411 protein-coding genes, 3 tRNA genes, 1 other RNA gene and 1 pseudogene (2 of these 416 only partly in view) are annotated in these 456,514 nt (G+C 65.6%); 202 read left to right on the forward strand and 214 right to left on the reverse strand.

Features of this window, described 5'->3' with window-relative positions:
* Positions 1-34 carry the 5' portion of a glycoside hydrolase family 13 protein gene (locus LQ564_RS03640; RefSeq protein ID WP_231056711.1) on the reverse strand. The gene continues 1,820 nt to the left of window position 1, outside the view, so only the first 34 of its 1,854 coding nucleotides appear in the window; its start codon is at positions 32-34; its stop codon lies off the left edge, out of view.
* 530 nt (positions 35-564) lie between these two features.
* On the opposite strand from LQ564_RS03640, the gene LQ564_RS03645 reads away from it, so the two are divergent.
* From LQ564_RS03645 to LQ564_RS03655, 3 genes are all read left to right on the forward strand, one after another.
* Positions 565-3,474 carry a TonB-dependent receptor gene (locus LQ564_RS03645; RefSeq protein WP_231056712.1) on the forward strand — a complete coding sequence of 970 codons (2,910 nt, stop codon included), beginning with the start codon at positions 565-567 and terminating at the stop codon, positions 3,472-3,474.
* A gap of 88 nt (positions 3,475-3,562) precedes the next feature.
* Entirely contained in the window at positions 3,563-5,074 is a 1,512-nt protein-coding gene (locus LQ564_RS03650) for a tryptophan halogenase family protein (RefSeq protein ID WP_231056713.1), read from the forward strand.
* A 142-nt stretch (positions 5,075-5,216) separates the two neighbouring features.
* The gene (locus LQ564_RS03655; protein WP_231056714.1) at positions 5,217-6,998 is read left to right on the forward strand and encodes a DEAD/DEAH box helicase; all 1,782 of its coding nucleotides are present in this window, start codon (positions 5,217-5,219) and stop codon (positions 6,996-6,998) included.
* 137 nt (positions 6,999-7,135) lie between these two features.
* Here LQ564_RS03655 and LQ564_RS03660 read toward each other — a convergent pair whose 3' ends face one another.
* A complete protein-coding gene (locus LQ564_RS03660; protein WP_231056715.1) occupies positions 7,136-7,981 on the reverse strand; it encodes an alpha/beta hydrolase in 846 nt (281 codons plus the stop codon).
* Between the two features lie 218 nt (positions 7,982-8,199).
* On the opposite strand from LQ564_RS03660, the gene LQ564_RS03665 reads away from it, so the two are divergent.
* The 12 genes from LQ564_RS03665 to LQ564_RS03720 all read left to right on the forward strand — a co-directional run bounded on the left by LQ564_RS03665 (position 8,200) and on the right by LQ564_RS03720 (position 20,434).
* On the forward strand, positions 8,200-9,537 hold the full coding sequence (locus tag LQ564_RS03665; RefSeq protein ID WP_231056716.1) for an MFS transporter: 1,338 nt from the start codon (positions 8,200-8,202) through the stop codon (positions 9,535-9,537).
* A gap of 83 nt (positions 9,538-9,620) precedes the next feature.
* The gene (locus tag LQ564_RS03670) at positions 9,621-11,252 is read left to right on the forward strand and encodes an alpha-D-glucose phosphate-specific phosphoglucomutase (protein WP_231056717.1); all 1,632 of its coding nucleotides are present in this window, start codon (positions 9,621-9,623) and stop codon (positions 11,250-11,252) included.
* A gap of 27 nt (positions 11,253-11,279) precedes the next feature.
* On the forward strand, positions 11,280-12,941 hold the full coding sequence (locus tag LQ564_RS03675; protein WP_231056718.1) for an alpha-amylase family glycosyl hydrolase: 1,662 nt from the start codon (positions 11,280-11,282) through the stop codon (positions 12,939-12,941).
* Between the two features lie 80 nt (positions 12,942-13,021).
* A complete protein-coding gene (locus tag LQ564_RS03680) occupies positions 13,022-14,038 on the forward strand; it encodes an alpha/beta fold hydrolase (protein ID WP_231056719.1) in 1,017 nt (338 codons plus the stop codon).
* A 95-nt stretch (positions 14,039-14,133) separates the two neighbouring features.
* Positions 14,134-15,990, forward strand: coding sequence for a glucokinase (locus LQ564_RS03685; RefSeq protein ID WP_231056720.1), 1,857 nt, complete (start codon positions 14,134-14,136; stop codon positions 15,988-15,990).
* Between the two features lie 11 nt (positions 15,991-16,001).
* Positions 16,002-17,024, forward strand: coding sequence for an ABC transporter substrate-binding protein (locus LQ564_RS03690; RefSeq protein ID WP_231056721.1), 1,023 nt, complete (start codon positions 16,002-16,004; stop codon positions 17,022-17,024).
* Positions 17,021-17,590, forward strand: coding sequence for an SCO family protein (locus LQ564_RS03695; protein WP_231056722.1), 570 nt, complete (start codon positions 17,021-17,023; stop codon positions 17,588-17,590). Before LQ564_RS03690 ends, LQ564_RS03695 begins: the two co-directional genes overlap by 4 nt.
* Positions 17,587-17,997: a cupredoxin domain-containing protein gene (locus tag LQ564_RS03700; RefSeq protein WP_231056723.1), complete on the forward strand. Its 411-nt coding sequence runs from the start codon at positions 17,587-17,589 to the stop codon at positions 17,995-17,997. The genes LQ564_RS03695 and LQ564_RS03700 overlap by 4 nt, the downstream gene beginning before the upstream one ends.
* A 35-nt stretch (positions 17,998-18,032) precedes the next feature.
* Complete coding sequence (locus LQ564_RS03705; RefSeq protein WP_231057365.1) at positions 18,033-18,755, forward strand: ABC transporter permease; 723 nt, start codon at positions 18,033-18,035, stop codon at positions 18,753-18,755.
* Entirely contained in the window at positions 18,745-19,482 is a 738-nt protein-coding gene (locus LQ564_RS03710; protein ID WP_231056724.1) for an ABC transporter ATP-binding protein, read from the forward strand. The genes LQ564_RS03705 and LQ564_RS03710 overlap by 11 nt, the downstream gene beginning before the upstream one ends.
* A gap of 167 nt (positions 19,483-19,649) precedes the next feature.
* A complete protein-coding gene (locus LQ564_RS03715; protein WP_231057366.1) occupies positions 19,650-20,051 on the forward strand; it encodes a DUF4019 domain-containing protein in 402 nt (133 codons plus the stop codon).
* Positions 20,052-20,113: 62 nt separating this feature from the next.
* A complete protein-coding gene (locus tag LQ564_RS03720) occupies positions 20,114-20,434 on the forward strand; it encodes a YciI family protein (protein WP_231056725.1) in 321 nt (106 codons plus the stop codon).
* 9 nt (positions 20,435-20,443) lie between these two features.
* Here the strand turns inward: LQ564_RS03720 and LQ564_RS03725 are convergent, their stop codons facing one another.
* Positions 20,444-23,155, reverse strand: a complete 2,712-nt coding sequence (locus LQ564_RS03725; RefSeq protein ID WP_231056726.1) for an alpha-1,6-glucosidase domain-containing protein — start codon at positions 23,153-23,155, stop codon at positions 20,444-20,446.
* 93 nt (positions 23,156-23,248) lie between these two features.
* Positions 23,249-24,790: a POT-type proton-dependent oligopeptide transporter gene (locus tag LQ564_RS03730; RefSeq protein ID WP_371873433.1), complete on the reverse strand. Its 1,542-nt coding sequence runs from the start codon at positions 24,788-24,790 to the stop codon at positions 23,249-23,251.
* A gap of 301 nt (positions 24,791-25,091) precedes the next feature.
* Between LQ564_RS03730 and LQ564_RS03735 the strand changes: the two genes are divergently transcribed.
* Both LQ564_RS03735 and LQ564_RS03740 read left to right on the forward strand, forming a co-directional pair.
* On the forward strand, positions 25,092-26,729 hold the full coding sequence (locus tag LQ564_RS03735; RefSeq protein ID WP_231056728.1) for an alpha-glucosidase: 1,638 nt from the start codon (positions 25,092-25,094) through the stop codon (positions 26,727-26,729).
* Positions 26,729-28,579 carry a glucokinase gene (locus LQ564_RS03740; protein WP_231056729.1) on the forward strand — a complete coding sequence of 617 codons (1,851 nt, stop codon included), beginning with the start codon at positions 26,729-26,731 and terminating at the stop codon, positions 28,577-28,579. Before LQ564_RS03735 ends, LQ564_RS03740 begins: the two co-directional genes overlap by 1 nt.
* A gap of 74 nt (positions 28,580-28,653) precedes the next feature.
* On the opposite strand, the gene LQ564_RS03745 is transcribed toward LQ564_RS03740, so the two are convergent.
* Complete coding sequence (locus LQ564_RS03745; protein WP_307729915.1) at positions 28,654-29,241, reverse strand: cation efflux transmembrane domain-containing protein; 588 nt, start codon at positions 29,239-29,241, stop codon at positions 28,654-28,656.
* 314 nt (positions 29,242-29,555) lie between these two features.
* Between LQ564_RS03745 and LQ564_RS03750 the strand changes: the two genes are divergently transcribed.
* The gene (locus tag LQ564_RS03750) at positions 29,556-30,143 is read left to right on the forward strand and encodes a discoidin domain-containing protein (RefSeq protein ID WP_231056731.1); all 588 of its coding nucleotides are present in this window, start codon (positions 29,556-29,558) and stop codon (positions 30,141-30,143) included.
* Positions 30,144-30,233: 90 nt separating this feature from the next.
* Positions 30,234-30,591, forward strand: a pseudogene (locus tag LQ564_RS03755) (glycoside hydrolase domain-containing protein).
* A 24-nt stretch (positions 30,592-30,615) separates the two neighbouring features.
* Here the strand turns inward: LQ564_RS03755 and LQ564_RS03760 are convergent.
* From LQ564_RS03760 to LQ564_RS03770, 4 genes are all read right to left on the reverse strand, one after another.
* Positions 30,616-31,029, reverse strand: a complete 414-nt coding sequence (locus LQ564_RS03760) for a response regulator (protein ID WP_231056732.1) — start codon at positions 31,027-31,029, stop codon at positions 30,616-30,618.
* A gap of 198 nt (positions 31,030-31,227) precedes the next feature.
* Positions 31,228-31,641 carry a response regulator gene (locus tag LQ564_RS03765; protein ID WP_231056733.1) on the reverse strand — a complete coding sequence of 138 codons (414 nt, stop codon included), beginning with the start codon at positions 31,639-31,641 and terminating at the stop codon, positions 31,228-31,230.
* A 25-nt stretch (positions 31,642-31,666) separates the two neighbouring features.
* Complete coding sequence (locus tag LQ564_RS25995; protein ID WP_371873415.1) at positions 31,667-31,987, reverse strand: cytochrome b/b6 domain-containing protein; 321 nt, start codon at positions 31,985-31,987, stop codon at positions 31,667-31,669.
* A 100-nt stretch (positions 31,988-32,087) separates the two neighbouring features.
* Positions 32,088-32,540 (reverse strand): alpha/beta fold hydrolase, encoded by a 453-nt coding sequence (locus LQ564_RS03770; protein ID WP_231056734.1) that lies wholly within the window; start codon positions 32,538-32,540, stop codon positions 32,088-32,090.
* Positions 32,541-32,718: 178 nt separating this feature from the next.
* Here LQ564_RS03770 and LQ564_RS03775 point away from each other — a divergent pair, with 178 nt between their 5' ends.
* The gene (locus LQ564_RS03775; protein ID WP_231056735.1) at positions 32,719-35,196 is read left to right on the forward strand and encodes a PAS domain-containing hybrid sensor histidine kinase/response regulator family protein; all 2,478 of its coding nucleotides are present in this window, start codon (positions 32,719-32,721) and stop codon (positions 35,194-35,196) included.
* Between the two features lie 23 nt (positions 35,197-35,219).
* On the opposite strand, the gene LQ564_RS03780 is transcribed toward LQ564_RS03775, so the two are convergent.
* The 6 genes from LQ564_RS03780 to LQ564_RS03805 all read right to left on the reverse strand — a co-directional run bounded on the left by LQ564_RS03780 (position 35,220) and on the right by LQ564_RS03805 (position 41,025).
* Positions 35,220-36,113 carry a LysR family transcriptional regulator gene (locus LQ564_RS03780; protein WP_231056736.1) on the reverse strand — a complete coding sequence of 298 codons (894 nt, stop codon included), beginning with the start codon at positions 36,111-36,113 and terminating at the stop codon, positions 35,220-35,222.
* Between the two features lie 21 nt (positions 36,114-36,134).
* A complete protein-coding gene (locus tag LQ564_RS03785; protein ID WP_231056737.1) occupies positions 36,135-36,590 on the reverse strand; it encodes a hypothetical protein in 456 nt (151 codons plus the stop codon).
* 39 nt (positions 36,591-36,629) lie between these two features.
* Positions 36,630-37,868, reverse strand: coding sequence for an MFS transporter (locus LQ564_RS03790; RefSeq protein ID WP_231056738.1), 1,239 nt, complete (start codon positions 37,866-37,868; stop codon positions 36,630-36,632).
* A gap of 243 nt (positions 37,869-38,111) precedes the next feature.
* Positions 38,112-38,831: an IclR family transcriptional regulator gene (locus tag LQ564_RS03795; RefSeq protein ID WP_231056739.1), complete on the reverse strand. Its 720-nt coding sequence runs from the start codon at positions 38,829-38,831 to the stop codon at positions 38,112-38,114.
* A gap of 71 nt (positions 38,832-38,902) precedes the next feature.
* Positions 38,903-40,093 carry a mandelate racemase/muconate lactonizing enzyme family protein gene (locus tag LQ564_RS03800; protein ID WP_231056740.1) on the reverse strand — a complete coding sequence of 397 codons (1,191 nt, stop codon included), beginning with the start codon at positions 40,091-40,093 and terminating at the stop codon, positions 38,903-38,905.
* Positions 40,090-41,025 carry a dihydrodipicolinate synthase family protein gene (locus LQ564_RS03805; protein ID WP_231056741.1) on the reverse strand — a complete coding sequence of 312 codons (936 nt, stop codon included), beginning with the start codon at positions 41,023-41,025 and terminating at the stop codon, positions 40,090-40,092. The genes LQ564_RS03800 and LQ564_RS03805 overlap by 4 nt, the downstream gene beginning before the upstream one ends.
* Positions 41,026-41,513: 488 nt before the next feature.
* On the opposite strand from LQ564_RS03805, the gene LQ564_RS03810 reads away from it, so the two are divergent.
* From LQ564_RS03810 to LQ564_RS03830, 5 genes are read left to right on the forward strand one after another with little or no spacing between them, the layout of a single operon-like run.
* Positions 41,514-44,249 (forward strand): TonB-dependent receptor, encoded by a 2,736-nt coding sequence (locus LQ564_RS03810; protein ID WP_231056742.1) that lies wholly within the window; start codon positions 41,514-41,516, stop codon positions 44,247-44,249.
* 10 nt (positions 44,250-44,259) lie between these two features.
* A complete protein-coding gene (locus LQ564_RS03815) occupies positions 44,260-44,991 on the forward strand; it encodes an SDR family NAD(P)-dependent oxidoreductase (protein WP_231056743.1) in 732 nt (243 codons plus the stop codon).
* Positions 44,975-45,931 carry a 2-dehydro-3-deoxygalactonokinase gene (locus LQ564_RS03820; protein ID WP_231056744.1) on the forward strand — a complete coding sequence of 319 codons (957 nt, stop codon included), beginning with the start codon at positions 44,975-44,977 and terminating at the stop codon, positions 45,929-45,931. Before LQ564_RS03815 ends, LQ564_RS03820 begins: the two co-directional genes overlap by 17 nt.
* Complete coding sequence (locus LQ564_RS03825; RefSeq protein ID WP_231056745.1) at positions 45,928-47,397, forward strand: 2-dehydro-3-deoxy-6-phosphogalactonate aldolase; 1,470 nt, start codon at positions 45,928-45,930, stop codon at positions 47,395-47,397. The genes LQ564_RS03820 and LQ564_RS03825 overlap by 4 nt, the downstream gene beginning before the upstream one ends.
* Before the next feature lie 51 nt (positions 47,398-47,448).
* Positions 47,449-50,214, forward strand: coding sequence for a golvesin C-terminal-like domain-containing protein (locus tag LQ564_RS03830; RefSeq protein ID WP_231056746.1), 2,766 nt, complete (start codon positions 47,449-47,451; stop codon positions 50,212-50,214).
* Here the strand turns inward: LQ564_RS03830 and LQ564_RS03835 are convergent.
* Genes LQ564_RS03835 through LQ564_RS03850 form a run of 4 tightly spaced genes read right to left on the reverse strand, consistent with a single transcriptional unit; the run spans position 50,201 to position 55,437 of the window.
* Positions 50,201-52,234: a S9 family peptidase gene (locus tag LQ564_RS03835; RefSeq protein ID WP_231056747.1), complete on the reverse strand. Its 2,034-nt coding sequence runs from the start codon at positions 52,232-52,234 to the stop codon at positions 50,201-50,203. The two genes, LQ564_RS03830 and LQ564_RS03835, sit on opposite strands and share 14 nt — an antisense overlap.
* Before the next feature lie 10 nt (positions 52,235-52,244).
* Positions 52,245-54,086, reverse strand: coding sequence for a hypothetical protein (locus LQ564_RS03840; protein ID WP_231056748.1), 1,842 nt, complete (start codon positions 54,084-54,086; stop codon positions 52,245-52,247).
* A gap of 11 nt (positions 54,087-54,097) precedes the next feature.
* Positions 54,098-55,015: an ABC transporter ATP-binding protein gene (locus tag LQ564_RS03845; protein WP_231056749.1), complete on the reverse strand. Its 918-nt coding sequence runs from the start codon at positions 55,013-55,015 to the stop codon at positions 54,098-54,100.
* A gap of 11 nt (positions 55,016-55,026) precedes the next feature.
* Positions 55,027-55,437 (reverse strand): GntR family transcriptional regulator, encoded by a 411-nt coding sequence (locus LQ564_RS03850; protein ID WP_231056750.1) that lies wholly within the window; start codon positions 55,435-55,437, stop codon positions 55,027-55,029.
* A 179-nt stretch (positions 55,438-55,616) separates the two neighbouring features.
* On the opposite strand from LQ564_RS03850, the gene LQ564_RS03855 reads away from it, so the two are divergent.
* Positions 55,617-55,937 carry a DUF1330 domain-containing protein gene (locus LQ564_RS03855; protein ID WP_231056751.1) on the forward strand — a complete coding sequence of 107 codons (321 nt, stop codon included), beginning with the start codon at positions 55,617-55,619 and terminating at the stop codon, positions 55,935-55,937.
* A 129-nt stretch (positions 55,938-56,066) separates the two neighbouring features.
* Positions 56,067-56,546 carry a hypothetical protein gene (locus LQ564_RS03860; RefSeq protein ID WP_231056752.1) on the forward strand — a complete coding sequence of 160 codons (480 nt, stop codon included), beginning with the start codon at positions 56,067-56,069 and terminating at the stop codon, positions 56,544-56,546.
* On the opposite strand, the gene LQ564_RS03865 is transcribed toward LQ564_RS03860, so the two are convergent.
* The 3 genes from LQ564_RS03865 to LQ564_RS03875 are packed head-to-tail and all read right to left on the reverse strand — an operon-like array spanning position 56,525 to position 59,003.
* Positions 56,525-57,526: a hypothetical protein gene (locus LQ564_RS03865; RefSeq protein ID WP_231056753.1), complete on the reverse strand. Its 1,002-nt coding sequence runs from the start codon at positions 57,524-57,526 to the stop codon at positions 56,525-56,527. The two genes, LQ564_RS03860 and LQ564_RS03865, sit on opposite strands and share 22 nt — an antisense overlap.
* Before the next feature lie 11 nt (positions 57,527-57,537).
* The gene (locus LQ564_RS03870; RefSeq protein ID WP_231056754.1) at positions 57,538-58,107 is read right to left on the reverse strand and encodes a YdeI/OmpD-associated family protein; all 570 of its coding nucleotides are present in this window, start codon (positions 58,105-58,107) and stop codon (positions 57,538-57,540) included.
* The gene (locus tag LQ564_RS03875) at positions 58,095-59,003 is read right to left on the reverse strand and encodes a LysR family transcriptional regulator (RefSeq protein WP_231056755.1); all 909 of its coding nucleotides are present in this window, start codon (positions 59,001-59,003) and stop codon (positions 58,095-58,097) included. Before LQ564_RS03875 ends, LQ564_RS03870 begins: the two co-directional genes overlap by 13 nt.
* Positions 59,004-59,074: 71 nt before the next feature.
* Between LQ564_RS03875 and LQ564_RS03880 the strand changes: the two genes are divergently transcribed.
* Entirely contained in the window at positions 59,075-59,344 is a 270-nt protein-coding gene (locus LQ564_RS03880; RefSeq protein WP_231056756.1) for a hypothetical protein, read from the forward strand.
* A 96-nt stretch (positions 59,345-59,440) separates the two neighbouring features.
* Here LQ564_RS03880 and groL read toward each other — a convergent pair whose 3' ends face one another.
* On the reverse strand, positions 59,441-61,087 hold the full coding sequence (groL, locus tag LQ564_RS03885) for a chaperonin GroEL (RefSeq protein ID WP_231056757.1): 1,647 nt from the start codon (positions 61,085-61,087) through the stop codon (positions 59,441-59,443).
* 56 nt (positions 61,088-61,143) lie between these two features.
* Positions 61,144-61,434 (reverse strand): co-chaperone GroES, encoded by a 291-nt coding sequence (gene groES, locus LQ564_RS03890; RefSeq protein WP_231056758.1) that lies wholly within the window; start codon positions 61,432-61,434, stop codon positions 61,144-61,146.
* Between the two features lie 319 nt (positions 61,435-61,753).
* On the opposite strand from groES, the gene LQ564_RS03895 reads away from it, so the two are divergent.
* The 5 genes from LQ564_RS03895 to LQ564_RS03915 all read left to right on the forward strand — a co-directional run bounded on the left by LQ564_RS03895 (position 61,754) and on the right by LQ564_RS03915 (position 63,910).
* Positions 61,754-62,032 carry a hypothetical protein gene (locus LQ564_RS03895; RefSeq protein WP_231056759.1) on the forward strand — a complete coding sequence of 93 codons (279 nt, stop codon included), beginning with the start codon at positions 61,754-61,756 and terminating at the stop codon, positions 62,030-62,032.
* Entirely contained in the window at positions 62,029-62,340 is a 312-nt protein-coding gene (locus LQ564_RS03900; RefSeq protein WP_231056760.1) for a cell division protein ZapA, read from the forward strand. Before LQ564_RS03895 ends, LQ564_RS03900 begins: the two co-directional genes overlap by 4 nt.
* 55 nt (positions 62,341-62,395) lie before the next feature.
* A non-coding RNA gene (gene ssrS, locus LQ564_RS03905) (6S RNA) lies at positions 62,396-62,576 on the forward strand.
* A gap of 60 nt (positions 62,577-62,636) precedes the next feature.
* Positions 62,637-63,107: an EVE domain-containing protein gene (locus LQ564_RS03910; RefSeq protein WP_231056761.1), complete on the forward strand. Its 471-nt coding sequence runs from the start codon at positions 62,637-62,639 to the stop codon at positions 63,105-63,107.
* Entirely contained in the window at positions 63,107-63,910 is an 804-nt protein-coding gene (locus tag LQ564_RS03915) for a sulfite exporter TauE/SafE family protein (protein ID WP_231056762.1), read from the forward strand. The genes LQ564_RS03910 and LQ564_RS03915 overlap by 1 nt, the downstream gene beginning before the upstream one ends.
* Positions 63,911-64,037: 127 nt before the next feature.
* On the opposite strand, the gene LQ564_RS03920 is transcribed toward LQ564_RS03915, so the two are convergent.
* The 4 genes from LQ564_RS03920 to LQ564_RS03935 all read right to left on the reverse strand — a co-directional run bounded on the left by LQ564_RS03920 (position 64,038) and on the right by LQ564_RS03935 (position 69,076).
* Positions 64,038-66,251, reverse strand: coding sequence for a molybdopterin cofactor-binding domain-containing protein (locus LQ564_RS03920; protein ID WP_231056763.1), 2,214 nt, complete (start codon positions 66,249-66,251; stop codon positions 64,038-64,040).
* The gene (locus LQ564_RS03925) at positions 66,248-66,739 is read right to left on the reverse strand and encodes a (2Fe-2S)-binding protein (RefSeq protein ID WP_231056764.1); all 492 of its coding nucleotides are present in this window, start codon (positions 66,737-66,739) and stop codon (positions 66,248-66,250) included. Before LQ564_RS03925 ends, LQ564_RS03920 begins: the two co-directional genes overlap by 4 nt.
* Complete coding sequence (locus tag LQ564_RS03930; RefSeq protein ID WP_231056765.1) at positions 66,736-68,022, reverse strand: cytochrome c; 1,287 nt, start codon at positions 68,020-68,022, stop codon at positions 66,736-66,738. Before LQ564_RS03930 ends, LQ564_RS03925 begins: the two co-directional genes overlap by 4 nt.
* 124 nt (positions 68,023-68,146) lie before the next feature.
* A complete protein-coding gene (locus LQ564_RS03935; protein ID WP_231056766.1) occupies positions 68,147-69,076 on the reverse strand; it encodes a DUF2167 domain-containing protein in 930 nt (309 codons plus the stop codon).
* Between the two features lie 139 nt (positions 69,077-69,215).
* Here LQ564_RS03935 and LQ564_RS03940 point away from each other — a divergent pair, with 139 nt between their 5' ends.
* The 3 genes from LQ564_RS03940 (at position 69,216) to LQ564_RS03950 (ending at position 72,028) form a co-directional block, all read left to right on the forward strand.
* Positions 69,216-69,425, forward strand: a complete 210-nt coding sequence (locus LQ564_RS03940; protein ID WP_231056767.1) for a DUF4287 domain-containing protein — start codon at positions 69,216-69,218, stop codon at positions 69,423-69,425.
* A 24-nt stretch (positions 69,426-69,449) separates the two neighbouring features.
* Complete coding sequence (locus LQ564_RS03945) at positions 69,450-69,794, forward strand: hypothetical protein (RefSeq protein WP_231056768.1); 345 nt, start codon at positions 69,450-69,452, stop codon at positions 69,792-69,794.
* Positions 69,795-69,862: 68 nt separating this feature from the next.
* Positions 69,863-72,028 (forward strand): hybrid sensor histidine kinase/response regulator, encoded by a 2,166-nt coding sequence (locus LQ564_RS03950; RefSeq protein ID WP_231056769.1) that lies wholly within the window; start codon positions 69,863-69,865, stop codon positions 72,026-72,028.
* A 67-nt stretch (positions 72,029-72,095) separates the two neighbouring features.
* Here the strand turns inward: LQ564_RS03950 and lgt are convergent, their stop codons facing one another.
* The 3 genes from lgt to LQ564_RS03965 form a co-directional block, all read right to left on the reverse strand.
* Positions 72,096-72,905 (reverse strand): prolipoprotein diacylglyceryl transferase, encoded by an 810-nt coding sequence (gene lgt / locus LQ564_RS03955; protein ID WP_231056770.1) that lies wholly within the window; start codon positions 72,903-72,905, stop codon positions 72,096-72,098.
* A 3-nt stretch (positions 72,906-72,908) separates the two neighbouring features.
* Positions 72,909-73,802, reverse strand: coding sequence for a LysR family transcriptional regulator (locus LQ564_RS03960; RefSeq protein WP_231056771.1), 894 nt, complete (start codon positions 73,800-73,802; stop codon positions 72,909-72,911).
* Positions 73,803-73,871: 69 nt separating this feature from the next.
* Complete coding sequence (locus LQ564_RS03965; protein ID WP_231056772.1) at positions 73,872-74,105, reverse strand: TIGR04438 family Trp-rich protein; 234 nt, start codon at positions 74,103-74,105, stop codon at positions 73,872-73,874.
* Between the two features lie 182 nt (positions 74,106-74,287).
* Here LQ564_RS03965 and LQ564_RS03970 point away from each other — a divergent pair, with 182 nt between their 5' ends.
* Positions 74,288-74,596, forward strand: coding sequence for a c-type cytochrome (locus tag LQ564_RS03970; RefSeq protein WP_231056773.1), 309 nt, complete (start codon positions 74,288-74,290; stop codon positions 74,594-74,596).
* Between the two features lie 69 nt (positions 74,597-74,665).
* On the opposite strand, the gene LQ564_RS03975 is transcribed toward LQ564_RS03970, so the two are convergent.
* The 7 genes from LQ564_RS03975 to folD form a co-directional block, all read right to left on the reverse strand.
* Complete coding sequence (locus LQ564_RS03975) at positions 74,666-75,406, reverse strand: SIMPL domain-containing protein (RefSeq protein WP_231056774.1); 741 nt, start codon at positions 75,404-75,406, stop codon at positions 74,666-74,668.
* A 98-nt stretch (positions 75,407-75,504) separates the two neighbouring features.
* A complete protein-coding gene (locus tag LQ564_RS03980) occupies positions 75,505-77,055 on the reverse strand; it encodes an FAD-dependent oxidoreductase (RefSeq protein WP_231056775.1) in 1,551 nt (516 codons plus the stop codon).
* Between the two features lie 66 nt (positions 77,056-77,121).
* On the reverse strand, positions 77,122-79,296 hold the full coding sequence (locus tag LQ564_RS03985; RefSeq protein WP_231056776.1) for an NHL repeat-containing protein: 2,175 nt from the start codon (positions 79,294-79,296) through the stop codon (positions 77,122-77,124).
* An 83-nt stretch (positions 79,297-79,379) separates the two neighbouring features.
* Positions 79,380-79,757 (reverse strand): DUF2486 family protein, encoded by a 378-nt coding sequence (locus tag LQ564_RS03990; RefSeq protein ID WP_231056777.1) that lies wholly within the window; start codon positions 79,755-79,757, stop codon positions 79,380-79,382.
* Positions 79,754-80,182 carry a DNA polymerase III subunit chi gene (locus tag LQ564_RS03995; protein WP_231056778.1) on the reverse strand — a complete coding sequence of 143 codons (429 nt, stop codon included), beginning with the start codon at positions 80,180-80,182 and terminating at the stop codon, positions 79,754-79,756. Before LQ564_RS03995 ends, LQ564_RS03990 begins: the two co-directional genes overlap by 4 nt.
* A 10-nt stretch (positions 80,183-80,192) precedes the next feature.
* A complete protein-coding gene (locus LQ564_RS04000; protein WP_231056779.1) occupies positions 80,193-82,268 on the reverse strand; it encodes a M3 family metallopeptidase in 2,076 nt (691 codons plus the stop codon).
* A gap of 24 nt (positions 82,269-82,292) precedes the next feature.
* Positions 82,293-83,201, reverse strand: a complete 909-nt coding sequence (folD, locus tag LQ564_RS04005) for a bifunctional methylenetetrahydrofolate dehydrogenase/methenyltetrahydrofolate cyclohydrolase FolD (RefSeq protein ID WP_231056780.1) — start codon at positions 83,199-83,201, stop codon at positions 82,293-82,295.
* Positions 83,202-83,537: 336 nt separating this feature from the next.
* On the opposite strand from folD, the gene aceE reads away from it, so the two are divergent.
* From aceE to LQ564_RS04030, 5 genes are all read left to right on the forward strand, one after another.
* Positions 83,538-86,249 carry a pyruvate dehydrogenase (acetyl-transferring), homodimeric type gene (gene aceE / locus LQ564_RS04010; protein WP_231056781.1) on the forward strand — a complete coding sequence of 904 codons (2,712 nt, stop codon included), beginning with the start codon at positions 83,538-83,540 and terminating at the stop codon, positions 86,247-86,249.
* A 146-nt stretch (positions 86,250-86,395) separates the two neighbouring features.
* A complete protein-coding gene (aceF, locus tag LQ564_RS04015; RefSeq protein ID WP_231056782.1) occupies positions 86,396-88,057 on the forward strand; it encodes a dihydrolipoyllysine-residue acetyltransferase in 1,662 nt (553 codons plus the stop codon).
* An 11-nt stretch (positions 88,058-88,068) separates the two neighbouring features.
* Positions 88,069-89,940 (forward strand): dihydrolipoyl dehydrogenase, encoded by a 1,872-nt coding sequence (lpdA, locus tag LQ564_RS04020; RefSeq protein WP_231056783.1) that lies wholly within the window; start codon positions 88,069-88,071, stop codon positions 89,938-89,940.
* Positions 89,941-90,006: 66 nt separating this feature from the next.
* Positions 90,007-90,570, forward strand: coding sequence for a hypothetical protein (locus tag LQ564_RS04025; protein WP_231056784.1), 564 nt, complete (start codon positions 90,007-90,009; stop codon positions 90,568-90,570).
* A 7-nt stretch (positions 90,571-90,577) separates the two neighbouring features.
* Entirely contained in the window at positions 90,578-91,078 is a 501-nt protein-coding gene (locus LQ564_RS04030; protein WP_231056785.1) for a hypothetical protein, read from the forward strand.
* Between the two features lie 3 nt (positions 91,079-91,081).
* On the opposite strand, the gene LQ564_RS04035 is transcribed toward LQ564_RS04030, so the two are convergent.
* The 5 genes from LQ564_RS04035 to LQ564_RS25890 form a co-directional block, all read right to left on the reverse strand.
* Complete coding sequence (locus tag LQ564_RS04035; protein WP_231056786.1) at positions 91,082-91,855, reverse strand: LytR/AlgR family response regulator transcription factor; 774 nt, start codon at positions 91,853-91,855, stop codon at positions 91,082-91,084.
* The gene (locus LQ564_RS04040; protein ID WP_231056787.1) at positions 91,852-92,991 is read right to left on the reverse strand and encodes a sensor histidine kinase; all 1,140 of its coding nucleotides are present in this window, start codon (positions 92,989-92,991) and stop codon (positions 91,852-91,854) included. Before LQ564_RS04040 ends, LQ564_RS04035 begins: the two co-directional genes overlap by 4 nt.
* The gene (locus LQ564_RS04045) at positions 92,988-94,469 is read right to left on the reverse strand and encodes a carotenoid oxygenase family protein (RefSeq protein WP_231056788.1); all 1,482 of its coding nucleotides are present in this window, start codon (positions 94,467-94,469) and stop codon (positions 92,988-92,990) included. Before LQ564_RS04045 ends, LQ564_RS04040 begins: the two co-directional genes overlap by 4 nt.
* An 8-nt stretch (positions 94,470-94,477) precedes the next feature.
* The gene (locus LQ564_RS04050; RefSeq protein WP_269143399.1) at positions 94,478-94,897 is read right to left on the reverse strand and encodes a DUF2141 domain-containing protein; all 420 of its coding nucleotides are present in this window, start codon (positions 94,895-94,897) and stop codon (positions 94,478-94,480) included.
* 139 nt (positions 94,898-95,036) lie between these two features.
* A complete protein-coding gene (locus tag LQ564_RS25890) occupies positions 95,037-96,671 on the reverse strand; it encodes a methyl-accepting chemotaxis protein (RefSeq protein ID WP_272492077.1) in 1,635 nt (544 codons plus the stop codon).
* 137 nt (positions 96,672-96,808) lie between these two features.
* On the opposite strand from LQ564_RS25890, the gene LQ564_RS04065 reads away from it, so the two are divergent.
* Both LQ564_RS04065 and LQ564_RS04070 read left to right on the forward strand, forming a co-directional pair.
* Positions 96,809-97,639 (forward strand): AraC family transcriptional regulator, encoded by an 831-nt coding sequence (locus LQ564_RS04065; protein ID WP_231056789.1) that lies wholly within the window; start codon positions 96,809-96,811, stop codon positions 97,637-97,639.
* A 172-nt stretch (positions 97,640-97,811) separates the two neighbouring features.
* Entirely contained in the window at positions 97,812-98,018 is a 207-nt protein-coding gene (locus LQ564_RS04070; RefSeq protein ID WP_231056790.1) for a hypothetical protein, read from the forward strand.
* A 178-nt stretch (positions 98,019-98,196) separates the two neighbouring features.
* On the opposite strand, the gene LQ564_RS04075 is transcribed toward LQ564_RS04070, so the two are convergent.
* Positions 98,197-98,382 carry a hypothetical protein gene (locus LQ564_RS04075; protein WP_231056791.1) on the reverse strand — a complete coding sequence of 62 codons (186 nt, stop codon included), beginning with the start codon at positions 98,380-98,382 and terminating at the stop codon, positions 98,197-98,199.
* Positions 98,383-98,516: 134 nt separating this feature from the next.
* Entirely contained in the window at positions 98,517-99,167 is a 651-nt protein-coding gene (locus LQ564_RS04080) for a TetR/AcrR family transcriptional regulator (RefSeq protein ID WP_231056792.1), read from the reverse strand.
* Positions 99,168-99,284: 117 nt separating this feature from the next.
* Between LQ564_RS04080 and LQ564_RS04085 the strand changes: the two genes are divergently transcribed.
* The 11 genes from LQ564_RS04085 (at position 99,285) to LQ564_RS04135 (ending at position 112,687) form a co-directional block, all read left to right on the forward strand.
* Positions 99,285-100,439 carry an HlyD family secretion protein gene (locus LQ564_RS04085; RefSeq protein WP_231056793.1) on the forward strand — a complete coding sequence of 385 codons (1,155 nt, stop codon included), beginning with the start codon at positions 99,285-99,287 and terminating at the stop codon, positions 100,437-100,439.
* Positions 100,440-100,448: 9 nt separating this feature from the next.
* A complete protein-coding gene (locus LQ564_RS04090) occupies positions 100,449-102,053 on the forward strand; it encodes a DHA2 family efflux MFS transporter permease subunit (RefSeq protein WP_231056794.1) in 1,605 nt (534 codons plus the stop codon).
* A gap of 19 nt (positions 102,054-102,072) precedes the next feature.
* On the forward strand, positions 102,073-103,518 hold the full coding sequence (locus tag LQ564_RS04095) for an efflux transporter outer membrane subunit (protein ID WP_231056795.1): 1,446 nt from the start codon (positions 102,073-102,075) through the stop codon (positions 103,516-103,518).
* Between the two features lie 100 nt (positions 103,519-103,618).
* A complete protein-coding gene (locus LQ564_RS04100) occupies positions 103,619-104,659 on the forward strand; it encodes a WD40/YVTN/BNR-like repeat-containing protein (RefSeq protein ID WP_231056796.1) in 1,041 nt (346 codons plus the stop codon).
* 13 nt (positions 104,660-104,672) lie between these two features.
* Positions 104,673-106,373, forward strand: a complete 1,701-nt coding sequence (locus LQ564_RS04105; protein ID WP_231056797.1) for a DUF8614 domain-containing protein — start codon at positions 104,673-104,675, stop codon at positions 106,371-106,373.
* 203 nt (positions 106,374-106,576) lie between these two features.
* Complete coding sequence (locus tag LQ564_RS04110) at positions 106,577-107,707, forward strand: methyl-accepting chemotaxis protein (RefSeq protein WP_231056798.1); 1,131 nt, start codon at positions 106,577-106,579, stop codon at positions 107,705-107,707.
* A gap of 108 nt (positions 107,708-107,815) precedes the next feature.
* Complete coding sequence (locus LQ564_RS04115) at positions 107,816-108,502, forward strand: hypothetical protein (RefSeq protein WP_231056799.1); 687 nt, start codon at positions 107,816-107,818, stop codon at positions 108,500-108,502.
* A gap of 83 nt (positions 108,503-108,585) precedes the next feature.
* Complete coding sequence (locus LQ564_RS04120; RefSeq protein WP_231056800.1) at positions 108,586-109,533, forward strand: IS1595 family transposase; 948 nt, start codon at positions 108,586-108,588, stop codon at positions 109,531-109,533.
* A gap of 173 nt (positions 109,534-109,706) precedes the next feature.
* The gene (locus LQ564_RS04125) at positions 109,707-110,675 is read left to right on the forward strand and encodes a BON domain-containing protein (protein WP_231056801.1); all 969 of its coding nucleotides are present in this window, start codon (positions 109,707-109,709) and stop codon (positions 110,673-110,675) included.
* A gap of 101 nt (positions 110,676-110,776) precedes the next feature.
* On the forward strand, positions 110,777-111,592 hold the full coding sequence (locus tag LQ564_RS04130; RefSeq protein WP_231056802.1) for an HDOD domain-containing protein: 816 nt from the start codon (positions 110,777-110,779) through the stop codon (positions 111,590-111,592).
* Positions 111,593-111,694: 102 nt separating this feature from the next.
* On the forward strand, positions 111,695-112,687 hold the full coding sequence (locus LQ564_RS04135) for a choice-of-anchor A family protein (protein ID WP_231056803.1): 993 nt from the start codon (positions 111,695-111,697) through the stop codon (positions 112,685-112,687).
* Positions 112,688-112,697: 10 nt separating this feature from the next.
* On the opposite strand, the gene LQ564_RS04140 is transcribed toward LQ564_RS04135, so the two are convergent.
* The 9 genes from LQ564_RS04140 to LQ564_RS04180 all read right to left on the reverse strand — a co-directional run bounded on the left by LQ564_RS04140 (position 112,698) and on the right by LQ564_RS04180 (position 126,035).
* The gene (locus LQ564_RS04140; RefSeq protein ID WP_231056804.1) at positions 112,698-113,864 is read right to left on the reverse strand and encodes an MFS transporter; all 1,167 of its coding nucleotides are present in this window, start codon (positions 113,862-113,864) and stop codon (positions 112,698-112,700) included.
* 108 nt (positions 113,865-113,972) lie between these two features.
* Positions 113,973-114,575: an IMPACT family protein gene (locus LQ564_RS04145; protein ID WP_231056805.1), complete on the reverse strand. Its 603-nt coding sequence runs from the start codon at positions 114,573-114,575 to the stop codon at positions 113,973-113,975.
* A gap of 46 nt (positions 114,576-114,621) precedes the next feature.
* The gene (locus LQ564_RS04150) at positions 114,622-116,271 is read right to left on the reverse strand and encodes a choice-of-anchor I family protein (protein WP_231056806.1); all 1,650 of its coding nucleotides are present in this window, start codon (positions 116,269-116,271) and stop codon (positions 114,622-114,624) included.
* 117 nt (positions 116,272-116,388) lie between these two features.
* Positions 116,389-116,464 (reverse strand) — tRNA-Lys (locus LQ564_RS04155).
* A gap of 78 nt (positions 116,465-116,542) precedes the next feature.
* Complete coding sequence (locus tag LQ564_RS04160; protein WP_231056807.1) at positions 116,543-117,058, reverse strand: hypothetical protein; 516 nt, start codon at positions 117,056-117,058, stop codon at positions 116,543-116,545.
* Between the two features lie 523 nt (positions 117,059-117,581).
* Complete coding sequence (locus tag LQ564_RS04165; protein ID WP_231056808.1) at positions 117,582-118,016, reverse strand: hypothetical protein; 435 nt, start codon at positions 118,014-118,016, stop codon at positions 117,582-117,584.
* A complete protein-coding gene (locus LQ564_RS04170) occupies positions 118,013-121,432 on the reverse strand; it encodes an RHS repeat-associated core domain-containing protein (RefSeq protein ID WP_231056809.1) in 3,420 nt (1,139 codons plus the stop codon). The genes LQ564_RS04165 and LQ564_RS04170 overlap by 4 nt, the downstream gene beginning before the upstream one ends.
* A gap of 203 nt (positions 121,433-121,635) precedes the next feature.
* Positions 121,636-123,000: a DUF6531 domain-containing protein gene (locus tag LQ564_RS04175; RefSeq protein ID WP_231056810.1), complete on the reverse strand. Its 1,365-nt coding sequence runs from the start codon at positions 122,998-123,000 to the stop codon at positions 121,636-121,638.
* 8 nt (positions 123,001-123,008) lie between these two features.
* Entirely contained in the window at positions 123,009-126,035 is a 3,027-nt protein-coding gene (locus LQ564_RS04180) for a type VI secretion system Vgr family protein (RefSeq protein ID WP_231056811.1), read from the reverse strand.
* Positions 126,036-127,149: 1,114 nt separating this feature from the next.
* Here LQ564_RS04180 and LQ564_RS04185 point away from each other — a divergent pair.
* Complete coding sequence (locus tag LQ564_RS04185; protein WP_231056812.1) at positions 127,150-127,392, forward strand: hypothetical protein; 243 nt, start codon at positions 127,150-127,152, stop codon at positions 127,390-127,392.
* 98 nt (positions 127,393-127,490) lie between these two features.
* Here the strand turns inward: LQ564_RS04185 and LQ564_RS04190 are convergent, their stop codons facing one another.
* From LQ564_RS04190 to LQ564_RS04205, 4 genes are all read right to left on the reverse strand, one after another.
* The gene (locus tag LQ564_RS04190; protein ID WP_231056813.1) at positions 127,491-128,228 is read right to left on the reverse strand and encodes a hypothetical protein; all 738 of its coding nucleotides are present in this window, start codon (positions 128,226-128,228) and stop codon (positions 127,491-127,493) included.
* The gene (locus LQ564_RS04195; RefSeq protein ID WP_231056814.1) at positions 128,225-128,803 is read right to left on the reverse strand and encodes a hypothetical protein; all 579 of its coding nucleotides are present in this window, start codon (positions 128,801-128,803) and stop codon (positions 128,225-128,227) included. Before LQ564_RS04195 ends, LQ564_RS04190 begins: the two co-directional genes overlap by 4 nt.
* A 28-nt stretch (positions 128,804-128,831) precedes the next feature.
* On the reverse strand, positions 128,832-129,392 hold the full coding sequence (locus tag LQ564_RS04200; RefSeq protein WP_231056815.1) for a hypothetical protein: 561 nt from the start codon (positions 129,390-129,392) through the stop codon (positions 128,832-128,834).
* Between the two features lie 127 nt (positions 129,393-129,519).
* Entirely contained in the window at positions 129,520-129,687 is a 168-nt protein-coding gene (locus tag LQ564_RS04205; RefSeq protein WP_231056816.1) for a hypothetical protein, read from the reverse strand.
* Positions 129,688-130,742: 1,055 nt separating this feature from the next.
* On the opposite strand from LQ564_RS04205, the gene LQ564_RS04210 reads away from it, so the two are divergent.
* The 6 genes from LQ564_RS04210 (at position 130,743) to LQ564_RS04235 (ending at position 135,961) form a co-directional block, all read left to right on the forward strand.
* Entirely contained in the window at positions 130,743-130,973 is a 231-nt protein-coding gene (locus tag LQ564_RS04210; protein WP_231056817.1) for a hypothetical protein, read from the forward strand.
* A 53-nt stretch (positions 130,974-131,026) separates the two neighbouring features.
* Positions 131,027-131,320 (forward strand): helix-turn-helix domain-containing protein, encoded by a 294-nt coding sequence (locus tag LQ564_RS04215; RefSeq protein WP_231056818.1) that lies wholly within the window; start codon positions 131,027-131,029, stop codon positions 131,318-131,320.
* Entirely contained in the window at positions 131,298-132,347 is a 1,050-nt protein-coding gene (locus LQ564_RS04220; protein ID WP_231056819.1) for a reverse transcriptase family protein, read from the forward strand. The genes LQ564_RS04215 and LQ564_RS04220 overlap by 23 nt, the downstream gene beginning before the upstream one ends.
* Positions 132,348-132,552: 205 nt before the next feature.
* Entirely contained in the window at positions 132,553-133,737 is a 1,185-nt protein-coding gene (locus LQ564_RS04225; RefSeq protein ID WP_231056820.1) for a site-specific integrase, read from the forward strand.
* 334 nt (positions 133,738-134,071) lie between these two features.
* Entirely contained in the window at positions 134,072-134,260 is a 189-nt protein-coding gene (locus LQ564_RS04230; RefSeq protein ID WP_231056821.1) for a helix-turn-helix domain-containing protein, read from the forward strand.
* A gap of 9 nt (positions 134,261-134,269) precedes the next feature.
* Positions 134,270-135,961, forward strand: coding sequence for a DUF927 domain-containing protein (locus LQ564_RS04235; RefSeq protein ID WP_231056822.1), 1,692 nt, complete (start codon positions 134,270-134,272; stop codon positions 135,959-135,961).
* Positions 135,962-136,019: 58 nt separating this feature from the next.
* Here the strand turns inward: LQ564_RS04235 and LQ564_RS04240 are convergent, their stop codons facing one another.
* Positions 136,020-137,204 carry a site-specific integrase gene (locus LQ564_RS04240; protein ID WP_231056823.1) on the reverse strand — a complete coding sequence of 395 codons (1,185 nt, stop codon included), beginning with the start codon at positions 137,202-137,204 and terminating at the stop codon, positions 136,020-136,022.
* A 233-nt stretch (positions 137,205-137,437) separates the two neighbouring features.
* A complete protein-coding gene (locus tag LQ564_RS04245) occupies positions 137,438-137,731 on the reverse strand; it encodes a hypothetical protein (RefSeq protein WP_231056824.1) in 294 nt (97 codons plus the stop codon).
* Positions 137,732-138,336: 605 nt separating this feature from the next.
* On the opposite strand from LQ564_RS04245, the gene LQ564_RS04250 reads away from it, so the two are divergent.
* The gene (locus tag LQ564_RS04250) at positions 138,337-139,263 is read left to right on the forward strand and encodes a competence protein CoiA family protein (RefSeq protein ID WP_443094011.1); all 927 of its coding nucleotides are present in this window, start codon (positions 138,337-138,339) and stop codon (positions 139,261-139,263) included.
* Positions 139,264-139,564: 301 nt separating this feature from the next.
* Here LQ564_RS04250 and LQ564_RS04255 read toward each other — a convergent pair whose 3' ends face one another.
* The 7 genes from LQ564_RS04255 to LQ564_RS04285 all read right to left on the reverse strand — a co-directional run bounded on the left by LQ564_RS04255 (position 139,565) and on the right by LQ564_RS04285 (position 147,214).
* Entirely contained in the window at positions 139,565-140,068 is a 504-nt protein-coding gene (locus LQ564_RS04255) for a DUF6998 domain-containing protein (protein ID WP_231056826.1), read from the reverse strand.
* A gap of 34 nt (positions 140,069-140,102) precedes the next feature.
* The gene (locus LQ564_RS04260; RefSeq protein WP_231056827.1) at positions 140,103-142,007 is read right to left on the reverse strand and encodes an ATP-binding protein; all 1,905 of its coding nucleotides are present in this window, start codon (positions 142,005-142,007) and stop codon (positions 140,103-140,105) included.
* Positions 142,008-142,095: 88 nt separating this feature from the next.
* Positions 142,096-143,511: a hypothetical protein gene (locus LQ564_RS04265; RefSeq protein WP_231056828.1), complete on the reverse strand. Its 1,416-nt coding sequence runs from the start codon at positions 143,509-143,511 to the stop codon at positions 142,096-142,098.
* Positions 143,512-143,813: 302 nt separating this feature from the next.
* Positions 143,814-143,889, reverse strand: a tRNA-Lys gene (locus LQ564_RS04270).
* Positions 143,890-143,952: 63 nt separating this feature from the next.
* On the reverse strand, positions 143,953-145,767 hold the full coding sequence (gene tfpB, locus LQ564_RS04275) for a type IV pilus assembly ATPase TfpB (RefSeq protein ID WP_503827145.1): 1,815 nt from the start codon (positions 145,765-145,767) through the stop codon (positions 143,953-143,955).
* A gap of 25 nt (positions 145,768-145,792) precedes the next feature.
* Positions 145,793-146,575 carry a spermine/spermidine synthase domain-containing protein gene (locus LQ564_RS04280; protein ID WP_231056829.1) on the reverse strand — a complete coding sequence of 261 codons (783 nt, stop codon included), beginning with the start codon at positions 146,573-146,575 and terminating at the stop codon, positions 145,793-145,795.
* A 126-nt stretch (positions 146,576-146,701) separates the two neighbouring features.
* Positions 146,702-147,214, reverse strand: a complete 513-nt coding sequence (locus LQ564_RS04285) for a glycine zipper 2TM domain-containing protein (protein ID WP_231056830.1) — start codon at positions 147,212-147,214, stop codon at positions 146,702-146,704.
* Between the two features lie 422 nt (positions 147,215-147,636).
* Between LQ564_RS04285 and LQ564_RS04290 the strand changes: the two genes are divergently transcribed.
* The 5 genes from LQ564_RS04290 to LQ564_RS04310 all read left to right on the forward strand — a co-directional run bounded on the left by LQ564_RS04290 (position 147,637) and on the right by LQ564_RS04310 (position 152,735).
* Positions 147,637-148,056, forward strand: coding sequence for a barstar family protein (locus tag LQ564_RS04290; protein WP_231056831.1), 420 nt, complete (start codon positions 147,637-147,639; stop codon positions 148,054-148,056).
* 60 nt (positions 148,057-148,116) lie between these two features.
* On the forward strand, positions 148,117-148,749 hold the full coding sequence (purN, locus tag LQ564_RS04295; protein WP_231056832.1) for a phosphoribosylglycinamide formyltransferase: 633 nt from the start codon (positions 148,117-148,119) through the stop codon (positions 148,747-148,749).
* A gap of 14 nt (positions 148,750-148,763) precedes the next feature.
* A complete protein-coding gene (locus LQ564_RS04300) occupies positions 148,764-150,083 on the forward strand; it encodes an RsmB/NOP family class I SAM-dependent RNA methyltransferase (protein WP_231056833.1) in 1,320 nt (439 codons plus the stop codon).
* A 9-nt stretch (positions 150,084-150,092) separates the two neighbouring features.
* The gene (locus LQ564_RS04305) at positions 150,093-151,415 is read left to right on the forward strand and encodes a mechanosensitive ion channel family protein (protein ID WP_231056834.1); all 1,323 of its coding nucleotides are present in this window, start codon (positions 150,093-150,095) and stop codon (positions 151,413-151,415) included.
* A gap of 105 nt (positions 151,416-151,520) precedes the next feature.
* Positions 151,521-152,735 (forward strand): DesA family fatty acid desaturase, encoded by a 1,215-nt coding sequence (locus tag LQ564_RS04310; protein ID WP_231056835.1) that lies wholly within the window; start codon positions 151,521-151,523, stop codon positions 152,733-152,735.
* 54 nt (positions 152,736-152,789) lie between these two features.
* Here the strand turns inward: LQ564_RS04310 and LQ564_RS04315 are convergent, their stop codons facing one another.
* From LQ564_RS04315 to rpmB, 3 genes are all read right to left on the reverse strand, one after another.
* Positions 152,790-153,530, reverse strand: coding sequence for a hypothetical protein (locus LQ564_RS04315; protein WP_231056836.1), 741 nt, complete (start codon positions 153,528-153,530; stop codon positions 152,790-152,792).
* A 171-nt stretch (positions 153,531-153,701) separates the two neighbouring features.
* Complete coding sequence (gene rpmG / locus LQ564_RS04320) at positions 153,702-153,869, reverse strand: 50S ribosomal protein L33 (RefSeq protein ID WP_005665735.1); 168 nt, start codon at positions 153,867-153,869, stop codon at positions 153,702-153,704.
* 13 nt (positions 153,870-153,882) lie between these two features.
* Positions 153,883-154,119, reverse strand: coding sequence for a 50S ribosomal protein L28 (rpmB, locus tag LQ564_RS04325; RefSeq protein ID WP_026354825.1), 237 nt, complete (start codon positions 154,117-154,119; stop codon positions 153,883-153,885).
* A gap of 124 nt (positions 154,120-154,243) precedes the next feature.
* Between rpmB and LQ564_RS04330 the strand changes: the two genes are divergently transcribed.
* Entirely contained in the window at positions 154,244-154,816 is a 573-nt protein-coding gene (locus LQ564_RS04330) for a hypothetical protein (protein ID WP_231056837.1), read from the forward strand.
* Between the two features lie 6 nt (positions 154,817-154,822).
* On the opposite strand, the gene radC is transcribed toward LQ564_RS04330, so the two are convergent.
* Positions 154,823-155,494 (reverse strand): RadC family protein, encoded by a 672-nt coding sequence (radC, locus tag LQ564_RS04335; RefSeq protein ID WP_231056838.1) that lies wholly within the window; start codon positions 155,492-155,494, stop codon positions 154,823-154,825.
* Between the two features lie 112 nt (positions 155,495-155,606).
* Between radC and LQ564_RS04340 the strand changes: the two genes are divergently transcribed.
* The 6 genes from LQ564_RS04340 to LQ564_RS04365 all read left to right on the forward strand — a co-directional run bounded on the left by LQ564_RS04340 (position 155,607) and on the right by LQ564_RS04365 (position 160,829).
* Positions 155,607-156,056 carry an FKBP-type peptidyl-prolyl cis-trans isomerase gene (locus LQ564_RS04340; protein WP_231056839.1) on the forward strand — a complete coding sequence of 150 codons (450 nt, stop codon included), beginning with the start codon at positions 155,607-155,609 and terminating at the stop codon, positions 156,054-156,056.
* Positions 156,057-156,072: 16 nt separating this feature from the next.
* Positions 156,073-157,014, forward strand: a complete 942-nt coding sequence (ispH, locus tag LQ564_RS04345; RefSeq protein ID WP_231056840.1) for a 4-hydroxy-3-methylbut-2-enyl diphosphate reductase — start codon at positions 156,073-156,075, stop codon at positions 157,012-157,014.
* Between the two features lie 166 nt (positions 157,015-157,180).
* Positions 157,181-158,110, forward strand: a complete 930-nt coding sequence (locus tag LQ564_RS04350; protein ID WP_231056841.1) for a branched-chain amino acid ABC transporter permease — start codon at positions 157,181-157,183, stop codon at positions 158,108-158,110.
* A 19-nt stretch (positions 158,111-158,129) separates the two neighbouring features.
* A complete protein-coding gene (locus tag LQ564_RS04355; protein WP_231056842.1) occupies positions 158,130-159,341 on the forward strand; it encodes an ABC transporter permease subunit in 1,212 nt (403 codons plus the stop codon).
* The gene (locus tag LQ564_RS04360; protein WP_231056843.1) at positions 159,338-160,105 is read left to right on the forward strand and encodes an ABC transporter ATP-binding protein; all 768 of its coding nucleotides are present in this window, start codon (positions 159,338-159,340) and stop codon (positions 160,103-160,105) included. Before LQ564_RS04355 ends, LQ564_RS04360 begins: the two co-directional genes overlap by 4 nt.
* A 1-nt stretch (position 160,106) precedes the next feature.
* The gene (locus LQ564_RS04365) at positions 160,107-160,829 is read left to right on the forward strand and encodes an ABC transporter ATP-binding protein (RefSeq protein ID WP_231056844.1); all 723 of its coding nucleotides are present in this window, start codon (positions 160,107-160,109) and stop codon (positions 160,827-160,829) included.
* Positions 160,830-161,052: 223 nt separating this feature from the next.
* On the opposite strand, the gene LQ564_RS04370 is transcribed toward LQ564_RS04365, so the two are convergent.
* Positions 161,053-161,637 (reverse strand): phasin family protein, encoded by a 585-nt coding sequence (locus tag LQ564_RS04370; RefSeq protein ID WP_231056845.1) that lies wholly within the window; start codon positions 161,635-161,637, stop codon positions 161,053-161,055.
* A 333-nt stretch (positions 161,638-161,970) separates the two neighbouring features.
* Between LQ564_RS04370 and LQ564_RS04375 the strand changes: the two genes are divergently transcribed.
* The 3 genes from LQ564_RS04375 (at position 161,971) to LQ564_RS04385 (ending at position 164,910) form a co-directional block, all read left to right on the forward strand.
* Entirely contained in the window at positions 161,971-162,891 is a 921-nt protein-coding gene (locus LQ564_RS04375; protein WP_231056846.1) for a DMT family transporter, read from the forward strand.
* Positions 162,888-163,583, forward strand: a complete 696-nt coding sequence (locus tag LQ564_RS04380) for a nitroreductase (RefSeq protein ID WP_231056847.1) — start codon at positions 162,888-162,890, stop codon at positions 163,581-163,583. The genes LQ564_RS04375 and LQ564_RS04380 overlap by 4 nt, the downstream gene beginning before the upstream one ends.
* 127 nt (positions 163,584-163,710) lie before the next feature.
* Complete coding sequence (locus LQ564_RS04385) at positions 163,711-164,910, forward strand: serine hydrolase (RefSeq protein ID WP_231056848.1); 1,200 nt, start codon at positions 163,711-163,713, stop codon at positions 164,908-164,910.
* 165 nt (positions 164,911-165,075) lie between these two features.
* On the opposite strand, the gene LQ564_RS04390 is transcribed toward LQ564_RS04385, so the two are convergent.
* Positions 165,076-165,879, reverse strand: coding sequence for an IclR family transcriptional regulator (locus tag LQ564_RS04390; protein WP_231056849.1), 804 nt, complete (start codon positions 165,877-165,879; stop codon positions 165,076-165,078).
* 117 nt (positions 165,880-165,996) lie between these two features.
* Here LQ564_RS04390 and LQ564_RS04395 point away from each other — a divergent pair, with 117 nt between their 5' ends.
* The 7 genes from LQ564_RS04395 to LQ564_RS04425 all read left to right on the forward strand — a co-directional run bounded on the left by LQ564_RS04395 (position 165,997) and on the right by LQ564_RS04425 (position 172,011).
* A complete protein-coding gene (locus LQ564_RS04395) occupies positions 165,997-166,401 on the forward strand; it encodes a diacylglycerol kinase (RefSeq protein WP_231056850.1) in 405 nt (134 codons plus the stop codon).
* 118 nt (positions 166,402-166,519) lie between these two features.
* Entirely contained in the window at positions 166,520-167,158 is a 639-nt protein-coding gene (locus LQ564_RS04400; RefSeq protein WP_231056851.1) for a peroxiredoxin, read from the forward strand.
* Positions 167,159-167,380: 222 nt separating this feature from the next.
* Positions 167,381-168,154 carry a sulfite exporter TauE/SafE family protein gene (locus tag LQ564_RS04405; RefSeq protein ID WP_231056852.1) on the forward strand — a complete coding sequence of 258 codons (774 nt, stop codon included), beginning with the start codon at positions 167,381-167,383 and terminating at the stop codon, positions 168,152-168,154.
* 107 nt (positions 168,155-168,261) lie between these two features.
* Positions 168,262-169,113, forward strand: coding sequence for a sulfate ABC transporter permease subunit CysT (gene cysT / locus LQ564_RS04410; protein WP_231056853.1), 852 nt, complete (start codon positions 168,262-168,264; stop codon positions 169,111-169,113).
* Positions 169,110-170,024 (forward strand): sulfate ABC transporter permease subunit CysW, encoded by a 915-nt coding sequence (cysW, locus tag LQ564_RS04415; protein ID WP_231056854.1) that lies wholly within the window; start codon positions 169,110-169,112, stop codon positions 170,022-170,024. The genes cysT and cysW overlap by 4 nt, the downstream gene beginning before the upstream one ends.
* A complete protein-coding gene (locus LQ564_RS04420) occupies positions 170,021-171,085 on the forward strand; it encodes a sulfate/molybdate ABC transporter ATP-binding protein (RefSeq protein WP_231056855.1) in 1,065 nt (354 codons plus the stop codon). Before cysW ends, LQ564_RS04420 begins: the two co-directional genes overlap by 4 nt.
* The gene (locus tag LQ564_RS04425) at positions 171,082-172,011 is read left to right on the forward strand and encodes a CysB family HTH-type transcriptional regulator (protein ID WP_231056856.1); all 930 of its coding nucleotides are present in this window, start codon (positions 171,082-171,084) and stop codon (positions 172,009-172,011) included. The genes LQ564_RS04420 and LQ564_RS04425 overlap by 4 nt, the downstream gene beginning before the upstream one ends.
* A gap of 195 nt (positions 172,012-172,206) precedes the next feature.
* Here the strand turns inward: LQ564_RS04425 and LQ564_RS04430 are convergent, their stop codons facing one another.
* Genes LQ564_RS04430 through LQ564_RS04450 form a run of 5 tightly spaced genes read right to left on the reverse strand, consistent with a single transcriptional unit; the run spans position 172,207 to position 176,470 of the window.
* Positions 172,207-173,253 carry an aldo/keto reductase gene (locus tag LQ564_RS04430; RefSeq protein WP_231056857.1) on the reverse strand — a complete coding sequence of 349 codons (1,047 nt, stop codon included), beginning with the start codon at positions 173,251-173,253 and terminating at the stop codon, positions 172,207-172,209.
* A gap of 25 nt (positions 173,254-173,278) precedes the next feature.
* Positions 173,279-174,316, reverse strand: a complete 1,038-nt coding sequence (locus tag LQ564_RS04435; protein ID WP_231056858.1) for a quinone-dependent dihydroorotate dehydrogenase — start codon at positions 174,314-174,316, stop codon at positions 173,279-173,281.
* Positions 174,317-174,362: 46 nt separating this feature from the next.
* Positions 174,363-175,091 (reverse strand): arginyltransferase, encoded by a 729-nt coding sequence (locus tag LQ564_RS04440; protein WP_231056859.1) that lies wholly within the window; start codon positions 175,089-175,091, stop codon positions 174,363-174,365.
* Positions 175,092-175,151: 60 nt separating this feature from the next.
* Complete coding sequence (gene aat, locus LQ564_RS04445; protein WP_231056860.1) at positions 175,152-175,874, reverse strand: leucyl/phenylalanyl-tRNA--protein transferase; 723 nt, start codon at positions 175,872-175,874, stop codon at positions 175,152-175,154.
* A gap of 14 nt (positions 175,875-175,888) precedes the next feature.
* Positions 175,889-176,470, reverse strand: coding sequence for an NUDIX hydrolase (locus tag LQ564_RS04450; RefSeq protein ID WP_231056861.1), 582 nt, complete (start codon positions 176,468-176,470; stop codon positions 175,889-175,891).
* Between the two features lie 173 nt (positions 176,471-176,643).
* Here LQ564_RS04450 and LQ564_RS04455 point away from each other — a divergent pair.
* The 3 genes from LQ564_RS04455 to LQ564_RS04465 all read left to right on the forward strand — a co-directional run bounded on the left by LQ564_RS04455 (position 176,644) and on the right by LQ564_RS04465 (position 177,639).
* Positions 176,644-176,720, forward strand: a tRNA-Met gene (locus LQ564_RS04455).
* Positions 176,721-176,883: 163 nt separating this feature from the next.
* Complete coding sequence (locus LQ564_RS04460; RefSeq protein WP_231056862.1) at positions 176,884-177,297, forward strand: T6SS immunity protein Tdi1 domain-containing protein; 414 nt, start codon at positions 176,884-176,886, stop codon at positions 177,295-177,297.
* A 75-nt stretch (positions 177,298-177,372) separates the two neighbouring features.
* Positions 177,373-177,639: a hypothetical protein gene (locus LQ564_RS04465; RefSeq protein ID WP_231056863.1), complete on the forward strand. Its 267-nt coding sequence runs from the start codon at positions 177,373-177,375 to the stop codon at positions 177,637-177,639.
* Between the two features lie 13 nt (positions 177,640-177,652).
* Here the strand turns inward: LQ564_RS04465 and LQ564_RS04470 are convergent, their stop codons facing one another.
* From LQ564_RS04470 to LQ564_RS04550, 17 genes are all read right to left on the reverse strand, one after another.
* Entirely contained in the window at positions 177,653-178,540 is an 888-nt protein-coding gene (locus LQ564_RS04470; protein ID WP_231056864.1) for a DNA-3-methyladenine glycosylase family protein, read from the reverse strand.
* Positions 178,540-179,448, reverse strand: a complete 909-nt coding sequence (locus LQ564_RS04475; protein ID WP_231056865.1) for a DMT family transporter — start codon at positions 179,446-179,448, stop codon at positions 178,540-178,542. The genes LQ564_RS04470 and LQ564_RS04475 overlap by 1 nt, the downstream gene beginning before the upstream one ends.
* A gap of 88 nt (positions 179,449-179,536) precedes the next feature.
* Entirely contained in the window at positions 179,537-180,553 is a 1,017-nt protein-coding gene (locus tag LQ564_RS04480; protein WP_231056866.1) for an XdhC family protein, read from the reverse strand.
* A 100-nt stretch (positions 180,554-180,653) separates the two neighbouring features.
* Complete coding sequence (locus tag LQ564_RS04485) at positions 180,654-181,733, reverse strand: M48 family metallopeptidase (protein WP_231056867.1); 1,080 nt, start codon at positions 181,731-181,733, stop codon at positions 180,654-180,656.
* Between the two features lie 20 nt (positions 181,734-181,753).
* Positions 181,754-182,203 (reverse strand): dUTP diphosphatase, encoded by a 450-nt coding sequence (gene dut / locus LQ564_RS04490; protein WP_231056868.1) that lies wholly within the window; start codon positions 182,201-182,203, stop codon positions 181,754-181,756.
* A gap of 7 nt (positions 182,204-182,210) precedes the next feature.
* Positions 182,211-183,431, reverse strand: a complete 1,221-nt coding sequence (coaBC, locus tag LQ564_RS04495; RefSeq protein ID WP_231056869.1) for a bifunctional phosphopantothenoylcysteine decarboxylase/phosphopantothenate--cysteine ligase CoaBC — start codon at positions 183,429-183,431, stop codon at positions 182,211-182,213.
* A gap of 17 nt (positions 183,432-183,448) precedes the next feature.
* On the reverse strand, positions 183,449-183,976 hold the full coding sequence (gene lspA, locus LQ564_RS04500; RefSeq protein WP_231056870.1) for a signal peptidase II: 528 nt from the start codon (positions 183,974-183,976) through the stop codon (positions 183,449-183,451).
* 59 nt (positions 183,977-184,035) lie between these two features.
* Positions 184,036-186,936, reverse strand: a complete 2,901-nt coding sequence (ileS, locus tag LQ564_RS04505) for an isoleucine--tRNA ligase (protein ID WP_231056871.1) — start codon at positions 186,934-186,936, stop codon at positions 184,036-184,038.
* Positions 186,937-187,045: 109 nt separating this feature from the next.
* On the reverse strand, positions 187,046-188,017 hold the full coding sequence (locus tag LQ564_RS04510) for a bifunctional riboflavin kinase/FAD synthetase (RefSeq protein WP_231056872.1): 972 nt from the start codon (positions 188,015-188,017) through the stop codon (positions 187,046-187,048).
* Positions 188,018-188,213: 196 nt separating this feature from the next.
* The gene (locus tag LQ564_RS04515; RefSeq protein ID WP_231056873.1) at positions 188,214-189,440 is read right to left on the reverse strand and encodes a tetratricopeptide repeat protein; all 1,227 of its coding nucleotides are present in this window, start codon (positions 189,438-189,440) and stop codon (positions 188,214-188,216) included.
* A gap of 68 nt (positions 189,441-189,508) precedes the next feature.
* Positions 189,509-189,943, reverse strand: coding sequence for an ExbD/TolR family protein (locus tag LQ564_RS04520; protein ID WP_231056874.1), 435 nt, complete (start codon positions 189,941-189,943; stop codon positions 189,509-189,511).
* A gap of 81 nt (positions 189,944-190,024) precedes the next feature.
* Positions 190,025-190,453 (reverse strand): ExbD/TolR family protein, encoded by a 429-nt coding sequence (locus LQ564_RS04525; RefSeq protein WP_231056875.1) that lies wholly within the window; start codon positions 190,451-190,453, stop codon positions 190,025-190,027.
* A 2-nt stretch (positions 190,454-190,455) separates the two neighbouring features.
* Positions 190,456-191,394 (reverse strand): MotA/TolQ/ExbB proton channel family protein, encoded by a 939-nt coding sequence (locus LQ564_RS04530; protein WP_231056876.1) that lies wholly within the window; start codon positions 191,392-191,394, stop codon positions 190,456-190,458.
* 85 nt (positions 191,395-191,479) lie between these two features.
* Entirely contained in the window at positions 191,480-192,145 is a 666-nt protein-coding gene (locus tag LQ564_RS04535; protein WP_231056877.1) for an energy transducer TonB, read from the reverse strand.
* A gap of 846 nt (positions 192,146-192,991) precedes the next feature.
* Positions 192,992-194,515, reverse strand: a complete 1,524-nt coding sequence (locus tag LQ564_RS04540) for a SpoVR family protein (protein ID WP_231056878.1) — start codon at positions 194,513-194,515, stop codon at positions 192,992-192,994.
* A 24-nt stretch (positions 194,516-194,539) separates the two neighbouring features.
* Positions 194,540-195,811, reverse strand: a complete 1,272-nt coding sequence (locus LQ564_RS04545) for a YeaH/YhbH family protein (protein ID WP_231056879.1) — start codon at positions 195,809-195,811, stop codon at positions 194,540-194,542.
* A gap of 158 nt (positions 195,812-195,969) precedes the next feature.
* Complete coding sequence (locus LQ564_RS04550) at positions 195,970-197,892, reverse strand: PrkA family serine protein kinase (RefSeq protein WP_231056880.1); 1,923 nt, start codon at positions 197,890-197,892, stop codon at positions 195,970-195,972.
* Between the two features lie 641 nt (positions 197,893-198,533).
* On the opposite strand from LQ564_RS04550, the gene LQ564_RS04555 reads away from it, so the two are divergent.
* The 4 genes from LQ564_RS04555 (at position 198,534) to LQ564_RS04570 (ending at position 203,898) form a co-directional block, all read left to right on the forward strand.
* On the forward strand, positions 198,534-199,547 hold the full coding sequence (locus LQ564_RS04555; protein WP_231056881.1) for an adenosine deaminase: 1,014 nt from the start codon (positions 198,534-198,536) through the stop codon (positions 199,545-199,547).
* 15 nt (positions 199,548-199,562) lie between these two features.
* Positions 199,563-202,106, forward strand: coding sequence for an ABC transporter permease (locus LQ564_RS04560; RefSeq protein WP_231056882.1), 2,544 nt, complete (start codon positions 199,563-199,565; stop codon positions 202,104-202,106).
* A 64-nt stretch (positions 202,107-202,170) separates the two neighbouring features.
* Positions 202,171-202,581 (forward strand): group II truncated hemoglobin, encoded by a 411-nt coding sequence (locus tag LQ564_RS04565; RefSeq protein ID WP_231056883.1) that lies wholly within the window; start codon positions 202,171-202,173, stop codon positions 202,579-202,581.
* 3 nt (positions 202,582-202,584) lie between these two features.
* Positions 202,585-203,898, forward strand: a complete 1,314-nt coding sequence (locus tag LQ564_RS04570; protein ID WP_231056884.1) for a DNA recombination protein RmuC — start codon at positions 202,585-202,587, stop codon at positions 203,896-203,898.
* A 215-nt stretch (positions 203,899-204,113) separates the two neighbouring features.
* Here the strand turns inward: LQ564_RS04570 and moeA are convergent, their stop codons facing one another.
* The 4 genes from moeA to LQ564_RS04590 form a co-directional block, all read right to left on the reverse strand.
* Entirely contained in the window at positions 204,114-205,985 is a 1,872-nt protein-coding gene (gene moeA / locus LQ564_RS04575) for a molybdopterin molybdotransferase MoeA (RefSeq protein ID WP_231056885.1), read from the reverse strand.
* A 6-nt stretch (positions 205,986-205,991) separates the two neighbouring features.
* Positions 205,992-207,101 (reverse strand): GTP 3',8-cyclase MoaA, encoded by a 1,110-nt coding sequence (gene moaA / locus LQ564_RS04580; protein ID WP_272492078.1) that lies wholly within the window; start codon positions 207,099-207,101, stop codon positions 205,992-205,994.
* Entirely contained in the window at positions 207,094-208,404 is a 1,311-nt protein-coding gene (chrA, locus tag LQ564_RS04585) for a chromate efflux transporter (RefSeq protein WP_231056886.1), read from the reverse strand. Before chrA ends, moaA begins: the two co-directional genes overlap by 8 nt.
* Before the next feature lie 259 nt (positions 208,405-208,663).
* Positions 208,664-211,708: an Rne/Rng family ribonuclease gene (locus LQ564_RS04590; protein WP_231056887.1), complete on the reverse strand. Its 3,045-nt coding sequence runs from the start codon at positions 211,706-211,708 to the stop codon at positions 208,664-208,666.
* A gap of 347 nt (positions 211,709-212,055) precedes the next feature.
* Between LQ564_RS04590 and LQ564_RS04595 the strand changes: the two genes are divergently transcribed.
* The 5 genes from LQ564_RS04595 (at position 212,056) to LQ564_RS04615 (ending at position 215,672) form a co-directional block, all read left to right on the forward strand.
* Positions 212,056-212,229: a hypothetical protein gene (locus tag LQ564_RS04595; protein WP_231056888.1), complete on the forward strand. Its 174-nt coding sequence runs from the start codon at positions 212,056-212,058 to the stop codon at positions 212,227-212,229.
* A gap of 208 nt (positions 212,230-212,437) precedes the next feature.
* Positions 212,438-213,415: an RluA family pseudouridine synthase gene (locus LQ564_RS04600; RefSeq protein WP_231056889.1), complete on the forward strand. Its 978-nt coding sequence runs from the start codon at positions 212,438-212,440 to the stop codon at positions 213,413-213,415.
* A gap of 146 nt (positions 213,416-213,561) precedes the next feature.
* On the forward strand, positions 213,562-214,221 hold the full coding sequence (locus LQ564_RS04605) for an HAD-IIIA family hydrolase (RefSeq protein ID WP_231056890.1): 660 nt from the start codon (positions 213,562-213,564) through the stop codon (positions 214,219-214,221).
* A 2-nt stretch (positions 214,222-214,223) separates the two neighbouring features.
* Positions 214,224-214,610, forward strand: coding sequence for a Rieske (2Fe-2S) protein (locus tag LQ564_RS04610; RefSeq protein WP_231056891.1), 387 nt, complete (start codon positions 214,224-214,226; stop codon positions 214,608-214,610).
* Positions 214,611-214,634: 24 nt separating this feature from the next.
* A complete protein-coding gene (locus tag LQ564_RS04615) occupies positions 214,635-215,672 on the forward strand; it encodes a S49 family peptidase (RefSeq protein WP_231056892.1) in 1,038 nt (345 codons plus the stop codon).
* A 217-nt stretch (positions 215,673-215,889) separates the two neighbouring features.
* Here the strand turns inward: LQ564_RS04615 and LQ564_RS04620 are convergent, their stop codons facing one another.
* Positions 215,890-216,204, reverse strand: a complete 315-nt coding sequence (locus LQ564_RS04620) for a hypothetical protein (RefSeq protein ID WP_231056893.1) — start codon at positions 216,202-216,204, stop codon at positions 215,890-215,892.
* 238 nt (positions 216,205-216,442) lie between these two features.
* Between LQ564_RS04620 and LQ564_RS04625 the strand changes: the two genes are divergently transcribed.
* From LQ564_RS04625 to LQ564_RS04635, 3 genes are all read left to right on the forward strand, one after another.
* Positions 216,443-217,156 carry a pseudouridine synthase gene (locus LQ564_RS04625; protein ID WP_231056894.1) on the forward strand — a complete coding sequence of 238 codons (714 nt, stop codon included), beginning with the start codon at positions 216,443-216,445 and terminating at the stop codon, positions 217,154-217,156.
* Positions 217,157-217,292: 136 nt separating this feature from the next.
* Positions 217,293-218,390, forward strand: a complete 1,098-nt coding sequence (locus LQ564_RS04630; RefSeq protein WP_231056895.1) for a phospholipase A — start codon at positions 217,293-217,295, stop codon at positions 218,388-218,390.
* Positions 218,391-218,431: 41 nt separating this feature from the next.
* Complete coding sequence (locus LQ564_RS04635; protein ID WP_231056896.1) at positions 218,432-219,418, forward strand: fumarylacetoacetate hydrolase family protein; 987 nt, start codon at positions 218,432-218,434, stop codon at positions 219,416-219,418.
* A gap of 4 nt (positions 219,419-219,422) precedes the next feature.
* Here the strand turns inward: LQ564_RS04635 and LQ564_RS04640 are convergent, their stop codons facing one another.
* Positions 219,423-220,586 carry a hypothetical protein gene (locus tag LQ564_RS04640; RefSeq protein ID WP_231056897.1) on the reverse strand — a complete coding sequence of 388 codons (1,164 nt, stop codon included), beginning with the start codon at positions 220,584-220,586 and terminating at the stop codon, positions 219,423-219,425.
* Positions 220,587-220,828: 242 nt separating this feature from the next.
* On the opposite strand from LQ564_RS04640, the gene LQ564_RS04645 reads away from it, so the two are divergent.
* The 9 genes from LQ564_RS04645 (at position 220,829) to LQ564_RS04685 (ending at position 229,513) form a co-directional block, all read left to right on the forward strand.
* Positions 220,829-221,980, forward strand: a complete 1,152-nt coding sequence (locus LQ564_RS04645) for an MraY family glycosyltransferase (RefSeq protein WP_231056898.1) — start codon at positions 220,829-220,831, stop codon at positions 221,978-221,980.
* Positions 221,981-222,032: 52 nt separating this feature from the next.
* A complete protein-coding gene (rfbB, locus tag LQ564_RS04650) occupies positions 222,033-223,094 on the forward strand; it encodes a dTDP-glucose 4,6-dehydratase (RefSeq protein WP_231056899.1) in 1,062 nt (353 codons plus the stop codon).
* Positions 223,091-224,002 (forward strand): dTDP-4-dehydrorhamnose reductase, encoded by a 912-nt coding sequence (gene rfbD / locus LQ564_RS04655; protein ID WP_231056900.1) that lies wholly within the window; start codon positions 223,091-223,093, stop codon positions 224,000-224,002. Before rfbB ends, rfbD begins: the two co-directional genes overlap by 4 nt.
* Positions 223,999-224,883, forward strand: a complete 885-nt coding sequence (gene rfbA / locus LQ564_RS04660) for a glucose-1-phosphate thymidylyltransferase RfbA (RefSeq protein ID WP_231056901.1) — start codon at positions 223,999-224,001, stop codon at positions 224,881-224,883. Before rfbD ends, rfbA begins: the two co-directional genes overlap by 4 nt.
* On the forward strand, positions 224,880-225,425 hold the full coding sequence (gene rfbC, locus LQ564_RS04665; RefSeq protein ID WP_231056902.1) for a dTDP-4-dehydrorhamnose 3,5-epimerase: 546 nt from the start codon (positions 224,880-224,882) through the stop codon (positions 225,423-225,425). The genes rfbA and rfbC overlap by 4 nt, the downstream gene beginning before the upstream one ends.
* Positions 225,426-225,532: 107 nt before the next feature.
* A complete protein-coding gene (locus tag LQ564_RS04670) occupies positions 225,533-226,117 on the forward strand; it encodes a hypothetical protein (RefSeq protein ID WP_231056903.1) in 585 nt (194 codons plus the stop codon).
* A 101-nt stretch (positions 226,118-226,218) separates the two neighbouring features.
* Positions 226,219-226,554, forward strand: coding sequence for a hypothetical protein (locus LQ564_RS04675; protein ID WP_231056904.1), 336 nt, complete (start codon positions 226,219-226,221; stop codon positions 226,552-226,554).
* Between the two features lie 147 nt (positions 226,555-226,701).
* A complete protein-coding gene (locus LQ564_RS04680) occupies positions 226,702-227,571 on the forward strand; it encodes an endonuclease/exonuclease/phosphatase family protein (RefSeq protein WP_231056905.1) in 870 nt (289 codons plus the stop codon).
* A gap of 106 nt (positions 227,572-227,677) precedes the next feature.
* Positions 227,678-229,513, forward strand: coding sequence for an ABC transporter ATP-binding protein/permease (locus tag LQ564_RS04685; RefSeq protein ID WP_231056906.1), 1,836 nt, complete (start codon positions 227,678-227,680; stop codon positions 229,511-229,513).
* Positions 229,514-229,516: 3 nt separating this feature from the next.
* Here the strand turns inward: LQ564_RS04685 and LQ564_RS04690 are convergent, their stop codons facing one another.
* A complete protein-coding gene (locus tag LQ564_RS04690; RefSeq protein ID WP_231056907.1) occupies positions 229,517-230,566 on the reverse strand; it encodes a glycoside hydrolase family 43 protein in 1,050 nt (349 codons plus the stop codon).
* 148 nt (positions 230,567-230,714) lie between these two features.
* On the opposite strand from LQ564_RS04690, the gene LQ564_RS04695 reads away from it, so the two are divergent.
* Both LQ564_RS04695 and LQ564_RS04700 read left to right on the forward strand, forming a co-directional pair.
* Positions 230,715-231,104, forward strand: a complete 390-nt coding sequence (locus tag LQ564_RS04695) for a hypothetical protein (RefSeq protein ID WP_231056908.1) — start codon at positions 230,715-230,717, stop codon at positions 231,102-231,104.
* Entirely contained in the window at positions 231,094-231,564 is a 471-nt protein-coding gene (locus tag LQ564_RS04700) for a DUF4265 domain-containing protein (protein ID WP_231056909.1), read from the forward strand. Before LQ564_RS04695 ends, LQ564_RS04700 begins: the two co-directional genes overlap by 11 nt.
* On the opposite strand, the gene LQ564_RS04705 is transcribed toward LQ564_RS04700, so the two are convergent.
* Positions 231,548-232,360, reverse strand: a complete 813-nt coding sequence (locus tag LQ564_RS04705; RefSeq protein ID WP_231056910.1) for a hypothetical protein — start codon at positions 232,358-232,360, stop codon at positions 231,548-231,550. The genes LQ564_RS04700 and LQ564_RS04705 overlap by 17 nt on opposite strands.
* Before the next feature lie 306 nt (positions 232,361-232,666).
* Between LQ564_RS04705 and flhB the strand changes: the two genes are divergently transcribed.
* Entirely contained in the window at positions 232,667-233,860 is a 1,194-nt protein-coding gene (gene flhB, locus LQ564_RS04710; RefSeq protein ID WP_231056911.1) for a flagellar biosynthesis protein FlhB, read from the forward strand.
* On the forward strand, positions 233,860-235,989 hold the full coding sequence (gene flhA, locus LQ564_RS04715) for a flagellar biosynthesis protein FlhA (protein ID WP_231056912.1): 2,130 nt from the start codon (positions 233,860-233,862) through the stop codon (positions 235,987-235,989). The genes flhB and flhA overlap by 1 nt, the downstream gene beginning before the upstream one ends.
* A 53-nt stretch (positions 235,990-236,042) precedes the next feature.
* Here the strand turns inward: flhA and LQ564_RS04720 are convergent, their stop codons facing one another.
* Positions 236,043-236,348, reverse strand: coding sequence for a hypothetical protein (locus LQ564_RS04720; protein WP_231056913.1), 306 nt, complete (start codon positions 236,346-236,348; stop codon positions 236,043-236,045).
* 51 nt (positions 236,349-236,399) lie between these two features.
* Between LQ564_RS04720 and flhF the strand changes: the two genes are divergently transcribed.
* From flhF to motD, 5 genes are read left to right on the forward strand one after another with little or no spacing between them, the layout of a single operon-like run.
* Complete coding sequence (flhF, locus tag LQ564_RS04725) at positions 236,400-237,878, forward strand: flagellar biosynthesis GTPase FlhF (protein WP_231056914.1); 1,479 nt, start codon at positions 236,400-236,402, stop codon at positions 237,876-237,878.
* Positions 237,871-238,656 carry a MinD/ParA family ATP-binding protein gene (locus LQ564_RS04730; protein WP_231056915.1) on the forward strand — a complete coding sequence of 262 codons (786 nt, stop codon included), beginning with the start codon at positions 237,871-237,873 and terminating at the stop codon, positions 238,654-238,656. The genes flhF and LQ564_RS04730 overlap by 8 nt, the downstream gene beginning before the upstream one ends.
* Positions 238,657-238,698: 42 nt before the next feature.
* Entirely contained in the window at positions 238,699-239,430 is a 732-nt protein-coding gene (locus tag LQ564_RS04735; protein WP_231056916.1) for an RNA polymerase sigma factor FliA, read from the forward strand.
* Positions 239,412-240,155 (forward strand): flagellar motor protein, encoded by a 744-nt coding sequence (locus LQ564_RS04740; protein WP_231056917.1) that lies wholly within the window; start codon positions 239,412-239,414, stop codon positions 240,153-240,155. Before LQ564_RS04735 ends, LQ564_RS04740 begins: the two co-directional genes overlap by 19 nt.
* 10 nt (positions 240,156-240,165) lie before the next feature.
* Positions 240,166-240,918, forward strand: coding sequence for a flagellar motor protein MotD (gene motD, locus LQ564_RS04745; RefSeq protein WP_231056918.1), 753 nt, complete (start codon positions 240,166-240,168; stop codon positions 240,916-240,918).
* Between the two features lie 34 nt (positions 240,919-240,952).
* Here the strand turns inward: motD and LQ564_RS04750 are convergent, their stop codons facing one another.
* Positions 240,953-241,996 carry a M35 family metalloendopeptidase gene (locus LQ564_RS04750; RefSeq protein WP_231056919.1) on the reverse strand — a complete coding sequence of 348 codons (1,044 nt, stop codon included), beginning with the start codon at positions 241,994-241,996 and terminating at the stop codon, positions 240,953-240,955.
* Positions 241,997-242,223: 227 nt separating this feature from the next.
* On the opposite strand from LQ564_RS04750, the gene LQ564_RS04755 reads away from it, so the two are divergent.
* Positions 242,224-244,818: an EAL domain-containing protein gene (locus LQ564_RS04755; protein WP_231056920.1), complete on the forward strand. Its 2,595-nt coding sequence runs from the start codon at positions 242,224-242,226 to the stop codon at positions 244,816-244,818.
* A gap of 49 nt (positions 244,819-244,867) precedes the next feature.
* Here LQ564_RS04755 and LQ564_RS04760 read toward each other — a convergent pair whose 3' ends face one another.
* Together LQ564_RS04760 and LQ564_RS04765 are read right to left on the reverse strand one after the other, a co-directional pair.
* Positions 244,868-245,245, reverse strand: a complete 378-nt coding sequence (locus LQ564_RS04760; protein WP_231056921.1) for a cupin domain-containing protein — start codon at positions 245,243-245,245, stop codon at positions 244,868-244,870.
* Positions 245,246-245,304: 59 nt separating this feature from the next.
* A complete protein-coding gene (locus LQ564_RS04765) occupies positions 245,305-246,276 on the reverse strand; it encodes a cation diffusion facilitator family transporter (RefSeq protein WP_231056922.1) in 972 nt (323 codons plus the stop codon).
* 214 nt (positions 246,277-246,490) lie between these two features.
* Between LQ564_RS04765 and LQ564_RS04770 the strand changes: the two genes are divergently transcribed.
* The gene (locus LQ564_RS04770; RefSeq protein WP_231056923.1) at positions 246,491-246,736 is read left to right on the forward strand and encodes a hypothetical protein; all 246 of its coding nucleotides are present in this window, start codon (positions 246,491-246,493) and stop codon (positions 246,734-246,736) included.
* A 67-nt stretch (positions 246,737-246,803) separates the two neighbouring features.
* The gene (locus tag LQ564_RS04775) at positions 246,804-247,013 is read left to right on the forward strand and encodes a hypothetical protein (RefSeq protein WP_231056924.1); all 210 of its coding nucleotides are present in this window, start codon (positions 246,804-246,806) and stop codon (positions 247,011-247,013) included.
* A gap of 4 nt (positions 247,014-247,017) precedes the next feature.
* On the opposite strand, the gene LQ564_RS04780 is transcribed toward LQ564_RS04775, so the two are convergent.
* Positions 247,018-247,902: a phosphate/phosphite/phosphonate ABC transporter substrate-binding protein gene (locus LQ564_RS04780; RefSeq protein ID WP_231056925.1), complete on the reverse strand. Its 885-nt coding sequence runs from the start codon at positions 247,900-247,902 to the stop codon at positions 247,018-247,020.
* Positions 247,903-247,907: 5 nt separating this feature from the next.
* The gene (locus tag LQ564_RS04785; protein WP_231056926.1) at positions 247,908-250,226 is read right to left on the reverse strand and encodes a putative bifunctional diguanylate cyclase/phosphodiesterase; all 2,319 of its coding nucleotides are present in this window, start codon (positions 250,224-250,226) and stop codon (positions 247,908-247,910) included.
* Between the two features lie 170 nt (positions 250,227-250,396).
* On the opposite strand from LQ564_RS04785, the gene LQ564_RS04790 reads away from it, so the two are divergent.
* A complete protein-coding gene (locus LQ564_RS04790; RefSeq protein WP_231056927.1) occupies positions 250,397-250,828 on the forward strand; it encodes a DUF2231 domain-containing protein in 432 nt (143 codons plus the stop codon).
* Positions 250,825-252,117 (forward strand): PQQ-dependent sugar dehydrogenase, encoded by a 1,293-nt coding sequence (locus LQ564_RS04795; protein WP_231056928.1) that lies wholly within the window; start codon positions 250,825-250,827, stop codon positions 252,115-252,117. Before LQ564_RS04790 ends, LQ564_RS04795 begins: the two co-directional genes overlap by 4 nt.
* 10 nt (positions 252,118-252,127) lie before the next feature.
* Here LQ564_RS04795 and LQ564_RS04800 read toward each other — a convergent pair whose 3' ends face one another.
* From LQ564_RS04800 to LQ564_RS04810, 3 genes are all read right to left on the reverse strand, one after another.
* On the reverse strand, positions 252,128-253,084 hold the full coding sequence (locus LQ564_RS04800; protein WP_231056929.1) for a sensor domain-containing diguanylate cyclase: 957 nt from the start codon (positions 253,082-253,084) through the stop codon (positions 252,128-252,130).
* Between the two features lie 145 nt (positions 253,085-253,229).
* Positions 253,230-256,787 carry a pectinesterase family protein gene (locus LQ564_RS04805; protein ID WP_231056930.1) on the reverse strand — a complete coding sequence of 1,186 codons (3,558 nt, stop codon included), beginning with the start codon at positions 256,785-256,787 and terminating at the stop codon, positions 253,230-253,232.
* Positions 256,788-256,813: 26 nt separating this feature from the next.
* Positions 256,814-257,398 (reverse strand): PEP-CTERM sorting domain-containing protein, encoded by a 585-nt coding sequence (locus tag LQ564_RS04810; RefSeq protein WP_231056931.1) that lies wholly within the window; start codon positions 257,396-257,398, stop codon positions 256,814-256,816.
* A 320-nt stretch (positions 257,399-257,718) separates the two neighbouring features.
* On the opposite strand from LQ564_RS04810, the gene LQ564_RS04815 reads away from it, so the two are divergent.
* From LQ564_RS04815 to LQ564_RS04840, 6 genes are read left to right on the forward strand one after another with little or no spacing between them, the layout of a single operon-like run.
* On the forward strand, positions 257,719-257,856 hold the full coding sequence (locus LQ564_RS04815) for a hypothetical protein (protein WP_231056932.1): 138 nt from the start codon (positions 257,719-257,721) through the stop codon (positions 257,854-257,856).
* 42 nt (positions 257,857-257,898) lie between these two features.
* A complete protein-coding gene (locus tag LQ564_RS04820; protein WP_231056933.1) occupies positions 257,899-258,480 on the forward strand; it encodes a helix-turn-helix domain-containing protein in 582 nt (193 codons plus the stop codon).
* A complete protein-coding gene (locus tag LQ564_RS04825; protein WP_231056934.1) occupies positions 258,477-259,010 on the forward strand; it encodes a GNAT family N-acetyltransferase in 534 nt (177 codons plus the stop codon). Before LQ564_RS04820 ends, LQ564_RS04825 begins: the two co-directional genes overlap by 4 nt.
* The gene (locus LQ564_RS04830; RefSeq protein ID WP_231056935.1) at positions 259,007-259,462 is read left to right on the forward strand and encodes a GNAT family N-acetyltransferase; all 456 of its coding nucleotides are present in this window, start codon (positions 259,007-259,009) and stop codon (positions 259,460-259,462) included. Before LQ564_RS04825 ends, LQ564_RS04830 begins: the two co-directional genes overlap by 4 nt.
* Positions 259,459-260,028 carry a GNAT family N-acetyltransferase gene (locus LQ564_RS04835; RefSeq protein ID WP_231056936.1) on the forward strand — a complete coding sequence of 190 codons (570 nt, stop codon included), beginning with the start codon at positions 259,459-259,461 and terminating at the stop codon, positions 260,026-260,028. Before LQ564_RS04830 ends, LQ564_RS04835 begins: the two co-directional genes overlap by 4 nt.
* Entirely contained in the window at positions 260,028-260,363 is a 336-nt protein-coding gene (locus LQ564_RS04840) for a DUF2004 domain-containing protein (RefSeq protein ID WP_231056937.1), read from the forward strand. Before LQ564_RS04835 ends, LQ564_RS04840 begins: the two co-directional genes overlap by 1 nt.
* A 511-nt stretch (positions 260,364-260,874) precedes the next feature.
* Here the strand turns inward: LQ564_RS04840 and LQ564_RS04845 are convergent.
* From LQ564_RS04845 to LQ564_RS04860, 4 genes are all read right to left on the reverse strand, one after another.
* Positions 260,875-261,426 (reverse strand): GNAT family N-acetyltransferase, encoded by a 552-nt coding sequence (locus LQ564_RS04845; RefSeq protein ID WP_231056938.1) that lies wholly within the window; start codon positions 261,424-261,426, stop codon positions 260,875-260,877.
* A 137-nt stretch (positions 261,427-261,563) separates the two neighbouring features.
* Entirely contained in the window at positions 261,564-262,961 is a 1,398-nt protein-coding gene (locus tag LQ564_RS04850) for an efflux transporter outer membrane subunit (protein ID WP_231056939.1), read from the reverse strand.
* A 1-nt stretch (position 262,962) separates the two neighbouring features.
* Positions 262,963-266,073: a multidrug efflux RND transporter permease subunit gene (locus LQ564_RS04855; protein WP_231056940.1), complete on the reverse strand. Its 3,111-nt coding sequence runs from the start codon at positions 266,071-266,073 to the stop codon at positions 262,963-262,965.
* Between the two features lie 12 nt (positions 266,074-266,085).
* Positions 266,086-267,246 carry an efflux RND transporter periplasmic adaptor subunit gene (locus tag LQ564_RS04860; protein WP_371873421.1) on the reverse strand — a complete coding sequence of 387 codons (1,161 nt, stop codon included), beginning with the start codon at positions 267,244-267,246 and terminating at the stop codon, positions 266,086-266,088.
* A 130-nt stretch (positions 267,247-267,376) separates the two neighbouring features.
* On the opposite strand from LQ564_RS04860, the gene LQ564_RS04865 reads away from it, so the two are divergent.
* The 3 genes from LQ564_RS04865 (at position 267,377) to LQ564_RS04875 (ending at position 270,015) form a co-directional block, all read left to right on the forward strand.
* Positions 267,377-268,108: a response regulator gene (locus tag LQ564_RS04865; protein WP_231056941.1), complete on the forward strand. Its 732-nt coding sequence runs from the start codon at positions 267,377-267,379 to the stop codon at positions 268,106-268,108.
* Entirely contained in the window at positions 268,105-269,160 is a 1,056-nt protein-coding gene (locus LQ564_RS04870) for an ATP-binding protein (protein ID WP_231056942.1), read from the forward strand. The genes LQ564_RS04865 and LQ564_RS04870 overlap by 4 nt, the downstream gene beginning before the upstream one ends.
* Positions 269,161-269,493: 333 nt before the next feature.
* On the forward strand, positions 269,494-270,015 hold the full coding sequence (locus LQ564_RS04875; RefSeq protein WP_231056943.1) for a tetratricopeptide repeat protein: 522 nt from the start codon (positions 269,494-269,496) through the stop codon (positions 270,013-270,015).
* Between the two features lie 16 nt (positions 270,016-270,031).
* Here the strand turns inward: LQ564_RS04875 and LQ564_RS04880 are convergent, their stop codons facing one another.
* From LQ564_RS04880 to flgA, 3 genes are all read right to left on the reverse strand, one after another.
* On the reverse strand, positions 270,032-270,508 hold the full coding sequence (locus LQ564_RS04880) for a flagella synthesis protein FlgN (protein WP_231056944.1): 477 nt from the start codon (positions 270,506-270,508) through the stop codon (positions 270,032-270,034).
* Between the two features lie 6 nt (positions 270,509-270,514).
* Complete coding sequence (gene flgM, locus LQ564_RS04885) at positions 270,515-270,826, reverse strand: flagellar biosynthesis anti-sigma factor FlgM (protein WP_231056945.1); 312 nt, start codon at positions 270,824-270,826, stop codon at positions 270,515-270,517.
* 104 nt (positions 270,827-270,930) lie between these two features.
* A complete protein-coding gene (flgA, locus tag LQ564_RS04890) occupies positions 270,931-271,629 on the reverse strand; it encodes a flagellar basal body P-ring formation chaperone FlgA (protein WP_231056946.1) in 699 nt (232 codons plus the stop codon).
* 161 nt (positions 271,630-271,790) lie between these two features.
* Between flgA and flgB the strand changes: the two genes are divergently transcribed.
* From flgB to LQ564_RS04950, 12 genes are all read left to right on the forward strand, one after another.
* Positions 271,791-272,210 (forward strand): flagellar basal body rod protein FlgB, encoded by a 420-nt coding sequence (gene flgB / locus LQ564_RS04895; protein ID WP_231056947.1) that lies wholly within the window; start codon positions 271,791-271,793, stop codon positions 272,208-272,210.
* A 13-nt stretch (positions 272,211-272,223) separates the two neighbouring features.
* The gene (gene flgC / locus LQ564_RS04900; RefSeq protein WP_231056948.1) at positions 272,224-272,625 is read left to right on the forward strand and encodes a flagellar basal body rod protein FlgC; all 402 of its coding nucleotides are present in this window, start codon (positions 272,224-272,226) and stop codon (positions 272,623-272,625) included.
* A 19-nt stretch (positions 272,626-272,644) separates the two neighbouring features.
* Positions 272,645-273,355 carry a flagellar hook assembly protein FlgD gene (locus tag LQ564_RS04905; RefSeq protein ID WP_231056949.1) on the forward strand — a complete coding sequence of 237 codons (711 nt, stop codon included), beginning with the start codon at positions 272,645-272,647 and terminating at the stop codon, positions 273,353-273,355.
* 41 nt (positions 273,356-273,396) lie between these two features.
* Positions 273,397-274,920 (forward strand): flagellar hook protein FlgE, encoded by a 1,524-nt coding sequence (locus tag LQ564_RS04910; protein WP_231056950.1) that lies wholly within the window; start codon positions 273,397-273,399, stop codon positions 274,918-274,920.
* 41 nt (positions 274,921-274,961) lie between these two features.
* The gene (gene flgF, locus LQ564_RS04915) at positions 274,962-275,702 is read left to right on the forward strand and encodes a flagellar basal-body rod protein FlgF (protein ID WP_231056951.1); all 741 of its coding nucleotides are present in this window, start codon (positions 274,962-274,964) and stop codon (positions 275,700-275,702) included.
* A 63-nt stretch (positions 275,703-275,765) separates the two neighbouring features.
* Positions 275,766-276,548: a flagellar basal-body rod protein FlgG gene (flgG, locus tag LQ564_RS04920; RefSeq protein ID WP_231056952.1), complete on the forward strand. Its 783-nt coding sequence runs from the start codon at positions 275,766-275,768 to the stop codon at positions 276,546-276,548.
* A gap of 12 nt (positions 276,549-276,560) precedes the next feature.
* On the forward strand, positions 276,561-277,211 hold the full coding sequence (locus LQ564_RS04925; protein WP_231056953.1) for a flagellar basal body L-ring protein FlgH: 651 nt from the start codon (positions 276,561-276,563) through the stop codon (positions 277,209-277,211).
* 13 nt (positions 277,212-277,224) lie between these two features.
* Positions 277,225-278,328 carry a flagellar basal body P-ring protein FlgI gene (locus tag LQ564_RS04930; protein ID WP_231056954.1) on the forward strand — a complete coding sequence of 368 codons (1,104 nt, stop codon included), beginning with the start codon at positions 277,225-277,227 and terminating at the stop codon, positions 278,326-278,328.
* A 28-nt stretch (positions 278,329-278,356) separates the two neighbouring features.
* The gene (gene flgJ, locus LQ564_RS04935; RefSeq protein ID WP_231056955.1) at positions 278,357-279,316 is read left to right on the forward strand and encodes a flagellar assembly peptidoglycan hydrolase FlgJ; all 960 of its coding nucleotides are present in this window, start codon (positions 278,357-278,359) and stop codon (positions 279,314-279,316) included.
* A gap of 79 nt (positions 279,317-279,395) precedes the next feature.
* Positions 279,396-281,357: a flagellar hook-associated protein FlgK gene (gene flgK / locus LQ564_RS04940; RefSeq protein WP_231056956.1), complete on the forward strand. Its 1,962-nt coding sequence runs from the start codon at positions 279,396-279,398 to the stop codon at positions 281,355-281,357.
* A 33-nt stretch (positions 281,358-281,390) separates the two neighbouring features.
* On the forward strand, positions 281,391-282,623 hold the full coding sequence (gene flgL, locus LQ564_RS04945) for a flagellar hook-associated protein FlgL (protein WP_231056957.1): 1,233 nt from the start codon (positions 281,391-281,393) through the stop codon (positions 282,621-282,623).
* A gap of 387 nt (positions 282,624-283,010) precedes the next feature.
* Complete coding sequence (locus LQ564_RS04950) at positions 283,011-285,812, forward strand: TonB-dependent receptor plug domain-containing protein (protein WP_231056958.1); 2,802 nt, start codon at positions 283,011-283,013, stop codon at positions 285,810-285,812.
* A gap of 57 nt (positions 285,813-285,869) precedes the next feature.
* On the opposite strand, the gene LQ564_RS04955 is transcribed toward LQ564_RS04950, so the two are convergent.
* The 12 genes from LQ564_RS04955 to fliI form a co-directional block, all read right to left on the reverse strand.
* Positions 285,870-286,247, reverse strand: coding sequence for a DUF5329 family protein (locus LQ564_RS04955; protein ID WP_231056959.1), 378 nt, complete (start codon positions 286,245-286,247; stop codon positions 285,870-285,872).
* A gap of 69 nt (positions 286,248-286,316) precedes the next feature.
* Entirely contained in the window at positions 286,317-287,597 is a 1,281-nt protein-coding gene (locus tag LQ564_RS04960) for an HD-GYP domain-containing protein (RefSeq protein WP_231056960.1), read from the reverse strand.
* Positions 287,598-287,706: 109 nt separating this feature from the next.
* Positions 287,707-288,534, reverse strand: a complete 828-nt coding sequence (gene fliR, locus LQ564_RS04965; RefSeq protein WP_231056961.1) for a flagellar biosynthetic protein FliR — start codon at positions 288,532-288,534, stop codon at positions 287,707-287,709.
* A gap of 7 nt (positions 288,535-288,541) precedes the next feature.
* Positions 288,542-288,811, reverse strand: a complete 270-nt coding sequence (gene fliQ, locus LQ564_RS04970; RefSeq protein ID WP_231056962.1) for a flagellar biosynthesis protein FliQ — start codon at positions 288,809-288,811, stop codon at positions 288,542-288,544.
* Positions 288,812-288,821: 10 nt separating this feature from the next.
* Positions 288,822-289,571, reverse strand: a complete 750-nt coding sequence (gene fliP, locus LQ564_RS04975; protein WP_231056963.1) for a flagellar type III secretion system pore protein FliP — start codon at positions 289,569-289,571, stop codon at positions 288,822-288,824.
* Entirely contained in the window at positions 289,561-290,070 is a 510-nt protein-coding gene (gene fliO / locus LQ564_RS04980; RefSeq protein WP_231056964.1) for a flagellar biosynthetic protein FliO, read from the reverse strand. The genes fliP and fliO overlap by 11 nt, the downstream gene beginning before the upstream one ends.
* A 209-nt stretch (positions 290,071-290,279) precedes the next feature.
* Entirely contained in the window at positions 290,280-290,717 is a 438-nt protein-coding gene (gene fliN, locus LQ564_RS04985) for a flagellar motor switch protein FliN (protein WP_231056965.1), read from the reverse strand.
* Between the two features lie 36 nt (positions 290,718-290,753).
* The gene (gene fliM, locus LQ564_RS04990; RefSeq protein WP_231056966.1) at positions 290,754-291,737 is read right to left on the reverse strand and encodes a flagellar motor switch protein FliM; all 984 of its coding nucleotides are present in this window, start codon (positions 291,735-291,737) and stop codon (positions 290,754-290,756) included.
* Between the two features lie 15 nt (positions 291,738-291,752).
* On the reverse strand, positions 291,753-292,295 hold the full coding sequence (fliL, locus tag LQ564_RS04995) for a flagellar basal body-associated protein FliL (RefSeq protein ID WP_231056967.1): 543 nt from the start codon (positions 292,293-292,295) through the stop codon (positions 291,753-291,755).
* A gap of 127 nt (positions 292,296-292,422) precedes the next feature.
* Positions 292,423-293,757, reverse strand: a complete 1,335-nt coding sequence (locus tag LQ564_RS05000; RefSeq protein ID WP_231056968.1) for a flagellar hook-length control protein FliK — start codon at positions 293,755-293,757, stop codon at positions 292,423-292,425.
* A gap of 22 nt (positions 293,758-293,779) precedes the next feature.
* Positions 293,780-294,223 carry a flagellar export protein FliJ gene (fliJ, locus tag LQ564_RS05005; protein ID WP_231056969.1) on the reverse strand — a complete coding sequence of 148 codons (444 nt, stop codon included), beginning with the start codon at positions 294,221-294,223 and terminating at the stop codon, positions 293,780-293,782.
* A 46-nt stretch (positions 294,224-294,269) separates the two neighbouring features.
* Positions 294,270-295,682, reverse strand: coding sequence for a flagellar protein export ATPase FliI (gene fliI / locus LQ564_RS05010; RefSeq protein WP_272492079.1), 1,413 nt, complete (start codon positions 295,680-295,682; stop codon positions 294,270-294,272).
* Positions 295,683-295,874: 192 nt separating this feature from the next.
* On the opposite strand from fliI, the gene LQ564_RS05015 reads away from it, so the two are divergent.
* Positions 295,875-300,260, forward strand: coding sequence for a methyltransferase domain-containing protein (locus LQ564_RS05015; RefSeq protein ID WP_231056970.1), 4,386 nt, complete (start codon positions 295,875-295,877; stop codon positions 300,258-300,260).
* Between the two features lie 90 nt (positions 300,261-300,350).
* Here LQ564_RS05015 and LQ564_RS05020 read toward each other — a convergent pair whose 3' ends face one another.
* Genes LQ564_RS05020 through fliF form a run of 3 tightly spaced genes read right to left on the reverse strand, consistent with a single transcriptional unit; the run spans position 300,351 to position 303,755 of the window.
* Complete coding sequence (locus LQ564_RS05020) at positions 300,351-301,070, reverse strand: flagellar assembly protein FliH (RefSeq protein WP_231056971.1); 720 nt, start codon at positions 301,068-301,070, stop codon at positions 300,351-300,353.
* The gene (gene fliG / locus LQ564_RS05025) at positions 301,070-302,074 is read right to left on the reverse strand and encodes a flagellar motor switch protein FliG (protein WP_231056972.1); all 1,005 of its coding nucleotides are present in this window, start codon (positions 302,072-302,074) and stop codon (positions 301,070-301,072) included. The genes LQ564_RS05020 and fliG overlap by 1 nt, the downstream gene beginning before the upstream one ends.
* Positions 302,067-303,755: a flagellar basal-body MS-ring/collar protein FliF gene (gene fliF, locus LQ564_RS05030; RefSeq protein ID WP_231056973.1), complete on the reverse strand. Its 1,689-nt coding sequence runs from the start codon at positions 303,753-303,755 to the stop codon at positions 302,067-302,069. The genes fliG and fliF overlap by 8 nt, the downstream gene beginning before the upstream one ends.
* 185 nt (positions 303,756-303,940) lie before the next feature.
* Here fliF and fliE point away from each other — a divergent pair, with 185 nt between their 5' ends.
* The 5 genes from fliE to LQ564_RS05055 all read left to right on the forward strand — a co-directional run bounded on the left by fliE (position 303,941) and on the right by LQ564_RS05055 (position 307,786).
* Positions 303,941-304,309 (forward strand): flagellar hook-basal body complex protein FliE, encoded by a 369-nt coding sequence (gene fliE / locus LQ564_RS05035; protein ID WP_231056974.1) that lies wholly within the window; start codon positions 303,941-303,943, stop codon positions 304,307-304,309.
* A 64-nt stretch (positions 304,310-304,373) separates the two neighbouring features.
* Positions 304,374-304,823 (forward strand): MarR family winged helix-turn-helix transcriptional regulator, encoded by a 450-nt coding sequence (locus LQ564_RS05040; RefSeq protein WP_231056975.1) that lies wholly within the window; start codon positions 304,374-304,376, stop codon positions 304,821-304,823.
* A 39-nt stretch (positions 304,824-304,862) separates the two neighbouring features.
* Positions 304,863-306,047 (forward strand): FAD-dependent monooxygenase, encoded by a 1,185-nt coding sequence (locus LQ564_RS05045; RefSeq protein ID WP_231056976.1) that lies wholly within the window; start codon positions 304,863-304,865, stop codon positions 306,045-306,047.
* 184 nt (positions 306,048-306,231) lie between these two features.
* The gene (locus LQ564_RS05050; RefSeq protein WP_231056977.1) at positions 306,232-306,960 is read left to right on the forward strand and encodes a PEP-CTERM sorting domain-containing protein; all 729 of its coding nucleotides are present in this window, start codon (positions 306,232-306,234) and stop codon (positions 306,958-306,960) included.
* Between the two features lie 13 nt (positions 306,961-306,973).
* The gene (locus LQ564_RS05055) at positions 306,974-307,786 is read left to right on the forward strand and encodes a sterol desaturase family protein (protein ID WP_231056978.1); all 813 of its coding nucleotides are present in this window, start codon (positions 306,974-306,976) and stop codon (positions 307,784-307,786) included.
* A gap of 13 nt (positions 307,787-307,799) precedes the next feature.
* Here LQ564_RS05055 and LQ564_RS05060 read toward each other — a convergent pair whose 3' ends face one another.
* Positions 307,800-308,408, reverse strand: coding sequence for a PH domain-containing protein (locus LQ564_RS05060; RefSeq protein WP_231056979.1), 609 nt, complete (start codon positions 308,406-308,408; stop codon positions 307,800-307,802).
* 90 nt (positions 308,409-308,498) lie between these two features.
* The gene (locus LQ564_RS05065; RefSeq protein ID WP_231056980.1) at positions 308,499-309,233 is read right to left on the reverse strand and encodes a helix-turn-helix transcriptional regulator; all 735 of its coding nucleotides are present in this window, start codon (positions 309,231-309,233) and stop codon (positions 308,499-308,501) included.
* Positions 309,234-309,329: 96 nt separating this feature from the next.
* On the opposite strand from LQ564_RS05065, the gene LQ564_RS05070 reads away from it, so the two are divergent.
* The gene (locus LQ564_RS05070) at positions 309,330-309,755 is read left to right on the forward strand and encodes a VOC family protein (protein ID WP_231056981.1); all 426 of its coding nucleotides are present in this window, start codon (positions 309,330-309,332) and stop codon (positions 309,753-309,755) included.
* 6 nt (positions 309,756-309,761) lie between these two features.
* Here the strand turns inward: LQ564_RS05070 and LQ564_RS05075 are convergent, their stop codons facing one another.
* Together LQ564_RS05075 and LQ564_RS05080 are read right to left on the reverse strand one after the other, a co-directional pair.
* A complete protein-coding gene (locus LQ564_RS05075) occupies positions 309,762-312,605 on the reverse strand; it encodes a bifunctional diguanylate cyclase/phosphodiesterase (protein WP_231056982.1) in 2,844 nt (947 codons plus the stop codon).
* Positions 312,606-312,824: 219 nt separating this feature from the next.
* The gene (locus LQ564_RS05080) at positions 312,825-313,286 is read right to left on the reverse strand and encodes an RrF2 family transcriptional regulator (RefSeq protein ID WP_231056983.1); all 462 of its coding nucleotides are present in this window, start codon (positions 313,284-313,286) and stop codon (positions 312,825-312,827) included.
* Between the two features lie 160 nt (positions 313,287-313,446).
* Between LQ564_RS05080 and LQ564_RS05085 the strand changes: the two genes are divergently transcribed.
* Positions 313,447-314,061 (forward strand): response regulator transcription factor, encoded by a 615-nt coding sequence (locus tag LQ564_RS05085; protein WP_231056984.1) that lies wholly within the window; start codon positions 313,447-313,449, stop codon positions 314,059-314,061.
* A 10-nt stretch (positions 314,062-314,071) separates the two neighbouring features.
* Here LQ564_RS05085 and LQ564_RS05090 read toward each other — a convergent pair whose 3' ends face one another.
* From LQ564_RS05090 to LQ564_RS05155, 14 genes are all read right to left on the reverse strand, one after another.
* Positions 314,072-315,712, reverse strand: coding sequence for a PAS domain S-box protein (locus LQ564_RS05090; RefSeq protein ID WP_231056985.1), 1,641 nt, complete (start codon positions 315,710-315,712; stop codon positions 314,072-314,074).
* An 82-nt stretch (positions 315,713-315,794) separates the two neighbouring features.
* Positions 315,795-316,544, reverse strand: a complete 750-nt coding sequence (locus tag LQ564_RS05095) for a flagellar brake protein (RefSeq protein WP_231056986.1) — start codon at positions 316,542-316,544, stop codon at positions 315,795-315,797.
* Entirely contained in the window at positions 316,537-316,896 is a 360-nt protein-coding gene (locus LQ564_RS05100; RefSeq protein WP_231056987.1) for an EscU/YscU/HrcU family type III secretion system export apparatus switch protein, read from the reverse strand. Before LQ564_RS05100 ends, LQ564_RS05095 begins: the two co-directional genes overlap by 8 nt.
* The gene (gene fliK / locus LQ564_RS05105) at positions 316,893-318,020 is read right to left on the reverse strand and encodes a flagellar hook-length control protein FliK (protein ID WP_231056988.1); all 1,128 of its coding nucleotides are present in this window, start codon (positions 318,018-318,020) and stop codon (positions 316,893-316,895) included. Before fliK ends, LQ564_RS05100 begins: the two co-directional genes overlap by 4 nt.
* A gap of 26 nt (positions 318,021-318,046) precedes the next feature.
* The gene (locus LQ564_RS05110) at positions 318,047-318,367 is read right to left on the reverse strand and encodes a flagellar protein FliT (protein ID WP_307729920.1); all 321 of its coding nucleotides are present in this window, start codon (positions 318,365-318,367) and stop codon (positions 318,047-318,049) included.
* 18 nt (positions 318,368-318,385) lie between these two features.
* Positions 318,386-318,850: a flagellar export chaperone FliS gene (gene fliS, locus LQ564_RS05115; RefSeq protein ID WP_231056989.1), complete on the reverse strand. Its 465-nt coding sequence runs from the start codon at positions 318,848-318,850 to the stop codon at positions 318,386-318,388.
* A 24-nt stretch (positions 318,851-318,874) separates the two neighbouring features.
* Positions 318,875-321,550, reverse strand: coding sequence for a flagellar filament capping protein FliD (fliD, locus tag LQ564_RS05120; RefSeq protein WP_371873424.1), 2,676 nt, complete (start codon positions 321,548-321,550; stop codon positions 318,875-318,877).
* A 159-nt stretch (positions 321,551-321,709) separates the two neighbouring features.
* Positions 321,710-322,069: a flagellar protein FlaG gene (locus LQ564_RS05125; RefSeq protein ID WP_231056991.1), complete on the reverse strand. Its 360-nt coding sequence runs from the start codon at positions 322,067-322,069 to the stop codon at positions 321,710-321,712.
* A gap of 79 nt (positions 322,070-322,148) precedes the next feature.
* Positions 322,149-323,609: a flagellin N-terminal helical domain-containing protein gene (locus LQ564_RS05130; RefSeq protein ID WP_231056992.1), complete on the reverse strand. Its 1,461-nt coding sequence runs from the start codon at positions 323,607-323,609 to the stop codon at positions 322,149-322,151.
* Positions 323,610-323,929: 320 nt separating this feature from the next.
* On the reverse strand, positions 323,930-325,168 hold the full coding sequence (gene fliB / locus LQ564_RS05135; RefSeq protein WP_231056993.1) for a flagellin lysine-N-methylase: 1,239 nt from the start codon (positions 325,166-325,168) through the stop codon (positions 323,930-323,932).
* A gap of 52 nt (positions 325,169-325,220) precedes the next feature.
* Positions 325,221-326,801 (reverse strand): GGDEF domain-containing protein, encoded by a 1,581-nt coding sequence (locus tag LQ564_RS05140; RefSeq protein WP_231056994.1) that lies wholly within the window; start codon positions 326,799-326,801, stop codon positions 325,221-325,223.
* A gap of 132 nt (positions 326,802-326,933) precedes the next feature.
* On the reverse strand, positions 326,934-327,587 hold the full coding sequence (locus LQ564_RS05145; RefSeq protein ID WP_231056995.1) for a response regulator: 654 nt from the start codon (positions 327,585-327,587) through the stop codon (positions 326,934-326,936).
* Positions 327,584-329,035, reverse strand: a complete 1,452-nt coding sequence (locus LQ564_RS05150) for a sensor histidine kinase (protein ID WP_231056996.1) — start codon at positions 329,033-329,035, stop codon at positions 327,584-327,586. Before LQ564_RS05150 ends, LQ564_RS05145 begins: the two co-directional genes overlap by 4 nt.
* Complete coding sequence (locus tag LQ564_RS05155; RefSeq protein ID WP_231056997.1) at positions 329,032-329,640, reverse strand: hypothetical protein; 609 nt, start codon at positions 329,638-329,640, stop codon at positions 329,032-329,034. Before LQ564_RS05155 ends, LQ564_RS05150 begins: the two co-directional genes overlap by 4 nt.
* A 59-nt stretch (positions 329,641-329,699) precedes the next feature.
* Between LQ564_RS05155 and greB the strand changes: the two genes are divergently transcribed.
* From greB to LQ564_RS05175, 4 genes are all read left to right on the forward strand, one after another.
* Positions 329,700-330,269, forward strand: a complete 570-nt coding sequence (greB, locus tag LQ564_RS05160; RefSeq protein ID WP_231056998.1) for a transcription elongation factor GreB — start codon at positions 329,700-329,702, stop codon at positions 330,267-330,269.
* Positions 330,270-330,349: 80 nt separating this feature from the next.
* The gene (locus LQ564_RS05165; protein WP_231056999.1) at positions 330,350-330,943 is read left to right on the forward strand and encodes a biliverdin-producing heme oxygenase; all 594 of its coding nucleotides are present in this window, start codon (positions 330,350-330,352) and stop codon (positions 330,941-330,943) included.
* A 94-nt stretch (positions 330,944-331,037) separates the two neighbouring features.
* Positions 331,038-331,460, forward strand: a complete 423-nt coding sequence (locus tag LQ564_RS05170) for a YciI family protein (RefSeq protein ID WP_231057000.1) — start codon at positions 331,038-331,040, stop codon at positions 331,458-331,460.
* A 245-nt stretch (positions 331,461-331,705) separates the two neighbouring features.
* Positions 331,706-333,295, forward strand: coding sequence for a methyl-accepting chemotaxis protein (locus tag LQ564_RS05175; RefSeq protein ID WP_231057001.1), 1,590 nt, complete (start codon positions 331,706-331,708; stop codon positions 333,293-333,295).
* Positions 333,296-333,612: 317 nt separating this feature from the next.
* On the opposite strand, the gene LQ564_RS05180 is transcribed toward LQ564_RS05175, so the two are convergent.
* The 3 genes from LQ564_RS05180 to LQ564_RS05190 form a co-directional block, all read right to left on the reverse strand.
* Positions 333,613-335,094, reverse strand: a complete 1,482-nt coding sequence (locus LQ564_RS05180) for a SulP family inorganic anion transporter (RefSeq protein ID WP_231057002.1) — start codon at positions 335,092-335,094, stop codon at positions 333,613-333,615.
* A gap of 430 nt (positions 335,095-335,524) precedes the next feature.
* Positions 335,525-335,875, reverse strand: a complete 351-nt coding sequence (locus LQ564_RS05185; protein WP_231057003.1) for an ArsR/SmtB family transcription factor — start codon at positions 335,873-335,875, stop codon at positions 335,525-335,527.
* Entirely contained in the window at positions 335,872-336,354 is a 483-nt protein-coding gene (locus tag LQ564_RS05190) for an SRPBCC family protein (RefSeq protein WP_231057004.1), read from the reverse strand. Before LQ564_RS05190 ends, LQ564_RS05185 begins: the two co-directional genes overlap by 4 nt.
* Positions 336,355-336,510: 156 nt before the next feature.
* Here LQ564_RS05190 and LQ564_RS05195 point away from each other — a divergent pair, with 156 nt between their 5' ends.
* Positions 336,511-337,071, forward strand: coding sequence for a hypothetical protein (locus LQ564_RS05195; protein WP_231057005.1), 561 nt, complete (start codon positions 336,511-336,513; stop codon positions 337,069-337,071).
* Positions 337,072-337,074: 3 nt separating this feature from the next.
* On the opposite strand, the gene LQ564_RS05200 is transcribed toward LQ564_RS05195, so the two are convergent.
* From LQ564_RS05200 to LQ564_RS05220, 5 genes are all read right to left on the reverse strand, one after another.
* Positions 337,075-337,680: a class I SAM-dependent DNA methyltransferase gene (locus LQ564_RS05200; protein ID WP_231057006.1), complete on the reverse strand. Its 606-nt coding sequence runs from the start codon at positions 337,678-337,680 to the stop codon at positions 337,075-337,077.
* Positions 337,681-337,685: 5 nt separating this feature from the next.
* Complete coding sequence (locus tag LQ564_RS05205) at positions 337,686-339,923, reverse strand: RelA/SpoT family protein (protein ID WP_231057007.1); 2,238 nt, start codon at positions 339,921-339,923, stop codon at positions 337,686-337,688.
* 77 nt (positions 339,924-340,000) lie between these two features.
* On the reverse strand, positions 340,001-340,204 hold the full coding sequence (gene rpoZ, locus LQ564_RS05210; RefSeq protein ID WP_005665923.1) for a DNA-directed RNA polymerase subunit omega: 204 nt from the start codon (positions 340,202-340,204) through the stop codon (positions 340,001-340,003).
* A gap of 58 nt (positions 340,205-340,262) precedes the next feature.
* Positions 340,263-340,910, reverse strand: a complete 648-nt coding sequence (gene gmk / locus LQ564_RS05215; protein WP_231057008.1) for a guanylate kinase — start codon at positions 340,908-340,910, stop codon at positions 340,263-340,265.
* Between the two features lie 164 nt (positions 340,911-341,074).
* Positions 341,075-341,962, reverse strand: coding sequence for a YicC/YloC family endoribonuclease (locus LQ564_RS05220; RefSeq protein ID WP_231057009.1), 888 nt, complete (start codon positions 341,960-341,962; stop codon positions 341,075-341,077).
* Between the two features lie 94 nt (positions 341,963-342,056).
* Between LQ564_RS05220 and LQ564_RS05225 the strand changes: the two genes are divergently transcribed.
* The 5 genes from LQ564_RS05225 to hemW all read left to right on the forward strand — a co-directional run bounded on the left by LQ564_RS05225 (position 342,057) and on the right by hemW (position 346,708).
* Entirely contained in the window at positions 342,057-343,025 is a 969-nt protein-coding gene (locus tag LQ564_RS05225) for a serine/threonine protein kinase (RefSeq protein ID WP_231057010.1), read from the forward strand.
* 9 nt (positions 343,026-343,034) lie between these two features.
* Positions 343,035-343,955 (forward strand): PP2C family protein-serine/threonine phosphatase, encoded by a 921-nt coding sequence (locus tag LQ564_RS05230; protein WP_231057011.1) that lies wholly within the window; start codon positions 343,035-343,037, stop codon positions 343,953-343,955.
* A gap of 13 nt (positions 343,956-343,968) precedes the next feature.
* Entirely contained in the window at positions 343,969-344,703 is a 735-nt protein-coding gene (gene rph, locus LQ564_RS05235; protein ID WP_231057012.1) for a ribonuclease PH, read from the forward strand.
* 194 nt (positions 344,704-344,897) lie between these two features.
* Entirely contained in the window at positions 344,898-345,482 is a 585-nt protein-coding gene (gene rdgB, locus LQ564_RS05240; RefSeq protein WP_231057013.1) for an RdgB/HAM1 family non-canonical purine NTP pyrophosphatase, read from the forward strand.
* Positions 345,479-346,708 carry a radical SAM family heme chaperone HemW gene (gene hemW / locus LQ564_RS05245; RefSeq protein WP_231057014.1) on the forward strand — a complete coding sequence of 410 codons (1,230 nt, stop codon included), beginning with the start codon at positions 345,479-345,481 and terminating at the stop codon, positions 346,706-346,708. Before rdgB ends, hemW begins: the two co-directional genes overlap by 4 nt.
* Positions 346,709-346,721: 13 nt before the next feature.
* On the opposite strand, the gene LQ564_RS05250 is transcribed toward hemW, so the two are convergent.
* The 5 genes from LQ564_RS05250 to LQ564_RS05270 form a co-directional block, all read right to left on the reverse strand.
* Positions 346,722-347,444, reverse strand: coding sequence for a zinc-binding metallopeptidase family protein (locus tag LQ564_RS05250; RefSeq protein ID WP_231057015.1), 723 nt, complete (start codon positions 347,442-347,444; stop codon positions 346,722-346,724).
* A 139-nt stretch (positions 347,445-347,583) separates the two neighbouring features.
* The gene (locus tag LQ564_RS05255) at positions 347,584-348,540 is read right to left on the reverse strand and encodes an IS1595 family transposase (protein ID WP_231057016.1); all 957 of its coding nucleotides are present in this window, start codon (positions 348,538-348,540) and stop codon (positions 347,584-347,586) included.
* A 131-nt stretch (positions 348,541-348,671) separates the two neighbouring features.
* Complete coding sequence (locus LQ564_RS05260; RefSeq protein WP_272492080.1) at positions 348,672-350,099, reverse strand: efflux transporter outer membrane subunit; 1,428 nt, start codon at positions 350,097-350,099, stop codon at positions 348,672-348,674.
* On the reverse strand, positions 350,096-353,254 hold the full coding sequence (locus LQ564_RS05265; protein WP_231057017.1) for an efflux RND transporter permease subunit: 3,159 nt from the start codon (positions 353,252-353,254) through the stop codon (positions 350,096-350,098). The genes LQ564_RS05260 and LQ564_RS05265 overlap by 4 nt, the downstream gene beginning before the upstream one ends.
* A gap of 31 nt (positions 353,255-353,285) precedes the next feature.
* A complete protein-coding gene (locus LQ564_RS05270; RefSeq protein WP_231057018.1) occupies positions 353,286-354,602 on the reverse strand; it encodes an efflux RND transporter periplasmic adaptor subunit in 1,317 nt (438 codons plus the stop codon).
* 116 nt (positions 354,603-354,718) lie between these two features.
* On the opposite strand from LQ564_RS05270, the gene LQ564_RS05275 reads away from it, so the two are divergent.
* Positions 354,719-355,375, forward strand: coding sequence for a TetR family transcriptional regulator (locus tag LQ564_RS05275; RefSeq protein WP_231057019.1), 657 nt, complete (start codon positions 354,719-354,721; stop codon positions 355,373-355,375).
* 81 nt (positions 355,376-355,456) lie between these two features.
* On the opposite strand, the gene tal is transcribed toward LQ564_RS05275, so the two are convergent.
* From tal to pgi, 6 genes are all read right to left on the reverse strand, one after another.
* A complete protein-coding gene (gene tal, locus LQ564_RS05280) occupies positions 355,457-356,389 on the reverse strand; it encodes a transaldolase (RefSeq protein WP_231057020.1) in 933 nt (310 codons plus the stop codon).
* A 99-nt stretch (positions 356,390-356,488) separates the two neighbouring features.
* Positions 356,489-356,989: a free L-methionine (R)-S-oxide reductase MsrC gene (msrC, locus tag LQ564_RS05285; RefSeq protein WP_231057021.1), complete on the reverse strand. Its 501-nt coding sequence runs from the start codon at positions 356,987-356,989 to the stop codon at positions 356,489-356,491.
* A gap of 57 nt (positions 356,990-357,046) precedes the next feature.
* Positions 357,047-357,901 (reverse strand): SIS domain-containing protein, encoded by an 855-nt coding sequence (locus LQ564_RS05290; RefSeq protein WP_231057022.1) that lies wholly within the window; start codon positions 357,899-357,901, stop codon positions 357,047-357,049.
* 6 nt (positions 357,902-357,907) lie between these two features.
* On the reverse strand, positions 357,908-359,377 hold the full coding sequence (zwf, locus tag LQ564_RS05295; RefSeq protein WP_231057023.1) for a glucose-6-phosphate dehydrogenase: 1,470 nt from the start codon (positions 359,375-359,377) through the stop codon (positions 357,908-357,910).
* Positions 359,378-359,572: 195 nt separating this feature from the next.
* Positions 359,573-360,472: an SMP-30/gluconolactonase/LRE family protein gene (locus LQ564_RS05300; RefSeq protein ID WP_231057024.1), complete on the reverse strand. Its 900-nt coding sequence runs from the start codon at positions 360,470-360,472 to the stop codon at positions 359,573-359,575.
* An 18-nt stretch (positions 360,473-360,490) separates the two neighbouring features.
* Positions 360,491-362,158, reverse strand: a complete 1,668-nt coding sequence (gene pgi / locus LQ564_RS05305) for a glucose-6-phosphate isomerase (RefSeq protein ID WP_231057025.1) — start codon at positions 362,156-362,158, stop codon at positions 360,491-360,493.
* A 215-nt stretch (positions 362,159-362,373) separates the two neighbouring features.
* On the opposite strand from pgi, the gene edd reads away from it, so the two are divergent.
* From edd to LQ564_RS05340, 7 genes are all read left to right on the forward strand, one after another.
* A complete protein-coding gene (edd, locus tag LQ564_RS05310; protein WP_231057026.1) occupies positions 362,374-364,293 on the forward strand; it encodes a phosphogluconate dehydratase in 1,920 nt (639 codons plus the stop codon).
* Entirely contained in the window at positions 364,290-364,916 is a 627-nt protein-coding gene (gene eda, locus LQ564_RS05315) for a bifunctional 4-hydroxy-2-oxoglutarate aldolase/2-dehydro-3-deoxy-phosphogluconate aldolase (protein WP_231057027.1), read from the forward strand. Before edd ends, eda begins: the two co-directional genes overlap by 4 nt.
* Before the next feature lie 52 nt (positions 364,917-364,968).
* The gene (locus tag LQ564_RS05320) at positions 364,969-365,484 is read left to right on the forward strand and encodes a Rhs element Vgr protein (protein ID WP_231057028.1); all 516 of its coding nucleotides are present in this window, start codon (positions 364,969-364,971) and stop codon (positions 365,482-365,484) included.
* 11 nt (positions 365,485-365,495) lie between these two features.
* Complete coding sequence (locus LQ564_RS05325; protein ID WP_231057029.1) at positions 365,496-367,217, forward strand: hypothetical protein; 1,722 nt, start codon at positions 365,496-365,498, stop codon at positions 367,215-367,217.
* Positions 367,218-367,346: 129 nt separating this feature from the next.
* Positions 367,347-367,922, forward strand: a complete 576-nt coding sequence (locus LQ564_RS05330) for a DUF1579 domain-containing protein (protein WP_231057030.1) — start codon at positions 367,347-367,349, stop codon at positions 367,920-367,922.
* A 26-nt stretch (positions 367,923-367,948) separates the two neighbouring features.
* Positions 367,949-368,452 carry a CcdC protein domain-containing protein gene (locus LQ564_RS05335; protein WP_231057031.1) on the forward strand — a complete coding sequence of 168 codons (504 nt, stop codon included), beginning with the start codon at positions 367,949-367,951 and terminating at the stop codon, positions 368,450-368,452.
* Positions 368,449-368,997, forward strand: coding sequence for a hypothetical protein (locus tag LQ564_RS05340; protein ID WP_231057032.1), 549 nt, complete (start codon positions 368,449-368,451; stop codon positions 368,995-368,997). Before LQ564_RS05335 ends, LQ564_RS05340 begins: the two co-directional genes overlap by 4 nt.
* 26 nt (positions 368,998-369,023) lie before the next feature.
* On the opposite strand, the gene LQ564_RS05345 is transcribed toward LQ564_RS05340, so the two are convergent.
* The 6 genes from LQ564_RS05345 to LQ564_RS05370 all read right to left on the reverse strand — a co-directional run bounded on the left by LQ564_RS05345 (position 369,024) and on the right by LQ564_RS05370 (position 374,841).
* The gene (locus tag LQ564_RS05345) at positions 369,024-370,058 is read right to left on the reverse strand and encodes a DUF4034 domain-containing protein (protein ID WP_231057033.1); all 1,035 of its coding nucleotides are present in this window, start codon (positions 370,056-370,058) and stop codon (positions 369,024-369,026) included.
* Positions 370,055-371,260 (reverse strand): hypothetical protein, encoded by a 1,206-nt coding sequence (locus LQ564_RS05350; protein WP_231057034.1) that lies wholly within the window; start codon positions 371,258-371,260, stop codon positions 370,055-370,057. The genes LQ564_RS05345 and LQ564_RS05350 overlap by 4 nt, the downstream gene beginning before the upstream one ends.
* Positions 371,261-371,347: 87 nt before the next feature.
* Complete coding sequence (locus tag LQ564_RS05355) at positions 371,348-371,671, reverse strand: GNAT family N-acetyltransferase (protein ID WP_231057035.1); 324 nt, start codon at positions 371,669-371,671, stop codon at positions 371,348-371,350.
* The gene (locus tag LQ564_RS05360) at positions 371,664-372,887 is read right to left on the reverse strand and encodes an ABC transporter permease (protein ID WP_231057036.1); all 1,224 of its coding nucleotides are present in this window, start codon (positions 372,885-372,887) and stop codon (positions 371,664-371,666) included. Before LQ564_RS05360 ends, LQ564_RS05355 begins: the two co-directional genes overlap by 8 nt.
* Positions 372,884-373,633 carry an ABC transporter ATP-binding protein gene (locus tag LQ564_RS05365; RefSeq protein WP_231057037.1) on the reverse strand — a complete coding sequence of 250 codons (750 nt, stop codon included), beginning with the start codon at positions 373,631-373,633 and terminating at the stop codon, positions 372,884-372,886. The genes LQ564_RS05360 and LQ564_RS05365 overlap by 4 nt, the downstream gene beginning before the upstream one ends.
* Positions 373,633-374,841 carry an efflux RND transporter periplasmic adaptor subunit gene (locus tag LQ564_RS05370; protein ID WP_231057038.1) on the reverse strand — a complete coding sequence of 403 codons (1,209 nt, stop codon included), beginning with the start codon at positions 374,839-374,841 and terminating at the stop codon, positions 373,633-373,635. The genes LQ564_RS05365 and LQ564_RS05370 overlap by 1 nt, the downstream gene beginning before the upstream one ends.
* Positions 374,842-375,012: 171 nt before the next feature.
* Between LQ564_RS05370 and rpiA the strand changes: the two genes are divergently transcribed.
* A complete protein-coding gene (rpiA, locus tag LQ564_RS05375; RefSeq protein WP_231057039.1) occupies positions 375,013-375,690 on the forward strand; it encodes a ribose-5-phosphate isomerase RpiA in 678 nt (225 codons plus the stop codon).
* Between the two features lie 14 nt (positions 375,691-375,704).
* Positions 375,705-376,058: a hypothetical protein gene (locus tag LQ564_RS05380; protein WP_231057040.1), complete on the forward strand. Its 354-nt coding sequence runs from the start codon at positions 375,705-375,707 to the stop codon at positions 376,056-376,058.
* 100 nt (positions 376,059-376,158) lie between these two features.
* Here LQ564_RS05380 and LQ564_RS05385 read toward each other — a convergent pair whose 3' ends face one another.
* Both LQ564_RS05385 and LQ564_RS05390 read right to left on the reverse strand, forming a co-directional pair.
* Entirely contained in the window at positions 376,159-377,925 is a 1,767-nt protein-coding gene (locus LQ564_RS05385; protein WP_231057041.1) for a phytase, read from the reverse strand.
* Positions 377,925-380,414: a TonB-dependent receptor gene (locus tag LQ564_RS05390; RefSeq protein WP_231057042.1), complete on the reverse strand. Its 2,490-nt coding sequence runs from the start codon at positions 380,412-380,414 to the stop codon at positions 377,925-377,927. The genes LQ564_RS05385 and LQ564_RS05390 overlap by 1 nt, the downstream gene beginning before the upstream one ends.
* Before the next feature lie 280 nt (positions 380,415-380,694).
* On the opposite strand from LQ564_RS05390, the gene LQ564_RS05395 reads away from it, so the two are divergent.
* Positions 380,695-381,555: a GGDEF domain-containing protein gene (locus LQ564_RS05395; protein WP_231057043.1), complete on the forward strand. Its 861-nt coding sequence runs from the start codon at positions 380,695-380,697 to the stop codon at positions 381,553-381,555.
* Positions 381,552-382,568: an AraC family transcriptional regulator gene (locus tag LQ564_RS05400; RefSeq protein ID WP_231057044.1), complete on the forward strand. Its 1,017-nt coding sequence runs from the start codon at positions 381,552-381,554 to the stop codon at positions 382,566-382,568. Before LQ564_RS05395 ends, LQ564_RS05400 begins: the two co-directional genes overlap by 4 nt.
* 140 nt (positions 382,569-382,708) lie before the next feature.
* Here the strand turns inward: LQ564_RS05400 and LQ564_RS05405 are convergent, their stop codons facing one another.
* Positions 382,709-382,984, reverse strand: coding sequence for an oxidative damage protection protein (locus LQ564_RS05405; RefSeq protein WP_231057045.1), 276 nt, complete (start codon positions 382,982-382,984; stop codon positions 382,709-382,711).
* A gap of 36 nt (positions 382,985-383,020) precedes the next feature.
* A complete protein-coding gene (gene argA, locus LQ564_RS05410; RefSeq protein ID WP_231057046.1) occupies positions 383,021-384,334 on the reverse strand; it encodes an amino-acid N-acetyltransferase in 1,314 nt (437 codons plus the stop codon).
* A 55-nt stretch (positions 384,335-384,389) separates the two neighbouring features.
* On the opposite strand from argA, the gene hrpA reads away from it, so the two are divergent.
* The gene (gene hrpA, locus LQ564_RS05415; protein ID WP_231057047.1) at positions 384,390-388,430 is read left to right on the forward strand and encodes an ATP-dependent RNA helicase HrpA; all 4,041 of its coding nucleotides are present in this window, start codon (positions 384,390-384,392) and stop codon (positions 388,428-388,430) included.
* A gap of 265 nt (positions 388,431-388,695) precedes the next feature.
* Here the strand turns inward: hrpA and LQ564_RS05420 are convergent, their stop codons facing one another.
* The 8 genes from LQ564_RS05420 to LQ564_RS05455 all read right to left on the reverse strand — a co-directional run bounded on the left by LQ564_RS05420 (position 388,696) and on the right by LQ564_RS05455 (position 397,902).
* Positions 388,696-389,355 carry a PRC-barrel domain-containing protein gene (locus LQ564_RS05420; RefSeq protein ID WP_231057048.1) on the reverse strand — a complete coding sequence of 220 codons (660 nt, stop codon included), beginning with the start codon at positions 389,353-389,355 and terminating at the stop codon, positions 388,696-388,698.
* Positions 389,356-389,727: 372 nt separating this feature from the next.
* Positions 389,728-390,756 carry an SDR family oxidoreductase gene (locus tag LQ564_RS05425; protein ID WP_231057049.1) on the reverse strand — a complete coding sequence of 343 codons (1,029 nt, stop codon included), beginning with the start codon at positions 390,754-390,756 and terminating at the stop codon, positions 389,728-389,730.
* 110 nt (positions 390,757-390,866) lie between these two features.
* Positions 390,867-392,582: an MFS transporter gene (locus tag LQ564_RS05430; RefSeq protein ID WP_231057050.1), complete on the reverse strand. Its 1,716-nt coding sequence runs from the start codon at positions 392,580-392,582 to the stop codon at positions 390,867-390,869.
* 28 nt (positions 392,583-392,610) lie between these two features.
* Positions 392,611-393,699, reverse strand: coding sequence for an N-acetylglucosamine-6-phosphate deacetylase (locus LQ564_RS05435; protein ID WP_231057051.1), 1,089 nt, complete (start codon positions 393,697-393,699; stop codon positions 392,611-392,613).
* On the reverse strand, positions 393,700-394,467 hold the full coding sequence (locus LQ564_RS05440; RefSeq protein ID WP_231057052.1) for a DeoR family transcriptional regulator: 768 nt from the start codon (positions 394,465-394,467) through the stop codon (positions 393,700-393,702).
* A 35-nt stretch (positions 394,468-394,502) separates the two neighbouring features.
* Complete coding sequence (locus tag LQ564_RS05445; protein ID WP_231057053.1) at positions 394,503-395,828, reverse strand: D-tagatose-bisphosphate aldolase, class II, non-catalytic subunit; 1,326 nt, start codon at positions 395,826-395,828, stop codon at positions 394,503-394,505.
* Between the two features lie 12 nt (positions 395,829-395,840).
* Complete coding sequence (locus LQ564_RS05450) at positions 395,841-396,779, reverse strand: ROK family protein (RefSeq protein ID WP_231057054.1); 939 nt, start codon at positions 396,777-396,779, stop codon at positions 395,841-395,843.
* Positions 396,766-397,902, reverse strand: a complete 1,137-nt coding sequence (locus tag LQ564_RS05455) for an AgaS family sugar isomerase (protein ID WP_231057055.1) — start codon at positions 397,900-397,902, stop codon at positions 396,766-396,768. Before LQ564_RS05455 ends, LQ564_RS05450 begins: the two co-directional genes overlap by 14 nt.
* A gap of 323 nt (positions 397,903-398,225) precedes the next feature.
* On the opposite strand from LQ564_RS05455, the gene LQ564_RS05460 reads away from it, so the two are divergent.
* From LQ564_RS05460 to LQ564_RS05480, 5 genes are all read left to right on the forward strand, one after another.
* A complete protein-coding gene (locus tag LQ564_RS05460; protein ID WP_231057056.1) occupies positions 398,226-401,534 on the forward strand; it encodes a TIM-barrel domain-containing protein in 3,309 nt (1,102 codons plus the stop codon).
* A 94-nt stretch (positions 401,535-401,628) separates the two neighbouring features.
* Complete coding sequence (locus LQ564_RS05465; protein ID WP_231057057.1) at positions 401,629-402,990, forward strand: Gfo/Idh/MocA family protein; 1,362 nt, start codon at positions 401,629-401,631, stop codon at positions 402,988-402,990.
* Positions 402,991-403,066: 76 nt separating this feature from the next.
* Positions 403,067-404,320 carry a DUF3472 domain-containing protein gene (locus LQ564_RS05470; RefSeq protein WP_231057058.1) on the forward strand — a complete coding sequence of 418 codons (1,254 nt, stop codon included), beginning with the start codon at positions 403,067-403,069 and terminating at the stop codon, positions 404,318-404,320.
* Between the two features lie 38 nt (positions 404,321-404,358).
* Positions 404,359-407,331, forward strand: coding sequence for a TonB-dependent receptor plug domain-containing protein (locus LQ564_RS05475; protein ID WP_231057059.1), 2,973 nt, complete (start codon positions 404,359-404,361; stop codon positions 407,329-407,331).
* A 75-nt stretch (positions 407,332-407,406) separates the two neighbouring features.
* Positions 407,407-408,018: a TetR/AcrR family transcriptional regulator gene (locus LQ564_RS05480; RefSeq protein WP_231057060.1), complete on the forward strand. Its 612-nt coding sequence runs from the start codon at positions 407,407-407,409 to the stop codon at positions 408,016-408,018.
* Positions 408,019-408,226: 208 nt separating this feature from the next.
* On the opposite strand, the gene LQ564_RS05485 is transcribed toward LQ564_RS05480, so the two are convergent.
* Positions 408,227-409,129 carry a LysR family transcriptional regulator gene (locus LQ564_RS05485; protein ID WP_231057061.1) on the reverse strand — a complete coding sequence of 301 codons (903 nt, stop codon included), beginning with the start codon at positions 409,127-409,129 and terminating at the stop codon, positions 408,227-408,229.
* 97 nt (positions 409,130-409,226) lie between these two features.
* On the opposite strand from LQ564_RS05485, the gene LQ564_RS05490 reads away from it, so the two are divergent.
* Positions 409,227-410,447, forward strand: coding sequence for an MFS transporter (locus LQ564_RS05490; RefSeq protein WP_231057062.1), 1,221 nt, complete (start codon positions 409,227-409,229; stop codon positions 410,445-410,447).
* On the opposite strand, the gene LQ564_RS05495 is transcribed toward LQ564_RS05490, so the two are convergent.
* From LQ564_RS05495 to LQ564_RS05510, 4 genes are all read right to left on the reverse strand, one after another.
* Positions 410,431-413,199 carry an Hsp70 family protein gene (locus tag LQ564_RS05495; RefSeq protein ID WP_231057063.1) on the reverse strand — a complete coding sequence of 923 codons (2,769 nt, stop codon included), beginning with the start codon at positions 413,197-413,199 and terminating at the stop codon, positions 410,431-410,433. The two genes, LQ564_RS05490 and LQ564_RS05495, sit on opposite strands and share 17 nt — an antisense overlap.
* A complete protein-coding gene (locus tag LQ564_RS05500) occupies positions 413,196-415,040 on the reverse strand; it encodes an Hsp70 family protein (RefSeq protein ID WP_231057064.1) in 1,845 nt (614 codons plus the stop codon). The genes LQ564_RS05495 and LQ564_RS05500 overlap by 4 nt, the downstream gene beginning before the upstream one ends.
* Positions 415,037-415,609, reverse strand: a complete 573-nt coding sequence (locus tag LQ564_RS05505) for a DUF2760 domain-containing protein (protein WP_231057065.1) — start codon at positions 415,607-415,609, stop codon at positions 415,037-415,039. The genes LQ564_RS05500 and LQ564_RS05505 overlap by 4 nt, the downstream gene beginning before the upstream one ends.
* A 251-nt stretch (positions 415,610-415,860) precedes the next feature.
* Positions 415,861-417,378 carry a BCCT family transporter gene (locus LQ564_RS05510; RefSeq protein ID WP_231057066.1) on the reverse strand — a complete coding sequence of 506 codons (1,518 nt, stop codon included), beginning with the start codon at positions 417,376-417,378 and terminating at the stop codon, positions 415,861-415,863.
* Between the two features lie 440 nt (positions 417,379-417,818).
* Here LQ564_RS05510 and LQ564_RS05515 point away from each other — a divergent pair, with 440 nt between their 5' ends.
* Both LQ564_RS05515 and LQ564_RS05520 read left to right on the forward strand, forming a co-directional pair.
* A complete protein-coding gene (locus LQ564_RS05515) occupies positions 417,819-418,007 on the forward strand; it encodes a hypothetical protein (protein WP_231057067.1) in 189 nt (62 codons plus the stop codon).
* A gap of 129 nt (positions 418,008-418,136) precedes the next feature.
* Positions 418,137-418,520: a VOC family protein gene (locus tag LQ564_RS05520; RefSeq protein WP_231057068.1), complete on the forward strand. Its 384-nt coding sequence runs from the start codon at positions 418,137-418,139 to the stop codon at positions 418,518-418,520.
* A 131-nt stretch (positions 418,521-418,651) separates the two neighbouring features.
* Here LQ564_RS05520 and LQ564_RS05525 read toward each other — a convergent pair whose 3' ends face one another.
* Complete coding sequence (locus tag LQ564_RS05525; RefSeq protein ID WP_231057069.1) at positions 418,652-419,551, reverse strand: DUF2145 domain-containing protein; 900 nt, start codon at positions 419,549-419,551, stop codon at positions 418,652-418,654.
* Between the two features lie 3 nt (positions 419,552-419,554).
* Positions 419,555-420,028 carry a hypothetical protein gene (locus LQ564_RS05530; protein ID WP_231057070.1) on the reverse strand — a complete coding sequence of 158 codons (474 nt, stop codon included), beginning with the start codon at positions 420,026-420,028 and terminating at the stop codon, positions 419,555-419,557.
* A 142-nt stretch (positions 420,029-420,170) separates the two neighbouring features.
* Here LQ564_RS05530 and LQ564_RS05535 point away from each other — a divergent pair, with 142 nt between their 5' ends.
* The 3 genes from LQ564_RS05535 (at position 420,171) to LQ564_RS05545 (ending at position 422,567) form a co-directional block, all read left to right on the forward strand.
* Positions 420,171-420,830, forward strand: a complete 660-nt coding sequence (locus tag LQ564_RS05535; protein WP_231057071.1) for a methyltransferase domain-containing protein — start codon at positions 420,171-420,173, stop codon at positions 420,828-420,830.
* A 121-nt stretch (positions 420,831-420,951) separates the two neighbouring features.
* Complete coding sequence (locus LQ564_RS05540; RefSeq protein WP_231057072.1) at positions 420,952-422,064, forward strand: endonuclease/exonuclease/phosphatase family protein; 1,113 nt, start codon at positions 420,952-420,954, stop codon at positions 422,062-422,064.
* A gap of 14 nt (positions 422,065-422,078) precedes the next feature.
* Positions 422,079-422,567: a hypothetical protein gene (locus tag LQ564_RS05545; protein ID WP_231057073.1), complete on the forward strand. Its 489-nt coding sequence runs from the start codon at positions 422,079-422,081 to the stop codon at positions 422,565-422,567.
* Between the two features lie 76 nt (positions 422,568-422,643).
* On the opposite strand, the gene hepT is transcribed toward LQ564_RS05545, so the two are convergent.
* Positions 422,644-423,066, reverse strand: coding sequence for a type VII toxin-antitoxin system HepT family RNase toxin (gene hepT, locus LQ564_RS05550; protein ID WP_231057074.1), 423 nt, complete (start codon positions 423,064-423,066; stop codon positions 422,644-422,646).
* A gap of 19 nt (positions 423,067-423,085) precedes the next feature.
* The gene (locus tag LQ564_RS05555) at positions 423,086-424,324 is read right to left on the reverse strand and encodes a putative Na+/H+ antiporter (RefSeq protein ID WP_231057075.1); all 1,239 of its coding nucleotides are present in this window, start codon (positions 424,322-424,324) and stop codon (positions 423,086-423,088) included.
* Positions 424,325-424,553: 229 nt separating this feature from the next.
* Here LQ564_RS05555 and imuA point away from each other — a divergent pair, with 229 nt between their 5' ends.
* Together imuA and LQ564_RS05565 are read left to right on the forward strand one after the other, a co-directional pair.
* A complete protein-coding gene (imuA, locus tag LQ564_RS05560) occupies positions 424,554-425,261 on the forward strand; it encodes a translesion DNA synthesis-associated protein ImuA (protein ID WP_231057076.1) in 708 nt (235 codons plus the stop codon).
* Positions 425,191-426,795 carry a Y-family DNA polymerase gene (locus LQ564_RS05565; protein WP_231057077.1) on the forward strand — a complete coding sequence of 535 codons (1,605 nt, stop codon included), beginning with the start codon at positions 425,191-425,193 and terminating at the stop codon, positions 426,793-426,795. Before imuA ends, LQ564_RS05565 begins: the two co-directional genes overlap by 71 nt.
* A gap of 89 nt (positions 426,796-426,884) precedes the next feature.
* Here the strand turns inward: LQ564_RS05565 and LQ564_RS26000 are convergent, their stop codons facing one another.
* From LQ564_RS26000 to LQ564_RS05575, 3 genes are all read right to left on the reverse strand, one after another.
* Positions 426,885-427,058, reverse strand: coding sequence for a hypothetical protein (locus LQ564_RS26000; protein WP_371873425.1), 174 nt, complete (start codon positions 427,056-427,058; stop codon positions 426,885-426,887).
* Positions 427,055-427,474: a DUF6882 domain-containing protein gene (locus tag LQ564_RS05570; RefSeq protein WP_231057078.1), complete on the reverse strand. Its 420-nt coding sequence runs from the start codon at positions 427,472-427,474 to the stop codon at positions 427,055-427,057. The genes LQ564_RS26000 and LQ564_RS05570 overlap by 4 nt, the downstream gene beginning before the upstream one ends.
* A gap of 71 nt (positions 427,475-427,545) precedes the next feature.
* Positions 427,546-428,130 (reverse strand): hypothetical protein, encoded by a 585-nt coding sequence (locus LQ564_RS05575; RefSeq protein WP_231057079.1) that lies wholly within the window; start codon positions 428,128-428,130, stop codon positions 427,546-427,548.
* 162 nt (positions 428,131-428,292) lie between these two features.
* On the opposite strand from LQ564_RS05575, the gene LQ564_RS05580 reads away from it, so the two are divergent.
* Complete coding sequence (locus LQ564_RS05580; protein WP_231057080.1) at positions 428,293-428,919, forward strand: tyrosine-type recombinase/integrase; 627 nt, start codon at positions 428,293-428,295, stop codon at positions 428,917-428,919.
* Between the two features lie 457 nt (positions 428,920-429,376).
* Here LQ564_RS05580 and LQ564_RS05585 read toward each other — a convergent pair whose 3' ends face one another.
* Both LQ564_RS05585 and LQ564_RS05590 read right to left on the reverse strand, forming a co-directional pair.
* Positions 429,377-430,033 carry a hypothetical protein gene (locus LQ564_RS05585; protein ID WP_231057081.1) on the reverse strand — a complete coding sequence of 219 codons (657 nt, stop codon included), beginning with the start codon at positions 430,031-430,033 and terminating at the stop codon, positions 429,377-429,379.
* 192 nt (positions 430,034-430,225) lie between these two features.
* A complete protein-coding gene (locus LQ564_RS05590; RefSeq protein WP_231057082.1) occupies positions 430,226-430,576 on the reverse strand; it encodes a hypothetical protein in 351 nt (116 codons plus the stop codon).
* A gap of 390 nt (positions 430,577-430,966) precedes the next feature.
* Here LQ564_RS05590 and LQ564_RS05595 point away from each other — a divergent pair, with 390 nt between their 5' ends.
* Both LQ564_RS05595 and LQ564_RS05600 read left to right on the forward strand, forming a co-directional pair.
* Positions 430,967-431,743 carry a class I SAM-dependent methyltransferase gene (locus LQ564_RS05595; protein WP_231057083.1) on the forward strand — a complete coding sequence of 259 codons (777 nt, stop codon included), beginning with the start codon at positions 430,967-430,969 and terminating at the stop codon, positions 431,741-431,743.
* Between the two features lie 177 nt (positions 431,744-431,920).
* Positions 431,921-432,301 carry a response regulator gene (locus LQ564_RS05600; protein WP_231057084.1) on the forward strand — a complete coding sequence of 127 codons (381 nt, stop codon included), beginning with the start codon at positions 431,921-431,923 and terminating at the stop codon, positions 432,299-432,301.
* A 6-nt stretch (positions 432,302-432,307) separates the two neighbouring features.
* Here the strand turns inward: LQ564_RS05600 and LQ564_RS05605 are convergent, their stop codons facing one another.
* A complete protein-coding gene (locus LQ564_RS05605) occupies positions 432,308-433,012 on the reverse strand; it encodes a GNAT family N-acetyltransferase (protein WP_231057085.1) in 705 nt (234 codons plus the stop codon).
* 71 nt (positions 433,013-433,083) lie between these two features.
* On the reverse strand, positions 433,084-433,479 hold the full coding sequence (arfB, locus tag LQ564_RS05610; protein WP_231057086.1) for an alternative ribosome rescue aminoacyl-tRNA hydrolase ArfB: 396 nt from the start codon (positions 433,477-433,479) through the stop codon (positions 433,084-433,086).
* Positions 433,480-433,675: 196 nt separating this feature from the next.
* Here arfB and LQ564_RS05615 point away from each other — a divergent pair, with 196 nt between their 5' ends.
* On the forward strand, positions 433,676-436,060 hold the full coding sequence (locus tag LQ564_RS05615) for a sensor domain-containing protein (protein WP_231057087.1): 2,385 nt from the start codon (positions 433,676-433,678) through the stop codon (positions 436,058-436,060).
* 30 nt (positions 436,061-436,090) lie between these two features.
* Entirely contained in the window at positions 436,091-436,429 is a 339-nt protein-coding gene (locus tag LQ564_RS05620) for a hypothetical protein (RefSeq protein WP_231057088.1), read from the forward strand.
* 40 nt (positions 436,430-436,469) lie between these two features.
* Here the strand turns inward: LQ564_RS05620 and LQ564_RS05625 are convergent, their stop codons facing one another.
* Both LQ564_RS05625 and LQ564_RS05630 read right to left on the reverse strand, forming a co-directional pair.
* Positions 436,470-437,591: a metallophosphoesterase gene (locus LQ564_RS05625; RefSeq protein ID WP_231057089.1), complete on the reverse strand. Its 1,122-nt coding sequence runs from the start codon at positions 437,589-437,591 to the stop codon at positions 436,470-436,472.
* Between the two features lie 37 nt (positions 437,592-437,628).
* Positions 437,629-438,318, reverse strand: a complete 690-nt coding sequence (locus LQ564_RS05630) for an aspartate/glutamate racemase family protein (RefSeq protein ID WP_231057090.1) — start codon at positions 438,316-438,318, stop codon at positions 437,629-437,631.
* A 166-nt stretch (positions 438,319-438,484) separates the two neighbouring features.
* Here LQ564_RS05630 and LQ564_RS05635 point away from each other — a divergent pair, with 166 nt between their 5' ends.
* From LQ564_RS05635 to LQ564_RS05650, 4 genes are all read left to right on the forward strand, one after another.
* Positions 438,485-438,940: an Hsp20 family protein gene (locus LQ564_RS05635; RefSeq protein ID WP_231057091.1), complete on the forward strand. Its 456-nt coding sequence runs from the start codon at positions 438,485-438,487 to the stop codon at positions 438,938-438,940.
* 174 nt (positions 438,941-439,114) lie between these two features.
* Complete coding sequence (locus LQ564_RS05640) at positions 439,115-440,653, forward strand: Do family serine endopeptidase (protein ID WP_231057092.1); 1,539 nt, start codon at positions 439,115-439,117, stop codon at positions 440,651-440,653.
* A gap of 47 nt (positions 440,654-440,700) precedes the next feature.
* A complete protein-coding gene (locus LQ564_RS05645; RefSeq protein WP_231057093.1) occupies positions 440,701-441,363 on the forward strand; it encodes a response regulator in 663 nt (220 codons plus the stop codon).
* Entirely contained in the window at positions 441,360-442,766 is a 1,407-nt protein-coding gene (locus LQ564_RS05650) for an ATP-binding protein (protein WP_231057094.1), read from the forward strand. The genes LQ564_RS05645 and LQ564_RS05650 overlap by 4 nt, the downstream gene beginning before the upstream one ends.
* 4 nt (positions 442,767-442,770) lie before the next feature.
* Here LQ564_RS05650 and LQ564_RS05655 read toward each other — a convergent pair whose 3' ends face one another.
* The 3 genes from LQ564_RS05655 to LQ564_RS05665 all read right to left on the reverse strand — a co-directional run bounded on the left by LQ564_RS05655 (position 442,771) and on the right by LQ564_RS05665 (position 445,218).
* The gene (locus tag LQ564_RS05655; RefSeq protein WP_231057095.1) at positions 442,771-442,965 is read right to left on the reverse strand and encodes a hypothetical protein; all 195 of its coding nucleotides are present in this window, start codon (positions 442,963-442,965) and stop codon (positions 442,771-442,773) included.
* A gap of 403 nt (positions 442,966-443,368) precedes the next feature.
* Positions 443,369-444,124: a LytR/AlgR family response regulator transcription factor gene (locus LQ564_RS05660; RefSeq protein WP_231057096.1), complete on the reverse strand. Its 756-nt coding sequence runs from the start codon at positions 444,122-444,124 to the stop codon at positions 443,369-443,371.
* Positions 444,121-445,218: a sensor histidine kinase gene (locus LQ564_RS05665; protein ID WP_231057097.1), complete on the reverse strand. Its 1,098-nt coding sequence runs from the start codon at positions 445,216-445,218 to the stop codon at positions 444,121-444,123. The genes LQ564_RS05660 and LQ564_RS05665 overlap by 4 nt, the downstream gene beginning before the upstream one ends.
* Positions 445,219-445,359: 141 nt before the next feature.
* Here LQ564_RS05665 and dacB point away from each other — a divergent pair, with 141 nt between their 5' ends.
* From dacB to LQ564_RS05690, 5 genes are all read left to right on the forward strand, one after another.
* Complete coding sequence (gene dacB, locus LQ564_RS05670) at positions 445,360-446,796, forward strand: D-alanyl-D-alanine carboxypeptidase/D-alanyl-D-alanine endopeptidase (protein ID WP_231057098.1); 1,437 nt, start codon at positions 445,360-445,362, stop codon at positions 446,794-446,796.
* A gap of 85 nt (positions 446,797-446,881) precedes the next feature.
* Positions 446,882-449,020, forward strand: a complete 2,139-nt coding sequence (locus LQ564_RS05675; protein WP_231057099.1) for a TonB-dependent receptor plug domain-containing protein — start codon at positions 446,882-446,884, stop codon at positions 449,018-449,020.
* Positions 449,021-449,110: 90 nt separating this feature from the next.
* Entirely contained in the window at positions 449,111-450,238 is a 1,128-nt protein-coding gene (locus LQ564_RS05680; RefSeq protein ID WP_231057100.1) for a branched-chain amino acid ABC transporter substrate-binding protein, read from the forward strand.
* Between the two features lie 20 nt (positions 450,239-450,258).
* Entirely contained in the window at positions 450,259-450,501 is a 243-nt protein-coding gene (locus tag LQ564_RS05685) for an antitoxin Xre/MbcA/ParS toxin-binding domain-containing protein (RefSeq protein WP_231057101.1), read from the forward strand.
* On the forward strand, positions 450,485-451,636 hold the full coding sequence (locus LQ564_RS05690; protein ID WP_231057102.1) for an amidohydrolase family protein: 1,152 nt from the start codon (positions 450,485-450,487) through the stop codon (positions 451,634-451,636). Before LQ564_RS05685 ends, LQ564_RS05690 begins: the two co-directional genes overlap by 17 nt.
* A 102-nt stretch (positions 451,637-451,738) precedes the next feature.
* Here LQ564_RS05690 and LQ564_RS05695 read toward each other — a convergent pair whose 3' ends face one another.
* The 4 genes from LQ564_RS05695 to LQ564_RS05710 form a co-directional block, all read right to left on the reverse strand.
* On the reverse strand, positions 451,739-451,894 hold the full coding sequence (locus LQ564_RS05695; RefSeq protein WP_231057103.1) for a hypothetical protein: 156 nt from the start codon (positions 451,892-451,894) through the stop codon (positions 451,739-451,741).
* A 60-nt stretch (positions 451,895-451,954) separates the two neighbouring features.
* The gene (locus LQ564_RS05700; RefSeq protein WP_231057104.1) at positions 451,955-453,664 is read right to left on the reverse strand and encodes an ATP-binding protein; all 1,710 of its coding nucleotides are present in this window, start codon (positions 453,662-453,664) and stop codon (positions 451,955-451,957) included.
* Entirely contained in the window at positions 453,651-455,141 is a 1,491-nt protein-coding gene (locus tag LQ564_RS05705) for an ATPase domain-containing protein (RefSeq protein ID WP_231057105.1), read from the reverse strand. Before LQ564_RS05705 ends, LQ564_RS05700 begins: the two co-directional genes overlap by 14 nt.
* Before the next feature lie 129 nt (positions 455,142-455,270).
* Positions 455,271-456,514: the 3' portion of a TonB-dependent receptor plug domain-containing protein gene (locus LQ564_RS05710; RefSeq protein ID WP_231057106.1), read on the reverse strand. The gene runs 1,162 nt beyond the window's last position; only the last 1,244 of its 2,406 coding nucleotides appear in the window; its start codon lies off the right edge, out of view — the gene reads right to left on this strand; the stop codon is at positions 455,271-455,273.

The following is a 456,514-nucleotide window of genomic DNA, read 5'->3' on the forward strand; positions in this document are numbered from 1 at the left end:
CGCCGAGCAGGAGGAGGGTGAGGAGTTGTCTCATGATGGTAGGGACCTCCTGTTCCAGCGTAGTCAGACTACAGTACAGCGCTGTGCATGCTGGACAAGAGAGTTGCCCTTTCTGGTTGTATTGCCTGGAGAATACTACGGAAGTAGTCGAGGTACAAAAATGTGGCAAGTTCGATATCTAGTCAAAGTACAGATTTCCTTTTGTAAATGCCAATTGTCGGTCTAGCCCGTCGAATAGCCGCGTGCCGCTCGCTGAGCTGAATTGCACCGTCTTGGTGCATTTCAATGCATTTTGCTTAAAAATTCATCGTTTGTAGTAGGACTACAACCCTCTGTATGCACCGTTGTAGCCCAAATACAACGTGCGCTCTGTGTTTTTATGACGATTTTCTGAGAAACATGCCATTATCGTAGTAACAAGCAACTCCCGTTGACAGTGCATCTAGTTTTAATACAGAATCCTCGACAGAACGTTGCATTACGTTTACTTGAGGCTGCCGGTGCAAGCTGCCTGACGCGCTGTAGTTTCGGGAAAAAAATTATTGGTCTTTATTGAGGGGACAAATGAGTATCTTCGCAACCAAGCGCGCCGCTGAGCCGGTCCGCCAAGCCTTCCTGCTGAGCCCGGTCGCCGCCGGCTGCGCAGTCTTCCTGTCCGTGTTCGCCGGCAGCGCCTACGCGCAAACCCAGGACAACACGACGACCACTACCAGCGCTACGTCGAGCGTCGCCACCGCGCCGAATTCGGCCGAGCAGGCGGCCACCGCCGCCGAGCCGACCCCGCCGGGCGCGACTTCGAACGCCAACGGCCAGGTCTCGACCGTGACCGTGACCGGTATTCGCCGCGGCATCGAGGCGGCGATCTCGATCAAGAAGAATTCCAATTCGATCGTCGAAGCCGTGTCGGCCGAAGACATCGGCAAGCTGCCGGACCAGAGCGTCGCCGAATCGATTTCGCGCCTGCCGGGCGTGGCCGTGCAGCGCGGCCGCAGCTCGGGCAAGGCTGCGGAGATCTCGGTGCGCGGCCTCTCGCCGAGCTTCAACGGCACCCTGCTGAACGGCCGTGAAATGGCCTCGACCGGCAATGCCCGTTCCCCCGAGTTCGACCTGTTCCCGGCCGAACTGATGGGTTCCATCATGATCTACAAGACCCCGGACGCGACCGTCGTCGGCCAGGGCCTGGCTTCGACCATCGACCTGCGCACCGTGCAGCCGCTTGACTTCGGCAAGCGCACCGTCGCCGTCAGCTACAAGAAGAGCCGCCTGGGTGTGAAGCAGCGCGACGGCCTGCCGGAAGGCGATGGCGACCGCTACACCTTGTCCTACATCGACCAGTTCGCGAACCGCACCATCGGTGTGGCGGCTGGCTTCACCCGCTATGAAGAAATGGGCGGCGGCCAGGCCAAGTTCAATTCCTGGGGCACCGCGACCATGCCGTACAACGGCGTCGACGTGAAGACCCCGGGTGGCTTCGGCTACGACACCGAAGTCGGCTCGCACAACCGCGACGGCGCCTTCGCTTCGCTGCAATGGCGCCCGAACCGCAACTTCAAGTCGACCGTCGACCTGTTCTACTCTGCCGGCGAAACCGGCCTGAAGAAGACCGGCTTCGAAGGCGGCGTCGCCTACAACGGCGGCGGCACCTACGAGCTGCCGCACGTGCTGAGCAGCGCGACCGTCGCCAACGGGGTCGCCACCAGCGGCACCATCAGCAACTGGAAGGGCGTGGTCCGCAACCACTACGAAGGCAACGAGGACGACCTCAAGACCATCGGCTGGAACAACGAGCTGAAGATCGGCGACTGGACCACCGCGGCCGACCTGACCTGGTCGAAGGCCACCAAGCTGGGTTCGCGCTACGAGACCACCGCCGGCATCGCCGGTCGCGCCCAGGATACTCTGCGCTACAGCGGCTTCGACGGCGGCAACGTCACCCAGGTGAAGTACACCCCGGGCTCGAACTACGCCGACCGCAACATCGCGCGCCTGACCGACGTGATGGGCTGGTCCGGCGGCGAAGCTTCGCCGCAGGCCGGCTACCTGGCCCAGCCTTACGTCGAGGACCAGGTCAAGGCCGTGCGCCTGACCGCCAAGAAGGCTGTCGAGTGGGGCCCGATCACCGGCACCACCTACGGCTTCAACCACACCTCGCGCGACAAGTCGCGCACCGGCGACGAAGGTCGCCTGGTGATCAAGGGCGGCAGCGGCCCGTACGCGGCGGTTGGCGTGCCGGGCAGCGATGTCGCCCAGGCCGGCGCTTCCGGCTTCAACGTGGTGTCGTGGGATCCGCGCGGTTCGCTCGGCACCGTCTACGAGCTGGCCAACAAGGTCGACGCCGACATCTACAACAAGTTCTGGGACGTTTCCGAGCGCATCAACACCGCCTACTTCATGGGCGACCTGGACGGCGAGCTGTTCGGCCTGAACTACCGCGGCAACGTGGGCCTGCAGGCAATCCACACCCGCCAGACCGGCGGCGGCTACGTGATCGACAAGGCGCGTTGCGTCGGCAATACCGCGCAGACCTGCCCGGCCCAGCGCGTCAGCGATGGCGACAGCTACTGGGACGTCCTGCCGAGCCTGAACGTAAGCTTCGACCTGGGCAATGACCAGGCGCTGCGCTTCGGCGCCGCCAAGGTGGTCTCGCGCGCCAACCTGGACGACCTGCGCGCCGGCCAGAACTTCGGCCTGGCGACCCAGGGCGTGTCGATCCTGACCGGCAGCGGCGGCAACCCGCAGCTGAAGCCGTTCCGCGCCAAGCAGCTCGACCTGTCGTACGAGAAGTACTTCGGCAACAAGGGCTACATCAGCGCCGCGGTCTTCTACAAGAAGCTCGACACCTACATCCTGCGTGCGCCGCGTGCGTTCAACTACGCGCCGTACATCACGCCGACCACCCCGCTGCCGACCACCGGTCCGTTCGCGGGTTCGACCCAGGGCCTGTTCACCCAGCCGACCAACGGCGACGGCGGCAACATCAAGGGCTACGAGCTGGCGGTCAACGTGCCGTTCTCGATGGTCTCGGAGTACCTGGACGGCTTCGGCGTGATGGTCAACCACTCCGACACCCGTTCGGGTATCGAGCTGCCGGAAATCGGCTTCGCGAACGTGAACGGCGACTCGGTCACGATCCCGTTGCCGGGTCTGTCGCGCAAGGTCAGCAACCTGCGCCTGTACTACGAGAAGAACGGCTTCCAGATCGCCGCCGCGGCGCGCAAGCGTTCGAGCTTCCTGGGCCAGGTGTCCGACTTCCAGGACAACCAGCAGCTGACCTTCATCAAGGGCGACACCATCGTCGACCTGCAGGTGTCCTACGAAGTGCAGTCCGGCTGGCTGAAGGGCGTGAGCCTGTTCGCCCAGGCGCAGAACTGGAACAACGCACCGTTCCTGGAGTACACCACCGACGAGAACAATCCGTCGAACCGCGTGGACTATGGCCGCACCTACCACTTCGGCGCCAGCTACAAGTTTTAAGCTGAGCTGAACTGAGGTAAAGTATCGACCCCTGCCGGACTTCGGTCCGCCAGGGGTCGATTTTCGTCATACGCACCGGGTAACGAACATGACTACTGAACCAATCAAGGACATCGTCATCGTCGGCGGCGGCACCGCCGGCTGGATGACCGCGGCCGCACTGTCGACCGTTCTCAATGGCCGCTACAACATCCGCCTGGTCGAATCCGACGAGATCGGCATCGTCGGCGTCGGCGAAGCGACGATCCCGATGATCCAGCGCTTCAACCGCGTGGTCGGCATCGACGAGAACGAATTCATGCGCGAGACCCAGGGGAGCTTCAAGCTCGGGATCGAGTTCGTCAACTGGGGCAAGCTCGGCGAGCGCTACATGCACGGCTTCGGGCGCCTGGGCCAGGACCTGGCCACGCTGCCCTTCGACCAGTATTGGCAGAAGATGCGCCGCGCCGGCAAGGCCGCGCCGCTCGAGCAGTATTCGATCACGCGCATGGCGGCCAAGGCAAACAAATTCATGCCGCCGCGCTTCGATGTGCAGAATTCGCCGCTGCGCGACATCGCTTATGCCTACCACTTCGACGCCAGCCTGTACGCGAAATACCTGCGCAAGCTGTCCGAAGCGCGCGGCGTGACCCGCATCGAAGGCAAGATTACGCGCGCGACCCAGCGCGAAGGCGACGGTCATATCGATGCGGTTGAACTCGAAAACGGCACGCGCGTCGAGGGCGAGCTGTTCATCGACTGCTCGGGCTTCCGCGGCCTGCTGATCGAACAGACCCTGCAGACTGGCTTCGAGGACTGGACCGGTTGGCTGCCGGCCGACCGCGCGCTGGCCGTGCCCTGCGAGTCCGCGCCGAGCATCACGCCTTATACCCGCGCGACCGCCCACAAATCAGGCTGGCAGTGGCGCATCCCGCTGCAGCACCGCACCGGCAACGGCCACGTCTACTGCAGCCGCTTCATCAGCGACGACGAAGCGGCGAGCACGCTGCTGGCCAACCTGGACGGCAAGGCGCTGGCCGAGCCGCGCCTGATCAAATTCCAGACCGGCATGCGCAAGCTCGCCTGGAACCGCAACGTCGTGGCCCTCGGCCTGGCCAGCGGTTTCCTCGAGCCGCTCGAGTCGACCAGCATCCACCTGATCCAGTCGGGCATCCAGCGCCTGCTGGACTTCTTCCCGGACCGCGGCTGGAGCAGCATCGACCGCGACGAGTACAACCGCCAGTCGCGCTTCGACTACGAGCGCATCCGCGACTTCATCATCCTGCACTACCACCTGAACCAGCGCACCGATTCCGCCTACTGGACGGAATGCGCGAACATGGCGATTCCCGACACGCTGCGCCACAAGATGGCGATGTACCGCGCGCATGGCCGCGTGGTCCGGGTCGACAACGAGCTGTTCTCGGAAGTCGGCTGGATCCAGGTGCTGGAAGGGCAGAACATGCCGATCGACGGCTACCATCCGCTGGCCGACGTCCAGTCGGAAGCCGACATCGCCGAGTACCTCGAGAGCGTGCGCGGCGTGATCGCCAAGTGCGTGGAGGTGATGCCGACGCACGACGCCTACATCGCCAGGATGTGCGCGGCGAAGAAGATGTAGCCCCGACCCTGTATCATGTGCGACCCCATGCGTCGTCGGCGCATGGGGTTTTTTGCTTTTAACCCCGTTCCAAATAGTGCCCGCCCTCTTTGAACAAGAGAGTAAACTGGCGCTTTCGTGTATTTAATTTGAAAGTTTTGCAATGTCTGACACTCCTACCCCGTCGTTTTCCGACCTCGATATCTCCGCGCCCGTCCTCAAGGCGCTGAAGGAAGTCGGTTACGAAACGCCGTCGCCGATCCAGGCCGCCACCATTCCGCTGCTGCTGGCCAACCGCGACGTGCTGGGGCAGGCCCAGACCGGCACCGGCAAGACCGCCGCCTTCGCCCTGCCGATCCTGTCGCGCATCGACATCAAGCAGGCGACCCCGCAGGCGCTGGTGCTGGCGCCGACGCGCGAGCTGGCGATCCAGGTCGCCGAGGCCTTCCAGAGCTATGCCGCCCACATCAAGGGTTTCCACGTGCTGCCGATCTACGGCGGCCAGAGCTACGGCCCGCAGCTGTCGGCGCTGCGCCGCGGCGTGCACGTGGTGGTGGCGACCCCGGGCCGCGTGATCGACCACATCGAAAAAGGCTCGCTCGACCTGTCGCAGCTGAAGACCCTGGTGCTGGACGAAGCGGACGAGATGCTGCGCATGGGCTTCATCGACGACGTCGAGCACATCCTGCAGCAGACCCCGGAAGGGCGCCAGACCACGCTGTTCTCGGCCACCATGCCGCCGGCGATCAAGCGCATCGCCAAGACCTACCTGCGCGATCCGGCCGAGGTGACCGTCGCCGCCAAGACCGGCACCGCCGAGAACATCACCCAGCGCTACTGGCTGGTCGCCGGCATGCAGAAGCTCGACGCGCTGACCCGCATCCTGGAAGCCGAGCCCTTCGACGGCATGATCATCTTCGCCCGCACCAAGCTCGGCACCGAAGAACTGGCGACCAAGCTGCAGGCGCGCGGTTTCGCGGCGGTGGCCATCAACGGCGACATGGCCCAGCAGGCGCGCGAACGCACCATCGACCAGCTCAAGACCGGCAAGATCGACATCCTGGTCGCGACCGACGTCGCCGCCCGCGGCCTGGACGTGGAGCGCATCAGCCACGTCATCAACTACGACGTGCCGTCCGACCCGGAAAGCTACACCCACCGCATCGGCCGCACCGGCCGCGCCGGCCGCAGCGGCGACGCGATCCTGTTCATCACCCCGCGCGAGCGCGGCCTGCTCAAAGCGATCGAGCGCGCCACCCGCCAGCCGGTCGCGCCGCTGCAGCTGCCGACGGTGAAGGCGGTCAACGAAGTCCGCATCGCCAAGTTCAAGGAGCAGATCGCGGCCACGCTGGCCGAGGGCGGCCTGGACGTGTTCCGCACCCTGGTCGAAGACTACGAGCGCGAACAGAACGTGCCGGCGGTCGACATCGCCGCGGCCCTGGCCAAGCTGGCGCGCGGCGACGTGCCGCTGCTGCTGGAAAAGCCGGACCGCGAGCCGAAGCCGGAGCAGTCCCGTGCCGACTTCGCCCCGCGCGAGCAGGGCGCCTGGGAAGATCGCGCGCCGCGTGCGACGCGCGAACCGCGTGACCCCGGCTTCAAGAAGGAACGCGTGGTGCGCGAGCCGGAACCGGGCATGGCCACCTTCCGCATCGAAGTCGGCCACCAGCACGGCGTCAAGCCGGGCAATATCGTCGGCGCGATCGCCAACGAAGCCGGCATGCCGGCCAAGTACATCGGACGCATCGAGATCTACGACGACTACAGCACGCTCGACCTGCCGGACGACATGACGCCCGACCTGATCGACCACCTCAAGACGGTGTGGGTGGCGGGGCAGCAGCTGAACATGACGCGCGATGGGGTCGAAGCGCCGATCTCGGTGGCGCCGAAGAAGAAGTTCTTCAAGAAGGATGCTGCTGCCAAGAAGCCGCATCGTAAAGGCTGACGGGTTCCTGTCTTACCCGCGCCCTTTGAACGTCGTCCCGGCGAAGGCCGGGACCCAGGTTTGCATGGTTCGTGTTTCCGGAGAATGGCTTCACTGAGCACTGGAATTGGGTTCCGGCCTTCGCCGGAACGACGAGCCTACCGGAACATCCACAGCAGCGCTTCGCGCAGCTCGCCGGCCCAGAACGCCTCGTTGTGCTCCGCCTGCGGCACGAGCTTGAGCACCGTGTTCTCCGCCGGATGCCCGGTCCCGCGCACCACCTCGGCCATGCGCTTGACGTCCGCATTCATCTGCGGCCCTTCCTTCCCGCCCATCAGCATGAACACCCGCGCATCCTTCGGCGTCGGTTTCGACGCCACGAAGGCGAACGAGGGCTGCGCCGTCCAGTAGGCCGGCGAGAACACGCCCGCCTTGCTGAACACGTCCGGGTACTGCACCAGCGCATAGTGCGAGGCGAGGCCGCCCATCGAGCTGCCCATGATGGCGGTGTTGGCGCGGTCGGGCAGGGTGCGGTACTGGCGGTCGATCATCGGCTTCACGGTCTTGACGATGAAGTCGGTGTAGGCGCGGTTCTCGCCGGCGCCAAACTGCGGGTTGTCCCAGGCGTTCAGCTCCGTCATGCGCTTTTCGCCACCGTTGTCGATGCCGACCACGATCAGTTCCAGCTTGCCTTCCTTCGCCAGCGCGTCGAGGGTCTCGTCGACCTTCCATTCACCCGCGTAGGCGGTGGCGTTATCGAACAGGTTCTGGCCGTCGTGCATGTAGAGGACCGGGTAGCGCTTGTTCGAGGCCGCATAGCCGGGCGGCAGGTAGAGGCGCAACTGGCGCTTGCGCTGCAGTCCCGGCATCTCGATCGGTTCGCCCAGCAGGCTGACGCCGGGCAGAGCGGTCGAGGGTTTGGCGATGGCCGGGGCGGCGCCGGCGGAACCGGTCGCCAGGATGGCGAGCGACATGAGCAGTGCAGCGGATCGGATCGATCGCATGGGGTCTCCTTCTGTGTCTTGTTATGTTGTTTGACTACAGAGCCGGGCTGTCGAGCTGGCCTTGTGGTGCCAATTCTACTATGACAGCTCTTCGATTGACACTGTGAAATCCCCATGTTATTTTGCTACAGCTTATTTGCTTGGAATGGTAGGCTGCCTCTTTCTTCAGCCTGCATAACACGAGAGTCCGGCACGGTCCGGGCCAATTGGGGACATCAATGGATATGCATACCGGCGCCATCAAGCCGCGCCTGTCGTTCTGGCAGCTCTGGAACATGAGCTTCGGCTTCTTCGGCATCCAGTTCGGCTTCGCCCTGCAGAACGCCAACACCAGCCGTATCTTCTCGACGCTCGGCGCCGACCCCGACAACCTGTCCCTGTACTGGCTGGCCGCCCCGGTGACGGGCCTCCTGGTGCAGCCCGTGATCGGCTACCTGAGCGACAACACCTGGCACCCGAAATGGGGCCGCCGCCGTCCCTTCTTCTTCATCGGCGCCCTGCTGGCGGCGATCGCGCTGTTCCTGATGCCCAATTCCAGCATGCTGTGGATGGCGGTGGCCGTGCTGTGGATGATGGACGCGGCCATCAACGTGTCGATGGAGCCGTTCCGCGCCTTCGTCGGCGACAAGCTCGACGCCTCGCAGCAGACCGCCGGCTATGCGATGCAGACCTTCTTCATCGGCTGCGGCGCCGTGATCGCCTCGCTGCTGCCGTGGTTCTTCGAATCGATGGGCGTGTCGAACGAAGCGGTGGGCGGCATGATCCCCGACACCGTGCGCTACTCCTTCTACGCCGGCGGCGCGATCTTCTTCCTGGCCGTGCTGTGGACCGTGCTTACCGCCGACGAACTGCCGCCGCCGGACATGGACGCCTTCAACAAGGAGCGCCAGCATTCCCGCAGCCTGGGTGTGGCCATCGCCGAGATCTTCGGCGGCTTCGCCAAGATGCCGAAGACCATGGTGCAGCTGGCCTTCGTGCAGTTCTTCACCTGGATCGCGCTGTTCGCGATGTGGATCTATACCGGCTCGGCGATCGCCGACACCGTCTACGGCACCCGTGATGCGCAGTCGACCGCCTACCAGGCCGCCGGCAGCTTCGTGGGCATCATGTTCGCGGTGTACAGCGGCGTATCGGCGTTGGCCGCCTTCATCCTGCCGATCTTCGCCCGTGCGACCAGCCGCAAGATCGTGCACGCCACCTGCCTGGCGATTGGCGGCGTGAGCCTGGCGTCGATCGCCCTGATCACCGAGCGCAACATGCTGATGGTGCCGATGATCGGCGTCGGCCTGGCCTGGGCCTCGATCCTGACCATGCCCTACGCGATCCTGGCGGGCTCGCTGCCGGCCAGGCGCATGGGTTACTTCATGGGCCTGTTCAACTTCTTCGTCGTGATCCCGCAGATCTGCAGCGGCCTGCTGCTGGGCGGCGTGACCAGGCACTTCTTCGACGGCCATACCGTCATGACGGTGGCGCTGGGCGGCGGCGCGATGCTGCTGGCGGCCGTGCTGACGCTGTTCGTCACCGACCGCGCCGCGCCGGTGAAGTCGGCCATCTGATTCCCCCGCGCGCCAGTGAATTTGCGCCTGTCGTATCGTAGCGTTTTATTAACATCGCAACGTTATGTCGACAGGAGCAAAGCATGACCATCCAGACTGTCCCGACCACGCCTTTCTCCGGACAGCGGCCCGGGACCTCGGGCCTGCGCAAGAAAGTCACTGAATTCCAGCAGCCCGGCTACCTCGAGAACTTCGTCGAGGCGATCTTCCTGACCCTGGGTGAAGGCGATGGCCGCACCCTGGTCATCGGCGGCGATGGCCGCTACTTCAACCGCGAAGCGATCCAGATCATCCTGCGCATGGCCGCCGCCCACGGCGTGGCGCGCGTGCTGGTAGGGCGCGGCGGCATCCTGTCCACGCCTGCCGTCAGCTGCGTGATCCGCAAGCGCGCGGCCTTCGGGGGCATCGTGCTGTCGGCCAGCCATAACCCGGGCGGCCCGGACGGCGACTTCGGCATCAAGTACAACATCGACAACGGCGGCCCGGCGCCCGAGAAGGTCACCGAAGCGATCTTCGCCAATACCCAGGCCTTGAACGCCTACCGCATCAGCGACGCCGGCCCGGTCGACCTCGACCAGATCGGCGCCACGCGCATCGAGGGCATGGTGGTCGACATCATCGACCCGGTAGCCGACTACGCGGAACTGATGGGGCGCCTGTTCGACTTTGGCGCAATCCGTTCGTTGTTCGCCGGCGGCTTCCGCATGCGCTTCGATGCCATGCACGCCGTCTCCGGCCCCTATGCGAAAGCCATCATCGAAGGCCAGATCGGCGCGCCGGAAGGCACCGTTGTGAACTGCCTGCCGCTGGAAGATTTCGGCGGCGGCCACCCGGACCCGAACCCGGTCAACGCGGCCGACCTGATCGCCCACATGAACGGCCCCGATGCGCCCGATTTCGGCGCGGCCTCGGACGGCGACGGCGACCGCAACATGATCGTCGGCCGCAACCTCGCCGTGACGCCGTCGGACAGCCTCGCCATCATCGCCGCCAACGCCACCGTGGCGCCGGGTTATGCGAGCGGGATCACCGGCATCGCGCGCTCGATGCCGACTTCGCAGGCCGCCGACCGCGTCGCCGAAAGCCTCGGCATCTCCTGCTTCGAGACCCCGACCGGCTGGAAGTACTTCGGCAACCTGATGGACGCCAACCTCGCGACCCTGTGCGGCGAAGAGAGCTACGGCACCGGCTCGCACCACATCCGCGAGAAGGATGGCCTGTGGGCCGTGCTGTTCTGGCTGAACCTGCTGGCGGTGCGCAAGCAATCGGTGAACGAGATCGTGCGCGAACACTGGGCGCGTTTTGGGCGCAACTACTACTCGCGCCACGACTACGAAGCCGTGGATGCCAGCGCCGCCGACGGCCTGATGGCGGCCCTGCGCGCGAAACTCCCTCAACTTGCCGGCCAGACCCTGGGCAGCTTCCGCGTCGCGGTCGCCGACGACTTCGAATACACCGACCCGGTCGACGGTTCGCTGTCGACGCGCCAGGGCATCCGCATCGCCATGGCGGACGGCTCGCGCATCGTGTTCCGCCTGTCCGGCACCGGCACCGAAGGCGCCACCATCCGCCTCTACCTCGAGCGCTACGAGGCCGACCCGGCGCGCCACGACATCGACACCCAGGAAGCGCTCGCCGAACTGATCGCCATCGCCGACGATGTCGCCGAACTGCACGGGCGTACCGGGCGCGCAAGCCCGTCCGTGATCACCTGATCCTCCACCCACCAAACAGGAACCTGCATGAAACTTCCCGTCCTTGCCGCCTCCATGCTGCTCGCCTTCGGCGCCGCTTCCGAAGCAGCCGCCCAGACCGCCAAGCCATTCGTCTGGGAGAACGCCACCGTCTACTTCCTGCTGACGGACCGCTTCAACAACGGCGACAAGGCGAACGACCACGCATACGGCCGCAAGGACGACGCGGCCAAGCTGCGCGGCTTCATGGGCGGCGACCTGAAAGGCATCACCGCCAGGATCAAGGACGGTTACTTCAAGGACCTCGGCGTGAACGCCATCTGGCTCACGCCGCCGGTCGAGCAGATCCATGCCGGTACCGACGAGGGCACCGGCAAGAGCTACGGCTTCCACGGCTACTGGGCCAAGGACTTCACCGCGATCGACGCCAACGTCGGCACCGAGGCGGACTTCCGCACCTTTGTGGACACCGCGCACGCCAACGGCATCCGCGTGATCCTCGACGTGGTGATGAACCACACCGGCCCGGTGACGGAGCTTGACCCGGTCTGGCCGTCGAACTGGGTGCGCACCGGCCCGAAGTGCACCTATAAAGACGCCCCGACGACCATCGACTGCACCCTGGTCGACAACCTGCCGGACATCCTCACCAACAGCAATGCGAATGTGCCGCTGCCGCCGCAGCTGGTGGCGAAGTGGAAGAGGGAAGGGCGCTACGAGCGCGAGGTGAAGGAACTGGACGCATTCTTCAAGCGCACCGGCTACCCGCGCGCGCCGCGCTTCTACCTGGTGAAGTGGCACGCCGACTGGGTGCGCAAGTACGGCGTGGACGGCTTCCGCGCCGACACCGTCAAGCACACCGAGCCGGGCGTGTGGAAGGAAGTCAAGCAGGAGGCCAGCCTGGCCTATGAAGAATGGAAGCGCGCGAATCCGGGCAAGCGCCTGGGCAACCTGCCGTTCTTCATGACGTCCGAGGTCTACAACTATTCGATCCACCATGCGCGCAGCTTCGACCTGGGCGGCGGGACCAAGGTCGACTACCTGGCCAACGGCTTCGACAGCATGATCAACTTCACCATGAAGAACGACGCCACCAAGGGCTACGAGGAGCTGTTCTCGTCGTACTCGAAGGCGCTGCAAGGTCCGATGAAGGGTTATTCGGTGCTGAACTACCTCAGCTCGCACGACGACGGCAGCCCCTTCGACCCAAGCCGCCAGCGTCCTATCGAATCGGCCAACAAGCTGCTGCTGGCGCCGGGTTCGGCCCAGATCTACTATGGCGACGAAACCGCGCGCCTGCTGAACATCGAAGGCGCCACCGGCGACGCCAAGCTGCGCTCCTTCATGAACTGGGACGAGCTGGCGTCCAATGCGCAGCGCGGCCAGCACCGCATCAAGGACATCCACGACCACTGGTCGAAACTGGGCCGCTTCCGCGCCGCCCACCCGGCGGTGGGGGCGGGCGTGCACCAGATGCTGGCGCACAGCCCCTACACCTTCAAGCGCACCTGGGAAAAGGATGGCGTGAGCGACCGCGTGGTCGTGGCGCTGGATTTGCCGAAGGACAAGGCGGTGGCGATCACCGTCGCCGGCGTGTTCAACGACGGCCAGACCGTGCGTGACGCGTATTCGGGCCAGGCGGCGGTGGTCAAGGATGGCAAGGTGCAGTTTGCGCAGCCGGCATCGGTGGCGCTGATTTCGCAGGACTGATCCGATTGACGGGCGGCGGCCACGCGGCTGCCGCATTTGGGCTAGACTGGCCGCTCCGTCGACTCAGCATCCTTGCGACCATGCCTGTCCTGACCCGTCTTTCTCGCGCGCTTGCCTGCGCCGCGTTCTCCCTCCTTTCCTTCGGCGTTGCCCACGCAGCGAGCGAACCGTCCTACGGCGCCGAGCTGGAAGGCTTCGACTATCCCTATCCCGTCCAGCGCTATCAATTCACCTCGCAGGGCGTGAAGCTGCAGATGGCCTACATGGACGTCAAGCCGGCCAAGCCGAATGGCCGCACCGTCGTCCTCATGCACGGCAAGAACTTCTGCGGCGCGACCTGGGCCGGGACCATCAAGGAATTGAGCAACGCCGGCTACCGCGTGGTCGCGCCCGACCAGGTAGGCTTCTGCAAGTCGACCAAGCCAGCGCACTACCAGTACACCTTCCAGCAGCTCAGCGAAAACACGCGCGCGCTGCTCGAGTCGATCGGCGTGAAGAACGCCATCATCATGGGCCACTCGACCGGCGGCATGCTGGCGGTGCGCTACGGCCTGATGTTCCCGCAGCAGTCGGAGCAGTTGGTGCTGATCAACCCGATCGGCCTGGAAGACTGGAAGACCCTCGGCGTGCCCTCGCTGGGCGTCGACAAGTGGTACGAGCGCGAGCTGAAGACCACGGCCGAGCGCATCCGCGAGTACGAGAAGTCGACCTATTACGTGAACACCTGGAAGCCGGAATACGAGCCCTGGGTGCAGATGCTGGCCGGGATGTACCGCGGGCCGGGCAAGCAGGCGGTGGCGTGGAATTCGGCGCTGTTGTACGACATGATCTATACGCAGCCGGTGGTGTACGAGTTCCCGCGCTTGACCATGCCGGTGCTGTTGATGATCGGCCTGAAGGACACGACCGCGATCGGCAAGGATGCCGCGCCCGCGGAGCTGCGGCCGAAGCTGGGCAACTATCCGGAGCTGGCCAAGCGCACCGAGAAGGCGATTCCGAAGGCGACTTTGGTGAGCTTCCCGGAGATGGGCCACGCGCCGCAGATGCAGGATCCGGCCCGGTTCCACAAGGCGCTGCTGAAAGGCCTGCTGCGCTGAGCGGCGTCGATGGGTCGGCGGGGCGTATTTTTGCCAATCGATCAATGGTATCCTTACGCGATCCGGGACCCGTCCCGACCAGCCTGTGATCCGCGATGACCGTTGACCCCGACACCGACCTGAAACCCTCCCGCGCCGCCTTCGCCGATGGCCCCCGCCTGCTGGCCGACATCGGCGCCACGCACGCGCGCTTCGGCCTCGAGACCGCGCCCGGCGTGCTGCGCCAGGTGGCGGTGCTGCATTGCGACGACTACGGCGGCATCGTGGAGCTGCTCCATGCCTACCTGGCGCAGATCGGCGGCGTGCGCATCAACCATGCGGCCTTCGCGCTGGCCAATCCGATCAGCGGCGACACCATCCGCATGACCAACCGCGCCTGGCAGTTCTCGACCGACGAGGTGCGCCGCACGCTCGGCCTGTCGACGCTGCTGATCGTGAACGACTTCACCGCGCTCGCCATGGCGCTGCCGGGCTTCCAGCCGAAGGATTTGCTGCAGGTCGGCGGCGGCGCGCCGCAGACGCATGCGGTGTCGGGCGTGCTCGGTCCGGGCACCGGTTTGGGCGTGTCCGGCGTGATCCCGACCATCGATGGCTTCGTCACATTGGGCAGCGAGGGCGGCCACGTCAACTTCGCCCCCGCCGACGAACGCGAGTTCGCGATCCTGCAATACGCCTGGGAAGAGTGGCCGCACGTCTCGAACGAGCGCCTGATCTCCGGCCCCGGCATCGAGGTGATGTACCGCGCGCTGGCGCGCCGCAACGGCGTCCAGGCCCCGAGCCGCAGCACCGCCGACATCGTCAGCGCCGCGCTCGACCAGCACGACGCGCTGTGCCTGGAGACCCTGGAAACCTTCGCCGGCATGCTGGGCAGCGCCGCCGCCAACCTGGCGGTGACCCTCGGCGCGTTCGGCGGCATCTTCATCGGCGGCGGCATCGTTCCGCGCATCGCCGAGTGGTTCGCACAATCGCCGTTCCGTGCGCGCTTCGAAGCCAAGGGCCGCTTCACCGACTACATTGCGCAGATCCCGACCTACGTGATCATGACCCCGAACCCGGCCCTGCACGGCGTGTCGGCGATCCTGACCGAACACCTGCGCGGCCGCAGCGGCGCGAATACCCTGATGGACCGCGTCCAGCAGCTGCGCCACGAACTCTCGCCGGCCGAGCAGCGCGTCGCCGCCCTGGTGCTGGAGCATCCGCGCAAGGTGCTGTCCGAGCCGATCGCCGAGATCGCGCGCCTGGCTGACGTCAGCCAGCCGACCGTGATCCGCTTCTGCCGCTCGCTCGGCTTCCAGGGCTTGGCCGAATTCAAGCTGAAGTTCGCCGGCAGCCTGACCGGCACCATCCCGGTGCGCCACAGCCAGGTGCGCATGAGCGACAGCACCCACGACCTGTCGGCCAAGGTGATCGACAACACGGTGTCCGCCATCCTGAAGTTCCGCGACCAGCTCGACGTAAACTCGATCGACCGCGCCATCGAGCTGCTGCGCCGCGCGCGCCGCGTCGAGTTCTACGCGATGGGCAATGCGCGCGCGGTGGCGCTGGACGGCCAGCACAAGTTCTTCCGCTTCCGCATTCCGGCCGCGCTCTACGGCGACTCGCACCTGTTCACCCTCGCCGCCGGCCTGCTGGGGCCGGGCGACGTGGTGATCGCGATCTCGACCTCGGGCAAGCTGCCGGAACTGCTGGAGGCGGTCGACACCGCGCGCGCCGCCGGGGCCGACGTCATCGCCATCACCAGCAGCAAGTCGCCGCTGGCGAAGAAGGCCAGCGTCTGCCTGGCGGTCGACCACAGCGAGGACAGCACCACCTTCCTGTCGATGATCTCGCGCATCCTGCAGCTGCTCCTGATCGACATCATGTCGGTCGGGATCTCGCTGGGCGCGCAGGAAGCCTCGGCGGGTGAGGGCGAGGCCCAGCGCAAGGCCCTGATCTCGCACCTGGACGTGTGAGGACGAGCGCCATGCACCAGCATTCCCCGCGCCGGCGCCAGTTGCTGGGCGGCGCACTCAGCCTGCCGTTCGCGGGCGGCGTGCTCGCCGCGCCCGCGCCGCTGCGCGCGCCGCTGCAGGTCGGCGGCCTGCCGGTCACCTGCAACCTGACCCTGCCGATCGCCTGCAAGGCGCGCGCGGTTGCCGACGGCAAGCCGCAGGCGGCCGCCACCCTGTTCGAGTACAACAAGTACTCGGGCTGGCCCGAGATCAAGGAATCCCTGATGACGGGCCGCATCCAGGCCGCCTACATGCTCGCGCCCCTGGTGATGGACCTGACCGACTGGCGCATCCCACTGAAGATCGTCTCGCTCGGCCACCGCTCGGGCGCGGTCATCATGGTGCGCACCGATTCGCGCTATCGCAGGTTCGCCGACATGAAGGGCAAGGCGATCGCGATTCCGAGCCGCTTCGCGGTCGACTATCTTTTCCTGCGCAAGATGCTGGCGCGCGAGGGCATGTCGCCGCAGGACATCGAGGTCATCGAGATGGCGCCGCCCGACATGCCGGCCGCGCTGTACGCCGGCGCGGTGGACGGCTACTGCACCGGCGAACCCTTCGGCGCTGCGGCCCAGCGCGCCGGCTATGCGCGGCCGCTGTCGATGACGCGCGACGAGTGGCGCAACTACATCTGCTGCGTGCTGACCGTGCGCGAGGAACTCATCCGGACCAACCGCCCGCTGGTGCAGGAGCTGGTCAACTACGTGCAGGCGGCCGGCAACTGGCTCGACGCCTCGCCCGTCAACCGCGACAAGGCGGCGCACATCGCCGCCAAGCGCGACTTCTTCGGCCAGGACCCCAAGATCATCAAGTTCGTCATGGACAACCCTTCCGACCGCGTCACTTATGGCGACCTGCGCATGCTGCGCAACGAATTCGATGAGCTGATGCAGCTGTCGGTGCAGGCCGGCACCCTGAAGCGTCCGGTGCGCTACGAGCAGTACGTGGACGAGAGCTTCGTCAAGAATGTCCGTCCCGTGAAGGTGATGCTGTGAAACGCCGTCTTGTGCTATCGCTGATGCTCGTTGCCGCAATGGCGCAGGCCGCCGAGCCGCTGAAATCCGGCACCTTCACGCCGCCACGCACGGCGCCCGAAATCGCGCAGAAAGCAGCTGACGGCAGCGACTTCCGTCTGTCGAAGCTGCGCGGGAAAATCGTGGTGCTGGAATTCGGCTTCACCCACTGCCAGGCGATCTGCCCGGCCTCGCTGGCGCTCCTGACACAGGCGCGCCAGAAGCTCGGGGTTCACGCGGACCGGCTGCAGGTGGTGTTCGTCTCGGTCGATCCGGAGCGCGATACGCCGGCGCGCCTGAAGACCTACCTCGCGCAGTTCGATAAGAGCTTCATCGGCCTGACCGGCACGGCGGATCAGATGGCTGCGATCCGCAAGGACTACGGCATTAACGCGACCAAGGTCCCTACGGGCCCGGACAGCTACCAGATGGGCCACTCTTCCTATCTCTACTTCGTCGACAAGAAGGGCATGCTGCGCGCCCTGATGCCCTTTGGCCGCCCGGCGGACGAGATCGTGCACGACGTGAACGTGCTCGCCGCGGAATGAAGAAGCGCATCGGTATCGCCCTGGCCGCCGTGCTGGCGGCGCTGCTGGCCTGGGCCGCGCTGGCGCCGGTGACGAGCGATTCGCGCGAGCTGCTGTTCGAGATCCCGAAGGGCACCTGGGAGCGCCGCATGAAGGGCGACAAGACCAGCATCCTGCCCGAGACGATCACCCTGACGCTCGGCGTGCGCGACGTGCTCCTGCTGCGCAACAGCGACACCGTGCCGCAGATCTTCGGGCCGGTGCTCATCATGCCGGGCCAGGATTTCCGGCTGCCGTTCGAACAAACCGGCGAGCACCCTTTTGATTGCACCGCGCACGCCAGCGGCAAGATGACGGTGGTGGTCGAGGAAGCGCCGGCGCCCGGCCTGGCGCGCCTGCGCTGGCGTTTTGATTCCTTATCGAGATGATGGATAGACTGAACCGGATATGGCCGCCCTTGGCGGTGCTCGCCGCCGTGGTGGCGCTGTGGTGGATCGTCGTCGTGCAAAGCGGCAGCCTGATTTTCCCGACCCCGCTGCAAGTGGGGCGCGGCGTACTGGAACTGATCGAGAACGGCACCCTGTGGGAACACATCGGCGCATCCTTGGCGCGGGTCGCGACCGGCTTCCTGATTGCGCTGGTGGTCGCGGTGCCGCTCGGCCTGTGGATGGGCCGCGTGGACGCGGCCTACCGCACCCTGAACCCGGTATTCCAGATCCTGCGCCCGATCTCGCCGATCGCCTGGATCCCGATCGCCATCCTCTGGTTCGGGGTAGGGGACATGTCGCCGGTGTTCCTGATCTTCCTGGCCGCCGTGTTCCCGATGATCCTGCAGACCTCGGCCGGCGTGCACGCCATCGAGAGCCGCTACCTGCGCGCGGCCGAGAACTTCGGCGTCTCGCGCGCCCGCCTGTTCCGCCAGGTGATCGTGCCGGCGGTACTGCCCGAGATCCTGACCGGCATGCGCATCGGCCTCGGCGTGGCCTGGCTGGTGGTGGTGGCGGCCGAGATGATCGTGCGGCGTTCGGGCCTGGGCTTCCTGATCATGGACGCGCGCAACGCCGGCAACCGCTACGACCTGGTGGTGGCGGCCATGATCATCATCGGCCTTATTGGCCTGGGCATCGACGTCTTGATGCGCCGGCTCGAGGGACTGAAAGGAGTGAGGTGGCGTTATGGACGCTAAGATCGCCATCAAGGACCTGCGCAAGGGATTCCGCTCGCTGCCGGTGGTCGGCGGCATCGACCTGGAGGTCGCGCCGGGAGAATTCGTCGCCATCGTCGGACCGTCGGGCTGCGGCAAGTCGACCCTCATGAAGCTGCTGGCCGGCTTCGAGCTACCCGACAGCGGCCACGTTGCGATCGACGGCGTGAAGGTAACGCGGCCCTCGCCGAACGCCATCGTCATCTCGCAGCAGGGATCGGTCTTCCCGTGGCTGACCGTGCGCGAGAACCTGATGTTCGGCCTCCTGGACGGCGATCCGGCAGGACGCGCCGCCACCGCCGACCACTACGCCGAGATGGTGGGATTGAAGGGCTTCGAGAAAGCCTACCCGCAGGAGCTATCCGGCGGCATGCTCAAGCGCGTCGAGATCGCGCGCGCGCTGGCGGTCAAGCCGGACATCGTGCTGATGGACGAACCCTTCTCGGCGCTCGACGCGCTCACCGCCCTGAAGATGAGGAACGAATTGCTGCGCGTGCTGCGCGAAGAGAACCACACGGTGCTCCTGATCACTCACGACGTCGAGGAAGCCATCTACCTGGCCGACCGCGTGGTGGTGCTGTCGACCCGCCCGGCCACCATCCGCACCGTGTTCCCGATCTCGACACCTCACCCCCGCAAGGTGTCGCAGCCGGCGCTGCAGGAGATCAAGGACGCCATCCTCGCGCAGCTCGGCATCAGCGAAGCCTGAACCGGTTTTTCAGTTCGACTTCCAACTTCGGTGTCAGGTCTGACACCGGTTTTCGCAGGTTTTCGACCGTTCATTCCCGGCTTGCGGCATTCTGTCGTGGCGGTGCTGCGTCCGGTATCACGCCGCGCTACGATGCCAGCATCAGATTTCAGGAGAACAGCGTGAAAATGATCGTATCCACCTTGCTTGCCGCCAGCCTGCTGTTCAGCGCCGGCGCATTGGCCCAGGACCCCAAGGAGGCCGCCGCCGCGCGCGGCGCGGCGGAAAGCTGGCTGAAGCTGGTCGACGGCGGCGACACCGGCGCCGCCTGGCGCGCCAGCTCGGCCAACGTGCGCGAGGATAACAACCAGTTCTTCTGGAACTCGATCATCAACCTCAGCCGCGCGACCCTGGGCGACCTGAAGTCGCGCAAGCTGAAAGCTAGCCACGACAAGGGCAACGGCCAGCTCGCCTTCGAGTACGAATCGAAGTTCCAGCAGGATGCCAAGGTCGTGGAAACCGTCACCACCGTGCACGACAAGGATGGAGCGTGGCGCGTGAGCGGCTACAACGTGTCGGCGTCCAACTGAGCTGTGCGTCGCCTCCATGGGGCTTCTGCTAAGGTTTGCCGAACCTGAGCAAAGGAGCCGTTATGGAACGCTACCTGATCGTTTACCGGGGCTCGACCCTCGACGAGTCCGAAGGACCGCAGCACGATGCCGCCCGCTGGGACGCCTGGTTCACTTCGCTGGGCAGCGCCCTGGTCGACCGCGGCGGGCTGGCGCGCAGCAGCGTCGAGGTGCCGAGCCGCCTGCGCGGCCCGAAGACCAGTGCGTCGTCGCTGTCGGGTTACTCCATCATCGCCGCGGCCGACTTCAACGAAGCCGTTGCGCTGGCCGAGGCCTGCCCGATCTTCGACGAGAAGGGGGAAGTCGAGATCGCCCGCCTGCTGAATGGTCCCGCGGCAGGCTGACCCCTTCGATTACTGGACGACGAACACCACCGCCGTACGCGGTGGGATGGTGAAGCTGCCGCTCGCGCTCTCGAAGGTCGCCTGGGTGGCGCGCTTGTCGGCGGCGCCGTTCTTCATGTGCACCGGATGCAGCACCAAGCGCTTGCCGCGCAGGGCCTCGTCCGCCACCGTGTGCGCCACCTTGTCCACGTTCACCAGGTAGCTCAGGCCGGCGAAGTGCGCGCCAGGATACTCCGCGCCGTCGATCCAGGCGGCCAGCACGGCCGGCTGCTGCTGCGGCCCCGTGTTGAAGAAGCGCAGGCGCCGGACGATGTCGCTTGTTGAACGCATCCGGAACAGCGTCGAGCTGGCGCGGATCTCGAGCAGGTCGCGGAAGGCGTCGCGGGCGAAGGCGATGTCCGACGGCGCCGGCTTGATGGCGGCAGCCTGCGCCAGGTAGGGCTTCAACAGCGCCCAGTCCTTGCCGTTGTCGTCGCTCTGCGGCAGGCCGGTGCCGAAGTAGTTGTCCCGGTACGTCCAGTCGATGCGGTTGAACCAGTCGCCGGCGTTGAAGCTGTTCTTGTCCAGCGACTTCGAGCGCAGCGTGTCGATGCCGGCGTGGTAATAGGCCACGCCCTGGCTGAAGGCGTTGATCGCCATGCCCAGCACCTGCACGCGCGCGCGCTCGCTGGCGCTGGTGTTCAGCGGCAGCTTCAGGACGTTGATGTCGAACAGCGTCTGGTTGTCGTGGTTCTCGACGTAGTTCACCACTTCGCCCGGCTGGCTCGCGTAGCCGGCCGGCTGGCCGCCGCCGTAGGGAATGCTCTCCAGGCTGCGGGTCTGGCCGTCGAAGGTCTGGAAGGTGTACGGGCGCACCGAGCCGGCCAGGCCGACGCGGATCATGTCGGCTGCGCGCAGCAGGTCGACCGTCTTGTGCTCGCCGCCCAGCGGGTTCGGATCGTAGACCAGGCCGTTGATGTAGCCCTGGCGCCGGATCATCGACTCGCCCGAATCGGTGGGCGAACCGCCGCGCACGGCGTCGCGCGCACGGTCGCTGAAGGTGCCGATGCCGGAGCCGTTCAGCGACAGCTGGGACGCCTGCACGAAGCGTGCGCCGTTCTCCACTTCGCCGAAGTTCCAGCCTTCGCCGATCAGCTGCACGTGGCGTCCGGCGGCCTTGTCCACGCGCTTCTGCAGGCGCTCCATGGCGTCGCGCGGCTGGTGGCCCATCAGGTCGAAGCGGAAGGAGTCGATCCTGTAGTGGCGCGTCCACAGCTCGGCCGAATCGATCATCAGCTTGGCCATCATGCGGTTCTCGGTCGCGGTGTTGTCGCAGCAGGTGGAGCGCTCGATCGCGCCGACAGCGTTCAGGCGGTGGTAGTAGCCGGGCACCACGCGGTCCAGCACCGATTTTTCTTCCTGGCCGGCGATGAAGGTGTGGTTGTAGACCACGTCCGTGCCGACGCGCAGGCCCGCCCGGTGCAGGTCGATCACCATCTGACGGAATTCGAGGATACGGCGCGCGCCGTCCGACGGGTCGCTCGCGTAGCTGCCTTCCGGGGCGCTGTAGTGGTAGGGGTCGTAGCCCCAGTTGAAACAATCAAGGTGCGCGGTCTTGCGGGTAAGCGCCTGCTGGCTCTCGCCATCCGGCGCGCCCGACGGCCGCGGCACGGCGCAATCCTTTTCCGGGATGCTGCCGATGTCGTACACCGGCAGCAGGTGGATGTCGGTGAGGCCGGCCCTGGCCAGCGCCTTCAGGTGGCGCATGCCGTTCGAATTCGCCTCGCCGAAGGCCGTGTACTTGCCGCGCTTCGGTTCGGGCACGCTCGGGTCGTTGAGCGAGAAGTCGCGCACATGCAGTTCGTAGATGACCATGTCGGTCTGCGCCTTGACGGTCGCCGGCGCCCGGGTGGCGTCCCAGCCCTTCGGTTTCAGGTTCGGCGCGTCCAGGTCGGCGACGTAGCTGCGCTTCGAGTCCGTGGTGAGGCTGACGGAATAGGGATCGGTGACGAGGTTGCGCACCAGGCCCATGCCGTTCACCGCGACGTCGACGGCGTACTTGTAATAGCGGCCGGACAGGTCCCTGGCCACCTGTGCGCTCCAGGCGCCGGTGTTCGCGTCGAAGGCCATGTCATGCACGGCGCTCGCGCGGCCGCTGCCGCTGTCGTAGGTGCAGACCGCGACATTGCGCGCGGTCGGCGCCCACAGGCGGAAGGTGGTGCGGTGCTTCTTCGGCGTGGCGCCCAGGTCGGGAATGTTCTCGGCCGCCGCGTACAGGTCGTCGAGCGCGCCGGCCGACTGGATGCGGGTGGCGTCGCGCACCGTGCCGTCCGGCGCTTCCTGCACCAGCACCAGCTGGCCGCGGTGCAGCGCCTTGATCCGTTTCAGGTCGGCCGCCTGCAGCGCCAGCACCTGACCATCCGCGACGTACTTGAAGCGGACGGGCAGGGCGGTGTCGAACGAGTCGAGGGTGAGCGCGCCGTCGGCGCCTTCGATCCTGGCGCCAGGCTTGGCGACGATCGACGCCTTGGCCGAGTAATAAAGCTTGAAGGTCCCGGCATTCGCGCCCGGCCAGGTCAGGCGCGTGCCGTCGAGCCAGACCGCACGCGCGTCCAGCGAAGCGTCGGACGCATGCAAGACTTCCTGGAAGGATGGGTTATCGCAAGCCGCCAGAGGAACGGCGGCATGCGCCGAAGACGTGAGTAGAGCTGCCGCCAGAGCGGTAAATCGAAGTCGTTTCATGTAGGGTGGGCGGGCATTTCAGGCCGGTGGCCTGAAATGCGAACGCCAGCAATTTTCAAGCGACAGGGATTTCGCCGTTGAAAGTGGAAAAAATCAGCCGCGGTAATGATCGACCATCTTGTAACGCTTCGCATACAGCCCGAAAATCGCGGCCGCCAGCAGCGCAAACCCGGCAAAGAAGTACATCTGGAACGCCATCACCCCCACACCCGAGCTTTCGATGTGAGCGATCACCGCCTCGTTCTTCACGCCCGCATTCACGATCAGCACCCACAGGTTGCCGACGGTGACCGCGAGATACCACAGCGCCATGATCACGCCCTTCATCGAGGCCGGCGCCTGGCTGTAGGCGAATTCGAGCCCGGTGGCCGACACCAGCACCTCACCCAGCGTCAACAGCGCATAAGGCAGGATCTGCCACGCGATCGACACCGCGTCGCCGCTATCGAGCTGCACCTGCAGGTTGCCGACCACGATCCAGGCCAGCGCCGAGAAGGCGATGCCCGCGGTCATACGGCGCAGCGCCGTCGGCAGCAGGCCCATTTTGGTCAGCAGCGGGAACAGCACCAGGTTGTTGAACGGGATGAGGATCATCACCAGCAGCGGATTCAGGGCCTGCATCTGCGCCGGAATCACTTCGAAGCTCCAGCCGAGCAGGTTCACCTCGGTGGACATGGCGTTGGCCTGCACGATCCAGGTCGAGGCCTTCTGGTCGAACAGCGACCAGAATGGTGTCACGAGGCCGAACACGATCAGGATGCGCAGCACCGCGCGCACGCCGTCCACCGCGATGTCCGGATGCACGCCGCGGGCGCGCTCGAGCTGCATCGAGGCGCCAATGCCGACGCAGGCCAGCAGCAGCACCAGGGCGGTGCAGGCGGCGATGACGAAGCCCCAGCTCGGGGTCATGGCCAGCGAGGCCACGGCGACCGCGGCGCCGAAGCCGGCAACGGCCAGGCCCGGACGCCCCTGGCCCGGGAAGTTCTGCTTCATCAAAGCGGTGCGCACCACGCGCAGGAAGGAGTGCGGATCGCTCGGCGCGGGCGGCACGTGCACGTACTGCTTCTTGCCGCTCCACAGGACCATGGTGGCGATGAACATCAGGATGCCCGGGATGCCGAAGGCGACCGAGGGACCGTAGTCGCGCAGGAACAGCGGCATCAGGAGCGAAGCGAAGAAGGAGCCGAAGTTGATGATCCAGTAGAAGGCGTCGAACACCACCTTCGCCTTGCTCTTGTTGGTCTGGTCGAACTGGTCGCCGACGAAAGACGCTACCAGCGGCTTGATGCCCCCCGAGCCGAAGGCGATCAGGAACAGGCCGAAGTAGAAGCCCTCGACGCTGTGCTCGAAGATGGCAAGGCAGGCGTGGCCGGCGCAGTAAATGAGGCTGAACCAGAAGATGGTGTTGTACTTGCCGAAGTAGCGGTCGGCCAGCCAGCCGCCCAGCAGCGGGAAGAAGTACACGCCCATCATGAAGGTGTGGAATACGTGCTTCGCTTCGCCGGCGCGCTCGGACTCGGCGACGAACAGCAGCAGGGTCGAGATCAGGAAGGGCGTCAGGATGTTGCGCATCCCGTAGAAGCTGAAACGCTCGCAGCCTTCGTTGGCGATGATGTAGGGGATCTGGCGCGGCATGCGGCCGGTGCTCTTGACCTCGGCGGGGGCGGGGGAATTCATGGCGTCCTCGGAAAACGAAACAGACGCGATCCTATGCCGACCTCATGGAAATTTGCAATAAAAATATCGCGATGAAACAAACGCGATCATGAAATTTCGTAGTTTAGCTACTTCATGCCTCAAGTGTTAGCAGCAGCGGTATTTATAAGTCATTGTTTATTAACGATTATGCGAGCAATTCTTCAAATGCTGGGCAATTGTCATCTTTTTCCTCATCCTGTATATTGCCTAGAATTCCATGAACCTCGACGGACCAGCCATGACCCAGATTTCGACCAACCCCGACTGGTGGAAAGAAGCCATCATCTACCAGGTGTACCCGCGCAGCTACCTCGACACGGACGGCGACGGCGTGGGCGACCTGGCCGGCATCACCGAGAAGCTCGACTACATCGCGAGCCTGGGCGTGGACATCGTCTGGCTGTCCCCCTTCTTCAAGTCGCCGATGAAGGACTTCGGCTACGACATCGCCGACTACTGCGACGTCGACCCGCTGTTCGGCACCCTGGCCGACTTCGACGCCCTGATCGCCAAGGCGCACGGCCTGGGCCTGAAGATCATGATCGACCAGGTGATGTCGCACACCGCCGACACCCACCCCTGGTTCGTCGAGAGCCGCAAGAACCGCGACAACGCGAAGTCGGACTGGTATGTGTGGGCCGATCCGCTCCCTGACGGCTGCCCGCCGAACAACTGGCTGTCCGTGTTCGGCGGCTCGGCCTGGCAATGGGACACCCGCCGCAAGCAGTACTACATGCACAACTTCCTCACGAGTCAACCGCAGCTGAACTTCCACAATCCGGACGTGCAGCAGGCCCACCTCGACGCCCAGCGCTTCTGGCTGGCGCGCGGCGTGGACGGCGTGCGCATGGATGCCTGCGTGTTCCACTTCCACGACCGTCAATTGCGCAGCAATCCGCCGGCGCTGGTGCGCGACACCTCGACCGTCACCGACGTGAACCCCTACGGCATGCAGGCGCACATTCACGACAAGACCCAGCCGGAGAACATCGAATTCCTGCGCCGCGTGCGCGCCCAGCTCGACGAATTCGGCGCGGTCTCGATCGGCGAAGTCAGCTCGGACGACGCGCTGGCGCAGATGGCCGAGTACACCGAAGGCGGCGACAAGCTGCACATGGCCTACAGCTTCAACCTGCTCACGCCGGAATTCAGCGCCGCGCACGTGCGCAAGCAGGTGGAGGACTTCAAGGAGCGGGTGAAGGACGGCTGGGGCTCCTGGTCGGTCGGCAACCACGACGCGATCCGCGTGATGACGCGCTGGGGCGGCGAGAACCCTTCGCCGAACCTGGGCAAGCTGGTGCTGGCGATGCAGCTCTCGCTCAAGGGCACGCCCTGCCTGTACCAGGGCGACGAGCTGGCCCTGACCGAGGCCGACGTCCCGTTCGAACTGCTGCAGGACCCCTACGGCATCACCTTCTGGCCCGAGTTCAAGGGCCGCGACGGCTGCCGCACGCCGATGCCGTGGACCAGCGAGGCGCCGAATGCCGGCTTCACCACCGGCACCCCGTGGCTGCCGGTCGCCGCGCCGCACCTGGCGGCCAACGTCGAGGCCCAGGACAAGGACCCGGACTCGATGCTGAACTTCCAGCGCCGCTTCATCGCCTGGCGCAAGACCATGCCGCAGCTGACCCGCGGCGAGATCGCATTCTTCGACGCGCCGGAACCGGCGCTGGCCCTGCGCCGCGACGTGGAAGGCATGGACAGCGTGCTGGCCGCCTTCAACCTGAGCGCGGAGCCGGTCAGCTTCGACTGGCCGTTGACTGCGCAGGCGTCCTCGCTGACGGTCCAGGGCCTGCCGGGCGAGGCATCCGCCGGCCGCGTGACTCTGCCGCCGTATGGCGCCTGGTTCGGCAGCGTGGCGGCGGACGCCAGGTAATGGGCAGCCAGCAGGAGGCGAACCAGTTCCTGCGTGCGGCCTTCGCCGACGGTCCGCGCCTGCTGGCGGACATCGGCGCGACCCACGCCAGGCTCGCGCTGCAGACCGGCCCCGGCGCCTTCGGCGCGGTGCGGGTCCTGAAATGCGAGGACTTCGAAGGCATCGTCGCGCTGCTGCGCTACTACCTGCAAGATCACGCAGGCATCAAATTGCACCATGCGGCGCTGGCCGTGGCGAATCCGATCAGCGGCGACTTCGTCCGCATGACCAACCGCGCCTGGGAATTCTCGACCGACGCGGTGCGCCGCGAGCTGGGCCTGACCACGCTTCTGATCGTCAACGACTTCACCGCGCTGGCGATGGCGATTCCCGGCTTCGGCCAGCAGGACTTGCTGCAGGTGGGGCAGGGCACGCCCGTGCCGAAGGCCGTGATCGGCGTGCTGGGGCCGGGCACGGGCCTGGGCGTCTCGGGTGTGATCCCGACCGAGGACGGCTTCGTCACCCTCGGCAGCGAAGGCGGCCACGTCAACTTCGCGCCCGGCGACGAGCGCGAGTTCGCCGTCCTGGAGACCGCCTGGCGCGAGTGGCAGCACGTCTCCAACGAACGCCTGATCTCCGGCCCCGGCATGGAGATCATCCACCGCGCGCTGGCCGAGCGTAACGGCGTCGAGGCGCCGCCGCGCAAGTCGGCCGAGATCATCGCCTGCGCGCTCGAGCAGCGCGATCCGCTGTGCCTGGAGGTGCTGGAATGCTTCTGCGGCATGCTGGGCGCGGCCGCCGCCAACCTGGCGGTGACGCTCGGCGCTTTCGGCGGCATCTTCATCGGCGGCGGCATCGTGCCGCGCATGGGCGAGTGGTTCCAGCAATCGCCCTTCCGCGCCCGCTTCGAAGCCAAGGGGCGCTTTACCGACTACATTGCACAGATCCCGACCTATGTGATCAGTGCACCCTATCCGGCCCTGCATGGCGTGGCGACCATCCTGGCCGAGCACCTGCGCGGCCGCAGCGGCGCCAACTCCCTGACCGACCGCATCCAGAACCTGCGCCACGAACTCAGTCCCGCCGAGCAGCGCGTCGCGGCGCTGGTGGTCGAGCAGCCGCGCCTGGTCCTGAACGAACCGATCGCCGAGATCGCGCGCCTGGCTGAAGTGAGCCAGCCGACCGTGATCCGCTTCTGCCGCTCGCTCGGCTTCGCCGGCCTGGCCGAGTTCAAGCTGAAGTTCGCGAGCAGCCTGACCGGCTCGATCCCGGTGCGCCACAGCCAGGTGCGCACCAGCGACAGCACCCATGACCTGTCGGCCAAGGTGATCGACAACACGGTGTCGGCCATCCTGCGCTTCCGCGACCAGCTCGATGTGCGCTCGCTCGACCGCGCCATCGAACTGGTGAGCCGCGCGCGCCGCGTCGAGTTCTTCGCGATGGGGAACTCGCGCGCGGTGGCGCTGGACGGACAGCACAAATTCTTCCGCTTCCGCATTCCGACTTCGCTGTATGGCGACTCGCACCTGTTCAAGCTGGCGGCGGAACTGCTGCAGCCGGGCGACGTGGTGATCGCGGTATCGAATTCGGGCAGCATCGCCGAGCTGCTGGAAGCGGTCGATATCGCACGGCGGGCCGGCGCCGACGTCATCGTGATCAGCAACAGCCAGTCGCCGCTGGCGCGGAAAGCGACCGTGTGCCTGGCGGTCGACCATGCGGAAGACAGCACCAGCTTCCTGTCGATGATCTCGCGGATCCTGCAGCTGCTGCTGATCGACATCCTGGCGGTGGGGATTTCGGTGGACGGCCAGAACGGCGAGGCGCAAGGCCGCGATGCGGGTCGTATGCTAATTTCGCACCTGGACGGCTAATACCCTTCAACTTTGCCTTGCACCGCTAGCCACAAGACCGTCGCACCGGCGAAGGCCAGTGCCGAATTTCCGCACTAGCGTCGCTTCAACTCGATGGGACGGACGCTCGCACCAGCCTCGCGAACCTGGGTTTTGCGAAGCTCGACGCGTGCCTGTGCAATCACGGTCCGCGCCGCAGTGGTCCCCAACAGACCCATGACACCGGCGACCAGCACATCCGGCCACCCGGTTCCGGTGCTGAACACGCCGAGCGCCGCACACATCACCGCCACATTCCCGATCGCGTCATTGCGCGAGCAAAGCCATACCGAACGCATGTCCGAATCGCCGTTGCGGTACGCGTACAGCAAACCGGCGACCGTGGCGTTGGAGACCAGGGCGAGCAGGCCGATGGTTCCCATCGTTTCGGCGTGCGGCACCGTTCCGCTGGCGATGTTCCAGCCGGTCAGACCCAGGACGAAGATGCCGTAGCCGCCCATCATGATCCCCTTGACCAGTGCGGTGCGGGTTCGCCAGATCGGCGCCAGTCCCAGTACCAGCAAGGAAATCCCGTAGTTCGCCGCGTCCCCCAGGAAGTCGACCGCGTCGGCGACGAGAGAGACCGAACCGGCGTGGAAGCCGCTGGCCATTTCGACGGCGAACATGATGGCATTGATGGCCAAGGCGATCCACAGGATGCGGCGGTACCTGGCATCGGCGGGTGGTTTGTCCGAGGAGCAGCCTCCGGAGCAACATGCAGACATAAGTCCTCCTTCAACATATCTGCATTAAAAACCTTGAAGTAACTATAAGGTCAAGCGAGCGATCAGGGCTGACAGGAGTGACGACGCCCTGATCCTTATAAACACTGTCGGCAAACTTTACATACTGCCTCTCAGATTCATTGACAGGATTTGTAAGTACATGATTCGAAAGAAGATTGCTTTCCAGGCACAGTAATTGCTACGAGTTAATCATAAATTTTTTTAGGAAAATCATGTCCAAATCCACTTCTCTCATCTCCAGCCTCATCCTGTCGACCGTCGTTTTCGCTGGCGCCGCCCACGCCGGGCTCGTCGGCGTCAAGGATATCCGTGTCACCCAAGCGTCGAACAATCCCAATATTCAGGTCACCGAGTTCCAGGCGTTCGAGGCCAAAACCGGCCGCAACGTCGCTCTCGCAAGCAATGGCACCGTGGCGACCGCCTCGTCGACCTGGAGCTGGGATTCGTATGCAGCGAAAGCCATCGACGGCCGATACGCCGACACGACCTTCCCGAACATGTGGCATAGTAGCGGCGGCAGCCTGTCCGACTGGCTGAACATTTCGTTCAGCAGCGCCGTGACTCTCGACAGCATCACGATGTTCGGTCGCTCCGAGTGCTGTTCTTACCGCGATATCTACAAGCTCGACTTCTACGGCGTCAATGGCAGTCTGTTGTACACCGCAACCCTCGATGCCAATAACGACAAGCACATGGGCAGCATTTCCCTGGCCGAAGTGCCGGAACCTGCCTCGGTCGCCTTGCTGGGCCTGGGTGTCGCCGGCCTGGTGGCAAGCCGCCGCAAGCAACTGAAGAAGTAAGCATTTTCTCTCGAACCGAAACGCCCGCCTGCCGCGGGCGTTTTGCCATGCGCATACGGGAGCGACGCCAGCGGCTACGCCTATCCCGGCATGGACGACCAGGGCTCGACCTCGTCCTGGTATGTCATGAGCGCGATGGGTTTCTATCCGGTCGACCCGTCAACGTCGGACTACATCCTGGGCAGCCCGATCTTCGACCGGGTGCGCCTGCGCCTGGGGAACGGCAAGGTGCTCGACATCATCGCGCAACAACTCGGCGCGCAATGTGTACGTCCAGTCCGCGACGCTCGATGGCAAGCCATGGAACAAGGCATGGTTCAGCCAGGCCGACATCGGCAACGGCGGCACGCTCGTGTTGACCATGGGGGCGGAACCGGACAAGGAGTGCGGGGAGGATCCGCGGCAGGCGCCGCCGTCGATGTCCTGGAGCGTGAACGGGGCAGAGTGAGTGGCGGCACGGGCGCCGGCTGCCTCAGCGGGATACCTGAGCTTGCAGTAGGCTGGCGTGTGCGACGTGGCTTGCAAGGCGGTCGCAGATGTCGGCATAGGCGACCGGCTTGCTGAGAAAGGCGTCGAAATGCGACGCGTCCTTTTCGGCTTCAGGATAATTTCCGGCGTAACCCGAAATGGCGATGATCAAGGTTTCCGAACCAAAGCCTTCGCGCCGCAATGCTGCCGCCAGCTCGTAGCCTGACATGCCAGGCATGACGATGTCGGAAAGGACGATATGTGGGCGAAATGTTCTGGCGTCTATAAGCGCCGCACGACCATCGCAGGCGACATGGACCTCGTATCCTTCCATCTCCATCATCATTTGCAGGAGTTCGCCGGCATCGACGTTGTCATCGACAATCAGGATGCGGTAGTGCGAGCGACCAGAGAGCATGGCATCCCTCGAGCGGATTGTGAACTTGCTCAGCCTAACATGGCATAACCGGCGAACGAAACGTTTTGGCGAATTATTTCAAAATTTAAAAGAATTGATGTTTTTAAATTTACGTGCTACTAGATTATTCAGACTACGTTGGAGCCGCACTTGGCATGCACGCGCGTGGATACGCTGCTGCTTGGAAGGAGTGTGTACTCAGGCGGGCGATACGAAGTCCTCACAGCAAAGCCGGTTTCGCGCCAGCGTCCGGAACAGCTCGTCCCGGAATTGGGCATAGTCAATTGTCTTTTCCACAAAGTCCGTTGCTCCCATCACGAGTACGCGCATCCGGTCGTAATCGTTGCGGTTACCCGAAACGACAATGATGGGAATATCGGACAGAAATGGTTTCGACGAGAGTTGCTTGAGTACTTCGAATCCGTCGACTTTGGGCAAGCGTAAATCGAGCAGGATCACCGCATAATCGTGCCGGCGCTCCAGTTCGCTCAGCGCTTCCGCGCCATCGGCGACGATGACGATTTCCGGGATGTCCTTGCAGGCCTCCAGGACACGTCTCGTCAACTCGGCATCGAGCGGAAAATCGTCGACGATCAGTACGCGTTTGTTCATATGTAAACATTCTACAGGACAGATGTCACATTTCCGGCGTTCGTCCACGGCTAACGACGCCATCACGGAGCGGTCCCTCGCCCGAGGTCATCTGCGCAAGGGCGTTATCCCGGCGTATCCATGCATGCCAGAGCGCCGCGCCGACGTGGGCCATGACGGTAAAGAACAGCAGGCAGGCCAGTATCCCATGCAGCGGCCGCAGGCCACCGGGCTGTGCCGCATGATCGCCGGCAGGTAGAGGCCGTCGAACAGCTCTACCCGATACGCGCCCCTCGACAGCATGGCCCAGCCGAGCATGCGCATGGGCATGGCCAGCATCAGGACGGACAAGGCTGGGGTCTGACATTGAAACACGGGCTTGACGTTGGTAGAGATCAGGGCAGAGCGTGTGTCCGAATGTCAGACAGCGGTGTGCCAGAAATACCCTTCGATTCGTCAAGCGCACATCAACGCGCCTCGGCGCCGTTCCGGTCAGCCAGGGCAATGACTTCCCGCACCGCCGCGATCACCAGTTCCGGTTCCTCCATCTGGATACTGTGCCCGCTTCTATCCGTCACCACCTGCGACCCCTTGCTGAACTGCTTCAGGAAATCCGCATGCAGCGATCTCTTGACCGCCACCGCATCCGCGGTCTCGAGGAAGAACATCGGCTTCTCGGCCTGCTGCACCGAGGTCAGCACAACGACCGGCACGTCCGGCAACTTGCCGGCATAGGGCTTGGCGCCGACGGCGACCTGGTCGGCGGCGAGGGCCGGGGCAGGGGACTGGGCGTGGGCGGTAGCGCAAGCCAGCAGGGAAGCGATGACGAGTGAGCGGACGACGAACTTTATTGAAATTTCCGGGATTAAAATCCCATCAGCATAGATGAATGGCGCCGGGCAAAATGCACACAAACTCACGGTGCACCTGCGAACCGAGGCGTTTGAAGCGCTCAGCAAATCTGTGCAAAAATTACACTAGCACCCACTTCGTCCCTTCAATCTTCCAATCCGTCATGCCGAACCACCCAACATCCCCTCAACGTTTCACTCGCCAGTCGCATGTGCATGGCAAGCAAGCCCGCGCGGGGACGCTTGCGTGAGCGCCGTCCTTGCCGAACTGGAAAGGTTCGACTGGAGCACGACGCCGCTCGGCCCAAGGCAGGACTGGCCGGCCTCGCTCGAAGCGATCTTTGCCACCATGCTGGGCACGCCGGTCGCCATGTGCGCAACCTGGGGACCCGCGCAAACGCTGCTCTACAACGCCGCCTATGCTCCATTCCTGGCCAGGCGCCATCCCGCCGCCCTCGGACAGCCCTTGCACGAGGTATGGTCGGACGTGTGGAGCGAGATCGGCCCGTTGGTGGCGCGCGTCCTCACCGGCGAGGCGGTCAGCTTTGTCGACATGCACCTCGTCATGACGCGCAATGGCTACGATGAAGATACCTGGTGGTCATTTGCCTATAGCCCGATCCGTGACGGTGTGCAGGTCATGGGCATCCTCAACATCGCCAACGAAACGACCGTAGGCGTGCTGGCGGCGCGCCAGCGCGATGCGGCCGAGGTCGAACTCCGTGCCCGCCACCTGGCGCTGGAGCAGGAAGTCGTTGCGCGCGAGGACGCGGTCAATCGCTTCGCCACGCTGATCGAACACTTGCCGGTCGGCGTCTGCCTGCTCGACGCAAGCGGGAAAGCGCTCTTGAGCAATCCGGTGTTTCGAAAATTTCTGCCCGGCTATCCGCTGCCCGCGCACGCAGCGGACGATGGACGGCAGCGCTGGCGCGGCTACGATGCCCAGGGACGGCTGCTCACGCCGGAAAACTACCCCGCCGCGCGCGCCTTCCGTGGCGAACTGGTCGCGCCGGGCGACGAGTTCCTCCTCGAAAAGGACGATGGGACGGAAGTCTGGGTGGCGCTCAGCGCGGTGCCGCTGCAGGGCGGCGCCGGCGAGCGGTCCGGCATCATCCTGGTGCTCGACGACATCGACGAGCGCAAGCGCGTCCAGATCGATCTTGAGCGGCAGGTCGCGGAGCGCTCCCAGGACCGCGCCGCCCTCTGGACGCTGTCGTCCGACATCATGCTGCGCTGTACCCTGGACGGCGTGATCACGGCGACCAACCCCGCCTGGGCCGCCGTGCTCGGATGGCGCGAACACGAGCTGGTCGGCGCCAACCTGTTCGACCTGATCCACCCCGACGATATGGCGCACACCGCCGCCGGCGCCCGGGAACTCGCCGACGGCATCAGCCACCAGCGCTTCGATAACCGCTACCGCCACCGCGACGGCAGTTACCGCTGGATATCCTGGTCGACGCGCGCGCAGGACCGGCTGATCAATGCGGTGGGCCGCGACATCACGCGCGACATGGAACGGATGGCGGAACTGGAAACGGTGCAGAATGCCCTGCGTCAAAGCCAGAAAATGGAAGCCGTGGGGCAGTTGACCGGCGGCCTGGCCCACGATTTCAACAATCTGCTCGCCGGCATTTCCGGCGCCCTGCAGCTGATGCAGGTGCGCATGCAGCAGGGGCGCTTCAACGACTTCGAGCGCTACATCACGACCGCCCTGGGGGCGTCGCGGCGGGCGGCGGCCCTGACGCATCGCCTGCTGGCTTTCTCTCGCCAGCAGACGCTCACGCCCAAGGCGACCGACGTCAACCGGCTGGTGGCCGACATGCAGGAGCTGATCCAGCGCACCGTGGGTCCCGCGATTCCGATCGCAGTCGTGCGCATGGCCGATGCCTGGACCGCCCTGGTCGACCCTTCGCAACTCGAGAACGCACTGCTGAATCTCTGCATCAACGCGCGCGACGCCATGCCCGACGGCGGCCGCATCACCGTCGAAATCGCCAACAAATGGATCGACGAACGCGCCGCGCGCCAGCTGAATATGGCCGAGGGACAGTATCTCTCGCTCTGTGTCAGCGACACCGGCACCGGCATGTCGCCGGAAGTCGTCGCCCGCGCCTTCGAACCCTTCTTCACGACCAAGCCCATCGGCCAGGGGACCGGGCTCGGGCTGTCGATGATCTATGGCTTCGCCCAGCAGTCCGGCGGCCAGGTGCGCATCTATTCCGAGGTGGGGCAGGGAACGACCGTGTGCATCTACCTGCCGCGCCACCATGGCGACGGCAGCGCGGACAGCGATCTCGCCATGGCGGAAATGACGGCGCTCGAGCAGTCCGGGCAGGCCGCCACCGTGCTGATCGTGGACGACGAGCCGACGGTGAGGATGCTCGTCATCGATATCCTGCAGGACCTCGGCTTCGCCTGGATCGAGGCCGCCGACAGCACGACCGGCCTCAAGATCCTGCAGTCGGACGCCAGCGTCGACCTGCTGATCACGGACGTGGGCCTGCCCGGCGGCATGAACGGCCGCCAGATGGCGGATGCGGGGCGCGTCGGCAGGCCGGGACTGCAGGTGCTGTTCATCACGGGCTATGCGGAAAACGCCGTGCTCAACAACGGGTATCTCGAACCGGGGATGGCGGTGCTGACCAAACCGTTCTCGATGGAGACGATGGCGGAGCGCATCCGTTCGATGATCGAGGCGAGCGTCCAGTCCAGGGAACGTTGAGGCGTTCCAGGGGCCGGCCGGATTCAGCCCCGATGACGGATCGCGTCGATCACCAGCGCCAGCGCGCGCGAGGCATGGCGCCGGCTCGGATAATAGGCGTGCAGGCCGGGGAAGGGCGGGCACCAGTCGGGCATCACGCGCACCAGGCGGCCGGCGCGGATGTGGTGGCCGACCAGGTCCTCGGTCAGGAAGGCCAGGCCGCAGCCGCTCAGGGCCGCGTTCACCATCGGATAAACAGTATTGAAGATCAGCTGTCCGCGCGGGCGGAACTCGATCGCGCGGCCTTCATGGCCCAGCTCCCACGCATACACGCCGCCGCTGGTGGCCAGTCGCAGGCCGATGCAGTTGTGCTTCATGAGGTCCTGGACCGAGCCTGGCGCCGGCCGGTGCGCGAAGTAGGCGGGCGAGCCCACGATCATGGTGTTCACGTCCGGCGTCAGGCGCACCGCCACCATGTCCTTCTCGACCTGGTCGCCGAAGCGCACGCCGATGTCGTAGCGCTCGGCCGCGATGTCGACCATGCGGTAGTCGGAACTCATCTCGAGATGCAGGTCCGGATACAGCGGCATGATCGGCGCGAGGCGCGGCCACAGCACGTTGTCGATCACGTTGTCGACCGCAGTGATGCGCACCAGGCCGGCGGGCTTGTCGCCCAGGTCGGAGATGGCCGCGATCTCGGCCTCGATCTCTTCCAGCCGTGGCCCGACGTTCTGCAGCAGGCGCTCGCCGGCCTCGGTCGGCGAGACGCTACGCGTGGTGCGGGTGAGCAGGCGCACGCCGAGCCGTTCTTCGAGGCCGCGCATGATGTGGCTGAGCGCCGACTGCGTCATGCCGAGCTTGGACGCGGCGCGCGTGAAGCTGCGCTCGCGCGCGATGGCGAGAAACACCAGGATGTCGTTGATGTTGTCGCGCGCCACGGGCGTACCTGGCCGGCGCGGCTAGTCGGCGCTCTTGAGGTTGACGCGCTCGATGGTGCGGCGCCATTCCGACAGGGTAAGCAGCTCGTCGGTCTCGGCGTCTTCGACCAGGATCTCGTCGCCCTTCTGGGACACCAGGAAGCTCTCGCGGCGGCGCACGTCGGCGGCGCGGTTCTCCACAAAAGTCAGCTGGTAGTACTTCTTGCCGTTGACCTCGCGCGGCACCGGATCGTCCTCGATCACCGCGCCGTGCGCCTTGCCGTGCGAGCGCTGCTCGATCTGCGCCGACCAGGCCTTCAGCTCGGGCACCGCGAGCAGGGCATCCATCGCTTGCTCCTTGCTGCGTACCGGCGCTTCCTTGACGACGGGCGCTGGGGCTGGCTTGGGCGGCTCGGGTTCGCTGCGCTTGCAGCCGCCGAAGGTCAGGACGAGGGCCAGCGTGGCCAGCAGAGGAGGGACGAGAAAGCGCTTGGACATGGTTGCGGCAGTCTACACCGCGTCTGTTGGCACGGCAACTCAGGCCTGCTGCCCCAGCGCCTGTCCCTTGGGCTGCGCGCGCTTGCCGCTCACCGCCCACCAGGCCAGGCCGCAGGCCACCGGGTACAGGCAGCCCATCATCACGAACAGCGGCGCATAGCCGGTGGTGCCGACCAGCTGGCCGACCACCTGGGTCGACAGCATGCCGCCGACCCCGCTGCCGGCCGCGATCACGCCGAACACGGTGGCCACGCCGTGGCCCGGATAGCGGTCGACCACGAGCGAGGTCAGGTTCACCTGGAACACCATGTGGGCGAAGGTGACCACTGCCGCCAGCGCCAGCATGGCGCCGAAGCCCACGCCGCCCGCGATGAACATGCCCATCGGCCCCAGCACCGCCGCCACGCTCAGGGCCAGCAGGCGGCTGCGCTGGGCGTCGATGCCGCGCCTGACCAGGGCGCCCGACAGCAGGCCGCCGCCGATGCTGCCGAAGTCCGCGGCGAGATACACGATCCACGCGAATTGCGCCACCTGCACCAGCCCCATGCCGTACTGGTCGCCCATGTATTTCGGCAGCCAGAAGAGATAGAAGTACCAGACCGGATCGGCCACCATGCGCGCGCCGGCCAGGCCCCACACGGTGCGGTCGCGCAGCACGCGCGACCAGGGGTAGCTTGATACCTGCGCTCCTGCTGCCGGCGCCTTGGCGCTGCGGTAGACCCAGAACCAGGCAGCGATCCACACGAAACCGGCCGCGCCGGTGATGACGAAGGCGGCGCGCCAGCTGTGCGCGAGGGCCAGCCAGGCGATCAGCGGCGGCGCGATGGTGGCGCCGATCATGGCGCCGGCCGTGTAGACGCCGACCGCGAAGCCGCGTTCGGCGGGCGGAAAGTGCTCGGAGACGGCTTTCGGGCCGGCCGTGTAGTTGCCCGCCTCGCCCAGGCCAAGGGCCGCGCGCGCGGCGCCCAGCTGGAAAACGTTCTGCACCAGGCCCGTGAGCATGTTCGCCAGCGACCACCAGCCGACGAACAGGGCGAGACTCAGCTTGGTGCCGAGGCGGTCGGTGACCCAGCCGGCGCCGAGGTAGGCCAGCGTGTAGGTGAACAGGAAGACCTGCACGATGCGCGCATAGTCGCCGTCGGTCATCCCGAGTTCGCCCTGGATCGAGGCGGCCAGGATGGAGAGGGTCTGGCGGTCGACGTAGTTGAGGATGGTGGAGGCGAACAGCAATGCGAGGATGAACCAGCGCCAGCGGCTCGGTTGGAATGCGTCGGTCATGCTGGTCTCCTGATTATTTTATGTTCTCAAATCTGACTGCTCAACTACTACCTGTACCCGTAAGACCGTCGTCCCGGCGAAGGCCGGAACCCAATTTTGTGCGCATGCCACCAAAAGGAGATTGCACTGCTACGCACGCATAAACTGGATCCCGGCCTTCGCCGGGAGTCATGGGCGCCAGTGGCGCGCATGACGGTCTTGAGGCCGGTGGTACTAAACACGCTGCGGCGATGGTAGCGAGGATTAACCGATTTCTTTTGCCGCTCCACGCAACGCCTCCACCAACGGCGCCGTCGCCCCTTCCGGAATCCACCCCGACAAGGCCAGCCCCGCATGCGCCGGTTCCCCGGTCGATACCGCAACGACGTCGAAATTGCGCTCGTCATCCACGTGAATCCGCGCATACCCCAGCTCGCGCACCTCGGCCAGCTTGTCGAGCAGCTGCTCGATCCCTCCCGGAAAGCGCGGAATCTCCTTGCCTTCGTAGATCGCCGTCACTTCCGCGTCGTCCAGCTCCGCCAGCAGCACGATGCCGATGCCGCTGGTGCTGGCCGGGAGCAGGCCGATCCGGCCCAGGCCGCGCGAGACTTCCAGGCCCGGCGGGGCGTGGAACAGGTAGCTGACGCTGTCGTTCCACAGCACCCCGAGCGCCACCGTGTGGCCGAAGCGGCGCAGGCTTTCCAGGGTCGGCAGGGCGCGGTTGATCAGGCCGGAGGCGAACAGGCTTTGCGCGGCCAGCACGTGCATGCCGGAACCGGCGGTGTACTTGCGGTTGGCGGTCTGGCGCGCGATGCCGAGCCAGGTCAGGGTCTTCAGCAGGCGGTTGACCTTGGTCGGGTCGATACCCAGCTGGCGCGCGATCTCGCGACAGCCGACCGGCTCGGGCGAGGACGCCAGCGCCTGCAGGGTGGCGATGCCGTCGATCAGGCTCTGGTTGGGCTGGGCGCCTGGTTGGTAGCGCATAAAGGGTAGCTTTCTCGATTCGGGTGGTTGGGCGGGGTGCGGCAGCGTAAGCCTAACCGAAAGCGCATCCATCACGCCACCAGCCGCGCATGTTCCCAGAACGCGGCGCCGGGCGTCACGCCCAGGCCCGGTCCGGTGGGCAGGCGGTAGACGCCGCGCTCGCAGCCCATGTCGGTGTCGAGCAGGGCCAGGTTGCGCGCGAAGACCGAGTGCTGCCACTCGTGCTTCCACAGGTTGGGCAGGGTGCTCGAGACGTGCAGGCTGGCCGCCAGGAAGATGCCGGTGCCGATGGTCGCGTGCGGCGCCACCAGGGCGCCGTGGCGCGCGCCCAGGGCGGCGATGCGGCGGAACTGGGTGATGCCGGTGTGGCCCATCTCCGGCTGGATGTAGGCCAGGCGCGCGGCCGGCAGGCGCAGCGCCGCCTCGTAGTCGTTGTACCACTCCTCGCCCGCCGCCACCAGGCCGGGGAAGGCGCGGCAGACGCCCGCCAGTTCCTGCACCAGCTCCGGCTTCACGGGCGCTTCCAGGAAGCGCGGCCGGTAAGGCAGCAGGCTGCGGCCCAGCGCGACCGCCTCCTCGGCGTCGAACTTCCAGTGCAGGTCGACCATGATGTCGGCGTCCTCGCCCAGCGCCGTGCGCAGGGCCGCGAACTCGTCGGCGATGCCTTCGTGGCTGACCACGGCGGCGAACTTGAAGGCGTCGATGCCCTGCGCCTGCCATGCCTGCGCCATCGCGACCCGTTCGTCCAGGGTGGCGGCGGGCAGGCCGGACAGGTAGCCGGGCACGGGGCGCAGCGGTCCCTCACCCAGCAAGGCGGACAGCGGCAGGCCGCGGCCGCGTGCGCGCAGGTCCCACAGGGCGATGTCGAGCGCCGCGAGGGCGTCGCCGTGGAAGCCCCCGCCGCAGCCGCGCACTCGCATCAGGCCGTACAGCTCGTCCCAGATCCGTTCGACGTCTTCCGGGTCGCGTCCCATCAGTACCGGCGCCAGGAGGTCGTTGATGATCTCGCAGGTGGCGCGCGGCGCGCAGATGCCGTAGGTCTCGCCCCAGCCGTGGGCGCCATCGTCCAAGGTCACGCGCACCGCGATCGAGCGGTCCACCGTCGGGTAGATGGTGCCGTTGCCCTTGCGGACGATGTAGCCGCGCTCGTTGACGGATTCGCCGGGGGCGAGCGGCCCCAGGTAGGGCGTGTCGCGCGGCAGCGTGACGATGAAGGTCTCGACCTTGCTGACGCGCCGTGCGCGCATGCCGGGCTGGCTCATGCCGCGGCCTTCACGAAGGGCAGCAGGTCGGCCAGGCGGTGCAACAGGGCGTCCAGTTCGATCAGGTCGAAGCGGTCCAGCGCCGGGCCCTTGGCGCGGGTGAAGGCGCTGTCGATCAGGCCGCGGCGCTGCAAGACCGCCTTGGTCAGGCGCCAGCGGAAGATGGCCTGCATGTTCAAGAGCGGCAGGGTGCGCTCGAACAGTTCGCGCGCGCCCGCCTGGTCGCCTTCGACGAAGCGGCGGTGCATGGCCACATGCAGCTCGGTGATCTCGCAGGCCGGCATGGTCCCTTTGGCGCCGCGCGTGAGTTCGTCGATGACGTAGCGCGCGCCGGCGCCGCCGAACACGGCGTCGAGCGCATCGCCCGCCAGATCGCTGAGTTCCGTGATGCGCTGGCCCGAAGGCGGCGCTTCTTCTTTCACATAACGGATGCCCGGCACCTCGCGCGCCAGCGCGGCCACGCGGTCCAGCGCCAGGCCGATGCCCATCGGGGCCGGGGCGTTCTGCAGCATGATGTCGATGCCGGATGCCGAATGCACGTCGCGGAAGAAGGCGGCCATGGCGTCCAGGTCCTCGGCCATGCCGTGCGGAGTCAGGATCATCGCGGCCGAGGCGCCGGCCCGGCTGCCGGCGAGGGCATAGGCCGCCGCGTCGTCCGTGGTGCGGGCGCTGGCGCCGACCACGAAGTCGATGCGGCCGTCGACCCAGCTGCCTACCCGCGCGGTCAGGTGCAGGCGCTCTTCCTTGGTGAGCATGTCGTACTCGCTGGCCAGGCCGGGGAACACGATGCCGCTCGCGCCGGAATCGATCGTGTAGTCCAGCACGCGCCGCATGCCGGCTTCGTCGACCTCACCCTGCTCGGTGAAGATGGTGGGCAGGATCGGAAGCACCCCTTCCAGGGCCGGTTGCGTGCTGCTGTGTTCTTGCGTCATGGACTGGATTCCTTGTCGTTGCTGCTATAGCAAATTGGTCGCCGGCGCATGTCTGCGTTCCGCTGTCGACCCCGCTTGAAAATATTGTAGCGATTTCGCTACACAAAAAAGCAACAAATTTTTGTCGATTTTTCGTGGGTGGAGACTTTTCGGCGCCCCATTCAGCACCTAGTTGCTACTAGGGCAGAGGGGCGTTTTCCCTATGAGTGAGCTCGTTTTCTCGTGTTGCTGTATTAGCATAGCTCGCATTAAAATTTTTTCCTAGAAGTTTTTTCATACTGGCGCATAGAAGGTGCTGCACTGCTAATAAATTGATTGCACTCATCTTTTTGTTGCTATAGGGTATACACGAGATGCCAAAAAAATGCCGATGAGGAGACGTCGGACGGCATCGAACCCGCGGCAGCTGCGGGGTGGGATGGAACGATCCCGCCTGTACACTGTTGGGCGCAGCTCCTACAAAAACGACGAATAAAAGGAAAGCATCGATGAAACACGCAACCATCTACGGCCTGCTGCTGTCGTCGGCCCTCACCGCATCCGGCCTCGCCTCGCAATCGGTATCCGCGCAGGAAGCGCAGGCGAGCGCGCCGGGGCAGGGCGAGGCGACGGGCCCGGTGGCGCCAGGCCAGGCCGCGCAGACTTCCTCGCAGGCGGCGACCGAACCGCCGGCCGCCATGCCGGCCGAAACCGTGATCGTCAGCGGCATCCGCCGCAGCCTGGAATCGGCCCGTAACGCCAAGCGCAACGCTTCCCAGATCGTCGATTCGATCGTCGCGGACGACATCGGCAAGCTGCCGGACCGGAACGTGGCCGAATCGCTGTCGCGCGTCTCGGGCGTGCAGGTCGACCGCGGCATCGCCGAAGGCACCAGCGTCTCGATCCGCGGCCTGCGCCAGAACGTCACCCTGTTCAACGGCCGCGAGATCTTCGACTCCACCGGCCGCGGCGGCATCGGCCTGGACCAGAACGGCACCTCGACCTATGGCGTGATGGCGCTGGTGCCGTCCGACCTGATCGCGCGCCTGGACGTGACCAAGCTGGCCGGCGCCGAGCAGGTCTCGGGCGGCCTTGGCGGCATCATCGACATCCGCACCCGCATGCCGCTCGACGGCCCGGAATCGCAGGTCGCCGTGCGCGCCGCCGCCACCTACGACCAGCTGCCCGGCAAGACCGGCTCGGAGCTGTTCGGCATGTGGTCCGGGAAGTTCGCCAACAACACCCTGGGCTTCCTGCTGTCCGTCTCCGCCGACACGCGCAAGCTTGCGCAGGAAGGCCTGGACACCTTCTCCGGTTACCGCGCCTACAACCAGACCGTCGGCGGCGCTACCGTCGCGCGCTTCGGCAACCAGGACGTGCGCGCCCAGGACATCGCGGAAAAGCGCGAGAAGCGCGGCCTGAGCGCCGCCGTCCAATGGCGCCCCAGCAACCGGCTCGAGATCAGCGCCGACACCTTCATGTCGAAGCTGGAATCGGACCGCGACCGCTACTGGCTCTCCTTCAACCCGACCGATGGCCTGAGCAACGCGCGCTATTCAAGCAACAACATCCTGCTGTCCGGCCGCGCCACCACCGCGGTGCTGTCGAACACCGAATTCGCCGCCGTCGATTCCGACGTCAAGTCCTCGGCCGTGCGCGCCAGGTTCGCCGTCACCGACAGCCTGCGCGCGAATGTGGAAGCGTCCTACGGCACTTCGAAGGCCAGCTTCCACCAGCTCTACTTCCGCCTGCAGCCGCTGGCCGGCATCCAGCCGGTGGTCGACTTCGACCTGAGCAAAGGCCGCTTCGGCGAGTACGCCATCGGCGGCATCGATTTCGCCAACCCGGCGACCCTGCGCCACACCATCCTGTTCGACAACCTGTACCGCGCCGAGACCGACACCAAGGCCCTGCGTGCCGACTTCACCCACAGCACCGGCTGGGACGTGGTCGACTCGATCGAGTTCGGCGCCCGCTACAACGTGATCGACTCCCTGCAGAACCCGCTGCGCGCCGACATCCGTCCAAGCGGCGGCATCCCGGCCAGCCAGATGAGCGCCTTCCTCGGCCAGTACGCCAGCTCCGGCGCGATCGCCGGCCTGCCGGCCAACTACACGGTGGCGGCCAAGGGCGCCTTCGGTTCCTGCGCCGATTTCGCCTCGATCCCGGCGATCGCGCGCGACCCGCAGTGCATCGACCCGGCCAGCACCGTCAACTCGCGCGCCGGCACCTTCGACATCCGCGAGAAGTTCACCGACGCCTACGCCAAGCTGAATTACGACACCGACGTCGGCGGCGTCAACGTCTCGGGCAATGCCGGCGTGCGCTTCGTGCAGCGCAAGCTCGAATCGACCGGGAACATCATGAACGCCTCCGGCGCCTCGACCCCGACCACCTTCCTGCGCGACGACACCGAGGCGCTGCCGTCGGCGGTGGCGCGCGTCGACCTGGGCGACGGCAACCTGGTGCGCCTGGGAGCGGCGCGGGTCGCGGCTTTCCCGAATACGGCGGACCTGAACAACGGCGTGACCCTGTCGAACAATGCGGTGTTCGTGAACGGGGTGCAGACCGGCGTCGGTTCCGGCTCGGGCGGCTCGCCGAACCTCGATCCGTTCAAGGCCAACCAGGTCGACGTCTCCTTCGAAAAATACTTCGGCAAGCAGGCGCTGGCTTCGCTCGGCCTGTTCAACAAGAACATCTCCTCCTTCATCGTGCAGCAGCAGAGCGCCGAGTCGTACAACGGCGTGAACTACTTCATCAACCGCAAGGTCAACGGCCAGGGCGCCAAGGTCAAGGGCGCCGAACTGCTGGTCCAGCTGCCGTTCTACTTCGCCCCGGAAGTGCTGCGCGACTTCGGCGTGATGGCGACCTATTCGTACATCGACTCGAGCACGCCGATCCGCGACGCCGAGAAGCGCGTGCTGCCGTTCCCGGGGCTGTCGAAGAACAACGTCAACCTGGTGCTGTACTATGAAAGCGGCCCGCTCAGCATCCGCACCGCCTACAACTGGCGCGACGAATACCTGGTGAGCCTGTCGGCGGCGAACACCGGCATCTACAGCGGCTCCTTCACCGACGTCGGCGCGACGGTGCGCTACGACATCAACAAATCGGTGTCGCTGAACCTGGAAGCGAACAACCTGCTCAATAGCCGCCAGCGCACCTACGACGGCGCGGTCGAGGCGCTGCGCACCAACGCGCAATATGGCCGCATCTTCAAGGCCAGCGTGAGCCTGAAATTCTGATAGGGAGCCTATGCAAGAGAACCTGAAGGGCAAGCGGGTGCTCGTCACCGGCGCGGCCAGCGGCATCGGCGCGGCCATCGCGGCGCGCTTCACCCAGGCGGGCGCGCTGGTGGCGGGGCTCGACCTCAAGCGCTGCGAAGGCGTGGCGTGTTCGCTGGTGGCGGACCTGCGCAGCGATGCGCAGCTCGACGACGCCTTCGCCATCGCGCTGGACAGCATCGGCATGCCAGACGTCGTGGTGCACGCGGCCGCGCTGCAGCCGAAGGGCGGGGTGCTCGATACCGACCCGCAGGCCTATGCCGACGCCTACGACGTCAACGTCCTCGGCGCGGTGCGCCTGATGCGGCGCTGCGTGCCGCACATGCGGCAGGCCGGAGAAGGCGCGATCGTGCTGCTGTCGTCGATCAACGCCAGCTTCGCCACGCCGACCCTGGCCGCCTACGCGGCCTCCAAGGCGGCGCTGGAAAACCTGACGAAGACCGCCGCGCTGGAATTCGCGCCCGATGGCATCCGGGTCAACGCCATCGCGCCGGCCTCGATCGACACGCCGATGCTGCGCGGCTCGTATGCGGACAGCCCGGCAGGCGCGCTCGACGCCAACAAGTCGCGCCACCCCCTTTCGCGCTTCGGCACCACCCAGGAGGTGGCCGAGCTGGCCCTGTTCCTTGCCTCAGGCAGGGCAGGCTGGATCACCGGAGCGATCTACCCCATCGACGGAGGCGCCAGTGTCACTCGCAGATGATTCCCAGGGCGCCGGCAGCATCGTCGGCATCAACTGGGGCAGCACCAACTTTCGCGCCTACCTGATCGGCGCCGACGGCGTCCTGCTCGACGAATTCAGCCGCCCGGCCGGTGTCGCGAAACTCGACCGCCCCGGCATGGAAGCGCTGATGCGCGAGCTGGCGCTGCAGTGGCCGGAGCACGTGCCGCCGGCCTCGCGCTACCATAGCGCGGTGTACGCGGCCGGCATGATCGGCTCGAACGTGGGCTGGCAGGAAGCGCCCTATGTGGTGGCGCCGGCCGGCCTGCGCGAACTTGGCGCAGGAACGGTTCCCGCGACGATCGGCGGCGTCATGCTGCGCATCGTGCCGGGCATGACCTGCACCCGCGAGCACGACGGCGGCCCCGACATCCTGCGCGGAGAAGAGATCGAGCTGTTCGGCTTCGCCCGCTTGCATCCGGAATGGGACGGCTTCGTCGCGCTGCCCGGCACCCACACCAAATGGGTGCGCTTCGGCGGCGGCCAGCTGCTGGACTTCTTCACCAGCATGTCGGGCGAGATGTTCGACCGCCTCACGTCCGCCGGGCTGCTGGCCTCGATCGTGGAAGGCGAGGCGCATGCCGGCGACGCGTTTTATGAAGGCGTGCGGCTCGGCAGCGAGCGCGCGCTCGGCCTGGGCACGCTGCTGTTCGGCGCCCGCGCGCGGGTGATCCGCGGCCAGCTGGCGCGCAGCGAATCCAGTTCCTTCCTGCGCGGCCTGCTGATCGGTTCCGAGATCGCCGACGCCTTGGCCATGCATCCCGGCCTGAAGGATGCGTCGGTGCCGCTGATCGGCAGCGGGCCCGTATGCCGGCTGTATGCAGCCGCACTAGAGCGCCTGGGCGTGCGCAGCAGCTTCGTCGATTCGCGCGTGGCCTGCCTGATGGGCTTCAGCGCGCTGCACCGGGAGGCCGGCCGATGAACGCGCACGCACTGGCGGTGGCACGCCTCGACGCCACCCTGGCAGAGGTTCCGGTGATCGCCATCCTGCGCGGCATCCGGCCGGAGGAGGCGATCGATATCGTCGAGGCGCTGTACGCGGCCGGCATCCGGGTGGCCGAGGTGCCCCTGAATTCGCCGCAGCCCTTCGACACCATCCGCGCCCTGGTCGCGCACTTCGGCAAGCGCATGGTGCTCGGCGGCGGCACCGTGCTCACGGTCGAACAGGTCGCCGAGCTGGCCGCCTGCGGCGCCAGCCTGTGCGTGTCGCCGAACACGGATCCGGACGTGATCCGCGCCGCCATCGCCCACGGCATGGCGCCGGCGCCCGGCTTCCTGAGCCCGACTGAGGCCTTCGCCGCGGTGGCGGCGGGCGCGCGCCACCTGAAGATGTTCCCGGCCGCCGGCCGCGCGGGCGACCTTGCCGCGCTGCGCAGCGTGCTGCCACGTGATGTGCAGCTGGTCGGCGTCGGCGGCGTGAATGCGCTCAACGGCGCGGAACTGGCCGCCGCAGGCGCGTCTTCCTTCGGCATCGGCGGCGACCTGTACAAGCCCGGCATGACGGCGGAGGAGGTGGGCGCACGCGCCAGCGCCATGCTGCCGTATTTCGCGCCAGGCTGGCTGGCGCGCAAGGCGGCGCTGGTCTGCAATCCGCAGGCGACCATCGGCGAATCGCCGCTGTGGGATCGAGCGTCGCAGCGCCTGCTGTGGACCGACCCGCCGGGCCGGCGCCTGCTGCATCCCGAAGGCGCCATCGCTGTCGAGGAGCCGCTGTATGGGATCGCCGCGCTGCCGGACGGCGGCATCGTCGGCGCTACCGCGAACCGCCTGTGCGGCGTCGATGCCGTCACGGGCGCCATCGAGCGCGGCCCCGCCATTGACCTCGCGCCGGGCCTGCGCCTGAACGACATGGCGGTGGATGCGCGCGGCGGCATCTGGGTGGGCGCCATGCACGGCGGGCTGCTGGCCGGCACCGGCGCCCTTTATTACGCCGGCCATCCCAAGGCGCAGCCGCGCAAGGTGGCCGCGAACCTGGGCGTGCCGAACGGGATGGCCTTCAGCCCGGATGGCGGCACGCTCTACCTGGTCGACACGCTGGCGCGCACCTTGCTGGCCTACCGCGTCGACGCAGAGGCGGGCGCCCTGTCGGAACCGGTCATCGTCAGCGACTTCATGAACATTCCCGGCAAGCCGGACGGCATGACGGTGGCGCCGGACGGCAGCCTGTGGGTGGCGATGTGGGGCGGCGGCTGCGTGGTGCAGCTGGCGCCCGACGGCGCGCTGCAGCAGCAGCTACGCATTCCCGCTCCCCATGTCAGCAGCCTGTGCTTCGCCCCCGGCGGCAAGCTGTACGTCACCACTTCGCGCATGCGCCTCGGACCCCGCCAGCTGGCGGACGCACCGGGCTCCGGCGGCCTGTTCCTGATCGAGGGGGCCGCCATGCCGTAAGACCGCCCAGAGCGTTGGGCACACCCATACAATAAAAGACTGGAGACAGAAATGAAAAGCGTTTCACGCCTCGCGCTGTCCGGATTGTTGTGCCTGACGACCCTGGGAGCCGCCGCCCAGGACATCGTCATCGATAACGGCGGCGCCGGCTTCGCCACCGCCGGCAGCTGGACCGCCAGCACCTTCGACGCCGGCTACCACGGCACGAATTACCTGCACGACGGCAGCGCCGCGGCGGACAGCGGCAAGTCCGCGACCTGGACGCCGACGATTCCCAACGCCGGCGACTACCTGGTCTACATGCGCTGGCCGGCGGCCCCCAACCGCCCCAGCGCCGCGCCGGTCGAGATCAAGCACGCCGGCGGCATCGACAGCGGCAGGACCGTCAACCAGCAGACGGGCGGCGGCAACTGGGTGCTGATCGGGCAATACGCGCTGGCGGCGGGAACCGGCAACTACGTGCGCATCCATGCGAGCAGTCCCGGCTACACGATCGCCGACGCGGTGCGCTTCGAGCCCGCCACCAGCACCAACGTGGCCCTCGACAAGCCGGTCTCCGTGAGTTCGACCGATGGGGCCAACGCCGGTGCGAATGCGGTCGATGGCGTCATCGCCGACTCCTCGCGCTGGCTGAGCGCCAATACCAATGGCCCGCACACGCTGACGGTGGACCTGGGCGCAAGCAGCACCCTGATCTGCGCCCACCTGCACACCGGCTACGGCGCCGGCAGCGCGGTGGCGAACGCGAAGCTGCAGTCCTGGAACGGCAGCGCCTGGACCGACATTCCCGGCTCGGCGATGAGCGGCAACAGCGACGTCGACGTGCAACTGCTGTTCACCAACCCGGTCACCACCAGCCGCGTGCGGCTGGTCGCGAGCGACAACGGCTATGTGCGGGTGAAGGAGCTGAAGCTGTTCTCCAGCGCCTTGTCGGGCTGCCCGGGACTGGGCAGCGCGCCTGTGCCGGCCGGCTCGCCGCGCACCGACATCCTCGTCAACCTGAGCGGCTACGACATCGGCAAGCCGAAGCGCTTCACCGCGCCGCGCATGGCGGACGGCACGCCGTTCTCGATCCTGCAGGCGGGCAGCGTGGTGCACAGCGGGACGATTACCGGCAACGTCGGCGACTTCAGCGACTTCAATCCGGCGGGCAGCCTGGAATATGTGATCCAGGCCGGCGGCAAGGAATCGTATCCCTTCACCATCGCGCCCAATTGGATCGAGCGGGTTTCCTATCAGCTGGCGCTGGACTTCATGATCGAGGCGCGCTGCTACAACAACGTCAGCAACACCTGCATCACGGGCCTGGCCTGGCGCGACTCGCACCAGTTCTCCTTCGAGGTCTCGACCCTGGTGCAGATGCTGATGTCGAATCCGAGCGCATGGGAGCGGCTGCCGCGCAAGGTCGCATACAGCTTCAACCCGTCCTACCAGACCCTGAACCCGCCGAACGCCAATGCGCCCGACATCGTGAAATTGATTCATTGGGGCGCGGACCGCATCCTGAAAGTGAACGGCGGGACCAGCGGCAACCATCCGCTGCTCAAGGGCGAGCTGGCGGCCTTCCTGTATGCCTGGCCGATGCTGAAACCCTGGATCAGCCAGGCGGACTACGAGCGCGTGCGCGACTACACCTTCGGCAACTGGGGCCATGCCGGCACCGGCAGCGTCGCGTGGTACGAACTGTCGCCGGCGCCGACCGGTAATATGTTCTCGACCTATACCGTCATGGGCAGCGGCAAGGGACAGTTCCCGCCAGGGCACTCGGTGGCGCCGAATCTCATGATGCATGCGGTGGCCCTGCGCGAAGGCCGCTCCGACGCCCAACTGTATCTGGATGCGGCCTACAACCAGGCGCAGTGGATCATCGCGAACCTCGACTGGGACGACCCCACGGCCACCAAGGGTCAGCGCATGAGCGAGCACAAGACGATGGAGGGCCTGGCCTTCTACCAGCAGATGTTCCCGGTCCAGGCACCAAGTGGACTGCTGGCGAAGATCGAGGACTGGGCCGCGGTGATGGTCGCGCGTTCGGAGAACATGTGGGACTTCCGCAGGTACAGCGCGACCCTGTGGGTGATCCCCGAGTACAACGAGCCCGGCAATGTGCTGGGCTTCCCGGCTGCGGCCCTCGCCGCCGTGCAGGTGCTGCCGGATGCGGCGACGCGCGAGCGCCTGCGCGAGATCGCGATGGCCCAGGTCGACAATGGTTTCGGGCGCAATCCGCACGGCCGCCACTTTTCCTACGATGCGGCGCGCGAAGTGGAAGGCGTCGAAGTCGGCTGGAGCACTTATCTCAACGGCGGCAATGGCCAGCTGATGGCGGTGCATGGCGTGATCGACGGCGCGCCCAAGGAAGCGGCCTATCCGTTCGCGCCGAACGCGGGCGCCGGCTACACCGAAGGCTGGATAGCCTTCAACACTGCGTGGAACGCCAGCCTGGCCTATATGGCGGGGGACGATACCACGCTCGCCGTCTTCAACAGCGGCTTCACCATGCGCCCGGCCACGCTCACCTATGGAAGCTTCGGCATCGAGCTGAAGGCGCCGCTCGACTTCGACTATGCCGCCGTCGAGACGGGCGTGGTCGACATCGTCACCAGCAACGGTGACATCGAGCGCATCGTGGTGACGGAAAAGTCGGCCAGCAGCTTCTGGTTCCGTAACACGGTGACATTGGCGAACGGCGCCCGGAGCGACGGCGACGGCGTGGTGCAGGCGCCGAACGGGGGCTGGTTCGAAGTCTCCTACGGCGCCGGCAACTTCCGCAAGACGGTGCGTTACCAGGCCAGCGGCGCGACGTTCAGCCGCCTGTGAGCAGGCCGGCGCCGTCGGCGCGCAAGGTGCGGGCGAGGTAGCGTTTCACTTCCTCGTCCGCCGGCGGCGCCGGCGGGCCGCCCAGGTAGCGCTGCAGCATCCGCAGCAGCAGGTGGGCCTGGGCGCGCCGCGCCACCGGGCTGCGCGGATTGTGGCCCTCGTCCGGATCGACCAGCACGCTGACCGGTTTCTTCAAGCCCTGCAGCGTGGCCACGTAGTCGACCACCAGCTCCACCTCGATCTTCTCGTCCTTGCCGCTGGCGACCACCAGCAGCGGCGCGCGCACCCGGTCGGCCAGGCGGCGCGGGGCGTCGCGCGCGATCGCATCGGTGTGCGCCGGGTCGATGCCCAGCGTGGCCAGGGTCTGCCGGAATGGCGGCTGGCCGGGGCGCGGCGGCTCGGCGGCCGAGACGCGCAGCGTGTGCGCGAAGTCGGGCGTCGGCTGGGCCGCCATCCCGAAGCGGAACAGGCTTGGGGTGTGGGTCAGCGCCAGCAGTGTCGCATAGCCGCCGAAGGAGCCGCCGATGATGGCGAGGCGCTTCGGGTCGCCCACGCCCTGCGCCAGCAGCCAGCGTACCCCGTCGACGATGTCGCGCTGGACCAGGCCGTTGCCGTAGTCGGCGCCCGGCGCCAGGGTGTAGCGCTCGCCGTAGCCGGTCGAGCCGCGGAAGTTCGGCTCGAACACGGCGAAGCCGCGGTTGGCCAGCATCTGCGAGATCGGGCCGTAGCCGCCGTCGACGTGGCCCCAGGGGCCGCCGTGGACCGCGGTGACCAGCGGCAGGCCGCGCGCCGGCAGGCCGCGCGGCAGGGTCAGGTAGCCGTGCACGGTCGTGCCGTCGGACGCCGGGTAGCGCAGCGCGATGCGTTCGGCAAGGTGCGCTTCGGCCGGCATCGTGGCGCGCGCGCGGACCTCGTCCAGCACCGGGCGGAAGGCATGCGTACGCAGGTCCAGCAGCCAGAAGCGCGCATGCGCGAGCCGGGCGCCGCGCTCGGCCAGCAGGCAGGAGTTCGCCGCGCAGGATTCGACCAGCAGGCCGCCGTCGGGGAAGCGCCGCCGGATCGCGGCTTCGATGCGCCGGCCTTGCTCGTCCAGGCCGGCCACGCGCAGCGCCGGTAGCTGGTAGGCGGCCAGCATCGGCTGGCCGGTCGTCGGCGAAGGGATCGTGGCGACCATGTCGGCCAGGCCTTGCGGGTCCTGGTGCAGCAGGCGGCGCGCGCCGCTGTCGAGGGCGATCTCCACCAGCGCCTCGCGGTCATCCGCATGCACGGTGCGCAGCAGGAGCCGCTTGCCGTCCGGCGACAGCGCCAGCGGCGCGCAGGTGCGCAGCGCTTTACAGCTGCCGAATTCGCGCCACGTAGCGCCATCGCGCCGCAACAGCGTCTGGCGGAAGTCCGCTTCCTGGCGCCGCAGCACCAGCGGCATGCCGTCCGGACCGGGCAGCCAGGCGCCCACGACGCCGGGGCCGTCGTACAGCACCGAGCGGGCGCCGTCGGCGGCGAGGCTGGTCAGGCGCGTCGTTCCGCGTACGCTGTCCTCGTGCTGGAGCACGACGTGGCGCGGCCGGGCGGTGTCGATTCCCAGCAGGCGTTCGCTGCCGTCCTTGGGGAAGGCGGCGATGCGGCCACCGGCGCCGTCGCGCACGCCGATCGCCGCCACGCCGCCGGCCTGGCTCACGAACAGCACCGCGCCGTCGCGCGACCACTGGATGCGGTCCTGCGGATCGAGGGCGAGCAGCGGGCGCGCGGCGCCGCCCGCCACCGGCATCACGCTCAGTTCAGCCTTGCCGTCGATCTCCTCGAGCCAGGCGAGCTGCGTGCCGTCGGGCGACAGGCGTACCTCGCGCAGCCGTTCCGGCGCATCGAACAGCGCGGGAGCGAGCAGCGGCGCCTTCGGCAGCGCGGCGTTGCGGGCAATCGCCTCGTCCAGCGGCGCGGCGTGGGCGTATGAGATGGCGAGCAGCAGCCCGGCCAGCAGGCGTGCGCCGGCCCGCGCCTTCGCGGCGCTATTCAAGAATCGCATGGAATCTCCTTTAGGCGTGTGCGGGGATGCCTGCTGCCGCCGGCTCGGGAATCGTGCGCGGCCGGCGCGGCAGGCGCGGCTCCAGGATCCACATGGCGGCCACGCCGGGCGGGCCGAGCACCAGCGCGGCGGCGGTCCAGGCCAGCCTGCGGCGCGGCCGATCCCCGCGCAGGCGCCAGGCGGCCAGCCCGGCCGACAGCAGGGAAGCCATCACCGCCGCGGCGAGCACGGCGCCGGGACGTCCGGCATCAAGAATCGGCGTCGACGGCGCATCCGCGATCTGGCCCTTGTCGAGCAGGCGTTCCGGCAACGTGGCGATTGCATGGACCACCGGCGAGAGCCACCAGTCGCGGTGCTCGAACAGCAGCGGGAAGTCGTGCGCGAGCTCGCGCACGGACACGGTCTGCACCCGGCCGGCCGTGTCGACGAACAGCACGTGCTGGCGCGAACCGGTCTCGCCCCAGGTCATGCGGCGGCCGAAGTTGAACGACAGCAGGGTGCCGTCGAGCAGGCGCGCCACGTCCACCCGGCCAAGGTCGCCGAACGGGCCGGGCAGGGCGACGCTGTAGCGTTCTTCCATGCGCGCCTGCGGATCGGCGTTCCTGCGCAGGGCGATCAGGCGCTGGTTGGTCAGCACGAAGCCCTGGCGGCCCACTTCCTGGATGCCGCCGGTCAGGACCTCCGGTGCGCGCACCGACACCAGGGTGGTGGCGCGGCCGGTTTCGGTCTCCAGCTGCAGCAGGTGCTGGCGCGTCATCAGGAACTTGCCGGGGATGACCGGCACCGAATCGAAGGGTTGCGGGTCATTCATGCCGTTCATGCCGAACCAGCCGCGCGGCGCATCGGTGTGCATGTCGCGGCCCTCGTACATCATATGGTCGTGGTTGAAGGTCCACATGATGTTGTGGGCGCCGTCGCCCCACTGGGTCTTGTCGAGATTCGCGATCGCCCCGCGCACCGGATGTGCGTAGCCTTCCGGCTCGACCTTGCCGACCTCCAGCAGCGCCAGCTGGCGGGTCCAATGCGCGGCGCGCGGATCGTGCGCGTCCTTCAGCGCGCGGCGCAGGTTGCCGGCGCCATCGGTGCGGATCAATTCGGTGCGGCCGCCGGGTGGCGGCACCGGGCGGTTGATCGGGCTCTGGCCGAGCAGCATCTGGCCGGTCTGGAAGACCGCCGCGCCGCCCCACAGCAGCAGGCAGTAGCAGCCCAGCACCAGCGGGATGCCGGCGGCGAGGCGGCCGGGCAGGCCGGCGGGCGGCGCGGTGCGGTCCGGCTTGAAGGCCGTCCAGGCCAGCGCCGCCATCACGGCCACGCCCAGCAGCGCCGGGAGCAGCAGCGCGGCGCCGGAAGCCAGGTGCCAGCTCAGGAGCACGGGCACGAACAGCACCACGAAGGCGCCGCGGCGGCCGCTCAGCATCAGGTAGGCGCCGCCCAGCCAGGCGGTAAAGCTGGTGAGCAGCAGGTGCAGCGGAATCAGGTAATGGCGCGCGTCCACGGTGTTGCCCGTGTACTGGTCGATGCCGGCGATCACCAGCAGGGCCGGCAGGGCGACCACGAACACCAGCACGGCGAACGAGGCCAGCGCCAGCGCGCCAAAGATGCGGCTTGGTGGGAGCGGGCGGTGCATCAGCCACAGCCAGCGGCTGGGCTGGCGGTAGCCGCTGAACTGGAATACCGCGAAGGCGAGTCCGGCGACCGCGCTGACCAGCAGGAACAGGGTCTGCCCCTGCCATTGCTGCTGCAGCGGTTCGGCCACGCGGGTGGAGAACTGCAGCAGCACCAGCCAGACGGCGGCCGCGATGCAGGCCAGGTTGCGGAAGCGCCGGCACTCGGCGATGAACAGGTCTTTCATGGCGCGCTCTTTCAGGCTGCTGCGGACAAGGGAGGAACGCCGGCATGGCCGCGCGCGAGGAAGCCGTTGACGGCGCGGTCCAGGCTCACCGGCATGCACTGGGCCGTGCGCGCGCCCATCAGGCGCAGCCGCGCGCCGAAGTCCTCGCCGCCGTCGAACACCACCAGGTGGGTCAGGCCATCGATGACGCGCAGTTCCAGCACGCCGGGCAGGTGCCCCGCATCCGGTTGCTTGAACGGGAAGTCGGCGATCCACAACGCCACGCGCTCGCAGAAGTCGCCCGGCGGCGACATGTGGCGCAGCACGCCGCGCTCCATGATCACGAGGTTGTCGGCCACGCGCTCGATCTCTTCCATCTGGTGGGAGCAGTAGACGACGGTGGCGCCGTCGTCCAGGCTCGTTTGCAGCAGGGCGTCGAGGAAGGCGCGCTTGGCGACGACGTCCAGGCCGAGCGTGGGCTCGTCGAGGATCAGGAGTTCCGGACCCTGGGCCAGGGCCAGCGCCAGGCTGACGCCGGCGCGTTCGCCGCGTGACAGCTCCCCGATCTTCTGGGCGTCGCCGACGTTGAAGTTGGCCAGCACCTGGCGGTAGCGCGTTTCGCTCCAGCCGGCATACAGGCGGCCCTGCATGGCGGCCAGCTCGCGCACCCGCATCCAGGCGGGCAGCGTATGTTCTTCGTTGACGAAGCCGATGCGCGCCCGCAGTTGCGGCGGGATCGCGCGGCTGTCGCAGCCGAGCACCCTGGCGCTGCCGCTGTCGGCGCAGGCGAAGCCCAGCAGGACGCGGAACAGGGTGGACTTGCCGGCGCCGTTGGCGCCGACGATGGCGTGCACGCCGCCGCGCGCCAGGCGCAGCGACAGCTTGTCGATGGCCTGCTTGCCGCGGTAGGCCAGGTTCAGGTCCGCGGTTTCGATGACGTGGTCGTTCATGGGGCGGCTCCTCAGGCGACCTTGCGCGGCAGGCAGGCGGCCAGCTCGGCTTCGACGCGGCCGAGCACTTCGGCGCTGGAGTAGCCGAGGCCGATCACGTCGCCGGTGAAGCGGTCGACGGCGTCATCGAGACGGCGCGCGCGCTCGGCGTCGGACAGCAGCTGGCGCGGCGGCAGCACGAAGAGCCCGAGGCCAGCGCGCGATTCGACCCAGCCGCCCGAGGCCAGCTCGCCGTAGGCCTTGGCCACCGTGTTCGGATTGATCGACAGTTGCTGGGCCAGGCCGCGCACGCTGGGCAGGGCGGCGCCGACCGGCAGCTCGCCGCTTGCGATCAGGCGGCGCACGCCGTCGACGATCTGGCGGTTGATCGGCCGGGTATCGCCGGTGGCGATGTTCAGCATCAAGGGGGTACGGCGGCTCATGGGGGGGCTCCTGACTGTACTATTACACGTAGTACAGTAGCATCCGGTTTCCCAGGCGTCAACATATGCATGGGCTTTTGGGAAGCGCGGCGATTACCTGCGACGTCATTGTCGGCAGTGCAGGTCAACGGGATACTTCGGTGGAACAACCCGCTCCCGATTTTCAAAGGATACGAACCATGACTGCCTATGCCGTTGGCTTACTAAAGGACATCAATATGGGGCCGGACATCGTCCAGTACCTCGAACGGATCGACGCGACGCTGGCGCCGTATCGCGGCCGCTTCCTGCTGCATGGAGAGAAGCCGGAAGTGCTCGAGGGCAGCCTGGAGCAGGACGTCGTCGTGATCGAATTCCCCGATCTCGACCATGCGCGCGCCTGGTATCGCTCGCCGGCCTACCATGACATCCTGCCGCTGCGCACAAGGAACGCGACCAGCACCGTGTTCCTGGTCGACGGGTTGCCGGCGGATCACCTGGCGACCGACATCCTGGCATAGCTGCCCAATGTTCCCGGCACTGCAAGGCAGCGGCTTGCGCCGGCATGAGCGGTCGCGAAGTCGGTGCAGTACCGTACCGACCGCTGCGGGACAAGGACGTATGTTGAAACCCTGACTGGAGGATTTCAAATGCAACGATACGCAGCAGCAGTGACGGGCGGCCTGATCGCCGGCGTGCTGACGACCGCCGTCATGGTCGCCGGGCGCAAGAGCGGCCTGTTGACCAAGACGCTCGACCGCGATGCGGTCGACTGGATCGACGACCTCACCGGCTCGCGCGAGGTGATCGGCGACACCGGCACCAGCATCGTGGAATTCACCAACCATCTGGGCGCGTCGGCGGCGTTCGCGCTGGCGGTGCCGAAGCTGCGCGAGGCGGCGCCGTCGCTGTCGCCGGTTGCGATCGGCGCGCTGTACGGCACCGCGCTGTACGCGGTGAACATCGGCGCCATCGCGCCGCTGCTCGGCATCACCGAAGGCGAGGTCAAGGCGGGGCCGCGCAAGGCGAGCGAACGCTGGGCGGTGCACGTGCTGCAGGCGGTGGCGACGGCGGTGCTGGCGGAGCGGCTGGAGGACAGGCCGGCAGGTCACGCTTCGCGCGCCGTGTAGCCCATTGCGGCCAGGCGCTCCTGGATGATCGTGTCCTGTCCTCGCTTCCCGGTATGAAACGCCAGGGTGCGCAGGGACGCGGGAAAGTCCTGTTCGATGAACGCGTCGACGTCGATGCGCGTCTTGTAGATGCGCAGATGACGCAGCCGCGCCAGGTGGGCGAGGCCATCGAGGCGGCCGAGGTTCTGGCAATTCAGGATCTCGAGGGTTTCCAGTCTGCCCAGGCGCTCGCCGACATCCAGGTGCCGGAGCTGGAGCTGGTCGTCGATCGTCAAGCGTTGGAGGTTGACGAAGTCCTTCAGGTTGTCGAAGCTGCCGAACCCCCTGACCCGGACGATCTCCAGCGATGTGCCGGCGAAGTCGTGGACTTCGTCCAGGCTGGCGCGTCCGCCCAGCAGCAGGCGTAGTTCATCCAGGCAGGGCAGGAGATTGACGAATCCGATCGGGGCGCTCGCGGGCAGGTTGAGCGACAGGCGCGTCAAGGCGCGGGCTTGTCCGACCGCGGCGAGGTTCCTGGTATGTCCGCCGATGAACAGGCTCTCCAGCATGCGGTAGGCGGACAAGGCCGCAAGGTCCAGGTTCTTGCGCCTGGTCTGGGCGAGGGTCAGGGCCGACAGGCGATGCAGGTTGTCCCAGCAGAGGAAATCCATGTCGTCGAGCTCGAAGATGCCGACACTCAGTTCCGAGAGGTGTTCGAGCTCCTTCAGGGTGTCGAAGTTGCTCACCTTCGTCAGGCAGTCCAGGTACAGGTTCCTGACCGCGCCCAGGTGGCGCAGGTGCGCGCAATCGAAGGCCTTGAAGTAGTGGCCGTAGAAACGCACGCACAGCTTGTCGCCCAGCGCCTTGCACTGCTCGTTGAGGAAGGCAAGGGAGGCGGGCGTGTAGACCGGTTCCACGTATTGCACGGTCACCGTCTGGCCGGCCTGGACGGCTTGCCGGATCTGGTCGAAGTCGGACTCCTGCGGATTGTCGATGCGCATGCACGGTCTTCTCAGCTCAGGCGCTTGCCGGCCGCGCAGGCTTGCATGAGCTGAGCGAGCCGGCCCGCGCGCGTTTCTTCCTTCTTCGCGTTCGTGATCCAGTGCAGGATGGTCTTGCGGTAGCCGGGTGGGCAGGCCTCGAAATAATCCCAGGCCGCCGGTTCGCGCCGGAAGCGTTCACGTTCGGCTTCCGATAACGCCGGCAGGTCGCTGCGCTCGTGCGAATAGACTCCGGACTTCGCCTCCGAACGCAGCGCAAAGGCGGCTTCGCCGGCCGGCAGCATCTTCCCCTGCGCGCGCAGCGCGTCCATCTTGGCGATGTTCACCACGCTCCAGATCGACGAGGGCTTGCGCGGCGTGAAGCGGATCGAATAGGTATCGTCGTCGATGCGGCGGCGCACGCCGTCGATCCAGCCGAAGCACAGGGCTTCGTCGACCGACTCCGGCCAGCGCATGCAGGGCTTGCCGCTGCCGACCTTGTGGAAGCCGACCAGCAGTTCGGTTTCGTTGGCGGCGTGCTGTTCCAGCCAGGCGCGGAAAGCCTGGGCATCGGCGAAGAAGGTCGGGGTCATGGCGGACATGATGCGGGCAGTTCGATGGCGGTGCGCAGGAAATCGAACATCGCCTTCATGCGGCCCAGGTAGCGGGTGTCGGGGTGGGCCAGCACCCACAGGCCGATGTCGAGTTCCGGCAGCGGGCCGTCCAGCAGCGTGGCCTGCGGATGGTCGCGCATCACCGCCAGCGGCACGACGCCGACCCCGAGGCCGTTCACCACGGCGCCCGCTACCGCGAGCAGGTTGCCGACCTTGTGGCGCGGCGCGGCCTGCGGGTAGTGCTCGCGGCGCCAACCCTGCGAGGGGTGGTCGGGCAAGCTGTCGTCGAGCGTGATCCAGTCCATCTCGCCGTAGTGCTTTCCTTCCGGCTGCGCCGCCAGGTAGTCCGTGCCGGCGTAGACCGCCGAGCGCATCGTGCCGAGCCGGATGCCGACCAGGTGCTCGGGCGGGTCGTTGGTGACGCGGATGGCGATGTCGGCTTCGCGCTGGCTCAGGTTGACGAGCACGTTGGTGGTCGCCAGCTCCAGGTCGATGCGCGGGTGCTGGGCGGTGAAGCGCGCCAGCACCGGCAGCAGGACCGCGTGCAGCAGCGTGTCGGTGAGGGTGATGCGCAGCAGGCCCGAAGGCTCGCTGGCCTGGTGGAAGGCGGCCTCCCGCGCTTCCTCGAGCTGGGTCTCGATGCGTTCGGCGTGGCTGGCCAGCACGCGGCCCAGTTCCGTCGCCGTGTAGCCCTGGCGGCTGCGGTCGAACAGCAGCTCGCCGATGTCCTTCTCGATGCGCTTGATGGCGCGGAAGACCGTGGAGGTGTCGACCTTCAGGCGCTCGGCGGCGCCGGCCAGGGTGCGGCCGCGGTGCAGGGCAAGCACCAGTTCCAGGTCCTGCAGGCCGAGTTGCGATTGCAGCTGTGCATAGGATGGTTTCATGGATGCCTATTTTATATGCGTCCATGCATCGATAGAGTGAGGACTCCACTATCCACTTCGAAGGAGCCGCCATGAACCAATCCGTCCACCTTGCCGCGCTGCTGTTGCGCCTGACTCTCGGCGCCCTGTCGTTGGCGCTCGGATTCCTGACGCTGGCGGCGCTCGCCAGTGGGCCATTCGCGCTGGCGCTCATGGCGCAAGGCTTGCCGTTGCCCTTGAGCTGGCCCGCCGTCCTGGCGGAATTCGGCAGCGCGCTGGTGTTTCTCGGCCTGCATGCGCCGCGGCCGCGCCGTGTTGCCGGCCGCGCCAGGGCTGGGCTCGTGTCCGAATGTCAGACCTGACACCGTCTTTGGTCCTGGAAAGAAAAAAGCCTGCAGGGTTTGCACCCGGCAGGCTTCGTTCGCGATGGATGGCGCTGGCAAGCGCCATCCGGCACATTACATCATGCCGTCCATACCGCCCATGCCGCCCATGCCACCCATGCCGCCCATGCCGCCGGCCGGCTTGTCTTCGGTGACTTCCGAGACCATGCAGTCGGTGGTCAGCATCAGGCCGGCGATCGACGCTGCGTTCTGCAGGGCCGAGCGGGTGACCTTGGCCGGATCCAGCACGCCCATTTCGACCATGTCGCCGTAGGTGCCGTTGGCGGCGTTGTAGCCGTAGTTGCCCGAACCACCCAGGACAGCGGCGACCACGACCGACGGCTCGTCGCCGGCGTTCTGGACGATCATGCGCAGCGGCTCTTCCATGGCGCGCAGGACGATCTTGATGCCGGCGTCCTGGTCAGGGTTGTCGCCCTTGACGTCCAGCGAAGCGCGCGCGCGCAGCAGGGCCACGCCGCCGCCCGGGACGATGCCTTCTTCGACGGCAGCGCGGGTTGCGTGCAGCGCGTCTTCCACGCGTGCCTTCTTCTCTTTCATCTCGACTTCGGTGGCTGCACCGACGCGGATCACGGCAACGCCGCCGGCCAGCTTGGCCACGCGTTCCTGCAGTTTTTCGCGGTCGTAGTCCGAGGTCGCTTCTTCGATCTGGACGCGGACCATCTTGACGCGCGCTTCGATCGATTCGGCGGCGCCGGCGCCGTCGATGATGATGGTGTTTTCCTTGCCCACTTCGACGCGCTTGGCCTGGCCCAGTTCGTTCAGGGTGACTTTTTCCAGGGTCAGGCCGACTTCTTCGGCGATCACCTGGCCGCCGGTCAGGATGGCGATGTCTTCCAGCATGGCCTTGCGGCGGTCGCCGAAGCCCGGTGCCTTGACGGCGACGGTCTTCAGGATGCCACGGATGTTGTTGACCACCAGGGTTGCCAGCGCTTCGCCTTCGATGTCTTCGGCGATGATGACCAGCGGACGGCCGGCCTTGGCGACTTGCTCCAGCACCGGCAGCAGGTCACGGATGTTCGAGATCTTCTTGTCGCACAGCAGGACGAATGGGTTCTCGTGGACGGCGACTTGCTTGTCCGGGTTGTTGATGAAGTACGGCGACAGGTAGCCGCGGTCGAACTGCATGCCTTCCACGATGTCCAGCTCGTCGTTCAGCGACTTGCCGTCTTCGACGGTGATGACGCCTTCCTTGCCGACTTTTTCCATCGCCTCGGCGATGCGCTCGCCGATCGAGGTTTCCGAGTTGGCCGAGATGGCGCCGACTTGCGCGATCTCTTTCGAGGTGGTGGTCGGCTTGGCGATCTTCTTCAGTTCTTCGACGGTGGCGGCGACGGCCTTGTCGATGCCGCGCTTCAGGTCCATCGGGTTCATGCCGGCGGCGACGAACTTCATGCCTTCGCGGACAATGGCTTGCGCCAGCACGGTCGCGGTGGTGGTGCCGTCACCGGCGTTGTCGCTGGTCTTCGAGGCGACTTCCTTCACCATCTGCGCGCCCATGTTCATGAGCTTGTCCTTCAGTTCGATCTCTTTCGCGACCGAGACGCCGTCCTTGGTGACGGTCGGGGCGCCGAACGAGCGCTCCAGCACCACGTTGCGGCCTTTCGGGCCCAGGGTGACCTTGACCGCATTGGCCAGGATGTTGACGCCTTCGACCATCTTGGCGCGCGCTGCGTCGCCGAACACTACTTCTTTAGCTGCCATTTCTTGTTCTCCGAATTCGAGTATGGGTGGGGTGGAGTGTGATTACCGGCTGAAGATTACTGGTTGACGACGGCCATGATGTCTTCTTCGCGCATGACCAGCAGTTCCTGGCCATCGACCTTGACGGCCTGGCCCGAGTACTTGCCGAACAGGACGCGGTCACCGACCTTCACTTCCAGCGGACGAACCTGGCCATTGTCCTGCACCTTGCCGTTGCCGACGGCGAGGATCTCGCCCTGGTCCGGCTTCTCGGCGGCCGCATCGGGGATGATCAGGCCGGATGCAGTCTTGGTCTCCTGGTCGAGACGCTTCACGATAACGCGATCGTGCAGAGGACGAAGGTTCATGCAAAACTCCTTAATTTTCAATGGTTTGACTAGCTATCGAAGGCCGCCACCGTGGGGCGCCGGCCTGGAAATTGGTGCTGCGCTTGTTAGCACTCTCTGCCAACGAGTGCTAATTATAGGGATCATAACACCCCATTTCAAGCGTCAGTGTGCGTGGGCGAACCGACTTTTTTGACAGCTCACAATGTAATAGGGGGCTGTGACCATCAATCGCATGGTCACGCCGACAATAGCCGGGCAGGGTACACCGCTTGGCGCGCCCGCGCCGCACGCCTGCGATTCGGTTGACTGAAAAACCATCTCGGTCCTATAGTGTCGAATGATTTCCGAATTCCAAGACCTCTCCGACAAAATCGACCGGCTCGCCCAGCTGACCCAGTCGCTGCGCGCCGAGAACCAGCTGCTGCGCAAGGCCAACAGCCTGCTGGGCGCCGAGAACATCGCGTTCAAGCACCGCCTGAAGGAAGCCCAGGCGCGCGTCGAGGCGCTGCTCGAGCATTTCCCCGCGCCCGCCGCGCAGCTCGACGACGCGGCCACGGAAGACGGCGAAGCCGCCGCGGCGGCGCCGGACGCGCATGGCGAGGAGGCCGGACGATGATCCATCTCGACTGCACCATCATGGGCCAGTCCTACCGCCTGGCCTGCCGCGAAGGCGAGGAGCGTACCTTGCGCGAAGCGGTCCACTACCTCGACGGCAAGATGTGCGCGCTGCGCGATTCGGGCAAGGTGCGCGGCACCGACCGCATCGCCGTGATGGCGGCGCTCAGCGTGGCCGCCGAATTCCTGTCGGTGAAGTCGCCGCAGGGACCGCTGGCCGGCATGTCGGTGCTCGAGGTCAAGCAGAAGCTGGAAGCCATGCACACCGTGCTCGATGCGGCGCTGGCCTCGCAGGAAAATCCGGCCTGACGCTCGCCGGGATGCGGATTCGATTGACATGCTCGGCCAACAGAGTAAACTGCGCTTCACCCTGCGGTGTTCGAGATTTGTCATATATTCCTTGAACCATTCTTTCGCATAGGTTGTGGGACATGCTTGGTGGGCGCGAGCGTCACTAGTCTGACGAACCCGAAATTGAGCTGACTGCGACCACCTTGAGCCTTCTGGTTCGGGATGCCGGCAATAACGACACAGGCGGGGCTACACACACGAGCGGTTGCGCACCTTGGTACGCAGCCGCTTTTTTTTTGTTCATGGGATTTGACATGCGCTACTGGTTGATGAAATCCGAACCGGACGAAGTCAGTTTCGACGACGTCATCAAAGCACCCAAGCAGACCGTGGCCTGGTTCGGCGTGCGTAACTACCAGGCGCGCAACTTCATGCGCGACGCCATGTCGGTCGGCGACGGCGTCCTGTTCTACCACTCCAGCTGCGCGGTGCCCGGCGTGGCCGGCATCGCCGAAGTGGCCAGCACACCGTATCCGGACGCGAGCCAGTTCGACCCGGAGAGCCATTACCACGATCCCAAGGCCACGCAGGAGAACCCGCGCTGGATCTCGGTCGACGTGCGTGCGGTGGAGCAGGGGCGCTACCTGCCGCTGACCGAGATGCGCGCCAATCCGGCGCTGGAAGACATGGTGCTGCTGCAGAAGGGCAGCCGCCTGTCGATCTCGCCGGTGACGCAAGGGCAGTGGAATGCGATTCTCAAACTGCTGCGCGAAGGGAAGCGTTGATGGACTTCGCGTTGATCGTGGCGCTGCTTTTGATGGGCGCCTTCGGCGGCTTCGCGGCCGGCCTGCTCGGCATCGGCGGCGGCATGGTGCTGGTGCCTTTCATCACGATGATCTTCACGGCGCGCGGCATCGCGCCCGAGCTCACCATCCACATGGCGATCGCCACCTCGCTCGCCACCATCCTGTTCACGTCCCTGTCCTCGGTGCGCGCCCACCACAAGCACGGCGCGGTCCTGTGGCCGGTGGTGAAGCTGCTCACGCCGGGCATCGTGATCGGATCGTGGATCGGGCCCTGGATCGGCAAGCAGATGAACTCCTCCTTCCTGGCCGCCTTCTTCGGCGTCTTCGTCGCCTTTTCCGCGACCCAGATGCTGATCGGGAAGAAGCCGGCGGCGGCGCGCGCGCTGCCCGGCACGCCGGGGATGTTCGCTGCCGGGGGTTTTATCGGCACGCTATCGGGGATCGTCGGCGCGGGCGGCGGTTTCATTTCGGTGCCCTTCATGACCTGGTGCGGGGTGCGGATCCACAATGCGGTGGCCACCAGCGCGGCGCTGGGGTTTCCGATCGCGCTGTCGGGGACTCTGTCGAACATCTGGTTCGGGTGGGGGGAGCCGGGGCTGCCGGCATGGTCGCTCGGCTTCATCTACCTGCCGGCGCTGGCGGTGATCGTGCTGGCCAGCGTGACCATGGCGCCATTGGGGGCACGCACGGCGCACAAGATGCCGGTCAGGCAGTTGCAGAAGGTGTTCGCGGTGATTCTGTATGCGCTCGCCGCGTACATGTTCTGGAAAGCCGTCCACTAACCTCAACACCGTCGCACCGGCGAAGGCCGGTGCCCAAGCTTGCATGCATCTCGACGGCTCTTCGGAATGGGATCCCGGCCTTCGCCGGGATGACGACTCGTAAGCTAACAATGGAAATACGGCCGATTCAAGCGAGCTTGCGCATGCGTGCACGATCCAGCGGCAGATCGCGCACCCGCTGGCCGCAGGCATCCGCCACCGCGTTGGCAATCGCCGCCGCCGCCGGCCCCTGCGACGCTTCGCCGGTGCCAAGAAAAGGCTGCCCCGGCCGATCCAGCAAATGCACCGCCACCTGCTCCGGCGCCTGGTTGAAGCGCAGGATCGGATACCCGCCCCAATCCCGGCTCACCACTTCCTTGTCGTTGAAGCGCACCTGCTCCAGCAAGGTCCAGCTGCACGACTGGATGATCCCGCCCTCGATCTGGTTGCGCACCCCGTCCGGGCTGACGATCTCGCCGCAGTCCACCGCCGCGTCGGCGCGCACGATGCGTACAAAACCGGTGTCCAGCGCCACCTCGACTTCCAGTGCGATGGCGCAGTAGGCGGCCAGGTTCTTGTAGCGGGCGAAGGCGAAGCCGCGCCCGCGGCCCGGCTTGCGTTGGTAGGCTTCCCATCCGAACTTCGCGGCGGCGGTGCGCACGCAGTCGATGGCGCGCTGGTCCGCCAGGTGGCGCAGGCGGAAGGCCACCGGATCGGCCTTGGCGGCGCGCGCCAGTTCGTCCATGAAGCTCTCGATCGCGAACACGTTGCAGTAGGCGCCCAGCGAGCGCACGGCCGAGGTCCGGAACACGCCCTGCGGCTGGAAGCGGTGCACCACGCGCGCGCTGGGCAGCGTGTAATAGGGCACCGCGTTGCGGTCGCCGCTGCCTTCCGGCTGCGGGATCGGTTTCGGCGGCGGCGGAGCGAACGGCCGCGCCAGGTGGGTGGCCGCGAGCAGGTTGCCGGCCTTGCCCGGACGGGTATTGTGCGACTGGCTCCAGACCTCGTAGTGCCAGTCGGCGATCAGGCCGCGCGCGTCCAGCGTGGCCTGCACGTCCACCACCATCGCGGGGCCGTAGGGCTCCCAGCCGTGTTCTTCCTCGCGCATCCACTGCACCCGCACCGGCACCCCGGGGAAGGCGCGCGCCAGCAGCGCGGCGTCGGCGGCGACATCGTCGGCGCCGTTGTGGCCGTAGCAGCCGGACCCTTCCATGTGGATGCAATGCAGCGCCCCCTCGGGCGCGCCGAGCAGTTCGGCCAGCGCTTTACGCAGCGGGAACACGCCCTGCGAGTGGGTCCAGACCGTGTAGCGTCCCTGGTCCAGCTGGGCCACGGCGCAGGAAGGGCCGATCGAGGCGTGCAGCTGGAAGGGGCGGGTGTAGGTGGCCCGCAGCTGTTTGCCGCCGGCGCCCGGCGTGCCGCGATCCAGCACCGTCTGCGGCTCGTTCGGCAGGCTGCGCACGATGTCGGCGGGAGAGCGTCCGGCCGGCAGCGCGGCCGGCACTTCCCAGCGCGTGGCGCGGGCCAATGCGGTCGCGGCCTTCACGGCGCGCCACTCCTCGTCGGCGATCACGGCCAGGAAGCGGCCGTCGCGCACGATCTCCAGCACGCCCGTCATGCGCGCCACCTGTGAGGTGTCGACGCCGAGCAGGCGCGCGTTCGCGGACGGCGGGCGCACCACGCGCGCATGCACCATGGCCGGCAGGCGCAGGTCGTGCACGTAGGCGCGGCCGCCGGTGACCTTGGCCGGGATGTCGATGCGCGGCAGGGTCACGCCCGCATAGCGCGGCGTGCCCGGCGCCAGCGGTGGCGCGGGCGGCAGGGCGGCGCTCGCGCGCACGTGCTGGTCGCTGCCGGCCACCAGTTCGGCGAAGCTGACCCGCCGCCCGTCCTGGGTGCGGAACACGCCGTTCGACAGCACCAGCGTCGCTGGCGCCGCCTTCAGCCGGGCAGCGGCGCGTTCGTACAGCAGCTGGCGCACCTGGGCCGCGGCGTGGCGCAGGGCGGTGCCGCTGTCCTGCATCGAGTGGCTGCCGGCGGTGTAGCCCTCGTCGGGCGTGAGCGCGGTGTCGGCGGTGACCAGCATCATGCGGCCCGGGTCGAGGCGCAGCTCGTGCGCGGCCACCTGCAAGAGCGCGGTCTTGATGCCCTGGCCGAGTTCGGCCTTGCCGGTGAAGACCGTGACGCGGTTGTCGGCGCCGACCCGGATCCAGGCGTCGAGCCAGGGCGCCTTGCCCAGGCTGCCGGGCAGATCGCCTTCCGGCGCCGCCAGCGCGCGCAAGGGCAGCGCGAACCAGACCGTGAGCGCGCCGCCGCTTTGCAGGAAGCGCCGGCGCGAAGGACGTGCGGGTGCGCCGCTCACCGCTTCTTCCTCGCGGGCGCCGCCGTCAGCGCATCGGCCGCGCGCCGCACCGCGCGCAGGATGCGCATGTGGGTGCCGCAGCGGCACAGGTTCGGCTGCATCCAGGCGCGGATCTGGGCGTCGGTCGGCTCGCGCACCGCATCCAGTAGCGCGGTGGCGCGCATGATCATGCCGGCGATGCAGTAGCCGCACTGGGCCGCCTGCTCTTCCACGAAGGCCTGCTGCAGCACCACGCTCGGCACCCAGCGCGTGCCGGGCGACTCCACGGTGCGGATCGCCTTCGCTCCCACCATCGACACCGGCAGCAGGCAGGACATGGTCGGCGCCCGGTCCACCGTCACGGTGCAGGAGCCGCATTGCCCCAGGCCGCAGCCGAACTTGGCGCCGTTGAGTTTCAGGTCGTTGCGCAGCACGTAGAGCAGCGGCGTGTCGGGATCGACGTCGACCTCGTGCGGCTTGCCGTTGACCTGCAGGGTGTACTTCGTCATGGCTTCTTCGCTTTCTTCACGGTCTCCTCGAGATCCTCCCAAGGTTCCGCCCCGGCGCCGTAGTGCCGCAAATAAGCGGCGAGCGCCGTCAGCTGTTCGTCGTTCAGGATGGTGGCGAAGCCCGGCATGAAGCGTCCCGGCTCGCCGTCCGGCGGCACGATGCCTTCGCGGACGATGTGGATCAGGCTGCGCGGGTCGGGGTCGTACAGCGCCACCGCCTGCTGCAGGTTCAGGGCCGCGCCGGAGCTGGCTTCGCGGCCCGCATCGTGGCAGCGCGCGCAGGCCATCACATAGGTCTCGTGGCCGAGGCGCATGCGCGCATCGAGCTCGTTCTCCGGCGGCGCGGGCAGCGGGCCGGGCGCGGGCGGCGTGCGCGCCGGCGCCTGGGCCAGGTAGCCGTGGATGTAGGTGGCGATCGCCTCGACGTCCTTCGGGTCGGCCTGGCCGAGATTGACGACGACGTCCTGCATCGGGCCGCCCGCCACCGCGTGGCCGGGCGCGATGCCGGTGCGCAGGTACTCGGCGAGGTGCGCGCGCGTCCATGGCACGGGCGACGGCGACTTCGCGTTCAGCGCCGGCACATACCAGTCCTCGGCCTCGCCGCCGTCGAATTGCCTGCTCAACTTCGGTCCACCGAGCACGCCCCGCGGCGTGTGGCAGGCGGCGCAGTGCGCCAGCGCCTCGACCACGTAGGCGCCGCGGTTCCATTCCGCCGGCTTGCCCTTGTCCGCCTGCCAGGCCGAGTCGTCGAGGTAGAGCAGGTTCCAGAAGCCGACCAGCGGCCGGAAGCCGAAGGGGAAGGTCATGCGGTTGTCGCGCGCCGGGGCCGCGATGGCGCGGCGCGTCATGAAGAAGGCGTACAGGGCCCGGATATCGTCCTGGGCCAGCTTCGTGTAATGGTTGTAGGGGAAGGCCGGATACAGCAGGTGGCCGTCGCGCGACACGCCCTTGCGCATCGCGCGGGTAAACGCTTCCTCGGACCAGGCGCCGATGCCGGTGCGCGGGTCGGGCGTGATGTTGGTGCTGTGGACGGTGCCGAAGGGCGTCTCGAGCGGCAGGCCGCCGGCGAAGGGTTTGGAGACATCGGCGGTATGGCAGGCGGCGCACATGCCGAGGCGCGCCAGGTTGGCGCCGCGCTGGATCCGCGCGCTGTCGAAGGAAGCGGGCGCGCCGCCGCGTTCGGGCAGGGCGGGGCGCCACATGATGGCCCATGCGGCGGCCAGCAGCAGGACGCAGACCGCCCCCGCCAGCCACCACCTGTAATGACGCCTTGCCTGTTTCATCCCCGGCCTTCCTCCTCACGACGATTGTCGGCGGCTTGGCGGGTAGGCATCGGTGCGTTCGCGCACACCGCAAGCTGAACGCCAGCCTTTCAGTCCGCCATCATCGCATGGATCGGGCGGGATATCAGGCGTGCGGATCCTTCTCGAGGCTGACGGCGGGCGCAGGCGCTGCCGGCTTCTCGCGCTTGAAGAACTTCCACAGCAGCGAGGCGAGGGCGGCGAAGCCCAGGATGATCAGCTTCTTGAAGGCGACCAGCAGCGCCACCAGCTTGCCGAAGAAGCCCAGCTTGGCCGCGACGCCGCCGGCGACCAGGGCGGCGATGCCGTATTCCGCGACCTTGTCGGTCTGGGCGTTGAAGTCGGCGTAGCGGTGGCCCGGGTTGAAATTGGTGAAGGCGGTCACCTGCTGCATCTCGGTGCGCACCTTGGCCAGCTGGTCGAGGCCCGCCACCGCGTTCAGCACCAGCACGCCCTCGCGGCCCAGCACGCGGATGTTGTAGTTGAGGCCATTCGCATCAGAACCTTCGGTATGCAGCTCCTTGGCCCAGTACAGCTTGTGCTGCGCCTTGTCGTAGTGCGGCTTCTCGGCCCAGCCGACAATGGTCATGGCCGGATAGCCCTGCTCCTTGCGCGCCTTGTTGTCCTCGACCATGCCTTCCTGGATTTCCTTCAGCAGGTCGGCGTAGTCGATGCTGTCGGCGTCGTCGTCCTTGACGTGGCCGTCCTTGTCGTAGGTGACCACCACGCCCCAGCCCTCTTCGCTCAGCGGCGAGACCTCGGCCGGCACGATCATGCCGAGCGTGGCGCCGCCGGGCGGATTGCCCCAGCCCTGTTCCAGCAGGCGCGCGGTGTCGGCGGGCGCCAGGTAGCGGAAGGCGGGCGGCAGGTCGAGGGTCGCGATGTTGCCGGGCAGGGTGATTCTACCTTTCTGGAAGTCGAGCGAGGCCAGGAACTGCTCGGCGGTCTGCTGCGGTTCTTTCGGTGCGGCCGGCGGCTCGGCCGCGTAGGCGCCCAGCGTCAGGCAGAGCATGACGGCGAGGAGAAGTCGTTGCATGGTGGCGTCCCGGTCAAAAAGCCTTCATGCTACCGAAAAGCTGTACATGCAAATCCACCGATTGTCACGACGGGGCGGATGTCGAATCCGGGCGCTCCCGTTCGTCGTGCCGGTTCAACCACCTTCAATGGAGAGCACCATGTCCGAACCCGTGCGCGGCCCCGCATCCTACTTTCCCTCGATCGAGAAAAAATACGGCCAGCCGGTCGCGCACTGGCTCGCGCTGCTGGACACCCAGGCCGGCACGAAGCACATGGAGCTGGTCGCCTGGCTCAAGGCCGAGCACGGGCTCGGGCACGGCCATGCCAACGCCCTGGTCGCGCACCATCTCGCGGCGCGCACGGGGTGAGGCCGCGAGTGGTATGCTGGGGCCATGACTACCGATTCCGATATTGAACTGTCCGGGCCCTTCCAGGTGAAGGACGGCGCCGGCAATACCCTGGACGTCAAGGCGATCCGCATCTTCGACGAAGGCTACGGCATCATCGACGTCTACGTCGACTTCAAGGCCAGGCTGGAGCCGGGCGCCTACAAGGACGCCGTGCTGGTGCGCCAGCTGGTGGAGCGCCTGCGCGGCCTGGGCTACAAGGGGCCGGATTTCGGCCACAGCGACCCGGGCCTGCAGGAGAGCCGCCTGATCGTGCTCGAGGCGCCGGAAGAGTTCACGGCCTTCGCCAAGAGCCGCGGCTGGAAGAACCTGGCGGAAGACTTCGACTGACTAAGACAGCGGCTAACACAGCGGCGTTTGTGCCTATAATGTCTGTTTGACATTCCGGCCAACCGTCCATGCTCCTGCGCCAGGCCTTCACCGTTTCGCTCCGGCGCCTGCTGGTGCTGCTGACCGCCCTCGGCCTGCTGCCGCTGGCGTTGCTGGGCGTCTGGGGCCTGCACCTGGTCGGCGAATACCAGCAGCGCGAACAGGAGCGCGCGCTGCTCGACCAGGCGCGCGCGCTGTCGAGCGCCGTGGACGCCGAACTCGATGCGGCCGTGGCCGCGCTGGGCGCCATCGGGCGCACGCCGGCGCTGGCCGCGGGCGACCTGCCCGCCTTCCACGCCTTCGCCCGCAGCCAGATGGCGGCCCAGCCGGAATGGCTGGCGATTTTTCTGAGCGACACCCGCGGCGAGATCCTGCTGCGCACCACGGCCGCATACGGTGAGCCGGGCGGCCCCGTGGCCGACCCCGCAAGCCTGAAACGCGCGATCGACCTGTACCAGCCGGTGGCCGGCAGCGTCGCGCGCGGCAAGGGCGGCCGCGCCGCCTTCCCGGTGCGGGTGCCGGTCGAGAACAGCCTGGGCCGCGACTACATCCTGAGCGCCATCGTCAAGCCCGGCCGCATGCTGCGCGTGCTGGAGCGGCAGCAGGTGCCGGACGACTCGGTGATCGCGATCATGGACGTCAGCAATGCCATCGTGGCCCGCTCGCGTGGACAGAAGACGGCGGTCGGCACCCCGGTCTCGCCCTCGCTGGCGCAGCTGATGCGCACCGCGGGGAACGAGGCGGTGGGCCGCACCACGACCCTGGACGGCGACGCGGTCACCACCGGCTTCGTGCGCTCGCGCTACGGCTGGTCGGTGGCGATCGGCGTGCCCACCGCGGGGCTGGCGCCGGCGTCGCTGCAGGGCCTGACCTTCTACGCGGCCGGCCTGGCGGCCTCGCTGCTGGCCTGCCTGGCCGCCTCGACCCTGCTGGCGAACCGCATCGTGCGCACCTTCCGCAACCTGGGCGAAGGCACGGCGGCGCTGGGCGCCGGGCAGCCGGTCGCGGTGGCGCCGTCGCGCATCGTCGAGATCGTGCAGATGCAGGAGGCGCTGCAGGCCGCCGCGCTGCAGCGCGACGCCCACGAGGCCGAGCGCTCGCGCCTGCTGGCGTCGCTGGAAAGCGCGCTCGAGGACAGCCGCGCCGCCGGCCAGGTGAAGGACGAGTTCCTCGCCATGCTCGGCCACGAGCTGCGCAATCCGCTCAGCCCCATCGTCGCCTCGCTCGACCTGATGGACATGCGTGGCGAAGCGTCCAGCGCGCGCGAACGCACCATCATGCGGCGCCAGGTGAACCACCTGCGGCGCCTGGTCGACGACCTGCTCGACGTCTCGCGCATCGCCAGCGGCAAGTTGCAGGTCGAACTGAGTCCCGTGAACCTGGCCGACATCGTGCGCCACGCCGTGACGGCTTTCCCCGCTGTGCGGGTGGCGCTGGCGGCGCCGGATGCGCTGTGGGTGCGCGGCGACGAGAGCCGCCTGACCCAGGTGCTCAACAACCTGCTGTCGAACGCGGCGCGCTTCGGCAAGGACAGCATCGACGTGGCGCTCGACAGCCGCGACGGCATGGCGCGCCTGCTCGTCAGCGACGACGGCGCCGGCATGAGCGCGGCCATGCTGGAGCGGATCTTCGACCCCTTCTTCCAGGCGCCGCAGCCGCTGGCGCGCCATACCGGCGGGCTCGGACTGGGGCTGGCGATCGTGCGCCGCATCGTCGAGCTGCATGGCGGCAGCGTCAAGGCCTACAGCGAGGGAGAAGGCAAGGGCAGCCGCTTCGAGGTCTGGCTGCCGCTGGGCGATGCGGCGCAGGCCGGGCCGGATGCCGCCGTCGCGGCCATGCCCGCCCGGCTGGACGTGCTGCTGGTGGACGACAACTACGACGCGGTGGTGACGACGGCGGCGCTGCTCGAGAACATGGGGCACGCGGTGCGGGTCGCGGCCACCGGCGAGGAGGCGATCGCGGAAGCGGCGCGCCAGGCGCCCGACGTGGCGATCCTCGACATCGGCCTGCCCGACATGGATGGCTACACCCTGGCGCGCCGCCTGCATGGGGCGGATCCGGGATTGCGGCTGGTGGCGCTGAGCGGCTATGGGCAGCAGTCGGACGTGGCGCAGGCGCTGGAGGCTGGCTTTGCGCTGCACTTGACCAAGCCTGCCACGCTCGACGATCTGGCCCGCGCCCTGACGGCTGCGTAACTATTTTCGTTAACCGAAAAACCGTCGCACCGGCGCAGGCCGGTGCGACGTGCCGTGGTGTGCGACCTTATGCGTGCGCCGCGCGCCCCGGCGCCTGGCGATACGCCCACGCCAGCATGACCAGTGCGCCGACGATCATCGGCAGCGACAGCACCTGCCCCGAGGTGATCGGCAGCCCGAACACGGTGGTCTCCCAGTCCGGCACGCGGAAGTACTCGGTAGTGAAGCGCGCGCAGCCATACAGCAGGGTGAACATGGCGCCCACCGCCAGGCGCGGGCGCTGCTTGCGCGCATACGGCCACAGGATCAGGAACACCACGATCCCATCCAGCAGCATCTGGTACAGCGGCGACGGATGGCGCGGACCTTCGACGCCAGGCCACAGCATGGCCCAGGGCAGGCTCGGGTCGGCAATCCGCCCCGGCAGCTCGGCGTTGATGAAGTTGCCGAGGCGTCCGGCCGCATACCCGAGCGGCACCATCGGCGCGATGAAGTCGTACACGTCGAGCAGGTTGCGCTTCGACTTGCGCGCCCACAGCGCCATCGCGATCAGCACGCCCAGGAAGCCGCCGTGGAAGGACATGCCGCCGCGCCAGACCATGAAGATCTCGAGCGGATGCTGGAGGAAGTACAGCGGCTGGTAGAACAGCACCTCGCCCAGGCGCCCGCCCAGCACCACGCCGAGCATCCCGTAGAACAGCATGTCGTCGAGGTCCTCGGCCTTCCAGCCCTGCGCCGCGATGTGCGGCTGCTTGATGCGCACCCGGCCCAGGATCAGGAACAGGGCGAAGGCGACCACGTACATCAGGCCATACCAATGGATTTGCACCGGGCCGATGGCGAAGGCGATGGGATCCGGCTGCGGGTGTACTAGCATGTTCTATTCTTTCTCGATCAGTTCCAGGAAGCCCCTGAGCACGGGCGAATCGCTGTCGCGGCGCCAGGCCACACCGAGTTCGGTCAGCGGCGTGGACTCGCGCAAGGCCCGGTATTCTACGCCCGCGCGCATCAGGTTCGAGACGGATTGTGGCACAAGTGCCAATCCCATGCCGCCGGAGACCAGGCTGACGATGGTCTGCATCTGGATTGCTTCCTGCCCGATCACGGGCGTGATGCCGGCGTCGCGGAAGGTGGCGAGGATGGCGTCGTGCAGCTTCGGCGCCAGCGCGCGCGGGAAGATCACCAGCGGCAGCGGCGGCAGGTCGCGCAGGCTGACGGGGCCGTCGGTCCGCAGCGCATCAAGCCCGGCCGGCGCGCACAGGATCAGGGGCTCTTCCAGCACCTTGCGGTAGGCGACCGTGGCGTCGAGCCGGCCGGGCAGCGGCGGGATCACGAAGCCGGCGTCGATGCGGCCGTGCAGCAGCTCCTCGGCCTGCACGTCGCTGGTCGCTTCGCGCAGCACCAGCTGGACCTGTGGATAGGCGGCGCGGTAGCGCTGCAGGATGGCGGGCAGGACGCTGTAGTCGGCGGTGGAAACGAAGGCCAGGGTCAGGCGGCCCGCTTCACCGCCGGCCACGCGCTGCACCAGGCCGGGCAGGGCGCCGGCGTCGTCGAGCAGGCGCCGCGCTTCCGGCAGCAGGGCGCTGCCGGCGGGCGTGAGCGTGACCTGGCGCCGGTTGCGCACGAACAGCGGCGCGCCCAGCTGGGCCTCCAAGTTGGCGATGCTCTGCGACAGCGGCGGCTGCGTCATGTGCAGGCGCTCGGCGGCGCGGCCGAAATGCAGCTCCTCGGCGACGGTAACGAAATGGCGGAGCTGGCGGAGTTCGAGGTTCATTGATACGCGCAGTAGATGAGTCTGGCCCGGTGATACATGCAGCATATCACCCTGCGGTATCGGAAAGATTTACTTGCGCTTGCCGTTCTTGTCGAAGGCCTTTCTTACGCGGTCCTCGCGTCGCTGGTTATCGACGTTATGTGCTTTCTTCTTGTCGAGGCCGAGCATCTTTTCGATGAATTCGAACCAGATGAAGGCGACCACCATCAGTCCGACGATCCACCACCAGGACAGTTCGGCGAAACGCCAGACTTCGAAAAAGCGCAGCACGCACAGGGCGGCGATCAAGAGGATGAGCGGCATGAATGACTCCTTAGGCGGCCATCTTACAAATAAAATGATGCTTCGTGGCAAAATCCAGCTCGGTCGTGATGGTGACGTTGTATGTGCGTTACAGAGTGTATCCGCCGCTACAGAGTGTTTCCTCCCATGGCCACCGTGGAAATTCACGGTAGAATGCAGATGTTATGAACATGGAGAAACAAATGAAACGGTCTTTGCTGTTGTGTGTGGCACTGTCGGCCTTCGCTTCCACGAGCGCGTTCGCACAAGCCGACCTCGCGAAAGCCAAGAACTGCATGGCCTGCCATGCGGTCGCCAATAAGCTGGTCGGCCCCTCCTACAAGGACGTCGCCGCCAAGTACGAAGGCCAGAAGGGCGCCGAGGACAAGCTGGTGCAGAAGGTCATGAAGGGCGGCGCGGGCACCTGGGGCCCGGTGCCGATGCCGGCCAACCCGCAGGTGAGCGAGGCGGAAGCCCGCAGCCTGGTGAAATGGGTGCTGACGCAGAAATAAGCTGCGTCATCCCGGTATGAAAGAAGCGCGCCATGCACGAGCAGGCGCGCTTTTGTTTTTATACGGCGGTCAGCGGCCGGCGTTGCCGATACGGTAGATCACGTCGACCGCTTGCCCCAGCCGCATCGCCTGCACCAGCGCCATCTCGCTGCCCTTGGGCGACGCGCGCCGCTCGCCGACATTGCGCGCGAACGGGTCGCTGGACATGCCCATCGCGTTCGACAGGTTCTTCAACGCACCCACCGACACCCCGGCCGCCGCGCCCAGCCTGGCGCCGACGCCCTTGGCGATCTTCTGCGCCTTGAGTTTGGCCTTGCCCAGCGCCTCCTCGAGCAGGTCGTCCTCGATCTTGCCGCGGTCGCTCCGGTTGAACGAGACCGCCAGCGATTCGATGTTCTTCATCACCAGCAGGGAACGCAGCAGCGGGGTCCATTGCCCCAGGTCGCGCACCGTCAGGTGGATCGAGACCCGGGTGTCCATCGGCAGCGGCTGGCCTTCCGGCAGCACCTCGACCTTGCGCGGCCGGCGCACGATGTCCTGCACCAGGATGTCGTCCATCGCCACGCCGTGCTGCACGAACAGCGCGCGCACGGTCTCCAGGCCGTCGTTGACTTCCTTCCAGGCCGTGTCCGGATCGGTGTCGAGCGAGACGATGTCGATGTCGATCTCGCCGAGATCGGGCATCACGTAGAACTCGGCGGACGCGTTGACGTGGATGAAGGGATGGCTGGGCAGGTCGGCCGCAAGGATCGGCGCAGCGGCCAGGGCGGCGGCGGATAGGAACACGGCGACGGCGAATTGTTTCAGCATGGGAGGCGCTCCAGGTGGACAGGAATGCCTCGACATTAGATTATCTAGACAATGTTGTCTATAAATTTCTCCTCACGAGGCAGCGATTTATGCGGCATTCATAGAGCAACTTGTTTCGGCTCGCAGACACGGTAGCGCCGGTAGTCGAGATCGCAGAAATAGTCTTCCAATGCCTGCGCCGAGGCGCCCGGGTCGCACAGGGCGACGTAGCCGTCCGGCCGCAGCAGGTAGGCGGCGTTGCGCGCCAGGCCGGCCTCGTCGTGCTCGCGGCCCCAGTCGAATTCGCGCAGCATCATGCCGTGGCGGTCGCACCAGGCGCGCAGGTCCGGATAGGCCTGGCCATAGACGTGCACCTGCCAGTCGATGCGCGCCGGCGCGGCGTAGTTGTCCTGTCCTTCCCGGAGCACCCAGGGCAGGCGGTCGCCGCCCTGGACCCGTCCGGCCACGCCGCTGGACAGCGGGCTGTCGTGGTAGTTGATGGTGGTCTGCGACAGGATCCGGAAGATCATCTCGCGCACCGGTCCGATGGCATAAGCCGCGCTGGCGAAGGTCGGCGCGATGCGGGTGCGGATGAAATCGGCGAAACCGGAGTCAAGCGTCACGAAGCTGAACAACCGGTCGGTGGTGTCGACCAGCTTGCGGGCGAAGGCGATGCGCTCGCGCTCGTAGCTGTCGAGCAGGCCGTCCGGCGCCTCGCCGCGCACCACCGCGGCAAGTTTCCAGGCCAGGTTGATGGCGTCGCCGATCCCGGTGTTCATGCCCTGGCCGCCGGCCGGGCTGTGCACGTGGGCGGCGTCGCCCAGCAGGAAGGCGCGTCCTTTCCGATAATGGCCGGTCACGCGGTGGTGCACGCGGTAGGTCGAGAACCAGTGCACCTGCTCGACTTCCAGGCCCAGGCTGGCCATGGCGCGGTGGCTGACGTCGTTGAAGCTGAGCGCCCCGGCCTCGCCGCGGTCGTCGCGGACAGTGCCGACCAGGCGCCCGCGTCCGCTGTCGTCGTAGCCGAGCAGGATCACGAAGTCCGATGTTTCCAGCGACAGGTGGATCTCGCCGTTGGCGGCCAGTCCGCGCGCCTGGACGTCGGCGACGTAGAACAGGTGGTCGTAGGTGCCGCCGGCGAAGCCCGTGCCCAGCTGGCGCCGCACGAAGGAGCGCGCGCCGTCGCAGCCGGCCAGGTAGCGCGCTTCCAGCTGCAGGTTCTCGCCGCCGGCGCTGCGCAGCGTGGCCAGCACGTGGTCGTCCCGGTCCTCGAAGGCGGCCAGCTCGGTGCGGCGCCGGACCGTCACGCCGGCGGCCTCGAGGTGGCGTTCCAGCAGCGCTTCGTGGCGGTCCTGCGGGTAGATCAGCACGTAGGGGTAGGGTGTCAGGCGGGCGCCGGCGTCGCGCAGCGCGAGCTGGGCGCGGCGTTTGCCGCGCACCCACAGGTTGATGCAGGGGTTCGGACGGCCCGCGTTCGCGACCTCGTCGGCCAGCCCGAGCGGGCGGTAGAGTTCCAGCGTGCGCGCCTGCACCGCCATCGCGCGCGAGGTGGCGCCCGGTCCGTCCGCCTTGTCGATGATGCAGACCCGGATGCCCTGCTTGGCCAGCGCCAGCGCCAGCACCATGCCGGTCGGGCCCGCGCCGGCGATGAGTACGTCATATCGGTCCATGATGCCCTCCCCTTGGAGTCGTGCACGGAATGCCGCCGCAGCGGCTACCCGATATGCATTGTAGGCCTACTCGATGACGAGGGCCAGGTCGCGTCCTTCGAGCGCCACCTGGCCGGCGTAGTCGGCCGCGTAGACGCGCAGGATGTAGTCGCCCGGCGCCAGGGTGCCCACCTTCCAGCTGCCGGTCCTGGCTTCGCCATCCTGCAGCCGGCTGTCGAGCGCGTAGGCGAACTGGGTCGACTTGCTGCCGTAGACCGTGATGCCGCTGTTCGGCGCATAGACGGCCTTGACCGCCTCCGGATTGCGCGGCAGGCGGTCGTAGACCTGCGTGATCAGGGGCCGCTCGTAGCCGGGAACGACGCTGCCGTCCGCGCGCAGGATCTGGTAGCCGAGCTTGTACAGGCCGAGGCGGCGGCGCGCCAGGTTGCCGTTCACCTGGTCGTAGGCGTCGACCACGATGTTGACTTCGCCCAGCGCGCGCGGCACCCGCAGGCGCTTGTCGAGCACCGGCTTCTTGCGCGTGCCCTGTGGCGGACGCAGGCGTTTTCCCGTGCTGTCGAACAGGGCGATGCTGTTGATGGTTGGCGCCACCGTGTCGATGAAGCCGACGAAGGGCAGGCTCAAGGGATTGACCACCGCGCCGCCCTGGTAATAGTCGAGGTGGACGTGGGCCATGGCGTTGATGGTGCCGAGCGCGTCGCCGACCGCGAAGCGGGTGCCGCGCGGGACGCGCACGCGCTCCGGTTTGCCGCGTCCCTTTCCCTCTTCGATCAGCAGCAGCTGGAAGCGTTGGTCGAGCGGCTTGCCGCGGCTGTCGCGGCCGACGCGCATGTGGATGTAGGACAGCGGTCCCAGGCTCAGGCCCTCGCTGAGCGAGTCGAAGCCCCAGTTGGCGTAGGGGTCCGAGATCTTCGAGGGGAACACGGCCAGCACCTTCGAGCCGACGTCGGCGCGCACGTCGAGGCCGGCGTGGAAGTGGTCGCGGTTCTCGCCCGTGTAGCTGCCGCGCACCTCGCCCATCACGCCCACGACTTCATGGACCATGTCCTGCGGGCCGACCGGCCACGGCATCGGCGCCTCGCGCCGCACCGCCACCGGCTGGGGACGGGCGGGCGCGGCCTCGTTGGGACGCGGGCTGGAGAGGCGGTGCAGGCGGTGGGCGTTCGCATCCAGCACCACCAGGCTGCCGTCGCGCTCCACCGCGATGCCGCGCGGGCCGTAGAGCTGGACGGTGCCGTCGGGGCCGAAGCCGTCGCTGGACGGCGGCACGTCGGCGTCGAGCAGGGCGCGGTATTCGCCTTCCGGCGTCAGTTGCAGGATGCGGCCGCCGGCGCTGGCGCCGATGTAGAGGTAGCCGTCGCGGGTCAGGGCCAGGCTGACCGGGCGGCGCAGCACGGGGCGGCGTTCGCCTTCGAGCGGCATGGCGAGGGTCGTGACCGTGCCGTCCGCGGCGATTTTGCGGATCGCGTTGTTGCCGGTGTCGGCGACGTAGAGCGTGCCGTCAAGCGCCATCGCGATGGCGCTCGGCGTGTCGAAGCTGGCTGCGGCGCCGATGCCGTCCGCGCTGCCGGGCCGGGCGCCGCCCGCGATGGTCGTCACGCTGCCGTCGCGGCCGATGCGGCGGATGCGGTCGTTGTAGGTGTCGGCGACCCAGACGATTCCGGCGTCGTCCACCGCGATGCCGACCGGGCCGTTGAAGCGGGCCGCGCGCCCGACACCATCGTTATCGCCGCGCGTGCCGTCGCCGGCCAGGGTGGTGACCATGCCGGTCTTGTCGATCTTCCTGATCGCGTGGTTGCCGGTGTCGGCGACGTAGAGATTGCCCTCGTGGTCGAAGGCGATCGCGGACGGGGTATGGAAGGCTGCCGCGGCGCCGACGCCGTCCGCGAAGCCTTCGCCGCTGCCGGCGAAGGTCGTGACGCTGCCGTCGGGCGCGATGGTGCGGATGCGGTTGGTGTCGCCGGCGTCGGCGATGTAGATCCTGCCCTTGCCGTCGAGGGCCACGCCGAACGGGTCGTCGAAGCGGCTCGATGCGGCCGGGCCGTCGGTAGCGCCCGGGATGCCGTCGCCGGCCAGGGTCGTGACGCGCGCCGGCCAGAACGGAACCGTCTTCGCCGCCTTCGGCGTCAACACGCCCAGCGCGCCCGGTTGGCGTTCGATGGTGTGGGTGAAGTAGAGGACGGCGCCTGCGATGGCGACGCCTGCGGCCGCAAGCGCCGCGATGAGGATCTTTCGGTTCACAAGGGCCGGTCAGTGAATTGCAGAGTCTGCAATCTTAGCCGATGCGTGGCGACGATGTCGCCCACCCCCGCGAACGATGAAAATTATCTGCCGAGCGTTTGGAGATGCGCGATTTCCTGGCTGACGGCCTGGCCGACGATGTCGCCAAGCGCCTCATTCAAACCATCGCGCAGATCGGCGGTGAAGGTCTCCAAGGTCCGCTGCATCGCGTCGGCCATGGCGTCGCGCACGCGTTGTTCAAGGACGAAGTCGACGCGGCCCTGCAGCTGCTGCAGCACGCGCTCGGTCACGCGGCGTTCCAGCACGCTCCATTCCTCGCCGGTCCAGCGCTCGGTGGCGCGGCGCTCGAGGCGTTCGGCCACCGGTTCGGGCGCCGGCGTGGCCGGCTCGGCGACGGCGCCCGGATCGGTGACGACTTCTGTCAGTACTGGAATGCTCGCATCGTAAGCGTTCTGGTTCATGACTGTCCTGCGACGAAGTGGGTCAGGGGATAGGACTGCTTCTTGTAGGCGACGTAGCGTTTGCGGCCTTCGGCGGCGTCCTGCTCGTCCGTCGAGATGATCTCGAACACGCGCGCGAAGCGGTCCACGGTGGCGGGCACGCGGCGGGTGAGGTTGACCAGCATCTCGTAGTGCGGCAGTGCGGACGCCTCGTCGACGGTGACGATGACCGGCGTCTGCGCGGCCAGCGGGTCGCCGGCCAGCACGTGCGGGATGAAGTCGGTGTCCGACACGGTCCACAGCGCCGCGTTGAGCGCCTCGGCCTGGGCCGCATCCTCGGCCAGCAGCACGACCTTGGCCTTGGCGCCATACGCCTTGCGCGCCAGGCGGCAGGCGTAGGCCAGCTTGTCCGGGATGTTGGTGTGGAAGTCGACGCGCGTGTTCATTTCATCCGCTTCAAGCGTTCATGCCGCTGTGGCGCAGCAGGGCGCCGATCGACGGTTCGCGGCCGCGGAAGGCCTTGAACGATTCCAGCGCCGGACGCGAGCCGCCCACCGCCAGGATCTCGCGCTGGAAGCGCTTGCCCGTCTCGACCAGGTTGCCCACTTCGATCGCCTCTTCGAAGGCCGCATAGGCGTCGGCGGACAGCACCTCGGCCCACTTGTAGCTGTAGTAGCCGGCCGCGTAGCCGCCCGAGAAGATGTGGCCGAACGAGTGCTGGAAGCGGTTGAACGCCGGCGGGATCAGCACCGCGAACTGCTTGCGGATGGCGTCGATCAGCTCCTGCACCGTGCGCTCGGCCTGCGGGTCGAAGTCGTAGTGCAGGTGCATGTCGATCAGCGAGAACTCGACCTGGCGCAGCGTCATCATCCCCGACTGGAAGTTTTTCGCGGCCGTCATCTTGTCGAACAGCGCGCGCGGCAGCGGCTCGCCCGTTTTCACGTGGGCGGTCATCTGCTGCAGCTTGTCCCACTCCCAGCAGAAGTTTTCCATGAACTGGGACGGCAGTTCCACCGCATCCCATTCGACGCCCGAGATGCCCGACACCGACAGTTCCTCGACTTCGGTCAGCATGTGGTGCAGGCCGTGGCCGAATTCGTGGAACAGGGTGATGACTTCGTCGTGCGTGAACAGCGAGGGCTGCTGCTTGCCGTCCACCGTTGCCGGTGGCGTGAAGTTGCAGGTCAGGTAGGCGATCGGGGTCTGCACGATGCCGCCCATGGTGAGGCGGCGGCCGCGCGCGTCGTCCATCCAGGCGCCCTGGTTCTTGCCTTCGCGCGCATACAGGTCGAGGTAGAACTGGCCGACCAGTTCACCGTCGCGTTCGATGCGGAAGAAGCGCACGTCCGGATGCCAGACCGGCGCGTCGTCCCCTTTGATTTGTACGCCGAACAGGCCCTGGATCACGTCGAACAGGCCTTGCACGACCTTCGGCTCGGGGAAGTATTCCTTCACTTCCTTCTCCGAGAAGGCGTAGCGCTGCTCGCGCAGCTTTTCGGATGCGTAGGCCACGTCCCAGGATTGCAGGTCCTCGATCTTCAACTCGTCGCGCGCGAAGGTGCGCAGCTCTTCCAGGTCTTTTTCTGCGAAGGGGCGGGCGCGCCTGGCCAGGTCTTCGAGGAACTCGACCACGTGCTGCGGGCTTTCGGCCATCTTCGGCACCAGCGAGACTTCGGCGAAGTTGGCGTAGTCGAGCAGCTGGGCTTCTTCGTGGCGCAGTTGCAGCAGCTTGACGATGTTCTGGGTATTGTCCCAGTCCGCGCTCTTGCTGAACATGGTGCCGGCGTCGGACGCCTTGGTGCTGCTTGCGCGGTAGATCGTTTCGCGCAGGGCGCGGTTGTCGCAGAACTGCAGGATCGGGTAGTAGGACGGGAAGTGCAGCGAGAACTGCCAGCCGGCCTTGCCGTCGCGTTCCGCGCTGGCGCGCGCGGCGGCTTTCACGTCGTCCGGCACGCCCGAGAGTTCGTCTTCCGACTCGACCAGCAATTTGTAGTCGTTGGTCGCGTCCAGCACGTTCTGCGAGAAGCGGGTCGAGGTCGCGGCCTGCTGTTCCTGGATCTCGGCGAAGCGCTCTTTTTTATCTTCCGGCAGCTCGGCGCCGCCCAGGCGGAAGTCGCGCAGGGCGTTCTCGACGATGCGCTTGCGCGCCGGCGTAAGGCTGTCGTAGTCGCTGCTGGCGCGGAGCGCCTTGTACTTGGCGAACAGCGCCTCGTTCTGGCCGAGCGAGGTCCAGAACTCGGTGACCTTCGGCTGGTTCTCGTTGTAGGTGGCGCGCAGCTCGGGCGTGTCGCGCACGTGGTTCAGGTGGTTGACCACGCCCCAGGCGCGGCCCAGGCGTTCTGTGGCTTCTTCCAGCGGCACCACGAAGTTGTCCCACGTGACGTTATCACTGGGCGCTTCCAGCTTGGCCACCACCTCGGCGGCCTCCTTGATCAGCCCTTCGATCGCCGGCGTGACGTGCTCCGGCTTGAACAGGTCGAAGCGCGGCAGGCCGGAAAAGTCGAGGAGTGCGTTGCTAGTACTGGTGCTCATGGTCTTCCTTCCTGGCTGAATGGTTCAGGCCACGCCAGGCTTCGGATCCATTCCCGAGGCCTGGCCCGGCACGATTTGTTTACTCGAGTGCACGCGCTCGGCGGACTCCAGGGTGTTCATCAACAGCATGGTGATCGTCATCGGACCGACGCCGCCCGGCACCGGGGTGATGTGCGATGCGACTTCGCGCACGCCGGCATAGTCGACGTCGCCGCACAGCTTGCCCGCGTCGTCGCGGTTCATGCCGACGTCGATCACGACCGCGCCCGGTTTCACCATGTCCGCGGTCAGGGTGTTGCGGCGGCCGACGGCCGCGACCACCACGTCGGCCTGGCGGGTGTACAGGCCCAGGTCCGGCGTCGCGCTATGGCAGATGGTGACGGTGGCGTTGGCTTGCAAGAGCAGCAGGGCCATCGGCTTGCCGACCGTGTTCGAGCGGCCGATCACGACGGCGTGCTTGCCGCGCAGGTCGATGCCGGTGGTCTCGATCAGCTTCATGCAGCCATACGGCGTGCAGGGACGGAAGCCCGGCAGGTTGGCGACCAGTTCGCCGGCCGACAGCACCGAATAGCCGTCCACGTCTTTACTGGTGGCGATCGCTTCGATGACCTTGCTCGGGTCGATGTGCTTCGGCAGCGGCATCTGCACCAGGATGCCGTGGATGGCCGGGTCCTTGTTCAGCGCGTCGATGCGGGCCAGCAGGTCGGCTTCGCTCAGGTCGGCCTCGTATTTTTCCAGCACCGAATGAAAACCGACATCGCCGCAGGCCTTGACCTTGTTGCGCACGTAGACGTGGCTCGCCGGGTCCTCGCCGACCAGGATCACGGCCAGGCCGGGCTGCTTGCCGGCGGCGGTGAGCTTGGCGGCGCGCTCGGCGATTTCGCCGCGCAGTTGTTGGGAAAGGAGGACTCCATCGATGTTCTGGGCTGGCATGTTTTGGCTCACGGCTAGGCAAAAACGAAATTATACGGGTTGCACAACATATCGCGCGCCGCAAGGACCCAAGCATCGTCATATTACGCCGCGAACCCCATCGAAAGCGGGAGCAAGCGCCAGGCGTGCCGTTATAGGATTGTCATCACGCCTCAGAGTGAAAAATGTGCGCTTGCAGCATTGGATTTCATACTATGAAATGACATATCGCAATTTGAAAAAGGCAAACCGCACTGGTAGAATCGAAGGGTTTATTTTCAAATAGTTGAAATTTCACCATCGCCGCCAGCCATTGATAAGGGATCGGGTGGGGCGCAAACTCAAGGAGACGCATTAATGTCAGCTCAACTCGACCAGTTGACGGCACAAGCTGCCAACGACCCCGACACGCTCGAAACCCAGGAATGGCTGGACGCGCTGGAAGCGGTGATTGAACACGAAGGCACCGAGCGCGCGCACTACCTGATGGAGCGCATGGTCGACCTGGCCCGCCGCCGCGGCGCCCACATCCCGTTCTCGAGCAACACCGCGTACGTGAACACCATCCCGGCGCACCTGAACGTGAACAGCCCGGGCAACCTCGAATACGAAGAGCGCCTGCGCTCGTGGATGCGCTGGAACGCGATGGCGATGGTCGTCAAGGCCAACCGCGCCGACGGCGACCTCGGTGGCCACATCTCCTCCTTCGCCTCGCTGGCCAATATGCTGGGCATCGGCTTCAACCACTTCTGGCACGCCCCGACCGAAGAACACGGCGGCGACCTGCTGTACATCCAGGGTCACTCCTCGCCCGGCATCTACGCGCGCGCCTTCCTGGAAGGCCGCATCAGCGAAGAACAGCTGCTGAACTTCCGCCGCGAAGTCGACGGCAAGGGCCTGTCCTCCTACCCGCACCCGAAACTGATGCCGGACTTCTGGCAGTTCCCGACCGTCTCGATGGGCCTGGGCCCGCTGATGGCGATCTACCAGGCGCGCTTCCTGAAGTACCTGCACGCCCGCGGCATCGCCGATACCGAAGCCCGTAAGGTCTGGGTCTTCTGCGGCGACGGCGAGATGGACGAGCCGGAATCGATGGGCGCGATCGGCATGGCCGCACGCGAACGCCTCGACAACCTGGTCATGGTCGTCAACTGCAACCTGCAGCGCCTGGACGGCCCGGTGCGCGGCAACGGCAAGATCATCCAGGAGCTGGAAGCGGACTTCCGCGGCGCCGGCTGGAACGTGGTCAAGGTCATCTGGGGCTCGCAGTGGGACGCCCTGCTCTCAAAAGACAAGGACGGCATCCTGCAGCGCGTGATGATGGAAACCGTCGACGGCGAATACCAGAACTACAAGGCCAAGGATGGCGCCTACGTGCGCAAGCACTTCTTCGGCAAGCACCCGGAGCTGCTGAAGATGGTCGCCAACATGAGCGACGACGACATCTGGCGCCTGACCCGCGGCGGCCACGACCCGCACAAGATCTACGCCGCCTTCAAGAACGCGCAGGAGAACAAGGGCACCCCGACCGTGCTGCTGGTGAAGACCGTCAAGGGCTTCGGCATGGGCAAGTCGGGCGAGGCGCGCAACACCGCGCACCAGACCAAGAAGCTGGACGACGCCGCCATCCGCGAGATGCGCGACCGCTTCAACATCCCGATCCCGGACGACAAGCTGGCCGACATCCCCTTCTTCAAGCCGTCCGACGATTCGCCGGAAATGCAGTACCTGCACGAGCGCCGCAAGGCCCTGGGCGGCTACCTGCCGCAGCGCCGTTCCAAGGCCGATGAGCAGCTGGTGGTGCCGCCGCTGGAAACCTTCAAGGCCGTGATCGAGCCGACCGCGGAAGGCCGCGAGATCTCGACCACCCAGTCGTACGTGCGCGTGATCACCAGCCTGCTGAAGGACCCGAGCATCGGCCAGCGCATCGTCCCGATCCTGGTCGACGAATCGCGTACCTTCGGCATGGAAGGCCTGTTCCGCCAGATCGGCATCTTCAACCAGCAAGGGCAGCTGTACGAGCCGGTCGACCGCGACCAGGTGATGTACTACCGCGAAGACAAGGCCGGCCAAATCCTGCAGGAAGGTATCAACGAAGCGGGCGGCATGAGCTCGTGGATCGCCGCGGCGACCTCGTACTCGTCGAACAACCGCCAGATGATCCCGTTCTACACCTTCTACTCGATGTTCGGGATGCAGCGTGTGGGCGACCTGGTCTGGCTGGCGGGCGACATCCGCGCGCGCGGCTTCCTGATGGGCGGCACCGCCGGCCGCACCACGCTGAACGGCGAAGGCCTGCAGCACGAGGATGGCCACAGCCACATCATCGCGGCCACGGTCCCGAACTGCATGCCGTACGACCCGACCTTCGGCCACGAAGTGGCGGTGATCATCCAGGACGGCCTGCGCCGCATGGTGACGGAACAGGAAGACGTGTTCTACTACATCACCATCATGAACGAGAACTACGCGCATCCGGGCCTGAAAGCCGGCCAGGAGGAGGGCATCCTGAAGGGCATGTACCTGCTGCAGGAAGGCGCTGCGATCGAAGGCGGCAAGGACAACGCCAAGCGCGTCCAGCTGATCGGCTGCGGCACCATCCTGCGCGAGTCGATCTTCGCCGCCGAGCTGCTGAAGAACGACTGGGGCGTGGATGCGGACGTGTGGTCGGCGCCTTCGCTGACGCTGCTGGCGCGCGACGGCCAGGATTGCGAGCGCTGGAACATGGTGAACCCGGACGCCGAGCAGCGCGTGCCGTACGTGACCTCGCTGCTGCAGAACACTGCGGGCCCGATCGTCGCGACTACCGACTACATGCGCATGTTCGCAGAACAGATCCGCGCCTTCATGCCGAAGGACCGCACCTATAAAGTGCTGGGCACCGACGGCTTCGGCCGCTCGGATTCGCGCGTCAAGCTGCGCGAGTTCTTCGAGGTGAACCGTTACTACGTCACCGTGGCGGCCCTGCGCGCGCTGGCGGACGAGGGCAAGATCGACCGTGCTATCGTGGCGCAGGCGATTGCCAAGTACGGCATCGATCAGAACAAGCCGAATCCTGTGACCCAGTAAATGCTCACGAGGCTCGTCGTTCCGGCGCAGGGCTAGGCGCCCCCGCCAGGAACCCAAGTTTGTATGAGTGCACGCAAACTTGGGCCCCGGCCTTCGCCGGGGCGACGGCTCGAAGGCTAACTCAAAGAATAATTGGAGCTAACACTATGAGCATTGTGGAAGTCAAAGTCCCCGATATCGGCGACTTCAAGGAAGTGGAAGTCATCGAGCTGATGGTCAAGCCGGGCGACACGATCAAGGTCGACCAGTCGCTGGTGACCGTCGAATCGGACAAGGCGAGCATGGAGATCCCGTCCAGCCACGCCGGCGTCGTGAAGGAAATCAAAGTGAAGGTCGGCGACAAGGTTGCCGAAGGTTCGCTGGTGCTGCTGGTGGAAGAAGCCGGCGGTGCTGACGCTGCGCCTGCCGCCGCCGCGCCTGCGCCTGCGCCTGCAGCCGCTGCACCCGCACCGGCCGCCGAAGCCGCACCGGCGCCTGCCGCTGCCGCCCCCGCCGCAGCGGGCGGCGTGGTCGAAGTCACCGTGCCGGATATCGGCGACTTCAAGGAAGTCGAAGTCATCGAGCTGATGGTCAAGCCGGGCGACCAGATCAAGGTCGACCAGTCGCTGATCACGGTCGAATCGGACAAGGCGAGCATGGAGATCCCGTCCAGCCACGCCGGCACCGTCAAGGAAATCAAGGTCAAGGTCGGCGACAAAGTCGCCAAGGGTTCGCTGGTGCTGCTGGTCGAGTCGACCGGTGGCGCACCGGCCGCCGCGCCTGCGCAAGCTGCCGCTCCGGCGCCTGCCGCCGCTGCACCGTCGGCGCCTGCAGCCGCACCTGCCGCGGCCCCGGCGCCGGCCGCTGCGCCAGCGCCGGCACAAGGCGTCACCGGCGCCAAGGCCCACGCCTCGCCGTCGATCCGCAAGTTCGCGCGCGAACTGGGCGTCGACCTGGGCCGCGTGCCGGGCACCGGTCCGAAGGGCCGCATCACCCAGCAGGACGTGCAGAACTTCGTCAAGGGCGTGATGGCTGCCGGCCCAACGGCTGCTGCACCGTCGAAGTCGGGCGGCCCGGGCAATGGCCTGGAAGTGCTGGCCTGGCCGTCGCTGGACTTCTCGAAGTTCGGCCCGACCGAAACCGTGGCCCTGCCGCGCATCAAGAAGATCTCGGGCCCGAACCTGCACCGCAACTGGGTCATGATCCCGCACGTCACGCACTTCGAAGATGCCGACGTGACCGACCTGGAACAGTTCCGCGTCGATTCGAACGCCGCGCTGGCCAAGCAGAAGTCGACCGTCAAGCTGACCATGCTGGCCTTCGTCATCAAGGCGTCGGTCGCCGCGCTGAAGAAGTTCCCGCAATTTAATTCGTCGCTGTCCGAAGACGGCGCCAGCCTGATCGTCAAGCAGTACTACAACATCGGCTTCGCCGCCGACACCCCGAACGGCCTGGTGGTCCCGGTCGTGAAGGATGCCGACAAGAAGACGATCTCGCAGATCGCGGTCGAGATGGGCGAACTGTCCGCGCAAGCGCGCGACGGCAAGCTGTCCCCGGCGAACATGCAGGGCGCGACCTTCACCATCTCGTCGCTGGGCGGCATCGGTGGCACGGCCTTCACGCCGATCATCAATGCGCCGGAAGTCGCGATCCTGGGCCTGTCGAAGTCGGCGATGAAGCCGGTGTGGGACGGATCGAGCTTCCAGCCGCGCCTGATGCTGCCGCTGTCGCTGTCGTACGACCACCGCGTCATCGACGGCGCCGGCGCCGCACGCTTCGCCGCCTACCTGGCCGACGTCCTGGCCGACCTGCGCAAGACCCTTCTGTAAGGAGCCAGCGAATGAGCACTGTTGAAGTGAAGGTTCCGAACATCGGCGACTTCAAGGACGTCGAGATCATCGAACTGCTGGTCAAGCCCGGCGACACCATCAAGGTCGACCAGTCGCTGGTGACCGTCGAATCCGACAAGGCCAGCATGGAGATCCCGTCGACGAACGCCGGCGTGGTCAAGGAAGTCAAGGTGAAAGTCGGCGACAAGGTGAACGAAGGTTCGCTGCTGCTGATGGTGGAAGAGTCGGGCGCCGGCGCTGCCGCACCGGCCGCATCCGCACCGGCCGCATCCGCACCGGGCGCCGCCAGCGACAAGCCGGCTGCGCAGATCGGCGCGCAAGCCGTGGCTCCGACCGCCGCCGCCGGCCCGACCGACTCGTACGCACCGGCCCATCCGGCGCCGGCTGCCGCTCCCGCGGCGGCCCCGGCGCCGGGCGCGGCCAGCTACAGCGGCCAGGTCGACATCGAGTGCGAGATGATGGTGCTGGGCGCCGGCCCCGGCGGCTACTCGGCCGCCTTCCGCGCGGCGGATCTCGGCATGAACACCGTGCTGGTCGAGAAGTACGCGACCCTGGGCGGCGTCTGCCTGAACGTGGGCTGCATCCCGTCCAAGGCGCTGCTGCACGTGGCGCACATCATGGACGAGACGGCGCACATGGCCGACCTGGGCGTGAGCTTCGCCAAGCCTGACGTCGACATCGACAAGCTGCGCGCCTATAAAGATGGCGTGATCAAGAAGATGACCGGCGGCCTGAATTTCATGGCCAAGGCGCGCAAGGTGAATGTGGTGCAGGGCGTGGGCCAGTTCCTCAGCCCGAACCACATCGAAGTCACCGCAGCCGACGGTTCGAAGAAGGTCGTGAAATTCGCGAAAGCGATCATCGCCGCCGGTTCGGCGGTCGTGAAGCTGCCCTTCGTGCCGGAAGACCCGCGCATCGTCGATTCGACCGGCGCGCTGGAACTGCGCCAGGTGCCGAAGCGCATGCTGGTCATCGGCGGCGGCATCATCGGTCTCGAAATGGCGACCGTGTACTCGACCCTGGGTGCGCGCATCGACGTGGTCGAGATGATGGACGGCCTGATGCAGGGCGCCGACCGCGAGGCCGTCAAGGTCTGGCAGAAGTACAACGCGCACCGCTTCGACAACATCATGTTGAAGACCAAGACCGTCGGCGTGGAAGCGCTGCCGGAAGGGATCAAGGTCTCGTTCGAATCCGCCGAAGCCGGCGTCGCGGCGCCCGAGCCGCAGCTGTACGACCTGGTGCTGGTGGCCGTGGGCCGCAGCCCGAACGGCAAGAAGATCGCCGCCGACAAAGCCGGCGTCGCCGTGACCGACCGCGGCTTCATCGGCGTGGACGGCCAGATGCGCACCAACGTGCCGCACATCTTCGCCATCGGCGACCTGGTGGGCCAGCCGATGCTGGCGCACAAGGCGGTGCATGAAGCCCACGTCGCTGCCGAAGCGGCGCACGGCGAGAAGGCTTTCTTCGACGCCAAGGTGATTCCGTCGGTGGCCTACACCGATCCGGAAGTCGCGTGGGTCGGCCTGACCGAGGACGAAGCCAAGCAGAAGGGCATCGCGGTCGAGAAAGGCCACTTCCCGTGGAACGCCAGCGGCCGCGCGGTCGCCAACGGCCGCGACGAAGGCTTCACCAAGCTGCTGTTCGATGCGGAGACCAAGCGCATCATCGGCGGGACCATCGTCGGCACCAATGCGGGCGACATGATCGGTGAAGTGGCGCTGGCGATCGAGATGGGCGCGGATGGGGTGGACATCGGCAAGACCATTCACCCGCACCCGACGCTGGGTGAGTCGATCGGGATGGCGGCGGAGGCTTACAAGGGCGTCTGTACCGACCTGCCGCCGGCACGGAAGAAGTGATCTCGCGATAGCGTAGAATGAAACGGGACCTCGATGGTCCCGTTTTTTTAAGGAAGATGATCGCGGATGAACAAGACCTACTCTCCGGTGCTGCTGCAGAAAATGGCCGACCTCATTGGAGAGCAGGGCCATTTCGATCGGTCCGGCGACATCCGGTCGTGGGAGGACGAAACCGACCGCCGCCTCTACACGGTGGTCATGCCCAGCGGTTTCGACCAGGCCGCCCATCTGGTGTTTACCCTCCCGACGATCACCAGCAACGTTTATGTCACGGTGAGCGATGCCGACCCGATGCTGGTGCGGACGGTGCTCGGCACGGTCGAGAATCAGGAGCTGGAGTCCGGGGTCTTGCCGGGAAACGTGCTCCTGCTGGACGATGCCAGGCTGCGGACCCACGATGTCTGCGGCGTGATCTTCCTGGTGTCCGACCTGTTCAACTGCCTGGACAACCTGCCGGGCGATATCGAGTGTGAGGGAGAAAGGTACCAGATACTGACCGTCGTTTTTCTTACCCATGACGAGCACCGGATCTGGAAAGAGCAAGGCCATGATGCGCTGATGGAGCATTGGGAGGCCGTCGACAAGGATCTCATCGCATTCGGGGCGCCCGGCCCAGGCGTTACTCTGTGAACGGCACATGGGACACCAGCTCAACTTGTACCTGACGCTCAAGGATACCGAGATGGTGGAGGACGCGATCCGCGCGATCGAGCCGGTGGCCATCCTGCATCGCCGCTCGAAAGGCCCGGCGCCCCGGGTGCTGACGTCGCTGCGCCACGATGAAGACGGCCATACCTGGCTGTTCTTCGACCTGGTGCGGCCTGCCGATCTCGCCATGCTGCCAGTTCGCCACGTGGCGGGGCCCGATTACTGGACAGTCGACGTGCAGCGCGACCCTGTCCTGGAGTTCAACCGCTGCTTCAGCGACGGCAGGATCATCCGGCGCGGCAGAGTCTACTTCGTCAGTTCGTATTTCGGCCCGGACGGCGCGCCGGTCATGAAGGATGAAGCCTTCGTCAAATGGGGCAGGAAAGTCGTCCGCCGTATCAGGAGCATCCTGACGAAGCATGGCGGCGACTACATCGGTCCGGAAGCCAAGGCGCTGCTCGCTGCGTCGCAGGTCTCCCTGGTGACGTGACGTCTACATCTGCTTGAACAGGTCGACGTAGTTCCGGCTCACCACCAGCTGTTCGTCGCGCCCTTTCAAACGAACGTGCAGCCGCCCGCGGAAGTCGGTGCGCGTTCCGGCAATGTGCTTCGCCGCGACGATGACGCCGCGGTGAATCTGCCAGAACTGCTGCGCATCCAGCTGTTCCTTCAATTTGGAGAGCGGCGTGCGGATCAGGCTCTCCCCCTCCGCCAAGAACACGCTGGTGTACTTGTCATTGCTCTGAAAATAAATTACCTCATCGATCGAGATCAAGCGCGTCTCCTGCCCCTTGGCCGCCCGGATCCACTGCAGCGGAGCAGGCGCGGCCGCGGCCACGCCGAGCTGCCGCAGCAGCGCTGCCAGCGCATCCGCGGGTGGTGAAGTAGCCGGCTTGGCCAGCGTCTCCTTCAGCCTTGAAACGGTGCGTGACAAGCGCTCCAGCCCGATCGGCTTGAGCAGATAATCGAACGCCGCATGCTCGAAGGCCTGCAGCGTGTAGTGATCATAGGCCGTGGTGAACACCACCCGCGGCGGATGCGCGCCTTCGCACAAGCGCGCAGCGAGATCGATCCCGTTCAGCCCCGGCATCTGGATATCAAGGAAGACGACATCCGGCGCCAGCTCGTCGATCAGCTGCAGCGCCTGGATGCCGTTGGCGGCGCGCGTGATGCGCAGGCCCGGCCAGGCGGAGGCCAGTTGTGATTCCATGTAGTCGAGCAGGTGCGGCTCGTCGTCCGCGATCAGGGCATGTGCTTGGTCGGTCATAGTGGAAGCAGCAGGCGCGAGGTCACGCCGCCGGTCGGGTTTTCGATGAGTTCCAGCCGTGCGCCGGGGCCGGACAGCTGGCGCAGGCGTTCGCGCAGGTTGGACAGGCCGACGCCGCCGCCGGGCCGTGGCGGCGCCATGCGCAGGCCGAGGCCGCTGTCGCGCACCTCGACGCACAGCAGGCCGTCCTCGACCCGCGCGCACACGACGATCTCGCCGCCTTCGAGCTTGGGCTCGATGCCATGCATGATCGCATTCTCGACCAAGGGCTGCAGCAGCATCGGCGGGATCGGCAGCGCACGCGCGGCGGGCTCGAGTTCGAAGCGCCAGCGAAGGCGTTCGCCCATGCGCACGCCGAGCACGTCGAGGTAGGCGCCGGCCAGATCGAGTTCGCTGCCGACGGTGGCGTGTTCGGCGCGGCTGGCGGCCAGGCTGGCGCGCAGGTAGTCGATGAAGCGTTCCAGCATGCGCCTGGCCTTGGCCGGTTGGGTGTCGATCAGGCTGACCACATTGGCCAAGGTGTTATATAAGAAGTGCGGCTCGATCTGGGCCTGCAGGGCGCGCAGGCGCGCTTCGGCGACGAGCTTGCCGGCGGCGGCGATCTGTTCCTGCTGGCGCGCGGCTTCCGCCTCGCGCCGCATGCGCCGTTCGCCGGCGGCCAGCACCAGCACCATCAGCACCGCCGTCAGGATGCCGAAGGCCAGCAGGATGCTCCAGGCGTCGCTGTAGCGGAAGAAGTGCAGGGGGTGGCGGCCCAGCAGCAGGGCATTGCCGAGCGGGATGCCGATCACGCTCACCGCGCCGACCGCCAGCAGCTGAGCGGCGCGGAACAGCCAGCCATGTTCGCGCCGCACGCTGTATTCGATCAGCTGCAGGGCGCCATGGATCAGGAAGCCGATCAGGTTGCTGATCGCGAGCGTGAAGAACAGCACCCGCCCGAGCGGCACGCCCGAGCGGCCGAATACGGCCTGCAGGACGGTCAGGGCGACGGCGATCAGGCTGCTCCAGATCGCCGTGTAGACGAGGTTGCGCGCCGGGGACGAGGGCCAGCGCCGGAACACGGGCAGCAGTTCCAGCGGATGGGTGCGGACACGCTCGGTGGCGCGTCCTGCCTGGGCTTTGTCGGCGGTAATCATGCAGACAAGAAATTACCATGAAAGCAGTGCGGGGTGCGATAGGGCAAACGGGCCAGCGCCACCGGGCCGGCGCTGACGCGCGCCGCATCGAACACCGTCATCACGCCGACGCCCTTCTTGAAATCCTGGGCCACGCCGACCAGGTAGCCGTCGGTCTCGCTGCGCGCATTGCGGCGTGGGACCAGCACATGTTCCTCGACCTGCCAGCCGGTGCCGAAGCGGTAGCCGTCGACCCTGCCGCTGTCGGTGTCGACCAGGTTCACGCTCGACAGCACCGTGTCGCCCATGCCCAGCAGCACCAGCCGGCGATGGCGTGCGCCGACCGACTGCGGCGCCACGCGCGGGAATTCGCTGGAACCGAACAGGCGGCTGGTGCGTGCCTGCCCGGCCGCGTAGTCGAGGCAGACCTGCACCGCCTCGCTGCGCGACGTCAGGCGGTCGGGGCGCTGGCCGGACATCAGGCCGCCCAGCTCGGCCAGCACGTCGCCGTCGTGCAGCACCGCGTCGAAGCGGGTGCAGGCGCCATCTTCCCAGGCGTTCCCGAAGTGGAACACCATGCGTGGCGGCAGTTCGAACACCTGGCGCACCGTGAGCGTGTCCTTGCTGACGACCACGATGCGCATCGGCCGCGCCTTCGTCCCGCTGCCCGCCCAGACATGGCGCTCGGCGAAGCTCAGGTCCTTGCCGTCCTTCAGGTCGTAGGGCGGGATCATGAAGACCAGGTGTTCCCTGCTCACCAGGAAGTCGTGCACCAGCGCCTGCTGCGGCACCTCGACCACGCCGGTGCGCAGGACGGAGCCGTCGGCGCCCAGCTGGTACAAGGCGATGCGTCCGGAGCCGGGCAGGGCGCCGAAGTTCCACAGGCCGCCCTGCGGGTCGAGTTTCGGATGGGCCGAGAAGGGCATGGCGCGCAGATCGCCGCGCCAGGCTTTCACGCCGACGGTGGCCAGCGTTTCCGGATCGATTTCGTAGGCCGAGCCGCCTTCCCACAGCGCGTAGACGCGGCCGTTCAACGGCACCAGGTTGGTATTGGCCGCGTTCAGGGTATCGTTGTCGCGGAAGCCCCGGCGCGCCACATGGGTGCCGAAGGACGGGTACAGGAACTGGCCGGCGGCCGATTCGTCCTGGTAGCGCCTGGTTTCGACGAAGCGGCCCTGGTGGCGCACCTTGCCGCCGCCGATCGTCCAGCGCTGGACGAATCCATCGCCGTCGAACCAGTGTTGGTAGCGTTCGCCGCCGAGCTCGAAGCGGCCCGGGCCGTTGCGGTAGAAGCTGCCCTGCAGGTCTGCCGGAATGCGGCCCACGATGGTTGCTTCGCCCGCCTGGCTGCCGACGGTGTCGGCGTAGACGCCGAGGGCCGGCTCGCGCGCCAGCGCTGCGTGGAAGCGGCGGAAGGTTTCCTGGTCGGCGCGCGCGGCGCCGGCGAGGCTCAGGGCGCCCAGGCTGAAACCGGCTTCGAGAAAACGGCGGCGGTCCATGGCGGTTCCTAGCGCAGGCTGATGGCGGCGGTGGCGCCGGCGGCCGGCAGGTCGACTTTCACTTGCTCAAAGCTCGGCGGGCCCATGGTGCCGCGCGCATTGTTGCTGAAGGCGTGGTCCTCGACCGGGATGCCCATGGCGTTGCTGTCCATCTTGCCGTTGCCGTTGGCGTCGTGGAACACGGCGATGCCGTAGCCCCCTGCCGGCAGGTCCTTGAGGACAATGTCGACGGCGCCCTTGGCGGCATCCACACGGGCGCTCCGCACCGGCTTGCGCAGGAAGTTGCCCGGGCCGTCGTAGAGGGCGACCATGATGCTGCCCTGGGCGGAAGGGATGTCCTCGATGCGGACGGTGAGGTCGGCGGCGCTGGCGGCGCCGATGGCGCAGAGGGTCAGGGCGAGGCAGGCGGCGCTGCGGATCGGGTGCATGGTGTGGTCTCCTTCGGTTGTCGATGGAGCCACTCTAGCGAGGCGCCCGGCGCCGCGCCGCCGCTTGCGACGAAACGGCGGCGCACCGGCGCGAACTGCATGGGGCCGGCGCGAAATGCGCAGGTGCTACGCGGAAGCGTCAGGCGGCCGACCAGGCGATCCGGGCGGCGTCGTGGCCGGCCAGGGCGGGGCGCCGCGCCGGCTGCTCGTCACCGGTGCGGAACACGCTGACCCGCTGCGCCAGGCTGGCGGCGCTTTCTTCCAGCGACTGGGCGGCGCCGGCCGCTTCCTCGACCAGGGCCGCGTTCTGCTGGGTGACCCGGTCCATCTGGCTGATCGCCTGGTGGATCTGGTCGATGCCGGCGCTCTGCTCGCTGCTGGCGGCGGTGATCGCCTCCATGATGGCGGCGACCTTGCGCACGCTCTGCACGATCTCTTCCATGGTGGCGCCGGCCTGGCCCACCAGCAGGCTGCCGCTGTCGACCTTCTCGACCGAGTCGGTGATCAATGCCTTGATCTCCTTGGCCGCATTGGCCGAGCGCTGGGCCAGGCTGCGTACCTCGGAAGCGACCACGGCGAACCCGCGGCCCTGCTCCCCGGCGCGCGCCGCTTCGACGGCCGCATTCAGCGCAAGGATATTGGTCTGGAAGGCGATGCCGTCGATGACCGCGATGATGTCGACGATCTTGCGCGCCGACGCATTGATCGCGCCCATGGTGTCCACGACCTCGGCCACGACCGCGCCGCCGCGGGTGGCCACGCTGGAGGCATTCGCCGCCAGGCCGTTTGCCTGGCGTGCATTGTCGGCGTTCTGGCGCACCGTGCCGGTGAGTTCCTCGACCGATGCGGCGGTCTCTTCGATGGAGCTGGCCTGCTGCTCGGTGCGCGCCGACAGGTCCATATTGCCGATCGCGATCTGGCTCGAGGCGGTGGCGATCAGGTCGCTGCCGCTGCGCACCTCGCCGACGATGCCGGACAGGCTCGCCGTCATGTCGCGCAGGGCGGCCAGCAGCTGGCCGAACTCGTTGCGCGAGTCGACCGTGATGCGGGCGCCGAGGTCGCCGTCGGCGACGCGGCGCGCCACCTGCACGGCGGCGTCGAGCGGGCGGGTGATGGCGCGCACCAGGTAGACGGTGGCGGCGGCCGCCAGCAGCACGGCGAAGGCCATGGCGCCGATGGTCAGCCGATTCAGCAGGTCGAGGCGCTCGTGCAACTCCTCGCTCTGGCGCAGGTTACGCGCGCTGATGAATTCCTGCATGGCGGCGTAGGCCTGCTGTCCTTTCAGGTAGGTGGGATTGACCTCGCGGATCAGGATGCCCTGCGCCAGGTCCCAATCGCCCTGTTCCAGCGCACGCGTGGCGCGCGCGATCATGTCGATGCCGAAACCGGCGCTGGCGCTTTCCCAGCGTCCCAACGCGTGCTTGATTTCCGGGCGGCGCAGGGAGGCGACCAGGGCACCGTGGGCGTTGCGCAGCTCGGCGGTGTTGGCCAGGATATTGTTGAAGTGGTTGGCCAGCGGGTGGTCATGCATGACCGCATATTTGCTCTCCGGGTTGTGCTGGAGCGCCTGCAGCAACTGGCTGCGGTTGGTTTCCATGCGATAGGCGATGGTCGCCAGCGCGGTTTGCTGGCTGGATGAGCGCAGCGCGACGTTCTCGAGCAGGTCGACCGACTGGCGCGCCGAGAAATAGCCGAGGCCGCCGACGGCGACCGTCACGAGGATGAGCGCGCCGGTGACCAGCGTAATGAGGTGCTTGATGCGGATATTCTTCATATTCGAGGGAAAGGAGCGAAAGAAAGACGGCAGGCTGCCGTTAAGGATGGGTATTCTGGACGCAATTTCGATAAATTTCTACAAGGAAACTTTGCATATCGTCCAGTTTTGATTGCAAATCGTCAAAATTTGATTGCATGGACCGACTTTCACAACTCCTTGGCCGCCACGCCTTCCACGCCCGGGTGTTCTTCAACGGCGACTTTTGCGACGCCAACCGTTTCCGCGGCAGCGGGATCTCCGGCCATTTGCACCTGGTGCGGCAGGGCATGGTTGAATTCGTGCACGACGATGGGAGCCTGATCCGCGTCGAGGAACCGGCGCTGGTGTTCTATCCGCGCGGGCTTGGGCACCTGCTGCGCATCCCTTCGGGCCACAGCGCCACCCTGTTGTGCGCCGAGATCATGTTCGGGGACGGCGGCAACAACCCCCTGCTGCGAATCCTGCCGGACCGCCTGCATCTGCCGCTGGCGGCCATCTCCGGCCTGGACGCCACGCTGGAGTTCCTGTTCCGCGAGGCGGCGCAGGAGGGGGCGGGGCGCGACCTGGTGCTGGACCGGCTGTGCGACATCCTGCTGGTGCAGCTGATGCGGCGCGAGTTCGAGGGTGGCAGCCTGTCGCCCGGCCTGCTCGCTGCGCTTGCCGATCGCCATTTATCCGCAGCCCTGGGGGCGATGCACGACCGTCCTCATGAAGCCTGGACCCTGGAGACGCTGGCTGCTGAAGCAGGCATGTCGCGTGCTGCCTTCGCAGAGTATTTCCGCACAGTGACAGGTGTCCCGCCAGGCGAATACCTGGTCCGCTCGCGCATGGCGCTCGCCGTTCGCCTGCTACGCCAGGGCATGCCGGTCAAGGCGGTCGGCGCCCGCGCCGGGTTCACCAGCCCTTCCACCTTTACCCGCGCTTTCACCGCGCGGATGGGGGTATCGCCACGCGCCTGGCTCAGGCAGGCGGAGCAGGCCGGGTGAGGTCGACCGCGAACACAGCCAATGAAAAGGCTGTGTTTGCGACCGTCGGATGAACCAAATCGCATTTGTCGAATCGTGCCGAGGGTAGTGGCGGCGTATTGACGCTATGATGGGAGCGTGTGGCGGCCAGCCGCTGGCCGCCGTTCGCAAGGTCAAGCCAGAGGAGATCGCCATGTATGAGTACGGCAATGAATATATCGGGACGGTATTCGTCCTGCCCGAAACGCGCTGCTTCGAACTGAAGACCACCGTGCACGGTGCGCCCGCCGTCGTCCATGGCACCATTTCCCAGCAACTGGCGACGCGCTTCGCGGAAGGCGCCGCGGATCGATCGATCCGCGCCAGCTCGCCATGCAGCCGCGCCGGGTCGAAGTCATGACCCGCGAAATCCACGAACGCCACCGGGCGCCGCGCAAGGTGTATTGCCTGACCCGGCTGTTCGATTTCGAAACCGCGGCCCAGGGCGTGCCGGCGCCGGCCCTCACCTGAACCGGACAGGCGAAAAAAAGCCGCCCGGCTTGCGCGGGCGGCATGTGCGGCTGGCCGGATTCGTTCGATCAGCTGAACGCGGTGCAGCGTTCCGGGATATCGATGGTGCCGGCCTGGGCGGCGGCGGCGTAGGCGCGCATGTCGGCGACGACGGCGTCGAGCTGTTCGTTGCTCGGGTTTTGCAGGAAACCTTTCATGCGTTCCTGCAGGGCTGCCTGCTGGTCACGCCATTCGTATCGGGAAGACTTACTCATTTTTCCTCCTCGCGGCAAAGCGCCGCTGTCGTTTTTTTGTTCATGACATCCTCCTTTGGTAAGGATGTCAGAATGACACAAAAATGCAATCCGGGTCGGTGCGTTGACGCACAGACCATTTTTTGACCATCTGGTCAAAGAATGCTGCGATAAAACAACTCTAGACGTTCGGAAAGCAGGCGGCGCGCTTCCTCGCGCACCGGCTCGCGTTCCGGGAACAGGAAGCGCATCACCGGGTCGCCGTTGATGCAGGCGATCAGGTGGGCGCCGAGCAGGTTGATCGGCACGTCGGACCGCAGCTGGGCGCGGATGTCGGGGCGGGCGAAGTAGCGTTCCAGCATTTCGCGGGTGGCGCGCGGGCCGGCCTCGTAGAAGGCCTCGGCCAGTTCCGGGCTGCTGCCGGCTTCGGCGATCACCACGCGCTGCAGCGCCATCGCATCCGGCTCGCACAGCATGTCATAGAAATAGCCGGCGAACTCGTCGATCACTTCGCGCAGCGGGCGCTGGTCGAGGTCCATTTTGCCGACCGGGAAGAAGCGCTCGCGGCGCTGTTGCAGCACCGCCTTCAACAGGCCGGCCTTGCCGCCGAACTTCACATAGATGGTCCGCACCGCGACCCGCGCTTCGCGTGCGATCGCTTCCAGGCTGACGCCCGCATAGCCGTGCTTGAGGAAGAGCTGGCCGGCGGTGCAGATCAGTTCCTGGGTGCGCGCCTCGACCTCGGAGGCCTTGGGACGGCCGGAGGATTTGACGGGGGAAATGGACTCGGTGATGGCTTTGGACATGGTGGGTAGAGTAAACGACCTAAAAATGAAATGCAACCGTTTCATTTCTTGACTTCGGCCACCGCTTGTCGAATAATGCGATTGACCCATTTCATTTATCTTCGGAGTTTGACCGTCATGGCAGAATCGCACACCCCGGCCGCGCAGCAGCCCGCCCAGCAAGCACCAGCACCTGCAGCGCCCGGCACGCAGTCATCCTCTCGTCCGCCCAACAAGCGCGTGCTCGGCGTGGTGGCCGTGATCGCCCTGGTCGCCCTCGGCGCCGGCGGCCGCATGTGGTACCGCAGCAACCACTATGTGGAGACCGAGAACGCCTACGTCACCGGCCGCGTGCACCCGGTGTCGAGCCGCGTGGCTGGCGTGGTCACGCGCGTGCTGGTGGACGACAACCAGATGGTCAAGGCGGGCGACGTGATCGCCGAACTCGATCCGGCCGACCACACCGTGCGCGTCGAGCAGATCGAGGCGCAGATCGCCAGCGTGCGCCAGCAGATCGGCCAGGCCGACGCCCAGGTGCTGCAGGTGAAGGCGCAGGCCGCCGCCGCCGGCGCCCAGATCAAGCAGGCCGAGGCCCAGCTGGTGCGCGCGCGCCAGGACGCCGAGCGTTTCGGCCAGCTCTATAACGACACCATGAAGGCGGTCTCGAAGGCCGAAGTGGATGCGTCGAGCGCCGCCCGCGCCTCGGCCGTCGCCGACGTCGCCGCGCGCCGCGACAACGCCAGCGCAGCGCAGGCGCAAGTCGCCGCCGCCGCCGCCGGCCGCGACGTGCTGCAAGCCCAGATCAAGGTGCTGCAGGCGCAGCTGAAGGACGCGCAGCAGCAGGTCGCCTACAACCGCATCGTGGCGCCGGTGGCGGGCCGCATCGGCAAGCGCAGCGTCGAAGTCGGCGTGCGCGTGCAGCCGGGCCAGCAGCTGCTGGCCGTGGTCGAGGACGACGTCTGGGTCACCGCCAACTTCAAGGAAACCCAGCTGGCGGGCCTGGAGCCGGGCCAGGCGGTCGAACTCGAAGTCGACGCGCTGCCGGGCAAGCACCTGGTGGGCCGCGTGCACAGCTTCTCGCCTGCCTCGGGCAACCAGTTCGCGCTGCTGCCGGCCGATAACGCGACCGGCAACTTCACCAAGATCGTCCAGCGCGTGCCGGTCAAGATCGTGCTCGACCCGGCCGACGTCAAGAAGTACGCCGGCCGCCTGGTGCCGGGCATGTCGGTGGTGGCCGAGGTGGCGCTGGACCAGAAGGTCAAGCACACCCAGACCGCGGCGGCCGCGCACTAAGGATCGACCATGACTAGCCTTACCAAGGCTGCCGCGCCTGGCGCCATGCCAGGCGCGCCCGCCAACGGCGCCCGCATCGATGCGCGCACCTGGATGGCGGTGGCCGCCGGCATGCTGGGCGCCTTCATGGCGGTGCTCGACATCCAGATCACCAACTCCTCGCTGCGCGACATCCTGGGCACGCTCTCGGCCACCCAGGAAGAGGGCTCGTGGATCTCGACCGCCTACCTGTGCGCCGAGATCGTCGTGATCCCGATGACGGCGCTGTTCACCCGCGCCTTCGGCGCGCGCAACTACATGATCGGGACCACGGCCCTGTTCCTGGTGTTCTCGACCCTCTGCGGCGCGGCCTGGAACCTGGAATCGATGATCGTGTTCCGCATGCTGCAGGGCTTCACCGGCGGCGCGCTGATCCCGATGGCGATGACGCTGGTGATGACGCGCCTGCCGGCATCCAGGCGCGCCACCGGCATGGCGATCTTCGGCCTCACCGCCACGCTGGCGCCGGCCATGGGCCCGACCCTGGGCGGCTACCTGTCGGAGCTGTACGGCTGGCCCTCGATCTTCTACATCAACTGGGTGCCGGGCGTGCTGCTCATCGCCGGCATGATCTATGGCCTGGACAAGGAAAAGACCAACGCCGGGATGCTGGTCAAGGCCGACTGGCTCGGCATCGCGATGATGGCGATGGGCCTGGCCTGCCTGACGATCTTCCTGGAAGAGGGCAATTCGAAGGACTGGTTCGAGTCTTCCTTCATCGTCACCTTCGCCGCGCTGTCCCTGACCGGCATCCTGGGCTGGGTGGTGGTCAGCTTCTCGCGCCCCGACCCCTTCGTGAACCTGCGCCTCTACGGACAGCGTAACTTCCTGGTCGCGACCGTGCTGTCGGCGGTCACCGGGATGGGGCTGTACGGCTCCTCGTTCCTGCTGCCGCTCTACCTGGGCCAGATCGCCGGCTACACCCCGATGCAGATCGGCGAAGTGATCGCCTGGGTCGGCCTGCCGCAGCTGATCGTGATGCCGTTCGCGGCCGCGCTGTCCTCGAAAGTGGACAACCGCATCCTGTGCTCCTTTGGCCTGCTGCTGTTCGGCGGCTCCTGCCTGATGAACGCCTTCATGGACGCCTCCACCGGCTACGACCAGCTGATGGTGACCCAGGTGATCCGCGCGATCGGCCAGCCCTTCGTGATGCTGACCCTGTCGAACTTCGCGATGCAGGGCCTGCCGCCGAAGGACATGCCGTCGGCCTCGAGCCTGTTCAACATGACCCGCAACCTGGGCGGCTCGATCGGCATCGCGCTGCTGGCGACCAGCCTGACCAACCGCGAGCACTTCCACTCGGCAGTGCTGGGCGAGGCCGTGTCGAACTTCGCGCCGGCGACCCAGCAGCGCCTGGATGCGCTGACCCAGAGCTTCATGGCGAACGGCATGGCCCCGGCGTCGGCGGCGAACCAGGCACTGGCCGTGGTCGACCGCATCGTGCGGCGCGAGTCCTACGTGATGGCCTACAACGACGGCTTCTGGATCATCGGCATCGTGCTGATCGGCTGCATCGCGGCGATCTGGCTGGCCGACAAGGTGAAGTCCCCGGGCGGCGCCTCTGGCGCACACTGATCAAGTAGAGAGAACACATATGCTGAAGAATTTTGTACTCGTTAGCGCACTGGCCGCGGCACTGGGCGGCTGCGCCACCATCGGCCCGGACTTCAAGGCGCCGGCGACTGCCGCGGACGCCGCCTACCGCCACGCTGCGGTGACGAGCGACGTGGCGCGCCTGCCGGCCCAGTGGTGGACCGTGTTCGGCGACGCCACCCTCGACGGCCTCGAAGGCCGCGCCCTGCGCGACAACCCGGGCGTGAAAGCCGCCGCGCAGCGCCTGCTGCAGGCGCAGGCCCAGCTGGGCGTGGTCCGCGCCGGCCAGGCGCCGAATCTTGCGGTCAGCGCCGGCATCTCGAACTCGCGCACCTCCGCCGAAACCTCGCAGGGCATCGCGCTCGGCGGCCGCTCGATCGAGGGTAACAACTTTGCAATCGGCGCCTCGCTCTCATATGAACTCGACCTGTGGGGCCGCGTGCGCCGCGTGGTCGAAGCGGCCGACGCCCAGGCGCTGGCGGCGCAGGACGACCGCGATGGCGTGATCCTGCTGTTATCCAGCCAGGTGGCGTCGAACTACTGGCAGCTGCGCGGCCTGGATGCGGAACTCGCGATCCTGCGCGGCGCGCTGGACGCCCGCCGCGAAGCGCAGCACCTGGTCGAGGCCCGCTTCAATGCCGGCCTGTCGAATGAACTCGACGTCTCGCGCGCCCGCATCGAGCGCGCCAACGCGGAAGCGGACCTGCACGAGGTGCAGCGCCAGCGCAACGCGGTCGAACACGCGCTGGCCACCCTGGTAGGCGCCTCGCCCAGCGCGCCGCTGCTGGCCACGACGCCGGGCGTCCAGCTGCCGCAGCCGCCGCGCATTCCGGTCGGCCTGCCGGCCAGCCTGGTGGGGCAGCGTCCGGACCTGGCCGCCAGCGTGGCGCAGATCCGGGCCTTCAATGCGCAGGTCGGCGTGGCGCAAGGCGCCTTCTATCCTTCCTTGTCGCTGACGTCGAACTTCGGCTACGCCTCCGAGCACCTGCGCGACCTCGCCAGCGGCGGCGCGCGCCAGTTCTCCTTCGGCCCGCTGGCCCTGTCGCTGCCGGTCTTCGACGGCGGCCGCAACCGCGCCAACCTGGCGCTGTCGAAGGCGCGCTACGAAGAGGCGGTGGCGAACCACGAGACGCGCCTCCTGACCGCGCTGCGCGAAGTCGAGGATGCGCTGTCGGACGTGCAGCAGCGCCAGCAGCAGGGCGAGGTGCAGGCCCAGTCGCAGCAGGCCGCGGCGCGCGCGCTGCTGGTGGCGCAGGCGCGCTACGAGCGCGGCGTGTCGACCTATCTCGACGTGACCGATGCGCAGCGCAATGCGCTGGCGGCGGATCGGGCGGCGGCGCAGATCCGCACCCAGCGCCTGCTGGCCACGGTGGCCGTGGCGCGTGCCCTGGGCGGCGGCTGGGAGCAGGGCGAGCCGCTCGCGACCATCGCCAACGCCGCTAACTGATGCCCGGTGCGACGGTCTCGCGGCCAACAATAATGTCAGCCGGTTTTGCGGCTACGGGCAGGCTACAATGGGTGATCACTCAACCATACGAGGATCGCCCATGTCCCTGCCTGCGCGTGCCCTGATCGCCGCCGCCCTCCTGGCATCCACCGGCGCCAACGCCCAATCCTGGCAAGCCGTCCCGAGCGGCACGGCCGCCGAACTGCGCGGCCTGTCCGTCGTCAGCGACAAGGTCGCCTGGGCCAGCGGCGCCAAGGGCACCGTGCTGCGCACCGTCGACGGCGCCGGCTGGCAGGCGATGCAGGTGCCGGACGCCGACAAGATCGACTTCCGCGACATCCAGGCCTTCGACGCCAGGACCGCCGTCGTGATGGGCGCCGGGCCCGGCGAGGCATCGCGCATCTACCGCACGACCGACGGCGGCGCCACCTGGAAGCTGATGACCACCAATGCGGTCGCCGAGGGCTTCTGGGACGCGATGGCCTTCTGGGACAAGGATAACGGCATCCTGTTCGGCGACCCGGTCAAGGGCAGCTTCCAGGTCTACACCACGAGCGACGGCGGCGTCAGCTGGCGCGAAGTCGCGGCCAGGGGGCTGGAAGCGATGCCGAACGAGGGCGCCTTTGCCGCCAGCGGCACCTGCCTCACCGTGAGCGGGTCGAACGACGCCTGGATCGCCACCGGCGGCAGCGCCACCTCGCGCGTCTTCCATTCCTCCGACCGTGGCAAGACCTGGCGCGCGGCTTCCACGCCGGTTCCCGCAGGCGCGCCAGCGCGCGGCGTCTTCTCGGTCGGCTTCCTGAACAGCAGGGAAGGCTTCGCCGCCGGCGGCGACTACAAGGAAACCCGCATGGCCGGCATCAACGGCGCCTACACCCAGGACGGCGGCGCCAGCTGGACCCCGGTCGAAGTGGCGCCGGCCGGCTACATGTCGGTGGTGGTCCCGGTGCCCGGCGCTCCGCGCGCGCTGGTTGCCGCCGGCCTGGCCGGATCGGGTTACTCGACGAATGGCGGCCGCAACTGGACCGCGCTCGACACGACGCCGATGAACACGGTCGGTTTCGCCAGCCCGAGCCAGGGCTGGGCGGTGGGGCCGAAGGGACTGCTGATGAAGTACACCGGCCCTGCGCTGAACAAATAAACAAGGAGACACCATGAACAAACTGCTCGCTCCTCTCGTGCTGTTCGCGGCCATCGGCACGGCGTTCGCCGAACCCGCCAGCGTCGCCCAGCTCGACACCATGGCCAAGCGCTTCGCGCCGGCCGAACTCAGGGCGGACACCTCCAAGCTCTCGAAAGGCGACCGCGCCGCCATCGCCAAGCTGATCGAGGCCGCCAAGATCGTCGACACCCTGCAGCTGCGCCAGCGCTGGTCCGGCAACGAAGCCCTGTGGGCCGCGCTGCAGAAAGACACGTCGGCACTCGGCCGCGCGCGCCTGGACGCCTTCTGGCTGAACAAGGGCCCGTGGTCGTCGCTGGACGACAACCGTTCCTTCATGCCCGCCGAGTATGCCGGCATCAAGATCCCGGCCAAGAAGCCGGAAGGCGCCAATTTCTATCCGGAGAACGCGAGCAAGTCCGCGCTGGAAGGCTGGATGAACGGCTTGCCCGCCGCGCAGAAGGCGGAGGCGCAGTGGTTCTTCACCGTGATCCGCAGCGGCGCCGACGGCAAGTTCAAGACCGTGAAGTACTCGGATGAATACCGCGCCGACCTGGAAAAGCTGGCGAAGCTGCTGCGCGACGCCGCCGCCAGCACCGACAACGCCTCGCTCAAGAAATTCCTGACCTTGCGCGCCGACGCCTTCCTGTCGAACGACTACCTGGCGTCCGACTTCGCCTGGATGGACCTCGATTCGCCGGTCGACATCACGATCGGCCCCTACGAGACCTATAACGACGAACTGTTCGGCTACAAGGCGGCCTTCGAAGCCTACGTCAGCATCCGCGACCAGCAGGAAACGCAGAAGCTGGCCTTCTTCGGCAAGCACCTGCAGGAACTCGAGGACAACCTGCCTCTCGACAAGCAGTACCGCAACCCGAAGGTCGGCGCGATCGCCCCGATGGTGGTGGTCAACGAAGTCTACGGCGCCGGCGACGGCAATATGGGCGTGCAGACCGCGGCCTATAATCTGCCCAACGACGAGCGCGTGATCCGCGAGCGCGGCTCCAAGCGGGTGATGCTCAAGAACGTGCAGGAAGCCAAGTTCGAATCGACCCTGAAGCCCATTTCGAAGCTGGTGCTGCGCGCCCAGGACCAGAAGGACCTCGACTTCGACTCCTTCTTCACCCACATCCTGGCGCACGAGATCATGCACGGCCTCGGCCCGCACACGACCAAGAAGGACGGCAAGGAATCGACCCCGCGCCAGGACCTGAAGGACACTTATTCCACCATCGAGGAAGCCAAGGCCGACATCACCGGCCTGTGGGCCCTGGGCTACATGATGGACAAGGGATTGCTCAAGGAGACGCTGGGGCAGGGCGCCGCGGCCGAACGCAAGCTGTACAACACCTTCCTGGCCTCGAGCTTCCGCACCTTGCACTTCGGCCTGACGTCCTCGCACGCGCGCGGCATGGCGATCCAGGTGAACTACCTGCTCGACAAGGGCGCCTTCGTCGCCAACGGCGACGGCACCTTCGCGGTCGATTTCAAGAAGATCAAGGCGGCGGTCGCCGACCTCGACCGCGAATTCCTCACCATCGAAGCCACCGGCGACTATGCGCGGGCGCAGGCGATGATGAAGAAGTACGTGGTGATCCGTCCGCAAGTGCAGAAGGCGCTCGACAAGCTGAAGTCCTCGGTGCCGAACGATATCCGTCCCTCGTTTACGACGGCGGCGAGCCTGACGAAATAGCAAGGAAAGTGGCGGCTTCGGATCTCCCGCAGCCGCCCGCATGGCATCGGCGCAACACTTGCGCTGCTTTTTACTTAACTTAAACTGAAGGCTCCGTCAATCCATACAAGCCCATGTTATAGTGACTCCATTGCCTGAGGGAAAGTATTTGCGCGCACCTGTCGTCGCCCGCGTCTTTCCACGGTGCTGCTGGAAACCACGACATGAAGACGAAGCCCACCACGATCGGCGCGCGACTGGCCATCGGCTACGGCGCCTTGCTCCTCCTGATCATTGCCTTGAGCGCCCTGGCGGTGCTGCGCGTCGGCCAGATCGGCAGCCTGCTCGACAGCGTCGAGGGCACCGCCCGCGCCAAGCAGCGCCACGCCATGGAGCTGCGCGGCAGCGTGCGCGAGCGCGCCACCGTCCTGCGCGACGTGGTGCTGGCGCCCGACGCCGCCGCCGCGGCCGGCCCCGTCAGCCGCATCAAGACCCACAACGACAACTACGCGCGCGCCGCCTCGACCCTGGACGCCCTGGTCCAGGACCTGGCGGATCTGCAGCCGGAAGAAAAGAAGGCGCTGGCCGCGATCAAGGAGCAGGAGCGCCGCACCCGGCCGCTGCTCGACCGCGTGATCGCCCTGCAAGCCGAGGGCCATGGCCAGGAAGCCGCCACCCTGCTGAACCAGCAGGCCGGCCCGGCCTTCGCGGACTGGATGGCCAGCCTCACCCGTTTCATCGAACTCGAAGACAAGCTCGCCGGCGACGGCATGGGCGCGGCGCGCGATCTGGCGTCCAGCTTCCCCGGCTGGATGGCGGCGCTGTGCCTGGCCGCGCTGGCGGCGACCCTGCCCTGCGCCTGGTTCATCGCCCGCGGCCTGGGACGCGCGGCGCCCCTGCCCGCGGCCGAACCCGCCGCTGCCCCGGTAACGCCGGTCCCATCGCGCAGTGCGGACGAGATTGTCGGCGCCATCGACGGCATCGCTTTCCAGGCGAATATCCTGGCGCTCGACGCGGCGGTGGAAGCGGTGCGCAGCGGCGCCTTCGACGATGGCGCGGCGCAGGAAGTGCGCGCACTGGCCGGCCGTGCCGACGCGGTGGCCGGCGAGATCCGGCGCCTGCTTGCCAGCCCGGCGGCGCAGCGCGAGGAAGCCGCGGCCCTGGGGGCGATTGCCGACGCGGCGGCGCGGGTGACGGCGGTGATGTCGGTCATCGTCCCGGGCGCCGAACTGCTGGAGACGGCGCGCCGCGAAACGGCGCTGCTGCGCGCGGCTTCCGCCGCCACCGCGCTGGAGCAGGGCGCGCGCCGCCTGGCGCATGCCATCGAGGCGCCCGGCGTCAGCCTGCAAGGCTGATTTGACAAGTTTGATCTTGTTAAAACAGAGAAAGATTTTCCTGAAAGCAGTGCTTGATATGGGGCTAGAATTGCCAGTAGGCATTTCACTGTCTCCGAAAGAAGCACCATGCTCAAGCCTCTCCTGCTCGCCGCGCTGTGCGTGGCCCCGGCCCTGCAGGCCGCGGAACTGACCGCGCTGGAACAGCGCTGGCTCAAGGCCGCCGGCCCCGTCCTCGCCTATTCCCAGCAACTGAAACTGCCGCTCGACATCACGGTGCAGCCGCAGCCGCGCGCGAACGACGTGCCGCTGGCGATGGGTTTCGACAATGGCCGTTGCAAGCTGGTCATGTCCCTGCGCAACAACCCGGATGCGGAAACCGTCCTGGCCGGTGTGCCCGAAGCCGAGCAGGCGCCCCTGATCGCGGCGATGGCGGCGCACGAGCTGGCCCACTGCTGGCGCCGCGCGCAAGGCGCCTGGCATGCGCTGCCGGCCGGCTTCGTCGAGGTGAACGAGGAGAGCGCCGCTGATGCCTCGCTGCTGGCGGCCTCGAAGGCGATGCGCGAGACCCGCCGCGAGGAAGGTTTCGCCGACCTCGCCGCGCTGGCCTGGACCCGCCACAGCAATCCGGACGAATACGCCCGCGTCTACCGCTGGCTGGCCGGCGTGCGCGACAAGGTCGCGGTGCCGCGCAGCAGCCACGACACCCGCGCCTGGGTGAAGCTGGCCGGGGACGGCGCCCGCTTCGGCCGGTCCGGCGCTCCGTTCGAGGATGCCGACAGCCTGTGGCGCCAGGGGCTGCTGGACGGTAAATAATGGCTGTGTTCGCGATCGTTGGGTGAACCAAGTCGCGTTGTCGAAGTCTTACGCATCGTCGAGTTAACTCATCTGGAGTGACGATGCAAGGCCCGCGCTTCGACGAATTGTTCGCTTTTCTGACCGCTGCGCCATTGTCCAGCAACGATCTGGGCCGACTGCGCGACTGGCTCGACAGCATCCGCGACCCGGCCGAGTGCCTGGCGCTCATTGAAGCGGCCGCGGCGGGCCGGCCGTGTCCACATTGTGCTTGCGCGCGTTTGCACCGGTCCGGCTTCGCCAGCGGCCTGCAGCGTTATCGCTGCCTGGGTTGTCGCCGCTCCTTCAATGCGCTGACCGGCACGCCGCTGGCCCGGCTGCGCAAGCGCGAGTGCTGGCTGCCTTATATCAAGTGTTTGCTGGAATCGCGCACCGTGCGCGACGCGGCGCTCGTTACCGGCGTGCATCGCACCACGAGTTTTCGCTGGCGCCACCGATTCGCGCCGGGCGCCGCCCGGCACCGGCCCGCAGCATTGACGGGAATCATAGAGGCCGACGAAACCTACCGCCTCGAATCGCAGAAGGGTTCGCGCACCTTGACGCGCCCGCCGCGGCAGCGTGGTGGCGCCGCCCAGCGGCGCGGCATCAACCGCGAGCACGATTGCCTGCTGGTGGCGCGTGACCGCATCGGCACGACGCTGGACTTCCATACCGGACGTGGTCCCGTGACCGCTGCGCAACTGCGCACCTGCCTGCAGCCGGTGCTGCCGGGCGACGGGCTGCTCATCAGCGATGGCGCTGCGGCCTATGTCCGGTTTGCCCTTGACGCTGGAATCATGCACGAATCCATCAACGTGCGGGCGGGCCGGCGCGCACGCGGTGCGATCCACATCCAGAACGTGAATGGCTGGCACAGCCGCTTCAAGAACTGGCTGGTGCGCTTCAAGGGCGTGGCCAGCCGCTACCTGGCGAACTATTCCGGGTGGCAGCGATTACTGGATGCGCAAGTGTTGCGTACACCAGCGCAGTGGCTATGTGCTGCGGTACGATAAGTTCAGTGAAGGCGGCAGTGAGTACATAACTAACGCGAACACAGCCTGAATAATCCCCGGGCACTGGCTGTACAGACACTTTTTCCATCAGCGTACGTTCTCGCACAGATGGTCCCTTGCGGTGGGGCGTTTAATGGACGCCATCACAACAACCGAGCACAAGGGACATCGACATGAACAAGCTCATCGCTACGCTGCTGGCCTCGGTGGCCGGCGCCACCATCGCGGCCGCGCCCGCCGCCGCCCAGACCAAATCGGACAACACGGCCTATCGCACGGCCATGCAGAAGATCGAGGCCGACCACAAGGCGGCCAAGCAGAAGTGCGACGCGCTCAAGGATGAGGACGTGTGCGAAGAGCAGGCCGACGTGGCCCGCGCCCGCGCCGAGCTGGCCGCCGTCACCAAGCACGACAACACCCCATCGAACCTGGAAGCCGCGCGCCGCAAGCTGGCCGACGCCGAGTACGAGCTGGCCGAAGAGAAATGCGACGCCATGAAGGGCAACGAGAAGGACAGCTGCGAGAACAACTCCAAGTCGGTGCGCACCGCCGCGCTGGCCGACGCCAAGGCCGGCCGCGAGGGCGCCGCCGCCACCACCGGCGGCAGCGGCACGACTGCCGCCACCGCGGGCAGCGCCGGCCTGGTCGCCAGCACCGATACCCGCGATCCGGTGAAGGCCGCCGCCGTCCAGAAGTGCGAAGAGCAGGGCAACAAGACCGCCTGCCTGGTCGAGAACAAGGGCACGGCCGACACCGCGCTCGAGCGCGCCGGCGAGAAGACCCGCGCCGCCGCGGTCGCCGTCGTCGACAAGACCAAGCAGGCAGGCCGCACCGTGGCCGACAAGACCCGTGAGATGACGGGCCGCGGCGAAAACGTCGCCGAGAATGCCGGCGACAAGACCGAGCGCGCCGGCAGCCGCGCCGCGACCGCCATGTCGGACACCGCGATCACCGCCAAGGTCAAGGCCGGCCTGGCCGCCGAGCCGGACCTGAGCGCGCTGGCGATCAAGGTCGAGACCGAGAAGGGTGTCGTGATGCTGAGCGGCTTCGTCGCATCGAAGGCCGAGGCGGATCGCGCCGAGAAACTGGCCAAGGGCGTGGACGGCGTGTCCAGCGTGAAGAGCAACATCAAGGTCAAGTAATCCACCTGGCCTGGAGCAGCCCGTACGCCCGGCGCGTGCGGGCTTTTTTACGTCATGGCGGCGCCCGTGCGTGTTTAGTTACCGGAGGTATAATTCTTCGCGTGAACAAACTGGAAGCCTTTGGCTACATTACCGCCCAGGCGGCGCGCGGGGAAATCAGCTTTCCCACCAGCGTGAACGCCGTGCTGCGCCTGCAGATTGCGCTCGACGACCCCGATTGCCATGTGGACGAGGCGATCCGGCTGGTGCTGTCCGAGCCGCAGCTGGCGGCGCGCACGGTGGCGCTGGCCAATACGGCCGCCTTCGGCAGCAGCGGCGGACAGGTCAGCAATGTGCGCGCCGCCGTACTGCGCATCGGCTACCGCCGCCTGCGCGGCCTGGTCGCGGCCCTGCTGGTGCGCCAGTTCGGCCACCGCATCGCCGACCCGGTCCTGCGCGCCAAGGCCGAGCAATTGTGGACCCACAGCGCCCAGGTGGCGGCGCTGGCCCAGGCGCTGGCGCGCCACGTCACCCGCAGCGATCCCGACACCGCGCTGTTCGCCGGCATCGTGCACGAGGTCGGGGGCTTCTACCTGCTTTCGCGCGCCGACGAATTCCCCGGCTTGCTGGACGACGATGCCGAGAACTGGGGCGCCTTGTGCGAGGACGTGGTCAGCGTCGAGGTGATGCGCAAGCTGGCGATTCCGGCGAATGTCGCGCAAGCGATCGGCGCCATGCGCGACGGTGTGTTGAATCCTGAACCGCACACCTTGCTCGACACCTTGCTGCTGGCGAACCGGCTGGCGCCGGTGGTGTCGCCGCTGGGCGAGGCGGAGCTGGATGCCGGGCTCCCGGCCATCGACGAGGCCACGTTGCAGTTGCTGCGCGTAGAGGCCGAGGAAACCGCCCTTGCGCTGGGCGAGGCGACGCTGGTCTGAACGTTCGATTCCATCCTGTATAGCGGGTTTGCAACAGGCTGGGCGCATCCTGCATGAGAAAGTGATACTATTGGGAATCAAAAATTTCCCTATGGAACCATCATGCATCGATCAGTCCTGGCGTTTGCAACGATCCTGGCAACTGGAACGGCGCAGGCCGGCATCCTCGACCTGGGCAGCATGGTGGGCAATGCCAACATTTACACCATCGGAAATTTCTCGGCGCCTTCGAGCGATGTGGAGGGCAAGGTGGTGGCCGGCGGCAACGTCAACATCAGCTCCTATTCGATCAATGCCAAGCCGAACAACAACGTCGACACCGGTGGCTATGCGCTGATCGCGGGCGGCGACGTCAAGCTCAAGGGCGGCTCGATCAACAATGGCAAGATGTACGCCGGTGGCAATGTCGACCTGCAATGGGCCGCGCAGCCGCCGCGCACGACCGAGAACCCGATCGATTTCGTGGCCTCGGCCGCCTATTACCAGACGCTGTCGGGCGACCTGTCGAAGGTAGCGGCTACCGGCAGCGTCAGCAAGCTGTGGAGCGGGGTGGTGGTCAGCGGCAGCGGCCAGGGTGGCGTGGACGTGTTCAATGTCTCGGCCGACATGTTCCAATATTCGAGCAGCTGGACCCTGGACAAGTTGGTCAAGGGCCAGACCCTGATCTTCAACGTCAGCGGCACCGACGCCACCTTCAACGAAGGCGGCATCAGCTTCGAGCCGCTGAGCGGCTACAACGTGCTGTTCAATTTCCCGGATGCGCTGACCCTGAACGTCAAGGGCATCATCGGCAGCGTGCTCGCGCCGAACGCGACCGTGGACGACAACTGGGGCGTGATCAATGGTCAGGTGGTCGTGGATACCTGGAACTCGACCATCCAGGTCAATTCGAATCACTACTTCACGCCGGTCAACCTGGCCGGCTTCCGCGACACGCCAACGCCTCCGATCGTGATTCCGGATGACCCGATCGTCGTGACGCCGGACCCGACCGACGTGCCGGAACCGGGCACCCTGGCGCTGACTTTCGCCGGCGTCGGCATGGCGCTGGCGGCGCGCCGCGTGCGCCGTCCTGCGGCACAAGCCTGCGCCTGATCCAGCCCCTTTATGCGGCGGCGCGCGCCGCCGCCGTCCGTCCCTGGGCCAGCATGGCCAGCGCCAGCAGCACCCCACTGAAGGCCAGGCCCGCCGCCACCCACTGCGGCGACGCATAGGAATAGCCCAAGGTCAGTGGAATCCCGCCCAGGAAGGCGCCCAGGGCATTCCCGATATTGAAACCCGACTGGCCCAGCGAGGAACCCAGCATCTCCGCTTCGCGCGAGTGCGCGATCAGGAGCACTTGGATCGGCGGCCCCAGCGCCAGCGCATTGGCGCCGGTGGCGAAGGCCAGCACCAGCATCGCCGGCTCCGACGCCGCGAACAGGCCATTGCACAGCAGCAGGGTCGTCATGCTCACCAGCAGGATCAGGATCGCCTGCAGCGGCGCCACCCGGTCCGCCAGCCGGCCACCCAGGTGCACGCCGACCGTCATGCCGAGACCGACCACCGTCATCACCATCGGGATGCGCGCCGGCGCCATGTGGGTGACGTCGGTCAGCAGCGGCGCGATATAGCTGAAGAAGGCGAAGAAGCCGCCGGTGCCGATCGAGGTGATGCCCAGCGCCAGCCACAGCGCGCCCTGGCGGAAGATGCGCAGGTCCTGCAGGATGCCAGTGCGCTCCTTGGCCGCGATCGGCGGCACCAGGCGGTGCAGGGCGAACATGGTGACAAGGCCAATGCACGCCACCACCAGGAAGACCGCGCGCCAGCTCATGTTGTGGCCCAGCCAGGTGCCGGCCGGCACCCCGACTACGTTGGCGACCGTCAGGCCGGTGAACATGGTGGCCAGCGCGGTCGCCACCTTGCCCTCGTCGGCCAGGCGGCTGGCGACCACCGCGCCGACGCCGAAGAAGGCGCCGTGCGGCAAGCCGGCCATGAAGCGCGACGCCATCATGAACTCGAAGTTCGGAGCGAAGGCCGACATCGCATTGAACACCGTGAACATCAGCATGAACCAGACAAGCACGCTGCGCGGCGGCCGGTGCGCCATCAGGCTCACCAGGGTCGGGGCGCCGACCACGACGCCGAGCGCGTAGGCGGTGATCAGGTGGCCGGCCTGCGGGATGCTGATTCTCAAGCCATGGGCGATGTCGGGAAGGATGCCCATGATGACGAATTCGGTCATGCCGATGCCGAAACCGCCGAGGGCGAGGGGAATGAGGCTTTTCTTCAAGGTGCGCTAACTGGTCTTTGGAGGAACCGGCCATTATGCGCCGCGGGAACGGCTGTGTCCGCTTTCGTGTCGTGATGGCTGGTATAGCGCGGGGATATGAAATACAGGCTAGTGCTCGTCGTCTTTCACATCCAGCCAGGCGATGCGTCCATGGCCGGTGTTGTCGAGCCGGGTGCGTAATGGTTCGGCGTCTTGCAGGGGCAGGCTGAAGGCGAAGCGCACGTCGTCGCCGTGCGTGACGTCGTCGAGGCGAGCCTTTGCGGCGTCGAGCTCGCGCCGGATCATGCCCTCGAGCGCATACGGCGCGGTGCAGCGCAGCCGCGTGAGTTTGATGATCGGCACTTTCTCGGCTTGCAACAGGGCTTGCGCGACACTGTCCGTATAGGCCCGCACCAGCCCGCCGGCGCCCAGCTTGACGCCGCCGAAGTAGCGGACCACGGTCGCCAGCACGCCTTCCAGGTCCTGGTGGCGCAGCACGTCCAGCATCGGTCGGCCCGCAGTACCGCTCGGCTCGCCGTCGTCGACCGCGGCGGATTGCCCGCCGGCCAGCAGGGCCCAGCAGACGTGGGCCGCGCCGGGATGCGCGGCGCGCAGGCTGGCGACGATCTGCTGGGCGCCCGCGCGGTCCGGCATGGGCTGGACGCAGGCGATGAAACGGCTCTTCTTGATGATGAGTTCGAAGTGGACGGGAGAAGCAATCGAGTAGGGCATGGCGCCGATTATCGGTGGCGCCAGCCCAATTGCCAACTGCCGAGGGTTAATAACTCAGATTGACTTGCAGGATCGCGGTGGTGCCGCTGGTCTCGTTCCCGACGATGAGCAGTGGCTTGCCGTTCGGCGATTTATCGGCCGGGATCAGGGCCAGGCCTTCCGGTCCCGAATCGCCGCCGGTTGCGGTGCGGGTGTTGAGGTAAGTGACGTAGCTGGCCGCCGACGGCTTGCTGACGTCATAGACCATCACGCCGCCGACGCGCTCGAGGCCGATGAAGGCATAGGTTTTCTTGCCGAAGCGGCCGACCACGACGCCTTCCGGCTCCGGACCCTTGGACGCGCTGCGGGCGTCGAGGTCGTTATTGTCGTTGCTGGCGTTGAACTTCACGTTGGCAAGCGACTGGGTGTTCTTCTCGAACTCGTCGCCGGAATCGTAGACGCGGGTCAGGTTGCTGTCCCAGATCGAGAAAGAGCGCGCGCCGAAGGCGTACAGCTCGTTGCACTGGCCGGCCGCATTCTTGCCGGCGCTGCCGCCGTTCGGCGTGGTGGTGATGCGCAGGCGGCCCAGGTTCGAGTCGAGGATCAGGTTGGCGGCGTCCGGGAAGACGGTCGGGTCGAGGCCGGCGGTGCAGTGGGTGCGCACCCGCGTCTCTTCGTTGAAGCCAGGCCAGTCGGCGCGCGCATCGCCCTCGTTGGCGGTGATCAGGTAAGTGTTGCCGTCGACGGTGAAGCGGGCGATCGCATCCGGCAGGTACATGCCCTTCACCGGCTGCGGCGCGATCTTGATGGCGGGAGTGCCGCTGTTGGTGTTGGTGCCGCCGTCCTCGTCCGAGGCATCCAGGCCCATGCCGACCACGTTGTGGTTCTTGGTGCCGAGCGGCTTGATTGCGGTGACCTTGGCGGTGGCGACATCGACGATGGCGACGGCATTGTTTTCCTGCAGCGTCACGTAGGCGGTGCGGCCGTCTTCGCTCACGGCGATGTATTCCGGCTCGATATCCTGGGCCGCGCTGGCGCCCGGGCCATAGATCCGGATCCCTTGCGCGCGCAGAGCTGCTTCCTGGCCGTTGAAGGCGCGGAAGTCGGCGGTCGCGACCGAGGGCGTGCCGCCGCGGTTGACGGTGATGACGCTGATCGAACCTTCCGGATCGACGGAACCAGCCTGGCCATAACTGTTCGGCTCGCCTTCATTGGCGACCAGCACGGTGCGGCCGTCCGGAGTGAAGGTCAGCATGTCGGGCAGGGCGCCGACCTTGACGCTGTTGACCAGCTTCAGGTCGGCGGCGTTATAGAAGGCGACCGTGCCGGGGCTGGTCTTCGGATCCGCCTCGATCGCCAGCGCGACCAGGCCGTCGTGGATGGCGACGCTGTTGACGCCCTTGCCGAGGCTGCTCACATTGATGGTGCCGACCAGTTTCGGCGTGGCGGGAGCGGCCAGGTCGAGCACGTCGACGGTGCCGTTGGCGCCATTGACCACGAACAGGCGCTTGCTGGCCGCGTCGAAGGCCGTGATCTCCGCCGCACCGACCGCGCCGCCGTTGTAGCCGCCGATCTTTTCCATGCTCAAGGTGCGGGGCGTCAGCTCCTCTTCGTCATCGTGGTCGCCGCCACAGGCGGTGAGCAGGGTGGCGGCGAGGATGGCGGCGCTCATCAGGCGCAGGGGAGTCGGCGGAGCGGACAGGGAGAAGATCGGCATGGTCGGGATTCCAGGGTTGAAAACCCGACAGCATAGGGAGCGTCGATGACAACGATGTGACAGTCAAAAACAAAAAAGGCGTCACGATTTCTCATGACGCCTTTCCTGCTGAATCTTTGGTAGGCCGTGCGGGATTCGAACCTGCGACCAACGGATTAAAAGTCCGCTGCTCTACCAGCTGAGCTAACGACCCGAAGAAGCCAAGATTATAGCGGCACTCTTGCGATTTTCCAAGGACTTCATGCGTGATCGTGCATGGGGCGGTGAAATGTCAGGTTTCGACGTGCTTGTCTTCTTCCTGCGCCTGCTCCATGGCTTCCGGTTCGAGCTTCTCGGCTTCCACGTTCAGCCGCACGAACAGGCCCCAGGCCGCCAGCAGGACCGCCGCGGCGACGCCAATCGAGGCAACCTGCGGTAATTGCTCGGGCTTCGTGTGGAGGAACTGGAACACGCCGACCAGGCATTCGACACCGAGCGATACCACGACCACGATCAGGAAGCGCGACAGGAAGCGGCGCAGGCGGGTCGGGGAGCTGACGTGCACTTCACGCTGGATTTCTTCCTCCAGCACGGTCTGGCCCAGTTCGAACGCGGCGACCGAGATCGTCAGCAGGCCGACGCATTCCAGGATGAGCTGGAAGCGTTCTTGTACCGACTGGTAGCCGTCGCCGAACAGGGCCGACCAGATTTCCACCGCGGCCAGCACGATCAGGCCGAAGCCGCAGATGAAGAAGAGCAGGGCGATGAAGACGTAGCCGAGCGAGCTGATTTTTTGTAAGTACTTCACCGGACACCTCGATATGGATTGTCTCGGGACTGTACCATTGGCAGGGACTTCTCTTCTGTTCGGCCAGACACCAAGGAATTAATAACGTCGTGCCTGGGGCGGCGGTAACGCGGGCGTCTACATGTCGACGATGGGGCTTGTTCTGCTTGTTGATCAGGCACTCACCATACAAAAAGAATTGCCTGCTTCAAGTACAAACCATCATGCCTTTAATCGAATTTCAACCGCATGTCTCCCCGTGAGACGTGAACAACTTCAAAATTCATACATCACCTCTTGAAAATAGTCTTCGAGTTTCCGTGCTTCGGGTCAATAATGTCGATTTGGCCAACCGCGGGATTTTTCATGAGCGCGCATTTCTCATAGCCTTCCTAGATGTTGCCAGGTCGCAAATCTTGGCCAACAACGCCTCGTACGATTTCGCAGGTGCCTTAGGCATAGGAGATACTAGGTTCACTCCATCGTTTGCCAATGCTAGCTGCAAAAAATTGATGCTTATCACAAGCGTACCTGTCGGACGCACTTATTGAGGTTTCATGAAGATGGCTACATCAAAGGAACGTACTTCATAGCTCAAATTAATTTGACCCCACTTGAAGCGCCATGTACGCGTCCCAGTCTTTATATTATTAGGTGGAGCTCCAACTTGCTTTTTTATGAAATTCGATAGCAGATGATATTCATCTGTCATTGCCTTTTCACTTACATCATCCCAACTTTTCATAGGACGGTCTAACCAGCGCAATAATATCCACTCAATCCTTTTTCCTCGCAACGAGATGAAAACGCCAAATCTCATGTCGTCCGCCTCAGATTCGACATAGTAGTAAATACCTCCAGCGTCTTCTCGTTTCTCAATTAAACCTTCTTCGGCAAGGGCACGTAAGTCTTCATAATCAGACGCGACAGAGATATCTTTCTTGCCGAGCTTGACCTTTCCTTCAATGAGATTAATCATGGGCTTGTCAACTCCATAAGTGGGCCTTTTTCCATACTCATACGATCTTTTGCGGTGACGTAATACTGCGTTCCGCCACCTGGTCCATATTGGTCATTAGCTAAGGCGTAGGCTTTTCCTACGCAGAGATCCTCTTTTAGCGTGAATGCTTGCACCTTCTGTCTCGGGCCGAACGGGAATAACCTAGAGTTTTTTCCAGAATGCCCTACTTGTGTCGCCTCATGATATGTGCTAACGGATTTCTTCGATGCGGTAAGAGTCGACGCGTCAGCAAAGAATCCACCTGGCTTCGGGCCGTAAGGATATAGTGTATAGACAGTGGTTCCTTTAGGCAGGATCACATTTGACCAACGATCCTTGTTAGGGTAATGATCGCCGCTTTGAAAGCGTGCCGCACCGCGCGACGGATTTTTCGTATTTCCACATGGCGTTCCACTGCATGCAGGACAAGCCGCCTTCTTCTTCTTGTTCCGCAAACCCAGCGGGTCAATCCAGCCCGTCGGATTAGGCGCGTACTGATAAGCATTCATCCCGCCGAGTAGGCCGATAGGATCAGACGTTATGTAACGTGCGCCGTCCGGATCGTAGTACCGATGCCGGTTATAGTGCAGCCCCGTCTCATCATCAAGGTACTGCCCCTGGAACCGTATCGGATTCCGTACCCCGGCCTTGTACGCCGCCTCGCTGATCGCTTCCTTCGCCTGCCCCCACGCCTTGTACTGCGCCGACCACGCGACCTTGCCTTCATGGTCGGTCAACTCCTGCGGCGTGCCCAGATGATCGCATTGATAGAAGGCGATCTCGTCCCTCTCGAACGGCTCGGCTTCCTGCTCGCACTCGCCGTTCCATAGTGGATCGAGCGCAATGTCATACTTACCGTCGTTGCCCGCCATCAGCGCTTTCACACCCGTAGTAGGCGGCAGCCGAAGTGCCCGGTGTCGGGTGGCCTGTAACAGCGGCACGAAGCTGTCGCGCTCGTACACATAGTGGACCGTACGTTCGCCCGCCACATGGCCCCGGTGCACGCTGCTTTCCAACGCCAGCGTGTCGCCGTCCCAGCCGTACATGGTCCGGGACGTCTCCCGGAAGGCAGTGCTTTCCATTGTCCCGCTGTGCTTGGCAATGCGCCGCCCCAGTGGATCGTAGGCAAAGGTGGTGACGCCATGCCAGGTCCTGGCGCGGGTCATCCGGTTGAACGCATCCCATTCATACTCGGACCGAAGGCCGTCCTGGGTACGTTCTACGACGTTGCCGCGTTCGTCATGGCGGTAGCGGACACTGGCATATTCCTTGAGCAGGTTGTCCAGCAGCTTCGGCAGCGGTGCGCGGCGGGTAACGGGCTCCTGCTGCGCGGTATCGGCTGCCTGGATATTGCCCGCTGGGTCGAAGGCGAAGGTTTCATGACCCAATGCGCTGTTTGCCGCCAGCAGCTGTCCGACCGGGTCGTAGCGGTATTCGACGCGGCCGCGCCGGTTGTCTTCGAGGCTGGTCAGCTGGCCGGATGGGTCATAGCGGTAACGTCGCAGGATCGCGGCTTGCATGCCGACCTGGACATCGGGCCGGTACGGGGTGGGGGAGAAATGCCCGTTCTTCCGGCTGACCTGCGCGATGGCGCCGAGCTGCTGTTCGATCAGGCGCCCAAGCGGGTCGTACTTCATCGTTTGCAGCAGGCCGTTGGCCTGGATGCGGCCGGTTTCCTGGTACAGCGCGTCGCGCTCGAAGGAGACGAGGTCTTGCCCGTCGAGCAGCAGGCCGTGCACGTGGCCGGCGCCGTAGGTCAGCCAGTCGATGCGAAGGCCGTCGGGGCGGGTGGTGCCGGTGCGCTGGTTGAGTTCGTCGTGGTGGTGGTGCCAGACCGCGGTGCGTTTCTCAAGGTGGAACGGGCCCTGGTAGTGCTGGTGCTCGCGGACCAGGTTGCCGGCCGCGTCGTAAAACCATTGCAGCCTGGCGTGTTCGTTCTTTGCTTCGGCCAGCTGGCCGTTGGCGTTGTAGGCGAAGGTTTCGATTTGCTCCAGCTGGCCGGGGGACGCGGCCCGGCGTTGCACGAGCCGGCCCATGGGGTCGAAGTCGAGCCGCGTGGTGACGCCGGCTTCGACGGTTTCCGCCAGCACGCCGCTGGCTTCGTCGTAGCGGTACTCGGTGGCCTTGCCGTCGAAGCCCTGTTCCTGCAGCAGGCGGCCGACCGGGTCGTACTGGAAGCGGTAAACGCTGCCGTTTTCGTTTTCCAGTGCGGACAGGCGGCCGAGCGCATCCCACTGATAGTGCAGGCGGTGTCCCAGCGCGTCGGTGCGCTTCGCGATCAGTCCGGCGGAGGTGTAGCGGTAGGCAGTAGTACGTTGCAGTGCGTCGGTGTGCGCCAGCAGCCGGCCTTCGGCGTCGTGGCGGAACTGCTCCTGGCTGCCATCGGGGTGGTTGACGGCTTCGAGCTGTCCGGGATGATTGCCGCTATCAGTGCCTTCGCTGTGTGCTTGCGCCAGCGTTTCGGCGCTGAGCGGAGTGTAGCGGTAGCGGGTCTCGTTGCCGGCTGCGTCGATGCTCTTGACCAGGCGCTTGCGGTTGTCGTATTCCCACTGGCTGCTGTGCCCCGAACAGTCGGTGTAGCTGGCGAGCTGGCCGTCCGGAGTGTAGGCGAGCTTCTTGACTCCACCTTTGGCATCGAGGACTTCGATCGGCCGGCCGGCCTTGTCGTACGCGTATTGGGTCTTGTTGCCGAGCGGGTCGGTTTCTTCGACCAGCTGGCCCTGGGCATTGTAGTCACGCTTCCAGGTGCCGCCTTCGCAGTCGCGGATACCGGTGACCCGGTGCTGGCCGTCATACTCGAAGTGGACTTGGCTCCCGTCGGCGCGCGTGTGCGTGAGCAGGTTGCCGTGGTCGTCGTAACGGTGATGCTCGCTGCTGCCGTCGGCGTGGATGTGGCGGACGACGTTCTTGGCGTCGTCGCGGAACAACCATTCCTCGCCCTCGTCCGGATACACGATGCGATACGTATAGCCGGCAATGTCGTAGTAGTAGCGGGTCTCGTGGCCGAGCGCATCAAGGACATAGGTCAGGCGGATGTTCTTGTCCCACTCGAGCCGGGTGTCGTCGCTGCCATCGTCGGCCCACTCGCGGATCGCCTTGGCATGAAGCCCGCTGTCAATGCTGGTGTCGTAGGCGAGGTTCATGCCGCGCCCGGTGCGGTCGGTGTAGCGGGTGACGAGGTGGCGGTCGTACTGGTATTGCCAGGCGGCGGCGTTTTCGTCCTGGGCGCGGACCAGGTCGCCGAGATTGTCGTAGTCGTAGGCGGCGAGCTGGCGCAGCAGCTTGCCTTCCTTGATTTCCCAGAGCGCGCGGATGCGGTCGCTACCAAGGTCGATCTGGGTGCCGACATGGGCATTGATAATCTCGCCCTGCTTGCTGATGATGTCGCTGAGCACCTCCTCGCCGGCGTGAGGGCCATTGGCAACGACGTGGTCGTAGCGCAGGCCGAGGGCGGCGCCATCGCGGGAATGCAGCGCGATCAGCCGGAAATGCTCCCGGCCCTGCTCGGCCGCCTTGGCGCGTGCGGTGTCGATCAGCTCGTAGGTTTCGCGCCAGGGGCTGGGTTCGCCCTCTGGCAGCGGCTTGCCGAAGTCGAGCGTCAGCAGGGTGGGGCTATGCGGGTGAGCGTGATTTGTTCGACCGGGTCGTGGTGACGCTGGCCGATGCCAAGGTACGGGTAGCGGTGCGTGCGGCCGTCGGCCGCGTGATAGAGCAGGGCGTCGGGCTTGCCCTGGCCGACGACGTCAATGCGGGTGCTGTACGGGGTGAGCCAGCGCGCGCCGAGATTGCCGCGGTCATAGGCGATCAGCTGGCTGCGGTAGGTGCGGCTCCAGGTGATGGGGAGCGGCGCATCCAGCACGAAGTCAAGATGGGTGAAGGTTTCGGCGCCGGTGGCGAAGCTGATCGAGTGCGCGGTGCCGCCTTTTGCCGGGCACAGCTTGCAGGCATTGGCGTCGCCCGTGGCCGGGCGTTGCCGGCTGGTGGCGCCCAACTCGTGGCCGGGGTTAGTCTTCTTGTGATCCGCACCCTTGCTTGATGGGATCATCGCCGCGCCCCGCTTCTTGTGCTTGGTGACCGCGTCGCGCAGCCGCGCCAGTATCCACCGGATGCTCATCTGAGTCTGTTCGTCGGCCAGGGCGGCGAGCTTGCCGCGAAACGCCGGTTTGAAGTTGGTCAGGTGATCGACCATGCCTTTCACGCCCGCTTTTGCGCTTTCCGGCAGCTGGCTGGCCGCCGCCGCGATAACGTAGTTCGCGCTCATCTTGTACTGCCGGCCGAGGGCGCCCAGCATGCGGCGCCAGCTGCTTTGCGCTTTTGGGTCATGCAGTTTGGTCTCCACTTCCGCCGGGGTGGCGACGTCGAACAGCGGTTCCTTGCCGATGCAGCGATTGAGGACATTGATCAGGTCGTCGGCGATGCCGTCGGCGGTATTGGCGCAATCGTCCAGGATACCGGCCAGCTTGCTCATTGCGCTGTCGACGAAGGTATCGATCTCGCCGGCCAGCCTGGCGTTGAGGTGCACGGCCAGCACCTCGATCAGCGCGCTGCCGAGATCCTTGACGCCCGAGGCCAGCTTTTGCCGGACCAGGTGCAGCGCCGGCCGCAGGCTCATGCGCGCCGCGTTGCCTGCCCCCGGTGCTATTCCGATCAGGTTGATGCCAAGGCTTACCCATAGCAGGAAATCAATTTCCTTGGCACCCTTGGCGAGGCCCTTCTGGATTATCGCCACGATGTCCATGATGGCGTCGATCAGCGCCATGATGTTGCCGATTACCGGCAGGCTGCCGGCGACGGTGCTCAGGCGCTCCAGCGTGAAGTAGTCGTTGCTGATCTTGCGCAGCCATTTGTCGAAAGCGGCGGCACCGGCGCCGACGTCTTGCTGGTCGATGGTGTCGAGCGGGGCGACTGCGACTTCCGGCGCGCGCTCGGCGGGCTTGGCCGGGGCCTGCGTGAGTTCGGTCATGGTGGCTTTTATATGACGGATTTTTTCGGGTTCGGGGACGGTACTTCAGCGCCCATGCGCGGCAGCGCTCCGGGCAGACTGACGATCGACGCGATGGCGGCGGCAGACTTGCCGACACTTGACGCGCCGGCTGTCGCACCGCCTGCGAGCTTGCCCACAACGTTGGCCAAGGCCGCCGGTCCTGCAGCGGCCAGCAGTGCTTGCGCGCCGCCTTTTGGCAGTGATTGCACCGCGCTTGCTGCTTGCTGCGCGGCTTGCGCAATCGTGCCGAGCTTGCCGGCTGCGCCATTGAGGCTGCTCGCCGCAGCTTGTGCGCCGGCGAGCAGTCCAGGGTTCTGCGCCCTGGTCGTCGGCGCTGGCCGGTCAGACGTTGCTGCAGCGTCAGCGCCAGCCTCGGGCAGCGCCACGGTCGGCCATTCGGTTCCCTGGCCGAAGTAGCTGTCTTCATCCCACGGGTCGCGCGGGTCCTTGCCATAGCTGACCGTGGCCATTCCCATCGGCAGGCCGGCTACGCTGGCAAAGCCGTCGCCATCGAGCGTCCCCTGGTGGGTACCTCCCTCGGCGTCGACAACTGTGTAGTCGCCTTGCCGGATGCCTTGCTTCTTGCTGCCTGCCGGGTTCACGTACTGGTGATACAGGTCGAGCTGCCCCGGCGCCAGCTGCACAGGCTGCGGCAGGGCCGGCGTGCCTTCGCTCTTGCCAGGCTCGAAGCTATGATGCGCCGCGTGTTGGACCCAGTTGCCGCTGGTGCCATGGACAATTCCCGATGCGTTCCAGCGGCTGAAACTGGTGCCGCCGTTGATCACCACCTCTTCCTTGGCCGTGATCGTGATCCGGTTGGCGGTATGGGTGATGTTGAGCTTGGCCAGGACGTTGACGCTGTCCTTCAAGGCGGTGATGTCGATGTCGGCGCTGGCCGCCACCAGCTTCATGCCGGCCTTGTAGGCAAACATGCGCACCGCTTCCTTGACGCTGACGAGCAGGCTCTTGCCCGCGCTCAGGCTGGCATGGCCGCCGCTGCTCAGAGCGGTGTGCTCCACGCTCATCAGGTGGGTGGAACCCTGCGTACTGGTTTCGATGCCGGCGGGGCTGGCTAGAAGCAGGTGGGGAGCCTGGAATTCCGGGAATTCGCCTTGCGCGGGCGTGCCACCCTGGCCTTTGATGGCCTCGACCTGCGCCTGCAGCGCGGCGACGACCTGGTCCTGGTCGCCCGGCTGGTGTGCCTGCGCCTGTTGCGCGACCTGCGACAGGCTGTCGTGCAACTCCTGGCCCTGGGCCATGCGCCCCACCGTTTCGGCCATGTCGGTGATATGGGCGCGGGCGTTCGGCCGTCCTTCGGTGCTGAGCAGCAGGCCTCGCTGCGCGCGCACCGCACCAATGCCGTCGGTACGCAGCTCGAAGCCCTGTCCGCGCGCATCCTTGCGTCCCGCATTGTCTTCGATGCGCTTGATATGGCCGAGACTGAGCTGACTTGCCAGATGGTCGCTCTTGAGCTGAGCCTGGATCTGCCCCTCCGTGTCGTCCAGTACCAGATGATTGCTGCGTCCGCCAGGCATATTGCCCCCGCCCGCCGTCAGCTCGCGGCTTCTAAGCCCCGTCAGGGCCCGCTGTTCGGGCAACTTCCACGGAGGCATATAGCTCTGGTTGTAGACGGAGCCGGTCACGATCGGATGGTCGGGATTGCCGTCGAGCCACTGCACGATGACTTCCGAGCCAACTCGCGGATGGCTGGTCAAACCCTTCTCGCCACCGGCCCAGTTGCTGCTTACCCGTACCCAGCAGCTACCACTCTCGTCGCGGTCCCAGTGAAATTTGACCTGGATGCGGCCGTACTGGTCCACGTTCAGGCTGCCTTGGCCTTCCGAGCCCACCACGGTGGCGGTCTGCAGAGCCAGCAGTCTGGTGTCAGTGCTGTTGAAGCCGCGTCCGGGACGCCAAGGCAGGGCCTTGCTCTGGCAGAGAAGGCGACTCTTGTACTCTGCGACCGTGTCCTTGCCTTGGAGGTAATTGTTGCTGGCTTCGTGATGTACTTCCAGGATCAGGAACTCGCAACCTTCATTCTCATTGAAATGGTCGAACAGCCTGAACCATCTGCCCGGGGCGGCGCGCCGGTTATTGCCGTGCGCTTCGTACAACTTGCCGCGGGCTTCGATTTCTTCCATGCGCAAGCGCGCAAGCTGGTTGGCGCCCGACTGGTGCTTGAAGCCGTAATGCCCCTCATAGCTGTGCACCTCCAGCCGTGGAATATCGCCTTGTTGGTTAATGGTTACGGTATCCGCATGTACCGGGCGCGGATTCTTGAAATCGAAGCCGCTCACCGCCGCCTGTCCGGACGCCCACTGGCGCACTGCGCTCCAGTGGTCAATCGCGTCCTCTTCGGCCGCTCCACCGGCGCCATGGAAGCGGATGCTGGGCGACGGCCCGTCGATCGGCGCAGACGTGCGCGTGTCGTCGCAGACCTTCAGCATGTGACCTTCGCTGGTATGCTCGTACCAATAGCTGTAGCCCGCCGCTTCCCAGCGCCGGCACAGGTAATTGTGATCGGTCTCATCCCATTGGGTAGCCATCGTGAACTGCGGCTGTTCGCCGGCGACTTCCCAATCGCAGGCCGGCAGGGCGCCGTAGCCGTCGAAAATCGTTTCCGCTTGCTCGCGCAAGCTCTGCGCATGAAACAAGCGGTTGTTCCGGCGCAGGCGTGTATAGGCCAGCCATGGCACCAGCACGGCTTCGTAGAAGGCCACTCCACCATCCGTTTTAACCAGCTTGAACGACGTGACATAGCCGGTAAACGGACGCAGGGTGCCGTCAGCCTGCACGAGCGAGATGCACAGCAGTTTGCCGTGCATCGCCTCAAGTTCTATCCTGGCATCGTCGCTCAGGAGTTCCACCTTGAATTCGAAGTCACGTGACAAGTATTCCGTGCCGGCGAACCGGTTTACCATCAACTTGGCTTGCGGGCCGTCGCTCCGCGGGAACGACAGGCGTAGCAGGCGAGTGCTTTGGTGGGACTCCAGCAGTGCTTGCAGGTCAGTCATCGGCTTTGTCCCTCAGGAGATCTGGGTATTGTTGACTTCGAGATGTTCGAAGTAGCTGCCAGTGAATCCGCCTACTTCCAGCGCAGGCGGTCGCCGCTGATCCGGGTACTGATACAGTCGCACAAGAGCACGTCGAGACTCGATCATGCGGATGAGCAAACGATATTATTTGGGACGTTGCCGTGGATTGGCTTGACTAGACGCAAGGTCGCCTAGGAATTGAAAGTCGTTGCGCAGAGCACGCCACAACGCAAAAAGCCCACGAACCGAAATTCGTGGGCTTCCTGTTTATTCGTGGTAGGCCGTGCGGGATTCGAACCTGCGACCAACGGATTAAAAGTGCCAGTAGCGGCCACGATTGCACGGTCTCTTCTCTAGCATTCTATCTGGTTGTGTCAGGTATGTCCTTGCTCCGCCAGATTCATGCTTGCATGGAACGGTTTTGGTCGGCTCGGCTGCAACTTTACGGTGATGGATTCCGCTTGACCGTATTTTCCCTAGGCCCGACCAGAGAGTGACCAGAACCTCGTGCTGAGATGGTACCGGGAGCAGTTCTGAATTCAAGTGAGCCACGGCAATTTGTACGTCCGCATATCTCACACTCAGCTGGGCCTGAGGCTAACAAAGGGCGCTAAACTAGCTCCAGCGGAACAGCAACTGCTACTGCTGAATGACCGCAACCTATAAAAGGTGCTAACTACGTTACCCGTCGCAGATCGACGGTCAGTTGCAGTAGCTCAGGTCGACCGTTCCGTGCAGCATCAGGTTTCTCACCCCAAACGGCTACAACCTATGGATCGGTATCCAACGCCGGCGGTAAGCCGAGGCAAGCACGCGCCCTAGTCCTCTATGCTCAAAATGATGCAATTTGAAAACTATCCTCCGCTTGCTCAACTAGAGGCAAGGCGCACGATTGAGTTGGCCTGGCTTTGAAAAAATATGAAACTTTAAGTTATTGTTTTTAAAGGACTTTTTTCATCTACCTAGCAAAAAACTAAATTCTCGCTAAATCGACAAATTTTTCCGAAAAAAGAGGGTTACAATGCAAGCCACTGGTCTTCGGCCAAGAAGTGAACCAGTGTCTAATCCACGCAACCCTCTATAGGAGTTTACCATGGCTAAGCAGGATGAACATCAGCGTCGCATTGAGGAACTTGAGCGCCAAGTTAAGGGCTTGCAACGTCAGACAGGTATTTTGCATGCCAAAGTCGAGATGACAACCAATAAGCAAGAGCGCCGCATTCGTGACCTCGAAATCAAGGCCCATGTGGCACAAGGCGTGCCACAAACGAAAGTTGCTAAAGTTTATCAACTGAGCCCGGGCCGCGTGAACCAGATCGTCAAGAAGCTGGCTTAACTTAAACGCGCTCCAGGTGAGAGAGGGTGTTGCTATGCAGCACCCTTTTTTATGCGGCCTATTTGCATGCCTAGCACGCCCTGCACACCGCAATGGCGTCAATAGTAGAAGCCGTAATCCAGTTCTTCGTAGCGAAGTGCGTCCACGAAAATCTGATTGGGGTCGGGGGAGCGGCGGATATCCGCCATTTTCAAGAAGATGCGTTCGGAGCGCTGGCCCGTCGATTGCGCGTAGGGCCGACCCGTCAGGAACTTGGAGTTGTCCAGGGCAAGCATTGCGTCGTCCAAAGGGATTTCGATCTCGACAAACCCCCCGTCTGGAGCGCTGCCGAGGGCTTTACTTAACCCCGCTATGTGCACGACGACCCCTTCCGACAGGAGAGCATCCATCCCGGCCACGTTGCCGCCGTAATTGCCCGCCGCGTTTGCTGCATCGAGAGGTGTCAGGTCGACTACGTAGGCGTTCATTGGGTTCTGGTAATAGACAGCGCCGCCCGCATTCGTGTTCAGTGGTTCTCCAGACCAGTATTCGATGATCTCCTTGTAGCGCGGGGGAAGATTGGGAGCCTTCTCGAAGATGCAGCCGCGCAGGCTAGCGGGAATGCTCACTCGCTCCGAGTAATCGGCGTCGCCGGTGCGCAAGCTGGCGACGAGCAGGGCGTCCTCCGGCAACGGGGCGAGACTAAGCTTGTGGGTGGCCTTGAGATAGTAGCCCTCCTTGCGGGTGAGATCCGTTGCTTCGTTGTCCGCCAAGCAGCAGCGGTCGTAGTAGTCGAGATCCTTGATTTTCAGGACGGTCGCCATCGCTTGCTTTGTTACGTAGATCGTGACGGTCATAGGTATTTTTCAGTGATTGGTGATGGGGCGGGGTAGTCGATAACGGTGAAGCCCTTGCGCATCAGCTTGAGCTTGTGACGCTGTTCGATCTGCGGCCGATGTGGGGCGTAATGCGTTAAGTTGCGGGATGCGGTGACGCGGCTTGCTCGCTTCGTCCTGATGGCCCGCCGGATGGCTTCTTCTCCAATGAACGCATCGAAGTAAAACCGACAGTTGCCGAACGCTGCACGGTCAATGTCGTACTGCGGTCCCTCGACTGCAAACTGCATTGCCTGGACGTGGGAGGGCATCAAGACGAGTTGGATTACCTTGTCGGTTCGTCCTGACTTTCCGATGAAGTAGCGCGGGCCGTTCCCGATCCTGGGCAGCTCCCTGAACACGTAGTCGAAGGCGTCCTGAATCCGGTCCATTTCCCGGCTGTCGGTTGCGATGAGGTCTATATCGGTGAAGTCGGGGTGTACGGCGGGGCAGACGATATGCTTGAGTAGCCCACCGAAGATGTAGACGTTCGGCACGCGCATCAGGTAACGCACCAGTCGCCCGGTTTCCCAGGTTGTTGAGTAGTTGCAGGTCATGAGGTCGGTCCTTGAGTGATCGTGCTTGCTATTTCTTACCTCGTCGGGGTGGGTCTTTTTCGTCAGCGGACGACGCAGCGGCTTCGTTTCCCCCGGCCTTCTCTTCCTTGCCCGCTGGCTCCGATTCGACCGGCTGCCCCTGCTCGGCGAGCACTGACGCTTTCCAGGCAGCCCAATCGCCGGATATAACATGACGGCCTTCCGTGTCGGGAGCGAGGGTGAGCAGGCCTTCGGCGCGCAAGATGGCGGCGAGAAATCCTGCGTTATTGCTGGATCGGCCGGTAAACGCCGTTTGGAGCAGCTTGGAAGGGAAAGGTTGCTCCTGCGGATGCGTGGCGAGACAGGCTTCGACGTTGCCGAAGGCCACGACTTCCTTGCTGAAGTAGCCGCCGCCCTCGTTACCCACGATCCTGAACGACGGGTCCTGGCGTTGGCTGTCGGTCAGGATTTGATAATGGATTCCGCCCTCGGCGTGTTTGCCCAGCTTGTTAGCCTTGGCGGACTTAAGCAGCCAGCAGGGCCGGAGGCCGGAAGCTCCGGTCGTTTCGGCGGGTACATCGCCGATGCTTGTCGTGTCTGTTTGGTTCATTCGGTTTCTCTACAGGTCGTGTGAGTAGGTGGGATAAGAAAAACCCGCGCCGTGTGACTCGTATAGGGCTTTCGGTGATGCTCTAGCGGCGCGGCGCGGCGCGGTGCGTGCTGACCGTCCGGCAGCTCTAGCGCCGGAAGCTCAGCGTGAACGTCAGGTCCAGACTGCTCGGCAGGAATGCCTGTTTGATGTCGGGCAGTGCGTTCGGTAAGTTGTTCGGCATAGTCGCCCGGGCCGATCCGGTGGGCTTTTTGCTCGACCATTGCAAGTTCGGAGGAGCGATGTATTTCTTCATTGGTTAGGGTTCCTTGGGTACGCTGAAATGGAAAAGCCCCTTGTCCGGATTGCGGGCAAGGGGCTCTATGAGGTGTTGCAAATAAATAATATATGACCGGAAACGCTGCACTTTCGAACCTTGCTAGGTGCAGTCAGTGCCTTGCGCATCAGCCCAGTGAGTACCGATGTTATAAACACAACGCAGTTGTTTATGAACGCGCGGCATTTGCCGGGTGTAGAGACAGGTGTGCATAAGGTCGCCACAGCGTCGAAAGGGTCGTCTCCCGCTATCATTTGCGATACCCACGATAGCGCTTTGGCTCGCTGGGTATAAGCTTGAAGATCGCTCTTCATCCTGCGCGCAGTGTCGAAGGCCTGCAGAAAGTTCTTGATCAAGGAATTCGCTTTTCGCAGGACTATGATCTCCCCGTATGCCTTTCAAGAGGCTTGCGCAGATGCGTATAGCGCTGCTTTAGCAAGCACGGCCTAAGTGCGCCGTGAACGCAGGGCTGCCATGCAGTGACAAGCAGCAATGGCCGCGCTCGGCTGGAACGCGCTGGCTACTTCCAACTAGCAGACCTAGGCGCATGACAGTGGAAGGAAGGCTTCCTCACTTGGTCCAAGCAGCGCGCCTGAAGCTCTTTCCTCTTCCCTATGTCCTTACTGGGTCATAGCTCAATGTGTGTAAATTTTCACTGACAGTGAAAATTTCGATTGATTTCTGCACTACGGCTGTGTTTTAATAGCTTCAGGCCGAGTGATACCGCTCGGATGATGTTCGATGTATGTGTACTTCAGTACCCGAAGTTTGATAGCAAAGAGCTGCTTAACGATCCTGGACGTTCTCAGGATTGCCCACTTCCAGAAGTAGGCTAAATTCCCCGCAACGGGCCGCATTGCCCGAAGCGACAAGTGCCAACCGACCGCGAGCCAGTTGCGATGTGCAGCGAACGAACGGTGGGGCAGCGCTCGAAGGGTTTCGACTGGTAATGGGCTTGTTATGTCGGGCTGGCACCTTCCGGCTTATTTGCTAACGGGGCAGGGCAATTTCGCCCGGATTGAAGGACGCTTATTATGCAGCCACATACTCTCGAAACAAGTATCCGCACGTTGAAAAGCCTGCGCGATACGTATCATAGCCAGCTCGACATTCGTGCAGTTGCTGAGTTGAACACCGTCATCGCTGAATTGGAGATTGTCAGCCGACAGGAAGGATCGGAGCGCAGAAAGGTAGCTTGCTATCGCGCGTTTCAAGTAATTGCAGAATTCCTTCGTCTGGTTAGCAACATTCAAGACCTGATGTGATGTTTAGCCGAGCTCCTGCACAACAAGCCCATTAATTTTTTTGATTGAATATCATGAACCTTGGCAAAGCGATCCAGACTAGTCGCCAACGTCGTAGGCTTTCTCAAGAGGCACTTGCGAAGCTGGCCGGGTGTTCGGTTTCCTATCTTTCGATGCTTGAGAACTCCAAGCGCGACCCAACCATATCTACGGTCGAGAAGATTGCAGCTGCACTAAAGGTTCCTGTCGAGATTTTGTTTTTTCTTGCTGCCGAGAAGGGCGAACTTGCAGGCATCAACAAGGAGCTCGCGGGACAGTTAGCATTGACAGCTTTGGAGCTTTTGGATGAAAAAGCCCCCGAACAGTGACAAGAGTGTTCCGTATTATCCGTGCGAGCCAATCCATAGTATCGCTGCGCTCGAAATGGCGTTGGGAATACCTGAGCGATGGTTAAGGCGTATCGCTTCGGCAGCAAATCAATCCTATCGACTAGCAGCGGAAGAGATAAAAAAAGACGGAAGCAAACGGCAGACCTTCGACGCTTATCCGCGCCTGAAATATGCCCAAAGACGCATTAAAGATCGCATTCTAAGCCGTGTTGAGTACCCAGATTACTTGAACGGAAGTCTTAAAGGGCGCAGTCCTCGTAAAAATGCTGAAGCCCACGTAGGCGCAAAAATTACAATTGGCGAAGACATTGCCAACTTTTTCCCGACAATTTCGTCTACGCTTGTGAAGGCGATGTGGCGCGGCCTTTTCGGGTTTTCTGAGGAGGTCGCAAATCTCTTGACGCTGCTCACGGTGAAGGATGATGGCGTCCCGCAGGGAGCCGTCACCAGCTCCTACTTGGCTAACCTGGTCTTTTGGGCTAGGGAACCCCAACTCTACAAGCAGTTTCGACGGCGCGGCTATCGATACACCCGCTACGTCGACGACATTAGCGTTTCATGTAAGCGGCGCATTACCGATAGCGAGAAGTCGGAAATTATCTCCAGTGTCTATGCGATGCTCCGCAGCGCTGGCGTGCAACCCAAGCGCCAGAAGCATGAGGTGCACACAGCAGGGACGCGAATCGTAACAACAAAGCTCGTGCATAACGTCAGAGTTTCTTTGCCTAAAGAAATGCGCCGAGGCATTCGCGCGTCAGTCTTTCAGCTTGAGGCAAGAGCCGCCTTTGGCGAGCATGATAAGGCACTTCATAAAGAGCTTTTAACGGTATCGAGCCGTGTTGGTCTGTTGAACAGCTTTCATCCGTCCGAAGGGGCACAGTTAAAGGTGCGCTTAAAGAGGTTACGGAAAATGATCGAAGATGCTGCTCAGGGCCTGCAACGTACACAAGAGGTAGGCCGGCACGCTGTTGGCATCTCTAACTCGGAACCTGCACCTTGGGACTAATTAGGGTGATAGCCCAGTTGGCTCGTTGGATGTTGATCGGCTCTATGCGTGATTTACCCTTCAGGCGAAGCAAATAAGTGTCTCACCGGCGAGCGCTTCCTAATGTTGCAGTCGGGTTCCTTGACCAAGCTTGACGGTCAGGGATGCGCTCTCGATGGCGGATCGTTATGATTGATCCCGGTAGTCCTAGTAAAGGACTATCAACATGCCGCCCGACAAAACAAGTAACCACAATTTTTCAACCAAGTTCTGCTTCACGAAGGCCAGCCTCAACACGGCCTTGGCTTCGTTCCTTACCCACAGCGACAAGGACCAACTCGACTGCTACGACACGAAGTGCGTCGGGCTGATCGCAGTCCTGTATCGCAGCGGTCGGATCAACTTCCGCGCCCGCCCGGTCCTGCACAAGCAGCGCCTATCCCTGGCGCTCGGGGATTACAGCGCCCACTTCACGGTCGAACAGGCACGTCTCGCCTGCACATCTGCACGCCTCCAGGCTGCACAGGGCATCGATCCGCGCGCACCGAGCCGCGTCGGCATCACGTTCGCTCAGCTCTGGTCCGACCATTACTACCCGGCTGTAAAAGCTCGTAAGCGCAGCATCAAGGACGACGTGCAGAAATTCGAGCGTTGGCTGTCCAGCGAATTCGGACACCTGCCGCTGGCTGCCATCAAGTCGTCGAACATCGTGGCCTTCCTCGACATGCTGAGCGAGCGCGAGCATCTGTCGCCCGCGACCGTCAATCGCTATCTCGCCTTGCTGAAGGCGATATTCCGTTACGCCGTCGAGAATGACCTGCATACGAAGAGCCCCGCCAAGCACATCCGTCCGCTCGTAGAGGCGAACATCCGTACCCGAGTGCTGGATGCCGCCGAGCGTGCCGCGTTCAAGGAGGCTTGCGAGCACGAGAGCAACCGGGCTGCGGCATCGCTGTTCATGCTGCTCTTTCTGACTGCGGCTCGGCTCGGCGAAGCGCTCGCGGCCAAGGTGTATGACGTCGATCTGGCAAGCCGCACGTGGCATTTGCCGATGACAAAGTCGGGCAAGTCGGCACATATCTGCCTCAGCTCGGCGGCGGTGGAACTGCTGCGCGAGGTAATCGGCAAACGGAAGGCCGGTTATCTGTTTCCGGGCAAGGACCCGGCCAAGCCCATGACGAGGCCCGCGAAGGCGTTCGAGCGAATCTGCGCGAGCGCGGGCATCGAGGGCTTCACGATCCACGACCTGCGCCGCACCTGGGCATCGATCGCCGTCAACGCCGGCGTGCCGCTGTTCACCGTCTCCAAGGCGCTGCGTCACTCGTCACCGAACGTCACGGCTGCACGCTATGCACACCTGCAGGACCAAGCATTGATCGATGCGAACAACTTGGTTGGCGAGATGGTGTGATTGAGGGGGCCGGAATGTCGCAAAACTGCCACATTCAAAAAATATTTTGTCTCGGTGGACAGCGAAAAAAGGCGGCTGGTCGGAGCTTAAAACAGGCAGGAAATTGCCTTGCCCGGCTGAAGTATCGGCATGCCACCGATTTTTTGGTGCGTGAACGAGTTATCTGGACAAAATCGATTGACGGTCTTGGAGGCTGGTAAAACCCTCATCCGCCGCCTTCCATTTACTTATGTTTTCTAGTGTAAGTTACTGTTTTTAAAGGCTTTTATTCGATGGCTCATCCGCTTAATATGGGCTTGCTTAATTTTCTTAACGCAATTTGGAGGAGCATCGAATGTACGAACCGAGCAGTTATCTAACAACGAAGGAAGTGGCAACGTTGCTGCGCATCGCGCCGCAGACCCTGGAGAAAGCCCGCTCTACCGGACTGGGTCCGCAAATCCCGTTCGTCAAGGTGGGCCGAGCGGTGCGATACGCATGCGAAGACGTGCGTGCATGGGTGGAAACGAACAAGAACATCTAAGAGCTAACTATGAATAAGCCTAGCAACACCGCCGCGCCGAGCACGGTCGACAAATACATTGTCCAGAACGGCTCCGTGCAACTCAATCAAGACGAACGGTTCACTGTTGTCATGCATGGCGAAGCATACGTCGAGCGCTTCGTGTTCGATCCCGCAACGAACACCACCTCGTGCGCGGTGGCGATTACCCCGTTTGTCGAGGGCGTACTTCCCTGCATGGTGCGTGTTGACCTCGGAACGCTCGGCACACCCAAGGCGATCAGCGAAATTCTCAGTGCGCGCGGAACGATCGTCTACAAACCCAAGCTGTTGTCGGACTACCTGATGGCATCCGCAGCAGCGGTCGCCAAGCTTCCGACGCGCGAGCTGGTCACGAGCACCCGCTGGATCGCAGGTCATCGCGCATTCTTCACCGGGCGCAAGCTGATCGGCAGCCATGACAACAATCCGGACGACTTCTGGATCGAGTCTTCCGGCGCGGGCGCGATGTGTTCGCGCGGTACGCGCGACGAATGGCGCGCGAAGATCGGCGTGCTGATCGTCGAAAACCCGATCATCCTCGCGATGACCTGTATCGCCATCGCAAGCGTCGTCCTGGACCGTCTCGGCCTCAGCTCGAGCATGTTCAACTTCTGCGGACAGAAGGGTCTCGGAAAAACGCTCGCCGAACAATGCGCCGCTAGCATCTTCGGTAATGGAGTCGATCCCGCCCAAGGTGCGCAGGTCGAGGACCCTGCATTTATCGCACGGTTCAATGGCACCCTCAACGGCTTCGAGGCATTGCTCGGCAAGCAAAGCCCACTGCCGACGCTTCTCGACGAATTGACTGAAAGCAGCGCGGCGGTCGTCCATCAGGCGTGCTATATGATGGCGTCCGGCGAAGGCAAGCATCGCATGAAATCGACGGGCGAAGCGGCGGACCGCGAGCGCTGGCAGTCGAATGTGATCGTGTCGGCGGAAGTGACGATCGCTGACACCATCGCGGCGAGCGGGCGAAAAATGCATGGTGGTCAGGCAGACCGTGCTATCGACATCCCGATTACCGATGTCGGGGTGCTGACTCACTACGGAGAGTTCGATTCGTTCAATGCTGCGACTAGCCACCTCAAGCGTGCCTGCAGCGAGCAGTACGGTACGGCTGGCGAGGCAATCATCCAATATTGCTGCGACAATCCGGAGGAATTAAACGAGCTCCTGGCGATGGCCCCAGACATCGAAAACGTCCTGTTACCCGCCGATTGCGAATCTGGTGAGCGCCGCGTCGTCAAGCGGCTTGCCGGAGCGGTTGTAGCCGGACGGATCGCCGTAATGGCAGGCGTATTCGATGAGGATGCGGACGAAAAGATCGACGCAGCGCTTAAGATGGTGACTGAACTGTGGTGGAGTACACGGGCCAGTTCGTTAGCGCGTGTTCGTGAGCTTCTCAACGTTCGGATCGAGGAGCTTCATCGAGGTAGACCTGACCTAGACTGCGAGGCCGTCGCGTTTGTAGATGACGACATCACGGTTATTCCCGTCGATGTGTTGAACCGCGAACTTGGTGACGACGCGACGCGGATTCTCGATGAACTGGCCGGGTTGGGTGCACTCAAGACGGAACAGCCTGGACGACGAGTCCACCGCTTCTGCAACAATCGCTTCCGTGGCTACGCCATCGTTACCAAACGCATCTGGCCAGATGGAGTCCCGATCGCAGCTTAATGCCCACTCCGAACGGAGTAAAAAAAATCGCTCAAGTCACTCTTGAGCGATTTTTCGTTTACGCTACTGACTCGGCTTGTGGCCGGGCCTGAGCGATCACTGCGGATACTTGTGCGCTAGCCTTGCGCAGGTTGTCCGATGCCATGTGCGCGTATCGCTGCGAGGTCTTGCTATCGGCGTGGCCGAGCAGGTGCTGCACCTCGTATAGCGTTGCCCCGTTGTTGATCGCCAGGCTGGCGAAGCTGTGTCGCAGGTCGTGAATCCGCAGATCCCTAATGCCGGCCCGCTTTAGTACCCGCTTGAAGCCCTTATACGGGTTACAGATGGGCTCGCCCACATTCTTACCTGGGAACACATAAACATGGCCAGCAGGCCGACCACACTGGCGAAGTAACTCGATGGCGCCGTCGTTCAGCAAGATAAATCTGCTCTTGCCACTCTTCGTGTTCGGCAGGAACCACTGACCCTTGTCGAGGTCGATCGAATCCCACCGTGCCATCAGCGCCTCATTACGGCGTGCGCCGGTCATGAGTAAGAAGCGCAACGCGTCGGCCAGCGGGCGGTTCGGTTCCTCGTCAAGCGCCGTCAAAAACGAGCGCAGCTCGCCGCCTGATAAGTAGCGCTGCCGCTGGTTATTCTCCTGATGCATGCGTATTCCCCGTACTGGGTTCGCTCCGTCGAGCTTGCCCCATATGATGGCGAGGTTGAAGCATCGCTTTAGCAGTGCAAGATGGCGGTTCGCGGTAGCTGCACACTTCTGCACGCGCAACCGGTCGTGGAACTGCTGGATGGCATGGCTGCTTATCTGCGACAGTTGTAAATCGCCGAACTCCGGCAGGATGTTGCGCATTCGGCCCTCGTCATCCTTGGCGCTACGTTTGGTGGCATAAGCGTGCGGCAGGTAGTCGTCGATCACGAACCGACGCAGTGTCAGTTGTGATGCCGCTGCGGCTGCGGCCGCTGCTTGCGGGTCTGTCCCAGTAGCTACTTGACGGCGACAGTCGAGCGCGCGGTGTCTGGCGTCGGCGACTTCCATCTGCGGATAATCGCCCAGCTTCATGCTGCGCTTGGCTCCATCGAAGGAGTAACGGAAGAGGAAATACTTGCGGCCACGCCGGCTGACGATGATGCGCAGTCCCGCGACCTCGGTATCGGAATACTCGCTTTCCTTGGACTTGGCATCCTCGGGGTGCGGGGGAAGGGCATCGATAAGTTTTTTGTTGAAGCGAAATTGTCTGTTCATACATTTAGGTTCTCGATGATGGATTAATGCGCAGATGCGGAGCGCCGTAGGCGTTCCGGGAAGTTCGAATCCGTGGAGCGGACCGTAACGGCGGCGTTCACAGTCAAATGGTTGTGGCTGGGCGTGGGTCATTACAACGCATGCTTTTTCGGCTCCGCTGCCGGGATGGCCTCCGGTCTATTTCCGGTCGGGGTGGCGGCGGGCCGGTGCCATTAGGCGAAACAGCTGAGGGGTCAGTATTCGTCGGGTAGCAGAATCGTCGTGCTGGCGCGGTCGGCCTCGGTGATGATCCAAATGCGGACCGTGGGCGCGATGCGGTACGAGGCGAGGATACGTCCGCCATCATGGATAGCGGCGCGGTTTGCCTTGATGTCTCCAGCCGACAGGTTTGACCAGTCGCCGGTAACGTACCGTTCCAGTAGCGTTGCCGAGGTGACGGCGCGAGCGGTCAGCTCGGCTTCCGCGCGTTTGGTGATGTAAATGTCGCCAAGGGAAAATAAGGGGAATTTGTCTTCGTGATTTTTCATGGTGTGTTGATATGACTGTGCAGGGCGTACAGGCCGGGCCTGCACACCTTGCACACTAGTTGGGGAGAGATCTTTGTCGGCAGCTGCAGGAAGAGCGCGGTGGCGTGGAGTGCTGTCGTCAGTTGAACCAGACGCGGCGGGGTCGATTCTCGACGAGCTCTTATAGCGTTTACAGCTAGGGAAAAACAGTGGAAGGACTCGATAGACCACCGGGGGCCATTCAGCGCACTCCGTAACCCGGTCGAAATGGGCTTTTTTTGATGTGCCACGTCCAATCTAGGTGAGTCTAACCAGCAGATTTCTCGATGTCGTATCCCAAGTGATGTTTTGCACACGCGGCACACCTGTTCAGTAGCCCGTGCATCCTAGAACCGAAAGGGTCCTGCACATCTTGCACATAGGAACGATGAAGGCTACGATCCCCGTACAACCGTCTGGGTGGTTCGAAAAGCTTCGGCCGACAAGACGAGTGGATTGGATAGGTAATCTGGAGATTAATTTTGCCGCTTAGAGCTCGAAGAGGTGACGCCGACGTCTATGCGTTCGACTGCGATTTAATCGCATGGGAATACGTCAAGCGGACTTATAAGACGGCTGATCTTCGAATGCCATGCTGCGATAGCCTAGCCATACCGAAGACCAGCAAGCTCGGCAATTTCTTTTTTTCGCATGCAAGGCGAGGGGAATGCACAACTGCGCCAGAAAGCGCGGAGCATGTGTTCCTCAAGACGCTGGTTGCTAAGGCGGCTGTCAAGGCGGGCTGGACCGTTACTACCGAGAAGGCAGGTATAAGTCCGCAAGGCGCTGACTGGATTGCGGATGTGCTGTGTGTGAATGGCAGAGCGACCATCGCACTAGAAATTCAACTTTCTTACCAGACCGTACAGGAGCTTAGGGCCCGGCAGGAAACCTATGCTAGTTCTAGTGTTCGGGCCGCGTGGTTTGCCTGTGGTCAGCGGTTCAAGGCGGGCTATCTCTCTCCGTCGCAACATATCCCGTTTTTCGTTCTGCCAGCGATAGAACTGGGGTGCGATCCCTTGTTGGACGGGTACGGAGTGACCTTGTCCGAATTCGTTATCGGGATGCTGTCGAAGCGCCTTTCATGGAAAAGCGATCCGTGGGAGTACGGAATTCATTTTCTTTACGACCAGTGCTGGGCATGCGGTGGCGAAGTCAGGCAGGTATTCGGCTGGAGCATCGACGTCTATGGCGATGCTGCCAAGACTGTGCCGAATATGTCTACCGTTCTGGAGAAAATTAGCGACATCATATCGAAAGACGAGTTGCAGGCATTGGGTTTGAATACGATTGGGAAATTCGAACGCCTTAAGGGGAACGCACCAGGATTCCCGTTCTGTAACGTGTGCATTCATTGTGGCGCACCTCAAAATAATCACTACATCATGAAGAAAATTGGTGAGCAAGGCCAGACGCATTGGCAGGACAGCCCTTCTAAGATCGGTAGTGCAACCTTCCTTTCGTCACGCGAATCTACAGGGCGGTGGCATTACACAGTATCTGATCGCGAATAATATCTTGCAGGCCATTTTCAGCTCCGCCGGTATAGTCATATACGGAAATTCGTCGATTGCTGTCTAAGGTGACAGATGTCTCACAGCGGTTGTAGCTGGGGAAAAGCGGTGCAAGGGTTACATAGATCACTGGGGGCCATTCAGCGCACTCCGTAACCCGCTCAAAATGGGCCTTTTTCTATGTGTTAGGTCCAATCTAGGCGTGCCTAATCAGCAGATTTTTCGATATTCGGTGCGCAGTGGGGTTTTGCACACACTGCACACCGATTTCGGTTATCAAACGAACAGCGGTGCTGTCGAATCAGATGATTGGTACCGTCGAGCGCGGGGAGTAAGCGATCCTGGCGGAAGGAGCGACGTTCTTCGCCAGCCTATGCATATCAGCTAACGGGATAACCTTCGTTCCTGCCCACCCTTGAGAGGGAAGGAGCGCACGAACCGGCGCTTCAGGGCCGTTATATATGACCGAGGCAGTATTAGCCTCAAAATTTATGGCGAAGAAGAGTAGATAATCAGCACAGCCTCTGCCTGGTGTAAATGCTGGCCCGGACTTCGGATTCCCTGTCGCCTTTACCTGCACGGTTTTACCGGTGGGGGTAATGGCGTCAACTCCACCTGTTCGAGACTGCGGCAGCAGAAGGTTGAAATGCTGTAGCGCTATGGCTTCAGCAATATCACCTACCAAACGCCCGTCTAAAGTGAATTTTAAACCGGTATCGTTGTAGTGCTCTGCAAGAGCCTGTTGAGCGGCCCATAAATTCTTAATTACTTCTGGTAGTTCCACGATGATGGCCGTGTCGGACATCAATATTCTCCTAGCCGAATTACTTTGTTCCTATTTAAGCCGCGTCCAACGTCTCATCAGGTTTAGCCGAGTCCGACACAGGTGTATGGTTTCTCTTCATGACGGAACGAAGTATTTCTAAGAATGTATGATTTCGAGATGCAGCATCGGCAACGATCGCGTCGAATGACATTACAAACATCGGTGTAGGAACGATCGTGTCATCATCCCGATAAGTCTGGAATTCCTGATAGAAAACGCGGCCAGACGAAAATAATGGAATCCATTTTTGCTGACGTAAACTCCTTGCAAAGGAAGTATTTACCTGCATTACCGAGTAATACCACACTCGCTGAATATTTGGGCAATACTGAACAAGTTTGTCCGCTCGATCAAGTAACTGATTTATGGAGTACTGATTTTCTTTTTCGTTTTCGGTCTTTTTCTTGATCTCTACAACGACCACGTCAACTGGCAGCGAATCGGCAGGATCGGCTGAAAATATCATCGTAATGTCAGGTCGTCCCGCCTCCCCCGAAATCTCATCGGTTAGACGGATTGCGTTGATGACCTTATCCATACGCGACTCACTGAGTATGGTTCGGAAGCTCATGAATTTGTCGTCGAGAAGCCAAGCATTATTCTGATAGACATCGTCAGCAATTTTGCCTTGTGTAAAATCGTTCCTTCTTGGCGCGATCAAATTATGAATTTCTTCTTCCGAATTCTCATGAGTCATAGCTTTCATTTTGGCTATGATTTTTTCGCGATACAGGACGTATTCTGTTAAGGTTCTCGAAGCTACTTCCAAAGACTTCTGAAATGTTTCGTCATTAAGGTATTCGCATTGCAAAATTTCCTTTTGAACCCGGAAAAATCTCTGCTGTGCTGTATTTAATGCTTCCTCTTTGTCAATTATTCCAACGGTTGCGCCTTCGAAGTAGCCTAGCAGATGGGGGAACTGATCCTCAAAATTTTTCTTAGTGCGCTCATTTTTCTCATGTATCTCTGGGATGTTCTCAGTCAGCAATTCTCCGATTTCTTGACGGAGTTTTGCATATAATGCTGCTTCAGTGAGGCCATCTGGGAGTATCAGTTTTTGCCGCGAGCTATCTGCGCTTGCTCCAAAGAATGTCGATGAGAATATAATAACTATCGAGTATCCATAAGGGATTGAAGACGTTTGGAGTAAACTTATAGGTATTGTACGCCCGTCGATACTCACAGCTGTAAGAAGGTTTGCAGCGACGTCACTTCGCTTAATATGGTAATGCATCCGGATACTGGCATGAATATCAATCAGGTCATCTTGGATATCCTTTACCTGTAGCTCAGGTAGGTCAGAGGGAGTGATAAAAGTTTCGCTAGAAAAGAAATCCTTTTGCGCACTTCCTTCTTGAGTTCTCAGGCTGATCTGAATTTTGAAGTCGATATCACGATCCCGCAGCGAGTTAAGGGTCGGCAGGAAATGGAAAATAATTTTCTCTTTAAGGCTATGCGGTTTTAGATCGTCATAGGTTTTAACTTTATCTTTTGCGAAGCCACTAAAGGTGAGCGTAGTCTGATTCCTAGGGGTGCCTTCTTTGGTTGGTTCTGCGTCACCCTTCCCGTCGAAGTTGTCTTTAAAGATGAACTGCCGTTGCAACCCAGACCATTCGCTGAGAATAGCTACTTGCCTGAAGTAGTTGAGGAAAACCAGACGACCGATCCCTTTATGGAAGCCATCCTTTGGTTTCATTAACGTCCTAAAGCGAGCAAAGCTCTCATCGTTAAATCCAGTCCCGTTGTCTGTTATCCTAATTGTCAGTGTGTCAGACGCGGTAAATGAGTCAATTGATATTTCAACATGGATTTTGGTTGCGCCAGCGTCCAGCGAATTAGCAATCGCCTCGAAATAAACTAATGCAAGGGACGGATTTGGAAAAAATAGCTTAACTGCGCTGGAGGTTTCGATGTCCATGTTTTATAGCTATCAAAAAGGTGTGCGAGGCTGTCAAATAACTTTACGGGGGGCGCGTTAGTTGGACTTCGTGGCGTTGACTTGACACTCAGAGAACATCTGTCAGACGTTTAAATGCAGAGTCCTTGCCCAATTGTGGAAGCTGCGGGTCAGTTGCGGTCGTAATGATTGCGAGAGCTTGCAGGCAGATTTGATTAGTGGTACGGCTGGCTAAGTACTGAGCATGTGCACGATAACTTTGAGTGCAGTTCCGCAATGCCACACGTGAAGAGAATTCTCGATCTGAAAGTAGTTTGATGAATTCTTTAATTTCATTGTCACCAAACTTCGAAATCATTTCATCATAGTAGGGCACAGCCATGTTAGCAACTCCGTGTCCATTGCCGATCTTAGCCATAACCACTGCCTTTACATAGTTGTGTCGTACGGCATCAGGAATATGTCCTGTCGACGAGACATAGGACGCCAATGCCTTGGCGTGGGCGGGTTCATTGTAGAAGTTGTTAAAGCCGTTATGAGCGATTGATAAGTTGTTGATTTTTTCCGATAGCTCAAGAGCCAGAGTGTCGCCTGGCAAGTATGGAAGGCCATTTACAACTGTCAAGAATTCGTTTGCCGCTGCCTTACGAGCGACCTCACCGTTAGCGGCAAACGTAGCATAGCGAAAACCGCACTCGTGTTTAGCGCTTTCTGGTGCGAGTAGCCAACATTTTTCCGCGACGAGGCGAATATTTGTTTTAAGTTGTACGGCCGCGCTTTCGGCAGTGTACATTCCAAACAAGGTCCGAAGAAGCGATTTCGCTATATCAGAAGGTAATTGCTCAATCCCTGCGTTGATGTACTGAGCGTCCGATGGGGTTAGCGTGGCATTGCGAATGTTGTTCAGGAAGCGTTTGACTTCGATGGCTGGTGCTTCCGGATCTTTACCAATGACCTCGCGAATGCAAGTCTCTAACCAAGATACCAACTGCAAACCGGTCAAATCATTCTGATTAGGATGGGCGGCACTTGCCCAGTTACGCATATCGCGAATGTAGTCTAGGTGTTTATAACCAATGTCAGAGAGTATGCCTGTCAGGTGGCATCCTCGAACCAATTCCCATTCCTCTATTTTGGCAAGATCCGCCTCGTCTTTGAATTTCGGACGGCGGCTGCTGTCCGTAATGACGCTGTCATAGAAGTACTCAAGATCAAATTGGGCAACCTTGGCCCTAAGATTTACTACCGTTTCATCCCAAATGAAATTCAGCGCAGCATCGAACAGTCCTGCCCCGCAAGCCGCAACAAACTTCGAAAGATACAGCGATTGGCTTCGTCTGGCACCATCAAGCGAGTTAATAACGTCCGGAAGATTATTGATCACTCGCCGCCGTTCAGTCACATCCACCAGTACCTTTTCGGTCGGCAGCCCGAGTTCCGTCAAGTAGCCCGTGAGGGCGAGAGTAAAGTTATCGACTTCAACGGTAACATGGGATTGAGAGCTGACGGCGAGCGGCAATGTCATAGATTTAGGTGGTGGATTTTGGAAGAATGCAGCGTAGATACTTGAGGATGCATAATGGTGCAGAAGCCAAGTGCTGTCAATCCAGCAACTTACTTGAGGGCGATCCCATCTTCGCAAGGCGCTAAATTTATGGGCATGCAGGAATGCCGAACGGGCATGTCCCTTGTAATGGCCGTGCGGTGGGCGGTCTGAGGAGCTAACCTAGTCGTCGTACGTCAGTTGAAGTAAGTTGAAGCGACCAGATATGGACCAGAAACAAAAAAGCCCACGAACCGAAATTCGTGGGCTTCCTAGTATGTTCGTGGTAGGCCGTGCGGGATTCGAACCTGCGACCAACGGATTAAAAGTCCGCTGCTCTACCAGCTGAGCTAACGACCCGAAAGAGGCAGTATTATAGCCGGCAGTTCCGGTTTGCGCTAGTGCTACCTGAACAATGTGCGCTCACACCAGCGCCGCAGTCACCTTCAGCACCTCGTCGGCCGTCGTCACGCCCTCCACAACCTTCATGGCGCCGGCAATGCGCAACGGCTTCATGCCGTCCGCGACGCTCTGCTGGCGCAGCTGCTGGATATCGCCGGATTCGCGCACGAGGTGCGCAAAGCCTTCGCTCACACTAAGCAGTTCGTAGATGCCGGTACGCCCGCGATACCCCGTCTGCCGGCATTCCGGACAGCCGATCGGCCGATACACGGTCGCCGGCTTCGGGATATTCCACGCGCCGCCGATGCTCTGCCATACCTCGTCGCTCAGTTCTCCACCCGGCGCCTTGCAATCCGGGCAGAGCGTGCGCACCAGGCGCTGGGCCATCACGCCGATCAGGGTCGCTTCGAGCAGGTAATCCGGCACGCCCAACTCGAGCAAACGCACGACCGCCGACGGCGCATCGTTCGTGTGCAGCGTCGAAAACACCAGGTGCCCGGTGAGCGCCGCCTGGATCGCCATTTCCGCCGTTGGCAGATCGCGCACCTCGCCCACCATGATGATGTCCGGATCCTGTCGCATCAACGCGCGCACGCCATCGGCGAACGAGAGATCGATCCCCGGCTGCACCTGCATCTGGTTGAATGACGCTTCGACCATTTCGATCGGATCCTCCACCGTGCAAACATTCACCTCGCTGGTCGCCAGCGCCTTGAGCGTCGTGTACAGCGTGGTGGTCTTGCCCGATCCAGTCGGCCCGGTGACGAGAATGATCCCGTGCGGCCGATTGGTCAGCGCATCCCAGCGCGCCGCATCGTCCGGCGGGAAGCCCAGTTCCGGCAGCGTCTTGACCACCACTTCCGGGTCAAAAATACGCATGACGAGCTTTTCGCCGAAAGCGGTCGGCAGAGTCGACAAACGCAATTCGACTTCCTGCCCGCCCGCGGTACGGGTCTTGATCCGTCCATCCTGCGGCCGGCGCTTTTCGATCACGTCCATCCGCCCGAGCAGCTTGATACGCGCGGTCATCGCGATCATGACGACCGCCGGCACCTGGTATACCTGGTGCAGCACGCCGTCGATGCGGAAGCGGATCACCGCGACTTCGCGTTTCGGCTCCAGGTGGATATCGGAGGCGCGCTGCTCGAAGGCATAGCTCCATAGCCAGTCGACGATGTTGACGATGTGCTGGTCATTCGCGTCGAACTGTTTGTTGGCCTTGCCCAGTTCGACCAGCTGTTCGAAATTGCTCCGCATCGCCAGGTCCTGCCCGGTATTGCGGTTGGCGTCGCGGATCGATTTGGCGAGGCTGAAAAACTGCGAGATGTACTGGGCGATATCGAGCGGATTGGCGAGCACCAGTTCGATCTTGCGGCGCGAGATCTTGGCGATCTCCGCCTCCCATTCGGTATTCGCGGGGTCGGCGGTGGCCACGACCAGGGTCGAGCCGCTCATTTCCACCGGCAGGATATTGAAACGCGCCGCATAGCTGGCCGACATCACGTCCGCCACCTTGGTGAAATCGATTTTCAAGGGGTCGATGCGGATGAAGGGCAGGCCGACCTTGCTTGCGCACCATTCGGTCAGCACGTCGAGGGTCAGGAGGCGGTGCGGCGGCTGGCTGGACACCAGCTTGCACTGGGCCACGGCGGTCAGCGGATGCATCGAGCCGGCCGCATTCTTCAGGATGGCCTGGGCTTGCGCGAACTGGGCCTTGACGTGGTCCTTGGTGACGATGCCGTCGGCCAGCAGCCACGAGAAAATGGACTGCAGGTCGAGCGTGCGCAGGCGCGGGGCCTTGGCGGTGGCGGCGGGTGGGACGGCATGCGTGTTCAACGTTCAGCTCCCAGTGGGAAAAAACTCAGTCGGCGGCGAGGATGCCCTTGACCCAAGACTTCGCCGGCAATTTGGTATCGGCGACGATCTGCGCCGCGCGTGCGGCGAGCGCGTCCTTGTCGAGGGTGGGGCGATCGCGGAAGCAGAGCGCCACCACATTGCCTTCATGGACTTCCGGCAGGCAGATCACGTGATCGAAGGCGAACTTCATGGCCTTGATGTTCTTGGCGAAGCTCGGGTGGTCACCGAACAGGTTGACGGTCATGATGCCGCCGTCCGCCAGGCAGGCGTTGCAGGCCTGGTAGAACTCGGGCGTGTCGAGCACCGGCCCGCGCGCGGTGGCGTCGTACAGGTCGCACTGCAGCACGTCGAAGGCGCCCTGGTTGGCGGGGTCGAGCACGAAATCCATCGCATCCATCTCGAGCACGTTCAGACGCTCGTCAACGGGGGGCAACTTGAACATCGAGGCGGCGATGCCGATGACCGCTCCATTGAGCTCGACCGCGGTCACCGTCGATTCCGGGAACTGGCGATAGCAGAACTTGGTCAATGTAGCAGCACCGAGACCGAGCTGCGCGATGGCTTGCGGCTGCGCGATGAACAGCATCCAGGCCATCATCTGCTGCGCATATTCGAGCTCGGGCCAGTCGGGCTTGCGGATGCGCATCGCGCCCTGCACCCACTCGGTGCCGAAATGGAGGTAGCGCACGCCGTCCTGTTCGGACAAGGTGACGGGGGCGAACTTGGGCTTGCGCGTGGGACGGCGCGAGGATTCGGCCTGTTCGATGGATTTGCGTTTGATGAGCATAGGGCGACCTGATGGAATCGCCCTATTATCGGGGGAGGGGTTCCCGCAGCGCAAGCACGCGCTTGCGCCGCGGTAGTCGATCACGCCAGCGCGCAGGGCGTCGGCAGAACGATCGATGCCAACAAATTAATAGCCGTCGATCGGCTGCACCGAGACGCGCAGGCGCACGCGGTTGCCCGGGTCGCGGTTCATCAGGGTGTTGTAGGTCTGGCCACGGTATTCGTAGGTCACGTCGTAGCCGCTGGTCCGCGACTCGTAGGCATCGACCACGCGGCATTGACGCACAGCCTGTTCCTGCACGCCTTGCGGGCGGTTGTTGTTCTCGGTCCGGTCGCCGATCATGGCGCCTGCGATCGCACCGGCCGCCGTTGCCGCCACACGGCCGCTGCCGCTGCCCACCTGGTTACCCAACAGGCCGCCGACGACCCCGCCGATGATGCCGCCACCCGCGCCGCGTTGCTGCTGCACCGGCACTTGCACATATTCGGTACGGCATTCCTCGCGCGGCGTGCGGATCTGCTCCACCCGCGGCTGGACCCGGGTGACTCGGCCGAAGTCTTCGAAATCGGTTTGTGCCTGGGCCAGCGGCAGGGCACTGACACCCAGGGCGGCAATGATCAGTTTGGCATTGAAGTTCATGGTCTACCTCGCAATAGGCTTGGTTTGGAATAATCGTTATGTCGTCTGGTGGGGGGGGGATTGGAACCGACCGGACTTTCATGCCTTCTATGGTAATCCTGTTGGGAGTAATGCCCGAATCCCCATGGCAACAAAATGTAACAGGCGAATGCGGCCGGCCTTAGCCTTGCCAGAATGGCAGAACGGTCGAAACCGGGTATTCAGAGGCATATGTACCTCTACCAATTCTTACAAATGCGATTCGCGAGATCACATTTGGGTTGCTTCCAATACCACAAAACGTTACCCTTACGTAAATTAGGGGCATTGGCGCGTGGAAACGACAGCGGGAGAGCAAAGAGCGGCGGATGCCAACCGCCATCAGGCGCGGTGCAGCAAAAATCTGCACCGCATGACATCGAGCTGGTCAACTTGAGGAAAAAATGAGTTTGTTGATGAGAGTGCCGCCCAATCTTGTGCAGTCGATCCGCGCCTTTCGCGTCGCCGAGCTGCAGCAGGAGGCTGCGCGCCTGGGTCAGCACTTCCTGTATGCGCATTGTGCGAATACCTTGACCAAGCAGCAAGTCTGCGCCCGCATCGGCGAAAACTTTTATTTCCCTAAACCCTGCAGCAAGAACTTCGACGCCCTGCGCACCTGCCTGACCGAGACCGTCAGCGCGGCCGGGCCGCAACCGGGTTTCCTCGTCGTTTTGGAACAACTGCCTACTGCGCAGAAGTTCGACAAGGAAGCGCGCGAAAACCTGCTCGACGTGTTCCGCGACGCGGCCGAATTCTGGGCCGAGAAAAAAGTCCCGTTCCGCGTATTCTACTCCTTCACGATTCCCGCCACGGAAGCCGTCTAGGCTCGTCGGCAGGCCCCGCCGGCAGCGGCCGGCGACCGGCAATACGGTACAATGCCGGCTATGAAAAACATCGTGATCCTCATTTCCGGCCGTGGCAGCAATATGGAAGCGGTCGTGCGCGCGGCGGAAAGCCAGCAATGGCCGGCCCGCATCGCAGCGGTGATCAGTAATAAACCGGAAGCAAAAGGCCTGGAGTTCGCCCGGGCCCGCGGCATCCCGACCGCGGTCGTGGCCAACAAGGAATACGCCTCGCGCGCCGAGTTCGATGCGGCCCTGCAGGAAGCGATCGACCGGTTCGAGCCCGACCTGGTCGTGCTGGCCGGCTTCATGCGCATCCTGACGGCGCCCTTCGTGCAGCATTACGAAGGCCGCATGCTGAACATCCACCCCTCGCTGCTGCCATTGTTCCCGGGACTCGGCACCCACCAGCAGGCGCTGGATGCCGGCGAGCAGGAGCACGGCGCCACCGTGCACTTCGTCACGGCCGAGCTGGATCACGGCCCGGTGGTGGCGCAGGCGCGCGTTCCCGTGCTGCCGGGCGATACCGAGGACACCTTGTCTGCCCGCGTGCTGGCCGAGGAACACAAGCTCTACCCGCATGCGGTGCGCCTCTTCGTCGAAGACAGGCTCAAGATTGAAAATGGCGACGTGCGCATCCTCGAGGATGCCGCCGCCGAAACCACAAGCATTTAAAACTAAGGAACACCATGAGATTGCCTCCAGCGATCATCGCCAATACCGAAGAAGTATTGCGCGAGATCCTGCGCTTCACGTCGCCCGCCGACGTCACCCTGTCGCGCTACTTCAAGGACCACCCCCGCTTCGGCGGCCGCGAGCGCGGCGTCATCGCCGAGGCCGTGTACGCCGTGCTGCGCAACAAATCCTTCTTCACCGATTTCGCCGGCGCCGGCAACACGCCGTTGATGCGCAAGCTGGCCCTGCTGGGCCTGGCCGAGACCGCGGGCATCGATGCCCTGGGTGGCCTGAGCGAGGAAGAGACCCACCTGCTCACCCGCGTCAAGGAAGTCGACCGTTCGCTGCTGCCGCCGCAGATCCAGGCGAACCTGCCGGGTTGGCTGTTCGACAAGCTGGTGGCCCAGTTCGGCCAGGAAGAAGCGCTGCAGCTGGCCGCCGTGCTGAACACCCCGGCGCCGCTCGACCTGCGCGTGAATTCGATCAAGGCCAACCGCGACGACGTGATCGCCGAGCTGGCCAAGGCGCCGATCGCGGCCGAGCCGATGCCGTATGCGCCGCTGGGCCTGCGCGTCCTGAAAAAGCCTGCGCTGCAGAACCTGCCGCTGTTCAAGGACGGCGCCATCGAGGTGCAGGACGAGGGCAGCCAGGTATTGGCCCAGATCGTCGGCGCGCGCCGCGGCGAGATGGTGGTCGACTTCTGCGCCGGCGCCGGCGGCAAGACCCTGGCGCTGGGCGCGACCATGCGCAATACCGGCCGCCTGTACGCCTTCGACGTCTCGGACAAGCGCCTGTCGAAACTCAAGCCGCGCATGGCGCGCAGCGGGCTGTCGAACGTGCATCCGGTCCTGATCGCGCACGAGCGCGACGCCAAGATCAAGCGCCTGGCCGGCAAGATCGACCGCGTGCTGGTCGATGCGCCGTGCAGCGGCATGGGCACCCTGCGCCGCAATCCCGACGTGAAATGGCGCCAGCGCCCGGAAGCGATCGGCGAGATGCAGGAAAAGCAGGCTTCGATCCTGGACGGCGCCGCGCGCCTGGTGAAATCCGGCGGCCGCCTCGTGTACGCCACCTGCAGCCTGTTGAACGAAGAGAACGACGTGATCGTCGAGCAATTCCTGTCGACGCACCCGGATTTCGAGCTGGTGCCGATGAAGGCGGTGCTGGAAGAGCAGAAGATCGCACTGGACATGGACCAGTACCTCAAAATGCTGCCGCACAAGCACCAGACCGACGGCTTCTTCGCCGCCGTGCTGCAGCGCAAGGCCAAGGTGAAGGCGCCTGCCGACAAGTCCGCTGCCGACGAATCGGAAATCCCGCAAGCCGAAGAGTAACGCCGACACATGCCGCTCCAGCAACTGCTGGCCGACCTGCTCGGCGACTTCAACCAGCCCGCCATCCTGTGGCAGGTGCTCGCGATCGTCCTGTGCGTGGCGGTCGGCTGGGTCCTGGCGCGGCTGATGCACCGTTCCTGGCTGGCGAACCGTGAACATACCGGCCTGATCGGCCTGGGCATGGGCAGCTTCAGCCGCGTGCTGCCGCCGCTGCTGATCTTCGGCCTCTTGGTGACGACGCGCGCCGTGATGGCGCGCTACCAGAGCGTGCACCTGCTCGACGTGGCGGTGCCGCTGTCGTCCTCGCTGGCGGTGATCCGCACCGTGTTCTATCTGCTGCGGCGCGTGTTCGCGCGCCACGGCCAGTTGGGCGAGGCGCTGCAGACCTTCGAGAAGATCTTCGCGGTGGTCGTCTGGCTCGGCGTGGCGCTGCACATCACCGGCGTGCTGCCGGACGTGATCCGGATCTTCGACACCACCCAGCTCAAGATCGGCTCGCACAAGCCGACCCTGGCCGACCTGGTCGAGGGCGCGGTGTCGATCGTGGTGCTCATGATGCTGGCGATGTGGGCCGGCGCCGCGCTGGAAGAGCGCCTGATGAAGGTCGAGCGCATGAACACCTCGATCCGGGTCTTGCTGGCGCGCATGAGCCGCGCGCTGCTGATCCTGGTCGCCGTGCTGTTCAGCCTATCGCTGGCCGGCCTCGACCTGACGGTATTGTCGGTGTTCGGCGGCGCGCTCGGCGTCGGCCTCGGCCTGGGCATGCAGCGTATTGCCAGCAACTACGTGTCCGGCTTCATCATCCTGCTGGAGCGCAGCCTGAACATCGGCGACCCGGTCACCATCGACAAGTATTCGGGCAAGGTGGCGCGCATCAATACGCGCTACACCGTGCTGCGCAGCACCGACGGCACCCAGACCCTGCTGCCGAATGAGATGCTGATCACCGGCGTCGTGCTGAACCAGTCGGCGACCAACCGCAACGTGCGTGCGGTGACGAAATTGACTGTTTCCTACGACAGCGATCTGTCCGTCGTGATGCCGCTGCTGGAGGCGCAGCCGAAGGGAGTGGCGCGCGTGCTCGAGGCGCCGGCGCCGAACGTGCTGCTGAACGCCTTTGGCGCCCATGGCTACGAACTGGAAGTCGGCTTCTGGCTGGGCGACCCGGAAAACGGGCAGGGCGGGCCGATTTCCGACGTCAACAAGAAAATCCATGACCTGGTCCAATCCGGTCAAATCAAACTGGGCCATCCGGCCATTGATACCCGGCTTCTCGATGCCCATATCACATCAGTCGTGGCGCGCACTCCAACTCTGGACAAATCGCAGTGAAATAGGGCGTGTGAACCTGCTCTGCATCACTGGAAACGCGTAAAATAGTGGGTTGCGGGCCGTCGCCAACAAGCGATGCGCTGACGCACTATCCATGGAGACTGAATGAATTTCTTGAGTAGCGAACCCGTGCAAGCCGTGTTGAGCTTCCTGTCGACCGGCCTGCTGGATCTCACCGGCTGGCAAATCTTCTTTGTCACGCTGGCGCTGACGCACATCACGATCGCGGCCGTGACGATCTACCTGCACCGTCACCAGGCGCACCGCGCGCTCGACCTGCACGCCATTCCAAGCCATTTCTTCCGCTTCTGGCTGTGGATGACCACGGGCCAGGTTACCAAGGAATGGGCCTCCATTCACCGCAAGCACCATGCGAAGTGCGATACCGAGGAAGACCCGCACAGCCCCCAGACCCGCGGCATCAAGAAGGTGTTCTTCGAAGGCGCCGAGCTGTACCGCGCCGAGAGCAAGAATAAAGAGACCATGGAGAAGTATGGCCATGGCACGCCGGACGACTGGATCGAGCGCAATGTGTACACGAAATACAGCGCCACCGGCGTCGTGCTGATGCTGCTGATCGACTTCGCGCTGTTCGGCATCGTCGGCATTTCGGTCTGGGCCGTGCAGATGATGTGGATCCCGATCACCGCGGCCGGCATCATCAACGGCATCGGCCACTACTGGGGCTACCGCAACTACGACTGCAGCGATGCGGCGACCAACATCATTCCCTTCGGCATCCTGATCGGTGGCGAGGAATTGCACAACAACCACCACACCTTCGCCACCTCGGCCAAGCTGTCGAGCAAGTGGTACGAGTTCGACCTGGGCTGGGGCTATATCCGCATCCTGGAAACGCTGCGCCTGGCCAAGGTGAAAAAGGTCGCGCCGAAGCCGGAGTTCGCCAAGGACAAGCTGGTGGCCGACCTCGACACCCTGCAGTCGGTCATCGCCAACCGCTACGACGTGATGGCGAAGTATGCCAAGTCGGTGCGCCACGCTTTCCGCGAGGAATTCGAGCACCTGAAACACAAGGCCGAGCTGGAGTCGCGCTTCCTGAAGAGCTCGCGCAAGCTGATGCAGCGCGAGCCGGGCAAGCTGGAAGCCTCTCACAAGCAGCAGCTGGTCGAGCTGTTCCAGCACAGCAAGGCGCTGGAAACCATGCACCAGATGCGCGTCGAGCTCGGCGCGATCTGGGAGCGTTCGCACTCGACCCGCGACCAATTGCTGCACCAGCTGCAGGACTGGTGCGCGCGCGCCGAAGCGTCGGGCATCAAGTCGCTGCAGGATTTCTCGCTGCGTCTGCGCAGCTACGCGTAAGCCCTGCCTGGCTTGAACATCAAACGGCTCCTGCGGGAGCCGTTTTTCATGGGTCTAGATAAGGAGCACTTGCGCATCTTCCGGCAATACCAGCCGGGCCCGTGGATCGAAGTGTTCATTGCCATTGAAGCGGTGGCAATAGACCGGGGCATTCGCATGGTTGCGCCCCGGCTCGCTGGTCGGATAACGCGCCAGCACGCCGCCGCCGTCGCGCACTTCGACTTGCGCCAGAGGCGAGCCGCTGCAGACGGCGACCCCGAGCCTGCGGGTGAACGCCCAGCCCAGCAGCCGGTGATGCCAGGGAATCAGCGGCGCCATGGTCGTCTGCACGTCGCGCAGCAGGCGCCGGACTTCGCCGATGGTCCAGGCGTCCGGCGCCAGGGTCGGGACCAGCACCAGGTTGGCGCGCACATCCTTCGGATTCTTGTTGATCGCAACACGGCCGTCCTGGACGAAGCGCTCCTCGACCGGCACCACGTACAGCCCATGCTCGCCAGCACGCACCGGCAGCGACTCGCCGCCGCTTTCCAGCCAGACCGCCAGGTCGTCGGTGCGCACGCCGGCGCGGGCGGCGCGCAGCTGCACGGCCAGCGCGGCGCGTCCGCCCAATCCCTGCTGCACGGCCTTCGCCATCGGATAGAACAAGTCCTTGTAGGCGGCCAGGCGATTGTTGGCGGCCTTGACCTCGACGGTCGGCAGCCGGCCAGGGCTGTCGAACGCCGGCGGCGCCGGCTGCGCCAGGGCGGAGGGGCCGTACAGGAACACAGCGGCGAAGAGGGTGGGGAGCGGGCGCATGCTGGTCGGCGGAGAGTCGCGACGCTTCATGCTTCCACGCTCTGACGAGAATTGCAATCCATGCATGCATGCGCACTGCGTCGCCGCAGGAATTGTTGCGTTCCTGTCGCTGAAAAACAAAAAAGCCGCCAGTCTGGGACGGGCGGCTTTTTTTGGGAACAGCAAGATCGATTACTTGATCTTGGTTTCCTTGTAGATCACGTGCTTGCGTGCCTTCGGGTCGAATTTGGTGATTTCCATTTTCGCCGGCATGGTGCGCTTGTTCTTGGTGGTGGTGTAGAAGTGACCGGTACCTGCGGTCGATTCCAGCTTGATTTTGTCGCGGCCAGTTTTTGCCATGATAGCTCCCTAATTAAACTTTTTCGCCACGGGCACGCATGTCGGCCAGCACGGCATCGATGCCGAGCTTGTCGATCACGCGCAGACCGGCGTTGGACAGACGCAGGGAGACCCAGCGGTTTTCCGATTCCACGAAGATGCGGCGGTTCTGCAGGTTCGGCAGGAAACGACGCTTGGTTTTGTTGTTAGCGTGGGAGACGTTGTTGCCAACCATCACTCCCTTGCCGGTAACTTGGCAGACACGTGCCATAGTGCACTCCTTAAGAATATCCAGATTTGGAAAAACGAGAGTATAGCGTGAAAACCAACGGCAAATCAATCACTTGCGAAAAACAATGGTGTCTTTCTTTTAGAGCACTATTTAACAATTGTGGATGAGCTTATTTGTATTCGGTTCTACCTCTGTTTTTGGGCTTACAGCATTACGTCTATCCATGGCGATTGGTTGCTTTGATGCGTCCATGGTAGAGTCAGCCGACTATAAATACGACTTGGGTGTACTGATGCGTCTTTTCGTTTCTGTTGTTGTCGCCATGCTTCTTTTTCTACCGCAGGCGGCCATTGCCCAGAGTGCGTCCAATCCCTTAGGCGAATGCATAAAGGACAATACAACTGGGAAAGATCGCAAGCTCATGGCTCGATGGATGTTCATGGCGATGTCAGCCCATCCTGACATCCAGGGCTTGAGCACCGTTAGCGAGGCTGCTCGCACCGAGACCGACAAGCAGGTCGCCGCCCTAGTGTCGCGTCTGATCTCAGTCACTTGCGTTGGTGAGGTTCGCGCTCTCGGCAAGCAGGAGCGGAAAGCGCGCATGGAAGAAGCCTTTGGTTCGCTGGGTGAGGTCGCCATGCTTGAGCTGATGTCAAACCAGAATGTGGCGAGCTCGGTCAACAACTACACCCAGTTCCTGGACTTTAGCAAGCTCAAGGATTTGCTCCAGCCCTAAATCCAGTTACAACTGCCCGTGCTCAGCAAAGGAATGCACCTGCGTTCCCGCCACCACGAAGTGATCGAGCACGCGGATGTCGACCAGGGCCAGCGCCTGCACCAGGCTAGAGGTCAGCCGCAGGTCGGCCTCGCTCGGTTCGGCCACGCCGGACGGGTGGTTGTGCGCCAGGATCACCCCGGCCGCATTGCAGTGCAGGGCGGCCTTGACCACTTCGCGCGGATAGACGCTGGTATGGGTCAGCGTCCCTCGGAACATTTCATTTAAACTGATCAGGCGATTCTTGACGTCGACGAAGAGCACCACGAAGGATTCGTGGGCTTGCAGCGCGAACTGGTTGCGCAGGTAATGGCGCACCGCGTCTGGCGAACACAGGCCCTTACGCTGGAATTCCTCGCCCACCGCGCGCCGGGTCAGTTCCACCGCCGCCTGCAGCTGGGCGTACTTGGCCGGCCCGAGCCCGTGCAGGCGGCCGAATTCGCTGGACGAGGCGTGCAGCAGGCGGTGCAATGAACCGAAATGGTCGAGCATATCGCGCGCCAGCGCCACCGCGCTCTTGCCCGCGACGCCGACGCGCAGGAAAATCGCCAGCAATTCCGTGTCCGACAGGGCGGTGGCGCCGGCGCGCATCAGCCGTTCGCGCGGGCGTTGCTCTTCCGGCAAATCGGTAATTCTCATGTGGGATCCTTGCCAATAAATGGGGCAGTCTGCGGCGCCGCGGCGCGCCCCAGGCCTAGTAGCGGTAAAATAGCGGTTTGCCTGAACAGGGCTTGCTTTCACAACATAGAACATGTCCAACGCACCCGTCGTCAACGCATCCTCCTACCTGACCCTGCATTATCGGCTCGCCACCGCCGACGGTACTGATCTGATCACTACCTTCGACGGCACCCCGGCGACCTTGCTGCTGGGTCAGGGCCAATTGGCGCCTTTCCTCGAGTCGCGCCTGATCGGCCTGCCCGAAGGCGCCCACCAGACCTTCGAACTGAGCGCGGCGGACGCCTTCGGCGAACGCAATCCCGACCTGGTGCAGCCGGTGTCGAAGGCGACCCTCGAGGAAAATTCGGTGCCGGACGCCGACTACAAGGTCGGCGAGCTGATCGAATTCAACGCGCCCAAGGGCGGCCGCTTCGCCGGCGTGCTGCTGGAAATGCGCGACACCACCGCACTGTTCGATTTCAACCACCCGCTGGCCGGCCAGGCCCTGCGTTTCGAAGTGAAACTGATCTCGGTCCTGTAACAGGAGCATGGAACCCATGGAAAACGAAATTCTCCTCGCCCAGCCGCGCGGCTTCTGCGCTGGCGTCGACCGCGCCATCGAGATCGTCGAGCGCGCCCTGCGCCAGTTCGGCGCCCCGATCTATGTGCGTCACGAGATCGTGCACAACGCCTATGTCGTCGAAGACTTGCGCAACAAGGGCGCGATCTTCATCGAGGAACTGGAAGACGTGCCGTCCGGGAATACCCTGGTGTTCTCGGCCCACGGCGTCTCGAAGGCCGTGCGTGCCGACGCCGAGGCGCGTGGCCTGACCATCTTTGACGCCACTTGCCCGCTGGTGACCAAGGTCCACGTGGAAGTGGCCAAGATGCGCAAGCAGGGCTGCGAGATCATCATGATCGGCCACGACGGCCACCCGGAAGTCGAAGGCACCATGGGCCAGGCGGAAGAAGGCATGCACCTGGTCGAGACCGTCGACGACGTGCAGAAGCTGGTCGTCAACAATCCGGACCAGCTGGCCTATGTGTCGCAGACCACCCTGTCGGTCGACGACACCGAAGACATCATCGCCGCGCTGAAACAACGCTTCCCGAACATCATCGAGCCGAAGAAGGGCGACATCTGCTACGCCACCACCAACCGCCAGGAAGCCGTCAAGTTCCTGGCGCCGCAGGTCGAGGTCGTGATCGTGGTCGGCAGCCCGAACAGCTCGAACTCGAACCGCCTGCGCGAAGTGGCGGACAAGATGGGCACGCCGGCCTATATGGTCGACAAGGCCGACGCCATTGACCCGCAGTGGATCGCGGGCAAGAAGCGCATCGGCGTGACGGCGGGCGCCTCGGCGCCGGAAGTGCTGGTGCAGGCGGTGATCGACCGGCTGAAGGAACTCGGTGTGGCGAGCGTGCGCGCGCTCGAGGGTGTCGAAGAGAACGTGGTGTTCCCGTTGCCGAAGGGCCTGGACGGCATCAAAGCCGCGTGATTCGGTGGCCGGCAACGCCGGCCGTCGTACAAAATCCGGACACCGTACGGTTTTCCGTGCAAGTTTTCCATTTGCCAAGTTATCATGACGGCCATCGGCCAGAAGCGGCACTGCGGGGCGACCCGGCAGTGCCGTTTTTCTTGGGCCACAACACACTGTGCATACGATGGAAACCTTCCTCCAACAAATCCTCAATGGCCTGGTGCTGGGCAGCATGTACGCACTGGTCGCGCTTGGCTACACCATGGTCTACGGGGTGCTCAACCTGATCAACTTCGCCCATGGCGACGTGCTCATGATCGGCGCCATGATCGGCCTCGGCATCCTCAAGCTCCTGGAAGCCCACGCTCCCGGCCTGTCCGGTGGCCTGCAGCTGGGGATCGCCATCCTCGGTGCGATTCCGGTGGCGGTGCTGGTGAACATCCTGATCGAGCGGGTCGCCTACCGCCGCCTGCGCAATGCGCCGCGGCTGGCGCCCCTGATCACGGCGATCGGCGTCTCGATCCTGCTGCAGACGTTCGCGATGATGATCTGGGGCCGCAGCCCGCTGCCCTTCCCGCAACTGCTCTCGCCCGAACCGGTGAACATCGGCGGCGCCCTGATCTCGCAGACCCAGATCCTGCTGCTGGTGCTGGCCGCCGCGTCGATGGTCGCGCTGGTGCTGCTGGTCGAGCGTACCCGGATGGGCCGGGCGATGCGCGCCGTGGCCGAGAACCCGCGCGTGGCCGGCCTGATGGGCGTCGATTCGAACCGCGTGATCGTCGCCACCTTCGCCATCGGCGCGGCGCTGGCCGCGGTGGCCGGCGTGATGTGGGGCGCCAACTATGCCTCGATCACCTTCACCATGGGCGTGCTGCCGGGGATGAAGGCGTTCTGCGCCGCCGTGCTGGGCGGGATCGGCAACATCTACGGCGCCATGATCGGCGGCATCCTGCTGGGCCTCATCGAAGCGCTCGGCGCCGGCTACATCGGCGACCTCACCGGCGGCTTCCTGGGCAGCCACTACCAGGACATCTTCGCCTTCGTCGTCCTGATCCTGGTGCTGACCCTGCGCCCGTCCGGCATCATGGGCGAGCGCGTGGCGGACCGCGCCTGACTTCGAGGAGAAGGACACCATGGCACTCCTGACTTTCGACCTCCAGCACAAGCCGCGCCAGGCCACCGCCAGCATGGCGGCGCTGCTGGCGCTGATGCTGGTCTTCCCCTTCATCGCTTCCCAGTTCGGCAACTCCTGGGTGCGCATCATCGACCTCGCGCTGCTCTACATCATGCTGGCGCTGGGCCTGAACATCGTGGTCGGCTTCGCCGGCCTGCTCGACCTCGGCTACATCGCCTTCTTCGCGGTCGGCGCCTACCTGGTCGGCCTGTTTGCCTCGCCCCAGTTCGCGGCGCTGCTGGAGTCGCTGATCTATTATTCGCCGGCGCTGGGCGAGGCCCTGGTCGCCTTTTTCGGTCCCGGGATCCAGCAGGACGGCATCCACCTGTCGGTGTGGGCGATCGTGCCGCTGGCGGCGATCGTGGCGGGCCTGGCCGGCGCGCTGCTGGGCGCCCCGACGCTCAAATTGCGCGGCGACTACCTCGCCATCGTGACCCTCGGCTTCGGCGAGATCATCCGCATCTTCATGAACAACCTGAACGACCCGATCAACTTCACCAACGGGCCGCAGGGGATCAATATGATCGACCCGATCCGCGTGTTCGGCGTGTCGCTGGCAGGGGAGCAGGGCTCGGGCGGCACGGTGAATATTGGCGGCTACGCCATGCCTTCGGTGAATGCCTATTACTTCCTGTTCCTGGTGCTGTGCATCGCGACCATCTTCATTACCTCGCGCCTGCAGCACTCGCGCCTGGGCCGCGCCTGGGTCGCGATCCGCGAGGACGAGATCGCGGCCAAGGCCATGGGCATCAATACCCGCAACGTCAAGCTGCTGGCGTTCGCGATGGGCGCCAGTTTCGGGGGCGTGGCGGGCGCGATGTTCGGCGCCTTCCAGGGTTTTGTATCGCCTGAATCCTTTTCCCTGACCGAGTCGATCGCCGTGCTGGCGATGGTGGTGCTGGGCGGGATCGGCCACATCCCCGGCGTGGTGCTGGGCGGCGTGCTCCTCGCCGCGCTGCCGGAAGTGCTGCGCCACGTGGTGGAGCCGGCCCAGCAGGCGCTGTTCGGCGCCGTGCTCATCGAGGCCGAGGTGCTGCGCCAGCTGCTCTACGGCCTGGCGCTGGTGCTGATCATGCTGGTCAATCCGGCCGGCCTGTGGCCGTCGCCAAATCGCGAGGAGCGTCCCAACGCGGCGCTCGCGCATGACGAGGCCGAAGGAGCGACAGCATGAGCGAGATCCTGCTCGACATCGCGGGCGTCAATAAACGCTTCGGCGGCCTGCAGGCGCTGACCGACGTCGGCATCCGCATCGCGCGCGGCCAGATCCATGGGCTGATCGGCCCCAACGGCGCCGGCAAGACCACCTTCTTCAACGTGATCACGGGCCTGTACCAGCCCGACAGCGGCACCTTCCGGCTGGGCGGCAAGCCCTATTCGCCGTCGGCCCCGCACGAAGTGGCCAAGGCCGGGATCGCGCGCACCTTCCAGAACATCCGCCTGTTCGGCGAGATGAGCGCGCTGGAAAACGTGATGGTCGGCCGCCACGTGCGCACCCGCCAGGGCGTGTTCGGCGCGATCTTCCGCCACAAGGCGGCGCGCATCGAGGAGGCGGCGATCCGCGCCCGCGCGCAGGAGCTGCTCGATTTCGTGGGCATCGGCCAGTACGCGCAGCGCACGGCCAAGTACCTGTCCTACGGCGACCAGCGCCGCCTCGAGATCGCGCGTGCGCTCGCCACCGAGCCGCAGCTGCTGGCGCTGGACGAACCGGCGGCCGGCATGAACGCCACCGAGAAGCTGGCCCTGCGCGAGTTGCTGGTGAAGATCAGGAACGAGGGCAAGACCGTGCTGCTGATCGAGCACGACGTCAAGCTCATGATGGGCCTGTGCGACCGCATCACGGTGCTCGAATACGGCAAGCAGATCGCCGAAGGGCTGCCGTCCGAGATCCAGAAGAACGAGGCCGTGATCAAGGCCTACCTCGGAGGCGCGCACTGAGATGAGCGAAAACATCCTGAAAGTGAGCGGCCTGCAGGTCGCCTATGGCGGCATCAAGGCGGTCAAGGGACTGGACCTGGAAGTGAACAGGGGCGAGCTGGTGACCCTGATCGGCGCCAACGGCGCCGGCAAGACCACCACCCTCAAGGCCATCACCGGCACCCTTCCGCCATGCAGAATCGAGGGCGAGATCCTGTACCTGGGCCAGCCCCTGCGCGGCACGCAGTCCTTCCGCATGGTGCAGCAAAAGCTCGCCATGGTGCCGGAAGGGCGGGGCGTGTTTACCCGCATGACGATCCACGAGAATTTGCTGATGGGCGCTTATACGCGCAATGACAAGGCGGGGATCGCGGCGGATGTGGACAAATGGTACGCGGTGTTCCCGCGCCTGAAGGAGCGCTCGGCGCAGCTGGCCGGCACCCTGTCCGGCGGCGAGCAGCAGATGCTGGCGATGGCGCGCGCGCTGATGTGCCACCCGACCCTGCTGCTGCTGGACGAGCCGTCGATGGGGCTGTCGCCGATCATGGTGGAGAAGATCTTCGAGGTGATCCGCGACGTGTCTAGGCAGGGCATCACGATGTTGCTGGTCGAGCAGAATGCGAAGCTGGCGCTGCAGGCGGCGGACCGGGGGTATGTGATGGAGTCGGGGAGCTTGATCATGACCGGGGAGGCGGCGCGGATGCTGGATGATCCGCGGGTGCAGGCGGCGTATTTGGGGGAATAACAAGCCCTGTCGTTAGCCCAAAGACCCGCGAACGCGGGAACCTAATTTCGTCGCGTTCCACAGACTTCACAAGCTGACGGTCCACATGCAAACTTGGATTCCCGCCTTCGCGGGAATGACGATTTACACGCTAACTAAGAAAAAACGGTGAGGCTCGACCGATCAAAAAACAAAAAAGCCGGGACGTCTCTGTCCCGGCTTTTTTCACTTCACGACCCGCAGCTTAGGCTGCAGCGGCGGCAGTCGCAGCAGTCGCGGTGTTGGTGGCTTTGCGCGCGGTGGCCGAAAACTGGCTCACGGCGGCGTTCAGGTTCGACTCGATGGCTTCGACGGCCTGCTTGGTGGTCTTGCTGAACTGCTCGTAGCCGGCGTTGGCGTTGCTGATCGCGGTCTTGACGGCGGCGACGTAGGTTTCCGAGCCGGCCGGGGCGTTCTTGCTCACTTCGTCGACCAGCGAGATCACCTTGCGGTTGGCTTCGACGATCTGGCCTTCGGCGGCCTTCGAGAACTCGGCGCCGGTGCTGGTGGCGATCGAGGCCAGCTGGCGGCTGTACGACAGCGCGCTTTCGGCGGTCGGCTGGGCCTGCGACGCGGTGACCGAGAAGAATTCCTGCGGATCCTTGGCGCCCAGCAGCTGGCGGGTCACGTTCGACGACGTTTCCAGGGAAGCGCGGGCGGTGCTGATGTTCAGGTCGACCAGCTTCTCCATGCTCTCGAAGGTCTTGGTGGTCAGCGACGAGAACAGCGCGAACTGGGATTCGAGGTTGGCTTTGGTGGCGTTCGAGAACTGCTCAGGAATTGCAAACATGTGGTTCTCCAAAATTCAATGTGTACAGTGGATGAAATGTTGCTTGGACCGGTGAGGCAGATTTTCCGTCGTTTTTTGAACGAATGTCTTTTTTTGTGCACCGCAACAGGGCGAATTTTCACGCAATTGATTAGGGGAGTCAAGCGATTTTGACGCGCCGCACCATCAGAGCGTGCATTAATTTCTTGAATGCATTGTTACTAAGAAATTTTACGATCTTGTTATTGATTCAACGCAAGAAATTGTGTCTTGCCGCCGCCTGAACGAGGCTTGCGGCAGCATGCTAGACTAGCCACTTGTGTTTCATCAAGCTGCTGCGCAGCATTCCGACCCATGACGCACGGCACGCCTTCCCACGCGCAAGCAGCCACCTCCGCCTCCTGGCTGTCGCCCGTGCCGCTGTTCTTCGTCTTCCTGTGGAGCACCGGCTTCATCGTCGCCAAGCTCGGCCTGCCGTATGCCCCGCCGCTGACCTTCCTGATCCTGCGCTGCCTCGGCGCGCTCGCCGTGCTGCTGCCGCTGGTGCTGCTGTCGCGCGCACCCTGGCCACGCGGCCGGATCCTGCACGTGGCGGTGGCGGGGCTGCTGCTGCAGGCCGGCTACCTCGGCGGCGTCTGGGCCGCGATCAAGCTCGGCATGCCGGCCGGGCTGACCGCCCTGATCGTCGGCATGCAGCCGATCCTGACGGCGGCCGGCGCCTCCCTGATCGGCGAACGGGTGCGGCCGCGCCAGTGGCTCGGCTTCGTGCTCGGCCTGTCGGGCGTGGCGCTGGTGGTATACGCCAAGCTGCACCTGGCCGGCCTGAGCGCGAGCGGCCTGCTGCTGTGCATCTTCGCGCTGTTCAGTATTACCGCGGGCACCATGTACCAGAAGCGCTGGTGCCCCGCCTTCGACCTGCGCACCGGCACCGTGATCCAGTTCGGCGCCACCGTGCTGGCCCTGCTGCCGCTGGCGATCCTGCTCGAAGACCTCGACCCGGCCTTTTCCAGTGTCACCTGGAGCCGGGACTTCATCGTCGCCTGGCTATGGTCGATCTTCGCCCTGTCGATCGGTGCGATCTTTTTACTGTTTACCCTGATCCGCCGCAGCCAGGCCACGGAAGTCACGAGCCTGCTCTACCTGACCCCGCCCACCACCGCCGTCATGGCCTGGCTCCTGTTCGGCGAGGCCTTCAGCCCGCTCGCGCTGGCCGGGATGGCGGTGGCCGTGCTCGGCGTCGCATTCGTCGTCAAAAAACAAGGAGACACGCCATGATCACCAGCCCCCAGCAGGAAGCCGTCGATGCGGCCATCACCTCGCGCCGTTCGATCCGCGCTTTCCTGGACCGTCCGGTCGAGCGCGCAGACATCGAACGCATCCTCGACGTCGCCGCGCGCGCGCCGTCCGGCACCAATACCCAGCCGTGGAAGGTGTACGTGTTGACGGGGCAGGCGCGCACGCGCCTGGTCGAGGCGATCCTGCGGGTCAACGCCGACCCGCAGCAGGCGAAGGAGCATACCGAGGAATACGCCTACTACCCGCGCGAATGGACCTCGCCCTATATCGACCGGCGCCGCAAGGTCGGCTGGGACCTGTATTCGCTGCTCGGCCTGACGCGCGACAACAAGGCCGGCATGGCGGCCCAGCACGCGCGCAACTACGGCTTCTTCGACGCACCGGTCGGCCTGATCTTCACGATCGACCGCATCATGGAGCAGGGCTCCTGGCTGGACTATGGCATGTTCTTGCAGAACATCATGGTGGCCGCCCGTGGCCGCGGCCTCGACACCTGTCCGCAGGCCGCCTTCACCCAGTATCACCGGGTGATCGCCGAGCAATTGCAGTTGCCGGCCAACGAAATGGTAGTGTGCGGCATGGCCCTTGGCTGGGCCGATCCGGAGCGCATCGAAAACACCCTGGTCACCGAGCGCGAAAGCGCGCAAGGTTTTGCCCGTTTTATGGAGTAATGTATGGCCTGAGCCGTGGTTTTAGTTTGCACTCTTGCCGCACGGAACTTACATTTCGTTTGCGATGCGGCCTGCTTCCGTTACACTGCATCACGTATCTCATCCGTTCGCGCCAAAGGGTCCTTCGATGTTCAAGCTTGCATTGGCCGCCATCGTTTCGCTGCTGTTTGCCTTCCAGTCCGTGCATGCCGCCGGCGCCGGGGCGGGGGCGGGCGCCGGTACGACCCAGGCCGCCAAGAAGAAGCAGAAAAAGAGCAGCGGCGCCAGGAAACCGGTGCGCAAGAAGGCCGTGAAGAAGGCCGCGCGTCCCCAGCGCAAGGACCTGGCCCAGGCCATCGCCGACGACAACCGCCAGCGCATGGTGCGCCGCGTGGAAATGGTGCGCGGCAAGCGCAAGGTGACCTACCAGGTGGTGCGCCGCGCCGCGCCCGCCGCCATCGATCCGCGCAGCCTGGGCGACGCCGCCGGCCTGCGCGGCACCAGTGATCCGCTCTCGCTGCGCTCCAACGTCGCCTTCGTGCTCGACCAGAACAGCTCGGAAGTGCTGTTCGAAAAGAACGCCAACGTCGCCCTGCCGATCGCCTCGATCACCAAGCTGATGACCGGTCTGGTCGTGGTGAAAGCAGGCCAGGACCTCGACGAAGTGCTGCGCATCACCGATGCCGACGTCGACCGCCACAAGTATTCCAGCTCGCGCCTGCCGGTCGGCACGCGCATGACGCGCCGCGAGCTGCTGCACATTGCCCTGATGAGTTCGGAAAACCGCGCCGCCTCCGCGCTGGGCCGCAACTACCCCGGCGGGATCGGCGCTTTCGTCGCCGCCATGAACGCCAAGGCGGACGAGTTGGGCATGAAGGACACGCGCTACGTGGATTCGAGTGGCCTGTCGAGCCAGAACGTGTCGAGCGCCCGCGACCTGGCGCGCCTGGTGTCGCACGCCTATGGCGAACCGCTGCTGCGCGAATATTCGACCAGCCCGAATTCGACCGTCAAGGCCAGCGGCCGTCCGATGCGCTATTCGAACACGAACTACCTGGTGGCGCTGCCCGACTGGAACATCGGCCTGCAAAAGACCGGCTTCATCAACGAAGCGGGGCGCTGCCTGGTGATGCAGGCGGCCATCCACGGCCGCAACGTGATCATGGTATTCCTCGATTCGAAGGGCAAGATGTCGCGCACCGCCGACGCCGGCCGGGTGCGGCGCTTCCTCGAAGCGCTGGCGCCGGGCAAGCTCAACGTGCTGGCGCCGGGGACGCTGGGGGAAAGCGTGGGGACGCCGGCGATCGGGACCTTCAGCGCCGCGGCGCCGGCGCCGGCATTGCACTGAAATTTCACGCTAGTCCTGCTACCTCAGCACGTCGCACCGGCGAAGGCCGGTGCCTAATTTTGCGTGCGTACCCACTGCTCTACGAACTTGGGCACCGGCCTGCGCCGGTGCGACGGTCTTGCGGGTAGTGGCAGGAAATGCGCTGACTAAACGCGCAGCGCAGAATCAAATCGCCGGTACAGGCCGATACCCCAGCGTCGCCGAAATGCTCGACGCCGTCTGCACCAGATCTTCCAGCCACTCTTCCTGCAGCCGGTCCGCCGGCGCCGAAATCGACAAGCCCGCCACCAGCTTGCCGCTGTCGTCGAAAATGCCGGCGGCCATGCAGCGCACGCCCAGTTCCAGCTCTTCGTTGTCGCGCGCATAGCCGCGCGCGCGCACCAGGCTCAGTTCGCGCTCGAAGCGCGCCAGGTCGGTGATGGAATTCTTGTTGTGGCCGGCGAGGCCGGTGCGGGTCGCATAGCCGCGGATGGTTTTCGCGTCGTCGATCGACAGGAACAGCTTGCCGGTCGAGGTCAGGTGCAGCGGCGCGCGGCCGCCGATGGCGCGCACCACCTGCATGCCGGAGCGCTCGGAATAGGCGCGGTCGATGTAGACGATCTCGTCGCCCTGGCGCACCGACAGGTTCACGGTCTGCTGGGTCTTCTTGTGCAGGGCGCGCATGAAATCGAGCGCCGCTTCGCGCACCGACAGGCGGCTCTTGACCACATTGCCCAGCTCGAGCAGGCGCATGCCGAGGCGGTAGGTGCCCGGCTCGACCCGGTCGACGAAACGCGTGACGACCATGTCGTTCAGGATGCGGTGCGCGGTCGAGGGATGCAGGCCGGAGACCTTCGACAGTTCCTTCAGGCTCACCGGATCCGAATACGTGGCCAGCGCATCGAGCAGCGCCATCATGCGCTCGATCACCTGGATCGAGGTCTTGGCAGGCAGGGCGCCGGGCGCCGCGTCGAGGGTTTCCATTTTCATGATGTGCTTGGTGCAGTGCAGTATTCAACACTTTATACCATGATGTGAAACGACCATGCAAACCAATGGGTTACGGTGTGCAACAGTTGCGCGCCGGGGCATAATGCCAGTTCGGCAATGAACCTCAGTGAAACCATGAACGACCCGATCAGCGAATTCAAGACCAAGCGCGGCATCGCGCGCCTCCTGGCGGCCTGCCGCAATACCTGGGACGGCTTGTCCTGGGCCTGGCGCAGCGAAGCCGCCTTCCGCCAGGAAGTGGTGGTGATCGCCATCGCCACCGTCGCCGCCCTGTTGCTGCCGGTGTCCAGCTTCCAGAAGCTGGTGCTGATCGGCGTGCTGATCCTGGTGCTGATCGTCGAGATCGTCAACTCGGCGATCGAGGCCATCGTCGACCGCATCTCGCTCGACCGCCATCCCTTGTCCAAGGTAGCCAAGGACATGGGCAGCGCCGCGGTTGCACTGACCCTGCTGCTGGCATTCGCGACCTGGGCTGTGGTGCTGTACAACCGTTTCATGTAGTTCATGCGCTGGTTGCACAAGCAAATAAGAAAGCTGTCGTTTGATGAATCCTGGCCTGCCCGTAGACTAGAGGCCTGGAACAATGCAGTTCGTGTAGCTTAACCATCGGAGAAATGACATGACCTTACGCCTCGGCGACACCGCGCCCGATTTCGAGCAGGAATCCAGCATCGGCAAGATCCGCTTCCACGAGTGGGCGGGCGATTCCTGGGTGGTGCTGTTCTCGCACCCGGCCGACTTCACGCCGGTCTGCACGACCGAACTGGGACTGACCGCCAAGCTGAAGCCGGAATTCGACAAGCGCAACGTCAAGGCGATCGCGCTGTCGGTCGACCCGGCCGACAAGCACCGGGACTGGATCAAGGACATCGAGGAGACCCAGCAGACCGTGGTCGGCTTCCCGATCATCGCCGATGCCGACAAGACCGTCTCGAATCTGTACGACATGATCCACCCGGAAGCATCGGCCACCGCCACCGTGCGCTCGCTGTTCATCATCGACCCGGCCAAGAAAGTCCGCCTGATCATCACCTACCCGATGAGCACCGGCCGCAACTTCGACGAAGTGCTGCGCGTGATCGACGCCCTGCAGCTGACCGACGGCTACACCGTGGCGACACCGGGCAACTGGAAGGATGGCGACGACGTCATCATTCCGCTGACCGTGCAGGATCCGGCCGTGATCGAGCAAAAATACCCGAAGGGCTATACCTCGCCGCGTCCCTACCTGCGCCTCACGCCGCAGCCGAACAAATAAACCGTTTTTCGTAGGGTGGATGGCGTCCGTCCACCCTACGAGTGTGTGAAAAATTCGTCTATGGCTGCGTTGCCTCGTCTCGCCGTACGAGTGTACTGTCTTCGACTCGGCGCCTTGCCATCGCCGTTTTTTCACACCCTCTACGCATAAGCAAATAAGAATCCTGTTGTTGGCTTCGCCAGCGAGTACCCTTACGCTGTGGCTCAGCATAAGGGTATCTGAATGTCGACAACGTATATCATCGCAGGTTTCGCAGTAGGGCTGCTGGTCGGCATGACCGGCGTCGGCGGCGGTTCGCTCATGACGCCACTGTTGACCCTGCTGTTCGGCGTGTCTCCTTCCGTCGCGGTCGGCACCGACCTGGCTTTCGCCTCGATCACCAAGGGCGTTGGCACCATCACCCACCGTTTCAACCGCACCGTGCAGTGGCCGATCGTCGGCCGCCTGTGCCTGGGCGCCTTGCCGGCCGCGCTGCTGGCGACCCTGGCGCTGAACCACTTCGGCACGCTTGACCGGCACATCGGCGAAGTCATCCGCTACTCGATCGCCGTCTCCGTGATGCTGACCGTGGTGGCGCTGCTGTTCCGCGCGCGCATGCTGGCCTGGATCAACACCCACCCCGAACGCCAGCTGCAGGGCAGGGCGCTGGCCGCTGCGACCATCGTCAGCGGCGCGGTGCTGGGCGTGCTGGTCACCGTGTCGTCGATCGGCGCGGGCGCGATCGGCGCGACCCTGCTGGTCCTGCTGTATCCGCGTCTGACGCCGGCCGAGGTCGCCGGCACCGACATCGCCTACGCCGTGCCGCTGACCGCCATCGCGGCGGTCGGCCACTGGTGGCTGGGCTCGATCGACTGGATGCTGCTGCTGACCCTGCTCATCGGCTCGGTGCCCGGCATCACCCTCGGCGCGATGGCCGCGCGCAAGGTGCCGGAGCGCGTGCTGCGCGCCTTGCTGGCAATGACCCTGACCGGCGTCGCAGCCAAGCTGGTGTTCTGAGAACTAATAGCGGAACTGTCTATGCAAATAAGGATTGCGTCGTTTGTAATATAAGTTCGGCGTGAGATTATGGTAGCCCGTTAGAAGAATTTGTAATAAGGGCCTCCATGACCTCGCTTGCCTTGCCGCAGCGGAAATCGCCGGGCCGGGTGATTCCCGGCTTCGGCATCTCGCTCGGCTTCACGCTGTTCTACCTGGCGCTGATCGTCCTGATCCCGCTGTCGGCGGTGTTTCTCAATACCTTCACGATGAGCTGGGACGCCTTCTGGTCGGCCGTCACCTCCGAGCGCGTGGTCGCCTCCTACCGGCTCACCTTCGGCGCCTCGCTGCTGGCCGCCTTCATCAACGTGATCTTCGGCGGCATCGTCGCCTGGGTGCTGGTGCGCTATACCTTTCCCGGCAAGCGCTTCATCGACGCCCTGGTCGACCTGCCGTTCGCGCTGCCGACCGCGGTGGCCGGCATCACGCTCACCGCCCTGTATTCGCACAACGGCCTGATCGGCGAGCAACTGGCCAAGGTCGGCATCAAGGTCGCGTTCACCCCGCTGGGCGTGCTGATCGCGCTGACCTTCATCGGCCTGCCCTTCGTCGTGCGCACGGTGCAGCCGGTGCTGGAAGAGGCCGAGCGCGAGCTGGAAGAAGCCGCCGCCAGCCTGGGCGCCTCGCCGCTGCAGACCTTCATCCGCGTGGTGCTGCCCTCGATCGTGCCGGCGCTGCTGACCGGCTTCGCACTGGCCTTTGCGCGCGCCACCGGCGAATACGGTTCCGTCATCTTCATCGCCGGCAACCTGCCGATGGTGTCCGAGATCACGCCGCTCTTCATCATCACCAAACTCGAACAGTACGACTACGCCGGCGCCACGGCGATCGCGGTGGTCATGCTGGTCATCTCCTTCATCCTGCTGCTGACGATTAATCTGCTGCAGGCCTGGACACGCAAGCGGGCAGGAAAAAAATGAGCGCAGTCCTCGACAACATCAAGGCGGCGCCAACGGCCGCCGCGGCCAAGGGCCGGCCGAAGACCAATACGCTGGAACCGGGCTGGGTGCGCTACGCCCTCATCACGGTCGCGCTGGCCTTCCTGACCCTGTTCCTGTTCGTGCCGCTGGCCGCGGTCTTCACCGAGGCGCTGAAAAAAGGCTGGGACGTCTACCTCGAATCGATCCGCGACCCGGACGCCGTCTCGGCCATCAAGCTCACCCTCATCGCGGCCGGCATCTCGGTGCCGCTGAACCTGGTGTTCGGGGTGGCCGCCGCCTGGGCCATCGCCAAGTTCGAATTCCGGGGCAAGAGCATCCTGCTGACCCTGATCGACCTGCCGTTCTCGGTCTCGCCGGTGATCGCGGGCCTGATCTACGTGCTGCTGTTCGGTAGCCAGGGCTGGTTCGGCGACTGGCTGCTCGAACACGACATCAAGATCCTGTTCGCGGTGCCGGGCATCGTGCTGGCCACCGTGTTCATCACCTTCCCGTTCGTGGCGCGCGAGCTGATTCCGCTGATGCAGCAGCAGGGGACGGAAGAGGAAGAGGCCGCGCTGGTGCTGGGCGCCTCGGGCTGGTCGACCTTCTGGCGGGTGACGATCCCGAACATCAAATGGGGCCTGCTGTACGGCGTCATCCTGTGCAATGCCCGCGCGATGGGCGAGTTCGGCGCCGTCTCGGTGGTGTCGGGCCACATCCGCGGCGAGACCAACACGATGCCGCTGCACGTCGAGATCCTCTACAACGAATACAACTTCACGGCCGCCTTCGCCGTGGCGTCGCTGCTGGCGCTGCTGGCGCTGGTGACGCTGGCGGTGAAGAGTTTTGTCGAATGGCGCCTGCATCAGGCGAAGACCACGGACGCACGCAATCTGGAGCAAGCAGCATGACCATCGAAGTCCAGCACATCCGCAAACAGTTCGGCCAGTTCACCGCGCTCGACGACGTTTCCCTGAAATTCCCCGACGGCCAGCTGACCGCCTTGCTGGGGCCTTCCGGCTGCGGCAAGACCACCCTGCTGCGCGTGATCGCGGGTCTGGAACACCCCGATGCGGGCGCGGTGCTGCTCGACGGCGAAGACGCCTCGCACCGCCACGTGCGCGAGCGCCAGGTCGGCTTCGTGTTCCAGCACTACGCGTTGTTCAAGCACATGACGGTGTTCGAGAACGTCGCCTTCGGCCTGCGCGTGAAACCGCGCAAGGAGCGTCCGTCGGAACAGCAGATCCGCGACAAGGTCAGGAAGCTGCTCGAACTGGTGCAGCTCGACTGGATCGCCGACCGCTATCCGCCGCAGCTCTCGGGCGGCCAGCGCCAGCGCATCGCCCTGGCGCGCGCGCTGGCCGTGGAGCCGCGCGTGCTGCTGCTCGACGAACCCTTCGGCGCGCTGGACGCCAAGGTGCGCAAGGAGCTGCGCCGCTGGCTGCGCCGCCTGCACGACGAGCTGCACGTGACCTCGATCTTCGTCACCCACGACCAGGAAGAAGCGCTGGAAGTGGCCGACCAGGTGGTCCTGATGAACAAGGGCCGCGTCGAGCAGCTCGGCACGCCGGACGCCGTGTACAACCAGCCGGCTTCACCTTTCGTCTACGGCTTCCTCGGCAACGTCAACCTGTTCCACGGCCGCGTGCACGAGGGTGTGCTGGCGAGCGGCGACGTGAAGTTGCAGGCGGCCGGTGCGCGCGACGGCCAGGGCATCGGCTACGTGCGACCGCATGATCTCGACGTCGAGCGCTATACGCCGGGCGCCGAAGGCGTGGTCGCCAAGCTGCGCCGCGCCCACGCGATCGGCCCGCTGGCCCAGCTCGACCTCGAGCGCGCCGACAACCAGCAGCTGATCGAGGCGGTGATGCCGAACGAACTGTTCGCCCGCCACGGTTTCCGCGAAGGCGACACCCTGGTGGTCAAGCCGCGCCGGATCGAAGTGTTCGTCGATGCAGGAGAAGGCATATGAACTTCCAGCAGCTGCGCTCCGTGCGCGAAGCCGCAAGGCGCGATTTCAACCTGACCGAGGTGGCCAATGCGCTGTTCACTTCGCAGCCCGGCGTGTCGCGCCAGATCCGCGAGCTCGAGGAAGAGCTCGGGGTGGTCATCTTCGAGCGCAACGGCAAACGCCTGACTGGTCTCACGCCGCCGGGCAAGGGCATCCTCAAGATCGTCGAGCGCCTGCTGGTCGAGGCCGAGAACCTGCAGCAGGCCAGCGCCGAATTCGCGGCCCAGGACAGCGGCACCCTGACCGTGGCCGTCACCCACACCCAGGCGCGCTACGCGCTGCCGCAGGTGGTGCAGGCCTTCCGCCACGCTTACCCGGAAGTGCGCATCGCCCTGCAGCAGAGCGCCCCGGAACACATCGCGGAATGGGTTTTGTCGGGCAAGGCCGATATCGGCATTGCGACCGAAGGCTTGTCGGCGTTTCCGGACCTGGTGTCCTTCCCCTGCTACCGCTGGAGCCACCTGGTGGTGGCGCCGGAAGGGCATCCGATTTTCTCTTCCGGTACGCCGTTGCGGCTGGAGGACCTGGCCGAGTATCCGCTCATCACCTACGACGTCGGCTTCACGGGGCGCAGCCATATCGATGCGGCGTTCCGCGAAGCGGGGCTGGCGCCGGACATCGTTTTAACGGCGATGGATTCGGACGTGATCAAGCAGTACGTGGCGCTGGGGATGGGCGTGGGGATCGTGGCGTCGATGGCCTTCGACCATGGGCGCGACAAGGGGATGCGGGCGATCGAGGCGTCGCATCTGTTTGCGCCGAATGTGACGCGGCTCGCCGTGCGTAAAGGGTCGTATTTGCGGGCGTATGCGTATCACTTCATCGAGCGGTTTGCTCAGGGGTATACGCGGTCGGATATCGAGAAGGCGTTACAGGCGGCTGAATAACGTTCGTGACTGCGGTGCGAACTTGGGCGGAACAATGCCAGTGGCATTGTTCCGGCCTTCGCCGGAACGACGGTTTTGCGACAAGCAGCTCACGGTAAATTTTTGCCACGCACCGTCAGCACGTCATGCGCGCCACTGGCGCCCATGACTCCCGGCGAAGGCCGGGATCCAATTTTGCGTGAATACCGTTAGCGCCTACTGTCCTGGATTCGTGTACTTCGCATGAATCCCATCAATCCCCGCCATCACCTCGCTTGAGAGCACGACGTCCGCCGCATCGATGTTCTCCTTCAGCTGCTCGAGATTCGTCGCTCCAATAATGGTCGACCCCACGAACCACCGCGAATAACACCACGCCAGCGCCATCTGCGCCGGCTTCATTCCATGCGCCCGCGCCAGCGCCGCATACTCGGCCGTGGCCGCCAGCACCGAAGGCCGCACATAGCGCGGACTCCAGTTCTGAGGAAAGACCGTCAGCCTGCCACGCGCCTGCGGATCATCCAGGTACTTCGCCGTGAGCTGCCCGAACGCCAGCGGACTATACGCCAGCAGGCTGACGCCTTCACGATAGCAGGCCTCATCCATCAAGCTGGTTTCAAAACCACGCGCCGTGAGGTTATACAGATTCTGCACGGTCGCAATCCGCGGCAACCCCTGCATCTCCGCCTGCTTGATGTACTCGCACACCCCCCACGCGCTCTCGTTCGACACGCCGACATAGCGGATGGTCCCCGCCTGCACCATCTCGTTCAACGCGCCAAGCGTTTCCTCGATCGGCACGGCCGGCCGTTCGGCCTGCGGATTGAAGCTGTTGGCCCCGAAGATCGGCAGGTTCCGGCTCGGCCAGTGGATCTGGTACAGGTCGATGTAGTCGGTATGCAGGCGGCGCAGGCTGTCCTCCACGGCGGCGCGGATGTTGGTCGCATCGAGGCAGTGGTTGGCGCCGCGGATCCACGGCATGTTGACGTTCGGCCCGGCGATCTTGGTGGCCAGGATCACGTCGCTGCGGCGGCCGGTCTTCTTGAGCCAGCTGCCGATGTAGCGCTCGGTCGAGCCCTGCGTATCCGCGCGCGCCATCACCGGGTACATCTCGGCGGTGTCGATGAAGTTGATGCCGCGCTCGAGCGCGTAATCGAGCTGGCTGTGCGCCTCGCTTTCCGTGTTCTGTTCGCCGAAGGTCATGGTGCCGAGGGCTACCTTCGACACCACCAGGTCGGTCATTCCAAGCTGCTTGCGTTCCATGCGGGGTTCTCCTGACGAACCGGCATTATCGGCGCAATGCCGCGGCGCAGTCGCGCACCAGCGCCGGCCCGGCGTAGATGAAGCCGGTGTAGAGCTGCACCAGCTGGGCGCCGGCGGCGATCTTGGCGCGCGCGTCCTCGCCGCGCATGATGCCGCCCACGCCGATGATGGGCAGCGCCTCGCCCAGCTCGGCCTTCAATAAACGGATCACCGTGTTCGACAGCTCGAACACGGGCGCCCCCGACAGGCCGCCGGCTTCCTCGCCGTGCCGCATGCCCTGCACGGCGCTGCGGCTCAATGTCGTGTTGGTGGCGATCACGCCGTCGATCTTGTGGCGCAGCAGGGCGCCCGCGATGTTGCGCACCTGGTCACCGTCGATGTCCGGTGCGATCTTCAGCGCCACCGGCACGTAGCGCTTGTGCTGGTCGGCCAGGCGCAGCTGCTCTTGCTTCAGTTGCGAGAGCAGGGCGTCCAGTTCCGATTCGCCCTGCAGCTGGCGCAGGTTCTTGGTGTTCGGCGAGGAGATGTTGACGGTGACGTAGCTCGCGTATGGATACACCTTGCGCAGGCAGTGCAGGTAATCGTCGGCCGCGCGTTCGATCGGGGTGTCGGCATTCTTGCCGATGTTCAGGCCGAGCACACCCTGCTTGTCCTGGTAGAAGCGGGACGCCTGCACGTTGGCGACGAAGGCGTCGACGCCGCCGTTGTTGAAGCCCATGCGGTTGATGATGCCCTGCGCCTGCGGCAGGCGGAAGATGCGCGGCTTCGGGTTGCCGCCTTGCGGGCGCGGGGTCACGGTGCCGATCTCGATCGAGCCGAAGCCGAGCGAGGCCAGGCCGTCGATGTAGGCGCCATCCTTGTCCAGGCCCGCGGCCAGGCCGACCGGGTTCGGGAAGGTGATGCCCATGACGGTGCGCGGGTCCGGCGCGGGCTTCGGCGACAGGTTCGTGAGGCCGAGCGCGGCGGCGCGGCGCAGCATCGGCAGGGCGAGATTGTGGGCTTTTTCGGCGTCGAGCGAGAACAGCAGCGGGCGGGCGAGGGAGTACAGGAGCTTGTCGGACATGGGAGACTCGTAATGGGGACTCCCGCCATTCTACCCGTGTGGGAACTCAGCGCTCCAGTACGCCCCAGCGTCCGCCGATGCGCGCTTCCAGCGGCCGGAAGTTGATCTTGTAGGCCATCTTCGGGCTCTGCTCGATCCAGTAGCCCAGATACACGTAGCTCAGGCCCAGTTCGCGCGCCTGGTTCACCTGCCACATCACGTTGTAGGTGCCGAAGGAGGCGCCTTCGACGTCGGGGTCGAAGAAGGTGTACACGGAGGACAGGCCGTCCGACAGCACGTCGATGATGGAGACCATGCGCAAGGTGCCGTCCGGCTCGCGGAACTCGACCAGGCGCGTGTTCACGCGGCTCTGCAGCAGGAACTGGGCATACTGGTCGCGGCTGTCCTGGTCCATGCCGCCGCCGACGTGGCGCGTGGTCTGGTAGCGCAGGTAGAGGGCGTAGTGCTCGTCCGAGAAGGCCAGGTTGGCCACCATCGCGACCAGGTCGCCGTGGCGCTTCCAGGCGCGGCGCTGGGTGCGGTTGGGCGTGAAATCCTCGCATTTGACGCGCACCGGGATGCAGGCCTGGCAGCCGTCGCAGTAGGGGCGATAGGTGAAGATGCCGCTGCGGCGGAAACCGTTGCGCACCAGTTCGGAATACACGTCGGCATTGATGAGGTGCGAAGGCGTCGCCACCTGCGAGCGGGCCTGGCGTGCGTCGAGGTAGCTGCACGGGTAGGGCGCGGTGGTGTAGAACTGCAGCGTGGCGAAGGGCAGGTCATTAAGGTGCGTCATGCAAAAAGCTCTCGAGACGACGTGATGGACCTATTCTAACGAAATCGCCCCCGCGCACCGTTAGCCGTTCAACGGTGGCGCGACTTCCCAGCGGGTAATCGCCGGTTCGCGGATCGCTTCGCGCAGATGCGCGAGGAAGGCGCTGCGCGGGATCGGGGCGGCCCCCAATGAGGCCAGGTGGCCGGTCTCCTGCTGGCAATCGATCATTTTCACGCCGTGTCCGCGCAGGAAGGACACCAGGTAGGCCAGCGCGACCTTCGAGGCGTCGGTGGCGCGTGCGAACATCGATTCGCCGTAGAACATGCGGCCGATGCAGACGCCATAGGCGCCGCCGACCAGTTCGCCGTCCAGCCAGACTTCGGACGAGTGGGCATAGCCCATCGCGTGCAGGCCGGTGTAGCCGTCGATGATGTCTTCCGAGATCCAGGTGCCGGGCCCGTCCTTGCGCGGGGCGGCGCAGGCGCGCATCACGTCCTCGAAGGCGCTGTCGAAGCGCACGTTCCACGGCCCGCCTTCAGTCCGGCTGCGCTCGACCTTGCGCAGGGTCTTCTTGAGGCTGTCGCTGACCTTGAAGTGTTCCGTATGCAGGACCATGCGCGGGTCGGTGCTCCACCACAGGATGGGCTGGCCCTCGGAGAACCAGGGGAAGATGCCGTTCTGGTAGGCCAGCAGCAGGCGCTGCGGCGACAGGTCGGCGCCGGCGGCCAGCAGGCCGGGCGCATCCATCGTCAGCGCTTCGGATACGTCGGGGAACGGCGATGTCGGCTCGAGCCAGGGGATCATGCGGCCCTCGTGGATCAGTCGGGTTCGCGCGGCGCCAGCATCGGGCGCACGATGTCGCGGCTGTGGAATCCATAGCTGCCGCCTTCGCGCACTTTGACGCGGTCCGCGAAGAAGAGTTCCAGGGTGGTGCGCACGGTGGGGAAGGCGAGCTCGTCCCAAGGGATCTCGTCCTGCGTGTAGAGCGCCACTTCCAGGCTTTCCTCGCCCGGGGCGAAGTCCAGGTCGCGCAGGCGCGCCAGATAGAACAGGTGGACCTGGTGCACGTGGGCGACGTTGAGCAGCGTGAACAGCATGCCGAGTTCGACGTTGGCGCCGGCCTCTTCCTCGGTCTCGCGCACGGCCGCCTGTTCGGTGGTCTCTTCGTTCTCCATGAAGCCGGCCGGCAGGGTCCAGTAGCCGTAGCGCGGCTCGATCGCGCGCTTGCACAGCAGGATCTGCAGCTTGCCGTCCTGTTCCCACACGGGAATCGAGCCGATCACCAGCTTCGGGTTCTGGTAATGGATGGTGTGGCAGTGCGGGCAGACGTAGCGCGGCCGGTTGTCGCCTTCGGGAATCGCCAGGGCGACGGGATGGGCGCACTCGGAACAGAATTTCATAGGTCAGCGGCAGGTTGAGATTGTGCTTACTTTACACTGAATCGGGGCCGCCATGCCGTCGGCGCCGCCCTCCCGGGACGACATGGATGAGCCATACCGTGCTGCAATCGCACACCTCGGGAGCATTGGATTTGCCTAAAGCACTGTTTCGGCGTATAATTCATTCCATCAGACGCGGGGTGGAGCAGTCTGGCAGCTCGTCGGGCTCATAACCCGAAGGTCACAGGTTCAAATCCTGTCCCCGCAACCAAATTCGAAGCCGTTGATTCGCAAGAGTCAGCGGCTTTTTCGTTGCTGCCCTCTTTTCTCGCTTCCCGGCAACGCGCTCGACGCAGCGCAAACCCGATGCGTCCGCCTGCAATCTTGTCCGTCCAGCCTGGTCCAACATGCGTCGGCAAAGCACAAGGACAACCATGATCAACGTAGACGACATCAACGAGGCCTGGGGCTGGTCCGGTTTGAACGCGGTCGAGGTCCTCGGGGCGAATGCATTTGGCAACCTCATCATCCGCGACGACGAAGGCCGTTTCTGGCGGCTGAGGCCGCAAGACCTGTGCTGCGAGCCGGTGGCCGACAGCCGCGCGGCCTTCGACGCGCTGGCCTATGACCAGGATTTCCTGAACGACTGGTATATGCCGGAAGTCGTCAAGCTGGCGGAGCTGACCTTGGGACCGCTGACAGATGACCGCAAGTACTGCCTCAGGATCCCGAGCGCGCTCGGCGGGCACTATGGCCGGGACAACCTGGCCACGGTGCCCTTGCCAGAGCTGATCCGGTTTTCAGGGGAGGGCGCGCAGCAATTCGATGACTTGCCGCGCTGGAATTGAATACGCTGGAAGAATTGTCGGGCGTGACTGCACTGGCGCGGTTAGAATCCGGGCTTCACGAACCGAGGACCAGCAATGAAGAAAACCGATCTGGCGAAGAGCGACGCCAAGAAACTGATGAACCAGATGAGCGCGAAAAATGCCGCCTTCGGTGCTGCGGCCAAGGCCGCGCCGCTGGATCGCCGCGAACAGCGCGAACGCGAGCGCGCGCTGGGGCTGGTGCCGTTCGCGGTCAAGCTCAACGGCGATCTGGTGCAGCAACTGCACCAGCGCAGCAAGGAGCAGGACATCGAGCTGAACCAGCTGGTAGCGGAACTGCTGCAGAAGGGCCTGTCCGCTTGAAACAGCCAGGCGGTCAGGCCGGTGGGTCGATCAAGCTGGCCCACAGGTAGGCGGCCGCCATCGTGCGGTGCGGCGCGTAGCGCAGCAAGAGTTGTTCGGTGGCCGCGATGCCGGGACGTTCCGGCCCGCCCAGCAGGCGGTGGAAGGCGGTGCGCACCGCCACGTCGCCCTGCAGCGAACAGTCCGGATAGCCATAGCCGCGCAGCAGGGCGTAATTCACGGTCCAGGGGCCGATGCCCTTGATGGCCAGCAGTTCCTCCACGACTTCACCCAGTGAACGCGTGCGGTCGAGCACGACCTTGCCGTCGACGACCAGATGCGCGAAGCGCAGCAAGGTCTCGGCTTTCGCCCGCGAGAACTTGCGGGAGGTCAGGTCTTCCAGCGCGAGGCGCGCGACGTCCGGTGCTTCCGGATAGCACCACAGGCCGCTCGGATGCGGCCGTCCGGCCAGCCCGATCAAGGTGCGGCGCAGGGAAATCGCGAAGGGCAGGTTGATCTGCTGCCCGATGATGGCCCAGGTCAGCGCTTCGAAGATGGTTGCCGACTGCACGATGCGCAGGCCGGGCTGGCGCGCCACGACCGGGCCGAGCACCGGATCGTCACGCACGAAGTCGGCGAAGGCGGCCGGATCGATGCGCAGGCCGAGGATGTTGAGCAGGGCCTCGCGCGCGCGCCCGGGCAGCGCGTCCGTCGATGCGCCGTCGGCATCCACCGTGCAGCGCGCCTCATCCTCCCCGAAGGCCACCTCGAGCACGACCGGCACGCCATCGAGCAGCACGCCCTTGCGCAGGCCGGACGCGCTCACCTGTTCCGCCAGCCCTTCGGCGTCGCGGCTGTGGAAGGCCAGCACGTCCCGGACCCGGTAGCCGGCCGGCAGCGCCAGGCGCAGTTCGCCGCGCATCACTTGCCCTGCGCCGCGGCAGGCGGGCGCAGGAAGGCGGGCACGAAGCCGGTCACCAGCGCGGTCCCGACCAGAACGATGGCCGAGCCGGCCAGCGTATGCCAGCCGATCACCTCGTGCAGGAAGATCGCGCCCCACAGGATGCCGAACATCGGGTTCAGGAACGTCACCGTCAGCGCCGAGGTGGTGCCGACTTCCTCGATCAGCTTGAAGTAGAGGATGTAGGCGATGCCGCTGCAGAGCACGCCCAGCGCCAGCACCGCGGCCCAGATGCCCGCCGTCGGCTGGCCCGGCGACGGGAAGAAGGCCAGCGCCGGGATCACGCAGAGGGTGGCGGCCCACATCGAACCGTGCGCGTTGGCGAAGGGCGCCACCGCCCTGGCCGACTTCGCGTACTGGCTGGCGACGCTGTAGCTGAAGGCGGCGATCAGGGCCGCCGCGATCGCGATGGCCGCGCCGGGGCGCTCCGAGACGTGGTCGAAGCCCACCAGCAGGCTCACGCCCACGGTGCCCAGCACCAGACCGAGCGCCGCGCGTGCGGACACCTTCTGGCGCGCCCACACGGCGCCGACCAGCGCGCCGAACATGGGGGCGGTGGCGTTCAGCACCGACAGCACCGAGGCCGACAGCGTGCGCGCGGCAAAGGCGAACAGCAGGAAGGGCAGGGCCGAGTTGAAGAAGCCCAGCATCAGGTAATGCTTCCAGTTGGCGCGCAGGTCGAGCGGCGCGCCCTTGCCGCGGCGCGCCATGACCCAGGCCACGCCAAGCAGGAACAGGGCCGCGAACAGCACCCGGTATTCGATCAGCACGGCGGGCCCGAGCACAGGCGCGGCGATGCGCATGAAAAGGAAGGAGCCGCCCCAGATGGCGGCCAGCGCCACGAGGCGCAGCATATTCACGGTATTCATGGAACGGCTTGAAGCCAAAAAGACAAGCATGATAGCGCGGCTTGCGCCGGGCTATCCGAATCTTGCCTTGGAATTGCTTTGGAATTGCTCAGGCGGCGAGGACCGCGCAGGCGGCGCTGACGGCCGGCTGCGGCGCCGCGGCGTGCGGCACCAGCAGGTGCTGCGGCACGCCGTTCTTCACCGCCGTCATCTCGGCCATGATCGAGATCGCGATCTCGCTCGGGGTCTTGCTGCCGATGTAGATGCCGATCGGGCCATGCAGGCGCGCCAAGTGTGTCTCGTCCAGGTCGAACAGCTTCAGGCGTTCGCGGCGTTTTTCATTGTTCAGGCGCGAGCCGATCGCGCCGACGTAGAAGGCGTCGGACTTCAGCGCTTCCATCAGCGCCAGGTCGTCCAGCTTGGGGTCGTGGGTCAGCGCCACCACGGCGCTGCGCGCGTCCAGCCGCGCTTCGATCACGAGGTCGTCCGGCATCGTGTGCACCAGCTCGACGCCGGGCAGGTTCCAGCCGCTGCGGTATTCCTCGCGCGGGTCGCACACGACCACGCGGTAATCCATGCCGCTCGCCACCTGGGCCAGGAAGCGCGACAGCGGTCCGGCGCCGATGATGAACAGGCGCCAGCGCGGGCCGTGCACGGTGGTGAGGACGCCGTCCTCGACGCTCACGACGGCGCCCGCTGAAGCAGAGGAGAGCGTCACCGCCCCGCTGGCAAGCAGCACGCGGCGCTCGACCAGTTCGCCGGACGCCAGGCGCTCCAGCAGTTCGCGGATGCGGCTGTCCCCGGTCAGCGGTTCGATCGACAGTTCGATGGTGCCGCCGCAGGGAAGGCCGAAGCGGTGCGCCTCGTCGGCGCTGATGCCGTAGCTGACGACCTCGGGCAGCGCCAGCGCGACGCCGCCAGCGCGCACGCGCGCGATCAGGTCGTCCTCGATGCAGCCGCCCGAGACCGAGCCGACCACGGCGCCGTCCTCGCAGACGCCGAGCGTGGCGCCGATCGGGCGCGGGCTGGAGCCCCAGGTCTTGATGACCGTGACCAGCTGGCAGCGGCGGCCGGCGCTGAGCCAGGCGTCGCAGGTCTTCAATACGTCGAGGTCGATGCTGTCCATGGAGAGGTGCGTTGTTGCCGGAGATGGACAATCATACAAAAAACGCGGCCATGACGTCGGACCGCACGGTGGACGGCGCAAGCGTCCACCGATGCGGACATCAAGGCGTCAGCGGCTTGTTGGACGACTTCCTGGCCTTGACTTCCGCCACTGCCTTGTCGATCGTCGCCGTCCGCTGCGCCAGCGCCGGATGATTCGCCGAGTGGCTATTCAGTACCGTCGCCGGATACGTCGCCGCGAACCGCTTCCAGAACGCGCTTGCGCCCTCGATCCGGTAGTCGGCCCGCGCCAGCAGGTAGATCGCGAGGCGGTCGGCCGTGATGTCGAGGTTGGCCGGCATGGCCTTGATGCCGCCGCTGCCGATCAGCATCGAGGTGTCCGGCGCAATGCGGGTCAGGTTGTCGATGATGCTGCCGATGGTGGCGGCGTTGCGCTGGCTGGCGGCGTGGCCGAGCATATTGTGCGCCATGGTGTGGGCCACCACGTAGGCCAGCTCGTCGTCGTTCTGGACAAAGCCCATCATGCCGCGCGTGACCATGATGCGGCCGCCGTCGGCGTAGGCGTTGACGTTGTCGGCGTTGCCGAGTTCGATCGCGAAGGCGCAGGCGCGGGTGACCGGCACCGTGAGGTCGCGTTCCTTGCCACCGCGCGCGATGGTCAGCGGCAGCGAAGCCTGCTTGGTCACGATCGGGCCGAACACGGCGCCGACCTTGGCCAGCGCGTCGGGGCCGGTCGGCAGCGGGGTGCCGGCGGCGGCCACCAGTTCGTCGCCCTGGCGCAGGCCGGCCTTGGCGGCGCCGCTGCCGTTCAGGACGTTGGTGACCTGCAGGCGTTCGCCCATGCCGAGCACGGCGTGGGCGGCGTCGTTGAAGGCGCCCGGGTAGGTGTAGCGGTTCTTGGCGGTGAAGCCGAGCAGGTTGCGCGCGTGGCGCGTGCACAGCTCGGCGTTGTCGATCAGGAGGGGCGCGGACACCTTGTACAGGCGGTCCTGCAGCGCCGCCATGCGGGTAAGCGTTTCGGCGGCCGCCGTCATTTCGGGCGTCACTTGCGGCGCCTCCGGCGCTACCTGGCCCGGCGGGAGCGGGGCGCTCGGCTGCATCGGGCCTTGCGTGGCGCAGGCCGAGAGCAGGACGGCGGTGGCAATGCCGAATACGGCCCGGCGCAAATGAATACGGCTCATGTTCCTCCTGGATGGTGTTGTTATTGTTTGCCGGTGCTGCCGAACCCTCCGGCGCCCCGTTCGCTCGATGCGAACTCCTCGACCACGTTGAAGCCCACCTGCAGGACCGGCACGATCACGAGCTGGGCCAGCCGGTCCATCGGCTGCAGCGTGAAGGTCGCGTGGCTGCGGTTCCAGGTGGAGACCATGAGCTGGCCCTGGTAGTCGGAGTCGATCAAGCCTACCAGATTGCCGAGAACGATGCCGTTCTTGTGGCCGAGCCCACTGCGCGGCAGGATCATGGCCGCATAGCCCGGATCGCCGATGTGGATCGCCAGGCCGGTCGGCACCAGCACGGTCTGGCCCGGCTCGATGGTGAGGGGCGCGTCGATGCAGGCGCGCAGGTCGAGGCCGGCGCTGCCGGGGGTGCCGTAGGCCGGCAGCAACGCCTGCATGCGCGGGTCGAGGATTTTCAGGTCGATCTGTTTCATGGCTTTCTTAAGTCAGCAGCGAACGCCGTTCCAGGCGCTTCGCGATTTCCGAGACCAGCTGGCGCGCCAGGGTCAGCTTGTCGGCGCGTTCCAGCACGGTGTGGCCGGTCTCGTCGAACAGGATGATGGTGTTTTCATCCTGCCCGAAGGTCTGCGGGCCGATATTGCCGACCAACAGGGGGATGCCTTTTTTCTCGCGCTTGGCCGCGCCGTAGGCCATCAGGTTCTCGGACTCGGCGGCGAAGCCGACGCAGTAGGGCCAGCCCGACAGGGTGGTGGTGGCGGCGACCGTGGCCAGGATGTCGGCGTTCTGCACGAATTCCAGCTGCGGCGCGCCGCCGTTATCAAGTTTCTTGATCTTCTGGTCGCTGGTGTTCGCCACGCGCCAGTCGGCCACGGCGGCCACGCCGATGAAGATGTGCTGGCCTTCGATGCCGGCCATGACCACGTCGTGCATCTGCTGGGCGGTGAGCACGTCGATGCGGCGCACGCCGTGCGGGGTGGCCAGGGCGGTGGGGCCGGACACCAGCGTGACCTCGGCGCCCGCTTCGCGCGCGGCGCGCGCCACCGCGTAGCCCATCTTGCCGGACGAGAGATTGGTGATGCCGCGCACCGGGTCGATCGGTTCGAACGTCGGCCCGGCCGTGATCAGGACGCGCCGTCCCGCCAGCACCTTGTGCTGGAAGGAGGCGACCAGTTCCTCGACCAGTTCGTCCGCTTCCAGCATGCGCCCCAGCCCGGTTTCGCCGCAGGCCTGCGAGCCGGCCGCGGGGCCGAACAGGCAAATGCCGTCTTCCTGCAGCTGTTTCACGTTGCGCTGGGTCGCCGGGTTCTCCCACATCTCGACGTTCATCGCCGGCGCGACGTGCAGCGGCACCCGGCGCGGGCGCGCCACGCACAGGGTCGACAGCAGGTCGTCGGCGGCGCCGTGGGCGAGCTTGCGCATGAAGTCGGCCGAGCAGGGCGCGATCAGGATGGCGTCGGCATCGCGCGTGAGGTCGATGTGGGCCATGTTGTTGGCCATGCGCGCATCCCATTGGTCGGTGTAGACCGGCTGGCCGGACAAGGCCTGCATGGTGACCGTGCCGATGAAGTGGGTGGCCGCTTCGCTCATCACCACCTGCACCTTCGCGCCCTTCTTGACCAGGGCGCGGCACAGTTCCGCCGCCTTGTAGCAGGCCACGCCCCCGGTCAGGCCGAGGACGATGTTCTTGCCCTTGAGGTCCATGCTTCCTCCAGCAGTCGTCAGGATTTGTTCACGCGCCGCAGTTCGTCGACGACGAACAGGAAGGCGCCCACCGAGATGGCGATGTCGGCGATATTAAAGGCCGGGAAGTGGCCGATGCCGGTCCAGTAGAAATCGAGGAAGTCGATCACGTGGCCGTGGATCACGCGGTCGATGCCGTTGCCGATCGCGCCCGCCATGATCAGGGCCAGGGCGAAGCAGAACAGGCGCTGGCTGGCGTTCTTCTTCATCATGTAGAGGCAGAAGCCGACCGCCGCCAGCGCGATCGCGAGGAAGAAGTAGCGCTGCCAGCCGCTGGCGTCGCCCAGGAAGCTGAACGCCGCGCCCGGGTTGTAGACCTTGATCAGGTTGAAGAAGCCGGTGATCGGCAGCGTCTCGGCATAGGCGAAGGTGCACTCGACGGTGATCTTGGTGATCTGGTCGAGCAGCACGAAGATCAGCGCCAGGCCGAACCACGGCAGCAGGCTGGCGGAACTCTTGTAGACGGGCTTGGCGCCCGGGGAAGCTTTTTTGGTGTTGGTGGCCATGGTGCCTCAGGAGGAGGTGGCCGCCATGCCGCATCCGGCATGGCGGTGAAAGCGTGAGCTCAAGCGAAACGGCGCGCTTCGCCGCTGCCGAACAGGTTGCTGGTGCAGCGGCCGCACAGGCCCGGATGCGCCGGATCGTGGCCGACGTCGCGGCGGTAGTGCCAGCAGCGCTCGCACTTGTCCGCCGTCGACGGGGTCACGGTCACCGCCTCGTTCGCCGCGTCGCCGACCTGCTCGACGCTGGCTTGCGAGGTGATGAAGACGAACTTCAGGTCGTCGTCCAGGCTCGCCAGCAGGCCGTACTTCTCGCCCGCCGCCATGATCGCCAGCTCCGCCTGCAGCGAGGAGCCGATCGCGCCCGAGGCGCGCACTTCTTCCAGCTGCTTGGTGACGTCGGCGCGTACCTCGCGCAGGGCCGCGTACTTGGCCAGCAGCGCTTCGGCATCCGGGATCTGCGGGAAGGTCCACAGCGTCTGGGTGAAAATGGTCTCGTCGCTGTCCGCGAAGGCTTGCTGGCCCGCGAACACGGCCCAGGCTTCCTCGGCGGTGAAGGTAAGGATCGGCGCCATCACGCGCAGCAGGCTGTGCGCGATGTGCCACAGCGCGGTCTGGGCCGAGCGGCGCGCCTGCGAATCCACGCCGGTGGTGTACAGGCGGTCCTTCAGGATGTCGAGGTAGAAACCGCCCAGGTCTTCCGAGCAGTAGTTCTGCAGGCGCGATACCACCGGGTGGAACTCGTAGCGCTCGAAGTGGCCGGCGATGTCCTGCTGCAGCTGATCCATCGCGGCGATCGCGTAGCGATCGATCTCGAACAGCTCGGCGACCGGCACGGCGTGCTTGCCCGGATCGAAGTCCGAGGTGTTGGCCAGCAGGAAGCGCAGCGTGTTGCGGATGCGGCGGTAGGATTCGGTCACGCGCTTGAGGATCTCTTCGCCGATCGACAGCTCGCCCGTGTAGTCGGTCGAGGCCACCCACAGGCGCAGGATGTCGGCGCCGAGGGTGTCCGAGATCTTTTGCGGCGCCATCGTGTTGCCGAGCGACTTCGACATCTTCTTGCCGTTCTCGTCGACGGTGAAGCCGTGGGTCAGCAGCGCTTTATAGGGCGGACGGCCGTTCAGCATCGACGAGGTCAGGAGCGAGGAGTGGAACCAGCCGCGGTGCTGGTCCGAGCCTTCCAGGTAGAGGTCGGCCGGGAAGGCGGATTGCTCCTTGTGCGAGCCGCGCAGCACGGTCTGGTGGGTGGCGCCGGAATCGAACCACACGTCGAGCGTGTCCTTGTTCTTCTCGTAGACCGCGGCGTCCTCGCCCAGCAGGGTCGCCGGGTCGAGCTGCTGCCAGGCTTCGATGCCGTTCGCTTCGATGAGCTTGGCGACCTGCTCCAGCAGTTCCGGGGTGCGCGGGTGCAGCGCGCCGGTTTCCTTGTGGATGAAGAAGGCCATCGGCACGCCCCACTGGCGCTGGCGCGACAGGGTCCAGTCCGGACGGTTCTCGATCATGCCGTGCAGGCGCGCCTGGCCCCAGTCTGGGAAGAAGCGGGTCTGCTCGATGCCGGCCAGCGCGGTTTCGCGCAGGGTCGGGCCGCCGTCCTTCGGCGTGATGTCCATGCCGGCGAACCACTGGTTGGTGGCGCGGTAGACGATCGGGGTCTTGTGGCGCCAGCAGTGCATGTAGCTGTGGTCGAACATCTTGAGTTCGAACAGGGCGCCCGCTGCGCGCAGGGCGTCGCAGATCGGCTTGCTCGCTTCCCAGATGGTCATGCCGCCGAACAGCGGCAGCGAGGGCGCGAAGCGGCCGTCGCCCATCACCGGAGTCAGGATCTCGTCGTCCCGCATGCCGTGCGCCTTGCAGGACTGGAAGTCTTCCTGGCCATAGGCCGGCGCCGAGTGGACCACGCCGGTGCCGCTGTCGACGGTGACGTAGTCGGCCAGGTAGACCGGCGACGTGCGGTCGTAGAACGGGTCCTGCGCGTGCAGCGGGTGCTTGAAGCGCATGCCGTCCAGCTTCGCGCCCAGGGTGGTGGCGATGACCGTGCCGTCGAGCTTGTAGCGCTGCAGGGTCGATTCGACCAGGTCCTGCGCCATGATCAGGAGCAGGGGCGCGCCATCGCGCTCGGTTTGCACCAGCGCGTATGTCACTTCCGGGTTCGCGTTGAGCGCCTGGTTCGACGGGATGGTCCACGGGGTGGTGGTCCAGATCACGATGAAGCCGTTGGCGGTCGGCAGCTTGTCCAGGCCGAAGGCTTGGGCGACCTTTTCCGGTTCGGCGAAGGGGAAGCCGACGTCGATCGCCGGGTCGCGCTTGTCCTGGTATTCGACTTCCGCCTCGGCCAGGGCCGAGCCGCAGTCGAAGCACCAGTTTACGGGTTTCAGGCCGCGGTAGACGTAGCCCTTGTCCAGCAGCTTGCCGAGCGCGCGCAGTTCGTCGGCCTCGTTACCGTAGGCCATGGTCATGTAGGGATTTTCCCATTCGCCCAGCACGCCCAGGCGGATGAAGCCCGCGCGCTGGCGGTCGATCTGCTCGAGCGCGTAGGCGCGGGCTTTCTGCAGCACCTCGGCGGTCGGCAGGTTCTTGCCGTACAGTTTTTCGATCTGGATCTCGATCGGCATGCCGTGGCAATCCCAGCCAGGCACATAGGGCGCGTCGAAACCGGCCATGGTGCGCGATTTCACGACCATGTCCTTCAGAATCTTGTTCACGGCGTGGCCCAGGTGGATGTCGCCGTTCGCATACGGCGGACCGTCGTGCAGGATGAACTTAGGACGGCCGGCCGCCGCCTTGCGGATGCGCTGGTAGATCTTCTTGTCCTGCCACTGCTTGACCCAGCCCGGCTCGCGCTTGGCGAGGTCGCCGCGCATCGGGAAGGGGGTGTCGGTCATGTTGACCGGGTATTTGCTTTCAGGCTTCTTCGCACCCTTCGGGGTCTTGTTCTGCTCGGCGCTTTTCTGGTTCGTATCGGACATAGGTGTTTTCTCTAAGGGTATTCGTTGCTGCCGCGGCGGGGCCACGGCGTCGATGCTGCATCCTGGATCAATGGCGCCGTCCACGCGTCGATGCGCGGTACGGCGCGCGTCAAATTCGGTCGGTCGCGGTGAGGGCGCCGCTGCGCTGGGCGAAGAAGGCGCGCGCCTGGGCGGCGTCGCGGTCGATCGCGGCGGTGAGGGTGGGCAGGTCGACGTATTTTTCCTCGTCGCGCAGCTTGGCGAGGAATTCGACCCGCACCAGCTTGCCGTAGGCGGATTGCGCATAGTCGAAGACATGCACTTCGAGCAGCATCCGGCCGGCATCCTCGACGGTCGGGCGCACGCCCAGGCTGGCCACCGCCGGCAAGGGCTGCTCGGCCAGGCCGTGCACCTGCACCACGAAGATGCCGTGCAGGGCGGGGCGGTGCGCGACGCGCAGGTTCAGGGTCGGAAAGCCCAGGGTGCGGCCCAGTTTCTGGCCGTGGATCACGTGGCCCGACATCACGTACGGGTGGCCCAGCAGCTGCTGGGTGGCGCCGAAGTCGGCGTCCTTGAGGGCTTCGCGCACGGCCGACGAGGAGATGCGGCGCGCGCCGTGCATCACCGCGCCCAGGGTTTCGACCTGGAAGCCGTACTCGCGGCCGGCCTGTTGCAGCATGGCGATATTGCCCGCGCGCCGCGCGCCGAAGCAAAAGTCGTCGCCCACCATCAGCCACTTGACGTGCAGGCCCTCGACCAGCACGCGCTCGATGAAGTCCTGGGGCGACTGGGAAGCGAAGTGTTCGTTGAAGTGCTCGACGATGACGCGGTCGATGCCCGCGCGCTCGAGGTCGCTCAGCTTGTCGCGCAGGTTGGCGATACGGGCCGGGGCCTTGCTCAGGTCGCCCGTGCGGCGCGCGAAATACTCGCGCGGATGCGGTTCGAAGGTCATGACAGCGGCTTCGATGCCCAGCTCGGCGGCAGCGCCCCGCACGTGCGCCAGCAATGCCTGGTGGCCGCGGTGGACACCGTCGAAATTGCCGATCGTGAGCGCGCAGGGCGCGCGCGCCCTGTCGTTGGGAAGTCCGCGAAATACCTTCATCAATGGTTCCTTGGCGCTGCCGGACGCTCCGGCGCGAAATGAGGATTATACGGTATGTCGAATGTTGCACAGCAACGTGGAACCAGACCGCCGCTTCCGGGCAAGCGCTACCGGGGAAGGAAGTGGAGGCGGAGGCCGGTGAAACAATAAAAAACGCCGCCTCGAGAGGCGGCGTTTGCGTGCTCAAGCGAGGAGATCAGGCAACCGGACGGTTGATCGCCATGATCCAGTAGCGCGCCAGGTCGGCCGAGCCGTCCTTGCCGCCCACGGTCTTGAGGGTGCTGATGGCTTGCTGCTTCTTGCCGGCCGCGGCGTAGGCTTCGCCCAGGCGCAGCTTGGCTTCGTCGGCGCGGCGCAGGCCGCCAGCCTTGATCGCGGCTTCCATCATCTTCAGGCCCTTGTCGGCCTGGCCCGATTGCACCAGCGCGTAGCCGAGGCCCACCAGCGCGTCATTGTCCTTGGCGGCCGTGTATTCGGCTTCCAGGGCAGCGACGTTCTTGTTCTGGTCGGCCAGGTTCTTCTCGGCCAGGTCCTTCAGGCGCTTGTGGCGTTCGGCGTCGGCGCCAGTACCCAGCGCGCCGGCCTTGTAGCCCTTGTCGATGACCTTCAGGGCTTCGGCCGGAGCCTTGTCCTGCAGCACCAGCTGGGCCATTTCCATGTACTCGCTCGGCTTCTTCATCAGGTTGTTCGCCAGCTTCAGGCGATACAGGTCGACCGACAGGCGGCCGGAGAAGCCGGGCTTGCCCTGCACGCGGTTCAGCAGGTCGTTCCAGTACTGGGCCTTCGGGTAGCTGGCGGCCAGCTTCTCGATGGTGTTGACGTAGCCGACCTTGTCGTTCTTTTTCAGCTGGATGTTCGCCAGCATGCCGAGCTCGTCTTCGCTCAGGCGGCCGCTCTTCTCGGCGTTGCGCAGTTCCTGCTCGAGCGCGGCGACGTTGCCTTGCTTGTAGTAGTTCTGCAGCAGGTAGGCGCGCAGCTTCGGATCGTTACCTTTTTTCAGCAGGTTGATGATCGTGGCGTTGGCCTTGTTCAGGTCGCCGGCGCGCATGTAGATGCCGACCAGGCCTTCCGAGAACTGCGAACGTTCCCCGGCGCTCAGCTTGCCCGAATCGAGCAGCTTTTCGAACGAGGCGGCAGCGGTGTTCCAGTCACCGGCGGAGGACGCGGCCGAGGCGCGCACGCGCTCGATCAGGAAGCGTTCGTCGTCGGTTTTCGCAGCCTTGTCCGCGTCGCGCAGGGCAGCCAGGGCGCCCTTGGCATTGCCTTGCTTCATCAGCGATTGCGCTTGTTGCAGGGGTTTGCCGACTTCCGGACGCAGGGTGACCGCGGCGTGCACAGGGGCCAGGCCGACCACCGGGACGGCGGCGGTGAAACCGAGAGCGGCCATCGCGAGGCCAAGGTGTGCGAGACGGAATTTAATCATCTGAAAACATCCTTCTTCAAAATGGACACGGCAGGGAAACCCTGCCGTGTTGGTCAAACATGGATCGATTACTGGAACTGCTCGTTACCGACCATGCCGATCTTGGTGACGCCGAGGCGCTGAGCGGTTGCCATGACGCCGGCGACCACCTTGTACTCGACCAGCTTGTTCGGACGCAGGTGCACTTCCGGCTGGTTGGGCGTTGCCGCCACGGCATTCATCTTCGCTTCCAGCTCCGAGCGGTTTGCAACAACCTGGCCATCCCAGAGGATGGTGCCGTCGAAGTCCACGTCGATCGTCACGACCACCGGTTTCACGTCGGATGGCGGCGGCGGGTTGCCGACCGGCATGTTCAGATTGACCGAGTGGTCTTGCTTCGGAATCGTGATAATCATCATGATGATGAGAACGAGCAGGACGTCGATCAGCGGCGTCATGTTCATTTCCATCATCGGTTCCGGATCAGCTCCTTTGGCGGAGCCCGAACCTACGTTCATGCCCATGGTGTTTCCTTTTCAAATGTTGGGGTCTTGGACGCGATATCAAGGTCTTCCGTGAAAAACCCCGATATCGCGGACAGGGTCTTAGCCCTTGTCAGGCGGTTCGATGACGAAACCGACCTTCGCAATCCCAGCACGCTGAGCCGTGTAGATCACCCGGCCGATCGCTTCGTAGCGCGACTGCTGGTCGCCACGAACTTTCACAGCAGGCTGCGGCTGCTTCACCGACTGCTCCGCGAGGAACTTGAACAGCTCGTCCGTGTTCGCGAGGCGCGTCTGGTTGTAGTACATCTCGCCATCTTTGTTGATGGTGATGTTGACGTCTTCCGGCTTGGTCTTGGTGACCTGGTTCGATTCTGCAGGCAGGGTAACTTTCTGCAGGTTCAGAACGACCGGGCTGGTGATCAGGAAGATGATCAGAAGAACCAACATGATGTCCACAAGGGGCGTCGTGTTGATCTCTGACATCACTGCATCTTCATCTCCGGAATCGGAGCCGACACTCATCGACATGATTAGCCAGCCTTCTTGGCGCCAGCAGCAGCGTTCGAGGTCGACATTGCGCCCGAGATCAGGACCGAGTGAACGTCAGCCGAGAACGAACGGATGTCTTCCATGACCGACTTGTTGCGGCGAACCAGCCAGTTGTAACCCAGAACCGCAGGAACCGCGACGAACAGACCGAAGGCGGTCATGATCAGTGCTTCACCCACCGGGCCTGCCACTTTGTCGATCGATGCGTTACCCGACATGCCGATGGCGGTCAGCGCGTTGTAGATGCCCCAGACGGTACCGAACAGACCGATGAACGGCGAGGTCGAACCGACGGTTGCCAGGAACGACAGGCCATCTTGCAGACGCGACTGGACGCGGTCCACGGCGCGCTGGATCTGCATGGTCACCCAGGTCGACAGGTCGATCTGCTCGAGCAGGGCGCCGTCGTGGTGCTGGGTTGCCTTGGTGCCGGTTTCAGCGATGAAGCGGAACGGCGAGCCTTCTTTCAGCTGTGCCGAACCTGCAGCGATCGACGGTGCTTTCCAGAACTTGGCCGAAGCTTCCTTCGACTGGCGCATGATCTTCTGCTGGTCGATCAGCTTGGTGATGATGATGTACCACGAGCCCATCGACATCAGCGACAGGATGATGATGGTGCCCTTGTTGACGAAGTCGCCTTCTTCCCACATGGCGGCGAAGCCGTACGGGTTGTGGACTTCTTCGGTGGCTTCGCCGCCGGCGGCAGCCGGAGCGGCCGCGTCGCCGGCCGGAGCGGCGGCAGCGTCGGTTGCCGGTGCAGCAGCTGCGTCGGCAGCCGGTGCAGCCGCGTCAGCCGCCGGAGCGGTGGCGCCTGCGGCAGGAGCGTCAGCGAAGGCCGGTGCGGAGACCAGGGCCGATGCCGCCGTTACCGAGAACAGGACAGCCGCCAGCATAGCGGACAAACGGGTATTCTTAAACATGCTTCCTCCAAAAATATAAAATAGACAGTTCGCTGAACTAGTGACAACGAAAATCATAGAGTTGAGACGATGTTCTGTCTCGGTTTTATTCCAGCGTCCAGACGTACTGCACCGCTGTCCACGCCTGTTGCGGCTGACCATCGACCGTGGCCGGCTTGAATCGGCATTTGCCCAGGGCCGATTGCGCGGCCCGATCCAGATCGCGGAAGCCGGACGACTTCTGCAATTTGGAATCCATTACTCGACCATCGACCCCGATCAGGAACTGCAGGGTGGTGGTACCCGTTTCTTCGTTACGCTGCGACGAGCGCGGATATTCCGGACGTGCGCAAGTGTTGAAGTCTGCCACTGCCTCGGTCCGGCTCGGACCGCGCGGTGCTGCCGGCGCCGGCGGCGCTGGCGGGGCCGGCGGTGCCGGAGGAGCCAGGTTCGTGGTCGGCGGCGGCGTATTGGTCGCGACCGAGATCGTGTTCTGCGGCGGCGGCGGCTGCTGCACCTGGACTTCGACCGGCGGGATGAACGGCGGTGGCGGAGCCTTCATTTCCGGCGGCGGCGGCGGCGGCGGCGTTTCCGGCGGTGGCGGCGGCTTCACCTCTTCAATCAGTTTCGTTTCCACAGCCTCGGCCACCTTGCTCACGATCCGGGTACCGAGGCCGTTGATGACGGCCCAAGCTACCAGAACGTGCAACAGGATAACAATGGCGAGACCGGTGAAATTCCTGCCCGGTTGCTTATCATGCGTAAAATTCATGCCATCTTTCTCCAATACCAACTTTTTTTGTTGCCACTAAACCCACTAAACACGACAAAAATCCAAGGGCCGCATCCGGGACATCAAAGAATTATACCTACGAATTCTTTTTTGAGGAGACATTTTTACACCGTCGAAAGAGGCCTTAACGCCCTGTAATTGCAGGGAAACGGGCTCATCTATACAACTGCGGCACTGGGGTATCCGTGGTCCAGAAAGCAGGGGAAAATTGTAATTTTGTGTCGTGTCACTCCTCCATCTGTGGATCGTCAGGCATGGACGCCGTGTTTGCCAAATTTTTCACGCCAAAATAGACCAGTAGCAAATATCATATGATGAGTTACTGATCTTTTTGCAAACTATAGCTAGTTTCATCGAAGCAGTGCGTACTGTTGAGCACCCCGAAAACCCCTGCTTGCTCCATGCGGCGCATAGCTGGAAGTAATGGGAAAACCGCGTCTTGATATGCTTCAGTTGTGCGTCTGGCAACCAACACGCGGATATCTGCCTCTCATGCATAGCAAAACTACATGGATTTTGGCGTTTTGAACAGTGTGTTAGCGTACTGACGAGCAAAATAAATTTCTGTCCCCTGGTCGTTTGGCGGGAAAGAGGTGGCAAAACGTGCGGTCGGACGTGGAAGAAATGGGTGGGCTGCACGGGTACGATGCACGCGCTCCATGGCGCACCGCAGCGCGCACCGCGACAGTGCGCCGGCGATGCTTTTTGACGTGCCGGGAAAATGGGGAAGGCAACCGAGCGGCTGCGGGGGACGCCGCACGCCTGGTGGCGTGCGACGAGATGTTTCTTGCGGACTTGCGTGTTCGATCGGGCGCGGCGGAAGGCTCAGCGGCCGCGTTTCTCCCGGCGGCACTCCAGGAAGCTGACTACGTGGCCGTTCGGGTCGACCGTCTCCAGGCGCACGTCGAAGCCCCACAGCCGCGCCACGTGTTTCAGCACTTCCTGGGCCTGCTGGTTCAGCGGACGCCGGTTGAACTGGGTGTGGCGCAGGGTCAGGGCGCGGTCGTCGCGGGTGTTCACCTGCCAGACCTGGATGTTCGGCTCGCGGCTGCCGATGTTGTACTGCTCGGCCAGCTTGTGCCGCACATAGCGGTAGCCCTGCTCGTCGTGGATCGCGGAGATGGTCAGCTTGTCGCTGCGGTCGTCGTCGAGCACGGCGAAGAAGTGGAAGTCGCGGATCAGCTTGGGCGACAGATACTGGGCGATGAAACTCTCGTCCTTGAAGTTGCGCATCGCGAAGTCCAGCGTCTTGAGCCAGTCGCTGCCGGCCATGTCCGGGAACCAGACGCGGTCTTCCTCGGTTGGATCTTCGCAAATGCGCCGAATGTCGGTCATCATCGCGAAACCGAGCGCATACGGGTTGATGCCGCTGTAATACGGGCTGGTCGCCGGGGGCTGGTAGACGACGTTGGTGTGGCTCTGCAGGAATTCCAGCATGAAGCCGTCGCCGACGATGCCCTCTTTATAGAGGTCTTGCAGGATGGTGTAGTGCCAGAAGGTGGCCCAGCCTTCGTTCATGACCTGGGTCTGGCGCTGCGGGTAGAAATACTGGGAGATCTTGCGCGTGATGCGCACCAGCTCGCGTTGCCAGGGTTCCAGCAGCGGCGCGTATTTCTCGATGAAGTAGAGCAGGTTCTCTTCCGGCTCGGGCGGGAAGCGGGTCGGCGCCGCGGCCGCGATCTGCTCTTCGCGCAGCGGCAGGGTGCGCCAGATCGAATTCACCTGCGACTGGGCGTATTCCTCACGCTCTTTCTGGCGCGCCTTTTCCTGCGCCACCGAGAGTTTGGCGGGACGCTTGTAGCGGTCCACGCCGTAGTTCTGCAGGGCGTGGCAGGAATCGAGCAGCTCCTCGACCGCGTCGATGCCGTAGCGCTGTTCGCACTCTGCAATATAGTTCTTGGCAAAGACCATATAGTCGACGATGGCGTCGGCATCGGTCCAGGTGCGGAACAGGTAGTTGCCTTTGAAGAATGAATTGTGCCCATAAGCAGCATGCGCGATCACCAGGGCCTGCATGGTGAGGCTGTTTTCCTCCATCAGGTAGGCGATGCAGGGATTCGAGTTGATGACGATCTCGTAGGCCAGGCCCATCTGGCCACGCCGGTAGCTCTTTTCCGTCGACAGGAAATGCTTGCCGAAGGACCAGTGGTTATAAGACACCGGCATCCCCACCGAGGTGTAGGCGTCCATCATCTGCTCGGCGGTGATGATCTCGAGCTGGTTCGGGTAGGTGTCCAGGCCGTAGCGCTTGGCCACCCGCTTGATTTCCTCGTGCGCCTGTTCGATCAGCTCGAAGGTCCATTCGGACTGTTCGGGCAGGGCGCGCGGGTTGCTGGGGTCTCTTGGCATGGGGTGCCTCCCTTTTCTCGGTCGCTATTTCGGCTGCTTCTTGAACAGCTCGCGGAAGACGGGATAGATGTCGGCCGGCGTCACGATCTTCTGCATCGCGAAGTTCTTGTGGTGGTCGGCCACCTCGCAGTATTGCTCCCACAGGTTCTGCGGCGGGCCGTCGGTAATCTCGACATAGGTGTAGTACTGGACCCGCGGCATGATGGATTGGTTCAGTATCTGCTTGCACAATACCGAGTCGTTGTCCCAGTTGTCGCCGTCCGATGCCTGCGCCACGTAGGCGTTCCAGTCCGCGCTGCCGTAGCGCTCGGCGATCACCTTCTGCAGCAGGTTCAGCGCCGAGGACACCACGGTGCCGCCCGATTCGCGCGAATGGAAGAACTCGTTCTCGTCGACCTCGGCCGCCGCCGTGTGGTGGCGGATGAAGACCACTTCGATCTTTTCGTACACGCGCTTGAGGAAGAGGTAGAGCAGGATGAAGAAGCGCTTGGCGGTGTCCTTGCGGGTCTCGTCCATCGAGCCGGACACGTCCATGATGCAGAACATCACCGCCTGGGTGCTGGGTTTCGGCACCTTGATGCGGTTCGAGTAGCGCAGGTCGAAGGGATCGATGAAGGGAATCGCGTTGAGGCGGATGTGCAGGTGGTGGATCTTGTCCTTGAGTGCGATGACGTCTTCGTCGTCCGCCGGGGCGCCCTCGTCGAACAGGGCCTGCAGCGCTTCCTCCGCCTCCTTGAGCTGGCGCTTGGCCGGGCCGCCGACGGCGATGCGGCGCCCCAGCGCGCCGCGCAGCGAGCGCAGCACGTGGATGTTGGACGGAGTGCCGGACACGTTGTAGCCGGCGCGCTGGTTCTTGAACTCGACGGTCTGCGACAGCTGGGTCTTGACCATGTTTGGCAGCTCGAGGTCTTCGAAGAAATAGTTCATGAACTCTTCGCGCGACAGCTCGAAGATGAAATCGTCCTCGCTGGTCTGGTCGCTGTTGCCGGCGCGTCCGCGCCCTGGCCCGCCGCCGCCGCTGCGCGGGCGGTTGAACTGGTCGCCTTTCTGGTATTCGGTATTGCCGGGATTGACGGTTTCCCAGACGCCGCCGTGGGCGTGGCCGAAGTGGGGCTCGTTCACGTCCTTCACGGGAATCGTGACCTTTTCGCCGTTTTCGATATCGGTAATCGAGCGGCCCTTGATGGCGCGGCCCACCGCGTCCTTGATCTGCGATTTATAACGGCGCAGAAAGCGTTCGCGGTTGACCGCAGACTTGTTCTTGCCCTGCAAGCGACGGTCGATGAGGTAAGTCAAAACATTCCCTCCTGCTCTAATTCGCGGACCGGCAGCCTTCCGGTGCCCCTATCTTAATACGCTGCGTGAATGCGCGTGTGGCGCGCGCGTGCTTGCGGACGCACGGGCCAGAAACAGGGGATGCGCCGTCATCCGGCGCATCCGGCCGCCGCATGTGCCTACGAAGACTTCCGCACGCGCAGATACCATTCGCACAGCAGCCGCACCTGCTTCGGCGTATAGCCCTTCTCGACCATGCGGGCGACGAAGTCGGCGTGCTTGTTGGCATCCTCGGCGCTCGCCTTGGCATTGAAGGAAATCACCGGCAGGAGTTCCTCGGTGTTCGAGAACATCTTCTTCTCGATCACGCTACGGAATTTCTCGTAGCTGGTCCAGGCCGGGTTCTTGCCGGCATTGGTGGCCCGCGCGCGCAGGCTGAAGTTGACGATCTCGTTGCGGAAATCCTTGGGATTCGAGATGCCGGCCGGCTTTTCGATCTTCTCGAGCTCGGCGTTCAGCGATTCGCGGTCGAAGCTCTCGCCGGTGTCGGGGTCGCGGAATTCCTGGTCCTGGATCCAGAAGTCGGCAAAGGTCACGTAGCGGTCGAAGATGTTCTGGCCGTACTCCGAGTAACTTTCCAGGTAGGCAGTCTGGATTTCCTTGCCGATGAAGTCGACATAGCGCTGCGCCAGGTGTTCCTTGATATAGGACATGTAGCGCTGCTCGGTCTCCGGCGGGAACTGCTCGCGTTCGATCTGCTGCTCGAGCACGTAGAGCAGGTGCACCGGATTGGCGGCCACTTCGGTATTGTCGAAGTTGAAGACCTTGGACAGGATCTTGAACGCGAAGCGGGTCGACAGGCCGTTCATGCCTTCGTCCACGCCGGCGTAGTCGACGTACTCGTGCATCGACTTGGCCTTCGGATCGGTGTCCTTCAGGTTCTCGCCGTCGTACACCAGCATCTTCGAATAGATGCTGGAATTCTCCGGGTCCTTCAGGCGCGACAGGATCGCGAACTGCGCCATCATGCGCAGGGTGCCCGGCGCGCAAGGCGCCTTGTCGAGCGAGGAGTTGTACAGCAGCTTGTCGTAGATCTTGATCTCGTCCGACACACGCAGGCAGTAGGGCACCTTGACGATATAGATACGGTCGAGGAAAGCCTCGTTGTTGCGGTTGTTGCGGAAGGTCTTCCACTCCGACTCGTTCGAGTGCGCCAGCACGATGCCCTCGAAGGGGATCGCGCCGAAGCCCTCGGTGCCCTTGTAGTTGCCTTCCTGGGTCGCGGTCAGCAGCGGATGCAGCACCTTGATCGGCGCCTTGAACATCTCGACGAATTCCATCAGGCCCTGGTTTGCGAGGCACAGACCGCCCGAGTAGCTGTAGGCGTCCGGATCGTCCTGGGCATAGTCCTCAAGCTTGCGGATGTCGACCTTGCCGACCAGCGAGGAAATGTCCTGGTTGTTTTCGTCGCCCGGCTCGGTCTTCGAGACCGCGATCTGCTTCAGGATCGAGGGGTAGCGCTTGACCACGCGGAACTTGTTGATGTCGCCGCCGAACTCGTGCAGGCGCTTGACGGCCCAGGGGCTCGGGATGGCGCGCAGGTAGCGGCGCGGGATGCCGTAGTCTTCCTCGAGGATGGTGCCGTCCTCGGCTTCGCTGAACAGGCCCAGCGGGGATTCATTGACCGGAGAGCCCTTGATCGCATAGAAGGGCACGTGTTCCATCAGGCTCTTGAGCTTTTCGGCGATCGAGGACTTGCCGCCGCCGACCGGGCCCAGCAGATAAAGGATCTGCTTGCGCTCTTCCAGGCCTTGCGCCGCGTGGCGGAAGTAGGAGACCACTTGCTCGATCACTTCTTCCATGCCGTAGAACTCGCGGAAGGCCGGATAGACCTTGATCACTTTATTCGCAAAAATACGCGACAGACGCGGGTCGAGGCGGGTGTCGACCAGGGTAGGTTCGCCGATGGCGGCCAGCATGCGTTCCGGCGCGCTGGCGTAGGTCAGGGGATCTTTCTTGCACAGCGCCAGGAACTCCGCCATGGAGTATTCCTCTTCGCGGGTACGCTCGTAGCGGGCTGCGTAGTTATCAAAGATGCTCATTTCGAATGTCCTTTAGTGGGCGGATTCGTAGCGAGTCAGGTGCGGAGCCGCGTGCGAAATCCGTGTGCGAACAATCACTGTCTCGGCAGCCCTTGTGGCGGACTGCCTGAAGCCCCGGCGCTGGTCTGGCGTGCTCCCGGTCGGTCGCCCGCATGCGGCGCCGGGATGGCCGGCGGCGGAAACACGGTGCGATTTTCTTCTTCTAGTCCCGGATGTGCCGGTGGGGCCCGGTCCGGTCTGCCGCAGTTCGAAGAGCGTCTTTTTTTGCGTTGGTGAAATTTATTATGGGCCTATTGGTTGCCGAAGTCAAAGTAGTGCCGTGCGCCCCTTTCATGCATGTCCAAGTGCTTGAATCACATAAGAAAACTGCCTTCTCAAAGCCCGTATCGGCAGCCCGTAAACACAGCTTGCGAGGGCTGTCTGCAAGGACACGGCAGGCGCGATTTTCGTGCCGCTCGAGGCTGCTCGGATAGCAACTTCGTGGTCCGATAGTGCACGATATGCTCAAGCTGTGGCGCACGCATACCGGCCAGGCGATGCCCCATTTCGGCGTGCTTTTCCCTGTGATGCAGAGTGTCCGCGCCCATGCGTTACACTTGTCGGCGACATCACCAACACCGCCTCATTGCGGGAGAAACATCATGCTGAACGAGCAGCTGCGCAGCGTCCTGGAACGCATGCCGAAGGCAGAATTGCACATCCATATCGAGGGCTCTTTGGAGCCTGAGCTGATCTTTGCGCTGGCACAAAGAAACCGCGTATCGCTGCCCTATGACTCCGTCGAGGCGTTGCGCGCCGCCTACGCTTTCACGGACCTGCAATCCTTCCTCGATATCTATTACGCCGGCGCCAGCGTGCTGCTCACCGAGCAGGATTTCCACGACATGACCGCCGCTTACCTAGAGCGCGCGGCCGCGGACAATGTGCGCCACGCCGAGATCTTCTTCGACCCGCAGACCCACACCGCGCGCGGCGTGCCGTTCGAGACCGCCATCAAGGGCATCTGGCGCGCCTGCCAGGAAGGCCCGATCAGCGCGAGCCTGATCATGTGCTTCCTGCGCCACCTGTCCGAGGAAGACGCGCTGGCCACGCTGGAAGCGTCGCTGCCGCACAGGGATAAATTCATCGGCGTGGGCCTGGATTCGTCGGAGGTCGGCCACCCGCCGGAAAAATTCGCGCGCGTGTTCGAGCGCGCCCGCCAGCTCGGCCTGCGCCTGGTCGCGCATGCCGGCGAGGAGGGGCCGCCCGCCTACATCGAAAGCGCGCTCGACGTGCTCAAGGTCGAACGCATCGACCACGGCGTGCGCAGCCTGGAAAGCCCGGCCCTGGTGGAACGCCTGGCGCGCGAGGGCATGGCGCTGACCGTGTGCCCGCTGTCGAACATCAAGCTGCGCGTGTTCGACGTGATGGGGAGCCACAACCTGCGCGAGCTGCTCGACCGGGGCCTGGCCGCCACCGTGAATTCGGACGACCCGGCCTATTTCGGCGGCTACATGAACGATAACTTCATCGCCGCCTTCGAGGCGCTGCCGCTGGATGTCACGCACGCGCGCCAGCTGGCGCGCAACAGCTTCACCGCCTCCTTCCTCGACCCGGAGCGCAAGCGCGCCTACCTGGCCGAGGTCGATGCATTCTTCGCCAACGCCAATCACTGAATACGAAGGATCCGCATGTTCCTCCAGTCCCTCCGCATGACCGCGCGCGACTGGCGCGCCGGCGAATTGCGCTTCCTGCTGGTCGCCCTGATCGTGGCCGTGTCGGCCCTGGCATCAAGCGGCTTCTTCATCGACCGCATGCGCGCGGGCCTGGAGCGCGACGCGCACCAGCTGCTGGGCGCCGACCTCCTTGTGAATGGCGACGACCCGATGCCGGAGCGCTGGCGCGAGGAGGCGCGCCGGCGCGGCCTGGTGGTGGCCGATTTCGTCTCCTTCCAGAGCATGGCGCAGGCGGGGGAGGGCGAGGATACCCAGGCCAAGCTGGCGGCCGTGAAGGCGGTCTCGAACGGCTACCCGCTGCGCGGCCAGCTCACCATCACCACCGACCCGGTTGCCGCCAGCCGCGCGCTCGGCACGAAGACCACGAGCACCCCGGAACCGGGCACCGTCTGGGTCGACGCCAACCTGCTGCCGGCCCTGCGCACGCAGGTGGGCGGCAGCATCCAGCTCGGCGAAACCACGTTCCGCATCGCCCAGCTGATCGCGGCCGAACCGGACAAGGGGGCATCCTTCGCCAACTTCGCGCCGCGCGTGATGCTGTCGCTGCAGGACCTGCCGGGAACGAAACTGGTCGACGCCTTCTCTCGCGTGGCCTACCGCCTGCAGGTGGCGTCCAGCTCCCGGAACGACCTGGCCGGCGTGCAGGCCTTCGAACAGTGGCTGCGTAACGACATCAAGACCAACAATGTGCGCGGCGTGCGCATCGAGACCCTGGAAAACGGCCGCCCCGAGATGCGCGCCACGCTCGACCGCGCCGACAGCTTCCTGTCCCTGGTCGGCCTCCTGTCGGCCATGCTGGCGGCGGTCGCGGTGGCGATGGCCGCGCGCCGCTTCATGCAGCGCCACCTGGACGCCTGCGCCATGCTGCGTTGCCTCGGCATGACCCAGAACCAGGTCGGCGCCATGTACCTGATCGAATTCACCATCGTCGGGCTGGCGGGCAGCCTGCTCGGCGTGCTGGTCGGCTTCGGCGCCCATTTCATCCTGCTCGAACTGGTCAAGAGCCTGCTGCCGCCGGACCTGCCGCCGGTCTCGCTCCTGCCGGCCCTGCAGGGCGTGGCGACCGGGATGCTGCTGCTGGTCGGCTTCGCGCTGCCGCCGGTGCTCCAACTGCGCAACGTGCCGCACAACCGCGTGATCCGGCGCGAAGCCGCGGCGCCGCAGCCGCTGGCGCTGGCCACTTACGGCCTCGGCATCGGCGTGTTCCTGGCGCTCTTGCTGTGGCAGGCCGGGGACACGAAGATCGCCCTGATGACGGCCGGCGGCTTCCTCGGCGGCCTGGGCCTGTTCGCGCTGGTTGCATGGCTCGGCCTGCGCGCGCTGCGCCACCTGCGCGGCCTGTTCAAGCACCAGTCCTGGCGCTTCGCCATCACCTCGCTGCAGCGCCGCCCCGGCGCCACCGTGGTGCAGGTGGTGTCGCTGTCGCTCGGTCTGATGGCGCTCCTGATCCTCACCGTGGTGCGCGGCGACCTGATGTCGGCCTGGCGCACGGCGACCCCGCCGGACGCGCCGAACCGCTTCATCATCAACATCCAGCCGGAGCAGGCGGCGGGCGTCGAGCAGCAGCTGCGCGGGGCCGGCGTGAACAAACCGGTGCTGTACCCGATGATCCGCGGCCGCCTCACCGCCGTGAACGGCAAGCCGGTCACGCGCGACACCTACCAGGACGGCGACGCGCGCCGCCTGGCCGAGCGCGAATTCAACCTGTCGACCACGGCGAACCTGCCGGAGACGAACGAGATCATCGCCGGCAGCTGGTACAAGGACGGCCCCGGCGTGGCCGAGGCCTCGGTCGAGCAGAGCCTGGCCGCGCGCCTGGGCTTGAAGCTGGGCGACACGATGCGCTTCGACATGGGCGGCATCCCGGTCGAGGCGAAGATCACCAGCCTGCGCAAGCTGGAATGGGGCTCGATGCGCGCCAACTTCTTCGTCATCATCAATCCGCAAGCGATGGTGAATGCGCCGAAGAGTTATATGACGGCCTTCCACCTGCCGGGCGGCGCGCAGGCCGGCCCGAACGACCTGACCAATACCCTGAGCCGCAACTACCCGAACCTGAGCGTGATCGACGTCTCCGGCATCATCCGCCAGCTGCAGGACGTGCTGGACCAGGTGGTGGTGGCGGTCGAATTCCTGTTCACCTTCACCCTGGCCTCGGGCGTGCTGGTGCTGTATGCGGCGCTGATGGGGTCGCAGTCCGAGCGCACCCGCGAGGCCGGCCTGCTGCGCGCCCTCGGCGCCACCAAAGGGCAACTGGCGCAGGCGCAGCGCATCGAGTTCCTGCTGGTGGGCGGCCTGTCCGGCATGCTGGCCGCGAGCGGCGCCGCGGCGATGGGCTGGGCGCTGGCCGAGTATGCGTTCAAGTTCGCCTGGCGCTTCGAGCCGCAGGTGTGGCTGGCGGGCGTGGCGGTCGGCGCCGTGTGCGCGCTGATCGGCGGCTGGCTGGGACTGCGCAGCGTGCTGCGCCAGCCGCCGCTGCAGACCCTGCGCGAAGCCTGAGCGGGATTGCAACAAGCGCAGCCGGGGCTGTCATTCGACGCCCCGGCTGCGCTATCATGCAGGCATGTCTGAATCCGAATCGAACACCCCCGAAGCACGAACGCTGTACGAGATCATGGGCGGCGAAGCGCGCCTGCGCGAACTGGTCGACCGCTTCTACGACCTGATGCAGCTCGAGCCCGAATTCGCCGGGATCCACGCGATGCACCCGGTCCCCAACGACAGCTCGCGCGAAAAACTCTTCATGTTCCTGTCCGGCTGGATGGGCGGGCCCGACCTCTTCGTCGAACGCTACGGCCACCCGCGCCTGCGCGCGCGCCACTTGCCGTTCGCGATCGGCACCAAGGAGCGCGACCAGTGGCTGCGCGCCATGGCGTGGGCGATGGAAGACCTGGGCTACGACGACGCGCTGCGCGTGCGCCTGATGCAGGCCTTCTTCAATACCGCCGACTGGATGCGGAACAAGGCGGATTAAGCGATGAACATCGTCGAGATCCTGCTGCTGGTGGCGGTGCTGGTCGTGATCGCCCTGCAGTTCCTGCTGTTGACCCGGGCCCGCGCAAACGGCGACGGCCAGCACATCGAACGCCTGGAGCGCGAACTGCGCCTCGAGATGCAATCGACCGCCCAGGCCACGCGCCAGGAAGTGGCGGGGCATATGGGCCAGTACCACGCGGCTTCGGTGCAGCAGTTCGACAGCATGCGCCAGCAGATGCAGCTGCAATCGAGCAGCGGCCGCGAGGAGCAGGCGCGTTCGCTGAAGCGCTTCGCCGACACCTTGCAGCTGACGCTGTCGAACCTGACCGAATCGAACGCCCAGCGCATGCTCGAGGTGCGCGGCACGCTCGAGACCAAAATCCGCGACCTGCAGGCCGATAATGCGAAACGCCTGGAAGAGATGCGCCAGACGGTCGACGAGAAGCTGCACGCGACGCTGGAGACGCGCCTGACGGAATCGTTCCGCCAGGTTAGCGAGCGCCTGGAAAAGGTGCACCAGGGCCTGGGCGAAATGCAGGCGCTGGCCATCGGCGTGGGCGACCTGAAGCGCGTGCTCACCAACGTCAAGACCCGCGGCACCTGGGGCGAAGTGCAGCTCGAGATGCTGCTCGAGCAGGTGCTGACGGTCGATCAATACGCGAAGAACGTCGAGACCGTGGCCGGGTCGAATGCGCGCGTCGAATTCGCGATCAAGCTGCCGGGCGTTGTCGATGGCGGCCCGCCCCTGTGGCTGCCGATCGACGCCAAGTTCCCGAAAGAGCAGTACGAGCGCCTGCTGGAAGCGGCCGAGACGGCCGACGCCGAGGGTGTCACGCGCGCAGGCAACGAACTGGAACGCGCGGTGCGCGGCGAGGCCAAGACGATCTGCGAAAAGTACGTGTCGCCGCCGCAGACCACCGACTTCGCGATCCTGTTCCTGCCGACCGAGGGCCTGTACGCGGAAGTGATGCGCCGCCCGGGCCTGGCCGACGACCTGCAGCGCAGCCTGCGCGTGACCATCGCCGGCCCCTCGACCCTGAGCGCGCTGCTCAACAGCCTGCAGATGGGCTTCCGCACCCTGGCGCTGGAAAAGCGCTCGTCCGAGGTGTGGCAGGTGCTGGGCGCGGTGAAGACCGAGTTCACCAAGTTCGGCGACGTGCTGGCCGCGACCAAGACGACGCTGGAGAGGGCGGCCAAGAATATCGAAAGCGCCGAGGTGCGCAGCCGGGTGATGGCGAAGAAACTGAAATCGGTCGAAGCATTGCCGAGCGAAGCGGCGCAGTTATTGTTGGGATCGGAACAGCCGGATCCGTAGAGGGTGTGAAAAAACGGCGATGGCAAGGCGCCGAGTCGAAGACAGTACACTCGTACGGCGAGACGAGGCAACGTAGCCATGGACGAATTTTTCACACACTCGCAGGGTGGGCGCTCCCGCGCCCGCGCGTTCAACGCCCCTCAGATCCGTCACACATTCATCGCTTGTTCGGCAGCGCAACGATGGTTGAACGCGTGGGCGGAGGACCGCCCACCCTACATCAAACCCTCGAATACCAGCACATCCACGGCGTCGCCGGCGGCGACGTTCCCCTGCTCGTCATGCAGCACCACCATGCAGTTCGCCTCCGACATCGAGCGCAGGATGCCCGAGCCTTGCGAGCCGGTGATGCGCACCTCCGGCTCACCGTCCGCGCCGCGCGTGAGGATGCCGCGCTGGTACTCGGTGCGGCCGGGTTTCTTGCGGATCGCCCCTGACGAGCGCGCGCGCAGCAGCGGCAGCGGCGCTTCCGCCCCCATCATGCGCAGCAGCGCCTCGCGCGCGAAGAAGTAGAACGACACCATCACCGCCACCGGATTGCCGGGCAGGCCGAACAGGAAAGCGCTGCGGCCGTTCGACTGGATGCGCCCGAACGCCAGCGGACGCCCGGGACGCATGCCGATCTTCCAGAAGGTGACGTCGCCCAGCTTGGCCATGATCTGCCTGGTGTAGTCGGCCGCGCCGACCGACACCCCGCCCGAGGTGATGATGGCGTCGGCGTTCTCGCAGGCGCTCCTCAAGGCCGCTTCCAGCGCGGCCGGATCGTCGCGCACCACGCCCATGTCGACGATGTCGCAGCCCAGGCGCTGCAGCATGCCGTAGATCGTGTAGCGGTTGCTGTCGTAGACGCAGCCTTCGCCGAGCGGTTCGCCAACCGAGCGCAGCTCGTCGCCGGTCGAGAAGAAGGCGACGCGCAGGCGGCGCTGGACCGCGACTTCTGGCACGCCGAGCGAGGCCAGCATGCCGAGGTCGGGCGGGCGCACCACGCGTCCCTTCGACAGGGCCGGGCTGCCGGCCTTCAGGTCTTCGCCTGCGAAGCGGCGGTTGTCGCCCGGCCGGATCACGCCGGCGGAAAGCTCGATCGTGTCGCCGTCCTGGCGCACGAATTCCTGCGGCGCGACGCTGTCGCAGCCTTCCGGCATGACGCCGCCCGTCATGATGCGCACGCATTCGCCGGCCGCCGGGACCATTCCCGAGGCATTGCCGGCGAAGGTGGTGCCGATCACGCGCAGGGTCACCGGCGCATCGCTACGCAGGTCGCTGCCGCGCAGCGCGAAGCCATCCATCGCCGAGTTGTCGTGGGACGGCACGTCGATCGGCGACACCACGTCCTGCGCCAGCACGCGGCCGAGCGCGGCGCGCAGCGCGACCTTTTCCACCGCGCTCACAGGCTGCACGAAGTCGCGGATGATGCGCTGGGCGTCGCGCACCGGCAGGGCGTCCGGATCGTAGCTCGACAGGCAGCTCGTCACGCTCGCCAGCGAGGGCGCAAGCATGTTGTCCAGCCCCTTCAGTTCGTCCAGCGTATTGATGTTGCGGAAGGCGTCCGCATCCTCGAACAGCACCTCGACCGCCTTCAGATCCTTGTACCAGCCGTCCACGCGACGCCCGCCCTCGAGCAGGTACTGCGACAGCTCCGGCAGCCGGCTTGCCTTCACCAGGCAGAACACCGGATGCGCTTGCGCGCGCATGCCCGGCTCCTGCGTCGCCGCGTACGCCAGGTCGGCATCCTCGGCTTCGACGGCGGCGGCCAGGCGCTGCGCCAGGTCGGGCGGCAGAAAGGGCGAATCGCAGGGCGCCGCCAGCAGCCAGGGTGTGGTGCAGTGGCGCAGGCCCGCCTGCAGCCCGGCCAGCGGCCCGGCAAAGTCCGCCGTCTGGTCCGGCCACACCGGCACGCCGAAGGCGCGCCAATCTTCCAGATTGCGGTTGGCGTTGATGATGATGCTGTCGACCTGCGGCGCCAGGCGCTCCAGCACGTGCTGGGCCATCGTGGTGCCGCGGAAGGGCTGGAGCCCTTTGTCGACATTGCCCATGCGCGAGCCGCGGCCGCCCGCCAGGATCAGTCCCGTGATCAGATGCTTGTCCATGATGTTCTACCCGCCGATGTACGACATTTCGACTTTCTTCGCGCCGCGCACCGGGCCTGAGGATTCGACTGTGCGGGTCTCCGAATAGCGGTCGGTACGGCCGCGCCACAGCTGGGCCACCGCGCCCGAGAGCTCCGCATCCGTGCGGCCGGCGCGCAGCAGGGCGCGCAGGTCGTGGCCGCGGGTCGCGAACAGGCAGGTATAGAGCTTGCCCTCGGTGGACAGGCGCAGGCGCGAGCAGTCGTGGCAGAAGGCCTGGGTGACGCTGGAAATGAAGCCGACCTCGCCGCCGCCGTCGAGGTAGCGCCAGCGCGCGGCGGTTTCGCCGATGTAGTTGGCGTCGACGGGGACGAGCGGCAGCTGTTCCGAGATGCGGCGCACCAGTTCGGCCGAGGGAATGACCTCGTCCATGTTCCAGCCATTCGAGGCGCCCACGTCCATGTACTCGATGAAGCGCAGGATGAAGGGCGAGCCCTTGAAGTGGCGCGCCATCGGCAGGACCTGGTCCTCGTTGGTGCCGCGCTTGACCACCATATTGACCTTGATCGGGCCGAGGCCGGCCGCATGCGCCGCGTCCAGCCCGTGCAGCACGTCGGCTACCGCGAAGTCGACGTCGTTCATGCGCCGGAACACGCCATCGTCCAGCGCGTCGAGCGAGACCGTGACGCGGTCCAGGCCCGCGTCCCGTAAAGCAGCGGCCTTGCGCGCCAGCAGCGAGCCGTTGGTGGTCAGGGTGATGTCGAGCGGCCGCCCGCTCGGGGTGCCGAGGCTGCGCAGCATGCCGACCAGGCGCTCCAGGTTCTTGCGCAGCAGCGGCTCGCCGCCGGTCAGGCGGATCTTTTCGACACCGTGGGCGATGAAGATGCGCGCCACCCGGGTGATCTCCTCGAACGAGAGCAGCTCGCCGTGCGGCAGGTAGGCGTAGTCCTTGTCGAACACTTCCTTCGGCATGCAATACACACAGCGGAAGTTGCAGCGGTCGGTGACCGAGATGCGCAGGTCGTGCAGCGGCCGGCCGAGGGCGTCGGCCAGCCGTCCGTTCGGCGCTTCGAGCACCGCCGGCACCGCCATCGTCGGCGAGCGCAGGTCATTGATTGGAATGATTTTCTCAAGCATGCCAGTACGATAGCACGAGCCCCGCCAGCGCACAGGCTCCGATCAGGCGGATCGGCCCGACCCGGAAGCGCAGCAGGGCGACGGCGGCCGCCGCACCGATGGCGAGCGCGCCCGGCTGGAGCTGGCCGCCGGCAAAGAACACGTGCTGGCCGAAGAACAGCGCCAGGCTGGCGATCACGCCGACCACCGCCGCCGAGATCGCGGTCAAGGGGGCGGTCAGGCGCACATTGCCGCGCCCGGATTCGACCAGCGGCCCGCCGGCCAGGATGAACACGAAGGAAGGCAGGAAGGTGAACAGCGCCGCCACCAGCGCCCCGGCGACGCCGGCCAGCGGCAGGGCGGCGGGGCCGAACAGGGCGTGCGTCCAGCCGCCGACGAAGCCGACGAAGGCGACGATCATGATGAGCGGACCCGGCGTGGTCTCGCCCAGCGCCAGGCCGTCGATCATCTGGGGCGCGCTGAGCCAGCCGTAGTGCTCGACCGCGCCCTGCACGACATAGGGCAGCACGGCGTAGGCGCCGCCGAAGGTCATCAAGGCGGCCTTGGTGAAGAACCAGCCCATGCGCGCCAGCGTGCCGTCGACGCCGTAGACGGCGGCCAACAGGAGCCAGATGGCGAGCGCGAGGCCGATGCCGATGGCGCCGGCGGTGAACAGGCCGCGCAGCGTGAAACGGGCGTGGCCGGGCGTGGGCGTGTCGTCGTCGATCAGGGCGGGGCCATAATCCCGGCGCTCGCCCGGCGCGGCGCCGCCGGGCTGGAAACGGTGCGGCGCCAGCCTGCCGCCGGCCATGCCGATCAGGGCGGCGCCGAGCACGATCAGCGGAAACGGCAGGCCGAGCACGATGGCCAGGAAGGCCAGCGCCGCGACCGCGCACAGCAGCGCATTCCTGAGCGCGCGCCTGCCGATGCGCCAGGCCGCCGCGACCACGATCGCCACCACCGCCGGCTTGATCCCGGCCAGGATGCCGGCCACCACCGGCAGGTGGCCCCAGGTCAGGTAGATCCAGGACAGGCCGATCAGGAGCAGCAGCGAGGGCAGGATGAACAGCAGGCCGGCCAGGATCCCGCCCCAGGTCCGGTGCAGCAGCCAGCCGATGTAGACGGCGAGCTGGGTCGCTTCGGGGCCGGGCAGCAGCATGCAGTAGTTCAGGGCGTGCAGGAAGCGGCCTTCCGAAATCCAGCGGCGCCGCTCGACCAGGTCGGCGTGCATCAGGGCGATCTGGCCGGCGGGGCCGCCGAAGCTGATGAAGCCGAGTTTGAGCCAGTAGAGCAGGGCGGTGCGGAGGGTGACGGTTGGGGGCATGCGGTATCGTAACCCGGCAATGTGTCGGCTTTGTTGGTTGTGCGGCTTCGGTGGGGAAATTGGATCCCGGCCTGCGCCGGGATGACGGTTCTTAGGTTAGGTGAGCAAAACAGCATCAGCTATTAGCCACTTACCTAAAAACCGTCGTACGCCCCATTGGGGCCTACGACTTCCGGCCAATTTTGCTAGAACAGCCACTACAAGAACAAAAAAAGGGAAGCAGAAGCTTCCCTTTTTCACCGCTCAATAAAGAACAGATTTACTGACGCGACTCCACCTGCACCAGCGGCTCGTCCACCGGCGCCTGCACCGGCTTGCGGGCACGGCCCAAACGGGGTGCGGTGCTGGCCTGGGCGGCGGCTTCCTGCGCGGCGCGCAGTTTTTCCGGGTCGGTCGAGGCCAGCTGCAGGCCGGCGTCGGCCAGCACGGCGCTCATGTCGACCGGCGCCGCTGCAGGGGCGGGGGCCGGAGCCGAAGCAGGCGCAGGAGCCGGAGCAGGCGCAGGAGCAGCGGCCGGCGCCGGCGCTTCAACGACCGGAGCCGCGGCGGCAGGCGCCGGTGCAGCCTCGGCAACCGGAGCCGGTGCAGCCTCGGCAACCGGAGCCGGTGCAGCGGCGGCCGCCTTGGCAGCCATCGACGCCGCGGTCGGGAAGACCCACGGACCCGGATCGGTGCTGACGACCAGCGCCGGCGCCGGAACCGGCGCGGCAACCGGCGCCGGGGCGGCGGCGACAGCAGCAGCGGCAGCCTGGGCATCCGCCTCGGCCTTCGCCTTGGCAGCCACCGAAGCGGCGGTCGGGAACGGCCACGGACCCGGTTCGGTCGATGCGGCCTGGCGCTTGGCCTTCGGCGCGGCTTTCGCTTCGGCGGCCACCTTGGCGGCTTCCTCGTCGGCGACCGGGGTAAACGCCGGTGCGCCGTCATTGCCGTCGGCCGATTCGATGCCCTCGGCGCCGTCACGGTCGCGGCGGTTGCGGTTGCGGCCACCGCGGCGGCGGCGGCGGCGCGGCTCGTCGCCGCCTTCCGCGTCGAGTTCCTCGCCGTTCGGGCCGGCAGCGGCGACCTTCACCGCATGCTCCAGCACGTCGCCGTGCGGGGTGGTGGCGGCCAGTTCGTTTTCCGGCACGGTGACAGCCTGGACTTTCACTTCGTCCAGCTTGGCCTCGATCGCCTGCTGGGTGCGCTCGGTACGCTCGCCACGCTCACGCGGCTGGCGCGGTGCGCGTTCCTTGCGTTCGCCTTCGGCACGTTCGGCGCGCGGTGCGGCCGCTGCGCCCTCGATCTGCTCGCGCGCTTCGCGCGGCTGGCGCGGTTCACGCGGCGGACGCGGCTCGCGCGGCGGACGGGCCGGCTTGCCTTCATTGGTCTCGACGGCCTTGACCGTCTCTTCCGACTTGGCGCCGACATCGCGCTCGTCGCGCTCACGCCCGCCCTTGCCGCCGCGGCCATTGCGGTTGCGCTGGCCGCCACGGCCGTTGCGCTCGCCGCGATCGCCGCCCGGCACAGCCGGTTTCTCGGTCACGACCGGGGCCGGCGCCACCGGGGCAGGGGCGACCACCGGGGTGCCCATGAAGAAGTTGCGGATGCGGGCGAAGAAGCCGATCTCGGCCGGGGCCGGAGCGACCGGGGCCGGGGCTGCGCTTGGCGCCGCGGCCTTGACCGGTTTCGCGGTTTCGCTGCGGTCCACCATCGGCGCCGGCTGGGCCGGGGTGATGGTCTTGACCACGGCTTCCTGGCGCGGCTTCTGCTCTTCCTTCTGGCGCTTGGCGAAGCTCATGTCGGTCTCGGCCGACTCCGCCATGGTATAGCTGGCGGCGACGTCTTCCAGGCGCGGGTCGTCGTGCTTGATGCGCTCGAGCTTGTAGTGCGGGGTGTCCAGATGCTTGTTCGGGATCAGGATCACGGTGATGCGGTGGCGGTTCTCGATCTTGAGCACTTCGCCGCGCTTTTCGTTCAGCAGGAAGGCGGCGACGTCGACCGGCACCTGCACGTGGATCGCGGCCGAATTCTCTTTCATGGCCTCTTCCTGGATGATGCGCAGGACTTGCAGGGCCGAGGATTCGGTGTCGCGGATGTGGCCGGTGCCCGAGCAGCGCGGGCAGGTCACGTGGGAGCCTTCCGACAGCGACGGACGCAGGCGCTGGCGCGACAGTTCCATCAGGCCGAAGCGCGAGATCTTGCCCATCTGGACGCGCGCACGGTCATGGTGCAGGGCTTCTTTCAGGCGGGTTTCCACCTCGCGCTGGTTCTTGGCCACTTCCATGTCGATGAAGTCGATCACGATCAGGCCGCCCAGGTCGCGCAGGCGCAGCTGGCGGGCCACTTCGTCGGCCGCTTCGCAGTTGGTGTTGAAGGCGGTCGTTTCGATGTCGGAGCCGCGGGTGGCGCGCGCCGAGTTGACGTCGATCGAGACCAGGGCTTCGGTGTGGTCGATCACGATCGCGCCGCCCGACGGCAGCGGCACGGTGCGCGCGTAGGCGGTCTCGATCTGGTGTTCGATCTGGAAACGCGAGAACAGCGGCACGTCGTCGCTGTAGCGTTTCACGCGGTGCGCCATGTCCGGCATCACGTGCGACATGAACTGCTGGGCCTGGTCGAAGATCTCGTCGGTGTCGATCAGGACTTCGCCGATGTCCGGCTGGAAGTAGTCGCGGATCGCGCGGATGACGAGCGACGATTCCTGGTAGATCAGGAAGGGACCGGCGGCCGACTTGCCGGCGCCTTCGATCGCGCGCCACAGCTGCATCAGGTAGTTCAGGTCCCACTGCAGCTCTTCGACGGTACGGCCGATGCCGGCGGTACGGGCGATCACCGACATGCCTTGCGGCAGGTCGAGCTTGTCCATGGTCTCGCGCAGTTCCTGGCGCTCTTCGCCTTCGACACGGCGCGACACGCCGCCGCCGCGCGGGTTGTTCGGCATCAGGACGAGATAACGGCCGGCCAGCGAAATGAAGGAGGTCAGCGCCGCGCCCTTGTTGCCGCGCTCTTCCTTCTCGACCTGGACCATGATTTCCTGGCCTTCCTTGAGGGCTTCCTTGATGGTGCAGTTACGCACGTCGACGCCATCGCGGAAATAGGACCGGGCAACTTCTTTGAAGGGGAGGAATCCGTGGCGGTCTTCGCCGTAGGAGACGAAGCAGGCTTCGAGGGAGGGTTCGATGCGGGTGATGACACCCTTGTAGATATTCGACTTGCGTTGCTCGCGACCGGCGGTCTCGATGTCGATGTCGATCAGTTTTTGACCGTCGACGATCGCTACGCGCAGCTCCTCTTGCTGCGTAGCGTTGAACAGCATACGTTTCATTTTTATAAACTCCGCGGCCCGTGGGCCGTTTCATGCCGCGCTTGCCAGGCGCGGCGAAAGTACAGGGGATGTACGCGGAAGAGGAATGTTGGAGGGGGGAATGCCCACGCGTGGGCACGACGACGCAAAGCGTCGCTGCCGCACAGGGCGCAGATGGAAGTCGAACGTCATTGTCTACGCACGCCGCGACCAGCGACCGGGCTCTGCCTGCCACCACGTTGGGGTGAACACGACAGGACCCGGCGGGGCGGTGTGCAACAACGTACCAGACCGTCGCCAGCGAACAACCAGGACTTCGAGGCGATCGGTAGCGATCAGCCTTTACTCCAAGCCAACAGGTGAGCTGCATGAAGTCCACGAAAACTCCCACAGGGAATTTTCACGACCTCGTCGGTCAGGCGAAAACGACAAGCGTTATCGACACCATCAACCTGCGAGCCTTTGAAAACGCCGGCTTGCAGGCACTTGTCCTTGTAAATCCAAACAATCCAATCCTGCATTCACGCGCGCAACCCGATTAACAACTGCAGGTGCAACCCTGGTTCGCGCCTGAATGTGCGTACACGTTTTTTCCATCGAATTTGCACGTTGGCGGGGCCGATGGAGCGCGCCCCTGTGTAAAATATCGTTTTAATTCTTACACCAGCAGAGGTTTGACCGCCGCCTGTCGATTATATATTCAAAATGAAGGACTTAGAGAGAATTTCTGGGAAGACAATGCGAACCACGATGCAAAATGATGTTGTTCCCCCTTCATCGCAGCAAGTACTCCAGGCGCAGTTCCTCATCATCGGCGAAGAAGAAGCCGGCCAGCGCATCGATAATTACCTGTTGCGCATCTGCAAAGGCGTTCCCAAGAGCCATGTTTACCGTATCTTGCGGTCGGGCGAGGTGCGGGTCAACAAGGGCCGCATCGACCAGATGTACCGTCTCGCCGAAGGCGACGTGGTGCGGGTGCCGCCGATCCGGATCGCCGAAAAAAGCAGCAGCCAGCAAGCGCCCGGCGCCGAGTTCGCCGTCGTCTTCGAAGACACCCACCTGCTGGTGATCGACAAGCCGGCCGGCGTGGCCGTGCACGGCGGCTCGGGCGTGTCCTACGGCGTGATCGAGCAATTGCGCGCGGCGCGGCCGCAAGCCAAGTTCCTGGAACTGGTGCACCGGCTCGACCGCGAAACGTCCGGGCTGCTGCTCATCGCCAAGAAGCGCTCGGCCCTGACCAACCTGCACGACCAGATGCGCGACGGCGTCACCGACAAGCGCTACCTGACCGCCGTGGTCGGCGACTGGACGAATAAACGCCAGCATGTCAAGCTCCCTTTACATAAGTTCACGACCCCGGACGGCGAGCGCCGCGTGGTGGTGCAGGCCGGCGGCCAGGAAGCGCACACGGTGTTCAACCTGAAACGCAAGTGGCACGACTTCGCCCTGCTGGAAGCCGAGCTCAAGACCGGCCGCACGCACCAGATCCGCGTGCACCTGGCCTCGAGCGGCTTCCCCATCCTCGGTGACGAGAAATACGGCGATTTTGCGCTCAACAAGCAGCTTCAGAAGGCAACTGAAACGCGCGGGGCGCTCAAGCGCATGTTCCTGCACGCCTACCAGATCACCTTCACCCACCCCGACACCGGCCAGCCGCTGACCCTGCGCGCGCCGCTGCCGGCCGAGTGCGACCGATTCTTGGTAAGCTTGGGGCAACCGATCACATAATTACCATGTGAATGCTTTTCGGTAGGGTGGGCGGTCCTCCGCCCACGCGTTCAACCGGCTCATGAATAGACACATCCGCTATTCCAACTCGGTTTGAACGCGTGGGCGAGGGATCGCCCACCCTACATGAACAAATAACGATAACTATGACAAGAAAGCAATTTGACCTGATCGTCTTCGATTGGGACGGCACGCTGATGGACAGCACGGCGACGATCGTCAAGTGCATCCAGTCGGCCGCGCGCGACCTCGGCCTGCCGGTGCCGAGCGACGCTTCGGCCGCCCACGTGATCGGCCTCGGCCTGGCGGAAGCGATGCAGGCCGTGATGCCCGATATCGACCCCGCCCTGTACCCGCGCATGGTCGAGCGCTACCGCTACCACTTCCTGACCAAGGACCACGAGCTGGTGCTGTTCAAGGGTGTTCGCGACATGTTGAGCGATCTTGCGAACGAAGGCTACTTCCTGGCCGTGGCCACCGGCAAGAGCCGGGTGGGCCTGAACCGCGCCCTGAACGCGGCCGGCCTGCTGTCCACGTTCGACGCCACCCGCTGCGCCGACGAAACCTTCTCGAAACCGCACCCGGCCATGCTGCAGGAACTGACCCGCGAGCTGGGCCAGGACTTGAAGCGCACCGTCATGATCGGCGACACCACCCACGACCTGATGATGGCGACCAATGCCGGCGCCGCCGGCATCGCGGTCGAGTTCGGCGCGCATCCGGTGCATCAGTTGCAGGCTTGCCACCCGCTGTTTTCGGCCAGGTCGATTCCCGAGCTGCACGCCTGGCTGCTGGAGAACGCGTAGGAATGGCAGTGGAAGACGGCGTGTTCGTGTGCGAAGCGGCCAGCTTGCTCGATGGCGGCAAGGGCGTGCGCTTCCCCGTGCTTGCCTTCGGGCAGGCGGCCACCGGCTTTGTGGTACGGTATGCCGGTAAACCATATGCCTACCTGAACCGTTGTGCACACGTGCCGATCGAACTCGACTGGAAGCAGGGCGACTTTTTCGAGTCCGGCGGCCTGTACCTGATGTGCCAGACCCATGGCGCAGTCTACGCGCCGGATACCGGCAAGTGCGCAGGCGGCCCCTGCCGTGGCGGACGATTGCACCCGATCCCGGTGGTCGAGCGCGATGGCGGCGTCTGGTGGCAGCCGGAAGGGCGGATCCGGGCGTTGGCGGACAATACGGCAATTTAACGACTAAATACAGTACAAGCGAGTATGAGCGACCAGACTCCGCACGATCTTCCGGGTAAACCTGCAGTGGAACAACGCGTCGAAGACCGTGGCGAGCAGCGCTTCGCCGCCGACCCGACAGTCGGCAACTGGGAGCGCGCCACGCTCGAAAAACTGGTGTTCGCCACCGTGCAGGAACGGCGCCGCGCGCGCCGCTGGGGCATCTTCTTCAAGCTGGGCTTCCTGCTGGTGGCGATCCTGGCGTTGCTGACCTATTACGATTCGACCTTCGGCCTGGGCGGCGACGAGAACCTGGGCCGCCATACCGCCCTCATCGAAATCAACGGCGAGATCGAAGCCGAAGGCAGCGGCGCGGCCGACACCGTCATTCCCTCGCTGAACAAGGCCTTTTCCGACGCCGGCTCGGCCGCGGTGGTGCTGCGCATCGACAGCCCCGGTGGCAGCCCGGTGCAGGCCGGCATCATCGTCGACGAGATCCAGCGCCTCAAGCGCGGCTATCCGGACAAGCCTTTGTATGTGGTGGTCGACGAGATCTGCGCCTCGGGCGGCTACTACATCGCCTCGGCGGCCGACCGCATCTATGTGAACAAGGCCTCGATCGTCGGCTCGGTCGGCGTGCTGATGGACAGCTTCGGCTTCGTCGGCACCATGGAGAAACTCGGCGTCGAGCGGCGCCTGCTGACGGCCGGCGAGAACAAGGGTTTCCTGGACCCGTTCAGCCCGCAGTCCGACAAGCACAAGCAGCACGCCCAGGCCATGCTCAACGAAATCCACCAGCAATTCATCGCGGTGGTGCGCGCCGGACGCGGCAAGCGCCTGAAGGAAACCCCGGAAACCTTCTCGGGCCTGTACTGGACCGGCGCCAGGGCGGTCGAGATGGGCCTGGCCGACGGCTTCGGCACGGTCGACACGGTGGCGCGCGACATCGTCAAGGCCGAGGACATCGTCGACTACACCGCCCACGAAGGCTTGCCGGAGCGCGTGCTGAAGAAATTCGGCGCGGCGGTCGGCGAGAGCGCGGTGAAGGCGGTCGCCCGGGGCGCCATGCCGCAGGTGCGATGATGTTTTCCTTGCATCTCGCGGCGCATGTTCTATATTGTGTGTAGCGGCTAGCGGGAAAGTTCTCCACGGCGCCACACCGTGACCGGACCGACTGCAAGACGTCCCCCACTGCACCGCGGGTGCAGCTTCGAGAGAATTCAATTCCTCACAGTAGTGTTCCTTCTCAGGAAGTGGAAGCGACGGCCCAGGCCGTCGTTTTCATTTCCTGGGAGCGGTCTCAGCATGCGTCGGCGTGGCAGGTGTCGCCGTCCAGGAGCGGCGAGCCGGCAGCGCAGGGAGGGTCATCGTCGTACTGGCTGAAGCCGCCGCGTTCGAGCCAGGCCTGGAAGTCGCGCCGCGCGGTGGCGAACCAGGCTGCGCGCAGGGCGGGCTCACCGCCATGCAGGTGGGGCAGGTGGCCGCCATGCTGCCAGCGCGCGAGCGCCAGGCTGGTCGGGAACAGGGCGGCGTGGATGCTGGCCATCTGGCGGCGCTCGGCGGGGGTAGCCGGGAGCGGAAACAGTCCTTCGGTCGGTTGCGCTTCGGTATGCACGGTGGTGTCCTATTGTTGGAGGCGAGGATTACTCTGCTGTAAAGAACTTCCTCGCGGCGTTAGGCGGATTCCTAACGCGTTGAAGTCTATCAATAGGAAATTTCCGAAGCTTGACTTTCGTCAAATGTATGAGCGCATTCAGCCAAAGGAGTGGAAACGTTCCCGTGTCAGGTCGGATGGGGTGAGGCGGCTGGACCAGCCTGCCTCTTCGATGCCGCTTCTGTTACAGTGGCGCCCCATGAGCAAACTTTCCCTTGACCGCATCCTGCAATCGCAGGGATTCGGCACCCGCAAATACTGCCGCGCCCTGATCGAGGACGGCGACGTCGCCGTCAACGGCGCCGTGGTGGACAACTACAAGGCCACCTTCGACACCGGCAACCTGGTCCTGACCGTCTTCGACGAGGACTGGCGCTACCGCGAACACGTCTACCTCGCCCTGTACAAGCCGGCCGACTACGAATGCTCGCGCAAGCCCAGCCACCACCCCGGCGTACTGACCCTGCTGCCGGAACAGTTCGAGTGGCGCGACGTGCAGCCGGTCGGCCGTCTCGACCACGACACCACGGGCCTGCTGCTGATGTCGGACGACGGCCCCTTCATCCACGCCCAGTCCTCGCCCAAGCGCCACGTGCCGAAGGTCTACCAGGCCACGACCGCCGAGCCGGTGACCCAGGCGCTGGTCGACGAATTGCTGGCCGGAGTGCAGCTGCACGACGAACCGGCGCCCCTGAAGGCGCTGTCCTGCGTGCAGCGCGGCGAGCACCAGCTCGAGATCGTGCTGGAGCAGGGCAAGTACCACCAGGTCAAGCGCATGCTGGCGGCGGCGGGCAACCATTGCAGCGCGCTGCATCGCTCGCAGATCGGTGGCTTGACCCTGGAATCGCTCGGGCTGGAAGAGGGGGAGTGGTGTTTCCTCGAGCCGGAACAGCTGGCGCTGTTGGTGCCGTGATGTGAATGCGGGGCCCATGGGCGGCCCCAACAATGCCGTACGGCATTGCGTGCGACACCTTTTACGCTTTTCCGCGACACTGTGTTGACTATCCGCCATGTTCCGGCGGCCCTCAGCCGTTTTCGCAGACTAGCCCATGCACCTGAAGAAGATCCCCGCAGCCCTGCTGCCGCTCCTGTTCGCCTGTCCAGCCTTCGCCCAGCAAGCACCGCAACTGACCCAGCAACTGGGCGAGTGCGCCCAGCTCACCGACACCACCCTGCGCCTCGCCTGCTTCGACCGCATGGCCGCCGCCAGCGGCGCCACCCCGGCTGCACCGGCGATCGCGCCGGCAGCCGCGCCGGCGGTCGCGACCATGACCCCGGGCCAGCAGCCGACCGCCTTCCCGGCCAAGCCGCAGCCGGACCCGGCCGCCTCGATCGACCCGCTGGTCGAGGCCGCGAGCGAATACACGATGGCCGCCCATTGGGAGCTCGACGACAAGCACCGCCGCGGCATCTTCGTGTTCCGCCCGCACAATCCGAACTACCTGATCGCGGCGCGCAGCTATCGCCCGAACCAGGCGCCCTACGAACCCTTCCGCGCCTCCGATTTTACCGGCGACCTGTCGCACGCCGAACTGCAGTTCCAGCTCGGCTTCAAGATGAAGGCGGTCGAGACCGCCTTCGAGCTGCCGGTCGACGTCTGGTTCGGCTACACCCAGAACAGCTTCTGGCAGGCCGGCAACCGCGAAGCCTCCAGCCCTTTCCGCGAAACCAATTACCAGCCTGAAGTCATGCTGGTGACGCCGCTGAACTTCAGCGTGCTGGGCGCCAACCTCAAATTCCTGAACCTGGGCTTCACCCACCAGTCGAACGGCCAGTCCTCGACCCTGTCGCGCAGCTGGAACCGGTTCTATGCCCAGGTCGGCCTGGAGCGCGGCCGCTTCGCCATGACGGCCAAGGTGTGGAAGCGCGTCAACGAGTCGCTGGAAGACGACAACAACCCCGACATCGTGAACTACATGGGCCGCGGCGAACTGGCCGGCACCTACCGCATCGATGGCCACGAGTTCTCGGCCCTGCTGCGCCATAACTTCCACACGAGCAAGAGCGCAACCCAGCTGGGCTGGGCCTTCCCGCTGGCCGGGCCGCTCAAGGGCTATGTGCACTGGTTCTCGGGCTATGGCCAGAGCCTGATCGACTACAACTACTTCCAGCGCACCATCGGCGCCGGCGTGGTCGTCCAGTACTGACCACTCTACAATAGCGGTTTGCCAACTCTAGCCGCTATTTCATGAAACTCGCCACGCTCAACGACGGCGCCCGTGACGGCCAATTGCTGGTCGTCGCGCGCGACCTGAAGACCGCCCACGTCGCCGACGGCATCGCGCCGACCCTGCAGGCCGCGCTCGACGACTGGGGCTTCATCGCGCCCCAGCTGGCCGAGCTGTCGCTGCTGCTGAACGAAGGCCGCGCGCGCCGTCCCTTCGATTTCGACCCGGCGCGCTGCATGGCGCCGCTGCCGCGCGCCTACCAGTGGGCCGACGGTTCCGCCTACGTCAACCACGTCGAGCTGGTGCGCAAGGCGCGCAAGGCCGAGATGCCGGCCTCGTTCTGGGAAGATCCGCTGATGTACCAGGGCGGCAGCGACGATTTCCTGGGGCCGCAGGACGATATCGTGCTGGCGCACGAGGAGTGGGGCATCGATTTCGAAGCCGAGGTGGCGGTCGTCACGGGCGACGTGCCGATGGGGGCGACGCCCGACGAAGCCTACGGCGGGATCCGCCTCCTCATGCTGGCCAACGACGTCTCGCTGCGCAACCTGATCCCCGACGAGCTGGCCAAGGGCTTCGGCTTCCTGCAGTCGAAACCGGCGACCAGTTTCGCCCCGGTGGCGGTGACGCCGGACGAGCTGGGCGAGGCCTGGCGCGACGGCAAGGTCCACCTGCCGCTGCGCTCGACGTGGAACGGCCACCTGGTGGGCCAGCCGCATGCGGGCACCGACATGGTGTTCAACTTCCCGCAGCTGGTGGCGCACCTGGCCAAGAGCCGCAATGTGCGGGCCGGCAGCATCGTCGGCTCGGGCACGGTGTCGAACAAGGATGCGTCGAAGGGATATTCCTGCATCGCCGAGCAGCGCTGCCTGGAGATGATCGCCGACGGCCAGGCCAGCACGCCCTTCATGCGCTTCGGCGACACGATCCGCATCGAGATGCTGGACGAGAAGGGCAAGTCGATCTTCGGGGCGATCGAGCAGAGCGTCAAACGCCTGGAACGCTGACCGTTTATTTCCCGGACCAGAAATCGTCCGCCGCCCTGGCCCCGCGCAGGTCGACCTCGACCGGCGCACTGACCCGGCGCAGCACCTCGGCGCGCAGCAGGCGCCCGTCCGGCTCGTGCAGCCGGTACCACAGGATCGCCACGCCGGAGAGGCGCAGCTGCTGGCTGCCGAACAGGTGCTGCTTCACGATCGACAGGCCTTCCAGGAGCAGCTCGGCGTCCAGCACCAGCGCGCCCGCCGTGCGTTCGCTGTAGCCGAGGTAGCGCGCGGCATTGAACAGCGGGCTTTTCTCGCTGGCTTCGCCGGCCTTGAGCGAATCGATGAAGGCATCGACCACCTTCAATTGCGCCAGCGCCGCCTGGTTGACGGCCGCCATGTCCCGTTTCTGGTCGCCCTTGGCGCCGTCCAGCAGGGCTTGCAGTTCGGCGATGCGCTGGGCGTAGGCGGCGCGGTGGCCGGCCAGGGAGGCCACGCGGCCGAGCAGCTTGTCGTAGCGCGCCCAGTCGAGTTCGCCCAGATAACCGGCGCCCAGGCCGGCGAGCTGCCGCGGACAGGCCTGGGCCAGGGCGCTGGCGAACAGGGCGCGCGTGCCTTCGCCGAAGCTGCTGCCGGAGGCGCTGACGTCGCTGCGCAGCAGGGCGGCGATGTCGGCGCCGGCGCGCAAGGTGGCCGGCACCGCCGCCAGCACGCCCAGGGGCAGGGCGGCGATGCCGGTGCCGGGCGGGCGCCGCAGGTCGAGGTAGCGCTGCAGCTCCTTGTTCTTGTCGGCCATGTCGCCGGACAGGCGGGCGAGGGCGCTGTCGACCGTGCGCGCCGCCACCATGCCCTGGCTCGCCGCCGGGTCGTGGAGGATGGCGGCGCGCCCCGCCGGCAGATGCGCGCAGACCTCCGTCGCCAGCGCGCGCGCCAGGTCGACGGCGCGCACCAGGCCGGCGGCGCCGAACTGGCGGGTGTCGGTCGACCCGCCCAGCGCCTTCGACTGGGCCGGCGGCAGGCGCGCCATCAGTTCGGCCCGTTCCGCTTCGGCGATCGCCTGGCGCGCCTCGGCTTCGGCCTCGCGTGCGCGCAGTTCGGCCAACTCGGCCGTAGACTGTGCATATACATACGCCGGCAGGAAAGCCGGCAGCAGCAGGAACAGGATGGCGCGAAGGGCGCGTAGCAGGGCCATGCGGGGGCCTCCGGGAACGGCAATTTGTTAGTGAAAACTTGCCGTAAGAAAAGTGTAATAAATTGTCGAGAATATTAGGAGAAGTTTCTGGGAGGTTGATTGCGAATTCTTAAGGTTCCAGAATCGCCTCATTGTTCTTTGACAATCAGTGACTTGCGGCCGGATGTGTTACGCCCTGTAACACGATTCAACGTTGGTTAAAAAGAAATGCGATAGAATTGACGAGTTAACAAAGTGGTTCTATGAGTATTATTAATCTGCCATTTGCCGGCCTCGAGCTTGGGTTTGCCGTGTCGCTCGCCTGTTCGCTGCTGCTCGTCCTGACGACGCGCTGGCACGGGCGCTACTCGCTCGACGCGACCCAGGGCGTGCAAAAATTCCACATCACGCCGACCCCGCGCATCGGCGGCGCCGCCATCATGCTCGGCCTGTGGCTGGCCCTCGGCGCGATGCCGGGCGAGCAGCAGGACCTGCTGCTGCCGGTGCTGGTGGCAGCCATGCCGGCCTTCGTCTTCGGTCTGGCGGAAGATCTCACCCGTAACGTTTCGGTGCGCGCGCGCCTGCTCGCGACCATGGGCAGCGGCGTCTGCTGCTGGGCCCTGACCGGCGTCAGCCTGCTGCACAGCGGCGTCGCCTCGCTCGACCTGCTGCTCGCCTGGCTGCCGTTCTCGGTGCTGTTCACCGCCTTCGCGGTGGGCGGCGTGGCGAATGCCGTCAACATCATCGACGGTTTCAACGGCCTGGCCAGCGGTACCGTCCTGATCGGCATGGCCGCGCTCGGCCTGATCGCCCAGGACGCCGGCGACGCCACCCTGGCCGAGCTGTGCTTCGTGGTCTGCGCCGTCACCGCCGGCTTCTTCGTCATCAATTTCCCGTTCGGTAAGCTGTTCCTCGGCGACGGCGGCGCCTACCTGCTCGGTTTCCTGCTGTCCTGGCTGTCGATTTTGCTGGTCTACCGCAACCCGGACGTCTCGCCCTGGGCCCCGCTGCTGGCCTGCGGCTATCCGATCTTCGAGACCGTGTTCACCATCGTGCGCCGGCTCTGGTGCCGCCGCCATCCGGGCCACCCGGACAGCTGGCACCTGCACAGCCTGGTCAAGACCGCGATCGCGGCGCGCTACTTCCGCGCGCTGCCGGCGCCGCTGCGCAACGCCTGCGTCTCGCCGTTCTCGTGGGCGGTGGCGGCCGTGCCGGCGCTGCTGGCGGTGCGCTACGCGAATATGCCCGAAGCCCTGATGCAGGGCGTGCTGGCCAGCTTCCTGCTCTACCTCTCCGTGTATTCCTTCGTGGTCTCGGCCTGGTGGGCGCGCCGCCGCCGCACCGTGCGCACCGTCCCACTGGCCGACATCGCGCTCGAGCCGTCCAACTCCTCCTTCATCCAGCGCGGTCTCTGAGCGATAATCCGGGTTGGGGGCGCAGGCCCGATATCCACCAACCCGAGACCGTATGACCATCCTCGTTACCGGCGGCGCCGGCTTCATCGGCGCGAACTTCGTGCGCGACTGGCTGTCGCTGGGCGAAGAGCCGGTCCTCAACCTCGACAAGCTGAGCTACGCCGGCAACCTCGCCAGCCTGGCCGGCCTGGACGACGCGCGCCACACCTTCGTCCATGGCGACATCGGCGACACGGGCCTGGTGACGCGGCTGCTGCGCGAACACCGGGTCCGCGCGGTGCTGAACTTCGCCGCCGAAACCCACGTCGACCGCTCGATCGACAGCCCCGCGGCATTCGTCGAAACCAATGTGATGGCGACCTTCGCTCTGCTGGAAGCGGTGCGCGCCTACTGGTCCGGCCTGGACCGCGCGGCGCGCGCGGCCTTCCGCTTCCTGCACGTGTCCACCGACGAGGTCTACGGCTCGCTCGCGCCCGAGGCGCCGGCCTTTGCGGAAACCCACCGCTACCAGCCGAACAGCCCCTACGCGGCCAGCAAGGCGGCGGCCGACCACCTGGTGCGCGCCTGGCATCACACCTACGGCCTGCCGGTGCTCACCACGAACTGCTCCAACAACTACGGCCCCTACCAGTTCCCCGAAAAACTGATCCCCTTGGTGATCCACAAGGCGCTGCGCGGCGAGCCGCTGCCGGTCTACGGCGACGGCCGCCAGGTGCGCGACTGGCTCTACGTCGCGGACCACTGCGCCGCGCTGCGCCGCGTGCTGGACCGGGGCGCGCCGGGCGCGACCTACAACGTCGGCGGCGACCAGGAAATGGCCAACATCGACGTCGTGCTGCTGCTGTGCGCCATCCTCGACGAACTGCGCCCGCGCACCGACGGCGCCCCCTATGCCGCCCAGATCGCCTTCGTGACGGACCGCCCCGGCCACGACCGCCGCTATGCGATCGACGCGTCCAGGCTGGAACGGGAACTCGGCTGGCGCCCGCGCGAAACCTTCGCCACCGGCATCCGCAAGACCGTCGCCTGGTACCTGGAACACGGCGACTGGGTCGAGGGCGTGACCAGCGGCGCTTACCGCGACTGGATCGCGCGCCAGTACGGGCAGCCATGAAGATCCTCCTGTTCGGCAAGGACGGCCAGGTCGGCTGGGAACTGCAGCGCGCGCTGGCGCTACTGGGCGAACTCCATGCGCTGGGGCGCCAGGACGCCGACCTGGGCGATGCGCGCCGGCTGCGCGAACGCGTGCGCGCCGTTCGACCGGACGTGATCGTCAACGCGGCCGCCTGGACCGCCGTCGACCGCGCCGAAACCGAGGAAGCGGCGGCCTACGCGGTCAACGCCGCCGGCCCCGCGGTGCTGGCCGAGGAAGCCGCGCGGCTGGGGAGCTGGCTGGTGCACTACTCGACCGACTACGTCTTCGATGGCCGCAAGGAGGGCGCTTACCGGGAGGACGATCCAGTCAGCCCCTTGTCCGTCTACGGCCGCGGCAAGGCGGCGGGCGAGGCGGGCATCCGCGCCGCCGGCGCGCGCCACCTGATCCTGCGCACCGGCTGGGTGTTCGGGCGCGGCGCCAATTTCCCGCGCACCATCCTGCGCCTGGCGCGCGAACGCGAGCAATTGCGGGTGGTGGCCGACCAGTTCGGCGCGCCGACCGGCGCCGACCTGCTGGCCGACGCCACCGTGCTGGCGCTGCACCACATCGCGGGCCTGGGCGCACAGGCGGATGCCTTGTCCGGCACCTACCACCTGGCTGCCGCCGGACGCACCAGCTGGCACGCGCTGGCGCGCCACGTCGTGGCCGAGGCTGTTTCCCGCGGCTTCGTCCTGCGCGCGCAGCCCGAGGCCATCCTGCCCATCGCCACCAGGGACTGGCCGGCACAAGCCGTGCGCCCCGCCAACGGAACCCTCGACAGCGCCAGGTTCCGCGCCGCCTTCGGCCTGGCCCCGCCCGACTGGCGCCATCACCTCAACCGATTCGTCGCCGCGCTGGCGGCCGAGAACAGGAACCCGACTTCATGAAACGCAAGGGCATCATCCTCGCCGGGGGCAGCGGCACCCGCCTGTACCCGGCCACGCTGGCCGTCTCCAAGCAGCTGATGCCGGTGTTCGACAAGCCGCTGATCTACTACGCCCTCAGCACCCTGATGCTGGCCGGGATCCGCGACATCCTCGTCATTTCCACGCCCCAGGACACGCCGCGCTTCGCGCAGCTGCTGGGCGACGGCGCGCGCTTCGGCCTGGCCATCTCCTACGCGGTGCAGGCGTCGCCGGACGGCATCGCCCAGGCCTACCTGATCGCCGAAGACTTCCTGGACGGCAGCCCGTCGGCGCTGGTCCTGGGCGACAATATCTTCTACGGCCACGACCTGTTCCAGCTGCTGGGCCGTGCCAGCGCGCGCAACGACGCCACCATCTTCGCCTACCACGTGCAGGATCCGGAACGCTACGGCGTGGTCGACTTCGACGAGGACGGGCGCATCGTCGGCCTGGAAGAAAAGCCGCGCCAGCCGCGTTCCAACTACGCGGTGACCGGACTGTATTTCTATGACGGCGAGGCGGTCGAGATCGCGCGCACGCTCAAGCCGTCGGCGCGCGGCGAACTCGAGATCACCGACATCAACCGCCACTACATGCGGGAGCAGCGTCTGCAGGTCGAGATCCTGCGCCGCGGCTACGCCTGGCTCGACACCGGCACCCACGAATCGCTGCTGGAGGCCGGCCAGTTCATCGCCACCCTCGAGCGGCGCCAGGGCCTGAAGGTGGCCTGCCCCGAGGAGATCGCCTTCCGCATGGGCTGGATCAGCGCCGCGGAACTGGCCGCGCTGGCCGAACCGATGCGCGGCAACGGCTACGGCCAGTACCTGCTGCGCGTGCTGAGCGAACGGGGCGTGAAGCGATGAACGTCATTCCGCAAACCATTCCCGACGTGCTGCTGATCGAGCCGGAAGTCTTCGGCGACGAGCGCGGCTTCTTCTACGAGAGCTTCAACGCGCGCCGCTTCGCCCAGGCGCTCGGCTGGCCGGTCGAATTCGTGCAGGACAGCCATTCGCGCTCGGGCGCGGGCGTGCTGCGCGGCCTGCACTACCAGATCCAGCACCCGCAGGGCAAGCTGGTGCGCGTGATCGCCGGCAGCGTCTACGACGTGGCGGTCGACCTGCGCCGCGGTTCGCCGACCTTCGGCCAGTGGGTCGGGCACACATTGAGCGCCGAAAACCGCCAGCAGATGTGGATCCCGCCCGGCTTCGCGCACGGCTTCCTGGCCTTGTCGGAGAGCGCGGAATTCGTCTACAAGTCGACCGATTACTATCACCCCGAGCACGAGCGCTGCATCGCCTGGGACGACCCGCAGCTGGCGATCGCCTGGCCGCTGGCCGGGCCGCCGATCCTGTCGGCCCGCGACGGGCAGGGCACGCCGTTCGCGACGGCCGAGGTGTATGCTTGAAGTAGGGTGGCAATAATTGGTGAGAGTTCAACAAGGCGTGCTCAATATAATAGTTTCGTAACGGCATCAACCTCCCTCGTGCCGTCAACACTTTCAGAGAAAACAACATGAACAACATCTCTCGTCTTGCAATTCTGCTGGTCTGCACGATCGGCGCCGCACAAGCCGCCGAGCCCATGCCGGAGCTGGGCATGCCGCTCGGTAAAAAAATGGCCATGCCTATCCTTCCCTGCGCGGAACAGGAAGCCGGCGTCGAGGCGGCGGCCTTGTGCTGGGTCAAGCCACCGAGAGACCTGGAGGACAGGACGGTCGGGACCCTGAAGGTCAGCGCGTCGGCCGACGGTGGGCAGTGGTCCGCTTCTGGCGTCTACCATGTGGCAGTCGGCTACGACGGCAAGCTGATTTCCGTCGGTGTGCATTCGTCGCAGCCGGACGAGTTCGAAAAAATCAGGCATGCGCTCAGCGTGCGCTTTGGCGGACCGGCGCGCGGGACCGGCCAGAATGGATCGATCACGTCCACCTCGTGGAACTGGAAGGATGCCGTCATCGACCTGGCCTGTGTCCGCGATAGCGGCTGCGTTACCAATTTCGCCTTGATCGATCGCGGCGAAAACATGCGGCGCAATTTGGCGAACAGGCCATTTCTGATGGACGAAGCCAGCGAGAAGATGCGGCAGAGGACGGTGCGCTGATCTTCGCTGCTGTTGCCGAAAAAGACAGGTCTCGGATCTGACATTCATACACGAGACCTGCCTTCGCTCGCTAACTTTGCCTTCAGGAGCCATCGATCAGCATGAAGCGGCGCTTGTTCAAACCTAGCTTTCTGGTCCTTGCCCTCATCCTGGCAATTGCGCTGGCACTCCTGTCGGTATGGATAGAGCGTCTTGGTCCGGAACTGGTTGTTGCCGGCAATCTGTGCGGCCCATCCGGAAATGACTTCTGCTACAAGCCTGCGTTGAAGGGTGGCTTTCCATTTGCATATTTGTACGACAAAACCGGAATATCGGTCGAGGGACGACTTTCCTTTTTTGAAGACAAATTTTTCGTGAGTGGTTTGATGCTCGATATCGCGGTGTATTTCGCGGTCACCGCACTGGTGTTGCGTGCGCTGTGGAAAACGAGGCAATGAACAGCACAGGCGGCCGGCCGCCAGGCCGCAAGTGCAGGGATGGTTTTAGCGCGGGCGCCTAAAACCGCCCGCTCCCGCCGGCATTTCCGCAACATGGGCTCCGGAATGTGATTAACTCTGCCGGTTGTCGTTTCGGAGCCCATCCACATGCACACCCGTTTCTCGTTCTTCGCGCGCATCTGCGCCTGCGCCATCCTGATCGCCCTGAGCTGGGCGCCTGCCGCGTCGGCCGCGTCCCAACCCGCCGCCTTCAACATCGCCACCTACAACCTGCGCTACAACAATCCTGGTGACGGCCCGAATGCCTGGCCGGCCCGGAGGGACGCCGTCAAGGCGCTGATCCGCTACCACGAGTTCGACATCGTCGGCACCCAGGAAGGCCTGGCGGACCAGATCGACGACCTGGCGCGGATGGAAGAATTCGGCCACGTCGGCATCGGCCGCGACGACGGCAAGCGCGCCGGCGAGCACTCCGCGATCTTCTTCCGCAAGAGCCGCTTCACGCTGCTGGACAAGGGCGACTTCTGGCTCAGCGAGACGCCCGACCGGCCTTCCTTCGGCTGGGACGCGAAGTGCTGCCACCGCCTGGCCTCGTGGGCGCGCCTGCGCGACCGCACGAATGGGCGCGCCTTCTACGTCTTCTCCGTGCACTTCGACCACGAAGGCGAAGCGGCGCGCCGCGCCTCGGCCGAGCTCATGCTGCGCAAGATCGCCGAGATCAGCCGCGGCGAACCGGCGATCTGCGTGGGCGACTTCAATTCGACGCCGGAGACGGTGCAGATCCGGTCGATGTCGACGGCGATGCGCGACGCCGCCAAGGCGAGCAAGACGCCGCCCTACGGCCCGGCCGGCACCTACAACGGCTTCCGCCTGGATGCGCCCATGCGCGAGCGGATCGACTACATCTTCGTCGACCGCCACCTGGACGTGCTCAAGTACGGCGTGCTGAGCGACTCCGTCGAGGGACGCTACCCATCGGATCACCATCCGGTTGTTGCCCGGGTCGTCCTGAAATAGGCGTGCCGGGCTTGACCCGGTACGGCCCGCGCTATGTCCGTTTTCGCACGGAACGCCAACGTGCCCAGCCGTATTCTGGAGGCGTATTCACACCGCAGTCACCGCCATGAGCACGCCACCATCCGCGACCACCGCCGCTTCGCAGTCCGAGGCAGCGGCGGCGCCAGCAAGACCTCCCCGGGCAGCGTCCCTGTCGCTCGCCGCCTGGAAACAGTTCCTCAGCGTGGCGAAGCCCTATTGGCTGGGCGACCAGAAGGGCAGGGCCTGGAGCCTGATGCTCTTGCTGGTCGTCCTGATGCTGGTCGAGACCAAGCTGGCCGTCATGCTCAACGACCAGGCCGGCGAGATGACCTCGGCGCTGGCCGGCAAGGACGGCGACCGCTTCTGGACCTCGGTGCGCGCCTGCCTGTTCATCCTCGCCTTCGCGGTGCCGGCCTACGCCTTCTATTACTACATGCGCGACCTGTTCGCGAACCAGTGGCGGCGCTGGCTCACCGGGCGCTTCCTCGACGGCTACCTGGAACAGCGCAAGTACTATGCGCTCGGCGCCGACAAGGAAATCGACAACCCCGACCAGCGCATCAGCGAAGACATCAACACCTTCACCGGCCGGTCGATCCACTTCCTCCTGATCTTCCTCGGCTCGCTGATGCAACTGGTCGCCTTCAGCGCCGTGCTGTGGTCGATCTCGCAGCTGCTGGTCGGCGTGCTGGTGACCTATGCGCTGGTCGGCACCGTGGTCGCCCTGTGGGTGTTCGGCAGCCCGCTGATCCACCTGAATTTCTGGCAGCTGCGGCGCGAAGCCGATTTCCGCTTCAGCCTGATGCGCCTGCGCGAGAACGCCGAATCGATCGCCTTCTATCGCGGCGAGGCGCAGGAGCGCGCCCACATCGACGGCGCCTTCGGCAAGGTGTTCCGCAACTACGCGGGCCTGATCAAGCGCCAGCGTTCGCTGAACCTGTTCCAGCGCACCTTCAGCCAGCTGACCCTGGTGCTGCCCTTCGTGATCCTGGCGCGCGGCGTGCTGTCGGGCGAGCTCGAAGTGGGGCGCGCGGTGCAGGCCGCCGGGGCGTTCACCGCGGTGCTGTCGGCGGTCGGCGTCATCGTCGACAATTTCGAGAGCCTGAGCCGTTTCGTGGCCGGCATCGGCCGCCTGCATGCGCTGTCGCGGCTGGTGCTGCCGGATGCGCGCCAGGAGGATGCGGCGAACGAGCCGCGCATCGCGATGAAGCCGGGCGGGCAGCTGGCGCTGGATGCGCTCACCCTGCATCCGCCGGGCTCGAACCGGGTGCTGGTGGAGGGGCTGAACCTGGCCTTGACGCCGGGCGACGCTTTACTGATCACCGGCGAGAGCGGCTGCGGCAAGAGTTCGCTGCTGCGCGCGATCGCCGGGCTGTGGTGCCGGGGCAGCGGCACCATCCACCATCCGCCCAAGGAAGACTGCTTCTTCCTGCCCCAGCGGCCTTACCTGCAGCCGGGCACCCTGCGCAGCCAGCTGATCTACCCGAGCAGCGCGTCTCCGTTGAGCGACGCGGAGCTGCTGCGCATCCTCGAGCAGGTGCAGCTGCCGCGCCTGGCCGAGCGCGCCGGCGGCCTGGATGCGGCCCAGGACTGGGACAAGTTGCTGTCGGTCGGCGAGCAGCAGCGCCTGGCCTTCGGACGCGTGCTGGTGCATGCGCCGCGCATCGTGTTCCTGGATGAAGCGACCAGCGCGCTCGACAGCAGCAACGAGGCGGCGCTGTACGCGCTGCTGCGCGCCCGCGGCGCGACCCTGGTCAGCATCGCCCACCGTCCGGCCGTGCTGCGCTTCCATACCCACGTGCTGCGCCTGACGGGCGAGGGTGGATGGGAGCTGCACGAGGCGAAGGATTACCAGTTCGACGGCACCGTGGTGAATTTCCCGGGCAAGGCGCCGCCACCGCCGCCGAAAGCGGCGGCGTAGGTTTCAAGGCGCCAGCGGCCGCGGCTTCACGCCCTCGTTGGTCAGCGTCACCGGCAGGATGGTCCCGTCCGCATTGAAGTGCATCTGCTCGATCGCCATCTCGCGGTGGCTGCCGTCGGTCTTCTCGAGCGGGCGGCGGTGGTAGGCGATGTACCACTCGTCGGTGCCGGGCACGTTCACCACCGAATGGTGGCCGGCGCCGCGCGCGATGCGGGCGTCCTGCTGCAGGATGGTGCCGATGCGCTTGAAGGGGCCGAAGGGCGAGTCGCTCATTGCATACGCCACCTTGTAGTCCGGCCCGGTCCAGCCGCCCTCGGACCACATCAGGTAGTAGACACCCTTGCGCTTGACCATGAAGGAGCCTTCCACATAGGCCGGGTCGGGCGTGATTTCCTTGTAGGTGCTGCCATCTCGGAAGGGCACGACGCTGAGCAGGTCCGGCGCCAGCTTGACGACGTTGGCGTGCTTCCAGCCGCCGTAATACATGTAGACCTGGCCGTCGTCGTCCTTGAACACCATCTGGTCGATCGGCTGGGCGCCGTTGACGATCCGGTCGATCAGCGGGCGGCCCAGCGCATCCTTGAACGGGCCCTCGGGGCGGTCGCTGACGGCGACGCCGATGCCGCCCAGCTGGCCATTGCTCTTGATGTCATTGGCGCCGAAGAACAGGTAGTACTTGCCATTGTGCGCGATGGCCGACGGCGCCCACAGGGCATAGGCCGCCCACTTGACGTTCTCGACGTCGAGCGCGCGCGGGTGCCTGGTCCAGTGCACCAGGTCGGGCGAGGAGAACACGTCCATGAAGGTCTGGTGCAGGTAGGGCTCCCAGATCAGGTCCTTGCGCTCGCGCATGCGCTGCTGTTCGGGCGTGAGGTTCGATGCGCGCACCGGCGGGCCGTAGGGGGCGGAATAGGTCGGGTAGATCCACCAGGTCTTGCCAAAGATGTGGATCTCGGGGTCGGCGTACCAGCCGGGGACGATCGGGTTGCCGGCGTGGGCGGACGGGCCGTAGGCGGCCATGGCGAATGCGAGCAGGGTAAATATGCTTTTCACGGTGTCTCCATCATCAAAATTGCAGTTTGCTCAACGATAATGAAGTTCGGAGTGTTTGCCTATGTATCGCCTTCGTCGCCACCTCAGTTTAGTGGCGCTGCTGCCTGCTTTAGTGCACTCAAAGAGGACATATCTGGTCTGGCGAAAAATGAAATTCCTGCTAAAGAAAAAAAATCTGGTATTGATTTCGCTCGCGGCGGTCACCGTGTTGTTTATCAGCCTACTGCTTACCTTTCTGATTTCAGATGGAAACAAGGCGGCGACGAATGGGGTGTTCCGGTCGGCCGATGTGATGAAAACGATTGGTCGAGTGGAGAAGATCATTCTGACCGGATCTTCTTCAAAATACAGTGGCTCTGCTGGCTGTGCCGATTTCCGTTACCTGGTGGTTGGTGAAGCAGGTATGGAAATCGTCAACGTCCGCGTGGAGAAAACGGACGGCTCGGGAAGAACGTGGCGCGTCCTGGAGCTGACCGAAGGGCTGGGAGCAGATTTCAATCGCAGTTGCTGGAGCAGGACCGGAGGTGATGGCGCATGATCACGCCGATATCGCAGTAGATGGATCTGCCACAACCGGCGTCGAGAAGGTTTCGGCACACCAGCTGGAAGAAGGCATTTGGCTTTTGCTCCGGTCCCCCTTGTATGCGATGGGACTGGCAGCGGGGGACACGATACGAATCCTCGATCACGAAGTTGACGCCTTTGAAGTCGTAGCACGTGGAGGCAACGTTGCTGCTCAGTTTTATCTTGCGGAATGGGGCGATCCGCGAGTCACGGCTGAGGCGGCGAGCAGCATCACGTCCATGGTCGTAGCGGCTGGAGGGCGGCTGGACGTCCACACCACAGGGCCGATGGTCTATACCATCCCGATCGAAACAGGTTTTCCGGCCATCGAGCAGATCTTTGCGGAGGCCGTCGATGCGTTTCCCGGAGCCCAATGGCAGTATGCAAATGTGTATGACCTGATCGCGGGGGAGCCGCTCAATTGGTGGGAGTAGCCTGTCTCGCCGCCCGCGACAACGTTCCCAGTGCCAGCACCCAGCCGATCACGAAGCTGGCGCCGTAACCGATCACGGGAATCGGGTAATTACCAAGCACGCCGGCGAGGGCGAGACCGGTCCAGAAGCCGGCCAGCGCAAGGGGAGCGCCGCGCTCGGTATTTCCGCGTGCCGCCAGCAGGAAGGGCAGGGGCAGCAGCGCCAGCGCGATCGACGCGGCCACGCCGGCTGCCGGCGACACCGCCGCCGTGCGCGACAGCACCTCTTCGACGTGCGCGACGGCGGGCAGCGCATCCGGCCGCATCCATCCCCAGGCGGCCATGCCGCAAGCGACCAGCCAGACCGGCAGCAGACGTTTCGAATGCGCCGGCCTGGCCGCCAACAGCCCGGTCATGCCGAGCGCGAACGCCAGGCTGGTGCCGCCATCGTTGCCGATCCCGACCAGCAGTAGCGCCAGCCCGGCGAGGAGAGCGCTTGTGGGACCGGCATCGGCGCGCGCCATCGCCAGCAGCAGGAAGGAGCCGAGCAGCACCGCCGGTTGCAGCACCAGCGGCCCGAGCCTGAGCCAGCGGCGCGCGCCTTCGATCTCGATCCCGAACAGCAGCACGCTTGCCGCCAGCAGCGCGATCGCACCGATCAGCCAGGGTGCGGGAATCCGTGCGACCAGCCCAGCCCAGCGCCGGCGGCTGGCGACGAGGCCGGCCAGCACGAAGGCGCCTGCCTGGATGGCGAGGGATGCATTGCCGCCGCCCGCAAGATGGATCGCGAGCAGGCTGATGGCGGCAGTCGCAAGCACTTGGACGGAAATGAGAAGGTGAAATGGCATCGAGAGTCTGGATGAAAGGGTTGACGGCGTGAAACTCTGTACGGCGGGTATCCTTGCTTATAGATAACTTTATATACGTACATTTACTAGGTCAACTGATAATGCTGCTCTTGCACGTTGCTTGCCAGCCTGGCAGCAAACCTGGAATTGCTGAGTCGCTTTCCTGCGAACAAGGCTAAATAAAGGGTGTTTCCGAGCCTGTTTCGCTTCTAGCCGTACGGCAACACCTGAGATAATCGTGGTTTCGGATAAGCATCAGTAACAGGAGCGCGACGGATGGCAGGTGACAGCGACGCAGAAAAGACAGAACCAGCGTCACAGCAGAGGCTCAACAAGGCCCGCGAAGACGGCGACGTTCCCAGGTCGCGCGAACTTGCCACGTTTACTGTCCTGATGGTCGCCGGCGCCGGCTTGTGGATGACCGGCGGCTCGCTGGTCGGCAAGCTCGAACACGCCCTGCAGTCCGGCCTCTCGCTCGACCGCGAACAGGTCCACAACCCTTCCATCCTGATCGAACGCATCACCAGCGACCTGGTGGGCGTGCTGCTGGCCTGCCTGCCGCTGGCCGGCGCCATCATGTTCATCGCGCTCGCCTCGCCCCTGCTCATCGGCGGCTGGAACTTTTCCAGCAAGGCCTTCATGCCGAACTTCATGAAGCTGAATCCGATCTCGGGCATCGGCAACATGGTCTCCACCAATTCCCTGGTCGAACTCCTGAAGGCCGTCGCCAAGACCCTGGTGATCGGCGCCGTGGCCTGGGTGGTCATCATGGGCCAGAAGGAGGCGATGCTCGGCCTGGCGCTGGAGCCGCTGAACGTCGGCAGCGCCCACGTGGGCGCGCTGATGGCCAAGGCCTTCCTCTTCATCGTCGGCGCCTATGGTGTGATCGCCCTGATCGACGCCCCGTGGCAGCTGTATCACTACCACGACAAGATGAAGATGACGCGCCAGGAAGTCATCCAGGAATCGAAGGAATCGGACGGCAATCCTCAGATTAAGGGCAAGATTCGCCAGATGCAGCGCGAAATGGCGCGCGGCCGCATGATGCAGAATGTGCCTACTGCGGATGTGATCGTCACCAACCCGACCCACTACGCGGTGGCGCTGAAGTACACCGACGGCCAGAAGGGCGCGCCGCGGGTGGTGGCCAAGGGTGTCGACGACGTGGCCGCCAAGATCCGCGAACTGGGCCTTGAACACAAGGTGACGATGCTCGAAGCCCCGGCCCTGGCCCGTGCGCTGTTCAAGCACACCGACATCGACGAAGAGATTCCCGAGAAGCTGTTCTCGGCGGTGGCCGAAGTGCTGGCCTACGTCTACCAGCTGCGCGCCTACAAGAAAGGCGAAGGCATCTACCCGGATCGCCCGACCAGGCTGGCGGTGCCGAAAGAGATGGACCCGAACGACCCGGCCTACACCGGCCCCGGCAGTACCTTGACCAGTAACGGCAACAACGGAGCAATGCACTGATGAACAGCATCAAACTACCGGCATGGATGGCAGGACTCGGCAACCGCGGCGGCAGCGCCGTCGCGGCCCCGCTGCTCATCATCGTCCTGCTGGCGATGATGATCCTGCCGCTGCCGGCCTTCGTGCTGGACGTGTTCTTCAGCTTTAACATCGCGCTGTCCGTCATCGTGCTCCTGACCGCCCTGTACACGGTCAAGCCGCTCGACTTCATGGCCTTCCCGGCCATCCTGCTGGTCTCGACCATGCTGCGCCTGTCGCTGAACGTGGCCTCGACCCGTATTGTCCTGACCGAAGGCCACACCGGCGGCGCCGCGGCCGGTAAAGTGGTCGAGGCCTTCGGCCACTTCCTGATCGGCGGCAACTACACCGTCGGTATCGTGGTCTTCGTCATCCTGACGATCATTAACTTCTCGGTCGTCACCAAGGGCGCGGGCCGTATCGCCGAAGTCGGCGCGCGCTTCGCCCTGGACGCGATGCCCGGTAAACAAATGGCGATCGACGCCGACCTGAACGCCGGCCTGATCGGTGAAGCCGATGCACGCAAGCGCCGTAACGAAGTGGCGCAGGAAGCGGAATTCTACGGCGCCATGGACGGCGCCTCGAAGTACGTCAAGGGCGACGCCGTCGCCGGCATCATGATTACCCTGATCAACGTGATCGGCGGCCTGATCGTCGGCGTGGTGCAGCACGACCTGAGCTTCGGCGAAGCCGCCAAGACCTACACCCTGCTGGCCATCGGTGACGGCCTGGTGGCGCAGATCCCTTCCTTGATCATCTCGATCGCGGCCGGTATGGTGGTGTCGCGCGTCGCCAGCGACGAAGACATCTCGAGCCAGCTGACCAACCAGCTGTTCGCCCGTCCGGAAGCCCTGTACATCACCGGCGGCATCATCTTCGCCCTGGGCCTGATCCCGGGCATGCCCAACCTGGTGTTCCTGCTGCTGGGCAGCGCCCTGTGCGGCGGCGGCTACATGATCGCCAAGCGCAAGGCGAGCCAGCCGGACGCCGAGACCGCCGAGGCGCAAGCCGCGGCCGCCGGCGGCGCCGCAGGCGGCGCGGGTGGTGCGGCCGCGCCGGCCGAGTCGGAAGAAGCGACCTGGCAGGACGTCATGCCGGTCGACACCCTGGGCCTGGAAGTCGGCTACCGCCTGATTCCGCTGGTCGACAAGAACCAGGGTGGCGAGCTGCTCAAGCGCATCAAGGGCATCCGCAAGAAGTTTGCCCAGGAAGTCGGCTTCCTGGCGCCGCCGGTGCACATCCGCGACAACCTGGAACTGAAACCGTCCGCCTACCGCATCACCCTGAAGGGCGTGGAAGTCGGCGCCGGCGAAGCGATGAGCGGCCAGTTCCTGGCGATCAACCCGGGCATGGCCAGCGGCACCTTGCCGGGCCTGGTCACCACCGACCCCGCCTTCGGCCTGCCGGCGACCTGGATCGACGCCAGCCTGCGCGACGAGGCGCAGAGCATGGGCTATACGGTGGTCGACGCCGGCACCGTGGTGGCGACCCACCTGAACCACCTGATCACGATGCACGCGTCGGAACTGCTGGGCCGCCTCGAGGTCCAGGCATTGCTCGATCACCTGGGCAAGGAAAGCCCGAAGCTGGTGGACGAGCTGGTGCCGAAGGTCGTCTCGCTGTCGACCCTGCAGAAAGTGCTGCAGAACCTGCTGCAGGAAGGCGTGCACATCCGCGACATGCGCACCATCATCGAGGCACTGTCGGAGTACGCGGGCCAGACCCAGGACCCGACCGAGCTGACCGCCATGGTGCGCGTGGCCCTCGGCCGCGCCATCGTCCAGCAGCTGTTCCCGGGCACCAACGAGCTGTCGGTGATGACCCTCGACAACCGCCTCGAGCGTTTGCTGATGCAGGCCATGGGCGCCGGCGGCGACGGCACCGGCATCGAACCGGGCCTGGCCGACACCATCGCCCAGCAGGCGGCCAACGCCGCCCAGCAGCAGGAGCAACTGGGGCACACCCCGGTGCTGCTGGTCCCGGCCCCGCTGCGCGTGCTGCTGTCGCGCTTCCTGCGCCGCGCGGTGCCGCAGTTGAAGGTGCTGTCGCACAACGAGGTGCCGGAGACCAAGACGATTCGGGTGACCAGCCTGGTGGGTGTGCCGATGTAAGAGGGGAGGGCCGTGCAATGCGGCCTTCCGACAAGGCAAACGAAGTCGTTTGCTTAAAAACCGTCGTACGCCCCACTGGGGCCTACGACTTCCGGCGAAGGCCGGAACCCAATGTTGTCGGTCAGTCGATAGCGCTGACTTCGGACCCAAAATTGGATCCCGGCCTGCGCCGGGATGACGTTGGTTAGTGGGCAGATGATGCGACGTTGGCCGACGTTGGTTGCTTTGAAGGGCGGATACGTGTGATTCGTCGCCCGGCGAGCGCTTCCGCTGTCAACTCCGGCCTTTTGAAATAGGCCCTTTTCCCCTTCTTTCTCCCCCGATGGTTTCCGCACGGCATCGCCAATAATGCTGTTCATGGACGGGCGCTTTCGCCCGCGGCGAACCTGATTTGAAGTGCGGAGAACTTGATGAACGTGAAGAAATTTACTGCAGCGACTTCCAGAGATGCATTGCGCAAAGTGCGCGAAGCGCTGGGTCCTGACGCGGTCATCCTCTCCAACCGTCCGGTCGACGGCGTGGTCGAGATCCTGGCGCTGGACAACGACGACGTCGCTTCGCTCTCCGCTCCGGCCGTCGAAGAGCCGCAGCCGGCCGCCTTCGGCGCCTTCGACAACGATTTCGACCCGGAACCGACCTTCTCGCGCAGCGCCTTCGCCGCCGCCGCGCGCGATCCGCAACCGCGCCAGCAGCCGGCGCCGCGCGCCGCCGCGCCCGCACCGCAGGCCATGGACCCGTTCGCCGGCCAGCCTGACGTGGCCCGGCCCTACGTCGAACGCCGCGCCGCCCCGCAAGCAGAACCGGAAGTCCCGCCGACCTACGTCAACCGCCGCGCCCCTGCCCAGGAACCGGGCATCGACATGGCCGCCATGACCCAGATGATGAGCGCCGCGATCGCCCAGGCCAAGGAATCCGCCGCCAGCGAGATGAGCGGCATGATGAACGAGATCCGCGCCATGCGCGGCCTGATGGAAACGCAACTGGCCGAGCTGTCGTGGAACGCCACCGCCCAGCGCGAGCCGCAGAAGGCCGCCGTGCTGCGCGAGATGCTGGCCGCCGGTTTCTCGGCGACCCTGGCGCGCTACCTGATCGAAAAGATGCCGGCAACCAAGGATGCCGCCGACGCGCTGCGCTGGATCAAGACCGTGCTGGCCCGCAACCTGACCACCATCGCCAACGAAGACGACCTGCTCAACAAGGGCGGCGTGTTCGCCCTGGTCGGCCCGACCGGCGTCGGCAAGACCACCACCACCGCCAAGCTGGCGGCCCGCTGCGTGATGCGCCACGGCCCGGACAAGCTGGCCCTGATCACCACCGACGCCTATCGTATCGGCGGCCACGAGCAGCTGCGCATCTACGGCAAGATCCTGGGCGTGATGGTGCACTCGGTGAAGGACGAGGCCGACCTGCGCATCGCCCTGAAGGAACTGAAGAACAAGCACACCGTGCTGATCGACACCATCGGCATGTCGCAGCGCGACCAGATGGTCACCGAGCAGGTCGCCATGCTGAGCGACTCCGGCGCCGACGTGAAGCGCCTGCTGTGCCTGAACGCGACCTCGACCAACGAGACCCTGAACGAAGTGGTGCGTGCTTATCAAGGCACGGGCCTGGCCGGCTGCATCATGACCAAGCTGGACGAAGCCGCGTCGATCGGCAATGTGCTGGACGTCGTGATCCGCCAGAAACTGAACCTGCACTACATCTCGAACGGCCAGCGCGTGCCGGAAGACCTGCACCTGGCCGACCGCGCCATGCTGATCGACCGCGCTTTCCGCAACAACCGCAACGCGGCAGCCCAGTTCGGCGACGCCGACCTGCCGCTGATGATGGCCGCCGCGGGATCGATGAGCAATGCGGACCGCATGCGCGAGGTGACCCTTGGCTAGTTTCGACTTCGACCAGGCCGAAGGCCTGCGCCGGATGCTGCAGGGCCCGCGCCCGCGCATCGTCACTTTCCTCTCCGCCACGCCTGAAGACGACAAGGGCGCGATGCTGGTCAACCTGGGCGCCTCGCTGGCCCAGACCGGCAATGAGGTCCTGATCGTCGACGCCTGCGAGCGCGACTATGGCGTCGCCCGCCGCCTGGGCCTGACCCGTTCGGCCACCCTGGCCCACGTGGCGCGCCAGGAAGCGGCCCTGAACCAGGTCATGCACGCGGTGCCGCAGGGTTTTTCCGTCACCACCCTGGGCACGCCGGAAGGCAATGCGGACACCCGCCGCCTGGCCAAGACCTTCGACGTGCTGGTCAAGCAGGCCGGCATCGTGATGGTCGATGGCGAACTGGGCCCGGATGGCGAATTCCCGCTGCCGCTGATGGCCTCGTCCGAGATCGTGGTGCAGGTCGGAACGTCCGCCACCTCGATCACGAATGCCTACGCCCTGATCAAGCGCCTGTCCCAGCAATTGGGCCGCCGTCCCTTCGGCATCCTGGTTACCGGAGCAACAGAGGCCGAGGCCAAGGTTGTATACGATAATATGTCTACCGCAGCGAGCCGCTACCTGGCGGTGACCCTGAGCTCGATGGGCTCGGTGCCGGCCGACGAGTACCTGCACCGCGCCGCGCGCCTGGGCCGGGCCGTGGTCGATGCCTTCCCGCTGGCGGGCGCATCGGTCGCCTTCCGTCGCCTCGCCGGGAAGTTCGCGCTGCACGCGATGCGGGCATGAAACCGCGTAAGCTGATCAAGAGAGAAAAAGAACATTTAACGCATGTACACGGTCAAAGGGAAAGCGGACAAGAACCATTTGCTGACGGAGCATATGCCGTTGGTAAAGCGCCTTGCCCACCACATGAAGGCCAAGCTGCCGCCTTCGGTGGAAGTCGATGACCTGGTCCAGGCGGGCATGATGGGCCTGCTCGACGCGATCAACCGCTACGAGGACAACCACGGCGCCCAGTTCGAGACCTATGCGGTGCTGCGCATCCGCGGCGCCATGCTCGACGAGCTGCGCAACAGCGACTGGATGCCGCGCAGCACGCGCCAGAACATGCGCAAGGTCGAGGCCGCGATGGAGGCGCTGAACCAGCGCCTGGGCCGTCCCGCCAGCGAATCCGAGATCGCCAAGTCGCTCAAGATGTCGCTCGCCGACTACCAGGAAATGCTGGGCGACTCGGGCGGCCACCAGCTGGTCTACTACGAAGACTTCCACGACAACGAAGAAGGCAGCGACGGCTTCCTCGACCGCTATGCGGTGGACGATGCCGACCCGCTGCGCAGCCTGCTGGACACCGGGTTCCGCCAGGCCGTCATCGACGCCATCGACAACTTGCCGCCGCGCGAGAAGATGTTGATGGGCCTCTACTATGAGGAAGAACTGAATCTGAAGGAAATTGGCGCCGTCATGGGCGTCAGCGAATCGCGGGTGTCGCAGCTGCACACCCAGGCGGTCTCGCGGCTGCGCGCCGCCCTCAAGGAGCAGTTGTGGACTGGGCAAGCGTAGCCGGACTGGCGCTCGCGATCGCGGGCATCCTGGTCGGGCACACGCTCGACGGCGGTCGCTTCGCCTCGCTGGTCCAGCCGGCGGCCTTCGCCATCGTGGTGGTCGGCACCTTCGGCGCGGTGCTGCTGCAAAGCGAGAAGCGCAGCTTCCTGCTCGGCGTGCGCATGCTGCGCTGGGTGTTCTTCCCGCCCAAATCCGGACGCCAGAAGCTGTCGCAGGAGATCGCCCTGTGGAGTCTCTCTGCGCGGCGCGACGGCCTGCTCTCGCTCGAGCAGTACATGGGGACCAAGGACAAGTTCGTCCAGAAGGGCCTGCGCCTGGTGGTGGACGGCATCGCCCCCGAAAAGATCCGCAGCCTGCTGGAAGGCGAGATCAACGCCTACGAATTCTCGCAGCGCCAGGCGGCGCGCATCTGGGAATCGGCCGCCGGCTATGCGCCGACCATCGGCATCCTGGGCGCGGTGCTCGGGCTGATCCACGTGATGGAAAACCTGTCCGACCCGTCGCGCCTGGGCTCGGGCATCGCCATCGCCTTCGTCTCCACCGTCTACGGGGTGGGGCTGGCCAACCTGTTCTTCTACCCGGTCGGCAATAAACTGAAGGCCATCGTCAGCGACAAGGTGGGCCAGTACGAAATCCTGGCCGAAGTCTTCCACGACCTGGCCAGCGGCGACCATACCCGCGTGGTCGACGAGCGCGTGGCCAGCCTGCTGGCGCGTCACTAGGCCGTCTCTCATGGCGCGCAAACGCTACGACGATCAGATGGCCTGCGGCGAGCACCACGAGCGCTGGCTGATCTCCTATGCCGACTTCATCACCCTGCTGTTCGCCTTTTTCGTCGTGATGTATGCGATCTCGATCGTCAACGAGGGCAAGTATGCGGTGCTGTCCGAAGCCCTGGGCGACGCCTTCGGCGGACGCGGCGCGGCGCCGCAGGTCAACACCAATGTCGAGCCGGTGCTGCCGCTGTCCCACATCGTCAACCGCAAGCGCCTGGAAGCGGCGCGGCGCGAGCGCGAACGGATGGAAACGCTGGCCAAGGATTTGACCGCGACCCTGATGCCGCTGGTGAAATCAGGCCAGGTGCGGGTGACGCAGAACGCGCGCGGCATCAGCATCGAGCTCAACGCCAGCGTGCTGTTCGACCAGGGCGAGGCCGTGCTGCAGCCTGATGCGCGCGAGGTGCTGGGCGAGGTCGCGGGCCTCCTGAAGAACGATCCGCACGCGATCGAGGTCGAAGGACATACCGACAACCTGCCGATCACGAATGAAAAGTATGCGTCGAACTGGGAACTGTCGGCGGTGCGCGCGGCGAGCGTGGTGCGGCTGTTCATCGAGCAGGGCGTGCAGGATGCGCGCCTGTCGGCCATCGGCCACGGCGCCACGCGGCCGGTGGCGCCGAACGACACACCCCTGAACCAGGCGAAGAACCGGCGCGTGGCGGTGATGATCCTGGCGGCCACGCCGCAACCCTTGCTGGCGCAGTGACACAGCATTCCAGTCCGCCAGGGCGCGATACAGCCTACCGTAACTGTTGCACCGGCGTGTTCTCGCCAAAGTATTCGTGTGAATCCGCGTTGTTGATCGCATGCTCGGGATTGGTGCGCGCCAGCTCGGCCGCGCCCGACTGCCCATACACGTGGTCGTCGGTGCCGGCCACGATGTCGAAGTGGCTGAGCTCGTGCAGCAGGGTGCCGCCGCGCGAGTCGGTGCCGGTGACGGGCGCGGTCCAGAACGCCTTGCACACATAGATCGTGTAGGGCTGGGCCGGGTACACATAGGCGAAGTAGGGCTCCTTGCAGCCGCAGTCGACCTTGAGCGGCTTGTTCTCGAAGGCGTCGCGGATCGCCGCGAAATTGCCGCTCACCTTGGCGCCGCGGGTCGCGTCCAGCGCCCCGAACCAGCTGGTGTAGCGCGCCCCGTAGCCGTGGCCGGCGCCCAGGTAGGCGTGGCCGTCGACCGTCATCGCGCGGCCGGCGTCGACCGCTGTCGCCACCTGCTCCTGCTGGGCGTTCGAGCACTTGCTGAATTCCAGCCCGCTGCCGGTGGCCGCCACTTTCGCCGGCGGGCGGGCGCCGCGCGGCAGGCGGCCCTCGACCCAGATCGAGACCGGGGGCGAGGTCAGGGCGCCGGCGGCCGGCTGCAGCGAAGGGGGGGCGAACAGGCCGGCCGCGCTGGTGCGGTAGCGCAGGGTATAGGTGCCGGTCACGTGCATCTCGTACAGCGCCGACAGCTCGACCGTGCTGGCGAGCGCGGCGCCCGGCTCCAGCCGCAGGTAGTCGCCGGGGCCGGGCGCGGCACGCTTGGCCTTGATCCCGAGATAGCGCACCGGCAGGCCGTCGCGCTGGATGTCGAACAGCGGCGCCGTCAAGCCCTCCACCGGCGTATGCCACTTGAGCACGTACTGCGGCGCCGCGCCGGTATTGGTGAGCGTGACGCGCACCTGCACCTCGTCGCTGCGGCCGAACTGCTGGCGCAGCGGCGTGACGGTGACGCTCAGGTCCTGGGCCAGGGCCGGGCTGGCGGCCAGGACGAGCAGCAGGGGAAGTAGGGGCTGGCCTTGCATGACGGTCTCCTCGGGATGGGAATCGTCCTACTGTGCGCCCGCATAAAAAAGGAGTTTTGTGCAATCCCAAAGATATATTTACTGGTGGCAACACAACCACAGATCTTGTATGGCTGATTAACAACGCTGTGTGAGTTTTAGTGAATATTTACTCGATTGCCTAAGAGGTGATTGCTATCATGCAATGACACTATCCTCGCGTAAATATTTGAGCTGTAGGTCCCCGTATGACATCCCAGCACCGAAGTAATCCCGCCGATTTCCACCTTCTGGTCGACGGCATCGCCCTCGAGATCGGCCTCGATGCCGACGAAATCGCGGCGCGCAAGGCCTACCTCGAGCTGGACGATGCCGACGTGGCGGCGCTGCGCGACGTGCGGGAGTTGCTGGAATCGCAGCGCCATGCCTTCTCCGACCGTTTCTACGCCCACCTGCTGTCCTTCCCGCAGCTGCGCATCCTGCTCGGCGCCGGCGCCGAGACCCGCCTGCGCCACCTGCAGGCGGCCTACTTCAGCAGCCTGACGGCGGGCGACTACGGCCAGGACTACATCCGCGAACGACTACGCGTGGGCGTGACCCACCAGCGCATCGGCCTCGATCCGAAGTGGTACATCGGCGCCTACCGCAAATACCTGTCCGAGCTGCACGACATCCTGTGGCAGCGCCTGCAGGGCCAGCCTGAACGCTTTCGCGCCGCCGTCGAGGCGATCCTCAAGATCGTCTGCTTCGACATGGGCCTGGCGCTCGACACCTACGCCCACGCCGACCAGCGCAGCAACCTGCAGAACCAGAACTACCTGGAGCAGGTCATCGACGGCATGCCGGCCGGCCTGGTGGTGGTCGACAGCGAACTGCGCGCCTGCTCGATGAACCGCATGATGGCCGACCTGCTGGGCGCGCCCGACGACGCCCTGCAGGAGCGCCGCATCCCGCTCGACGAGCTGATCCCCTGCACCGAGCTGGTGAACCGCGCGATCGAGACCCTGGCCTCGGGCGCCGCCCAGGACCACGTGATGGCCACGTTCGACGGCCGCGCCGACGGCGTGCGCTACGTCGAATTCAATATCCGCCGCACCCGCAAGGACGGCGCCCCGATGCTGCTCCTGATCGGCCAGGACATCACCTTCCGCCGCAAGGCGCGCATGCGCCTGCAGGAAAGCGAGGAATTCTTCCGCCTGACCTTCAACCAGGCCGCGGTCGGCATCGTGCTGCTGGGCAGCGACGGCCGCGTGCTGCGCACCAACAGCAAGATGTCGCACATCCTCGGCTACACCGAGGTCGAGCTGCTGGCGCGCTTCTACCAGCAGTTCATGTGCGAGGAAGACCTGGCCGAGGAACTGGCCCTGATCGGCGGCCTGAAGGCGGGCGAGATCACCGAGTACCAGCGCGAGAAGCGCCTGATGCGGCGCGACGGCAGCCCGGTCTGGGTCAGCGTCACGGTGTCGAGCATGCGTGACGCCAATGGCAACCAGCGCTTCATCTGCGTGGTCAAGGACATCCAGCGCCAGAAGCAGGCCGAGGAGGCGCTGCTGCGCATGGCCAACCACGACGCCCTGACCGGCCTGCCGAACCGGGTCCTGATGCAGGACCGCCTGCGCCAGGCCATCATGCATGCGCACCGCACCAAGCGCCAGGTGGCGGTGATGTTCATCGACCTCGACCGTTTCAAGCACGTCAACGACAGCCTCGGCCACGACGCCGGCGACCAGCTGATCGTCGAGATCGCGCGCCGCCTGTCGACCAGCCTGCGCGAGAGCGACACCGTGGCGCGCCAGGGCGGCGACGAATTCGTGGTGGTGCTGCCCGACCTGGCCGGCGAGGAAGACGCCGCCAAGGTGGCGCGCAAGCTGCTCGGCAACCTGTTCCAGCCGCTGGTGCTGCGCGGCCAGGAAGTCTTCCCCTCCGGCTCGATCGGCATCGCGATGTACCCGCGCGACGGCGAGGACAGCACCACCTTGCTGAAGTGCGCCGACAGCGCGATGTACGGCTCCAAGGGACAGGGCGGCAACGACTATTCCTTCTACACCGCCGCCATGGGCGCCCAGGCCTACGAGCACCTGCGCATGGAAGGCGCGCTGCAGCGCGCCCTGCAGCGCGAGGAATTCCTGCTGCACTACCAGCCGGTGGTCGACATCGAGACCGGCACGGTGACGGGCGTCGAAGCCCTGCTGCGCTGGCAGCCGCACGAGCGCGAGATGGTCTCGCCCGCCGACTTCATCCCGCTGGCCGAGGAGACCGGCCTGATCGTCCCGATCGGCGACTGGGTGCTGGCCACCGCCATGAAGCAGCAGGTGGCCTGGGTCGAGGCCGGCCTGCCGAGCCTGCGCGTCAGCGTCAACCTGTCGGCGCGCCAGTTCCTCGGCCAGGACGTGGCCCAGCGCGTCAGGGCGCTGCTTGCGGAGACCGGCTGCGACCCGGCCTGCCTGACGCTCGAGATCACCGAGAGCGTGCTGATGGAAAATCCGGCCGCCGCCACCGAAACCATGGGCCGCCTGGCCGCGATGGGCGTGCAGCTGGCGATCGACGACTTCGGCACCGGCTACTCGAGCCTGGCCAGCCTGAAGCGCTTCCCGATCCACAGCCTCAAGATCGACCGCTCCTTCGTGATGGACCTGACCCAGGACGCGGACGACGCCGCCATCGTCAACGCCGTGATCGCGCTGGCGCACTCGATGAAGCTGAACGTGATCGCCGAAGGCGTCGAGACCCGCGAGCAGCTGGACTTCCTGCAGCAGCATGGCTGCGACCAGATGCAGGGTTTCTGTTTCAGCAGGCCGGTGGCGCCGCAGGGAATCGCGGCAATGCTGCGCCGGGCGGCGTAGTTTCTCCGCCATACGGTTGGCGGCGGGTCGACCCTGGAGGACGAAAGGTTCAGGCCGGGCGCGTTTCGGTGCCGGCGCCGCGCGTGACGTGGAGCATGCGACTCGGCGCTTGCACTTTGGCGGTGTGCCAGACACCGCGCGGCACGACGACCGCGCCGCTGCCGTTCAAGGCAATCTTCCGAACCGACGCGCCCTGTTCCAGGTGCAGCTCGACCGCACCAGAGAGCAGGTAGACGAATTCGTCCGCATGCGGATGCATTTCCCAGGTCGGCCAATCCTCGGTAAACGCGAATTCGCTGATCAGCCAGCCGCCGGGCGCCTCGTCCAGCTCGGACGGCGGCTGCTTCCAGAAGGTCTCCGCCGAAAAGCACTGCGAGGAGCCGTCTTCGGCGAGGTAGACGTAGGATTGCTGCGGATTCAGGGACATGGCGGCTCCGGGGCGGTTGAGCGGGGAAACCCGGCAATCGTACCACCGCCACCGTCCAGTCAATGCATGGCCGCCCGCAATGCCGAAGCTTCGAAATACACGTGCTTGATGACCGGATGCTCGGCCGCGATCGCCGCCTCCAGCCGCGCAATCGCCTGCTCGACTTCATCGATGCGCATGCCGCGCCGGAACTGCACAGAGGCCGCCAGCAGCACCTCTTCCGGCCCCATCTGCATGGTGCGCAGGCTCGCCGCCGAATCCAGCGCCGGTTCGCGCGCAAACAGCGCGTGCAGGCTGGCGAGCTGCTCGCGGCCGATGCCTTCGCCGACCAGCAGGCCGCCGGTCTCGCGCGCCAGCATGAAGGCGGCGCCCACCAGCAGCAGGCCGATCAGGATCGAGGCCGCCGGATCAAGGTAGGGATTGTCGAAGGCGTGGCCGATGGCGATCCCGGCGGCGGCGATCGCCAGGCCGAGCAGCGCGGCCGAGTCTTCGATGAAGACCGTGAACACGGAGGCGTCCTTGCTGGCCCGCACCGCCTGCCACAGGCTGGTGCCCGGCTGGCGCACCGCGTTCAGCGCCTTGCGCGACACGTTCCAGCTATAGCCCTCGAACAGCGCGGCCACCGCCAGCACGACGTAGTTCCAGGTCGGGTCTTCCAGCGGTGGCGGGTTCTGCAGCGCCTCGACGCCATGGTAGATCGACAGCCCGCCGCCCAGCGAAAACACGGACAACGCCACGATCAGCGCCCAGAAATAGACCGACTTGCCGTAGCCGAAAGGGTGCTTGCGGTCGGCCGGCCGCGCGGCGCGGCGCTCGCCCAGCAGCAGCAGGAACTCGTTGCCGGTGTCGACCGCCGAGTGGATCCCTTCGGCCACCATCGCCGCGCTGCCGGTGATGGCGGCGACGATGAACTTGGCGCAAGCGATGCCGAGGTTGGCGACGATGGCGGCGTAGATGACTTTCTGCGAATCCTTGCGGGGCGCCTCCTGAACTGTTTCTGCGGCTGCCTTGCTGTCGTGCGCGATGCTCATGGTTTCTCCAGGTCCGGTGTACAGGGTGGCGGACAAGGCGTGGATGCGTCTGTTAAGCGACGCACAGGGCAGGTGCTGTCATGAACACGACATGAAGGCGCGCTAAAGTGCATGCGTCTCCTCACGTAACCAACGTGTTATCCGCCACTCGACTTGCGAGTCGGCGGATTTTTTTTGCCGCATGCGATGCGTGCATGTTCTCAAGGAAGTCGTCATGGAAACCTTACTAGCTGAACGCCGTGCTTCTCCATCGCCCGCATCGGGCCACCCCCGGCCGCTCGACACCGAACGCATCGTCCGGCAGGCTGTGCTGCTCCAGGGAACCATCGGAACGCCTGGCGCGGTCGAATTTCTCAAGTCGAATGGGGTCAAAAGCATGGTGATGGGCCGCGTGCTCTCGGGTGGCGCCATCCGCCGGGAGGATGCGCAGACCCGGGACAATCCGCAGGCATGGGATTGAACCGGCACGCAGTTGCTTGTAAGCTGTAACTCACAAGCAACGTCCTTGAACTAATTTGGAGAACAAGATGAGCAACGTCGTCAGCGCCGCACTCGAGTACGCCAGTCAGCACCAGGATGCCAGCGACCACGCCGAATGGCAGGTGCACTTCGTCGGCGACGAAAGCCGTACCGGACACATCGAGCATGTGCAGGACAATATCTATGCGCTGGTGAAGTCGAAAGGCGACACCTATTATTTCGACGCCGACAAGGTGATGTTCCTGCGCCTGAAGTAAGCCTTCAATAAATCTCCCGCACGATCTGGTAGTCCCGGTCCGCCACCGGGACGAAGCGGGCCACGTTCAGCCGGTCCAGCACCGCCGCGCTCTGCGGCCCGCCGCGGTTCAGGAACGCGTCGCGGATTTTCTCCTTGACCGCGGCGCACAGCTGCCCGCGGAACACGAAGGGGTCGGTCGGAATCGCGTCCGAACGCCAGATCACCCGCAGCTGCGCCGCGATCGACGGATGGCGCGCCGCTTCCGACGCCAGGTTCTGGCTGCCCACGAAGGCGGCGTCGATCTGGCGCGCCAGCAGCTTGTTCACCGATTCGGTGTGGCTGCCGGTATAGCCCACCTGTCCAAACCAGGATTCCAGCCTGCCCCCCAGGAGCTTGCCGAACACGTGGCGCGGAATCAGGGCGCCGGAAGTGCTGTCCGGATCGACCAGCGCGAGGCGCTTGCCGCGCAGGGCATCGATGCTCGCGAGACCGCCGTCGGCCCGGACGACCAGCAGCGAATGATAGAAGGGCCCGGCCGGCTGGAACGGTCCCGCCTTGTTGGCGTAGCTGGCAAAGGCGGTGAGCTGCGGATCGGCGCGCCGCGCCGACACGTAGGAAGCCGGCCCGAGCCGCGCCAGCTGGACCGCGCCGGAGCCCAGCGCTTCCACCACCGCGCCGTAGGATGGCGCGACATAGGCCTCCACCGGGACCCCGAGCGCCGCCCGCAGCTTGTCGAGCAGCGGCTGCAGCTCGGCCAGCTCCTGCTTGACGTCGCCGCGCGGGATGATGGAAAAGCGCAGCCGCGCCGGGTTCTCGCAGCTTGCTGCGAACGAGACAGGGCTGTGGCCGGCGAGCGCCAGCAGCATGGGCAGCCGGCAGAGCGTACGGCGGCGCGTCGATGGATTCATGGCGCTCAGAAGGAATAGATTTTCTTGTGAAGGATGGCCGCGGCCTGCTCCGCCGCCACCGGCCGCTGCAGGTAGAAGCCCTGCACCTGGTCGCAGCCGGCAGCCTTCAGGTGCACCAGCTGGTCGCGCGTTTCGACGCCCTCGGCGACCACCGTCAGGCCGAGGTTGTGGGCCAGCGAGATCGTCGAGGCGACGATGACGGCGTCGTTGGTATCGTTGCGGATGTCGCCGATGAAGGAGCGGTCGATCTTGACGGTGCTGATCGGGAGCTGCTTGAGGCGGCTGAGGCCGGAAAAGCCGGTGCCGAAATCGTCCAGCGCCAGCCGGATGCCGGCCCGGGCCAGTTCGTCCAGGTTGCGCTGCGCCACCGGCGTGTCCTCGATCAGGCTGCTCTCGGTAATCTCGATCTCGATCAGCGCCGCCTCGATGCCGTGCTCGAGCAGGGTGGCGATGAAGTCGCCGGTCAGCTTGTCGTCGCGCAGCTGGCGCGCCGAGACATTGATCGCCACCGGCACCAGCGGCACCCCGTCCAGGCGCCAGGCGGCGAGCTGGCGGCACACGGCATCGATGATCCAGCGCCCGAGCCGGACGATGAAATCCTGCTCCTCGGCCAGGGGGATGAAGTCGCCTGGGAAGATCAGGCCATGCTCCGGGTGGTCCCAGCGGATCAGCGCTTCCAGGCCGACCACCTCCAGGGTTTCCAGCAGGAGCTTGGGCTGGAAGTGCAGGCGGAACTCGCCCTCCTGCAGGGCCGGCCGGAAGCGGGCGGCGAGCTCGGTGTGCAGCGCGCTGGAGGCGTTCAGCGAGACGTCGTAGAAACTGAAGAAGCCGCGGCCGCGCGACTTGACGCTGTACATCGCCTGGTCGGCATGCAGCAGCAGCTGGTCGAGATCCTGGCCGTCGCGCGGGTAGAGCGCGATGCCGACGCTCGGCGTGGTGTCGACGTCGTGCCCGTCGAGATCGGGATAGACCGCCGACAGGTTCTGCACCAGCTTGCCGGCCAGCTGGGCGACGAACTCTTCCGACGGCACTTCGGACAGCAAGACCACGAATTCGTCGCCACCCAGGCGCGCCACCAGGTCGTAGTCGCGCACCGCGGCGCGCAGGCGGGCCGCCACCCCCTTCAGGAGCTGGTCGCCGACTCCGTGGCCCAGGGTGTCGTTGATGAGCTTGAAGCGATCCAGGTCGAAGAACAGCAGCGCGTACAGGTTCCTGCTGCGCCTGGCCCGCTTGAGTTCCGCCGCCGCCATTTCCTGGAACATCCGGCGGTTGGCCAGGCCGGTCAGGTGGTCCTGCGAGGCCAGCGCCAGCGCGCGCACCTTTTCCTGTTCGAGCTGGCCGATCAGGCGCTGCTTTTCCTGTTCCGAAGTCGCCACCTCCCGGTGCAGGCGCTGCTGGCGCCAAAGGCCCATCGAGACGGCAAGCGTCAGCACCAGCACGATGGCCGAGTAGACGCTCGAGCGCACCAGGTAGGAATGGTGCTGGGCTTCGAGCTTGCCGAGCAGCAGGGCAGGATCCTGGATGACCGAGACCCGGATCGGAATGTCGTTCAGCGCCCGCTGCGCCAGCAGCTGCCCGACGCCGCCGCCTTCGGCCGGCGCCGCCTGCGGCATCAGGATGCCGCCCTGCATCACCGCCAGCGGCGTGCCGTCCTGGTGCACGATCTCGATGCGTCCGCCCGGCCCCAGGTCGACGTTGCGGTAGCTGCCGAGGAAGTAGCCGAGGTCGACCAGGGCGCCGTAATAGCCGCGCGCCGCTCGCTCTTCCCCGAGCCGGACCAGCACCGGCAGGCGCCACGGGGTGCGCTCGCCGGCGGACGGGTAGCCGACCGCGATGCGCGCCGCCTCGCCCGCCTGGGCTCCTTTATCTCCCCCGCCCAGCGCGCGCGCGAGAACCGCGCGCAGCTCGGCTTCCTGGCCGCGCCCGGCCGACGAGTAGACCAGCTCGCCCCGGGCATCGAAGACCGCCGCGCGCACGTAGGCCGAGTCGCCGACCTGCTGCGGGTTCAGCCGGAACACATTGGCGGGGCCGGACTTGCCGAAGTCTTCGGCGATACGCGCATACAGCCTGGCGCGGCCCAGCACTTCCTCGAGATTGGTGGCGACGATCAGCACGATGTTCTCGCCGCTGGTGGTCGCAGTATGCCGGGCCACGGCCTTTTCCTGTTCCACCCGGTCGGCGTAGAACAGCCAGATCGAAATCATGATCGTGACGCCCAGGATGCATGTCACGGGAATCAGGGCGGAGCTGACCATGGCCAGGACGTGGTGGCGCAGCGCGGACAAGGTGGACGGCGTGGAATAAGGCACTTGCGAGGGGGACACAAGCTGAAGTTGCCTAACGTTATCACTGTCATATTGCAGCTTCGTGACAGATGGGTGACATCGTGACAAGCGAATGCCAGCGGCGTTGCGAATGTAATGACGCCAACAAGGCGACAGGAAGTTTTCATGGCCGATATGATCTAAGCAAGAAAATCACCAAGGACCATTCCATGTCTACGACGATGACGGCCAGCCCGGCCTATCGCAGCACACCCGGACCTGTGCATACCATCCTGCTTGCCGGCTCCGTTCCCCTGTACCTGGGCGCATTGCTGAGCGATCTCGCCTACAACGACAGCCACCAGATCCAGTGGAGCAATTTTGCCTCCTGGCTGCTCGCCGGCGCCGAGCTCTTCTGCGGCCTGGCCCTGCTGTTCGCCCTGGTCAATCTGCTGCGCCAACAGCGCAAGGCCGGGCGCCCCCTGCTGTATTTCGTACTGCTGTTGCTGACCTTCGTGCTGGGACTGATCAACTGCTTCCAGCATGCGAAGGATGCCTGGGCCATCATGCCGGGCGCGCTGATTTATTCGGTCATCGTCACCGTGCTGGCGATCGCCGCCGCCTGGGTCGGCCTCACCACCCGCGTGGGAGGTGCGGCATGAAGCGCCTGACACCACTGGCATTGGCCGCGATGGCGCTGCTCCTGGCCGCATGCGGCGAAAAGGGCGCGGACACGCAGGCGCGCGGCGCGGATCCCAAGCTGCCCGCGCCGGAGCGCGGCCTGCTGCCGAGCATGAAGATCGCCGAGCCGGAAGCATGGGGCAACCTGAAGCCGACCGTGCCCCAGGGCTTCACCGTCACCGCGATCGCGACCGACCTCAAGGTGCCGCGCCAGACCCTGGTGCTGCCGAACGGCGACATCCTGGTCGCGGAAGGCAAGGGCGGCAATGCCGCCAAGCTGAAGCCGAAGGACGTGATCGCCGGCTACATCAAGGCCAAGGGCAATACCTCGGTCAAGGGCGGCAACCGCCTGACCCTGCTGCGCGACGCCGACGGCGACGGCAAGTACGAGCTGAGCACCGTATACGCGGAAAACCTGAACGCGCCCTACGGCCTGGCCTACGCCAACAACAAGATCTACGTCGCCAACCAGGACGAGCTGGTCAGCTTCGACTACCAGGAAGGCCAGACCAGGGCCGCCAGCACGCCCACCAGCATCGCCAAGCTGCCGGGCGAGATCAACCACCACTGGACCAAGTCGCTGGCGATCAGCGCCGACGGCCGCTTCGCCTACGTCGGCATCGGCTCGAACAGCAACATCACCGAGCGCGGCATGGAAGCCGAGCGCGACCGCGCCATGGTGTGGCAGATCGACGTCAACACCGGCGCCTACAAACCCTACGTGACCGGCATCCGCAACCCGACCGCGCTGGCGATCCAGCCCGGCACCGGCCAGGTGTGGGCGGTGGTCAACGAGCGCGACGAACTGGGCCCGGACCTGGTGCCGGACTACCTGACCTCGCTGAAGGAAGGCGCGTTCTACGGCTGGCCCTACAGCTACTGGGGCCAGAACGTCGACCACCGCGTGCAGCCGCAGGATCCGAAGAAGGTCGCCTCGGCGATCAAGCCGGATTACGCGCTGGGCTCGCACGTCGCGGCGCTGGGCCTGGCGTTTTCATCGCCTGTGATGGGCGAGGCGTTCGCCAACGGCGTGTTCGTGGGCGAGCACGGCAGCTGGAACCGCAGCCAGCCGGTGGGCTACAAGGTGGTCTTCGTGCCGTTCGCCGATGGACGTCCGGCCGGGCAGCCGGTCGACTTCGTCACGGGCTTCCGGGATAACGACGGCAAGACGCGCGGGCGTCCGGTCGGCGTGACCGTCGATCCGCGCGGCGCATTGATCGTGGCGGACGACCTGTCGAACACCGTGTGGCGAGTGGCGAAGAGCCGCTGAGCGGGCCGCATCACGCCTCGCTGTCGCAAACCTGGTCGCGTCCAGCGGACTTGGCCTGGTAGAGGCGGCGGTCGACCCGGTCCAGGAACACCGCCGCGTCGTCATGGGAGCCGGGCACGATGGTCGCGGCGCCCATGCTGATGGTGACCGTGCGGCCGGCGCCGGAACTGGCGTGGGTGATCGCCTCGTTGCGCAGCAGCTTGCGGCAGCGCTCGGCGACACCGCGCGCCGCTTCCGCATCGGTGGCAGGCAACAGCAGCACGAATTCCTCGCCGCCGAAACGCGCGCACAGGTCGCGTGAACGCGAGGCGCACGTATCGAGCACCGCCGCCACCCGGCGCAGGCAGGCATCGCCCTGGACGTGGCCGTAGCGGTCGTTGTACTGCTTGAAATAATCGATGTCGATCATCACCAGCGACAGCGGTTCGCCCGTCGCCTGCGCCTTTGCCCATTCGACTGGATACATGGTGTCGAACATGCGGCGGTTGGCGATGCCGGTCAGGCTGTCGCGGTAGGACAGCGCTTCCAGGTCGCGCTGCAGCTGCAGGATCTTGTCCTCGGCCTGCTTGCGTTCGGTAATATCGAACATGAAGCCGACCAGCGCTTCCACGCTGCCATCGGGCTTGCGCACCACATGCACCACGTCGCGGATCCAGACGTAATCGCCGTCGCGCGTGAGGGCGCGGTAGTCGGCTTCGTGGTCCACGCCCTGCTGCGACTGCGCGACGCAGAAATCGACGGTCTTCTGGCGGTCTTCCGGATGCATGCGCTCGGCCCAGTCGTTCACCGACAGCCAGCTCGCCGGGCTCCAGCCGAGCAATGCTTCGATCTGCGGCCCGATGTAGGTGAACTGCATGGTCGACCAGTCGATGCGCCAGGGAATGGCCTTGGTCGATTCAAGAAGGGTGCGATAGACCCCCGGCGGATCGCAGGGGCCGGATACGGCAGGACACAATATGGCATTCATGACTGACCTATGCAAAAAGGGTGAGCCATTGTGCACTGGAAATGCCACCTGTCGTCAATACAATGTTGCGGTTTCGATACGGCGTTCGCAGGCTGCCGTCGAGGCCGCGTCCGGATATCAGACCCGGCCCCGACAGTAGTTCACCTTACGGCTGCGGACTCCACCCCGCCCCATTCCCATACCCCGCGAACACTTTCTCGCGCGTCGCGAAGCGCGCCGCCACGTCGCTCTCGCTCAGGATGAAGCCGCCGACCCGCGCGCCGAGATTGAGCGGATTGCCGGCCATATCAAGGCTGCCGTACTCGCGCCAGCCGGCGTCCGCGCGCGCGACCGTCGGGTTCGGCGCCGGCTGGCCGTTTACGCCCAATCCCGCCCAGCCGACGGGCGCCACGTGCGTGTCCATCCTGCAGTTGATGAAGGCAATGTTGTCCCAGCTGCCGGTGCCGCCCGGGCTGCGCGCCAGGTAGGTGGCGCCGTTCGGCACGTCGCCGCGCAGCGGGCCCGGGCCGGGGCCGTGGGTCAGCGTGCTGTTGAGGAAGACGTAGCCGATGTCGCTGGCTTGTCCCACGCGGGCCTGCAGGATGTAGCCGCCGCTGTTGGCGTTGGCGCTGTCGCCTACCGAACGGATCTCGCTTTCCTCGAACAGGGCGGCGCGGCTGCTGCCCCAGATGAAGTCGACGTTGCCCGCCACCAGCGTGCGGTAGAACCAGGACCAGCCCTTCAGGTTCAGGGTGTCCTGCTCGCTGTAAAAGGCGGCGTTCTTCGCGACCAGGCGGCCGTCGCCGCTGTTGAAGTAGATGGTTTCGGCCTGGCCCGAGATGCTGGCCGAGCGGATCGTCGTGTTCTTCAGGCTCAGGGTGTCGAGCACCAGCATGTCGGAGGCTTCGACCAGCATCACCGCGCGGCCGCCGGATGGCGCGCCGGACGCGGTGGCCGACTGGCTGCCGCCGGTGCCCGGGTTCATGGTCTCGTGGTTCAGGGCCGAGATCATCACGCCGTCGCGGCTTTCGCCACGGATCGTCACGTTGTCCTTGCCGTTCAGGTACAGCAATTCCTCGTAGCTGCCGTTCTTCACCGCAATGGTGACCGGTTCCGCCTTCGCGAAGTGCTGCATCGCATGGTTCAATGCGCCCTGCACGGTGCGGAAGTCGGCCTCGCCGTCGTCGTCCACGACCACGCTGCTGCCGCCCGGTGCGCTGTCCTGCGTGCCGAAGGTCCAGCCGGCGGCGCGGCCCAGGCCCACGAAGGGCGTGCCGCCCAGGCTGGTGTTCAGGAACACGCCGTCGGCGATCGCCACGTAGTACTCGGTGCCGTAGGCCAGCTTGTTACTGTGCGGTTTGATCGTCACGGTATTGCCGACGATGCGGATCGGCGTCGTATTCACCTTGCGCACCAGCGCCTGGCCCGGGTAGCCGAGGACGTCGGTCTCGCCGCCCAGTCGGATCACGTCGACCAGGGCGTCGTCGGCCTTGCGGAAGATGCGGATGCTGCCGCTGTTGCCGAGCGTGGGCGGGCGGTCGAAGACGAGTTTCAGTGACGAATCGACGTGTACGCCGGTGGCAAGCGCCGCCGGGAAACTGGCGCCATGCATTGCGTACACCTGGGTCGGCTGCGTGAAGCCCGGCGCGATGGTAGCGGCGATGGTGCGCGTCAGCGACGGTTCCGAACCGCTGCGGATCACGACGTTGGCGTGGCCCGCGCCGACCGCGCGCAGGGTGACGGTGTTGCCGCTCGTGGAGACCGCGACCACCGCCGGGTTGCTCGATTCGGCGCTGAAGCTGTCGGGACGGTTGTCGGCGCCGACCGCCGTCACCGTCACCTGGTAGGGCGCGTCACCCACCTCGGCCGACCAGGCCAGGCCGGCCGGATCGACGGTCAATTGCACCGGTTTCTGGCGCGGGTCGCCGACGCGCACGTCGTCGATCATGAAGGATTTGTTGGCGGTGTACAGGCCGATCAGGCCGCGCGCGGCAAAGGCCGTGTCGGTCACCGAGCCCATGTTCCGGCCGTCGAGGTAGACCGTCAGCGTGCTGCCGATCATCTCGAAGCGCACCGTGTAGAACTGCGCGTCCATGTCGATCGGCGTGCGCACCTGGCGCGGACGGCTCAGCGAATTGTTCAGCATCTTGGCGATCTCGACCTGGGTGCTGGCGTTGCTGTTCTGGACGTTCAGGCCGGCGCCGTACCAGTTGGCCGGGTCGACGTAGCGCGTGACGAGATACAGCAGCTTGTTGCCGGTGGTGCCGTTGGTCATCGGACGGATACGCGCTTCAACGTAGTAGTCGCCCGAGGGCACGCCGCCGAAGGCATCCGGCTTGACCAGCGCCAGCACGCCGCCGGTGCTGGCGGCCGCATACTGCAGCACCTTGTTGCTGCCGCCCGCGATCTCGCTGACGACGCTGAAGCGGCCGTTCGGGCCGGCAATCGGCAGCAGGTTCCACTTGCCGCTCGTGCCGTCCTGGAAGTCGTCGCAGAAATACAGGCCGGTGGCGGGGCAGGCCAGGGTCGGGTTCTGGTCGACCGTCACCTTGCCGGTGCCGCTGATCGTGGTGTTGGCCTTGCCGACGCCGGACTGGGCCAGCGCATTGGCTTTCACCAGCGCTGCGGGACGCGCCGTGAAGGCGTAGGGCACGCTCCAACTGACGGCGTTGGACACCGCGCAGGCGCCCAGCGCGGCGCCGTTGAGCAGCGAGCCGCTGTCCTTGAAGGCGCCGGGGTTGGCGCTGCTCATATTGTTGACGACCCGGTCGCAGCCCTGGGCGCCGGCGATCTCGAACACATTGTTGTTCGACAGGATCTTGGCGTCCTTGCCCGCGCCCACGCTGTAGCTGTGCGCGTACGGGGCGGCCGACTTGCTGCCGACGAAGTAGTTGTTGAACAGGTGCACCTGCCCGTAGCGCACGCGCGGGGCGCGCTGGACCACGTCGCGGTAGACGTTGTTGCTGAAGGTGACGCGCAGCTTGCCTTCATCGGCGGTGGCCGAATCGCTGCCGCCGACCAGGGTCGTCTTGTCGTGCTGGCCGAAGACGTTGTACGAGACCGTCACGTAGTCCGAGGCATTGGTGACGTCGAGCGAGCCGTCGTGGCACTGCTTCTTGTGGCCGTTCTCGATCGGCAGGAAGTTGTCGGTCAGCGGCACGTCGGTGAAGGTGACGTGGTCGACCCAGACGTGGTGCGAGCCGGAAATGCCGATCGCGTCATAGGCCGAATTCCAGTTGCCGGTAGAACCGTCAGTCGGGTCCCAGACCGGCTCGACGTCGCATGGATTGACGATTTTCAGGTTACGAATGATGACTTGCGAAACATTGGTCACCAGTACCGTGCCGTTGACGATGCCGGCGTTCGCGTCCGCGCCGATCAGCGTGGTGTTGCTCTTCAACCGGATGGCGCTGCGTGCGGCCTGGTCGGCGGTCGAGGTGAAGGGCTGGCCCTCGCTCATGTCGATGGTGCCGGCCAGCTTGATGATCTTCGGATTGTCGCCGCCATTGGCCAGCGCGGCGAGCAGTTCCGAGCGCTTGGTGACGGTGTAGATGTGATTGGTGGCGGCCGCCGAGCCGCCGACCGTGCCGCCGGCCTGGCCGGCCCAGCCGTCAACCGGTGCGGTCTGGCGCGCCGGGTCGGTCGCCGCGTGGGCGGGCATGCCGGACACGGTCGCGAGCAAGAAGGCCGCGCATAGCGCTGCCTTGAAACCTGCATGTTTCATGGGATTCTCCTGGAACGGGAAAAGGATCAGCCTTGGGCGCCTGCCTTGCGGCGGCGGGTCCGGGCCAGGGCCAGGCCGGCCGTGCCGGCCAGCAGCAGGGCGATGCCACCTGGTTCGGGCACGTCCGCCGTGCCGATCTGCGCGGTGAAGGAGCCGAATGCGTCGTTCCAGGTGACGCTGGACAGGTCCAGCGCGATGCGATGGTCGTTCAGGATGGAGAGGGTGGGCAGGGCGCCGATGCCGCTCGTGTCCAGCAGTTCGAAGCTGCCGATCTTCTGGGCAAGCGTCGTGCCGAAGTCGAATACCACGCGGTAGTCGCCGGGCGTCACGGTCAGGTCATTGAGATACACGGTCAGCTGGCCGCCGGTGGCGAAATCGAATCCGAACAGGGTATCGCCGGTCAGGAATTCGAGGTCGTTCGCGGCGAAGGCGGTGGTGTTGCTGCCCGGTTCCGCGGCGAAGGAGTGGTCGAGTCCGAGCATGCCGGCAGGGCTGTCGTTATAGCTGCCGGTAATGGTGCTGCCTTGCAGGGAAATCGGCGCGGCGCCGGCCTGGCCGGCCATCAGTGCCGCTCCGAATACAACTGTCTCCAATATTTTTTTGGTTTTCATTTCCTGATCCTGTTCGAGCGTGATGAATGGAACAGGCGAGTTCCGGCGCACCGGCCAGGGATCGTGAATGCCCCGGGTCCGGTGTGCGGACTTGCTTGTCGTGGGAGGAACGTGCTGCTGTTGCACCCATTGCCGGAGTCGGCAGTGGAATACGAAGGTTAGCACGGATGCATCGAATTTGGTCAGACCATTACAAATTTTGGTCTGACCGATCGTGGGGCCGGCGCGACAGTCGGCGCCGACGATCACACCACGCATGGGGCTCACTTCGATCGGGAGGCATCTTTACACTCGGAATCTGCCCACACAAGGATGCCCTCATGAAGCTCATCAATCGACTGTTCGCCACAGCTTTCGTCGCCCTGCTGCTGTTCGCCTCGCATAGCCGCGCGGATGCGGAAGAAAGCACGCTTCCAGCTTTCTCCCGCCACAAGGAGAAGCTACCTGGCAGTCGATAAATTCCGGTATACAGGATTTTATATTCCTATATACTGGATTGCATGGACATCAACCAGCTCATCGCCACCCGCCTGCGCGAACTGCGCGACGCCCAGGGCCTGACCCTGGCCGCCCTGGCCGAACGCAGCGGCGTCAGCCGCTCGAACATCTCGTCGATCGAACGCGGCGAAAGCAGCGCCACCGCCACCGTGCTCGACCGCCTGAGTGCCGCCCTCAACGTCACCCTGGCCTCGCTGTTCGACAAGCCGGCCGACACGCCGTCTCCCGTGTCGCGGCCCGACACCCAGCCGGTCTGGACCGATCCGGTATCCGGCTACGTGCGCCGCAACCTGTCGCCGCCGGGCTATTCGCCGATCCAGATGGTGGAAGTCAGTTTCCCGCCGCATCAGAGGGTCGCCTACGAGACGGCGACGCGCAACGCCGACGTCTACCAGCAGATCTGGATCATCGACGGAAGGCTCGAGCTGACGCTCGGCGACACGCTGTGGACCCTCGATGCCGGCGACTGCCTGGCCATGAAGGTGGACCAGCCGGTCAGCTTCCACAACCCGGGCGACAAGGCGGTGCGCTACCTGGTCTCCCTGGTCACCCAGCCACACAAGTCGCGCAAGGAGGATGCATGAGCACCGAAATCGCTGTACGGCAAGCCGATGCGCGGGAAGTCGCCGCGCGACGCGATGGCCTGGCCGACGTGCTGCTCGACTGCGTCGAAGGCGGTGCTTCGGTCAGCTTCATGCTGCCGATGGCGCGCGCCACGGCGCTGCGCTTCTGGGACGAGGTCGCCGGCGGTGTGGAACGCGGCGAACGCACCGTGTTCCTGGCCGAGGACGGGCAGGGCGTGGTCGGCACCGTCCAGCTGATCACCGGCCTGCCGGAAAACCAGCCGCACCGCGCCGACGTCGCCAAGCTGCTGGTGCACCGCCGCGTGCGACAGGGCGGCATCGGCCGGCGCCTGATGCTGGCGCTGGAAGACGCGGCCCGCGCGCAGGGAAAAACGCTGCTGGTGCTGGACACCGCGAACGCCGCGGCCGAGCGGCTCTACGAGGGACTGGGATGGCAGCGCGTTGGCAGCGTGCCCGCCTACGCGCTGTTGCCGAACGGAGAACCTTGCGCCACGGCCTTCTATTACAAACAGCTGGAGGAAGAACCATGAACATCACGTTCGAGACGCCGGACCAGCCGGCGGTGCACGCGCTGATCCGCGAGCTCGATGCGCACCTCTATTCCCTGTATCCGGCGGAAAACGTCTACGCCCTCGACATCGCCTCGCTGTGCGCGCCGGGCGTCCTGTTCGCCGTGGTGCGCGAGCCGGATGGCGCCGCGATCGGCTGCGGCGCCATCGTCATCCAGCCGGAATACGGTGAAGTGAAACGGATGTACCTGCGGCCCCAGGCGCGCGGCCGGGGCGTGGCGCGCAGATTGATGGAAGTGCTGGAAGCGAAGGCGCTGGAACACGGCTGCCGCACCTTCATGCTGGAGACCGGTCCGACGCTGGACGACGCGCTGGCGCTGTACGAACGGATGGGTTACCGGCGCCGTGACCCGTTCGGTGATTATCCGGATCACCCGTGCTCGGTATTCATGCAGAAGGAATCGGGCGCATGACGGGCGAGTTCACCGCTTCCGTTCCGCGTCTTCATACGGAGCGACTCCTGCTGCGTGAATACCGGCGCGAGGACTTCGACGCATTCGCGGCGCATCTGGCCGACCCCGTCAGCGCGGCCCACCTGGGTTTGGCCGACCGCCATGCCGCATGGCGCATCTTCTGCTCGCAGGCGGGGCTCTGGCTCATTCACGGCGCCGGCTGGTGGGCCGTCGAGGAAAGGGAGACGGGCAGGCTCGTCGGGACTGTCGGCGCCTTCTTTCGCGAAGAATCCACGGTGATGGAGCTCGGCTGGAATACCTGGCGTACTTTCTGGGGCCAGGGATTCGCGCACGAAGCGGCGGCGGCAGTCTTGCACCATGCGCTCGAGATCCGGCGTGAACCGAAAGTGCGGGCGCTCATCGATCCCGCCAACGAATCATCGCTGCGCCTTGCCATGCGCCTTGGATTGACTTATGAGGCGGAAACTGAGATATACGGCAAGGCGGTCGGCATCCATACGCGTGAGCGGGGAGGCGCAATCGCCTGGACCCTCGGAATTAGTTGTCAAACAACTGGAGCAGATTGATGCGTGCAGACGGAGTTCTCAAGCGCGAAGCCGCGGCCCGTGCAGCGATCAAGCAGTCTTTTGAAGCAGCGGACGATGAATCGGGCGCCGGCTTGTTCGCATCCCATCATCTGGAAGAATTAAACGGCGAATACTGGCAGAAACACCTTGGAACAAGGAATCCGGAACCAGTGCGCATCCTCGACATCCTCGAGCTGCGCTCGCATTGTGCAGACGATGACGACGATGGCCTGGAGGTCCTCGACTTCACGCTGCCGGGCGACGTGACGGATTATGTGATCAGCGTCCGCTTCGATGAAACCGGGAAGGTCGAGGAAATCTCGATGGAAAGTTGATGCCGGCTCCGCCATCATGATAATTCGGCCAAGTTCGGCCACGAGCGGACATTTAACCCCAATGCACAATCCGGCTTACTCAGCACATCATTAACGACAACAATGGACCACAAACTTAGCAAGACAGAATTGCTGGGAAAACTGAAAGTGATGAGTCAGCCTAAAGCGCACGGTCTAACCCACGAGACGCTTGAAAAGACTTTGATCGATTTCTGCGCTGGATGCCCCGATCCCGTCCGGGCCAGGTGGCTCGTAGTGGAGTGTCTTGAGCCAATGTCGGATGAGGAACTTGTTGACCGAGCATTGCAGGCGCCAACATGTTCGATGGCAGATGTGCCTGTGTCAATAATTCCGGCCGATCATCCTGCTCGTGCTACAGCGGATTGACCGTCCGCTTCGGGTCGATTCCTACAGTACACTGTAGGGCAGCTGTCGGCCAGAAGCAGTCATTGCCAGAACAGCCAACACCCCTGGAATCTGGATATACAGGCGCCCGTGCCGCAGGCATTCATCAGGGGACGTCCATTTCTTTTTCAAACCTGAACATGCAGTCGGCGTCTTCCTCGCTGGCCGGAGCGCCGATGGATGGCTGGTGCGGGTCCGGATGATGCCGATTGTAGAACTCGACGACATTGAATCCACACTTGTTCACGTAGAAGTGAATGTTCCGCTTGTCGAAGTAAGGAGTGTGCGTTTCCCACACCTTCGTGCCGGCATGGATCTTCTCGATTTCGAGCCAGGCACGGTATCCGATACCGTGGCCATGCAGTTGGGGAGAAACGAAAAAGAAGGCGAGCGAATTTCTTTGTGTAAGTTCGTCGAGCACCACCACGGCGCCTCCCACCCGTTCGCCACCTGCAATCATATGGTAGGCCACGGCGCCCGGGCTGCTGACCGTTTCGTCGATATCGTCGTCGGATGGTATGGGCTCGTCGGGCAGCGACCCGAACGCCTCTGCGACACCAGCGCCGAATGCGTCTTGCAGGCCGGATCTGAACAATGGGAGGTCGGCATGGCTGATGGGTTCGAGCCTGACCTCGGGGGGGGGCCGTGGCATGTTCATCAATCCTCTCAAGTTTTCAGTTCTCGACGTTCGCGCCGGTCATGGCGGTATCGGGTGGCAAGAAATCGGTTCGACTTGCGGTGGTACGCCGGCATTGATCCACCCATACTGGCGTGCCGGCCAGCACTGAATTCATCTCATGGACCCCTGTCCGCAGCGGGCATTCCTCCGCCGATCGCCTTGTACAACGCGATCGTATTCGCATACTCCGCACGGCGCAGCTCGAGCATTGCCTGGCGCGCGGCGTAAAGCTGGCGTTGCGCATCGAGCAATTCAAGACGGCCCTCGACACCGGCGCGGTAGCGCATGTCTGACAAGGCGGCGCGCTGTTCGGCACTGGCAACGACGGCTTGTTGGGCTGCCCGCTGACGCTGGTAGGTACGCCGGCCGGCCAGGCCATCGGCCACTTCGCGGAATGCGGTCTGTATCGCTTTCTCATACTCAGCCACCTCCGACGACTTGCGCAATTCGGCCACACGTAACTCGGCGCGCAGGCGTCCATGGTGAAAGATGGGGAGGACTGCTTGAGGTGCGAAGGACCACGCGCGCCCTCCGCCTTTGAACAGGCTTTCCATGGCGGTACTGGCATAACCATGGCTCGCCGTCAGCGACAGGCGCGGGAAGAAGGCCGCGCGCGCAGCGCCGATGTCCGCGTTCGCAGCGACGAGCCTGCGCTCGGCCTGCACGATGTCGGGGCGTCGCGCAAGCAGGTCGGCCGGAAGACCGGTCGGCCAATCCATTGATAGCGGATCGCTGTCGATCTGCGACCGCGCCGCATCCGGCGGCAATTCCGCACCGACCAGGAGCATGAGCGCGTGGCGCGCGTGCGCGCGTTCGCGCTGCCGCGCTTCCACATCGGCTTGGGCGCCCGCTAACTGGGATTGCGCCTGCGCCACGTCAAGGCCGCCGCTCTGGCCGGCGGCATGCCGGGAAAGCGCAAGCGAGAGCGATTGACGCCAGTCCTCCAGCGTACGCTCGGCGAGCGCCAACTGCGCGTCCGAGAACCTGTCTGCCAGATAGGCATCGGCGACGGCTGCAATCAATGCCAGCCTGGCAGCGCTGAAACCCGCTTCGGTGGCAAGGTAGCGCGCGAAGGCAGCCTCCGACAGGGCATGCACCCGGCCGAACAGGTCGATTTCGAAGGCCTGCATGGCCATGTTGGCGGTGTGCTGGCCGGTCGTGCCCGGCGTCGCCATGCCGGTGTCGCCGCCACGCTGGCGCACGCTGCCGACCGTTGCGTCGATCGCAGGCAGCTTCGCGGCGCGTGCGATGCCGTACTGCGAACGTGCGATCTCCACGTTCAACATCGCCAGCCGCAAGTCGCGATTGTTGGACAGCGCAAGCCCGATCGCCTGCCGCAGGCGTGGATCGATGAACGCCGTTTGCCAGTCGAGCATGGCCGCAGCCGGGGAATGACCTCTATCGGTCGCGTCTGGAAAGGCGGCCGGGACCGGCAAGGGCGGCATGACCATGGATGGGGTGAGCGAACACGCCGACATGGCGATGACGAAGGGAAGCAAGCCTAAGCTGCGCATGTCATCGATCCTTCCGTTTGTTCGATGTGATCCATTCCTGGGCCTGCATCACCACGACGAAGAACACGGGCACGAAGAACACCGCAAGGACCGTCGCGCTAAGCATGCCGCCGAAGACGCCGGTGCCGATGGCGTGCTGGGTTTCGGCGCTGGCACCGCTGGCGACCATCAGCGGGACCACGCCGAGTCCGAAGGCGAGCGAGGTCATCAGAATCGGACGCAGACGAAGGACCGATGCACGAACCGCAGCCTCGACCAGGCTGGCCCCCTGCTCGCGAAGCTGTTTGGCGAACTCGACAATCAGGATTGCATTCTTCGCCGAAAGACCGATCACGGTAATCATCCCTACCTTGAAGAACACATCGTTCGGCAGACCGCGCACGAGAACCGCGGCGACCGCGCCCAGCAGGCCGAGCGGTACGACCAGCATGACGGAGAACGGAATCGACCAGCTCTCGTACAGTGCCGCCAGGACCAGGAAGACGACCAGCATCGACAAGGCCATCAGCATGGGCGCCTGGGAAGCCGACTGTCGTTCCTGGAGCGATTGCCCGGTCCAGGCCAGCGAAAACCCTCGCGGAAGCTGCTGCGCCAGGCGCTCCATTTCAGCCATCGCCTCGCCGCTCGACGTGCCGGGCGCGGCGCTGCCGGAGATCCGGGTGGACGGATAGCCGAGATAGCGGGTTGTCTGGAGCGCCATGTCGGTCCACACCGGCGCGACCATTTCCGACAGCGCTACCATGCCGCCCTGTGCATTGCGTACGTAGAGGCGCAGGACGTCCTCGACCTGCATGCGGGCGCCGGCGTCGGCCTGCAGGATCACCTGCTGCATCCGGCCCTTGTTGGGGAAGTCGTTGACGTACTGCGAGCCCATGGCGGCGGACAGGGTGTCGCTGATGTTTGCAAACGACACGCCGAGAGCCTCGGCCTTACGGCGGTCGATCTCGAGCCGCACCGCCGTCCCGGCGGGCAGACCATCCGTGTACACGCTGGTCACGACCTTGCTCTGCGCGGCGAGCGCCAGCAGTTGCTCCTCCGCCGCCTTCAGGGCCGCCGGGCCGTGGGTGCCGCGGTCCTGCAGGCGCAGGGAAAATCCGGAACTGGTGCCCAGTTCCTCGATCGCGGGCGGCATCAGGTTCATCGCGCTGCCTTCCGGTAGTTCCGCCATCGCTTCGTCCGCAGCCTGCACTTCCTTGCGGGACGTGGCGTCGCCGCGCTTGTCCCAATCCTTCAGCAGGGTATAGACCATGGCCGCATTCTGACCGGAGCCCGAGAAGCCGAAGCCGAGAACCGAGAAATACGAGTCGATGCCGGGCCGGGAAGCAGCATGTGCTTCGAAGCGCTTGACGGCGTCCAGGGTCCGCTCGCTCGTCGCGTCGGCCGGAAGCTGGATGCTCGTCATGTAATACCCCTGGTCTTCCTCCGGAAGGAAGGACGACGGCAGCTGCAGGAATCCCCATGCGAGGACGGCGCAGAGGGCGGCGAAGACGAGCATGACGCGACCGGCGCGTGCCAGCAGCCGATGTACGCCACGGCCATAGGCTTGCGTCATTGCATGGAAGCGGCGGTTGAACCAGCCGAAGAATCCATGCTGTGCGTGTTGGCCTGCAGCAACCGGCTTGAGCAAGGTAGCGCACAGGGCCGGCGTCAGGCTCAGCGCCAGGAATGCCGAAAACAGGATCGACACGGCCATCGACAGCGTGAACTGGCGGTAGATCACCCCGACCGAGCCCGCGGCCAGCGCCATCGGCAGGAAGACGGCGGTCAGCATCAGGGTGATACCGATGACGGCGCCGGTGATTTCCCGCATCGCCTTGAGCGTGGCTTCGCGCGGCGACAAGCCCTCGCTCGTCATCAGCCGCTCGACGTTCTCGACCACGACGATGGCGTCGTCCACCACGATCCCGATGGCGAGCACCATGCCGAACATCGTCAACACGTTGACGGAATAGCCTGCCAGCAGCATGACGGCAAAGGTGCCCAGCAGGGCGATCGGTGCGACCAGGGCCGGGATCAGGGTGTACCTGACATTCTGGAGGAACAGGTACATCACGAGGAAAACCAGCACCATTGCCTCGGCCAGGGTATGGATTACCTTTTCGATCGATATCTTGACGAAGGGCGCGGTGTCGAAAGGCACCGAGAACATCATCCCTTCCGGCAGCGCCGCGCTCAACTCTGCCATGCGCGCCCTGACACCTTCGGCCGTGCGTACGGCGTTTGCCCCGGGAGCGAGCTGCACTGCGGCGGCCGTCGCTGTCTGGCCGTTCTCGCGATTGTCGAAGCCGTAGGACTGGGCGCCCAGCTCAACGCGCGCGACGTCGCCCAGCACGACCTGGGAGCCGTCCGCATTCGCGCGAAGTACGATCGCGGCGAACTTCTCCGGGGAGTCGAGCTGACCCTGTACCGTCAGCGGTATCGTGACGCGCTGGCCTGCCACCGCGGGAGATGCGCCCACGCTGCCCGGGGCGATTTGCGCGTTCTGCTGGGCGATCGCGGACGAGACGTCGCTCATCGTGAGGCCATAGCCGGTCAGCTTGGCCGGTTCGACCCAGACGCGCAAGGCCTGCTCGGCGCCGAACAACTGCACGCGCCCGACGCCGTCGATGCGGCGCAGTTCCTCGACCACGTTGCGGGCCATGTAATCGCTCAGCTCCGTCTCATCGAACTGTCCCGCTTTTCCGCGTAGTCCAACGATCATCAGGAAGCTGGAAGTGGCCGACTCCACGGACAGGCCGTTCTGGCGAACGGCCTGCGGCAGACGCGGTTCGATGGCTTTGAGCTTGTTCTGCACGTCGACCTGCGCCATTTCCGCATCCGTCCCCGGTTTGAAGGTGACGACCACCGATGCAGAACCCGAAGCGTCCGTGGAGGATTCGAAATAGAGCATGTTGCGTACGCCGGACAGTTCACGCTCGATCAGGCTCACGACGCTGTCGTTCAGCGCCTGCGGCGTGGCGCCCGGATAACTTGCTGCGATGCTGACGGTAGGTGGCGCAACGGAGGGGTAGCGCGCGATTGGCAGCTTGGGAATGGCGATCAGGCCGAACAGGACGATGAAGAGCGCGATCACCCAGGCAAATACAGGCCGGCGAATGAAGAATTGTGGCATGTTCGTCCCCGATCAGCGCAGGCTGCGGGCATTCATTGCCAGCGCCGGATCCTTCCACACCATGGCGTCGACCGTGGCGCCGGCGGACAGGCGCTCCATGCCCTCGACCACGATCTTCTGGCCGGCTGCGACACCCGCCGTCACGTGATAGCGTTGCTCGACCAGCGCGCCCAGGGTCACTGAGGTCAGCCGGACGACGCCGTGCTTGTCGACGATCCACAGGTGCGGCTTGCCGGACAGGCGAACGATCGACTGCTGTGGCGCCATCAGCGCGGCGCGGTGGCGCTCAAATGGAATCCGCGCCTGCACGAACATGCCGGGCAACAGCTCGGCCTGGTGATTGTCGACCAATATGCGCAGCAGGACGTCGCCAGTGCCGGTGTCGACGGCGCTACCCGAGAACAGGAGGCGTCCCGCCCGGCCGTAGGGAGCGCCACCGCTGCGCAGGATGGCAACCGGCAGGTCCAAGCCCGACAGGCCGTCGCTGGCGGCGCGCAGTGCCGCGTAGCGGGCTTCAGGCTGGCGGACGTCCACATAGACCTGGGAGATCTGCTGGATGCGGGCCAGCGGCGTCGCGTCGCCCGGTGCGACGAGCGCGCCCTCGCTGACCAGTGCCTGGTCGATGCGTCCTGAAATCGGTGCATCGACGGTAGCGAAGCGCAGGTCCAGGCGCCGCCTTGCCAGGGCGGCCTGGGCCTGCTCGACGTCGGCCGCGGCCTGGTCCCGATGGGCAACCGCATCGTCATACTCCTGGCGGCTGATGGCGTCCGCCTGCATCAAGGGCGCGAGGCGCTCGGCTTGGGCCTGGGCGCGGGCATGCGCGGCACGGGCGCGTGCCAGCGCTGCGGCGGCGGCATCGGCATCGGCCTTGAACGGTGCAGCATTGATCTGGAAGAGCGGCTGGCCCTGCCTCACCTCTGCGCCCTGTTCAAACAGGCGGCGCTGGACGATGCCGTTCACCTGGGCGCGTATTTCAGCGATCCGCACAGGAACGACACGGCCCGGTAGCTCTTCGAATACCGTCAACGGCCTTGGATCGAGCGTCAGGGTCGACACCTTTGGCAGTCGGGCTTGTGGGACCGGGGCCGGCTTGCCGCAGCCGCCCAGGATCAGCGCGGTAAATGCGTATGCCCCGCCGACGCGGCACGCACGCGCGATTGAAACTAAGACCACAGCAGCTCCTTGCAAATGACCGGCCCTTTGCCGGAATAAAGCAGGATGATGGAATACATTCGTTGGAGTTTCGCGAAGGAATTGTGGAGATTCGATGGAGACAGGAAATAGTGCTAGAGTGGCGCCCACCATGCTCGTTCCATATCCGTCCGAACGCCGGGTCGCCGACCACCCCGGCCTGGTCCTCATCGTCGAGGACGAACCCGAGATCGCAGAGATTCTCCAGGCCTATCTCGCACGCGATGGGTTGCGCACGGCTCATGCGGCCGACGGCGCCGCAGCGCTGGCCCTGCACCAGTCGCTGCGGCCCGACCTCGTCCTGCTTGACGTGCAGCTGCCGAAGGTCGACGGCTGGCAGGTAATGGCTGGCATCCGGCACGCTAGCGATACGCCCGTTATCATGCTCACCGCGCGTGACCAGGACGTCGACAAGCTGACCGGCCTGCGCATCGGGGCCGACGACTACGTCGTCAAGCCCTTCAATCCGGCCGAGGTGGTCGCCAGGGTCCAGGCCGTGATGCGGCGCAGCCGTGGCCAGCGTTCGGAGAGGCGTGTTCTGCGCGTTCCACCTTTCGAGATCGACGAAGCGCGGCACGAGGCATTGGTGGTGGCGGATGGCAAGCGCCACGTCCTGGAGCTGACGCTGACCGAGTTCCGCCTGCTGGAACAGTTGCTGCGCGCGCCAGGCCGCGTCTACAGCCGCACCGAATTGCTGGCAAGCTGCCTCCCGGAAGGCGACGCGCTGGAACGCACCGTCGACAGCCATATCAGCAAGCTGCGCCGCAAGCTGGACGATGTCGGTGTCGGGGACACCATCTCCAGCGTTCGTGGAGTGGGATATCGTTTCGTGACCGCACCATGAAGACTGGAAGCCTCAGCAGCCAGATCGTGCGCTCGATGACCGCGGTGGCCTTTGGGGTCACCCTGTTCGTCGTGGTGACGTCCTATATCTTCTACTACGTCGCGTTCAAGTACTTCTGGTCGGGCGAAGCGTGCGAGCCGACCTTGCTGCCGACAGGGCCGGAGTGGGTCTGGCTCGGCTTGACGACCATGGCAACGCTTGCTCTGGCTGCTGCCGTGGCCAGCAGGTTGTCGCGTCGCATCCTATTGCCGCTCAATTCGGTCGCCGGCGCCATCCAGCGGGTCGCAGCGGGCGATCTTGGCGCGAGGGCTGCCGCCGGTGATCGTTCGCTGGGGGAGGCGTCGCGGCTGGCCGATGACTTCAACGCGCTGGCCGGCCAGCTGCAAAGAGTGACCGGGGAACAGGCATTCTGGAACGCGGCAATCGCCCACGAACTGCGTACACCGATCACGATACTGCGCGGCCGCCTGCAGGGACTCGCGGAAGGCGTGTTTCCCCCGGGTGAAGCGCAATTCCGCAGCCTGCTGGCTCAGGTGGAAGCACTCAATCGCCTCGTCGAAGACTTGCGGGTGGTGAGCCTTGCGGAAAACGGCCATCTCGACCTGCAATGGCAGGACACCGATCTCGCATCGGAGGCCGAGGCGGTAGCAGATATATTTAGGGAGTCAGCCAGATCCGCCGGCCAGGCGATCGAGGTGCGGGCCGCCAGCGTGACAGTCAGTTGCGATCCGGTTCGCATGCGCCAAGCACTGCTCGCATTGCTGGAAAACGCACGCGTGCATGCATCGCCCGGAACGGTTTTCATCGGCGGCGAATTGATTGGCGAGCGCTGCAGCCTGTATGTAGAGGACAGCGGCCCCGGCATACCGGCCGCCGCGGCTGGAGAGGTGTTCTTGGCTTTCCACCGTCTAAACAAGGACCGCAAGGGGAGCGGCCTGGGGCTTGCCGTGGTTGCAGCCATCGCCCATGCACATGGCGGCGCCGCAAAATACAGCGCAAGCGAGCGTGGAGGAGGACGGTTCGAGTTGCACTGGCCCGCTTGCCGAGCATAGCTCCGATCAAGTCGTGCACGTTGAAAAAATTGCATGCTCGCTGCGTCTGAAAAGCCGGCGAGGCAGATGCCCGCTTTGGGTCCAGGCTGTATCAAAACGCGAGAAAAATTGTCGAACAAAAAATCGACCTCTCAACACGGCCGCTACGCGATTTTCTCGAGGTCGGGAAGGGTCACCCTAACAATGAATTTTTCGAGTTTCTATGTTTTTACACAGCCTGGGTCGACAACTGCCCTAAAGTCAATCAGTGGCCATGCCACAACACAATCTGCCAAGCTGGCGCGGACGGCCGCGCTCGAGCGCCAATCTTCCATCCACCATGATCGAGACTGAATGACCGACCAGGCAAATGCGTCCAGGCTCGCCAACGAAGCATTCGACCTTTGGCAAGCCGGGAACCTTGAGCAAGCCCGGGTGCTATACGACGAGGCTATTTCCCTGGCTGACCCGGAACATTTTGGTTTACCGATGTACCACGGACAGTATGCGAGCTTGCTGAACTACCTTGGCCAGCGAGAACAGGCCACCGAGCAGATGGAAAAGGCCTTGGCCGCCGAAATCGCCCAGGGATACGAAGAGGGGTCTTCGCCAACCATCGTGGCGCGTTATTTTCTCGCCGACCAGCTGCTCCGGCTCGGCCATCTCGAGCGCGCGCTCGACACCCTGGCTCCTTCGATCCGCCATGCGCCGGAAAGCTGGCTCACACGCTATCAGGAGGCCCAGGTGTTATTCGCGATGGATAGAAGGGCAGACGCCAGGACCGCTGCCGCGCTCGCCGTGAAGCACGCGCCCACGGCGGACAAGGCGGAAGAACTCCGGGAACGTTTGAAGGAGGTATTCGGCGGCGCGGGATGACGCCCGTGGGCGCCGCTCAGCCGATCACGTAGCGCTTCGACGGCCCGCTGCCGAGCGTCTGGCCGCTGGCGCCATAGACGCCGCCAACGTCGGCCCCGGCGCCGGCCGGCATGCGCAGGGCGTTGAGCACGCCCTGGTTGTGCGCCAGCTGCTTGTTGATCAGCATGCCGTTGACGCGGTTGAGTTCCTTGGCCTGGCGCGCCAGGTCGAGCAGGGCTTCCCATTGCGCGCGGGCATCCGGGTTGCCGCTCACCGCCAGCCACGGTTCCATGCCCGTTTCCGCACCTTCGCAGCCGGCCGCCACCAGCGCGGCGTGGCGCTGGCTGGACAGCTCGCCCAGTTGCTGCAGCAAGGAATTCTTGCGTGGAGTGAGTTCCGCCAGCCCATCGGCGTCCGCTGCGACCAGCAGCGTCTGTTCCTGTTTCATCAGCTCGATGAGAGAGCCGAGGTGTTGCTGTTCTTGTGAGACGGTCGAGATCGGGCTGGTAGGCATGAAAGGTTATCGCTTGCGGGAATGGAGCAAGTCGCGCACGGTGTCGAGCAGGCCGTCGGCGACTTTCTCGGAGTTGACCTGGAACTGGCCATCGGCGATGGCCATCTTGATGCGTTCGACTTTCTTGGTGTCGAACACCTGGTTGTTGCTGCCCACGGCATTCGCCATCGCCTGGCCCTGGGACGACAGGCGCACGCTGTCGGTCTGCGCCTGGGTGGTGGCGGTCGTGGTGGCGGCCTTGTCCGCGGCGCGCGTGTTGTTCGCCGGGGTGTTGGCTGGCTGGAGGCCTGCGCCCTTGAGGTTATCGTTGATTTTCACAGCATCATCCTTCTCTGGTCGGAGCCGGAAACTCCGGTATCTGCATCGTGTATCGGCGCGGATTTCACAAACTTTAGAGCAGAAAAGGGCTTTGGAAAAATATTCTAGATGGCGATCTCGATGATGCCGCCCAGCCGCGCCGTACCGCTCACGACCTGGCCCGACCCGGTACGCGCCTGCGCCACCTGGCCCTCACCGGCATTGTTGATCGCCTTCGCTTCGGCGGACACCGAGAAATTCGACCCTTTCGACACCAAGCGCACCGCCTGGCCCTGCTGGACCACCGGTTTGCTCTTCAAGGTGTCGAGCCGCAGGGGCGTGCCGGCCGGCAGCGAGGCGGTCGGCATGCGGCCGATGGCCTGGGCCATGTCGGTAATGATGCCGTTCGGCATGGCGGCAATGTCGCCCTTCATCATGACCAGCTGGCTGGCGTCGACCGCCTGGCCCTGGGCCAGGGGAACGGCGGCGGCCACGTAGTCGGCGACCACGTTGACGGTGGCTTGAATATACACCGTCCACGGGCTCGGGGCGGTGCAGCGTACGCCGACCGTTGTTTTTCCCCACGGCCTGGCGCCCGGCTGCTGGAAGGCTTCCGGGGCCGGGCAGGCGGCCAGGCTGGTGCGCGGGTCGACGTTGCCGACCTTGACCGTCACCTGGCCGGGCAGGCCGGCGGTCTGGGTCTGCAGGAATTGTTCGGCGACCGCGCGCAGGGCCGGCAGGTTCTGGCGGGCGGCAGTCTGTTGCGCGGATGCGAACGGTGCCGCCGCCAGCGCGGCGAGAAAGAAGAGGGCAAGGCGTTTCATGATTCCCCGGTGGGAAAGAGAGAATGCAGCCATTGTAGGCGTGTGATTCCCTGGCGAAACTTTGAATAGCCGGGGTTTCTTCGCCTTTCTCTTTCGATCCCCGATTGTTGCTCCTGCGTATCATCGCTTCTGTCCCAACAAGCATCCAGCCAGGAGGCGGCATGATCGGCAAGATCGACCAGTACCTGAGTTTCCATGAAACGGCCCTGTCCCTGCGCGCCCAGCGCCAGGAACTGCTGGCGTCGAACATCGCCAATGCCGACACGCCGAACTACAAGGCGCGCGACATCGATTTCAACAGCGCGCTGCAGGGCGCCCTGGCAAGCAAAGGCGCGGCATCCGGCCCGCTGGCCACGACGAACAGCGGCCACCTCGGCCGCGGCGCGCCGACCGGCGACATGCTGGCCAACGGCACCCCGGTACTGTACCGCGGCGTGGTGCAGGGCAGCGTCGACGGCAACACGGTCGACATGGACGTCGAGCGCAACCAGTTCGCCGACAACGGCCTGCGCTATGAAGCCGGCATCACCATGATCAACCACCAGATCAAGGGCCTGCTGGCCGCGATCCAAGGTCAATAAACGGTAAGCAGCCATGTCCCTTTTCAATATCTTCAATGTGAGCGGTTCGGCCATGAGCGCCCAGGCCCAGCGCCTGAACACCACCGCCAGCAACCTGGCGAATGCCGACAGCGCCACCAGCCCGACGGGGGAGGCCTACCGCGCCAAGGCGGTGGTGTTCGAGGCGGTGCCGCAGCAGTCCGGCGCCACCGCGGTGCGGGTGCGCGAAGTGGTCGAGGATCCATCGCCCCTGAAACAGGTCTACGACCCGAAACACCCGCTGGCCGACGACAAGGGCTATGTGTCGATGCCGAACGTGAACGTGGTCGACGAGATGGTCAACATGATGTCGGCCTCGCGTTCCTACCAGACCAACGTCGAAACCATGAACGCGGCCAAGACCATGCTGCTCAAGACCCTGACCCTGGGTTCCTGATTTTTAAGAACACTCCACCATGACCACCGTAAACACCAATTCCGGCGCCAACAATATCAGCGATGTGATGTCGGCCATGAACGGCAAGAAGGCCGAAGTCGACAGCGTCCAGGCCGACACCGACAAGTTCATGACCCTGCTCGTGACCCAGCTGAAGAACCAGGATCCGCTGAACCCGCTCGACAACGCCCAGGTCACCAGCCAGCTGGCCCAATTGTCGACCGTCACCGGCGTCAACAAGCTGAACGCCACCCTGGAAACCCTGAAGACCAGCTACCAGTCGACCGAAGCACTGCAGGCGACCAACCTGATCGGCCACGGCGTGCTGGTCGAGGGCAACAAGCTGAGCCTGTACGAAGGCAAGGCCATCCTCGGCGCGGAAATCGACAAGGCGGTCGACAAGCTGCAGGTGGTCATCACCAGCACCACCACCGGCAAGGAAGTCGCCACCATCGACCTGGGTGCCCAGGAAGCCGGCGTGGTGCCGATCGCCTGGGACGGCATTCCCGACCCGGACAAGCTGGACGCCAACGGCAAGCCGGTCCAGCTCCCGGATGGCAATTACACCTATAAAGTCGTCGCCATGCGCGGCGGCGAGGAAGTCAAGGATGCGCGCGCACTGTCCTTCGACAGCGTGGCCAGCGTGACCACGAACGGCAAGGACGGCGTCAAGCTGAATCTGCCGGTCAAGGGCGCCGTCACCCTTACCGATATCAAACAAGTCCTGTAAGCCGAGCCGCTTACTTCTTTCTCTCTTTTCAGGAGTACACCATGTCTTTCCAACAAGGTCTGAGCGGCTTGAACGGCGCAGCCAAATCCCTCGACGTCATCGGCAACAACATCGCCAACGCCAGCACGGTCGGCTTCAAGGGTTCGACCACCCAGTTCGCCGACGTCTACGCCAGCTCGCTGAACGGGGCCGGCGGCATCTCGGCCGGTATCGGCGTGAAGGTCGCGGCCATTTCCCAGCAGTTCACGCAAGGTAACGTCGAAGCCTCGAACAACCCGCTCGACATCGCCATCAACGGCGCCGGCTTCTTCCGTACCGAAGCCTCGGGCATGGTCCAGTACAGCCGCAATGGCCAGTTCCAGCTCGACAAGAACGGCTTCCTGATCAACGCGCAGGGCGCCAAGCTGACTGGCTATGGCCTGAACGCCAACGGCGCCCTGGTCGCCGGCGCCCCGACCCCGCTGCAGATCGACACCTCCGACCTCGCCCCGGTGACCACCAGCAAGGTCAAGATGGAACTGAACCTGGATTCGCGCAGCACCGAGCCGGTCAACGCCCCGTTCGACGCCGACGATCCCACCACCTACAACAAGCAGACCCCGATGAGCGTGTACGACACGCTGGGCAATCCGCACGTGCTGTCGACTTATTACGTGAAGAGCGGCCCGGGCACCTGGGACGTGTACGCCGCCAACGACGGCACCGAGATGACCAACCTGGCGGTGGCGGCCGCAGCTACCGGCAACGCCGGCGTGACCAGCGCGCGCGCCGCCTGGGAAGCCGCGACCAAGGCCGTGCCGCCGGTGCCCGCCACCATCGCGAGCGCCCTGAACGCCTATGCGACCGCCGCCTCGGCCGCGGTCTCGGCCGCCGCCGGCACCGCCGGCGCGACCGCCGCCAACCAGACCGAGATCGGCACCGCCGCCACCAACGCCGCCCTGGTGCCGGGCGCCACCCCGTCGGAGATCGACGCCGCCATGGCCAAGGCCATCAGCGTGCCGGCCAAGCCGGTGGGCAAGCTCGTGTTCGACACCAACGGCGGCATGAACAAGGTCCTGACCACCGACGCCGGCAAGATGTCGCTGACCCTGCCGGTGTTCCCGTCGACCGGTTCCGAGCCGACCATGCCGATCAGCATCGACTACGACGGCACCACCCAGTACGGCACCGCCACCAGCGAGAAGAAGCTGACCCAGGACGGCTACGCGGCCGGCAACCTGCAGCGTTTCACCACCGGCACCGACGGCACCATCCTGGGCCAGTACAGCAACGGCCAGACCCGGCCGCTGGGACAGGTGATCCTGGCCAACTTCACCAACCCGAACGGCCTCGAGCCGCTGGGCAACAACGCCTGGGCGGAGTCGGCCAACTCGGGCGTGCCGCTGCTGGGCACCCCGAACTCGGGCAGCTTCGGCGTGCTGCAGCAGTCGGCGGTGGAAAGCTCGAACGTCGACCTGACGGCGGAACTGGTCAACATGATCACGGCGCAGCGCGTGTACCAGGCGAATGCGCAGACCATCAAGACGCAGGATTCGGTGTTGCAGACCCTCGTTAATCTGCGTTAATGAATTAATACGCCTGCCGCGCCACCGCACCTGGAAAAAACATGGACCGCCTGATCTACACCGTCGCCTCCGGCACGAAACACATCCTCGAAAAGCAGGCCACGACCTCGAACAACCTGGCCAACGTGAGCACCACGGGCTTCCGCGCCCAGCTGGATGTGTTCCGTTCCGCGCCGGTGCAGGGCGAAGGCTTGCCGACGCGCGCCTTCGTGGTCGATTCGACCGCGGGCTCGAACTTCCAGGCCGGTGCGCTGCAGGTGACGGGGCGCGACCTGGACGTGGCGGTGAAGGGCGACGGCTGGCTGGCGGTGCAGATGCCGGACGGCACCGAGGCCTACACCCGCAACGGTTCGCTGCAGACCAGCCCCAACGGCCTGCTCACCACCGCCGGCGGCATGACGGTGGCGGGCGAGGGCGGTCCGATCACGATTCCGCCCGACGTCACCGTGACCGTGGGCGGCGATGGCACCATTTCCACGATTTCCACCACCGACCAGCCGGCGGCCAGCAATATCCTGGGCCGCCTGAAACTGGTCAATCCGCCGACCCAGAACCTGGTGCGCGGCGACGACGGCCTGTTCCGCCTGAAGGATGGCGGCACGGCCCAGGCCGACCCGTCCGTGACGGTGGCCGGCGGCGCGCTCGAGGGCAGCAACGTCAGCGCGATCGACTCGATGGTCGAGATGATCAGTTTGGCACGTTCTTTCGAGACGCAAATGAGCATGTTGAAGAACGCGGAGAATAACGCCGCGAAAGCCACCCAGATCCTCGCTTTGAATTGATAGTTGCCCGGGCATAATTCTTCTGTCGCGGCAGACCTCGTCTGCCGTCTTTAGGAGAATTCCATGATCCGTTCGCTGTATATCGCCAAGACCGGCCTCGAGGCGCAGCAAACCAACCTCGACGTCATCTCGAACAACCTCGCCAACGTCAGCACCAACGGCTTCAAGCGCTCCCGCGCGGTGTTCGAAGACCTGCTGTACCAGAACGTGCGCCAGCCCGGCGCCCAGTCCTCGCAGCAGAGCAACCTGCCGTCGGGCCTGCAGATCGGTACCGGTGTGCGCACCGTCGCCACCGAGCGCATCCACACCCAGGGCAATCCCCAGCTGACCGGCAACTCCAAGGACGTGATGGTCAACGGCGCCGGCTTCTTCCCGGTGCTGCTGCCGGACGGCACCCAGGCCTATACCCGCGACGGCTCCTTCCAGACCGATGCCAACGGCCAGCTGGTCACCTCCAGCGGCTTCGTGATCCAGCCTGCGATTACCATTCCGGCGAATGCCGAAGCGATCACCGTCGGCCGTGACGGCGTCGTTTCCGTGAAACTGCCGGGCACCGTGGCCCCGACCCAGGTCGGCTCGCTGCAGCTGGCCACCTTCATCAACCCGGCAGGACTCGAGTCGCGCGGCGAGAACCTGTACGTCGAGACCGGCGCCTCGGGCAACCCGAACCTGAACGTGCCGGGCACCAACGGCTCCGGCGTGCTGATGCAGGGCTATGTCGAATCGTCGAACGTCAACGTGGTCGAGGAAATGGTCAACATGATCCAGACCCAGCGTGCCTACGAGATCAACTCGAAGGCGATCACGACTTCCGACCAGATGCTGCAAAAACTGTCCCAGCTCTAATTTTTCATAGACATGAAATCCACTTTCGCTTTCGTTGCTGCGCTGGCCATCCTGGCCGGTTGCTCGACCACCCCAAGCTCCATCGTCCAAGGGCCGACCTCCGCCCGTCCGATGCTGGTGCAGGCCGCGCCGGCCAACGACGGCGCCATCTACAACGCCAACAGCTACCGCCCGATGTTCGAAGACCGCCGCGCGCGCCACATCGGCGATTTGCTGACCGTGAACATCACCGAGCGCACCTCGGCCGGCAAGTCGGGCGCCAGCACCGGCAGCAAGTCGGGCAGCGCCAGCTTCACCGTGCCGGGCCCGATGCAGGCGAAACTCGGCGCGGGCGTGGGCCTGGAAGGCGCGAACAAGTTTGCCGACGCCGACACCCAGAGCGCCTCGAACAATTTCTCGGGCACGATCGGCGTCACCGTCACCGAAGTGCTCCCGAACGGCAACCTGATCGTCGCCGGCGAGAAGCAGGTCGCCATGAACAAGGGCGTCGAGTACATCCGCTTCTCGGGCATGGTCGCACCAGACACCATCCAGCCGGGCAATATGGTTGCCTCGACCGTCGTGGCCGATGCACGGGTCGAGTACCGCACCAACAGCCGCGTCGACAAAGCCGAGCTGAGCAATATGTTCTCGCGCTTCTTCCAGTCGATGCTGCCGTTCTGAGGCAAGGGTTAACATGAAATTCGCTTCCATCGCCCTGATCTGCGCAGCCCTCCTGGGCGCGGCCCCGCTGGCCCAGGCCGAGCGCCTGAAGGACCTTGCCAACGTCGCCGGCGTGCGTGAAAACCAGTTGTCCGGCTACGGCATCGTCGTGGGCCTGGACGGCACCGGCGACCAGACCAGCCAGACCCCCTTTACCGTGCAGTCGATCCAGGCGATGCTGCAGCAAAAGGGCGTCAACCTGCCGCCGGGCACCCAGCTGCAACTGAAGAACGTGGCGGCCGTGATGGTCACCACCTCGCTGCCGGCCTTCGCCCAGCCGGGCCAGAACATCGACATCACCGTGTCCTCGATCGGTAATGCGAAGAGCCTGCGCGGCGGCACCCTGCTCATGACCCCGCTGCACGGCGCCGATGGCCAGGTCTATGCCATGGCCCAGGGCAATGTGCTGGTCGGCGGTGTCGGCGCGCAAGCCGGCGGCGCCCAGGTGCAGGTGAATCACCTGTCGGTCGGCAAGATTTCGAACGGCGCCACCGTCGAGCGCGCCGTGGCTTCGAACCTGGGCGCGGACAACCAGATCCGCCTGGAACTGAAGCAAACCGATTTCTCGACCGCGGCCAAGGTGGTGGAAGCCATCAACGACCAGTTCGGCGCCGGCATCGCCACCGCCCTCGACGGCCGCGTGATCCGCGTGCGCACCCCGTCCTCGAGCGACCAGCGCGTGGCCTTCCTCGGCCAGCTGGAAAGCATCGATGTCGGCCGCGCAAAGGATGCCGCGAAAGTGATCATGAACGCGCGCACCGGTTCGGTCGTGATGAACCAGGCCGTGATGCTGGAAAACTGCGCGATCTCGCACGGCAACCTGACCGTGACCGTCGGCGCCGACACCGAGGTCAGCCAGCCGAATCCGGCCTCCCGTGGCCAGACCGTGGTCACCCAGAAGAATTCGGTCGACATCAAGAAGGACCCGGGCCGCGTGCTGAACGTCAAGGGCGGCGCTTCGCTGGCCGAAGTGGTGAAGGCGATGAATTCGATCGGCACCACCCCGCAAGACCTGCTGGCCATCCTGCAGGCGCTGAAGGCCGCCGGTTCGCTGCGCGCCGAACTCGAAATCATCTAAGCGTAAGCAGAAACTCGACACGACCATCATGATCGGTTCCCCGTCCACTGACCTCAGCAGCAAGTTCGCCCTCGACACCAAGGGCCTTGGCGAACTCAAGCAGGGCGCCAAGAATGGTTCGCCCGCCGCGCTGAAGGAGGCCGCCACCCAGTTCGAAGCCATGTTCATCAACATGATGATGAAGAGCATGCGCGACGCGACCCCGGCGGATGGCCTGATGGACAATAACCAGACCAAGATGTTCACCGGCATGCTGGACCAGCAGATGAGCCAAAACCTGGCCAAGCGCGGCATGGGCCTGGCCGACGTGCTGACCCGTCAATTGACCGCCAACCAGACCGGTGCCGCGGCGCTCGCGATCGGCGCCGACGGCATGGCGGCCGGCAATGCGGCTGCGAAGGCCCAGGCCCTGGCGCCGTTGGACGGCAGCATGCGTCCTGGCATGGACGCGGCCACCATGATCAAGACCGGCGCCAGGCAGCCGGGCGCGCCGGCGCTGCCGCTCACCACGGAGTCGGGCCGGGTCCAGGCGCCGCATGTGCGCGCCTTCCAGGAAAAGCTGCACCCGCACGCGGCCGAAGCCGAGCGCGCCACCGGCGTGCCGGCCAAGTTCATGCTGGGCCAGGCGGCGCTGGAAAGCGGCTGGGGCAAGCGCATGATCCGCAATGCCGACGGTAGCAACAGCAACAACCTGTTCGGCATCAAGGCCGGCCCGGGCTGGAAAGGGAAGGTCGCCACCGCCGTCACCACCGAATACGTGAACGGCGTGGCGCACCGCAAGGTGGAAAAATTCCGCGCCTACGACACGCCGGCCGATTCGTTCAAGGACTACGCCAATATGCTGGCCAAGAATCCGCGTTACGAAAAAGTCATCAACAGCGGCGGCGACGCCAGCCAGTTCGCCCACGGCCTGCAGCGCGCCGGGTATGCGACCGACCCGCTGTATGCGTCCAAGCTGACCCGCATCATCAAGCAGTCGCTGGCGTAATGGTTGCGTCCTTGTCGATCCGACAAATCAAGTTTTCCGGATCGCTGCCGTAGATAGAACCGTTAAGAAGGAAAAATAAATGTCCGGTAACCTCCTCAGCATTGGCAAAAGCGGCCTCTACGCGGCGCAGGCCGGCCTGTCCACGACCGGCCACAACATCACCAACGCCAACGTGGCCGGCTACAACCGCCAGGTCGTGGTGCAGGCCACCGCGCCCATGCTCGATACCGGCGTCGGTTTCCAGGGCACCGGCACCCAGGTCTCGCAGATCAAGCGCTACAGCGACGAATTCCTGAACACCCAGGTGCGCAACGCCCAGGCCAGCAAGAGCGGGCTGGACTCCTACTACGCCCAGATCAGCCAGATCGACAATATGCTGGCCGACCAGACCGCCGGCCTGTCGCCCTCGCTGCAGAGCTTCTTCAAGGGCGTGCAGGACATGGCCGCGAACCGCGCCTCGGTACCGTCGCGCCAGGCCATGCTCTCAAGCGCCGATACCCTGGCGACGCGCTTCCAGGCGCTCGACTCCCGCCTCGGCGAAATCCGCGAAGGCGTGAACAGCACCATCGAGACCAGCGTCACGACGATCAACGCCTACGCCAACCAGATCGCCCAGCTCAATGAGCAGATCAGCAACTTTTCCTCGGCAGGGCAGAACCTGCCGAACGACCTGCTCGACAAGCGCGACCAGCTGGTGATGGAGCTGAACACCCACGTCAAGGCCAACGTCATGCCGGGCGATAACAACAGCCTGACGATCTCGATCGGCAGCGGCCAGCCGCTGGTGGTGGGCCAGCGCGCCTTCCAGCTCGCGGCCATGAAGTCGCCGACCGACCTGACCCGTGTCGAAGTCGGTTATGTCACCGGCAGCAAGGTTTCGGTACTGGCCGACAACGCCCTGAGCGGCGGCACCCTCGGCGGCGCACTGGAATTCCGCAGCAAGACCCTGGACCCGGCCCAGAGCGCGCTGGGCAAGGTGGCGATCGGCCTGGCGGTGGAATTCAACAACCAGCACAAGCTCGGCCTCGACCAGGACGGCAAGCCCGGCAAGGATTTCTTCAGCGTGGCGCCGGCCTATGTCGGCAAGAACATCAATAACGCTGCGTCCAGCACCACGGAAGTGAAAGCGGTCGTCACCGACCCGTCGAAGCTGGTCGACAGCGACTACAAGGTCGAGTACAGCGGCAGCGGCTACAACGTGATCCGCCTGTCCGACAACAAGCCGGTGCTGTCCAACTACACGCCGGACGGCAACCCGGTCTCGATCGACGGCGTCGATTTCACCATCACCGGCAACGCCGCCGCGGGCGACGAATTCCTGGTGCGCCCGACCTTCAACGGCGCCTCCGGCTTCAACCTGCTGGTCAAGGAAACCGCCGGCATCGCCGCCGCCACCCCGATCGTCACCAGCGAGCCGCTGAACAATACCGGCACCGCCAGGATCAGCGAGAGCAAGGTCACCGCGGACTTCCTGGCCAACCCCACGGCCCTGCCGGTGACCCTGTCCTACGACGCGGCCAGCGGCGACCTGGGCGGCTTCCCGGCCGGCATGCCGGTGCGCGTGGTCGGCAGCGACGGCACGGTGACCAACTATCCGGCGCCGGCCACCAATGTCGAATTCAAGGCCGGATCCACCTACACTTTTGGGGGCGTCAGCGTCACCATGAGCGGCACCCCGGGCGACAAGGACACTTTCAAGATCGCCAGCAACAGCGGCGGGGTGGGCGACACCCGCAACATCGGCCTGCTGGGCGACCTGCAGACCAAGAACATCTTCAACAACGGCAGCGCGACCCTGCAATCCTCGTATGCCCAGCTGGTCAGCACGGTCGGCAACAAGACCCGCGAAGTGCAGGTCAACGGCCAGGCCGCCGACGCCCTGCTGACCCAGACCAAGACCGCCGCCCAGGACGTCTCGGGCGTGAACCTGGACGAGGAAGCGACCAACCTGCTCAAGTACCAGCAGGCCTACCAGGCCGCGGGCAAGGTCATGCAAATCGCCGGCACCATCTTCGACACACTGCTGTCGATCGGCCGCTAAGTCAATTCAAGCATCACGTCATCCGGAGCAGTCATGCGCATCAGCACCCTGTCGATCTACAGCAACGCCACCAGCCAGCTGAACACGCTGCAAAGCGCGCTGGCGCGCACCCAGATGCAGCTGTCGACCAACCGCCGCATCATCACGCCGGCCGATGACCCGGTCGCCTCGGCGCGGGCGCTGGAAGTGAGCCAGTCGAAGGAGATGAACAGCCAGTACGCCACCAACCGCTCCAGCGCGCGTTCCTCGCTGTCGACGGTGGAAGGGGCGCTGCAGAACGCCGGCGACCTGCTGCAGGACATCCAGCAGCTGGCGGTGAACGCCGGTAACGGCACCATGGTGCAGGGCGACCGCATCAAGCTGGCCACCGAGCTGGAAGGGCGCCTGCAGGACTTGCTGGGCGTGGCCAACAGCACCGACGGCGCCGGCGGCTATCTGTTCTCGGGCTATATGGCGACCACGCAACCGTTCAACCAGAATGGCACCGGCGCTTCCTACCAGGGCGACCAGGGCCAGCGCATGCTGCAGGTGGGCGCCTCGCGCAAGATGCCGCTGTCGGCCTCGGGCAGCGCCGTGTTCGAGAACAATCTTACTGGCAACGGCACTTTCCAGACCCAGGCGGATAAAACCAATACCGGGGCCGCCATCATCTCCTCGGGTTCGGTGATCGACCGCAGCCTGGCCGAGCAGGGCAAGAGCTACAAGCTGAGCTTCGCGGTGACCGGCACCCCGGCCGTGACCACCTACAGCGTGGTCGATACTTCCGTGGCCGGCGTCGAGACGCCGGTGGCGGGCCAGACCGGCATCCCCTACGAGGCCGGCAAGGCGATCAGTTTCGGCGGCATCAGCTTCGACATCAAGGGCGAGCCGGCCGACGGCGACGATTTCACCATGGAGCCGAGCGAGAAGCAGTCGGTGTTCACCACCGTCACTAACCTGATCAATGCGCTGAAGGCGCCGGCCGACGGCTCGAGCGGCAAGGCGGCGTTGTCGAACAGCCTGAATACGGCGCTCGACAACCTCAAGCAGGCGCACGACAACGTGCTGACGGTGCAGGCCTCGGTCGGCGCCCATATGAAGGAACTCGACTACCTCGACAGCGCGGGGGACGACCTCGACATCCAGTACGCGGCGACCCTGGGCGACCTGCAGGATCTGGACGTGGTGAAGGCGATTTCGGACTTCTCGCAGCAGCAAACCACCTTGCAGGCGGCGCAGATGTCGTTCAAGACGATGTCGGGGTTGTCGCTGTTTAACTACCTGTGAGCTGTTCTGCAAGAAAACGAAGCCGGCGCAAGCCGGCTTTTTTTATGCATGAAACGGAAATGGAATATTTGGTGCGTTGCAATAAGCGGCAAATATTGTTTGCAAACACATCCGGAGTTTCATTACAAAAGTGGATAACTTTATGACAAAAGCATAGGGTTGTATTGACGCTTATGTAGCAGTCATGTTGGTCATACGTAACAAAACGTATCATCCACGCGACGATTGTAGCGATTATCAAAATTTCCTTGCAAAAACTCACTTTGCTGCTTTGCGGAAAGTCAATTGTTATGTAAAAGTGGACCTGTGCACCTTTACATGAAGATGAAACAAAGTTCAGGTAGGGCTGCAACCAAGCTAGAGAAAATTCACTATCCAGGAGTTGTTGTGAAGCATAAGAGTACTTTCAACAAGAGCGCCATCGCAGTCGCTCTGAGCATGGCCTTCCCGGCATTCGTCGGCGCGCAGGAAGCTGCACCGGTTCAGCCGCAACAGATGCAACGCGTCGAAGTGACTGGTTCGAGCATCAAGCGTACCGAAGCTGAAGCCGCTGCCGCCGTCCAGATCCTGAATCGCGACGACATCGAGAAAACCGGCGAAACGACGGCCCTGGGGATCCTGACTACCACTGCATCGATCAGCACCGACATCAGCTCGGCAACCGCAAGCTCGGGGAGCTTCGCAACCGGGTCCTCGGGCATCAGCATGCGCGGCTTGAGCAAGGTCGCTACCCTGGTCCTGGTCAACGGCCGCCGCATTGCACCATACGGTCTGTCGGACGGCGCCCAGCAGCAGTTCACCAACCTTGACGCCATCGCTGCAGACGCGATCGAGCGCATCGAGATCTTCAAGGACGGCGCATCGGCAATCTATGGTTCCGACGCAATCGCCGGCGTGGTCAACATTGTTCTGCGCAAGGAATTCACCGGTGCCCGCGTTCGCGCCAGCTACCGCGAGTCGCAGCACTTCAACGACAACCGCAACAAAAACCTGTCGGCGATCGTTGGCTGGGGTGACATCGACACCAACGGCTTCAATACCTACCTGACCGCTGAAACCTACCGTCGCGACGGTTACAGCACCGGCGACCTGCGTAACTACTACCCGGCATGGCATCGCCTGACCCCGGGCCGCTCGACCTGGGACGCGAAGAGCTCGTTTTCGCCAACCGGTAACTACTACCTGAGCTCGACCAACATCGTTGCTGCCCCTGGCTGCCCTGCCGGCGACATCGATCCGACCGACAAGCTGTGCAAATTCGACACCCTGAACTACAGCGGCCTGGTCACCAACAACAAGCGTAATGCGCTGGTCAGCAATACCAGCTTCCGTATCGGCAACAACATCGATGCCGCCCTGGAAATTACCTATGCCGACGCTACCAGCGACTACATCGTCGCGCCGTTCAGCGTCAGCAATGGCAGCGCCACCACTTCGTCCTCGATCTGGTATAACGTGCTGGGCGGCAAAATGGTCGGCCCGTTCTCGTATCCGAAGCTGCCGGTCGGCCATCCGAAGAATCCGTACACCGTGCCGGTCGAATACCGCGCCCGCATGATGGATACCGGCGATGGCTTCAACTTCAATACCACCGACACCAAGCAGTCGCGCGTGATGCTGACCCTGACCGGCAACTACGCAGGCTGGGACTGGAAATCGGCAGGCGGATGGGCCAAGTCGGAAGCGTCGAAAGCCACTCGCGCCGTCAGCGCCAAGGGTTACACCGATGCAATCGTCAGCGGCGCCTACAAGTTTGGCCAGCAGAACGATCCGACGCTGCTGAACACCATGTTCCCTGTCCGTACCACCGACGGTGAGTCGGTCGTGAAGTTCTTCGACGCGACCATTTCGAAAGAAGTATGGCAGTTGCCGGCAGGTCCGGTGAGCATCGCCTTCGGCACCGACATCCGCAACAATTCGTACATGATGAAGAGTTCGGACAACGTGCTCCGCGGCGAGCTGGTCGGCATCTTCGGCCTGCAGGTCGACGACGACGTGAACCAGTACGCGCTGTTCACCGAAGCATCCGTGCCGCTGACCAAGAAGCTGAAAATGGAAGCTGCCGCCCGCATCGACAAGACCGACAACCAGGATGCGCACGTCTCGCCGAAACTCGGCCTGATCTACAACGCAACCGACAGCCTGATGCTGCGTGCAACGGCTTCGGGCGGCTTCCGCGCACCGAACATCGTCGAATCGGGTAACGGCCTGGGCCGTTCCTCGGTCGCGACCGGCGTGCAGGATCCGCGTCGTTGCCCGATCGCCAACCAGCTCAACGCACTGGTGCAGAACGCCGCCGGCGCCACCACCACCGACAAGGCCCAGGCCAACAGCTTCCGCAACGCGGAATGCTCGGCCGGCCTGCCGAGCTTCGTGTCCTCGAACCCGGACCTGAAGCCGGAAACCTCGCGTTCGCTGACCGCCGGCCTGATCTTCGAGCCGATCAAGAACTGGAGCGTCGGCCTGGACTACTTCTTCATCGAGCGTCGTAACGAAATCGGCACCCGCTCGGTGGTCGACGTCCTGCGCGGCGAAGCCAGCCTGCCTGCAGGCCAGCTGATCCGTATCGACAACAGCGCCAACGATAATCAGTTCCTGGCACTGGTGCGCAAATATGCACCGGGCAACACCATCAACTACGGTGGCGTCGGCCAGCTGGGCATGGTGTACAACCCGTACGTGAACAGCGGCCAGACCCGCGTGCAGGGCTTCGACTTCGATGCCAAGGGCCGCTTCAATGCATGGGGCGTGCCGGTGCGCCTGACCCTGGACGGTAGCTACCTCTGGAAATTCCAGGAATACAGCGTTACCGACGGCTCCTACGGCCCGAACCAGACCGGCACCTACGACTACGGTCCACGCCTGAACCTGGTCGCTCGCGCCTACGTCAAGCAGGGTAACTTCGACCATGCGGTTGCTGCCAACTTCTCGAGCAGCTACAGCACCAACAGCATCGCGTCGCCGACCTATTGCACGACCAACAATGTCGCGGCCCAGTACCTGGACACCTGCGCCCGCGTTGGCAGCAACACCACCTGGAACTACAGCGTGGCGTTCACCGGCATCCCGCATGTCCGGGTGACCGGTTACGTCGACAACATCTTTGCCCGCGAAGCACCGATCGACTGGCGCGGTGGCTGGAGCCAGCAGTTCCGCCGCTTCGGCCTGGCTGCAAGCTACACCTACTAATCGTCTGAAGTTTTAGATGATGCAAAAAGACCAGGTTTCGGCCTGGTCTTTTTTCGTTTACTTCGCGGCGCGCAGCGTCTCGAGTTCGTGGGTCAGCCACGCCCGGCTTTCCACCGGCTCCCCGCTCCCGCACTTGACGCGGTAGTGCCGGCCCGTGAAGCTGCTCTTCGAGGCCGCGAATTCGATGAACTGCTCTGTGCGCGTGATGGTCTCCGAGCGCTTCTCGATGTAGTCCAGCTTGCGCAACAGGTGAGTGCGGGCCTCCGCGCCGCTGTGCCAGCTGCGGTTGCGCTCGAACTGGCAGTTCGACGCGGTGATCCTGCCCAGCAGGGCCTCGATCTCGGCGCGCACGGGAGGGGGAGTGGGGCCGGCGAGGACGCCGGCGCTCGGGCTGGCGAGCAGGACCGTCAGAAAGATGCGCAGAAAGATCGGCATGGCGCCAACCTTACCGTAAACGCCCTGTCGCGGGCGCAGCCATCGGATCGATGCGCCTGAGCGCCGCCCTCAGGCCGCCTGCGTGGCGTCCTGTGGCGCGAGCGGATCGAGCAGGGCCCCCAGCGGCGCCAGCAGCGCACGCTCGCCGATGGTGCAGGTGGCCAGCGCGATCTCGCGCGACAGTTCCCGCATCCGCCAGTGGATTTCGCGCGAAGCGATGGCGTGTTCGAACTGCAGCACGCCGTCGAAGGCGCCGTCGCCTTCGGGGAGCAGCCCCATGTTCAGGCCGGAACTCAGGGCCGCACGCTGGAGCAGGCCAAGGCGCGCGCCGATGCGCTCGACCAGCTCGCGCGTGGATGGGCTCAGCCCGTGACTGCCCGCCAGCGCTTGGGCGGCGGCCGCGGTGTCGACGATTGTGCGGTAGAGGCGCGCGTCGGGGTCGGGCCTGGCGCCGCGCGTCCAGCTGTCGTAGCTCTGCGCGCGCTGGGACTTGCAGGCGCGCGAAACAGCGCCGGCGATGCGCCGGTCGTGCTCGCCCGTCATCAGCTTCAGGGAGATGTCGGCCTGGTCCAGCGCGTTGTCGCTGCGGATCATGGCGCTGATCGCTTCCGCCGCCGCCAGCACCTGGCCGCAGGGGCTGATCTGGGCGCCGGCCAGGCGCCGCGGGTAGCCGGAGCCGTCCAGGCGTTCATGGTGCTCGGCGACCGCGCGCGCCACTTCCGGCGCGTAGGCTTCGTGCTCTTCGATCAGCATCTGTCCGGTGCGGGGATGCACCACGAGATGCGACCATTCGTGCGCCAGCAGCTGGCGGCCCGGCACCAGGTAGGCCGGGTCGACGTAGAGCTCGCCGATGTCGTGCAGCAGGCCGGCCAGCACGCAGGATTGCTGGAGTTCGGGCGTCAGCGCCAGGCACTTGGCCAGGCAGGCCGCGACGATCGCCACCGTGACGGCATGGTCGAGCGCCGCTTCGCCGCCGCGTTCGGCGATGGTCAGCATCATCGTCGTCGCGTTGCCGAACTGCAGGCGCGACAACATGGCAAGCGGCGAGGGTCCGGTCGCCGGCACGGCCGCCAGCAGGGCTGCCAGCGCCGGATCGCCGGCCAGCAGCCGTTCGGCCGTCCTCACCACATTGCCGGCATCGACGCCCCCGCTGACGCGCAGGGACGCCTCGATCGGCCTGGTGAGCTTGTGCATGATGAGCTTTTCCTGCAAGGCGCGCGAGACCTTGGCCCCCTTGGCCAGCAGCTTGTTGCCGCGCGCATCGTAGATGTCCTCGGTGGCCACCACCGGCATCTGTTCGGCAAGCTCAATGACCTTTTCGAGATAATGCTGGTTGACGGCGTTCGACATGATGGCGCGGTTTATCCAAAGCGCATAGCATAACATGCATTATAGAAACATATGTTTCTTGATAGCATTGTGTTGAAACGGTCGTCGGCCGTTCCTTTTCTCGCTTTGCTCAGCCCGGCGCCGGCTGGACGCGTGGGGGCGCTGGCGGCGTGGCGTTCGCTCCGGCACGCGGCACCGCGCGTCCCGCCTCGATCCCCGCATTGAACAGGTTCACGATCGGCATGCCGAGATAGGGCATGGCCAGGCTCAGGGTCAGGAAGCCGACTCCCAGCGTGATCGGGAAGCCGATGCCGAAGATGTTCAGTTGCGGCGCCGCGCGCGTGAGGATGCCGAGCGCCACGTTGGTAATCAGGAGGGCGGCCACGATCGGCAGCGACAGTTGCAGCCCGGTGGAGAAGATCTTCCCGCCCCAGCGCACCAGCTCGAGCGGCGCATTGCCGGAAAACGGCGTCTCCGAGATCGGCAGCGCGACGAAACTTTCGGCCAGCGCCGCCAGCAGCACCAGGTGGGCGTTCACGGCCAGGAAGGCCATGGTGGCGACCAGCGCCATGAACTGGCTCACCGCCGACGAGCGGCCACGTGAATTCGGGTCGAAGAACACGGCAAAGCCCAGGCCCATCGTCATGCTGGCCACCTCGCCCGCGTACTCGATGGCGGCGAACACGATGCGCATGGCAAGCCCCATCGCCACGCCGATCAGCAATTCTTTTACAAGGATCAACAGGCCCGCCCAGCCGGTCGGGTCGAGCGCCGGCACCGCCGGGACCGTGGGCGCGATGACGGAAGCGAGCAGCACGCCGAGGGCCAGCTTGATCGACATCGGCACGCCGGCGTTGCCGAACAGCGGGGCGCTGGCTACCAGGCCGAGGATGCGCGTGAGCGGCCACAGCAGCCCGGCGATCCAGGCGTTCATCTCGCCCGTGGTCAGGCTCAGCATGTCCCGCTCAGCCGATCATGCCGGGGATGTTGGTGAACACCTGGCGCATGTAGTCGAGCATGATCTCCAGCATCCAGGGCCCGGCCAGCACCAGGGTCACGAACACCGCGATCAGTTTCGGGATGAAGGAGAGGGTTGCTTCGTTGATCTGGGTCGCGGCCTGGAAGATGCTGATGACGAGGCCGATGATCAGGGCCACCAGCAGCAGCGGGGCCGACACCATCAGCGTCACTTCCATCGCCGTGCGGCCCATCGTCATGACGGATTCGGGAGTCATGGCGCCTTCCCTAGTAGAAGCTCTGGGCCAGCGAGCCCAGCAGCAGTTGCCAGCCGTCGACCAGCACGAACAGCATCAGCTTGAAGGGCAGCGAGATCACCGCCGGCGACATCATCATCATGCCCATCGCCATCAGCACCGAGGCGACCACCATGTCGATGATAAGGAAGGGGATGAAGATCGCGAAGCCGATCTGGAACGCCGTCTTCAGCTCGCTCGTCACGAAAGCCGGGATCAGGACCCGCAGCGGAATGTCTTCCGGGCCCTGCAGCGCCGGCGAGCGCGAGATCTTGACGAACAGGGCGAGGTCCGACTGGCGCGTCTGCTTGATCATGAATTCCTTCAGCGGCACCACCCCGCGGTCGAGCGCCTGGCCCATCTGGATCTGGTTCTGCTGCAACGGCAGATAAGCCTCGGTGTACATGCGGTCGAAGGTCGGCCCCATCACGAAGAAGGTCAGGAACAGCGCCAGTCCGACCATCACCTGGTTCGGCGGCGCGGTCTGGGTGCCGATGGCCTGGCGCAGCAGGGACAGGACGATGATGATGCGGGTGAACGCCGTCATCATCAGGAGCGCCGCTGGCAAAAAGGTGAGCGCCGTCAGCAGGATCAGGGTCTGGACCGGCAGCGAATAGGCGGTGCCGCCGCCCGCGGCGGGGCTGGTGGTGAAGGCCGGGATGCCGGGTTGCGCCAGGGCCAGCAGCGGCAGCAGTCCCAGGCTTGCCAGGCCCACGCCCAGCAGGAATCGTTTAGTTCGCATTGCGTTTGTCGATCGTTTTCTTGAGCCAGTCGCCGAAGCTGGCGGCCGGCGGGGCGTGTTCCGCCAGCTGGGCATGCGGCTCCGCGCCTTCGCGGCGCGGCATGGTGGCCAGGGCGTTCACGCGGCCGGGCGAGGCGCCGACGACGATCCATTGGTCGCCGACCTCGACCACCATGATGCGCTCGCGCCCGCCGATGTTCAGTGCGCCGACCAGCTTGACGTTGGCGCCGCCCATCATGTTGCGCGGACCGAAGCGCTTCATGAACCAGGCCAGGCCGAGCAGCAGGCCGAGCACCAGGACCAGGGCGAAGATGGTCTGCAGCAGGCCGCCGGTGTTGGGCGTGGCGCTGCCGGGCATGACGACTTGCGGTGCGCGCTGGGCGGGAGCGGGGGCGAGGGCGGGGTCCTGGGTGACGGCTTGCGGGCTCGGGGCGGGGCGCGCCTCGGTGGCCGGCTGGCCGGCGGTGGTGGCGCCGGGCGGCAGCGGCTGGGTGTCCATCGAGGCCGTCGGCGTGGCCGGGACCGGGGCGGTGTCTTGAGCGAAAGAGGCGTTTGCCGCCACCGCGAAAATGAATGCAGCCGCGATCCGTAGGGTGGGCGGGTTTCCCGCCCACGCGGTGATACGTGAACGAGAATCCGTCGCGATCGATCCGGCGCTGGTTGACCGCGTGGGCGGCACAGCCGCCCACCCTACGTGATTGCTTGGCGTCATTTATTCAGTTTTCTGATCCGTTCCGATGGCGTAATGATATCAGTGAGACGGATGCCGAACTTGTCGTTCACGACGACGACCTCGCCCTGGGCGATCAGGCAGCCGTTGACCAGCACGTCCATCGGCTCGCCGGCCAGGCCGTCGAGCTCGACCACCGAGCCCTGGGCCAGCTGCAGCAGGTTCTTGATCGCGATCTTGGTGCGCCCCAGCTCCACGGTCAGCTGGACCGGGATGTCGAGGATGAAGTCGATGTCGTTCGGGGTCTCGTTGCGCGCGCCCTTGTTCGAGAAGTCCTTGAACACGGCCGCGGTCGGGGCTGCCGCCGCCGTCTGCTGCTGGCGCTCGAGCGCGGCGGCTTCGGCCGCGGCCTGCTCGGCAATCGCCGCACCCCAATCGTCGTCGAGGCTGTCCTGGTCGTCCTGGTTGTCAGACATGGTGTTCTCCTGCGTTCATATTGCGTAATGTACTCGTTACTTGTTGAAGCTGTCGCTATTGGCGAGAAGCTTCTCGACCTTCAGCGCGTACTGGCCGTTGAAGACCCCGTAGCTGCAATCCATCACCGGCACCCCGTCCACCGTCGCCTGCAGGGTCTCCGGCACCGTGATCGGGATCACGTCGCCGATCTTCATGTTGAGGATCTCGTCGAAGTTGGCGCGCCCCTCGCCCAGCACCGCCACCAGCTCGACCTCGGCCACCTGGATCTGCTGGGTCATCAGGCGCACCCAGCGCTTGTCGACTTCCAGCGCCTCGCCCTGGATGCTCGAGGTCAGCGCGTCGCGGATCGGCTCGATCATCGAGTAGGGCATGCAGAAGTGGATCTGGCCCGACACCGAGCCGAGCTCGATGGTAAACGTGCACGACACCACGACCTCGTTCGGGGTCGCGATGTTGGCGAATTGCGTGTTCATCTCGGAACGGATGTACTCGAATTCGATCGGATACACCGGTTCCCAGGATTTCGCATAGGCCTCGAACACGATGTCGAGGATGCGCATGATGATGCGTTGTTCGGTCTGGGTGAAGTCGCGGCCTTCCACGCGGGTGTGGAAGCGGCCGTCGCCGCCGAACAGGTTGTCCACCAGCAGGAACACCAGGCCCGGGTCGAACACCATCAGGGCGGTGCCGCGCAGCGGCTTCATGTGGATCAGGTTGAGGTTGGTCGGCACCACCAGGTTGCGGATGAATTCGCTGTACTTCGAGACCCGCACCGAGCCGACCGAGACTTCGGCGCTGCGGCGCAGGAAGTTGAACAGGCCCACCCGCAGATACCTGGCGAAACGCTCGTTGATGATCTCGAGCGTCGGCATGCGGCCGCGCACGATCCGCTCCTGCGTCGCCAGGTTATAGGTGCGTACCCCCGAGGTGTCTTCAGGAGCGGCAATGTCGTCCTGGTCGCCGTTGACCCCTTTTAAGAGGGCATCGACTTCTTCCTGGGAGAGGAAATTATCGGCCATGTTGCTTCGGTGTTGTTACTGAATGATGAACGAGGTAAAGAGTACGTCGCTTACGCCCTGTTCGTCGCCACCTTTCTCGAAGGGATCGGTGATGACCGCCTGGATCTCGGCGGCGAGCTGCTGCTTGCCCTCGAGGGTCGCGATCTCCGACGCCTTCTTGCTCGACAGCAGGAGCAGCACGCGGTTGCGCACGATCGCCATATTGTCCTTGATTACGGTGGCCTGCTCGGCGCCTTCGACCTGCAGGGTGAACTGCACCTGCAGGTACTGCTCGCCGTTTTCCGGCTGCAGGTTGACGGTGAAGGCCTCGACCGGCACGTATTCCGGCTTGGCCGCCGGGTCCTTTTTCTTTTTCTTCTTGGTTTCCTTCGGCGCTTCCTCGTGCTCGGCCGCGGCGTCGCCGCTGCCATGCATGAAGAACCAGGCCGCGCCGCCGCCACCGCCGAGCAGCAGCACGGCCGCGGCGATGATGATCATCAGCTTTTTCTTGCCGCCGGCGGGGGCCGCTGCGGCTGCGTCGGCTGCCGGAGCGGCGGCTTTGGGTTTTGCGGTTGCCATCAAAAATACCTTTTACTGCCCTTTAACAGGGAAACATTGTGTCTGACATTATGCATGATCGTAGCGGAGCCAAGCCGACGATGTTGCACTTGTAGGGCGGCCGGCCGTGCCGGCCGCAAGCATGGCCTTAGGCGAAGATATCGACCGCGCCGCGATCGCCCGTCGCCACGGTACGGCTTACCGTGCGTACATTGTCATTCGCGGCGACAGTGCCATTGTCCACGCCATTGCCGCCACGGCTGCTGCCCTGCGGACGGCGCTCGCCATCCTGCTGCGCCTGGCGCCCATCGGCCACGCCCGCGTCCACCGTCGCATTGCCCAGCGCAATCCCGCTTTCGTTCATCATGTCACGCAGGCGCGGGAGGGCGTTTTCCAGGGCCTGGCGCACTTCCATCTGGTTCGAGGAGAAGGCCACGCTGGCCTGGTCGTTGCTCACGTTCAGCACGATCTGCACCGGGCCGAGGTCGGGCGGATTCAGGGTCAGGGTGGCGGCCTGTTCCTTGCCGATCATGTAAACCACCCGGTTGCCGATCTGGTTGTCCCAGGCCTGGGTGCCGACCCGCGCCGGGATGCGGTCGCCCGGCACGGCGGCCGGATTCAGGGCGTCCAGCTTGGCGGCCTGGGCCTGCAGCTGGACGGCGGACGGGGCCGGCGCCGCTTCGACGGGCGCTTCGGCCTGCAGCGCGGTGTCGCGCACCTGGGCCTGCAGCTTGCCGGCATCGGCCGGGACGGCATTCTGCGCCCCCTGCTGGGCGGCGCGCAAGTCCGCGGTCTCGCCCGCGGTCGGCTGCACGCCGGCCGCCAGCGAGAAGCCGGCGCCGGCTTCGCCCTCGCTGGCGCTCGCGAGGGCAGGGTCGGCGCTCGTTGCGGCGGCATCCGCACCGTCGAGCTTGGCGAAGGCGGATTGCAGGGCGGCCAGCTGCAGCTCGGCGCCGTCGCCGGCAGCGGCGGCAGGCGTCTCGGCGGCGACAGCCGCGGTGGCGGCGGGCGCGGCGGCTTGCGCCGGCTGGGTCAGGCTGGCCATGAAGGCCAGCATGTCGGTCACCGGATCGCTGGCGGCGGCCGCTGCGGCGCTGGCGGACTCTGCAGCTTCCTCGGCGCCTTCGGCGGACTCGGCCGAACCGTTGGCGCCGGCGGCCTGCGCGGTCGCCGGCGCGTCCGACGCGGCCTCGTTCTGCTTGGCCGGCTCGCGCGCGGCGGCTTTCGGGCCCTGGGCGGCCGGCTTGTCCGCCGCCTTGGCCTGCGTGTTCTGGCTGGTCGGGCGGTTCGCCGCAGGCGCCGGGGCCGGCGCGGCATTGGCCGCCGGGGCGGCCTGGCGCTGGGCGATCTCACGCGACAGCGTGGCGCCGAAGCCATTGCTCTCGGACGCTTGCACACCGGCGGCGGCATTGCGCTGCGGCTGCTGGGTCAGGGCATTGGCGCCGGAGACCTGGAACGGAAGGGTGGTCGTCTGCATCGTCATGGTTGTTCTGCCTCGGTCGTGCTCATTGTTGCTTGTAGCGGGCGCCACGCGCGGCGTGGTCGTCCATCGCTTTCTGGTCGCGCTTGTTCTCGATCGCGAGGGCTTCCGCCGCCGCGCGTTCGTTCAGGGTGCGGTAGGACAGGCGCTTGCGCTCGCTTTCCTGCCACGCTTTCTTTTCGGTATCCGCCTTGTACTTCGCGTGCTTGATCACTTCGCGCTGGCCGGTGATCGCGTTGTCCAGCTTGCCGATGAAGGCGACAAAGTTCTGGTAGGCGAAGGGCGTGATGCCGTTCGTCTGCGCCGCATCGAGCTTGCGCACATATTCCTCGCGGTAGCCGTCCAGCATCACCAGCTTCTGCTCGGCTTCCTCGACATTCTTGAGGGCCACGCCCAGGCGCTTGGCGATCGCGTCGGAATCGCGCTGCGCCAGGTCGATCAGGGTCTCTAAAGCGGAAGTAATGGCCATGCAGTCCTACAGTAAATAGCGACAGTATAGTTCTGCCCGGCATTTTTTAACCGTGGAATAGAGAGGTCAATTGCCCCAAGCTCTCCAGCATCCCCGCGTTGTCGTGGATCTCCTGGCACAGGAAATTCTCGATCTGTTCGTTCTTGGCGATCGCCTGGTCCAGCACCGGGTCGCTGCCGGCGGCATAGGCGCCGACGCTGATCAGGTCGCGCGAACGCTGGTAGCGCGAATACAACTGTTTCAGTTTACGGGCCGCCAACTGGTGCTCGTGGGTCGTGATGCCGTGCATCGCGCGCGAGATCGACTGCTCGATGTCGATCGCCGGATAGTGACCGGCCTCGGCGAGGTGGCGGTTCAGCACGATGTGGCCGTCCAGAATACCGCGCGCGGCATCGGCGATCGGGTCTTGTTGATCGTCGCCCTCGGACAGCACGGTATAGAAGGCGGTGATCGAGCCGCCGCCCTCGACGCCGTTGCCGGCGCGCTCCACCAGCACCGGCAGCTTGGCGAACACCGACGGCGGATAGCCCTTGGTCGCCGGCGGCTCGCCGATGGCGAGGGCGATCTCGCGCTGCGCCATCGCGTAGCGGGTCAGCGAATCCATGATCAACAGGACATTCTTGCCCTGCTCGCGGAAGTGCTCGGCGATCGCGGTGGCATAGGCCGCGCCCTGCAGGCGCATCAGGGGTGGGGAGTCGGCCGGCGCGGCGACCACGGCCGAGCGGGCGCGGCCTTCCGGCCCCAGGATCTGCTCGATGAATTCTTTGACTTCTCGTCCCCGTTCGCCGATCAGGCCGACCACGATCACGTCGGCCGTGGTGTAGCGCGCGATCATGCCCAGCAGCACCGATTTACCGACGCCGGTACCGGCGAACAGGCCCAGGCGCTGGCCGCGGCCGACGGTCAGCATGGCGTTGATGGCGCGCACGCCCACGTCCAGGGTTTCCGAGATCGGCGCGCGGTCGAGCGGGTTGATCGGGCGCGCGTTCAGCGGGCCGACCTCGTCGGTATTCAGCGGCCCCTTGCCGTCCAGCGGGCGGCCGGCGCCGTCGACCACGCGGCCCAGCAGCTGCATGCCGACCGGCAGGTGGCGCGCGCGGTCGCTCGGACGGCGGCGCGGGTGCTGCACGCTGCCCGGCTTCGGCAGGGCCGATTCGACCGGGAACACGCGCGAGCCCGGCACCACCCCCTCGACGTCGCTCTGCGGCATCAGGAACAGACGCTCGCCCTCGAAGCCGACCACTTCGGCTTCGATGCGTTGTCCATTCGCCACCGGAATCGTGCAGGCGCTGCCGACCGCAAGCTTGAGGCCGACGCATTCCATCACCAGGCCGGCCACGCGCGTGACGCGGCCCGAGACCTGCATCGGCTCGGCGAAGCCGACCAAGGCGTCGCAATCCTTGATGAAGGATTTCCAGCGGGCGGTGTGGCGGTCGGGGGCGTGATCGGCAACGGTCATGGAATGGGCAGGAAGTTGGGACAGCGTCGCTATTGTGCCGCATGGAAACAACAAACCAAGGCCGGAACAGGGCTGGATTTACGGTCCTGATCAAGGTCAGGGCGGTTTGCGATTATTCCGTACGGCAACTATCTGCTATCATCCCCGGGCCTCTTTCCCCCGACTTCCGCCTCTCTTTCAGGACCGACCACCATGCAGCACACCTTACGCGCCAATGCGCTCGAAGCGGGCTGGCTTGCCGCTTTCGACGACGTCAAGGTTCTCTCGCTCGATTGCTTCGACACCATTTTGTGGCGCAAGGTCGGGGAGCCGGCGGACGTGTTCCATGCCCTGGCCGCAAGCGAACCGTTCCGGCGCGCCGGCATCACGGCGGCGTTGCGGGTCACGGCGGAGGCGAACGCGCGCCGGCGCAACTGGATCCTGAACGGCAGCATGGAAGTCACGCTGGCCGAGATCTTCCGCCAGGCCCTGCCCGAGGCCTCGCCCGCGCTGGTCGCGCAACTGGCCGCAGCCGAACTGGCTTGCGAGATCGAGCACTGCTTCGTGTTCCAGCCGACCTTCGACCTGATCCGTGAAGCGAAAGCGCGCGGCATCCGGGTGGTGGTGGTCAGCGACACCTATTTTTCGTCGAAAGAGCTGAGCCGCCTCCTGTTCGCGGCCCAGCCGGCGCTGGAAGGCCTGGTCGACGCGGTGCACACCTCCTCGGACTTCCGCCTGTCGAAGGCGGCCGGGATCTGGAGCCGCCTGCTGCCGCTGTGGAAAGTCGAGCCGGCCCAGGTGCTGCACCTGGGCGACAACGCCGTCTCCGACCTCAGCAGCCCGCAGCGCTTCGGCATCCGCGCCGTGCACCTGGTGCACCAGGACCCGGACACCACCTTGCTGCTGCGCGGCCGCGAGCAGGCCGGCCTGCAGCTGCTGCCGGAACTGCGGCGCGACGCGCCGTTCCCGAGCCTGTTCCACGCCCAGCTGGCCGCCTGCCGCGAAGACGATCCGGCGCGCCGCTTCGGCTTCGTTGCCGTCGGCCCGATCATGCAGGCCTTCGCCGATTTCATCTTGCGCGAAAAGGCGCGCTTGTGCGCCGGCGGCAAGCAGGTGAAGCTCGGCTACCTGCTGCGCGACGGCTGGCTGCCCTGGCGCGCGGTCGAGGCGCTGGACGACAGCGGCGCGCCGCCCGGCAGCCTGCTCAACATCAGCCGCTTCACTGCCCTGGCCGCGACCCTGGACAGCCGCGAGCGCATCGCCGCGCTGCTGGTGCGCATGCTGGGCGAGGAATCGATGGAGCCGCTGACCCGCCAGCTGCTGCTGCCGCCCGCCATGGCCAAGCGCATCCTGGACGGGGCGGCGGCGTCGCCACGTCCGGTGGCGGCGTTCGCCGAACTGGTGCTGAAGGACGAGGTCGTGAAGGTGGTGGTGGAAGCGTCGACCGCCTTCCGCCGGCGCCTGGTCGAGCACGTGCGCCGCGCCAGCGGGGTGGAGGCGGGCGACACCCTGCTGTTCGTCGACCTGGGCTACAGCGGCACCGCCCAGACCATGCTCAAGGACGTGCTGAAGGAAGACCTGGGCGTGGACGTGCGCGGGGCCTACCTGCTGGCCGACCACAGCGCGCCGGTGAACGGCGACCGGCGCGGCCTGATCGACGCCGCCCACGTCGACCCGCGCATCATCCGCGTGCTCACCAATAAGCAGATCGCCGCGCTCGAGATGCTGTGCACCAGCGACGCGCCCAGCACCGTCGGCTATACCGAGGAAGGCGCGCCGCTGTATGCCGGCGCCGCGCTGGACGCCGCCCAGCATGCGGCGGTGGCGGCGATCCAGGACGGCGCGCTCGCCTTCATCGCGGCGCTGCGCGCGCTCGACGCGCCCTTCCGCGCGCAGGCCGGCGAACAGGAACTGGCGCGCCAGGCCGCGATCGACCTGGGCCGCATGCTGTACTTCCCGACGGTCGACGAGATCGAGGTCTTCGCCGCCTTCCAGTTCGACTTCAACCTCGGCACCGACAAGCGCCTGTCGCTGTTCGACACCGGCGCCGGCCTGGCCGACATCCGCCGCAAGGGCCTGGGCTATACCAGGACCTCGCTCGACAAGAGCCGCACCAACTACGGCATGGAATTGCGTCCGCTCGACCTGTCGCTGTCGTCCCTGCTGTTCGCGCACGAGCGCTACGGCTTCGGCATCGACGTCGGGCAGGTGTCCTACCGCCAGGAGCCGGTGCAGGTGCTGTTCCGCGGCGCCCGGCAGCATTTCAGGGAAACGCTGCTGGCGACGTCCACCTACGACGGCTATTTCTCCCTGCTGTTACCGGTGTCCCCGAGCCGCGACGTGGCGGTGCTGTTCGGCGCCGACTACGGCTGGCTGCAGATCGACAGCGTGCACCTGCTGAGCGAAGCCGGCGAGACCCTGCTGGCGCCCGGCGCCGACCTGCTGTTCGACCAGATGGCGGCCCACCCGAACGGCCTGTTCGAGCTCGGCCCGCGCGGCATGATGTTCGTGCCGGGCCGTCCGGAGTACGAGGGCATGGCTTGCCGCGTGGTGTTCCGCCCGGTGGCCTGGGCCGGACCGGGCGAACGCGCGGATATCGGCGCCTCCGATGCGCCGGCCGCATTGGTCGCTCCGGTAAATATCACGGTGCACCACGCCGGCAGCGAATTCCAGGACGCCGAGGCGCTGCTACGCCTGTGCGGCGCCGGCAGCGTGCTGCACGTCGGCGGCGCCAACGAGGACTTTGCGCGCGCGCTCGGACAGCGGGGCGCGCTGGCCGAGTGGATGGCGCAAGCGGCGCCCGATGCGCGCGCCGAATGCGTGGTCGCCGAGGCCAGCTGGCTGCTCGGCCAGCCGAGCCTGGACGCCGCGTTCGCGGGCCTGCGCGCGCAGAGCGGCCGCTTCGTGGTGCTGCGCTTCAGCAGCCTGGCCGGCAGCTGGCGCGCGCTGGACCGTGCCGCGGTCGAGAACGCGGCCGTGGCCGCGGGCCTGCGCCGCGCGCCGGTGGCGGTGTCGGTCGAGGAGTACCGCAGCCCGGGCGCGTCCGAGCGCTTGCCGCTGCTGCTGGTCTTCGAGCGCATCGACGATGCGGTGGTCGAAGAATGGCCGCTGGCGCGCCTGCTGAAGGACCGCGACCTGCACATGGACATGTCGCGCGAAAGCGGCGCGCGCGCCGACGCCCACATGGTGCGCTACGCGCTGGCCGCCAGCCTGGTGCGCCCCGGTGACACGGTGCTCGACTGCGCCTGCGGCCTGGGCTACGGCAGCGCCATCCTGGCGGCGCAGTCCAGCGGGTCGCGCTTCATCGGCATCGACCTCGACCCCGACACGGTGGCCTACGCCAACGCCAACTTCGGCCGCCAGTACGGGGTCGAATACCAGGCCGCCAGCGCCACCGACCTGTCCCACATCGCGGACGACAGCATCGACCTGGTGGTGAGCTTCGAGACCATCGAGCACCTGGAGGACTACCACGCCTTCCTGCGCGAAGCCCGGCGCGTGCTGCGTCCGGACGGCCGCATCATCGCCAGCGTGCCGAACCTGTGGGTGGACGAGACCGGGAAAGACCCGAATCCTTACCACTTCCACGCCTTCGACTACCCCTTCTTCCGCGCCACCATGGCCGAGTACTTCCTGGTCGAGGAACGCTGGGCCCAGACCGCGCCGGGCGGCTTCAAGCTGTGGGATGCGCCGCGCACCCTGCAGCAGCTGCCGATCGACCTGGCGCTTGACGCCTGCGAGGACACCGAGTGGCTGATCGTGGTCGCCTCGGTCGACCCGCTGGCGAAGGGGGCCGGCCGCGGCTTCCACCATCCGGCCTTCGGCGCGCTCGAGGAAGCCGGCTGGCTGGTCGACTTCTCCCAGCACTTCGACAATCCCTGGCTGTACCGCTCCCTGGTGCAGCTGGGCGAACGCATCCGCGACCGCGCCGTGCTGCTCGACCTGGCCGCGCGCACGGTCGACGGCGCGCGCCGCGACAGCGCCGACTTCGGCGCCGCGCTCACCGTGCTGGCCTACGCGATGCTGGAAGAGCGCGCACCGGCCCTGGCCGGCGACGTGCTGGCGCTGACCGAGCAGTACGTGCAGCTGGCATCGACCAACCCGCACGTGCAGCGCTGGCAGATCTCGTCCGGCTACGCGGCCGCGCGCCTGGCGCTGGCGCTGGGCGAACGCGAGGTGGCGCGCATGTACTTCGGGGCGGTGGAAGGCGCCGACTTCATGGCCTTCAGTCCGCTGCTGGCGACCAAGACCATCGCCTCCAGCTTCCAGCTCGGCGCGATGGCGCTGGCCGAAGGCGATGCCGCCCGCGCGCGCGATCACTTCGCGCGCGGCGTGGCGGCGGCGCGCCGTGCGCTGCATGCGGACGACGTGAATGCGATCGGCAATCCGGAGGCGCCGTTCGCGTTCGGCTTCAGCGAGCTGGCCGAAGTGGCCGACATGGGCGCGCAGTGCGCGAAGGCGCTCGAGCTGCTGCCGCTGCACGCGCGCAGCCCGGGGCAGTTCTGGAAGGGCGTCGACACCAGGCGCTTCGGCGTGGTGTCGTGGGCGCAGGCGGTGGAGCGCGAGAACCAGCACCTGCGGGCGCGATTGGGCGCATAAGACAAAACGCCCCGGCAGCGATGCACGGGGCGTTTTTTTGTTACCGTCCGATCCGTCGCGAACCGTAGGGTGGGCGGGGGACCGCCCACCCTACGAACCCAACCATTCAATATTCTGGCCCAAGGAATGCGTCAGGCGCTGCCACCTGGCCGCCGCCTGCGCATCGATCTGGTTCGACGCCGTATCCACCTTGCACCCACCGCGCGCCATCGTCGCATCCTCGGCGATGCGCCAGCCGCCCTTGATCAGTTCCTGCCCCATCGCATCGCGCACGATCCCGGCGTCCTGCGGGTTCAGGGTCAGCACGGCCGGCTGGGCCAGCACCGGCAGGTAGCCGATCGCTTCCTGCACCACCGGCAAAATCAGTTCCGGACGCACGTCGAAGGCGGTGCGCACCATGCCGCGCGCCAGGCGCAGGGCCAGTTCCAGCACGTCGTGGGCGATGGTCTCGTCGGCCTGCACCACGGCGTCGCTGAAGGTCGCGGCGATCGCGCGCAGGTGTTCCAGTTCGGCGGAAGCTTCCTGCTGGCCTTGCGCCGCACCGGCGGCATAGCCGTCGGCGTGGCCGGCCGCGCGGCCTTCCTCCAGCCCTTCCGCGTAGCCTTCCGCACGCGCCTGTTCGCGGATCGCTTCGATCTCCTCGAGCGTCGGCAGCGCCACGTGCTGCACGATCTCCACCGGCTCCGGAACGGAGGCCGGGGCAGGGGCGGGCGCCATGGCGGCGCGGCGCGCCACGGTGCTCGGGCGCTCGTCGCCGAACGAGGTCATTTCCCAGCGCTGGTAAGCGCTCTGCTGTTCCTTCGGAATCATCAGACGAACGAATCCTCACCTTTACCGCCCAGCACGATCTGGCCCTCGTCCGCCAGGCGGCGCACGATCTGCAGGATCTGCTTCTGCTGGGATTCCACTTCCGACAGGCGCACCGGACCTTTTGACTCCAGGTCTTCGCGCATCATCTCGCTGGCGCGCTGCGACATATTCTTGAAAATCTTCTCGCGCAGGTCCTGCGACGCGCCTTTCAGGGCGATGATCAGCATCTCGGACTGCACTTCGCGCAGCAGCAGCTGGATGCCGCGGTCGTCGATGTCGATGATGTTGTCGAACACGAACATCTCGTCCATGATCTTCTGCGCCATGTCGTTGTCGTAGTTCTTGATGTTGTCCATGACCGCCGATTCCTGTTCGCCGCTCATGAAGTTCAGGATCTCGGCCGCGGTGCGCACACCGCCCAGCGACGACTTCTTGATGTTCTCGTTGCCCGACAACAGCTTGGTCAGCACGTCGTTCAGCTCGCGCAATGCCGCCGGCTGCACGCCGTCCAGGGTGGCGATGCGCAGCACCACGTCGTTGCGCAGGCGCTCGGTGAAGTTGGCCAGGATTTCGCAAGCCTGGTCGCGCTCGAGGTGGACCAGGATGGTGGCGATGATCTGCGGGTGCTCGTTGCGGATCAGTTCCGCCACCGACGGCGCGTCCATCCACTTCAGGCTTTCGATGCCCGAGGCGTCCTTGCCGCCCAGGATGCGGTTGAGCAGCACGGCGGCCTTGTCGTCGCCCAGCGCCTTGGTCAGCACCTGGCGGATGTATTCGTCCGAATCCAGGCCGACGGTCGAGTGCAGATTGGTCTCTTCGACGAACTCTTCCAGCACCTTGACCACGTCGTTGTGCTGCACCGCCTTCATCTGCGCCATCGCGGCGCCGAGTTTCAGCACTTCGCGCGGGCCGAGGAACTTCATCACTTCCGACGCTTCCTCTTCACCCAGGGCCAGCATCAGGATCGCTGCCTGGGTTACGCCTTCCTTGTCCTTGTCACTCATTTGATCCCAACCATGCTTTCACGACGTTAGCAACGATCCGCGGGTCCTGTTTCGCCAGTTCCTGCGCCATTTTCAGATTCGCCCGGTAGCCCTGGGCGCGGCGTTCGACTTCCTGTTCTTCCAGCTCTTCCTCGTCCGGCAGGGCGTCTTCCTCGGCCTCTTCTTCCTCTTCCGGCTCCGGTTCCGGCGGCAGCGCCGTGACCTCGTCGAACTTCTTGATCGCCGGGCGCATCAGCGGCAGCAGGATGCGATAGTAGAGGAAAGCGAGGACCGCGAACAGCAGCAGGTACTTGCCGATCTCCTTGGCCAGCGGCAGGTTGGCCGGGTCGCGCCACCAGTCCGGATCCTGCGGGGTGTCGTCCGGCTTGTCGACGCCGTTGAACGGGGCATTGGTCACGTTCAAGGTGTCGCCGCGCTGCTGCGAGTAACCCATCGCCTGCTTCACCAGTTCGTTGATCTGGGCGACTTCGGCGGTGGTCAAGGGCTTGACGGTGACCTTGCCGGTGTTCGGGTCGACGCTGCGGCGGTAGTTCACCACCACGCCCACGGTCAGGCGCTTGATGCCGCCCATCTGGCGCTGTTCGTAGCGGATGGTTTTGTCGACTTCATAGTTGGTGGTCGCGTCCTTGCGGGTCGGGCCGGCGGCCGGTGCCGCGGCCGCCGGCGGCGCCTGGCCGTCGATCGGCGCGGTGGCCACGCCCGGCGGCTGGTTCGACAGCGCGCCCGGGATGCCCGAGGCGCCGGCGCCCGGCTGGGTCGATTCCGAGGTTTGCTGGCTGCGGATCGCCTGCGGCTCCGGCGGCGAATTCGGCTTGTACATCTCGGCGGCGGTGTCGACCTGGGCGAAGTCGATCTCGGCGGTCGCTTCGGCGCGCACGTTTTCCTTGCCGACCAGCGGGGCGATGATCGATTCGACCTGCTTGATGATGTTGGCTTGCACCTGGTCGACGTACTTCAGCTGGGTCGGGTCGAGCTGCTTGCCCGGGCCCTTGGTCGAGGTGTCCGACAGCAAATTGCCGGTCTGGTCGACCACGGTGACGTTACCGATGGTCAGTTCCGGCACGCTCGAGGCGACCAGGTGGACGATGGCGCTGACCTGGCCCGGATCGAGGGCGCGGCCGGCCTGCAGGTTCAGCACGACCGAGGCGGTCGGCTTTTGCTGTTCGCGCACGAAGACCGAGGGCTTGGGCATGGCCAGGTGCACGCGGGCGCTGCTGACCGGGCCGAGCGACTGGATCGAGCGCGCCAGCTCGCCTTCGAGCGAGCGCTGGTAGTTCACCTGCTCGACGAACTGGGAGGTGCCCAGCTTCTGGTTTTCCAGCAGCTCGAAGCCGACGTTGCCGCCCTTCGGCAAGCCTTGCGCGGCGAGCTTCAGGCGCAGGTCGGGGATCTGCTCGCTCGGCACCAGGATCGCGGTGCCGCCTTCGGAGAACTTGTACTTGACCCCCATCTGGTCGAGCGAGGCGGTGATCGCGCCGCCGTCGCGGTCGCTGTAATTGGAGAACAGCACGCGGTATTCCGGCGCCTGGCTCCACATCCAGAGCGCCGCCATGATGGCGACGACCAGGGCGATGCCGCCGCCCAGGGCGACGCGCTTGCCCATGGTGGTCTGGAAAAAGCCCTGCGGGCCCGTCTGTTCGGGCGCCGGGGTATCGATCAAATCATCAGCGACAGCTGCCATGGTTAATAGTTGCTTCCAGGATGGAGGGATTGGACGAGATTATGAAGCCGTAGGGCAACATTCAAACCCTGAAATAGGGGGGAGAAACCGTGCTTCTTCAAACGAGGAACTTGGAACGCGGCTGATATTCTGACAGCCTGAAACGAACGTCTCGCGGGCCATGCCCGGGACAAGCGGAGAAAACGATGAGTATTGGTGGAATCGGCGGTATCGACAGCAGCCGCATCCAGGCGATGATGGAACAGTTGAAAGCGGCGGCGGCCAAGCCGGCTGCCGGCCCTGTCGCGCCGAGCGGGCTGGGCGGGATGGCTCCCCAGGGCGGCGTCGCCAAGCTCGACTTCGCCGACGCGCTGAAGACCTCCTTGCAGCAGGTCAGCAACACCCAGAAGACCGCGGAAGAACTGGGCCAGCGATTTGCGATGGGTGATGATACCGTGAGTTTGTCCGACACGATGATCGCGATGCAGAAATCCAGCATCGCATTCCAGGGAACGGTGCAAGTACGCAACAAACTGGTGTCAGCCTATCACGACATCATGAACATGCAGGTCTAAACGGCAACCCAACATCGGGGTCAGGTAGTTGCAGCGCTGCTCGCCGGTGCGCTAAGCTGCGCCGATGAAATCCGACATCCACCCCGAAGCGGTCGTCGCGCCGGGTTATCTTGCCAACCACGCGGCGCGCGTGTTCAACCGCCTGGTCGATGCGCGCCTGCGCGACCACGGACTGAGCCTGGCGCTGATCGCGCCGCTCCTGTATCTCTCCTGGAAAGGTTCCATGCTGCAGCGCGACCTGGTGCGTGGCGTGGCCGTGAAACAGCCGGCAATGGTTGCCTTGCTAGACAAGCTCGAAGGCATGGCCCTGGTGCAACGGGAAATCGTGCAGACCGACAAGCGTTCCGCCATGGTGCGCCTGACCGCCGCCGGCGAGGAAGCGGCCGCCGTCGGCCGGCGCGTGCTGGTCGAGGTCAACGAGGTCGGCGTCGCCGGCTTCACGCAGGCCGAGGCGGCGCAGTGCGTCAGCCTGCTCACGCGTCTGATTGACAACCTGGACCCGGCGGAAAAATAATATCAGGTATGATATTTCCTCCATCCCGAGGAGATCATCATGGCCGCTCGCATACTCGTCACCGGCGCCAGCGTCGCCGGCAATACCGCCGCCTGGTGGCTCACCAAACATGGCTTCGAGGTCGAGGTCGTCGAACGCGCGCCGGAATTTCGCGGCGGCGGCCAGAACGTCGACGTGCGCGGCAATGCGCGCGAGGTCTTGCGCAGGATGGGGCTGGAGGAGCAGGCCTTCGCCCTGCGCACGGTGGAAGAGGGCACCGCCTGGGTGACCGAGGACGACAGCGAGGTCGCCCGTTTCGAGGCCGGTGACGAGGAGGGCGACAGCGGCCCGACCGCCGAGCTGGAGATCCTGCGCGGCGACATCGCCCGCCTCATCTACGACGCCGTGTGCGAACGCGCGGCGTTCCGCTTCGGCGACCGCGTCAAGGGCCTGGAACAGGATGCGTCCGGCGTCGACGTGACGTTCGAGAGCGGGCGCCAGGCGCGCTACGACCTGGTGGTGGTCGCGGAAGGCGTCGGCTCCGCGACCCGCGAACTGGTCTTCCCCGGCGAAAACACGCCGCGCTGGATGGACATCACGATCGCCTACTTCAGCATCCCCGGCCAGCCCGGCGACAGCGACTATGCGCGCCAGTACAACACCACCGGCGGCCGCGGCGCCACGCTCAAGCCGGGGCGCAACGGCAGGCTCGGCGCCTACCTCGGCGTCCAGAAGAAGCCGGAAGGCGAGAACGAGTGGAGCGAAGAGGAGCAGCGCCGCTTCATCCACGCGCTGTTCGCGGACGAAGGCTGGGAATTCCCGCGCATCCTCGCCGCCATGCGCGACGTCGACGACTTCTATTTCGACGTGCTGCGCCAGGTGCACATGCCGCGCTGGTCGAACGGCCGGGTGGTGCTGACCGGCGACGCGGCCTGGTGCCCGACCCCGTTGTCCGGCATCGGCACCACGCTGGCCATGGTCGGCAGTTATGTGCTGGCGGGCGAAGTGTCGAAGGGCGGCGATCCGGCGGCGGCCCTGGCGCGGTACGAGCGTATGCTGCGGCCTTTCGTCGACGAAGGGCAGGGCTTGCCCAAGATCGTGCCGCGCCTGCTGTGGCCATACTCGAAAGCGGGACTGACGATCTTGCGCGCCGTGCTGCGGGTGGCGGGGACTTCGCTCGGCCAGAAGATCGTCAGCAAGGGATTCGCGCGCGATTCGAACAGTATCGATCTGCCGGACTACTGAGCGCTGGTGGAGTGTGTGTTTAGGGCAACAAAAGTTGCATATATGAATAACAATCTATTAAAATTTAGCAATCATTGATTCAAATCGGCAATTTGCTGATAGGATACGTAAAAATCTGGTGAAATTGACGATGAGGTTCCAGCTTCGCTCGACAATCAGCCAATATCGTCCAAGGAGCTTTCGCATGCGTATCCGTTCCATCCTGTCCTGCCTGTCCGTGCTGGCCATCATCACCGCCAATACTGCCGGCGCCGTTCCCCTGGTCGTCAACGGCAACTTCGAACTGATGACCAATGGCGGCAACAAGCAGCTGTCGAGCAAACCGCTCAACGTGGCCAATCGCACCACCCTGGTCGGGTGGACCAGCAGCAATGGCAACGACGGCGGCTACAACTTTGTGCTCGACACCGGGCTGATCACGACCGGGGCCTCGGCCATCGCGCTCAAGAAGTACGAATCCGTGGTCAGCCACGGCAACGTGTTCGCTTCCGACGCCCTGTATTACCCGGGTGTGCTGTCCCAGTCGATCACCGGCCTGACCCCGGGCGCCTCTTACCTCCTCAGCTTCGATTACGCGTTGGGACAGCAGTCGGGCTTCGACGGCCCCAACCTGAACAATTTCTGGCACGTCGGCTTCGGCAAGGCCGTCCAGGATTCAAAAAAGCTGTCGATCGAGAACGGCGGCTTCAGCGGCTGGCAGACGGCGACCATGAAGTTCACCGCGGAAAGCGCCGACCAGGTGCTGTCCTTCCTGGCCCTGAGCAATTCGCCGGGCGCGCCGCCCTTCATGCTGCTCGATAACGTCGACCTGCGCGCCGACGTGCCCGAACCGTCGACCGTCAGCATGATGATGCTGGGCGGCTTCGGCCTGCTGGGCTTCATGGCGCGCCGCCGCAAGGCGACCGCGCAGTAAGGATCGCCGCACGATGAGCCTGCCGGTCCAGGAAATGCTCGTCGGCGCCGCGCGCCTGTGGGTCTGGCTGGCGCTCCTGACGGCGATCTTCGTGCCGCTCGAGCGCTGGTTCGGCAGGCGCGCCGCGCCCGTGCCGCGGGCGGAGCTGCGCCACAACCTGGTCTATTACTTCATCAGCAGCCTGGTGCCGGTCGTCCTGCTGAGCGCGCCGATCGCGCTGCTCGCGGCGCTGCTCCAGCCCCTGGTGCCGGACGCCGTGCGCACGGCCGTGCACGGCCTGCCCACCGCGGCGCGGATCGCGCTGGCCTTCGTGGTCGCGGAAACCGGCTTCTACTGGGGCCATCGCCTGAGCCACGAGATCCCCTGGCTGTGGCGCTTCCACGCCGTCCACCACAGCACCGAACAGATGTACTTCATGGCCAACACGCGCTCGCATCCGGTCGACATGATCGTCACCCGCCTGTGCGGCGTGGTGCCGCTCCTGCTGCTGGGCCTGGCCGGCCCGAACGCCGCGGGCAGCGCCATGCCGGCGCTGCTGCTGGTGCTCGGCACCTTCTGGGGCTTCTTCATCCACGCCGACCTGCGCTGGCGCCTGGGGCCGCTGGAATGGCTGGTCAGCACGCCCGCTTTTCACCACTGGCACCACAGCCGGCGCGAGCACATCAACCGCAACTACGCGCCGACTCTCCCCGTGCTCGACCGCCTGTTCGGCACCCATTACCTGCCGCGCCACTGGCCGGAAGAGGTCGGCCTCGACGCGCCGCAGGCGGATACGCTGGCGGGGCAGCTGCTCGACCCGCTGGTCCCGCACAGGAAGACGGCGTAGGGAGGAAATTTCCTCAGTTGTGGATGTACTTGGCGAACACGTCGCTGAAGTCGCGCTTGGTGTGCGTGTCCAGCATGGCGGTGTTGAGCGCTTCCAGCAGCTCGCCGTACTGGCTCACCAGGCTGCCCGCGCCCGGCGCGATGTTGAGCTTGTGCACCGAGGCCGTGGCGTCGAGGGTGCGCAGGGCGTTGTCGCGGCAGACCGCGTCGCGTTTCTGCTGCTTGCCGATGGTGATCAAGGCCTTGTAGATGTCCTTGAGCTGTTCGATGTGGGCCTTCTTGACGTCGATCGAAAATTTCACGTCGTCCAGGTTGAACTTGAGTTCGATGTCCAGGTCGAGCGTGCCGGCGGTCTCGATGCTGACGCTGGAGATCTTGTGCGAGGCATAGTCGTAGCGCTTGATCGAGCGCTTCGAGGACACCGCCGAGTCGCCGTCCACGTGGACCAGCGCCAGGTTCGTAAAGCAGTACTCGTCCTTCTTGCTCTTGATGAGGAAGAAGATCTGCTCGCCGTCCTCGTTGAACAGGTAGTCGTCCGCATCGACCTTGCTGTAGTCGGCCGGGCCGACGATGACGCCGATATCGCTGATGCCCAGTGCTTCCGCCGCCAGTTTCTTGAACATGTCCGTGCTCCCGTGTTGAAACCGTCCACCTTACCACTCTTGGCATGAGGCAAATATCCCCCGGCTGCGGGAATTCACGCTTTTTCTTGATTAATCTCTAGACGCACGCGATTTCATGCCATTCGCATTGGGCTCTTCCTCTTTCGGCCAGTCGAGCCGCGCCAGGTAAGCGCGCAGCAGCGCCGCCCGCTGTGGACGGAACAGTTCGCCGGTCTGCTCGGCGGACTCGATGCGCTCGAGCCGGAACATGCGGAAATCCTGGCGCAGGCAGCAGCGCGCCAGCAGGACCAGGATGTTTTCCAGGTACATGATGGCCAGCGGCCACACCGTGCGCTCGCTGGCTTCTCCGTTGCGATCGGTGTAGCGGATCCGCAGCGCGCGCTCGCGCCAGCAGGCATCGCGGATGAGGGCCATGTCGGGCAGGGGCGGAAAGCGTTGCCCGAAGCGGTGCGCCTGCGATACCGCGTGCAGCAGGTGCTGCTGGGCCAACGAGGGCAGGGTGGCGGCGATTTTCGCCAGCGCGGCATTGGCCGCCCCGGCCAGGGCCGGGTCGCCCATCTGCCGTACTTCGGCCAGGCCCAGCACCAGCGCTTCGATTTCGATGCGGTCGAACATCTGCGGCGGCAGGGCGCCGTCCTCGACCAGGGTGTAGCCGTAGCCGCGCTCGCCGCCGATCCCGGCGCCCGACGCCCGCAGGCTGTCGATGTCGCGATAGACCGAACGCACCGATACGCCGGTTTCCTGCGCCAGGCGGGCGGCGGTGACGGGCGCGGGCAGGGTGCGCAGGGCTTGCAGCAGGCGGAACAGGCGTTCGGAGCGGGACATCGGCAACTGACAATTCCTGGCAGTAGAGGTGGATATAGTAACAGCCATTCCAGCGCTGCGGCACCGGGCCGCAGCCGGATATCGATAAGGAAAACCATGTCCATCACCGTCACCCCGCACCTCAACTTCCAGGGCCAGGCGCGCGCCGCGCTCGCTTTTTACCACGCCGTGTTCGGCGGCCAGCTGGCGCTCGTCACCTATGCCGACATGGGCAATGTCCAGGATCCGGTCGATGCCGAGCACATCATCTGGGGCCAGGTTGCGGCCGCCGACGGCTTTCGCATCATGGCCTGCGACCTTGCCAGCGGCACGCCATGGCAGCCGGGCGAGAACGCCTGTTTCGTCTCGCTGCGAGGGAAGGACGCCAAGGAACTTGCGCGGCGTTGGGAAAGCCTGGCCGTCGGCGCGGCCGTGCTGCGCGACCTGAGCCCGGCGCCGTGGACGCCGCTCTACGGCATGCTGAAGGACCGCTTCGGCATCACCTGGGTGGTCGACGTCGAGCCGGCGCCGCGCGGCGCTTGAGCCGTTTCAGTGCAGCCGGCGCAGCCCGTGCGCCGGTTTCTGGACGGGCAAGGCTTGCGCCTCGCGCAGCACCTGCCCCGCGCACCAGGCTTCCAGCTCGGCCAGCGGCAGCGGACGGCTGAAATGGTAGCCCTGGCCGAGGTGGCAGCCGCGTTCGCGCAGATAGCGCAGGGCGGCCTCGGTCTCGATGCCCTCGGCCACCAGTTCCAGGTCGAGGCTGCGCGACAGGGCGATCACGGCGTCGATGACGGCGCGGCTGGCCCGGTCGCTGCCGATGCGGCGCACGAAGGACTGGTCGATCTTGAGCTTGTCGAGCGGCAGGGTGGACAGGCTGGCGAGGCTGGAATAGCCGGTGCCGAAGTCGTCCAGCGCGATCTTGACCCCCAGCGCCTTGATCTCCTGCAGGACCGCGATCGCCTCCGCCAGGTTTTCCATCACCGCGGTCTCGGTCACTTCGATCATTACCCGGCGCGGCGCGATGCCGGACGCGGCGAGCAGCCGGCGCACGAAGGCGGCGAAGCCGGGGCGCCGGAACTGCAGCGGCGAGACGTTGATCGAGACCGACAGCGGCAAGCCGCGGCTGTGCCAGTCGGCCAGCTGGGCGCATGCGGCGCGCGCCACCCATTCGCCGAGCGGGGCGATCAGTCCGCAGGATTCGGCCACCGGGACGAAGGTGGCCGGGCCCACCGGCGGCGCCACGTCGTCTTCCAGGCGCAGCAGGGCTTCCACGCCCTCGACCGCGCCGGTAGCGAGGTTGACGATCGGCTGGTAGTGCAGGCGCAGGCCGTCGCCGTCGAGGGCGGACTGCAGGCGCCGCTCCACGTCCAGCGTGAACTGGGCCTGGGCGCCCATCTCGGCCGAGTAGAACACGTAGCCGGCCCGGCCCTTGCCCTTGGCCTGCAGCATCGCCATGTCGGCGGCGTGCACCACGGCGTCCGGATTCAGGCCATCCTCGGGAAAGCGGCTGATGCCGATCGAGGCCGACAGCGCGACGTCGAGTTTGTCGATCCGCAGTGGCTGCGCGACGGCGGCCAGGATCGCCGCCGCGCGCTCGCGCGCCTCGCAGGGGGCGCCGGGGACGCAGCGCGCCACCAGCATGAATTCGTCGCCGCCGATGCGCGCCAGCAGGTCGCCGGGTGCGGCGCAGCTGCGCAGCCGGCGCGCGATCTCGGCCAGCACCGCGTCGCCGACCTCGTGTCCGTGCACGTCGTTGACCGGCTTGAAGCGGTCGAGGTCGATGAACAGCAGGGCGCCGCCGGGCGCGCCGGCGCGCGCCTTCTCCAGCGCGTCCTCGAGGAAACCCGAGGCCTGGGTGCGGTTGGCGAGCCGGGTCAGCGGATCGTGCGTGGCGGCCCAGCGTAGCGCCTGCTCGGCCTGGCGCCGTTCGCGGATGTCGCGCGGGATGACGTGCACCAGCCATTCGCCGCCGTGCTCGAGCACGGTGGCGGTGATCTCGACCGGAATCTCGGCGCCGTCCCGGCAGCGGTAGACGCGCTCGAAGGGTGGCGGCGAGTTCGTACGGTATCGCGCGAACACGGCGGCCAGCTGCTGCGGCGTGGCGTGCGGGTCGATCCGGTACAGCGTCATCTCCAGCAGTTCGGCATTGGTGTAGCCGAGGCGCTCGGCCGCCATCCGGTTGGCGTAGCGGATCCGGCCCCGTTCGTCGAGCAGCAGCAGCATCTCGTTGGCGTGCTCGACGAAAAACTTGAATTGCTGCAGTTCCTCGCGCTGGGCGCCGAGCACCGCGTCGCGCTCGCGCAGCAGGGCGGCGGCGCGTTCGATGGCGGCGCCGACTTCGGCCGCTTCGGCCAGCGCCACCTGCGGCACCGCCAGCGCCTCGCCGCGCCCGAGCGCGGCGGCCGGCTCGGTCAGGGCCTGGATCGAGCCGGCGATGCGGCGGCTCATGTGGCGCGCCAGCAGCAGGCCTGCGCTGCCCAGCAGCAGGGCCAGGGCCGCGACGTGGCCCAGCTTGCGCCACAGCGGCGCGGTCAGCTCGGCCAGCGGCACGCCGATGATCGCCGTGTAGCCGGTGCGCGGCGAGCGCGCGAAGGCGGTCAGGTTGGGCACGCCGTCGCGGCTGACGGTTTCCAGCACGCCCGACGGCTGCCGCGCGAACGCCTGCAGCAGGCGCTCGCGCGCCGGCTGGCCCACGAAGCGGGTGGCGTTGCGGCTGCGGCCGGCGATGATGCCGCCGCGGTCGAACACGGTGGCCAGCCAGCCAGGCGGAAGCTGGCGCCCGGCCAGCATCGCGCTCAGGTTGGTCGACGGGATCGCGACCGCCAGCACGCCGGTGATGTCCGCCGTGCCCTTGCCCGTGCTGCCCGTCGCACCGTGCACCGGAACGTACACGCCGAAGGCGGGCGCGCCGTGGGAGGGGGCGGCGGCGAGATTCGACACCACCGTTTCGCCGTGGCGCACGACGCGCTCGATGGCCGCGCGATGCGACCCGTCCTGGGCGCCGCCGGGCGCCGGCCGGCCCGCCTCCGCCGACAGGCTCAGCACCAGGCTGCCGTCGGGACGGTAGAGCAGGATGGCGCTTCCCATGCCGGCCGCGCCCAGCGCGCGGGTAGCGTGGCGCGCGAAGCCGGGCAGGTCGCCGGCGGCGATTTCGTCGGACGCGGCCAGGGTGCCGGCCAGCGCCTGCGCGCCCAGCAGCCAAGCGTCGACGTCGTGCGAAAGCGCACGCGCCGCCGCGGCGGTTTCGCCGGCCGAGCGCGCCCGTTCTTCGCGGTATTCCCACACCAGCATGGTGCCGATCCCGGCAATGCCCGGCAACAGGCAGGCCAGCACCAGCGCGCGCAGGTGCCTGGCGACGGAATAGCGGCGGCGTGCGCCTGGCAGGGTGATCATGGCTGGCCGTCCCGGAGGAACAGCCCAGTGTGCTTCCTCATGTCGTTGATTGGCTAAACGCCTTTTTACGAGAGGAAACTATTTTACGTCAATAAATGACGAAATCGGAAAAATCGATAATGTAAACTATCGAAATCGATGTGGATTTGCAACTATGCGGGCGTGCAGAGGCGGCCGCTCGGACTGGCGGCGCGGCGGGAGGACGAAGGGCCGGGCGCGTCAGGCCGCCCGCTGTTCCTTGCGGCGGAAGGTGACGGGAATCGAACCGTCGCGCGGGGCCGGTTCCGGCAGCAGCGAAGCCAGGGTGTGGCGGTCGAGTTCGGCCAGGTAGGCCGCGGTGGCGTTGCTCAGTACGCCCTTCAGGGCGCAGGCCTTGACCAGGCCGCAGGGGTTGCCTTCCGGGTCGAAGCACTCGGCCATGTAGAAGTCGCTCTCGCTCTGGCGGACCACGGCGCCGATATTGATGTCCTCGGGCTTGTGGGCCAGCCGGAAACCGCCGTTGCGGCCGCGGACGGTTTCGATGACGCCGTTGCGGCCCAGCTCGTGCACCACTTTCATCAGGTGGTTCTTCGAGATGCTGTGCAGGTCCGCGATCTCCTGGATCGTCACCAGGCGGCCCGGATTGCTGCCCAGGTGGAGCAGGGTCCGCAGTGTGTAATCGGTAAAGGAAGTCAGACGCATCGACCAAGTATACAGCATCGCCCGTTCTATTGCCCGTTATGCATATAAACCGGTAATTACAAACGATTACTTGTCTTCTTGTTCTTGTCGTTCCAATATGTCGGAGGCGGGACCACGTGAGGCCGCGCCATTGTCCGCTGCCACCAGCAGGAGTACCTACATGCAAGCGCCAACTACCGCCATCCACATCATGCACGCCGATCCGATCATGACGGTCGGGATGCACACCATCCTGGCCGAACAGCCGGGCCTGCGCGTGACCTCGCAGCTGCGCCAGCCGGAGGCGCAGCGCGTCGCCCGCGTGCTGGTGGCCGACTATGACACGGGCGTCGCGCTGGCACGCCAGGGCGTCGGCGCCCAGGCGCCCGCGGTGCTGGTGGTGAGCCAGTTCGACAAGGAGTGGGAAGTGCGCATCGCGATGGACGCCGGGGTGGCCGGCTACCTGCCGCAGTCCTGCGCTCCGGACGAGCTGGGCCACGCCGTCGGCCTGCTGGTGCGCGGCCAGCGCTACCTGAGCGAATCGATGACGCGCAGCGTGGCCGAGAGCCTGACGCGCGAAGCGCTCACCGGCCGCGAGACCGACGTCCTGCAACTGCTGGCGCAGGGCTGCTGCAACAAGTCGATCGCGCGCAAGCTCGGCATCGGCGTCGGCACCGTGAAAACCCACGTGAAGGGCGTGATGAGCAAGCTCGACGCCACCGCGCGCACCCATGCGGTGGTGGTGGCGACCCAGCGCGGCCTGATCCGCCCCGGGACCGGCCCGATCCAGCTTTGAACGATCCCGGCTACTCCGGACCGGCCTTTACTGTCCATTGGCCGCGCCGCCCGAAGGCGTAGCAGTGCTTGCCGGCGCGCTTGGCGGCGTACATCGCACTGTCGGCGCGCGCCAGCAGGGTGTCGACGCTTTCGCCGGGCGTGGCCAGCGCCAGGCCGACGCTGGCCGTGACCGGATTGCATCCCTGCGGCAGGGCATAGGGCAGGCTGGCGGCGCCGAGGATGACGGCGCACAGCGCCTCGGCGTCTTCGCCCGTCTCCAGCAGCACCACGAACTCGTCGCCCGCCAGGCGCGCCGCCAGGCCCTGTTCCCCGACCGTCGCCAGCAGGCGCCGGCTGAATTCGATCAGCACCGCATCGCCGGCATCGTGGCCGAAGACGTCGTTGACCGCCTTGAACCCGTCCAGGTCGATGAACAGCACGGCCGGCGCGGCGCCCGGCATCGCCAGGGCCAGCTGCAGTCGGCTTATGAACTCGTAGCGGTTGGGCAGGCCGGTGAGGAAATCGTGGGTGGCGCGGTAGTGCAGCTGGTCGGACAGGCGGCGCTGCTTCGAGACGTCGCGCAGGAAGGCGTGGAACCAGGGCTCGCCGTCGAGCAGCACCACGCCGACCGAGAATTCGACCAGGATCTCGCTACCGTCCTTGCGCAGCGCCGGCACCTCGACCCGCTTGTGCGCCGGCAGGACGGGGGCGTGGGCGCAGCTGCGGAGAAAAGCCGCCATGCCGTCCAGGTGGGCCTGGCGCAGGCGCGCCGGGGCCAGCAGATCGGCCATCGGCTGGCCGATGATGTCGTTCGCGCTCCAGCCGAAGGTGGTCTCGGCCTGGCGGTTCCACTCGGTGACCACGCCGTGCCGGTCCATGCCGAGGAAAGCGTCGTTGGCGTGCTCGATCAGCAGCCGGATCTTCTGTTCCTGGCCGCGCAGGCGCGCCTCGTTCTCGATCTGCTCGGTGACGTCGCGGCCCGAGGCGAACAGGCGGCCATCCGGGCCCAGCCGGTTGCTCCACTCGATCCAGCGCCAGCTGCCGTCCGCGTGGCGCTGGCGATTGCGCATGCGGTGCACCGGCCCGCCTTCCGTCAGGCCCTGCAGCAGATCGCGGGTGTGCGCGAGGTCGTCCGGGTGGATCATCTCGTAATAGGGACGCGCCAGCAACGTGGCCTCGTCCCAGCCCAGCACCTCGCGCCAGGCCGGATTGACCTGCAGCAGCGCGCCTTCGGTCGTGGCCACCGCCAGCAGGTCGGGCGACAGCGCGAACAGGGCGTCGCGCTCTTCCTGCGCGCGCTTCTGCGCCGTGATGTCGACCACCTGCACGAAGAAGCACAGCGGCGCGCCGCAGCTCTCGCGGCCGAGCGTGACGTTCAGCAGGCCCCAGACGATGGCGCCGCCCGGCTGGCGGTAGCGCTTCTCCAGCTGGCAGGAGGCGAGTTCGCCGGACAACAGGCGCGCGGCCAGCGCGCGGTCCTGCGGCAGCTCGTCGAGCACGGCGATGTCGTGGAATGTCAGGGCCAGCAGCTCGTCGCGGCGGTAGCCGAGCATGGCGCACAGCGCCGCGTTCACTTCCAGCCAGCGGCCGTCCAGCCCCACCAGGGCCATGCCCACGGCGGATTGGTCGAAGGCGGCGGAGAAGTGGGCTGGCGAAAGACTGTTCGGCATCGGCGTTACGCGTGAACGGGATCGCCTAGTGTAGCCGACCCGGATGCGGGTCGAAGCTACGTAGCAGTACGTAGGGGCAGGATCAGGCCAGTCCCGCCAGGCGCGCGTTGCGCTCGCGCTCCAGCTTGGTGATGTAGCGCTGCACCGCGGCGTCGCCGCCGCGCGACATGTTCACGAACTGCAGCCCGATGCGGCGGCTGGTCTTGTTGTTCAGCATGGTCATGTCGAGCGAGTTGCGCACCTGCAGCGTGACGCTGACCGGACCGATCTCCGGCAGCTCGATGCGGCAGTTCGGCAGGTCTTCGCCGATGACCGTGCTGAGCTGGTTCTTGTGGTCGATCACCGCGATGCCGCCGCAGCTGATGTCGTGCAGCGGGAACGCCGCGCTACCCAGGCCCAGTTCGAGCGGCAGCGGCAGGATCGCGCGCACCGGGTTCGACACCGGGGTCTCCATGCGGTAGAACTCGCGGCGCTGCAGGCGGATCAGGGTCGCCGGGATGTCGGCGCGCAGCGCGGCATTGCCTTCGAACAGGGTTGGCGCAAGCCCTTCGGCGGTGAACAGGATGCGGATCTTGTCGAGGTAGGTCTCGCAGCGCACTTTGCCGGCAGACAGGATGCGCTCGTTCTGCTCGCGGTCGATCGAGCGGTCCAGCACCATGGTGCCGGCGTCCGGGTCGACCGCCAGGATGGTGGTGACGCAGACGTCCGCCTCGCCCTTGACCAGCATGCGCACCAGCTGGTGCTTCTCGCCGATCTGGCGCAGCAGGGCGACGATCTCACGGCGCGACCCCACCTCGTAGTCGTGCCAGTTGTCCAGTTCCTGATTATTCATTGCTTGGTTCGGCCTTCGCCGCATCGTCCAGGTTGAGGTGGGGCGTCGGATCCGGGGCAGGCGGCAGTGGCGCTCCCTGTTTTTGAGCCGACTCAATATGATATAGCCATGCCAACAGTTCCGCAATTGCGCGATACAGGGCGGGCGGAATTTCGCGGTCCAGGTCCACGCCCATCAGGAGCTGCACCAGTTCTTTCGATTCGTGCACGAACACGCCGGCTTCCCTGGCGCGCTGCATGATCTGCTCGGCGACCAGGCCCTGGCCCTTGGCCACCACCTTCGGCGCCGGGTCGCCCTTTCCGTAGGCCAGCGCGACGGCGCTCTGGCGGCGCTTGTCCTGAGGGGCGTTCACGGCGCGTCTTGACTGCCGGTGGCGCGCACCTCGAAGGCGGCCAGCGGCGTGCCGGCGGCGTCCAGGGCGCCGGCCAGGCTCGCCTGGTTGCGGCGCAGCAGGGCGGCGCTGTCGTCGCCGGCGGAGACGCGCAGCTGCAGGGCGCCGCCATGCAGGGTCAGGCGCGCGTCGACCTCGCCCAGGCCGGGGAAATTCAGGCGCAGGCGGCTGTGCCAGGCGCGCTCTTCGGTTCCGCCCCCGTCTCCTTGCCCCTCGTTCTCGACCTCGCGCCCTAGCTCGAGCCGCATCGGCTGTGCGGGCCACAGATTGCCCTGCCAGGCGACTTGCGCCTGCTCTTGCGTGGCCAGCTGCAGGTTGATGAACTGGGCGGTGGCCGGGTCGTTCGCTTGCGGGCGCTGGCCTTCGCGCGCGGCCTGCTGCTGCGGTTCGGCGTTCAGGTCGGACAGTGCGCGCCCGCCCTGCGCCCATTCGGCCACGTGCGATTCGTAGAACAGGCCGCTCTTGCCGACGGCCTGCTGCAGGCCCTGGGCGATGCCGGCGGCGTCACCGGTGGGCGCGCCTACGACCGGGGCGCGGCCCAGCGCCGCGGTCTGCGGCGACTCGGCCTTCGCCGCGGCGGCCAGCACGCCGCCGATCGCCTGGCCGGTGCGGCTGAGCGTGGTGTTCCGGGCTTCGGCGCCGCCGGGCAGGGCCGCGGCGCCGCCGGCCGCGGCTTGCAGCAGGGCGGTGGCGCGCGCCACGCTGGCGGCGGTGGCGCCCTCGCGCATCAGGAGCGGCGCCTTGGCCGGGTCGGCGCCTTCGGGCAGCGGCGGGCCGGCTTCGCTGAACACCGGGTTGCCGGTGCCGATCTGGAAGGTCGGGCGCGGCTGCACCGAGACCAGGGTCAGCGGCACGTCGGCGCCGACCCTGGCGCCGGGCGGGAGCAGCATGCGGGTGGGGATGTCGGCGACCTTGACGACGAAGCTGCCGTCGGTCAGCCTGGTGAGGACTTCACCGTGCAGCGCCTTGCCCAGCTGGGGAGCGAGGGCGCGCTGCAGGGCTTGCTGGCGCGGATCGGCGAGCCCCTCGGCCGGCCTGGCCGGCGCGGTGGGCTGGACGGTGGAGACGAGCTCGCGCGGCAGCATGCGGTGCTACAAACAGGCCAGCGGCCTCAGATGCCGTAGGCGCGGGCGACGCGGCGTTCGGTCGAGGTGTTGCCGATCATGGCCGACAGGCGCGCCATCCACGGGGTGGTCAGGTCGCGGATCTGGCGGTCGGCGTCCAGCATGCGGCGGATCGCGTCGACCTTCTTGACGCGCTGGGCGCCGGCCAGCGGCTGCGGCTCGCTGGATGTCAGCTGGCGCAGGTGCAGGGCGTGCTGCTGCTCGAGCAGGGCCAGGCGGTCCCAGTCGTTGTCGTTGGCGGCGCGCAGCATCTGGTCGCTGATCACGGCCATGATTTCGTAGGTCTCGACGATATCTTCGCTGGTCATTTGCATTTGCGACATGGTTCAGGCACTCATCAGGGACGGGGTACGCAGTTGGGCTGCCGGCGCGGCGGCGGCGGCCGGCGCGGCCTGGCCGGCCTGCGGATCGATCGCGTTCCAGGCGTCGCGCAGGTCGGACAGCAGGGCATGGGCTTCGTCCAGGATGCCCTGGTCGTTTTCCAGGTTGGCCTTGAACAGGCGCGCGCTGATGTATTCGTACAGGGCGTCGAGATTCTGGGCGATCTCGCCGCCGACCTTCTTGTCGAGGGCGGCGCGCAGGCCGTTGTCGACGATGTTGATGGCCTTCGAAATGGCGGCGCCCTTGGCGGCGACGTTGCCCGATTTCAGGTTGGCGCCGGCGTTCAGGATCGACACCAGGGCGCCGTCGTACAGCATGACGATCAGCTTGTGGGGCGAGGCCGCGCTCACGCCGGTCTCGAGACCGACCTTGGCATAGGCGTTGACGCCGCGTTGCATGGAACCAAACATGTTCTTCTCCAGGATATGGATTGTTTAGCTGTTGGCCGCGATGGCGGCCAGCTGCTGCGTTAAATAGGATTGCGTCCGCTGCATCGAGGCAAGCATCGAATCGAGCGCGGTGAACTGCGCGCGATAGCGTTTTTCGGTTTGCTCGAGGCGTTCGGTGAAGCGCACGCGCTCCTTGTCGACCGCCTTGATCGAGACGTTCAGGCCGTCGGCCTTGTTGGTGATCAGGCCTTCCTTGCCCATGAAGCTGGTGGCCAGGTTGTTCAGCTGGTAGGCGTAGCCCTGGGTGAAGCTGATGGTGCCGCGTTCGCCCGCCGCGCCGTCGGTGACGTCGATCTTCAGGCCCTCGGCCTTGGAGCCGGCGGCCGCGGTCAGGGTCTGGCCGTTGCCGGTGGCGGGGGCGCCGCCGATGGTGCCGGCCACGTCCTTGCCCTTGTTGAACTTCGGCTCGGCGCCGAACACCTCTTCGACCGTGGAGCCGCCGGCGATGTTCTCGATCGTCAGGTTGGAAGCGCTGCCCCATTTGGTCGAGGACAGCGACAGCTTGCCGTCCTCGAGCTTGGTCTCGACGGTGTCGCCGTTCTCCATGAAGTTCGAGGTGCCGTTGATCGCGGCGCGGATCATCGAGGCCAGCTGGTCCGGCGTGTAGGTGCCGGCGTTGAGCTTGACGGTCGCGGTGCGCTTGGCGCTTTCCGGGTCAGTCTGGTTCAGGGTCACCAGCCAGCTGGTGTTGGGAGCGATGGTGGTGGTGGCGGCCAGCGCGTCCTTGCTGGTGACGTTGCCCTTGCTCGCCATCTCGGTGATGTTCACCGCATAGCTGCCGGGCTGGGTCTTGGCGGTCGAGTTGTTGAACTTGATGTTGGCGTCCGAGGCCTTGCCGACCGCGGCGAACAGGCCGCTGATCTCGCTGAAGTTCTCGGTCATCGCCTTGTTCAGCTTGCTCGAATCGACGGCCAGGCTGCCATCCTTCTGGAAGGTGATGCCGACCTGGCTCAGGGTAGTCAGCTTGCCGTCGCCGACCGCGGTGCCGAGCAGGCCGCGCAGCTGGGTCTGGACCGAGCGCACCGTCGAGTCGCCCACCAGCGGACCGCCCTTCTTGGTGGTGGCGTCGTAGGCCGTCAGGCTCTTCATGGTGCTGTTGAGCGTGTTGTAGGCCTTCACGAACGCATCCACGCTGTTCTTGACCGCGTTGGTGTCCTTGGCGATGGTGACGTTGCTTTTGCCGGTCTGGCTCACGTCCAGGGTCACGCCCTGGATCGCGCCGCTGACGTTGTTGGTGTCGCTGGTGACGGCCACGCCGTTCACGTCCAGCTTGGCGCTCTGGGCCGCGCTGGTCTGCTTCAGGCCCTGGGCGCCGGCAGGGTCGTAGCCGAGCAGGGCCTGCAGCGCCGGGTCGGCATCCACGCCGGCCTCGCCGCTGACGCTGATCTTCATCGACGACTTCTCGCCGGTCTTGGTCGAGGTCAGCACCAGGCGGTAGGGCTCGGCGCTGCCGTCCGAGACGATGCTGGCCTGCACGCCGATATTCGCCTTGTTGATGGCGTCGCGGATGCCCTGCAGCGACTGGTCGCCGGCTTCCAGCGTGACCACGCCGCTGGCCTTGTCGCCGTCCTGGGCGAAGCCGGCGCCGATGTAGCTGCCGTTGCTGCCCGCGGTGAGACCGGCCAGGGCAGGCTTGCTGCCGCCGACCGAGATCGCGTTGCCGCTGCTCGAGCTGAGGCTGACGCCGGCGGTGACGGTGGTGGTCATGCCGTTGTTGGCCGTGCCGCTGTTGTTCAGACCGCCGGTAACGGCGCCTTCGACGCTTTCGCTGACCGTGATATTGGCGCCCTCGGCCGAGAAGAACTGCAGGTCGCCATTGGCGGCCGAACCGGTGAAGGTGATGCCGGCCGCGCTCAGGGCCTGGGTGGTCGCGTTGTTGCCGCTGAGGGCGTCGTCGATCGAGGCCGCGCTCACGCTGCCCGCCGCGCCGGCCGCGATGCCGCCTTCCTGGGCCGCGATCCTGACGCCGCCCACCGACAGCGAATAGCTGGCGCCGGCGGCGGTCGTCACCGCGCCGAAACTGGCCGCGCCCGCGCCGCCGAACATGGTGGCGCTGGTGGCGGTCTGCTGGGCCACGGCGGTGACGCCGGTGTCCTCGGTTTCGGCATTGATGGCCGCGGCCAGGGCCTGGGCGCTGCGGGTGGTATTGCTGGTGGTGATCGCGGTGCCGTTGATGGTCAGCGAGCCGTTGGCGATGCCGGTGCTGGCCACCGCGGCGCTCAGGGCGCTGGCATCGACGCCGTAGCGGCCGCCCGAGGTGGTGCCGAACTGGAAGGTCAGGGTGGTCTTGGCGCCGCTGCCGATCGACGAGGTCATGCTGGCGTGGCCGGCGCTGTTGAGCGTCTGCGACTGGGCCAGCTGACTGACGCTGATCTTGTAGGTGCCGGGCGCCGCTTCGCTGGTGGCGCTGCCCTTGAGGATGTCGGGGTTCGAGACGCTGGCGCTGACCGCCTTGAAGGTGGCGGCGGAAGTCAGGGAAGACAGGGAACCCTGGAAGCTGCTCACTGCGCTGCTCAGTTTGCTCAATGCGTCGAGCTTGCTCTGGAACGCGGCGGTGCGGGTGTCGTACTTGGCAAGCGGCGCGGACTCGGCCGCCATCAGCCTACTGATGAGGTCGTCTACGTTGAGACCGGAACCGACGCCGGCTGAGGAAATGGCCACTTGTTTCTCCTACGAAAGTAGATAATGTAAGTCATTATCGACAGGAGCAAACCGGACTTGAGAGCAGGAATTACCTGCTTATTTGTGGCTTGGGGAAATATCTATACGAAACACAACGCCGCTCCTCGTGGGAGCGGCGTTTGCACGGTTGCTACAGGCTCAGGCTTTCTGGCTGATCAGGCGGCCCATGGCCTTGTCGAGCGACTTGGCGATCTCGAGCGCTTCGGTCGTCGGGATCTGGCGCACCACTTCCTTCGTGCTGACGTCGATGATCTTGACGACGGTCTGCTTGCTTTCGTCGTCGACCGAGAATTCGAGGCTGCGCGCCGCAGGCGGCATCGAACCGTTGATCTTCTTGACCGCCTCGTCGAGTTCCTTGCGCGAAGGCGGCTTTGCTTCCTGTTCCGCCGGAGCGGCGTCAGGCTGGCGCGTGGCGGGCGCGCGGGTGGCGATGCTGTCGGGCGCCGGCCGATCGTCGAGCTTCGGCGTGACGGACGCACCAAAAGGCTGGATGTTCATGATGGGACCCCAAACTGAAAAATCCCCGGCTGATCGGAATCAGCCGGGGAGCGTACTACGGCGCTAGGACTTCAGCGAATTAGCCACGCAGCAGGGACAGCACGCCGTTCGGCAGCGAGTTGGCCTGGGCCAGCATCGCGGTGCCTGCCTGCTGCAGGATCTGGCCGCGGGTCATGTTCGCGGTTTCAGCTGCGAAGTCGGTGTCGACGATGCGGCTCTTCGATGCCGACAGGTTCTCGGTGTTCGACTGCAGGCTCGAGATGGCCGACGAGAAGCGCGATTGCAGTGCACCGAACTCGGCGCGCTTGGTGTTCACGGTTGCCAGTGCTGCATCGGCAATCTTGATCGCTTGCTGGGCGCCGGCGAAGCTGCTGATGTCCAGCGACGCGACGGTCTTCATGTCCGAGCTCTTGGTTGCTGCCAGGCCCGAACCGGCGTCGACCAGCGAGAAGCTGCTTTCCGAGTCGAAGGTCACGTGACCGTTGGCAATACCCGTCGCTGCTGCGGTCTTCATGTCCAGGGTGCCAGCCACCAGTTCACCTTGGGCGGTGGTGGTGTCGGTCTTGTAGTTCTTCAGGTCCAGCTTGGTGTTGTTGGTGGTCTTGGCGTTCTTCAGGTCGATGTTTTCGCCGCTGGCGTGGGTCAGCTTGATGCCCTTGTTCTTGGCATCGTATTCAGCGGTCACACCGGTTTCGGCCGAACGTGCGTTGAAGGCCGAGATACCCGCTGCCAGGTCGGTTGCCGAGGTGCCGGCGCCGGTCGAGAAGGAGATCTTCACGGCGGTGCTGTTGTCGCCCTTCAGTTCCAGGGTGTAGCTTTCGCTCGCGCCCACTTCCAGCATGGTCTGGGTCTGTGCGCTGCCGGTCACGCCGGTGGAACCCGAGTTCTGGTTCACCGATGCGGCGATCGCCTTGGCGCTGGTGCCGCTGGCGGTAGCGGTGCCACGCGAACCGTTGATGGTGATGGCGCTGCCCGAAGCCAGGTTGCTGGTGGCGGTTGCCTGGACTGCATCGACTGCCACCTGGTTGTTGCCGTAGGCGCTGGTGGTGAAGTTCGAGCCCGACATCGAGATCAGTTCGTTTGCATTCGCGCCGACCTGGAAGTTCGAGGTGCCGCTGGTGCCGTCCAGCAGTTGCTGGCCGTTGAACGAAGTGGTGGTGGCGATACGGTTCAGTTCCGACGACAGCTGGGTGACTTCGGTCTGCAGTGCCTTGCGGTCGCTGGCCGAGTTCGAAGCGTTCGACGACTGGACGGCCAGTTCGCGGATACGCTGCAGGATGTCGCCCGAGTTTGCCAGAGCGCCTTCTGCGGTTTGTGCCATCGAGACGCCGTCGTTGGCGTTACGGGAAGCTTGGTTCATCCCGCGGATTTGCGAGTTCATGCGGTCCGAAATCGCCAGGCCAGCCGCATCGTCCTTTGCGCTGTTGATGCGCAGACCCGAGGACAGACGCTGCAGCGAGGTGGTCAGCGAGGTCTGCGACGAGGTCAGGTTACGTTGCGAGTTGAGCGAAGCGATGTTGGTGTTGATGACGGATGCCATGGTAATTCTCCAGACTTACTACTTTATGGGGCGGGCGACTGTACCCTGTTCACTTTGGTGCGCCACGCTGTTCCGTGACGATCACACCGCTGTTGATGCTGGTAACGGAGTGCCCCGTAAAAGCTTTATGGTGGGCAACGAAAATAAATCGGAGAAATTTCGCTCAAGTTTGGCGGTGCGCTGCGTCTAGACGACAGGGTTTTTGGGAACTTTAGGGCAAAAAAAGATTTATTTTTCTTCGAAAAAATCCTCAAGCCGGCCTTCAAGGCAAGAAAAAACGCGGCCGGAGCCGCGTTTCGATGTCATCCTGCCTAGCCAAATCAATAGCGCAGGAAGCCGTACAGCTTGTCCAGGCTGTCCCAGCCGCCGTTTCGCAGCGCCTCATTGGTCTGTTTGGCAAAACCCTGGTCGTGACGGAAGCGCCGGCAAAAGATCTGGACCGTTTCCACCAGGGTGTCGACGCCGGGCAGCGGCGCGTCGGCGGCGCATTGGGCGGCCAGCATCAGGCGCAGCAGGCCGTAGCGCGACACCAGTTGCAGATAGCTTTCGTAGGCGTCGGCGGCATCGAAGGGGAACAGGTGCAGGAACATCTCGTTGAGCACGTAGTGGTCGAGCAGGTGCGGGGCGGCCGCCAGCGCCTGCGGCAAGCGCTCCACGCCGCGGGTGTAGGCGGCCACCAGGCTCTCGATGCTGGCCACGCCGGTTTCCGGGTCGGCGCCCAGGTTGCTGGCCACGGCGTCGATCACGGCGCGCTGGCGCGCGGTGCGCCCCGGGGCTTCCTTGCCGCTCCACAAGGTGGCGAACACGATGGCCTGATCCTCGTGGTTCGGACGCAGGTCGCCCAGGGCGTCCAGCATGGCGCCGCTCTCGGCCAGGCGAGTGAATTCGTCCAGCAGCGCCGGGATGCCGGCGGCGCCGGCCGCCTTGCCCACCTGGCTCAGCTGCTCGCAGAAGACGCCCAGCAGGGCCAGGCGTTGCCACAGTTCCACGCCCTCCAGGCGCATCAGCTGCAGGCAGAAGATGCGCACATCGTGCAGCAGCTCGGGACTGACGGAGGCGCCGGCGTCCAGCCGGCGCACCTCGGCGCTGCGCACCGTGATCTGGTCTTCGACGAAGTCGAAGGCGTCCGGCGCCAGCAGCGCCTGGCGCGCCGCTTCCGGGCAGGACAGCTGCAGGGCCTGCTGGACCTGGCCGCCCAGACTGGCCGAGACGCGGGGATAGGTGAAGCAGGTGTGGGACAGGTGGCTTTCGTCCATGTGCTTGTGCACGCCGCACAGGCCATCGCGCATGATCGGGCAGGCGATCTCGCCCTCTGTCATCTCGATGCGTCCGTAGAAGGAGTCGCTGGCCCCGCTGCGCTGGCGCCGCAGGCTGGTCCCGAACACCTCCTGCAGTTCCGGATGGCGGCTCTGGCGGTAGGCGTTGAAGGTCTTCTTGTCGAGGGTGACGGTCCAGCCGGTGCAGCAATTGTCGGTGCAGGCCGAGCCGATGCAGCGGAAGCGGCTGACGTAGCGCGGCAGCAGGGCGGTATGGGTGCGGGTCGGGTGCAGGATGGCCATGATCTAGACAGGAAAATTCGATCCTGCCAGTGTATGCGGCCCTCCCGCCTCCTCAATCGGCGATGACGACCCGATTCTTGCCGCTATTCTTGGCTTGGTACATGGCGCGGTCGGCGCGCGCGGTGAGCGCGGCCTGGTCCTCGTTCGGATGGCGCAGCGCCACGCCGCAGGAAAAGGTGATCAGCATTTTCTCGTTATCGTGCAGGAAGAAGTGGCGGGTCAGCTCGCGCTGCACCCGCACCATGGCCGCCGCCGCCGCCTCGATGCTGGTCTCGGGCAGCAGGATCAGGAATTCCTCGCCGCCGAAGCGGGCGATCACGTCCATCGAGCGCAGGGTGTCGCGCACCACCTTCACCAGGTGCTTCAGGGCGCCGTCGCCGGCCAGGTGGCCGTAGGTGTCGTTGAGCTTCTTGAAATTGTCGAGGTCGAGCATGGCCACGCACAGTGGCGTGTTGCGGCGGTCGGCGCGCGCGCTCTCGCGCTCGAACACGTCGTCCAGGCCGCGGCGATTCAGGCTGCCGGTGAGCTGGTCTTCGCGCACCAGCTCGCTCATATGCTGCAGTTCGGATTCCAGCGCGCGGATGCGTTCCTCGGCTTCCTGCACCTCCTGGTGCACGGCGACCATCCGGTCGCGCGAGGCCAGCGCCTCGTCCTGGGCCGCGCGCATCTCGCGCAGCACCTCGTCCATCACCTCGTTCAGCTCGCCGATATTGGCGGCGCGGCCGATGCGCTCCGAGTAGCCGGCCAGCTTCGCATGGTGGTCGCCGGTCGACGCCGCCACCGAACCGAGGCGGTCGATGAAGGTCATCATCATGTTCTTCATGGTGGCGCGCACGTCCGAGATGCTGTGGCGCAGCTGGCCCTGCTTGAGGATCACGTCCTTCAGGCTGCGGGTCGCGTCTTCCAGCGAACGGGTGTCGAGCGGGCCGGCGATCAGGTCCTGCACGGCGGCGATCTGGCCGCGCATCCAGCTGTCGTCGTCGAGCAGCTCGGTGACGTTTTCCAGCAGCAGGCGGAACAGGCGCAGCAGCAGTTCGCGCTGCTCGGCGGCGTCGCCGCTCCTCAGCTCGATCTGGTAGCACAATTGCTTCAGGCGCCCGGACAGCTCGCCCATCTCGGTCTCGCCATGCGCGGTCTTGACGGCGGCGCCCAGCGCTTCGGCCTCCGCCACCTGGGCCGGTTCGCCGGCCAGCAGGGTCGCCAGCGCATAGGCCAGCGAGCGGCCCAGCATCTCGCGCAGGTGGCGCGCGTCCGGATCCTCGTCGCCCAGCGCCATCACCGGGGTGTTGCGGCGCAGGTGGCGCTCGGCTACCTGGCCCAGCACCTGGGCATAGCCGCTCCAGTCCTCGGTCTTGACGGCGCGCAGCAGGCGGCGGCCGTATTCGGAGACCTCGCCCGGGGTCTCGGCCAGCTTGCGGGCGAAGGTCGAGAGCACGTCGGCGGCAGGATTGGCAACTGCGGCGGCGGCGACAGGCGCCGGCGGGGCCGCCGGCGTGCCGGCGATCTCGTCGTAGATGGCGCGGTAGGCGTCCGGCGTCGGCGCGATGCGGCGCGTCGCCAGGCGGCGGAAGGCTTCGCGGGCAATGTCGGCGGGATTCTGCGCGGTGGCGGCTGGGGACGACGTGATGGACATGGCTGTAATGACGCGGGTTTCAGGCTGACGACATGATAATCAGCTTTCTTGCCAACCATCAATTAAAAAACGGTAACAAAGAGGCGAATTCTTGTTTTACAACAACACCATCCGTGGTGGGATCGTACGGATTCAGCTCACCAGCTGGTTACGGATGGCGTAGTGCGTCAGCTCGGCGCTGTTCTTGAGTTTCATTTTCACCAACAGGCGGGCGCGGTATTCGCTGACCGTCTTGACCGACAGCGACAGCTCGCGCGCGATGTCGCTGACCGACATGCCGGAGGCGATCATGGTGAGCGTCTGGTATTCGCGGTCCGACAGGCTGTCGTGCAACGGCGCCTCGTGGTCCTCGCCGACCTGCGACGCCAGGGTCTGGGCCAGGGCGGCGCTGACGTATTTCTGGCCGGCGGCCACTTGCCGGATCGCGGTGACCAGTTCCTTGGGCGCGCTCTGCTTGGTCATGTAGCCGGACGCGCCCGCCTTCAGGGCGCGGATCGCGTACTCGTCCTCGCGGTGCATCGACAGCATCAGCACCGACAGCTCGGGCCGGTCCTTCTTGATCTGTTTCAGCACCTCGATGCCGTTGCGGTCGGGCAGGGAGATGTCGAGCAGCATCACGTGAGGCCTGGCCTTGCCGACCAGCTTGATGGCGTCCAGCCCGGTCTCGGCTTCGCCCGCCACGATGATGTCGCGCTGCTCGGCCAGGATCTGCTTCAGCCCTTCGCGGACGATGGCATGGTCGTCGGCGATGAATACGCGAACCGTTGCTGTTGCTTTGTCAGTCATTCTTCTTCTGCGCCGGCGCTCGCCAGCCTGATCTTGATAGTCACCATCGTGCCACCTCCGGGCGCCGCCGACAAGGCCAGCGTGCCGCCCAGCGCCTTGGCCCGCTCGCTCATGCCGCGCAGGCCGAAGGACTGCGGCTTGAGGCGGTCGGCGGCCTGGATGCCGCGGCCGTTGTCGCAGATGGCCAGCAGCAGGTGCTCGCCCTCGCGCCGCAGGCTCACGGTCACCCGGGTGGCGCCGGCATGCTTGGCGATATTCGTCAGCGCTTCCTGGAAGATGCGGAACAGCGCGGCCGTGTGGTCGTCGTCGAGCACGATGTCCTCGCCAGGGCCGCGGAACACGCAGGCGATGCCGACCTGCTTCTCGAACTCGCGCGCCTGCCATTCCAGCGCCGCCACGATGCCCAGGTCCAGCATGGTCGGGCGCAGGTCGAGCGAGATGCGGTGCACCGCCTCGATGGTGCGGTCGACCAGGTCGTCCAGGTAGTTCGCCTTTTCCAGCAGCTGCGGCCGGTCCTCGGGCAGGCGCGCCGCCATCATCGACAGCGCCATCTTGATGGCGGTCAGGTTGCCGCCCAGGTCGTCGTGGATCTCGCGCGCGATGCGGGTGCGCTCCTGTTCCTTCACCTGCTCGATGTGCTCGGTGAGCTCGGCCAGGCGCGCGCGCGAGCGCACCACTTCCTCCTGCTCCTGCTTGCTGGCGGTGATATTGCTCATGACGCCATCCCACTGCACGGCGCCGCCGTCGACCAGGTGCGGGGTGGCGCGCAGGTTGATCCATTTGATGTCGCGCCAGGCGTCGATCCAGATCCGGCCGTCCCAGTTCCAGCCCGACAAGGCGTCGCGCGAGGCGCGCATGCAGTCGAGGTAGCCCTGGCGGTCCTCGGGCAGGATCAGGCGCTCGAACAGGCTGGCGTCGTGCTGCAGTTCCAGCACCGACAGGCCGAGCAGGGCCGAACAACCGTCGCTCAGCCAGGGAAATTCCATGCGTCCATCCGGGTACAGCATGAACTGGTAGACCAGCCCCGGCGTGTTGCGCACCACCGCATCGAAGCGCGCCTGCGACTGGGCCAGGGCCTGGGCCGCGGCCTGTTCCAGCGTCAGGTCGTCGGCCACCGCCAGCAGCAGGGCGCGGCCGTCGCGCACGATGCGGAAGAAGCAGAACTTGACCGGATAGTCGCTGCCGTCGAGACGCCGCAGGCGGGTGCGCAAGCCGACCTGGGCGCCGACTTCCTCGCCCAGGCTTCCCAACAGGCTATTCAGTCGCACCGGATCGAGTTCGGGCGCGAGGGCGTACATGTCGCGCGCCTGCAGGGCCTCGCAATCCATGCCCAGGTTCAGGCGCGCCGCCTGGTTGGCGTCGACCACGGCCAGGGTGCCGGCATCGAACAGGTAGATCTCGGAAGCGGCCGCCTGCATTTCGGCGGCGAGGGCGGGGGAAGCGTTCATGGGCGTTCGGTTTCGGGTTTGTCGGCGCGGCCGGCCTGGCGGCGTGCGCGGAAGCGCGTGCTGAAGCGGCGCAGCACGCGCAGCAGGTGGCTGGGCTGGCGGCCGGCATGCCGCAGCGAGCGGCGCATGAGGCGCCGCATGCCCGCGATGGCCGCGCTGGTGCTGCGCCAGAAATGGCTGGCGCGCAGGAAGGTCAGCCAGCGGTCGCGCAAGGCCAGGAAGCCGCCGTGGCAGCGCGCGAACCAGCCCAGGGTGAGCAGGGTCGGCAGGGTCAGCACATAGATGCGCGCCACCACCACCGCGCCGCCCAGCTTGGCAAGGATGAAACCGGCGACGCCAGAGAAGGCGTGGCCATGGGCGATGGCGAGCAGGGCCAGCAGTTTAACGGGCAACAGCAGCAGGCCGGGCAGGACGAAGGCGGTGAGGGCGGCCCAGGCCGGCAGGGTGCGGATCCGGCCCTCCAGCCAGCGCAGCGGCGGCCAGATCGCCATGCGTGCGGCGATGCGGCTGCCGGTCTCCCAGAACCAGGCTTCGACGAGCAGCGCCAGCGCCGCCAGGTGGACCAGGGGCGCGAGCAAACGGGGGCGCTGGTGGGCTCGTCTCATGCTGCGCATGATACGGCAAGCTTCGATGGACCGGCGCAAGTTGCCGTTACAATAAAGGCATGAACAAGGCATTCGTAAAAGAGAGCGACAACGACGACGACGACGCGGAAGCGTTGGCGCTTGCGCAAGCCATCCCCGCCGGGGCCAAGAACTACATCACGCCCGCCGGCTACAAGGCGATCAAGGACGAGCTGCTGCAGCTGATCGACGTCGACCGGCCGGAAGTCGTGAAGATCGTGCACTGGGCGGCCTCGAACGGCGACCGCTCGGAAAACGGCGACTATATCTACGGCAAGCGCCGCCTGCGCGAGATCGACCGCCGCATCCGCTTCCTCACCAAGCGCATGGACTCGGCCTTCGTGGTCGATCCGGGTGTTCATCATGGCAATGACCAGGTGTTCTTCGGGGCCACGGTCAGCTACCTGAACAAGGCGGGCGAGGAGCATATGGTCACCATCGTCGGCGTGGACGAGCTCGATCCGCTGAAAGGGAAGATCAGCTGGGTGTCGCCGGTGGCGCGGGCGCTGACCAAGGGGCGCGAGGGCGACGTCGTGACCTTGCAGACGCCGCTTGGCGTCGATGAGCTGGAAATCCTGTCGGTGGAGTATCCTGAGCCGATCGCCGATTAGAAAGGTCCGGGAAACGTACAACCCGGCCGGGGCTGGTAAGATGAGCGATTCGCCGCTGATCCTGCCGCTCCTGGCCTTTGATGAAACCATTTAACGACACCGCGCATCACACCGATGCGCTGGCCGCGTTGCGCACCGCGACGGCCTCCCGCCACGAGCGGCTCGACAGCGGACTGCCGCTGTCCGCCCCCGCGCCCTCGCTCGACGATTACGCCAGCCACCTGCGCATGGTGCGCGACTGGCTGGCGCCGCTGGAAACCTGGCTGAACGGCTTCGGCGACGGCCCACAGGCCGAGCCGTCGCTGCCGTTTGTCGACTGGCTGGCCCTGATCCAGGCCGACCTGGCCGAACCCGGCATGCCGGAAGTAAGGCCGATGCGTCCCGCACCAGGCTGGCCGCTCGACGCCAGCGCCGCCTACCGCTGGGGCGTGGCCTACGTGATCGAAGGTTCGCAGCTGGGCGGAGCCGTCCTGCACAAGCAGCTGCATGCGCGCCTGGCGCCGCATCCGCTGCGCTACCTGCGCGGCGCGGACGCCGGTCCGGGCCCACGCTGGCGCGACTTCATGGGCGCGTTGCGTAGCCACGTGCAGTCGCCGGAACAGATCGCCGACGCTTGCGCCGGCGCCTGCGCGGCCTTCGACGCCATCCTCGCACTGGCGCCGCTGCAAGAATAATCCGGCGGCCGTGTCGAATCGCGGCCATCCGGATCGTCGTGTTGTCGAAGGCGGAAGAAACCGCCGGCCATTCACACACCAAGCGGAGGATGCGATGAAGTTCATGATTCTGTTGAAAGCGGACAAACACAGCGAAGCGGGCGAGATGCCGAGCGAGCAACTGCTCAAGGACATGGGCAACTTTAACGAGGAACTCATCAAGGCCGGCGTGATGGTCGGCGGCGATGGCCTGCACCCATCTTCGCGCGGCGCGCGAGTGCATTTCGGCAAGGACGGCGTGCGCGTGACCGACGGCCCCTTCGCCGAGACCAAGGAATTGCTGGCCGGCTTCTGGATCTGGCAGGTGAAATCGAAGGAAGAGGCGATCGACTGGGTCAAGCGGGTGCCGATGCCGATGTCGGGCGGCGAGGCCGAGATCGAGATCCGCCAGATCTTCGAAATGGAAGACTTCGGCGACGCCATGACGCCGGAACTGCGCGCGCAGGAAGAACGCCAGCGCGCCTCCCTGGCCGGTTGAGCATCGCGTTGGATGCGGGCGCCGGGCCGGGCGCCGCATCCTGTGGCGCGGCTGTGAATCGGTAAAAACACTGAGTTGCGGATTTACCGAATCGCGCACTAGTTTCCATGCAGCAATGTTATCCTGCTCGTTTGTGTCGCGGCGCTCCGCGTGTTGACACAATCCCACACCCGACGGGTCCCCGTCACTGATTCAACTATGTCCTGGCCGCCGCACGGCGCCCTACTCCCCAGAAGGAAGCAGCTGTGAAAAACCTCAAGATCGGTGCCCGCCTCGGCATTGGTTTTACCATTGTCCTCGCCCTATTGCTCGTCGTTACACTGACCGCCCTGGCACGCATGCAGTCGGCCGGCGACCTGACCTACCGCCTGGTGAATACCAGCATCAAGAACCAGCGCAACGTCGCTGAATGGGCCAAGCTCATCGAGCTCAACAGCGCTCGGATCGAGACCGTCTTTGTCTCGACCGACCCGGCGCTGGTGGCCGAGATGAACGAACGCATGAAGAAGGTCTCGGCACGCTCGACCGAGCTGCAGAACGAGATCGGCGCCTCGCTGCGCAACGAGGGCGTGAAGGCGCAGTTCGAAGTGGTCAAGGGGGAGCGCGGCGCCTACCTGGCCGCGCGCGACGCCCTGTTCAAGGCCAAGCTGGCGGGCGACAACGAACTGGCCATCACCGTCTATCGCGAGCAGATGGCGCCGCGCGCCGCCTCCTTCGAAGCGGCGATCGACAAGCTGGCCACGATGCAGATCACGGCCGCCGACGGCGTCGCCGACTCCATCCTCGAATCCTATGCCAACACCCGCGTGCTCCTGATCGCGCTGGGCATCGCCGCCGTGGTGCTGGGCGCCGCCTGCGCCATCCTGATCGGCCGCTCGATCACGGCGCCGATCCGGCAAGCCGTCGCCGTGGCCGAGCAGATCGCCGGCGGCAATCTGGGCAACCGCATCATGGTGAACAGCCGCGACGAGACCGGCCAGCTGATGCGCTCCTTGAGCGCCATGAACGACAGCCTGGCCGCCATCGTCGGCCAGGTCCGCACCGGCACCGACACCATCACGGTGGCGTCGAACGAAATCGCGGCCGGCAACCAGGATTTGTCCGCGCGCACCGAGCAGCAGGCCAGCGCGCTGGAGGAAACCGCGGCCTCGATGGAAGAGCTGACCTCGACCGTCAAGCAGAACGCGGACAATGCGCGCCAGGCCAACCGCCTGGCGGGCGAGGCCGCGATGATCGCGGACCACGGCGGCGACATGGTGGCGGAAGTCGTGTCGACCATGGGCGCCATCAATGAGGCTTCGCGCAAGATCGTCGACATCATCGGCGTCATCGACGGCATCGCCTTCCAGACCAATATCCTGGCGCTGAACGCGGCCGTGGAAGCGGCGCGCGCCGGTGAACAGGGCCGCGGCTTCGCGGTCGTGGCGACCGAGGTGCGCAGCCTGGCCCAGCGGTCGAGCGCGGCGGCCAAGGAAATCAAGCTGCTGATCGACGACTCTGTGGCCAGGGTCGAGGAGGGCAGCGGCCAGGTCGACCGCGCCGGCGTGACGATGAAGGAAATCGTGCGCAGCATCGGCCAGGTGACCGCCATCGTCAGCGAGATCGCCAACGCCAGCGAAGAGCAGCGCGCCGGCATCGAGCAGGTGGGCGGCGCCATCGTCGAGATGGACCGCGTGACCCAGCAGAACGCGGCGCTGGTGGAACAAGCGGCCGCCGCGGCCGTGGCGATGCAGGACCAGGCGGCCGCGCTGTCGGCGCTGGTCGGCACCTTCAGCTTGGCGCCGGGCGAGCGGGGAGCGCTCGCGCGCCCGGCCGCCCGCCTGGCTATCGCCTAAGAGCGACTAGCAAAATTTCTCGACATATCGCCAACAGATTAGCAAGCAGGTGAGCGGCAGGAACGCTTGGTGCAGTTTATCTACAAACATGGACGCCACGTTAATGCCCTAGCTCGGGGACAGCGTATGTCCGCTATCGGCCCAGGCTGTGTAAAAACGCAAAAACTTAAAATTTTCATGGGTAGGGAGACCCCTCCCGACCTCGAGAAAATCGCATAGCGGCCGTTCTGAGGGGTCGATTTTTTTGTTCGACGGTTTTTCTCGCGTTTTTACACAGCCTGGACCCAAAGCGGACCTTTACGAGTGGAGTGTTAAGCCTAATGACCGACTAGCACATCATGGCCGTCATGTTTGTCGTGAACACCGAATTTGTCGACCAAGGTGGCACTTGCTTCGTTGAGACCCTGCACTTCTACTTGCGCACCAAGCTTGCGGAATTTGAACACAACCTTATCCAAAGCGCTGATTGCAGTGATGTCCCAGAAATGTGCATCGGTAAGATCAATGTGTACTTTTTCCAGGGCCTCAGTGTAGTCGAACGAATGAACAAGCTGATCCGAAGAAGCGAAGAAGACCTGTCCTGCAACGCGGTAGCGGCGAGTGCGACCAGTGTCGCCAATCTGCGAGCTAACATCCAAGAGTCGGCTGACCTTCTGAGCGAAGAAAATGCCGGACAGCAGGACGCCGGTCAGGACGCCTTTCGCTAGGTCATGGGTTGCTACCGTAACGGCGACCGTGGCAAGCATTACGATGTTGGAGCTGACCGGGTGCTCGCGCAAATGGCTGATCGAGCCCCAGTTAAATGTTCCGATGGACACCATGATCATCACCGCGACCAGCGCTGCCATCGGTATTTGCCTGACCCACTCTCCAAGAAACACTACCAGGATGAGGAGCACGACACCGGCCGTTAAGGTCGAAAGTCGACCACGCCCGCCGGACTTCACGTTAATGACCGACTGACCGATCATCGCGCAACCCGCCATGCCTCCGATGAAGCCGGTCGCAATGTTTGCGACGCCCTGGCCGACACATTCCCGGTTCTTGTCGCTTTTGGTGTCAGTGAGATCGTCGACAATCGTGGCTGTCATCAGTGACTCAAGCAGCCCTACGACCATCAAGGTCGCCGAGTATGGAAGGATGATCTGGAAGGTTTCGAGATTGATGGGCACGTTCGGGATCAGGAACGATGGCAGGCTATCCGGGAGCTGTCCCATGTCGCCGACGGTACGAATATCTAGGCCGAGTGCGATCGAAGCCCCCGTCAGTACGACGATTGCAACCAGCGGAGACGGAATAGCGCGCGTTACATACGGCAAGCCATAGATGATGGCCAGACCGGCTGCAGTAACGGCGTATACATGCCAGGAAACGTTCGTCAGCTCGGGTAACTGGGCCAGGAAGATCAGGATGGCGAGTGCGTTCACGAAGCCGGTTACGACCGAGCGTGACACGAAGCGCATCAGCCGGCCAAGCTTGATCCATCCCGCAGCAATTTGAAGAGCCCCGGCAAGGATCGTCGCTGCGAGCAGGTAGTCGAGGCCATGGGTTTTTACTAAGGTGACCATGACGAGGGCCATTGCCCCAGTAGCGGCCGAAATCATGCCAGGACGGCCACCGAAGAAGGCGATTAGGGTCGCGATGGAGAATGAAGCGTACAGGCCAACTTTCGGGTCCACGCCTGCAATAATGGAAAAGGCAATCGCTTCTGGGATGAGTGCGAGTGCGACAACTAGACCTGCAAGTAGGTCATTGCGAACGTTAGAAAACCAGTCTTGGCGGATTGTTTGAACAAACATAAATTTACCTTCTTCTCAAGCGGATATCGCTGAGTACAGATGAATGAGCACGGTACGCGAATGCGTACGTACAGGGGATCTGGAACGAGCATCGACAGCACGATGTCAAGGCGACATCGGCCTAACGGTCGAAGAGAAGGTGTTTTACGGAGGAGTAACGGAGCAGAAATAACCGCGCGGCAAACCTACGCCCGGGTAGGAAGGATCATCTCGATCGAGACATAGGCCAGCACAATCCGCAACGTGTTTCGCACGCGAGATCGGGTCAGATGTACGGAAGTGATTGGGCATAGCCCGCCATTTTGCACTGCAACATAGGGGTAGTCAAGGCAAGCCTGAACGTCCGCTTCTGGCCGATTGCGGACAGTCGGTACGGCTCAGTGTACTCGGCTGTTGCCCGCTGAACAACTAGAGGGTTTGATTAGGCGCTTTAAGTCGCGGGCGACTCCTCGTCGCGCAGCATGGCGTCGAGGCGGTCGAAGCGCTCTTCCCACATCCGGCGGTTCAGGCTGACCCAGTCCGCCAGCACGTCCAGGCCGCGGCGGTCGGCTTCGCACATGCGCACCCGGCCGACCTTGCGCGTCCGGACCAGCCCGCACGACTCCATGATGCGCAGGTGCTGCGAGACGGCGGTGAGCGTCACGTCGATCGCCCCGGCCAGCACACTGACCGACTGCGGGCCCTGCAGCACCATTTTCAGGATCGCGCGCCGGGTCGCGTCGCCCAGCGCCGCGAAGATGCCGTCGGCCTCGTTCGGCTGCAGCGCGGACGCGTGGCTCATGCCGCGTCCTTCGCGACTGCCGCCTGCAATTGGTCGAGCAGCTGCTGCCATCCTGCGCGGCGCATGTCCGGGCCGTCCGCGCCTTCGAAGAAGGCCGCCTGGTGCGTGAAGCGCAGGCGCGTGCCGCCGCCCGGCGCCGGGCTGAATTCGAAGGTATGGACCGAGGCCGAGATCCTGCGGCCGCCGATAGCCATGGTTGCCGCGCTGACGATGCGCTGGTCCGGCACCAGGTCCAGGTAGACGCCGTCGGACTCCAGCAGCACGCCGGCGAATGGCGAGCCCGCGTTGAAGCGGTAGCTTGCCGACTCGCGTCCGCCCACTTCGAACTGCATCGCGAACGCCTCGACCGTGTGGTTGTCGCTCTCGGCAAACCACTGCCGCTTGCGGCGCGGATCGGCGAATGCGGCGTAGACGCGCGCCGGGCTGGCGCCAAATTCCCGCTCCATGGTGAAGGTGTCGAACTGGACTGCTGCCGTCATGACCATCTCCTTGATGAAGTTTGAACTTCAGTATTTACCCATTGGCTCGGAAAGTCAAGTCTGAACTTCAGTGATCTGTGTCCGCCATTGCCATGCGCGGTGGATTGCCCCACACTGGCGCCCCCACGATTCAATGACTGAGAAAGGACGCAACACATGGGCTATTCCATCGCCTGGATTCTGGTACGCGGCAAGACCAAGGAGGACATCCTCGCCCAGCTGGGCTTGGCCGACGCGGGCGAGCGCGATGACTTCGTCGAGAACCAGGTCGCCGTGGCCGCGCTGCCGGGAGGCGCCTACCTGCTGTGCTTCAACGACATGGCCCATCCCGCCACCCAGGCGGCGAGCATGGCGCGTGTGTCGAAGGGCTGCGAGGCGCTGGGCTGCCAAGTGGAAGAGAACGTGATGGCGAGCGCCGCATTTTTCTACAAGGACGGCGCCAAGGTGTGGGACGTGGTGCACCTGGCGGACCAGGGCCTGTATCACCTCGAAGTGAACGGCGCGCCGCCCGCGCTGCTTGACACCATCCATAGCGAGATGAAGGCGGCCCAGGACGAAGACGGCGGCGAGGGAGCGCAGGTGGACTGGCTGTTCGAAGTGCCGCTCATGCTGGCCACCGCGCTCGGCGGCTACCGCCACGACGAAGGGCTGCTGTCCGGGGAGGCACTGGTGTTCACGGCGCTGGCTCCCGTGGCGCCGGCCGGCAGCCGCCACTGATTGCTAGTTGGACGCGCCGCGGCGCTGGACGATGACGGCCAGGTGCTTCTCCGGCAGCTGGTCGAATTCCAGGTGCCGGAGGTCGCAGTCCGCTGCTCCAATCGCCTGCAACAGGCCAGGGATGCCGAGCGTGGCATACGGCAGCGCCGGACCCATCGCATCGTCGACGTGTTCGCCCGCCGTATCCAGCCCGCCCGCGGAAAAGATGAACACCCCACCGGGCGCCAGGGCCGCCATCAGCTTTAGCATCACCGCGCGCTGTTCGACGAGCGGCACGTGCCAGATGCTGTCCCAGGCCGTGATGAAACGGTAGCTGCGCGCGATCGGCCAGCTGCGGATGTCCGCGTGATGCAGCAGCACGCCGGGATCGGCCTGCGCCGCCAGTGCGACCATCCGCTGCGAGACGTCGACACCCTCGATACGCAGGCCGTGCCCGCGCATGGGCGCATTGAAGCGCGTGTTGCAGCCGCAGCCCACATTCAGGGCCCAGCCATCGTCGACTGTATCGAGCAAGGAGAGGGCGCGCCGGTGCAGCGCGACCCCGTTGTCCGGATTGAATGCGGCGTCATGCCAGCGCTCGGCCAATGAGTCGTAGGCCGCGCCGGTCATGTTGATTACGACCGCTCGCGCTCGACCCGGTTCACGCCCGCCACCCGCCGCAGGTTGCGGATCAGCTGCGCCAGGTGCACCCGGTCCTTCACCTGGATGGTGAAGCGCAGCTGGGTCATCAGGTGTTCGTCGTCCTCGTCCATGCCGACATAGGTGATGTTGGCGTCGGACTCGCCGATCTCGGCCGCCACGCGGGCCAGGATGCCTTTCTCATTATTGATGAGCAGGCGCACGCGGCAGTCGAAGCGGCGGTTCAGCTCTTCGCCCCACTGCACGGCGATCCAGCGGTCCGGCTCCTTGGCGCGGATGCGCGCCGCCGGCAGGCAGTCGCAGGTATGGACCACCAGGCCCTGGTCGCGGCGCAGCTGGCCGGTGATGGCGTCGCCCGGGATCGGCAGGCAGCACGGCGCCAGCTGCACCGACACGCCTTCGCTGCCGTAGATGGTCACCGGGTCGATGTCGCTCGACGCCACCGGCTGGGCCGCCGGCATGTGTTCCGGGTCGGCTTCCATCAGGCCGAAGATGTGGCGCGCCACCAGCGCCGGCATGCGCTTGCCGATGCCGATGTCGGCATACAGCTCTTCCATCGACTTGGCCGAGGATTCGGCCAGCAGCCGCTCGACGGTGGTTGGCGGCAGGTCCGGGCCGATGTTGCGCGCGGCCAGGGCGCCGGCCAGCAGTTCCTGGCCCAGCTCCACCGACTCGTTCACGTTCACGGTGCGCAGGTAGTGGCGGATCGCCGAACGCGCCTTGCCGGTGCGGACGTAGCTCAGCCAGGTCGGGCTCGGGCGCGATTCCGGGTCGGTCACGATCTCGACGATGTCCCCGTTGTGCAGCTCGTTGCGCAACGTCGCCGGTTCGTTGTTGATCTTGACCGAGACCGTGTGGTCGCCGATGCCGGTGTGGATCGAGTAGGCGAAGTCGAGCGCCGTGGCGCCGCGCGGCAGGGCGATGATCTTCGACTTCGGCGTGAACACGTAGACCGAATCCGGGAACAGGTCGACCTTCACGTGTTCCAGGAACTCTGCCGAGTCGCCGGTCTGCTGCTGGATGTCGAGCAGCGACTGCAGCCAGGCGTGGGTGCGCTGCTGCAGGTCCGACATGTTCGAGTCGCCGGTTTTATAAAGCCAGTGCGCCGCCACGCCGCTCTCGGCGGTGCGGTGCATGTCCTGGGTGCGGATCTGGAATTCCACCGGCGTGCCGTAGGGACCGATCAGGGTCGTGTGCAGCGACTGGTAGCCGTTGATCTTGCGGATCGCGATGTAGTCCTTGAACTTGCCGGGCATCGGCTTGTACAGGGCGTGCAGGGTGCCCAGCGCCACGTAGCAGTTCGGCACCGTGTCGACCACCACGCGGAAGCCGTACACGTCCAGCACCTGCGAGAACGACAGGTGCTTGTTGCGCATCTTCTTGTAGATGCCGTACAGGGTCTTCTCGCGGCCATACACCTCGGCCTCGATGCCGGCGGTCGCCAGCTGGTTCTTGACCGCCTCGAGGATCTTCTTGACCACTTCGCGGCGGTTGCCGCGCGCCGCCTTGATCGCCTTGGCCAGGGTGAAGTAGCGCAGCGGGTAGAGGTGCGAGAAGGACAGGTCCTGCAGCTCGCGGTAGATGTCGTTCAGGCCGAGGCGGTGGGCGATCGGCACGTAGACTTCCATGGTCTCGCGCGAGATGCGGCGGCGCTTGGCCGGGATCATCACGCCCATGGTGCGCATATTGTGCAGGCGGTCAGCCAGCTTGATCAGGATGACGCGCACGTCCGAGGCCATGGCCAGCAGCATCTTGCGGAAGTTCTCCGCCTGCGCTTCGACCTGGCTCTGGAACTCGATCTTTTCCAGCTTGGAGAGGCCGTCGACGAGGTTCGCGACCTGGGCGCCGAAGCGCTCGATCAGCTCGTCCTTCTTGACGTCCTGGTCCTCGATCACGTCGTGCAGCAGCGCCGCCATGATGGCCTGGGCGTCGAGCTTCCACTCGGCGCAGATTTCCGCGACGGCAATCGGATGGGAGATGTAGGGTTCACCCGACTTGCGGACCTGCCCGAGGTGCATCTCGTCGGAGAAGCGATAGGCTTCCTTGACCTTTTTCAGCTCGGCGGGGGTGAGGTAGTCGGACAGCTTGTTGATGAGCTGCGTCACCGAGGCAACGCCCGGCGCGGGCGCCGGTTCGGCGTCTTGGGGTTTGCCCGGACGCTTGGTGCGGGCAGGGGTTCCTGGATGGGTCGAATCCGGGGAAGACAAACTCATATGTAATATCGATCAGCCAGTGTAGGCACAGAATAACAGAATATCGATATAACGAAATCCGCCCATCCAAGGGGGTATTACATCGGGACCTTTTTCAGCATCTCGAGGCCGACCTTGCCGGCTGCGATCTCGCGCAGGGCGACCACGGTCGGCTTGTCCTTGGCTTCGACCTTCGGGGTGTGGCCCTGCAGCAGCTGGCGTGCGCGGTAGGTCGCGGCCAGGGTCAGCTGGAAGCGGTTCGGGACGTTCTTGAGGCAATCTTCGATGGTGATGCGGGCCATGTGTCACTCCTGAATGGACAAATGTGCGGCATGCCTGACGGCGCCGCACGCTGATGGATTACAACGTAGGTTGTTGCGCGTGGATTCCCAGCTGGGCAAACAAGTCGGCGTTGCGGGCCGCCTGTTGGGCGAAGCGGCAACGTGTCGCTTTGACGATCGCCTGCAGTTCCGCGAGGGCGACGTTGAACTCTTCGTTGATGATAGCATATTCGAAGTCCGGAGCGTGAGCCATCTCCCCGCCGGCCGCCAGCAGGCGGCGCGTGATGATGTGCGGCTCGTCGGTGCCGCGCTTGTGCAGGCGCTCTTCCAGCGCTTCGATCGACGGCGGCAGGATGAAGATGCCGGCGGCGTCCGGGAACTGCTTGCGCACCTGGCGCGCGCCCTGCCAGTCGATCTCCAGCAGGATGTCGGTCCCGGTCTTCATTTCCTGTTCCACCGTCAGGCGGCTGGTGCCGTAGTAATTGCCGTGCACTTCCGCCCATTCCAGGAACTCGCCGCGGTCGGCGCGCGCGACGAAATCGTCGGGCGTCGTGAAATGATATTCGCGGCCATCCTGCTCGCCCGGACGCGGCTGGCGGGTGGTGGTCGAGATCGACAGCTTGATGCCCGGTTCCAGCTTCAGCAGGGCGTTGACCAGGGTCGATTTGCCGGCGCCGCTGGGGGCGGCGACGACGAACAGGCTGCCGGAGAGGGCGGGAGTGATCATGGCTTGAGTCCTTGGTTAAAACGTGTAGTACGTGTGTTCATCATAAAGTTGAACGCGTGGGCGGGAAACCCGCCCACCCTACGAAATCCCTCATGTAGGGTGGGCGGTCCTCCGCCCACGCGTTCAAATGGTCGCCGCGTTGTTGCGCAACGACAACAATCAAATTACTCGAGGTTCTGCACCTGCTCGCGCATCTGCTCGATCAGCAGTTTCAGCTCCATCGACGCATCCGCCAGCTCCTTCACCGACGCCTTCGCGCCCAGCGTATTCGCCTCGCGATTCAGCTCCTGCATCATGAAGTCCAGCCGCTTGCCGACCTGCCCGCCCTTCTTGAGGATGTGGCGGGTCTCGTTCAGGTGCGCCGACAGCCGCGACAGCTCTTCCGAGACGTCGATCCGGATGCCGTACAAGGTCACTTCCTGGCGAATCCGCTCCAGCACTTCCTGGCGGCTCAGCACCGAGGGGTTGCCGTGGCCGGCCAGGCCCAGCGCGTCCTGCATGCGCTCGATCGCCTTTTGCTGGAACTGCGCGATCACTTGCGGAATCAGCGGCGTGATGCGCTTGACGATGGCTTCCATCGACTCGATGCGCGACAGCAGCATGGTCGACAGGGCCGCGCCTTCGCGCCGGCGGCTGTCGACAAAGGCAGCGACCGTGGTCGCGGTGAGCGCCGCGACGTCCGCCTGCAGCGACTCCTGGCCGACGGTCGACTCTTCGATCACGCCGGGCCAGCGCAGCAGCTCGGCCACCGTCATCTGCGGCGCGCCGGCGAAGTGCTTCGTGATTTCCCCCTGCAGGCGGGCCAGGTCGGCCAGCAGTTCCCCGTTCAGCGCTTGCGAACCGCCGGACGTCTTGCGGCCGAAGGAGAGGCGCACTTCGACCTTGCCGCGGGTGATGGCGGCCATGATGGCCGAGCGCAGGTCGGGTTCCAGCGCGCGCAGGTCGTCGTTGATGCGGAACTGGAGATCGAGGAAGCGCGAATTGACGCTTTTGATTTCGATCGTGAGGGTGCCGGCCGCGCCTTCGCTCGTGGCGACCGCATAACCTGTCATGCTAGAAATGCTCAAAGGGATCCCCGGTTTTTATTCTTTACAAGGCCGACATTTATCCCACACAATTGCCCTGTTAAGCAAGGAAACTTCCCGGATGGCCGCACAGAATAACGCACCCCTGCCTGATGGGCTGGAAATTGCTGGATATCGCATTGTAAAGAAAATTGCGTCCGGTGGGTTCAGTATTGTTTATCTGGCATATGACCCGGAAGGCAACGCCGTGGCCATCAAGGAATACCTGCCCAGCCAGCTCGCCCTGCGCGCCCCCGGCGAGCTCGCGCCGACCGTCTCCAAGCCGAACCTGCCGGTATTCCGCATCGGCCTGAAGTGCTTCTTCGAAGAGGGAAGGGCGCTGGCGCGCATCGTCCATCCGAACGTGGTGCGCGTCGTGAACTTCTTCCGTGCCAACGAGACCGTGTACATGGTGATGGCCTACGAATCCGGCCACACGCTGCAGGACCACATCGCGCGCCTGCACGCCAAGGGCAGCCGGGTCAACGAGACCGCGCTGCGCCAGCTGTTCAACGGCGTCTGCGCCGGCGTGCGCGAAGTCCACGCCAACAAGCTGCTGCACCTCGACCTGAAACCGGCCAACATCTACCTGCGCAGCGACGGCTCGCCGCTGCTGCTGGACTTCGGCGCGGCGCGCCAGACCATCAACATCGACGCGCCGATGCTGGCGCCGATGTACACCCCCGGCTTCGCCGCGCCCGAGCTGTACGGCAAGGCCGCCGCCCTCGGGCCCTGGACCGACATCTACAGCATCGGCGCCGCCATGTACGCCTGCATGACGCGCACCATGCCGCAGCCGGTCGAAGCACGCAAGAGCGAGGACAAGCTCGAGCAACAGCTGGCGGCGCTGGCCGGCAGCTATTCGCCGGAGCTGGTCGACATGGTGCGCGCCTGCCTGGACCTCGACCCCTTGGCGCGCCCGCAGAGCGTGTTCGCGATGCAGAAGGTGCTGCAGGCGGCGCCGACGGTCGCGCCGCAGGACGAGGAACCGGCGCCGGCGCCGGGCGGCTGGCGCGGCATCGCCCAGCGTATCGGCATCAAGCTAGGCTAAGGAGGCAGCATGCAGTTTTCCGTCTACCAGCAGACCCACATCGGCGGGCGCAAGGTCAACCAGGACCGCATGGGCTACAGCTTCACGCGCGATGCGCTGCTGCTGGTGCTGGCCGACGGCATGGGCGGCCACATGCGCGGCGAGATCGCGGCGACCATCGCGCTGCAGACCCTGTCGATGATGTTCCGGATGCAGGCCGCGCCCTATGTGAAGAAGCCCGAGCGCTTCCTGGAAGAGGCCCTGACGCAGGCGCATTGGGACATCCTGGCCTACGCCGAACAGCACAAGCTGCCCGAGACGCCGCGCACCACCGTGGTGGCCTGCCTGGTCCAGCACAACTGCGCCGTGTGGGCGCACTGCGGCGATTCGCGCCTGTACTGGCTGCGCCGCAACCAGGTGCTGGCGCGCACCCGCGACCATTCCCACCTCGAATACCTGATCGAACGCGGCCGCGCCACCGAAAGCCAGCGCAATACCCACCCGGACCGCAACAAGCTGTACAACTGCCTCGGCGCCGGCCAGCTGCCGAAGATCGAGATCTCGGACCAGGCCAGCCTGGAGCCGGGCGACACCCTGCTGCTGTGTTCCGACGGCCTGTGGTCGATGCTGCCGGAGACCGAGATCGTGCACCGCCTGTCGGCTTCCACCGTGGTGCAGGCCGTGCCCAACCTGGTCGCGATGGCCGCCGCGATCGGCGGCGCGCGTGCCGACAACACCACCGCGCTGGCGATCACCTGGCAGGGCGCGGGGGCATCGAATGCGCCGGGCGTGATCTCGACCCAGATGCTGCCCGAGAACGAGGTCAGCTCGACCATCACCGCCGGCGCACCGCTGCCCTCCGGAGCGGACGCATTCGACGAAGACGAAATCGAAAAGGCGATCGCCGAGATCCGCCAGGCGATCGAGAAGTCGTCCCAGTTACTCAAATAGACAAGGACCATTCATGAGTTTCGAACAACGCCCGAGCGGCCGCGCGGTCGACCAGCTGCGCGCCATCCGCATCACCCGCCAGTACACCAAACACGCCGAAGGCTCGGTGCTGATCGAGTGCGGCGACACCAAGGTGATCTGCACCGCCAGCATCGAAGAGAAGGTGCCGGGCTTCCTGAAGGGGAGGGGCCAGGGCTGGCTGACCGCCGAATACGGCATGCTGCCGCGCTCGACCCACAGCCGCATGGACCGCGAAGCCGCGCGCGGCAAACAGACCGGCCGCACCCAGGAAATCCAGCGCCTGATCGGCCGCTCCCTGCGCGCCGCGTTCGACCTTGAAGCCTTCGGCGAACGCACCCTGCACCTCGACTGCGACGTGATCCAGGCCGACGGCGGCACCCGCACCGCCTCGATCACCGGGGCGATGGTGGCGGCCTACGACGCCTTCAGCGTGCTGGTCGAGCAGGGCCTGCTGGCGGCGGTGCCGGTGAAGCATTTCGTCGCCGCGATCTCGGTCGGCGTGTACCGCGGGGTGCCGGTGCTGGACCTGGATTATGTCGAGGATTCGGACTGCGATACCGATATGAATGTGGTGATGACGGAGCAGGGGCATTTCATTGAGGTGCAGGGGACGGCGGAAGGGGCGGCGTTCGATCGCGCCGGGATGAACCGCTTGCTGGATCTGGGGCAGTTGGGTATTGCGGAGCTGATCAGGCTGCAGAAGCAGTCGCTCGGCCTGGGCGGCTGATCACCAAAATTGGGTTCCCGCCTGCGCGGGAACGACGTGCGTACACCTGTAGCCTGAAGACCGTCGTTCCCGCGAAAGCTGGAACAATGCCACTGGCATTGTTCCCCCCCAAGTTCGTATCGCCGCCACTCCAGCATCCTTCCCCCCGAAGCGCTAAAATATCCCCCCTCCGCAGCAATCCACACCACCTCACCATGACCCAACGCCTCGTCCTCGCCTCCAACAACGCCGGCAAATTGAAGGAATTTGCCCAGCTCCTCGCCCCCATCGGCTTCGAGCTGCACCCCCAAGGCGAATTCGACGTCCCCGAAGCCGAGGAGCCCTTCGGCACCTTCGTGGAAAACGCCCTGGCCAAGGCTAGGCACGCCGCGCGCCTGACCGGCCTGCCGGCACTCAGCGACGATTCCGGCGTCTGCGTCAACGCCCTGGGCGGCGCCCCCGGCGTGTACTCGGCGCGCTTCGCCGGCGAGCCGAAATCCGACGCCCGCAACAACGAGAAGCTGGTCGGGGACCTGAAGCAGCATGCCGACAAGTCGGCCTACTACTACTGCGTGCTGGTCTACGTGCGCCACGCCGACGACCCGCAGCCGGTGATCGCCGACGGCATGTGGCGCGGCGAGATCATCGACACCCCGCGTGGCGGCAACGGCTTCGGCTACGACCCGCACTTCCTGATCCCGGCGCTCGGCAAGACCACCGCCGAACTCGAACCGGGCGTCAAGAACGCCCACTCGCACCGCGGCCAGGCCCTGCGCGCCCTGGTGGAAAAACTGAAATGATCCCGATCAAAGTCGCCGGCCCGGCGCCGAGCGAACCGCGTTCCCCGGCCACGACGGCCCTGCAATACCTGCAGCCCGGCGCCCTGAACCTGGCCGCGCTGCCGCCGCTGTCGCTCTACATCCACTTCCCCTGGTGCGTGCGCAAATGCCCCTACTGCGACTTCAACTCGCACGAGGCGAAAGGCGAGCTGCCGGAAAAGGATTACCTGGACGCGGTGCGCCTCGACCTGGAGCAGTCGCTGCCCATGATCTGGGGCCGCAAGATCCACACCGTCTTCATCGGCGGCGGCACCCCGAGCCTGATGTCGGCCGCGGGCCTGGACCGCCTGCTGTCCGACGTGCGCACCCTGCTGCCGCTCGAAATCGGCGCCGAGATCACGATGGAAGCCAATCCCGGCACTTTCGAGCAGGAGCGTTTCCGCTCCTACCGCGACAGCGGCGTGAACCGCCTGTCGATCGGCATCCAGAGCTTCAACGGCGCGCACCTGAAGGCGCTGGGCCGCATCCATGACGAAACCGAGGCCCTGCGCGCGGTCGAGATCGCACGCTCTACTTTTGAGAACTTCAACCTCGACCTGATGTTCGCGCTGCCGTCACAAACGCTCGAGGAAGCGCGGCGCGACCTGCAGACCGCGCTCTCGTTCGCGCCGCCGCACCTGTCGCTGTACCACCTGACGATGGAACCGAACACGGTCTTCGCCAAGTACCCGCCGGCGCTGCCCGACGACGACCTGAGCGCCGACATGCAGGACATGATCCTCGAGGCGACGGCCGCCGCCGGCTACCAGCACTACGAAGTCTCGGCCTATGCCAGGGCCGGCCACCGCGCGAAACACAACCTGAACTACTGGCAGTTCGGCGACTACCTCGGCATCGGCGCCGGGGCCCACTCGAAGATCTCGTTCCCGCACCGCGTGCTGCGCCAGGCGCGCTACAAGCAGCCGGGTTCCTTCATCGAGGCGGCGAAACGCGGCAACCCGGTGCAGGAAGAGCACGAGATCGCGCGCGGCGAGATGGGGTTCGAGTTCATGCTCAACGCGCTGCGGCTGACCGAGGGCTTCGATCCGAACCTGTTCGGCGAGCGTACCGGGATGAACATCAGCGCGATCACGAAGGCGCTGAACGAGGCCGAGGCCAAGGGGCTGCTGCACAGGGACCACAAGCTGATCAAGCCTACGGAATTGGGCCAGCGCTTCCTGAACGACCTGCAGGAGATGTTCCTGTAGGGTAAACGGGTCCCTACGTTTTCGCCGCTCCCGCGAGTGATTCGATGGTGCGCGCCAAGCCCTGCACCACCCGCGCCATGCTCGCATAATCCAGCTGCTCCGGCCTATCTTCCGCCGTGTGATAGTAGGGATAGCGCAGGAACGCCGTCTCCGTCACCAGCAGCGCCGGTTGGCCCGTGGAAGCGTGACTGGACAACGTCACCCCCATCGCATGCGCCGGCGCCGCCAGTCCCTGCGCCGGTTTGTCGGGCATGGCCGCAAACCCGCCCAGCGCCTGCCGCATCCGGGCCGACACCGCCGCCGGTCCGGCAAACGCGATGAAGTTGCCCGTTCCTTCTCCCAGAAACACCAGCCGCAGCGCGGTCCCGCGGCTGGGCCGCACATCCTTGAGCAGGCGCGCCAGCTCGAGCAGGGCGGCCGCGCTCCCGGCATCCGCACCCAGGCGCACCCCCACGATGAAGGTCCGCTCCGCACGCGCGCCCGACGCCGTGTTCGACAGCACCGCCTCGACATCCTGCCCATCGCGCCGCGGGCGATAGCCATAGCCGCGCAGCGTCGCCGTCACGTGCGGCATGGCCCCATGCCCCCCGGCGCCGGCAAGCGCCACGGCGTGCGCCTGCAGCCGTGCGGCGCCGTCGGGTTCGGCCGAGTCGGTTTCCAGGGTCAGCGTGGCCAGTGCGATCGCCAACAGGATCGCGATGAGGATTTTCCAGTGTGTGCGGGCGAATTTGCGCATGGCGTCCGGGTCAGCATGCAGCGGTTCATGGCCCAAGTGTAGCCAGCCCGCGGCGCCGGCAGCGTTACGATTCCGCGATTCAATTCGCAAGGACAAAAAAATGGCTGTGTTCGCGTTAGTTATGTATTTGCAGCCTCCTTCACTGAACTTGTCGTACCGCAGCACATAGCCACTGCGCTGGTGTACGCAAGGCGTGCGCGTCCAGCAGTCGCTGCCACCCGGAATAGTTCGCCAGGTAGCGGCTGGCCACGCCCTTGAAGCGCACCAGCCAGTTCTTGAAGCGGCTGTGCCAGCCATTCACGTTCTGGATGTGGATCGCACCGCGTGCGCGCCGGCCCGCCCGCACGTTGATGGATTCGTGCATGATTCCAGCGTCAAGGGCAAACCGGACATAGGGCGCAGCGCCATCGCTGATGAGCAGCCCGTCACCCGGCAGCACCGGCTGCAGGCAGGTGCGCAGTTGCGCAGCGGTCACGGGACCACGTCCGGTATGAAAGTCCAGCGTCGTGCCGATGCGGTCACGCGCCACCAGCAGGCAATCGTGCTCGCGGTTGATGCCGCGCCGCCGGGCGGCGCCACCACGCTTGCGCGGCGGGCGCGACAAGGTGCGCGAACCCTTCTGCGATTCCAGGCGGTAGGTTTCGTCGGCCTCCACGATTCCCGTCAGTGCTGCGGGCCGGTGCCTGGCGGCGCCCGGCGCGAATCGGTGGCGCCAGCGAAAACTCGTCGTGCGATGCACGCCGGTAACGAGCGCCGCGTCGCGCACGGTGCGTGATTCCAGCAAGCACTTGATATATGGCAGCCAGCACTCGCGCTTGCGCAGCCGGGCCAGCGGCGTGCCGGTCAGCGCATTGAAGGAGCGACCACAACCCAGGCAGCGATAGCGCTGCAGGCCGCTGGCGAAGCCGGAGCGGTGCAAACGCGCGCAAGCACAATGCGGACACGGCCGACCTGCCGCGGCCGCTTCGATGAGCGCCAGGCACTCGGCCGGGTCGCGGATGCTGTCGAGCCAGTCGCGCAGTCGGGCCAGATCAGTGCTGGACAATGGCGCGGCCGTCAAGAGGGCTAGCAATTCGTCGAAGCTCGGGCTTTGCATCGTCACTCCAGATGAGTTAACTCGACGATGCGTAAGACTTCGGCAACGCGATTTGGTTCACCCAACGATCGCGAACACAGCCAAAAAAATCGGGCCCCGAAGGGCCCGATTCCGTTCGATACGAACGCCGCTCAGCGCGCCGCCACCGGCTGCGCCGGCTCGCTCCAGCCGCCGCCCAGCACGCGGTACAGCGTGACCTGGTTCTGCAGGCGCTGCAGGTTGGCCTGGATCGCGCCTTGCTGCGCCTGGAACAGCGAACGCTGGGCGTCCAGCAGGTCTAGGTAGCTGGCCGCGCCGTTCTTGTAGCGCAGGTCGGCCAGGTTGAAGCGGTCGGCTTCGGCCTCGGCCACCGCGCGCTGGGCGCGCAGCTGTTCGCTGAAGGTCGACTGGCCGGCCAGCGCGTCCGCCACTTCGCGGAAGGCTTGCTGGATCGAGCGCTCGTACTGCGCCACCGCGATGTCGCGCTGCGCACGTGCGCTGCCCAGCACCGCCGTGTTGCGGCCGTAGTCGAAGATCGGCAGGATCGCCTGCGGCGCGAAGGTCCAGCCGTAGGAGCCGGACTTGAACAGGCCGGACAGCTCGGTGCTGGCGCTGCCCACCGAACCGGTCAGCGTGATGCGCGGGAAGAAGTTCGCGCGCGCCGCGCCGATGTTGGCGTTGGAGCCGATCAGCTGCTGCTCGGCCGAACGGATGTCCGGACGGTTGGCCAGCAGGTCCGAGGGCAGGCCGGCCGGCAGGTCGGGCAGCTCGGTCTGCGCCAGCGTGGTGCCGGCCGGGCTGTCGCCGATCGGCGCGCCCACCAGCAAGGTCAGGAGATTGACGTCCTGGGCGCGCTGGCGCTGGGTCGCCGCCAGCGTGGCGAGCGCGGTTTCCACCAGCGAGCGCGCCTGCTGCAGCTCGAAGCGCGACGACACGCCGTTCTCGAAGCGCAGGTTGGTCAGGCGCAGCGATTCCTGGCGGGTTTCCAGGGTCTGCTGGGTGATGCGCAGCAGTTCCTCGTCCGCCAGCAGCTGCAGGTAGGCGTTGGCCACCGACGCCACCAGGCTGATCTGGGTCGACTTGCGCGCCTCTTCGGTCGCCAGGTACTGGGCGAGGGCCGCTTCCGACAGGTTCTTCACGCGGCCGAACAGGTCGAGCTCGAAGGCCGAGACCGAGAAGCCGGCCTGGTAGACGCTGTTGATCGGCTGGTCTTCACCGGTGGTCTGGCGCTGGCCGGTCACGGCCAGGCCCACGGAGGGCAGGCGGTCGGCGCGCTGGATGCGGTACTGGGCGCGCGCCTGCTCGATGTTGGCGATCGCCACCCGCAGGTCGCGGTTGTTCGTGAGCGACTGCTCGATCAGGCCGCGCAGGCGCGCATCCGGGAAGAAGCGCTGCCAGGCCAGGTTGACCGGCGCCTCGTTGGCGACCAGGGCGGCCGGCGCGTTGGCCGGCTTCGGCAGTTCCGGGAAGGCCCCGGCCACCGGTGCTGCCGGACGCTCGTACTTCGGCGCCAGCGACATGCAGCCCGCCAGGCTCATTGCCAGCACCAGCGGGGTCAGTTTTTTCATCTTGTCGATCATGGTTGTTTTCCTTCGATTGCCGCGCCTTCCGCGTGATGCGAGTAGACCTCCTGCTGGCGCTTGCTGCCCTTGAAGATCTTGCGCACCACGACGAAGAACATCGGCACGAACATCACGCCCAGCGTGGAAGCCGTAATCATACCGCCCATCACGCCGGTACCGATCGCGCGCTGCGAGGCCGAGCCGGCGCCGCCTGCGACGACCAGCGGCAGCACGCCCAGGATGAAGGCCAGCGAGGTCATGATGATCGGGCGGAAGCGCAGGTGCGCCGCCTCGATCGCCGCTTCCATCGGCGACTTGCCCTGCGCCTGCAGGTCTTTCGCGAACTCGATGATCAGCACCGCGTTCTTCGCCGCCAGGCCGATGATGGTCACCAGGCCGATCTTGAAGTACACGTCGTTCGGATAGCTGCGCAGCATCGCCGCCAGCACCGCGCCCAGGATACCGAAGGGCACCACCAGCAGCACTGACACCGGGATCGACCAGCTTTCATACAGGGCCGCCAGGGCCAGGAAGATCGCCAGCAGCGAGAACGCCATCAGGATGCCCATGGTGCCGCCCGAGAGCTGTTCCTCGCGCGACTGGCCGGTCCATTCGAAGGCGAAGCCGGCCGGCAGCCTGGCTGCCAGGCGTTCCATCTCGGCCAGCGCGTCGCCGGTCGAATAGCCCGGCTTGGCGTCGCCCGAGATGCTCATCGCCGGGTAGCCGTTATAGCGCAGCGTCTGCATCGGGCCGGTGATCCACTTGGTGGTGGCGAACGCGGACAGCGGCACCGGCTGGCCCTGCAGGTTCAGGGCATTGATGCGCAGCAGGTCGTCCGGCTGCATGCGGTCCTTCGCGTCGGCCTGCACCACCACGCGTTGCAGGCGGCCGGCGTTCGGGAAGTCGTTCACATAGCTCGAACCGAGCGAGGTCGAGATCGCGGTGTTGATCGCGTCAAAGGTCACGCCCAGGGCCTGCGCCTTGTCGCGGTCGATGTCGAGGCTCACCTGCGGCGCGTCTTCCAGGCCTTCCGGACGCACGCCGGCCAGGATCTGGCTCTGCGCGGCCATGCCGAGCAGCTGGTTACGCGCCGCCAGCAGGGCGTTGTGGCCGTTGCCGCCGCGGTCCTGCAGGCGGAAGCTGAAGCCGGTGCCGCGGCCCAATTCGGGAATAGGCGGCGGCGACAGGGCGAAGATGAAGGCGTCGCGCACGCCCGACAGGCCGCCGATGATGCGGTTGGCGACGGCGCCGGCGTTCGAGTCCGCGCCCTTGCGCTCGCTCCAGTCCTTCAGCGGGATGAAGGCGAGCGCCATGTTCTGGCCCGCGCCCGAGAACGAGAAGCCCAGCACGCTGACCATGTTCGCCACTTCCGGCTGCTTCATGATGAAGTTCTCGGCGGTGCGCATCACTTCGCTGGTGCGTTCCAGCGTCGCGCCCGGCGGCAGCTGGATGTTGGCGATCACGTAGCCCTGGTCTTCGTTCGGCAGGAAGGAGTTCGGCATGCGGGTGAAGAACAGCACCACCAGGCCGATCACCAGCACGAAGGCGACCAGCGCGCGGCCCGAGCCGCGAATCAGTTTGCCGACGATGCCTTCGTAACCCTTGGCGGTGCGGGCGAACTTGCGGTTGAACCAGCCGAAGAAGCCGCGCTTCTCGTGGTGGTGGCCCGCTTCGACAGGCTTCAAGAGGTGCGCGCACAGGGCAGGGGTCAGCGACAGCGCCAGGAAGGCCGAGAAGGCGATCGAGGACACCATGACGACCGAGAACTGGCGGTAGATGTTACCCACCGCGCCGGCGAAGAAGGCCAGCGGCACGAACACCGACATCAGGACCACGGTCACGCCGATGATGGCGCCCGAGATCTGGCCCATGGCCTTGCGCGTCGCTTCCAGCGGCGGCAGGCCCTCTTCGGACATGATGCGCTCGACGTTCTCCACCACCACGATCGCATCGTCGACCACGATGCCGATCACCAGCACCATGCCGAACATGGTCAGCACGTTGATCGAGTAGCCCAGCGCCAGCAGGGTGCCGAGGGAACCGAGCAGCGCGACCGGGACGACGATGGTCGGGATGATCGTGTAGCGGAAGTTCTGCAGGAACAGGTACATCACCAGGAACACCAGCACCAGCGCTTCGACCAGGGTATGCAGCACCTGCTCGATCGAGATGTCGATGAACTTCGAGCTGTCGAACGGCACCGTGGCCTTGACGCCGGCCGGGAAGAACTTCGACAGTTCGTCCATGCGCTCGCGCACCAGGCGCGCGGTTTCCAGCGCGTTGCCGGAAGGCGCCAGCTGCACGCCGATACCGGTGGACGGCTTGCCGTTCAGGCGCGCCGAGGTGCCGTAGGCCTGGGCCCCGATCTCGAGCCGGGCCACGTCCTTCAGGCGCACGGTGGAGCCGTCCGGGTTCGCGCGCAGCACGATGTTGCCGAACTGTTCGATGGTCGACAGCTGGCCGGTCACCACCACGGTCGCGGTGATTTCCTGGCCCTTCGCCAGCGGCAGTTCGCCGATGGTGCCCGAGGCCACCTGGGCGTTCTGGCTGCGGATGGCGTTGTTGACGTCACCCGGCGACAGGCGATAGCCGACCAGCTTGGCCGGGTCGATCCAGACGCGCATCGCGCGCTCGGTACCGAACAGCTGCGCGGTGCCGACGCCCTTGATACGCTGGATCTCCGGCAGGACGGTACGCGAGGCGTAGTCGCCCAGCGCGATCGGGTCCCACTTCGGATCGTCCGACGACAGGATGGTAAACAGCAGGAAGTTCGCGCGCACCTTGTCGACGCGCACGCCCTGCTGGTTCACCGCCGCCGGCAGGCGCGGGGCCGCGCGCGACAGGCGGTTCTGGACGTCGACCTGGGCGAGTTCCGGATTGGTGCCGGTCTCGAAGGTCAGGGTGATCGAGCCGCTGCCGTTGGCGGTGCTGCTCGATTCCATGTAGACGAGGCCCGGCGAGCCGTTCATCTCGCGTTCGATGACGGAGATGACCGAGTCTTCCAGGGTCTGCGCCGATGCGCCCGGATAGGCGGCGTTGATCACGATCGATGGCGGCGCCACGTTCGGATACTGGGCGATCGGCAGCTGGGTGATCGACACACCGCCGATCACCATGATGAACAGCGCGATCACCCACGCAAAAATGGGGCGGTCAATAAAGAAACGTGCCATGAATTAGTCCTGTTCTTTTTTCTTCCGGTGCTTAGCGGCGCGGCGTGCCGGCGGCCGGGGCGGCGCCCGCGGTGGAGCCGGACGGCGCCGAAGCCGGGACCTGGCCTGCCGTCTGCGCGGCGCCGGCGGCGGCGTTGGCCGCGCCAGGGGCCGCGGGGCCGGCAGGGGCCGCGCCGTTGGCGGCGGTCGGCTGCCATGCCACGGCTTTCACCGGAGTACCCGGCGGCAGCATCTGCAGCTTCTGGAAGCCGTCGACCATCACGCGTTCGCCTTCCTTCAGGCCGTCGGTGACGACCCAGTCCGAGCCCTGCTGCGAACCGATCTTGACGGTGCGCTGGACCGGCTTGTTGTCGGCGCCGACCACCATCAGGGTGTCGCCCTGCGGGCCGCCGCGGGTCACGGCCTGCTGCGGCACGATGATGCCGTTCGGGATCTGGGCCTGGGCGATGCGCACGCGCACGTACTGGCCCGGCAGCAGCGAGTTGTCCGGGTTGGGCACGGTGGCGCGCAGGGTCACCTGGCCGGTGCTCGGGTCGACGGTGACGTCCGAGAACAGCAGCTTGCCGCGCGCGGCCAGTTCGGTGCCGTCGTCCAGCAGCACGGTGACCGGCACGTTGGCCGACGAGCCGTTGCCGCCGGCCTGCTTGCGCAGGCGCTGCAGTTCGGAAGCCGACTGGGTGATGTTCAGGTACATCGGGTTGGTCTGCTGGATCAGCGCCAGCTCGGTCGCCTGGGCTGCCGAGACGATCGCGCCTTCGGTCACCAGCGCGCGGCCGATGCGGCCCGAGATCGGGGCGTAGACGTTGGCGTAGCCCTGGTTGATCTGGGCGATGCGGACCTGGGCGCGGGCGGCGGCGACGGCCGCTTCGGCCTGCTTCTGGGCCGCGACGGCATTGGTGTATTCCTGCTGGCTGATGGCGTTCGCCTCGACCAGCGGCTTGTAGCGGTTGGCCTGGGCGGTCGCCTGGTTCAGGGTCGCCTGGGCGCTGCCGACGTCGGCCTGGGCGGCAGCCAGCTGCGCCTGGTAGGGGGCCGGGTCGATCTGGAACAGCGACTGGCCTTCCTTGACTTCGCTGCCCTCGGTGAACAGGCGCTTCAGGATCACGCCGTCGACGCGCGCGCGCACCTGCGAGGTGCGGAACGGCTCGGCGCGCGCCGGCAGTTCGGTCTGCAGCGCGACCGGTTCGAACTTGGTGGTGATGACGCCGACTTCAGGGGCGGGCATGCCGCCGCCAGGGGCGCCGGCGGCCGGCGCGTCTTTCTTGCCGCAAGCCGACAGCAGGGTCACAGCCACCACGGTGGCGGCGGCAATCCGGGTCAGGGAAAGGGAGGAGTGGTCTGAACGCATTACGTATGCTTCCTTCTCGTTATTGAATCGACTACCGCTTGCAGACGCTGCGACCGCTCGCGAATCGTCACTGGCTTTTAGGTACAGTTTTATATACTATCACGGCTGTATGTTTATTGCTGGCACGCCCCCTCAAATGGAAGGGCATCAAAAAAATGGCACGTAAGACAAAAGCGGAAGCTGCAGCGACCCGCGACAGCATCCTGGATGCGGCCGAGAAATTGTTTGCTGAACAAGGTGTTTCACGAACGACTTTACAGCATATTGCAAGCGCTGCGGGCGTGACGCGCGGTGCGATCTATTGGCATTTCCTGGACAAGGGCGCGCTCTTCAATGCGATGTTCGACCGCGCCAAGATGCCGATGGATGAGGCGATGCAGGTGCTCGACAATTCGCGCGACGTACGCGACCCGCTGCAATGCCTGCGCGACGACATGATGACCGTGCTGCGCATCGTGAAGGAAGACGAGAAGGCGCGCCGGGTGTTCGAGATCGCCACCCTGAAGACCGAATTCATCGACGAGGTCGATTCCGTGCGCGCCCGCCGGCGCGAGTCGATCGGCCTGTGGCAGGAGCGTATGGAAGGGCACCTGAAGCAGGCGCAGGAGAAGGGACTGCTGCGCGCCGGCGTGTCCACCGTGGCGGCGGCGCAGGGCGGCTGGATCATGGTGGATGGCCTGATCCGCAACTGGATCTTCGAGCCGACCATGTTCGGTTTGCTGGAGCTGGGTGGGACGGTGATCGATACTTACCTGAATGGCTTGCGGTCGTAGAGGGACCATATGCGAGCTGTCTGAACGCGTGGGCGGGGGCCGCCCACCCTACAAAAAACCCGCCTTGCAGCGGGTTTCTTTTTACTTCAGCAGCTCTTCGATCATCTTCTTCAGCTTGATCGAATCCGCAACAAACGCGCGGATACCTTCCGACAGCTTCTCGGTCCCCATCGCGTCTTCATTGAGCATGAAGCGGAAGGTCTTCTCGTCGATCGCGATCTTCTCGATGTCGGCATTCGCGTCCTGGGTCAGCTTGCGCTCGACCGGCGCATCCGTATCGGCCAGCTTCTGCAGCAGGTCCGGCGAGATGGTCAGGAGGTCGCAGCCCGCCAGTTCCAGGATCTGCGAGGTATTGCGGAAGCTCGCGCCCATCACTTCGGTGGTGTAGCCGAACTTGCGATAGTACTGGTAGATGCGCTTGACCGACTGCACGCCCGGATCGTCGGCGCCCTGGTAGTCGGTGCCGGTCGACTTCTTGTACCAGTCGTAGATGCGGCCGACGAAGGGCGAGATCAGCTTCACGCCCGCTTCGGCGCAGGCGACCGCCTGGCACAGCGAGAACAGCAGGGTCAGGTTGCAGTGGATGCCTTCCTTTTCCAGGATCTCGGCGGCGCGGATGCCTTCCCAGGTCGAGGCGATCTTGATCAGCACGCGCTCGCGCGACACGCCGTTCTTCTCGTACAGGGCGATCAGTTCGCGGCCCTTGGCCACGGTGGCTTCGGTATCGAACGACAGGGCGGCATCGATCTCGGTCGAGACGCGGCCCGGCACGTACTTCAGGATCTCGACGCCGAAGGCGATCAAGAGGCTGTCGACGATGGCGTCGACCAAGGCGCCGTTGGCTTCGGCGACGGCCTTTTCCAGCAGCGGGCGGTATTCCGGCTTCTGCACGGCTTTCAGGATCAAGGACGGGTTGGTGGTCGCGTCCTGCGGGGCGTAGGCCTTGATCGACTGGAAGTCGCCGGTGTCGGCGACCACGGTGGTGTATTGCTTGAGTTGTTCGAGTTGGTTCATGAGATCTCGGTGTTAAGTGGGGATACGGTGAATTCTTGTGTGTGGCTCCGGTGCGGAAATTGGGTCCCGGCGAAGGCCGGGACCCAAGTTCAACGCACCTTAAACGAAATCGGTCCCGTCGATGAAAGCGGCCAGCATTTCTTCCAGCCCCGCACGGTCTTCATCCGAAAAGCGATCATGCTTCGGGCTGTCGATATCGAACACCCCCAGCAGCTCGCCATCCTTGATCACCGGAATCACGATCTCGGAAGCCGAGGCCGAATCGCAAGCGATGTGGCCGGGGAAGGCATGCACGTCCGGCACAACAATAGTCTTGCGCTCGACGGCGGTGGTGCCGCACACGCCGCGCCCGAACGGAATGCGGGCGCAGGCGGGTTTGCCCTGGAAGGGCCCGACCAGCAGGTCATTGCCGTCGCCCTTGCGCGCCGGGACGGTGAAGTAGAAACCGGCCCAGTTCAGGTCGGCCAGGGTGTCGTAGACGAGGGCGGAAAACTGGGCGGCGTTCGCCATCAGGTTGCGTTCGCCTTCGAGGACGCTCTCGACCTGGCGCACCAGCAAGGCGTAGTCGGGACGGGAGCTGCGTTCTGGATTGATGTGCATGGACATACCCGGGGATGCTTTGGAAACCGGGTATTTTACACCTGTGACGGGTTTGCCTTAACCGATGAAAGAATCAAACTGCATATCGAATTCTTGCAAGGCCTTCTGGGCGTTCTGCATCTTCTTGCGGAATTCCGGCCCGCGCTGCAGCGCCAGGCCCACGGCCAGCACGTCGATCACGACGAGATAGGCCAGGCGCGCCGAGATCGGCGTGTAGGGGTCGATCGCGAACACCAGGTCGATCGGGATGAACAACGTCGCGATCTCGGCCAGCGGCGTGCCGGACGGCGCCAGTACGATCACGTCGGCGCCGCCGCGCCGCGCCAGCTTGGCCGAGCGGGTGAGAGCGGGGTTGTTCCCCCTCTGTGAAATCGCCACCACCGCATCGCCTTCGCGCAGCAGTGCCGCGGCGATCGAGTGGATCGCCGGGTCGGTGTAGGCCACGGTCGGCACGCCCGAACGGAAGAATTTGTGCTGGGCGTCGGCCGCGACGAAGCCCGAGGACCCCTGGCCGTAGAACTCGATCTTGTTGGCGCGCGACAGGATGTCGAGCGCCTTTTGCACCAGTTCGGGTTTGAGGTTGTTGCGCAGGTCGAGCAGGGTGTTGATCGAACGGCTGCAGATTTTATTGACCAGGTCCGAGGCCAGGTCGTCCGGCGCCGGCTGCTCGTTGGCGCCGGGCAGGGCCAGCGCCAGGCCCTGGGCCAGCTTGAGCTTGAATTCGTGCCAGCCGTCGTAGCCCAGGGTGCGGCAGAAGCGCACCACGGTGGGTTCCGACACTTGCGCGCTCTTGGCCAGCGCCGTGATGTTCTGGCTCACGATGACGTTGGGCGCGGCCAGCACCGCGAGCGCGACCTTGCGCTCCGATTTGGAGAGCGAGTCGAGCTGGGTGCGGATGGAGTCGAGCAGCATTGGCTGTCAATCCTCGGGTAGCACTTCTTCGCGCCACTGCAGGCCGTCGCGGCCGATCAGCGCGCTCGACGCGGCCGGGCCCCAGGTGCCCGAGGTATAGGGCACCGGCGACGAATCGTCCTGCTCCCAGTGCTCGAGGATCGGCTCGACCCACTCCCACGCCGCTTCCAGCTCGTCGCCGCGCATGAACAGGGTCAGCTGGCCGCGCAGCACGTCGACCAGCAGGCGCTCGTAGGCTTCCATGCGCGGGCTCTTGAACTGCTCGCGGAAGTCGAGTTCGAGCTCGGCCTGCTTCAGGCGCATCGCGTCGCCCGGGGTCTTGGCCATCAGGTTCATCGACAGGCCTTCGTCCGGCTGCAGGCGGATCACCAGGCTGTTCGGCTGGAAGCTCGACGTCGGCTGGTTGAAGATCGAATGCGGGATCGGCTTGAAGCGCACCACGATCTCGGCCAGGCGGTCGGCCATGCGCTTGCCGGTGCGCAGGTAGAAGGGCACGCCGGCCCAGCGCCAGGTGTCGATTTCGGCCTTCATCGCGACGAAAGTCTCGGTCTTCGACTGCTTCGGCGCGTCCGGTTCGTCGCGGTAGCCCGGCACCGGCTGGCCGTCGACGTAGCCGCTGCGGTACTGGCCGCGCACGATGTTCTGCGACAGGGTGGTCGGGGTAAAACGCTTCAGGGACCTGAGCACCTGCAGCTTGGCGTCGCGCACGGCGTCCGGCGAGATCGAACTCGGGGTCTCCATGGCGACGATGCACAGCAGCTGCAGCAGGTGGTTCTGCAGCATGTCGCGCAGCGCGCCCGAGGTGTCGTAGTAACCGAGGCGGTTGCCCACGCCGATCTTCTCGGCGATGGTGATCTGCACGTCCGAGATGTACTCGCGGCGCCACAGCGGCTCGAACAGGATGTTCCCGAAGCGCAGCGCCAGCAGGTTCTGCACGGTCTCCTTGCCCAGGTAGTGGTCGATCCGGTAGATCTGCGATTCGGCGAAGACCTTGCCGACGTCGAGGTTGATCTGCTTGGCCGAGGCCAGGTCGCGGCCCAGCGGCTTTTCCAGCACCACGCGCGAATTCGGGGTCGCGAGGCCCGTCGCGGCCAGGTTGTCGCAGATGGTCGCGAACAGGTGGGGCGGGGTGGCGAGGTAGTAGACGCGGGTCAGCGATTCGTCGGGGCGCAGCACTTCGACCAGCGGGGCATAGGATTTGACGTCGGTGGCGTTCAGGGCGACGTAGACGATGCGCTGCAGGAAGCGCGCCCAGGTCGCCTCGGCCGGGGTTTCCTTGATGTTCGGCTTCGAGTTCTTTTCGACGAAGCGCAGGAACTCTTCCTGCGAGAAGTCGTCGCGGCCGACGCAGATGATGCGGGCGGTTGCGGGCAGGTCGTCGCAGACGTCACGCGCATACATTGCAGGAAGCAGCTTGCGCATAGCAAGATCGCCGCTGCCACCGAAGAAGACGAGATCGAAATCGGAAAGAGCCATGGGTGTTCTTCAGAAAAGTAAAAGCGTTTTGTAAATTTACTACACGAATATGGGCTGAACAAGAAAATCTACTACTTTTGAGCTCGCAACCTGGCTACAGCATTTGTACCGTTAACCGTAAGACCGTCGTACGCGCCACTGGCGCCTACGACTTCCGGCCTTCGCCGGAACGACGTTCATGGGGTAGCGCAGAGATTAACGGTGCAGGTATTCCGGCTCTTCACGCCCAGCCACGTCGACACGAATCGACAGCACCTTACCGCTGAGGGGATACTGCTCCAGCTCGGCAGCCGAACGCCCATGGCTGGCACTGGTAATGAACAGCGTCCGCAGATCCGACCCGCCGAACGCCACTGACGTCGGGCAGCGCACCGGCAACGCGATCTCGCGCAGGATCTCGCCATCCGGGGACAAGCGCAGCACGCGCCCCCCTTCGAACATCGCCACCCAGTACGCCCCTTCGCTATCGACCGTCGCCCCATCCGGGCGCCCGCCGTAATCCGCCGCGCTCTTATCGGTCGAGAAGGTCTTGATCGTCCGCCCATTCGACTGCACGCCGGTCTCCGGATCGTAGTCGTAGCAATCGACCCGATGCGTCGTGGTATCGGCATGGAACATCGTCCGCCCATCCAGGCTCCACGCCAGCCCGTTCGAATTCGTCATCCCGCCGGCCCAGGCCTGGCGCAGCTGGCCGCGATCGAGCACGTACATCTCGGCCGCCGGCTTGTCGCGCGGCTCGTACATGGTGCCGACCCAGAAGCGGCCGGCCGGGTCGACGCGGCCGTCGTTGAAGCGCACGATCTTCGGGTCGTAAGGCGCGTCGGCGATTGGCGTTTCCTTGCCGCTGGTCGTGTTCAGGCAGATCAGTCCCGTGCGCAGGGACACCACCAGGTTATTGTCGCTGTCGATGGCCAGCGCCGACGGCTCCGAGCCCATCTTCCAGTAGGTGTACTTGCCGCTGGCCGGGTGGACCCGGTTGACGGTCATGCCGTTGATGTCGACCCAGTACAGCGCCGACTCGACCTCGTGCCAGGTCGCCGCTTCTCCGACGAGCATGGGCGCGTCGTGCACTACCTCGAATTTATCCGTTGCCATGTGTATGAATGGATGGGTTCAGAAAGCGGCCTTGGCGCGGGCGATCAGGCCGTTGGTGGAGCTGTCGTGACTCAGTTTACCGTCCTTCGGCTGGGATTCGCCAAGCAGCTCGGCTTCGATCTTCTTCGCCAGCACCTTGCCCAGCTCAACGCCCCACTGGTCGAAACTGTTGACGTTCCAGATCACGCCCTGCACGAAGGTCTTGTGCTCGTACAGCGCGATCAGGGCGCCGAGGGTCGACGGGGTCAGGCGTTCCATCAGGATGGTGTTGCTGGGGCGGTTGCCCGGGAAGGTCTTGTGCGGCGCCAGGCGTTCCACTTCTTCTGCGGACAGGCCCTGGCCCTGCAGGTCGGCACGCACCTCGTCGATGGTCTTGCCCTTCATGAAGGCTTCCGACTGGGCGAAGCAGTTGGCCAGCAGGGCGGTGTGGTGGTGCTCCATCTCGTGCGCGGGACGCAGGGCGGCGATGAAGTCGATCGGGGTGACGTCGGTGCCCTGGTGCAGCAGCTGGAAGTAGGCGTGCTGGCCGTTGGTGCCGGGTTCGCCCCAGATCGCCGGGCAGGTGGGGGTATCCACTGGTTCACCTTCCCTTGTGACGCACTTGCCGTTGCTCTCCATGTCGAGCTGCTGCAGGTAGGCCGGGAAGCGGTTCAGGTCCTGGTGGTAAGGGGCGATGGAGACCGAGTGCGCGTCCAGGAACTCGCGGTTCCAGAAGCCGACCAGGGCCAGGATCGCCGGCATGTTCTGCTCGAGCGGCGCGGTGCGGAAATGCTCGTCCATGTCGTGGGCGCCCGCCAGGAAATCGCTGAAGTAGCCGAAGCCGACCGCCAGCGCGACCGACAGGCCGATCGCCGACCACACGGAATAACGGCCGCCGACCCAATCCCAGAAGGGAAACATGTTGGCCGGGTCGATGCCGAAGGTCTTGATGGCCTCAAGGTTGGTGGACACGGCGACGAAGTGCTTGGCCAGCGCAGAATCGGCTGACTGAGCGCTCGCGCGTTCCAGGAACCAGCTGCGCGCGGTCTGCGCGTTCATCATGGTCTCGGCCGTGGTGAAGGTCTTCGAGGCGACGATGAAGAGCGTGGTTTCGGGATCGACCTGCGACAGGGCGGCGTCCATGTCGTGGCCGTCGACGTTCGACACGAAGTGCATCTTGAGGCGCGGGTGGGCGTAGTGGCGCAGGGCCAGCACGACCATCTTCGGGCCGAGGTCGGAGCCGCCGATGCCGATGTTGACGATGTCGGTGATGGGTTTACCGGTATGGCCCAGCCATTCGCCGCTGCGAACGGCGTCGGTAAAGGTCTTGATTCGGTCGAGCACCGCGTGCACGTCCGCGTTCACGTCCTGGCCGTCGACGATCAAATTACTGCCGCGCGGAGCGCGCAGGGCGGTGTGCAGGACCGCGCGGTTCTCGGTGTTGTTGATGCGTTCGCCGGCGAACATCGCGTCGCGGCGCGCTTCCACGCCGCGCTCGCGCGCCAGCTCTGCCAGCAGTTCAAGCGTGCGCCCGTCGAGGCGATTTTTTGAATAGTCTAGGAACAGCCCGGCCCCCTCGCACGACAGGCGCTCGAAGCGCTGCGGGTCGGCGGCGAACAGGTCGCGCATCTCCCAATCTTCTGCCTGGACGGCGTGGTTTTCGAGGGCCTGGAAGCTGGTGGTGCTGGTGAGGGAAGGCGTGCGCATGGGGTCGTGTGGAAGCAACAATATTGTCAATAGCAGATTATCGAATAATACAATAGGCGGGCGTAAAATCACTACATAAAAAATCGCCGCTGTTGGCTGCTCGACATTTGCACCGCGTGGACGGGGAACCGGCCCACCCTACGAAAGGCCGGGCTCAGGCAGTCGACAATAATCTGTAGTAAAATTTCAGATACTAAATTCAAGAAGGAACGATCATGGCGCTGCACCCCGTAGTCGAACAGGTAACGAACCGGATCATCAAGCGAAGCCGCCCCTCGCGCGCGGCCTACCTGGCGCATCTCGAAGCCGCCCGCATCCAGGGCGTGCAGCGCGGCGCGCTGTCGTGCACGAACCTGGCGCACGGCTTCGCCGCCTTCCCGGAAAACGACAAGCTCAAACTCAAGGAATACAAGAAGCCGTCGGTGGCGATCGTCTCGTCGTACAACGACATGCTGTCGGCCCACCAGCCCTTCGAATACTTCCCGAAGGTGATCAAGGAAGCCGTGCGCGAAGTCGACGCGGTGGCGCAGTTCGCGGGCGGCGTGCCGGCCATGTGCGACGGCGTGACCCAGGGCCAGCCGGGCATGGAACTGTCGCTGTTCTCGCGCGACACCATCGCGATGGCGACCGCGGTGGCGATGTCCCACAATATGTTCGACGCCGCGCTGTACCTGGGCATCTGCGACAAGATCGTGCCGGGCCTGCTGATCGGCGCACTGCACTTCGGCCATATTCCGGGCATTTTTGTTCCGGGCGGCCCGATGACGACCGGGATCTCGAACAAAGAGAAGGCGGCCATTCGCCAACGCTACGCCAAGGGCGAAGCGACGCGCGAAGAGCTGCTGGCCGGTGAGTCGGCCTCCTACCACGGCGCCGGCACCTGTACCTTCTACGGCACCGCCAACAGCAACCAGATGCTGATGGAGATGATGGGCCTGCACATGCCGGGTTCCGCCTTCATCACCCCGGGCACGCCGCTGCGCGACGCGCTCACGAAAGCCGCGTCGCAGCAGGCGGTGAAGATCTCGCAGCAGGGCGGCGACTACATGCCGATCGGCCGCATCGTCGACGAGAAGAGCATCGTCAACGCCATCGTCGCGCTGCACGCGACCGGCGGCTCGACCAACCATACCCTGCACCTGGTGGCGATCGCGCGCGCGGCCGGCATCGTGATCGACTGGAACGACTTCGACGAGCTGTCGAAGGTGGTGCCGTCGCTCACCCGCATCTACCCGAACGGCGAAGCCGACGTGAACCACTTCCAGGCCGCCGGCGGCCCGGGCTTCATCATCCGCGAACTGCTGGATGCAGGCCTGGCGCACGAAGACGTCAACACCATCCTCGGCCATGGCCTGCGCGCTCACTGCAAGGAGCCCTTCCTGGGCGAGGACGGCAAGGTCGTGTTCCGCGACGTGGCCGAGAAATCGGGCGACGAAGCGGTGCTGCGCCCGGCCGGCAAGCCCTTCGCCAACAACGGCGGCATGGTGCTGGTGCAGGGTAACCTGGGCCGCGCCGTGATGAAGATCTCGGCGGTGAAGTCCGAGTACCACGTGATCGAGGCGCCGGCCATCACCTTCGATTCGCAGGAAGACTTCATGGGCCGCTACAAGGCCGGCGAACTGAATCGCGACTTCGTGGCCGTGATCCGCTTCCAGGGCCCGCGCGCCAACGGCATGCCGGAACTGCACGCGCTGACCCCGGCGCTGTCGAACCTGCAGGACGCCGGCTTCAAGGTCGCGATGGTGACCGACGGCCGCATGTCGGGCGCCTCCGGCAAGGTGCCGGCGGCGATCCACGTGTCGCCCGAGATCCTCGCCGGCGGTCCGCTCGGCCTGGTGCGCGACGGTGACCTGATCCGCGTGAACGCCACCACCGGGGAGCTGGACGCCCTGGTGCCGGACGAAGTGTGGGCCTCGCGCCGCATGGCGAGCGCCGACCTGTCCAAGAGCCACATCGGCATGGGCCGCGAACTGTTCGCGATGTTCCGCACCCATTCCAGCCCGGCGGAAGAGGGCGCGGCGACGTTCCCCCTGCCGTCGCCGATCGAAACCACCGTACCGCTGCACGAAGGCGAGCATGTCGAAGAAGGGCAGCCCGGTTCGGACGAAGACTTTCTCTTTAGGACGCAAAAATGACCTTACTTGAAATCATGCGCTCGGCGAGCGTCATTCCCGTCATCGCCATCGACGATCCCGCACACGCTGTCCCGCTGGCCAAGGCGCTCGTCGCCGGCGGCATCCGCGTGCTGGAAGTCACGCTGCGCACCGAGCACGGCCTGCAGGCGATCCGCGACATGAGCGGCGTCGAAGGCGCGATAGTCGGCGTCGGCACGCTGACCCAGCCGCACGAATTCGACGCGGCGCGCGACGCCGGCGCCGTGTTCGGCGTCTCGCCTGGCCTGACCGCCACCATGATCGAGGCGGCCAAGAAAAGCGGCCTGCCGCTGCTGCCGGGCGTGATGACCCCGTCCGAAGTGATGGCCGCGCGCGAGCACGGCTTCAAGCAGCTGAAACTGTTCCCGGCGGTGCCGGCGGGCGGCGTCGGCATGCTCAATGCCATCGGCGGCCCGCTGCCTGACGTGACCTTCTGCCCGACCGGCGGCATCTCGATCGAGACCGCACCCAAGTTCCTGGCCTGCAAGAACGTGGCCTGCGTGGGCGGCTCCTGGCTCACGCCGAAGGACCTGATCGCCGCCGGCGACTGGGCCGGCATCACCGAACTGGCGAAAGCGGCTAGCGCGCTGCGTGCCGCCGCATAAGCATCTCCCGCAACGGTCCCGTTCCCGTCCCCTGACGGAGAACGAGATCGCGATGGCGTCGCTGCTGTTCGGCGACGCCATCGACTACCGGCGCGTCCGCATCCACGGGCGCCGCTACATGCCTTTCCAGCCGAAGAACTGCTGCATGACGCCGAACGGCAGCATGTACTTCCACCGTTCCTGTTTCCTCCCCGACTACACGCGCGCGGACCCCGGCGCGATCCACTGGTTCATGCACGAGATGGTGCACGTGTGGCAGCACCAGCTGGGCTATCCGGTGCGGCTGCGCGGCGCAGTGCGCATTGGCCTTCCTTACGGCTACACGCTGCGCGAAGACGCGACGCTGGCCGACTACAATATGGAGGCGCAGGGCGACCTGCTGGCTGATTATTTCGTGCTGAAGTTTCTGAAGAAGCCCGGCGCCATGCGCCAGGGACGCTACCGCGACAGCCTGGCGCTGTACGAGCGGGTGCTGGCTTCCTTCCTGGCCGATCCCCTTGACCCGCGCAACCTGCACCGCGGACTGGCGCGCTGGCTGGTGCGCCGCGGCGGCAGGTTCTTGCGGTAGGCGCGCGATTCGTGGGCCAGCTTCTTTCCATCCTGTTCCAGTTCCTGCGGCGCAACCTGCTCATGTTTGCGCTGATCGTGCTCGTCCTGGCCGCGGCGCCATGGGTCCAGCGCGAATGGGGGCATATCCAGCGAATCGTCGGGGAGCTGCCGGCGCTGCGCGAGTCGGTGCAGGTGGTGAGCGAAAACCAGGCTGCGCTGGCGGACGACGTTGCCCGCCGCATAGGCCAACTGTCGGGCGCATCGATCGGGGGGCTCGATGGCGAAATCCGCCGCCTCGATGCCGAGATCGCGGCGCTGCGGCAGGAGGCCGCCGGTGAAGGCATCCTGTCCGCGGCAGTGGCGGGCAAGGACGCGCTGGCGGCGCGCCTGCAACAGCAGGCCATGCGCGAGCTGCGCATCGAAACCCGCCGCCAGGCGCGTGAGCACCTCGCTACCGTGCGCGCCTACGCCGTGGTCATGCTGGACCGCCGGGCTGCCTACGCCCGGCTCGAGCAACTGCGGCTGGCGCATGTGAGCGCCTATCAGGCCTATCTGCGCGCGCACAGGGAAGCGGTGCGGTTTCGGGCGGATGCGGGCTGGCTTGCGCGCATTCCCGGTACCCCGCATTACCAGCAACTGAAGCAGCGCGAGGAAGCAGCGAGCCGGCTGCTGGCCGCGAATAACCAGGCGCACCGTGACTTCCTCGCGCAGCGCACGATCGTCGAGCGGCTGCCGGCGCCCGGTTCCGCCGCCGTCTTCCGGGTCGATGCGCAGCGGCTCGCAGACACCACCGCCGCGCTGCGCGCGCAATTGGCGCAGGCCGAACACCTGGCCCGCCACAATCGACTCTGGCAGGCCTACCAGGCCGTCCTTCCCGTACTGCCTGCGGCACTCGGCGTACTGGCCGGGTGGTGGCTGCTTCCCGCGGCGCTGCGCACGCTGTTCTACTTCGTGCTGGCGCCATTGGCTGCACGCAGGCCGCCGATCGTGATCGATGCGCGCGTTCGTCATGCTTCGTCTTTGCCGCCGGAGCAGCCGGATGCCGACCACGCCCTCATCTCGGCCGTGTCGCGGCGCGTGATCCTGGCGCCGGGCGACGAGATGCTGATCCGCCCCGCATATTGTCAAAGCATTCCCGTGGGCGTTGGCGCCAACACGAAGCTGCTGTTCGACTGGCGCCATCCCCTGACCAGCATCGCCGCCCACCTGTGGATGCTCACGCGCCTGCGCACCAGCACGGTCGCGCAGGTCGTCGTGTCGTCGACATCGGACCCGCTCGACGACGTCGCCCTGGTCGAGATCCCGGCGGGGGAGGCGCTGGTGCTGCAGCCGCGCGCCCTGGTCGGCGTGATATGCAAGGCGGAAGCCGCACCGGCGATCCGCAGCCACTGGCGCATTGGCACCCTGCATGCCTGGCTCACGCTGCAGCTGCGCTACCTGGCGTTCGAGGGACCTGCGACCCTGATCGTGCGAGGATGCCGCGGCGTGCGGATGGAACGCGCAGCGGCCGGACGCACGATCGGCCAGGACGCGACGCTGGGTTTCAGCGCCCACGCGCGCTACGCCACCGTGCGCGCCGAACCGTTCTTGCCCTACCTGCGCGGCAGGCAGCCGCTGTTCCACGACAGCTTCGAAGGAAGCACGGCCTGGTTCCTGTACGAGGAAGTGCCGCGCAATGCCCAGGCCAGCCGCCGCCGAAGCAACCCGCTCGAGGTACTGTTGGACGCTGGTCTGAAGGCATTCGGCATCTAGCCATCGCCTTGTAGCGCCACTCATGGAAATTCAATATGATAGGCAGCTAGTCATGCTCGTCCGAGCGCGCCGGACGGCTTCACCCAGCTTGCATGGGTGCCTATGTGCGACGACCCCAGGAGTAGTCCGATGCGCCTTGCCCATGCCGTCCTGATTGCCGCCAGCCTGCTGTGCAGCGCGCCTGCATTGTCCCAATCCTCCCAGGCGCCAGCCGAACGCATCGCCGCCCAGCGCGACGCCATGGCCCGTTTCGCCGCACTCGACGGCACCTGGCGCGGCCAGGCGACCATGACCCTGCCGAACGGCCAGAAGCACGAGATCACGCAGACCGAAAGGGTCGGCGGCTTCCTCGACGGCGCGCTCAAGATGGTGGAAGGGCGCGGCTACGAGGCCGACGGCAAGCTGGCCTTCAATGCGCTCGGCGTCATCACCTATGATCCGGCCACGAAGGCCTACAGCATGCAATCGACCGCCCAGGGCTATACGGGGAATTTCGTCTTGAGCCCGATCCCGGACGGTTTCGCCTGGGAGATTCCCGCCGGCCCGATGACGATCAAGTACACGGCCACCGTGAAGGACGGTGTCTGGCACGAAGTGGGTGACCGCATCATGCCCGGCAAGGAGCCGGTGCGCTTCTTCGACATGACGCTCAGGCGCATCGGTTCCACCACCTGGCCGGCCGGTGACCCGGTCCCGGCGAAGTAAGGCTTCATTTCACTGAAAGGCATTCCATGACGCAGTCGAACATCATCATGCTCGCGATGGCGCCCCTCATCATGTGGCGCGTCTACAAGCGGGTCCAGCGCCTGACTGTGCGCCAGCAATCGCGCATGTGGCGCCATTGGTTCGGCGTCATCTTCCTGCCGCTTGCGCTGCTCACGATGGGTGCTTTCCTGCTCACGCATCCGCCTGCGCTGGCGAGTCTGTTGTTCGGCACGACCACAGGCGGCCTGCTGGGCTGGCATGCCTTGCGCCGCACGGGATTCGAACGTGTCGGCGAGGACTACTTCTACACGCCGTACGCGCCGATCGGCATGGTGGTGGCGATGATCTTCATCGTCCGCGTCCTGTACCGCGTTTATGAAATGTTCACGCTCGGAGCGGGGCAGGTGCCGTCGTTCGGCAGCAGCCCGCTCACGATGGGGATCATGGGCGTAGTGGCAGGCTATTACCTGGTGTATGCGTCGGGGCTGCTGCGCTGGCGTCTCGCGGGAGCACGCGACGGCGCCAAATGAAGGCTGCTGTTGCCGGCTTCGCCGTCGCCAGTGCCGCATGTCTCGCGACGGCTGGCGCGTCGGCATGCCAGCCGCTGCCTTCCTCGGCCTACGGGGAATCCCTGACGAAGGTAAAGTCGCGGTTCGACGGCGCGCGCTTTGTCGTGCTGGCCGAGCTTACCCGTGTCGAGGAGGTGATGGTCCCCGCCGGCGATGGGGATTTCAGGATCGAGGTGGAGCGCGCGACCTTCCGGGTGCAGCAGGCGTTCAAGGGCGAGCTGGCGAAGGGCGCGGCTTTTCACGTCGATTCCGGCGTCACCGCCTGCGGCCGCGGCGTACGGCATGGCCAATGGGTGTCGTTCAGCCCTGGCAAGCCAACTCGACCCCGCGCCGCGCCGCCGGAGCGCTGGCTCATCTATTACACACCGTGGCCGGCAGTGCCTGGGCAGCGGGAACCGATCTTCGAGATCGATGATTCAACGAACTCGCAACCGGCACAGTGGGCCGCCTATGACCTGGAGATGCTCGGAAAGCACGCGAAGGGGTGGCGCACTGCTGGCCGGTAAGCGCACCTGCTTGACGCCATGAAACGCTACAGCTGCGTACCCCAGCGGCGGCAGGCTTCCACATTGCGTTCCGGGTTCTCTCCCCACTCCTTCAACACGATCTTCGTCCCGACCTGGCCGTAGACTTTCAGGAAAGTCGGTTTGTCCTTGGCAAGGCATGCCATGTAGGCGTAGCGATTGAGGCGCGTGGGACTGTTCGGGTAGCGCGCGAACATGTCCTCGTAGCCCTGTTTCATCTTGTTCCAGTCCGCGAGGCTGTTCTCGAACAGCGTGTGTCCGAACTGGCCGTCGACAGCGTACGAGTACAGACGGGCATACATGCCCATGCCGTAGCGCGCCCGGGTTTCCTCGGTCGTCTTGCGGATGAAGTCGTCGAGTACCTTGGCGTCGCCTCCCCATTTGGGAAGCAGGCTGATCACGATCTCGAAATACAAGGTGATGTCATCGGGATTGCGCTGCAGCCCCTCCCGTGCAATCGCGGATAATTGCTCGACATTCCAGCCCAGCGCCGTACCGGCCCGCAGGAGGAGCAGGTGCGCATGGCTGTCGGTCAGCGCGACGTCGGCATGCGTGCGCAGGTAATCCACGGCGCGGCGCAGGTAGGCATAAAATTCCTTGAGGGCTTCCGGCGGCACCTTGCTGATATAGCCGCCGCCGCGATACGACCAGCCGTGCTTCATCAACGCCTCTGCATGCAGGATATGCGCAAGGGCCGACTTCGGATACTCCTGCGCCCAATGGAGCGTCAGTGCGTCCACCTCCTTCAGATATGACTCGACGTTCCTGACGTTGTTGCCGAACACCTGCGTGAGGCCAGTGCGGAACAGGTCGAGCTGCAATGTGCCGTCCGGTTCGAAACGGTTCGGCTGGCGGTACAAGGCATTCTGCCTTTCCAGTTCGGCAAAGTCGCCCCACCAGAAGCTTTCGGCAGCGGCCTTGGTGATGGGCGCGTTCGGGGCCGGTTCGGCCGCCCACACGACATCCGGCAATGCGACGAGCGAGAGCGCGGCGGCGACCGACAGGTTGAGCATGAGGTAAGGCACGGACATGCTGCGTTTCATGGCGTTTTTCCTCCCGTCTTTTTCGGGGCTGCGGAAGCTGCCGGATCCAGGCTCCAGTTCATGTTGAACACCTCGGGCAGGCGAGCGCCTGGGCTGGCGCTGCCCTGCAGCGCAAACTGCACCGACGCGGCGTCAAAGGTGTTTTCGAACACCACCGGCCGCATGCCCCGGATGCCGCGCACCGTGATCTCGCGTGCGGTGACGCTAGCCCTGAGCGGCTTGCCCGCGGCATCGAGTTCGCGGGTGACCGTGGTGGAGCCGGTGACGTCGAAGCGTTGCGCCAGGCTGGGGTAGGCGGGCGACGCTCGCGCATCCGGCGGCGTAACATCGCTTCCCGGAGGGTCGAAGGCATTGCCGAAACGGTCGGTGGCGGTCATCAGGGTGCCGTAGCGGAATGCATTCAGCACAGCTGCCGGCGCGGCGCCCTGCGCCAGGCTGGCGCGCAGCCACCATTGCTGCAGGATGCAACGGTCTTCGAAACCAAGCTTGCCATAGGCTTCGCCTTCGGCCAACAGGCTCGCGGCCAGGACGGGAGGCAGGGGCAGCACCCGTGCGCCGCCGCTGCGGAGCCGGTCGATCGCCTCGGCGGCGGCATCCTGTGGCAAGGGAAGCGGCCACGCCAGCGCCACGGCGCGCGGCTTGCCCCAGCGTTCCAGCAACTGGCGTTCGGTGGCGAGGACGGCCGGGCGGAATGCGGGCGGCATGGCCTGGATGCGCCTGATCCGGCTGGCATAGTCCTGGAAGCGCGAGTCGCCCTCCATCCGGCATGCTTGCGGCGATGCCTTCAGCACCGACAGGGTCGCTTCTTCATAGCGGGCATCGCCGGTGTCGAGATGCCACAGGGCCAGTTCGTTGAGCAGGCGGGCGAAGACGGCCGCATACAGGTAGTTTGGATCGCGCACTTCGCCGGGCCTGGCTCCCGCACGCTTTTCTTCGTCCAGCCAGGCCGGCAAGAGCCGGCCGATGCGCTCCAGGTGCGCGGCGCCGATGTCCTCGGCCTCCTTGCGCAGCGCAGGGTCGAGCGCCGCGTCTTTCGGCAGCGCGAAGGTGCGGGCCAGTTCCCTTTTCAGCGAGGCAACCATTGCCGCATCCTGTTCGCCGGCAGGGGGCGCCGGCGCAGACAACGCTGGAAGCGCCATGCACATCATGAAGCACCCGGCAAGCGCCACCGCGGTCAATGTGCGCAAACTGGATACCGTCATGTCACCTCCGGAAGGGCGAAGCGTGAATCGATGAGATCAGCGTACCATCGGCGAAACGCCGCACTGCTGAGCATATCCTGATGGATTTCAAAGAGCCAGCCGTATTTTTCTGCTGGCGGCCCGCTGCATGGCCAGGTCGAGCAGGGCCGTGCCCAGTCCGAGTCCCTCGTATCCCGGGCTGACGAACAGCGCCCAGATCGAGGCATGCGCACGGTCGGCATAACTGAACCGGGCGACCTTCCCGTCGACCTCCGCAACCCAGCCGCGTCCATCCTTGTCAAGATAGTCCTTATACATCTGCACGGTCACGCGTGCCGGATCGGACAGCACGTTCTCGGTAACCGACAGCCTGATCGCCGACATCGCGGGGATGTCGGCGCTGCGGGCGCGCCGCAGCCGCACCTCACTCATACCGCAGGCAATCCACCGGCAGCAGGCGCGACGCCCGGCGCGCCGGATAGAAGCCGAAGAACACCCCCACCGCCGTCGCGAAGCCGCACGCCACCAGCACGGCCTGGAAGGTCAGATACACGTCGAACTTGCCGGTCGCCGTGATCGCCGCCGCACCGCCCATCGCGATCGCCACGCCGATCAGCCCGCCCGCCACGCAGATCACCACCGACTCGGCCAGGAACTGCAGCAGCACGTGCCTTGGCCGCGCGCCGATCGCCATGCGGATGCCGATCTCGCGGGTCCGTTCCGTCACCGACACCAGCATGATGTTCATGATGCCGATGCCGCCGACCACCAGCGAGATCGCGCCGATCAGGCCGAGCAGCAGGGCCACGCCCGCGCTGATCTTGTTGGCCGTCTCCGCAAACGAGGCCATGTTCTGCACCCGGAAATCGTCCGGGTCCTCGAGGCGGATGCGGTGGCGGTTGCGCAGCGTGTCCTTGATGTCCTCGATCGCATCGTTCAGGGCCATGTCGGGCCGGCCCTGGGCCGCGATGTAGTGCACGTTCTGCGGGAAGGGCGAGCGGATCAGGTTCGAGCTGGCCGCCGTGATCGGCACCAGCACCAGCTCCGCGATGTCGGAGCCGTCGATCTGCTTGCCTTCGCCGGCCAGCACGCCGATCACCTGGAAGGCGACGTTCTCGATGCGCAGGTAGCGGCCCAGCGGGTCGGTCTTGTAGAAGAACTGGTCCGCCACCTTCTGTCCGATCACGACCATGCGCGCCGCCGAGCGCACGTCGGCCTCGCTGAACAGGTTGCCCTGGTCGAGCTTCCAGTTGCGGATCTTGAACATGGCCGGGGTCACGCCGAGCACCTGGCTGCTCGAACTCTCGTTGCCGGCGCTGAGCTTGAAGCTTCCCTGCAGCGCGGGCGCCGCGCCGGTCAGGCTGGGCAGTTCGTTCAGCGCCTGCGCGTCCGAACTGGAAATCGAGGCCACCGAGCCGGTGCGGGCGCGCTGCGCCGCGGTGCGGTCGCCGCCCGGGAAGACATAGACCATATTGGTGCCGAGCGCCTGCAGCTCCTTGCCGATGAAGCGCTGCATGCTGTCGCCGATCGCCAGCAGCAGCACCACCGAGGCGATGCCGATGATGATGCCCAACATCGTCAAGGCAGTGCGCAGGCGGTTCGCCGCCATCGAGCGGAACGACTCGATCAGGATCTGGATGAAGTTCATGCCGGCACCTCAGGAGAAGGGAGATGCGGACTCGCCGCGAGCTGGCGCAGGCCCTCTGCAGCGGGGCCGTCGTACAGCACCCGTCCATCCTTCAGGCGCACCAGGCGCTGGCTGTAGGCGGCGACGTCGGCTTCGTGGGTGACGAGGACGATGGTGATGCCGCGCTCCTTGTTCAGCTGGCGGAAGCTGTTCATGATGTCGTCGCTGGTTTGCGTGTCGAGGTTGCCGGTCGGTTCGTCGGCCAGCAACATCGGCGGGTCGGTGGCCAGGGCCCGGGCGATCGCGACGCGCTGCTGCTGGCCGCCCGAGAGCTGGCTCGGCGTGCGCTTGGCCAGGCCTGCGAGACCCACGCGCTCGAGTTCCACCAGCGCGCGCGCATGCGCCTTGCCGCGGCTCGAGCCGGCGTAGATCAGCGGCAGCGCCACGTTCTCGGCCACGCTCATGCGCTTGATGAGGTTAAAACTCTGGAACACGAAGCCGATGCTGCGGTTGCGGATGTCGGCCAGCTGGGCGCGCGACAGCGAGCGGGTGTCGGTGCCGTCGAGCAGGTAGGTGCCGCCGGTGGCCTGGTCGAGGCAGCCGAGGATGTTCATCAGGGTCGACTTGCCGGAACCCGACTGGCCCATGATGGAGACGAAGTCGCCGCGCGCCACCTGCAGGTCGATCCCGTGCAGGACACGGGTCTCGACGCTGCCACTCATGTAGGTCTTGGTGACGCCGCGGATATCGATCAGGGGAGTGCTCATCAATCCGCCTTCGGCTCCGCCAGGGTGCGCGTGACGACCTTGTCGCCCGCCTTCAGGCCGCCCGACAGCACTTCGGTATAGCGGAAGTTGGACAGGCCGACGCGGATGTCCACGGGCTGCGGCTGGTTCATCGCGTCCAGGCGGTAGACCTTGAACATGCGCGCGGTCTCGGCGGCGCTGCGGAAGGCCAGGTCGTCGTCCGGCGCCGGGGCGGGGGGCAGGGACGCCTGCTTCACGCCGCTTTCCTTTTCCTTCTTGCGCAGCTTTTCCTGCTCTTCCTCGGGCAGCTGGAAGCGCAGCGCCGTGGTCGGGATGCGCAGCACGTTGGGGCGGTTCGCCACCACCAGGCGCACCTGGGCGGTCATGCCGGGTTTCAGCATCTCGTCCTGGTTGTCGACGTCGAGCACCACGTTGTAGGTGACCACGTTCTGCACCACGTTGGCGGCCAGGCGGAACTGGCGCATGGTGGCGTGGAATTCGCGGTCCGGGTAGGCGTCGACCACGAAGCGCGCCGGCAGGCCGTCCTTTAGCGCGCCGACGTCGGCTTCCGAGACGCTGGTGTCGATCTGCATCTTGGTGAGGTCGCGCGCGATCTGGAACAGGTTCGGCGTATTGAACGAGGCCGCCACGGTCTGGCCCAGGTCGATGGTGCGCTTGATGATGACGCCGTCGATCGGCGAGCGGATCACGCTGTTGTTCAGGTCCGCCCTGGCGCGGTCGAGCTGTGCCTGCGCCAGCTGGACGTTGGCGCGCGCCACGTCCATTTCGCGCCGCGACTGGTCCAGCGTGGTGGAGGACACGAAGTTCTGGGCGACCAGCTGCTGGTTACGGTTGTAGTTCGCTTCGCCCAGCTTCAGGTTGGCGACGGCGGACGCGCGGCTGGCCTCGGCCTGGCGGATCTGGGCGTTGAAGATGGTCGGGTCGAGTTTCAGGAGCACCTGGCCCTTGGTGACGCGGTCGTTGAAGTCGGCGTTCAGCTCGACCACGGTGCCGGACACCTGGGAGCCGACGTTCACCAGCGCCACCGGGTTGATGGTGCCGGTCGCGGTGACGGTCTGGTTGATGGCGCCCATGTCGACGACGGCGGTGCGGTATTTCGACGGCGGCACCTTGGGCGGGCCTTTCGGCGCCAGCCAGGCGGCGGCCGCGGCGCCGACTACGATTACCCCGGCCGCAATGGCCACGCGCTTCTTCGTGAAGAGTTTCATCTTGTTTTGCTTGTACCAGGAGCCTTGAAAAGTGCAGTGTGCTGCCTGGCTGCCTCCTTTGCAATGCATGTTGCATCGACCGACGAGCTGGTGCGATGAACTGCCGATTTCGGGGAATGAACTGCGTGATCCGCTAGAATGGCGCATTCTCTTCTACTTTGCACAAGCATCATGACCCAGGACGAACTCAAGCAAGCCGTGGCCCGCGCCGCCATCGATTACGTGGTGGACGGCGAGATCATCGGCGTCGGCACCGGCTCGACGGCCAACTTCTTCATCGACGAGCTGGCGAAAATCAAGGACCGCATCAAGGGCACCGTCGCCTCCTCGGAAGCCACCGCGGCGCGCCTGCGCGGCCACGGCATCCCGGTGTTCGACCTGAACGAGGTCGAGTCGATGGCGGTCTACATCGACGGCGCCGACGAGATCACCAACAGCGGCGCCATGATCAAGGGCGGCGGCGCGGCGCTGACCCGCGAGAAGATCGTGGCCTCGGTGGCGAAGAAATTCGTATGCATCGCGGATGGCTCGAAGCTGGTCGACACCCTCGGCAAATTCCCGCTGCCGGTCGAAGTGATCCCGATGGCGCGCGCCTGCGTGATGCGCCAGCTGGCGGCGCTGGGCGGCGAACCGCGCCTGCGCGTCAAGGCAGGCACGCAGGACGCCTACATCACCGACAACGGCGGCGAGATCATCGACGTGGTCGGCCTGTCGATCACCGACCCGGTGGCGCTGGAAGAGCAAATCAACCAGATCGTCGGCGTGATCGCCGTCGGCCTGTTCGCCAAGGCCGGCGCCAACGTCTGCCTGCTGGGCACGGGCGAAGGCGTGAAGACCCTGACTTTCTAAAGCGGAGACGCACGATGACACGACGCGCGCTGGTGCTGGTGGTGGCCGTGATGCTGGGCGGCTGTTCGCTGTTCAAATCCAGGCCGGAACCGGTGCGCCGTCCCGTTCCTGTCGCCGTCAAGCCGGCCGTTCCTGGTTTGCAGGATCCGAACGGGACGCCAATCGAGCGGGTGCCGTTCAGGACTGGGGTGTCGTCTGCGACTGTCGAGAAGATGGCGAAGGAGCATGGGTGTCTGGGTGGACAGGGGGCTGGGCTGATGACCGAGGCGGGGCCGGTTGAGGTTTACCGGATGCGGTGCGAGAGTGGTGCGATGCAGGGCAAGGTGTTGACGGCGCGGTGCGAACTGCGGCAGTGCGTAAAGATGTAAGCATTACGCAAACGCTTTTTCGCTCACCTAGCCCGCAGACCGTCGCTCCGGCCTTCGCCGGAGCGACGGTTTTAGGGCTAGCAATGGAATGGCGTTGGTGTCACTCCAACTTCAGCGCCTCGGCAATATCCTCCCACGCCACCGCCTTGAAGTTCTGCGCCCCATCCGGCATCCGCTTGAACCCATCCTGCACCACCAGCATCCCGCGCCCATACGCCCCACCGAGATTCGCCGACGTCACCTCCAGCCCATCCGTCTCCGACGCGCCATCGATCCCCTTGGCCGGATCCATCCCGATCCTGAACGCCCCGCGCACCTTGAACGGCGCCTTCGCATCCAGCACCACATAGCTGTTGTTCCCCTGGCTCGACACCACCAGATAGCTCTGGTCCGCGCCATGGTAGATGCCCATGCCCTCGACATCCGCATGCAGCAGCGGCCCCACCGGCATCACCATCTTGAGCGTGGCCGGCTGGTCGGCTCTAGCCGAGGTTACCCAGACGCCGCGCCGCTCCTCTCCCAGGAACAGCAGGCCGCTCCTGTCGTCCGCCACGCAGCCTTCCGGCTGGGAAGCCAGCTTGAAGCTGCGCGCCAGCTTGGCGCCGAAGCGGCCGTTGGCACGCGTGATCTGGTAGTGCTCGTAGCGCCCGTCCTTGTCGTTGACGTAGGCATCCATGCCACCCTCAGGCGTGCGGTACACGCAGGCGCCGTAGATGTCGCCCAGGCCGGTCGGCAGGCGCGCCGCTTCGGCCAGGCTGCCGTTGGCGTCGATGGTGAACAGTACCATCGCATTCTCGTCGCGCTGGGTGGCCATGGCCAGGTCGAAGCGTTCGGCGCCGAAGCGGACGTCCTGGCGCAGGTCGACGTTGTTCAGGCGGCCCGATTCGAGGAGCTGGGTTTGCGTGCCTTGCAGGTCGTAGACGAGCAGGCCCTGCTTCTTGTTGGTGCCGAGGATGCGTGATTTCGACGGGTCGCCCGGATGGACCCAGATGGCCGGATCGTCGGCCGCATCGCCGGCGCGGGCGACGGGTTCGGTCTGCATGCGCGGCATCACGATCGGCAGCGCCGGCGCTTTCCACTCGCCGGCGGTCTGCACCAGCAGCTTGCCGGCCACGCGCCCCTGCGCGCCGAGAGAACGTGGCTGCACGGCGCGCCAGTTCGCGCCGTCGCGGCGCCAGGCGAGCAGGGCGCCTTTCGCGTCGATGGCGGCCAGGCCGCCCGGCAGCACGGCCAGCGCGCCGACCGCCTCCTTCAACTTGCCCCATGGCGCGCGCAAGGCGACCGGCGTGCGCGCCGAGGGGCCTTCGGCTTCGGCGCCATAGGCCCACACGCCCATCTCCTCTTCGGACACGAACAGCGTCGCCTGTGCATCGTCGACGCGGCAACCTTCGACGCCGGTCGGCAGCGCCAGGCGGCGCACCAGGTGCGGTTCGCCAGTCAACAGCCACTGCTGCGCCTGGCCATCCTTGGCGACCAGGAAGACGTGGTCGAGCTGTTGCCCGTCGCGGTACATGCAGGCCGCCTCGATGCCGAAGCCAGTATCCGGCAGCACGGGCAGCGCGGCCAGCGTACCGGCGCGGGTGTCGACGCGCACCGGCTGCAGGCGCTCGGCGTTCGAGTCGACCACGACCGCCAGCGCGCCACCGTCGATCGGGCGCAGGTCGAGCTGCTCGCCGCGTAGCGGCAGCACGGCCAACTCACGGCCGTCGCTGCCGACCAGGCGCAGGCCGCGCTTGTCGAGGGCGAGCCAGGCGCCGTTCGGCAAAGTCGCCAGTTCTTCGGCGCCTTTCAAGGACGCGGGTACTTCCGCCGCGCCGGCGGAAGCCAGCAGCAGGGACAGGATTGTCGGGATGAGAATTCGTTTCATCAGAAGATGCTCGCTTTCAGGCCGATCTTGTAGGTGCGGCCGTACTGTTCGTACTGGGCGTTGCGCTGCTTGTCGCCCTGGTAGACATAGTATTTTTCGTTGTTCAGGTTACTCGCGTCGAAGGTCAGCTGCCAGCGCTTGTTGATGGCCCAGGACATCGACAGGTCGAGCTGCTTCTGGGTATCGACCCAGCGGTCCTGCTGCGCATCGAGCGTGTCTTCGCCCAGCTCCAGCAGGTAGGGCGACTTGTAATTCATGGCCAGGCGCGCGTTGAAGGGGCCGCGCTCGTAGCCGACCATGATGTTGCCGACCCGGTTCGACTGGCCCGGCATGCGGATGGTGCGGGTCGAGCGCACACCGGCATCAATGGCGCTGTCGATGCGGGCGCGCGAGTGTGTCACCGCGGCGTTGACGCCGACCAGCAGGCCGTTGAAGGGAGAGGGCAGCATGCGCAGCGGCTCCTGCCAGGCCAGCTCGATGCCGCGCACTTTCGCGTCGTCGCCGTTGGCGTAGGAGACCGCGCTCGCATAGTCCGCCCAGGCGCCGCTGCCGGCCAGGTTGGTGGCGTAGGTGAAATCGCGGATCCGCTTGGTGAAGACGTAGGCCGACATCACGCCTTCCTTGCCGACCAGGCGCTCGATGCCGAGGTCCAGGTTGTGCGAGCGCAGCGGCGCCAGGTCCGGGTTGCCGATCGTGGCTTCGTCGCCGTCGATGCTGATCGCGGGCGCCAGTTGGGCGAAGTTGGCGCGCACTACCGAGTTGGTCCAGGCGGCGCGCACGCTGGTCGAACCGTCGAGGTCGTAGCGCAGGTGCAGGCCGGGCAGCCAGTTGGTGTAGGAGCGGCCGGCATTGCGGGCTTCGATCTCGTCTTCCGACACCTGGAAGCCGGCGGCCTTGAAACGGGTGCGTTCGGCACGCACGCCCGCCAGCAGCCACCAGGCGCCGCTGCGCAGGCTGGCCTGCAGGTAGGCGGCGTCGAGGTCTTCCTGCATGCGGAAGTCGTCCAGCGCCGATTCGGCATCCAGGCGGGCCTCAAGGCGGTTCAGGCCTGCAATGCGCGCGCGCACCAGGGCCGGGTCGATCGCGTAGCCGATGCGGCCCAGCTTGTAGTCCAGCTGGTGGCCGGCGACGAAAGCGGCCAGCGAAGTCGGGCCGGCGCCGAAGTAGTCGCCGTCTTCCGGATCGTCGCTGCCGAATTCCCACTGCTCGGATTCGTTGTCCTTGTCGCGGCGCGTGGCCTTGGCGCCGAATTTCAGCGTGCCGCTCCAGTCGCCGGCGCCGAAGTCGCGCTGCAGGTCGATGCGCAGCTGGCGGGTCTTGTCCTTCGCATGGCTGCGTTCGAGCGCAAAGGCGTTCAGCTCGTAATTGGCGGCGTCGAATGCGGCTGCCGGTGCGATCAGCTGCGGCACGCGGCCGTTGGTGAAGCCGACGCCGGAGAAGTCGTCGACGTTGCGGAAGCGCGCGTCGCCCAGTGCATCCGGGGTGTCGTCGGTGGCCTGGCTCGTGGCGGCTTCCAGGTGCAGCTTCCAGCCGTCGCCGAAGCGCTGATCCAGCGCGCCGGTGAGCGAGCGGATCTCTTGCGTGTACTTGCGCTGGCGCAGGCGCCGTTCCAGGCGCGCGGTGCCCAGTTCTCCTGCAGCGACGTCGTCGTCCTCGAAGTCGCCGACGGTGAGGCGGTCGCGCGATTCCTCGTCCGAGAAGCGGCTGATAAAGCCGCGCACGGCCACGCTGGTCTGGGCATCGGGACGGTAGTCGAGGTTGACGGCGCCGGCGCGGCGTTCGCGCTGCGGCAGGTAGTCGCGCAGTTCGAAGCCTTCCAGGCGGTCGCCGGACCAGGCGCCGCCGGTTTCCACGTTGTCCGACCCGAACTTGCGCTTCTCGCCGGACAGGCCGGCGGCGATGCCGAGTTTGCCGTCCATGAAGCGCTGCGCCCACAGCAGGTTGCCCTGCGGGCTGTACTGGCGGGTGTTGCCGTCGCGGCCGACCGCGGCGCCGACGCTGAACAGGGTGCCGGGCAGGTCGAAGGCCGACAGGGTTTTCACTTCGACGCTGCCGCCGAGCGAGTTCGCGTCCTGGTCGGGCGTGGCGGACTTCGACACTTCGAGCGAGCGCACCAGGCCTGCCGGCAGCACGTCCAGCGCCACCGCGCGGCGCGAGGCTTCGGGCGAGGGCACCAGGGCGCCGTTGATGGTCACGCTGTTGTAGTCGGCGTCCAGGCCGCGCACCACCACGTAGCGGCCTTCGCCCTGGTCGCGCTGCACCGACACGCCCGGCATGCGCGCCAGCGCTTCGGCGGCGTTCTTGTCCGGCAGGTGGCCGATGTCGTCGCTGCTGACGACGCTGACGATGTTGTCCGCCTGCTCCTGGGCGGCGATGGCGCGCGCCAGGCTGGCGCGCTGGCCGGTGATGACGACGCTCGGATCGGCGGCGTGGACACCGGCTGATGCCAGCAGGCCGGCGGTGAGGGCGGGGAGGGCGAAGTAGCGCATGGGGGCACCGGGTTTGTTGGAATGGGCCGGATTCTGGTGGCGGAATATGACGTATCGGTGACGCCTTTCCCCGCGCCGCGGGCAATGAGGCCGGAATGAGCCGAAATGACCCGTCACCGCTCGCGGCCCGCCCTGCGGCGGCGTCCCGTATGGTGAGAAGATGCGGCCGGCATGTGAGCCGTTCGGACCCGTGCGGCGGCGCCACAGCTTTGTCATCCTGTCATGCTGCTGTCACGCGCCTGCGCTAGCGTAGGGCGATTCACCTCCAGCCCCGCGCCCCATGACCTTCGCCATCCGTCCCATCCTCCTGGTTGCCGGCCTGCTGCTCAGCCTCGTCCTGCTGTTCGCGGCCACCGGCACGATCCTGCCGCTGGCGCAGTGGAACTGGATGGACATCGCCGGCGAGGGCGGCACGGCGCTGCTGGCGGCGGTGTGGTGCCTGATCGTCCTGAACAGCCGCCCGGACGGCCGCGTGACGCGCCTGCTGGCCGGCGGCCTGGCCTGCATCATGCTGGGTTCCTGGGCCGACTGCCTGGACGAGGCGATCGACATCGACAAGCGCCATTTGTGGGACAACGCGCTGGAGGCGCTGCTGCCGCTCGGGATGCTGGTGCTGACCGTCGGCCTGTACTACTGGCGCCTGGAGCAGGCGACGCTGTCGGATCACATGCGCAAGCGCGAGCGCCTGTTCCGTAGCCACCGTCCGTTCGACCGCATCACCCAGCTGGCCGACGCCGCCTACCTGCGCGAACAGCTGCGCCTGGAGATCCGGCGCGACGGCGGCGCCGGCTGCGTGCTGGTGCTGTTCGATATCGACGGCTTCCACCGCATCAACCGCGAACACGGCCACGCCGAGGGCGACCGGGTGCTGCAGGCGGTGGCGCACATGCTGCTGCTGAACCTGCGTAATGAAGACCTGCTGTGCCGCTATGCGGGCGACCGCTTCGCCGTCCTGATGCCGGGCCTGGACATCGACGCGGCGGCCGACGCGGCGCGCCACCTGTGCACGATGGTCTCGACGATGCGCCACCACGCGCCGGGCGGGCCGGTCCCCATCACGCTGCGCCACGGCTGCGCGCCGACGCGCGGCGCGCCGGATGCGCTGCTGGCGGACCTGTGCCGCCGGATGGATGCGGCGTGATCGCCTGGCAGCCGGCGGGAGAACCCTCGATCCCGGCGCGCCAGCAGCCGGCGCTGGCCCTCGAATACGGCCGCTCGCGCGATGCGCAAGACGCCGCGCTGCTGCGCGACACCGGCTTGATGACGGGCCTGGCGCCGGACAGCCTGGTCTCGCCCGGCCAGTACCTGCAGCAGCTGGCCAACACCCTGCGCGCGCTCGACAGCCCCGACACCAGCTTCATGCTCGGCCAGCTGCTCCTGCCCGGCCACGACGGCGCGGCCAGCCACGCGCTGGTGCAGGCGCCGACCCTGCGCGTGCTGCTCGAGACCCTGTGCCGCTTCCACGCGCGCCTGACGCCGCTCTTGCGGCCGCGTTTCGAAAGCTGGGATGGCGTGGCGCTGGTGTACTGGGTCGATGCCTACGGGGCGCCCGGCATCAAGGCGGCCCTGGTCGAGATGCACATGACGGCGCTGGTCGGCCTGTGCCGCTGGCTGGGCGGCGAGCGCCTGCCGTGGCGCTTCTGCTTCAACCGCAGCGCGCCGCGCCACGTCGAGCAGCATCATGTCCACCTCGGGACCGAACTGCGCTTCGGCTGCCAGCTCGATGCGATGCTGCTGCCGTCTTCCTATCTGGACCGGCCATGGCCGCGGGCGAGCGAACTGGCTTCACGGCTGGCGCAGCAGGATGCGGCGCTCGAGGCGGTGCGGGCGCCGGGGTTGCTGGCGGCGCTCTACGATTACCTGCTGGAGAACGTTCGGGCGGGGCCGACGCTGGAGCGGACCGCCAGCGATTTCGGCGTCAGCCCGGCGACCTTCAAGCGGCAGCTGCTGCGGCACCATACGCATTTCCAGGGTGAACTGGATCAGGTGCGGACGCACGTGGCGCTATGGCTGCTGCAGGTGCAGCGGGCGGATAACGAGGAGGTGGCGCGGTATCTGGGGTTTCACGACGCGGCCAATTTCAGGCGGTCGTTCAAGCGGTGGACGGGGGTGACGCCGGGACCGATCAGGGCGATGTCGCTAACGTCCCTATGATCCGCGCCCCGTAAACGTCATTCCGGCGAAGGCCGGAATCCAAGTCCTATGCATGCCACTAACGCTTGAGGTAAGCGGCACGCCACGAACTTGGGCTCCGGCCTTCGCCGGAGCGACGGCTCGAGCGTTACGGGTGCTAATCAGGCCGGTGGCGGCACGTAGCCCTGCGCCTGATCCGCCGCCCCATCACCAAAGAAATGCCGCTCCATCTGCGTCGCCAGGTATTTACGCGCGCGGTCGTCCGCCAGGTTCAGGCGGTTTTCGTTGATCAGCATGGTCTGGTGCTTCAGCCATGCCTGCCAGGCCTCTTTCGAGACCGACTGGTAGAGCTTCTTGCCCATTTCGCCTGGTACCGGCGGGAAGTCGAGGCCTTCGGCTTCCTTGTTCAGTTTGATGCATTGGACGGTGCGGGCCATGGTGTACTCCTGTTATCTAATCGGGTCAGGCCGGTATTATAAAGTCTTGATCAGGACCTGTGAGCGGCGCTGCCAGTTGTACATGTGCTGGCGATCCTTGGGCAGGTCGTCCACGGTGGCCGGGACGAAGCCGCGCTTCTTGAACCAGTGCGCGGTGCGGGTCGTCAGGACGAACAGCTTGCTCAAGCCGGCGGCGCGGGCGCGGTTTTCCATGTGCTTGAGGATGCGTTCGCCGTCGCCCTGGGTCTGGGCGTCCGGGCTCACCGTCAGGCAGGCCATCTCGCCCATCTTCGATTCCGGGAAGGGATAGAGGGCGGCGCAGCCGAAGATCACGCCGTCGTGGTCGATGACCGAGAACTGGTCGATCTCGCGCTCGATGAGCTCACGGCCGCGGTAGACCAGGGTGCCGTCCGCTTCCAGCGGTTCGATGAGCTTGATAATTCCGCCGACGTCCTCAATTGTGGCCTGGCGCAGGCTTTCCAGGTTCTCGTGCGAGATCATGGTGCCGACGCCGTCGTGGGTGAACAGCTCGAGCAGGGCCGAGCCGTCCATCTCGAAAGGCACGATGTGGGCGCGGTCGACGCCGCTGTTGCAGGCCTTGATGGCGTGCTGCAGGTAGAAGGCGGCGTCGGGCGGCAGGAAGCCGGCCTGCAGCACGGCTTCGGCCTGGTGCGACGAGAGTTCGCGGATCTCGACGCCGGTGGCGTCGCTCATCATCGGGGTCTCCGTGATGTAGATGAGCTTATCGGCGTGCAGGGCGATCGCGGCGGAGGCGGCGACGTCTTCCATCGTCAGGTTGAAGATCTCGCCGGTCGGCGAGAAGCCCAGCGGCGACAGCAGCACCAGGCTGTCCTCGGTCTGCAGGATCGGCTGGATCTTCTCGGCGACGATCTTGCGGGTGACGCCGGTGAGTTCGAAGTCGGTGCCGTCGATCACGCCGAGCGGGCGGGCAACGACGAAGTTGCCCGACACGATGCTGATCTGGGCGTTCGACATCGGGGTGTTCGGCAAGCCCTGGCTGAATGCCGCTTCGATGTCGAGACGCAGTTCGCCGGCGGCTTCCTTCGCGCATTCGAGCGCGGCGGAATCGGTGATCCGGATACCGTTGTGGAAGCGGCCCTCGACGTTACGCAGTTCGAGCTGCTCGGCGACCTGGGGACGCGAGCCGTGCACCAGCACCAGGCGGATGCCGAGGCCGAGCAGCAGGGACAGGTCCTGGGCCAGCACCGGCAGGGCGCCCGAGGCGACCAGTTCGCCCGGGAAGGCGACCACGAAGGTCTTGCCGCCGAAGGCATGAATATACGGCGCGACGGAGCGCAGCCACTGGACGAATTGGGTAGGATTTTCCATTTGCCGCATTATAATTCGCTGCGCGTTGTGCGCACCAAATACCTTGTAAAAATCAATGTCTGAACAGAGTAACAAGCCTTCGACGCACTCGGCGCGCGCCGCTTCCACCAACACGCCCGCCACCGTCCAGCGCAAGCCGCGGCCGGAAGGCGGGCAGCGCACGCGCGCGCCGCGCGATGGCGCGCGGCCGTCGGAACCGCGCACGCCGCCGTTCAGGAATCCGCTCCCGGCCATTACCTTCCCCGAAGACCTGCCGGTATCAGGCCGGCGCGCCGAGATCGCGAAGGCGATCCTGGAAAACCAGGTGGTGATCGTGTCGGGCGAGACCGGCTCCGGCAAGACCACCCAGCTGCCGAAGATCTGCCTGGAGCTCGGCCGCGGCCAGGCTGGCCTGATCGGCCACACCCAGCCGCGCCGGATCGCGGCGTCGTCGACCGCCAAGCGCATCGCGCAGGAACTCGGCTCGCCCTTGGGCGAGCACGTCGGCTTCAAGGTGCGCTTCAACGACACGCTGCAAAAGGGCGCCTCGGTCAAGCTGATGACCGACGGTATCCTGCTGGCCGAGACCCAGACCGATCCGCTGCTGCGCGGTTACGACACCATCATCATCGACGAGGCGCACGAGCGCAGCCTGAACATCGACTTCCTGCTCGGCTACCTGAAGCAACTGCTGCCGCGCCGGCCGGACCTGAAGGTCATCATCACTTCGGCGACCATCGACGCCGAGCGCTTCTCGCGCCACTTCGGCACGGCGGAGAAGCCGGCGCCAGTGATCGAGGTGTCGGGCCGCCTGTACAAGGTCGAGGTGCGCTACCGTCCGGTGGACAAGGACCCGGTCACCATCCAGCCCAAGCCGGGCGAACCCGCACCGAAGGCCCAGGTGGCGCGCGACAAGCGCGACCTGATGGACGCGGTGGTCGACGCCGTCGATGAGCTGTGCCGCATCGGTGCGGGCGACGTGCTGGTGTTCCTGCCCGGCGAGCGGGAAATCCGCGATTGCGCCGAAGCGCTGCGCAAGCACCATCCGCCGCACGTCGACATCCTGCCGCTGTTCGCGCGGCTGTCGGTGGAAGAGCAGGACCGCGTGTTCAAGACCACGAATGCGCGCCGCATCGTGCTGGCCACGAACGTGGCCGAGACGTCCTTGACGGTGCCCGGCATCCGCTACGTGGTCGACACGGGTCTCGCGCGCGTGAAACGCTACAGCTTCCGCAACAAGGTCGAGCAGCTGCAGATCGAGCCGATCGCGCAATCCTCGGCCAACCAGCGCGCCGGCCGTTGCGGCCGCGTGGCCGACGGCGTCTGTATCCGCCTGTTCGAGGAGGACGATTTCAACAAGCGTCCGAAGTTCGCGGACCCGGAGATCCTGCGCTCGTCGCTGGCCTCGGTCATCCTGCGCATGAAGTCGCTGCACCTCACGGACGTCGAGACCTTCCCCTTCATCGAGCCGCCGCAGGGCCGCGCGATCGCCGACGGCTACCAGTTGCTGCAGGAAGTCGGCGCGGTCGACGACAGCAATGCGCTCACGCCGCTGGGCCGCAAGCTGGCCAAGCTGCCGCTCGACCCGCGCGTGGGCCGCATGATCCTGGCCGCGGTCGACAACGACTGCCTCACCGAGATGCTGATCGTGGCTTCGGCCCTGTCGACCCAGGACCCGCGCGACCGGCCGATCGAGTACCAGCAGCAGGCCGACGAGAAGCACAAGAAGTTCGCGGACGAGAAATCCGAATTCCTCAGCTACCTGAAGATCTGGGCCTGGTTCGAGGATGCGATCGAACACAAGAAGAGCAATCGCCAGCTGCAGGACAACTGCCGCGCCAACTTCCTGTCGCAGCTGCGCCTGCGCGAGTGGCGCGACGTGCACTCGCAATTGCTGACGGTGGCGCGCGAGCAGGGCTGGCGCCTGAACGCGGCGCCCGCGACCTATGAGCAGCTGCACCTGGCGCTGCTCACCGGCCTGCTGGGGAATATCGGCTTCAAGGCCGAGGACGAGCCGGTGTTCCTGGGCGCGCGCGGCATCAAGTTCCACATCTGGCCGGGGTCCTACCTCGCCAAGAAGCCGGGACGCTGGGTGATGGCGGCGGAACTGGTCGAGACCACGCGCCTGTACGCGCGCACGATCGCGCAGATCCAGCCGGAGTGGGTGGAGAAGATCGGCGGTCACCTGCTCAAGAAGTCGTGGGGCGAGCCGCGCTGGGAGAAGCGCCAGGCGCAGGTGACGGCGACCGAGCGTGCGACCCTGTACGGCATCGTCGTCTACAGCAATCGCCGCATCAACTACAGCCTGCACAACCCGGCGGAGGCGCGCGAGATCCTGATCCGCGACGCGCTGGTGGCCGGCGACTACGAGACGCGTGCGCCGTTCTACGCGCACAACCACAAGCTGGTGCGCGAGATCGAGAACCTCGAGCACAAGTCGCGCCGCCTCGACGTGCTGGTCGACGAGCAGCTGATCGCGGCCTTCTACGACAAGGAGATCCCGCACACGGTCGTGAACGGCGCCGGCTTCGAGAAGTGGTACAAGGACGCGTCGCGCGACAATCCGAAGCTCCTGTTCCTGAACCGCGAAGAGCTGATGCGGCACGAGGCGGCCGGCGTCACCACCGAGCTGTTCCCGAAGACGATGAACGTCACCGGCATCGAGATGGGGCTGACCTACCACTTCGAACCGGGCAGCCCGCGCGATGGTGTGACCCTCGCCGTGCCGCTGTTCGCTTTGAACCAGATTCCGCAAGAGCGTGCGGGCTGGCTGGTGCCGGGCATGCTGAAGGAGAAGGTGCACCTGCTGCTCAAATCCCTGCCGCAGAAGCTGCGCCGCCACTGCGTGCCGCTGCCGGATTACGCGGCCAAGTTCTTCGAGCGCCACCAGGACCCGCTGCGCTTCGCCCGGGGCGACCTGGTCGATGCGCTGATCGCCGACATCCATATGCACACCAGCGCGCGCGTGCTGACGACCGACTTCAAGCTCGAGACCCTGCCGGCCCACCTGTTCATGAACTTCAAGGTGATCGACGAGCACGGACGCCAGCTCGAGATGGGGCGCAATCTCGCGACCCTGCAGGCGGAGCTGGGCGGGCAGGCGCGCCAGAGCTTCCAGAAGATGGCCGAGGCGACGCCGACGGCGGCGCCGGCCAAGCTGCAGGCCGCGGCGCCCGCTGCTCCCGCCGCGCCTGTGAAGGGCAAGGGCAATGCTCAGGGGGCGAAGCCATCGACGCCGACGGCGCCTGCGCCCGCGGCCGGCGCGATCCAGCACACGGGCCTGACCACCTGGAGCTTCGGCGAGCTGCCGGAACTGCTGGAGATTACCCAGGGCAAGCTGACCCTGATCGGTTTCCCGGCGCTGGTCGACAAGGGCACGCACTGCGACCTGGAAGTGTTCGACGACCCGAACGTGGCGGCGCGCACCCATCGCATCGGCCTGCGCCGCCTGTTCGCGCTGCAGCTGAAGGACCAGCTCAAGTTCGCGGAAAAGAACATCCCGGGCCTGCAGGGCATGGGCATGCAGTTCATGGCCGTGGGCACGCAGGAAGACCTGCGCGACCAGATCATCGCCAAGGCGATCGACATCGCCTGCCTGCAGGATCCGCTGCCGATCAATTCCGGGGAGTTCAACAAGCGCAAGGATGAGGGCAAGGGGCGGATTGGCTTGTTGATCAACGAGATCGCGCGTCTGGTGGGGTCGATTTTGTCCGAGTTCCACGGCATGCCGAAGCGGGTCCAGAGCTTGCCGCAGGCGGTGCAGTCGGATATCCAGTCGCAGCTGCAGGGGCTGATCCACAAGCGCTTCATCGCGGACAACGAGTACAGCCAGCTGGCGCACTTCCCGCGCTACCTGAAGGCGATCAATGTGCGGCTGGAGAAGCTGCGCGGGAATCCGTCGCGCGATGCGCAGCTGATGGCGGAGTGGCAGAACGCGGCGAGCCAGTTCCAGCGCACCTTGAAGAACCAGGCGGGCAAGAACAACGATCCGCGCATGCTGGAGTTCAGGTGGATGTTGGAGGAGTTGCGGGTGTCCTTGTTTGCGCAGGAGTTGAGGACGCCGATGCCGGTGTCGGCGAAGCGGTTGCAGAAGGTGTGGGAGTCGATGATTCGTTGATGGTGTGTGCTGGCGATTCGCCGGCGCTTTGATGGCCCGCTTCTTTAGAACGTCATCCCGGCGCAGGCCGGGATCCAAGTTCCTAAGCGTATCGTTAACGCAAAACGCAGACGCTAACTGCTCTCAACGGAATTGGATTCCGGCCTTCGCCGGAAGTCATGGGCGCCAGTGGCGCGCATGACGTGCTGAGGTTAGAGGTGGAGTGATACGTTGCTGAAGGTCGTACGTGTCACCCCACGCGGTCTCCTTCGTCGACCAAGCAAGATCAACCGATATTGCTCCCCCGAATCCGGCTCAAATCCTTGTCATCCCCATCATGCCCCGGCCGCGGATCCGCGCTGCCGCTGACCCCGTACGAATCGCCATGCAGCGAACCGCCGCCAGCGCCGCTGCCCAGGCCGCTGCCGGCCCCGCTGCTGCTGCCTGCCGAACCCGCCCCCACGCTCGACCCCATGCCACCCATCGCCGCGCCGCTGCCCATGCTGCTGAACGATGAGCCCGGCCCCATGGTCGGGGCGCCGGAGCGTGACGGGTCGGTGCCGTAGAAGGAATGGATGCCGCTTGCCCAGCTCGCGTCGCTCATGTCGGGCCAGGCGTCCTTGTCGAAGCCGGGGGCGCCCTTGAGGCGTTCCTTGTCCACGTTGAGCACCATGCGTTTGTTCACGGTGTCCAGGTGCAGCGCCTGCCACGGCACGGCGAACAGTTTTTCGCCGATGCCCAGGAAGCCGCCGAAGGCCAGCACGGCGTAGGCCACCTGGCCGGTCTGCATGTCGAGCATGATGTCCTTGATGTCGCCCAGGTCTTCCTCGGCGTCGTTGACGACGCTGTCGCCGATCAAGGTGTCGGCGCCCATCAGCGCCGGGCCGGGCCCGGTGCTGCGCGTGTTGCTGTACATCCCGTATTTGTCGCGATCTGCGTAGCTCATGGTTTACCTCCCTGTTGGGTTGCCCGCAAGGCTGCGGGCTTACCCGTCAAGGGTAGGGCCCGACCCTGCTTTGCGGATGATATGACTCAATCGTGTGGGGGCGCGCGCGACAGGCCGTCGCCGGCGCAGCGCTATGCGAACTGGCGCACAGAAGATTCGTTGCAACGTGGTTATTGTGCTAAGCAATGTTTCGGAGAGAAAAGAAATGACTGTCACTTCGCGTTGCAATCAAGCTGGTCCGCTGGGCAAACTCATCCCGACCCGCTCCCTGAATTCCTGGTTCGCCCGCCTGAGCTGGTTCAGCCGCCGCTGAACCGGGGCGCCGCGCGCGGGCTGGCCCAGCCCGCGCGCGTCAGTCTCAGACCTTTACTGCTATTGACCGTTGCCGCCGGCCACGCCGTAGACGTGTCCGGTGGTGAAGCTCGATTCGTCCGCCGCCAGCGTGACGTAGGCCAGCGCCAGTTCGGCCGGCTGGCCCGGACGCTTCATCGGCGTATCCTCGCCAAACTTCTTCAGGTTCTCCTGGGTCTGCCCGCCCGACACCTGCAGCGGCGTCCACACCGGCCCCGGCGCCACCGCATTCACGCGGATCCCTTTAGGCGCCAGCTGCTTGGCCAGCGACTTGGTCAGCGCCACCTCGGCCGCCTTGGTCATCGAATAGTCCACCAGGTTTTCCGACGGATTGAAGGCCTGCTGCGACGCCGTGTTGATGATGCAGCTACCCGCCTTCAGGTGCGGCACCGCCGCCTTGGTGATCCAGAACATCGCATACACATTGGTCTTCATGGTCCAGTCGAAGTCCGCGGTCGAGATGTCCAGGATCGAGTCCTGCGACTTCTGGCGCGAGGCGTTGTTCACCAAGAGGTCCAGCCCGCCCAGCTGGCGCACGGCTTCGTCGACCAGCTTGCGGCAGAAGGCTTCGTCGCGGATGTCGCCGGGGATCGCCACCGCCTTGCGGCCGGCCTGGCGGATCAGTTCCACGACTTCGCGCGCATCCGCTTCCTCCGCCGGCAGGTAGTTGATGGCGACGTCCGCGCCTTCGCGCGCAAAGGCGATCACGGCGGCGCGGCCGATGCCCGAGTCGCCGCCCGTCACCAGCGCCTTGCGGCCGGCCAAACGGCCGCTGCCGCGGTAGGTGGTTTCGCCATGGTCCGGGCGCGGCGTCATCTTGCTGGCCAGGCCCGGCCAGGGTTGCGACTGGTTGGGGAAGGGCGGGGCCGGGTAGCGCTTGGCCGCTTCGCGGGCGCGGCCGGGCGCCGGCTGGTTCGCCATGTCGGCGCCGGCCTGCTGGGCCATCGCGGGCGCGACCGCGGCGGAGGCTGCGATACCGGTGGCGACGGTGCTGACGAAACGGCGGCGCGAGGGGGCGACCTCGTCAGGTTTTTTCTTGTTCGAATCCATGCTGAAGCTCCTGAAGGTGAACGAGGGCCGCTGGTAGCGGCCACGCGGGAGCAAGCGATGGTAGACCTGATCGAAAAGACATGGAGCCAGCTAGCTCGGCAGAAAGAAACTCAGCCGGCTTGCGGCTTTCCTGCACCAGTAAAGTGCAATTCGATCTCTTCCAGGGTCTTGCCCTTGGTCTCGGGCAGCAGGAAGGCCGCCGTCAGGAAGTACAGCAGCGAGAAGCCCGCGCCGACGAAAAACACGGTCGAGTAGCCGTAGAAGCCGACCGTGGGCAGGAACATGGCCGCGATCAGGGTCGAGACGAACTGGTTGATCAGGAGGGCGATGCTCATGCCGTTCGAGCGGATCCGGGTCGGCATCAGCTCGGACAGGGCCAGCCACACGCACACGCCCGGGCCCACCGCGAAGCCGGCCACGAACAGGCAGATCGCCAGCGCCACCTGCCAACCGTGCGCCTCGGCCGGCACGGCGCCGAGCCAGGCGCGCTCGATGACCAGCGGCGCCGTGCGGCCGGCGGCCGGGTCGGAGAAGGGATTCAGGCGCCAGCGGCGCAGGGTGGCGCCGATCACGCTGTCCTGCGCGATCGCGTCCTCGCGCCGCAGCGTCACCGTGGGCAGCAGCGGGTCGTCGCTGCGCAGCGACTTCACATTGGTGAAGGGTCCGTAGGCATAGGCGACCGTCAGCTGCTGTGGGGTGCTGCCATCTGCGCCGAGCCGGGAGAGCAGCTTCTGGTCCAGGCGCAGCGCCAGGCCGTCGTCGCGCACTTGCGCCTGTATCTGCGCACGCACATCGGCTTGCGTGCTTTCCGCGCCGCGGAATAGCAGGCCGGCCGCCACCAGGGCCACGACGATGGCGCTGCTGCCCAGCATGAGCAGGAATTTGCGGCCCTTGCGGTCGACCAATGCCACCGCCACCACGGTCATGACCGCATTGAGCACCTTGAGGGCCACGTCGGCCGCGTTGGCGGTGGCGCCGGGCAGGCCGGCCTGGTTCAGGATCGTGACGACATAGGCCAGCACCGAATTGATGCCGGTGGCCTGGGTCAGGGCCAGCACCAGGCAGGCCAGCAGGAAGGGCAGCACGTAGCGGCGGCTGGCCAGCGCATCGCGGACCGGAACCGGCGCCTCGGCGGCCTTCATCTTCGTGCCGGTGCGCTGTGCCAGCCAGCGCGGCGACTCCTTCAGCGCCAGGCTGCCGACGGTGAACACAAGGCCGGGTGCGAGGCAGAGCCAGAAGATGGTGCGCCAGGCATGGTCCTGGGCCGCGAACACCATGGCGCTGCGCTGCGCCGGATCCAGCGCGGCGGCGGCCTGGGTCACGGCGTCGACGTTGCGGGCCTGGGACAGGCCGATCACGGCGGCGCCCACCAGGCCAATGGTCAGCATCAGCTGGAACAGGGCCGCGCCCCGTCCGCGCCCGTCCGCAGGCAGCGACTCGGCCAGGTAGAGCGGCACCACGACGCCGATCAGTCCCCCGCTGATCCCTTGCAGCAGGCGCCCCAGCAGCAAAGGGATATAGCCGTCGGACAGCGCGATCATCGGGATGCTGATGGTGAACAGGGCGCCTGCCAGCACCATGCACCAGCGCCGCCCGACCAGGTCGGCCAGCAGTCCCGCGAACAGCGACGACAGCACGGAACCGAGCAGCACCGCCGCCACGATGAAGGACAACTGCTGGGTGCTCAGCTTCCAGGCCAGGGTGGCGGTCGATTCCAGGTAGGGCAAGGCGCCGGCGATGATGCCGACGTCGATGCCGTACAGCAGGCCCCCCATGCCGGCGATGAACAGCAGGTAGCGCCGCGCGCGTTCTGGCGTGGTAATCATGTCGTCTCCGTTTGTTGTGTTTGTATCGTTAGTGCGCGAGGCCGATCGCTTCGCCTTCGACATACACCGCCACCGGCCGCAAATTTGCGTCCAGCACCACGATGTCGGCCCAGGCGCCAGGCGCCAGGCGCCCGCGTTCGTGCTCGCCCAGGTAGTCGGCCGGATAGCGCGACAGGCGCATCGAGGCCTCCGCCAGGTCGAGGCCCAGCCCGACGAAGTTGCGCAGGGCCTGGTCCATGGTCAGCACGCTGCCCGCCAGCGAGCCGGTCGCCAGGCGCACGCAGGCGCCGCACTTGAACACGCGCTGGGTGCCGAGCGCGTATTCGCCGTCCGGCATGCCGGTGGCCGAGGTGGCGTCGGTCACGCCGTACAGACGCGGGATGCTGCGCAAGGCCGCGCGCAGGGCGCCCGGCGCCACGTGCTGCAGGTCGGGGATGATTTCCGCATACTCGGCGTTGGCCAGCGCGGCGCCGACCATGCCGGGGTCGCGGTTCAGCAGGCCGCTCATGCCGTTGAACAGGTGGGTGAAGCCGCTAGCTCCGGCGCGCAGCGCGGCCACGCCGTCCTCGTAGCTGCCGGCGCTGTGGCCGATCTGGACGCGGATGCCGAGGGCGGCGAGTTGCGGGATGAGCTGGAGATTGTCGTCGACTTCGGGCGCCATCGTCAGCACCCGGATCGGGGCGATGGCGTGCAGGCTGCGCACCAGGTCCAGGCGCGCCGGCACCACGTCGGGCGGCTGGGCGCCCAGGCGCTGCAGGTTCAGGAACGGGCCCTCGAGGTGCACGCCCAGCATGCGCGCGGCCCCCGCGGGGCGCTGCGCGATCATGCCGGCCATGCCGGCGAGCGCCCGGCGGATATGGTCTTCCTTTGCAGTCAGCGTGGTGCCGAGCAGGGAGGTGGTGCCGTGGCGCGCGTGGCTGCGGGCCACGACGGCGCCGGCATTCCCGCCTTCCATGATGTCGGTACCGGCCGCGCCGTGCACGTGCAGGTCGACGAAGCCGGGGAGGATGGTGTGCCCGCTTGCGGCAGGGCCTTCGATGATCCGGTGGATGCGTTCGCTGAAATCGATGCTGCCTGTGATCCAGCCGGAAGGAGTCAGGATTCTGCCGCTGAGCATTTAGTCCGCTATGAGTAATTCGATGCCGAGCTTCTGCAGGCCCTCGCGGTATTCCTGGCTGATGCTGGCATCGGTGATGACGGTATCGACCCGGTCCAGCTGCACGATGCGGTGCAGGCTGACCCGGCCGAACTTGGAGGCGTCGGTGAGCACGATGATCTTCTTCGCGCGCTCGACCATCTTGTGGTTCAGGCTTGCCTCGGCCTCGTGATGGGTGGTGACGCCGAACTGCAGGTCGAAGCCGTCCACGCCGAGGAACAGCTTGTCGAAGTTATAGGCCTGCAGGGTCGCCTCGGCCTGGCTGCCCTGGATCGACAGCGACTGCTTGCGCAGCAGTCCTCCGGTCAGGATCAGCTCCACGCCGGCGGTGTCGGCCAGCTCCCAGGCGATGTTCAGGCCATTGGTCATGACCGTCACGCCGTTCGCCTCGCGCAGGTGGCGCGCCAGCGAGATCGTGGTGGTGCCCGAGTCGATGATGATGTTGTCGCCTTCCTGCACCAGGGTGGCGGCCAGGGCGCCGATGCGGTCCTTCTGCTCCTGGTTGATCGCATCCTTCTGGCGGATCGACTGTTCCGGCGGCGGGGTGCGGGTGAGCGTCGCGCCGCCGTGGCTGCGCGAGGCCAGGCCCTGCGATTCGAGCGCGCTCAGGTCGTTGCGGATGGTGACCGCCGAGACCCCGAACTCCTGCACCAGGTCGTTCACCTGGACCGATCCCTTGCGGGTCAGTTGCTGGAGGATGGCTTCGCGGCGTTGGGTCGTGTTTCGCATGGTGGCGGCTCGGTTGGCGTTCAAAAACGCCGAGCTTAACAGATCGATGCCGGCGTGTTGACGGGCGCCGCGGCATTCCGGTTGCAGGCCCGCGCGTACTGGGCCAGCACCCTTCCGATCTTGTGCTCGAGCAGGGCGCGCGGCTTCGCGGCGAGCTGGCCCTGCAGCACTTCCAGGTATTGCTCGTGCAGGTGCTGGCTCAGGAGCGGCAGCGGAATCCCGATCGCGTCGAGGTTCGCGCACAGCGTCTCCACGGCGGCGGCCACCGGCGCCTCGTTCCAGTAGTAGCGGCAGCGGTCCGACAGGCCGTAGCGGCGCATCAGGCGCTGTTCCTCGCTGCTGCCCGGGTAGTGCTTGCGCCAGTGCTCGGGCTTGGCCAGCATGACCTCGTCCAGCACCGCCATCAGGCGCGAGGCTTGTTCCGGCGGCAGCAGCTCGTCCTCGATCTGGCACAGGGCCAGCAAGCCTTCGCGCAGGGCGAAGGTGGCGGCCGGGCCGACCTTGAGGATGGCGAAGTGGTCGCGCACCATCTCGTGCAGGCTCGACTCGCGCTGGTAATCGGTGGAGTGAGCCTCGAACACCAAGCCGGGCTGGCCGGCGACGAAGGCCGACAGCGCCGAAGCCTGGGCGGCCTCGTAGTGCTGGATATGGCTGGCGTCGAAGTCAACGCCCGGCTGCACCACCATCGCGATCACGCGGCGCCAGGCCGCGTGCAGGCGGGCGTCGAGGAAGGCGCGGCAATGCACTTCCAGGGTGCGGGCGGCCGCCTGCGGCGAGGTCGGCGCGCCGGCTTCGGCCAGCGCGGATTCGCCGCCCGGCACCGGCACCTCGGTGCCGATCACGTACACCGGCGGCGGGTGGCCGGCGTCCTGCGCCGCCGCTTCCGCGATCGCGGCCAGGCGCGCTGAACGCGCCGCCACGGTCTCGTCGTCCAAGGTGGCCGGGTCGTCCGCGCAGCGCATGCTGCAGTCGAGGTGGATCTTGTGGAAGCCGGCAGCGGCATAGGCCGCGATCAGGACCTCGGCGTTCGCCATGGCTTCCAGGGCGGGGCGGCCCTGCCAGGCGTTGGGGCCCAGGTGGTCGCCGCCAAGCACCAGGCGCTCCAGCGGGAAACCGCGCTCGTGCGCCAGCCGGTGCACGTAGTCGCGGAACTGTTGCGGGTTCATGCCGGTGTAGCCGCCGAACTGGTCGACCTGGTTCGAGGTCGCTTCGACCAGCAGCAGGGTATCGTAGCGGCTGGCCACCTGCATGGCGGCCGTGAGCACCAGCGGATGGCTGCAGCAGACGCTGTACAGGCCGACCGGCTCGCCGCGGCGGTGCGCCTTGACGAGCTGCTGGATGGGAGAGAGGTCCTGGTTCATGGGGGCTCGCGTTCAGGTCGAAGGAGTGTGCTGGCGCGCCAGCAGGGCCGCGCCGCGTGCGCCGCCGGCGTCGCCGAAGCGCGGCGGCAGGATCGGCGGCACTTGCGCGCCCGGGAACAGGTGGCGGCGTACCGCGCCGGGCAGCTGCTCGTAGAGATGCGGCAGCTGGGACAGGCCGCCGCCCAGCACGATGGCATGCGGATCGAGCCCCAGCACCAGGCTGGAAAACGCGTGCGCCAGCAGGTCGAGGTGGGCGTCCAGGGCGGCCTGCGCCGGCGCGTTGCCGGCATTGGCGCGCGCCGCGACGACCATCGGTTCGGCGCCGTCTCCGCCGAGATGGCGGTGCAGCATGGCCATGCCGGGGCCGGAGACGTAACGTTCGAAGCAGCCTTGGCGCCCGCAGGCGCAGGGAATCACGGGCAGGCCGTAGCGCGCCAGCAGGTGGCTGGGAACGGCCCAGTGACCCCATTCGCCGGCCACGCCGTTGAAGCCGCGCTGGAGCAGGCCGCCGGCGCAGTAGCCGCCGCCGGCGCCGGTGCCGAGGATGGCGCCGAACATGGTCGGCAGGCCGTCGGCCGCACCGCCTTGCGCTTCGGACAGGGCGAAGCACTGGCAGTCGTTGCCGATCACGACCGGCCGGCCGAGCGCTTCCTCGAGCGCCGGCGCGACCAGGCGGCCGTTCAGGGCCGGCACATTCGAGCTGAGCTGGCGGCCAGTGCGGGCATCGGCCACGCCGGGCAGGCCGATGCCGACCGGCGCGCCGCAGCCGAGGGCCCGGTCGGCGCGCTCGACGAGTGCGGCCACGGCCTGCACGAAGGCGGGGAAGTCGTGGCCGGGCGTGGCGACGCGCTCGCGGAAGGCTTCGGCGAACCCGGCATCGAAGGCGACCAGCTCGATCTTGCTGCCGCCGATGTCGATGCCGTGGTAGCCGCGCGGATCAGTGTTCGTCATGGCGGTAGATGGTGACGCCCTTGACGACACGGTTGACCGTGCCGCTGGCGAAAGGATTGTCGGGACGCAGCCGCAGCGCGGCCGACTGGTGCAGGGCGATCTGCTGGGCGGCCAGCAGCCACAGCGGGGCCAGCCAGGTATCCGGCCAGTCGGGCGTATCGATGCCGATGTCGCCGCCCATGCCGATGGTGAGCACGCGCCCGGCCACGCCGTCGCGGCGCAGTTCCTCGACCAGGTCGGCCTCGTAGCGCTGCGCCAGCCGCTTGCCGCTGCCGAAGACGAAGACCAGGGCGTCGGGCGTCAGCACAGACTTGGGGCCGTGGCGGAAACCCAGCGGGGTGTTGGCGATGGCCGGCACGCGTCCGGCCGTCAGTTCCAGCAGCTTCAGCGCGCTTTCCTTGGCCAGGCCTTCAAGCGGACCGCTGCCGAGGTAGACCACGCGGCCGGCTTCGCGGGCGGCGAGGTCCGCCAGCGGCGCTTCCCAGGCCTGCATCGCGGCCAAGGCCAGGCAGGCCAGCATGTCGATGCGCTCGCCAGGGGCGTCCTTGCCCAGCACCGCCAGCGCGGCCAGCAGCATGCAGGTGAAGCTGCTGGTCATGGCGAAGCCGCGGTCGCAGCTGGCGGCCGGCATCAGGAGGTTGAAGGCATTCGCATCTTCTGCGCTGTCGCGCGCCAGCCGGCCTTCCGGGTTGCAGGTGATGTTCAGCAGGCGGGCGCCGGGCACCAGGTCGCGCACCAGGTGCACGGCCGCCAGGCTCTCCGGGCTGTCGCCGCTGCGCGCGAAGGAAACCAGTAAAGTGGGCGCGCCGGCTTCCAGATAGAGCTCGGGATGGGTGAGCAGGGTGGTGGTGGCGATCGCGCGCACCTGGGCCGGCCAGGCGGCATTGAGTTCGTCGGCGATGATCTCGCCCACATAGGCCGAGCTGCCGGCGCCGGTCAGGATCACCCGTTGCAGCGGATCGGCCAGGCTGGCGCCCAGGAAGGCCGCCACGGCGTGGCGTTCGTCCTGCAGGTGTCCGGCCAGTTCGCGCCAGAGCGCGGGCTGGTGTGCGATCTCCTCGGCGGTATGCAGGCCGCCGATGTCGCGCCACGCTTGTTGGCTTCGCTGCAGAAGAGTAGTCATCGAAAGATATCTAAAAAGTTTTCAGTGTGATCAATCTTAAATAGAAAGCTTACGAAAGTCAAATACGAAAGATATCGAAAGTTATGCAGGCATCTTCAGACGGTGCGGAAGGCATGGGATGCAGAGCGGTGTGCGTTTTTCGCATCATCTTTCAATCATTACGAAAGGTATATGCGTATAAAATCTGTGAAACGAAAGGTTTTTGGCATGGTTTGTACGTCATTTCGAATATTTTTATATTTTTCCTTTCCTTTTTGTTGACCGTCTTTGTTTTTGTTCATACATTATCTTCATCAAAACGCAACATGAACCAAAAGACCGTCATGAAATACACGTCCCGTCTGCGCCCTTGTTTCACTGTCTCCGCGCTGGTGCTGGCCCTGCCGGCCCTGGCCTATGCTGCGCCGCTCGGCAAGCTGCGCACGGTCAGCCCGGGGAATGCGGACGGTCCGTCCTGGGACCTGGTCTCGGAATCCGGCGCCACGGTGCGGGTCAGCCTGCCGCGCGCGGACGTGCTGCACATCCAGGCCGGCCGCAAGGAGTTGAGCGGCCCGGGCGACAAGGCGGCGCCGATCGTGGTGGCGCATGCGGCAAAGGACGTGCCGCACGAATTCAGGGAAGAGAACGGCCAGCTGGTGCTGAAGACCAGCGCCCTGACCCTGCGCGTGGACCGCGCGCCGCTGCGCTTCACCCTCTACCGCAGCGGCGAAGCCCAGCCCCTGTGGCGCGAGCTGCAGCCGCTCGACCTGACGGAGAAGCAGAACGTGCAGGTGCTCTCGAGCAGCAAGGACGAGCGTTTCTACGGCGGCGGCCAGCAGAACGGGCGCTTCGAGTTCAAGGGCCGCGAGCTGCCGGTGTCGTATTCCGGCGGCTGGGAAGAGGGCGACCGCCCGAACCCCGCGCCTTTCCTCATGAGTTCGCGCGGCTGGGGCATGCTGCGCAATACCTGGGCCGACGGGAACTACGACCTGCGCGAGGATGGCCAGGTCACCCTGCAGCATGCGGAAGGCCGCTTCGACGCCTACTACTTCGTCGGCAAGTCGATGCGCGAGGTGCTGGCGCGCTATACCGAATGGACCGGCCGGGCGCGCCTGCTGCCGCGCTGGGCCTTCGAATACGGCGACGCCGACTGCTACAACGACGGCGACAACGTCAAGAAGCCGGGCACGGCGCCCAAGGGCTGGACCGACGGCCCCACCGGCAAGACCCCGGACGTGATCGAGAGCGTGGCGCGCCAGTACCGCGAGCACGACATGCCGGGCGGCTGGATCCTGCCGAATGACGGCTATGGCTGCGGCTACACGGCCCTGCCGGAAACCGTGCGGGGCCTGGCCGGATATGGCTTCCGCACCGGCCTGTGGACCGAGAACGGGGTCGACAAGATCGCCTGGGAAGTCGGCCAGGCCGGCTCGCGCGCCCAGAAGCTCGATGTGGCCTGGACCGGCAAGGGCTACCAGTTCTCGCTGGACGCCAACAAGGCCGCCTATGACGGCATCCTGAACAACTCGGACGGCCGTCCCTTCATCTGGACCGTGATGGGCTGGGCCGGCACCCAGCGCTATGCGGTGGCATGGACCGGCGACCAGAGCGCCAGCTGGGACTACATCCGCTGGCACGTGCCGACCCTGATCGGTTCGGGCCTGTCCGGCCAGGCCTACGCCACCGGCGACGTCGACGCCATCTTCGGCGGCAGCCCCGAAACCTTTACCCGCGACCTGCAGTGGAAGAGTTTTACTCCGGTCCTGATGGGCATGTCCGGCTGGTCGGCGGCGGCGCGCAAGCATCCCTGGTGGTTCGACGAGCCTTACCGGAGCATCAACCGGCGCTACCTGAAGCTCAAGATGCGCCTGACCCCGTACATGTACACGCTGGCGCAGGAGGCGGCGGAGAAGGGAGCGCCGCTGGTTCGCGGCCTGATGTGGGATTACCCGAACGACCCGAGCGCCCTCGGCGAAGCCCACAAATACCAGTTCCTGCTCGGGCGCGACCTGCTGGTCGCCCCGGTCTACCGCAGCCAGGCGGTCAGCCAGGGCTGGCGCAAGGGCATCCACCTGCCGCAGGGCCGCTGGATCGACTACTGGGACGGCCGCCAGCTGGCGGCGGGCACGGAAGGGCGCGACATCGACCTGCAGGTCACGCTGGACAAGCTGCCGGTGTTCGTCCGCGCCGGCGCCATCATCCCGATGTACCCGGAGATGCTCTACGACGGCCACAAGCCGAAGGACCGCCTGACCCTCGATCTCTACCCGGAAGGCGAGTCGGAATACCTGCTCTACGAGGACGACGGCAACACCCGCAAATACCTGGACGGCGCGTCCAGCCGCCAGAAGATCACGATGCGCGAGCAGGGCGGCCGCGTGGATGTCGCCATCCATCCGGTCGAGGGTTCCTATGACGGCCAGGAAGCGCGGCGCGGCTACAGCCTGCGCCTGCCGAGCCGGCAGGCGCCGGGCGGCGTCACGCTGGGGACCGCCGCGCTGAAGCAGGCGGCTAGCCGTGCCGAGTTCGACGCGATGGACGCCGGCTGGTTCTTCGATGCGAACGAGCGCCTCGGGACTGTACACGTGAAGGCCCCTAGCCAGGACATCCGCCAGCCGCTGGCCTTCACCCTGCAGGGCGTCGCCCGCCCGGCCGGCGACGACGCCTTCCCGGCCGCGCCGAAGCCGGGCCGCGCCCTGCCGCCGGATGCGATGGTCGTGGTGAACCGTCCGGCCGAGGAAGCGGGCCATCCGCTGGAAAACGCTTTTGACGGCAAGCCGGACACCTGGTTCCGCACCGTGCGCAGCCAGGCGGTCAAGAGCGGCGCCCACGAGTGGACCATCGGCTTCACCGAGCGCCGCCTGGTCGACGGCATCGAGATCGCGCCGAGGAACGACAAGAACTGGAAGCACGGCCAGGTGCGCGACTACGAGATCTACATCGCCGACAGCAATGGCGAGTGGGGCGCGCCGGTGCAGCGCGGCACGCTCAAGCTGCAAGAGGGCGCGCAGACGATCGCCTTCCCGGCCACCGCCGGCCGCCTGCTGCGCTTCCGCGTCCTCTCGACCCAGAACCCGGACGGCAGCGGCGCCTCCAGCCTCGACCCGATGGTTACCGCCGCCAACGGCGCCGCCCCGGCCCGCGCCTTCGACGCAGCCGCGCCGCTCGAGGTGTCGCCGCTGACATTGTCGGAGTTCCGCGTGCTCGAACACCAGCTGCCGGAAGGGCGCGAGCTGCGCCGCTACCTGAGCGAGCTGCCGCTGCCGAAGACCTTCGGGCGCGACAAGCCCGCCGGCAAGGCCGCCGAGATGCGCATGAACGGCCTGCGCTTCAACAAGGGCGTCGGCGCCGGCCCGAACAGCCGCCTCGACCTGGAGCTGGCCGGTACGTGGCACCTGCTGCGCGCCGACCTCGGCGTCGACGACAGCTGCCGGTCGGCGGGCAGCATGCGCTTCCAGGTCTGGAACGGCGAACGCCTGCTGTACGACAGCGGTATCGTCAAGGCGCCGGCCGTCGTGAAACCCGAGATCGACGTGCGCGGCCTGCGCCAGCTCAGCCTGCGCACCCTAGGCGACAAGACGTCCCGAACGTGCGGCAACTGGGCCAACGCCGCCTTGACCGGCACGGAAGGCGCCACGCTCAAGCTGCGCTAAGTCCTCCAACAACCTAGCAGTCACGGAGCCCCTCCACGGACGGGGAGGGGCTCCTACATCCTTCGACCTCTGAAAAACAGAACGGAAACAGCATATGAAGCGACGCAATTTTCTCTCCCTCGGTTCGGCATTGGCGGGCAGCGCCCTGTATGCGGGCGCGCTTCCCGGCGCGCAGGCGGCCGGCCGCGAGCGCCTGCGCATCGGCATGATCGGCACCGGCATGCGCGGCCAGGTGCTGTTGCGCGAACTGGTGCGGCGCGCCGACGTCGAGGTGGCCGCCCTGTGCGACATCGAGCCGATCATGCTGGGGCGCGCGGTGCAGATGGTCATGGCCGCCGGCAAGCCGGCCCCCGCCACCTTCGGCGAGAACGGCGACGGCTACGCCTACCGCCGCATGCTGGACGCGGGCAAGCTCGATGGCGTGATCATCGCCACGCCCTGGGAGTGGCATGCGCAGATGGCGATCGACGCCATGCAGGCCAAGGTCCCGGTGGGCTGCGAGGTGGTGGCCGGCGTCAGCCTGCAGGACCACTGGAACGTGCTCGACGCCCAGCTCAAGACCGGCACGCCGTATATGCTGCTGGAGAATGTGTGCTACCGGCGCGACGTGCTGGCGGTGCTGCGCATGGTGCGCTCTGGCCTGTTCGGCGACCTGGTGCACCTGCAGGGCGGCTACCAGCACGACCTGCGTGCCGTGAAGTTCAACAGCGGCGATCCGAGCAAGCCCTATGGCGGCGGCGTCGAGTTCGGCCAGAAGGGCTGGTCGGAAGCGCGCTGGCGCACCGAGCACTCGGTGCGCCGCAACGGCGAGCTGTATCCGAGCCACGGCATCGGCCCCTGCGCGATGTACACCAACATCAACCGCGGCAACCGCTTCACCCGCATCAACGCCTTCGCCAGCAAGGCCGCCGGCCTGCACGACTACGTGGTGCGCAACGGCGGTGAAGACCACCCGAACGCCCGCACCCGCTTCCAGCTGGGCGACATCGTCACCACCACGCTGTCCTGCGACAACGGCGAAACCATCATCCTGCAGCACGACACCTCGCTGCCGCGCCCCTATTCGCTGGGCTTCCGGGTGCAGGGCACGCGCGGCCTGTGGATGGACCTGAACCGCGGCGTGCACGTGGAGGGCGTGAGCAAGCCCCACGAATGGGACGACGCCCAGGCCTGGTTCGCCAAATACGACCATCCCTTGTGGCGCAAGTACGGCGAACAGGCGGCCGGCGCCGGCCACGGCGGCATGGACTTCTTCGTGATCCACGCCTTCGTCGAGGCGCTGAAAGAGAACGCGCCGATGCCGATCGATATCTACGACGCCGTCACCTGGAGCGCGATCACGCCGCTGTCCGAGCAATCGATCGCGCTGGGCTTCCAGACCCTGGACTTCCCCGATTTCACGGGCGGCAAATGGCGCACCCGCAAACCGATCTTCGCCTTCGACGACCGCTACTGATCCACGACCGATCCACAACCGATTCACGACTGATACCGACCGCATCACCGCTTTTCCACCTTCCCGGGAGAACACGATGAAACGCCTGAAGCTGATGTTGAGTACCGCACTGATCATCCTTGGCTCCGCCAGCCTGCCTGCTGGTGCCCAGACCCCCGCCACCGTGGCCCTGCCGGGCAACGGTTTCGTCACGACCGCCGGCAGCGGCGCGACCGAGACCATCACCACGAGCGGACTGGCCAACTGGACCAATCCGTCCACCGTCACCAGCGTCTGGTTCCGCATGGCGCAGGCGGGCAGCGCCACCATCGGCCTGGATGCCAGCCTGGCCGGCAGCAACCAGAGCACGGTGCGCGTGACGGTGGGTGGCACGCCGTTCCAGGTGAACCTCACCAAGGGCGCCCTGAAGACCTATGGCGTCGGCACCCTCAGCCTGCCGGCCGGCTACATCCGTGTCGACCTGCAGGGCGTCAGCAAGGACGGCGGCTACTTCGGCGACGTCGCCGCCATCAAGGTCACGACCAGCGCGAACCTCCAGTACGCCAACGACGCGGCCAATTACTACTGGTCGCGGCGCGGACCCTCGGTCCACCTGGGCTATACCGTGCCGGCCGACACCGAGTACTTCTACAGCGAAGTCACGGTGCCGTCCGGCCAGGACGCGATCGGCTCCTACTACATGGCCAACGGCTTCAACGGCGGCTACTTCGGCATCCAGGTCAAGTCGCCTTCCGAGCGCTGGGTGCTGTTCTCGGTCTGGGATGCGGACAACGGCGCCAAGACGACCCTGGTGAGCAAGGGCGCCGGCGTGATCGACAACGGCTTCGGCGGCGAAGGCACGGGCGGCCAGTCCTACCTGGTTTACAACTGGGTGGCGGGGAACACCTACCGCTTCGTCACCCGCGCGCGGCCGGACGGCGCCGGCGGCACCGACTTCTCGGCCTGGTTCTTCGCGCCGGAGACCGGCAGCTGGCGCTACATCGCCACCTGGAAGCGCCCGGCCACCACGACCTACCTGGCCGGCGTCTACTCCTTCCTCGAGAACTTCATCGACACCAAGGGCTACCTGGGACGCCAGGCGGAACACGGCAACCAGTGGGCGCGCAGCACCGCCGGCGCCTGGAGCGAGATCACGAGTGCGCGGTTTACCGGCGACGCCACCGCCGCCAACGGCCAGCGCCTGGATTATGCGGGCGGCCTGCGCAACGGCCGCTTCTACCTGCGCAACGGCGGCTTCTTCAGCAACAACGTCCCGCTCAACCAGAACTTCACCCGTCCCGCAACCGGCAGCGCCCCCGCGGTGGACGTCGGCACGCTGCCGCTGCAATGAAGAGACCCCGCACGCTTATAACAACAGGAGAGGTACACATGAAACTCAAGAAACTGATGGCCGCGCTGGCGGCCGCCGGGCTGGCCACGAGCAGCCTGGCGCAGGACGCGACCACCACGCCGGAGGAGGCGAAAGAGGGCAAGATGGCGCGCGTGGAAGTCACCGGCTCGAGCCTGAAGCGCATCAACGCCGAGACCGCGTCGCCGGTGCAGGTGGTGGACGCCAAGCAGATCGAGAACATGGGGGCGCGCACCCTGATGCAGGTGCTCGACAACCTGCCGGCGGCGCGTCCGGCCCAGCAGGACTTCCGCTCGATGTTCACCGGCTCGGACGGCGGCTCGCAGGCAAACCTGCGCGGCCTCGGCGCCCAGGGCACGCTGGTGCTGCTCAACGGCCGCCGCCTGTCCTTCTACGGCGCGCCGTCCGGCTTCCAGACCATGTTCGTGAACATCGACGCGATTCCGGCCGCGGCGATCGAACGCATGGAGATCCTGACCGACGGCGCCTCGGCGGTGTACGGCTCCGACGCGGTGGCGGGCGTGATCAACGTGATCACCAAGAAGAACTATCAGGGCCTGGAAGTGCGCGGCACCTACGATATGTCGGAGCGCGTCGACTCCTATGGCGAGAAGCAGGGCGGCATCGTGTTCGGCACTGGCGACCTGGGCAGCCAGGGCTTCAACGTGATCGGCTCGCTGAACGTCTACCAGCGCGACCGCATCGCCCTGGCCGATACCTACGACAAGCGTCCGGATCACTTCTACGTCAACAACCCGAACTTCATCCCGAACATGCGCATCGGCGTCGGCAGCGAGCCGGGCCAGCTCAATCCGGGCACCTTCTTCGTGTTCGACCCGAACCGCAACAATGCGCGCGTGCAGCGCGCGGTGGGCGGCTGCCCGACCCAGATCACCGAGGCTTCCGGCACGCGCTGCGTCTGGAACACGCTGCCCAACGGCCTGGACACCGGCCCGACCTCGGACCGCGCGACCGGCTTCCTCTCGGGCCGCATGCGCTTCGGGGACGGCTTCGAAGGCTTCGCGGAAGCCGCCTACACCCACATCAAGATGGTCGGCCGCAACGGCCCGACCAGCTTCAACAGCGGCAGCACCAGCAACTGGTTCTCGCGCAATACCGGCACCAGGCTCAACACCTTCACCACGCCCTACCTGGGACCGAACAACGTCTACCTGAAGGGCAGGCTGGCGCCGGAAATGGCCGCGCTGATGGGCGGGGCGTCCGGTCTGAACTATCTGCTGCAGGATGCCACCAACCACTTCGGCCAGCGCAACATCGACGACAGCTACCGCGCCCTGGCCGGCGTGCGCGGCCCCGTGTTCGGCGACTGGGAGTTCGAGACCGCGGTCGCGGTGGCGGGCAGCCACTCGACGCTCTACCAGACCGTCAACATCAATACCAAGGGTTTCGAGAAGGCCTTCGGTCCCTTCACGAAGGACCCGGTGACGGGCCGCACCTATATTTCGGACAATCCGGCCTATAAATTCGGCGAGATCAGCGAAGCCAACGCCGCGCTGATCCGCGAAGCCTATCCGACCTTCGACATCCAGTCCTGGACCAAGCTGATCACCTGGGACGGCAAGATCGAGGGCGCCTTGGCCAAGATCGGCGACCGCGAAGTGCGCGCCGCCTTCGGGGCCAGCCTGATGCGCGAGAGCTTCGAGACCCCGGGCAATGCGGACGCCGCCAACGGCCTGATCACCCAGCAGGGCGGCTCCTGGTTCGACGGCGAGCGCACCATCTCGGCCCTGTTCGGCGAGGTCGTGGCGCCGCTCACCGAGACCCTGGAACTGAACGTCGCCGCGCGCCTCGACAAATACCCGAACTTCAGCGCCAACCTGGCGCCGAAGCTGGGCGTGGTGTGGCGCGCGCGTCCCGACGTGATGGTGCGCGGCACCTATTCGCATGGCTTCCGCGCACCCAACCTGGCCGAATCCGGCGAGGGCGGCGTGTTCGCCCAGGTGGGCGGCATCCGCGACACCGTGCGCTGCGACGAGACCAATGCGATGGCGCGGCTGCTGCAAAAGTCGGTATCGCGCGCCGAGGTCGACCTGGGCCGCAGCCTGCTCAACTCGAACTGCTCGACCACGGTGGGCGGCCTGACGCCGCCGAATCCCGACCTGAAGCCCGAGAAGGCGAAGATCGCCACCCTGGGCGTGGTGCTGCAGCCGGTGCGCGACGTCAGCGTTTCGCTCGACTACTGGTACATCAACCGCCGCAACGAGATCGTTCGCCAGGACTTCAACCAGTTGTTCACCCTGCTGGTTGCCGAGCATGGCCCGGCCCTGGCCGGCACCACCCAGGCGATCCGCAACGACCTTACCGACGCCGACCGCGCCAATATGGCGGCCGTGGCGACGATGTGCGCCAACCCGGCCAACGCGGCGGCCTGCGCCGGCCCGCTGCCGACTTACTCGGTGGGCAACCTGGGCGGCCTGATCAACTCCTACCTGAACCGCGGCGGCACCCTGGTCGACGGCTTCGACATCGATGCGCGCACCCGCGTCGGGCTGGGCAACTATGGCCGCCTGAACCTGGGCGCCGCCTTGACGATCCGCCGCCGCGAGACCTACGACTACGAGGATGGCAGTGGCTTCTCGGGCAACTACGTCGGCTACTACGGCTCGCCGCGCCTGCGCGGCACCTTCAATGCCGACTGGGTCTACCGCGACTTCACCACCAGCCTGTTCGTGAACTACACGGGCAAGACCAAATGGGCCTACGACCAGTTCGATACCGTCAACACGCCGGAGAGCTGCCTGGCCGCCGGCGTTTCGCTGCCGGCGAACCTGTGCGGCGGGGCGCCTTCGTCCACGACGGTGAACCTCGGCTTCAACTGGAAGCCGATGAAGAACCTGAACCTGGGCCTCAACATCAAGAATGTGCTCGACAAGAAACCGTACTACGACCCGAACGGCTGGGAAGGCTATAACCACAGCCAGAACCTGTTCGGCCGCCAGTACGCGTTTTCGGCCAGCTACAAGTTCTGGTAAAAGGGAGGAGTCGGTCCGCTGTCTGGGGCCGCTCTTTTTTCTTGTAGTTTCGCACACCTGTGCTAAAGTGGATCCATGAACACCACGACCAAAAGCGAAGCCACCTACGCGACCATCCTGGAAGCCGCCTACGACATGGCGGCCGCCGAGGGTGTCGGCAAGGTGTCGCTGGGCGAGCTGGCCAAGCGCACCGGCATCAGCAAGAGCGGCGTGTTCTCGCGCGTCGGCTCGCTGGAATCCCTGCAGTCGGCGGTGCTGGACGAATACGACCGGCGCTTCGCCGAAGACGTGTTCCAGCCGTCGCTGGCGGCGCCGCGCGGCCTGCCGCGCCTGACGATGCAGGTCGAGCTGTGGCTGAGGAAGATCGGCAACGAGACCGCGCGCGGCGGCTGCCTGTACACGGCGGGCGCCTTCGAGTTCGACGACGTGCCGGGGCTGCTGCGCGACCGCATCGAGGAGGGCGTCAACCGCTGGCGCGCATCGTTGCGCAAGACGGTGCTGCAGGCGATGGAGGCCGGCCACCTGCGGCCGGATACCGAGCCCGGGCAGCTGGTGTTCGAGATCTACAGCCTGGCGATCGGGGTCATGCACGACGCGCGCTTCCTGCGCGCCGACGCCACGCCGCGGCGGGCGCAGCGGGCCTTCAACCGCCTGATCTCGACCTACAAGAGTTTCGGCGACCTGTAGCGGGGCGCCGCGGTGGACGGGTGCGCCCGCCCCCTTTTTTGGATTGATTTCGCACAGGTGTGCGAAATCTTGTGAGCAAGGAGAACATGATGTCTGCGCTTTGGTTGTTGTCGCTTCCCGTGGCCGGCTTCGTCTGGCATCTCGCCGCGTCGATCCTGCGCCTGTGCCCGGGCTGCAACGAGGATTTCGTGTTCTTCTGAACCTGCCTTCACACCAGCCACGGCTGGCGGCGCAGGGCTTCGGCGAGGTAGCTCACCATCGATTCGATCTTGGCCGACACCGCCGACTGGCGGTAGTACACCGCGTGGATCGGCCGGCTGGCCGGGATGGTCAGCTCGGCCAGCACCTGCACCAGGCGGCCCGCCTCGAGGTCGGCCCAGGTGTGGAAGTCCGAGAAATTCGAGATTCCCATGCCCTGCAGGGCGAGCTGGCACAGGGTCTCGCCGCTGGACGACTTCAGGGTCGGCTCGATCCGCACCCGCTTGCCTTCGGGGTCGAGCAGGGGCCAGACGTTCAGGCTGTCCGGCTCGCTGAAGCCCAGCAGTTCGTGGCGCATCAGGTCCGCCACATCCTTCGGCGTGCCGTGCCGTTGCAGGTAGGCGGGGCTGGCGACCAGGCGCAGCCGGGCGTGGCCCAGCAGGCGGCTGTGCAGGGTCGAGTCCTTCAGTTCGCCGATCCGCACCGCCAGGTCGACGCGCCGCTCGAGCAGGTCGATGAAACCTTCGTTGCTGCTGAGGGTAAGCGTGACGTTCGGGTGGCGCGCGCGGTATTCCGGAATGAGCGGCACCAGCGCATGCAGCATGAAGGGCGTGGCGGCATCGATGCGCAACTGGCCCGAGAGCTGGCCGCGGCGCTCCACCAGCCGGTCCTCGGCCGCCTGCACGGCATGCAGGATCCCGCGCGCATCGGGCACGAAGGCGCTGCCCTCGTCGGTGAGGTCGAGGCGGCGCGTGGTCCGGCGCAGCAGCGGCGTGGCCAGCTTTTCTTCCAGGCGGCCGAGCAGGCGGCTCACGGTCGATACCGGCTGGCCGAGGCGCTCGGCGGCGGCCGTCATCGAGCCCGTGTCGACGATTGCCAGGAATACCACGAGTTCTTCCAGCTCGATCTTCATTTTCTCGGAATCCGCAAAAGTATTTCTCGGATTATCTACTTTATCTGGAAAATGATGTCCGCGATAATGCTCGGCCTGTTACACGAAAGCCGAGCCCATGCACGCATCTTCCACATCCAACGATTCATCTTCTTCGTCGTCTTCCAATGGCGCCGGCCTGGCCCTGGTGGCGCTGGCCGTCGGCGCCTTCGGCATCGGCACCACCGAATTCGGCCCGATGGGCATGCTGCCCACGATCGCCGGCGGCGTTGGGGTTTCGATCCCGGCGGCCGGCATGCTGGTGTCGGCCTACGCCATCGGCGTGATGGCGGGCGCGCCCATCATGAGCCTGCTGCTGGCGCGCTGGCCGCGGCGGCGCGCCCTGATCGCCCTGATGGCCATCTTCGCGCTCGGGAACATCCTGTCGGCCCTCGCCCCGGAATACGCCAGCCTGATGGCGGCGCGCGTGGTGACCAGCCTGGCGCACGGCGCCTTCTTCGGCATCGGCTCGGTGGTGGCGGCCAGCGTGGTGCCGCGCGAGCGGCAGGCCAGCGCGGTGGCGATGATGTTCCTGGGCCTGACGATCGCCAACATCGGCGGCGTGCCGGCCGCGACCTGGGTCAGCGAGCACCTGGGCTGGCGCCAGTCCTTCGCCGCGATCGGCGTGCTGGGCGTGGTCGCGATGGGGGCCTTGCTGATGTTCCTGCCGGCGGGCAGCCGCGGCGAGGCGCCCGACGTGCGGCGCGAACTGAAGGTCTTGAGCCGTCCCGTGGTGCTGCAGGCGCTGTTGACCACGGTGCTGTCCTCGGCCGCCATGTTCGCCCTCTACACCTACATCAATCCGGTGCTGCAGACCTTCACGAACGCATCGCCCGTCTTCATCACCACCATGCTGGCGCTGGTCGGCATCGGCTTCACGGTCGGGAACACGATCGGCGGCAAGATGGCGGACCGCTCGGTCGACCGCACCATCCTGTTCTTCCTGCTGGTGGAAGCCGCGACGATGATCGCCTTCCCGTGGCTGGCCGCGACCAAGGCGGGAGCGGCGATCGGCCTGTTCGTCTGGGCGGCAGCGGCATTCGCCCTGGTGCCGCCGGTGCAGATGCGCGTGATGCGCGCCGCCAGCGAGGCGCCGGGGATGGCGTCGTCGGTCAATATCGGCGCCTTCAACCTGGGCAATGCGATCGGCGCGGCACTCGGGGCGGCGATCCTGAATGCGGGGATGGCGTATCCGGCGGTGCTGTTCGGCGGCGCGGCGATGAGCGTGCTGGCCTTCCTGCTGGTCGCCTGGGCGGCGAACAACAAGCCGGCGGCGGTGGCGCCTAGCGCAGCAGCCTGAGTCCCGGCGGCAGGGCGTCGCCCAGCATGCGGGTCTCGACCGCCTGGTCGAGTTCCACGACCTCGCGCACCATCGCGGGCCAGGCGGGCGGGGCGCCGCTGGCGGACAGGCGCTTCAAGACCTCGTCGCGCACCGCTTGCTTGACGTCGCGCGAGCGGTCGCCGGTCATGCGGGCGATGTGGGCGGCGGCGAAGCCGGCCGGTTCGATCTTCTTCCAGTCCAGCTGCAGGAGCTGGTTCAGCCAGCCTTCCGCCGATGCGGCGGGCGCCACCTCGTGCGCGGCGCCGTGGAAGGACTGGCGCGCTCCCACGCGGCCCAGCGCCCACAGGTAGCGCGCATAGCGGGCGCTCGCGCGCGCATCGATCTTCGGGCCCGTCGGCATCTCCATGATCTGTTCGATCAGCCAGTCGCCGATCTCGGCCTTGTAGGCGGACGGAATGCGCTCGAGCGAAGCGCCGACGCGCAGCATGTCGTCCTCGCTGCCGTCGACCAGGGTGACCGGGCGGCGGCCGCGTTCCGATTCGTCGGCCTGCAGGTTGAAGGCGAAGTCGTCGAGCAGGCGCAGTTGGGCATCAAGCGACAGGCCGCCGGCCACGCGCCGCCACAGGGTCCACCATTCGGCGCGCGCCTGGCTGTCCTTGTGGTACTGCACGCCGGTCTCGAACATGGCCCACAGCTGCTCCATGCGCCATTCGTCGAGCGGGTGGCCGAAGCCGGGACGCAGGCAGTAGCCGGCCAGGTTCAGCCACACGCGTTCGTGTTCGCTCGACCTGCGGCGGCCCCTGGCGCGCGCGAGGAGGGCGTCGAACAGGCGGCGCAGCAGCGGCGTGGTCCAGCGCTCGCGCGCGCCGAGCAGGTGTTCCAGGTTGGCGCGCAGCTGGCGCACCTCGCGCGGGTCGACCTGCTGCGAGCGGTTGCCGAAGATGCGGTCGATGCGGGCGATGGCATCGTCCAGCGCCATCGGCAGCGCGACCTCGTCCTCCGCTGCTTCCGCTTCGCCGCGCAACTGGAATTCGAGGCGCCAGCGCTGCGCCGGATCGTCCTCGGCGACGCAGAAGATTTCCAGCGTGCCGACTTCGGACAGCGCCGTCGCCAGCTGCACCGGGATGTCCGTCGTGCGCGAGCTGCGCAGCACGGTGGAGATGGCCGGCAGGCGCACGATGTCGGCGGCGGGCAGGTCGAACAGCTCGCCCGCCTGCGGCAGCGCGCCGCCCGGGTCGCTGTTCGACGAGACCAGGTGGAAGCGCACCGGCCGCCCGAGGCGCAGGGCGAAGCTGCGTTCCGTCAGGCGCACTTCCTCGCCGGCCGGCGCGCCGCGCGGCAGCAGACAGACCGCACGCACCGTGTCGCCGGACTGCTCCGCATCGAGCAGCAGGTAGTAGTTGCGCGCCGAGCCGCTTTCGATGCTCGGCGCCTGTCCAGCACGCGCCAGCGAATAGGCGACGCCGCCGCGCGCGACGGCCACGTCCGGATCCTCGTTGTGCAGCACCGTGACCGGCGCGCCGCGCCAGTGCGACAGCACGCTTGCCAGGCGCTCGGCCAGCGCCGCGCCGCGGAACACGCCGCCGTTGAGCAGCAGGGTGTCGGGCACGCCCTGCGCATGCTGGGCGAGGAAGGCGGCCAGGTGGCGCGTGATCGCGGGGTCGCTCGCATAGGGCAGGCCGAATTCGACGATGCCGGCGCGCGCGCGTTTCGGGCTTTCCTGCGCTTCGTTCAGGGGGAAGAAGCCGTCCAGCACGATGCGTTGCACATCCTCGCGCGTGATGGTGGCCGAACGGCTGGCGCCGATCAGGCGCGAACCCGCGCCGAGCAGGGTGACGCTGACCTGGTCCGGCGCGTCGGGCGCCAGCAGTTGTTCCTTGGCGGCGCGGCAGCGTTCCATCAACTGGGCCAGGCGGGCGGCGCTTAAACGTTCCGGGTTCCCCAGGCGCGATTCGGCCAGGTGCGCCAGCGCCAGGTCCATATTGTCGCCGCCGAGGATCAGGTGGTTGCCGACGCCGATGCGGGTCAGCGTCGGCTGGCCGTCCTGGCCCACTTCCACTTTCACGAGACTGAAGTCGGTGGTGCCGCCGCCGACGTCGGCCACCAGCACCAGCTTTGTTTCAGCAAGATCTTGCGCCAGGGTTGCGCGATGACGGTACAGCCAGTCGTAGAGCGCGGCCTGCGGCTCTTCCAGCAGGCGCAGCTCCGGCAGGCCGGCCATGCGCGCGGCTTCCAGCGTCAGCGCACGGGCGCCTTCGTCGAAGGAAGCAGGGACGGTGAGGACGATCTGCTGTTTCGCCAGCGGAGACTTCGGGAAGCGCTTGTCCCAGGCCGCGCGCAGGTGCGCGAGATAGCTGGCGCTGGCCGCGACCGGCGAGACCTTGGCCACATCCGCGTCTTCGGCGCCCCAGGGCAGGATGGGCGCCATGCGGTCGACGCCCGCATGCGAGAGCCAGCTCTTGGCGCTGGCGACCAGCCGTCCCGGCGTCTGCGCGCCGAGCACGCGCGCCAGGCGGCCGACGGCGACGCGCTCGACGCCGGCGGGATCATGGAACACCCACGGCAACTGGAGTTCACCGGCCGCGAGTTCGTTATCAAGCGGGTGATAGCGCATCGACGGCAGCAGCGGGCTGCCGGCCACTTCGCCCGGCGCCACCAGCTGTTCGATGGCCAGCAAGTCGACCTGCGCCTGGGTCTGCGCTTTTCCTTGCGCAGCATAAGCGAGCACCGTATTGGTGGTGCCCAGGTCGATGCTGACGAGGTACTTCACTGCTGGCGGACGTCGAACTCGATCTTCCAGCGCTGGCCGTCCCGCGCGACGGCCGCCAGTTCCAGCGTGCCGGCATCCGTGGCGAGCGCATGCAGCTTGACCTGCACCACGTCGCCGGCCACGCGGCCCTCCGCCGGCAGGGTCGCCTGGATCTCGCCCAGTTCCTGCAGCTCGTCCGGACCCCAGAACTCCAGCACCTCGCCGATGCGGTCCTGGCGGCGCGTGGTCGAGCCGAAGAAGCGGAAGTTCACGGGCTCGCCGATGACCAGGCCGAACTCCTGGCCCGGCAGTTCGAGCTCGCTGCCTTCTTCCATCCCGAACGGCGCCACGCACAGTGCCTCGATCGGCGGCTCCATCCCGGGAATCGCCGGCATCGACGATTCCACGCCGACGTAGTAGGACCGCGCCGTGCCGCCGCGGATGCGCACGCCGCCGCCACGGCGGGCGTAGCTGAAGTAGGCCGCGCCGCGCGCGACCGCGAGGTCGAGGTCCGCGCCTTCGAGCATGCGCGCCGGTTCCGCGCCTTCCATGTAGAGCCAGTCGTTGATGGTGTCCATCACGCGCTTGGCCAGGATGCTTGATTTGAACACGCCGCCGTTGAACAGCACCGCGCTCGGGTGCAGGAAGGTGTGGTCCGCATTGACTGCGCCGCCGAAGCCTTCCAGCTCCGCGGTGGCGCCGGCCTGGCGCGCCAGGAACGCCGCCAGGTGCTTCGTGATCGCGGCGTCCTGCGCATATGGCAGGCCGACCTGGGTCAGGCCGGCGCGGGTACGCACGGCGGGACGCGCCGTCGCTTCCACGCGCGGGAAGAAGCCGTCGGTGATGAATGCCGTGACTTCGTCGCGCGTGAGTTCGGTGCGGATCGAGCCGCCGATGAGTTTCGAGCCGCGGCTCGGGACCACGATCGGCCACACGGTGGCATTCGCGTCGGCCAGCAGGTGTTCCTTGGCGCTGCGGCAGCCGTAGGTCAGGGCGCGCATCTGCCAGGAATCCAGCTGGGTGCCGGTGGCCTGGAGTTTGCGTGCAACGAAGTGGGCCAGCGCCAGGTCCATATTGTCGCCGCCCAGCAGGATGTGGTCGCCCACGGCCACGCGGTGCGGCTCCAGCTTGCCGTCACGCTCGAGGATCGCGATCAGCGAAAAGTCGCTGGTGCCGCCGCCGACGTCCACGACCAGCACGATGTCGCCGGCCTTGACCTGCTTGCGCCAGGCGCCTTTCGAACCCTGGATCCAGCTGTACAGCGCCGCCTGCGGCTCTTCCAGCAGGGTCGGCGCAAAGCCTGCGTTACGCGCCGCTTCCGCGGTGAGTTCGCGCGCACCCGGGTCGAACGACGCCGGAATCGTGACGGTGACCTGCTGCTGGTCGAACGGCGCGTCCGGATGCGCCGCGTTCCAGGCCTGGCGCAGGTGGTCGAGGTAGCGGGTCGAGGCTTCCAGCGGCGAGACGCGCGCGACTTCGTCCGGCGCGTCGTGCGGCAGGATGGCGGCGCGGCGATCCACGCTCGGGTGGCTCAGCCAGCTCTTGGCCGAGGACACCAGGCGGATCGGCGTGGTGGCGCCGCGGCTGCGGGCCATCTCGCCGGCGATCTTGCTTTCACCGTTCGGGTTCCATGGCAGGCCGAGTTCTCCCGGCGCCAGTTCGTCCGGGTGCGGCAGGTAAAGGAAGGAGGGCAGCAGCGGCAGCGCCTCGACGGTGCCCGGCGCGGTCAGCTGCGGGACCGGCAGGACGCCGTCGACGGTCTTCTCGCCGTCGCTGGACTGCAGGTTGACATAGGACAGGGCGCTGTGCGTGGTGCCCAGGTCGATGCCGATGGCGTAGCGTGCGTTGTCAGGACCGCTCACAGTTCCACCTCCGCCGGGGCCAGCACGCGCGCGTCGTGCTTCTCGGCCAGCTGCGGCAGCGTGACCTTGCTCGCGCGCCAGCCACGGTGCGACAGCGTGCCCTTGAACGGCGCCTGGCCGACCACGTTGCCGGTCAGGCGCACGCTGGCGGCGTCGAAGCCTTCTTCCAGCGTCAGGCGCGACCCTTCGGCCTCGGCGCGCACCGGCTCGATGGTGAAGTGCTCGCGCAGTACGCGCGCGCAGCCTTCGTGCACGACGCGGGCGGCGGCGCCGATGTCGGCATCCGAATAGGCGGCCAGGTTTTCCTGGGTGAAGTCGATCAGGCGCGCTTCGCGCTGGAAAAGGCTCAGCAGTTGCAGGGCCGATTCGGCGCTCGGGGCACGCAGGACCGGGGCGGCCGGCACAGGAGCCGGGGCCGGGGTTGGCGCAGGCGCCGGTGCGGCGACCGGGCCAACCCCGTCATCGCGCACACGCGCGGCGAACTCGGCGTCGCCGAGCGACTTGAAGAAGGCGCCAAAGGCGATCGAAAGCCGGCTGAAGAAGCCGGGCAGCTGGGCTGGAGTGTTCATTCTTGATGTTCTGCAGGGGTAAGGGACGGGCGCGCTGTCGGACAGCGTCGGGAGCCAAGGTCCGGAAAACGCGCATGATACCAGTTCAGCCACACTGGCCGCACGCGCCACCTTTGTTCGCGGACAGACCGTACGTTTGATTAGTTAGCCGAAAGACCGCCACCCCGGCAAAGGCCGGGTCCAATTTTGCATGCGTACCGACTGCTCAACAAAATTAAGCGCCGGCCTGCGCCGGTGCAACGGTCTTGCGGCTAACGAGACGCCATCTCCCGCATCTTCCGGCGAATCTCCTTTTCGCGCCGCGCCTCCACCAGCCAGTCCTCGCGCAGCCCGCGCCACAGCGCAATCACCATCAGCACGATCACCAGCGCGAACGGCAGCGCAAACAGGATGGTCGCGGTCTGCACCGCGTCGATGCCGCCCGCCAGCAGCAGGCTGATGGCGATGCCGGCGATCAGCACGCCCCACACCAGCTTGGTGCGGGTCGGCGGGTTCGGGTCGCCGCCGCGGCTCATCATGCCGAGCACCAGCACGGCCGAGTCGCCCGAGGTCACGAAGAACACCACCACCAGCAGGGTCGCGACCACCGACATGATTCTCCCGAAGGGCATGGCATCGAACAGCGCGAACAGCGCGGTGGCGACGTCGCCCTTGACCGCTTCGGACAGCGGCACGTGCTGCCAGATTTCCATGTAGAGCGCAGTGCCCCCGAAGATCGAGAACCAGACGAAGGCAGCCAGCGAGGGCGCCAGCACGGTGCCGACGATGAATTCGCGGATGGTGCGCCCGCGCGAGACGCGCGCGATGAACAGGCCGACGAACGGCGACCACGAGATCCACCAGGCCCAGTAGAAGATGGTCCAGTTGGCCACCCAGCTGCTGTCGCGGAAGGGCGTGGCGCGCAGGCTCATGCGGAACAGTTCGCTGGCATAGCTGCCCAGGGTATTCGTGAAGGTGTCGATGATCGCCACCGTCGGCCCGAGCAGAAACACGACCAGCGCGAGCAGGGCCGCCACCATCATGTTCAGGTTGGACAGCAGCTTGACGCCTTTTTCCACACCCGAGACTGCCGACGCGATGAACATGGCGGCGGTCACGATGATGATCGCCACCTGCGAGGTGGGGCTGATGTCCAGGCCGAACACGGCGTTCAGGCCGCTGTTGATCTGCAGCGCGCCGACCCCGAGCGAGGCGGCGACACCGAAGGCGGTGGCGACCACTGCCAGGCCGTTGAACAGTCCCGACATCGTGCGCACCGGACGCCAGGGGAGCGATTCGGTGACGGTGCTGATCAGGGAATTGCCGCCGCGGCGGTACTGGAAGAAGGCGATCGCCAGCGCCACCACGCTGTACACGGCCCAGGGGTGGATGCCCCAGTGGAAGAACACATAGCGCATCGCGGCATTCGCCGCTTCCGGCGTGCCGCCGGTGATGCCGGGCGGCGGCGTGACGTAGTGCGAGACCGGCTCGGCCACGCCCCAGAACACCAGGCCGATGCCCATGCCGGCAGCGAACAGCATGGCGAACCAGCTGCCGATGCTGAATTCGGGTTCGTCATCCTCGCCGCCCAGGCGCAGTTGCCCGTAGCGGCTGAAGGCGACGTAGGCCGCGAACAGCACCAGGCCGAGCACCACCCAGAGATAGAACCAGCCGAAGTTGCGGGTGAGGGCGGCGAGCATGGTGTCGAATACGCCGGCCATATTGGTCGGGGCGATGATGCCCCATAAAACGATCAGAAAAATGAAGCCCGCAGAGCAGAGCATTTGCATGGCGCCTCCTTGTTCAGTGCATGCGGCGCCATCCGGGGTGCAGGCGCGGCGGGGCGCGCGGTCGGAAACCGGGATGGCTGGTTGGGTGGGCATGGTTGATGCCGCGGCGGCACGGCGCTCCGGTGTCGGTCAGCGGGCGTGCCGTTTTATGGATGAGCCCATGATTCGGGCGAGCGGAATTGCAGGCTGGCAGGGGCCAGTCGGGCTGTATTGTAGCCGAAGCAATAGATTTGCACAAATGCAGGTGTGGTATCTGCGCAGCATCTTGTTTTTAAAGCCTCTGTGAAGTGGCGGTGCTGATAGTTCTGTTCCATAGGGAAACTAAAGGATTTCCCTGAGATAGTCACTTCGTGAATGGCGACTATCATGGATCGCAATTTGATTTCTATCTTGAAGCGTCCATACTGGAGGTATCCAAAAATTTTCTTGAAGAGAACATCATGCCTACCTCCCTGCCGGTTTCCGCCAACGTCGCCAGTCTCGCATTCGCTTACATCGCGCGCCTGTTCCGCAAGGCGCCGGCACGCAAGACCGACGGCGTCGATCTCCGGGCCCTGTACAACATGAGCCGCGGCCGCGATTCGGTGTCGCCCGCCGTGCTGCGCGAACTGGCGAAGAACGCCGCCTGATCCGCCTCCGCCCCGATCGAAACGCCCTGCCTCGAGCAGGGCGTTTGTTTTTCTGTCAAAGGGATGTTGCGCCGGTTCCCGCTGCGGTTATGCTTACACGGGAAGCTGACAACCTTTGTGGAGGCGACGATGCTGGCACATGCGGATGCGATTGCAACAGTGGGCGTGCGCGATATCGAGGCGGCGCGCGAGTTCTACGGCAATGTCCTGGGACTGCTGGAAGAGGAAAGCGATCAGGAACAGGGTGGGGTGCTGATCTTCAGGAGCGGCAATTCCCGGGTCCAGGTCTACCGTTCGGACTATGCGGGCAGCAACCAGGCCACCGCCATCACCTGGGACCTTGGCGAGCGCATCGTGGAAATCGTCGATGCCCTGAAGGCCAAGGGCGCCACCTTCGAGCGCTACGACGTTCCCGGCATGCGCCTGGAAGGCGAACTCTACGTGTCGGACGGATTCAAGGTGACGTGGCTGAAAGACCCGGATGGCAATATCCTGAGCCTCTACGGTCGTTAACGACCGCGGTTGCGAAGCGGTAGGGTGGGCGGTCCTCCGCCCACGCGTTCAACTCACGGATGCACAGTAACAGCGCATGGTGTAGTTGAACGCATGGGCAAAGGATTGCCCACCCTAGGGTTTTCCAGGCATTAAGGCGCCATCGGGATGACCTCGTCGTCTGGCCCCGGCTCACACGCCGCGCCGAGCGGCTCCCAACCGCGCCGCACGACGATGCGGCCGTTGGCGTGGCACAGCTCGACCCGCTTCGTCTGCGGCGCCTGTTGACGCACGAAAGTTTCGATCGCGTCCGGCACGCTGACGCGCAGGGCCAGCGCATGCGTATCTTCCAGCGGATGGTCATTCAGGTGCACCAGCGGCACGAACTGCCCGGCGAACATCAGCCAGTGCGAGGGAATTTTTACCGGCCCTGCCGTATAACCCTGTTCGCGCAGCCATTGCTGGGCGTGTTCCCGCGCGTGGTCGCCCGTATCGAGCCGGCCCCAGGCGCTGGCGATCAGCTCGGCGACCCAGCCGTTGCAGTTCTGGTAGCGGGTGCCGAAGGCATAGGCGTTGGCGCTGTACTGGCCGGCCAGCAGCGACAGGGCCAGGCGCTTGTCGAGCGCGGCCTGCTCCAGCGGCGCCGCCGCTTTGTCCGGCGGAAACAGCAGGGCGATGTGGCCGCGCGACGGCTCGTCGGCGCCCAGCGCGAAACCCGAGATGCCCTGGTCGAACAGTTGGGGACGCGATTCTTCGCAGGCGTAATACAGCTGGCGCACGGCCCAGCGGCCGCCGGGATTGTCGCGCAGGGCGATGCCGGCGTGGGAGTAGAGCAGGCCGAAGCGGCTCAGGTCGAGGCCGGCGCGGGCAATCACGGCGACGCGCGCTCCGGACCGGTTCAACTCGTCCTTGACGGCGCCGGCAAAGCGCAGCACCCGGTCCTGTTCGGTGGCCGAAAGTTCGGTCGAGCGTTCGCAGAAGGTGGGCAGGCCTGCCCATGCGCCCGCGCTCGCCGTCAGGAGCAGCGCGGCCAGCGCGGCGCGGAAGAACATTCTTTAGATCGTGACCTTGCGCGAGCCCAGTTCGCGATACCAGTCGTCCTGCAGCGCCAGGAAGAAGGAACGCCTGGTGTCCGCATGCGCGAATTCGTAACCGTAGGCGCGTTCGCTGACCTGCACCAGTTCGCCGGCGGCAACCGGACGCGCGGCCAGGGCGCGGTTCGGCACGTCAAGATGGAACTCGCGCACGGCGCCGGGCGTCGTGGCGCGCAGGGTCATGCGGGTGGCGTCCTGCTTTGTCGGCGCCTTGGCGACGTCGATCACGCGGTATTCGCCTGCGGCCACGCGCTTCTCGTCGCCCGAGTTGCTGGAGCTGCCGACCGAGTCGGAAATGCTGTCGGAGATGCTGGCCGAGGAAGCCGAGCCGGCGCTCGACGCCGAGGACGTGAAGCTGTCGGCCTGGACCGGCGCGACGGCGGCGGCCGCGAAGGCGGCAAGACCAAGTGCGCGCAGGATGGTGCTGAAGTTCATGAGTGTCTTTCTTGCTTATGCTAAACAGGAACCATGTTACAAGCGTGGGCAAGGGTTGAGAAGGCGGCAAGGGGAAGATTTGTGTAAGGTTCTGTAATCCGGCAACATCCAGCATCATTGAATGAACTTCCTGGAGATATGCATGTCCGACGACGCCGTCCTCGCTTCCTGGTCCCGCAACGCCGATCCCTGGGTGACGGCGGTGCGCGAGGACGAGATCGCTTCCCGCGTGCTGGTTACGAACGCCGCCATCGTCGACACGATCCGGGCCCGGCAGCCGCGCACGGCGGTCGACCTCGGCTGCGGCGAAGGCTGGCTGGTGCGCGCCCTGCCGGAAGTGCGCATGGTGGGCGTCGACGCCATCCCCGGGCTGGTCGAAGCGGCCCGGCTGGCCGGCGGCGGCGAGTTCCGGCAGCTGTCGTATGAACGGATCGCGGCCGGCGAGCTCGAGCTGGCGGTCGACCTGGCGGTGTGCAATTTCTCCCTGATCGGCAAGGACGCCGTCGACGGCCTGTTCCGCGCCGCGCCGACCTACCTGCGCCGGGGCGGCGCCCTGGTGGTGCAGACCGTCCATCCGATGGCGTCCTGTGGCGATGCCGCCTATGCGGATGGCTGGCGCAGCGGCAGCTGGGCCGGCTTCAATAGCGGCTTTGCCGATGCGCCGCCGTGGTATTTCCGTACGATATCGAGCTGGATCGCCCTGTTCACGGACCACGGCCTGCGCCTGGTGGAAATGCGCGAGCCGGTGCATCCGGACACCGGCAAGCCGGTCTCCCTCATCCTGGTCGGCACGCTGGACTGAAAACAGACAGTCAGGGCGGTGACCGCGCGTTGTGCACGCTAACGCACAGACTGTCGCATTCGGACAGTGCATTCTCGTGACATTGCATTTTTGTTATGAGAATTCAGGCGCACTGTCCACCATGTTTCCTATTTTTGAGATTCTGCTGGTCCTGATCGTCGCTGCAACCCTGCTGCCGCTGTCAAGCTGCACGAAGTGGTGGATTCGCGACCTGGATTTCCCGCGCCTGCAGTTGGCCATCTTTTCCCTGGCCGTGCTGGTGGCGCAATGCATCTTCCTCGACTGGAGCGACCACCTGTTCCACCTGCTGCTGGTGGTAAACGTCGCCTGTCTGGCGTATCAAGCCTGGTGGATCATTCCGTACACCAAGGTCTTCTCGCATGAAGTAAAAGTCTCGGCCGGCGCCTCGCCCGACCGGCAAATCCGCATCCTGACGGCGAACGTGTATACGCCGAACCGCAATGTGGATGGCCTGATCGCCCTGATCCGCGAGCACCAGCCCCATATCTTCGTCACCCTGGAAACGGATTCCTGGTGGCAGGAGCGGCTGGACGTGCTCGACGCCGACTACCCGTATTCGATCAAGTGCCCGCTCGACAACCTGTACGGCATGCACGTGTACTCGCGCCTGCCGTTGGAAGATAGCGAAATCCAGTTCCTGGTGGAAGACGACATCCCTTCCATGCATACCCTGGTGACCCTGAAGAGCGGCCACCGGGTGCGCATGCACTTCCTGCACCCGACGCCGCCCAGCCCGACCGAGCACGAGGAATCGACCCAGCGCGACGCCGAACTGCTGGTGGTGGCCAAGAGCGTGGCCGAGATCGACACCCCGGTGATCGTCGCCGGCGACCTGAACGACGTCGCGTGGTCGACCACGACCCGGCTGTTCCGCAAGATTTCCGGCCTGCTCGACCCGCGCATCGGGCGCGGCATGTTCAATACCTTCCACGCGGGCTTCTGGTTCGCGCGCTGGCCGCTGGACCACCTGTTCCACAGCGAGCATTTCACCCTGTCCTTCATCCGGCGCCTGCCGTCCTTCGGCTCCGACCATTTCCCGATGCTGGTCGAGCTCACCTACGACCGCGCCAACGGCATGGAGCAAGAAGGACTGGAGGCCGACGAGGAAGACCACGCGCTGGCGGACGAGAAGATCGCGGCCGAGCCGGTGGAGGTCGACGATGTACACGAGCCGGAGCCGCAAGGCGTGCCGGCAAGAGGAATTTCTACTTGAATAGGAGCAAGAAAATGAGTATGCGCAGCCTGTTGTCTTCCGTCCTGATCGGCGCCGTTGCCAGCTGCAGGTCCATGACCCCCATGGCCACCATCGCGACCGCGCGCCTGGCGCATCGCAAGACCCCGGGTGACCTCTACCTGCTGGACCGCCCGATGTTCAAATATGGCGCGCTGGCCATGGGCGTCGGTGAACTGGCCGGCGACAAGATGAAATCGGCGCCGGACCGCACGGTCGCCCTCGGCTTGATCGCGCGCGTGATGAGCGCCGGGATCGCCGGCGCCGCCCTGGCGCCGAAGGGCCGCGAAAAGGCCGGCGCCGCCGCCGCCATCGCGACCGCCGTGCCGATGGCCTACCTGACCCTGGCCGGCCGCAAGCAGGCGATGGCGAAGATGGGGCAGACCAAGAGCGGCCTGATCGAGGATGCCTTCGTGATGGCGGCAGGCGCGGCGATCGTGGCGCTGTCGACGCAGCCGAAGCCGTCGCTGCTGAAGCACGCTTGAATCGCTGTTGTAGGGTGGGCGGCGAAACCGCCTTTCATGGCCCGGTCACCCTACGAGCGCGGCAGTTCGCAGGATTTCAGTCCGGCGGCGTTCCCGCCCCCGTCACCAGCGCCTGCGCATACACCCTGAAATCATCCAGCCCGCGCTTGATGATGGTCACCAGCGCCGGCAGCGGCGCTTCCTGGTAATCCCACTCCGCGCGGCAGAACTCGCCGGTGCGCTTGAGGTCTTCCGCGAGAAGCGCCTCGATCCAGCCGTGCTCGGCCAGCAGGGTGATGACTTCGCGCTCGTCGTGCGGCAGGCCGAGCCGGGCGTTGCCGACCACGTAGTCGCCCATCTCGATCGCCGCTTCCCAGGCGCGGATGACGTTGAGGGTGGCCGCATCCTGGCGCGTGAGGTCGCTCACGAACGTGGTCGGGTCCTTTTCGTATTCTTCGCGGGCGCGCCGGCAGCAGCGTTCGATGGTGCCGGCCTTGCTTACCAGGATGTCGTCGTCCATCGCGCTTCCCTTTCAGGTCTTACAGGAGGAACAGTGCCGCCGCCACAGAGGTCGGCCCCAGCGCTCCCAGGAACAGCCCGCCCATGCCGATCGAGCCGTCGTCGAAACCGTCGCGCAGCAGGGCGGCGCCGGCCGGGTTGGGGGCGTTGGCGATCACGGTCAGGCCGCCGCCGCCGACCGCGCCGGCCACCAGCATGTACTTGGCATGGTCGGACAAGCCCTCGATCAGCGAACCGAGATAGGTCAGGGCCGCATTATCGGTGATTGCCGTGAGGCCCAGCGCGCCGAAGAACAGGGCGGTCGGCTCCAGGTTCGAGACAAGCGGCTGCAGCCACCATTGCTGCATCCCGCCCAGCACCACCAGGCCGGCCAGGAAGAAGCCGACCAGCAAGCCTTCCTTCAGGATCAGGGGCGACTGTTGTTTGGGGTAGGCCTGGGTATAGCCGAGGAAGAGCAGGAACAGGCCGATGAACAGCACCGGGTGGTGCGCCAGCAGGACCACGCCCGCGAGCAGGGCCAGGTGCACGCTGGAGACCAGCAGCGGCATCCTGACGTCCTCGACCACTTCGCTTGGCGTCAGGTGCCGGCGCAGCATCAGGGTGATGACGGTCGCGTTGAAGACCACCGCTAGCGCGGCGCGCCAGCCGAAGGTCGAGGCCATGAAGGCGCTGTCCCAGCCCCAGGCGCCGGCCACCATCAGCACCGGCGGCGCGGCGTAGGAGGTAAGGGTGCCGCCGATCGAAACGTTGACGAACAGGACGCCGAGGGCGCCGTACTTCATCCATTCAGGGATGCCGGGACGGAACACCTGGGGCGCCAGCATCAGGGCCGCCAGGGTCATCGCGGCCGGTTCGGTGATGAGTGAGCCGGACAGCGGCACCAGGGCCAGGCCGAGCCAGCACAGCGCCACCTCGGTGCGCACCGGCGCCACTTTCGCCAGCAGGGCCAGCAAGTCGCGCACCGCGTCCAGCACCGGACGCGAGGCGGCGATCACCATCACCACGAACACGAACAGCGGTTCGGTGTACTGGCGCGTTTCGACGTAGCCGATCGCGTCCTGTCCGCCGGCGAGCAGGGCCATGACGAGCACCAGCACGAAGGCCCAGAAGCCGAACACGACTTCAACTTCGCCCAGCAGGTGGAACAGGCCGGCATGGCGCGGATGGCGCTTGGCTAGCGAGTGAAACAGCTTGGTGGAAAAGGTATGGATGAGGGCGATGGCGAACAGGATGGCGCCGGCGAGCTGGATGGTGGTCACGGATGGACTCCGTGGCGTGCGGGAGACAGTTTTTTCATTGCTTTGATGCTAATGGATAAGCCTCCATTATTTCACGTTTCTTGCGTCGTTCCGGGCTTTTCGGACTGTGCCGCACCTTTAACTTCTGTCAATACCAATCATTTGACTGGTATGGCCTGTTTGAATACATCTTGCCAAATCCGGGCTCAGCGAGTACTGTATGTTTATACAGTATATTTTGCCAACTCCTATGAATTTCACATCCATTTCCACGGCTCCGGAAGCCTTGCACCCGGCGCTCTGGCGGGCGTCGCAGCTGGCGCGGGGCAGCACGCGCTGTGTCGATACCGGGCATGCGCCGCTCTCGTCCCAGCTGCCCGGCGGCGGCTGGCCGGTCGGCACCCTGGTCGAACTGCTGCAGCAACAGCCCGGCATCGGCGAGATGCGCCTGCTGCGTCCGGCCCTGCAAGCCTGCGCCGAGCGCCGCATCGTCCTGCTGCAGCCGCCGCATCCGCCGCAAGCCCTGGCGCTGGCCGCGCTGGGCCTGCCGACCTCGCAACTGCTGTGGCTGCGGGCGCAGCGCAGCGCGGATGCCCTGTGGGCGGCCGAGCAGGTGCTGCGCAGCGGCAGTTGCGGCGCCTTGCTGTTCTGGGCCAACCACATACGCGGCGAAAGCCTGCGCCGCCTGCACCTGGCGGCCCAGCATGGCGAAACCCTGTTCTTCATGCTGCGCCCGCTGGCCGCCGCGCAGGACGCCTCGCCGGCGCCGCTGCGCCTGGCGCTGCGCCCGGCGGCGGGCGGCTTGAGCATCGACTTCGTCAAACGCCGGGGGCCGCAGCGCGACGCGCCGCTGTTCCTGCCTTTAACTCCTTCTTTGTTGCAACGACATGCGTTTGTGGATCGGCCTGTCCCTGTCCCAGCTGCCGCTCGAGGTCTTCAGCCCCAGCTGGTGCAGTGATCCCGGCAGCGTCGTGCTGGAGCAGGAGCGGGTGGTGGCCCTCTCGGCGGCGGCGCGCGCGGCCGGAGTTCAGCGCGGCATGCGCCGCGGCGGCGTCCTGATGCTGATGCCGGAGGCGCGCCTCTACGAGCGCGACCCGGCGCGCGAAGCCGAGGCCCTGGATGCGGTAGCGCTGGCGATGCTGCAGTACACGCCCCAGGTCACGCTGGCCGAGGAGGCCACGCTGCTGATGGACATCGGCGCCAGCCTGCGCCTGTTCGGCGGCATCCGCGCCCTGTGCGCGCGGGTGCAGTCCAGCCTGCGCGCGCTCGGCTTCACCGGCGCGGTCAGCTGCGCGCCGACGGCGCGTGGGGCCTGGCTGCTGGCGCGCCATGGCGGGCATCGGGCAGGGCATGGGGCGGGGCGGAGCGGTGCAGATGGCGCGAGCGGCGTCAGTGATGCAAGCGGCGATGCAAACGGCGGCGGCGGCGGCGCCCGAGCGTCTGGCCGCATCCGCGTGCCTGGCCGTTCCCTGCGCATGGCCTCGCTCGAACGCCGGCTCGACCGCCTGCCGGTGGCGTTGCTGCCGCCGGCGCGGCTGTATATGTCCTGGTTCGAAGGTTTGGGCTGCGAGCGCCTGGGCGACCTGCGCCGCCTGCCGCGTCCCGGCCTGCAGCGCCGCTGCGGGCGCGAGCTGCTCGACATGCTCGACGCCGCCTACGGCCTGTGTCCGGAGCTGTTCGACTGGGTAGCCCCGCCCGAGCACTTCCGCGCCCGGCTGGAGCTGTTCGACCGCATCGAGCAGGCCGACCTGCTGCTGGCCGGCGCCCGCCACCTGGTGCTGCAGCTGGTCGGCTGGCTGTGCGCGCGCCAGTTCGCGGTCGAGCGCATCACTCTCCTGATGGAGCACGAGCGGGGCAGGGTGGCGATGCCGCCCACACCGCTCGAGCTCGCCCTGTCCGAGCCCACCTGGCGCGACGAGCACCTGCTGCGCCTCCTGCGGGAACGCCTGGCCAAGCAGGAGTTGCCCGCGCCCGTGATCGGGCTGGCGCTGGAAGCGCTGCAGGTGCGGGCGATGGCGCCGCCCACCGAGTCGCTGTTCCCCGAGCCCGGCGGCACCGAGGAAGACCGCATGCGCATGCTGGAACTGCTGGTGGCGCGCCTGGGGCCGGACAACGTGCTGCAAGCGCTGCCGCAGGCCGACTACCGGCCCGAGGTTGCCAACGAATGGGTGCCGGTGCAGCAGAAGGTGCGCCCATCCGAGCGCGCCGCGCGCCTGCCGCAGGACGTCGCCAGCCTGCCGCGCCCGAGCTGGCTGCTGGCCAAGCCGATCGCGCTCCTGATGCGCAACCACCGGCCCTTCTATGGTTCACCCTTGAAAGTCGCCTCGACGCCCGAGCGGATCGAGGCGGGCTGGTGGAGCGACACGCAAACGCGCGACTATTTCATCGCCGAGGGGATGGACCATACGCTGTACTGGATCTACCGCGAGCGCATCATCGGGGCTGGGGTGGATGCCGAGCCGCGCTGGTATTTGCATGGGCTGTTTGGGTAGCTGGACCAGTGCTTTAACGGAGTCTGTAGCCTTCCGCTATCGACCCGAAGCGGACATTGTGAAGCACGACGGACAATCTGCTGCACGATCTAACGGGACTTAGGAGTGCTAAGCTTTACCTCTCCGAAAGTCATAAAAACTAATGCAGTACCGTCTGGACCGCGATAAACACCATTTGCATTCCCCAAACGGTTTGCTACGGCTGCGAAGGCCCAGGCCTCGTCTTCAGAACAATGTATTTTGCGGGTAGCGAAGCTCGTCATTTTGTTTTTCTCACCCCACTGCTGTGCAAGTCGTGCGTGGTGGCGCAGATTTCAGGGACCGAAGGATGATCCCAACCCCACAGAAACGTCCCGTCCAATGTGTTATACGTGCCAACAATCTGAATCGACGCGCTAGCGATGGTTCCGTTTTTGAAATAGAACGTGATTGTTCCAGTATCTAGATCAGCAGCCCAACGATCTTCCTCCCCTAGATGCCACGTAGCTACGTGAGCTGAAGTCTGCTGCATCAAGCCTTGTTTCGACGTCTCAATAAACTCAATAGGTGACTGACCGATTGCTGGTACAGGTGCCGCTAGCGCGGAGATGCCGAAGATACTAAGTATTTTCTTGAACATATGTTTATGGATGTAAGGTGCGACGGCGCGATGCTGCGGTCCAACTTCAGATTTTGCCAAGAGATTTTCGTTATAGCTAACGTTCGCTATTGGCCGATGTCAGACGTTGATCTCACATATTTCGCTGTTACTCATACCTGTTTAGCGAAAAAATCCTCTCCATCGATAACGAGTCGTTTGCTGCTCGTCTGCAATATTTTAGGATCGAGAGCTGCCCCTAACTTCCCTGCGAGCCTCGTGACCGCCGCGAGCGACGTTTTTGCAAACTCAGGTGAAAGAGCCTTCTCAATATCGTGCAAAATTTCACCAAGATCGTTGTAATGCTTCTGAGCTTGCTCTAACGGCATCTTTTTAGATTCGTAATGTAACCGCTGATACTTTGGATGAGCGAGCTGATTACGAATTTTTAGAAGATGTAGGGTTTCGATGAACGGCGACTTGTTCCGATCAAATTCTAATCCAATGGTCTCGCAGATAATTCGTATTTTTGCTCTTGGCGAGCTTGATTCAAAGTCCTTGAAGTCTGGCACCACAAGCTCTCCGATTGTATTCGCAATCGCTTCTACCGATAAACTGAGTAGCGTAGTAGCCGCTAAGAGGTCGTGCCAACTTACGTAGTCTTTACGTGTTAACTCTTCGCAGAAGTGCTTTGCGGACTCTATATATGGCGTGTAAGGAAAAAACACTCGCTCCTGAACTACCTTCGCTAAAGTCATATGTTTATCCTCGTTTGTCGGGGCGCCCGCTCTTGGCCGAACCCCGCCGGCTAGTGCAGGTCAGTGTACGGGTGTTGTTCCCTTTTGGGCAAGCATAGGCCCGCGGTAACGGTCGCTGGTCTTCAGATGATCACAATGAGACTTCTCAACGACGGAGGTCTCATGGATTCAATTAGGAGGAAAACGGCAATTGCAGGGCCTTGGAACAAAGGCCGTCTTGTAGGGCAGAAGCTTCCGTTGAAGCTACGCGAGATTTGGGCGATCCGAATTCGGCTACAGTTATCCGAACAAGTGCGAGACCTTGCGCTCTTCAATCTCGCTATCGATAGCAAGCTGCGAGGCTGCGACCTGGTCAGTCTTCGCGTAAAGGACATCTCGCAAGGGCGAAGCATCTTTCACCGCGCGATCGTCATGCAGCGTAAGACCAGCAGGCCCGTTCAGTTCGAAATTACGGAGCAAACCCGACAGTCCGTGCTTGCCTGGATCGACCGGCGAAAACTCTCCGGAAGCCAGTACTTGTTTCCGAGCCGGGTTACCGATTCGCCGCACCTGTCGACCCGTCAGTATGCTCGCATTGTCGCCAGTTGGGTTCAATCGATTGGGCTCGATGCGACGGCTTACGGCACTCATTCTATGCGGAGGACGAAGGCAACCCTCATCTATCGGCGAACGAAAAATCTGCGAGCTGTGCAGCTACTACTTGGACACACAAAGCTTGAGAGCACCGTGCGGTATCTCGGCATCGAAGTAGATGATGCCCTTGAGATTGCGGAGCAAACCGAGGTCTAGCCGGTCTCGTGGCAGCCGCGGTCAATGCTGTGGTCGACTGTCGAGCCCACAGGCTGCAGTCGACCCACTGCGGACACGGTGTTGTTCAGCGTCGAGTCTCCAATCCGTTGAAGTACCCCGCGAATGTGATCTTCGCTTCGTCCTCGGCTATAACATGAGCTTCACGCGCATTAAATTCCCACCACGCTCCGCAACTCTGGCAGCGGTACAAATGAGCATGTGCCGCGATCGAACTGTAGACTAAAGTTGGAGGCGTGGTCTCCTTTCCTTGGCGCGCTGCTGCCGCGGGAGAGTACATTCCCGAAAGCACACCATTTCTGCATTCTTCACATCCAGCCTTCATCCATGCGCTCATATGTCCTCGGCTGTCCTTCTGGGTGTAGGAATCCGCTCCTGGCCGGTTGCTCACCTACCTGGACGGCAGGAACCGACCCAAACTGGACATTGGATTCATCTTTTACTTCCTTAAAAAAATCGCCTTTACGACATAAAATCCGTCCTGACGAAGCTTTTTTGGCGGATCAGCTAGTATGGAAGCGAGCTCTATCGACTGGTCTGGAAGACGCTTGATAGCTTTTAACTTTACAGGCCAGAGGTTGTAGAGCACGGCCGTAGCGCCCACTTGCCTTGCCTGCATAACAGCAGGCCGTTCCGGCGGCTCTCCATCACCGCGAAGCACGGTATCCACCCGGCCAATGACCGTGAATCCCGTCTCAATCCAGCTTTTACTTGCTTGGTCTGGATCGCTACACATTTCAACCCGGATTTCGTATTCAGCGGGCAGCGAGGCCGCTACCAGTTTTACTTTCGTTTCTTCAAAGCGGAAATCGCGTTCCATATAAGCAATTTGGTCCGCAGTCTCGCGAGTGGAATTTGTCCAACTCTCAAGCGCGCGTGAAGGAACTTGCCACTCATCAGCAGCTATCGGTTTGAGACCCTCTTGCAGTCCCATCAGGCAGAGGCTTATCAAACACATTACTTCTGGCGGAAGCTTTGTCCATGGCACGAAGGGAGATGAATCGCGGTCTTGGGGAAGATTGTCTGCGAAAACTTGGTAACACCAATCGTCATTGATATACCTGCGACGTATCGTCGTCATACGTTTCGTTGGCATGGTGTATTCGTCAGTACGTTCAGTTCAAAATCTGATTTGTATATTAATCGCTCAGATCTCATTCAGCAAAACTCGGCTGAAGTACACCGGAAACCTTCGCTTTTAGCCGGTTGTAAACCTATTGTAGCGTCCGCTAACGACCCTAAGCGGACCAAAGGGCCAGTGTATTTAGCCAGGTTCGACAGTAGATTTTCAGCATTGAAAATGCCACAGCACGTCGCCCTCACAGTAGACATTGCGATTCTCGACTTTTCTGATACCTATCACCTTTAGATCCTTATACAGCGCCATGTTGTCGCCACCCTCAATCGTTAGCGGAACCTGGCCGCGCTTGATGAAGACCTGTATTTCAATTCCTTCCTGGGGACGGAATTCTATCCCCCGTGCGACGGCTGGTGGTTCATCAATGACTGTCCCGCTTGCCAAGTCAACTCCGAGCACCTGAATCACTTGGGAGACTGTTTTGCCAACGAAAGTCTCAGAAGCAAGACTCTGGGTTGAGAGGAAAATCAGGCAAAAAATTGCAATAAGCTGGGCGCGCATAAAGATCCGATTTAAGAAGGGCTGAACTATCAGCCAATGTCCGCTCCTGGCCGAAGGCGGCCGTTGAGCCCAGCATAGCAGGTCACCAGTGGCGAAGAGTCGCCAACTGTCACCAAGGTGCACCCGGCCCGGAGCAACCCCTCAAAATACAGGAATTTCCAGCCGGTCGGTTCAGCATGACCGGTTGCCAACGGTAAAAACCCTCCAACTGACAGACAGCGTCGAATACCGTCGAACCAATCCGCGACAACTGCTCAGTCAACGCGACATGACCGGGAATCCTGATGTAGCGAACGCGCGTCCGCGGCCAAGGCCACTACACTGTTCTTGTCCATTCACGGCAAGCCTGCCCACGTCATTGCCAGCAGCGCCTCATTACGGAAACCGATCATGCCCCTCATCCGCTTGCGCAGTCGCCGCATCTTTCACAGTCACTGTACGTTACCAATCCTGCTGGCTTGCCTGTCGGCATTAACGCTACTGTCATCTGCCAGTGGCGATGCCGCGGCACAGGCAGCCGCCGCCGATACGCGCTATGAACGCGTCGCACGCAGCCCGGATGGGATCGGCAAGCGCTACATGGGCCGCGAGATCGCCGGTGTGATGGGATGGGAGGGCGCACAGTGGCTCGAACGCGAAAGCCGTGCACATGAGGAACGTCCGGAATTGCTTCTGCGGGAATTGGCGCTGGCGCCGGGCATGACGGTGGCCGACATCGGCGCCGGCACCGGCTACTACACCTGGCAGCTGGCGAAACAGGTCGGGCCCGGCGGACGTGTGTATGCAGTCGACGTCCAGCCGGAAATGATCAGCATGCTCGACAGCCAGATGGCAAAGCGCGGCGTGCGCAATGTGGTCTCGGTGCTGGGCAGCGAAACCACCGTCAAACTGTCGCCGGCCAGCGTCGACCTGGCAATCATGGTCGATGTCTATCACGAACTCGCTTATCCTTCCGAGGTCCTCGACAGCATCGTCGACGCCCTCAAACCGGGCGGGCGCGTCGTCTTCGTCGAATACCGGGCCGAGGATCCGGCCGTCGCGATCAAGCCGCTGCACAAGATGAGCGAGCGGCAGATACGGCGTGAAGCCACGGCGCATGGCCTGAAGTGGGAGCGCAGCATCAAATCGCTGCCGATCCAGCATGCGATCGTATTTCGCAAGCCCTGAGCAGGCGTAAGCGGGCGCTTCGATTCCCCATCTTCGCCGATACTATGCCTGACGCCGCATACGCAGCCATGCGCGGCAAGCCAGCAATTCCATCATGGGGGTCTAGTGTTCGGAGCAATGTACAGCCGCAGATTGTCGGGCCAGGGGCAGCCGCCTTCGCGTCCTGGCGGCGTCAGGGTGTCCGGACAAGACGCTGGAGAAGAAGTCGGCCTCATCCGCAAAGTGCTGCTCGTCGACGACGAGCCCGATGTCGCCGACATGGCCGAAGTGCTGCTGGCGGCCCATGGGCTGGACACCGTGGTCGCCTATTCCGGCGCCGACGCGCTCCTGGCCCTGGCCTCCCATCCGGATATCGACGCGGTGGTCAGCGACGTCATGATGCCCGGCATGACCGGCCTCGAGCTCGCCGAGCAGATCGACCAACGCTATCCCAAAGTGAAGGTGGTGCTGGCATCCGGCTACATGGCGCCCGACATGACGCAGGGCCAGCCGCTCAGGCGCCTGTTTCTCGCCAAGCCTTATCGCATCGAGCAATTGCTCACGCTTCTGCGCAGCTAGGACACTTCAGCCGGCCAGCACGACCCGCGTCAGGTGCAAACGATGACGCACCACGAAGCCCAGCGATTCGTACAGCGCGATCGCCCCAAGGTTGCTCGGATAAACGTGCAGGAAGGGCAGCCGGCCGGCCGCCGCGATGCGACGGGTCCGTTCCGCCAGCAGATGGCGCGCATACGCCTTGCCGCGGTGCGCCGGGTGGACGCACACCGCGCTTACCTCGACCGTTCCCTCGGGACGCATCCTTTCCCCGGTCATCGCGGCAAGCTCGCCATTCTCGCGCATGCCGATGAACTCGCCCAACAGGTGGGTCCGCGCCGCAAACGGCCCCGGATTGGTCAGCCCGGCCAGCGCGCGCATCGCCTCCGCATCCGCCTCCCCCAGCACCTCGAAGGCGAGGATGGATGCTGGCGGCACGCGCGTGGCCACCATCTGCAGCACCGGCTCGAGCGGCGCGCACACCATCCCCGCAGGCGCCGCGACCGCCTCCGGCGTCACCAGCATGACCGCTTCATCCGGCGCCAGCAGGGCGGCCAGCGCCGTCCAGGCATCCGGGCCATCGTCAGCGAGCGCGGCAAAGGGGCCGATGTCGCGCGGATAGCGCAGCGCCAGCGAGCCGCCGAGCGCGAGATGACGGTGGCCGCCCGTCAAGGACGACCAGACCGGCCGGTCCAGCGCCGCATGCAGGGAAGGTGAGAGGTCGAATGGGCTCATGCTGTCGGTAGGAAGTATCGGCAAACTCCAGGCGATGATAGCGCGCCCGCACCAACCGATCCAGAAAGGGTTCAGTCGCCGACCTTGCCCCGCAGCGCCTTGGTCCGGCTGCTCCTCGCCTTGGCATCGAGCCGCCGTAGCTGCGAGCCGCGGGTCGGCCGGGTAGGGCGGCGCACCGTCTGCACCACGCTGGCCACGTCGACCAGTTCCTGCAGGCGCCGCAGCGCCTCCAGCTTGTTCTGCTCCAGGCTGCGCGAAGCCTGCGCCTTGAGCACGATCACGCCTTCCCCGGTGATGCGCCCGTCGCGCAGCGCCAGCAGGCGCTCCTTGACGTGTTCCGGCAGCGAGGACGCCGCGATGTCGAAGCGCGCATGCACCGCGCACGAGACCTTGTTGACGTTCTGCCCGCCCGGGCCCTGCGCCCGGATCGCACTGAATTCCACTTCCGCCGGATCGATCGCTGCCATCTGCCTGTCCTGTTCCATTCAGCCCGCATTGTACGGCCCGCGACCGTCGATTTCCTGTGCCGCACGACAACAGCGCCCATTCGCTCCCAACGGATTGCTGCGCTATCATGTATTTACTGATTGACCACGATGGTCCGCAACGCCGGCCCCGACCGGCCTGAAGACGCCCGAATACCCTGGACATGCCGGAGACCCCTTGAACCTCTCGCCCCTGCCACTTGCCGTGTTCGTCGTCGATGCGGACGGCGTTGTCGCCAGCTGGAACAAGGCCTGCGAAAAGCTGGCCGGCTATGGTCCGGCCGACATCCATGGCATGACCGTCGAGCGCATCATCGAGTTCGACGATCCGCCCGGCGTCCATCCGCGCATGGCGGCGCGCGTCGATGCCGAGAACGAGGCGGTGCTGGTCTGCGCCGACGGGCGCCGCCTGCCGGTGCGGATCATGGTGGCGCCGCAATCATTCGATCCGGACCAGCCCGGCACCTACAGCGTGATCGTGATCCCGCGCGCCGGCGAACTGCCGCCGCGCTACGCCCTGATCCAGGACCTGCCGCTGAACGACATCATCGAGGCGCTCCCCTGCGTGTTCTACGTCATCGACCAGAGCGGCCACCTGCTGCTGTGGAACCGCCAGCTTGAACGGGCGCTCGAGATGGAAGCCGAGGAGCTGCCCACCACCAACGTCAAATATTTCTTCGACGAAAAGGACCGCCCGCTGGTGGTGGAGAAGATCCTGGCCGCCTTCGAGCAGGGCGCGTCCTGGCACGAAGCCGAGATGATCGGCAAGCATGGCCAGCGCACCACCTTCCTGTTCCAGTGCGCCCGCAGCAGCCTGGGCAACGTGCCCTGCGTGTTCGGCACCGGCGTCGACATCACCGCGCGCAAGCGCAGCGAACATGCGATGCTGGTGCGCGAGCGCGCCATCTCCTCGAGCCTGAATGCGATCGTGATCACCCAGTGCGAAGCGGGCGAGCACCGCATCGAGTACGTCAACCCGGCCTTCGAGCACATCACCGGCTATACGCTGGCCGAGATCAAGGGACGCGACCCGCGCTTCATGCGCGCCGAAGGCTGCGACCTGGAAGAGCGGCGCCGCATCCGCGATGCGCTCAAGCGCAAGGAGGGCGTGCGCGCGGTGCTGCGCAACGTGCGCAAGAACGGCGAGACCTTCTGGAACGATCTGCGCATCGACCCGGTGGCCAATCTCGATGGCGAGATCACGCACTTCGTCGGCGTCATCAACGACATCACCGAGGCGCGCCACTACGAGCGCCGCCTGCACCACCTGGCCCACCACGACCCGCTCACCGGCCTGGCCAACCGCACCCTGCTGCAGGAACGGCTGCGCGCCGCCATCGAGACGGCGGTGCGCAGCGAGACCTGCGGCGCGCTGGCCTTCCTCGACCTCGACAACTTCAAGCACATCAACGACAACTTCGGCCACGAGGCCGGCGACGTGGTGCTGCGCGAAGTCGCCCAGCGCCTGCGCGAAAACGTGCGCGAGGAAGACACCATCGCCCGCCTCGGCGGCGACGAGTTCGTGATCCTGGTCTACCACGTCGCCAGCCGCGAGCGCCTGGCCGACCTGGTCGAGCGGGTGCGCCGCAGCGTCATGCGGCCGGTCCACGTGGACGGCCAGGAGATCTTCCCCGGCACCAGCATCGGCGTCAGCCTGTTCCCCGAGGATGGCGACAACGACGACCGCATCATGCGCGCGGCCGACGCCGCCATGTACCACGCCAAGACCCTCGGCAAGAACAACTTCCAGTTCTTCTCCGAAGAGCTGAACCGGATCGTGCACGACCAGCTGCTGCTGGAAGCGAGCCTGAGCCGCGCGATCCGCGACCACGAGATGGTGCTGGGCTACCAGCCGAAGGTCGATCTGCGCAGCGGCAAGGTGGTGGGCGCGGAAGCCCTGGTGCGCTGGCGCCATCCGGTGGACGGCATGATCGCGCCCGACCGCTTCATTCCGGTGGCCGAGGAGACCGGCCTGATCGTGCCGCTCGGCGAATGGGTGATCGACGAGGCCTGCGGCGCGCTCAAGGCCATGGGCATGCTCGGCATCGAGGACTTCGTCATCTCGGTCAACCTGTCGGCGCGCCAGCTGCGCCAGCGCCAGTTCGCCGACCGCCTGGCCGCCACCCTGGAGCGCCACGGTGTCGACCCGCGCCAGCTCGAGCTCGAAGTCACCGAAAGCCAGCTGATGGACCATCCCGACGACGCCCTCGCGGCGCTGGGCGAACTGAAGGCGCTCGGCGTGCGCCTGTCGATCGACGACTTCGGCACCGGCTATTCGAGCCTCAGCCACCTGCAGAAATTCCCGGTCGATTACATCAAGATCGACCGCTCCTTCCTGGGCGACGTCGGCCACGACGGCCACCTGGTGATCACCCGCGCCATTATCGCGCTGGGCCACAACCTGAAGCTGAAGGTGATCGCCGAAGGCGTCGAGACGCGCGAGCAGCTCGCCTTCCTGCGCAAGCACGGCTGCGACGAGATGCAGGGCTACTACTTCAGCCCCGCGCTGTCGAAGGAAACCCTGCAGGACATGGTGACCCGCGACACGCGCCTGCCGGACTAGGCCCGCCGCCGGTTTCGGCTACAGTAGGGCATGCCCAATGAACGCTATCCCTCGACGCCGGACGGCCGCTACTTCGTGGTGAAGGGGCGCCTCTGGCGCACCAGCAATCCGCATCTGCCGCCGGACGAGCGCGAGCGCCTGGTCAAGCGCCTGATGGATGCGCGCCGCGAGGTCGGACGCGCGAAGAAGGCCGGCGACACCGATGCCGAGCGCGCCGCCCGCGCCCGGGTCGACGACGCCAAGCGCGCCCTCGGCGAACGCGGGCCGGTGTGGTGGACCGACGGCGCGCCGGATTTCAATCGCAGGATGGCGGCGAATACGCCGTATGCGGACTGGTATGCCGCGCTCGAACCCGCCTCCGCCGAATGATCGGTAGGGTGGACGGCTCCGCCGTCCGCGCTACGCCTGCTCATGTCGTCGCCCCTTGCGGCGCGCGCAGGGTGATCTTGACGATCTCGCCCGCCTTCCACAGGCGCATGCGCGGCCCCCAGCTGCCGGCGCCGCGCGTCACGAACAAGGTCATGCCGCCGACCTCGTAGGCGCCCGCATACTTCGGGAAGCGCTGCTCCACCGCATGGCTGAAGGGCCAGATCTGGCCGCCGTGCGTGTGCCCGGACAGCATCAGGCCCACCCCGCGCCGGCTCGCTTCCTCGACGACGGCGCTGGCCGGGATGTGCGACATCAGGATCGTCGCCTTGCCGTGCGCATCGGGCAGGATGCGCGCCAGGCCGTCGGTCAGGCTGCCGCCGCGGCGCATGGTGGCGCCGATGTCTTCGATCCCCGCCAGCACCAGGCCGGGCGCCAGCTCCACCTGGCGGTCGCGCAGCCAGCGCACGCCGCCTTCGGCGAATTCGGACACCGTGGTCTCGGCGTCGCCGTAGAACTCGTGGTTGCCGGTCACCGCCCACACGCCGAGCGGCGCTCGAAAGCCGCGTAGCACGCCGGCCAGCTGCGGCTCGCCGATCGGCTCGTCCTCGACCAGGTCGCCCACCAGCAGCACGGCCGCCGGCTGCAGGGCGTTGATCTGTGCGACGCGCGCCGCCATCCAGTCCGAGCGGCGCTGGGCGCCCAGGTGGATGTCGCTGACGGCGGCGATCACGGCGCCGTCCAGCGCCGGCGGCAGGTTCTCGATGACGACTTCCTGCTCGACGATGACGGGTGCGCGCATGCCCTGATACAGGGCGAAGGCCGCCAGCAGCACGCCGGCAACCGCGCCGGCCGCGCGGATCGCCTGCGTATGCGCGCGCCACCAGAAACCGAAGCCGCTGGCCAGGTCCGCAAGCAGGAGGCACATCGACATCACGAAGCTGATCCCGAGCCAGGTGACCGCGAACTGCCCCGGCCACCAGCGCCAGTCGAGGGCCGCGTCGCCCAGGTGCACGCCGGCGATGTAGACGCACCAGAGCAGCAGGGCGCCGATCCACCAGGCGCGTGCCGGGATGCGGCTGCGCACGGGGGCGAGCGCGTACAGGCGCGCGGCGACGTAAAGATGGAACAGCGAGCCGACGATATTCAGGACGATCGAAAACATGCGAGACGCTCTACAGTGCAGGGAACGTCACCATACCTCACTTCAAGGCCTGTTCGGCGGCCTTGCGCGCATGCAGTGCGGTGGTGTCGAACACCGGCGCCGGGCTGTCGGCCTGCGTGACCAGCAGCCCGATCTCGGTGCAGCCGAAGATGACGGCCTGCGCGCCGGCGTCGGCCAGTTGTTCGATCACCGCGCGGTAGGCGTCGCGCGAGGCGTCGAGCACCCGTCCCTGGCACAGCTCCTCGTAGATCACGCGGTGCACCAGGTCCCGGCCCGCAGCGTCCGGCGTCATCACCGTCAGGCCATGCGCTTCGAGGCGCGCGCGGTAGAAATCCTGCTCCATCGTGAAGCGCGTGCCGAGCAGGCCGACCGTGCGCAGGCCGGCGGCGCGGATCTCGCGCGCGGTCGGGTCGGCGATGTGCAGCAGTTCGATGCCGGCCTGCGCCTCGATCGCCGGCGCGACCTTGTGCATGGTGTTCGTGCACAGCACCAGGAAGTCGGCGCCGTCCAGCGCCAGCCTGCGGCCGCAATCGGCCAGGATCGCGCCGGCGCTGTCCCAGTCGCCGAGGCGCTGCAGGTGTTCGATCTCGGCGAAGTCGACGCTGGCCATCACGATCTTCGCCGAGTGCAGGCCGCCGCGCAGCTCGCGCACGGTTTCGTTGATGATGCGGTAGTAGGGGATGGTCGATTCCCAGCTCATGCCGCCGATCAGGCCGATGGTTTTCATCGTGTTTCGCTCCGATGATTGAATGCAAATAAAATTTGCAGAATTGGTTAAAAATCCGTATTTCGTATGCCTTGAAAATCCATTGGCCGGGTATTAGATTGGACTCACCGGATGCTCACGATGAGGTCCGGCAACATATCGCTTAACTTACACGAGGATATATACCATGCGTACTTTTGACCTGACCCCCCTGTACCGTTCCGCCATCGGTTTCGATCGCCTGGCCAACCTGCTCGAGCAGCGTGGCGAGCCGAGCTACCCGCCGTACAACATCGAACTGGTGAGCGAAGACCAATACCGCATCGTGATGGCCCTGGCCGGCTTCACCCGCGACGAAGTGGAAATCGTGACCGAGCGCGACACCCTGCACGTCACCGGCCGCAAGCAGAAGGACGAGACCCAGCGCACCTTCCTGCACCGTGGCATCGCAGCGCGCGACTTCGAACAGCGCTTCCAGCTGGCGAACCACGTGAAGGTCACCGCCGCGTCCTTCGACAACGGCATGCTGACCATCGAACTGGTGCGCGAAGTGCCCGAAGCCTTCAAGCCGCGCAAGATCGCCATCGGCGACGCCAACGGCAATACCAGCAATGTGCAGACGCTGGAACAGCGCGCCGCGTAAGGCAGCTGTAGCAGCTTGAAAGAGGGCGCCCTGGTGGCGCCCTTTTTGATGATCGGACCATGCGCTTAAGAACGGTCTAAGTATCAAATTAAGCATGTTCTAAGCCAGCTTTGGGAAGATAAGCCCATCGATAGTCTCCATCATCGGTCAACCATTTTCATCAGGAGCACAACCATGCCTAACCAGGGTGCCGTCACTGCCATCACTGCCAAACGCCTCACGCTGGCCCTGTGTGCCGCGGGCGTCGTCGGCGGAGCGGTCGGTGCACTTGCAGTCAACCACAACAACGTCGCGGCCGAAAACGCCGCCGCCGCAGCCGTGGCTCCCGCGCCGGCAGCCGCCGTGGCGCCTGCGCCGGCCGCCGCGCCGCTTCCCGCGACCACGGTCACGCTTCCCGACTTTACCCGCATCGCCTCCACCAACGGCAAGGCGGTGGTGAACATCCGCGTCGTCGGCGGCATCAAGACCGCCAACCGCGGCGGCGCCGACGTCCCGAGCCTGCCGCGCAATCACCCCTTGTATGAGTTCTTCCGACAGTTCCAGGATCCGCGCTACGGCGGCGGCGGTGGTCGCGAAGCTCCCGTTTTCGGCGCCGGATCGGGCTTCATCGTAAGCCCGGACGGCGTCATCCTGACCAACGCCCACGTCGTGCAAGGCGCCGACGAAGTCACCGTCAAGCTGCAGGACCGCCGCGAATTCCGCGCCAAGGTCGTGGGCTCGGACGCGCGCACCGACGTGGCCGTGCTGAAGATCGACGCCAAGAATTTGCCGGTGGCGCCGCTCGGGAAGTCGCGCACCCTGTCGCCGGGCGAGTGGGTGCTGGCCATCGGTTCGCCGTATGGCCTCGAGAGCACCGTCACCGCCGGCGTCGTGAGCGCCACCGGCCGCAACCTGCAGGACGGCCAGGTGCCCTTCATCCAGACCGACGTCGCGATCAACCCGGGCAACTCGGGCGGGCCGCTGTTCAACACCCGCGGCGAAGTGGTCGGCATCAACTCGCAGATCTACAGCCAGACCGGCGGCTACCAGGGCCTGGCCTTCTCGATCCCGATCGACGTCGCGGTCAAGGTCAAGGACCAGATCCTCGCCACCGGCAAGGTGCAGCACGCCAAGCTGGGCGTGAGCGTGCAGGAGATCGGCCAGGACTTCGCCGATTCCTTCGGCCTCGAGTCGCCGGATGGCGTCCTGATCGCCGGCGTCGAACGCGGCAGCGCGGCCGAGCGCGCCGGCCTCAAGACGGGCGACGTGGTGCGCCGCATGAATGGCCAGCCGGTCGTGTCCTCGCTCGACCTGTCCAGCAATATCGCGCTGTCGAAACCGGGCGAGAAGGTCGCGCTCGACGTCTGGCGCAACGGCAAGCTGGTGCGCATCGATGCGACCCTCGGCGACGCCAACGAGAAGGCCAAGCGTGCGCCGCAGGAAGAGCTGGCGGCGAACGAGGACAGCGGCGCCAAGCTGGGCCTGGCCCTGCGTCCGCTCGAGCCGATCGAACGGCGCCAGAGCGGCATCGCGAACGGCCTCCTGGTCCAGGATGCATCGGGCGCGGCGGAGCTGGCCGGCGTGGTGCCGGGCGACGTGCTCATTTCAGTCAACGGCCGGCCGGTGAACTCGGTCGGCCAGGTCCGCGACGTGGTGGCGAAGGCCAGCAAGTCGGTGGCCTTGCTGATCCAGCGCGGGAATGACACAATCTTCATTCCTGTGCGGATTGGTTAAGGAAGCGTAGAAGCTTCCACCGGCACGGTTTCAAGAACGGGGAATTCATGCGGCTACTGCTGGTGGAAGACGATACGATGATCGGCGAAGTAGTGCTCGACCTGTTACGGGCCGAGCACTACGCCGTCGACTGGGTCAAGGACGGCGAGATGGCCGACACTGCCCTGCTGCAGAACCAGAACTACGATCTGGTGCTGCTCGACCTGGGCCTGCCGCGCAAGGACGGCCTGGAAGTGCTGCGCTCGATGCGCTCGCGCAAGGACCGCACGCCGGTGCTGGTCGCCACCGCGCGCGACTCGGTGGCCCAGCGCATCGCCGGGCTGGACGCCGGCGCCGACGACTATGTCCTGAAACCCTACGACCTCGACGAGCTGCTGGCGCGCATCCGCGCGCTGCTGCGCCGCGCCGCCGGGCGCGCCGAACCGATCTTCGAGTACAAGAACATCTCCATCAATCCCGCCACCCGCGAAACGCTGGTCGACGGCGCCCCGGTGGCGCTCTCCGCACGCGAATGGGCGGTGCTGGAAGCGCTGGTGGCGCGTCCCGGCGCGGTGCTGTCGCGCGCCCAGCTCGAAGAAAAGCTGTACAGCTGGCGCGACGAAGTCTCGAGCAACGCGGTCGAAGTCTATATCCACGGCCTGCGCAAGAAGCTGGGCAGTGACCTGATCCAGAACGTGCGCGGCGTCGGCTACATGGTGCCGAAGGCATGAATTTCCGGCCCAGGGTCACGCACTCGCTGCGTGGGCGGCTGCTGTGGTATCTGCTGGCGGCGATCACCCTCGCGGCCCTGGCGCAGGCTTCGATCGCCTACCGCACCGCGCTGCACGACGCCGACCAGATCTTCGACTACCACATGCAGCAGATGGCGCTGTCGCTGCGCTCCGGCACGCCGCTGTCGAACACCGAGGCCCAGGAGCGCATCGCCGCCCAGGCCGCCGAGAACCCCACCCCCGGGGCGGAAGCCGGCGCCGAAGGCGGCGCCAACAGCGACGACATGGTGGTGCAGATGTGGTCCCCCGACGGGGTGCAGGTGTTCCACAGCGTCTCGCGCGCCAAGCTGCCGCAGCGCGCGGTGCTGGGCTTTTCCAACGTGAAGTCGAACGGCACCACCTACCGCGTGTTCTCGATCCAGACCGCGAACCAGACCGTGCAGGTGGCCCAGGACCTGGCCGTGCGCCGCAACATGGCCGGCAACCTGGCCCTGCGCATCCTGGGACCGATCGCGGTCATGATGCCGATCCTGATGCTGGTGGTGTGGTGGGTCGTGAGCGGCTCGCTGGAGCCGGTGGCGCGCCTGCGCTCGCAGGTGGCCTCGCGCCCGGCCGACGACCTGTCGCCGGTGTCGGACACCGGCCTGCCGGACGAGGTGCGTCCGCTGGTGCAGGAACTGAACCTGCTGTTCGGCCGCGTGAAGACCGCCTTCGAGGCCCAGCAGACCTTCGTCGCCGACGCCGCCCACGAACTGCGCACGCCCCTGGCCGCGCTGCGCCTGCAGGCCCAGAGCCTGGAGCGCGCCGAGTCGCTGGAAGCGCGCAAGCTGGCGGTGTCGCGCCTGACCGCCGGCATCGACCGCGCCACCCGCCTGGTGGAGCAGCTGCTGGTGCTGGCGCGCCAGGAAGCCACCGCCGCCGGCGGCGCCGTCACCAGCCCGGTCGAGCTGTCCGACCTGGCGCGCCGCACCGTGGCCGACCTGGCCGGGGTGGCGGCCGCCAAGGGCGTCGACGTCGGGATCCAGCAAGCCGACCCCGCCAGCGTGGAAGGGCAGCCGGACGCGCTGCAGATCCTGCTGCGCAACCTGGTCGACAACGCCATCAAGTACACGCCGGGCGGCGGCACCGCCGACATCTCGGTCAAGAGCGACGTGGTGGAGGGCGCCGCGCGCGTCAGCGTCACGGTCGAGGACAGCGGCCCCGGCATCCCGCCGGACGAGCGCGAGCGCGTGTTCGACCGCTTCTACCGCGTGGCCGGCAGCGAAGCCGCCGGCAGCGGCCTGGGCCTGGCCATCATCAAGGCCATCGCCGAACGCCACGGCGCCACCCTGGCGCTCGGCCAGTCGGAACGCCTGGGCGGCCTGGCGGCCACCGTCACCTTCCCGGTTCCGGTGACCGCTTGAACTTCTAGCAGCCCAGCCTGCGGTAGCGCTTGCGCAGGATGAGCAGGTCCTGCTGGACCGATTCGATCATCGCCGCGCGCATGCGCTGCTCCGCCTGTTCCGATTCGAGGATGGCCGATTCCAGGATGCGGCAGTCGCGCTGCGCTTCCGCGTTCAGGCGCTGGCGGCGGGATGCCGTGGCGAACTCGGACGCTGTCATGCCGGTCAAGGGATGAAGCGCTTGAGCAAACTGCTCGGTTCGGATTTCTCCGGCGACGTCGCTCCCGATCCTGCTTTTGCCTGACAGGCGATCGACGCCCCGTGTTGGGGTGGCGTCCAGACGCAGTGCGCCGAGGCAGGGTTCGTCCGAATAGCTTACCTTCCCGTTGGACTGGCACTTGTAGATGGTGCGGCTAGGTGCAGGGAGCTGGGCGGCTACCATTGGGGCTGCGCCGACGAGGACAATGACAGCCAGCGCTGCGCGCCCGACGCGCCGGATCGGATAGGGTTTGATGGTGGTCTCTCCGGATGCTGGAGGGTCGCCAGGTGACGCCGGACCCTCTTTCTTTTTAGATAAGCCGGCCAGCATACAAGACTTCGCGGGGCGCGATTCTATCGAATTGTCACATCGCCAGCTTGAGCGCCGCCACATAGCGCTCGCTGACCGCCACCATGTCGCCATTGCGCAGCCGCAGGCTGTAGCCGCCGTCGCCGCTCGCCAAACTGGCGATCTGCGCGCGCCGCACGATGGTCCCGCGGTGCACGCGCAGAAAGTCGCCCGGCGGCAGCAGGCTTTCCAGGCGGCTGATCGGCATCCGGTGCAGCACCGTGCGCTGCGCCAGGCGCAGCTCGACGTAGTTGCCCGCCGATTCGATGCGCAGGATGTCGCCCACCGCGACCTGCTCGATGCGGCCGACCGAGCGCACGCTGATCGTCTCGAACGGCCGCTTATCCTTCTCGTCTGTCTCCACGAACCGGCGCAGCGCCGCGCCGTAGGCTTCGCGCTGGCGCTGCTCGAGCATGGCGGCGGCGCGTTCGACGGCCTGGCCGAGGCGCGCATCGTCGAGGGGTTTGAGCAGGTAGTCGAGGGCGTGCACCTCGAAGGCGTCGATGGCGTGTTCGCTGTAGGCCGTCACGAAGATCACCAGCGGCGGCTCCGGCAAGCGGCTGATGTCGCGCGCCAGCGCCAGGCCGGATTGTCCCGGCATGCGGACGTCGAGGAAGACCACATCTACCGACTGCGCCGCGAGCGCCGTCCTGGCCGCCGCCGCGCCGCCGCATTCCGCCACCAGCTGCCAGGCCGGATGCGCGCCCATCGCCAGGCGCAGGTTGAGCCGGCCGGGCATTTCGTCGTCGACGATCAGGTAGCGGATGCTCATGCCGGTCCCGGCAAGGGCAGGCGGATCTCGGCGACGAAGCGCTCGCCCTGCAAGCCGGCGCGCAGCGCCGCCTCGGCGTGCATCAGGCGCAGGCGGTCCTGGGTGTTCGATAAACCCAGTCCCGCGCCCGGATTCGCCTTCACGCCGCGGCGGGCGGGATTCGATACGCGCACCAGCATGGCGCCGTGCTCGCGGACGAAGGACAGTCGAATGTCGCTGGCCTCCTCGCAGCATTCGAGGTCGTGGCGCAGCGCATTCTCGACCAGCGGCTGCAGCAGCAGCGGCGGGCAGGCGATCCTGTCCAGGCGGTCCGCGCCGTCCACGTGCACCTGCAGGCGCTCGCCGTAGCGCAGGCGCTGCAGCGCCAGGTAATCCTGCACGAAGCGCAGTTCCTCGGCCAGGGTGGCGGTGTTGCGCGCGCTGGCGGAGAGCACGTAGCGCAGCAGGTCGCTCAGGAGCTGGACGCCGTTCAGGGCCAGCGGCTTGTCGCCGCTGCGCACCAGGGCGCTGATCGCGTTCAGGGCATTGAACAGGAAGTGCGGCTCGAGCTGGGCGCGCAGCGCCAGCATGCGCTGCTCCTCGAGCGCCAGGCGCAGGTTGAGCATGTCGGTCTGCGAGCGCTGCCAGGCCAGCTCGCGCTCCTTCGCGCGGCGCGAATAGAAGAAGGCGAGGACGGCGGCGAAGGTGCCGGTGGTCGAGAACCAGCCCACCAGCAGCATCTTCATCAGGAGTTTTCTCGCGTCGTCGAGGCTGGCCAGGTCGAGGTAGTCGCGCTGCCAGGCCATGTAGGTCCATTGCAAGGGCTGGAACAGCAGCACCAGCGCGGCGAACAGGAACACGACGTTGCGCGGGCGGTCGAGCAGGGATGGCCAGCGCGCCAGGGCCAGCGACATGCCGCAGCTCAGCACGATCAGCGGCACCGCGTACTCGACGAACCAGGTCGCGAGCAGCGCCGGATAGTGGCTGTCCAGGCCTGCGCGCAGGTTGTCGCTGTAGGTCTGGAGCGCGCCCAGCACGCTGATCGCGGTCCAGAGCACGAGCACGGACAGGACGATCCTGGCGGAGGAGGGGATGCGGTGAAGGAGCTGCGTCATCCGAAAAGTATAGCAGCGCGCCCGGCCCCAAAACGGTGCCCGGGAGCCGGCCGTCACACCGATGCGGGCATTCGTCACACGCCGTGCACGGGGCGGCGCGGGACTGCGCACAATGGGCCGGTCCCGACTCCGAAAGCCGCCATGCTGCTGCCCCTCCACCACGTGATCCGCGGCGCCGGCGCCTTGTGCCTGGCCGCCGCCTGGGCCTGCGCCCGCGCCGCCGACGCCGTCCCGCCACCGGTCGCGCAGGAACTGGCGCGCCAGGGACTGCCCGCGAGCGCGCTGGCTTTCCAGGTCACGCCGCTGTCCCCGGAACTGCCCCGCCACGCATGGCAGGCGGGGCGCCTCTTCAATCCGGCGTCCGCCATGAAGCAGGTGACGACGCTGGCCGCCCTCGATGCGCTCGGCCCCGCGTATCGCTGGACCACCGCGCTGTACGGCGACGGCGCCGGCAACCTGTACCTGCGCGGCGGGGGCGATCCGAACCTGGATTGGGAGCGCCTGGGCGGCATGCTGCGCGAACTGCGCATGAAGGGCATCGCCACCATCGCCGGCGACCTGGTGCTGGACCGCTCGCTGTTCGCGCCGGCCCGCCCGGATGTCGCCGCGCCGCCCTTCGACGATACCCCGGACGCCGCCTACAACGTGGTCCCCGACGCCCTGAACGTGTCGGACTACCTGGTCACCTACACACTGTCTTCGAACACCACTGCGGTGGCGGTGCGGACCACCCCGCCGCTGGACGGGGTGACGGTGGTGAACCGCCTGATCCCGAACGATACGCCCTGCACCGGCTGGCAAGCCGGATGGCGCCGGCCGCGGGTGGAGCGGGACGCCGGCGGCGCCGTGCGCATCGTGCTGGAGGGCGGCTTTCCGCGCGACTGCACGGCGTCCATCGATCTCGCCACCCTCGAGCGCGACCTCTACCTCGAACGCCTGGTGCGCGCGCTGTGGCGCGAGCTGGGCGGGCAGTGGAGCGGGCGGGTGCGCGAAGACCGGACGCCGGCCGGGGCGGCCCTGCTGGCCGCGCGCCAGTTCGAGACCCTGGGCGAGACCATCCGCACGGTCAACAAGCGCTCGGATGGCGTCAAGGCGCGCCTGGTCTACCTGACCCTGGGCGCGACCGCGAACGATGCCCCCGGCGTGCCGACACTCGAAGGCGCGCGGCGGCGCGTGCTCGACTGGGTTGCCGTGCAGGGCGTCGACCCGGCCGGCATCGTCATCGAGAACGGCTCCGGCCTGTCGCGCATCGAGCGCATCAGCCCCGCCCAATTATCCGCGCTGCTGCGCGCGGCCGTGGCCAGTCCCTGGTATCCGGAGTTCGCCGCCAGCCTGCCGGTCGCGGGCCTGGACGGCACCATGCGCAAGCGCCTCGAGGACCTGCCCGCGCCAAGCGGCGCGCGCCTGAAGACCGGCACGCTGCGCGACGCCGCGGCGCTGTCGGGATACGTGCGCGACCGCGCGGGACGCGACTGGATCGTGGCGGCCTTCGTCAACGATCCCCGGCTCGAGGACGGCAGATCGGTGCTGGATAGCCTGATCCGCTGGGTCGCCGCCGGCGGGGCGGGCGAGCCATGACGGCGGCCACGTCTGCGCGCCTGCCGCCGGCGCATCGCCTGGCGCGGCTGACCGCACGTCTTTCCACCTCACCTGATTGACCACCATGCGAATTTCCAGATCCGGCAGCCTTGCCGCGCTGCTGCTGCTCGCGGCGCCGGCCGCCGCCCATGCCCAGTCCAGCGCCGAACCGATGCAGCAGGTCGTCGTCAGCGCCGCCGGCGCGGACCTGCGCGCCCAGTCGACCACCACCGCCATCGTCATCAATCGCGACGAACTCCTGCGCCAGGGCGACGCCAGCCTGGCCGAGGTGTTGAAGCGCCAGCCCGGCATCACGCTCGACGCCACGCCCGGCAAGGAGGCGCAGGTCCGCATGCGCGGCATGGGCAGCGGCTACGTCGCGATCCTGCTCAACGGCCTGCCGGCGCCGAGCGGCTTTTCGCTGGAATCGATCAGCCCCGAACTGATCGAACGCATCGAGATCGGCCGCGCCGCCACCGCCGAGACCAGCAGCCAGGCGGTGGCCGGCACCATCAACGTGATCATGCGGCGCGCCGGCCCGGCCAGGGGCGGTCCCGCGAACGAGATCAAGGCCGGCAGCGCCTTCCAGCGCGGCCACGCGATGCCGCAGCTGCTGGCCCAGCACAGCGGCAGGCACGGCGCGCTTGCCTACACGCTGGCGGCGACCGTGAAGCGCACCGTGAACCCGGTCGCGGCCCTGAGCACCGAGGAGGCGCCCGGCCTGTTGCGCCGCACCGGCTGGACCGACCAGCTGGTCGAAGACGTCGCCGAACTGGCGCCGCGCCTGGCCTGGCAGCCGGATGCGGCCAACAGCATCACCTCCCAAAGCTATGTGCGCTGGCGCCACGTCGACAACGTCAAGCGCGAGAGCGAAACCACGGAGGTCGGCGCCTTGACCCCCTTCCCGCACGCGCGCCAGCGCTTCGAGACGCGCCCGCTGCACCGCTACGCCGACGTCGCCTGGACCCGCAAGGTCGAAGGCGGCGCGCGCCTGAACGCCAAGCTGGCGGGCTTCCACATGCGCCGCACGGCGGACTTCGTGTACGAGGGCATGGACCTGCGGGACCGGCTGCGCGAGACCCACCTGGTGGCCTCCGGCCCGGTCGAACGCGAATGGACCTTCAGCGGCAGCTGGCGCCGGCCACTAGGGGGTAGCCACGCGCTGGCCGCCGGCTGGGAGCTGGGCCGCAAGGAGCGCAGCGAGTACCGGCGCGAACGCCACCTGGATGCCGGCGGCGCCCAGGTCTTCGCCAGCGACGAGGACTATCGTTCGGAGGTGCGCAGAAGCGCCCTGTTCGTCCAGGACGAATGGGACCTGGCTGCCGGCTGGTCGGCCTACCTCGGCCTGCGCCGCGAAGACCTGCGCACCACGGGGCAGGGCAATGCGGCGGCGCCGGTCGACGTCGACGCGGGGGCGTGGAGCCCGGTGTTCCAGGCGCTGTTCAAGCCGCAGCGTGCCGAGGATGATGCCGGTGGGCGCGACCAGTTCCGCCTCGCCGTCGGCCGCACCTACAAGGCGCCGGACATCGTCCAGCTCATGCCGCGCCGCTACACGGTCGACAACAACAACAGCGCCACCAACCCGGACCAGCAGGGCAACCCGGCGCTGCGCCCCGAACTCTCTCTGGCCGTCGACCTGGCCTGGGAGCGCTACTTCGGCAAGTCCGGCATGGTGAGCGTCAGCGCCTTCCACAAGCGCATCCGCGACATCATCCTGACCCGCATCAGCGAACGGAATAGCGTCTGGACCGCGATGCCGGACAACCACGGCGGCGCCACCGTGCGCGGCCTCGAGTTCGAAGGCCGGCTCACGCGCGGGTCCCTGGCGGCGCGCGTCAACCTGGCGCGCAACTGGTCGCGACTCGATAGTGTGCAGGCGCCGGACAGCCGCATCGAGGACCAGCCGGCATGGAGCGGCAATCTCGGCCTGGACTACACGGCGCCGGCCAGCCGGATCGACCTGGGCGGCGCCTTCGGCTATCGCGGCAGCGCCACCAGCCGCGCCGCCAGCCCTGTCTTCAGCGATGACGGGCCGCGCCGCCAGCTCGACCTGTATGCGCTCTGGAAGGCCAGCGCCCAATCGCGCCTGCGCCTGTCGGTCGCCAACCTGGGGCAGCGTCGCTACCAGGAGCGTCTCGTCCACGAAGGCGCCGTGCCGCTCGCGCGCACGACCAGCTTCGAGATGCGCCCGACCGTGCGCCTGGTGTGGGAACAGTCGATGTGAGGGTGGTGGCAAATCGTCATGCAGCGCGCGCCGGGTAAATGTAGAATGGGCCGTTTGGCGTACCTGCAATAAAGAACAGACGAGGAATCGATGAAGAAGCAAGCAGTCCTGCTGGCGGCCCTGGCGGCGGCCGGCATGGCCTCGGCCCAGGAAGTGGTGCGAATCGGCCACGCGGCCGCGGTGACGGGCCCGGTGGCCTATTTTGGCAAGGATACCGAGAACGGCGCCCGCATGGCGGTCGAGGCGCTCAATGCGAAAGGCGTGACGATCGGCGGCAGGAAGGTGACCTTCCAGCTGCTGGCCGAGGACGACGCGGGCGACCCGAAGCAGGCCACCAGCGTGGCCCAGAAGCTGGCCGACGCCAAGATCCACGGCATGGTCGGCCACGAGACCTCGGGCACGACGATTCCGGCCTCGAAGATCTACCATGCGGCCGGCATCCCGCAGATCTCGCCCTCGTCCACCAGCCCGAAATACACCCAGCAGGGCTTCAACACCACCTTCCGCGTGGTCGCCAACGACGTGCAGCTCGGCCAGGCGCTGGGCCGCTATGCGATTGGCGAGATGAAGGCGCGCCGCGTCGCCGTGGTCGACGACCGCACCGCCTACGGCCAGGGCCTGGCGATGGAATTCTCGCGCAGCCTGCAGAAGCAGGGCGGCGCCGTGGTGGCCAAGGAGTTCACCAACGACAAGGCGACCGATTTTTCCGCCATCATCACCCGCATCCGCGCGTCGAAACCGGACCTGGTCTTCTTCGGCGGCATGAGCGCCACCGCCGGCCCGATGCTGCGCCAGATGAAGCAGCTCGGCATGAACGTGCGCATGATGGGCGGCGACGGCATCTGCTCGGACGAGATCCACAAGCTCTCCGGCGGCACCATGCAGGACGGCCAGGTGGTGTGCGCGGAAGCCGGCGGCGTGCAGGGCGAAGCGCGCGCGGCGCTCGACAAGTTCCGCGCCGATTACAGGAAGCGATTCGGCGTCGACGTCCAGATCAACGCGCCCTATGCCTACGATGCGGTGATGACGATGGCCGAGGCGATGGTCAAGGCCGGCTCCTGGCAGCCGGCGAAATACCTGCCGGTGCTGGCCAGGATCCAGCACAAGGGCGTGACCGGCCCGATCGCCTTCGACGCGCGCGGCGACATCAAGGACGGCACCATCACCCTGTACGGCTTCAAGGGCGGCAAGCGTTCGCTGCTCACCGTGACCAAGTAAGGAAACCAAGGAAACCGACCATGGCCGACAAGCGAGTCTCTCCCGATGCCTTTGCGGCGCTGCAGGCCCGGTTCGGCCAGCAGTCGAAGAAGGCGCAAGCCTATTACACCGTGATGCACGCGGCGCGTGGCGCGCTTGGCGGCGACGATGCCGCCAGCGCGTGGATGGAACGGCCGCTCGATGCGCTGGCCGGCAAGTCGCCCGCGCAGGCGGTGGCCGAAGGACGCGAACAGGAGGTGCTGGCCCATGCGCGCGCCTTGTAGGGCGCTGCTGGCCCTGGCGGGCGCGCTGGTGGCGGGCCCGGTCGCGGCGGCCGAACCGGCCACCCTGATCTACGCCGGCCGCGTCTTCGACAGCGCGGCGGGACAGATGGTGGGCCCGCGCCTGATCCTGGTGCAGGACGGGCGGATCGCGGAGATCGGATCGGCGCTCGCGGTGCCGCCGGGCACGCGCCGCATCGACCTGCGCGCCTATACCGTGCTGCCGGGCCTGATCGAATCGCACGCCCACCTGCTGGTGGATGGCGCCGAACCCGGCCCCGCGGTCGGCGAATCGCTGCGCGCCCTGCGCGGCGCGGCGCATGCGCGCAGTTATCTCGAAGCCGGCTACACCAGCGTGCGCGACCTCGGCAAGTCGGGGCGCTACGCCGACGTGGCGCTCAAGCGCGCGATCGAGGAGGGCAGCGTGCCCGGTCCGCGCCTGTTCGTCTCCGGCCCGGCGCTGGTGTCGTTCGCGCCGTCCGGCGACCGGCGCGCGGTGCGCGACGCCGAGGATGCGCGCACGGCGGTGCGCGAACATGCGCGCCAGGGCGTGGACCTGATCCGCATCGACGCCGACGGCAGCGCCGAGCAGCCCGCGCTCTCGCTCGAGGAAATGCAGGCCGCCGTGGCCGAAGCCCATGCGGCGCGCCTGAAAGTGACGGCCTTCGCCGCCAGCGACGCGGGCATCGCCCGTGCGTTGGAGGCCGGGGTCGACGCCGTCGAGCAGGGCGAGGGCGCATCGATCGAGACGCTGCGCCGGATGCGCCAGGAGTCGGTGCCGCTGGTGCCGCTGCCGCCCTACGGCGAGCGCCTGCGCCAGGCCAGGGACGAGGGCGTGGCGCTGGCCGCCGGGTCCGACGCCGGCTTCGGCACGGGTGCGCCGCAAGAGCGCGGCGAAGCGGCGCGGCGCGTGCTGCTCGCATGGCGCGAAGCCGGCATGGCGCCGCGCGACGCGCTGCAGGCGGCCACCATCCACGGTGCGCGCCTGCTCGGCGTGCCGGGACTGGGCGTGCTCGACGCTGGCGCCCACGCCGACATCATCGCGGTGCTGGGCGACCCGATGGCCAACCTGGACGCCTTGAACCGGGTGGTGTTCGTGATGAAGGCCGGGCGGCTCGTGAAGGCGCCGGCCCCTTGACGCGCTAGAGCACGCCGAGGAACAGCAGCACCAGCAGGGTCAGCACGGCGGACACCAGGATCGAGCCGAGGCAGCCCAGCTTATTGGAAAAGAACAGGAACATCAGTCGCCCGGCCCTTCGCCGGGCATGGTGTCCGCCATCAGCCGCAGCTCGTCCGGCGTCAGCTCTTCCGGTTTCTTGTCCTTCAGGCCGTCGACGTCCGCCGCCTTCGTTTCATTGCCTTGCCCCGCGTCGTGCGGTTTCTGCTCAGTGCTCATGATTGCCTCCGATTGCGTTCGGAGTCAGTGTGGCACAGAGTTCTTTTCGGCGGCGTCCGCCTAGGCGCGGCCCAGCGCGCGCGCGACACTGTCCGCCAGCTCGGCCAGCTGGAAGGGCTTGCGCAGCAGGATGTCGTCGCCCAGCACCTGCTCGATTGCGTGCATGTCGGCATAGCCGGTGGCGATGATCATCGGGATGCCCGGGTAGACCGCGCGCGCCTGCTGCATGAGCTGGGCGCCGGTGATGCCGGGCATCAGGTAGTCGGTGATGACCAGGTCGGGCCGGTCCCGGGCCAGCGCGCGCAGGCCGGCTTCGCCGTCCGCGGCCTGGATCACCGTGTGGCCGAAGGCTTCGAGCGAGGCGACCACCGATTCGCGCACGAAGGTATCGTCCTCGACCACCAGGATGCGCGCGCCGTCGCGGGTGTGGGGAAGGGTGGCCGGCGCCGCGTCGGACGCCGTCCGCGCCTCGCTGCCGTCCCAGACGCGCAGCCAGATCTCGACGGTGGTCCCGGCCCCCGGCTCGCTGACGATGCGGGCCGCGCCGCCCGACTGCCGCGCCATGCCGTAGACCTGGCTCAGGCCCAGGCCCGTTCCCTTGCCGACTTCCTTGGTGGTGAAGAAGGGCTCGAACACCTTCGCCACCAGTTCCGGCGGCATGCCGGGGCCGTTGTCGGTGACCGCGATGCGCACGTACTCGCCGTCCGGCAGCAGGCCATCCGGCGCTTCGGCCCGGCGGGCGTGGAAGGACAGTTCGCCGCTGCCGTCTTCCATCGCGTCGCGTGCATTGATGGCCAGGTTGAGCAGCGCCATCTCCATCTGGTTGGTGTCGGCCAGCACGCCCGGGCAATCCGGCTCGACCTCGAACGCGAGGCGGATGCCCGAGCCGACCGAGGTGGCGACCAGTTCGCGCACGCCGTCGAACAGGGCGGCGGGATCTGCCTGGCGCAGGTCGAGGTTCTGGTTGCGCGCGAAGGCGAGCAGCTGGCCGGTCAGCTTGCCGCCGCGCTGGCAGGCGCGGCGCGCGATCTCGGCGCGCTGGCGCGCCACCTCGTCTTTCGACAGCATCAGGATCAGGTCCATGCTGCCCTGGACCACGTTGAGCAGGTTGTTGAAGTCGTGGGCGATGCCGCCGGTGAGGCGGCCGATCGCTTCCATCTTCTGCAGCTGCACCATGGCCTGCTGCACTCGTTCGCGTTCGATGACTTCGTTCATCAGGCGGTCGTTGGCCTGGGCCAGCGCACGGGTGCGTTCCTCGATGCGCGACTCCAGCGTTTCGTTCAGGCTGAGCAGGTCCTGGCGGCTCTGGCGCAGGCTGGCGGCGCCGGCTTCGCGTTCGGCCAGCAGGTCGCGCGCCTGGTACTGGCGGCGGCGCGCGCGCAGGGCCGAATTGGCCGCGCTGCGCAGGGTCTGGGCGTTCAAGGGCCGTTCCAGCAGGATGATGTTGCCCAGCTGGTCGAGGCGGGCGCGCGCGCCGTCGGGCGGCAGGCCGACCTGGCGCGCCAGCAGGATCACGAAGGGGAAGTCGGACCACGGTTGCTGGCGCGCCAGCCAGGCGTAGAGGGGCGCGGCGTCGGCCTCGTACAGCGCTTCCTCGGCGACCAGGGCGGTGCCGGCGCCTTCGCCGATCGCGGCGGTGAGGGCGGTCAGGTCCGGCACTACCTTGCACATGGAGCCGCCCGGCGCCAGGACCGAGCACATGACCTCGGCGTCGCGTCCGCGCGGCGCCAGGATCAGGATGCGCTGGTCGTGCGGGCTAGCTGTCCGCATCCGTTGCGGGCGCCATCATGGGCGTGGAGCCGCGGTAGCTCGGCAGGCCGGTGAGCACGCCGTCGAAACCCTCCAGCGCTTCGCCGATCCGGATGCCGTTGCGGCCCAGCTGCAGCTCGTGGATGGTGAGCGCATGCTCGGCGGCGCGGCTCTTGATGACCGTGACGGCGCGGCGCAGGCGGCCGTTCGATTCGAAGAAGCGCATCAGGATCGTGCCGTCGCTCAGGTAGCTCAGGTCGACGTCCGACTTCACGTCGCCGATCATGCCGTGCTGGCCCAGCACCAGCAGCGTGGTCACGCCCTGCTGGTTCAGGTAGGACAGCAGTTCGTGCATCTGCAGGACCAGGAACTGCTCGCCCGGCATCGCCTGCAGGTAGGCGTTCAGGCTGTCGATGACGATGAAATCGGCTTTGCGCTGCTCGACGGCGTCGCGCAGCATCTGGGCGAACTCGCCCGGCGCCAGCTCGGCCGGGTCGATGTGCTGGATCAGGAACTGGCCGCTGTCGGCGTAGGGGCGCAGGTCCATGCCGAGCGCCAGGCTGCGCGCGAAGAAGGTGCCGAGGCCTTCGTCGAACAGGTAGAAGGCGGCCTTTTCGCCGCGCTCCAGTGAGGTGAGCAGGCAGCGCGTCGCGACCGTGGTCTTGCCGATCCCGGAAGGGCCGACGATCAGGGTGTTGGTGCCGCGCACCAGGCCGCCCCCCAGCAGGGCGTCGATGCCGCTCGAGCCGGTGGCGCGCACCGCCGGCACGAAGTCGCGCAGGTGTTCGGCCGCCACCAGGCGCGGGAACATCGTGATGCCGCCGGTGTTCAGGGTGTAGTCGTGGTAGCCGCCGCGGAAGCGGATGCCGCGCATCTTGACGATGTTGACGCGGCGGCGCTCCTTGCCGAATTCCTTGGCGATCTGCTCCAGGCTGATGACGCCGTGGGCGATCGAGTGCAGGTGCTGGTCGGACTGGCTGGTCTTGTCGTCCAGGAGCAGCACGGTGCAGCTGCGCGCCGTGAAGAACTGCTTGAGCGCGAGGATCTGGCGCCGGTAGCGCAGCGGGTTCTGCGCCAGCAGACGCATCTCCGACAGGCTGTCGAACACCACGCGCACGGGCTTGACTGCATCCACCCGGTCCATCACGTTGCGGGTGGTCTCGCCCAGTTCGACTTCGGAAGGGTGGAACACCGACTGCTGGGCGTCGATGTCGAGCGCGGCTTCGCCTGCCAGTTCGAATACGTCCAGCGCATCGATCGACCAGCCGTGGCTTCGCGCCACCGCCGCCAGTTCGTCGGCCGTTTCGGACAGGGTGATGTAGAGGCCGGCATCGCCCCTGGCGGCGCCGTCGAGCAGGAACTGCAGGCCGAGCGTGGTCTTGCCGGCGCCGGGCGAGCCCTCCACCAGGTAGACGCGCTGGGGCGTCAGCCCGCCGTTGAGGATGTCGTCGAGGCCGGCGATGCCGGTGGAGATGCGTGCGGGTGCAACGGTGTTCATGTAACCCTGTCGAAGTACGATGAGTGGGTCGGGTGTCGGGGACGCGCGACCCGGTCCATTATACGCATGCGCAGGGCTGCATTGCCATCGTTGCCGGAACTGAGCGAGGCGCCGGCAGGGCGCCGTGGATCAGAAGCGGTGCGCCAGGCGCGCGAACCAGGCCGCGCCGTTCAGGCCGAACTGCACGCTCTCGTACTTGAAGCCGTTGTCGGTCTCGTTCGGGTCTTGCGCGGTCGGCTTCACGTCGAAGATGTTGGTGCCGCCGAGCGTGAGCTTGGTTTTCTCGGTGAAGGCCCAGGTGAAGGAAAGGTCGGCCGAGGTCTTCGCCTCGTAATACTGGTTCGGCACCGGCGGGCCCGAGAAGGTGCCCAGGGTCTGCGGGCCGAAGTGGACGATGCGCAGCCCGGTCTCGAGCTTGCCCAGGGTGTGGTCGAAGCCGAGGGTGGCCTTGCGGCGCGGCGCGCCTTCCTCGATGAACAGGCGCTCGCGCTCGGACAGCAGCACGTCCTCGAAGCCGGCCAGGGAGCTCGGCGCATGCACGCCTTTCACCTCGGTCTTCCCGAAATTCATGGCCAGGAAGGCGTTCAGCTTGCCGGCGCCGACATCCATGCGGTGCGACATGGTGATGTCCAGGCCTTGCGTCCTGGTGTCGACCGAGTTGACGAAGAACTGCGCCTGGCCCACGCCCAGCTGCTGCAGGGTCGCGCCCAGCGCCGGGTAGTTCTCGGCGTCGAAGCGGCCCGACAGCACGATGCGGTCGTCGATGTCGATGCGGTACAGGTCGGCCGTGATCGAGGTCGACTGGGTCGGGGTGAAGGTCAGGCCCAGGGTGAAGCTCTTCGACTGCTCGTCCTTCAGGGCCGGGATGCCGGCGGCATTGGCGACGCGGCCGCCGCTCGGCGCCAGCACCACGTCGAGCGGCTGGCCGTTGACGAAGTCGGTGAAGGTCGACGAGAAGTAAGCCTGCTGCAGCGAAGGCGCGCGGAAGCCCGTGCTCGCGGATCCGCGCAGCAGCACACTTGTGTTGATTCGGTATGCGCCGGCCAGCTTGCCGGTCGTGGTCGAGCCGAAGTCCGAATAGCGCTCGTGGCGCAGCGCGGTCTGCAGCTTGAAGCGCTCGGTCAGGTCGGTCTCGATGTCGAGGTAGGCGGCGCTCGAGTGGCGGTCGGCGTCGGTCTGGTCGCCCGGCTGGAAGCCCGGGAAGCCCTGGCTGCCGGCATTGCCGCCGAAGCCGACGCCGTCGGCGTCGATCCAGGAACCCGTTTCGCCGGCGAAGATCTTGTAGTTCTCGCGGCGGTGTTCGAAGCCGAAGGCGACGTTCATGCCGTTCGCGATCCCGTTGTAGAAGCGCGAGAAGTCCAGGTTGGTGGTGG

This window comes from Massilia phyllostachyos (assembly GCF_021044825.1).
GTDB classification, from domain to species: domain Bacteria; phylum Pseudomonadota; class Gammaproteobacteria; order Burkholderiales; family Burkholderiaceae_D; genus Telluria; species Telluria phyllostachyos.

Bases quoted from the DNA above. Each gene is read 5' to 3' on its own strand.
- ileS (WP_231056871.1), bottom strand. From the start codon at position 186,936: ATGTCCGATACGAACCAGAAAAGCGCCGAGCAGAACAAGACCCCGAAG.
- cysW (WP_231056854.1), top strand. From the start codon at position 169,110: ATGAGCGCAGTCCTCGACAACATCAAGGCGGCGCCAACGGCCGCCGCG.
- LQ564_RS03950 (WP_231056769.1), top strand. From the start codon at position 69,863: ATGCTCCTGCGCCAGGCCTTCACCGTTTCGCTCCGGCGCCTGCTGGTG.
- LQ564_RS03655 (WP_231056714.1), top strand. From the start codon at position 5,217: ATGTCTGACACTCCTACCCCGTCGTTTTCCGACCTCGATATCTCCGCG.
- purN (WP_231056832.1), top strand. From the start codon at position 148,117: ATGAAAAACATCGTGATCCTCATTTCCGGCCGTGGCAGCAATATGGAA.
- flgL (WP_231056957.1), top strand. From the start codon at position 281,391: ATGCGCATCAGCACCCTGTCGATCTACAGCAACGCCACCAGCCAGCTG.
- LQ564_RS04330 (WP_231056837.1), top strand. From the start codon at position 154,244: ATGAGCTTATTTGTATTCGGTTCTACCTCTGTTTTTGGGCTTACAGCA.
- LQ564_RS03940 (WP_231056767.1), top strand. From the start codon at position 69,216: ATGTCCGAACCCGTGCGCGGCCCCGCATCCTACTTTCCCTCGATCGAG.
- LQ564_RS03900 (WP_231056760.1), top strand. From the start codon at position 62,029: ATGATCCATCTCGACTGCACCATCATGGGCCAGTCCTACCGCCTGGCC.
- LQ564_RS03970 (WP_231056773.1), top strand. From the start codon at position 74,288: ATGAAACGGTCTTTGCTGTTGTGTGTGGCACTGTCGGCCTTCGCTTCC.
- LQ564_RS03795 (WP_231056739.1), bottom strand. From the start codon at position 38,831: ATGCGCTACCAACCAGGCGCCCAGCCCAACCAGAGCCTGATCGACGGC.
- LQ564_RS04450 (WP_231056861.1), bottom strand. From the start codon at position 176,470: ATGAAATTCTGTTCCGAGTGCGCCCATCCCGTCGCCCTGGCGATTCCC.
- LQ564_RS04560 (WP_231056882.1), top strand. From the start codon at position 199,563: ATGTTCCTCCAGTCCCTCCGCATGACCGCGCGCGACTGGCGCGCCGGC.
- LQ564_RS03725 (WP_231056726.1), bottom strand. From the start codon at position 23,155: ATGAAACGACTTCGATTTACCGCTCTGGCGGCAGCTCTACTCACGTCT.
- argA (WP_231057046.1), bottom strand. From the start codon at position 384,334: ATGGAAAATCCTACCCAATTCGTCCAGTGGCTGCGCTCCGTCGCGCCG.
- LQ564_RS05195 (WP_231057005.1), top strand. From the start codon at position 336,511: ATGGGCTATTCCATCGCCTGGATTCTGGTACGCGGCAAGACCAAGGAG.
- LQ564_RS05685 (WP_231057101.1), top strand. From the start codon at position 450,259: ATGGCCGACAAGCGAGTCTCTCCCGATGCCTTTGCGGCGCTGCAGGCC.
- LQ564_RS04795 (WP_231056928.1), top strand. From the start codon at position 250,825: ATGAAGCGCCTGACACCACTGGCATTGGCCGCGATGGCGCTGCTCCTG.
- LQ564_RS04420 (WP_231056855.1), top strand. From the start codon at position 170,021: ATGACCATCGAAGTCCAGCACATCCGCAAACAGTTCGGCCAGTTCACC.
- LQ564_RS04755 (WP_231056920.1), top strand. From the start codon at position 242,224: ATGACATCCCAGCACCGAAGTAATCCCGCCGATTTCCACCTTCTGGTC.
- LQ564_RS05530 (WP_231057070.1), bottom strand. From the start codon at position 420,028: ATGAACTTCAGCACCATCCTGCGCGCACTTGGTCTTGCCGCCTTCGCG.
- LQ564_RS05060 (WP_231056979.1), bottom strand. From the start codon at position 308,408: ATGTTCAAGAAACTGGCGGCGGAAGCACTGGGCATCAGCGATATCGGC.
- LQ564_RS03760 (WP_231056732.1), bottom strand. From the start codon at position 31,029: ATGCTCTCTGGTCGCTCGCACTACCGCATCCTGATTGTCGATGACAAC.
- LQ564_RS04080 (WP_231056792.1), bottom strand. From the start codon at position 99,167: ATGTCCAAAGCCATCACCGAGTCCATTTCCCCCGTCAAATCCTCCGGC.
- flhA (WP_231056912.1), top strand. From the start codon at position 233,860: ATGAACAGCATCAAACTACCGGCATGGATGGCAGGACTCGGCAACCGC.
- LQ564_RS04200 (WP_231056815.1), bottom strand. From the start codon at position 129,392: ATGAACCAAACAGACACGACAAGCATCGGCGATGTACCCGCCGAAACG.
- LQ564_RS03665 (WP_231056716.1), top strand. From the start codon at position 8,200: ATGGATATGCATACCGGCGCCATCAAGCCGCGCCTGTCGTTCTGGCAG.
- LQ564_RS04780 (WP_231056925.1), bottom strand. From the start codon at position 247,902: ATGAATCCATCGACGCGCCGCCGTACGCTCTGCCGGCTGCCCATGCTG.
- LQ564_RS05605 (WP_231057085.1), bottom strand. From the start codon at position 433,012: ATGAGCCCATTCGACCTCTCACCTTCCCTGCATGCGGCGCTGGACCGG.
- LQ564_RS04570 (WP_231056884.1), top strand. From the start codon at position 202,585: ATGAACATCGTCGAGATCCTGCTGCTGGTGGCGGTGCTGGTCGTGATC.
- LQ564_RS04870 (WP_231056942.1), top strand. From the start codon at position 268,105: ATGAAGACTGGAAGCCTCAGCAGCCAGATCGTGCGCTCGATGACCGCG.
- LQ564_RS04030 (WP_231056785.1), top strand. From the start codon at position 90,578: ATGGGACACCAGCTCAACTTGTACCTGACGCTCAAGGATACCGAGATG.
- LQ564_RS04375 (WP_231056846.1), top strand. From the start codon at position 161,971: ATGACGCACGGCACGCCTTCCCACGCGCAAGCAGCCACCTCCGCCTCC.
- LQ564_RS05390 (WP_231057042.1), bottom strand. From the start codon at position 380,414: ATGCGCTACTTCGCCCTCCCCGCCCTCACCGCCGGCCTGCTGGCATCA.
- LQ564_RS05015 (WP_231056970.1), top strand. From the start codon at position 295,875: ATGCAGCACACCTTACGCGCCAATGCGCTCGAAGCGGGCTGGCTTGCC.
- LQ564_RS03965 (WP_231056772.1), bottom strand. From the start codon at position 74,105: ATGCCGCTCATCCTCTTGATCGCCGCCCTGTGCGTGCTGCGCTTTTTC.
- LQ564_RS05675 (WP_231057099.1), top strand. From the start codon at position 446,882: ATGCGAATTTCCAGATCCGGCAGCCTTGCCGCGCTGCTGCTGCTCGCG.
- greB (WP_231056998.1), top strand. From the start codon at position 329,700: ATGAACAAGGCATTCGTAAAAGAGAGCGACAACGACGACGACGACGCG.
- LQ564_RS04810 (WP_231056931.1), bottom strand. From the start codon at position 257,398: ATGAAAACCAAAAAAATATTGGAGACAGTTGTATTCGGAGCGGCACTG.
- LQ564_RS05680 (WP_231057100.1), top strand. From the start codon at position 449,111: ATGAAGAAGCAAGCAGTCCTGCTGGCGGCCCTGGCGGCGGCCGGCATG.
- LQ564_RS04165 (WP_231056808.1), bottom strand. From the start codon at position 118,016: ATGATTAATCTCATTGAAGGAAAGGTCAAGCTCGGCAAGAAAGATATC.
- hrpA (WP_231057047.1), top strand. From the start codon at position 384,390: ATGTCTGAACAGAGTAACAAGCCTTCGACGCACTCGGCGCGCGCCGCT.
- LQ564_RS05575 (WP_231057079.1), bottom strand. From the start codon at position 428,130: ATGACTTTAGCGAAGGTAGTTCAGGAGCGAGTGTTTTTTCCTTACACG.
- LQ564_RS05270 (WP_231057018.1), bottom strand. From the start codon at position 354,602: ATGCGTTCAGACCACTCCTCCCTTTCCCTGACCCGGATTGCCGCCGCC.
- flgG (WP_231056952.1), top strand. From the start codon at position 275,766: ATGATCCGTTCGCTGTATATCGCCAAGACCGGCCTCGAGGCGCAGCAA.
- LQ564_RS04855 (WP_231056940.1), bottom strand. From the start codon at position 266,073: ATGCCACAATTCTTCATTCGCCGGCCTGTATTTGCCTGGGTGATCGCG.
- LQ564_RS04095 (WP_231056795.1), top strand. From the start codon at position 102,073: ATGCTGAAGAATTTTGTACTCGTTAGCGCACTGGCCGCGGCACTGGGC.
- LQ564_RS05585 (WP_231057081.1), bottom strand. From the start codon at position 430,033: ATGCCAACGAAACGTATGACGACGATACGTCGCAGGTATATCAATGAC.
- LQ564_RS03825 (WP_231056745.1), top strand. From the start codon at position 45,928: ATGAACGCGCACGCACTGGCGGTGGCACGCCTCGACGCCACCCTGGCA.
- gmk (WP_231057008.1), bottom strand. From the start codon at position 340,910: ATGATCACTCCCGCCCTCTCCGGCAGCCTGTTCGTCGTCGCCGCCCCC.
- LQ564_RS03980 (WP_231056775.1), bottom strand. From the start codon at position 77,055: ATGGACCGATATGACGTACTCATCGCCGGCGCGGGCCCGACCGGCATG.
- LQ564_RS04610 (WP_231056891.1), top strand. From the start codon at position 214,224: ATGGCAGTGGAAGACGGCGTGTTCGTGTGCGAAGCGGCCAGCTTGCTC.
- LQ564_RS05625 (WP_231057089.1), bottom strand. From the start codon at position 437,591: ATGTTTTCGATCGTCCTGAATATCGTCGGCTCGCTGTTCCATCTTTAC.
- LQ564_RS04125 (WP_231056801.1), top strand. From the start codon at position 109,707: ATGAACAAGCTCATCGCTACGCTGCTGGCCTCGGTGGCCGGCGCCACC.
- LQ564_RS05665 (WP_231057097.1), bottom strand. From the start codon at position 445,218: ATGACGCAGCTCCTTCACCGCATCCCCTCCTCCGCCAGGATCGTCCTG.
- LQ564_RS04240 (WP_231056823.1), bottom strand. From the start codon at position 137,204: ATGAACAGACAATTTCGCTTCAACAAAAAACTTATCGATGCCCTTCCC.
- LQ564_RS04835 (WP_231056936.1), top strand. From the start codon at position 259,459: ATGACGGGCGAGTTCACCGCTTCCGTTCCGCGTCTTCATACGGAGCGA.
- LQ564_RS04405 (WP_231056852.1), top strand. From the start codon at position 167,381: ATGTCGACAACGTATATCATCGCAGGTTTCGCAGTAGGGCTGCTGGTC.
- LQ564_RS05020 (WP_231056971.1), bottom strand. From the start codon at position 301,070: ATGATTCCGAAGGAACAGCAGAGCGCTTACCAGCGCTGGGAAATGACC.
- LQ564_RS05620 (WP_231057088.1), top strand. From the start codon at position 436,091: ATGCCCAATGAACGCTATCCCTCGACGCCGGACGGCCGCTACTTCGTG.
- rpmG (WP_005665735.1), bottom strand. From the start codon at position 153,869: ATGGCAAAAACTGGCCGCGACAAAATCAAGCTGGAATCGACCGCAGGT.
- LQ564_RS04600 (WP_231056889.1), top strand. From the start codon at position 212,438: ATGCAAAATGATGTTGTTCCCCCTTCATCGCAGCAAGTACTCCAGGCG.
- rfbD (WP_231056900.1), top strand. From the start codon at position 223,091: ATGAAGATCCTCCTGTTCGGCAAGGACGGCCAGGTCGGCTGGGAACTG.
- rpiA (WP_231057039.1), top strand. From the start codon at position 375,013: ATGACCCAGGACGAACTCAAGCAAGCCGTGGCCCGCGCCGCCATCGAT.
- LQ564_RS05520 (WP_231057068.1), top strand. From the start codon at position 418,137: ATGCTGGCACATGCGGATGCGATTGCAACAGTGGGCGTGCGCGATATC.
- fliN (WP_231056965.1), bottom strand. From the start codon at position 290,717: ATGTCTGACAACCAGGACGACCAGGACAGCCTCGACGACGATTGGGGT.
- flhF (WP_231056914.1), top strand. From the start codon at position 236,400: ATGAACGTGAAGAAATTTACTGCAGCGACTTCCAGAGATGCATTGCGC.
- lpdA (WP_231056783.1), top strand. From the start codon at position 88,069: ATGAGCACTGTTGAAGTGAAGGTTCCGAACATCGGCGACTTCAAGGAC.
- LQ564_RS04400 (WP_231056851.1), top strand. From the start codon at position 166,520: ATGACCTTACGCCTCGGCGACACCGCGCCCGATTTCGAGCAGGAATCC.
- LQ564_RS04145 (WP_231056805.1), bottom strand. From the start codon at position 114,575: ATGCCCTACTCGATTGCTTCTCCCGTCCACTTCGAACTCATCATCAAG.
- LQ564_RS04470 (WP_231056864.1), bottom strand. From the start codon at position 178,540: ATGCGCGGCGAACTGCGCCTGGCGCTGCCGGCCGGCTACCGGGTCCGG.
- LQ564_RS04135 (WP_231056803.1), top strand. From the start codon at position 111,695: ATGCATCGATCAGTCCTGGCGTTTGCAACGATCCTGGCAACTGGAACG.
- LQ564_RS04790 (WP_231056927.1), top strand. From the start codon at position 250,397: ATGTCTACGACGATGACGGCCAGCCCGGCCTATCGCAGCACACCCGGA.
- LQ564_RS05090 (WP_231056985.1), bottom strand. From the start codon at position 315,712: ATGCCGAACAGTCTTTCGCCAGCCCACTTCTCCGCCGCCTTCGACCAA.
- LQ564_RS03930 (WP_231056765.1), bottom strand. From the start codon at position 68,022: ATGAAACAGGCAAGGCGTCATTACAGGTGGTGGCTGGCGGGGGCGGTC.
- LQ564_RS03660 (WP_231056715.1), bottom strand. From the start codon at position 7,981: ATGCGATCGATCCGATCCGCTGCACTGCTCATGTCGCTCGCCATCCTG.
- LQ564_RS04395 (WP_231056850.1), top strand. From the start codon at position 165,997: ATGAACCTCAGTGAAACCATGAACGACCCGATCAGCGAATTCAAGACC.
- lgt (WP_231056770.1), bottom strand. From the start codon at position 72,905: ATGCTAGTACACCCGCAGCCGGATCCCATCGCCTTCGCCATCGGCCCG.
- LQ564_RS04680 (WP_231056905.1), top strand. From the start codon at position 226,702: ATGCACACCCGTTTCTCGTTCTTCGCGCGCATCTGCGCCTGCGCCATC.
- LQ564_RS05595 (WP_231057083.1), top strand. From the start codon at position 430,967: ATGCCCCTCATCCGCTTGCGCAGTCGCCGCATCTTTCACAGTCACTGT.
- LQ564_RS04460 (WP_231056862.1), top strand. From the start codon at position 176,884: ATGATCAACGTAGACGACATCAACGAGGCCTGGGGCTGGTCCGGTTTG.
- eda (WP_231057027.1), top strand. From the start codon at position 364,290: ATGACCTTACTTGAAATCATGCGCTCGGCGAGCGTCATTCCCGTCATC.
- LQ564_RS05650 (WP_231057094.1), top strand. From the start codon at position 441,360: ATGAATTTCCGGCCCAGGGTCACGCACTCGCTGCGTGGGCGGCTGCTG.
- LQ564_RS04735 (WP_231056916.1), top strand. From the start codon at position 238,699: ATGTACACGGTCAAAGGGAAAGCGGACAAGAACCATTTGCTGACGGAG.
- LQ564_RS04350 (WP_231056841.1), top strand. From the start codon at position 157,181: ATGGAAACCTTCCTCCAACAAATCCTCAATGGCCTGGTGCTGGGCAGC.
- LQ564_RS03650 (WP_231056713.1), top strand. From the start codon at position 3,563: ATGACTACTGAACCAATCAAGGACATCGTCATCGTCGGCGGCGGCACC.
- LQ564_RS04255 (WP_231056826.1), bottom strand. From the start codon at position 140,068: ATGTCCGACACGGCCATCATCGTGGAACTACCAGAAGTAATTAAGAAT.
- fliQ (WP_231056962.1), bottom strand. From the start codon at position 288,811: ATGACTCCCGAATCCGTCATGACGATGGGCCGCACGGCGATGGAAGTG.
- ispH (WP_231056840.1), top strand. From the start codon at position 156,073: ATGGAAAACGAAATTCTCCTCGCCCAGCCGCGCGGCTTCTGCGCTGGC.
- LQ564_RS03735 (WP_231056728.1), top strand. From the start codon at position 25,092: ATGACCCAGATTTCGACCAACCCCGACTGGTGGAAAGAAGCCATCATC.
- LQ564_RS04515 (WP_231056873.1), bottom strand. From the start codon at position 189,440: ATGATTAAATTCCGTCTCGCACACCTTGGCCTCGCGATGGCCGCTCTC.
- fliF (WP_231056973.1), bottom strand. From the start codon at position 303,755: ATGGCAGCTGTCGCTGATGATTTGATCGATACCCCGGCGCCCGAACAG.
- pgi (WP_231057025.1), bottom strand. From the start codon at position 362,158: ATGCGCACGCCTTCCCTCACCAGCACCACCAGCTTCCAGGCCCTCGAA.
- LQ564_RS04760 (WP_231056921.1), bottom strand. From the start codon at position 245,245: ATGTCCCTGAATCCGCAGCAATCCTACGTCTACCTCGCCGAAGACGGC.
- LQ564_RS04765 (WP_231056922.1), bottom strand. From the start codon at position 246,276: ATGAGCATCGCGCACGACAGCAAGGCAGCCGCAGAAACAGTTCAGGAG.
- LQ564_RS26000 (WP_371873425.1), bottom strand. From the start codon at position 427,058: ATGACGAGCTTCGCTACCCGCAAAATACATTGTTCTGAAGACGAGGCC.
- LQ564_RS04150 (WP_231056806.1), bottom strand. From the start codon at position 116,271: ATGCCGATCTTCTCCCTGTCCGCTCCGCCGACTCCCCTGCGCCTGATG.
- LQ564_RS03945 (WP_231056768.1), top strand. From the start codon at position 69,450: ATGACTACCGATTCCGATATTGAACTGTCCGGGCCCTTCCAGGTGAAG.
- LQ564_RS04825 (WP_231056934.1), top strand. From the start codon at position 258,477: ATGAGCACCGAAATCGCTGTACGGCAAGCCGATGCGCGGGAAGTCGCC.
- LQ564_RS04190 (WP_231056813.1), bottom strand. From the start codon at position 128,228: ATGACCGTCACGATCTACGTAACAAAGCAAGCGATGGCGACCGTCCTG.
- LQ564_RS04485 (WP_231056867.1), bottom strand. From the start codon at position 181,733: ATGAGCCGTATTCATTTGCGCCGGGCCGTATTCGGCATTGCCACCGCC.
- LQ564_RS05350 (WP_231057034.1), bottom strand. From the start codon at position 371,260: ATGACGGTATCCAGTTTGCGCACATTGACCGCGGTGGCGCTTGCCGGG.
- LQ564_RS03715 (WP_231057366.1), top strand. From the start codon at position 19,650: ATGATCGTATCCACCTTGCTTGCCGCCAGCCTGCTGTTCAGCGCCGGC.
- LQ564_RS04305 (WP_231056834.1), top strand. From the start codon at position 150,093: ATGCCGCTCCAGCAACTGCTGGCCGACCTGCTCGGCGACTTCAACCAG.
- LQ564_RS03895 (WP_231056759.1), top strand. From the start codon at position 61,754: ATGATTTCCGAATTCCAAGACCTCTCCGACAAAATCGACCGGCTCGCC.
- LQ564_RS04480 (WP_231056866.1), bottom strand. From the start codon at position 180,553: ATGGACAGCATCGACCTCGACGTATTGAAGACCTGCGACGCCTGGCTC.
- fliL (WP_231056967.1), bottom strand. From the start codon at position 292,295: ATGGCAACCGCAAAACCCAAAGCCGCCGCTCCGGCAGCCGACGCAGCC.
- LQ564_RS03700 (WP_231056723.1), top strand. From the start codon at position 17,587: ATGAAGAAGCGCATCGGTATCGCCCTGGCCGCCGTGCTGGCGGCGCTG.
- LQ564_RS05320 (WP_231057028.1), top strand. From the start codon at position 364,969: ATGGCGTCGCTGCTGTTCGGCGACGCCATCGACTACCGGCGCGTCCGC.
- LQ564_RS04040 (WP_231056787.1), bottom strand. From the start codon at position 92,991: ATGATTACCGCCGACAAAGCCCAGGCAGGACGCGCCACCGAGCGTGTC.
- LQ564_RS05055 (WP_231056978.1), top strand. From the start codon at position 306,974: ATGAGCCTGCCGGTCCAGGAAATGCTCGTCGGCGCCGCGCGCCTGTGG.
- LQ564_RS04175 (WP_231056810.1), bottom strand. From the start codon at position 123,000: ATGACCGAACTCACGCAGGCCCCGGCCAAGCCCGCCGAGCGCGCGCCG.
- LQ564_RS04235 (WP_231056822.1), top strand. From the start codon at position 134,270: ATGAATAAGCCTAGCAACACCGCCGCGCCGAGCACGGTCGACAAATAC.
- folD (WP_231056780.1), bottom strand. From the start codon at position 83,201: ATGCCAGCCCAGAACATCGATGGAGTCCTCCTTTCCCAACAACTGCGC.
- LQ564_RS04440 (WP_231056859.1), bottom strand. From the start codon at position 175,091: ATGACGCACCTTAATGACCTGCCCTTCGCCACGCTGCAGTTCTACACC.
- LQ564_RS04195 (WP_231056814.1), bottom strand. From the start codon at position 128,803: ATGACCTGCAACTACTCAACAACCTGGGAAACCGGGCGACTGGTGCGT.
- fliS (WP_231056989.1), bottom strand. From the start codon at position 318,850: ATGTTTGGTTCCATGCAACGCGGCGTCAACGCCTATGCCAAGGTCGGT.
- LQ564_RS05460 (WP_231057056.1), top strand. From the start codon at position 398,226: ATGAAATACACGTCCCGTCTGCGCCCTTGTTTCACTGTCTCCGCGCTG.
- LQ564_RS04880 (WP_231056944.1), bottom strand. From the start codon at position 270,508: ATGCCTACCAGCCCGATCTCGACCGTCTCACAAGAACAGCAACACCTC.
- LQ564_RS05330 (WP_231057030.1), top strand. From the start codon at position 367,347: ATGCGCCTTGCCCATGCCGTCCTGATTGCCGCCAGCCTGCTGTGCAGC.
- LQ564_RS03835 (WP_231056747.1), bottom strand. From the start codon at position 52,234: ATGCGATTCTTGAATAGCGCCGCGAAGGCGCGGGCCGGCGCACGCCTG.
- LQ564_RS04425 (WP_231056856.1), top strand. From the start codon at position 171,082: ATGAACTTCCAGCAGCTGCGCTCCGTGCGCGAAGCCGCAAGGCGCGAT.
- edd (WP_231057026.1), top strand. From the start codon at position 362,374: ATGGCGCTGCACCCCGTAGTCGAACAGGTAACGAACCGGATCATCAAG.
- LQ564_RS05445 (WP_231057053.1), bottom strand. From the start codon at position 395,828: ATGAACCAGGACCTCTCTCCCATCCAGCAGCTCGTCAAGGCGCACCGC.
- LQ564_RS04260 (WP_231056827.1), bottom strand. From the start codon at position 142,007: ATGGACATCGAAACCTCCAGCGCAGTTAAGCTATTTTTTCCAAATCCG.
- msrC (WP_231057021.1), bottom strand. From the start codon at position 356,989: ATGCACATCAATCCAGAACGCAGCTCCCGTCCCGACTACGCCTTGCTG.
- LQ564_RS05335 (WP_231057031.1), top strand. From the start codon at position 367,949: ATGACGCAGTCGAACATCATCATGCTCGCGATGGCGCCCCTCATCATG.
- aat (WP_231056860.1), bottom strand. From the start codon at position 175,874: ATGATCCCCTGGCTCGAGCCGACATCGCCGTTCCCCGACGTATCCGAA.
- LQ564_RS03910 (WP_231056761.1), top strand. From the start codon at position 62,637: ATGCGCTACTGGTTGATGAAATCCGAACCGGACGAAGTCAGTTTCGAC.
- LQ564_RS04630 (WP_231056895.1), top strand. From the start codon at position 217,293: ATGCACCTGAAGAAGATCCCCGCAGCCCTGCTGCCGCTCCTGTTCGCC.
- LQ564_RS04590 (WP_231056887.1), bottom strand. From the start codon at position 211,708: ATGAAACGTATGCTGTTCAACGCTACGCAGCAAGAGGAGCTGCGCGTA.
- rpoZ (WP_005665923.1), bottom strand. From the start codon at position 340,204: ATGGCCCGCATCACCATCGAAGATTGCCTCAAGAACGTCCCGAACCGC.
- LQ564_RS04530 (WP_231056876.1), bottom strand. From the start codon at position 191,394: ATGTTTAAGAATACCCGTTTGTCCGCTATGCTGGCGGCTGTCCTGTTC.
- LQ564_RS04000 (WP_231056779.1), bottom strand. From the start codon at position 82,268: ATGAGCACCAGTACTAGCAACGCACTCCTCGACTTTTCCGGCCTGCCG.
- fliB (WP_231056993.1), bottom strand. From the start codon at position 325,168: ATGGCCATCCTGCACCCGACCCGCACCCATACCGCCCTGCTGCCGCGC.
- zwf (WP_231057023.1), bottom strand. From the start codon at position 359,377: ATGGCTCTTTCCGATTTCGATCTCGTCTTCTTCGGTGGCAGCGGCGAT.
- LQ564_RS04075 (WP_231056791.1), bottom strand. From the start codon at position 98,382: ATGAGTAAGTCTTCCCGATACGAATGGCGTGACCAGCAGGCAGCCCTG.
- aceF (WP_231056782.1), top strand. From the start codon at position 86,396: ATGAGCATTGTGGAAGTCAAAGTCCCCGATATCGGCGACTTCAAGGAA.
- LQ564_RS05050 (WP_231056977.1), top strand. From the start codon at position 306,232: ATGCGTATCCGTTCCATCCTGTCCTGCCTGTCCGTGCTGGCCATCATC.
- LQ564_RS05540 (WP_231057072.1), top strand. From the start codon at position 420,952: ATGTTTCCTATTTTTGAGATTCTGCTGGTCCTGATCGTCGCTGCAACC.
- aceE (WP_231056781.1), top strand. From the start codon at position 83,538: ATGTCAGCTCAACTCGACCAGTTGACGGCACAAGCTGCCAACGACCCC.
- LQ564_RS05300 (WP_231057024.1), bottom strand. From the start codon at position 360,472: ATGGCAACGGATAAATTCGAGGTAGTGCACGACGCGCCCATGCTCGTC.
- LQ564_RS04750 (WP_231056919.1), bottom strand. From the start codon at position 241,996: ATGCAAGGCCAGCCCCTACTTCCCCTGCTGCTCGTCCTGGCCGCCAGC.
- LQ564_RS03800 (WP_231056740.1), bottom strand. From the start codon at position 40,093: ATGAGCCAGCCCGGCATGCGCGCACGGCGCGTCAGCAAGGTCGAGACC.
- LQ564_RS05260 (WP_272492080.1), bottom strand. From the start codon at position 350,099: ATGATCGACAAGATGAAAAAACTGACCCCGCTGGTGCTGGCAATGAGC.
- LQ564_RS05250 (WP_231057015.1), bottom strand. From the start codon at position 347,444: ATGCGCAAATTCGCCCGCACACACTGGAAAATCCTCATCGCGATCCTG.
- LQ564_RS05425 (WP_231057049.1), bottom strand. From the start codon at position 390,756: ATGGATTCGAACAAGAAAAAACCTGACGAGGTCGCCCCCTCGCGCCGC.
- LQ564_RS04340 (WP_231056839.1), top strand. From the start codon at position 155,607: ATGTCCAACGCACCCGTCGTCAACGCATCCTCCTACCTGACCCTGCAT.
- LQ564_RS03685 (WP_231056720.1), top strand. From the start codon at position 14,134: ATGACCGTTGACCCCGACACCGACCTGAAACCCTCCCGCGCCGCCTTC.
- LQ564_RS04180 (WP_231056811.1), bottom strand. From the start codon at position 126,035: ATGACTGACCTGCAAGCACTGCTGGAGTCCCACCAAAGCACTCGCCTG.
- hepT (WP_231057074.1), bottom strand. From the start codon at position 423,066: ATGGACGACGACATCCTGGTAAGCAAGGCCGGCACCATCGAACGCTGC.
- moaA (WP_272492078.1), bottom strand. From the start codon at position 207,101: ATGCTTGAGAAAATCATTCCAATCAATGACCTGCGCTCGCCGACGATG.
- LQ564_RS05640 (WP_231057092.1), top strand. From the start codon at position 439,115: ATGCCTAACCAGGGTGCCGTCACTGCCATCACTGCCAAACGCCTCACG.
- LQ564_RS03865 (WP_231056753.1), bottom strand. From the start codon at position 57,526: ATGCGCATCGACAATCCGCAGGAGTCCGACTTCGACCAGATCCGGCAA.
- LQ564_RS05340 (WP_231057032.1), top strand. From the start codon at position 368,449: ATGAAGGCTGCTGTTGCCGGCTTCGCCGTCGCCAGTGCCGCATGTCTC.
- LQ564_RS04520 (WP_231056874.1), bottom strand. From the start codon at position 189,943: ATGGGCATGAACGTAGGTTCGGGCTCCGCCAAAGGAGCTGATCCGGAA.
- LQ564_RS04775 (WP_231056924.1), top strand. From the start codon at position 246,804: ATGAGCAACGTCGTCAGCGCCGCACTCGAGTACGCCAGTCAGCACCAG.
- LQ564_RS04185 (WP_231056812.1), top strand. From the start codon at position 127,150: ATGGCTAAGCAGGATGAACATCAGCGTCGCATTGAGGAACTTGAGCGC.
- LQ564_RS04285 (WP_231056830.1), bottom strand. From the start codon at position 147,214: ATGAACTTCAATGCCAAACTGATCATTGCCGCCCTGGGTGTCAGTGCC.
- LQ564_RS05660 (WP_231057096.1), bottom strand. From the start codon at position 444,124: ATGAGCATCCGCTACCTGATCGTCGACGACGAAATGCCCGGCCGGCTC.
- LQ564_RS04805 (WP_231056930.1), bottom strand. From the start codon at position 256,787: ATGAAACATGCAGGTTTCAAGGCAGCGCTATGCGCGGCCTTCTTGCTC.
- LQ564_RS05070 (WP_231056981.1), top strand. From the start codon at position 309,330: ATGTCCATCACCGTCACCCCGCACCTCAACTTCCAGGGCCAGGCGCGC.
- LQ564_RS04800 (WP_231056929.1), bottom strand. From the start codon at position 253,084: ATGAATGCCATATTGTGTCCTGCCGTATCCGGCCCCTGCGATCCGCCG.
- LQ564_RS04380 (WP_231056847.1), top strand. From the start codon at position 162,888: ATGATCACCAGCCCCCAGCAGGAAGCCGTCGATGCGGCCATCACCTCG.
- LQ564_RS04090 (WP_231056794.1), top strand. From the start codon at position 100,449: ATGACTAGCCTTACCAAGGCTGCCGCGCCTGGCGCCATGCCAGGCGCG.
- flgB (WP_231056947.1), top strand. From the start codon at position 271,791: ATGATCGGCAAGATCGACCAGTACCTGAGTTTCCATGAAACGGCCCTG.
- LQ564_RS05505 (WP_231057065.1), bottom strand. From the start codon at position 415,609: ATGAACACTCCAGCCCAGCTGCCCGGCTTCTTCAGCCGGCTTTCGATC.
- LQ564_RS03845 (WP_231056749.1), bottom strand. From the start codon at position 55,015: ATGAACGACCACGTCATCGAAACCGCGGACCTGAACCTGGCCTACCGC.
- LQ564_RS04700 (WP_231056909.1), top strand. From the start codon at position 231,094: ATGGCGCATGATCACGCCGATATCGCAGTAGATGGATCTGCCACAACC.
- LQ564_RS03830 (WP_231056746.1), top strand. From the start codon at position 47,449: ATGAAAAGCGTTTCACGCCTCGCGCTGTCCGGATTGTTGTGCCTGACG.
- LQ564_RS05420 (WP_231057048.1), bottom strand. From the start codon at position 389,355: ATGAGCTACGCAGATCGCGACAAATACGGGATGTACAGCAACACGCGC.
- LQ564_RS03960 (WP_231056771.1), bottom strand. From the start codon at position 73,802: ATGAACCTCGAACTCCGCCAGCTCCGCCATTTCGTTACCGTCGCCGAG.
- LQ564_RS05095 (WP_231056986.1), bottom strand. From the start codon at position 316,544: ATGAATAATCAGGAACTGGACAACTGGCACGACTACGAGGTGGGGTCG.
- LQ564_RS04290 (WP_231056831.1), top strand. From the start codon at position 147,637: ATGAGTTTGTTGATGAGAGTGCCGCCCAATCTTGTGCAGTCGATCCGC.
- LQ564_RS05435 (WP_231057051.1), bottom strand. From the start codon at position 393,699: ATGCTCAGCGGCAGAATCCTGACTCCTTCCGGCTGGATCACAGGCAGC.
- LQ564_RS04675 (WP_231056904.1), top strand. From the start codon at position 226,219: ATGAAGCGGCGCTTGTTCAAACCTAGCTTTCTGGTCCTTGCCCTCATC.
- LQ564_RS05110 (WP_307729920.1), bottom strand. From the start codon at position 318,367: ATGACCAGCGAAGATATCGTCGAGACCTACGAAATCATGGCCGTGATC.
- tal (WP_231057020.1), bottom strand. From the start codon at position 356,389: ATGAACCAACTCGAACAACTCAAGCAATACACCACCGTGGTCGCCGAC.
- LQ564_RS04510 (WP_231056872.1), bottom strand. From the start codon at position 188,017: ATGAAGGTATTTCGCGGACTTCCCAACGACAGGGCGCGCGCGCCCTGC.
- motD (WP_231056918.1), top strand. From the start codon at position 240,166: ATGGCGCGCAAACGCTACGACGATCAGATGGCCTGCGGCGAGCACCAC.
- LQ564_RS05230 (WP_231057011.1), top strand. From the start codon at position 343,035: ATGCAGTTTTCCGTCTACCAGCAGACCCACATCGGCGGGCGCAAGGTC.
- LQ564_RS04100 (WP_231056796.1), top strand. From the start codon at position 103,619: ATGTCCCTGCCTGCGCGTGCCCTGATCGCCGCCGCCCTCCTGGCATCC.
- groL (WP_231056757.1), bottom strand. From the start codon at position 61,087: ATGGCAGCTAAAGAAGTAGTGTTCGGCGACGCAGCGCGCGCCAAGATG.
- LQ564_RS04910 (WP_231056950.1), top strand. From the start codon at position 273,397: ATGTCTTTCCAACAAGGTCTGAGCGGCTTGAACGGCGCAGCCAAATCC.
- LQ564_RS05700 (WP_231057104.1), bottom strand. From the start codon at position 453,664: ATGCGGACAGCTAGCCCGCACGACCAGCGCATCCTGATCCTGGCGCCG.
- LQ564_RS05265 (WP_231057017.1), bottom strand. From the start codon at position 353,254: ATGGCACGTTTCTTTATTGACCGCCCCATTTTTGCGTGGGTGATCGCG.
- LQ564_RS04365 (WP_231056844.1), top strand. From the start codon at position 160,107: ATGAGCGAAAACATCCTGAAAGTGAGCGGCCTGCAGGTCGCCTATGGC.
- LQ564_RS04815 (WP_231056932.1), top strand. From the start codon at position 257,719: ATGAAGCTCATCAATCGACTGTTCGCCACAGCTTTCGTCGCCCTGCTG.
- LQ564_RS03680 (WP_231056719.1), top strand. From the start codon at position 13,022: ATGCCTGTCCTGACCCGTCTTTCTCGCGCGCTTGCCTGCGCCGCGTTC.
- LQ564_RS05580 (WP_231057080.1), top strand. From the start codon at position 428,293: ATGGATTCAATTAGGAGGAAAACGGCAATTGCAGGGCCTTGGAACAAA.
- LQ564_RS03790 (WP_231056738.1), bottom strand. From the start codon at position 37,868: ATGACCGACGCATTCCAACCGAGCCGCTGGCGCTGGTTCATCCTCGCA.
- LQ564_RS04360 (WP_231056843.1), top strand. From the start codon at position 159,338: ATGAGCGAGATCCTGCTCGACATCGCGGGCGTCAATAAACGCTTCGGC.
- LQ564_RS05150 (WP_231056996.1), bottom strand. From the start codon at position 329,035: ATGAACGCTTCCCCCGCCCTCGCCGCCGAAATGCAGGCGGCCGCTTCC.
- LQ564_RS04070 (WP_231056790.1), top strand. From the start codon at position 97,812: ATGTATGAGTACGGCAATGAATATATCGGGACGGTATTCGTCCTGCCC.
- fliO (WP_231056964.1), bottom strand. From the start codon at position 290,070: ATGGACACCCAGCCGCTGCCGCCCGGCGCCACCACCGCCGGCCAGCCG.
- LQ564_RS03690 (WP_231056721.1), top strand. From the start codon at position 16,002: ATGCACCAGCATTCCCCGCGCCGGCGCCAGTTGCTGGGCGGCGCACTC.
- LQ564_RS04615 (WP_231056892.1), top strand. From the start codon at position 214,635: ATGAGCGACCAGACTCCGCACGATCTTCCGGGTAAACCTGCAGTGGAA.
- moeA (WP_231056885.1), bottom strand. From the start codon at position 205,985: ATGGACAAGCATCTGATCACGGGACTGATCCTGGCGGGCGGCCGCGGC.
- LQ564_RS05635 (WP_231057091.1), top strand. From the start codon at position 438,485: ATGCGTACTTTTGACCTGACCCCCCTGTACCGTTCCGCCATCGGTTTC.
- LQ564_RS04355 (WP_231056842.1), top strand. From the start codon at position 158,130: ATGGCACTCCTGACTTTCGACCTCCAGCACAAGCCGCGCCAGGCCACC.
- LQ564_RS04550 (WP_231056880.1), bottom strand. From the start codon at position 197,892: ATGAGCATCTTTGATAACTACGCAGCCCGCTACGAGCGTACCCGCGAA.
- LQ564_RS03710 (WP_231056724.1), top strand. From the start codon at position 18,745: ATGGACGCTAAGATCGCCATCAAGGACCTGCGCAAGGGATTCCGCTCG.
- LQ564_RS04245 (WP_231056824.1), bottom strand. From the start codon at position 137,731: ATGAAAAATCACGAAGACAAATTCCCCTTATTTTCCCTTGGCGACATT.
- LQ564_RS05545 (WP_231057073.1), top strand. From the start codon at position 422,079: ATGAGTATGCGCAGCCTGTTGTCTTCCGTCCTGATCGGCGCCGTTGCC.
- LQ564_RS05360 (WP_231057036.1), bottom strand. From the start codon at position 372,887: ATGAACTTCATCCAGATCCTGATCGAGTCGTTCCGCTCGATGGCGGCG.
- LQ564_RS05535 (WP_231057071.1), top strand. From the start codon at position 420,171: ATGTCCGACGACGCCGTCCTCGCTTCCTGGTCCCGCAACGCCGATCCC.
- LQ564_RS04430 (WP_231056857.1), bottom strand. From the start codon at position 173,253: ATGGAACGCAAGCAGCTTGGAATGACCGACCTGGTGGTGTCGAAGGTA.
- LQ564_RS04720 (WP_231056913.1), bottom strand. From the start codon at position 236,348: ATGAACAGCATTATTGGCGATGCCGTGCGGAAACCATCGGGGGAGAAA.
- LQ564_RS05655 (WP_231057095.1), bottom strand. From the start codon at position 442,965: ATGACAGCGTCCGAGTTCGCCACGGCATCCCGCCGCCAGCGCCTGAAC.
- LQ564_RS05345 (WP_231057033.1), bottom strand. From the start codon at position 370,058: ATGAAACGCAGCATGTCCGTGCCTTACCTCATGCTCAACCTGTCGGTC.
- LQ564_RS05065 (WP_231056980.1), bottom strand. From the start codon at position 309,233: ATGTCCCGCTCCGAACGCCTGTTCCGCCTGCTGCAAGCCCTGCGCACC.
- LQ564_RS05170 (WP_231057000.1), top strand. From the start codon at position 331,038: ATGAAGTTCATGATTCTGTTGAAAGCGGACAAACACAGCGAAGCGGGC.
- LQ564_RS05630 (WP_231057090.1), bottom strand. From the start codon at position 438,318: ATGAAAACCATCGGCCTGATCGGCGGCATGAGCTGGGAATCGACCATC.
- LQ564_RS03720 (WP_231056725.1), top strand. From the start codon at position 20,114: ATGGAACGCTACCTGATCGTTTACCGGGGCTCGACCCTCGACGAGTCC.
- LQ564_RS04565 (WP_231056883.1), top strand. From the start codon at position 202,171: ATGTCTGAATCCGAATCGAACACCCCCGAAGCACGAACGCTGTACGAG.
- LQ564_RS03670 (WP_231056717.1), top strand. From the start codon at position 9,621: ATGACCATCCAGACTGTCCCGACCACGCCTTTCTCCGGACAGCGGCCC.
- fliI (WP_272492079.1), bottom strand. From the start codon at position 295,682: ATGACCGTTGCCGATCACGCCCCCGACCGCCACACCGCCCGCTGGAAA.
- LQ564_RS05565 (WP_231057077.1), top strand. From the start codon at position 425,191: ATGCGTTTGTGGATCGGCCTGTCCCTGTCCCAGCTGCCGCTCGAGGTC.
- LQ564_RS05370 (WP_231057038.1), bottom strand. From the start codon at position 374,841: ATGAAACTCTTCACGAAGAAGCGCGTGGCCATTGCGGCCGGGGTAATC.
- LQ564_RS04850 (WP_231056939.1), bottom strand. From the start codon at position 262,961: ATGCGCAGCTTAGGCTTGCTTCCCTTCGTCATCGCCATGTCGGCGTGT.
- LQ564_RS03840 (WP_231056748.1), bottom strand. From the start codon at position 54,086: ATGAAAGACCTGTTCATCGCCGAGTGCCGGCGCTTCCGCAACCTGGCC.
- LQ564_RS04250 (WP_443094011.1), top strand. From the start codon at position 138,337: ATGCCATGCTGCGATAGCCTAGCCATACCGAAGACCAGCAAGCTCGGC.
- fliG (WP_231056972.1), bottom strand. From the start codon at position 302,074: ATGAGTGACAAGGACAAGGAAGGCGTAACCCAGGCAGCGATCCTGATG.
- LQ564_RS04535 (WP_231056877.1), bottom strand. From the start codon at position 192,145: ATGAATTTTACGCATGATAAGCAACCGGGCAGGAATTTCACCGGTCTC.
- LQ564_RS03730 (WP_371873433.1), bottom strand. From the start codon at position 24,790: ATGCCGCGCCAGATCCCCTACATCATCGCCAACGAAGGCTGCGAGCGT.
- rpmB (WP_026354825.1), bottom strand. From the start codon at position 154,119: ATGGCACGTGTCTGCCAAGTTACCGGCAAGGGAGTGATGGTTGGCAAC.
- rfbB (WP_231056899.1), top strand. From the start codon at position 222,033: ATGACCATCCTCGTTACCGGCGGCGCCGGCTTCATCGGCGCGAACTTC.
- LQ564_RS04865 (WP_231056941.1), top strand. From the start codon at position 267,377: ATGCTCGTTCCATATCCGTCCGAACGCCGGGTCGCCGACCACCCCGGC.
- flgF (WP_231056951.1), top strand. From the start codon at position 274,962: ATGGACCGCCTGATCTACACCGTCGCCTCCGGCACGAAACACATCCTC.
- rdgB (WP_231057013.1), top strand. From the start codon at position 344,898: ATGACCCAACGCCTCGTCCTCGCCTCCAACAACGCCGGCAAATTGAAG.
- fliP (WP_231056963.1), bottom strand. From the start codon at position 289,571: ATGCGAACTAAACGATTCCTGCTGGGCGTGGGCCTGGCAAGCCTGGGA.
- LQ564_RS04645 (WP_231056898.1), top strand. From the start codon at position 220,829: ATGAGTATTATTAATCTGCCATTTGCCGGCCTCGAGCTTGGGTTTGCC.
- groES (WP_231056758.1), bottom strand. From the start codon at position 61,434: ATGAACCTTCGTCCTCTGCACGATCGCGTTATCGTGAAGCGTCTCGAC.
- LQ564_RS03750 (WP_231056731.1), top strand. From the start codon at position 29,556: ATGTCCAAATCCACTTCTCTCATCTCCAGCCTCATCCTGTCGACCGTC.
- LQ564_RS03915 (WP_231056762.1), top strand. From the start codon at position 63,107: ATGGACTTCGCGTTGATCGTGGCGCTGCTTTTGATGGGCGCCTTCGGC.
- LQ564_RS04695 (WP_231056908.1), top strand. From the start codon at position 230,715: ATGAAATTCCTGCTAAAGAAAAAAAATCTGGTATTGATTTCGCTCGCG.
- LQ564_RS05590 (WP_231057082.1), bottom strand. From the start codon at position 430,576: ATGCGCGCCCAGCTTATTGCAATTTTTTGCCTGATTTTCCTCTCAACC.
- LQ564_RS04555 (WP_231056881.1), top strand. From the start codon at position 198,534: ATGCTGAACGAGCAGCTGCGCAGCGTCCTGGAACGCATGCCGAAGGCA.
- LQ564_RS04770 (WP_231056923.1), top strand. From the start codon at position 246,491: ATGGAAACCTTACTAGCTGAACGCCGTGCTTCTCCATCGCCCGCATCG.
- LQ564_RS04875 (WP_231056943.1), top strand. From the start codon at position 269,494: ATGACCGACCAGGCAAATGCGTCCAGGCTCGCCAACGAAGCATTCGAC.
- LQ564_RS05465 (WP_231057057.1), top strand. From the start codon at position 401,629: ATGAAGCGACGCAATTTTCTCTCCCTCGGTTCGGCATTGGCGGGCAGC.
- LQ564_RS04300 (WP_231056833.1), top strand. From the start codon at position 148,764: ATGAGATTGCCTCCAGCGATCATCGCCAATACCGAAGAAGTATTGCGC.
- LQ564_RS05480 (WP_231057060.1), top strand. From the start codon at position 407,407: ATGAACACCACGACCAAAAGCGAAGCCACCTACGCGACCATCCTGGAA.
- LQ564_RS05490 (WP_231057062.1), top strand. From the start codon at position 409,227: ATGCACGCATCTTCCACATCCAACGATTCATCTTCTTCGTCGTCTTCC.
- fliM (WP_231056966.1), bottom strand. From the start codon at position 291,737: ATGGCCGATAATTTCCTCTCCCAGGAAGAAGTCGATGCCCTCTTAAAA.
- LQ564_RS05190 (WP_231057004.1), bottom strand. From the start codon at position 336,354: ATGACGGCAGCAGTCCAGTTCGACACCTTCACCATGGAGCGGGAATTT.
- LQ564_RS05180 (WP_231057002.1), bottom strand. From the start codon at position 335,094: ATGTTTGTTCAAACAATCCGCCAAGACTGGTTTTCTAACGTTCGCAAT.
- LQ564_RS25995 (WP_371873415.1), bottom strand. From the start codon at position 31,987: ATGTCAGACCCCAGCCTTGTCCGTCCTGATGCTGGCCATGCCCATGCG.
- LQ564_RS05355 (WP_231057035.1), bottom strand. From the start codon at position 371,671: ATGAGTGAGGTGCGGCTGCGGCGCGCCCGCAGCGCCGACATCCCCGCG.
- imuA (WP_231057076.1), top strand. From the start codon at position 424,554: ATGAATTTCACATCCATTTCCACGGCTCCGGAAGCCTTGCACCCGGCG.
- rph (WP_231057012.1), top strand. From the start codon at position 343,969: ATGAGTTTCGAACAACGCCCGAGCGGCCGCGCGGTCGACCAGCTGCGC.
- LQ564_RS05485 (WP_231057061.1), bottom strand. From the start codon at position 409,129: ATGAAGATCGAGCTGGAAGAACTCGTGGTATTCCTGGCAATCGTCGAC.
- LQ564_RS04225 (WP_231056820.1), top strand. From the start codon at position 132,553: ATGCCGCCCGACAAAACAAGTAACCACAATTTTTCAACCAAGTTCTGC.
- LQ564_RS04635 (WP_231056896.1), top strand. From the start codon at position 218,432: ATGAAACTCGCCACGCTCAACGACGGCGCCCGTGACGGCCAATTGCTG.
- LQ564_RS04905 (WP_231056949.1), top strand. From the start codon at position 272,645: ATGACCACCGTAAACACCAATTCCGGCGCCAACAATATCAGCGATGTG.
- LQ564_RS05645 (WP_231057093.1), top strand. From the start codon at position 440,701: ATGCGGCTACTGCTGGTGGAAGACGATACGATGATCGGCGAAGTAGTG.
- LQ564_RS05125 (WP_231056991.1), bottom strand. From the start codon at position 322,069: ATGAACATCCAGCCTTTTGGTGCGTCCGTCACGCCGAAGCTCGACGAT.
- LQ564_RS03805 (WP_231056741.1), bottom strand. From the start codon at position 41,025: ATGACGCAAGAACACAGCAGCACGCAACCGGCCCTGGAAGGGGTGCTT.
- fliR (WP_231056961.1), bottom strand. From the start codon at position 288,534: ATGCTGAGCCTGACCACGGGCGAGATGAACGCCTGGATCGCCGGGCTG.
- LQ564_RS03810 (WP_231056742.1), top strand. From the start codon at position 41,514: ATGAAACACGCAACCATCTACGGCCTGCTGCTGTCGTCGGCCCTCACC.
- LQ564_RS04370 (WP_231056845.1), bottom strand. From the start codon at position 161,637: ATGTTTGCAATTCCTGAGCAGTTCTCGAACGCCACCAAAGCCAACCTC.
- LQ564_RS05290 (WP_231057022.1), bottom strand. From the start codon at position 357,901: ATGCTGCTCGACTCCATCCGCACCCAGCTCGACTCGCTCTCCAAATCG.
- LQ564_RS05130 (WP_231056992.1), bottom strand. From the start codon at position 323,609: ATGGCATCCGTCATCAACACCAACATCGCTTCGCTCAACTCGCAACGT.
- dacB (WP_231057098.1), top strand. From the start codon at position 445,360: ATGCTGCTGCCCCTCCACCACGTGATCCGCGGCGCCGGCGCCTTGTGC.
- flhB (WP_231056911.1), top strand. From the start codon at position 232,667: ATGGCAGGTGACAGCGACGCAGAAAAGACAGAACCAGCGTCACAGCAG.
- LQ564_RS04960 (WP_231056960.1), bottom strand. From the start codon at position 287,597: ATGTCGAACGCCGTCAACCAGCATTATCTCGAAAAGGTCATTGAGCTT.
- LQ564_RS04045 (WP_231056788.1), bottom strand. From the start codon at position 94,469: ATGGACCGCCGCCGTTTTCTCGAAGCCGGTTTCAGCCTGGGCGCCCTG.
- LQ564_RS05205 (WP_231057007.1), bottom strand. From the start codon at position 339,923: ATGAGTTTGTCTTCCCCGGATTCGACCCATCCAGGAACCCCTGCCCGC.
- LQ564_RS04830 (WP_231056935.1), top strand. From the start codon at position 259,007: ATGAACATCACGTTCGAGACGCCGGACCAGCCGGCGGTGCACGCGCTG.
- LQ564_RS03860 (WP_231056752.1), top strand. From the start codon at position 56,067: ATGCAACGATACGCAGCAGCAGTGACGGGCGGCCTGATCGCCGGCGTG.
- LQ564_RS04625 (WP_231056894.1), top strand. From the start codon at position 216,443: ATGAGCAAACTTTCCCTTGACCGCATCCTGCAATCGCAGGGATTCGGC.
- hemW (WP_231057014.1), top strand. From the start codon at position 345,479: ATGATCCCGATCAAAGTCGCCGGCCCGGCGCCGAGCGAACCGCGTTCC.
- LQ564_RS05225 (WP_231057010.1), top strand. From the start codon at position 342,057: ATGGCCGCACAGAATAACGCACCCCTGCCTGATGGGCTGGAAATTGCT.
- flgA (WP_231056946.1), bottom strand. From the start codon at position 271,629: ATGAAACGCCTTGCCCTCTTCTTTCTCGCCGCGCTGGCGGCGGCACCG.
- LQ564_RS04605 (WP_231056890.1), top strand. From the start codon at position 213,562: ATGACAAGAAAGCAATTTGACCTGATCGTCTTCGATTGGGACGGCACG.
- LQ564_RS04205 (WP_231056816.1), bottom strand. From the start codon at position 129,687: ATGAAGAAATACATCGCTCCTCCGAACTTGCAATGGTCGAGCAAAAAG.
- LQ564_RS03740 (WP_231056729.1), top strand. From the start codon at position 26,729: ATGGGCAGCCAGCAGGAGGCGAACCAGTTCCTGCGTGCGGCCTTCGCC.
- LQ564_RS05475 (WP_231057059.1), top strand. From the start codon at position 404,359: ATGAAACTCAAGAAACTGATGGCCGCGCTGGCGGCCGCCGGGCTGGCC.
- radC (WP_231056838.1), bottom strand. From the start codon at position 155,494: ATGAGAATTACCGATTTGCCGGAAGAGCAACGCCCGCGCGAACGGCTG.
- LQ564_RS03815 (WP_231056743.1), top strand. From the start codon at position 44,260: ATGCAAGAGAACCTGAAGGGCAAGCGGGTGCTCGTCACCGGCGCGGCC.
- LQ564_RS05690 (WP_231057102.1), top strand. From the start codon at position 450,485: ATGCGCGCGCCTTGTAGGGCGCTGCTGGCCCTGGCGGGCGCGCTGGTG.
- LQ564_RS05255 (WP_231057016.1), bottom strand. From the start codon at position 348,540: ATGCAAAGCCCGAGCTTCGACGAATTGCTAGCCCTCTTGACGGCCGCG.
- LQ564_RS04955 (WP_231056959.1), bottom strand. From the start codon at position 286,247: ATGCCGATCTTTCTGCGCATCTTTCTGACGGTCCTGCTCGCCAGCCCG.
- rfbC (WP_231056902.1), top strand. From the start codon at position 224,880: ATGAACGTCATTCCGCAAACCATTCCCGACGTGCTGCTGATCGAGCCG.
- LQ564_RS05510 (WP_231057066.1), bottom strand. From the start codon at position 417,378: ATGCAAATGCTCTGCTCTGCGGGCTTCATTTTTCTGATCGTTTTATGG.
- LQ564_RS05440 (WP_231057052.1), bottom strand. From the start codon at position 394,467: ATGCGAAACACGACCCAACGCCGCGAAGCCATCCTCCAGCAACTGACC.
- fliK (WP_231056988.1), bottom strand. From the start codon at position 318,020: ATGCTGCCGCGCGAGCTCGTCTCCACCGTCCAGCCCACCGCGCCGGCC.
- LQ564_RS04210 (WP_231056817.1), top strand. From the start codon at position 130,743: ATGCAGCCACATACTCTCGAAACAAGTATCCGCACGTTGAAAAGCCTG.
- chrA (WP_231056886.1), bottom strand. From the start codon at position 208,404: ATGCCCCCAACCGTCACCCTCCGCACCGCCCTGCTCTACTGGCTCAAA.
- fliJ (WP_231056969.1), bottom strand. From the start codon at position 294,223: ATGGCCATTACTTCCGCTTTAGAGACCCTGATCGACCTGGCGCAGCGC.
- LQ564_RS04390 (WP_231056849.1), bottom strand. From the start codon at position 165,879: ATGAAAATGGAAACCCTCGACGCGGCGCCCGGCGCCCTGCCTGCCAAG.
- LQ564_RS04215 (WP_231056818.1), top strand. From the start codon at position 131,027: ATGAACCTTGGCAAAGCGATCCAGACTAGTCGCCAACGTCGTAGGCTT.
- LQ564_RS05085 (WP_231056984.1), top strand. From the start codon at position 313,447: ATGCAAGCGCCAACTACCGCCATCCACATCATGCACGCCGATCCGATC.
- LQ564_RS04435 (WP_231056858.1), bottom strand. From the start codon at position 174,316: ATGTCCGACAAGCTCCTGTACTCCCTCGCCCGCCCGCTGCTGTTCTCG.
- LQ564_RS04110 (WP_231056798.1), top strand. From the start codon at position 106,577: ATGAAGACGAAGCCCACCACGATCGGCGCGCGACTGGCCATCGGCTAC.
- coaBC (WP_231056869.1), bottom strand. From the start codon at position 183,431: ATGGACCTCAAGGGCAAGAACATCGTCCTCGGCCTGACCGGGGGCGTG.
- LQ564_RS05450 (WP_231057054.1), bottom strand. From the start codon at position 396,779: ATGACGAACACTGATCCGCGCGGCTACCACGGCATCGACATCGGCGGC.
- LQ564_RS04230 (WP_231056821.1), top strand. From the start codon at position 134,072: ATGTACGAACCGAGCAGTTATCTAACAACGAAGGAAGTGGCAACGTTG.
- LQ564_RS04540 (WP_231056878.1), bottom strand. From the start codon at position 194,515: ATGCCAAGAGACCCCAGCAACCCGCGCGCCCTGCCCGAACAGTCCGAA.
- LQ564_RS05405 (WP_231057045.1), bottom strand. From the start codon at position 382,984: ATGGCCCGCACCGTCCAATGCATCAAACTGAACAAGGAAGCCGAAGGC.
- LQ564_RS04035 (WP_231056786.1), bottom strand. From the start codon at position 91,855: ATGACCGACCAAGCACATGCCCTGATCGCGGACGACGAGCCGCACCTG.
- LQ564_RS04115 (WP_231056799.1), top strand. From the start codon at position 107,816: ATGCTCAAGCCTCTCCTGCTCGCCGCGCTGTGCGTGGCCCCGGCCCTG.
- LQ564_RS05515 (WP_231057067.1), top strand. From the start codon at position 417,819: ATGCCTACCTCCCTGCCGGTTTCCGCCAACGTCGCCAGTCTCGCATTC.
- LQ564_RS05525 (WP_231057069.1), bottom strand. From the start codon at position 419,551: ATGTTCTTCCGCGCCGCGCTGGCCGCGCTGCTCCTGACGGCGAGCGCG.
- LQ564_RS03855 (WP_231056751.1), top strand. From the start codon at position 55,617: ATGACTGCCTATGCCGTTGGCTTACTAAAGGACATCAATATGGGGCCG.
- rfbA (WP_231056901.1), top strand. From the start codon at position 223,999: ATGAAACGCAAGGGCATCATCCTCGCCGGGGGCAGCGGCACCCGCCTG.
- cysT (WP_231056853.1), top strand. From the start codon at position 168,262: ATGACCTCGCTTGCCTTGCCGCAGCGGAAATCGCCGGGCCGGGTGATT.
- LQ564_RS04265 (WP_231056828.1), bottom strand. From the start codon at position 143,511: ATGACATTGCCGCTCGCCGTCAGCTCTCAATCCCATGTTACCGTTGAA.
- LQ564_RS05145 (WP_231056995.1), bottom strand. From the start codon at position 327,587: ATGACTGACAAAGCAACAGCAACGGTTCGCGTATTCATCGCCGACGAC.
- LQ564_RS05455 (WP_231057055.1), bottom strand. From the start codon at position 397,902: ATGACTACTCTTCTGCAGCGAAGCCAACAAGCGTGGCGCGACATCGGC.
- LQ564_RS04025 (WP_231056784.1), top strand. From the start codon at position 90,007: ATGAACAAGACCTACTCTCCGGTGCTGCTGCAGAAAATGGCCGACCTC.
- LQ564_RS03990 (WP_231056777.1), bottom strand. From the start codon at position 79,757: ATGAACCAGAACGCTTACGATGCGAGCATTCCAGTACTGACAGAAGTC.
- lspA (WP_231056870.1), bottom strand. From the start codon at position 183,976: ATGGCCACCAACACCAAAAAAGCTTCCCCGGGCGCCAAGCCCGTCTAC.
- fliE (WP_231056974.1), top strand. From the start codon at position 303,941: ATGAGTATTGGTGGAATCGGCGGTATCGACAGCAGCCGCATCCAGGCG.
- LQ564_RS04315 (WP_231056836.1), bottom strand. From the start codon at position 153,530: ATGCGCCCGCTCCCCACCCTCTTCGCCGCTGTGTTCCTGTACGGCCCC.
- LQ564_RS05380 (WP_231057040.1), top strand. From the start codon at position 375,705: ATGACACGACGCGCGCTGGTGCTGGTGGTGGCCGTGATGCTGGGCGGC.
- LQ564_RS04310 (WP_231056835.1), top strand. From the start codon at position 151,521: ATGAATTTCTTGAGTAGCGAACCCGTGCAAGCCGTGTTGAGCTTCCTG.
- LQ564_RS04050 (WP_269143399.1), bottom strand. From the start codon at position 94,897: ATGCACCCGATCCGCAGCGCCGCCTGCCTCGCCCTGACCCTCTGCGCC.
- LQ564_RS05140 (WP_231056994.1), bottom strand. From the start codon at position 326,801: ATGTCCATCACGTCGTCCCCAGCCGCCACCGCGCAGAATCCCGCCGAC.
- LQ564_RS03925 (WP_231056764.1), bottom strand. From the start codon at position 66,739: ATGACGAAGTACACCCTGCAGGTCAACGGCAAGCCGCACGAGGTCGAC.
- LQ564_RS04670 (WP_231056903.1), top strand. From the start codon at position 225,533: ATGAACAACATCTCTCGTCTTGCAATTCTGCTGGTCTGCACGATCGGC.
- LQ564_RS05155 (WP_231056997.1), bottom strand. From the start codon at position 329,640: ATGAGACGAGCCCACCAGCGCCCCCGTTTGCTCGCGCCCCTGGTCCAC.
- LQ564_RS03875 (WP_231056755.1), bottom strand. From the start codon at position 59,003: ATGAAACCATCCTATGCACAGCTGCAATCGCAACTCGGCCTGCAGGAC.
- arfB (WP_231057086.1), bottom strand. From the start codon at position 433,479: ATGGCAGCGATCGATCCGGCGGAAGTGGAATTCAGTGCGATCCGGGCG.
- LQ564_RS04845 (WP_231056938.1), bottom strand. From the start codon at position 261,426: ATGAACATGCCACGGCCCCCCCCCGAGGTCAGGCTCGAACCCATCAGC.
- LQ564_RS04840 (WP_231056937.1), top strand. From the start codon at position 260,028: ATGCGTGCAGACGGAGTTCTCAAGCGCGAAGCCGCGGCCCGTGCAGCG.
- LQ564_RS05385 (WP_231057041.1), bottom strand. From the start codon at position 377,925: ATGAAACGAATTCTCATCCCGACAATCCTGTCCCTGCTGCTGGCTTCC.
- LQ564_RS05695 (WP_231057103.1), bottom strand. From the start codon at position 451,894: ATGAGCACTGAGCAGAAACCGCACGACGCGGGGCAAGGCAATGAAACG.
- LQ564_RS05000 (WP_231056968.1), bottom strand. From the start codon at position 293,757: ATGACGATGCAGACGACCACCCTTCCGTTCCAGGTCTCCGGCGCCAAT.
- LQ564_RS03675 (WP_231056718.1), top strand. From the start codon at position 11,280: ATGAAACTTCCCGTCCTTGCCGCCTCCATGCTGCTCGCCTTCGGCGCC.
- LQ564_RS04085 (WP_231056793.1), top strand. From the start codon at position 99,285: ATGGCAGAATCGCACACCCCGGCCGCGCAGCAGCCCGCCCAGCAAGCA.
- LQ564_RS05045 (WP_231056976.1), top strand. From the start codon at position 304,863: ATGGCCGCTCGCATACTCGTCACCGGCGCCAGCGTCGCCGGCAATACC.
- LQ564_RS04105 (WP_231056797.1), top strand. From the start codon at position 104,673: ATGAACAAACTGCTCGCTCCTCTCGTGCTGTTCGCGGCCATCGGCACG.
- LQ564_RS04640 (WP_231056897.1), bottom strand. From the start codon at position 220,586: ATGGCCCTGCTACGCGCCCTTCGCGCCATCCTGTTCCTGCTGCTGCCG.
- LQ564_RS04930 (WP_231056954.1), top strand. From the start codon at position 277,225: ATGAAATTCGCTTCCATCGCCCTGATCTGCGCAGCCCTCCTGGGCGCG.
- LQ564_RS04465 (WP_231056863.1), top strand. From the start codon at position 177,373: ATGAAGAAAACCGATCTGGCGAAGAGCGACGCCAAGAAACTGATGAAC.
- LQ564_RS03870 (WP_231056754.1), bottom strand. From the start codon at position 58,107: ATGTCCGCCATGACCCCGACCTTCTTCGCCGATGCCCAGGCTTTCCGC.
- LQ564_RS03850 (WP_231056750.1), bottom strand. From the start codon at position 55,437: ATGAGCCGCCGTACCCCCTTGATGCTGAACATCGCCACCGGCGATACC.
- LQ564_RS03785 (WP_231056737.1), bottom strand. From the start codon at position 36,590: ATGTCCAAGCGCTTTCTCGTCCCTCCTCTGCTGGCCACGCTGGCCCTC.
- LQ564_RS04220 (WP_231056819.1), top strand. From the start codon at position 131,298: ATGAAAAAGCCCCCGAACAGTGACAAGAGTGTTCCGTATTATCCGTGC.
- LQ564_RS05705 (WP_231057105.1), bottom strand. From the start codon at position 455,141: ATGAACACCGTTGCACCCGCACGCATCTCCACCGGCATCGCCGGCCTC.
- LQ564_RS03935 (WP_231056766.1), bottom strand. From the start codon at position 69,076: ATGCAACGACTTCTCCTCGCCGTCATGCTCTGCCTGACGCTGGGCGCC.
- LQ564_RS04925 (WP_231056953.1), top strand. From the start codon at position 276,561: ATGAAATCCACTTTCGCTTTCGTTGCTGCGCTGGCCATCCTGGCCGGT.
- LQ564_RS04475 (WP_231056865.1), bottom strand. From the start codon at position 179,448: ATGAATACCGTGAATATGCTGCGCCTCGTGGCGCTGGCCGCCATCTGG.
- LQ564_RS04065 (WP_231056789.1), top strand. From the start codon at position 96,809: ATGGACCGACTTTCACAACTCCTTGGCCGCCACGCCTTCCACGCCCGG.
- LQ564_RS05220 (WP_231057009.1), bottom strand. From the start codon at position 341,962: ATGACAGGTTATGCGGTCGCCACGAGCGAAGGCGCGGCCGGCACCCTC.
- LQ564_RS05430 (WP_231057050.1), bottom strand. From the start codon at position 392,582: ATGATTACCACGCCAGAACGCGCGCGGCGCTACCTGCTGTTCATCGCC.
- LQ564_RS04685 (WP_231056906.1), top strand. From the start codon at position 227,678: ATGAGCACGCCACCATCCGCGACCACCGCCGCTTCGCAGTCCGAGGCA.
- flgK (WP_231056956.1), top strand. From the start codon at position 279,396: ATGTCCGGTAACCTCCTCAGCATTGGCAAAAGCGGCCTCTACGCGGCG.
- LQ564_RS05395 (WP_231057043.1), top strand. From the start codon at position 380,695: ATGACCTTCGCCATCCGTCCCATCCTCCTGGTTGCCGGCCTGCTGCTC.
- LQ564_RS04525 (WP_231056875.1), bottom strand. From the start codon at position 190,453: ATGTCGATGAGTGTCGGCTCCGATTCCGGAGATGAAGATGCAGTGATG.
- flgJ (WP_231056955.1), top strand. From the start codon at position 278,357: ATGATCGGTTCCCCGTCCACTGACCTCAGCAGCAAGTTCGCCCTCGAC.
- LQ564_RS03645 (WP_231056712.1), top strand. From the start codon at position 565: ATGAGTATCTTCGCAACCAAGCGCGCCGCTGAGCCGGTCCGCCAAGCC.
- LQ564_RS03765 (WP_231056733.1), bottom strand. From the start codon at position 31,641: ATGAACAAACGCGTACTGATCGTCGACGATTTTCCGCTCGATGCCGAG.
- LQ564_RS05365 (WP_231057037.1), bottom strand. From the start codon at position 373,633: ATGAGCACTCCCCTGATCGATATCCGCGGCGTCACCAAGACCTACATG.
- LQ564_RS03880 (WP_231056756.1), top strand. From the start codon at position 59,075: ATGAACCAATCCGTCCACCTTGCCGCGCTGCTGTTGCGCCTGACTCTC.
- LQ564_RS05470 (WP_231057058.1), top strand. From the start codon at position 403,067: ATGAAACGCCTGAAGCTGATGTTGAGTACCGCACTGATCATCCTTGGC.
- LQ564_RS04595 (WP_231056888.1), top strand. From the start codon at position 212,056: ATGAAGTCCACGAAAACTCCCACAGGGAATTTTCACGACCTCGTCGGT.
- LQ564_RS03995 (WP_231056778.1), bottom strand. From the start codon at position 80,182: ATGAACACGCGCGTCGACTTCCACACCAACATCCCGGACAAGCTGGCC.
- LQ564_RS04280 (WP_231056829.1), bottom strand. From the start codon at position 146,575: ATGCTCATCAAACGCAAATCCATCGAACAGGCCGAATCCTCGCGCCGT.
- LQ564_RS05200 (WP_231057006.1), bottom strand. From the start codon at position 337,680: ATGACCGGCGCGGCCTACGACTCATTGGCCGAGCGCTGGCATGACGCC.
- dut (WP_231056868.1), bottom strand. From the start codon at position 182,203: ATGAAACAGATCGACCTGAAAATCCTCGACCCGCGCATGCAGGCGTTG.
- LQ564_RS04385 (WP_231056848.1), top strand. From the start codon at position 163,711: ATGTTCAAGCTTGCATTGGCCGCCATCGTTTCGCTGCTGTTTGCCTTC.
- LQ564_RS05080 (WP_231056983.1), bottom strand. From the start codon at position 313,286: ATGCGTCTGACTTCCTTTACCGATTACACACTGCGGACCCTGCTCCAC.
- LQ564_RS05075 (WP_231056982.1), bottom strand. From the start codon at position 312,605: ATGATCACCCTGCCAGGCGCACGCCGCCGCTATTCCGTCGCCAGGCAC.
- LQ564_RS04820 (WP_231056933.1), top strand. From the start codon at position 257,899: ATGGACATCAACCAGCTCATCGCCACCCGCCTGCGCGAACTGCGCGAC.
- LQ564_RS05185 (WP_231057003.1), bottom strand. From the start codon at position 335,875: ATGAGCCACGCGTCCGCGCTGCAGCCGAACGAGGCCGACGGCATCTTC.
- LQ564_RS25890 (WP_272492077.1), bottom strand. From the start codon at position 96,671: ATGAAGAATATCCGCATCAAGCACCTCATTACGCTGGTCACCGGCGCG.
- LQ564_RS03975 (WP_231056774.1), bottom strand. From the start codon at position 75,406: ATGCTGAAACAATTCGCCGTCGCCGTGTTCCTATCCGCCGCCGCCCTG.
- flgC (WP_231056948.1), top strand. From the start codon at position 272,224: ATGTCCCTTTTCAATATCTTCAATGTGAGCGGTTCGGCCATGAGCGCC.
- LQ564_RS04120 (WP_231056800.1), top strand. From the start codon at position 108,586: ATGCAAGGCCCGCGCTTCGACGAATTGTTCGCTTTTCTGACCGCTGCG.
- LQ564_RS05165 (WP_231056999.1), top strand. From the start codon at position 330,350: ATGAAACCATTTAACGACACCGCGCATCACACCGATGCGCTGGCCGCG.
- LQ564_RS05040 (WP_231056975.1), top strand. From the start codon at position 304,374: ATGAAATCCGACATCCACCCCGAAGCGGTCGTCGCGCCGGGTTATCTT.